At 64.6% G+C, this 328,958-nt stretch carries 322 protein-coding genes, 3 tRNA genes, 1 pseudogene and 1 riboswitch (1 of these 327 only partly in view); of the genes and pseudogenes, 162 read left to right on the top strand and 164 right to left on the bottom strand.

Annotated features, from left to right (window positions below; genetic code table 11):
* A partial coding sequence (locus QY049_RS10665; protein ID WP_301269303.1) for a transposase occupies positions 1-597 on the top strand: 597 nt, incomplete at its 5' end.
* A gap of 392 nt (positions 598-989) precedes the next feature.
* On the opposite strand, the gene QY049_RS10660 is transcribed toward QY049_RS10665, so the two are convergent.
* Positions 990-1,235 carry a hypothetical protein gene (locus QY049_RS10660; protein ID WP_258765279.1) on the bottom strand — a complete coding sequence of 82 codons (246 nt, stop codon included), beginning with the start codon at positions 1,233-1,235 and terminating at the stop codon, positions 990-992.
* A gap of 186 nt (positions 1,236-1,421) precedes the next feature.
* On the opposite strand from QY049_RS10660, the gene QY049_RS10655 reads away from it, so the two are divergent.
* The 5 genes from QY049_RS10655 to QY049_RS10635 all read left to right on the top strand — a co-directional run bounded on the left by QY049_RS10655 (position 1,422) and on the right by QY049_RS10635 (position 5,502).
* Positions 1,422-1,616, top strand: coding sequence for a hypothetical protein (locus tag QY049_RS10655; RefSeq protein WP_301269302.1), 195 nt, complete (start codon positions 1,422-1,424; stop codon positions 1,614-1,616).
* Positions 1,617-2,143: 527 nt separating this feature from the next.
* On the top strand, positions 2,144-2,515 hold the full coding sequence (locus tag QY049_RS10650) for a hypothetical protein (RefSeq protein ID WP_258765278.1): 372 nt from the start codon (positions 2,144-2,146) through the stop codon (positions 2,513-2,515).
* Positions 2,516-2,802: 287 nt separating this feature from the next.
* The gene (locus QY049_RS38970) at positions 2,803-2,940 is read left to right on the top strand and encodes a DUF3606 domain-containing protein (protein WP_367401182.1); all 138 of its coding nucleotides are present in this window, start codon (positions 2,803-2,805) and stop codon (positions 2,938-2,940) included.
* 452 nt (positions 2,941-3,392) lie between these two features.
* Positions 3,393-3,605 (top strand): hypothetical protein, encoded by a 213-nt coding sequence (locus tag QY049_RS10645; protein ID WP_301269301.1) that lies wholly within the window; start codon positions 3,393-3,395, stop codon positions 3,603-3,605.
* A gap of 1,525 nt (positions 3,606-5,130) precedes the next feature.
* Complete coding sequence (locus tag QY049_RS10635) at positions 5,131-5,502, top strand: hypothetical protein (RefSeq protein ID WP_258765276.1); 372 nt, start codon at positions 5,131-5,133, stop codon at positions 5,500-5,502.
* Positions 5,503-5,783: 281 nt separating this feature from the next.
* Here QY049_RS10635 and rpoD read toward each other — a convergent pair whose 3' ends face one another.
* Complete coding sequence (gene rpoD / locus QY049_RS10630) at positions 5,784-7,934, bottom strand: RNA polymerase sigma factor RpoD (RefSeq protein ID WP_258765275.1); 2,151 nt, start codon at positions 7,932-7,934, stop codon at positions 5,784-5,786.
* Between the two features lie 375 nt (positions 7,935-8,309).
* Positions 8,310-10,337, bottom strand: a complete 2,028-nt coding sequence (dnaG, locus tag QY049_RS10625) for a DNA primase (RefSeq protein WP_258765274.1) — start codon at positions 10,335-10,337, stop codon at positions 8,310-8,312.
* Positions 10,338-10,531: 194 nt separating this feature from the next.
* On the opposite strand from dnaG, the gene QY049_RS10620 reads away from it, so the two are divergent.
* Positions 10,532-11,095: a chlorite dismutase family protein gene (locus tag QY049_RS10620; RefSeq protein WP_258765273.1), complete on the top strand. Its 564-nt coding sequence runs from the start codon at positions 10,532-10,534 to the stop codon at positions 11,093-11,095.
* Between the two features lie 32 nt (positions 11,096-11,127).
* Here the strand turns inward: QY049_RS10620 and QY049_RS10615 are convergent, their stop codons facing one another.
* Positions 11,128-11,526: a gamma-glutamylcyclotransferase gene (locus QY049_RS10615; protein WP_258765272.1), complete on the bottom strand. Its 399-nt coding sequence runs from the start codon at positions 11,524-11,526 to the stop codon at positions 11,128-11,130.
* Between the two features lie 7 nt (positions 11,527-11,533).
* A complete protein-coding gene (locus QY049_RS10610) occupies positions 11,534-12,448 on the bottom strand; it encodes a transglutaminase family protein (RefSeq protein ID WP_258765271.1) in 915 nt (304 codons plus the stop codon).
* Positions 12,449-12,541: 93 nt separating this feature from the next.
* Between QY049_RS10610 and QY049_RS10605 the strand changes: the two genes are divergently transcribed.
* Entirely contained in the window at positions 12,542-13,348 is an 807-nt protein-coding gene (locus tag QY049_RS10605) for an N-formylglutamate amidohydrolase (protein ID WP_301269300.1), read from the top strand.
* Between the two features lie 85 nt (positions 13,349-13,433).
* On the opposite strand, the gene QY049_RS10600 is transcribed toward QY049_RS10605, so the two are convergent.
* From QY049_RS10600 to QY049_RS10590, 3 genes are read right to left on the bottom strand one after another with little or no spacing between them, the layout of a single operon-like run.
* Positions 13,434-14,054, bottom strand: a complete 621-nt coding sequence (locus tag QY049_RS10600) for a LysE family translocator (protein ID WP_194477714.1) — start codon at positions 14,052-14,054, stop codon at positions 13,434-13,436.
* 47 nt (positions 14,055-14,101) lie between these two features.
* Positions 14,102-14,647, bottom strand: coding sequence for a hypothetical protein (locus QY049_RS10595; protein ID WP_258765270.1), 546 nt, complete (start codon positions 14,645-14,647; stop codon positions 14,102-14,104).
* A 2-nt stretch (positions 14,648-14,649) separates the two neighbouring features.
* Positions 14,650-16,095: an LVIVD repeat-containing protein gene (locus QY049_RS10590; RefSeq protein ID WP_258765269.1), complete on the bottom strand. Its 1,446-nt coding sequence runs from the start codon at positions 16,093-16,095 to the stop codon at positions 14,650-14,652.
* Positions 16,096-16,297: 202 nt separating this feature from the next.
* Here QY049_RS10590 and QY049_RS10585 point away from each other — a divergent pair, with 202 nt between their 5' ends.
* The 3 genes from QY049_RS10585 to QY049_RS10575 are packed head-to-tail and all read left to right on the top strand — an operon-like array spanning position 16,298 to position 17,584.
* A complete protein-coding gene (locus QY049_RS10585; RefSeq protein ID WP_097657644.1) occupies positions 16,298-16,612 on the top strand; it encodes a helix-turn-helix transcriptional regulator in 315 nt (104 codons plus the stop codon).
* Entirely contained in the window at positions 16,605-17,075 is a 471-nt protein-coding gene (locus tag QY049_RS10580) for an SRPBCC family protein (RefSeq protein WP_258765268.1), read from the top strand. Before QY049_RS10585 ends, QY049_RS10580 begins: the two co-directional genes overlap by 8 nt.
* Positions 17,072-17,584 carry an SRPBCC family protein gene (locus QY049_RS10575; protein WP_258765267.1) on the top strand — a complete coding sequence of 171 codons (513 nt, stop codon included), beginning with the start codon at positions 17,072-17,074 and terminating at the stop codon, positions 17,582-17,584. The genes QY049_RS10580 and QY049_RS10575 overlap by 4 nt, the downstream gene beginning before the upstream one ends.
* A 34-nt stretch (positions 17,585-17,618) precedes the next feature.
* Here QY049_RS10575 and QY049_RS10570 read toward each other — a convergent pair whose 3' ends face one another.
* On the bottom strand, positions 17,619-18,392 hold the full coding sequence (locus tag QY049_RS10570; protein WP_194477719.1) for a DUF2189 domain-containing protein: 774 nt from the start codon (positions 18,390-18,392) through the stop codon (positions 17,619-17,621).
* 242 nt (positions 18,393-18,634) lie between these two features.
* Between QY049_RS10570 and QY049_RS10565 the strand changes: the two genes are divergently transcribed.
* Positions 18,635-20,863 (top strand): ATP-binding protein, encoded by a 2,229-nt coding sequence (locus QY049_RS10565; protein ID WP_194477720.1) that lies wholly within the window; start codon positions 18,635-18,637, stop codon positions 20,861-20,863.
* On the opposite strand, the gene QY049_RS10560 is transcribed toward QY049_RS10565, so the two are convergent.
* The 7 genes from QY049_RS10560 to QY049_RS10530 all read right to left on the bottom strand — a co-directional run bounded on the left by QY049_RS10560 (position 20,860) and on the right by QY049_RS10530 (position 26,349).
* Complete coding sequence (locus QY049_RS10560) at positions 20,860-21,300, bottom strand: hypothetical protein (RefSeq protein WP_194477721.1); 441 nt, start codon at positions 21,298-21,300, stop codon at positions 20,860-20,862. The two genes, QY049_RS10565 and QY049_RS10560, sit on opposite strands and share 4 nt — an antisense overlap.
* Before the next feature lie 2 nt (positions 21,301-21,302).
* Positions 21,303-21,671 carry a nuclear transport factor 2 family protein gene (locus tag QY049_RS10555; RefSeq protein WP_301269299.1) on the bottom strand — a complete coding sequence of 123 codons (369 nt, stop codon included), beginning with the start codon at positions 21,669-21,671 and terminating at the stop codon, positions 21,303-21,305.
* Between the two features lie 80 nt (positions 21,672-21,751).
* Positions 21,752-22,219, bottom strand: coding sequence for a MarR family winged helix-turn-helix transcriptional regulator (locus QY049_RS10550; RefSeq protein WP_258765265.1), 468 nt, complete (start codon positions 22,217-22,219; stop codon positions 21,752-21,754).
* A 9-nt stretch (positions 22,220-22,228) separates the two neighbouring features.
* The gene (locus tag QY049_RS10545) at positions 22,229-23,839 is read right to left on the bottom strand and encodes an acyl-CoA synthetase (protein WP_258765264.1); all 1,611 of its coding nucleotides are present in this window, start codon (positions 23,837-23,839) and stop codon (positions 22,229-22,231) included.
* 3 nt (positions 23,840-23,842) lie between these two features.
* Positions 23,843-24,982 carry an epoxide hydrolase family protein gene (locus QY049_RS10540; protein WP_258765263.1) on the bottom strand — a complete coding sequence of 380 codons (1,140 nt, stop codon included), beginning with the start codon at positions 24,980-24,982 and terminating at the stop codon, positions 23,843-23,845.
* A gap of 149 nt (positions 24,983-25,131) precedes the next feature.
* Positions 25,132-25,587 (bottom strand): GatB/YqeY domain-containing protein, encoded by a 456-nt coding sequence (locus tag QY049_RS10535; protein WP_258765262.1) that lies wholly within the window; start codon positions 25,585-25,587, stop codon positions 25,132-25,134.
* Positions 25,588-25,620: 33 nt separating this feature from the next.
* Positions 25,621-26,349, bottom strand: coding sequence for an alpha/beta fold hydrolase (locus QY049_RS10530; protein WP_258765261.1), 729 nt, complete (start codon positions 26,347-26,349; stop codon positions 25,621-25,623).
* Positions 26,350-26,495: 146 nt separating this feature from the next.
* On the opposite strand from QY049_RS10530, the gene carA reads away from it, so the two are divergent.
* Positions 26,496-27,686, top strand: coding sequence for a glutamine-hydrolyzing carbamoyl-phosphate synthase small subunit (gene carA / locus QY049_RS10525; protein WP_258765260.1), 1,191 nt, complete (start codon positions 26,496-26,498; stop codon positions 27,684-27,686).
* Positions 27,687-27,724: 38 nt separating this feature from the next.
* On the opposite strand, the gene QY049_RS10520 is transcribed toward carA, so the two are convergent.
* Positions 27,725-27,940, bottom strand: coding sequence for a hypothetical protein (locus tag QY049_RS10520; protein WP_258765259.1), 216 nt, complete (start codon positions 27,938-27,940; stop codon positions 27,725-27,727).
* A gap of 144 nt (positions 27,941-28,084) precedes the next feature.
* On the opposite strand from QY049_RS10520, the gene QY049_RS10515 reads away from it, so the two are divergent.
* Positions 28,085-28,609, top strand: a complete 525-nt coding sequence (locus tag QY049_RS10515; protein WP_258765258.1) for a cupin domain-containing protein — start codon at positions 28,085-28,087, stop codon at positions 28,607-28,609.
* Positions 28,610-28,696: 87 nt separating this feature from the next.
* Here QY049_RS10515 and QY049_RS10510 read toward each other — a convergent pair whose 3' ends face one another.
* Positions 28,697-29,221: a Dps family protein gene (locus QY049_RS10510; RefSeq protein WP_258765257.1), complete on the bottom strand. Its 525-nt coding sequence runs from the start codon at positions 29,219-29,221 to the stop codon at positions 28,697-28,699.
* Between the two features lie 104 nt (positions 29,222-29,325).
* Between QY049_RS10510 and QY049_RS10505 the strand changes: the two genes are divergently transcribed.
* Entirely contained in the window at positions 29,326-30,027 is a 702-nt protein-coding gene (locus tag QY049_RS10505; RefSeq protein ID WP_258765256.1) for a class I SAM-dependent methyltransferase, read from the top strand.
* A gap of 54 nt (positions 30,028-30,081) precedes the next feature.
* Positions 30,082-30,157 (top strand) — tRNA-Ala (locus QY049_RS10500).
* A 115-nt stretch (positions 30,158-30,272) separates the two neighbouring features.
* On the opposite strand, the gene QY049_RS10495 is transcribed toward QY049_RS10500, so the two are convergent.
* Positions 30,273-30,644 (bottom strand): helix-turn-helix transcriptional regulator, encoded by a 372-nt coding sequence (locus QY049_RS10495; protein ID WP_258765255.1) that lies wholly within the window; start codon positions 30,642-30,644, stop codon positions 30,273-30,275.
* A 113-nt stretch (positions 30,645-30,757) separates the two neighbouring features.
* Here QY049_RS10495 and QY049_RS10490 point away from each other — a divergent pair, with 113 nt between their 5' ends.
* From QY049_RS10490 to QY049_RS10475, 4 genes are all read left to right on the top strand, one after another.
* Positions 30,758-31,927: an MFS transporter gene (locus tag QY049_RS10490; protein WP_301269298.1), complete on the top strand. Its 1,170-nt coding sequence runs from the start codon at positions 30,758-30,760 to the stop codon at positions 31,925-31,927.
* A 142-nt stretch (positions 31,928-32,069) separates the two neighbouring features.
* Positions 32,070-35,534, top strand: coding sequence for a carbamoyl-phosphate synthase large subunit (carB, locus tag QY049_RS10485; RefSeq protein WP_194477734.1), 3,465 nt, complete (start codon positions 32,070-32,072; stop codon positions 35,532-35,534).
* Positions 35,535-35,758: 224 nt separating this feature from the next.
* Positions 35,759-36,232 carry a transcription elongation factor GreA gene (gene greA, locus QY049_RS10480; RefSeq protein WP_018318257.1) on the top strand — a complete coding sequence of 158 codons (474 nt, stop codon included), beginning with the start codon at positions 35,759-35,761 and terminating at the stop codon, positions 36,230-36,232.
* A 140-nt stretch (positions 36,233-36,372) separates the two neighbouring features.
* Positions 36,373-36,762, top strand: a complete 390-nt coding sequence (locus QY049_RS10475; RefSeq protein ID WP_194482851.1) for a DoxX family protein — start codon at positions 36,373-36,375, stop codon at positions 36,760-36,762.
* A gap of 10 nt (positions 36,763-36,772) precedes the next feature.
* On the opposite strand, the gene QY049_RS10470 is transcribed toward QY049_RS10475, so the two are convergent.
* Positions 36,773-37,252 carry an Lrp/AsnC family transcriptional regulator gene (locus tag QY049_RS10470; RefSeq protein WP_027534298.1) on the bottom strand — a complete coding sequence of 160 codons (480 nt, stop codon included), beginning with the start codon at positions 37,250-37,252 and terminating at the stop codon, positions 36,773-36,775.
* A gap of 267 nt (positions 37,253-37,519) precedes the next feature.
* Between QY049_RS10470 and trxB the strand changes: the two genes are divergently transcribed.
* The 5 genes from trxB (at position 37,520) to QY049_RS10445 (ending at position 41,401) form a co-directional block, all read left to right on the top strand.
* Complete coding sequence (gene trxB, locus QY049_RS10465) at positions 37,520-38,485, top strand: thioredoxin-disulfide reductase (RefSeq protein WP_258765253.1); 966 nt, start codon at positions 37,520-37,522, stop codon at positions 38,483-38,485.
* A 5-nt stretch (positions 38,486-38,490) separates the two neighbouring features.
* Positions 38,491-39,414, top strand: a complete 924-nt coding sequence (locus tag QY049_RS10460; protein WP_187436649.1) for a LysR family transcriptional regulator — start codon at positions 38,491-38,493, stop codon at positions 39,412-39,414.
* A 461-nt stretch (positions 39,415-39,875) separates the two neighbouring features.
* Complete coding sequence (locus tag QY049_RS10455) at positions 39,876-40,784, top strand: 4-hydroxy-tetrahydrodipicolinate synthase (RefSeq protein ID WP_258765252.1); 909 nt, start codon at positions 39,876-39,878, stop codon at positions 40,782-40,784.
* A 170-nt stretch (positions 40,785-40,954) separates the two neighbouring features.
* The gene (locus QY049_RS10450) at positions 40,955-41,104 is read left to right on the top strand and encodes a hypothetical protein (RefSeq protein ID WP_194477737.1); all 150 of its coding nucleotides are present in this window, start codon (positions 40,955-40,957) and stop codon (positions 41,102-41,104) included.
* A gap of 129 nt (positions 41,105-41,233) precedes the next feature.
* Positions 41,234-41,401 (top strand): hypothetical protein, encoded by a 168-nt coding sequence (locus QY049_RS10445; protein ID WP_194482912.1) that lies wholly within the window; start codon positions 41,234-41,236, stop codon positions 41,399-41,401.
* Positions 41,402-41,558: 157 nt separating this feature from the next.
* Here QY049_RS10445 and QY049_RS10440 read toward each other — a convergent pair whose 3' ends face one another.
* Positions 41,559-42,236: a ParA family protein gene (locus QY049_RS10440; protein ID WP_194482852.1), complete on the bottom strand. Its 678-nt coding sequence runs from the start codon at positions 42,234-42,236 to the stop codon at positions 41,559-41,561.
* 408 nt (positions 42,237-42,644) lie between these two features.
* Positions 42,645-42,980, bottom strand: a complete 336-nt coding sequence (locus tag QY049_RS10435) for a hypothetical protein (RefSeq protein WP_258765251.1) — start codon at positions 42,978-42,980, stop codon at positions 42,645-42,647.
* A 442-nt stretch (positions 42,981-43,422) separates the two neighbouring features.
* On the opposite strand from QY049_RS10435, the gene QY049_RS10430 reads away from it, so the two are divergent.
* From QY049_RS10430 to QY049_RS10415, 4 genes are all read left to right on the top strand, one after another.
* Positions 43,423-44,589 (top strand): CaiB/BaiF CoA-transferase family protein, encoded by a 1,167-nt coding sequence (locus tag QY049_RS10430; RefSeq protein WP_258765250.1) that lies wholly within the window; start codon positions 43,423-43,425, stop codon positions 44,587-44,589.
* Positions 44,590-44,591: 2 nt separating this feature from the next.
* Positions 44,592-45,515, top strand: a complete 924-nt coding sequence (locus tag QY049_RS10425; protein WP_258765249.1) for a CoA ester lyase — start codon at positions 44,592-44,594, stop codon at positions 45,513-45,515.
* A 7-nt stretch (positions 45,516-45,522) separates the two neighbouring features.
* Positions 45,523-46,461, top strand: coding sequence for an AEC family transporter (locus tag QY049_RS10420; RefSeq protein WP_258765248.1), 939 nt, complete (start codon positions 45,523-45,525; stop codon positions 46,459-46,461).
* A 456-nt stretch (positions 46,462-46,917) separates the two neighbouring features.
* Positions 46,918-47,304 (top strand): nuclear transport factor 2 family protein, encoded by a 387-nt coding sequence (locus QY049_RS10415; protein ID WP_258765247.1) that lies wholly within the window; start codon positions 46,918-46,920, stop codon positions 47,302-47,304.
* A 447-nt stretch (positions 47,305-47,751) separates the two neighbouring features.
* On the opposite strand, the gene QY049_RS10410 is transcribed toward QY049_RS10415, so the two are convergent.
* The 5 genes from QY049_RS10410 to QY049_RS10390 all read right to left on the bottom strand — a co-directional run bounded on the left by QY049_RS10410 (position 47,752) and on the right by QY049_RS10390 (position 51,045).
* Entirely contained in the window at positions 47,752-48,588 is an 837-nt protein-coding gene (locus QY049_RS10410; protein ID WP_258765246.1) for an outer membrane protein, read from the bottom strand.
* A 521-nt stretch (positions 48,589-49,109) separates the two neighbouring features.
* Positions 49,110-49,331 carry a hypothetical protein gene (locus QY049_RS10405; RefSeq protein WP_258765245.1) on the bottom strand — a complete coding sequence of 74 codons (222 nt, stop codon included), beginning with the start codon at positions 49,329-49,331 and terminating at the stop codon, positions 49,110-49,112.
* 121 nt (positions 49,332-49,452) lie between these two features.
* Positions 49,453-49,529 (bottom strand) — tRNA-His (locus QY049_RS10400).
* Between the two features lie 312 nt (positions 49,530-49,841).
* Complete coding sequence (locus tag QY049_RS10395) at positions 49,842-50,276, bottom strand: phasin (RefSeq protein ID WP_194477745.1); 435 nt, start codon at positions 50,274-50,276, stop codon at positions 49,842-49,844.
* A 385-nt stretch (positions 50,277-50,661) separates the two neighbouring features.
* Positions 50,662-51,045 (bottom strand): phasin family protein, encoded by a 384-nt coding sequence (locus QY049_RS10390; RefSeq protein WP_194477746.1) that lies wholly within the window; start codon positions 51,043-51,045, stop codon positions 50,662-50,664.
* 298 nt (positions 51,046-51,343) lie between these two features.
* On the opposite strand from QY049_RS10390, the gene QY049_RS10385 reads away from it, so the two are divergent.
* Positions 51,344-54,868, top strand: a complete 3,525-nt coding sequence (locus QY049_RS10385) for a PAS domain-containing protein (RefSeq protein WP_258763760.1) — start codon at positions 51,344-51,346, stop codon at positions 54,866-54,868.
* A 30-nt stretch (positions 54,869-54,898) separates the two neighbouring features.
* On the opposite strand, the gene QY049_RS10380 is transcribed toward QY049_RS10385, so the two are convergent.
* The 12 genes from QY049_RS10380 to QY049_RS10325 all read right to left on the bottom strand — a co-directional run bounded on the left by QY049_RS10380 (position 54,899) and on the right by QY049_RS10325 (position 68,191).
* A complete protein-coding gene (locus tag QY049_RS10380; protein ID WP_258763761.1) occupies positions 54,899-56,875 on the bottom strand; it encodes a methyl-accepting chemotaxis protein in 1,977 nt (658 codons plus the stop codon).
* A 192-nt stretch (positions 56,876-57,067) separates the two neighbouring features.
* Complete coding sequence (locus QY049_RS10375) at positions 57,068-58,240, bottom strand: acetyl-CoA C-acyltransferase (RefSeq protein WP_194477749.1); 1,173 nt, start codon at positions 58,238-58,240, stop codon at positions 57,068-57,070.
* Positions 58,241-58,459: 219 nt separating this feature from the next.
* On the bottom strand, positions 58,460-60,049 hold the full coding sequence (serA, locus tag QY049_RS10370) for a phosphoglycerate dehydrogenase (protein WP_258763762.1): 1,590 nt from the start codon (positions 60,047-60,049) through the stop codon (positions 58,460-58,462).
* Between the two features lie 125 nt (positions 60,050-60,174).
* Positions 60,175-61,347 carry a phosphoserine transaminase gene (locus tag QY049_RS10365; protein ID WP_258763763.1) on the bottom strand — a complete coding sequence of 391 codons (1,173 nt, stop codon included), beginning with the start codon at positions 61,345-61,347 and terminating at the stop codon, positions 60,175-60,177.
* Positions 61,348-61,426: 79 nt separating this feature from the next.
* Positions 61,427-61,633, bottom strand: coding sequence for a hypothetical protein (locus QY049_RS10360; RefSeq protein WP_194477752.1), 207 nt, complete (start codon positions 61,631-61,633; stop codon positions 61,427-61,429).
* A gap of 157 nt (positions 61,634-61,790) precedes the next feature.
* Positions 61,791-62,255 carry a GNAT family N-acetyltransferase gene (locus tag QY049_RS10355; RefSeq protein ID WP_258763765.1) on the bottom strand — a complete coding sequence of 155 codons (465 nt, stop codon included), beginning with the start codon at positions 62,253-62,255 and terminating at the stop codon, positions 61,791-61,793.
* 31 nt (positions 62,256-62,286) lie between these two features.
* Positions 62,287-62,877: a glutathione S-transferase family protein gene (locus tag QY049_RS10350; RefSeq protein WP_258763766.1), complete on the bottom strand. Its 591-nt coding sequence runs from the start codon at positions 62,875-62,877 to the stop codon at positions 62,287-62,289.
* 74 nt (positions 62,878-62,951) lie between these two features.
* Positions 62,952-63,830 (bottom strand): outer membrane protein, encoded by an 879-nt coding sequence (locus tag QY049_RS10345; protein WP_258763767.1) that lies wholly within the window; start codon positions 63,828-63,830, stop codon positions 62,952-62,954.
* A 169-nt stretch (positions 63,831-63,999) separates the two neighbouring features.
* Complete coding sequence (locus QY049_RS10340; RefSeq protein WP_258763768.1) at positions 64,000-64,836, bottom strand: outer membrane protein; 837 nt, start codon at positions 64,834-64,836, stop codon at positions 64,000-64,002.
* A gap of 228 nt (positions 64,837-65,064) precedes the next feature.
* On the bottom strand, positions 65,065-66,315 hold the full coding sequence (locus QY049_RS10335; RefSeq protein ID WP_258763769.1) for an MFS transporter: 1,251 nt from the start codon (positions 66,313-66,315) through the stop codon (positions 65,065-65,067).
* Positions 66,316-66,460: 145 nt separating this feature from the next.
* Entirely contained in the window at positions 66,461-67,804 is a 1,344-nt protein-coding gene (gene glmM, locus QY049_RS10330; RefSeq protein WP_194477757.1) for a phosphoglucosamine mutase, read from the bottom strand.
* A gap of 219 nt (positions 67,805-68,023) precedes the next feature.
* Positions 68,024-68,191 (bottom strand): hypothetical protein, encoded by a 168-nt coding sequence (locus tag QY049_RS10325; protein WP_258763770.1) that lies wholly within the window; start codon positions 68,189-68,191, stop codon positions 68,024-68,026.
* 100 nt (positions 68,192-68,291) lie between these two features.
* Between QY049_RS10325 and QY049_RS10320 the strand changes: the two genes are divergently transcribed.
* Positions 68,292-69,428 (top strand): alpha-hydroxy acid oxidase, encoded by a 1,137-nt coding sequence (locus tag QY049_RS10320; protein ID WP_258763771.1) that lies wholly within the window; start codon positions 68,292-68,294, stop codon positions 69,426-69,428.
* A 55-nt stretch (positions 69,429-69,483) separates the two neighbouring features.
* On the opposite strand, the gene QY049_RS10315 is transcribed toward QY049_RS10320, so the two are convergent.
* The 6 genes from QY049_RS10315 to QY049_RS10290 form a co-directional block, all read right to left on the bottom strand.
* On the bottom strand, positions 69,484-70,323 hold the full coding sequence (locus QY049_RS10315) for a shikimate dehydrogenase (RefSeq protein ID WP_258763772.1): 840 nt from the start codon (positions 70,321-70,323) through the stop codon (positions 69,484-69,486).
* Positions 70,324-70,376: 53 nt separating this feature from the next.
* Positions 70,377-72,131, bottom strand: a complete 1,755-nt coding sequence (locus QY049_RS10310; protein WP_258763773.1) for a SulP family inorganic anion transporter — start codon at positions 72,129-72,131, stop codon at positions 70,377-70,379.
* Positions 72,132-72,222: 91 nt separating this feature from the next.
* Positions 72,223-72,495 carry a helix-turn-helix domain-containing protein gene (locus tag QY049_RS10305; protein ID WP_194477762.1) on the bottom strand — a complete coding sequence of 91 codons (273 nt, stop codon included), beginning with the start codon at positions 72,493-72,495 and terminating at the stop codon, positions 72,223-72,225.
* 229 nt (positions 72,496-72,724) lie between these two features.
* Entirely contained in the window at positions 72,725-74,773 is a 2,049-nt protein-coding gene (locus tag QY049_RS10300) for an elongation factor G (RefSeq protein WP_258763774.1), read from the bottom strand.
* A 303-nt stretch (positions 74,774-75,076) separates the two neighbouring features.
* Complete coding sequence (locus QY049_RS10295; RefSeq protein WP_258763775.1) at positions 75,077-75,556, bottom strand: DUF992 domain-containing protein; 480 nt, start codon at positions 75,554-75,556, stop codon at positions 75,077-75,079.
* Between the two features lie 162 nt (positions 75,557-75,718).
* Positions 75,719-76,921, bottom strand: a complete 1,203-nt coding sequence (locus QY049_RS10290) for a pyridoxal phosphate-dependent aminotransferase (protein ID WP_194477765.1) — start codon at positions 76,919-76,921, stop codon at positions 75,719-75,721.
* 540 nt (positions 76,922-77,461) lie between these two features.
* On the opposite strand from QY049_RS10290, the gene QY049_RS10285 reads away from it, so the two are divergent.
* The 6 genes from QY049_RS10285 (at position 77,462) to QY049_RS10260 (ending at position 81,353) form a co-directional block, all read left to right on the top strand.
* Positions 77,462-78,112: a glutathione S-transferase family protein gene (locus tag QY049_RS10285; protein ID WP_194477766.1), complete on the top strand. Its 651-nt coding sequence runs from the start codon at positions 77,462-77,464 to the stop codon at positions 78,110-78,112.
* 155 nt (positions 78,113-78,267) lie between these two features.
* A complete protein-coding gene (locus tag QY049_RS10280; protein WP_194477767.1) occupies positions 78,268-78,444 on the top strand; it encodes a hypothetical protein in 177 nt (58 codons plus the stop codon).
* A gap of 73 nt (positions 78,445-78,517) precedes the next feature.
* Complete coding sequence (locus QY049_RS10275; protein ID WP_258763776.1) at positions 78,518-78,673, top strand: hypothetical protein; 156 nt, start codon at positions 78,518-78,520, stop codon at positions 78,671-78,673.
* Between the two features lie 131 nt (positions 78,674-78,804).
* On the top strand, positions 78,805-79,611 hold the full coding sequence (locus QY049_RS10270) for a PAS-domain containing protein (protein WP_258763777.1): 807 nt from the start codon (positions 78,805-78,807) through the stop codon (positions 79,609-79,611).
* An 81-nt stretch (positions 79,612-79,692) separates the two neighbouring features.
* On the top strand, positions 79,693-80,148 hold the full coding sequence (locus QY049_RS10265; protein ID WP_258763778.1) for a GNAT family N-acetyltransferase: 456 nt from the start codon (positions 79,693-79,695) through the stop codon (positions 80,146-80,148).
* Positions 80,149-80,411: 263 nt separating this feature from the next.
* Positions 80,412-81,353, top strand: a complete 942-nt coding sequence (locus QY049_RS10260) for an aldo/keto reductase (RefSeq protein ID WP_258763779.1) — start codon at positions 80,412-80,414, stop codon at positions 81,351-81,353.
* 16 nt (positions 81,354-81,369) lie between these two features.
* On the opposite strand, the gene QY049_RS10255 is transcribed toward QY049_RS10260, so the two are convergent.
* The 3 genes from QY049_RS10255 to QY049_RS10245 form a co-directional block, all read right to left on the bottom strand.
* Entirely contained in the window at positions 81,370-81,693 is a 324-nt protein-coding gene (locus tag QY049_RS10255) for an antibiotic biosynthesis monooxygenase (RefSeq protein WP_194477772.1), read from the bottom strand.
* Positions 81,694-81,779: 86 nt separating this feature from the next.
* Positions 81,780-82,997, bottom strand: coding sequence for a DUF1501 domain-containing protein (locus tag QY049_RS10250; RefSeq protein WP_258763780.1), 1,218 nt, complete (start codon positions 82,995-82,997; stop codon positions 81,780-81,782).
* Between the two features lie 2 nt (positions 82,998-82,999).
* Positions 83,000-84,556 carry a DUF1800 domain-containing protein gene (locus tag QY049_RS10245; protein ID WP_301269297.1) on the bottom strand — a complete coding sequence of 519 codons (1,557 nt, stop codon included), beginning with the start codon at positions 84,554-84,556 and terminating at the stop codon, positions 83,000-83,002.
* 114 nt (positions 84,557-84,670) lie between these two features.
* On the opposite strand from QY049_RS10245, the gene QY049_RS10240 reads away from it, so the two are divergent.
* Positions 84,671-84,877, top strand: a complete 207-nt coding sequence (locus QY049_RS10240) for a hypothetical protein (protein ID WP_258763782.1) — start codon at positions 84,671-84,673, stop codon at positions 84,875-84,877.
* On the opposite strand, the gene QY049_RS10235 is transcribed toward QY049_RS10240, so the two are convergent.
* The 3 genes from QY049_RS10235 to QY049_RS10225 all read right to left on the bottom strand — a co-directional run bounded on the left by QY049_RS10235 (position 84,874) and on the right by QY049_RS10225 (position 86,692).
* On the bottom strand, positions 84,874-85,572 hold the full coding sequence (locus tag QY049_RS10235; RefSeq protein ID WP_258763783.1) for a glutathione S-transferase family protein: 699 nt from the start codon (positions 85,570-85,572) through the stop codon (positions 84,874-84,876). The two genes, QY049_RS10240 and QY049_RS10235, sit on opposite strands and share 4 nt — an antisense overlap.
* A gap of 113 nt (positions 85,573-85,685) precedes the next feature.
* On the bottom strand, positions 85,686-85,916 hold the full coding sequence (locus QY049_RS10230; protein ID WP_258763784.1) for a hypothetical protein: 231 nt from the start codon (positions 85,914-85,916) through the stop codon (positions 85,686-85,688).
* Positions 85,913-86,692 carry a sulfite exporter TauE/SafE family protein gene (locus QY049_RS10225; RefSeq protein WP_258763785.1) on the bottom strand — a complete coding sequence of 260 codons (780 nt, stop codon included), beginning with the start codon at positions 86,690-86,692 and terminating at the stop codon, positions 85,913-85,915. Before QY049_RS10225 ends, QY049_RS10230 begins: the two co-directional genes overlap by 4 nt.
* A 195-nt stretch (positions 86,693-86,887) precedes the next feature.
* On the opposite strand from QY049_RS10225, the gene QY049_RS10220 reads away from it, so the two are divergent.
* The 5 genes from QY049_RS10220 to QY049_RS38965 all read left to right on the top strand — a co-directional run bounded on the left by QY049_RS10220 (position 86,888) and on the right by QY049_RS38965 (position 92,553).
* Positions 86,888-87,796 carry a LysR substrate-binding domain-containing protein gene (locus tag QY049_RS10220; RefSeq protein ID WP_194477778.1) on the top strand — a complete coding sequence of 303 codons (909 nt, stop codon included), beginning with the start codon at positions 86,888-86,890 and terminating at the stop codon, positions 87,794-87,796.
* 107 nt (positions 87,797-87,903) lie between these two features.
* A complete protein-coding gene (locus QY049_RS10215) occupies positions 87,904-88,131 on the top strand; it encodes a hypothetical protein (RefSeq protein WP_194477779.1) in 228 nt (75 codons plus the stop codon).
* A 74-nt stretch (positions 88,132-88,205) separates the two neighbouring features.
* The gene (locus QY049_RS10210) at positions 88,206-88,436 is read left to right on the top strand and encodes a hypothetical protein (protein ID WP_258763786.1); all 231 of its coding nucleotides are present in this window, start codon (positions 88,206-88,208) and stop codon (positions 88,434-88,436) included.
* A 92-nt stretch (positions 88,437-88,528) separates the two neighbouring features.
* Positions 88,529-91,498 carry an excinuclease ABC subunit UvrB gene (gene uvrB / locus QY049_RS10205; protein WP_301269296.1) on the top strand — a complete coding sequence of 990 codons (2,970 nt, stop codon included), beginning with the start codon at positions 88,529-88,531 and terminating at the stop codon, positions 91,496-91,498.
* Between the two features lie 281 nt (positions 91,499-91,779).
* The gene (locus tag QY049_RS38965) at positions 91,780-92,553 is read left to right on the top strand and encodes an SIR2 family protein (RefSeq protein ID WP_367401181.1); all 774 of its coding nucleotides are present in this window, start codon (positions 91,780-91,782) and stop codon (positions 92,551-92,553) included.
* A gap of 141 nt (positions 92,554-92,694) precedes the next feature.
* On the opposite strand, the gene QY049_RS10200 is transcribed toward QY049_RS38965, so the two are convergent.
* Positions 92,695-92,928, bottom strand: coding sequence for a hypothetical protein (locus tag QY049_RS10200; protein WP_258763789.1), 234 nt, complete (start codon positions 92,926-92,928; stop codon positions 92,695-92,697).
* Positions 92,929-93,114: 186 nt separating this feature from the next.
* Between QY049_RS10200 and QY049_RS10195 the strand changes: the two genes are divergently transcribed.
* The 5 genes from QY049_RS10195 to QY049_RS10175 all read left to right on the top strand — a co-directional run bounded on the left by QY049_RS10195 (position 93,115) and on the right by QY049_RS10175 (position 96,378).
* Positions 93,115-93,567, top strand: coding sequence for a nuclear transport factor 2 family protein (locus QY049_RS10195; RefSeq protein WP_258763790.1), 453 nt, complete (start codon positions 93,115-93,117; stop codon positions 93,565-93,567).
* 321 nt (positions 93,568-93,888) lie between these two features.
* Positions 93,889-94,329, top strand: a complete 441-nt coding sequence (locus QY049_RS10190) for a nuclear transport factor 2 family protein (protein WP_194477785.1) — start codon at positions 93,889-93,891, stop codon at positions 94,327-94,329.
* 222 nt (positions 94,330-94,551) lie between these two features.
* The gene (locus QY049_RS10185) at positions 94,552-95,475 is read left to right on the top strand and encodes a hypothetical protein (RefSeq protein WP_258763791.1); all 924 of its coding nucleotides are present in this window, start codon (positions 94,552-94,554) and stop codon (positions 95,473-95,475) included.
* A 172-nt stretch (positions 95,476-95,647) separates the two neighbouring features.
* A complete protein-coding gene (locus QY049_RS10180; protein ID WP_194477787.1) occupies positions 95,648-96,076 on the top strand; it encodes a hypothetical protein in 429 nt (142 codons plus the stop codon).
* Positions 96,077-96,240: 164 nt separating this feature from the next.
* On the top strand, positions 96,241-96,378 hold the full coding sequence (locus QY049_RS10175) for a hypothetical protein (protein ID WP_194477788.1): 138 nt from the start codon (positions 96,241-96,243) through the stop codon (positions 96,376-96,378).
* 64 nt (positions 96,379-96,442) lie between these two features.
* Here QY049_RS10175 and QY049_RS10170 read toward each other — a convergent pair whose 3' ends face one another.
* From QY049_RS10170 to QY049_RS10160, 3 genes are all read right to left on the bottom strand, one after another.
* On the bottom strand, positions 96,443-96,589 hold the full coding sequence (locus QY049_RS10170; RefSeq protein WP_194477789.1) for a hypothetical protein: 147 nt from the start codon (positions 96,587-96,589) through the stop codon (positions 96,443-96,445).
* Positions 96,590-96,768: 179 nt separating this feature from the next.
* A complete protein-coding gene (locus tag QY049_RS10165) occupies positions 96,769-97,272 on the bottom strand; it encodes a MaoC family dehydratase (RefSeq protein ID WP_258763792.1) in 504 nt (167 codons plus the stop codon).
* Positions 97,272-97,724, bottom strand: coding sequence for a MaoC family dehydratase (locus tag QY049_RS10160; protein WP_258763793.1), 453 nt, complete (start codon positions 97,722-97,724; stop codon positions 97,272-97,274). The genes QY049_RS10165 and QY049_RS10160 overlap by 1 nt, the downstream gene beginning before the upstream one ends.
* Positions 97,725-97,884: 160 nt before the next feature.
* Between QY049_RS10160 and QY049_RS10155 the strand changes: the two genes are divergently transcribed.
* Together QY049_RS10155 and QY049_RS10150 are read left to right on the top strand one after the other, a co-directional pair.
* A complete protein-coding gene (locus tag QY049_RS10155; protein ID WP_194477792.1) occupies positions 97,885-98,181 on the top strand; it encodes a DUF4282 domain-containing protein in 297 nt (98 codons plus the stop codon).
* 228 nt (positions 98,182-98,409) lie between these two features.
* On the top strand, positions 98,410-98,970 hold the full coding sequence (locus QY049_RS10150; protein ID WP_301269295.1) for a DapH/DapD/GlmU-related protein: 561 nt from the start codon (positions 98,410-98,412) through the stop codon (positions 98,968-98,970).
* A 21-nt stretch (positions 98,971-98,991) separates the two neighbouring features.
* On the opposite strand, the gene ychF is transcribed toward QY049_RS10150, so the two are convergent.
* The 4 genes from ychF to QY049_RS10130 all read right to left on the bottom strand — a co-directional run bounded on the left by ychF (position 98,992) and on the right by QY049_RS10130 (position 101,935).
* Complete coding sequence (gene ychF, locus QY049_RS10145; protein ID WP_258763794.1) at positions 98,992-100,089, bottom strand: redox-regulated ATPase YchF; 1,098 nt, start codon at positions 100,087-100,089, stop codon at positions 98,992-98,994.
* Between the two features lie 4 nt (positions 100,090-100,093).
* Positions 100,094-100,699, bottom strand: coding sequence for an aminoacyl-tRNA hydrolase (gene pth, locus QY049_RS10140; protein WP_194477795.1), 606 nt, complete (start codon positions 100,697-100,699; stop codon positions 100,094-100,096).
* 61 nt (positions 100,700-100,760) lie between these two features.
* Complete coding sequence (locus tag QY049_RS10135; protein ID WP_258763795.1) at positions 100,761-101,489, bottom strand: 50S ribosomal protein L25/general stress protein Ctc; 729 nt, start codon at positions 101,487-101,489, stop codon at positions 100,761-100,763.
* A gap of 194 nt (positions 101,490-101,683) precedes the next feature.
* A complete protein-coding gene (locus QY049_RS10130) occupies positions 101,684-101,935 on the bottom strand; it encodes an accessory factor UbiK family protein (protein WP_027534243.1) in 252 nt (83 codons plus the stop codon).
* A gap of 161 nt (positions 101,936-102,096) precedes the next feature.
* Here QY049_RS10130 and QY049_RS10125 point away from each other — a divergent pair, with 161 nt between their 5' ends.
* The 8 genes from QY049_RS10125 to QY049_RS10090 all read left to right on the top strand — a co-directional run bounded on the left by QY049_RS10125 (position 102,097) and on the right by QY049_RS10090 (position 109,829).
* Positions 102,097-102,831: a dienelactone hydrolase family protein gene (locus QY049_RS10125; RefSeq protein WP_194477797.1), complete on the top strand. Its 735-nt coding sequence runs from the start codon at positions 102,097-102,099 to the stop codon at positions 102,829-102,831.
* Positions 102,832-102,839: 8 nt separating this feature from the next.
* On the top strand, positions 102,840-103,685 hold the full coding sequence (gene lgt, locus QY049_RS10120; RefSeq protein ID WP_194477798.1) for a prolipoprotein diacylglyceryl transferase: 846 nt from the start codon (positions 102,840-102,842) through the stop codon (positions 103,683-103,685).
* Positions 103,686-103,705: 20 nt separating this feature from the next.
* The gene (locus QY049_RS10115; protein WP_194477799.1) at positions 103,706-104,824 is read left to right on the top strand and encodes a class I SAM-dependent methyltransferase; all 1,119 of its coding nucleotides are present in this window, start codon (positions 103,706-103,708) and stop codon (positions 104,822-104,824) included.
* Complete coding sequence (gene pgeF, locus QY049_RS10110) at positions 104,824-105,591, top strand: peptidoglycan editing factor PgeF (protein ID WP_301269294.1); 768 nt, start codon at positions 104,824-104,826, stop codon at positions 105,589-105,591. Before QY049_RS10115 ends, pgeF begins: the two co-directional genes overlap by 1 nt.
* Before the next feature lie 163 nt (positions 105,592-105,754).
* Positions 105,755-106,372, top strand: coding sequence for a hypothetical protein (locus tag QY049_RS10105; protein WP_258763797.1), 618 nt, complete (start codon positions 105,755-105,757; stop codon positions 106,370-106,372).
* A 194-nt stretch (positions 106,373-106,566) separates the two neighbouring features.
* Positions 106,567-107,520: a ribose-phosphate pyrophosphokinase gene (locus QY049_RS10100; RefSeq protein ID WP_165424827.1), complete on the top strand. Its 954-nt coding sequence runs from the start codon at positions 106,567-106,569 to the stop codon at positions 107,518-107,520.
* Positions 107,521-107,769: 249 nt separating this feature from the next.
* Positions 107,770-108,798 carry a putative zinc-binding metallopeptidase gene (locus tag QY049_RS10095; protein WP_194477802.1) on the top strand — a complete coding sequence of 343 codons (1,029 nt, stop codon included), beginning with the start codon at positions 107,770-107,772 and terminating at the stop codon, positions 108,796-108,798.
* Positions 108,795-109,829, top strand: a complete 1,035-nt coding sequence (locus QY049_RS10090) for an ATP-grasp domain-containing protein (protein WP_301269293.1) — start codon at positions 108,795-108,797, stop codon at positions 109,827-109,829. Before QY049_RS10095 ends, QY049_RS10090 begins: the two co-directional genes overlap by 4 nt.
* 13 nt (positions 109,830-109,842) lie before the next feature.
* On the opposite strand, the gene QY049_RS10085 is transcribed toward QY049_RS10090, so the two are convergent.
* The 9 genes from QY049_RS10085 to QY049_RS10045 form a co-directional block, all read right to left on the bottom strand.
* A complete protein-coding gene (locus tag QY049_RS10085; protein ID WP_258763799.1) occupies positions 109,843-110,301 on the bottom strand; it encodes a carbon monoxide dehydrogenase subunit G in 459 nt (152 codons plus the stop codon).
* A 10-nt stretch (positions 110,302-110,311) separates the two neighbouring features.
* On the bottom strand, positions 110,312-111,151 hold the full coding sequence (locus tag QY049_RS10080) for an XdhC family protein (protein ID WP_194477805.1): 840 nt from the start codon (positions 111,149-111,151) through the stop codon (positions 110,312-110,314).
* An 11-nt stretch (positions 111,152-111,162) separates the two neighbouring features.
* The gene (locus QY049_RS10075) at positions 111,163-112,371 is read right to left on the bottom strand and encodes a VWA domain-containing protein (RefSeq protein WP_258763800.1); all 1,209 of its coding nucleotides are present in this window, start codon (positions 112,369-112,371) and stop codon (positions 111,163-111,165) included.
* Positions 112,368-113,234, bottom strand: coding sequence for a MoxR family ATPase (locus tag QY049_RS10070; protein ID WP_258763801.1), 867 nt, complete (start codon positions 113,232-113,234; stop codon positions 112,368-112,370). Before QY049_RS10070 ends, QY049_RS10075 begins: the two co-directional genes overlap by 4 nt.
* A gap of 100 nt (positions 113,235-113,334) precedes the next feature.
* Entirely contained in the window at positions 113,335-115,755 is a 2,421-nt protein-coding gene (locus QY049_RS10065) for an aerobic carbon-monoxide dehydrogenase large subunit (protein WP_194477808.1), read from the bottom strand.
* On the bottom strand, positions 115,752-116,252 hold the full coding sequence (locus tag QY049_RS10060) for a (2Fe-2S)-binding protein (RefSeq protein WP_194477809.1): 501 nt from the start codon (positions 116,250-116,252) through the stop codon (positions 115,752-115,754). The genes QY049_RS10065 and QY049_RS10060 overlap by 4 nt, the downstream gene beginning before the upstream one ends.
* Before the next feature lie 12 nt (positions 116,253-116,264).
* Positions 116,265-117,128 carry a xanthine dehydrogenase family protein subunit M gene (locus QY049_RS10055; RefSeq protein WP_301269292.1) on the bottom strand — a complete coding sequence of 288 codons (864 nt, stop codon included), beginning with the start codon at positions 117,126-117,128 and terminating at the stop codon, positions 116,265-116,267.
* A 222-nt stretch (positions 117,129-117,350) separates the two neighbouring features.
* Entirely contained in the window at positions 117,351-118,541 is a 1,191-nt protein-coding gene (locus tag QY049_RS10050; RefSeq protein WP_194482855.1) for an MHYT domain-containing protein, read from the bottom strand.
* A 100-nt stretch (positions 118,542-118,641) separates the two neighbouring features.
* Positions 118,642-119,196 (bottom strand): 6,7-dimethyl-8-ribityllumazine synthase, encoded by a 555-nt coding sequence (locus QY049_RS10045; protein ID WP_194477811.1) that lies wholly within the window; start codon positions 119,194-119,196, stop codon positions 118,642-118,644.
* Between the two features lie 74 nt (positions 119,197-119,270).
* Positions 119,271-119,431, bottom strand: a riboswitch (FMN riboswitch).
* A gap of 430 nt (positions 119,432-119,861) precedes the next feature.
* Here QY049_RS10045 and QY049_RS10040 point away from each other — a divergent pair.
* Positions 119,862-120,362 (top strand): YbjN domain-containing protein, encoded by a 501-nt coding sequence (locus QY049_RS10040; RefSeq protein WP_301269291.1) that lies wholly within the window; start codon positions 119,862-119,864, stop codon positions 120,360-120,362.
* Between the two features lie 184 nt (positions 120,363-120,546).
* The gene (gene proC / locus QY049_RS10035) at positions 120,547-121,371 is read left to right on the top strand and encodes a pyrroline-5-carboxylate reductase (RefSeq protein ID WP_258763803.1); all 825 of its coding nucleotides are present in this window, start codon (positions 120,547-120,549) and stop codon (positions 121,369-121,371) included.
* A gap of 3 nt (positions 121,372-121,374) precedes the next feature.
* Here the strand turns inward: proC and QY049_RS10030 are convergent, their stop codons facing one another.
* From QY049_RS10030 to QY049_RS10015, 4 genes are all read right to left on the bottom strand, one after another.
* Entirely contained in the window at positions 121,375-121,767 is a 393-nt protein-coding gene (locus tag QY049_RS10030) for a thioesterase family protein (RefSeq protein WP_194477814.1), read from the bottom strand.
* 81 nt (positions 121,768-121,848) lie between these two features.
* Complete coding sequence (locus tag QY049_RS10025) at positions 121,849-122,052, bottom strand: tautomerase family protein (protein ID WP_008144861.1); 204 nt, start codon at positions 122,050-122,052, stop codon at positions 121,849-121,851.
* Positions 122,053-122,178: 126 nt separating this feature from the next.
* Positions 122,179-123,801 (bottom strand): histidine--tRNA ligase, encoded by a 1,623-nt coding sequence (gene hisS / locus QY049_RS10020; RefSeq protein WP_258763804.1) that lies wholly within the window; start codon positions 123,799-123,801, stop codon positions 122,179-122,181.
* Between the two features lie 82 nt (positions 123,802-123,883).
* Entirely contained in the window at positions 123,884-124,966 is a 1,083-nt protein-coding gene (locus QY049_RS10015; protein WP_194477816.1) for a branched-chain amino acid aminotransferase, read from the bottom strand.
* Positions 124,967-125,303: 337 nt separating this feature from the next.
* Here QY049_RS10015 and QY049_RS10010 point away from each other — a divergent pair, with 337 nt between their 5' ends.
* From QY049_RS10010 to QY049_RS10000, 3 genes are read left to right on the top strand one after another with little or no spacing between them, the layout of a single operon-like run.
* Entirely contained in the window at positions 125,304-125,843 is a 540-nt protein-coding gene (locus tag QY049_RS10010; protein ID WP_194477817.1) for a MarR family winged helix-turn-helix transcriptional regulator, read from the top strand.
* Complete coding sequence (locus tag QY049_RS10005) at positions 125,840-126,571, top strand: response regulator (RefSeq protein WP_194477818.1); 732 nt, start codon at positions 125,840-125,842, stop codon at positions 126,569-126,571. The genes QY049_RS10010 and QY049_RS10005 overlap by 4 nt, the downstream gene beginning before the upstream one ends.
* Positions 126,572-126,591: 20 nt before the next feature.
* Positions 126,592-127,980, top strand: a complete 1,389-nt coding sequence (locus QY049_RS10000; protein WP_194477819.1) for an ATP-binding protein — start codon at positions 126,592-126,594, stop codon at positions 127,978-127,980.
* Between the two features lie 41 nt (positions 127,981-128,021).
* Here the strand turns inward: QY049_RS10000 and QY049_RS09995 are convergent, their stop codons facing one another.
* Positions 128,022-128,552 carry a DUF3617 family protein gene (locus QY049_RS09995; RefSeq protein WP_194477820.1) on the bottom strand — a complete coding sequence of 177 codons (531 nt, stop codon included), beginning with the start codon at positions 128,550-128,552 and terminating at the stop codon, positions 128,022-128,024.
* 57 nt (positions 128,553-128,609) lie between these two features.
* On the bottom strand, positions 128,610-128,903 hold the full coding sequence (locus tag QY049_RS09990; protein WP_194477821.1) for a hypothetical protein: 294 nt from the start codon (positions 128,901-128,903) through the stop codon (positions 128,610-128,612).
* A gap of 182 nt (positions 128,904-129,085) precedes the next feature.
* Here QY049_RS09990 and QY049_RS09985 point away from each other — a divergent pair, with 182 nt between their 5' ends.
* The 4 genes from QY049_RS09985 (at position 129,086) to QY049_RS09970 (ending at position 131,798) form a co-directional block, all read left to right on the top strand.
* On the top strand, positions 129,086-129,550 hold the full coding sequence (locus tag QY049_RS09985) for a hypothetical protein (protein WP_194477822.1): 465 nt from the start codon (positions 129,086-129,088) through the stop codon (positions 129,548-129,550).
* Between the two features lie 115 nt (positions 129,551-129,665).
* Positions 129,666-130,379, top strand: coding sequence for a ribonuclease T2 (locus QY049_RS09980; protein WP_194477823.1), 714 nt, complete (start codon positions 129,666-129,668; stop codon positions 130,377-130,379).
* A gap of 91 nt (positions 130,380-130,470) precedes the next feature.
* Entirely contained in the window at positions 130,471-131,331 is an 861-nt protein-coding gene (locus QY049_RS09975) for a 23S rRNA (adenine(2030)-N(6))-methyltransferase RlmJ (RefSeq protein WP_194477824.1), read from the top strand.
* Between the two features lie 251 nt (positions 131,332-131,582).
* Positions 131,583-131,798 (top strand): cold-shock protein, encoded by a 216-nt coding sequence (locus QY049_RS09970; protein WP_027534220.1) that lies wholly within the window; start codon positions 131,583-131,585, stop codon positions 131,796-131,798.
* Between the two features lie 86 nt (positions 131,799-131,884).
* On the opposite strand, the gene QY049_RS09965 is transcribed toward QY049_RS09970, so the two are convergent.
* Positions 131,885-132,508, bottom strand: coding sequence for an outer membrane protein (locus QY049_RS09965; RefSeq protein ID WP_194477825.1), 624 nt, complete (start codon positions 132,506-132,508; stop codon positions 131,885-131,887).
* 251 nt (positions 132,509-132,759) lie between these two features.
* Between QY049_RS09965 and uvrC the strand changes: the two genes are divergently transcribed.
* The 9 genes from uvrC (at position 132,760) to QY049_RS09920 (ending at position 141,536) form a co-directional block, all read left to right on the top strand.
* On the top strand, positions 132,760-134,820 hold the full coding sequence (gene uvrC / locus QY049_RS09960) for an excinuclease ABC subunit UvrC (protein WP_194477826.1): 2,061 nt from the start codon (positions 132,760-132,762) through the stop codon (positions 134,818-134,820).
* Between the two features lie 94 nt (positions 134,821-134,914).
* On the top strand, positions 134,915-135,532 hold the full coding sequence (gene pgsA, locus QY049_RS09955) for a CDP-diacylglycerol--glycerol-3-phosphate 3-phosphatidyltransferase (protein ID WP_194477827.1): 618 nt from the start codon (positions 134,915-134,917) through the stop codon (positions 135,530-135,532).
* A complete protein-coding gene (gene moaD, locus QY049_RS09950) occupies positions 135,529-135,780 on the top strand; it encodes a molybdopterin converting factor subunit 1 (protein WP_194477828.1) in 252 nt (83 codons plus the stop codon). Before pgsA ends, moaD begins: the two co-directional genes overlap by 4 nt.
* 4 nt (positions 135,781-135,784) lie before the next feature.
* The gene (locus tag QY049_RS09945; protein WP_258763805.1) at positions 135,785-136,252 is read left to right on the top strand and encodes a molybdenum cofactor biosynthesis protein MoaE; all 468 of its coding nucleotides are present in this window, start codon (positions 135,785-135,787) and stop codon (positions 136,250-136,252) included.
* On the top strand, positions 136,252-137,211 hold the full coding sequence (gene prmB / locus QY049_RS09940; RefSeq protein ID WP_258763806.1) for a 50S ribosomal protein L3 N(5)-glutamine methyltransferase: 960 nt from the start codon (positions 136,252-136,254) through the stop codon (positions 137,209-137,211). Before QY049_RS09945 ends, prmB begins: the two co-directional genes overlap by 1 nt.
* A gap of 90 nt (positions 137,212-137,301) precedes the next feature.
* Complete coding sequence (locus QY049_RS09935) at positions 137,302-137,889, top strand: phage holin family protein (protein WP_258763807.1); 588 nt, start codon at positions 137,302-137,304, stop codon at positions 137,887-137,889.
* The gene (locus tag QY049_RS09930; protein WP_258763808.1) at positions 137,889-139,016 is read left to right on the top strand and encodes a YihY/virulence factor BrkB family protein; all 1,128 of its coding nucleotides are present in this window, start codon (positions 137,889-137,891) and stop codon (positions 139,014-139,016) included. Before QY049_RS09935 ends, QY049_RS09930 begins: the two co-directional genes overlap by 1 nt.
* A gap of 153 nt (positions 139,017-139,169) precedes the next feature.
* The gene (locus QY049_RS09925) at positions 139,170-140,666 is read left to right on the top strand and encodes an EAL domain-containing protein (RefSeq protein ID WP_258763809.1); all 1,497 of its coding nucleotides are present in this window, start codon (positions 139,170-139,172) and stop codon (positions 140,664-140,666) included.
* Positions 140,667-140,681: 15 nt separating this feature from the next.
* Positions 140,682-141,536 carry a TIGR01459 family HAD-type hydrolase gene (locus tag QY049_RS09920; RefSeq protein ID WP_258763810.1) on the top strand — a complete coding sequence of 285 codons (855 nt, stop codon included), beginning with the start codon at positions 140,682-140,684 and terminating at the stop codon, positions 141,534-141,536.
* Positions 141,537-141,656: 120 nt separating this feature from the next.
* Here QY049_RS09920 and QY049_RS09915 read toward each other — a convergent pair whose 3' ends face one another.
* Positions 141,657-142,052, bottom strand: coding sequence for a response regulator (locus tag QY049_RS09915; protein ID WP_007596883.1), 396 nt, complete (start codon positions 142,050-142,052; stop codon positions 141,657-141,659).
* Between the two features lie 228 nt (positions 142,053-142,280).
* On the opposite strand from QY049_RS09915, the gene QY049_RS09910 reads away from it, so the two are divergent.
* The 8 genes from QY049_RS09910 (at position 142,281) to mutL (ending at position 153,241) form a co-directional block, all read left to right on the top strand.
* A complete protein-coding gene (locus tag QY049_RS09910; RefSeq protein WP_258763811.1) occupies positions 142,281-143,252 on the top strand; it encodes a bifunctional riboflavin kinase/FAD synthetase in 972 nt (323 codons plus the stop codon).
* A gap of 218 nt (positions 143,253-143,470) precedes the next feature.
* Entirely contained in the window at positions 143,471-146,467 is a 2,997-nt protein-coding gene (gene ileS, locus QY049_RS09905) for an isoleucine--tRNA ligase (RefSeq protein ID WP_258763812.1), read from the top strand.
* 10 nt (positions 146,468-146,477) lie between these two features.
* Entirely contained in the window at positions 146,478-146,972 is a 495-nt protein-coding gene (gene lspA, locus QY049_RS09900; RefSeq protein ID WP_258763813.1) for a signal peptidase II, read from the top strand.
* Between the two features lie 125 nt (positions 146,973-147,097).
* Positions 147,098-147,829: a hypothetical protein gene (locus QY049_RS09895; RefSeq protein ID WP_258763814.1), complete on the top strand. Its 732-nt coding sequence runs from the start codon at positions 147,098-147,100 to the stop codon at positions 147,827-147,829.
* A gap of 193 nt (positions 147,830-148,022) precedes the next feature.
* Complete coding sequence (locus QY049_RS09890; protein ID WP_258763815.1) at positions 148,023-149,417, top strand: pitrilysin family protein; 1,395 nt, start codon at positions 148,023-148,025, stop codon at positions 149,415-149,417.
* Positions 149,414-150,787, top strand: a complete 1,374-nt coding sequence (locus QY049_RS09885) for a pitrilysin family protein (RefSeq protein WP_258763816.1) — start codon at positions 149,414-149,416, stop codon at positions 150,785-150,787. The genes QY049_RS09890 and QY049_RS09885 overlap by 4 nt, the downstream gene beginning before the upstream one ends.
* A gap of 117 nt (positions 150,788-150,904) precedes the next feature.
* Positions 150,905-151,321 carry an alternative ribosome rescue aminoacyl-tRNA hydrolase ArfB gene (arfB, locus tag QY049_RS09880; RefSeq protein ID WP_258763817.1) on the top strand — a complete coding sequence of 139 codons (417 nt, stop codon included), beginning with the start codon at positions 150,905-150,907 and terminating at the stop codon, positions 151,319-151,321.
* Between the two features lie 105 nt (positions 151,322-151,426).
* Entirely contained in the window at positions 151,427-153,241 is a 1,815-nt protein-coding gene (mutL, locus tag QY049_RS09875; protein ID WP_258763818.1) for a DNA mismatch repair endonuclease MutL, read from the top strand.
* A gap of 1 nt (position 153,242) precedes the next feature.
* On the opposite strand, the gene rsmD is transcribed toward mutL, so the two are convergent.
* On the bottom strand, positions 153,243-153,800 hold the full coding sequence (gene rsmD, locus QY049_RS09870; protein ID WP_194477843.1) for a 16S rRNA (guanine(966)-N(2))-methyltransferase RsmD: 558 nt from the start codon (positions 153,798-153,800) through the stop codon (positions 153,243-153,245).
* A gap of 1 nt (position 153,801) precedes the next feature.
* Complete coding sequence (locus QY049_RS09865) at positions 153,802-155,817, bottom strand: pseudouridine synthase (RefSeq protein WP_301269290.1); 2,016 nt, start codon at positions 155,815-155,817, stop codon at positions 153,802-153,804.
* 119 nt (positions 155,818-155,936) lie between these two features.
* On the opposite strand from QY049_RS09865, the gene QY049_RS09860 reads away from it, so the two are divergent.
* Entirely contained in the window at positions 155,937-156,395 is a 459-nt protein-coding gene (locus tag QY049_RS09860; protein WP_258767071.1) for a nucleoside deaminase, read from the top strand.
* On the opposite strand, the gene QY049_RS09855 is transcribed toward QY049_RS09860, so the two are convergent.
* The 3 genes and pseudogenes from QY049_RS09855 to QY049_RS09845 all read right to left on the bottom strand — a co-directional run.
* Positions 156,392-157,297 carry an alpha/beta fold hydrolase gene (locus QY049_RS09855; protein WP_258763820.1) on the bottom strand — a complete coding sequence of 302 codons (906 nt, stop codon included), beginning with the start codon at positions 157,295-157,297 and terminating at the stop codon, positions 156,392-156,394. The genes QY049_RS09860 and QY049_RS09855 overlap by 4 nt on opposite strands.
* 285 nt (positions 157,298-157,582) lie before the next feature.
* Positions 157,583-158,866 (bottom strand): phosphoribosylamine--glycine ligase, encoded by a 1,284-nt coding sequence (gene purD / locus QY049_RS09850; RefSeq protein ID WP_258763821.1) that lies wholly within the window; start codon positions 158,864-158,866, stop codon positions 157,583-157,585.
* A 158-nt stretch (positions 158,867-159,024) separates the two neighbouring features.
* Positions 159,025-159,226, bottom strand: a pseudogene (locus QY049_RS09845) (transcriptional regulator); the annotation flags it as partial.
* 329 nt (positions 159,227-159,555) lie between these two features.
* On the opposite strand from QY049_RS09845, the gene QY049_RS09840 reads away from it, so the two are divergent.
* Positions 159,556-160,626, top strand: coding sequence for a RelA/SpoT domain-containing protein (locus QY049_RS09840; protein ID WP_301269289.1), 1,071 nt, complete (start codon positions 159,556-159,558; stop codon positions 160,624-160,626).
* 156 nt (positions 160,627-160,782) lie between these two features.
* The gene (locus QY049_RS09835) at positions 160,783-161,436 is read left to right on the top strand and encodes a hypothetical protein (protein ID WP_258763823.1); all 654 of its coding nucleotides are present in this window, start codon (positions 160,783-160,785) and stop codon (positions 161,434-161,436) included.
* A gap of 28 nt (positions 161,437-161,464) precedes the next feature.
* On the opposite strand, the gene QY049_RS09830 is transcribed toward QY049_RS09835, so the two are convergent.
* From QY049_RS09830 to QY049_RS09815, 4 genes are all read right to left on the bottom strand, one after another.
* Complete coding sequence (locus tag QY049_RS09830) at positions 161,465-161,878, bottom strand: hypothetical protein (protein WP_258763824.1); 414 nt, start codon at positions 161,876-161,878, stop codon at positions 161,465-161,467.
* 257 nt (positions 161,879-162,135) lie between these two features.
* Positions 162,136-162,435 (bottom strand): transcriptional regulator, encoded by a 300-nt coding sequence (locus QY049_RS09825; protein WP_057741722.1) that lies wholly within the window; start codon positions 162,433-162,435, stop codon positions 162,136-162,138.
* Positions 162,435-162,992, bottom strand: coding sequence for a hypothetical protein (locus QY049_RS09820; RefSeq protein WP_258763825.1), 558 nt, complete (start codon positions 162,990-162,992; stop codon positions 162,435-162,437). Before QY049_RS09820 ends, QY049_RS09825 begins: the two co-directional genes overlap by 1 nt.
* Positions 162,989-163,999, bottom strand: a complete 1,011-nt coding sequence (locus QY049_RS09815) for an alpha/beta hydrolase (RefSeq protein ID WP_258763826.1) — start codon at positions 163,997-163,999, stop codon at positions 162,989-162,991. The genes QY049_RS09820 and QY049_RS09815 overlap by 4 nt, the downstream gene beginning before the upstream one ends.
* Before the next feature lie 366 nt (positions 164,000-164,365).
* Here QY049_RS09815 and xseA point away from each other — a divergent pair, with 366 nt between their 5' ends.
* Positions 164,366-165,988, top strand: coding sequence for an exodeoxyribonuclease VII large subunit (xseA, locus tag QY049_RS09810; protein WP_258763827.1), 1,623 nt, complete (start codon positions 164,366-164,368; stop codon positions 165,986-165,988).
* A 173-nt stretch (positions 165,989-166,161) separates the two neighbouring features.
* On the opposite strand, the gene QY049_RS09805 is transcribed toward xseA, so the two are convergent.
* Positions 166,162-166,311 carry a hypothetical protein gene (locus QY049_RS09805; RefSeq protein ID WP_258763828.1) on the bottom strand — a complete coding sequence of 50 codons (150 nt, stop codon included), beginning with the start codon at positions 166,309-166,311 and terminating at the stop codon, positions 166,162-166,164.
* Between the two features lie 208 nt (positions 166,312-166,519).
* Entirely contained in the window at positions 166,520-167,350 is an 831-nt protein-coding gene (locus QY049_RS09800; RefSeq protein ID WP_258763829.1) for a dienelactone hydrolase family protein, read from the bottom strand.
* A 167-nt stretch (positions 167,351-167,517) separates the two neighbouring features.
* On the opposite strand from QY049_RS09800, the gene QY049_RS09795 reads away from it, so the two are divergent.
* Positions 167,518-167,745 (top strand): DUF2093 domain-containing protein, encoded by a 228-nt coding sequence (locus QY049_RS09795; RefSeq protein WP_128968398.1) that lies wholly within the window; start codon positions 167,518-167,520, stop codon positions 167,743-167,745.
* Between the two features lie 22 nt (positions 167,746-167,767).
* On the opposite strand, the gene QY049_RS09790 is transcribed toward QY049_RS09795, so the two are convergent.
* The 7 genes from QY049_RS09790 to QY049_RS09760 all read right to left on the bottom strand — a co-directional run bounded on the left by QY049_RS09790 (position 167,768) and on the right by QY049_RS09760 (position 173,694).
* Complete coding sequence (locus tag QY049_RS09790; protein ID WP_258763830.1) at positions 167,768-168,070, bottom strand: hypothetical protein; 303 nt, start codon at positions 168,068-168,070, stop codon at positions 167,768-167,770.
* Between the two features lie 67 nt (positions 168,071-168,137).
* Positions 168,138-169,154: a tetraacyldisaccharide 4'-kinase gene (lpxK, locus tag QY049_RS09785; RefSeq protein WP_258763831.1), complete on the bottom strand. Its 1,017-nt coding sequence runs from the start codon at positions 169,152-169,154 to the stop codon at positions 168,138-168,140.
* Positions 169,147-170,502 carry a 3-deoxy-D-manno-octulosonic acid transferase gene (locus QY049_RS09780; protein ID WP_258763832.1) on the bottom strand — a complete coding sequence of 452 codons (1,356 nt, stop codon included), beginning with the start codon at positions 170,500-170,502 and terminating at the stop codon, positions 169,147-169,149. Before QY049_RS09780 ends, lpxK begins: the two co-directional genes overlap by 8 nt.
* Positions 170,465-171,178, bottom strand: coding sequence for a lysophospholipid acyltransferase family protein (locus QY049_RS09775; RefSeq protein ID WP_194477859.1), 714 nt, complete (start codon positions 171,176-171,178; stop codon positions 170,465-170,467). Before QY049_RS09775 ends, QY049_RS09780 begins: the two co-directional genes overlap by 38 nt.
* A complete protein-coding gene (locus tag QY049_RS09770) occupies positions 171,175-171,423 on the bottom strand; it encodes a DUF4170 domain-containing protein (RefSeq protein ID WP_194477860.1) in 249 nt (82 codons plus the stop codon). Before QY049_RS09770 ends, QY049_RS09775 begins: the two co-directional genes overlap by 4 nt.
* A gap of 62 nt (positions 171,424-171,485) precedes the next feature.
* Positions 171,486-172,298: a 3'(2'),5'-bisphosphate nucleotidase CysQ gene (locus QY049_RS09765; RefSeq protein ID WP_258763833.1), complete on the bottom strand. Its 813-nt coding sequence runs from the start codon at positions 172,296-172,298 to the stop codon at positions 171,486-171,488.
* The gene (locus tag QY049_RS09760) at positions 172,285-173,694 is read right to left on the bottom strand and encodes a TldD/PmbA family protein (RefSeq protein WP_194477862.1); all 1,410 of its coding nucleotides are present in this window, start codon (positions 173,692-173,694) and stop codon (positions 172,285-172,287) included. The genes QY049_RS09765 and QY049_RS09760 overlap by 14 nt, the downstream gene beginning before the upstream one ends.
* Positions 173,695-173,974: 280 nt before the next feature.
* On the opposite strand from QY049_RS09760, the gene QY049_RS09755 reads away from it, so the two are divergent.
* Positions 173,975-174,493 (top strand): DUF6101 family protein, encoded by a 519-nt coding sequence (locus QY049_RS09755; protein ID WP_258763834.1) that lies wholly within the window; start codon positions 173,975-173,977, stop codon positions 174,491-174,493.
* Positions 174,494-174,499: 6 nt separating this feature from the next.
* On the opposite strand, the gene ubiA is transcribed toward QY049_RS09755, so the two are convergent.
* The gene (gene ubiA, locus QY049_RS09750; RefSeq protein ID WP_258763835.1) at positions 174,500-175,456 is read right to left on the bottom strand and encodes a 4-hydroxybenzoate octaprenyltransferase; all 957 of its coding nucleotides are present in this window, start codon (positions 175,454-175,456) and stop codon (positions 174,500-174,502) included.
* A gap of 143 nt (positions 175,457-175,599) precedes the next feature.
* Positions 175,600-176,256 carry a hypothetical protein gene (locus QY049_RS09745; protein WP_194477865.1) on the bottom strand — a complete coding sequence of 219 codons (657 nt, stop codon included), beginning with the start codon at positions 176,254-176,256 and terminating at the stop codon, positions 175,600-175,602.
* A gap of 211 nt (positions 176,257-176,467) precedes the next feature.
* On the opposite strand from QY049_RS09745, the gene QY049_RS09740 reads away from it, so the two are divergent.
* Positions 176,468-177,223: a 16S rRNA (uracil(1498)-N(3))-methyltransferase gene (locus tag QY049_RS09740; RefSeq protein WP_258763836.1), complete on the top strand. Its 756-nt coding sequence runs from the start codon at positions 176,468-176,470 to the stop codon at positions 177,221-177,223.
* 115 nt (positions 177,224-177,338) lie between these two features.
* On the opposite strand, the gene QY049_RS09735 is transcribed toward QY049_RS09740, so the two are convergent.
* Complete coding sequence (locus tag QY049_RS09735) at positions 177,339-178,349, bottom strand: helix-turn-helix domain-containing protein (protein WP_258763837.1); 1,011 nt, start codon at positions 178,347-178,349, stop codon at positions 177,339-177,341.
* Positions 178,350-178,359: 10 nt separating this feature from the next.
* Positions 178,360-178,866 (bottom strand): hypothetical protein, encoded by a 507-nt coding sequence (locus QY049_RS09730; protein ID WP_258763838.1) that lies wholly within the window; start codon positions 178,864-178,866, stop codon positions 178,360-178,362.
* A 259-nt stretch (positions 178,867-179,125) separates the two neighbouring features.
* Between QY049_RS09730 and QY049_RS09725 the strand changes: the two genes are divergently transcribed.
* The 6 genes from QY049_RS09725 to QY049_RS09700 all read left to right on the top strand — a co-directional run bounded on the left by QY049_RS09725 (position 179,126) and on the right by QY049_RS09700 (position 184,748).
* Entirely contained in the window at positions 179,126-179,350 is a 225-nt protein-coding gene (locus QY049_RS09725; RefSeq protein ID WP_194477869.1) for a hypothetical protein, read from the top strand.
* Positions 179,351-179,648: 298 nt separating this feature from the next.
* Positions 179,649-180,800, top strand: a complete 1,152-nt coding sequence (locus QY049_RS09720; RefSeq protein ID WP_194477870.1) for an ATP phosphoribosyltransferase regulatory subunit — start codon at positions 179,649-179,651, stop codon at positions 180,798-180,800.
* A gap of 3 nt (positions 180,801-180,803) precedes the next feature.
* The gene (gene hisG / locus QY049_RS09715) at positions 180,804-181,781 is read left to right on the top strand and encodes an ATP phosphoribosyltransferase (protein ID WP_194477871.1); all 978 of its coding nucleotides are present in this window, start codon (positions 180,804-180,806) and stop codon (positions 181,779-181,781) included.
* A 100-nt stretch (positions 181,782-181,881) separates the two neighbouring features.
* The gene (locus QY049_RS09710) at positions 181,882-182,943 is read left to right on the top strand and encodes a glycosyltransferase family 2 protein (protein WP_258763839.1); all 1,062 of its coding nucleotides are present in this window, start codon (positions 181,882-181,884) and stop codon (positions 182,941-182,943) included.
* Complete coding sequence (locus tag QY049_RS09705) at positions 182,940-183,785, top strand: ChbG/HpnK family deacetylase (RefSeq protein ID WP_258763840.1); 846 nt, start codon at positions 182,940-182,942, stop codon at positions 183,783-183,785. Before QY049_RS09710 ends, QY049_RS09705 begins: the two co-directional genes overlap by 4 nt.
* Before the next feature lie 126 nt (positions 183,786-183,911).
* Entirely contained in the window at positions 183,912-184,748 is an 837-nt protein-coding gene (locus QY049_RS09700) for a DUF2076 domain-containing protein (RefSeq protein ID WP_258763841.1), read from the top strand.
* Between the two features lie 69 nt (positions 184,749-184,817).
* Here QY049_RS09700 and QY049_RS09695 read toward each other — a convergent pair whose 3' ends face one another.
* On the bottom strand, positions 184,818-185,633 hold the full coding sequence (locus tag QY049_RS09695) for a L,D-transpeptidase (RefSeq protein WP_258763842.1): 816 nt from the start codon (positions 185,631-185,633) through the stop codon (positions 184,818-184,820).
* Between the two features lie 315 nt (positions 185,634-185,948).
* Between QY049_RS09695 and QY049_RS09690 the strand changes: the two genes are divergently transcribed.
* A complete protein-coding gene (locus QY049_RS09690; RefSeq protein WP_194477876.1) occupies positions 185,949-186,728 on the top strand; it encodes a protein phosphatase CheZ in 780 nt (259 codons plus the stop codon).
* A gap of 162 nt (positions 186,729-186,890) precedes the next feature.
* Here QY049_RS09690 and QY049_RS09685 read toward each other — a convergent pair whose 3' ends face one another.
* Entirely contained in the window at positions 186,891-187,412 is a 522-nt protein-coding gene (locus tag QY049_RS09685; RefSeq protein WP_194477877.1) for a hypothetical protein, read from the bottom strand.
* 318 nt (positions 187,413-187,730) lie between these two features.
* Between QY049_RS09685 and groES the strand changes: the two genes are divergently transcribed.
* The 3 genes from groES to QY049_RS09670 all read left to right on the top strand — a co-directional run bounded on the left by groES (position 187,731) and on the right by QY049_RS09670 (position 191,129).
* Complete coding sequence (gene groES / locus QY049_RS09680; RefSeq protein ID WP_014491914.1) at positions 187,731-188,027, top strand: co-chaperone GroES; 297 nt, start codon at positions 187,731-187,733, stop codon at positions 188,025-188,027.
* 116 nt (positions 188,028-188,143) lie between these two features.
* Entirely contained in the window at positions 188,144-189,775 is a 1,632-nt protein-coding gene (groL, locus tag QY049_RS09675; protein ID WP_194477878.1) for a chaperonin GroEL, read from the top strand.
* Between the two features lie 142 nt (positions 189,776-189,917).
* Positions 189,918-191,129, top strand: coding sequence for a hypothetical protein (locus tag QY049_RS09670; protein WP_194477879.1), 1,212 nt, complete (start codon positions 189,918-189,920; stop codon positions 191,127-191,129).
* A gap of 139 nt (positions 191,130-191,268) precedes the next feature.
* Here QY049_RS09670 and QY049_RS09665 read toward each other — a convergent pair whose 3' ends face one another.
* Both QY049_RS09665 and QY049_RS09660 read right to left on the bottom strand, forming a co-directional pair.
* The gene (locus QY049_RS09665) at positions 191,269-191,667 is read right to left on the bottom strand and encodes an META domain-containing protein (RefSeq protein ID WP_194477880.1); all 399 of its coding nucleotides are present in this window, start codon (positions 191,665-191,667) and stop codon (positions 191,269-191,271) included.
* A gap of 134 nt (positions 191,668-191,801) precedes the next feature.
* Positions 191,802-193,466 (bottom strand): L-lactate permease, encoded by a 1,665-nt coding sequence (locus tag QY049_RS09660; RefSeq protein WP_258763843.1) that lies wholly within the window; start codon positions 193,464-193,466, stop codon positions 191,802-191,804.
* A 314-nt stretch (positions 193,467-193,780) separates the two neighbouring features.
* Here QY049_RS09660 and QY049_RS09655 point away from each other — a divergent pair, with 314 nt between their 5' ends.
* Positions 193,781-195,544, top strand: coding sequence for an ABC transporter ATP-binding protein/permease (locus tag QY049_RS09655; protein WP_194477882.1), 1,764 nt, complete (start codon positions 193,781-193,783; stop codon positions 195,542-195,544).
* A 229-nt stretch (positions 195,545-195,773) separates the two neighbouring features.
* On the opposite strand, the gene QY049_RS09650 is transcribed toward QY049_RS09655, so the two are convergent.
* The 5 genes from QY049_RS09650 to QY049_RS09630 form a co-directional block, all read right to left on the bottom strand.
* The gene (locus QY049_RS09650; protein WP_194477883.1) at positions 195,774-196,778 is read right to left on the bottom strand and encodes a TorF family putative porin; all 1,005 of its coding nucleotides are present in this window, start codon (positions 196,776-196,778) and stop codon (positions 195,774-195,776) included.
* Positions 196,779-197,217: 439 nt separating this feature from the next.
* Positions 197,218-197,583, bottom strand: a complete 366-nt coding sequence (locus QY049_RS09645) for a histone (RefSeq protein ID WP_258763844.1) — start codon at positions 197,581-197,583, stop codon at positions 197,218-197,220.
* A 70-nt stretch (positions 197,584-197,653) separates the two neighbouring features.
* A complete protein-coding gene (glcF, locus tag QY049_RS09640; protein WP_301269288.1) occupies positions 197,654-198,976 on the bottom strand; it encodes a glycolate oxidase subunit GlcF in 1,323 nt (440 codons plus the stop codon).
* Complete coding sequence (locus QY049_RS09635) at positions 198,973-200,211, bottom strand: FAD-binding protein (RefSeq protein ID WP_194477886.1); 1,239 nt, start codon at positions 200,209-200,211, stop codon at positions 198,973-198,975. Before QY049_RS09635 ends, glcF begins: the two co-directional genes overlap by 4 nt.
* 72 nt (positions 200,212-200,283) lie before the next feature.
* Entirely contained in the window at positions 200,284-201,777 is a 1,494-nt protein-coding gene (locus QY049_RS09630; protein WP_258763846.1) for an FAD-linked oxidase C-terminal domain-containing protein, read from the bottom strand.
* Between the two features lie 226 nt (positions 201,778-202,003).
* On the opposite strand from QY049_RS09630, the gene cycA reads away from it, so the two are divergent.
* Positions 202,004-202,399: a cytochrome c-550 CycA gene (gene cycA, locus QY049_RS09625; RefSeq protein ID WP_194477888.1), complete on the top strand. Its 396-nt coding sequence runs from the start codon at positions 202,004-202,006 to the stop codon at positions 202,397-202,399.
* 18 nt (positions 202,400-202,417) lie between these two features.
* On the opposite strand, the gene QY049_RS09620 is transcribed toward cycA, so the two are convergent.
* Positions 202,418-203,374, bottom strand: a complete 957-nt coding sequence (locus tag QY049_RS09620) for an alpha/beta fold hydrolase (protein ID WP_258763847.1) — start codon at positions 203,372-203,374, stop codon at positions 202,418-202,420.
* Positions 203,375-203,704: 330 nt separating this feature from the next.
* Between QY049_RS09620 and QY049_RS09615 the strand changes: the two genes are divergently transcribed.
* Positions 203,705-203,887, top strand: a complete 183-nt coding sequence (locus tag QY049_RS09615; RefSeq protein ID WP_194477890.1) for a hypothetical protein — start codon at positions 203,705-203,707, stop codon at positions 203,885-203,887.
* 9 nt (positions 203,888-203,896) lie between these two features.
* On the opposite strand, the gene QY049_RS09610 is transcribed toward QY049_RS09615, so the two are convergent.
* The 3 genes from QY049_RS09610 to ykgO form a co-directional block, all read right to left on the bottom strand.
* Positions 203,897-204,157, bottom strand: coding sequence for a hypothetical protein (locus QY049_RS09610; RefSeq protein WP_194477891.1), 261 nt, complete (start codon positions 204,155-204,157; stop codon positions 203,897-203,899).
* A 125-nt stretch (positions 204,158-204,282) separates the two neighbouring features.
* The gene (locus tag QY049_RS09605) at positions 204,283-204,921 is read right to left on the bottom strand and encodes a tetratricopeptide repeat protein (RefSeq protein WP_258763848.1); all 639 of its coding nucleotides are present in this window, start codon (positions 204,919-204,921) and stop codon (positions 204,283-204,285) included.
* Positions 204,922-205,042: 121 nt separating this feature from the next.
* Positions 205,043-205,168 (bottom strand): type B 50S ribosomal protein L36, encoded by a 126-nt coding sequence (gene ykgO, locus QY049_RS09600; RefSeq protein WP_006611362.1) that lies wholly within the window; start codon positions 205,166-205,168, stop codon positions 205,043-205,045.
* Positions 205,169-205,478: 310 nt separating this feature from the next.
* Between ykgO and QY049_RS09595 the strand changes: the two genes are divergently transcribed.
* Positions 205,479-206,363, top strand: a complete 885-nt coding sequence (locus QY049_RS09595) for an amidohydrolase family protein (protein ID WP_194477893.1) — start codon at positions 205,479-205,481, stop codon at positions 206,361-206,363.
* Between the two features lie 202 nt (positions 206,364-206,565).
* Here QY049_RS09595 and QY049_RS09590 read toward each other — a convergent pair whose 3' ends face one another.
* The 3 genes from QY049_RS09590 to QY049_RS09580 all read right to left on the bottom strand — a co-directional run bounded on the left by QY049_RS09590 (position 206,566) and on the right by QY049_RS09580 (position 211,134).
* Complete coding sequence (locus QY049_RS09590) at positions 206,566-208,242, bottom strand: glycosyltransferase family 39 protein (protein ID WP_258763849.1); 1,677 nt, start codon at positions 208,240-208,242, stop codon at positions 206,566-206,568.
* A gap of 38 nt (positions 208,243-208,280) precedes the next feature.
* Positions 208,281-209,474 (bottom strand): OpgC family protein, encoded by a 1,194-nt coding sequence (locus QY049_RS09585; RefSeq protein WP_258763850.1) that lies wholly within the window; start codon positions 209,472-209,474, stop codon positions 208,281-208,283.
* A gap of 241 nt (positions 209,475-209,715) precedes the next feature.
* Complete coding sequence (locus QY049_RS09580) at positions 209,716-211,134, bottom strand: DUF2252 domain-containing protein (protein ID WP_194482857.1); 1,419 nt, start codon at positions 211,132-211,134, stop codon at positions 209,716-209,718.
* 134 nt (positions 211,135-211,268) lie between these two features.
* Between QY049_RS09580 and QY049_RS09575 the strand changes: the two genes are divergently transcribed.
* The 5 genes from QY049_RS09575 to QY049_RS09555 all read left to right on the top strand — a co-directional run bounded on the left by QY049_RS09575 (position 211,269) and on the right by QY049_RS09555 (position 216,604).
* Positions 211,269-212,987 carry a SulP family inorganic anion transporter gene (locus tag QY049_RS09575; protein WP_246755626.1) on the top strand — a complete coding sequence of 573 codons (1,719 nt, stop codon included), beginning with the start codon at positions 211,269-211,271 and terminating at the stop codon, positions 212,985-212,987.
* Positions 212,988-213,011: 24 nt separating this feature from the next.
* Positions 213,012-213,872 (top strand): carbonic anhydrase, encoded by an 861-nt coding sequence (locus QY049_RS09570; protein ID WP_258763852.1) that lies wholly within the window; start codon positions 213,012-213,014, stop codon positions 213,870-213,872.
* Positions 213,873-214,462: 590 nt separating this feature from the next.
* A complete protein-coding gene (locus tag QY049_RS09565; RefSeq protein ID WP_258763853.1) occupies positions 214,463-215,200 on the top strand; it encodes a haloacid dehalogenase type II in 738 nt (245 codons plus the stop codon).
* A 46-nt stretch (positions 215,201-215,246) separates the two neighbouring features.
* Positions 215,247-215,714: a YbaK/EbsC family protein gene (locus QY049_RS09560; RefSeq protein ID WP_258763854.1), complete on the top strand. Its 468-nt coding sequence runs from the start codon at positions 215,247-215,249 to the stop codon at positions 215,712-215,714.
* A 56-nt stretch (positions 215,715-215,770) separates the two neighbouring features.
* Entirely contained in the window at positions 215,771-216,604 is an 834-nt protein-coding gene (locus tag QY049_RS09555; protein ID WP_258767072.1) for an adenylate/guanylate cyclase domain-containing protein, read from the top strand.
* Between the two features lie 58 nt (positions 216,605-216,662).
* Here the strand turns inward: QY049_RS09555 and QY049_RS09550 are convergent, their stop codons facing one another.
* The gene (locus QY049_RS09550) at positions 216,663-217,022 is read right to left on the bottom strand and encodes a hypothetical protein (RefSeq protein WP_194477899.1); all 360 of its coding nucleotides are present in this window, start codon (positions 217,020-217,022) and stop codon (positions 216,663-216,665) included.
* A 120-nt stretch (positions 217,023-217,142) separates the two neighbouring features.
* Positions 217,143-218,075 carry a LysR family transcriptional regulator gene (locus QY049_RS09545; RefSeq protein WP_258763855.1) on the bottom strand — a complete coding sequence of 311 codons (933 nt, stop codon included), beginning with the start codon at positions 218,073-218,075 and terminating at the stop codon, positions 217,143-217,145.
* Between the two features lie 116 nt (positions 218,076-218,191).
* Here QY049_RS09545 and QY049_RS09540 point away from each other — a divergent pair, with 116 nt between their 5' ends.
* The 3 genes from QY049_RS09540 to wrbA are packed head-to-tail and all read left to right on the top strand — an operon-like array spanning position 218,192 to position 220,322.
* Positions 218,192-218,944, top strand: a complete 753-nt coding sequence (locus tag QY049_RS09540) for an SDR family NAD(P)-dependent oxidoreductase (protein ID WP_258763856.1) — start codon at positions 218,192-218,194, stop codon at positions 218,942-218,944.
* Between the two features lie 36 nt (positions 218,945-218,980).
* A complete protein-coding gene (locus QY049_RS09535; protein WP_258763857.1) occupies positions 218,981-219,679 on the top strand; it encodes a pirin family protein in 699 nt (232 codons plus the stop codon).
* A gap of 43 nt (positions 219,680-219,722) precedes the next feature.
* Positions 219,723-220,322: an NAD(P)H:quinone oxidoreductase gene (wrbA, locus tag QY049_RS09530; RefSeq protein WP_258763858.1), complete on the top strand. Its 600-nt coding sequence runs from the start codon at positions 219,723-219,725 to the stop codon at positions 220,320-220,322.
* Positions 220,323-220,563: 241 nt separating this feature from the next.
* Here wrbA and QY049_RS09525 read toward each other — a convergent pair whose 3' ends face one another.
* From QY049_RS09525 to QY049_RS09510, 4 genes are all read right to left on the bottom strand, one after another.
* The gene (locus QY049_RS09525) at positions 220,564-221,448 is read right to left on the bottom strand and encodes a protein-L-isoaspartate O-methyltransferase (protein ID WP_301269287.1); all 885 of its coding nucleotides are present in this window, start codon (positions 221,446-221,448) and stop codon (positions 220,564-220,566) included.
* A gap of 82 nt (positions 221,449-221,530) precedes the next feature.
* Positions 221,531-222,673: a GNAT family N-acetyltransferase gene (locus QY049_RS09520; RefSeq protein ID WP_258763859.1), complete on the bottom strand. Its 1,143-nt coding sequence runs from the start codon at positions 222,671-222,673 to the stop codon at positions 221,531-221,533.
* A gap of 154 nt (positions 222,674-222,827) precedes the next feature.
* On the bottom strand, positions 222,828-224,180 hold the full coding sequence (locus QY049_RS09515; protein ID WP_258763860.1) for an O-antigen ligase: 1,353 nt from the start codon (positions 224,178-224,180) through the stop codon (positions 222,828-222,830).
* A 38-nt stretch (positions 224,181-224,218) separates the two neighbouring features.
* On the bottom strand, positions 224,219-225,286 hold the full coding sequence (locus tag QY049_RS09510) for a glycosyltransferase family 1 protein (RefSeq protein WP_258763861.1): 1,068 nt from the start codon (positions 225,284-225,286) through the stop codon (positions 224,219-224,221).
* A 296-nt stretch (positions 225,287-225,582) separates the two neighbouring features.
* Between QY049_RS09510 and QY049_RS09505 the strand changes: the two genes are divergently transcribed.
* Positions 225,583-226,479: a glycosyltransferase gene (locus QY049_RS09505; RefSeq protein WP_258767073.1), complete on the top strand. Its 897-nt coding sequence runs from the start codon at positions 225,583-225,585 to the stop codon at positions 226,477-226,479.
* 13 nt (positions 226,480-226,492) lie between these two features.
* On the opposite strand, the gene QY049_RS09500 is transcribed toward QY049_RS09505, so the two are convergent.
* Positions 226,493-227,521, bottom strand: a complete 1,029-nt coding sequence (locus tag QY049_RS09500) for a glycosyltransferase family 2 protein (protein WP_194477909.1) — start codon at positions 227,519-227,521, stop codon at positions 226,493-226,495.
* A gap of 385 nt (positions 227,522-227,906) precedes the next feature.
* Here QY049_RS09500 and QY049_RS09495 point away from each other — a divergent pair, with 385 nt between their 5' ends.
* The 4 genes from QY049_RS09495 (at position 227,907) to galE (ending at position 232,478) form a co-directional block, all read left to right on the top strand.
* Complete coding sequence (locus QY049_RS09495; RefSeq protein ID WP_246755627.1) at positions 227,907-228,080, top strand: hypothetical protein; 174 nt, start codon at positions 227,907-227,909, stop codon at positions 228,078-228,080.
* Between the two features lie 297 nt (positions 228,081-228,377).
* Positions 228,378-230,669, top strand: a complete 2,292-nt coding sequence (locus tag QY049_RS09490) for an exopolysaccharide transport family protein (protein WP_258763862.1) — start codon at positions 228,378-228,380, stop codon at positions 230,667-230,669.
* Positions 230,662-231,468 carry a WecB/TagA/CpsF family glycosyltransferase gene (locus QY049_RS09485; protein ID WP_194477911.1) on the top strand — a complete coding sequence of 269 codons (807 nt, stop codon included), beginning with the start codon at positions 230,662-230,664 and terminating at the stop codon, positions 231,466-231,468. Before QY049_RS09490 ends, QY049_RS09485 begins: the two co-directional genes overlap by 8 nt.
* 17 nt (positions 231,469-231,485) lie before the next feature.
* Entirely contained in the window at positions 231,486-232,478 is a 993-nt protein-coding gene (galE, locus tag QY049_RS09480) for a UDP-glucose 4-epimerase GalE (protein WP_194477912.1), read from the top strand.
* Positions 232,479-232,491: 13 nt separating this feature from the next.
* On the opposite strand, the gene QY049_RS09475 is transcribed toward galE, so the two are convergent.
* Complete coding sequence (locus QY049_RS09475; protein ID WP_258763863.1) at positions 232,492-236,607, bottom strand: GAF domain-containing protein; 4,116 nt, start codon at positions 236,605-236,607, stop codon at positions 232,492-232,494.
* 296 nt (positions 236,608-236,903) lie between these two features.
* On the opposite strand from QY049_RS09475, the gene QY049_RS09470 reads away from it, so the two are divergent.
* From QY049_RS09470 to QY049_RS09460, 3 genes are read left to right on the top strand one after another with little or no spacing between them, the layout of a single operon-like run.
* Positions 236,904-237,956: an Ldh family oxidoreductase gene (locus QY049_RS09470; RefSeq protein WP_258763864.1), complete on the top strand. Its 1,053-nt coding sequence runs from the start codon at positions 236,904-236,906 to the stop codon at positions 237,954-237,956.
* Positions 237,957-237,977: 21 nt separating this feature from the next.
* Positions 237,978-239,345, top strand: coding sequence for an LLM class flavin-dependent oxidoreductase (locus QY049_RS09465; protein ID WP_258763865.1), 1,368 nt, complete (start codon positions 237,978-237,980; stop codon positions 239,343-239,345).
* Between the two features lie 15 nt (positions 239,346-239,360).
* The gene (locus QY049_RS09460; protein ID WP_301269286.1) at positions 239,361-240,146 is read left to right on the top strand and encodes a fumarylacetoacetate hydrolase family protein; all 786 of its coding nucleotides are present in this window, start codon (positions 239,361-239,363) and stop codon (positions 240,144-240,146) included.
* Between the two features lie 11 nt (positions 240,147-240,157).
* Here the strand turns inward: QY049_RS09460 and QY049_RS09455 are convergent, their stop codons facing one another.
* The gene (locus QY049_RS09455) at positions 240,158-241,075 is read right to left on the bottom strand and encodes a LysR family transcriptional regulator (protein ID WP_258763867.1); all 918 of its coding nucleotides are present in this window, start codon (positions 241,073-241,075) and stop codon (positions 240,158-240,160) included.
* Positions 241,076-241,165: 90 nt separating this feature from the next.
* Between QY049_RS09455 and QY049_RS09450 the strand changes: the two genes are divergently transcribed.
* Positions 241,166-241,567 (top strand): hypothetical protein, encoded by a 402-nt coding sequence (locus tag QY049_RS09450; RefSeq protein WP_258763868.1) that lies wholly within the window; start codon positions 241,166-241,168, stop codon positions 241,565-241,567.
* A 53-nt stretch (positions 241,568-241,620) separates the two neighbouring features.
* Positions 241,621-242,124, top strand: coding sequence for a hypothetical protein (locus QY049_RS09445; protein ID WP_258763869.1), 504 nt, complete (start codon positions 241,621-241,623; stop codon positions 242,122-242,124).
* A 25-nt stretch (positions 242,125-242,149) separates the two neighbouring features.
* Here the strand turns inward: QY049_RS09445 and QY049_RS09440 are convergent, their stop codons facing one another.
* Positions 242,150-242,605, bottom strand: a complete 456-nt coding sequence (locus tag QY049_RS09440) for an Lrp/AsnC family transcriptional regulator (RefSeq protein ID WP_194477920.1) — start codon at positions 242,603-242,605, stop codon at positions 242,150-242,152.
* Positions 242,606-242,758: 153 nt separating this feature from the next.
* On the opposite strand from QY049_RS09440, the gene QY049_RS09435 reads away from it, so the two are divergent.
* Entirely contained in the window at positions 242,759-246,208 is a 3,450-nt protein-coding gene (locus tag QY049_RS09435; protein ID WP_258763870.1) for an indolepyruvate ferredoxin oxidoreductase family protein, read from the top strand.
* Between the two features lie 74 nt (positions 246,209-246,282).
* Positions 246,283-247,707, top strand: coding sequence for an indoleacetamide hydrolase (iaaH, locus tag QY049_RS09430; RefSeq protein ID WP_258763871.1), 1,425 nt, complete (start codon positions 246,283-246,285; stop codon positions 247,705-247,707).
* Positions 247,708-247,726: 19 nt separating this feature from the next.
* Here the strand turns inward: iaaH and QY049_RS09425 are convergent, their stop codons facing one another.
* A complete protein-coding gene (locus tag QY049_RS09425; RefSeq protein WP_194477923.1) occupies positions 247,727-248,638 on the bottom strand; it encodes a LysR family transcriptional regulator in 912 nt (303 codons plus the stop codon).
* A gap of 139 nt (positions 248,639-248,777) precedes the next feature.
* Here QY049_RS09425 and QY049_RS09420 point away from each other — a divergent pair, with 139 nt between their 5' ends.
* The 3 genes from QY049_RS09420 (at position 248,778) to QY049_RS09410 (ending at position 252,157) form a co-directional block, all read left to right on the top strand.
* Positions 248,778-249,929 (top strand): HlyD family secretion protein, encoded by a 1,152-nt coding sequence (locus tag QY049_RS09420; protein WP_258763873.1) that lies wholly within the window; start codon positions 248,778-248,780, stop codon positions 249,927-249,929.
* A 119-nt stretch (positions 249,930-250,048) separates the two neighbouring features.
* Positions 250,049-251,668, top strand: a complete 1,620-nt coding sequence (locus QY049_RS09415; RefSeq protein WP_258763874.1) for an MDR family MFS transporter — start codon at positions 250,049-250,051, stop codon at positions 251,666-251,668.
* Positions 251,669-251,695: 27 nt separating this feature from the next.
* Complete coding sequence (locus tag QY049_RS09410) at positions 251,696-252,157, top strand: carboxymuconolactone decarboxylase family protein (protein WP_258763875.1); 462 nt, start codon at positions 251,696-251,698, stop codon at positions 252,155-252,157.
* 194 nt (positions 252,158-252,351) lie between these two features.
* Here the strand turns inward: QY049_RS09410 and QY049_RS09405 are convergent, their stop codons facing one another.
* The 6 genes from QY049_RS09405 to QY049_RS09380 form a co-directional block, all read right to left on the bottom strand.
* Positions 252,352-253,212, bottom strand: coding sequence for a D-amino-acid transaminase (locus QY049_RS09405; RefSeq protein WP_194477927.1), 861 nt, complete (start codon positions 253,210-253,212; stop codon positions 252,352-252,354).
* 180 nt (positions 253,213-253,392) lie between these two features.
* On the bottom strand, positions 253,393-254,124 hold the full coding sequence (locus tag QY049_RS09400; RefSeq protein ID WP_194477928.1) for an amino acid ABC transporter ATP-binding protein: 732 nt from the start codon (positions 254,122-254,124) through the stop codon (positions 253,393-253,395).
* Between the two features lie 190 nt (positions 254,125-254,314).
* On the bottom strand, positions 254,315-255,007 hold the full coding sequence (locus QY049_RS09395) for an amino acid ABC transporter permease (RefSeq protein WP_194477929.1): 693 nt from the start codon (positions 255,005-255,007) through the stop codon (positions 254,315-254,317).
* A 3-nt stretch (positions 255,008-255,010) separates the two neighbouring features.
* Positions 255,011-255,742, bottom strand: a complete 732-nt coding sequence (locus QY049_RS09390) for an amino acid ABC transporter permease (RefSeq protein ID WP_194477930.1) — start codon at positions 255,740-255,742, stop codon at positions 255,011-255,013.
* 129 nt (positions 255,743-255,871) lie between these two features.
* Positions 255,872-256,783 (bottom strand): amino acid ABC transporter substrate-binding protein, encoded by a 912-nt coding sequence (locus QY049_RS09385; RefSeq protein ID WP_194477931.1) that lies wholly within the window; start codon positions 256,781-256,783, stop codon positions 255,872-255,874.
* 101 nt (positions 256,784-256,884) lie between these two features.
* Positions 256,885-258,270, bottom strand: a complete 1,386-nt coding sequence (locus tag QY049_RS09380) for a M20 family metallopeptidase (RefSeq protein ID WP_258763876.1) — start codon at positions 258,268-258,270, stop codon at positions 256,885-256,887.
* A gap of 222 nt (positions 258,271-258,492) precedes the next feature.
* On the opposite strand from QY049_RS09380, the gene QY049_RS09375 reads away from it, so the two are divergent.
* Positions 258,493-259,872: an LLM class flavin-dependent oxidoreductase gene (locus QY049_RS09375; protein WP_258763877.1), complete on the top strand. Its 1,380-nt coding sequence runs from the start codon at positions 258,493-258,495 to the stop codon at positions 259,870-259,872.
* Between the two features lie 9 nt (positions 259,873-259,881).
* Here the strand turns inward: QY049_RS09375 and QY049_RS09370 are convergent, their stop codons facing one another.
* The 4 genes from QY049_RS09370 to QY049_RS09355 all read right to left on the bottom strand — a co-directional run bounded on the left by QY049_RS09370 (position 259,882) and on the right by QY049_RS09355 (position 265,053).
* The gene (locus tag QY049_RS09370) at positions 259,882-261,543 is read right to left on the bottom strand and encodes a thiamine pyrophosphate-binding protein (RefSeq protein WP_258763878.1); all 1,662 of its coding nucleotides are present in this window, start codon (positions 261,541-261,543) and stop codon (positions 259,882-259,884) included.
* Positions 261,544-261,652: 109 nt separating this feature from the next.
* Positions 261,653-262,156 (bottom strand): GFA family protein, encoded by a 504-nt coding sequence (locus tag QY049_RS09365; protein WP_258763879.1) that lies wholly within the window; start codon positions 262,154-262,156, stop codon positions 261,653-261,655.
* 155 nt (positions 262,157-262,311) lie between these two features.
* Positions 262,312-263,439 (bottom strand): alkene reductase, encoded by a 1,128-nt coding sequence (locus QY049_RS09360; RefSeq protein ID WP_258763880.1) that lies wholly within the window; start codon positions 263,437-263,439, stop codon positions 262,312-262,314.
* Between the two features lie 117 nt (positions 263,440-263,556).
* Positions 263,557-265,053, bottom strand: coding sequence for an aldehyde dehydrogenase family protein (locus QY049_RS09355; protein ID WP_258763881.1), 1,497 nt, complete (start codon positions 265,051-265,053; stop codon positions 263,557-263,559).
* A gap of 186 nt (positions 265,054-265,239) precedes the next feature.
* Here QY049_RS09355 and QY049_RS09350 point away from each other — a divergent pair, with 186 nt between their 5' ends.
* Positions 265,240-266,085 carry an SDR family NAD(P)-dependent oxidoreductase gene (locus tag QY049_RS09350; RefSeq protein ID WP_258763882.1) on the top strand — a complete coding sequence of 282 codons (846 nt, stop codon included), beginning with the start codon at positions 265,240-265,242 and terminating at the stop codon, positions 266,083-266,085.
* 9 nt (positions 266,086-266,094) lie between these two features.
* On the opposite strand, the gene QY049_RS09345 is transcribed toward QY049_RS09350, so the two are convergent.
* The 6 genes from QY049_RS09345 to QY049_RS09320 all read right to left on the bottom strand — a co-directional run bounded on the left by QY049_RS09345 (position 266,095) and on the right by QY049_RS09320 (position 270,306).
* Positions 266,095-266,301: a hypothetical protein gene (locus tag QY049_RS09345; RefSeq protein WP_212327255.1), complete on the bottom strand. Its 207-nt coding sequence runs from the start codon at positions 266,299-266,301 to the stop codon at positions 266,095-266,097.
* A gap of 72 nt (positions 266,302-266,373) precedes the next feature.
* Complete coding sequence (locus QY049_RS09340; protein ID WP_258763883.1) at positions 266,374-266,787, bottom strand: Rieske (2Fe-2S) protein; 414 nt, start codon at positions 266,785-266,787, stop codon at positions 266,374-266,376.
* A 5-nt stretch (positions 266,788-266,792) separates the two neighbouring features.
* Complete coding sequence (locus QY049_RS09335; protein WP_301269285.1) at positions 266,793-267,905, bottom strand: amidohydrolase family protein; 1,113 nt, start codon at positions 267,903-267,905, stop codon at positions 266,793-266,795.
* Between the two features lie 14 nt (positions 267,906-267,919).
* Positions 267,920-268,984 (bottom strand): amidohydrolase family protein, encoded by a 1,065-nt coding sequence (locus QY049_RS09330; RefSeq protein WP_301269284.1) that lies wholly within the window; start codon positions 268,982-268,984, stop codon positions 267,920-267,922.
* Positions 268,985-269,294: 310 nt separating this feature from the next.
* Positions 269,295-269,570, bottom strand: a complete 276-nt coding sequence (locus tag QY049_RS09325) for a YiaA/YiaB family inner membrane protein (protein WP_194477942.1) — start codon at positions 269,568-269,570, stop codon at positions 269,295-269,297.
* Positions 269,571-269,610: 40 nt separating this feature from the next.
* Positions 269,611-270,306 (bottom strand): PspA/IM30 family protein, encoded by a 696-nt coding sequence (locus QY049_RS09320; RefSeq protein WP_258763886.1) that lies wholly within the window; start codon positions 270,304-270,306, stop codon positions 269,611-269,613.
* 99 nt (positions 270,307-270,405) lie between these two features.
* On the opposite strand from QY049_RS09320, the gene QY049_RS09315 reads away from it, so the two are divergent.
* Both QY049_RS09315 and hydA read left to right on the top strand, forming a co-directional pair.
* A complete protein-coding gene (locus tag QY049_RS09315) occupies positions 270,406-271,014 on the top strand; it encodes a TetR/AcrR family transcriptional regulator (protein ID WP_194477944.1) in 609 nt (202 codons plus the stop codon).
* A 100-nt stretch (positions 271,015-271,114) separates the two neighbouring features.
* Positions 271,115-272,569 (top strand): dihydropyrimidinase, encoded by a 1,455-nt coding sequence (gene hydA, locus QY049_RS09310; RefSeq protein WP_258763887.1) that lies wholly within the window; start codon positions 271,115-271,117, stop codon positions 272,567-272,569.
* A 42-nt stretch (positions 272,570-272,611) separates the two neighbouring features.
* Here hydA and QY049_RS09305 read toward each other — a convergent pair whose 3' ends face one another.
* Positions 272,612-272,752 (bottom strand): hypothetical protein, encoded by a 141-nt coding sequence (locus QY049_RS09305; protein ID WP_007597071.1) that lies wholly within the window; start codon positions 272,750-272,752, stop codon positions 272,612-272,614.
* 272 nt (positions 272,753-273,024) lie between these two features.
* Here QY049_RS09305 and QY049_RS09300 point away from each other — a divergent pair, with 272 nt between their 5' ends.
* The gene (locus QY049_RS09300) at positions 273,025-273,429 is read left to right on the top strand and encodes a DUF3606 domain-containing protein (protein ID WP_258763888.1); all 405 of its coding nucleotides are present in this window, start codon (positions 273,025-273,027) and stop codon (positions 273,427-273,429) included.
* 120 nt (positions 273,430-273,549) lie between these two features.
* On the opposite strand, the gene QY049_RS09295 is transcribed toward QY049_RS09300, so the two are convergent.
* Genes QY049_RS09295 through dsbD form a run of 3 tightly spaced genes read right to left on the bottom strand, consistent with a single transcriptional unit; the run spans position 273,550 to position 276,695 of the window.
* Entirely contained in the window at positions 273,550-274,203 is a 654-nt protein-coding gene (locus QY049_RS09295) for a L,D-transpeptidase (RefSeq protein ID WP_258763889.1), read from the bottom strand.
* Between the two features lie 29 nt (positions 274,204-274,232).
* On the bottom strand, positions 274,233-274,877 hold the full coding sequence (locus tag QY049_RS09290) for a DsbA family protein (RefSeq protein ID WP_258763890.1): 645 nt from the start codon (positions 274,875-274,877) through the stop codon (positions 274,233-274,235).
* Positions 274,878-274,901: 24 nt separating this feature from the next.
* Positions 274,902-276,695 (bottom strand): protein-disulfide reductase DsbD, encoded by a 1,794-nt coding sequence (gene dsbD / locus QY049_RS09285; RefSeq protein ID WP_301269283.1) that lies wholly within the window; start codon positions 276,693-276,695, stop codon positions 274,902-274,904.
* A 97-nt stretch (positions 276,696-276,792) separates the two neighbouring features.
* Between dsbD and QY049_RS09280 the strand changes: the two genes are divergently transcribed.
* The 7 genes from QY049_RS09280 to QY049_RS09250 all read left to right on the top strand — a co-directional run bounded on the left by QY049_RS09280 (position 276,793) and on the right by QY049_RS09250 (position 283,463).
* On the top strand, positions 276,793-277,455 hold the full coding sequence (locus QY049_RS09280; RefSeq protein WP_194477950.1) for a response regulator transcription factor: 663 nt from the start codon (positions 276,793-276,795) through the stop codon (positions 277,453-277,455).
* Entirely contained in the window at positions 277,455-278,852 is a 1,398-nt protein-coding gene (locus tag QY049_RS09275) for an ATP-binding protein (protein ID WP_258763892.1), read from the top strand. The genes QY049_RS09280 and QY049_RS09275 overlap by 1 nt, the downstream gene beginning before the upstream one ends.
* 34 nt (positions 278,853-278,886) lie before the next feature.
* A complete protein-coding gene (locus QY049_RS09270; protein WP_194477951.1) occupies positions 278,887-279,522 on the top strand; it encodes an NrsF family protein in 636 nt (211 codons plus the stop codon).
* 80 nt (positions 279,523-279,602) lie between these two features.
* Positions 279,603-280,178 carry a DoxX family protein gene (locus QY049_RS09265; protein WP_301269282.1) on the top strand — a complete coding sequence of 192 codons (576 nt, stop codon included), beginning with the start codon at positions 279,603-279,605 and terminating at the stop codon, positions 280,176-280,178.
* A 218-nt stretch (positions 280,179-280,396) separates the two neighbouring features.
* Complete coding sequence (locus tag QY049_RS09260; RefSeq protein WP_258763894.1) at positions 280,397-280,894, top strand: hypothetical protein; 498 nt, start codon at positions 280,397-280,399, stop codon at positions 280,892-280,894.
* A gap of 135 nt (positions 280,895-281,029) precedes the next feature.
* On the top strand, positions 281,030-281,962 hold the full coding sequence (locus QY049_RS09255) for an alpha/beta hydrolase (RefSeq protein WP_309493995.1): 933 nt from the start codon (positions 281,030-281,032) through the stop codon (positions 281,960-281,962).
* 265 nt (positions 281,963-282,227) lie between these two features.
* Positions 282,228-283,463 carry an ABC transporter substrate-binding protein gene (locus QY049_RS09250; protein WP_258763896.1) on the top strand — a complete coding sequence of 412 codons (1,236 nt, stop codon included), beginning with the start codon at positions 282,228-282,230 and terminating at the stop codon, positions 283,461-283,463.
* Positions 283,464-283,634: 171 nt separating this feature from the next.
* Here the strand turns inward: QY049_RS09250 and QY049_RS09245 are convergent, their stop codons facing one another.
* A complete protein-coding gene (locus QY049_RS09245; protein WP_258763897.1) occupies positions 283,635-285,197 on the bottom strand; it encodes an adenylate/guanylate cyclase domain-containing protein in 1,563 nt (520 codons plus the stop codon).
* A 188-nt stretch (positions 285,198-285,385) separates the two neighbouring features.
* Between QY049_RS09245 and QY049_RS09240 the strand changes: the two genes are divergently transcribed.
* Positions 285,386-286,477: an enolase C-terminal domain-like protein gene (locus QY049_RS09240; protein ID WP_258763898.1), complete on the top strand. Its 1,092-nt coding sequence runs from the start codon at positions 285,386-285,388 to the stop codon at positions 286,475-286,477.
* A 70-nt stretch (positions 286,478-286,547) separates the two neighbouring features.
* Here the strand turns inward: QY049_RS09240 and QY049_RS09235 are convergent, their stop codons facing one another.
* Positions 286,548-287,975 carry a sulfatase gene (locus QY049_RS09235; RefSeq protein ID WP_258763899.1) on the bottom strand — a complete coding sequence of 476 codons (1,428 nt, stop codon included), beginning with the start codon at positions 287,973-287,975 and terminating at the stop codon, positions 286,548-286,550.
* Positions 287,976-288,145: 170 nt separating this feature from the next.
* Here QY049_RS09235 and QY049_RS09230 point away from each other — a divergent pair, with 170 nt between their 5' ends.
* The 6 genes from QY049_RS09230 to QY049_RS09205 are packed head-to-tail and all read left to right on the top strand — an operon-like array spanning position 288,146 to position 293,269.
* Positions 288,146-288,913 carry a FadR/GntR family transcriptional regulator gene (locus QY049_RS09230; RefSeq protein WP_194477956.1) on the top strand — a complete coding sequence of 256 codons (768 nt, stop codon included), beginning with the start codon at positions 288,146-288,148 and terminating at the stop codon, positions 288,911-288,913.
* A gap of 30 nt (positions 288,914-288,943) precedes the next feature.
* Positions 288,944-290,296: an ABC transporter substrate-binding protein gene (locus QY049_RS09225; protein ID WP_258763900.1), complete on the top strand. Its 1,353-nt coding sequence runs from the start codon at positions 288,944-288,946 to the stop codon at positions 290,294-290,296.
* The gene (locus QY049_RS09220; RefSeq protein WP_301269281.1) at positions 290,293-291,189 is read left to right on the top strand and encodes a carbohydrate ABC transporter permease; all 897 of its coding nucleotides are present in this window, start codon (positions 290,293-290,295) and stop codon (positions 291,187-291,189) included. Before QY049_RS09225 ends, QY049_RS09220 begins: the two co-directional genes overlap by 4 nt.
* On the top strand, positions 291,186-292,013 hold the full coding sequence (locus QY049_RS09215; protein ID WP_194477959.1) for a carbohydrate ABC transporter permease: 828 nt from the start codon (positions 291,186-291,188) through the stop codon (positions 292,011-292,013). Before QY049_RS09220 ends, QY049_RS09215 begins: the two co-directional genes overlap by 4 nt.
* A 4-nt stretch (positions 292,014-292,017) precedes the next feature.
* Positions 292,018-292,815, top strand: coding sequence for a shikimate dehydrogenase (locus QY049_RS09210; protein WP_258763902.1), 798 nt, complete (start codon positions 292,018-292,020; stop codon positions 292,813-292,815).
* A gap of 43 nt (positions 292,816-292,858) precedes the next feature.
* Complete coding sequence (locus tag QY049_RS09205) at positions 292,859-293,269, top strand: NUDIX hydrolase (RefSeq protein WP_309493945.1); 411 nt, start codon at positions 292,859-292,861, stop codon at positions 293,267-293,269.
* Positions 293,270-293,336: 67 nt separating this feature from the next.
* Here QY049_RS09205 and QY049_RS09200 read toward each other — a convergent pair whose 3' ends face one another.
* Together QY049_RS09200 and QY049_RS09195 are read right to left on the bottom strand one after the other, a co-directional pair.
* Positions 293,337-293,594, bottom strand: coding sequence for a hypothetical protein (locus QY049_RS09200; RefSeq protein ID WP_258767074.1), 258 nt, complete (start codon positions 293,592-293,594; stop codon positions 293,337-293,339).
* Positions 293,595-293,608: 14 nt separating this feature from the next.
* Complete coding sequence (locus tag QY049_RS09195; protein ID WP_258763903.1) at positions 293,609-294,094, bottom strand: L-2-amino-thiazoline-4-carboxylic acid hydrolase; 486 nt, start codon at positions 294,092-294,094, stop codon at positions 293,609-293,611.
* Positions 294,095-294,434: 340 nt separating this feature from the next.
* On the opposite strand from QY049_RS09195, the gene QY049_RS09190 reads away from it, so the two are divergent.
* Positions 294,435-295,721 (top strand): heme-binding protein, encoded by a 1,287-nt coding sequence (locus tag QY049_RS09190; RefSeq protein WP_258763904.1) that lies wholly within the window; start codon positions 294,435-294,437, stop codon positions 295,719-295,721.
* Positions 295,722-295,911: 190 nt separating this feature from the next.
* On the opposite strand, the gene QY049_RS09185 is transcribed toward QY049_RS09190, so the two are convergent.
* A tRNA-Val gene (locus QY049_RS09185) sits at positions 295,912-295,986 on the bottom strand.
* A 76-nt stretch (positions 295,987-296,062) separates the two neighbouring features.
* Entirely contained in the window at positions 296,063-296,422 is a 360-nt protein-coding gene (gene cpdR / locus QY049_RS09180) for a cell cycle two-component system response regulator CpdR (protein ID WP_007597092.1), read from the bottom strand.
* Positions 296,423-296,751: 329 nt separating this feature from the next.
* On the opposite strand from cpdR, the gene QY049_RS09175 reads away from it, so the two are divergent.
* The 4 genes from QY049_RS09175 (at position 296,752) to QY049_RS09160 (ending at position 299,961) form a co-directional block, all read left to right on the top strand.
* Positions 296,752-297,642, top strand: coding sequence for an N-formylglutamate amidohydrolase (locus QY049_RS09175; protein WP_258763905.1), 891 nt, complete (start codon positions 296,752-296,754; stop codon positions 297,640-297,642).
* 118 nt (positions 297,643-297,760) lie between these two features.
* Positions 297,761-297,958 (top strand): hypothetical protein, encoded by a 198-nt coding sequence (locus QY049_RS09170; RefSeq protein ID WP_258763906.1) that lies wholly within the window; start codon positions 297,761-297,763, stop codon positions 297,956-297,958.
* Positions 297,959-298,178: 220 nt separating this feature from the next.
* Positions 298,179-298,961 carry a histidinol-phosphatase gene (gene hisN, locus QY049_RS09165; protein WP_194477966.1) on the top strand — a complete coding sequence of 261 codons (783 nt, stop codon included), beginning with the start codon at positions 298,179-298,181 and terminating at the stop codon, positions 298,959-298,961.
* Positions 298,962-298,983: 22 nt separating this feature from the next.
* Positions 298,984-299,961, top strand: a complete 978-nt coding sequence (locus QY049_RS09160; protein WP_258763907.1) for a tripartite tricarboxylate transporter substrate binding protein — start codon at positions 298,984-298,986, stop codon at positions 299,959-299,961.
* 44 nt (positions 299,962-300,005) lie between these two features.
* Here the strand turns inward: QY049_RS09160 and QY049_RS09155 are convergent, their stop codons facing one another.
* Positions 300,006-300,896, bottom strand: a complete 891-nt coding sequence (locus tag QY049_RS09155) for a LysR substrate-binding domain-containing protein (protein WP_301269280.1) — start codon at positions 300,894-300,896, stop codon at positions 300,006-300,008.
* Between the two features lie 94 nt (positions 300,897-300,990).
* Between QY049_RS09155 and QY049_RS09150 the strand changes: the two genes are divergently transcribed.
* Complete coding sequence (locus QY049_RS09150) at positions 300,991-301,743, top strand: sulfite exporter TauE/SafE family protein (protein WP_301269279.1); 753 nt, start codon at positions 300,991-300,993, stop codon at positions 301,741-301,743.
* 6 nt (positions 301,744-301,749) lie between these two features.
* Here the strand turns inward: QY049_RS09150 and QY049_RS09145 are convergent, their stop codons facing one another.
* Positions 301,750-302,382: a LysE family translocator gene (locus QY049_RS09145; protein WP_258763908.1), complete on the bottom strand. Its 633-nt coding sequence runs from the start codon at positions 302,380-302,382 to the stop codon at positions 301,750-301,752.
* A 223-nt stretch (positions 302,383-302,605) separates the two neighbouring features.
* Here QY049_RS09145 and QY049_RS09140 point away from each other — a divergent pair, with 223 nt between their 5' ends.
* Positions 302,606-304,402, top strand: a complete 1,797-nt coding sequence (locus QY049_RS09140) for an adenylate/guanylate cyclase domain-containing protein (protein WP_258763909.1) — start codon at positions 302,606-302,608, stop codon at positions 304,400-304,402.
* Between the two features lie 210 nt (positions 304,403-304,612).
* Positions 304,613-307,414: a di-heme-cytochrome C peroxidase gene (locus QY049_RS09135; protein ID WP_301269278.1), complete on the top strand. Its 2,802-nt coding sequence runs from the start codon at positions 304,613-304,615 to the stop codon at positions 307,412-307,414.
* 145 nt (positions 307,415-307,559) lie between these two features.
* Here the strand turns inward: QY049_RS09135 and QY049_RS09130 are convergent, their stop codons facing one another.
* Complete coding sequence (locus QY049_RS09130) at positions 307,560-308,507, bottom strand: alpha/beta fold hydrolase (RefSeq protein ID WP_194477973.1); 948 nt, start codon at positions 308,505-308,507, stop codon at positions 307,560-307,562.
* Between the two features lie 232 nt (positions 308,508-308,739).
* Here QY049_RS09130 and QY049_RS09125 point away from each other — a divergent pair, with 232 nt between their 5' ends.
* Together QY049_RS09125 and QY049_RS09120 are read left to right on the top strand one after the other, a co-directional pair.
* Entirely contained in the window at positions 308,740-309,201 is a 462-nt protein-coding gene (locus tag QY049_RS09125; RefSeq protein WP_258763911.1) for an Hsp20 family protein, read from the top strand.
* A 159-nt stretch (positions 309,202-309,360) separates the two neighbouring features.
* The gene (locus QY049_RS09120) at positions 309,361-310,131 is read left to right on the top strand and encodes an alpha/beta fold hydrolase (protein ID WP_258763912.1); all 771 of its coding nucleotides are present in this window, start codon (positions 309,361-309,363) and stop codon (positions 310,129-310,131) included.
* A gap of 61 nt (positions 310,132-310,192) precedes the next feature.
* Here the strand turns inward: QY049_RS09120 and QY049_RS09115 are convergent, their stop codons facing one another.
* Entirely contained in the window at positions 310,193-310,951 is a 759-nt protein-coding gene (locus QY049_RS09115; RefSeq protein ID WP_258763913.1) for a hypothetical protein, read from the bottom strand.
* 491 nt (positions 310,952-311,442) lie between these two features.
* Between QY049_RS09115 and gltB the strand changes: the two genes are divergently transcribed.
* The gene (gene gltB / locus QY049_RS09110; protein ID WP_258763914.1) at positions 311,443-316,176 is read left to right on the top strand and encodes a glutamate synthase large subunit; all 4,734 of its coding nucleotides are present in this window, start codon (positions 311,443-311,445) and stop codon (positions 316,174-316,176) included.
* 141 nt (positions 316,177-316,317) lie between these two features.
* A complete protein-coding gene (locus QY049_RS09105) occupies positions 316,318-317,769 on the top strand; it encodes a glutamate synthase subunit beta (RefSeq protein WP_258763915.1) in 1,452 nt (483 codons plus the stop codon).
* Between the two features lie 177 nt (positions 317,770-317,946).
* Here QY049_RS09105 and QY049_RS09100 read toward each other — a convergent pair whose 3' ends face one another.
* The gene (locus tag QY049_RS09100) at positions 317,947-319,692 is read right to left on the bottom strand and encodes an outer membrane beta-barrel protein (RefSeq protein WP_258763916.1); all 1,746 of its coding nucleotides are present in this window, start codon (positions 319,690-319,692) and stop codon (positions 317,947-317,949) included.
* 194 nt (positions 319,693-319,886) lie between these two features.
* Here QY049_RS09100 and QY049_RS09095 point away from each other — a divergent pair, with 194 nt between their 5' ends.
* Positions 319,887-320,894 (top strand): SIS domain-containing protein, encoded by a 1,008-nt coding sequence (locus tag QY049_RS09095; RefSeq protein WP_258763917.1) that lies wholly within the window; start codon positions 319,887-319,889, stop codon positions 320,892-320,894.
* Positions 320,895-320,924: 30 nt separating this feature from the next.
* On the opposite strand, the gene QY049_RS09090 is transcribed toward QY049_RS09095, so the two are convergent.
* Complete coding sequence (locus QY049_RS09090; protein ID WP_258763918.1) at positions 320,925-321,482, bottom strand: carboxymuconolactone decarboxylase family protein; 558 nt, start codon at positions 321,480-321,482, stop codon at positions 320,925-320,927.
* A 71-nt stretch (positions 321,483-321,553) separates the two neighbouring features.
* Between QY049_RS09090 and QY049_RS09085 the strand changes: the two genes are divergently transcribed.
* Entirely contained in the window at positions 321,554-321,874 is a 321-nt protein-coding gene (locus QY049_RS09085; protein ID WP_258763919.1) for a helix-turn-helix domain-containing protein, read from the top strand.
* A gap of 74 nt (positions 321,875-321,948) precedes the next feature.
* Here QY049_RS09085 and QY049_RS09080 read toward each other — a convergent pair whose 3' ends face one another.
* The 4 genes from QY049_RS09080 to hemH all read right to left on the bottom strand — a co-directional run bounded on the left by QY049_RS09080 (position 321,949) and on the right by hemH (position 325,677).
* On the bottom strand, positions 321,949-322,392 hold the full coding sequence (locus QY049_RS09080; protein WP_194477983.1) for an NfeD family protein: 444 nt from the start codon (positions 322,390-322,392) through the stop codon (positions 321,949-321,951).
* A gap of 56 nt (positions 322,393-322,448) precedes the next feature.
* The gene (locus QY049_RS09075) at positions 322,449-323,453 is read right to left on the bottom strand and encodes an SPFH domain-containing protein (RefSeq protein WP_194477984.1); all 1,005 of its coding nucleotides are present in this window, start codon (positions 323,451-323,453) and stop codon (positions 322,449-322,451) included.
* Between the two features lie 207 nt (positions 323,454-323,660).
* The gene (locus QY049_RS09070; RefSeq protein ID WP_258763920.1) at positions 323,661-324,629 is read right to left on the bottom strand and encodes an ABC transporter substrate-binding protein; all 969 of its coding nucleotides are present in this window, start codon (positions 324,627-324,629) and stop codon (positions 323,661-323,663) included.
* Between the two features lie 10 nt (positions 324,630-324,639).
* On the bottom strand, positions 324,640-325,677 hold the full coding sequence (hemH, locus tag QY049_RS09065; protein WP_258763921.1) for a ferrochelatase: 1,038 nt from the start codon (positions 325,675-325,677) through the stop codon (positions 324,640-324,642).
* An 82-nt stretch (positions 325,678-325,759) separates the two neighbouring features.
* Between hemH and QY049_RS09060 the strand changes: the two genes are divergently transcribed.
* Positions 325,760-326,158, top strand: a complete 399-nt coding sequence (locus tag QY049_RS09060) for an MAPEG family protein (RefSeq protein ID WP_194477987.1) — start codon at positions 325,760-325,762, stop codon at positions 326,156-326,158.
* Positions 326,159-326,180: 22 nt separating this feature from the next.
* Here QY049_RS09060 and QY049_RS09055 read toward each other — a convergent pair whose 3' ends face one another.
* The 3 genes in view from QY049_RS09055 to QY049_RS09045 are tightly spaced (at most 5 nt apart) and all read right to left on the bottom strand, a layout consistent with a single transcriptional unit that may run on beyond the window.
* Positions 326,181-327,278: a nickel/cobalt transporter gene (locus QY049_RS09055; RefSeq protein WP_301269277.1), complete on the bottom strand. Its 1,098-nt coding sequence runs from the start codon at positions 327,276-327,278 to the stop codon at positions 326,181-326,183.
* Complete coding sequence (locus tag QY049_RS09050) at positions 327,275-327,907, bottom strand: DUF1007 family protein (protein ID WP_258763923.1); 633 nt, start codon at positions 327,905-327,907, stop codon at positions 327,275-327,277. Before QY049_RS09050 ends, QY049_RS09055 begins: the two co-directional genes overlap by 4 nt.
* A 5-nt stretch (positions 327,908-327,912) precedes the next feature.
* Positions 327,913-328,958 carry the 3' portion of a M3 family metallopeptidase gene (locus QY049_RS09045; RefSeq protein WP_301269276.1) on the bottom strand. 1,036 nt of this gene lie beyond the right edge of the window, so only the last 1,046 of its 2,082 coding nucleotides appear in the window; the start codon falls outside the window, past its right edge; the stop codon is at positions 327,913-327,915.

Below are 328,958 nucleotides of genomic sequence, written 5' to 3'. Positions count from 1 at the left end.
GGTAAACAGGCCAAGGCCGTGCTCGGCGTCGACAAGCTCGAGGCCGTGGCCGATCGCGGCTACTACACAGGCGAGGAGATCAAAGCCTGCGCCGATGCCGATATCGCTGTGACGCTGCCGAAACCGAACACGACGGGCATGGAGGCGAAGGGCAAGTTCGGCAAGCACGACTTCGCATACCTGGCCAAGCAGGATGTATATCGCTGCCCGGCGGGCCAGTTGCTGGCGTATTGGCTTACAACAGTGGATGGCGAACGCACCATTCGGCGCTACGCCACGAAAGCTTGTGGAAGCTGCCCGCTTAAGGCGCGCTGCACCACGGCCAAGAACCGTGTCATCTCCCGTTGGGAACATGAACACGTCATGGAGGATGCCCAGAGGCGGCTCGACGCCGATCCTCAGGCGATGCGTCGCCGTCGCGAGACGGTCGAGCATCCGTTCGGCACACTGAAGATGCGCATGGGCGCGACGCACTTCCTGACGAAGCGCTTGCCGAAGGTCGCCACTGAGATGGCGCTGCACGTGCTCGCCTACAATCTCACGCGCGCAATGAACATCATGGGTGTCGGTGCGCTGATCGCGGCGATGCAGGCATGAGGCAGGAGCGCTGTCGTGCGCGTGCCGCCAACCTTTATCGATCAATCACAGTGACCAAGGCGAAGCCAATGGGCCGGCTTCCGGCACCTTGGCGGAAAATATGCCACTTTGGCGCCAGTTGGCCCTCACAGGGACCGTTCACGGCCGTGTCACCCCGCACTGAAGCGTTTTCACGCGACCAAGACCCGAAGCGGACTTGAACGTCCCATGTCCTATTTCGCGCCAGCGTGCGAGACGGCACAAGTCACCATGGAAGCTTGGCGGGCGGTCAGCTGGCGAGCCTTAGACAGATTGATGATTCTTACGCCAATCGCTCATCTGCCCGCGGTGGTCACCACACTGTTCTGCTGCTCTCAACGACGTTCCGCCTCGAGCGAGACGCGTATCTGGCCTCATTGAAAACGTCTGATCTCAAAGGTGAACGTCGCCCGTGAGACCGGTCCATCTTCGTCGCGCACGTTGATTGCAAGACGGCGTGCAGGAGCATCGATTGTACAGAGGCGAACTTCATCTTTGGCCAAGTGTGCCAGCGCCAAAGTTGCTTCGTGCTGCATAGCCTCAATCGAAACGAGATCCATCCCCTGTTCGTCGGGGATCATCTCGTCACCTTCGCGCTGATCGAAAAAGTACCTACGCATGCAATTGCTCCCGGATAAGGCGGGAGCGCTATAGCGTCTCTCTTGTCACCGGAAATGCCCAGATCGGATCGGTGATGATGCCAAGCTACCCGACTTCCAAGTATTCCTCAACCTTGGACGATGAGTAGCTTGTTCGCGGGAAGGTTCGGGCTGGTATGTTGACCGACCGCGGCGCATACTCCACGAATGAAAAACCGCATCGGCTGGACGACTTGCCCCTCCATTGGAGGTAAATATGCAGTGGCCGAACTCCTCGAGGGTGGAGTAGTCGGCAATGGACTCATCACATTCGCCACCAAGGCGCAGGCCCAGAATTTCATAGACTCTGGCCAGGCCGATGAGCTGGGGGCGCGGGGTTCCGTGCCAAAAGGCCGCGAATGACCACGCGCGAGACCCTGCGCGACAAATGGACTGTAGATCTTGAGTGTCCATGTTGTGGGAGGCTGGACGTGGCGCAGCTCTCACAGGCAGATGGCTACGCCTATGTAAGGGGGAACACCGCTACGCGCGCCGATCATGTGCCGTTCGGCTTTGCCTGCATCAATCCGGAGACCTGCAGCTTTCAGTGCTCGAAATGTCAGGTGCCAATACCGTGATATTGCTCCCGCGAATGAGCGACAAGCGGCCATGACTATTCTTCGCGAATTGCACGCTGCGGAGAAAGGTTCGTCAGGATGGCGCAGAACAGAGCGCCCTTTACACCCTCGAGCTACCCATATAGCGTTCGTGTACAGGTCAGCAAAAATGCTCACCTCGAAGCTGCCCATTAAGTTGCGACTTCCGAAGTCGCCGCCATCGTCGTAGCAGCAGCTCACGTGCCATCGGAAGGCGCAATCATAACATTGTGTTGATCTCGCGCGTCAGCGTCGAAGGTGCGTCTCCGCGCGCGCTCAAGAATGGCGACCTTCATGAAATTTCCTGCAATCTTGCAAGGCGAGGCACGGACCCGCTTTCTTCAAGGAATCGCGTTCGGCGCGGTGACGACCATGGCGATTGGATTTATGTGGGGCGGTTGGGTCACGGGGGAGAACGCCAGGATCATCCGCATCACGGCGGAGACCAGCGGCCGGATGTCCGTTCTGGTGCCGCTTTGCGTCGCTCAGTTCACAGCCGCGGACGGCGCCCTCGCCAAATTCAAGGCGGCAAGCGCTTACTCCAAAGAGAACGTCGTCAGCGAATTCGTGAAGAATGTGGCATCCACAAGCATGGATTACTCGATCGCAAAGGCTTGTGCCACCGGGATCGAAACTGAACTCGCAAGCCCAGCGACAAAGAGTTGACGAGCGTACCCGCAATGCGCACCGAGGCTGCGCGTAGACATAGCTGTTCGGTAGAAAATGGGCGACGATCCGGAAGAGCGTAATGGTTACGCCAGATGCTCTTTCTCGTTCGATATAACTAAAAGGGGCGGAACGTCGCTTCGAAGCGAATGTTGGTTTGACGGAGACAGAATCTTCGTGAGCAGCGGGACAGTCCCGCTCGCGGCCGGAGCGGTGTAACGCCCGCCTGGTCGCGCCAGTCCTTGCTCAATCGCAAGAGAAACATATGAACAGGCAAAAGCCGGTCGCTGAATCTCGCCAATAGAGCGCAGGTCAAGATCCTGCGCCGGCGCCTCAAGCTATCGGATGAGCAGCTTAGAAGCGTCGTCCGCGAGTCGGGCAGCTCAATCTCGGCCATCATCAAAGAAGCCGCCAGTCTGAAGTAGACCTTGGGTCGCTCTCGCATGACACCGGCCTAACAGCGACCGGCCAGAGACGACCACGTTCGGACCCAACACACTCGTCAGCTTCAAGGTCTGGACTGACAAACTCGCGTAATGCGTTCGCAGCAGGCAATCGGATGCCGATCGCTAAGATTGATCTCGCTTGTTGGCGAGAACACTGCTACACCGTTGCGCATCACCGCGCGCTACGTGGCTGTTATCGGTGACTGAGAGCTAAGCGCTCCCGCCTTAACCTGAAAAAGGCGGTCAGATGCCGGATGCCGACAAATTCAATATTCGTGAGTGGCTCGTGCCACCGTTGCTCGTTCCCGTCTTCCTTGCACTTCTGATTGCGATGGCGGCCGTTTTGTAGCGGCAAGTTCGTCCAATCACGATGCGTCGAAACGCAGACAGGCGCGTTTGAAGGCCTTCAGGCCAGGCGGGAGGAGCCGGAAATGGCGAACACAGCTATCATCAGGGATGCCTACGGGGTTCCAGCAATTTTCGTTGGTTCGAAAACGGGCCGGGATGATGCGCCCTTTGTTTTCGTGAGGGTCGGAGGCGAAGAGCGCCGGATGCGTTGGTCCGAATGGGATGCCCTGCCAGCCTGGACTGGCGAGAAGCCGTCCTGGGCCAGCAAAAGTAAACCGAGACAGGATATTCAGTGAAAATAGCTCAAGCAGGTACATGGACGGCGGCGCTTTTACTGGCATCGGCACTCGGCGCATCTACGCCATCAGCCGCTCCCGCAGACCCCAATTGTCGCGCGATCGAGAGTATCAGCGCTCGCCTCTCCTGCTACGATGCGGCGTTTCCGCCAAAGGTCAGAAAACCTGGCGAAACCGGGATCGACTCGTCGTCCAGATACAAGGACCCATTCGTTGCGGAAGAAGCGCGGAGCGCCGCAAAGCTCAAGAATATTTGTCGTGGTTGCTGAGCTTTCGCCCGCCGCATAAGCGCGTCGGGTCCACCTGCGCTTCAATTCAGAGGTCGCCCTTCACGGGTTGGTTTGAAACAGAGCTGTGAGGGCGCATGGAACACCAGGGTATTGAATACACGGTCGTCCAGACGATCAATCCATCAGGCTGGAAATGGTCGTTTGAGCGAAATGGTCGGTCTCCCAGAACAGGAATCGCGTTCGATCGGGCGGAGGCCATCAGCGCAGTTCAACGTGCGATCAGCCAAATGCTCAGAGATCAAGTGGCAGCGACAAGAGCTCAGCACGTCGCGAATGGTTTATGTCAGGAACCGAAATAAAGCGCTGGCTAAACTGCGGACGAAGGCGCACTGTCCCGCCACCACCGAGCGGCCCTTAGCATCTATCGGTGGTGTGAACGCAAGTTGCGCTCCCGCTCAACCTCGCAGCGGAGCATAAGCATGGCAGTTCAACGATCCCCGGCAAACTCATCGACATTCGAATATCGCCTAGCGCAAGAGGCGAACAGTTTGCGCTTACAGGCCAAGGGAATGCCGTTTGGCGTTCGGCGAACGGAGCTTTTGCGAAAAGCCAGGCAGATCGATATTGCCGCAGAGATCAACAGCTGGTTGAGCTCGCCGGGACTGCAGCCGCCTTCTTGAGTTCGGGCGGAGTTCTTGCCCTCTGATGAACTTCAGCACGCCACACGAAGACTAAACTGTATCGGGATTTTACTCTCTCCCTCCCGGGGCTGGTAAGCCGCCGCCTGCGTTTCACTTAAGCGGGCGGCGTTTTTACATTCGAACCAACCAGCATTATCCCGGTTACATCCGCATCACTGGCCGAGGTTGCCAAGGCGTCGGTGGCTGGGAGAGACGCGCGCTCCCGCCTTCAAAAGGGAGTGGGCCATGGCTCCGATACAGCAGCAATTGCGAGAACCACCCAGCCATTGTCCCCTCTGCGATGGGGTTCCACGTCTTTACCTAACGCTCCCTAACACGGCCAAAGGTACCGTGACTTACGTCTATCGGTGCCAAGAGTGCCACAAGCTGATATGGGACGAGTAGGGCCGCTTCAGTTGGCAGGCTCTCAAGAGCTGACTTCCGATTCTGGCCCTTCGCTTCCGTTAGGACGTTGCGGCGAGATGTCCGGGGTCGGGGGTAGAGCGGAAGCTCCCCACCGCTGATCAAAACGGCGCTGTTGGCCCATTGCAGTCATCGAGGACTGCATGCAAGCTGAACAGGGATCGGACGAGGCAATTCGCAGAGGCTAGCTTCATGACAGCAACGCTTTGGGAGGTCCCGGTCCCTCCCACTCAGGTTGAATCTGCAAGGATTGAGCAGTTGCCGAAGCGTATCACGCGCTTGGCCATTTCCTTAGTGGTGCTGAGAGATGATGTTGATGTGGTCGAATATCATGATCTTTCTTTTGAGGGGACCGAGCTATTCAAGTGCACCTATCTCACCTCTCTAACTGCAGAGATGATCCGGTCAGCTTACGGCAAGCTCCTGGATTTAGGGCGTACTGAATTGTGGTCTCAAATTGCCGACAGATCGCAGAAAGAGAATATTCGGCACTTAATGATTTGCTTCGATGACGGCCCTTGTTACGAGGTTGTTTGCACCAGCTTTTCGCACTTGAAAAGATAGACTGTGATGTCGCCTGATAGCCCATCTCGGAAGTCGGGCACCGTCCGCTCTTTTGTTGCTGTTGGAATAGAAGCGGACACGGGCCGGGAAATCGCCTGGTGAGTACAAGCCGCAGCCTGGATTGCTTCGTCGCTTCAGCGCAAAATTGCTTCGCAATTTTGTCGCAAGCTTCTCGCAATGACGGGGCGAGAGCAGCGGTCAAAACAAAAACGGCGGGCTTTCCGCCCGCCGTTCTCGTTTGGATGGATGCCCGGGTCGAGCCCGGGCATGACGATCCTGATCTAGTTATCCAAGAAGCTCCGCAGCTTCCGCGACCGTGACGGATGCTTCAGCTTGCGCAGCGCCTTGGCTTCGATCTGACGAATACGTTCGCGGGTCACGCTGAACTGCTGGCCGACTTCTTCCAGCGTGTGGTCGGTGTTCATGCCGATGCCGAAGCGCATGCGCAGGACTCGCTCTTCGCGCGGGGTGAGCGAGGCGAGCACGCGCGTGGTGGTTTCGCGCAGGTTCGACTGGATCGCGGCGTCGATCGGGAGGATCGCGTTCTTGTCCTCGATGAAATCGCCGAGGTGCGAATCCTCTTCGTCACCGACGGGGGTCTCCAGCGAGAGCGGCTCTTTCGCAATCTTCAGGACCTTGCGGACCTTCTCCAGGGGCATGCCGAGCTTTTCGGCGAGCTCTTCCGGGGTCGGCTCGCGGCCGATCTCGTTGAGCATCTGGCGGCTCGTGCGCACGATCTTGTTGATCGTCTCGATCATGTGCACGGGGATGCGGATGGTGCGGGCCTGGTCGGCGATCGAGCGGGTGATCGCCTGCCGGATCCACCACGTCGCGTAGGTCGAGAACTTGTAGCCGCGGCGGTATTCGAACTTATCGACCGCCTTCATCAGGCCGATATTGCCTTCCTGGATCAGGTCGAGGAATTGCAGGCCGCGGTTGGTGTATTTCTTGGCGATCGAGATCACGAGACGGAGGTTGGCTTCCACCATCTCCTTCTTGGCCTGGCGTGCCTCGCGCTCGCCCTTCTGCACGGAATGCACGATCTTGCGGAACTCGACGATCTCGAGGCCGGTCAGCGCAGCGAGCTGATGCACCTCGTGACGGAGGTCCTTGATGCGGTCCTTCTCGTGATGGACGAAGTTCTTCCAGCCCTTGGCCGAAAGTTTCGAGACGCGGTTGAGCCAGCGCGGGTCCAGTTCAGAACCGGTGTAGTTGCGCAAAAAGTCTTCGCGGGCGACGCCGTGGCTGTCGGCGAGGCGCATCAGGCGGCCCTCGTGCGAGACGAGGCGCTTGTTGATGTCGTAGAGTTGCTCGACGAGGCTGTCGATACGCGCCTGGTTGAGGCGCAGCGACTTCACCTCGACGATGATCTCGTCCTTGAGCTTGCGGTACTTGCGCTCCTGGTGCGGCGACAGCGAGGGACCGTGCGAGGTGCTCTCGAGCTGGTTCTGGATGTCCTGCTCCTGAAGCTTGCGCAGCTTCTTGTAGCTTTCGGCGATCTTGTCGAAGATCTCGACGACCTTCGGCTTGAGCTCGGCCTCGATGGCCGCGAGCGACATCTGGTTCTCGAACTCGTCGTCCTCGTCCATGTCGGCTTCGGCAGCAACCTCGCCCGGATCCTTGTCCTCGCCGGCCTGGCCGCCGGGGGCGGGCTGCGCGGCGCGGAACGGGGTCGGCGACGGGGGAGCGGCGGGCGGCGCAACATGCGCGGGCGCACCGGCAGCGGCCTGGCCCTCGGCCGGCGCTTCACCGTTCTCGCCGCCCGGACCTGCGATCATCGCGTTGTTCATGCCGGCCTTGGCGTCGGGACCCGCATAGGTCGCTTCGAGATCGATGATGTCGCGAAGGAAGATCTTTCCTTCGTTGAGCTCGTCGCGCCAGATGATGATGGCCTGGAAGGTCAGCGGGCTTTCGCAGAGGCCCGCGATCATCGCCTCGCGGCCGGCCTCGATGCGCTTGGCAATCGCGATTTCGCCTTCGCGGGAGAGCAGCTCGACCGTGCCCATCTCGCGCAGATACATGCGCACGGGATCGTCGGTGCGCTCGCCCGGCTCGCTCTTCTTGACCTCGGTGACGGCCTTCTGCGTGACCTCGACGAGCTCATTGTCGGTCTCGTCCTCGCCGCCCTCGTCCTTGTCTTCCTCGCCTTCGCTGTCTTCGGCTTCGGTGACGTTGATGCCCATGTCCGAGAGCATGGACATGATGTCCTCGATCTGCTCCGGGGAGGTCTGGTCGGACGGCAAGACTTCATTGAGCTGATCGAAGGTCACGAAGCCGCGCTTCTTGGCCTGCTTGATCATCTTCTTCACTGCCGCATCGGACAGGTCGAGCAAGGGAGACGGCGCGTCCTGGGAATCCTTCTCCGGAGCGTCCGCAGCCTTGTCGTCTTTTTCCTTGTCCTTCGCCTGCAGCGTCTTTGCCTTGGTGGCCATCCATTGCTCCTAAACGCGTTTCATGCGGAAGGCCGACCCGCCTCCTCGCGTGAAATCACCTGAACCTGTTGCTCGACGCTCTCGCTTCGTCAGATCTCGACACGGAAAGGGCGGCGCGCACACATCTCGCCACCCCGACCTTTCTCTCGCCGGATTTGCATAACGCTTCGTGAGCCTCTTTGTCGCGGCGGATGCAGGTGAAGTGCCAACAGCTGTTGCGCGGATTCATTCCTGACGCGTCTGTTCTGCCTGCGGCCGCGGGGCCAAAGTGCTACAAGACCGTTAAGCCTCGATTAACCCTGTTTTTGCCGCCAAACCTTGGATTTGGCGAGTCTTTTAGCGTTGCCTGGCACGGCCGTCCGCATGATTCTTTCATCACACGCTCTTCTGGAACCGGCCCGACAGCTCGCCGAAACCCTCAATCAGGGCCTCGGTACCGTCGACTTCTCCTATCCGAGCCTTGACGTCACGCAGCCACGCCAAATTGGCCTCGCTGGAGTCCTCCCCCAAGGCCAGCTCGGCGTCTTTCAGCTCTCTAAGTAGTGAATGCCATTGCCGATGCAAGGCAACGAGCTGATGCCATGTGGCAAGAACGTCGTCGCGCGCCGCGCCCTCGCGGGCGCCCCACACCGCCGCCGTGGTGATGCCGCCTTCAACCCTTTGAAGGACTTGAGAAAATCCGCTCTTCTCGAGATCGCTGCGCATCTTCTCCGCCTGCTCCTCGGGGTCCGGGGAGTGATGATGGTCGTTGGCGAAAGCGGCAATGATGGCGGCCCGGAGCTTGTGGGCCTCGGGATGGGCGAGCTCCAGGGCGGCGACTTCCTCGAGGTGGTCGTGCAGCAGCCAGGGGTGGTTGATCAGGCACTGCAGGATCAGGGCCTCGCGGCGGGAGATCGCGCTCCGCTGTCCGCGCATGATCGGGCTCGCCGCCAGCTGGGGGCTCGCCGCCTGGTAGGGGCCTGAGGGCAGCAGGGTCGGACCCGGCAGACCGCCGCGACGGCCTCCCCCGAACCCTTGCCCGAATCCCTGGCCACCGAATCGATTCGGCTGCCCGCCGCGCGGCTGGAACGGACGGCCGCCGCCTCCTTGACCTTGGCGGAAATTGCCCCTGCCGCCGCGGCCGCCGTCGGGGGAGAAGGTGCGCTGCAGCCGCTCGACGAAATCGTCGCGATAATAGCGCCGCACCACCTCGTCGCGGATGCCGTTCGACAACTCCTTGATGCGCGCTTCCAGCGCGGCGCGGCGCTCGGGCGTGGCGAAATTGCCGCCTTCGAGCTCGCGCGACCAGATCATGTCGGCGAGCGGGCGCGCCGCCGCGATCACCTCCTCGATCGCGCCGCGACCGCCGGAGCGCGCGAGATCGTCGGGGTCCTGTCCCTCCGGCAGCAGCGCAAAGCGCAGGCTCTTGCCGGGGCTAAGGAACGGCAACGCGAGATCGGCGGCGCGATACGCTGCCTTCTGCCCGGCGCGGTCGCCGTCGAAGCAGAGGATCGGCTCGTCCGCCATCTTCCACAGCAGCGCAAGCTGGTTTTCCGTGAGCGCGGTGCCGAGCGGCGCGACGGCGCCGGGGAATCCGGCGGTGACCATCGCGATGACGTCGACATAGCCTTCGACCACGATCAGCGCGCTGCCGTCATGGGTGGCCTTGCGCGCGGTCTGGTGGTTGTAGAGATTGTCGCCCTTGTGGAAGAGCGGCGTCTCCGGCGAGTTCAGGTACTTTGCCGGAACGTCCTTCTCCAGCGCGCGTCCGCCGAAGGCGATGACTCGGCCGCGCAAATCGGTGATCGGAAACATCACGCGATCGCGGAAACGATCGTAGGGCACGGGGATGTCGTCGCCGCCGATCAGGAGGCCGGTCTCGATCATGTCCTCGACGGAGATGCCGAGCTTGCCGAGATGCTCCTTCAGCGCGAAGCGCTCGGGCGGCGGCGGCGCATAGCCGAGGCGGAACTGCACTTGCGTCGCCGGCGAGATCGCGCGGTCGGCAAGATAGCCGCGCGCCTTGGCGCCAATGCGCGAGGCCAGCGTCTCGGCGAAAAAGTTGGCCGCGAGCTCCATCACGTCGTGCAGCGTGCGGCGGCGCTGCTCGTGCCGCGCCGCATCCGGCGTCACCGCCGGCAGCGGCAGGCCCGCCATGCCGGCGAGCCGCTCGACCGCTTCTGCAAACGGCAGGCCGTCGGTCTCCATCACGAAGGTGATGATGTCGCCGTGCTTGCCGGAGGAGAAGTCGTGGTAAAAACCCTTCTGGTCGTTGACGTAGAAGGACGGCGTCTTCTCCTGCTGGAACGGCGACAGCCCCTTCCACTCCCGCCCCGCCTTCTTCAGCTTGACGCGCTTGCCAACGACTTCGGAGACCGAAAGCCGGGCACGCAGCTCGTCGAGGAATTGGGGCGTGAAGCGCATGGGCTCTGTGTAGCGCGAACCAGAGTGAGTCGGGCGAAGGAACAGGGATATAGGTGCGGCGGGCCCAGAAGTCAGGTTTGTCGGGATTATGCGCGCTGTTCACAGCCCCCTCCGTCATTCCGGGGCGTCCGCAGGGCAAGCCCGGAACGGCGGGAAAAGCTTGAACCCGGCCGGGTTCCACGCTTCGATAGGCCATGTTCAGGACCTTTCGGGGCGGCCAGAGCGGGGGCTGGCGCGTGACCTCGATATCATCAGTGACGGGCGAGCCCCTGCCCTTCATGCCGGCGCTGTCGGTGACCGACGGCGACGCCGTCGCGCTGCCGCTGGTGCCCTCGCGCAATGCGTGGCGTCTCGTCGGCGTGCCGAGCAGCCTGCGCTACACCGAGCGGCCCGAGAAGCAGCAGCTCGTCGCGGTGCAGGCCGGCCTCGGCCGGCCGGAGGCGACCAGCGCGGCGCTGATCCCGATCCGCAAATCGCAGGCCTGGTGGGACCTGACCCAGGAGGAGCGGCGCAAGATCTTTGAAGACAAGTCGCACCACATCGCGGGCAGCCTTCGTTTCCTGCCTGCCATCGCGCGCCAGCTCTATCACTGCCGCGACCTCGGCGAGCCCTTCGATTTCCTGACCTGGTTCGAGTTCGCGCCCGCGCACGCCTCGCTGTTCGAGGAGCTCGTCGACATGCTCAGGCAAACGGAGGAATGGAGCTATGTCGAGCGCGAGGTGGACGTGCGCGTGGTGAAGGAAGTGCTGTCGGCCTGAGCCGCAACGACGGTGCGCTCCCTCGCCCGCTGTCAGTGCTCCAGGAAGCGGCCGGAGGCGATGTGCGGCAGATCGATGACTGGCCAGTTGTAGACATAGGTCCACGCCGGCGCGGTTGCGCCATCTGAACTCGTCACATCGATCAACTGGCGCAGGTATTCGGTCGGCTCCGGAAAGCCCTCGCCGCAGGCTTCGTACATGTCGAGCTCGCGGAGCAGTTCGTCGCCTGCGCGCAAGCGGAAGAGCTCGCCGTGCACGACGTCCGATGACACCTCGGACAACAGCAAGCCCGGATAATGCTTCACCAGCACGAGCCGGCCACGGCAGCTCGCCTCGCCCATAAAATCCGCATGCTGCGCCAATAGCCGCGCCATCGGATGGTCGAAGCCGCGCATCAGGGTGCCGTAGACGAAGAGACGATCGGAGGTCATGGGGGCTCTATAGCCGGCAATGATGCGGAGTGACAGAGCTGCCGCGCTCCGCGGCCGAGACCACCTTGACACTCACGTCCATGACGTCGAACGCGTCCTGGGTGCCGATATAGATGCCGTGCAGCGGGATCGCCTGGCGCGGGTCGCGGGCGACCGCGACGCGGATGAGATCGCGAGTGCCGACGATGCCGTTGGTCGGATCGAACTCGATCCAGCCCGCGCTCGGCAAGTACACCTGCACCCAGGCATGGGTCGAGCCGCCGCCGACATGGTGCCGGGCGATGTCCTCGGGCACGAAGATGTAGCCGGAGACGAAGCGCGCGGCGATGCCGAGACGGCGCAGCGCCTCGATCATGAACAGCGCGTAGTCGCGGCAGGTGCCGGTGCCCCATCGCAAGGTATCGCACGGGCTCTGCGTGCCCGGCTCGTGGCGCCTGCGGTATCTGAACTGCTGGCGGATCGCGTGCGTGATGCGGCTGAGGATTGCGAACGTTGGCAGCGGCGCATTTTCGTCAACGAAGCCGCGCACCCATGCGGCGATCCTGCCCTCGGCGTCAGGGTATTGCGGCGTGATGTACTGGACGAGATCGGGCAATTCCGCATCGTCATAGGCGAAGGGATAGAAATAGGCGGGATCGTCGGGCGTCAGCGCGAAGTCGTCGACCGGATTGTGCTCGACCGTGACATGCCAGTCGAACACGAGCCTGTCCGCGCGCGCATCGAAATCGGCGATCGCGACCGAATTGCCTGTTACGTCGTGGATCCAGCGCAGCGACTTCGGCTCGGGCGAAATCCCGAGCCTGTAATCGAGCACGCGCAGATCATGCCCGTCGCTGGGGCGCAGCATGAACCTGTGTTCGCCGAAGGCCACGGGTCTGATGTAGCGATATTCGGTCTTGTGATGAATCGTCAGCAGCGGCATCGTCGGGAGATCATGGTGATGTTGGGCAGACCGATAGACGGCGATTTGTTTGCCCAATTTCCGGGGCGACTGCTTTTTCCATAGGCAATCAGGATGGCTTTCAACACAGCCGAGGCGACGGATCAACTCCTCGGCGAAGGCGATATTCCGCCAGTGCATGAGGTGAATGCGGACGGGGCATCGCCCTTCCTGCTCACATCGGACCATTACGGCCGCATTCTGCCGCGCGCGCTCGGCGATCTCGGTATTCCCGAGAGCGAGCTTGCCAGGCACATCGGCTGGGACATCGGCATCGCCGGCGTCGCCGAGCGAATGGCGCAGATGCTGGACGCCCATCTCATCGCACAACGATATTCGCGGCTCGTGATCGACTGCAACCGCCCGCCCGGTGTCGCGAGCTCGATCCCCGTGATGTCGGAGGCGACCGCGATTCCGCGCAACGAAGGACTCACGGAAGGCGAGCGCGCGGCGCGGCGGCGCGAGATCTTCGAGCCGTATCATCATCGCATCGACGCGGTGATCGACGGCCGGCTGCACGACAAGCGGCCGACGGTGCTGGTGTCGCTGCACAGCTTCACGCCCGTCTACGCCGGCGTCTCGCGGCCCTGGCACATCGGCGCGCTGTACAATCGCGACACCGTGCTGCCGAAGCTCCTTCTCAGGCATCTGCGCGCCGAAGGCGATCTCGTCGTCGGCGACAACGAGCCCTATGCGGTGAGCGATCTCAGCGACTACACCATTCCCGTGCACGGCGAGGCGAAAGGTCTCGTCAACACCGGCATCGAGATCCGCCAGGATCTGATCGCGGATCAATCCGGCCAGCAGCAATGGGCGGAGCGACTGGCGCGGATCTTTGCGGAGATCGAAGTCGAGCTGAAGCCGCAGCTGCTGGTGGGTTAGCCCCGGCTCGCGACGAACAGCGCGAGGGCGGCGAGCGAGGTGACGACCTTGCCCGGCGCCTGCGGCCGCCTCGCCTGGATCTTGCTCATTTGGCTCGGATCAGGGCCAGCCAGATGCCGCCACCGATCATGAAGCCGCCGGAGACGCGCGACACCAGGCGGGTGCGGCGCGCCGAGAAAAAGCCGCGGACCTGACCGGCGAGCAGCGCGTAGATTCCGTCGGTCAGGCCGGCAAGCACCATGAAGGTTATCCCGAGCACCAGGACCTGCGACAAATGATCCTTGCTCATGTCCATGAATTGCGGAATGAACGCGCCGAAGAAGACCAGCAGCTTCGGGTTCGACAACGCCACCACGAAGCCCTGCAGGAGAAAGCCACCACGCGGGGGAGGCGGTGGCGCATCGGCGGAGACGCCCTCGACCGGAGAGCGGATCAGCTTGATGCCCAGCCAGACCAGATAGGCCGCGCCCGCAAAGCGCACCCAGTTGAACCAATAGCCCATCGTCGCCATCAGCGTGGTGAGGCCGACGGCAAGAATGCCGATCACGATCAGCAGCCCCATCTGCACGCCGAGAATGTTGGTCAGCGCCGCGCGCGTGCCGTGGCGCAGGCCGTTGGCGATCACGAGGGTGACGATCGGCCCCGGCAGCAGTGCGAGCGCAATGCAGGCGGCGACGAAGGCAAGATAGGCTTGCATGGAGATCATGGGGGGGACTCGCGCTGAAGATGTTTGCGGATATTAATGCATGGCACTCAGCGTCCGTCCAGCGCTGCGGTCACCCATGTCTCCATTTCCGGCGTCTCGAGGAACACGAGCGCTGCGCGCTGGACCGCGCTTGCCTCAGCCTGCCCCTGCGCCGCAGCAACGAACAAATCGCATCGACGAGACACCGCGACGCCTATTGCGGCCTTGCGTGATCCGTCCGGCATGTCGAGATCATAATGCCGCGCGCGGCCGTGCATCTGGCCGACATGCACCGCCTCGCCCGGCGCGGTCGCCGCAAAGCGCGGGGTGATCAGATCGATATCGGCGACGCGATCGACCTCGTCGTCATCGGCGACGCCGCTGTCGCAATTGCAGAAGCCGCGCTTGGCGCGGACATAGAGCTCGGCGCCGTCGCAGCCGCCGCCCTCGCAGCGGAACGCGCGACCTGCAGGCCAGCCGTCGCGCGGGAACGGCCAGGCAAGTTCGCGCCAATGTGCCGATGTCGGCGCCGGCGACGGCGCGAGCTGATACGCGCTGACGCCGGACGCGCCGAGCGCGGCCAGCACGCCCGCGATCGCCGCCACCCGCCGCATCGTCAGTTCTTCGGCAGGCCGGCGACCGCGCGGGCCGGCCCGGTCAGTTCGAGAATGTGCAGGCCTGTGTTGGCGCGGTCGACGATGTAGATGTAGCCCCGCTCGTCGGTCTCGACATTGTTGGTCTGGATCGCGACCTTGCAGCGCTCGCCGCCTTCGACCGGAATGCAGCGCTTGTCGGTCGCCGGCGTGATCGCCGGAATGAAATAGCCGACTTCCCTGGGGTGATAGGGGTCGCGGATGTCGAGCGCGCGCACGCCGGCATTGAAGAAGGCGATGAAGGCCATCTTCTTGTAGTAGACCGGCGCCATGCTCTCGTTCGAGGAATGCGAGCCGAAGCGGCCGCCGCGTTGGCAGAACTGCCCGCTCGCCTCCGGCACCGTGTAGCTCGAGATCATCATCGGCCGCGTCTCGGTGGTGACGTCGGCAAACCACACCATCTGCCGCGCCTCGCCGCATTCGTTCAAGATCGCCTCGTCGACGATCATGACGATGTCACGGGTCTTGCCGTCCTTGTCCTGGGCGAATTCGGCGATGGGCATGTCGAGCATCGGAAACGTCGTGTGGGCGCCGTTGAACGCGGACATCGGCATCCGCGAGATCTCGGGAAAGCGCAGATTGTCCGGCGTCGGCTCCTTCGGACCTGTCAGCAGCTTCTCGCGATCGACGATCTGCAGGATGCCGCCCTTGTTGGTGCCGTAGCCGAAATAGACGCGGTTGCCATTCGGTCCGGTCGAGATCGGCCCATGCAGTTCGGTCGGCACCGCGCCGGTCGAGCCGGGCTCCTGGCCGGGAAGGCCGAAGTCGCGGATTTTCTGCGGATGCGCGGGATCGGAGAGATCGTAGATCTGCGTCATGCGCCGCGTGCGCCAGTCCGGCGCGCCGGAAACGAGATAGGCGATGCCGGTGTCGCATTCCCACCAGCTCTTGTGCGTGTCCTTCAAGCCACCGATGCGCGTGATCAACGTGGGGTTTGCCGGATCGGCGACATTCCAGATCTCGTGCGCCTGGCTGCCGAAGGTGCGCAGCATGTAGACCGCGTTGGGATCGCCCTTCGGCAAGCTCTTGCCGTCGCAGACACGCACCATCTGCGCGCCGCCGGATTCGTACTTGCCTTCCTGCCCCGGCAAATGGCTGAGATATCTGGGATGCGCGGGGTCGGTGACGTCGACGATCGAGGTCCCGTTCGGCTCCGCCTGGCCCGTCATCGGATTGACGGGATCGGGTACGTCGTCGGTGCCGCCGTGGTGGCCGATATAGGCGATCCAGCGGTCGCCCTGGTGATGGATGGTCGGTTGGTAAGCGCTGCGCGCCTGGAGATCGTTGAAGCCGACCAGCTTCATGTTCGACGCCTCGGGCGGCGCGCCGATGGTCTGCTTCTGGGCGTGGACGACGGTGCTGCCGGCGAAAAGGACGAGGGCGGCAGCAGTCAGGACGCAACGGAACATCAAGGCCTCCCGGAACCAATCTGCGTTGGCTGATGTTCGAAGCTAGCACAGCCATTTGCACGCGCCAAAGACACCTTCGCTTGCACGTCATTCCGGAAACCGCGCAGCCGTCATCCGGAATCACGAAATCCTTCGCGCTTCTCGTGCCCAGAAATGACGTCACGCTTGACATGCAACCATTTAGTTGCCTATTATCGTCGCCATGGATGAGGTCTTCAAAGCGCTCGCCGATGCCTCGCGACGGTCGCTGCTGGACCGGCTTCACGCCAGGAACGGCCAGACGCTGAACGAGCTTTGCGAGGGCCTCGCGATGACGCGCCAGGCGGTGACGAAGCATCTGGTCATCCTGGAAGAGGCCAATCTGGTCACGACCATCAAGCATGGTCGCGAGAAGCTGCACTATCTCAACCCGGTGCCGATCCATCAGATCGGCGAGCGCTGGATCAGGAAATTCGAGCGCGGCAAGCTCGCCGCACTCGGCGAATTGAAACGCCAGTTGGAGAAGCGTGATGAGTAAGCCGCAATTCGTCTATGTCACCTATATCGAGACCACGCCGGAAAAGCTGTGGCAGGCGCTGACGTCGAGCGACTTCACCAGGCAATACTGGTTCGGCGCCGAGGTCCGTTCCGACTGGACGATCGGCTCGCCCTTCGCACTCACACTCGACGGCGAGATCACCGACTCCGGCGAAATTCTGGAGGCCGATCCGCCGCGGCGCCTGTCCTACAGCTTCAAGCACCTGAAATACGAGGAACTGCGCGGCGAGCCGGTCTCGCGCGTCGTCTTCACCATCGAACCATTCGGCTCGCTCGTGCGTTTGACCGTATTGCATGACGGCTTCGTCGAAGGCGGCAAATATCTCGGCGCCGTCTCGAACGGCTGGCCGGCCATCCTGTCCCAGCTCAAGAGCCTGCTGGAGACCGGTAAGCTGCTCGGCATCCCGCGCGCCGCGCTCAACAAGGGGTTCGAGGCAAAATGAATCTCGACCAGTTCAAGCCGCTGACGGTCTACACCATCTACATTGCCTCCACGCCGGAGATGGTGTGGCAGGCGCTGACCTCGGCCGAGTTCAGCAAGCAATACTTCTTCGGCAACGCCGTCGAGGTCGAACCGCGGCTCGGTGGCGCCTTCATCGTGCGCACGCCTGACGGCGCGCTGCATATCAGCGGCGAGGTGCTCGCCTACGATCCGCCGCGCAAGCTTGCGGTGACGTTCAACGTCAACTGGCCCGAGTTGATCGAGAAGCTGGGGCCGACCCTCGTCACCTACGAGATCGAGCAGGCCGGCGACGCAGTCCGGCTCACCATGAGCGAAGGCCACGACCGCCCGCTCAGTGACGACATCCTGTCCGGCGGTCGCTCCGGCTGGCCCGCGATCCTGTCGAGCCTCAAGAGCCTGCTCGAAATCGGCAAGCCACTGATCGTCAAGATGGGCCCGCCACGGCGGATGCTGGATGCATTGAAGGCGATGGGGATCAAGACGCCGTAGGCCAGCCGAAACCAGGGCCTTCGCCGGGACGACACTACGGCACCGGCACCACCAGCCGCCGATAAAGATGCCAGGTCGCGTGCCCGAGCACCGGCAGCGTCACCACCAGACCGAGGAAATACGGCAGCGCCGACACGATCAGCAGCATCACGATGACGGCGGCCCAGCCGATCATCGGCAGCGGGCTCGTCACCACTGCGCGCACGCTCGTCACCATGGCCGTGACGAAATCGACCTCGCGGTCGAGCAGCAGCGGAAACGACACCACCGTCAGCGAAAACAGGATCAGCGACAGCGCCGCACCGACCGCGTTGCCGATCGCGAGGAACAGCAGGCCCTCGTTCGTCGTCAACACCACCGTCATGAATTCCTGCAGGCTCGAGAACGAGGCGTGCAGGCCGAGCAACAGCGCGATCAAGAGCCGCACCTGGTACATCCAGATCACGAATACGAACAACGTGACGAACGCCATCCAGCCGATCTCGCTGCGAGAGCGTATCGCCGACCAGATTGCGCCAAAGGACACCGGCTCGCCGCGCTCGCGGCGACGGCTCACCTCATAGAGGCCGATCGCCACGAACGGTCCGATCAGGGCGAAGCCTGCGGCCAAGGGATAGACGAGATAGATCACGCCAAAGGCGGTGAGACAGAGCATGATGGTGATGCCGCCGGCGGCGTAGAGCGCACCGAAGCAGAGCCCGTAAAGCGGAAGCGCCTGGAAATCGCGCAGGCCCTCGACCAACGCTTCGGCGATGTCGGTCGTCGCAACGGGACGCACCACAGGATCGACCTTGCCCGAGATGGACATCAACTCCCTCCGTACATCGGCGCGATCTTTCGTCGCACGCGGACCGCAATACTAGCGCCGCCGCGCGTACGCGCAACTTGACGCCGGTCGGCGGCATGATTGTAGCGATGCCGCAATGCGCGCGTGACATAATCTTTGGCCTTCCGTGCGATTTCGCTCCGATGTCTATGGACTGGGCAGAGGATCGTGCCGCAAATTGTACCTCCGAACAAACACGCGCGAAGAGCGGACCCGCCCGACCGATGAGCCTGCGTACCCGGTTACTGATCCTCGTGATCGCGGCCATGCTGGTGCCGGCGAGCCTCGTCGGCTTGCGGTTCATGCAAAACCGCACCAGCGAGATCAACGCGGCCCTGGCCAACCTGGCTGCATCGGCCGACGACATTGCCGCCGATCTCGACGAGAAGATTCAAGGCACCGCGCAGCTTCACTACGGCCTCGCCCGCGCCCGCGACCTCGACACGCGCGACAAGGCGGCATGTTCGGCGTTTCTCTCGGACGTGCGCGAGGAGTATCCGCAGTTCACGGGCATCCTGACCATCGATCCCGATGGCAGCCTGTTCTGCGACTCGCTGCGGACCAACCGAACGCTCGATCTGAACGATCGCGCCTATTTCAAGCAGGCGAAAGTCTCGCAAGGTATCGTCGCGGTCGAGCCGGTGTTCGGCCGCCTGACCGGAACATCAGTGCTCCAGATCGCCTATCCCGTGCGCTCGGATGCCGGCGCGCTCAAGTTCATCCTGCTCGCCTCGTTCAACCTGAACAAATTCGCCGAATTTCACGACAAGCGTTTGCTCGCTCAGAAGGAGATCCTGCTGCTCGACGGCAAGGGAACCATCCTCGTCGCCCCCAAGACGGGTGGCTGGAGCGATCCGGTCGGCGCGTCGATCGCGGGATCCGAACTGTTCCGCTTCGCAGCATCGCCCAATGGCGAATCGTCGCGCGAGGTGACGGATCGCGAGGGCCGCACCCAGGTCTGGGCCGTCGCCCGCTCGCCGTCGATCCGCAAGGCCGGCCTCTATATCATGGTCGGACGGTCCAAGGACGGACTGGTGGCGGCCGCGAACCGCCGGCTCTACGAGGACATGGCAATCCTCGCGGTGGCCTCGTTGCTGCTGCTCGCCGGCGTCTGGATCCTGGCGACCGTGAGCGTCGGGCGCCAGGTCGGACGGCTCGCCGCGATGGCGAAGCGGCTCGGGCTCGGCGATCTCAGCGCACGCATTCCGCCGCCGCATCCGCGCGGCGAGCTCGGCGGATTGATGGTGCTGCTCAACGGCACCGCTGAATCGCTGGAGCAACAGCGCGAGGCCATCGCCGACCTCAGCCACAAGCTCAGCCAGTCGCAGAAAATGGAAGCCATGGGCCAGCTCACCGGCGGCGTGGCGCACGACTTCAACAACCTGCTGACCGTCATTCTCGGTAACTCCGAGCATCTCGCCGACAGGCTGGCGGGCAACAAGGAATTGCAGGGAATCGCCGGCGACATCGCGACCGCCGCTGAGCGCGGCTCCGACCTGACGCGCAGCCTGCTCGCCTTCGCGCGCAAACAACCCTTGAGGCCGCGCGAGATCGACATTGCCGAAAAGGTCGTCGGCATGGAGCAATTGTTGCGCCGGTCGCTCGGTGAGCACATCGAGTGCAGCTTCGCCTTCGGAGCGGATCTGTGGCTGACCAGCGTTGATCCCGGCCAGCTTGCAACCGCCCTGCTCAACCTCGTGCTCAACGCGCGCGACGCGATGCCTGACGGCGGCAAATTGACGGTCGAGGTGCGCAATATTTCGCTGAGCCAATCCGACCTCGACGTCAATGGCGAGCCGCAGCCCGGTGACTACGTCATGGTGGCCGTGACCGATACCGGCTGCGGCATGGCAGCGGACGTCGCCAGCCGCGCATTCGAGCCGTTTTTCACCACCAAGGAGGTCGGCAAGGGTACGGGCCTCGGGCTGAGCATGGTCTACGGTTTCGCGCAGCAATCCGGCGGTCTGGTGCAGCTGCAATCCGAAGCGGGGAAAGGCAGCGTGTTCAAGCTGTTCTTCCCGCGCATCGCGGCAGTGCCGACCGAGGACCCCGCTCCCGCGGAGCCCGTGGTCGCTCCAGACGGAAGCGGGACCATTCTCGTCGTCGAGGACGACGACATGGTGCGCGCCTATGTCGAGAGCGAGCTGCGGGCTCTCGGCTACCGCGTCATCGCGACGTCGAACGGGCCCGCGGCGCTGGACGTCCTGCGCAAGTCCGGGGAGATCCAGCTCCTGTTCACCGACGTCGTGATGCCCGGCGGCATGTTCGGACCGGAACTTGCGCGGCAAGCAACCGCCCTGCGGCCCGATCTCAAGGTGCTCCTCACCTCCGGCTACAGCCAAAATCCGGTCAAGACGCCCGACGGTGTCGACGCCCGCATTCTGACAAAGCCGTTCAAGCGACAGGACCTTGCCGCGATGCTGCGGTCGGCACTGTCGGCACCATTGCGCTAGCGAGACACGAGCAGCAGCGCCACACCGAGATTGGCCGCGAACAAGGCCGCGTCGATGACGAAGATCCGGAGCATCGGACCTTTCAGCACGGGCCAGTAAGCGACACCGACGCGCCCACCGCGCATCAAGACCGGAAGGTTATAGGCAAACTGGCTGAAATGGCACGCGGCGAAGAACAGGAACAGCGCAAGCTGCGCCTCGATCGGCTGGAAGAACGACGGACGCGCAGCCAGCAGATAGAACGAGAGCAGGCCGATCGGCAGGTTCATCCCACCCAGGAAGGCGACGCTCGCCGCCAGGGTCGGCGCGATCGGATTGCTGCGCTCTTCCCGCGGCAGCAGGATCTTCAGCGTGTTGGCTTGCGCGATGCTGAACTGGATGAAGGCGCCGCCGAACCAGAGCGCGTTGAGGAGCAGGACGAAATCCGAAAGGTGCATGATCATTTTCCGTAGAAGGCTTCGCTGCGCACCACCCGGCCCGCATCGTCGAAATCCATGAACTCGCTGGCCCTGACATCGCCGAGTTGCCACCACACCGTCAGACGCGTGATTTCCTCGTCCCAGCTCCAGCCCACGATCTTCAGGTCGGCGCTTTCGACATGACCATAGGCTTCGCGCCAGTAGGCGCGGATGTTCTCGGCGCCCATGACGACTGGCGAGCCGGTCAGCGACGACGCCAAAGGACTGCGCATCTGCGCATCCCCGGCAAAATGCGCGACGACCGCGTCGATGTCGACCTTGCACCAGTTCGCATGCCACGCCGCGACGAAGCGCTCGGCAGCTGCCCGATCCATTTTGCCCGCGCCCATGATGCAGCCCTCCCCCGGCTCGTTGCCGGGAAAGTGGCAAAACACGCACCTCATGTCAATACTATTGACTTGAGAGCCGGTCAGTTGTTGTCGGCGATCGTCTCCATGACGGCCATCCATGCCGCCGCGCCGTGCGCCCCGACGCGATCGAACGCCTCGCGCATGACCTTGCGCTCGTGCCCCGATGCCGTTTGCTCGATCCGCTGCCCTGCAGCCGTCAGGCGCAACAGCTTGGAGCGATGCTGCTCGGGCGAGCGCTGCGACGTCACGAGCTTGCGCTCCAGCAACTGGTTGAGCGGCCGGTTCAGCGCTTGCTTGGAAATGCCGAGAACCTCGATCAACGATCCGATCGCGATATCGGGCTGGCGCGCCACCACGTAGAGGATGCGATGGTGCGAGCGCGACAGGCCCTGCCTGGCGAGATAGTCGTCGGCCTCGAGCGTCATTCCGCGCCAGCCGTAGTACATGAGTTCCAGCGCCGCATCGAGATCGTGCAGCTTCGTTAACGAGGTGCGGTGAAGCCCCGCGGCTTGAGACGTCTTCGACATTGTCAGCAGCTAACCCCTCGCCCGCAGCTCGCGGCGCAGCACCTTTCCCGTCGCCGTCATCGGCAAGGTCTCGGCGAACGCCACGAAGCGCGGATATTCGTGGGCGGCGAGCTGCACTTTCACGAACTCCTGGATTTCGCGCGCCAGCGTATCTCCCGCAACAAAACCCGGGCGCAGCACGATCCAGGCCTTGATCGATTCCGTGCGGATCGGGTCGGGAATGCCGACTACGGCGGCCATCGCCACCGACGGATGCTTCATCAGCGTATGCTCGATCTCGGACGGGCCGACGCGATAACCGGCGGTCGTGATGACGTCGTCCTCGCGGCTGACATACCAGAAATAGCCGTCCTCGTCCTGCACGCCGAGATCACCGGTCAGCAGGAATTCGCCGGCATATTTCTTCGCCGTCGCCTCCGGATTGCGCCAGTATTCGATCATGGTGACGGGGCATGGCTGGCGCACACCGATGATGCCGCGCTGGCCGCGCGGCTGTTCCTCACCCTTGTCGTTGACGATGCGGACGTCGAAGCCCGGCGTCGCCTTGCCCATCGAGCCGGGTCGGATCGGAAACAGGTTGGAGTTGCTGCCGATCACGAGATTGCACTCGGTCTGACCGAACACTTCATGGGCATCGACGCCAAACGTCTCGCGAACCCAGCCGAGCAATTCGCCGCCGAGCGATTCACCGCCGGTAAAGATGCTGCGCAGCTTGACGCTGGTGTGCTTCACGCCCGCCTGTCGCATCAGCTTCAGCGCGGTCGGCGGCAGGAAGACGTTGCGGACGCCGAGGTCGGCGATCATCTGCATCGCCGCCTGCGGGTCGAATTTTCGCGCGCGGTGACCGACCAGCGGAATGCCGTGATACCAGAACGCGAACAGGCCGTTGACGAGCCCGCCGATCCAGGCCCAGTCCGCCGGCGTCCACATCAGATCACCGGGTCGCGGCAGGAAGTTGTGGCACATCTCGACGTTCGGCATATGACCGAGCACGACGCGGTGCGCATGCAGCGCACCCTTGGGATTGCCCGTGGTGCCCGAGGTGTAGATGATGACAGCGGGATCGTCGGCGGAGGTGTCGACCCGCTCGAAGTCGGGCGAAACGCTCTTCACAGCAGCCCAGAATGATTTTGTACCAGCCGGCGCGCGCTCGCCGACGACATAGATGTTCTTCAGATCCGGCAACCGATCGCGAATCTTCGCGAGCTTCTCCCAGCCGCCCTCGTCGGTCACGACAGCCTTGGCCTGCGAATTCGACAGGCGGAATTCCAGCGCGTCCTCGCCGAACAGTGCGAACAGCGGGATCGAGATCATCGCCGAACGGAACGCCGCCATGTGCGCAATCGGCAATTCCAGCGACTGCGACAGGAACACCGCGACGCGGTCGCCGCGCGTGAGCCCGTCAGCCTTCAGCACATTGGCGAAGCGGCGCGACGCCTCGGCGACCTCGTCGAAGGAGGTGCGGGTGGTCGTGCCGTTCTCGTCGACATAAACGAGCGCAAGCCGGCCGGTGCCGTCGGCATGCCGGTCGCAGCACGCCTCCGCGATGTTGAAGCGCGCCGGAATGTCCCAGCGGAAGCTACGATAGAGCTCGTCGTAGGTCCTGGCTTCTGTCAGCATGGCTCAACGCACCGTCGCGAAGAATTTCCTGACATCGCGTACGAACAGCTCGGGCTGCTCGAAGGCAGCGAAGTGTCCGCCCTTCTCCATCTCGCTCCAATGGGTGATGTCCAGGAAATTCGGCTCCATCCAGCGCCGCACTGGCGTGATGATCTCCTTGGGAAACACCGCGACGCCGGTGGGCACCGTCACCTTGGGTGTCGCCCGCCGCTTGCCAAAACTTTCCCAATAGAGCCGCGCGGAAGATGTCGCGGTCTCCGTCGTCCAGTAGAGCATGACGTTATCGAGCAGTTCGTCCTTGCTAAAGATGTTTTCGGGGTGGCCGTTGCAATCGGTCCAGGCCCAGAACTTTTCCAGGATCCAGGCGGCCTGCCCGCTCGGCGAGTCCGTGAGCCCATAGCCGAGCGTCTGCGGCCGCGTCGATTGCTGTTTTGAATAGCCGGAGTCGAGATCGACATAGTGCTTGAGGCCGGCGAGCGCACGCTTCTCTTCCGGCGTCGGCTCGCCCTCGACCTTCGGCGCGGCGTTGAAGGCGAGGGTGGTGTGAATGCCGGCGCAATGTGCGGGGTCCTGCGCGCCGAGCGAAGTCGTCACCGCCGAGCCCCAGTCGCCGCCTTGTGCGCCGTAACGCGCGTAGCCCAGCCGATCCATCAGCTTTGCCCAGGTCGCAGCGATGCGGTCGACGCCCCAGCCGATGGTCTTGGGCTTCGCCGAAAAGCCGAAGCCCGGCAACGAGGGACAGATGACGTGGAAGGCATCCGCGGGATTGCCGCCGTGCGCGGCAGGATCGGTGAGCGGCGCAATCACCTTCTGGAATTCGACGATCGAGCCGGGCCAGCCATGGGTGATGATCAGCGGCAGCGCGTTTGCTTCTTCCGAACGGACATGCAGGAAGTGGATGTCGAGCCCGTCGATCTCGGTAGTGAACTGATCGAAGCGATTGAGCTTTGCCTCACGCACGCGCCAGTCGTAACCGTCGGCCCAATAGGTGCAGATTTCCTGGATCCATTTCAGCGGCACGCCCTGGCTCCAGTCGTCGACCAGCTCCGCCTCCGGCCAGCGCGTACGTGCGAGGCGTGATTTGAGATCGGCGAGGATGTCGTCGCCGATGGCGATGCGGAACGGTTTGATGGCGCCGGTCATCGGTTGCCTCCCCATTCTTGTCGTCATTCCGGGCGCGCGAAGCGCGAGCCCGGAATCCATTAAGCAACGGACCCAGCGGCGCGATGGCTTCTCTGATGCGCAGTCGCGCATCAAAGCTCGGCGCTCCCCACCTCGCCCCGGAACGACGGCTAGCCCGACAGCGCGGCCTTCACGAGACCGGACGCCTTGCCGAAGTCCATCTGTCCCGCGTACTTCGCACGCAACGCCGCGATCACCTTGCCCATGTCCTTCATGCCTGCGGCACCGGTCTCGGTGATGGCGCCCGCGATCGCCGTCTTCACCTCGTCGTCGGACATCTGCTTCGGCAAGTAGGCCGAAATCACCGCGATCTCCTCGCGCTCTTGGGCTGCGAGCTCGGCGCGGCCGCCCTTGTCGTAGAGCTCGACCGACTCCTGGCGCTGCTTGATCATCTTCTGCAACACGGCGAGAAGGTCGGCGTCCGTCAGCGGCGGCTTGCCCTGGCCGCGCGCGTCGATGTCGGCATTCTTGATGGTCGAATTCACCATGCGCAGCGTGGAGAGCTTGCGCTCCTCCTTGGCCTTCATGGCCTCCTTGACCGCATTGTTGATGTCGTCGCGCAGCATGATCGTGATCCCTTCGAATATCCGACGCCTGATCTAGGCCGTTCGAGCCCCTGATACAACCGGAGTTCCCAGCCATTCGACCAGCGCCCGTGTTGTCGCCTCGGGTTGCTCCGGCTGCGGCAGGTGCCCGCAATTGGCCAGCACGACCAGCTTCGCGCCTGCGATCCCCTCCGCCATCTCCTTCGAGAAGGCGTTGGGAATGGTGTTGTCCTGATCGCCCGTCAGCACCAGCGTCGGGCATCTGATCGTCGCCAATGTCGGCCGTGAATCCACCCGCGCGATGATCGCGGTCTGCTGGCGGATATACGCGTCCACGCCGACGTCATCGCCCTGCGCGTGAACGAGTTGGCGAATGGCGGCATCATCCCGGCGCGACGGATGCACCAGTTCGGGAAACATCTCCTCGCGTGCCGCGCGCAGCTCGCCGCGCTTGGCGCGCTCCATCAGCGCGCGGCGGCGGGCGGTGGCTTCGGGCGTATCGGGCCGGGCCTGGGTGTTGATCAAAGCAAGCTTCATCACCCGCTCGGGGGCCTGGCGCATGATCTCCAGCGCGATGTACCCGCCCATGGAATGACCCGCGAGCGCGAAACGCGGCGGCGCCTCGCAAAGGACGCGGGCCGTGATCGCGCTCATGCTGTCGTCGCGGATATGGTTGGCAACCATCACCGGGCCGAAGCGCCAGAGCGCCGGAATTACAGGGGCGTAGATGCGGGCCGAAGAGGCCAGCCCCGGAATCAGCACAACGGGGATGGTCTGGTCCATTATTGCCTCGCAAGCCCAGGAATTTGCCGGAAATTGTTCTGCCAAGCTTAAGTGCCGGAAGAGACCTGTCAAATATGCAAAAACGCATGTGAATCCGCCGTTTCCCGCTTTGACGGGCGCGTGCGGGGGGCTTATGAAGCGGGCTCATGACACAACATGAAAACGATACCGCCTGGCCGGACCATAAACCGACCGCGCTCCTCGTGCTTGCCGATGGCACGGTGCTCGAAGGCTTCGGTCTCGGCGCCGAGGGCCACGCCGTCGGAGAAGTCTGCTTCAACACCGCGATGACCGGCTACGAGGAGATCCTCACCGATCCCTCCTATGCCGGCCAGCTCATCACCTTCACCTTCCCGCATATCGGCAATGTCGGTACCAACGAGGAAGACATCGAGACGGTGAACATGGCGGCGACGCCGGGCGCGCGCGGCGTGATCCTGCGCACCGCGATCACCGATCCCTCGAATTACCGCGCCACCAAGCATCTCGACGCCTGGCTGAAGGCGCGCGGCATCATCGGCCTCTCCGGCATCGACACCCGCGCGCTGACCGCGCTGATCCGCAGCAAGGGCATGCCCAACGCCGTGATCGCGCATTCCAAGACCGGCGAGTTCGACCTGCATGGCCTGAAGGAAGAGGCGCGCGAATGGCCCGGCCTCGAGGGCATGGACCTCGTGCCGATGGTCACCTCCGGGCAGCGCTTCACCTGGGACGAGACGCCCTGGCTGTGGGACAAGGGTTTTGGCCGGCAGGACAAGCCTGAGTTCAACGTGGTCGCCATCGACTACGGCATCAAGCGCAACATCCTGCGCCTGCTCGCCGGCGTCGGCTGCAAGGTGACGGTGGTGCCGGCGACGACCTCGTCCCAAGACATTCTGGCCATGAAGCCGGACGGCGTGTTCCTGTCGAACGGCCCGGGTGATCCGGCCGCCACCGGCAAATATGCCGTGCCTGTGATCCAGGACGTCATCAAATCAGGCACGCCGACCTTCGGAATTTGCCTGGGTCACCAGATGCTCGGCCTCGCGGTCGGCGCCAAGACCAAGAAGATGCATCAGGGCCATCACGGCGCCAATCACCCCGTCAAGGACGAGACCACCGGCAAGGTCGAGATCACCTCGATGAACCACGGCTTTGCGGTGGACGAGACCACGCTGCCTGATGGCGCGACGCAGACCCACATCTCGCTGTTCGACGGATCCAATTGCGGCATCCAGCTCGACGGCAAGCCGGTGTTCTCGGTGCAGTATCACCCCGAGGCCTCGCCGGGCCCGCGCGACTCGCACTACCTGTTCCAGCGCTTTGCCGATCTGATGCGGCAGAAGAAGAGCGCGTAAGGCAACGAAACCGCCGGCGGACAATCCCGCCGGCGACGTCACGGACGCATGAACATGAAGTCCGTATCGGGATCGCAATTCTCGGCGATGAAGCGCAGCTCGGCCTGGATGTCGGCGACCGACCTCGTCTCCAGATATTTCGCGACCACGAGATTGAGCAGGGCACGGCAGACGGCCTCGTGCCCGAGACCTGAAATCTCGGCCTCGTCGATCGCCGCTGAAAAATGGCGTTGCGCAACATCGGATGCGTACATGGCGTTCCATCCCTTTTCCCTTCGGGTTGCGTGCCCCTGAATGGCCGCCCGCGCCTTGATCTCCCTCAAGGCAGCGTGCTGTCTCGGGAACAAGCGCGGTTGCGCCGTCTTGACTCCTTGTCCAACGCTCCCGGGAGCCCGACCATGTCCGTCGTCCGCGACTATGCCGAGCCACTCGCCATCGTGTTCGAGGACGACGGGCTCGTGCCGAACAACGTTCTGCCGTTTCTGGTCTACCAGGGCGCGGTGACGCTCGATCCGAAGCAGCCGGAAGAGACGATCGAAAACCTGTTCGAGACGAACAATTGGGGCGGGACGTGGCGCAACGGCGTTTACGACTATCTGCATTACCACGCGACCGTGCATGAGGTGCTTGGCGTCGCGCGCGGTCGTGCCCGCGTTCGCTTCGGCGGCGATCACGGTCAGGAGCTTGAGATCAAGGCCGGCGATGTCGCCATCCTGCCGGCCGGTACGGGACATCAGTGCATCACAGCCAGCGATGATTTCTGCGTGATCGGCGCCTACCCGCCGGGCGCGAGAATGGAGATCACGCGGGCAACGCCGGGGAACCACGCCAGGGCGCTGAAGACGATTCCAAACGTTGCTCGGCCGCCGGCTGATCCGGTGACCGGCAAGCATGGCGCATTGATGCGGTTGTGGCGGAGTTAGCCGCGGTCACACAACAATTTTCGCTGTCGTCCCGGCCTTCGCCTGGCCTGCGCCGGGACGACGGTTTGGATGGATATCGCCGATCAACTACGCCTCGTTGCCGCCTTCCTGGCGGGTCGCCTCGAACAGAAACCACGTCCGGCGCTCGGTCTCGTCGATGAAGACCTCGAGGACGCTGGCGCTGGCGACGTCGCCGGCATCGTCGCAGACCTCATGCGCTTTGCGCATCGCCGCCGCGACGTGCTTGTTGTCCTGCATCAGCTCGCGCAGCATCTCGCGCGGCGGGACGTAGTCCTCGTTGTTGTCCTTGATGGTCTGGAGCTTGGCGACCTGGCCGATCGACTTCAGCGTGGTGCCGCCGATCTTGCGGACGCGCTCGGCGAGTTGATCTGTTGTGGCGAAGATCTGGTCGGACTGCTCGTCGAGCAGCAGGTGATAGTCGCGGAAATGCCGGCCGCTGATGTGCCAGTGGAAATTCTTGGTCTTGAGGTACAGCGCGAACGCGTCGGCCAGAAGCACGTTCAGCGCCTCCGAGACCTTGTTGGCTGCCTGGGGCTGCAAATCAGTGGGGGTGTCGAGGTCGGGGGAGACTTTGCTGGGGGCTTTGCTCACGGGAAACCTTCCTGTTAGGACGCGGACATTGACGGCGCGCCGTCGCACCCCTAACGCAAGGCGGGCAGCGCGGTTCCTGGAGAGGAACCGCAGGGCGGGATACCATGGACGATTGGATCGATTATTACGACTCGACGCATACGATCTATGTCAGCAAGCTGCATCGCGATTTGCACTTCCAGATCATCGCGCGGGACATCATCGGCTACATCACCTCGCCCGAGGCGACGGTGCTCGACTATGCCTGCGGCGAGGCGCTGTCGGCGAGCCAGGTGGCGGCCGCCTGCGGCCAGCTGATCCTGGCCGAGCCCGCTCCCGGCGTGCGCGGCCGGCTGATCGCGCGGTTTGCGCCCAACACCAAGGTTCGCGTCCGATCGCTCGACGATGTCCGCAAGATGCAGGACCAGTCGATCGACCTCGTCGTCATGAACTCGGTCGCACAATACATGACGGCGGAGGAGCTCGATGCCGCACTCATCAACGTCAGGCGGATCCTGAAGCCGTCAGGCAAGCTGGTGCTCGGCGATATCCTCCAGCCGCATGTCGGCATGGTCAGGGACGTGACGGCGCTGCTCTCCTTCGGCCTGCGTCACGGTTTCCTGAAGGACGCACTGATCGGGCTCGTCAGCACCGCGCTGTCGGACTACCGTCAATTGCGCTCGCGCATCGGGCTGCAGCGCTACAGCGAGGACGAAATCACAGCCAAGCTGAAGGCGGCAGGCTTCGCCAGCCAGCGCGCCAACACCAATATCGGCCACAACCGCTGGCGCATGACCCTCATCGCCCGTCCGCCGCTCGTGCGTTAAGCATAACAACCACCCGAGGTGGCTTGTCGCAGCTCGATCGGCAATGATCGCCGTGGCCCGGTGGCGGAAGCGTCTACGCGAGAGCAGTGCATTGCTCTACATCCTGGTTCAAATCCAGGCCGGGTCTCCACGCTTCGCCCCTTCGGGGCTACGCGTGGCGCAGCCACGCAAGACCCGAAGGGGCGAAGCGTGTCCGGCGTAGCTGGAGCGAAGCGCAAGCGAAGACGGAGTGTATCCGTACTGCCTCAATCCGCCTCAACCACGTCACACTCCGCGACGAGCTGAAGCCGGCCAGCATCCTTCGCCGCTGACTTGAGCACCGCATCGAGCAAGCCCGGAAAGCGCGCCTCCAAATCCTCGCGGCGCAACCGCATGAAGCGGTTCGTGCCTGCGACGCGCGTCTGCATCAGCCCGCAATCGCGCAGCTTGGCGAAGTGATAGGTGAGGTTCGACTTGCCGGCGAGGCCGTTGAAGTCGCCGCAACACAGCTCGCTGCTGACACGTTCCTGCCGGGCGAGCTGATACACGATCGCGAGCCGGATCGGATCGCTCAGACAATCCAGAACCAGGGGCAGCTCGATCTGCTCGCGGGTGGGGTGGGAAGGCGTGCGGCTCATGATCCGGGAATCATAGCGATGCGGACCCAATGTTCAATAGTTCTTGAACCAATTGACTCCGAAATCGGCTTCTTCGATAGTTCAATAAACTTTGAACATGGGAATGACCTCTGATGAGTGTGTTCTGGCTGGCCCTGGGGGCCTTCGCGATCGGCACCGAAGGCTTTGTCATTGCTGGGCTTTTGCCTTCGATCGCCAATGACCTGTCGATTTCGGTCTCGGCCGCGGGCCAATTGGTCACCGCCTATGCCTTTACCTATGCCGTGGGCTCGCCGATCCTGGCGGTGGCGCTGAACAACGTCGACCGCCGCACCGTACTGGCGCTCGCGCTTTTGACCTTCATCGCTGGAAACCTCGCGGCGATGGAGGCCTCCAACTACGCCTTGCTGCTGGCCTCGCGCATGCTGATGGCGCTGGGTTCCGGGCTTTGCATGCCGACCGCCCTGGCAGTGTCCGTGGCAATCGCATCGCCTGAACGCCGCGGCCGCGCGGTGGCGCTGGTCACCGCGGGCCTCACGGTCGCAACCGTCATCGGCGTCCCTCTCGGCAATCTCGTCGGCAGCCTGCTCGGCTGGCGCGCAACCTTCGCCATGGTCGCCATGATCGGCACCGTTGCACTGCTGGGCCTGCTGCTCGGCCTGCCCCGCGGTCTGCCACGCAATACGGCCTCGCTTAACGAACGCCTTGCCGTGGCTCGCCACGGCAATGTCGTGATCGCGCTCGTGATCACGATTCTATGGGCCCTCGGCGGCTTCACCGTGTTCACTTATTTCGCGGTCCCGCTGCGAGGCCTCGGCTTCGACGCCTCGCAAATCAGCCTTGCGCTACTGGTGTTTGGCGGCGCGGCCGCGATCGGCAACATCTTCGGCGGCATCCTGGCCGACCGGCTCGGCACGCTCGCGACCGCAGCCCTCGGCCTCGCCGGCATGGCGAGCGCCCTGATCCTGCATTCGCTGGTCCTGAAACTGATGCCCGGACAGGCACACTATGCGGTGCTGGGCGCAATCTTCCTCTGGGGCCTCTCCGGCTGGGCGTTCTATCCGGCCCAGATCGCCAGCATCGTCCGGATCGAACCGCAGGCCTCGATGATCGCGCTCTCGCTCAATGCGTCCGCGATGTATCTCGGCTTCGCCATCGGCGGTGCGCTCGGCGGGGCCGTACTGGCCACCCTCTCGCCGAACGACCTTGGCTGGATCGGCGGAACGAGCGTTGCGGCCTCGCTTCTGGTGCATCTCGCCCGCGGTTGGCAGGCACGGCCAAAACCCGTCAAAATTGCTGGTTGATGGGCGTTTTTCGGGGTTTCGCCGCCCCGAAAACTGGTCTAAGACCCACCCGCGCGCGAGGGAAGACCCCGCGCTCTCGGCTCAGGGGACGCGCAGTAGCGCGCCCTTTTTTTGTGCCCAAATCCGACTTCGGCGAGAGTTGATGCCCAAACGTACAGACATCACCACCATCCTGATCATCGGCGCCGGTCCCATCGTGATCGGACAGGCCTGCGAGTTCGACTATTCGGGCACGCAAGCGGTGAAGACGCTGAAGGAAGAGGGCTACCGTATCGTCCTCGTCAATTCCAATCCGGCCACGATCATGACCGACCCGGAATTGGCCGATGCGACCTATATCGAGCCGATCACGCCGGAGATCGTCGCCAAGATCATCGAGAAGGAACGTCACGTCGTTCCCGGCGGCTTTGCGCTGCTGCCGACGATGGGCGGCCAGACCGCGCTGAACTGCGCGCTGTCGCTGCGCCGGCAGGGCACGCTGGAGAAGTTCGACGTCGAGATGATCGGCGCGACCGCCGACGCCATCGACAAGGCCGAGGATCGCCAGCTGTTCCGCGAGGCCATGACGAAGATCGGGCTCGAGACGCCGAAGTCGCGTCTCGCCAACGCCTCCGAGCTGAAGAAGTCTTTCCGCGACAAATACCACGCCGAACGCGAGAAGCTGTCGGGTGCGGCGCTCGAAGAGCTCGATCGGCAGTGGACCCTGGGCGAGAGCGATCGCCGCAAGCGCTACCAGGAATACGCCTTCGGCCAGGCCATGATGGCGCTGTCCGAAATCGGCCTGCCCGCGATCATCCGTCCCTCCTTCACGATGGGCGGCACCGGCGGCGGCATCGCCTACAACAAGGAAGAATTCCTCGACATCATCGAGCGCGGCCTTGACGCGTCTCCGACCAACGAAGTGCTGATCGAAGAATCGGTGCTCGGCTGGAAGGAGTACGAGATGGAGGTGGTGCGCGACAAGAAAGACAATTGCATCATCGTCTGCTCGATCGAGAACCTCGATCCGATGGGCGTGCACACCGGCGACTCCATCACCGTTGCCCCGGCGTTGACGCTGACCGACAAGGAATACCAGATCATGCGCGACGCCTCGCTGGCGGTGCTGCGCGAGATCGGCGTCGAGACCGGCGGCTCCAACGTGCAGTTCGGCGTCAATCCCGAGGACGGCCGCATGGTTGTCATCGAGATGAACCCGCGAGTCTCCCGTTCTTCGGCGCTGGCGTCGAAGGCGACGGGCTTTCCGATCGCCAAGGTCGCAGCAAAGCTTGCGATCGGCTATACGCTCGATGAAATCGCCAACGACATCACCGGCGGCGCGACGCCGGCCTCTTTCGAGCCGACCATCGATTACGTGGTGACCAAGATCCCGCGTTTCGCCTTCGAGAAATTTCCCGGCGCCTCCTCCACGCTGACGACCTCGATGAAGTCGGTCGGGGAGGTCATGGCGATCGGTCGCACCTTCCAGGAGAGCCTGCAGAAGGCGCTGCGCGGGCTCGAGACCGGGCTGACCGGCCTCGACGAGATCGAGATCGAGGGCCTCGGTCGCGACGACGACAAGAACGCGATCCGCGCCGCGCTCGGCACGCCGACGCCGAACCGCATCCTCCAGGTCGCGCAAGCCATGCGGCTCGGCTGGTCGAACGAGGACATCTTCAAGTCCTGCAAGATCGATCCGTGGTTCCTCGGCGAGATGCGCGGCATCGTCGACATGGAAGAGAAGGTCAGGAAGCACGGCCTGCCCGGCAATGCCTTCGGCATGCGCACGCTCAAGGCGATGGGTTTTTCGGACGCGCGTCTTGCGGTGCTTGCCGAGACAACCGAAGCCGAGGTGACGGCGAAGCGTCACGCGCTCGGCGTCCGTCCGGTCTACAAGCGCATCGACACCTGCGCGGCCGAGTTTGCCTCGCCCACGGCCTACATGTACTCGACCTACGAGTCGCCGTTTGCAGGCAGCACCGCCGACGAGAGCACGCCGTCGGACAAGAAGAAGGTCATCATCCTCGGTGGCGGCCCGAACCGCATCGGCCAGGGTATCGAGTTCGACTATTGCTGCTGTCACGCCTGCTTTGCGCTGCACGACGCCGGCTACGAATCCATCATGGTCAACTGCAACCCGGAAACGGTGTCGACCGACTACGACACGGCGGACCGGCTCTATTTCGAGCCGCTCACCGCCGAGGACGTGCTGGAAATCATCGCCAAGGAGCGCAGCAACGGCACGCTGCACGGCGTGATCGTGCAGTTCGGCGGCCAGACCCCGCTGAAGCTCGCGCGTGCGCTCGAAGCCGCCGAAGTGCCGATCCTCGGCACCTCGCCTGACGCCATCGACCTCGCCGAAGACCGCGATCGTTTCAAGCGCGTGCTCGACAAGCTGAGGCTGAAGCAGCCCAAGAACGGCATCGCCTATTCGGTCGAGCAGGCCCGCCTCGTCTCCGCCGATCTCGGCCTGCCGCTGGTGGTGCGCCCGTCCTACGTGCTCGGTGGCCGCGCGATGCAGATCATTCGCGAGGAGAACCAGCTCAACGACTACCTGCTCGGCACGCTGCCGGAGCTGGTGCCGGCGGACGTCAAGGCGCGCTATCCGAACGACAAGACCGGGCAGATCAACACCGTGCTCGGCAAGAACCCGCTGCTGTTCGACCGCTACCTGTCGGACGCCACCGAAATCGACGTCGACTGCCTCTGCGACGGCAAGGACACGTTCATCGTCGGCATCATGGAACACATCGAGGAAGCCGGCATTCACTCCGGCGATAGCGCCTGCTCGCTGCCGCCGCACTCGCTCGAGCCCGAGATGATCGAGGAGCTGGAGCGTCAGACGCGCGAGCTCGCCCTCGGCCTCGACGTCGTCGGCCTGATGAACGTGCAATACGCGATCAAGGACGGCGAGATCTACGTGCTCGAAGTCAATCCGCGCGCCTCGCGCACGGTGCCCTTCGTCGCCAAGGTGATCGGCACGCCGGTCGCGAAGATCGCCGCACGTATCATGGCCGGCGAGAAGCTCGCCGATTTCAAATTGAAGAAGGGCGACTTCAAGCACGTCGGCGTGAAGGAATCGGTGTTTCCGTTCGCCCGCTTCCCCGGTGTCGACACGGTGCTCGGTCCGGAGATGCGCTCGACCGGCGAGGTCATGGGCATCGACCGCTCCTTTGCGGTCGCATTCGCCAAGAGCCAGCTCGGCGGCGGCACGCGAGTACCGCGCAAGGGCACGGTGTTCGTCTCGGTGCGCGAGAGCGACAAGACGCGCATCGCGGAAGCCGTGCGCCAATTGCATTCGCTCGGCTTCAAGGTGCTGGCGACCTCGGGCACGGCGCGCTTCCTGACCGATGAGGGCATCCCGACCGAGAAGGTGAACAAGGTGCTGGAGGGCCGGCCTCATATCGTCGACGCCATCACCAATGGCGACGTCCAACTGGTCTTCAACACCACCGAAGGTCCGCAAGCGCTCGCCGACAGCCGGTCGCTGCGGCGCGCGGCCCTCTTGCATAAAGTACCATATTACACCACTCTTTCCGGGGCCGTGGCGGCCGCGCAGGGCATCCGCGCCTATCTGGGTGGGGACCTTGAGGTTCGTACCCTGCAGAGCTACTTTTCGGAAACCTGATCACGCGCGGAAGGCCGGCCCCTGAGGGTTAAGCCTTGCGCTAAGTGATTGGCAATCAAGCCACAATGGCCGGAGGAACTGTCCGGCCATGTGATTGTTCTGTTCCGGCGCCAGCCCACTTAACGTTCCGGTGGCCATGTGTTCAGGTCCGGAAAGCACTGACGAATCAAGGTTGCCGCGCCCTTCGATTCTGGCGGGCGCGCGGCCGAAGGACGAGAGAAGAGATGGAAAAGGTTCCGATGACTGCGAGCGGCTTTGCCGCGCTCGGGGAAGAATTGAAGAAGCGCCAGTCCGAGGACCGTCCGCGCATCATCGAGCATATCGCGGAAGCGCGTTCTCACGGCGACCTGTCCGAGAATGCGGAATATCATGCCGCGAAGGAAGAGCAGTCCCACAATGAGGGCCGCATCGCCGAGCTGGAGGACAAGCTCGCGCGCGCCGACATCATCGACATTTCCAAGCTCTCCGGCGACACCATCAAGTTCGGCGCCACCGTGACGCTGGTCGACGAGGACACGGAGAAAAAGACGGTGTGGCAGATCGTCGGCGAGGTCGAGGCCGACGCCAAGAAAGGACGCATCTCCATTACTTCGCCGCTCGCGCGCGCGCTGATCGGCAAGAAAAAGGGCTCGACCGTCGAGGTCAACGCGCCCGGCGGCGCCAAGGCCTATGAGATCACCAAGGTCGAGTGGCGGTAAGCCGCTCCGCGAAGGTTGCCTCAAAAGCCGCGCTCCGCGCGGCTTTTCTGTTTCGCGATGTTTCCAACGCGCGATTGTGAACCACACCGTCCTCCGTCATGCTCTGCCCCGCCATCCGAGCATGGGAGGATACGATGGATATCGATCGCATCGCCGCGCAGAGCCAGCCCTATCTGCTCAGCCTCTTCCGCTTCGTCACCGGGCTGCTGCTGTTTCACTACGGCGTGGCCAAGTTGTTCAAGTTTCCGCCGGTGGAGATGTTTTCCGACGTCACGCCGTTGTCGCTCTGGGGCGTTGCCGGCATGTTCGAACTCGTGCTCGGCGGTCTCTTGATGGTCGGCCTCTTCACGCGACCGGCGGCCTTCATCCTGTCGGGCGAGATGGCCTTCGCCTATTTCATCGAGCACCTGCCGCACAGCTTCTTTCCCGTCGTCAACGACGGCGCGCTGGCGATCGTACTGTGCTTTGCGTGCCTCTTCCTCGCAGCCGCCGGCGGCGGCCCGATCAGCGTCGATGCGATGCGGCGGTGACCCTTCGTTTCTACCGCCGTCCCTTCACGTCCAGCGGCACGGCCGCCTCGTACTTGGAGTTATGCAGCACCAGCGACGTGCGCACGTTGCGGACATGGGGCGCGGCGGTCAGGTGCGTCACAAAATCCTGGAAAGTCGCCATGTCGGGGGCGACGCATTTCAGGATGAAGTCGACCTCGCCCGACAGCATCCAGCATTCGCGCACCAAGGGCTCGGCGCGGACGAACTCCTCGAAGGCGCGCAAATCCGCTTCCGCCTGGCTGGAGAGATGCACGGCGGCGAACACCGTGACGTCGAAACCGAGCTTTCGCGCATCCAGCAGGCCGCGGTAGCCGTGGATGTAGCCCTCCTCCTCCAGCGCCCGGACCCGGCGCAGGCACGGTGGGGGCGAAATGCCGACCCGTTTGGCGAGCTCGACATTGGTGATTCGACCGTCGGCCTGGATCTCGGCGAGAATTTTGAGGTCGATCTCGTCTAGGTTCCGCGACACGTGATTGGAACTCCTGGCCTTATCGGCGGTATCGGGTGGGTCTGTCGCAATCCTCATAGCCCAGTCTGTGCCGTCTGAGCAATTTTATTGCGCGTGCAGCGCAATCGACTTTTGTTCCTTGTTGGAAAAATCCGCCGACAGGGAATGCAATTCTTGCATAGCTCACCAGAAGGCTTAGATTAGCTCTGATATTTCAGCGCCTCCGCGAGGCCTCCCGGCACGTTCCGCGCCCGCGCTGCAGATCCCCCGTGAAAGGCGTCCGCAAATATGTCCGCTCCTGTTCATGCAAAGGTCGTCATTATTGGCTCCGGCCCCGCCGGCTACACCGCCGCGATCTACGCCGCGCGTGCGATGCTCGAGCCGATCCTGATCCAGGGCATGCAGGCGGGCGGCCAGCTCACCATCACCACCGACGTCGAGAACTATCCGGGCTTCGCCGACGTGATCCAGGGCCCCTGGCTCATGGAACAGATGGAGAAGCAGGCGGTCCATGTCGGCACCAGGATCGTCACTGACCTCGTGATCAAGCTCGACACCTCGCAGCGGCCGTTCCGCCTCACCTGCGACTCGGGCGACGTCTATCTCGCCGACACCGTGATTCTGGCAACCGGCGCGCAGGCGCGCTGGCTCGGGCTGCCCTCCGAGGCGAAATTCCAGGGCGGCGGCGTGTCGGCCTGCGCCACCTGCGACGGCTTCTTCTACCGCAACAAGGAGGTCGTGGTGGTCGGAGGCGGCAATACCGCGGTCGAGGAAGCCCTTTACCTCACCAACCACGCCTCGCAGGTCACCATCGTGCATCGTCGCGATCACTTCCGCGCCGAGCGCATCCTGCAGGAGCGCCTGTTCAAGCATCCCAAGATCAAGGTGGTCTGGGATTCGGCCGTCGACGAGATCTGCGGTACCGAAAACCCGAACAAGGTCACCCATGTCAGGCTGAAGAACGTCAAGACCGGCGCGCTGACGGACGTGAAGACTGACGGCGTCTTCATCGCCATCGGCCACGCGCCGGCGATCGAGCTCGTGAAAGACCAGATCAAGCTGAAACCGTCGGGCTATGTCGAGGTCGCCCCGAACTCGACCGCGACGTCCGTGCCCGGCCTGTTCGCCGCCGGCGACGTCGCCGACGAAACCTACCGCCAGGCCGTGACGGCCGCAGGCCTCGGCTGCATGGCAGCACTCGAGGCCGAACGTTTCTTGGCCCTGCGCGCCAGCGAGCGCGCGGCAGCGGAATAACGATCATGCCTCGAACACGCGACGGATTTACGGATATGGACTGGGACAAGCTGAAGGTGTTTCACGCGGCGGCGGAAGCGGGCAGCTTCACGCATGCGGGCGAGCAGCTCGGCCTGTCGCAATCGGCGGTGTCGCGCCAGGTCTCGGCGCTGGAGCAGGAGCTCTCGGTCTCGCTGTTCCACCGCCACGCCCGCGGCCTGATCCTCACCGAGCAGGGCGACCTGTTGTTCCGCACCGCGCATGACGTGTTCATGCAGCTCCAGGCGGCGCGCGCGAAACTGACCGACAGCCGCGAGCGGCCGAGCGGCGATCTCAAGATCACCACGACGCCCGGCGTCGGCATCAACTGGCTGATCCCGCGGCTCGGCGAATTCACCGCGCTCTACCCGGAGATCCGGATCTCGCTGATCGTCACCGACGAGGAGCTGGATCTGTCGATGCGCGAGGCCGACGTTGCCATCCGCACCCGCAAGCCGACGCAGCCAGATCTCATCCAGCGCAAGCTTTTCGCGATGGGCTTCCATGCCTATTGCTCGCCCGACTACATCAAGCGCTTCGGCACGCCGCGGACGCTGGAGGAACTTGACTCCCACCGCATCATCACGCTGTCCGACGGCAACTTCGCGCCTCACTTGCAGAACCGCAACTGGCTGATCGAGGCCGGGCGCAACGGCTCGGGTCCGCGCGAAGCCTATTTCAAGGTCAACAACATCCTCGGCCTGGTGCGTGCCTGTCAGCAGGGCCTCGGCATCGCCGCGCTGCCGGATTATCTGATCGAAGAACAGAGCCGCCTCGTACAACTGTTCGGCGAGTCGGATTCGATCCAGCTCGACACGTATTTCGTCTATCCGGAAGAGTTGAAGACGGTCGCGCGCGTGCAGGTGTTCCGCGATTTCGTGGTGAGCAAGGCGCAGCGCTGGCCGTCCTGATTTCCGCATGACTGACATGCGACCTCGGCTGTTGCTGCAGGCCGCTCGTCAAGCCCATACTGCTTAAACGCTGAGCCTTCGCGTTGCGCATTTGTCCCCCTCCTCCAGTGGCGCGGGAGTTCAGTAATCCCTCTTGGAAGGTGATTGTGTCGGCCTCACGTGGCCAATACCTAAGCCGGGCCCTTCGGGTCCGGCTTTTTTTCTGCCCAGTCAGGCTTTCACCTTCCGCGTGTATTGACAGTTTTCGGCATACCCCGCATCATTTCCAAATGATCACGAAGTCGTGCGCAATCTCGTCGAAGGCATCAGCCTCGAAAAAAGGCCCCCATCCGGGGACCTCGGATTTTTGCGCGCGCTAGGCTGACTTCGTCATCGCTGCCAAATCCCGAAAACCCCGCCACCTGGACGGGGTTTTTTCATGTGCCCTCCGTCTCAGGTTTCACCTCGAGAAGGAGAACAACATGACTGACTTGCAAACTCACATGCACGGGCTCTGGCTGCCGCTGGTGACACCGTTCCGCGACGGCGGTCTCGACGAAACCTCGCTGCGACGGCTGACCAGACACTACGCCGCGCAAAGCATCGACGGCTTCATCCTGGGAGCGACCTCGGGCGAAGGCATGACGCTGCGCGAGAGCGAGCTCGAACGCCTCGTCGCCATCGTGCGCGACGAGATGGCGGCCGGCCGCCGCAACGTTCCGATCGGGCTCGGGCTGTCGGGCGCCGACACATCGCGGCTGAAGGACCGGCTCGATGAGACCGCGGACTGGCCGATCGACTTTTATCTGCTCGCGAGCCCCTATTACGTGCGGCCGTCGCAGCGCGGGATATCAGCGCATTTCGAGGCGCTGGCCGATCACGCCGCCTGGCCGCTCGCGCTCTACAACATTCCCTATCGCTGCGCCGTCGGCATCACCAACCAGACCCTGCTGCGGCTCGCCGAACATCCCAACATCATCGGCCTGAAGGATTGCGGCGCGAGCCGCGAGCAGTCGATCGCGCTGCTACGCGACCGGCCGAAGAGCTTTCGCGTGCTCACCGGAGAGGACGCAAATTATTTCGAGGCGCTCGGCGACGGCGCCGATGGCGGCATCCTGCTGTCGGCACATCTCGAGACCGAAACTTTCGCGGCGGTCTACAGTGAGTTGAAGCGCGGCAACCCGGGTGCGGCAGAAGCGCGCTGGCAGGATGTCGCGGAGCTGACGCGGCTGTTGTTCACGGAGCCAAGCCCGGCGCCGGCGAAGTACTGGCTGTGGCGGACGGGCCTGATCGACAGCCCCGAAGTGCGCCTGCCGATGGTGGAAGTGAGCAGCGAGCTCGCCGCCACGCTCGATCGCGAGATCGAACGGCGGATGCAGGTCGCGGCGTAGCTGCTTTCCTTCGCCTCTCCCCGCAAGGACGGGGAGAGGCAGCGAGCGCGCATCGCCTTGGTTAACCGGGCGCGAACGGCCTTCGCAGCTGCCGCATGGCGCATCCACGTCTCGTTTACGCAATGGCGCCTATCGTTTCGCCTCAACGTCTTTCAGAAGGGGGAATGACCATGGGGCAACGCGTTCGCCCGACCGCGGCGGAAATGTTCGCGCCTGCCGATCTCTTGCAGGGAATCCTGATGGTGTCGTCGTTCGGCTTCTGGGCCGTGATGCTCGGCCTGATGCCGGTGCTGCTGTTTCGGGTCTGGCTCGCGGGCTGAGGACACCCGCTCGCATGGTTAATCCCGGACTCGCACTTGCGTTTAAATGCGAGCGGGAACCCAAGCCGGAATCTTAAAACATCCTGCGTATCGTTCGTTCCCATAAGCGAAGAAATCGCGGGGGCGATCTTGAACAATCAGAACGATATGGCGTCGCATTACGACGCCACGCAGAATCTTGACGACACCGAGCAACAGGGCTTTTCCACCGAAGACATCATCTGGGCCGTCGGCATCTGGTCGGTGATCCTGACGCTGTCGCCGGTCATCGTGTTCTACATGCTGATGATCGCGTAGCTTCCATCACCTGTCATTCCGGAGCGACCGAAGGGCGAATCAGGAATCTCGGGATTCCGGGTCGCGTTGCGCGCCCCCGGAACGACAAGGAGATTCCGGAAACGCAAAACGCGCGGGACGCCGCGCGTTTGTCGTCCGGGGAAATGATTGATGAAAATTATGCCGCCTGCCTGTGCATTGCGCCGGAAGCCGACGCCGTGCCGCGAATAGCCTTCACTGAACGCTCGATCGCCGCCCACAGTCTTGCAATTTCCTGGGCCGCACGGCTCTCGGCCTGATACTCACGCGCGCCTTCGCCGTGGCTGAGTGCCATCAACAAATCCGAACGATTGGTGATCTGACCGCCCCATACCGGAGCGCGGAACTTGGCCAGCGCCTCGCGGGCGATGGTAACGATCGGGCTTTCGGCCTCGTCGCGCTTGGCCGGTGCACCGTTGAGCACGACCGCGTAGGGCTTGCGCGCCGCGCGGCACATCTGGATGGTTTCCTGCACCGCGTTGACGTCGAACACGCCGGGACGCGCGGGAATGACCACCATGGTGGCATTCTTGATCGCATCGTCGACGACGGCCGACAGGTTCGGCGGCGTGTCGATCAGCACCCACTCGTAACCGTCGCGCTTGGCAGCGGAGACGATGCCGCTGACCGAGTTCACCGCCGCCTTGATCGGCGGCTCGTTGGTGCCACGCAGCTTGTGCCACAGCGTGAGCGAGCCCTGCGGATCCGCGTCCACGAGCATCACCTGCTTGCTCGCCTTGATCTGCGCAGCGAGATGTGCAGCCAGGGTACTCTTGCCCGAGCCGCCTTTACGCGATGCAAAAACAATAACGTTCATACCCTTGGCCTCCAGATTGACCCCAGGCCGCGAAAATGAATCAGCGCGCTGATTCGGGAAAGAAAAATTTGTCAGGGGTTGCGTCGCCGCCACGAAATAACAAGGCGTGTTGGCTTTTGAGTCACACTGCGGGCGCGCGACGGCGGACGTCAACCGTCATGGATCGCTGTTCACGCGGGCAATCGCGCATTTTCCAGGCAATTGCCGGAGAAATCAGGACTGCAACCTTGCCGCGCAAATCCTCGCGCCGGTCTTCTCCGTCGCGCAGAAGCGCGATGGCTGCAGGTCTGCGCGGGCCTGACGCGAACAAAACGAGTCCGGTGGCTGTCGCGTGGCTGGTGCCGCCCTGGTGATTTCGGCGCGACGGGCATGAGGAGGTTGCAAGCAGGGAACGCGCGAAGTGGCGGCCTAGCCGTCCGAGGACTTCTTCTTGCTCGCCTTCGCCTTGGTGGTCTTCTTCGCCGGCTTCGGCGCGATGTTGGTCGGCGCGCCGACGCCCGGCTCCGGTCCGCGGCGGAAGAACACCGCGCATTGCGGCGAGAGCTGCGCCTTCTTCTGGATCATGCAGGCGGTGATGGCATCGACGTTCGGAACGAAGTCGCCGCACAGCCGCATCGCATCCGGCGTGCAGGCCTGCTGCTGCTCGGGCGTGTAGGCGAAGCCCGTGCCCGGCTGGACCAGAACGGCGAGCGCGAGCGAGAGGCTTGCGGTCGCCAAGGATGTCGTGACGCGAGATACCGGCATCGATCCCCCCAAGTGTCGAACAGGATGGGAGTGTGGGTGAACGGGCGTTCGTTGGCAACGAGGCCGAGGCGAAAGGTCCGACGTGTGCGGTCTCGGCAACAGGGAGAGCAGCCGCTTTCTCCGCTGTCGCCGCCCGGCTTGACCGAGATGGCAGTGCTGAGCCGAGAGGCCGCGGCGTACTGGGTCCCCCGCCGCCGGCGCAGGGGACGACAGCTGTGGACGGGGACCCAAAACCCTCGAAAACAACCCCATGCACAGTAGCCAGCAAGGTCACGACCAGGCCGCGGCCATCGCCCGGGCCGCCAAATATTAGGAAATTTCGAAATCAAGTTTGACTCGTCGGGCAAAACAGGGGCATCATGTCAGCATCGAGGACGCGTGGGGTGGTCGGCTGGTCTGCTGCGCCGGGTCGGGAAGCGTCGGCGCAAGTGGAGGCGATCGCATGGACGGGAATGGAGCGGAGCTGCCGCTGTCGGGCGTGACGGTGGTCTCGCTCGAGCAGGCGATCGCGGCGCCTCTCGCCAGCCGGCATCTGGCGGACTGGGGAGCCCGGGTCATCAAGATCGAGCGGCCGGGCCCCGGCGATTTCTGCCGCGACTACGACCACGTCATGAACGGCATGTCGAGCCAGTTCGTCTGGACCAACCGGTCGAAGGAGAGCCTGGCCATCGACATCAAGAGCGAGGCGGGCCGCAAGGCGCTCGACGCGCTGCTGCCGCGGGCCGACGTGTTCATCCAGAACCTGGCGCCCGGCGCGGCGGAGCGGCTCGGCCTCGATGCCACCGCCCTGCTGCGCAAATATCCAAAAATCATCGCCTGCGACGTCTCGGGCTATGGCAGCGGCGGCCCCTACAGCGACAAGAAGGCCTACGACCTGCTGGTGCAGTGCGAGGCCGGCGTCCTCGCCGTGAACGGCACCGAGGCGGAGCCCGCCAAGATCGGGCTGTCCGTGGTCGACATCGCCACCGGCATGTACATCCTCAATGGCGTGCTGATGGCGCTTTATCGCCGCGAGCGGACCGGCAAGGGCACCGCGTTCCAGGCATCGCTGTTCGACTCCATCACCGACTGGATGAGCTATCCCGCCTTCTACACGCGCAGCACGGGACGGCCGCTGCCGCGAACCGGCGCGAGGCACGCCACCATCGCGCCCTATGGCCCGTTCCGCGTCGGCGACGGCAGCACGATCTTCTTCGGCATCCAGAACGACCGGGAATGGCGCGCGCTGTGCCGGATCGTGCTCGGCGATGACGCCCTCGCCGACCATCCGAGCTTCCGCACCAATCCGCTGCGCATGCAGAACCGCGACGCGCTCCAGGCCCATATCGAGCAGCGCTTTGCTTCCCTGACCGGCGAGGAGGCGCTGCGGCTGCTCGATGCGGCGTCGATCGCCAACGCGCATCTGAATTCGGTCGAGGCGTTCCTCGCGCACGAGCAACTCCACGCCCGCTCCCGCGTGCAGACGGTCGGCTCTCCCAGCGGGCCGGTGATGAGCTTCCTGCCGGCCCTCACCATTCCCGGCCTCACCCCGAGGATGGATCCCGTTCCCGATGTCGGGCAGCACAATGACGCCATCCTCGCCGAACTCGGCCTGACGAAGGAGAGCTAGCCATGGTCCGTGGTCGACCGACGCGGGCTTACCTGGCCGTTCCCGCGCATCGCTCCCGCCTCGTCGAGAAGGCGGCCGCCTCCATGGCGGACGCGGTCTTCATGGATCTCGAGGACGCCGTGCCGCCCTCCGAGAAGGTCGCCGCACTGGAGGAAGCGGTGCGGTCGCTGTCCGCGTGCGATTGGGGCACGAAGTCCGTGGCCGTCAGGCTCAATGCCATCGACAGCCCCTTCATCGACCGGGAAATCCGTGCGCTCGCCCCGCTTGCCAGACTAGATGCGGTGATCGTGCCGAAGGCGGAGCGCGCCAGCGACATCGGCGCGATTGCCGATCGGCTGCGCGCCGCCGGCCCCGGACGTCCCGCGCCGGTCGCGCTGGAATTGCTGATCGAGACGGCGCTGGGGCTCGTCAATGTCGACGCGCTGGCCGCATCGCACGACAGCGTCAGCGCCCTGCATCTCGGTGTCGGCGATTTCGCGGCTTCGATCGGGGCCCGCTGCTCCGATATCGGCATCTCGCCGGAGGGCTACCGCCAGACCGGAACGGCGCAGAGCGGCTACGCTTCCGCACCGCTCGATCTGTTCGCCTATCCGATGATGCGCGTGCTGGTGGCGGCGTGCGCGTTCGGCCTGCGCGCCGTCGACGGTCCGTGCGGCGCGTTCCGCGATGCCAGACTGACCGAAAGCACCGCGCAGAAGGCCGCCGCGATGGGCTTCGACGGCAAGCAGGTCATTCATCCCGACCAGATCGAACCGACGCTGCGTGCGTTCATTCCGTCCGGCCACGAGCTGGCGCAGGCACGCCGCATCCTCGAGGCGATGGAGCAGGCCGAAGCACAGGGCCAAGGGGCCGTGACGCTGGACGGCAAGATGATCGATTACGCCAATGTGCGCATGGCACGCCGGATCATCGAGATGGGGTCTTGAGAAGCGCATGGCCACCATCCTGATCGTCGCGCCGGTGTTTGCGCTGATCGCGGCCGGCTATGCCTCGGTGCAGTTTCGCTTCGTCTCAGAGGGCGCGCACAAGGGCATCTCCGAATTCGCCTTCAGCATCGCGATCCCCGCGCTCTTGTTTCGCACCATCGTCGTGTCGGAATTCCCCGACGTCAGCCCCTACAGGATGTGGGGCGCCTATTACGGCGCGCTGGCGCTGACCTGGATCGCGGCGCTGGCGATCTCGAGGTTCCTGCGCGAACGGCGCGAGGACCGCGAGGACGGCGTCGTGTTCGCGATCGGCTCGGTCTACGGCAACATCGTGATGCTCGGCATTCCCCTGGTGCTCTCGGCGCTCGGCAACGAGGCGGCCGGGCCGATGTCGCTGATCCTGTCGGTGAACACGCCGCTGCTGTGGCTGTGCGGCATCCTGCAGATGGAGCTGGTCAGCCGCAAGCGAAAGGGTTCGGTGCTCTCGGTCATCCGTCCGGTGCTCGCCGATCTCGTGCGCAATCCGCTGATGCTGGGGATCGGCTTCGGCGTCCTCTGGCGCTTCACCGGCCTCGGCCTCAACCCCGTCGTCGACAAGACCATCGAGCTGCTCGCGCAGGCGGGATCGCCGGCCGCGCTGATCGCGCTCGGCATCAACCTGTTTCGCTTCGAGGTGAAGGGCGAGACGCCAAGCGTCCTCGCGATGTGCGCGCTAAAACTGCTGGCGATGCCGGCCGCCGCGTTCGTGCTGGCAAAGCTGCTGGACCTGCCGCCGACGGCCGCCGGCGTGATCGTGCTGTTCGCGGCGATGCCGACCGGCGCCAACGCCTACATCTTCGCGGCGCAATATCAGCGGCTGGTGAACCCGGTGTCGGGCGCGGTGGCGCTGGGGACGCTGCTGGCGGCGGTGACGCTGCCGGTGGTGGTGATGGTGGTGGCGCGCTGAGCCCCTGCCCATCATCGCCCCGAGGGGTTAGCCGCCCCAGTGCATGGCTTGGTAAATATCAGTGTATCCGCCCGAGTACGGGGCCGAGTACGGGGCTGCGTATGGCATATAGCCAAAGCTCTCGGCCGCACGCGGCGTGAGGCGGGGTGCGAAGGTTTGTGTAGCCGGCGCGGCATGTCGCCTATGATGTGCCGTCCCGGCACTGGCGGAGGCAGTCAGGGCGACAAGGATGCCCAAGGCCAAGATCGCACGCATCGCAATTGCTCCTGTTGAGTTGAGGTGCTGACATGGGCTTCGGCCCTGGCGGCACCAGTCCGCCCGCCTTCACGATTGCTCACATCCTCGGCATCCATCGTCGCACACTGAGCTCCGTCGTGATTTTGCCTTCGCACGCAAAGGTAGCTATTCTGCGGTGACACACATCACGGGGAGGCGGACATGGGACATCGCGAGGACATGCTCGACGTCATCAGGCGCGCTTACGCCGCGCGCGGCGATGGCGACGTGAAGGGCCTGGTGGCGGCTTTTCATCCCGAGGGCTCGTTCAACCTGATCGGCGACAAGGGCGCGCTGCACCTGACCGGAAATGTGCAGGGGCACCAGCCATTGCTTGCGGCCTTCGGCCAGTTCATCGAGCATTTCACTTTCGAAAAGCGCGAGATCCTGACCGAGGTAGTCGAGGGGAATTGTGCCGCGATACGCTCGCGCCTCGACATCCGATACCGTCCGAGCGGGAAGGTTTTCAGCACCGAAGTCTTGGACCTCTTCAAATTTCAGGATGGCAAGATCGTCGAGCTGGTCGAGTACGCGGACACCGCGCTGATCAAGGCCGTCGTCTCCTGACGCGCGATGGGAATTGGATCGCGCGTTGGGAAGGCGTGAAGCCTTCGCGCTGGCGAGACTCCCGAACCGCCGCGGGCGGCCGGCGTCGTGCTGTTGCGGCGATGCCGGCCGGCGTCAACGGCCACTTCTTTGCCGCGCAGTATCAGCGGCTGGTGAACCCGGTCTCAGGCGCAGTGGCGCTAAGCACGCTGTTGGCGGCGGTGACGTTGCCGGTGGTTGGTGAGGTTGGGACAGGAGTTTAGTGCACTGTGACCGTAATCCCCCATTGAGCAAGTCCCCACATCTGACGTTGCGGCAACTAGACAAGTGTTGGTTTAGATTGACCAACTGAAGACAAGCAACCGAGAGTTCTTCGGGCGCGCTGGTGGTCGATTGATTGCGGGATTGCCGAGATCCGATGAGAAGGGAGGACTGATGCCTCCCTTTCCAATTTCTCGGGTCTGCTTATCAGAAGCGATAATTCATACCGACTCTGGCTATGTCGAAACTCGGCTTGATATCGACATGCGTCGTGATGACGCCGGTCAACCCGGTCGGTGATTGGAGCGAGCCCGTGAGGTTGTAGCCATTGGTGCCGAAACCCATGTGCAGATACTCGCCCTTTACGGACCAACCGGCTCCCAGAGCATACTCAAGACCGCCGCCAACCACGTAGCCAACGAGTACCGCGCGGTCAGAAGCGTTCATCGAGCCTAGCGGTCCATAGGTTAGCGGGAAGAGGCTGGTGGGGATGCTGCCCGTAGCATTCGCGCCGACCTTGGTTTCAGCCAATGCAATACCGCCAGTCGCGTAGAGCAAAGTCGACCCATACGCATAACCCACTCGGCCACGGAAGGTCGCGTACCAATCGGTGCTAACGGAAGTGCTGCCGCTAAAATTGCCTCCTATTGCAGCGGGAAGGGCAATAGCCGAGTTGCCGGCGGTGGCCTTTGAATTGAGATACTGCCAATCAGCCTCTATTCCGAGCACCGCCTGCTCGATCTGCCAGTTGTAGCCGGCTTGGATACCAGCGGTGACCCCATTGCCGTTGCCGGCCACAGGGTTGAAGCTATAGGGGGCCGCACCGCCATTCACGTTCACAAGTGTCCCGGTGGCGTTCGATGCGCCATAGCTGCCCCAGCCATAACCAACGTTGCCGCCAATATAGAAGCCCGTCCAATTGCCTATCTGCTGCGCGATTGCCTGAGTCTTCGTTGGCATTCGTACCGACCCCAGATCGGCAGCCCATACCGAATTCGGGCTGAGCACGATGGTCGACAGCAACGCGAACGCAAACTTCCTCATTCCAAAACTCCCTTGTTGGGCCGCTCGCGGCGGCCTGCCAAATATGAGGCTAAGCCACAGCAACATCAAAGCGCGATTTGAATGGCGCCGGACTCATGCAATTGGATGCGGCGCGTGAAGCAGAGTTCGAAGGCGGCCTCTCAGCCCGTGGATGAGTTGAGTTCTTCGAAACCCATCTAACGTGTTTTGTCGTGGCGTCACATCATGACAGCGACTGTCGTAACTTCGTTCTGGGTAGATGCTTCCTCACCGTCAATCTGGAGGAGCGGAAGCCGTTGCTGACGCATCGTATCGCGCTTACGAAAAGCGGAGACCAAGAGAGATGGGTTTCGCGAGTACTCAACCCATCCTACGAGTTGTCTCGGCTCACGGCCGTTGGTGCCGATTCTTGTAACGCCAGTGCTTCTGCAGAGTGCCGTCACGCTGATCAATCAGCGTAACGATCCCGCTTATTTCTAGCGAGGACGCAACCAGCCGGCCGCCATTGGCATAACACTTCGCGTCCCTGGGGCATGCCGCCGTTAAAATTCGCCGTATCTCTTTGAGAGGACCACCCTGCCGCTTTCTTCTGGAGCAGTCATCTGGAGATACGTCGTCTCTCCGATCATTTCACCAACTAGAGGTACAACCCACGCCTCGGCAGCTAGTCGAGCCTTGGGGTCGCTATCGGCGAAGAATTCGGCGGTGTCGATTGAACGACCTTCATTCCCTGTGAGCGTATAAAGCTCAACTACATAACGCATGTTCGCAGTCCTCCATTCGATAGGGATGTGGACACAAACGAGCGGCCGTCAAGCGGGAGGGATATAAACTGGATTCCAGAGCGCGAACCGATCAGGTATCGCGCTGAAAAATTGATTGCATTGGTACAGTTGGGTGGGCTCGAACCACCGACCTCCTGTTCCACAGACAGGCGCTCTAACCAACTGAGCTACAACTGCATCCTTGCGAGCCGCCCTTTGGGGCACCCTTGACGGGCCGACAACCGAGGGGGCTGGACGGGGCGGAAACTAGGTGCAACGGGCGTTTTTGGCAAGGCCGCAAAAGGCGTTATTTGCCCCTCTTCAGCGCGATAAATCCCTGGATTCGTCCGCAATCCACCTCGTGGGACCTGAGCTCCTCGCCCGGATCGCGCCGGACGATGCTTCGCATCGCCGGGTGCGATCCGGCCTCTCCTTTCGGGGACAGGTGAAGAAAAAAAACCCGGGCCGCTGGGGCCCGGGTTTCCTGATTGGGTCGATCCGCCGTTTTGATCAGGCGGCGGGCTTGTAGAACTTCGAGGCGCTGGCCTTGATCGGCTCGGCGGTCTCGGCGGCGACGCGCTGGGTGAGCTCGACGAGCTCCTTGGCCTGGGCCTGGAAGGTCTCGAGCTGGGTGCGGGCGTGGCCGGTCCAGAGCTGGAAGGCGTCGGTCGGCGATCTGGTGCCGAACAGCTCCTGGGCGAAGTCCAGCGAGGCCGTGGTGTTGGCCTTGGCGAACTCCATCAGCTTGGCGGTGTACTCGCTCGCGCCCTTGGACGCCGAAGCGAACACGGCCTCGACGGTGCCGTTGTGGGTTTCGGCGGCGTCCTTGAACTTTGCGTAGGTCTCACGGGCCTGCGAAACGCCCTTCTCGGCGAACGCACGCATCTGCTCGGGAACCTCGAACGGAATGATCGAGGCAGAAAACGGATCAGTCGCACCTGTCATGTTTGGTCCCTCAACGCTAATGAAAATGGAGTGAGCCTTCTGGCGCGCCCGCCGGCCAACCGGGGCCATTTCTTCTTGTTACGAGGTGGCGGGTACGAAGACTGGACACGCAGAACAACGAAATGGCTCGTCCAGCGTCCAGCATTGTCGCTGCCTAACATGTCAACATTGTGCAGCGCAATGCGGCTGTGGGGTGCGATGCGATAATTTAATCCTCAGGGCGAGGTTCCCGGGGCCGGGAACCGGGGGTTGCGGTATTTCGGTGCGAATGACGGAGACGGTCGGCTCCCTCTCCCGCTTGCGCAAGCGGGAGAGGTTGGACCGAGGCCGCGGCCGGGTCGGCGCAAACCGAGGAACGGACGCGCGGGTTGCTCCCGCGCGGGCTTCAGTGCTTCGCCTTGGTCGCGTCCATGGCGGCGCGGCTGACGGCCTGGCTCATTTCGCCGGCCTGCTCGGCCAGGGCCTTCATCTGGGCCTGGACGTAGTCGCCATGCAGCCGCATCACCTCGGTGAGGTCCCTGGCGTGGACCAGGGACTGGGCGTAGTTCAGCGAGGCCTGCACATTGGTCTCGGCGAAGGCGATGGCGCGGGCGCCGATGTCCTTGGCGCCGGCGCGCATGGAGGCGCCGCGCTCTTCGATCGAGCCGGCGGCGGCTTCCGCGTTGGCGAGCAGTTTTTCGAAGGCGTCGCGGGCCTGCCTGAAGCTCGATTCCGCCATGTTCCGCATCTCCGGCGGAAGCTCGAAATGGCCATTTGCCTGATCGGTCATGACTTGCTGCTCCTGTGCTGCTTTCTGCTTTGCCGGCCGTTTCGGCGGCCTTCGAAGGCTAGCCGACGACGGTATTGCCGGTATGACGCCGCCCCCCGCGGATCGTTCTCGGCGGATTCCTGCGGATGCAACGACCATGCGCCTTGCGGGTTCAGCCACATTAAGGTTATCGCGGCTTTAGGCCGCCCCTGTCAGGGTGGGGCCGTGGACCTGACCGCGCCCGCGGGCGATACTAACTCTTTCTTAAGGCTGCCATTCCCGGCAGGCCTGTCGACGTGACGAGATACAAGCCGGTCGGATGACGAATTCGGATTTCCAGTTGCGAGGCGTCGGCGATCCCAGGCTGTCCGTGCATGCGACCTCGCCCTTGCCGGCCTGGCTCTGGTCGCCCGACGGCAGCCGCGTGCTGTGGGCCAATGCGGTCGGCGCAATATTTTTCGGCGCGGCCAATGCGGCCGAGCTCGCGCAAAAGACATTCGGACCGTCCGACACCCATCGCCGCCAGATCGTCCGGCTCGCCCGCCAGCTGCCTGCAAGCGGCGCGGTGAGGCTCGAGCGGATGCGCGGCTTCGGCGCGCGGCTCGGCACGCTGATGACCTGCGGCTGCGCGCGGCTCGATTTCTCCGACGGCAGCGAAGCCGTGCTCGTCACCGCGATGGATGCCACCGCGCGCAGCATGCCGCTGGTCGAGCGGCTGCATCGCCTCGTCGACGGCGCGACAACGCCGATGGCGGCGTTCGCGCCCGACGGCATGTTCGCCGGCGCCAGCGAAGCCGCACGCCCGCTGCTCGGCTTTCGCGATCTCGGCGAGGCCGGCCTCGAACAGGCGCGCAGCGATGCGCTCGGCAGCGGCCGCGTCGAGATCCCTGTCGGCATCGGCAAGATGGTGCTGCAACGGGTCGGCGCCGGGGCCGATGTCGGCCTCGTCGCGCTGATCGAGCCCGAGGTGACGCAGGCCGCGCCCGCGGCCGAGAGCGCGCCGGAGCCTGCGGCTGAAATGTTGCATGAGGTGGTGCATCGAGCGGTGCAGCCGGCTGCCCCCGAGATGTCCGATGAACCCGCGCAGCAGGTCGTCGAGACGCCGCCGGCGGACGAACTCGACGCCGGCATCGCGTTGTTCGATCCGTTTGCCGAGCCGGACGAGACGCCCGCGACGACCGAGACGATCGCAGCTGCGCCCGAGCCTGGTGCACACGAGGCGACGGAGATCGCCGCGATCCAGGATGCCGTGAAGGAAGCAGCCGAGGCGCCTGTCCGGGACACGATCGCCGAGACCGCGGAGACCGCGCCGGAAACAGCTGAGGAAAACCCGCCGGCAGCCATTGTGCCGCCGCAAGCTGCGCCGATCACATCAGCCATGGTCGAGCCGCCCGGACATGCGGAGCCGCAGTCCGCACATGCTGAGACACCACGCCAGCATCCGCTGCGATTCCTGTGGCAGATGGATGCGCTGGGGCGCTTCGTGCTGGCGTCGAGCGAGTTCATCCGCCTGATCGGCGCGCACACCGCGGCCGGCTTCGGCCGGCCCTGGCGCGAGATCGCCGACGAATTTGCGCTCGATCCCGATGGCCGCGTCGCGCAGGCGCTCGCCAGCCACGACACCTGGGCCGGCATCACCGTGAACTGGCCCGCCGATGGCGGCGTGCATCTGCCGGTCGAACTCGCAGGCCTGCCGGTCTACGACCGCGAGCGCAACTTTGCCGGCTTCAAGGGCTTTGGCGTCTGCCGCGATCTCGACGGCCTCAACCGGCTCGATGCGCTGCGCCGTTACGAATTGGTCTCCGAGCCGCATCCGCCGCAGAGCCTGTCGGCCGACGTGGTCGAGCCCGATCCCGAACCGGAGGCAGAGCCTCCGCTCGCGGCGCCGCCGCCGCCCGAGCCTGAACCGCCCACTGCAATCGAAGCCGAACCGCCCGCACTTTTCATCGAAGCGAATTCACAACCAACCGATCCGGAAACGCCAGTGGAAACGCCTCCGAATGTCGTCCCGTTCCGCGCCCCCGGCGACCAGAGATCACAAGGCGACCAGAGATCGCCGACGCTGACGCCGGTCGAGAACAGCGCGTTCAACGAGCTCGCGCGGCAATTGTCCGAGCGGCTCGAACGCGATCGCGAACAGATTTCCTCAACTGCGGCCGAGCTGCCGGCGGAGGAGATCGCGTCCGAAGCGCAGATGCCGCCCGAGCCCGCTCTATCGGAGCCCCTGATATCGGAGCCCTTGATCTCGGAGCTCGAGGCGCCGCCGGCCGCGGCCGAATGGCTGACCGAGCCGGCGCCGCCGCCGCGGGGCGACAGCCTGCGCGACCGCACGCTGCTGGATCTCGTGCCCTCGGGCATGCTGATCTACCGGCTCGACCGCCTGCTCTACGCCAACCCGGCGTTCCTGGCGCGCATGGGCTACGCCAGCATCAATGCGCTGGAAGACGCCGGCGGGCTCGATGCGCTCTATGTCGAGCCGGGCGTCTCCGCCGCATCGAGCACGTCGCAATCGGGCACGCCGGTGACGATCAGCGCGGCCATCGCGAACGGCGAGCAGGAGCTGGCGACCACGGAAGCGCATCTGCACACGATCGACTGGAACGGCGAGAGCGCGCATGCGCTGATCTGCGCGCTGCCGCAAGCCATCCCCGTCATGGTCGCGCCGACCGTCGTCACCGAGACCGTCGTCGCGGAAACCTTCCCCTACACGTCCGACCCCGAGCCCGAGGCCGGCGAAGCCGATGCGGAAGATCTCGCCGCGATCCTCGACACCACGGCCGAGGGCATCGTGATGTTCGATGCCGAAGGCAACATCCACGCCTGCAACCGCAGCGCCGAGGCTCTGTTCGGCTACGACGGCGAGACGCTGCTGCAGCAGACCCTGCTGACGCTGTTCGCGCCCGAGAGCCAGCAGATCGTCGTCGACTATCTCGAAAGCCTCAAGAGCCAGGACATCGCGAGCCTGCTCGATCACGGCCGCGAGGTGCTGGGCCGCGAGAAGAAGGGCGGCGTGCTGCCGCTCGCCATGATCATGGGCCGTACGCGGCCGGACGGTCCGAACTTCTTCGCCGTGTTCCGCGATCTGTCGCACGCGAAGAAGGGCGAGAGCGAGCTGACGCAGGCGCGACGCCTCGTCGACGGCGCCGCCAATGCCAAGGCCGACATGCTGGCGCGGATCAGCCACGAGATCCGCACGCCGCTCAACGCCATCATCGGTTTTGCCGAGGTGATGATCTCCGAACGCTTCGGCGCGCTCGGCAACGAGCGCTACGGCGAATACATGAAGGACATCCGCGCCTCCGGCGAGCGCGTGATCACCATCATCGACGATCTGCTGGAGCTGTCGCGGATCGAGACCGGCAAGCTCGACCTGAATTTTTCGAGTTTGAACCTCAACGACCTCGTCGAGGCCTGTGTCACCGTGATGCAGCCGCAGGCCAATCGCGAGCGCATCATCATCCGCACCTCGCTCGCCCATGCGCTGCCGCAGGTGACGGCGGACGCGCGTGCGCTGCGGCAGGTGACGATGAACCTGATCTCGAACTCGATCCGGCTCGCCAGCGCCGGCGGCCAGGTGATCGTCTCGACCGCGCTCTCCGACCGCGGCGAGATCGCGCTTCGCATCCGCGACACCGGCCACGGCCTCAGCGAACAGGAAGTCGCCGCCGCCATGGAGCCGTTCCGCACCCCGCCGCCCGGCGACGCCGCGGACGGTGCGGCGCTCAGCCTGTCGCTGACCAAGGCCCTGGTCGAAGCCAACCGCGCCCAGTTCAACATCAAGAGCGCGGGCAGTTCGGGCACGCTGATCGAAGTGACCTTCGCACCTGTGGCGGCGCGGGCGTGAAGACGGCCGCGAACGAGGTGCGTGCAGCACCTACGCCGCGCGCACCGTATCCAGGAACTTGCCGACCTCGAACTTGAGGCGGTTGCTGTCGCCCGACAGAGACCTCGCCGCCGAAAGCACCTGCGCCGATGCCGAGCCGGTCTCGACCGCACCGTGGCGCACGTTGCTGATGTTGGCGCTGACCTGCGTGGTGCCGGCAGCCGCGCTCTGGACGTTGCGCGAGATCTCGCTGGTCGCGGCGCCCTGCTCTTCGACGGCGGCCGCGATGGTCGACGAGATCTCCGACAGGCGCTCGATGGTGCCGCCGATGGTCCTGATCGCGCCGACGGACTCGTTGGTGGCGCCCTGGATGCTGGCGATCTGCTGACCGATCTCGCCGGTCGCCTTCGCGGTCTGCTCGGCCAGCGCCTTCACCTCCGAAGCGACCACCGCAAAGCCGCGCCCGGCCTCGCCCGCGCGCGCCGCCTCGATGGTGGCGTTCAGCGCCAGCAGATTGGTCTGGCCGGCGATGGCGTTGATGAGCTCGACCACGTCGCCGATGCGGGCGGCAGCCCTGGACAATTCGCTGACGCGATCGTTGGTCTGGCCGGCCTGGCTGACGGCCTCGCCGGCGATGCGCGCCGAGGCCTGCACTTGGCGGCTGATCTCGTTGACCGAGGCGGTCAGTTCCTCCGCGGCGGAGGCGACCGACTGCACGTTGGTGGCGGCTTCTTCCGAGGCGGCCTCGACCAGCGTCGCCAATTCGCTCGAGCGGCCAGCAGTCGTCGTCAGCGACGTCGCCGACGCCTCGAGCTCGGTCGCCGCCGACGATACGGTCTCCACGATCTCGCCGATCGCGCCTTCGAAATCGTCGGCCATGCGGATCATGTCGGCGCGGCGGCGCTCGGCGGCGAGCTTGTCCTGCCTGATCTTCTCTTCGGCTTCGTCGCGGGCCTTCTGCTCGGCATTGAGCTTGAAGGTCTCGACGGCCTGCGCGATCTCGCCGATCTCGTCGGGACGGCCGAGGCCCGGCAGCACGATGGCGAAATTGCCCTTGGCGAGTTCGATCATCGCCGCCCGCATCGCCGCGAGCGGTTTCGACACCGAACGGCCGATGAAGACCCCGAGGCCGAGCACGCCGGACGCGATCAGCGCGATCGCGACGGCGATCCAGAACTGGATACCGTCGCGCTCGGCATCGTTGAGCCGGTCGGCTTCGGCGCGGATGCCGTCGACCGCGTTCGAGACCTGCGCGATCACGGGCTCGACCGCCGCGAACGCCTCCGACATCGCCTTCAATTCCGTCGCGAGCTTCAAGGCGGTCTCCATCCAGGCGGCGAAGTCGCGCTGATAATCGGCGAGCTTCTGCCGCAGCTCGGCCTTCGCCGTCTCGGGAATGGCGGCGGCGTCGATGCCGGCCGAAAATTCCGACGCGCGCTTCTTCATCTCGCCGCCGTATTTGGCGTCGCGACGCAGCATGAAATCCTTCTCGTGCCGGCGCATCATCAGCATGATCACCTTGAGCGGGGCATCGTGGAGCTGATCGACCCTGCTTTCGATCTCGTGGACGGAGCCGCGCAGGCGGCCTTCGAGGCCTGAATTCTCGTTTAGCCCGAGCCGCAGCCGCTCCTCGACCACCGCAGCGAAACGCGCCTGATAGCTCTTCAGCGACGCGTTCATCGCGTCGATCTTCTGTGCGAGCTTAGGCTTGCCGAGCGCCGCGATCCGGCCGCGGAGCTTTTCGATGTCGGCGGCGACTTCCTTGCCGATCTCGACCTGGCGCTGGGCCTTGGCCGCATCGCCGCGCAGCAGGAAATCCTTCTCGGCGCGGCGGCCTTCCAGCAGCTCGACCGCGATCCTGTTGTTCAGCTCGAACATCGTGCGCGCGTTATCGGCAGCGTCGCGATAGACGCCCATCGCGCGCTCGCCGTAGAGATGAATGCCGCCGATGAGGACGACGCCGGCGACGCCGATGACGCCGATCGCAGTGATCTTGTGGGTGAGCCGGAGGGAGAGGAGCCGCATCATGTTCACCAGGCCGGTTGTGACTGATGCGGTTCATGAGGCGCTAACGCGTCAAAAACTCCGTTAATTTGCGGGCACGTAAGATTACGCGTATTGTGACAGAATGCACGTCAGAGTGCACAAGCAGAGCTCAACAAAAAAGCACGGCGCTCATCGCGCCGTGCTGCTTGCGACGTCGTCAGTGAGGCGATGGCCTCAGCTGTAGATCTCGAACAGGCCGGCGCCCCCCTGGCCGCCGCCGATGCACATGGTCACGACGCCCCACTTGGCCTTGCGGCGGGCGCCTTCCTGCAGCAGATGGCCGGTGAGACGGGCGCCGGTCATGCCGAAGGGATGGCCGATCGCGATCGAGCCGCCGTTGACATTGTACTTCTCGGGATCGATGCCGAGCTTGTCGCGCGAATAGAGGCACTGGCTGGCGAAAGCTTCGTTGAGCTCCCAGAGATCGATGTCGTCGATCTTCAGGCCGTGACGCTTGAGCAGCTTCGGCACGGCGAAGATCGGGCCGATCCCCATCTCGTCGGGCTCGCAGCCTGCGGCCGCCCAGGCGACGAAACGGCCGAGCGGCTTGAGGCCGCGCTTCTCGGCGTCCTTGGCTTCCATCAGCACCACGGCGGCGGCGCCGTCGGAGAGCTGGCTGGCATTGCCGGCAGTGACGTACTTGCCGGGACCCTTCACCGGCTCGAGCTTGGCGAGCCCCTCCAGCGTGGTCTCCGGACGATTGCACTCGTCGCGGTCGACGACGTAGTCGACGATGCTCTCGGCCTTGGTGGCCTTGTCGACCACCTTCATCCTGGTCTTCATCGGGACGATCTCGTCCTTGAACTTGTTGGCCTGCTGGGCGGCAGCCATGCGGCGCTGCGACTCCAGCGAATACTCGTCCTGGTATTCGCGGCTGAGCTTGTAGCGCTCGGCGACGATGTCGGCGGTGTCGATCATCGCCATGAAGATGTCGGGCGCGGTCTTCAGCAGCTCGGGATCGATCGATTCCTTCGGCGTGCCGCCGCCGGGGATCGAGATGCTCTCGACGCCGCCGGCGACGATGCAGTCGGCGCCGTCGGAGCGGATCGAGTTCGCGGCCATCGCGATGGTCTGGAGCCCCGAGGAGCAGAAGCGGTTCACCGAGACGCCGCCGGTCGACTTCGGCAGGCCGGCGAGCAGCGCGGCCTGGCGGCCGATGTTGGGCGCACCATGGGCGCAATTGCCGAGATAGCAATCCTCGACATAATCCTTGTCGACGCCGGCGCGGTCGACCGCGTGGTGAATGGCGTGCGCCGCGAGCGACATCGGCGGCGTGATGTTGAATCCGCCGCGGCCGGATTTGGCGAGGCCCGTGCGCGCGTAGGAAACGATGACGGCTTCACGCATTGTTTTCTCCCTTTCGAACGATGGTACGGAGGCGCTGGTCAGAAGCGTTCTCTGGCCGCCATTGGTACACAAAGATTGGCCGGCGCGACAACAAAAACGCCGCCTCCGGTGACAGAGGCGGCGCTGTTCCGCGGGTCGGAATATATCGGCACCAGGCGCAGTGAAATCCGACTCTGTCGGCGTGCTGTGTCACCTCTCCCCTGCGGGAGAGGTGAAGCATCAGAACGTCAGCGCCTTGACCTGCTTGACCTGCGGCAGGGCCTGCACCTTGGCGAGCAAATCGGCCGGCACCGCGCCGTCGACCTCGACCAGCGCGATGGCATCGCCGCCCTGCGAGACACGGCCGAGATGGAAGGTCGCGATGTTGATCTTGGCATCGCCGAGGAGGCCCGCGAACTTGCCGATGAAGCCCGGCTTGTCCTCGTTGGTGACGTAGATCATCGACTTGCCGAACTCGGCATCGACGCGAATGCCCTTGATGTCGACGAGGCGCGGCTTGCCGTCGTGATAGACGGTGCCGGAGACAGAGCGCTCCTGCCGTTCGGTCGCGACCGTGACGGTGATCAGGCTCTCATAGTCGCTCTGCGCGGCGCGGGTCACCTCGTCGACCACCATGCCGCGCTCCTTGGCGACGACGGGGGCGGAGACGACGTTGACCTCGCCCAGCATCGGGCGCAGCAGGCCCGACAGCACCGCGGAGGTCAGCGCCTTGATCTTCATCTCGGCGACGTGGCCCTCATAGGTGATCGTGACCTTCGAGATGCCGGTCTCGGTGAGCTGGCCGGCGAACGAGCCCAGCTTCTCGGCGAGCGTGATGAACGGCTTGAGCTTCGGCGCTTCTTCCGCGGTGATCGACGGGAAATTGATGGCGTTGGAGATCGCGCCGGAGATGAGGTAGTCCGACATCTGCTCGGCGACCTGGAGCGCGACGTTCTCCTGCGCTTCGGTGGTGGACGCACCGAGATGCGGCGTGCAGATCACGTTGGGATGGCCGAACAGCACGTTGGCGGTCGCGGGCTCCTCGACGAACACGTCGAAGGCGGCGCCGGCAATGTGCTTGGAATTGAGCGCATCGACCACGGCTTGCTCGTCGACGAGGCCGCCGCGGGCGCAGTTGATCAGGCGTACGCCCTTCTTCATCTTGGCGATCGCGACCGCGTCGATGATGTTCCTGGTCTTCTCGGTCAGCGGCGTATGCAGCGTGATGAAGTCGGCGCGCTTGAGCAGATCATCGAGCTCCACCTTCTCGACGCCGATGTCCTTGGCACGCTCCGGCGACAGGAACGGATCGAACGCGACCACCTTCATGCGCAGGCCGAGCGCGCGGTCGGCGACGATCGAGCCGATGTTGCCGCAGCCGACCACGCCGAGCACCTTGCCGGTGATCTCGACGCCCATGAAGCGGTTCTTCTCCCACTTGCCGGCCTGGGTCGAGGCGTCGGCCTGCGGGATCTCGCGGGCCAGCGCCAGCATGAGCGTAATCGCGTGCTCGGCAGTCGTGATCGAATTGCCGAACGGCGTGTTCATCACGATGATGCCCTTGGCCGTGGCGGCGGGGATCTCGACATTGTCGACGCCGATCCCGGCGCGGCCGATCACCTTGAGGTTGGTCGCCTTCTCCAGGATCTTCGCGGTCGCTTTCGTCGCGGAGCGGATCGCGAGGCCGTCGTAGTTGCCGATGATCTCGGCGAGCTTGTCCTTGTCCTTGCCCAGGTTGGGCTGGAAGTCGACCTCGACACCGCGATCCTTGAAGATCTGCACGGCGGCGGGAGAGAGCGCGTCGGAAATGAGAACTTTGGGTTTGGTCATGGGAATGATCCGTGGTGCGAGCTGCATTTACGGAACGTCATCCGCGGGCCTGACCCGCGGATCCATCTCTTGAGCGACGGATGGCCGGGTCAAGCCCGGCCATGACGAGGATGGGGTGAAACGCGTTAAGCCGCCTTGGCCAGCGTGGCCTTGGTCTCGGCAAAAGCCCAATCGATCCACTGCGTCAGCAGCTCGACGTCCTTGGCCTCGACGGTGGCGCCGCACCAGATGCGGAGGCCCGCAGGCGCATCGCGATAGTACGCGAAGTCGTAGCCGGCGCCTTCCTTCTCGATCAGCGCGACCAGCTTCTTGGAGAACTCCGCCTGCGCGTCGTCCGAGAGCGAGGTGATCGCGGGATCGGTGAACTTCAGACACACCGAGGTGTTGGAGCGGATCGAGGCGTCCTTGGCCAGGAAGTCGATCCAGGGCGTCTTCGCCTTCCAGTCGGCCAGCACCTTGGTGTTGGCGTCGGCACGCGCGATCAGCGCCTTGAGGCCGCCGATCGACTTGGCCCAGTTCAACGCGTCGAGATAATCCTCGACGCAGAGCATCGACGGCGTGTTGATGGTCTCGCCGACGAAGATGCCTTCGTTGATTTTGCCGCCCTTGGTCATGCGGAAAATCTTCGGCAGCGGCCAGGCCGGCTTGTAGGTCTCGAGCCGCTCCACCGCACGGGGCGACAGGATCAGCATGCCGTGCGCGGCTTCGCCGCCGAGCGCCTTCTGCCAGGAGAAGGTGACGACATCGAGCTTTGCAAAATCGAGCGGCTGGGCGAAAGCGGCAGACGTCGCGTCGCAGATCGTGAGACCTTCGCGGGTCGCACTGATCCAGTCGGCGTTCGGAACGCGCACGCCCGAAGTGGTGCCGTTCCAGGTGAAGATCACATCGCTCTTGGCGTCGACCTTGGAGAGGTCGGGGATCTCACCATAGGCTGCGTTGAGCTTGGTGACGTCCTTGAGCTTCAATTCCTTGACGATGTCGCTGACCCAGCCCTCGCCGAAGGATTCCCACGCGAGCGTGGTGACGGGCCGTGCACCGAGCAGCGACCACAGCGCCATCTCGACCGCGCCGGTATCCGACGCCGGCACGATGCCGATGCGATAATCAGCGGGGACTTCAAGCACTTCGCGCGTCAGATCGATCGCGAGCTTGAGCTTGGTCTTGCCGACCTTCGCGCGATGCGAACGGCCGAGCGCTGCGTCCTTGAGATTTTGGGCGTTCCAGCCGGGGCGTTTGGCGCAGGGGCCGGAGGAGAAATGCGGCACGGTCGGCCGCGAAGCGGGCTTCGCTACAGTCATGATCTACCCTTCCAGATAGTAAGCCTCCCGTTGGGGGGAGGTGTCCCGCTGCGGCTGATACGAGAATCGGGAAGGCCAGTCAAGGAAGTTCAGGCGCCTCACGCTGGAGTGATGGCTCCTCCGGAGCGATACCAGGGGATGCGACGGGCGCGAGCGCGTTCAGCAAGTCGGTGGCCTCGCTGATCAATTGCGCGGCACGGCGGCGGCTGCCGACCTTCAAAATGCATTTGTCGTTGGCCTGCACAACGTAATCGTTGCCGACCTTGATCATCGAATAGCTTGTCATCGAAATCCCCGAACCAACCGAGCCCGGTTTCAGACGCTCCGTAGCACCCTTCGTTCCGCGATCAACATGAACGACGAACGGGTAGTTTATCAGCTGTTAAGATGAACGAAGGCGCGATCCGATTTCGTTGATCGCGCAAAGCTCACCGCGCGCTGCGTCAAAAGCGGACAGTCATGCCGGCGTGGCTCAATGCAAATCCGAGACGCTTGTAGAAGCGCTGCGCGTCGACGCGGCTCGAATGCGTCAGCAATTCGACCAGGTTGCAGCCGCGCGCTTTGGCTTCCGCGATTGCCCATTGCACCAATTGCTCGCCGATGCCGCGGCTGCGGCAGTCGGAGGCAACGCGGACATCCTCGAGCAGACCACGAATGCCGCCTTGGGAACTGATGCCCGGAAGCACCGCGAGCTGCAGGCAGCCGACCACCCTGCCCTCGCTCTCGGCAACGACCAACGTGAGATTTTCGTCGCGCTCGACGCGCTCGAACGCCTGATAGTAGACGACGGGAAGCGGATCCTCGACGCGCTCGCGGCCGCGGCCGAGATGATCGTCGGCGAGCATCGCCACGATCGCGGACACATCTTCGCGGCGCGCGGGGCGGATGGAGACGGACTTTTCGTTCATGCGGGTAGCTCCAGAACTCGGCGCGAAGGGCTCAGCGCACCGGTGGCAGACCGAGACAGGCCTCGGCTTCGGTGATCCAGCGGCGGATGGCGGCATAGCGGCCGAGATCGAAGCCGCCTTCATGCGCGAGGCGCGTATACGCGAGAAGCGAGACGTCCGCGAGCGAGACTGCATCGCCCGCGAAGACACGGCTCGCCGCCAGATGCTGCTCCATGCGGTCGAGCGCCGCATAGCCGCGCTTGACCTTGTCAGGATCGAGCTCGGAGGCGGCCTTGCCGAGATAGACCATCTGGAAACGGCACACCGCGACATAGGGCTCGTGGCTGTACTGCTCCCAGAACAGCCATTCGTCCATCTTGGCGGCGGCAAAGGCGTCGCGCGGAACGAGTGCGCTGTCGCGGGCGAGATAGCGGATGATGGCGTTGGACTGCGCCAGCGTGCGGCCGTCGTCGAACGCGACGGTCGGAACCTGGCCGGCGCCGTTCATCTTCAGGAATTGCGGCGTGCGCGTCTCGCCCTTACGCGTATCGATCTCGATCCAGCGATAGGGCAATGCGAGATGATCGCAGACCCACCTCACCTTCAGACAATTGCCCGAATTGCTGTCGCCGTAGATTTGCATCGCTGTCGCCTCTTGTCGGGCGACAGAGCATCAGGACACAGCCGAGGTGTCAACCGCGGCGGCGCGAGGTTGCCTCAGAACTTGTAACCGCCGCCGACGCGGAAATTGTTCAAGCCAACGGTGATGTCCTTGACGTTGGAAAAGCCGACATGCTCCCATTCACCGCGAATGAGGAAGTTGCCGCAGATCGCGTATTCAATACCGATACCGGCCGTCCAACCGTACATGAACGCGTTCGCGCGCTGCTCGGTGCTCGCCCACGCGCCTGTGTCGATCGTGTCCTGATGATGAGTCGTCGTGGTGACACCGCCGACCGTGACCGACGTATCGTAGTCGTCATGCTTGATGTAGGACACGGTCGCGAACCGCGAGACTTCGGCGCGCCCGATCGCCAGGCCTGCGAAAGCATAGGGCATGAAGTCGCCGCCGTCCCAACCAACCCGGCCGCGGAAAGTGGCGTAATCCTTGAGCTTCAGCGAAGCCCCGCCGCCGAGCGTGGTGACGTAAGTATAGGTGTGGCCAGTTGGCGCTGTCTCGCCGTCAAGGATGCGCGTCATGGAGTCGCTGGCCGAGCTCGCTATGTTGTTCATGTAGCTGTAATTGGCCTCGACGCCCATCACGGCATCGTAGAGCTGCCAGTTCTTGCCAACATAGGCGCCGAACCCTGTCGACTGCACGTGGTTCTTCGGCAGCAGCGACCATCCGCCGACCGGCGCCTGGAGGATGCTGTTGCGAAGCATGAAGTCGGTCATCGACTTCGGAGCGTGGCTGAAATCGATGTCGGTCGTGGCGAAGCCGAACTGGCCGCCGACATAAAAGCCTTCCCAATTCTGGGATGTCTTCGACAGTCCGTCGGTGAAGCCGCCGCGCAGGACGGGCAGATCGGAGAGATCGGCCGCGTGTGCGGCGGACACAGATCCGAACACCGCTGCCACCAACCAAAGCCTACGCATTGCAACGCTCCATCGAACTCGAACTCTCGAGCGTGATCATGGCTCGTTAACCTTAACCAATGGTTGCGTCCGGCGTTTTCATCGCCGCTCGCCATGAAAAAAATGCAAAGCAAAACGGCGCGGGATGATCCCGCGCCGTTAAGAGACGTTAAAGCGATGAGGCTCGCGATCAGCCCTTGGTGACGAGCGGCGGCGGCACGTAGGCCGGCGGGCTGTTGAGCTCCCAGCGCACGCCGAGCTTCACGTCGTTCGAGGTGATGTTCCTGACCTTGATGGTCGAGGGGCCGGCGGCGCTGCCATCGAACGCACGGAAGTTGCCGGGCGCAGCGTCGCCGAGATTCATGTAGCTGTAGGCCAGTTCGACGGTGAACCCGGGATTGACCTTGTAGGCGAGACCGGCATGGGCGGCCCATGCGAAGTTCCACTTACCGTTGTTGTCGAAATAGGTGACGCTGTTGGACAGCGCGCCGGCGGTGTAGCGGACGCCGTTATCCTGGAAGCTCGAGAGCTGGTTGTAGGAACCGCCGAGGCCGGCGCCGATGAACGGCGTGATGCACCACCAGGTACCGAGATCGACATAGGCGTTGGCCATGACGACCCACTCGGACTTGCTGCCGGTATAGGTGTTGGCTTCGACATCGGCCGCGCCGAGAGCGACGCTCTGCGAACCGTGCAGGTTGGCCTTGCCGCGGTACTGGCCGGTCACGTCGGCACGGAACCAGTTGTTGAAGCGATAGCCGACACCGACGTCGAACAGCGGCGAGGAGTCGAAGCCGAGCCCGGCCGTCGTGGTCGGGAACGCCGCCGACGTCGCGCTGTCGATGCTCTTTGCGCTCTGGTTGGTCATGCCGATATCGCCGCGCAGATACCAGCCGCCGAAATCGGCGGGCGGAGCGGGCGGCGCGTACATGGGGGGCGGAGCCGCGATCGGCATATCGGCGGCAAACGCCATCGACGAGATCAAGGATGCCGCACCCGCGGCAAGGAGAGACTTAACGCTACGCATTGGCTTCGTCCTTATGGCCGGTGAGGCTGAAAACGAGCGCCTCACGTTCTGGAAACTCACGAGCCGGACGATGGCAGCAAATGCTTAAGCGCCACTTAACCCTAATTTTTAAGGTTGATTTTTTCTGACTGCACACGCGGATGCAGCGCGAGCGTTGCAAAAATGCTGCGGTGGCGCGCCGCAATTGCTAACGATTGGTAAACCCGCAATGCAGCGAAAGAAGGTTTATTAACGCCTGTGTTGCGGCAGCTTCGGCAGGAACACCGCAAGCAGGCCGATCGCCGGCAGATAGGCGCAGACCTGATAGACGAACTCGATCGAGGTGTGGTCGGCGAGCCTGCCGAGCACGGCTGCGCCCAGGCCACCGATGCCGAAGGCGACGCCGAAGAACACGCCTGAGATCATGCCGAAGCGATGCGGCACCAGCTCCTGCGCGAACACGATGATCGACGACGTCGTCGAGGAGATGATCAGGCCGATGATCACCGACAGCACCGCGCTTGCGACGAGGCCGGCATAGGGCAGCGCCAGCGTGAACGGCAGCGCGCCGAGAATCGAGATCCAGATCACGATCTTGCGGCCGAAGCGATCGCCGAGCGGACCGCCGAAGAACGCACCGACCGCATTCGCCGCCAGGAAGATGAAGAGAAAGATCTGCGCCGTCTGCGTCGACACGCCGAAACGGTCGATCAGATAGAAGATGTAGTAGCTCGACAGGCTCGAGACGTAGAGCTGCTTCGAGAACAGCAGCGCCACCAGCACGAGGAGTGCAACGACGACGCGGCGCGAGCTCGGCGCATCGGGATGGGCCTGAACCGGCGCAGCCTTCCTCGTGGTGATCTGCGGCGCGTACCAGCGACCGATGCGCCAGAGGATGACGATCGCGAGGAATGCGATCGAGGAGAACCACGCGATACTGCCCTGCCCGAACGGCACGACGATGAGCGCAGCGAGCACCGGCCCCATCGAGGTGCCGAAGCTGCCGCCGAGCTGGAACACCGATTGCGCAAAACCGTAACGGCCGCCCGAGGCGAGCCGCGCGATGCGTGCCGATTCCGGGTGAAACACCGCCGAGCCGAGACCGACCAGCGCGGCCGCAATCAGAATGACGAGATATTGGTGCGCGGCGCTGAGCAGCAGGAGGCCGAAGAATGTCGAGGCCATGCCGATCGACAGCGAGTAAGGCTGCGCCTTCTTGTCGGTGTAGTGGCCGACCACCGGCTGGAGCAGCGAGGCCGTGAACTGGAAGGCCAGCGTGATCATGCCGATCTGCGCGAAGTCGAGCGCGTAGGTGTCCTTCAGGATCGGATACACCGAAGCGATCAGCGACTGCATGGTGTCGTTGAGGAAGTGCGAGAAGCTGATGCCGGCGAGCACGATATAGGCCGGCCCCGCGGCGGCCTTGGCGGCGGGCGCGACGTCGTTGACGACGACGGGCTCGGTCGGCGTTTCCGCAGGCACGACGACAGGCTTGTTCACTGGAGCATCCCGGCGCGGCAGATTGCCGCGACCTCACAGGTACGATGCAACGCGCGGTGGAACCACCGCCAATCGCAAATGGCTGGGATGCGTGATAAGTCTCTTCTTCCCCTCTCCCCTTACAAGTGGAGAAGAAAGAAGAAGCTCAGGCCGCCGCCTGCCCCAGCGCCGAGACGATCGTGTCGACGACGTCCTCGACCAGGATGCGGTCCTCGCCCTCGCCCATGACGCGGATCACGGGCTCGGTGCCGGAGGAGCGGATCAGCAGGCGACCGTGGCCGTTGAGGCGCTTCTCGCCGTCCGAGATGGCAGACTTGACGTCGGAATCGTCAAGGGGCTTGCCGCCCTTGTGGCGGACGTTCTTGAGGATCTGCGGCAGCGGATCGAAGCGGTGGCACACCTCCGAGACCGGACGGCGCAGCCTCTGCACCACGGCCAGCACTTGCAGCGCGGCGACGAAACCGTCGCCCGTCGTGGCGTAGTCGGACAGGATGATGTGGCCGGACTGCTCGCCGCCGAGATTGTAGCCGCCGCTCAGCATCTGCTCGAGCACGTAGCGGTCGCCGACCGGGGTGCGCACGAGATCGAGCCCCTGCCCTTTCAGGAAGCGCTCGAGGCCGAGATTGGACATCACGGTGGCGACGATGCCCGGACGCGACAGACGGCCGTCCTCCTTCCAGCTCTGCGCGATCACCGCCAGCAGCTGGTCGCCGTCGACGACATGGCCGCGCTCGTCGACCAGGATGACGCGGTCGGCGTCGCCGTCCAGCGCAATGCCGATGTCGGCGCGCATCTCGCGCACCTTCCTCGACAGCGCTTCCGGCGAGGTCGAGCCGCAATCCTTGTTGATGTTGAAGCCGTCGGGCTCGACGCCGATCGGCACGACGTCCGCGCCCAATTCCCACAGCGCTTCCGGCACCACCTTGTAGGCGGCGCCGTTGGCGCAATCGACCACGACGCGCAGGCCGTCGAGCGAGAGATCGCGCGGCAGCGTGCGCTTGGCGAATTCGATGTAGCGGTCGTGCACGCCGTCGATACGGCGGGCGCGCCCGAGGCTCGCGCTTTGTGCAAGCCGCTTCTCGATCGGCTCGTCGAGCAGCTGCTCGATCTGCTTCTCGACGTCGTCGGAGAGCTTGAAGCCCTGCGGGCCGAACAGCTTGATGCCGTTGTCCTCGAACAGATTGTGCGAGGCCGAGATCATGACGCCGAGATCGGCGCGCATCGACTTTGTCAGCATCGCGACCGCCGGCGTCGGCATCGGGCCGACCAGCAGCACGTCCATGCCGACCGAGGTGAAGCCCGCGACCATCGCGTATTCGATCATGTAGCCCGACAGGCGGGTATCCTTGCCGATCACGACCCGGTGGCGGTGGTCACCGCGCTGAAATGCAAGGCCGGCGGCCTGGCCGACCTTGAGCGCGAGTTCCGGCGTGATCAGTCCGTTGGCGCGGCCCCGGATCCCGTCCGTCCCGAAATATTTGCGGCTCATATCGTCCCCCACGCAACAACCAGGAATCCCCAAGACAACCTCCGGGTGCCCTGGCGGGCCCCGCATCCCTGATTTGCTAGGCTCTTATAAGCCTTACACCGCTAAATTGGCTTCAAAAAATATGATGAATCATTACGGAACCGGGAAACCGGTACCATGGTAACCTGTTGTTAACACTATACTTCCGGTTTGAGCGCCGGAACGAGGCGGAACTGCCCCTCAGGGCTTGCGCTTGACGTGACCGTCCTCGCGGCTCGGCGCCGGCTGGATGACGTTGACGGGATCGGAGCCCGGAAATGTCTCCTCGAGGCCCTCTTCCAGCGCCTCGTCCAGCTCCTGCTTTTCCTTGATCTCCTTCGACGAGGGTCCCTTGTGCGGCTTGGTCATGGCGCCCTTCTCGCAAACGATTTGGCTGTGCATCCAACCATGCTAGATGACCCCTCAATCTTCCGATGCAAGACTTCTTAAGACGGGGCGGGGAACGTTCATGAAGCACATCACCTGTATCGACGATCTTCGCGCGCTGCATAAGCGCCGCGTGCCGAAGGCGTTCTTCGACTATTGCGACCGCGGCTCCTATGCCGAGGAAACGCTGCGCGCCAACCGCGAGGACATGCAGCAGATCAAGTTCCGCCAGCGCATCCTGGTCGACGTCTCCAAGCGCGACACCTCGACCACGATTTTGGGCGAGCCCTCGACCATGCCGCTGATACTGGCGCCGGTCGGCCTGCTCGGCATGCAGCATGGCGACGGCGAGATTCACGCCTGCCGCGCGGCGCAGGCCGCCGGCATCCCGTTCACGCAGTCGACCATGTCGATCTGCTCGATCGAGGACATCGCAGCCGCCGTCGACAAGCCGTTCTGGTTCCAGCTCTACGTGATGAAGGACCGCGGCTTCATCAAGGATCTGGTCCAGCGCGCAATCGCGGCGAAGTGCAGCGCACTGGTGCTGACCGTCGATTTGCAGGTGATCGGCCAGCGTCATGCCGACATCAAGAACGGTATGACGATTCCGCCCGAGTGGTCGCTGTCGAAGTTCATCGACTTCGCGACCAAGCCGGCCTGGGTCTCCGGCGTGCTGCGGGGCAAGCGCCGCACCTTCGGCAACATCGCAGGCCACGTGAAGAACACCGAGGATCTCAACCGCCTCGCCGAATGGACCGCCTCGCAGTTCGACACTTCCCTGAACTGGAAGGACATCGAATGGATCCGGAGCATCTGGCCGGGCAAACTCATCATCAAGGGCATTCTGGACGTCGAGGACGCCGAGGAAGCCGCCAAGACCGGCGCACAGGCGCTGGTGGTCTCCAACCACGGCGGCCGTCAGCTCGACGGCGCGCCGTCCTCGATCGAGGTGCTGCCCGAGATCGTCGATGCGGTCGGCGAGAAGATGGAGATCATGTTCGACGGCGGCATCCGCTCCGGCCAGGACGTGATGCGTGCGCTCGCGCTCGGCGCAAAATCCTGCATGATCGGTCGCGCCTACGCTTATGGCCTCGGTGCCGGCGGCCAGGCCGGCGTCGCCAAGGCGATCGACATCATCCAGAAGGAGCTGCTGACCACGATGGGCCTGTGCGGCGTCAACCGGATCGACGAGATCGACGATCATGTCATTGCGGTGTGAGCCGCGGTTTGCCCTCTCCCCGTAAGAACGGGGCGAGGGACCGCACACTATTCTCTCAAGCCTTTGAGAGGTCGGCCTCGACCAGCGCGCGGAGTTCGGCCGTGACCTGCGGCCGCTGGCCGAACCACAGCTCGAAGCCGCGCACCGCCTGGTGCAGCAGCATGCCGAGCCCGTCGGCGGTCTTCAGTCCGCGGGCCCTGGCGGCCGCGAGCAGCGGCGTCACGAGGGGAACGTAGACGAGATCGGCGACAACGGCGGCTTCGGGCAGGCGCGCCACATCGACCTCGAGTTCGGGCTGGCCGTGCATGCCGAGCGAGGTCGTGTTCACGAGCAGCTTGGCCCGCGGCAGGACGTCGTTGATCCCGTCCCAGGCCAGCGGATGCACGTTCGGCCCGAACTGCGCGGCCAGCGCCTCGGCGCGGGCCAGCGTGCGATTGGCAAGATGAATGCGCGCGAAGCCGCGTTCGAGCAGGCCGAACACCACCGCGCGCGAGGAGCCCCCCGCCCCCATCACCAGCGCCTCATCGGCCTTGTCCCAGCCGGGCGCGCTGGCGTCGAGATTGCCGAGAAAGCCCTCGACGTCGGTATTGGTCGAGCGCAGTTCGCCGTCTTCGAACCACAGCGTGTTGGCGGCGCCCACGGCCCTGGCGCGCGCATCGGGGGTCGACAGTTCGAGCACGCCGACCTTGTGCGGAATGGTGACGTTGGCCCCGACGAAGCCGCGCAGCGACAGCCGCAGCACGAAATCCCGGAGATCATCGGGCGGAACGGCCTCGATGACATAGCCCCCCGCGATGCCGAGCGTGCGCAGCCAATAGTGATGGATCAGCGGCGAGCGCGAATGCGCGGCCGGCCATCCGATCAAGCAGGCTGCGGGCGGTTTGGGCGTCGTCATCCTTCCCTCGGGTCGTGTTCGAGGGCGATCCATTTCGCGTCCGGCCGGTCCTGTCAAGCAGGCGGTTGATCCGCGGATAAGGCCGCTCCCGGGGCGGCCTTGATGTCCGCGACCGCACGCTCGATGGTCTGACGATAACGCGCACGTCGCGGGCCGACGCCATGCGTCAGCAACGCACGGCGCACCGCGGGCGAGGCCCCCGTGATGAAGAGCCGGATACCTTGCCGCTTGGCCTTGGCGGCGACGCGGCCGAGCACGTTCGCCGCGGTGGAATCCAGGAACGGCACGGCCGCGAAATCCACCACCAGCGCCTTGCGCTTGTCGGCGATACCGTCGAGCACGCCCCCGATGGCGGACGCCGCACCGAAGAAGAACGCACCGGTGATGCGGTAGACCAGAACGTCGCGATCAACCGCGAGCGCGGCGTCGTAGGGCACCCGCTCGCCATTGCCGTCGTCGGGACGATCGGCCGCCACCAGCGGCGAACGCTCCTCGATGCCGGTCATCTCCGCCATGCGATGGATGAACAGCACCGCGCCGAGCGCGAAGCCGACCAAGATGCCTTCGGTGAGGTCGCGGAAGATCGTGAGCAGGAAGGTCGCGAGCAGCACGACGGCGTCGCCCCATGACGAGCGTAGCAGCGTCGCGAATTCGTGCTTCTCCGCCATGGTCCAGGACACCACGACGAGCACGGCCGCGAGTGCGGCGAGCGGGATGTAGCTCGCGAGCGGTGCCGCGACCAGCATGAACAGCAGCAGGAACACCGAGTGCAGCATGCCCGCCAGCGGCCCGCGCGCGCCGGCACGGATGTTGGTCGCGGTGCGCGCGATCAGGCCGGTGACGCAGATGCCGCCGAACAGCGCCGCGCCGATATTGGCCGCGCCTTGCGCGACCAGCTCGCAATTGGAGCGATGGCGGCGCCCGGTCATGCCGTCGGCCACCACCGCCGACAGCAGAGATTCGATGGCCGCGAGCAGGGCGAACGAGATCGCATCGGGCAGCACCGCCGTCGCCTTGGCGAGCGAGAACGCCGGCAGCGCCGGCGAGGGCAACTCGCGCGGGATGCCGCCGAAACGCGATCCGATCGTCTCGATCGGGAGCGACAGTGCGGCGGTCGCGATGGCCGCGAGCACGACCGCGATCAGGATGCCGGGCCAGGACGGCCGCCAGATCCGCAAGGCGCCGATGATTGCGATGCTGACCAGCGCGACCACGACCGTAGCGGGATTGATGGTGTTGAGCCCCCCCGCGAGCGCGACGAGTTTCGGCACGAACTCGCTCGGCTCTTTTCCCGCGAGCGTGATACCCGAGAGATCGCGAAGCTGGCTCGCAAAAATGATCACGGCGATGCCGGCGGTGAAGCCGACCGTGACCGGATAGGGAATGAACTTGATGTAGGTGCCGATGCGCAGCAGACCCGCGGCGATCAGGATGATGCCCGCCATCAGGGTGGCAAGGATCACGCCGTCGACGCCGTGCCGCTCGGCGGTCACCGCGACCAGCACGATGAAGGCGCCGGCGGGACCGCCGATCTGGAAACGGCTGCCGCCGAGCAGCGACACGATGAAGCCGCCGACGACGGCCGTGTAGAGCCCGCGATCCGGCGTTACGCCCGAGGCGATCGCGATCGCCATCGACAGCGGCAGCGCGACGATCGCGACGGTGAGACCCGCGAACACGTCAGCGCGAAAATCCGCGAGGCCATAGCCTTCGCGCCAGACGGTGACGAGTTTTGGCAGGTACAATTCGGCAAAGGTCGGCTGACGCAACTGACGCAGTCCGCCTGCGCTTTCGCTGGTGATGCTCATTGCCCACAATGCTCCACTGCATCGTGCGGCCGCGTGCTTCGGCGCGACGGTGCGTTAGTTCAGACTGCTCCCAAGCATGATCGTCGCGGGATCACGCCCCCATCCGACGCGGCGGCCCCGGCTCCTTCAGCCGAACGCCGCGTCCTCCGCTGTCGCTGCGCGCCTGTTCGCCGATCAGCTCGACACCGGCCCGGTCGAACGCCTCGACCACCTTGATCAAGGTCTCGACCACACCGCGCACATTGCCGGTCGAGGCCTCCATCCGCTGGATGGTCGGCAGCGACACGCCGGCAAGCTCGGCCAGGGTTTTCTGGTCAATGCCGAGCAGCGCGCGAGCCGCCCGCATCTGGAATGACGTGATCACCTTGGCCTCACGTTTTAGCTCTTATAATTGATATTTTGTGCATGTACAATGATGTAAAATACATCATATCGAGGCTAGCGCAAGGGGGCCTCGCTGTCTCCTCGGTCACCGCGAGGAGCTCTTGCGACGAAGCAATGACGCGTGGAGAGAGCCAAGCCCCAAGTCTCCTCTCCCCGCGAGAACGGGGAGAGGACGAAAGAGCAAATGCGCCCTTACTGCGCTGGTCGGATCACGCCGCGTGCTGATGCGCGGCGATGATCTGGTCGGCGGCGCGTCCCGTGACTTCGGCCATATGGTCGAACTGACGCGTGAAACTGCCGGCGCCGGCGGTGGCGGAACGCAGTTCGACGATGAGTTCGCCGATCTCGGCTTCGGGCATCATGGCACGGACGCAGTCCCAGCCGCTCCAGCCGTCGCGGGTGTCGAAGCCGAGGATCTGGCCGCGCCGCGCCGACAGGATCGCGTTGATCTTGGCGGTGGCATCGGTCGGACACACGATCTCGACCACATGGATCGGCTCCAGCAAGACCGACTGGCATTGCGGCAGGCCTTCGTTGAGCCCGATCCGCGCCGCCGTGCGGAAGGCGAGGTCGGAGGAATCGACGCTGTGATACGAGCCATCGGTCAGCGTCACCTGCACATCGGTGACGGGGAAGCCGAGCGGGCCGCGGGCGAGCCCGTCGACGACGCCTTCTTCCACCGCGCCGATATAGTTGCGTGGCACAGCGCCGCCGACCACCTTCTCCGCGAACCTGAAGCCTTCGCCACGCGGCAGCGGCTGGATGTCGAGCACGACATCGCCGAACTGGCCGTGACCGCCCGATTGCTTCTTGTGGCGGCCACGCTGGACGATCGGCTTGCGGATGGTCTCCTGGTAGCCGATCGCGGGCGGATGCGATGTGATCTTGACACCGAAGCGATCGCGCAGCCGTTCGCTGGCGACGCGCAAGTGCATCTCGCCCTGCCCCCACAGCACGGTGTCATGGGTCTGGGCGTTCTGCACGACGACGAGCGACGGATCCTCTTCGTGCAGCCGCATCAAGGCCTGGCCGAGCTTGACGTCGTCCTTCCGGTCGGTGGCCGCAACCGAAATGGCGAGCACCGGCGGCGTCGGCTCCGCGGCGGCAAGCGCAGCGGGCGCGGTTTTGCCGCTCGACACGGTGTCGCCGGTCTTGATCGGATCGAGCTTGGCGAGCGCCACGGTGTCGCCGGCGTCAGCCGTGGCGCGCTTGGTGTCGTAAGCACCGTTGACGGCGAGAATGCCGGAGATGCGGCTCGTTCCGCCGGAAGCGGACTGCAACGTGGCGCCGTCGTCGAGATGGCCGGCGAGCAACCGGGTCAGCGACAGCTTTCCGCCGTGCTGCGAGTGCAGCGTCTTGAAGACGAAGCCGAGCGCGTCCTTCGCGGAGGGCGCGCCGAGACGTTTTGCCGTCTCTGCTATCCCCGGCGCCTCGTGGCGCAGCGCCTTCATCAGACGCAGCACGCCGTTCTCGCGCGAGGCCGCGCCGAGCAGAACGGGGCAGATCAGTCCTTCGCGCAATTCGCGGGCGAGATCGTCGAACACGGCATCGCGCGGCGGCTGGATATCCTCCAGCAATTGCTCCATCAGTGCGTCGTCGTGATCGGCCAGCTTCTCCAGCATCGAGAAGCGCGCCTCCTTCTCGCGATCGAGATTGCCGCCGTCGAGCGCGACCACTTCGGACGCCTTGTGCTCACGATAGATGAACGCACGTTCCAGTGCGAGATCGACGAAGCCCTCGATCAGCTCGCCCTTCCAGATCGGAATCTGGCGCAGCACCAGCGGCACGCGCGAGGCGGGCTGGAGCATCGCGAGCGTCTCTCGGATGCGCTTGTTGGCGCGGTCGATCTTGTTGAGGAACAGGAAACGCGGGATCTTCAGCTCCTCCAGCTCGCGCAGGATGATCTGAAGCTGGGGCAGCTTCTTCTCGTCGGCCTCGCAGACCACGATGGCGGCGTCGACCGCGGGAAGCGCGGCGCGCATGTCGTGGGCGAACTCGACGGAACCGGGACAATCCAGGAAGGTATAGCTGTCGCCCATGAAACTCGTGGTGGCGGCAGTCAGCCCGACGGTCATCTTGTGGTGACGGGCCTCGGGCGTGGCGTCGCCGACGGACGTTCCGTCGTCGACGCTGCCGGCACGCGGGATTGCGCCCGTCCGCGCCAGGATCGCTTCGAGAAGTGTGGTTTTACCTGATTGGAAAGGGCCCACCAGCGCAATGCACCGTGGACCTCGGGGACTTCTGACGTCTTGTCCCATTCGCCGCCTCCTTGGTGTGGAGCTCGGCCCATGATTGGGTCGGCAAATGCAGATGCTCTGCCCGTCCCCGAGATTTGGCAAGCATCAAACGTCGCTGCGGTGCGTCGTCAGTTCGTCGTATCGCTATCGATCGATGTTCCACCTCTCCCGAAGGTCGGATTGCATCGAAAGATGCGAGCCGGGTGAGGGTTACAGTCTCACCAAACGCGGCGGCCCCTCACCCGGATTGCTACCGCAATCCGACCTCTCCCCGTCGGGGAGAGGTAAAGAGAAAGAGAGCCTCGTCTGCAATGACGGAACGCCTTAACGGCCTGGACGGAGTTCCAGGCTTTCGAGTCCAGCGGCAACGTTGAGGCCGACCTGGCCCTGCACGCTGAGCGGCTGAAGCGCGATCGAATTGTTGGAGCCGCCGACCAGCACGTTGCCGCCGAGGCCGACGCCGACCGAGGCGCTGCCCTGCGCACCGGCATAGTTGCCGGAGAGATCACCGGGGCCGAGGCGATTGACCGGTGCGAACACGCCCCAAGCGAGCGACGTCTCCTGGGTGATGCCGAGGTCGATGCCGACCTTGCGGATCGTTGCAATGTAGCGGTCCTCGGGCAGACCGTCGGCGCGCAGCACGCAGCCGAGATTGGTCACCGATCCCACCACGAAGCCGATGCTGGCGCCGCCGCGGCATTCGAGCACGCCGACCCGTACCAGCCGCGACTGCGCGCTGGCACCCGCGATGGAAGCGACGAGGCACACAGCAGTGAGTCCGGCGAGGAGGAGTGAGCGGCGCATGAATGTCTCCGGCAATGAATGTGATGCGAGCAAAGAGGCGCGGCAGGAAGCCGCAGGGCGTTCTATGCCACAAGTGGCATGAGCGTGCCAGATCGCGCGGGCGTGAAAGAAAAAGGGCCCGCGCGAAGCGGGCCCCTTTCGTATCGGATCGTACCTGCAAGCTTAACGCAGATTGCCGCAGAAGCGCTGGATGCGCTTGCAGGCGTCTTCGAGGTCCGAGGTCTTGGTCGCGTAGGAGATGCGGAATGCCGGGCCGAGGCCAAAGGCCGAGCCCTGCACGACAGCGACGCCTTCGGTCTCCAGCAGCTCGGTGACGAACTGCTCGTCGTTCGAGATCAGATTGCCCGACGGCGCCTTCTTGCCGATCGTGCCCGCGCAGGACGGATAGACGTAGAACGCGCCTTCGGGACGCGGACACTCGATGCCGTTCGCCTGGTTGAGCATGGAGACGACGAGGTCGCGACGCTCCTTGAACACCTTGTTGTTGGCAGCGATGAAATCCTGCGGACCGTTCAGCGCTTCCACCGACGCCCACTGCGAGATCGAGGACGGGTTCGAGGTCGACTGCGACTGGATGGTCGCCATCGCCTTGATGAGATGCGCGGGACCACCGGCGTAGCCGATGCGCCAGCCGGTCATGCAATAGGCTTTCGACACGCCGTTCACGGTGAGCGTGCGGTCGTAGAGGCTGGGCTCGACCTGCGCGACGGTGGTGAACTGGAAGTCGTCATAGACGAGGTGCTCGTACATGTCGTCGGTCATCACCCACACGTGCGGATGCTTGACCAGCACGTCGGTGAGCGCCTTCAGCTCGGCCCTGGTATAGGCCGCGCCGGTCGGGTTCGACGGCGAGCACAGGATCACCCATTTGGTCTTCGGCGTGATGGCGCGATCGAGCGCCTCGGCCTGAAGCTTGAAGCCCTGAGCGGCCGTGCAGACCACCGGCACCGGCTCGCCACCGGCGAGCGCCACCATCTCGGGATAGCTGACCCAGTACGGCGCGGGGATGATCACCTCGTCGCCCGGATTGATGGTCGCCATCAGGGCGTTGTAGAGCACCTGCTTGCCGCCGGTGCCGACGATGATCTGGTTCGGCTTGTAGGCGACGCCGTTCTCGCGCTGAAACTTCGCGATGATCGCGTCCTTCAGCTCGGGGATGCCGTCGACCGCGGTGTACTTGGTCTTGCCGGACTCGATGGCGTGGATCGCCGCCAGCTTGATGTTGGCGGGCGTGTCGAAGTCGGGCTCACCGGCGCCGAGGCCGATGACGTTGCGGCCCGCCGCTTTCAGCGCGCGTGCTTTATCCGTGACCGCGATGGTCGCGGACGGCTTCACACGGTCGAGCGCAGCGGCAAGGAAGGACATCGTCATCTCCTGACAAGCGTCGTGAACCCTCTGGCCTCACGACTCCAATTGTGGGAATGAAGCCACCCTAAAACGTGTGCCGCTGCACCGCAAGAAACTTCGGCCCGATCTCGCAAAAGTTTACGGATTTCGCGCGGCCGGAGCCTCGATTTCCCGCAATTTTCCGCAACTTTGCCCCGCAATCCCCTCATATCCGGCAAGGCTTGTCCTCGGAGCAATTTTGCGGGGTCCGGACGCCACAAAACTGACGGCGGCCTGACGCGCGAGAGGTGCCGCTGATCGCCAGCACGGGTGGGATCGCGTCCCTGTCATCGCCTCTCGCACGATCGCGCGACGCGATGAGTCGTGCATGTTGACGCAAGCGTGATCTGAATTGCGGCGTCGTGCGAACATGATCTTCCCTGGCATTGCAGTGCGGCAGGGTTTTCGAGTTTTTCTAGTACCCGGCCCTTGCGGCTGATTCCCATCGGCATCATTGTTTAGCCGCGGTGCGGGGCAACATGCACCGCATCTTCCCGTCCTTGGAATCGAACTCCCAGAATGTACAAGCTCTATTCGATGCAACGCTCGGGCAACAGCTACAAGGTCCGCCTTGCGCTGGCGCTGTTGAACGTACCCTACGAGGCGGTCGAGGTGGACATTCTGCGTGGCGAGAGCCGCACGCCTGATTTCCTGACCAAGAACCCGTCCGGCCAGGTGCCGCTGCTCGAGGTCGGCGACAACCGCTATCTCGCGGAGTCCAACGCCATCCTCTGGTATGTCGCCGTCGGCACGCCGCTGGCGCCGGAGAACCGGATCGATCGCGCCGAGGCGCTGCAATGGATGTTCTTCGAGCAGCATGCACTCGAACCAAATATCGGCGCCGCCTATTTCTGGCTGTCGCTGGTCAAGGGTGGCCGCGACCTGCAGACCCACGCGCTGGAGGACTGGATGGAGCGCGGCTATGGCGCGCTCCAGGTGATGGAGAACCATCTCAAGACCAACGACTACTTCGCAGCGCGTCAGCTCACGGTCGCCGACATCGCGCTGTACGGCTACACCCACCTCGCCGACCGCTGCGACTTCGACCTGGAGCCGTTCCCGGCGATCCGGGACTGGCTCAAGCGCGTCGAGGCGGCGCCGGGCTTCGTGGCGATGGACTGGCGTCCCGCCGACATCGACGATCCCGCCAGCATCGCGGCCGGAGCCTGAAATCCGGTGCAACGTTAAGAAATAGCGGGGGTTGCGTTAACCTTTGCCCCAATCCGGCCATGTTCGGCGCGATTGCCGCCCCAATATTGCCGGTTGAAATTGTGAAGTTATTCGGCGTCGCGGGTGATTCGCTCGCACGTTGAAGGATTTAGACCATGATTCGGGCGTCCGGCACGGTCGGCTTTCAGGGCCAGACCGATACCGTCTCGTCTTCCCGGCTAGCCAGCGCGGTCGCGGCCTCGCTCGCCGTCGCCGCCCTCTCGCTGTGCCTGATCGTCACCCTCACGGTGCTGTCGACCAAGGCGACCATGGCGATGGGTCTGCCGGTCTGATCGCCGTTTCATCCTCGACAGCCTTCAAGGTGCCGCGCGGCCCCGCGCCTGATGGCATCGCGACGGGACGCCGATGAAATCGCCTGTGGTCATCGTTGCAATCACCCTGACAGCAGCCATCCTGGTTGCGGCGTCGCTGTTGATCTTCGTCGGCACCCGCAAGGCGCCGGGGACGTCGACATGGAATGCGCCCAGGCAGCAGCGCATCATGCACGCGCATTTGGTCTAAAATCATCCGAAAGCTTTGAGCGCGCAGGCAAGCTCCGCTTAAGCGCGCTGCGTGAAATCGCATTGCGCTCGCGCAGCCATGCGTCAGTCTGGCGGCCTTATTTCGTTCAGAGAGGAACGAGCGAGGGCCCCATGCGGTTCGGATGGCGCGCCATCTCAGGTCCCGTGCTGACGGCAGCGATTGCTCTGCTGGCGATCGTGCTCGATCGCGCCGTTCCCCTTCCCTCGCCAGCGCCGCTGTTCGTCTGCGTTGTCGCGCTTGCCGGCGCGCTGTCGGGCCTTGCCTCCGCCATGACCAGCGCGGCCTTCGCCGTAGCGGGCGCTGCGCTGTTCTTCCTTGGCCATCGTGCCATGCCCCTCCATGCCGCCGCCGATCTGGTCGGGCTCCTCGCGGTGACGGCCTTCGGCACCGCTGCCATCACCGGCCTGATGCGCGAACGCCTGCTCGCAGCTCTCGCCGCCGAGCGGCACAACCACGCCACCGCGGCGCGGCTGTCGGCCGCGCTCGATCAGGTCGATATCGGCATCGTGCTGCTCGATGCCGAGACCCGCGCCGAATTCATCAACCGCGCCTTCCGCGATTACTTCGCGCTGCCGGACGAGAAGGCCGACGACAGGCCGCCCTTCATCGCGCTGATGTATCACGGCCGCGACACCGGCGCGTTCGAGCTGCCGGAGGACGAGCTCGGCGTCTTCATCGCGCAGCGCATGGAGATGGTGCGGATCGGCGACGCCACCCCGATCAACATCGCCTTGCGCAACGGCGAGGTGCTGCGCTTCGTCTGCACCGCGCTTCCCGACGGCGGCCGCATGCTGAGCTACACGCCGGTGACCGACCTCGTGCGCCACACCGACGCGCCGGCGCGCGCGGATTATTATCGTTCGCTGCGCGATCCCGCGAGCCGCAAGCTGATCCGATATCTGCGCGTTGCGGAGTGACGCGCGACAACGCGATTGATCCGCAGCGCCATCATCCGTATCAAGGACGCCTCATCGGCCCTTCGATCACGGATTTCCCAGATGTCGCTCACCATTCGCTCGGTCGCAAGTCAGGATTACGATCAATGGCTGCCGCTGTGGGACGGCTACAACGCCTTCTACGGCCGCTCCGGTCCGACCGCGCTCGCGCCCGAGATCACCAAGACGACCTGGCAGCGCTTCTTCGATGCCTATGAGCCGGTGCATGCGCTGGTCGCCGAGAGCGAAGGCAAGCTGCTCGGGCTCACGCACTACCTGTTCCATCGCAGCACCACCGCGATCGAGCCATCCTGCTATCTGCAGGACCTGTTCACGAACGAGGCCGCGCGCGGCAAGGGCGTCGGCTCGGCGCTGATCCATGGCGTGTACGAGCGCGCCAAAATCGCGGGCTCGCCGCGGGTCTACTGGCAGACCCACGAGACCAACACCACGGCCCAGAGCCTGTACGACAAGGTCGCGGAACGCTCAGGCTTCATCGTCTACCGCAAGATCTTCTGACGGCCACCGGGCGGCGAGCCTGTGGATAACTCCTGATGTCACCGGCGCGTTACACACCGGGACTACCTTGCAGTCGCGTCTGATCAGGCCCCCCGTCACCGATCAAGCGCCCCAAGCGGTCCCCGTCAGTCGCCGCGTCTGACAGGGGCCGCATTTTTTTGCCCGGCCTCTCGTGCCGGCATGGCAGCAACGCAGGCGACCGCTTGCCGGTGCAGCGCACCGCGGTCACAATGGGCGCCTGCTTCGTTCTCACAGGATCTCCCATGGAAATTCGTAATCTCGGCGGCTCCGGCCTGCGCGTGTCCGCGGTCGGGCTCGGCTGCAACAATTTCGGCCAGCGTATCGACCTCGAAGCCTCGCGCAAGGTGATCCACCGCGCGCTCGATCTCGGCATCACGCTGTTCGACACCGCCGACATTTATTCGAACAGGGGCGGCTCGGAAAACGTGCTCGGCGCCGTGCTCGGCGACCGCCGCAAGGACATCGTGCTGGCGACGAAATACTCCAAGCCGATGACCGAGGACGGCACCAAGCAGGGCGCCTCGCGCCGCTACATCATGGACGCGGTCGAAGCGAGCCTGAAGCGGCTGAAGACCGACTACATCGATCTCTATCAGCAGCACGACTATGACCCGCTGACGCCGATCGAGGAGAGTCTGCGCGCGCTGGACGATCTCGTCCGGCAGGGCAAGGTGCGCTACATCGGCAATTCGAATTTTCCGGCCTGGCGGATCGCCGAGGCGGAATACGTCGCGCGCGCGATGAATGTCTCCAGGTTTGTCTCCTGCCAGGACGAATACTCCCTCGTCGTGCGCGACATCGAGAAGGATCTGCTGCCGGTCGCGCAGGAATACAAGCTCGGCCTGTTGCCGTTCTTCCCGCTCGCAAGCGGACTTTTGACCGGCAAATACAAGAAGGGCGAGGCCGCGCCCGACAACACCCGCTTCGGCCAGACACCGCGGCTGCGCGACCGCTACGTCACGCCGCGCAACGAAGACATCGTCGAGAAGCTCCAGGCCTTTGCGACGGCGCGCGGGCACTCGATGCTCGAGCTCGCCTTCTCCTGGCTCGCCGCCCGTCCGCAGGTGTCGAGCGTGATCGCCGGCGCCACCCGGGCCGAACAGGTCGAGCAGAACGTCAAGGCGATCGCCTGGCAGCTCAGCGCCGAGGAGATGGCGGAGATCGACGGGATCACGCTGGGCTAACGTTGAGGATGCGGCGCTACTTGGCGCCGCGTCCCACGGTCTGCTTGACCTCGAAACCTTCGAACTGGGGATGGCCCTGATAGAGCGGCTTGTTGTCGCCGGCGCGGGCATGCGCTGCGCGGAACGCCTCCGACCTGGTCCAGGCCTCGAACGCGGCATGGTTCGCCCACACGGTGTGCGAGGCGTACAGCGTATGGTCCTCGAGCTCCGGCCCCTTCAGCAGATGGAATTCGACGAAGCCCGGCACCTTGTCCAGATGCGTGTCGCGCGACGCCCAGACCTGCTCGAAGGCAGCCTCTGAGCCTTTGGTGACTCGGAAGCGGTTCATGGCGATGTACATGACTTGTCTCTCCTGATGCTCACGCAATCATGTCGTTATTCCGCGACGCGCCGCAAGCCGCGAGCGCGCAATGACGGCGACGGTGGCTAAGCCACCAACCCCTTCATCGGCCTTGCGCTTGCGCTGTCCGGGAACACCGTCTGGGCCAGCACCTGATCCGACAGGCCGAACTGGCCTTGCAGCACGCCCTTGATCACGGAGCGCAGATCGGTGGTCGGCTTGAGATCGCGGCCTTCATAGAGATTGGCGGGCTTGAGCCCCGGCCAGTCCGAGATGACGCGGCCGCCTTTCACGGCGCCGCCGGCGAGCAGCGCGATGGTGCCGGTGCCGTGGTCGGTGCCGTCGGTGCCGTTGATGCGCGCGGTACGGCCGAACTCGGTGGCGACGACGACGACGGTGTCGCGCCAGCGATCGCCGAGGCCGCTTTCGAATTCGGCGAGCGCGCCGTCGAGACCGCCGAGCAGGAAGGCGAGCCGCCCGACCGGACCGCCCTCATTGGCATGCGTATCCCAGCCGTCGAAGGCGAGTGCGGCGATGCGCGGGCCGTCATCGGCGGCCATCAGTTTGGCCGCGCCGCGCGCGACCTGACGCATCTGGGCGACCTGGTTGCCGGGCTTCGGCTTCATGTCGTCGCCACTCGCGGCCTTCTCCAGCTGGAGGCCCTGCGACAGCGCTGACGCAAGCGCCGGATCGCGATGACGGTAGAGATCGACCAGCCGCATCGCGGTGTCGTCGTCGGCCTGCGGCAGCGCGACCGGCGCCCAGCCGACCGTCGGCGCACTGCCGCGCAGCACCAAGGGCGTGGTCGGACCGACCGCGAGTCCGCTCGACACGCGCTCGCCGCGCGGCAGCGCCTCGAGCGCGCGGTTGAGCCAGCCGGACTGCACGCGGCCCGGACCGCCATAGCCGCTTTCGAGCACGTCCTGGCCGTCGAAATGCGAGCGGTCGCGATAGGGCGTCGAGACGGCGTGGATCACAGCCGCATGCTGCGCGCGATACATCCGCGCGAATTCCGGCATGGCCGGATGCAGCCCGAAGAAGGAATCGAGCATCAGCGCGGGATGTGCGCCATTGGACGCGAGCGCGATCGAGCCGTGCAGGCCGGCATAGTCGGGGTCGCCGATCGGGGCCACGGTCGCGAGCCCGTCGAGCGCGCCGCGCAGGATCACCACGACCAGACGCGGATCGTGCCCGTCGGCCGCGCGCGCGAATTTCGGCAAATAAGCCCAGGCGGCGAAGGAAGCGCCGCCGAGCAGCAGACAACGGCGCGAGGTGAGGAGCTGGTTTTCGACGCAGTCGATCATCTTCATCTCCTCTGCAATTCCGGCGACATCAGCAGCAGCGCCAGTGCCTGCTGGCGCGATTCCGCGCGCTCGATGGTTTTGCGCGTTTCGGCCGACGCCGCATCGGCGGCGGCGAATTCCAAGAGATCGAGCGGATCGACGTTGGGCCCGAGCCGCGCGCCCATCTGCGAGGCGATGTCGAGCCGCAGCTTGATGCCTTCGGGCGCCGCCCAGGCCGCAGCGATGTCGGGGAAACCGTTGGGACCGGCCGGGGTCCACAGCGGCTGGCCCAGCAGGTTCAGACTGTTGAGGTAGAAACCGGGATCCTCCGGCACCCGCGCGAGCAGCCGGCCGCTCGCGACCAGGAAATCGTAAGGCGAGCGCATCTTGGTCAGCGGCGCTTTCCACGCCTCATCGGAATCGACCAAAGCTGTCGCAAGCGCCTTGAGATCGCCGTCGGTCCTGACGAAGACATCGCGCAACCGCGCCACCAGCGCCGGTGGCGGATCGTCGGCGACGAAGTGGCGGGCGAACTTGGTGGCGATGAAATTCGCGGTCGACCGATGACGGGCGATGTCGGCGAGCGCGGCTTCGCCCTGTGCCAGCCCGGTCGGCTCATAGGTCTTGCCGAGCAGCATTTGCGGCCCGGGCTGGTGCGCATTGGCGTTGAACGCGAACGAGCCGGGTACGCCGAGTTGTCCCTTGCGGCCGGCAAAGGTCCAGCCGGTGATGATGCGCGCGAGCGAGGTGACGTCCTGCTGCGTATAGCCGCCACCGACGCCGAGCGTATGCAGCTCCATGATCTCGCGCGCGAGGTTTTCATTCAGTCCACGCTTGCGGTTCTGGCCCGCGCGCGAGTCCGGTCCGAGCGATTGCTGGTTGTCGAGGAAGAACAGCATCGCCGGATGCTGCTCGACCGCCTTCAGCATGTCGGCGAAGCGGCCGAGCACATGCGGGCGGATCGCCTCGCGCTCGAACGCGCCGGCCCACATCCGCGCCAGTTCGCCCTTGCTCGCGGAGATGCAGAAATGGTTGGACCAGAACGCGACCAGGCGCTCGGTGAAGCCGCAATCGACCAGCATCGCGCGCTGCAGCCGCGCCAGCGCCTCGGTGCGAAAGGTCTTCTGGATCACGTTGAGCGGCTGTGCCGGCTTTGCAGCGGCCGGCGCGGCGGCGCCGGGCTGCATGCTGCCAGGTTTCATCGCGTTGTCGGCCGGCTTCGCTTCGGCCATCTGGCCTGCGATCTCGGTCACGACCGTGTTGAGCGAGAGATTGCGCCGCAACTGGTTGTCGGGCTTCTGTTCGGCAGGCGGTTGCGGCGCTTCTGTCGGCGCAGCGGCCTTCGCGGCCTCACGCGCCTGCTTGACCTGGTCCTGATAGGCAAACGCCGCCTGCCCGAGTTGCGGCGTCGATTGCAGGCCCGGCGCCTCCAGCAGCACGCCAAAGGGGCGCGCCAGCTCCGCCTTCACGAAACCGCGGGGATCGGAGGCCGCATTGATGAGATCGCCCGAGGCGCCGCCGCGGGCACCGAAGCCGAAGCGGTTCAGCGCGACGAGGGCGGCTTGCGAATCGCGGGCCATCGATTTGTCCTCCGCGCGTTGCCAACCGCTTTCCTGGTCCGTGCGCGGCGCCTAATATACCGTAGCGACGGATGAACCCGACATGAAAATGACGCCAAAGCTTTTGCGTAAATCATGACAAATCCGAAAGAAATCGCGCTCACGTCACCGGCCCCGCGGCGCCTCGTTTGTTCCCGATGCGGCACCGAGTTCGGCTGCGACTTGTCGGGCAATTGCTGGTGCGCGGAGGAAAGCGCCAAGCTGCCGATGCCGGTCAAGGGCGAGGATTGCTTGTGCCGGGAATGTTTGCGCAGGGCGGCGGCGGAGGCCGCGCAAGCCTAGACCGCGAACCCCGGCGATGTCCGCGCCATGCCGTCGAACGCATCGAGCAGCCTTTCGCGCCAGGCATAGACGGGATCATCCGCCTCGAGCAGCTTGAACGGGCTCACCACGCGCGCCCATTGAAAGCCGCCGAACACGATGTAATCGGCATAGTTCGGCGCAGCGCCGCCGAGATAGGCCTGCGTCTTGAACGTCTGCCGCATGATCTCCAGCGATTTGCGAAACGCGACGACCGTGCTGTCGCGACTCGCCATGATCTCCTCCAGCTTCTTGCCGCCGAAGCGCGCCTCGCGCGATGAGCGGAAATAGGCGGCGTCGATTTCGGCGAGGTTTTTCGGGATGTCGGCGATGATGAGCGGAAAGATGCCACCGACGATGGCGATGTCGCCCCATGCGTTGATCATGCGCGCCATGGCGCGACCGCCCTCGCCGCCGAACAGCGACGGACGATCCGGAAAATTGTCTTCGAGATAATTCGCGATCGCCCAGGAATCGACAACCGGCTTGTCGTGATGCAGCAGCACCGGGACCTTCTCCGAGCCGTGCGGCGCGATCGTGCTCTTCTCGGTGAAGCGCCAGGGCAGCGATTCCGCCGTCAGCCCCTTGTGCGCCAGCGCCATCCGCGTGCGCCAGCAGAACGGACTGAACGGGCGCGAGGTGTCGGTGCCGACGAGTTCGTAGAGTTTGAGCGACATCGTGGGGCTCCGTCATTGCGAGCGCAGCGAAGCAATCCAGTCTGCTTCCGCGGAGACATTCTGGATTGCTTCGCTTGCGCTCGCAATGACGTTGTTGAGGCAGACGTGCGCGTCTACCGCCCGTTGGTTCGCAGCAACCTCTCGCCGTCGTCCGTCACCGCGATGACCAGGCCGAGGCCGGGCAGCGTCTCGCGCGCGACGAAGCCGCGATCGGCGGCGTCCTCCCAGATGGTGAGGCGGGGACACGAGGTCTTCCAGGTCGAGATCACCTCGGCATAGGCGCGCGGCTCGCGCGCGATCCATTCGACGAAGTCCAGCACCAGCGGGTCGGCTTTACAGCTCATTGCAAGACTCCCTTGTCGAAGGCGGCCAGCACCGGCACACGCAGCAGGAGCCAGCCGCCATAGGCAATATAGTAGCAGGCGATGGTGGTGATCAGCTTGTTCGACCAGGTCACGAATTGCTGGTCGGTCATGGCTTCGAGAATGCGCCGCGCCAGCGAGGTGCCGAGCATCGAGGCTGCGATGGCGATACCGGCGAGCACGGGATCGAGCGTGGCGGCCTGGTCGATGATGCCGCCGAAATAGATCAGCTTGGTGAAATGGCTGACCAGCTGGCACATCGCCTTGGTCGCCACCTTGTCGCGCCGGCCGAAATCGCCACCGAGAAAGAAAGTGTCGAGCAGCGGGCCGGAGACGCCTGTCATCAGCATCAAGCCCATGCAGATCGTGCCATAGACGGTGCCCTGCCAGAGGCTGTCAGGATTGGGCTTGATGTTGGTCGGCAGCAGCCGCGCCATGAACGGCGTGGCGCCCAGCATCAAGAGCGCCATCGGCTTGTCGGGCACGTAGCGCGTGAGCGACCAGGCCGCCAGCGCGATGGCCGCGCCGACCAGGTAGTTCGCGACGGGACGCCAGCGGATGTGCTTGCGCCACAGCAGGGCGCGCCAGCCGTTCGAGGCCATCTGCGTGATCGCATGCAGCACCATCGCCGTCGGCAGCGGCATCAAGGCGAGCAGCACGCCGATCAGGATCAGCCCGCCCGCCATGCCGAACAGCCCCGACAGGAACGCGGTGGCGACCATCAGCAATCCGAGGGCAGCGATCATGATGGGCGTCACGTGGGGATTCTCCTGTAGGCGAGTAAGGGACGCAGGCTGCTTCACTCCCTCTGCCCGCAAGCGGGGCGAAGCGAAGGGGACCGCCTTCGCTTCGACAAATCAGCATGAATTACGCTGATGTTTGTGCCTCGCTTGCCGTGTCGGCGCAAACTGAGTTATCTTGGCCTGACATCAGCTTTCCTGAGGGTCATCGATTTGCGGCGGCTGCTCTTTCTCAACGGCATCAAGGCATTCGAGGCGGCGGCGCGAACCGGCAGCTTTGCTGCGGCCGGAATCGAGCTGAGCGTGTCGGCGGCCGCCGTCAGCCGCATGGTGCATCTGCTCGAAGAGCGGCTCGGCGTCGCGCTGTTCGAGCGCAAGGCCAACAAGCTGGTGCTGACGCAGGCGGGCCGCGCCTATCAGGGCGGGCTGACGCCGATCTTCGACGCACTCGCCAGCCTCACCGCGCAGGTGACGGCGCCATCAAGCGTACGCGTGCTCACCATCGGCGTCGGCCACACCTTTGCGATGCGCTGGCTGATCCCGCGGCTGTCCGAGTTTCGCAGCGAGGAGCCCGACATCGAGGTGCGCTTCACCACCGGCGGCGCGTCGGTGCCGTTCGGCGAGGACTGGAGTTGCGGCATCAAGCTCGGCACCGGCGACTGGCCGGGGCTCGTCGCCGAACCCTTGTTCGCCGGCGACCTGACGCCGGTCTGCGTGCCCCGCCTCGCCGCCAGCCTGAAACGGCCGGCCGACCTCAAGGGGCCGAGCCTGATCCGCGTCGAACATTCGCCCGAGGACTGGCCGCTCTGGCTGAAGGCCGCGAATCTGCCCCGCATCACTCCGCGCGGGCCGGAGTTCCAGTTCTACGGCCAGGCGCTGCAGGCCGCCGCCGACGGGCTCGGTATCGCCATGGGCATCCGGCCCTATATCGACGACGACCTCGCCGCCGGTCGGCTGGTCGCGCCGTTCGACCTCTCGGTGCCCAAGGGCATGCGCTGGTACCTGCTGTACCGCAGCTTTCAGACCGAACAGCGCGATTTCGCCGCGTTCCGCCGCTGGATCATGCGGGCAGCGGCGGAACCCGCAACGCGGCCGCGACGGCGGACTGCCGGGCGGGCCTGAGCTCGGAACCGGCTGAAAAAGCCGGCCCCTTGTGAACGGCTTCACATATCGAAATCCGCAAACGTGGTCCTCTAACCCTCCGACATCCGAGCATTTGGGGACTACCAATGACGACCCTTTACGACGGCTTTGACATCGAATCCTTCGAAGCTGGCAAGGGACTGTGGCACGCCCGCATCCGGCGTGCCGATTTCAGCCCGGTTGCCATCGACGGCGTGCTGTTTCCGACCATGGAAGTCGGCTTCGCCTGGCCCGATCCCGACGCTGCGATCGCCGACGCCAAGCATCACATCGACCGCTTCCGCCGGCACACCGACGACAGCGACGACGAATAGACATGACAAATAGGCTTGGCGAGACGACAGCAGGACCGAGCGACAGCGCGGCATAGCAGGGGGAACACCGGTTCATGTCAGTGATCGAATACGACGACGATCCGCGGCCGAGAATCTATTCGCGCAAGGTGATCACAATCTGCCCGGAATGCGACGGCGATCTCGCGGTGCTCCGAGTGATCGGCGGACGCGCCGGGTGCGAGTACTGGACCATGCGCTGCACGGATTGCGGCGGGATCCATCTCGACATCCTCGAACCGCGCCTGACGGTCGTGGACGGCGACGGGCCGCTGCCGGCGGCGTAGTTTCGAGCCTGCTGCCAACCTGCTGTCAGCAGCCTGCGGAGGGACGGGCTTTCGCCCTTTTCTAAGGGGCGGACTCGTCCCATATTCGCCCCATGGCGAAGAAACCTGCTCCCCCAAAATCCCCCAAAACCAGGACACCGAATTCGAAGGCACATCGGCCTGACGTGCAGCCGATCGGACCGGCGCTGGCCGAATTGCTGAATCCCGCGATCAATCGCGGCGATGCCGGGCTGGGATCGGGCACCGGGTTGCAGCCGCCGCCGGACAATTCGCGCGACCGCCGCGCCGGCGGCGAGGCCGCCGCGCATCGAGCGCGCGCATCGACGCCCAAAGACCTTCAAAAGCAGTTTCCGCAGGATACGACGCGGCCGATGCCGCTGCGGCCCAATCCACAGCCGGTAGGGGCGCGCAGCTCGGCCGAAGGTTTCGACGAGGCGCCGCAGGCCAACTACGGCACCGCGGCCACGATCCCGACGCTCGATCCGGAACTGGCGCGGCAGCTCGGCTTGCCGACCGAGGAGGACGACGCCGAGGCGCTGGCGCGTCCGCCGCGCTCCAAGATGGAGGCGCTCGGCGTCAAGGCCACGGCCGACGCGCTGGAATCGCTGATCCGCGAGGGGCGGCCCGAGTTCCGCAAGGACGACGGCTCCATGAAGGTATGGACGCCGCACCGCCCGCCCCGCCCGGAAAAGTCCGAAGGCGGCGTGCGCTTCGAGATCAAGTCGGAATATCAGCCGCGCGGCGACCAGCCGACCGCGATCAAGGAGTTGGTCGAGGGCATCGACCGCAACGACCGTTCGCAGGTGCTGCTCGGCGTCACCGGCTCCGGCAAGACCTACACCATGGCCAAGGTGATCGAGGCGACGCAGCGCCCCGCGCTGATCCTGGCGCCGAACAAGACGCTGGCCGCCCAGCTCTATGGCGAGTTCAAGAACTTCTTCCCGGACAATGCCGTCGAGTACTTCGTCTCGTACTACGACTACTACCAGCCGGAAGCCTACGTCCCGCGCACCGACACCTACATCGAAAAGGATTCCTCGATCAACGAGCAGATCGACCGCATGCGCCACTCGGCGACGCGCGCGCTGCTCGAACGCGACGACGTCATCATCGTCGCCTCGGTGTCCTGCATCTACGGTATCGGCTCGGTCGAGACCTACACCGCGATGACCTTTGCCCTGAAGAAGGGCGAGCGCATCGACCAGCGCCAGCTGATCGCGGACCTCGTCGCGCTCCAGTACAAGCGGACGCAGGCCGATTTCACCCGCGGCACTTTTCGCGTGCGCGGCGACGTCATCGACATCTTCCCGGCGCACTATGAGGATCGCGCCTGGCGCGTGAACCTGTTCGGCGACACCATCGAGAACATCGAGGAGTTCGATCCGCTCACCGGCCACAAGCAGGACGAGCTCGAATTCATCAAGATGTACGCCAATTCGCACTATGTAACGCCGCGCCCGACGCTGGTGCAGGCGATCAAGTCGATCAAATCGGAATTGAAGCAGCGGCTCGACCAGCTCAACAACCAGGGCCGCCTGCTCGAAGCGCAGCGGCTGGAGCAGCGCACCACCTTCGACCTCGAGATGATGGAGGCGACGGGAAGCTGCGCCGGCATCGAGAACTATTCGCGCTACCTCACCGGCCGCCGCCCCGGCGAGCCGCCGCCGACGCTGTTCGAATACGTCCCCGACAACGCGCTGATCTTCGCCGACGAGAGCCACGTCACCATCCCGCAGATCGGGGCCATGTTCCGCGGCGACTTCCGCCGCAAGGCCACCCTCGCGGAATACGGCTTCCGCCTGCCGTCCTGCATGGACAACCGCCCGCTGCGGTTCGAGGAATGGGACATGATGCGGCCGCAGACCGTTGCGGTGTCGGCGACGCCGAGCGGCTGGGAGCTGAACGAGAGCGGCGGCGTGTTCGTCGAGCAGGTCATCAGGCCGACAGGGCTGATCGATCCGCCCGTCGATATCAGGCCGGCCCGCACCCAGGTCGACGATCTCGTCGGCGAGGTCCGCGCCACCGCGCAAGCCGGCTATCGCTCGTTGATCACTGTTCTGACCAAGCGCATGGCCGAGGACCTCACCGAATATTTGCATGAGCAGGGCATCCGCGTCCGCTACATGCACTCCGACATCGACACCATCGAGCGCATCGAGATCATCCGCGACTTGCGCCTCGGCGCCTTCGACGCACTGGTCGGCATCAACCTGTTGCGCGAGGGGCTCGACATTCCCGAATGCGCTCTCGTCGCAATTCTGGACGCCGACAAGGAAGGCTTCCTGCGCAGCGAGACCTCGCTGATCCAGACCATCGGCCGCGCCGCGCGCAACGTCGACGGCAAGGTGATCCTCTATGCCGACCAGATGACCGGCTCGATGGAGCGCGCCATCGCCGAAACCAATCGGCGCCGCGAGAAGCAGGTCGAGTACAACACCGCCAACGGCATCACGCCGGCGAGCGTGAAGAAGAACATCGGCGACATCCTCAACTCCGTCTACGAGCGCGACCACGTGCTGGTCGAGGTCGGCGGTCACGACATGACCGATGACGTCATCTCGATCGGCCACAATTTCGAAGCCGTGCTCGCCGATCTCGAAACGCGGATGCGCGAGGCCGCAGCGGACCTGAACTTCGAGGAAGCCGCGCGCCTGCGCGACGAGGTCAAGCGCCTGCGCGCCACCGAGCTTGCCGTGGTCGACGACCCCACCGCCAAGCAGCGCACCGTCGCGGGCAAGGCCGGCGCCTATGCCGGCACCAGGAAATACGGCGACGCCGCCAACCTGCCCGTCAGCGCCATGAAGAAGAAAACCGTGAGCTCCGCGCTGAAGGCCAGCGGCGGCGGCGGCGGCTCGAAGGTGCACAAGCCGCATCTCGACGAGATGCACGGCCCGGAATCCCTGCCCTATCGCGAGAGCCCGAGCCTGCCGTCAAAACCGTTCGGCAGCACGAGCCGGATCATCCAGCCGACGGATTCAAGGCAGTCAGGCCCGGAGTTCGGGCCCGCGCCGAAGTCGACGGGTGGGATGCCGGGGCGGCGCGGGGGGTGGAAGAAGAGGTGATATCTCAACAGTTGCATCAACCCCAAATATACTGAAATAATAGAGTAGAAGGACGCGAATTGTGAGGGGGCGGGACGTTGGATCTCTCAGCATTCATAAACCGCCTTTCGACGGGGCAATGCGTCTTGTTAACTGGCGCAGGATTTTCGCGAAAGGCCGTCGACTTTCATAACAATGATCTGCCAGATGGCAGTGAGCTCACGTCGATAATCCTAGACGAGCTCAGAGTCCCAGCCACCGATCAAGAGGGGTTCGACTTAGCTACAGCGACGTCGAAGTTCATGCGAGACACCGACGATGCGGCGAGGCTCGCATCCTTGGTGTCTTCGAGACTAACATGCAAACGCACTACTGACGTTCAGCAGAAGATTTCAATTCAGCCCTGGCTGCGCATCTACACCACGAATTTCGATGACGTACACGAACGCGCGCTGTTCGAGCGATCAATATTTGTCGACAGCTATTCGCGAGACGGATCAGTCCAACCTCCCACAGCAGGACGGAAGCAAATTGTACACCTGCATGGATACGTTCAGGAAACGAACCCAACGGTGGATCCTGCACGATTTGTGCTAAGTTTGGAATCGTACGCAGACAAACGACTGCACGATAGCGCGTGGCTGAATCAATTCAGAATCGATGCTCGAAGAGCAAGCGCGATATTTGCCATCGGCTTTGGCTATTCAAATCAAGACACCCATCTGGGAAACATATTCCTCACCGACGAAAGCATACGATCCAAGACCGCGATCATAACGCATTCCAAAGCCGCCCTCTCGACAGTGGAACGCTTATCTTCTTTTGGAACGGTTTTTAGGGACGGGGCGGAGGGCGTCTCGTCCCATTTACCAAATTCCCCGATCAAAATCGTTATCCCTTCGGGACCCCCAGAGTCACTAACGGAGGTCTCTTTTGCAAGTACAGTTGGCCATCACAACGCCTCCGATGTGGACTCGCTTCTTATGAGAGGCGCATTTAGCTCGGAACTGATCCACTCGCAGATAACGGCCCCCGTCAAACCGGAATATATCATCGAACGCGCCGCGAACGCATGAACAGGATTGCGAGGACGACAGCCCACAGGAACTTCCCGACGTCCATCGTTCCCTCGCCCGGCTCAACCCCAGCGTTCGAAACTGGAAGTTACCATCGAGGCACGCCGGATCAAAGACGGCGGAAGCGCGGTTTTCCGCAGCCTACAGCTTGCCCTGCCCGTTCACCTGGCTCTGTTGCTGCTGCTTTTCCTGCTCTTTGGCGTGATGGCGGCCGTAGAGGCAGCCGGCGGCGGCGCCGAGCATGCCGTGGTGGCCGGCGTAATGGCCGGCGACGCCGCCGACGATGGCGCCCTTGATGCAGCCCTTGGCGTTGGCGGCGGAGGTCGCGCCCAGCATGAGCAGCGCGGCGGCGACGGCGAGAAGCGGGGATTTCATGGGTTGATGTCTCCTGCGGTGTCGGCGTTTCAACGAGCGAGGAGCGGGCCGGGTTCCCCGCTCGTGTGAACCGCCGTCCGTCGAAGTGCGACCAAGCGCTGAAGTCCCCTGTGTTTTTGCGGATTGATGCACCCGCGCGCCGCGCGATAGCGTTTGCAATCCACGGCCAACGCGGGCGGGAGCGGCATGACGGTTGAATCGTTGAACAAGCAACGCGTAATGCACCTGCTCGACGCGTTCGCGCGCGGCGACATCGAGGCGGCGCTGTCGTGCTGCACGGACGACGTCGACTTCCTCACCCACGCCCCGATCGACGTGCTGCCGCATATGGGCCCGCGTCACGGCAAGGCCGAGTTGCGCGAGCTCTGGCAGACGGTGTGGTCGCGCTATCAGGACATCCGCTACAAGGCGCCGCAAATCGTCGCTGACGGTGACGACGTCGCGACCTATCTGCACGGCTATTTCACCAAGCGCAGCAGCGGCCGCATCGTGCAGTTCGACATGGCCGTGTTCTACACCTTCCGGAACGGACAGGTCGCGCAGATCCGCGAGATCATCGATTCCTACGATCTGGTGCAGCAGGTGCTGGAGCGGGAGATCGGGCCGCTGATCGCGGGGGCGGGCATCGACGAAGGATAGACCCTGTCGTCCTGGCGAAAGCCGGCGAAAGCCGGGACGACATCGAGAACTAGGCGCGCCCCCGGCTTGTCTCGCCTGTCCCCACACCGATCCGCGGGGCGCCCCCACGTGGAACCGGCCCCCGGCCGGGACCGGTAAATTACGGGGTTCTATTGCAAATCTCACACTTTGCGCTCACTTGTGCATTGCAAAAACGTGAATTGCGTTTTGGCCGAAATGCCGTATTTGTTCGTACACAAATGAGTTGACCGGCCCCGGGGCACCCTACGGTGCATGGGGTTGTTTTCCGTTTTTCTGCAAGCCAGCGTCAGGACGGCCCAAATGACAGAGCACAGCCTCTGGCGTTTCTCGCGCGCGTTGCACCGCGCGATCAACGACCGGCATTTCGAGGACATCGAGGCCCTGATCGACGAGGACGTCGAGTGGGCGATCTACGGCCCGATCGACATGTTTCCGTTCCTGGGCGCGCGCCAGGGCAAGGCGGCCGTGCTCCAGGTCATCCGCCAGCTCGCCGACAATTTCCGCGTCCGCCGCTTCGACCGCGAGAGCATCATGCTGGGCGTCGATTCCGCCTCCTCGATGCTGCGCTATTCGCTGACGGCGCTGGATTCCGACAAGCCGATCAGCCTGCGCGTCGCGCAGTTCGCCCAGTTCAGGGCTGACAGGCTGATCAGCATGCGCGTGCTGGTCGACACGTTCGATCTGGTCGAGCAGGCACTCGGCCGCGCCATTCATCTGCCAAAGATGACCAGCGTCGGCTGAGGGGGACACCAACGGGCTCCGCAATGCGGGACCGACGATTGATGCTCCCGCGACGCGTACTGGCCTCCAGCCCCGCCGGACACTGTCGTGGAGATGCTCGTCGTCGGGGCGCGCGCGATCTGCGCGCGGCCCGTTGGTTCGTCATTCCGGGTGTGGGCAGCGCCACAATTTCGCAACGATAGCGCCGCATCCTCCGCGCGATCTGGGCTTGCGGGCAAGGCAATGGAATTCACGACAGGTTTCGGCTGGAGCAGGCTGCCGTTGGCGGCCGCGTTCATTTTCGGCTCGGTGCTGACGGCCCAGGCGCAGATCATTCCGCCCTTCTCCCCGCCTCCCGGCGCGACCGCGCCCGACGACGAGGAAGCCGAGGTCGCCGAGACGACCCCCGATGCCAACGACGCCGACGTGCTCAAAGGCATCGACGTCGACAAGCTCGACTGGAGCCAGCTCGCCATCGACGCCGGCACGCTCAACGACATCATCACCGCCAAGAAGCGGGCGCAGGCCGCCGCCAACAACGGCATGAACTGGTCGTCCAACGCCAACATCAACGGCTCCTCGGCCGTGACGGTGAAGCAGTCGGTGTCATCGTTCTGGGACACCCGCGTCGGCGCCGACATGACGGTGACGAAGGAGCCGACCACGATGTCGGAGCTGCTGGCGCTGAAGGCCGAGAATGGCGGCAGCCTGCCGCAATCCTCCGGCAGCGCCTGGGCCGCCGCCACCGCGCCGGGCGCGGGCGCGATCTGGGACAAGACCGCGGTGGAAGCCCGCGTCGATCCCGGCAGTGAGCAGAGCAAGCTCGGCGCGTTGCTGACCAAGTCGGTACCGCTGTCGAGCGATTATTCGCTGACGCTCCAGAACGGCTACAGCGTCAACCAGCAAGGCACCACGGCGCTGCCCGGCGTCGGCGGCCACATCACCCGCAACTACGAGACCGACCAGTCCGCCAAGGTCACGATCACCGATACCGGCACCAGCATCACCGCCGGCCAGACCATGTCGACCAGCGACGACAGGTGGCTGCGCAAGGTCGGCGCCGAGCAGAAGCTGTTCGACAACGTCACCGTCTCCGGCTCGGTCGGCGAAACCTCGCAAGGCGCGGTCAACAAGAGCGTGACGGCCGGCTTCAAGAAGACCTGGTGAGCCGTCTTCAGACTTCCCTAACCATACGCCACGGCAAGGCCCCCGAATGGTCCGCCCTTGCCGCATCTCGGCCCTGTTGCGGTCAAAATCGGACGCCCAGATGCGCCGGCCTGACACACATCGTCGTGCGGGGGACACTCGCGCCGCGCTCAACGCGAACAGGGGAATAACGATGAACGCCATCCGTCCGGAAAAGGTTGAAGCAACCGAGACCGAAACCGTCGACAGCAATCTCGCCGCCGTGACGGAAGTCGAAGCCGGCATCCGCGATTTCGTCCGCAACGACATCGCCTATCTGCGCCGGCCGGCCGCCGCCACGACCGCCACCGACGCGCCGCCGCTCGATCCGAGCGCGGAAGCCACCGTCACCAACGTCAACTCGCTGATCCAGCGCGTCGCCGGCACCTCGCTCGCCGAGATCGAGAATCTGATCTCCGAGCTCGAGAGCCTGCGCGACCTGCTCCATGCCGAAGGCCAGCGCGTCCAGCGCGAGATCTCGGGCTACGCCCAGCTCAGCCAGGCCGCGATGAAGTCGACCCGCATGATCGCCGACAACGTCGCCCAGTGGAAGCGCGCCGCCGACGGCCTGCGCAACAGCTGATCGAGCGAACCAGGCATCACCACCAGCCGCCGCGTTCCGAAAGGGGCGCGGCGGTTTTTGATTCCGGGGTGGAGATCGGGCCCAATCTTGAACCCTCCGCCCATCCCCGGCGACCAATGCCTGGCGCCCGTGCCACTGACGGCTGGGCCTGGGGACTGTTTCAAATGGAAAGCATTCGGCCCGACAACACGGACCCGATACCGCTGCGGCCCGCGCCGAACCAGTTCGGGACCATCATGATGCGTTTTGTCGGGCTGCTGGCGGTTGCGATCGCGATCCTGGCGCTCGTCTATAGCCGCTGAGGGTGGGTGCCGCGTCGCGGCCCCGTGCGGAGGCCACTTCGTGGCCCCGCGGAGTTAACGAGCCTTAACGGCTCGCCTCGACCGTCGAGGCTTCCAGGGTGTAGGCGCCGTCGGCGTAGCCCTTCACCACCATGCCGGCAACCAGCATCACGGCCAGCGTCGCGGTAGCGAAGATAAATCCGACCAATTTCAGTGCGCCGCGGTCTGCCATAGTGCTCGTCCCCTGTACTCTGCCCAGTTCGTTCAAATAGACAGCGACAGGTTCATAATTGGTTAGCAACTCGATGGTTCCGGCAGCCTGCTTCGCGAGGCGCCAGCCATCTTGCGGAGGCTTATGGCAGCCACCCCGAATCGCGTCCATAGCGCGCGAGCAACACTTGCGCGCTCATTTCAGCCGTTCATTTTGGAACCGGTCAAACTGCTATTCCGCATCGGCACGAAGGCGCTGGCGGTGATGGAATAAACCTCCTCGCCGCGCTGGTTGGTGCCGGTGGTGCGCGCGGTCAGGATGCCCCAGCCCGGACGCGAGGCGGAGCTGCGCTTGTCGATGACGACGTTGGAATAGCTGATGATGTCGCCGGCGAGCACCGGCTTGATCCAGCGCAGGTCGCGAAAGCCCGGTGACGGCCCCCACACCGCGATCTCCTCGCCGCGCGCGGCGGCTTCACGCGCCAGGCGCTGGCCATCGGCGACAAGCAGGCTCATGCAGGCCGAGCCGACATGCCAGCCGGAGGCAGCCAACCCGCCGAACAGGGAGTTCTTGCCCTCCTCCTCGTCGAGGTGAAAACGCTGCGGATCGAACTTCGCCGCAAAAGTCCTGATGGACTCCGCGGTGAACGCATAGGTGCCGATGTCGCGGCGATGGCCGATCTCGATCTCCTCGAAGAACCGCATCAGACCGCTCCCGCCCGCCGCTCGATCAGGATCGGCGAGGTCATCTCGCAGAGCGCTTCGCCGCTGGCGTTGCGCACGGTGCATTTGAACTTGACGATGCCGAGGTTCGGCCTGCTCTTCGAGGTGCGCGCTTCGATCACATCGACATCGAGCATCAGATCGTCGCCCGGCCGTAGCGGTGACAGCCAGCGCACCTCGTCGACCCCGGGCGATCCCAGCGAGGCGGCGCGGGTAATGAAACCGTCGGCCATCATCCGCATCATCAGCGAGCAGAGGTGCCAGCCTGAGCCGGACAGGCCGCGCAGCATGCTCCTGGAGGCGGCCTCCTCGTCCAGGTGCATCGGCTGCGGATCGAACTCGGCGGCGAAGGCCAGGATCTCGTCGCGGGTCACATGGCGCGGGCCGAACGTTCCGTAGCGGCCGGTCGGGAAATCTTCGAAGGTCAGGGTCATCTTTAGGAAAAGCTTTGCGGGAAGGACAGATTGTGGCCGCACTTTGCGGCAATCTCAACCCGCCGGTCCGCATGGCTCGTGCTACATTCGACGAGTCGGGCCGGACCTGCCTCATTGTTCTGATGGCGCGGCCGGGGCGCGATCTGCCCGGGGGAGAGAGATGTTTTCATTCAGCGATCTGTTTCAGTGGGACCGCTTCATCACGCCGACGATCATCAAGACCTTCTACTGGCTGGTGATCGGCGTGATCTGCCTGTTCGGCCTCTCCGGAATTTTCGCCGGCCTCACCGCGATGGCGATCAGCCCGTTCGCCGGCTTCCTGGTCGTGCTGGAATCGATCGCGGGCGTCGTCGTCGGCGTGGTGTTCTCGCGCATCGCCGCCGAATTGATCCTGATCGTGTTCCGCATCAACGAGCATCTCGGCGCCATCAGGGATCAGGGTGGCGGGATGCAGTGACGGCACGCACAGGTGCCGTCGACGCCTCTTCCACATTAAACCGGAATGCATCACGTCGCCGCCGGCGACGCCATGTTCCTTGCCTTCGAGGCGCAGCTTGCCGGCATGGCGGGCCGCCGCCGAGACGGGCGTACCAGGCGCGACGTCGTTCTTCACCGCGTATTTACGCGCGGATGCGAGGCTCGGCAGCAGAGGCGCGGGGCGCCACGAGGGTCAGGAGCGAATGTGGTGCGCAAGATCGAGAACCCGGTGCTGCGGGCCGTTGCGCTCCTGTTCTTCGCCTGTCGGCGCGCCTGGCTGACGCTGCGGTACGGGCGCCGGCTCCAGCTCGGACCCGGGATCGTGTTCAAGGGTCGGCTGGTGCTCGGTCCCGGGGTCCGGGTGTCGATCGGTGAGAGCTGCCGGATCGGCAAGCGCGTGCTGATCACCGGGCGTGGCCAGGTGACGGTCGGCAATGACACCTTGCTCAACGGCTGCTGGATCGGCTGCGAGCAGAAGGTCGACATCGGATCGTTCTGCCTGATCAGCGACTGCGACATCGTCGACACGGACTTTCACAACCTTCCCCCGCGGCTTCGGCACGAGCCTGCGGTTGCTCGGGCCGTCGCGCCGGTGCACATCGGGGACAACGTGTGGGTGGGCGCACGCTCGATCGTGCTCAAGGGAGTGACGATCGGCGACCACTCGGTCGTGGGCGCCGGAGCGGTCGTGCGTGAGGACGTCGCCCCGCGCGTGGTCGTCGCCGGGAATCCGGCGGCTGTCGTCAAGCAATTCGGCGACGACGAATAGGCAGGCGCCGTCGTTGCGGCCTTACGTATTGAAGCGGAAATGCATGACGTCGCCGTCGGCGACGACGTATTCCTTGCCTTCGAGCCGCAGCTTGCCGGCATCACGCGCGCCGGCTTCGCCGTTGAACGCGACGTAGTCCTGATAGGCAATCGTCTCGGCGCGGATGAAACCCTTCTCGAAATCGGTGTGGATCACACCGGCCGCGCCCGGCGCCTTGGTGCCGCGATGGATGGTCCAGGCGCGCGCTTCCTTCGGGCCCACCGTGAAATAGGTGATGAGGTCGAGCAGCGTGTAGCCGGCGCGGATCAGGCGATCGAGGCCGGCCTCTTCCAAACCCAGCGTCTCCAGGAAGTCGGCGCGCTCCTCGCGCGAGATCGTCGCAATCTCGGATTCGATCTTGGCGGAGATCACGACGGCGACCGCGCCTTCCTTGGCGGCCTGTTGCTGCACGGCCTTCGAGAACGCATTGCCCGTGGCGGCGGAGCCCTCCTCAACGTTGCAAACGTAGAGCACGGGCTTGGACGACAGCAGGCCGAGCATGCCGAAGGCGCGCTCTTCTTCGGCCTTGCGCTCGACGAGGCGCGCGGGCTTGCCCTCGCGCAGCAGCACCAGCGTGCGGTTGACGAGGTCGAGCTGCTCCTTGGCGTCCTTGTCGTTGCCCTTGGCCTTCTTGGTGAGGTTGTCGACGCGCTTTTCGAGGCTGTCGAGATCGGCGAGCATCAGCTCGGTCTCGATGGTCTCGATGTCGGCGAGCGGAGCGATCTTGCCCTCGACATGGGTAATGTCGGAATCCTCGAAGCAGCGCACGACATGCGCGATGGCGTCGACCTCGCGGATGTTGGCGAGGAACTGGTTGCCGAGACCTTCACCCTTGGAGGCGCCGCGCACGAGGCCGGCGATGTCGACGAAGGTCAGCCGGGTCGGGATGATCTGCGCTGATTTGGCGATCGCCGCGAGCTTGTCGAGCCGCGGATCGGGCACGGCGACTTCGCCGACGTTCGGCTCGATGGTGCAGAACGGATAGTTCGCAGCCTGCGCCGCGGCCGTCTCGGTCAGCGCGTTGAACAAGGTCGACTTGCCGACATTGGGCAATCCGACGATTCCGCATTTGAATCCCACGAGCCTATTCCTTGCCGTTCTCGTCCTTGGTCAAAAATCCCTTCGCCTGCATCGCAAGATGCACCCTGTTGGCGAAGGTCGCGTCAGTGCCCTTGGCGATCAGTGCGGCGTGCTCGGCCACCGCGTCGCAGAGCGTCGTCACCCACTCGTTGTCGGCCTTGGCGAAGTCCGACAGGACATGGCCGTGCACCATCTCCTTGACGCCGGGATGACCGATGCCGAGCCTGACACGGCGATACTCGTTGCCGATATGCGCCGATATCGAGCGCAGACCGTTATGGCCGGCGATGCCGCCGCCGATCTTCACCCGCACCTTGCCCGGCGGCAGCTCGAGCTCGTCGTGAAACACCGTGGTATCGCCCGGCGCGATCTTGAAGAAGGCCGCCGCCTCCTGAACGCTGCGGCCGGAGTCGTTCATGTAGGTCGTGGGCTTGAGCAGGATTATGCGCTCGGTGCCTAGCGTGCCTTCCGAGGTCTCGCCCTGAAAGCGACGGCGCCATGGTGCGAAACCATGACGCCGTGCGATCTCGTCCACGGCCATGAAGCCGATATTGTGCCGGTTACGTGCGTATTTCGCGCCGGGATTGCCGAGCCCAACAAAGAGTCGCATGACGCGGCGCGCCCCTCAGCCGGCACGCGATCCAGGGACCGCGCGCCGGCTTCTCGAGAGATTACTTCTTCTTGTCGCCGCCGGCCGGAGCCTTGGCAGCCGCCGCAGGCGCAGCAGCGCCCGCAGCCGGAGCCGCAGCACCCGCAGCCGGAGCAGCGGCGCCCGCAGCCGGAGCGGCGCCGCCGGCAGCAGCCGCAGCCGCGGCCTTCTGCTCTTCGGCGTAGCCGGACGGCGGCACGATGGTGACGAGGGTCGCGTCGGCGCGGGTCAGCGCCTTCACGCCGTTCGGCAGCTTGACGTCAGACAGATGCAGCGAATGACCGATTTCCAGCGAGCCGACGTCGGCCTCGATGTACTGCGGAATGTTCTCGACACCGCATTCGAGCTCGATCGCGTGGGCGACGATGTTGACCGTGCCGCCGCGCTTCACGCCGGGCGAGCCTTCCGCCTTCACGACATGCAGCGGAACGCTGATGCGGATGGTGGCGCCTTCGCCGAGACGCATGAAGTCGACGTGGATCGGGAAATCCTTGACCGGATCGAGGTGATAGTCGCGCGGAATCACGCGGTGCTTCTTGCCATCGAGGTCGATGTCGACCAGCGTGGTCAGGAACCGGCCGGCGAGGATGCGCTGGCGCAGTTCACGATCTGCAATCGAGATCGTCAGCGGGGGCTGGTTGTTACCATAGATCACTCCGGGCACTCTGCCGGCGCGACGCTCAGCCCGGGCGGCCCCCTTGCCGCTCTGCGGACGTGCGGTCGCCTTCAATTCCTTGACGGTCGTCGCCATAGTCTAAGTCCTTGTTTTTGCAAAAGTTAATGGGCCGCAAGGCGGCCCATGGCGTACGCCGCAGCAAGCCTCCAGGGGTGCGGGGGCCGCGGACGTGGCGGGCTTTTACCCGGAAGATGCGGAAATGACAAGGAGAATGGGCTGGCCGGCAGATTACCGGGGGGCCCCCTGGTATCCCGGATGGAGCGGACCAACTACCCGCCGAGCTTGGCCTCCAGCGCCGCGATGCGCGCCTTGAGGGCCTCGTTCTCCTCGCGGGCGAGGCGGGCCATGTCCTTGACCGCCTCGAACTCCTCGCGCTTGACCAGGTCCATGTCGCGCAGGAACTTCTCGGCCTGCGTCCGCATCACCGTGTCGAACTCGCGCTTGACGCCCTGGGCCGCGCCGGCGGCGTCGTTCATCATGCGGCCGATCTCGTCGAAAAACCGGTTGGTGGTCTGGGTCATGTCGGCCTCCGATAAACTTTGCGCGAACGCGCAAAAAGACAATGGCAATCCGCGAAGGCGGGTTCAAGGCCCGCGCGGCGGTATCCTTGTCATGCCCCGGTTTCCTTGCAATCGTATTCAACGTCCCTGCATAACAAGAATCACAAGGCGGAACGCAAGACATGATCGAGCAGCAGATCGCTATTCCCACCAAGGACGGCCACACCGCCACCTTCATCGTCCATCCCGAGCGCGGCGGACCGTTCCCGGTCATCCTGTTCTACATGGACGCGCCGGCGATCCGCGAAGAGCTGCGCGACATGGCGCGCCGGCTCGCGACCTCGGGCTACTACGTGATGCTGCCGAACCTTTACTATCGCTCCGGCGTCATGGAGCTCGGCGCGCTGCCGGCCGATCCAAACGCACCGGAGCGCAAGCGCATGTTCGCGCTGATGGGCTCGCTCACCATTCCCATGATCATGGACGACACAAGCGCGCTGCTCACCTATGCCGAGGGCCAGACCGCCGCGAACACCAAAATCGTCGGCACCGTCGGCTATTGCATGAGCGGCCGCTACGCCGTGAATGCCGCCACGCATTTCCCCGACAGCGTCAAGGCCGCCGCCTCGGTCTACGGCACGCAGCTCGCGACCGACCAGGCCGACAGCCCGCATCTCGCAGCCAGCAAGACCAAAGCCGAGCTCTATTTCGCCTGCGCCGAGACCGACATCTATGCGCCGACCGAAATCATCGAAAAGGTCAAGCAGGGCATGAACGGCGCGAAAGCCGAGGTCGAGATCTATCCCGGCACCCATCACGGCTTCGCCTTCCCCAAGCGCCCGGTCTATGATCGCGACGCCGCCGAGCGGCATTGGGAGCGCTTGCTGGCGCTCTATCGCCGCAATCTCCATCAATAGCAGGCGCGATGCCCCTTCTGCTCATCGACTTCCCGTCCTTCAACCCGATCGCGGTCGCGATCGGGCCGTTCGCGGTCCGCTGGTACGCGCTGGCCTATATCGGCGGCATCGTCATCGGCTGGCTCTATGCGCGCTCGCTGCTGAAGAACGAGCGCCTGTGGGGCGGCCCCGCACCGATGTCGCTGGTGCAGGTCGACGACTTCATCCTCTGGGTCACGCTCGGCATCATTCTCGGCGGCCGCACCGGCTACGTGCTGTTCTACAATCTCCCCTTCTTCATCGATCATCCCGCAGCGATCCTCCGGCTGTGGGAAGGCGGCATGTCGTTCCACGGCGGCTTCCTCGGCTGCGTCGTCGCGGTGATGTGGTTTGCCAATCGCAACGGCATCTCGATCCTGTCGCTCGGCGACATCACGACCGCGGTCGCTCCAATCGGGCTGCTGCTGGGGCGTATCGCCAATTTCATCAACGGCGAATTATGGGGCCGCGCCACCGATGCGAGCCTGCCCTGGGCCATGATCTTCCCCAACGATCCGACACACCTGCCGCGTCATCCGAGCCAGCTCTATGAAGCCGGCATGGAGGGCATCCTGCTGTTCACGGTGCTCGCGATCATGATCCGCCTCGGCGCCCTGAAGCGCCCCGGCATGATCCTCGGCGCCTTCATCCTGATGTATGGCCTGACCCGCATCGCCGGCGAGCATTTCCGCGAGCCGGACGTTCAGCTCGGCTTCCTCTGGGGGGGATTGACCATGGGCATGCTGCTGTCGATCCCGATGCTACTCGTCGGCGGTGCGCTTATTGTATGGGCTGTCAGGCGCGGTGCGCGGAAGCCCACCGAGGCCGTCAGTTAATTCGTTTCGAGAAGACAATTGTGACCGACCAACCACTGCTCAACGAGATCAAGGCGCTGATCAAATCCTCGGGCCCCATGCCGGTCTGGCGATACATGGAGACGTGCCTGATGCATCCGCGCTACGGCTACTACGTCTCGCGCGATCCGCTCGGGCGCGAGGGCGACTTCACGACCTCGCCCGAGGTCAGCCAGATGTTCGGCGAGCTGCTCGGCCTGTGGACCGCCTCGGTGTGGAAGCAGATGGGCTCGCCGCAATTCCTGCGGCTGATCGAGATCGGCCCCGGCCGCGGCACCATGATGGCGGACGCGCTGCGCGCACTGCGCGTGCTGCCGCCGCTCTATCAGGGGCTCAGCATTCACCTGGTCGAGGTCAACCCGGTGCTGCGCGAACGGCAGCAGGCGACATTGTCGGGCGTGCGCAACAACATCGCCTGGCACGACAGCATCGACGACGTGCCTGATGGTCCCAGCGTCATCCTCGCCAACGAGTATTTCGACGTGTTGCCGATCCACCAGATGGTGAAGCGCGAGGGCGGCTGGCACGAGCGCGTGATCGAGATAGATCCCAACGGCAAGCTCCAGTTTGGCGCAGCGGCCGAGCCGATGCCGCGCTTCGACGTGCTGCTGCCGCCTTTGGTGCGCGCGGCGCCTGTCGGTGCCGTGTTCGAATGGCGCCCCGATACCGAGATCATGAAGCTCGCCACCCGCGTGCGCGACCAGGACGGTGCGGCTCTGATCATCGACTACGGCCATCTGCGCAGCGATGCCGGCGACACCTTTCAGGCCATCGCACGCCACACCTTCACCGATCCCCTGAAGGCGCCGGGCCAGGCCGACGTGACCGCCCATGTCGATTTCCAGGCGCTCGCGCGCGCGGCCGAGGATGTCGGCGCCCGCGTCCACGGGCCGGTGACGCAAGGCGATTTCCTCAAGCGCGTGGGCATCGACACCCGCGCGGCTGCGCTGATGCAGAAGGCGACGCCGGAGGTGGCCACCGACATTTCCGTGGCCCTGAAGCGGCTGACCGACACCGGGCGCAGCGGCATGGGTTCGATGTTCAAGGTGCTCGGCATCTCCGAGCCACGGCTGACGGGCATTGCCGGCCTCAGCGATCTCGAACAGACCGAGGACGATTGATGACTCTCGCTTCATCGTTGCTGGCGGCGGTACCGGGCCTGCGCCATTCCTTCTTCACGCGCGAAGGCGGTGTCTCCAGCGGCATCTATTCCGCGCTGAATGGCGGGCTCGGGTCCCACGACGATCAGGCCCTTGTTGCGGAGAACCGCCGCCGCATGGCCGAACATGTCGGCGTCGCGGCCGACCGTTTCCTCAGCCTGCATCAGGTCCACTCGCCCGACGTGCTCGTCACCGACGCCCCCTGGCCGAGCGGTCCACGGCCGAAGGGCGATGCGCTGGTGACCAAGACGCCCGGCATCGCGCTCGGCGTATCCACCGCCGATTGCGGCCCGGTGCTGTTCGTCGATCCCGACGCGCGCGTGATCGGCGGCGCCCATGCCGGCTGGAAAGGCGCGCTGACGGGCGTGCTGGAATCCACTGTTGCGGCGATGGAAAAGCTCGGTGCGAGACGCAGCGGCATCATTGCCGCGATCGGCCCGTTGATCCGCCAGGACAGCTACGAGGTCGGCAACGAGTTCGTCACACGCTTCATCGAAGCCGATGCAGACAACGCCGTGTTCTTCATCCCGTCGGTGCGCGAGGGCCACGCGATGTTCGATCTCGCGGGCTTCATCCGCAAGCGGCTGGAAGCCGCCGGCATTCTGATGATCGACGATCTCGGTCTCGACACTTACGCCGACGAACGCTTCTTCAGCTATCGCCGTTCGGTGCATCGCAAGGAGCCGGACTACGGCCGCCACGTCCACGCGATCGCGCTGGAGGGGTGAACACACAGGCAACATTAACGATCGTCATTCCGGGGCTCGCGAAGCGAGAGCCCGGAATCTCAAGATTCCGGGGTTCGATGCTTGCGCATCGCCCCGGAATGACCGTGTGCTGTGTCCCCCCTGCCCTAGACCTTAATCGATTTTAACGATATCGCTGCCCTCAATGAGGGAAGCGTCATCCATCTTGCGCCGTGCGGGCTCGCGCGTGCTGGCGGTCGTTTTGCTGGCGGCAGCGACTGCGCTTGGCGGCTGCGCCGGAGGCGGCGGCAATGCCGCCAATTCCTACGCGATGGCGCCGAGCGCCGGCTCCGGGGCAACGGTCGCGTTCGAATCCATCGACGGGCCGCCGCCGCACGTGTTCGACCGCATGGTCGGCGTGCTCGACAGCGAATCCAAGCTGCGCAGCCTTTCGATCGTCTCCCGCGAGGGGACGGCTGCCTATCGCGTGCGCAGCTATCTCTCCGCCCAGGTCGTGCGCGGCAAGACCGTGATCGCCTGGGTCTGGGACGTCTACGACGCCAACCAGCAGCGGGCGCTACGCCTCTCGGGCGAGGAACCGACCGCGGCCAAGGGCGGCCGAGATCCCTGGCAGGCTGCCGACGACCTCGTGCTGCGGAAGATCGCCCAGGCCGGATTCAGCGGACTTTCCAATATGATCAACGGAACGCCTGATGCGCCGGGCTCGGTTCCGGGTCTGCGCGGACCCGCAGTGGCAAGCGCGGCACCGGAGGCCCCAGTGGCTGAGATGCCGGCTACCGCGCTCGGCTATGCCCAGCAATAACCACCGCTAAACCACGGGCTCAGTTACCAGCCAAGCCGTTGGCCCGACTCAGGATTTTCGGAGGGAAAACGTAGCATCCCGGGTTGCCATTGCGGCCTCTCGCCTGATATTTCCTCGCCCGTCATAACCGTGCTGCCAGTGGGTATTCTCAGATGTTGAACGTCGTATCCAGCAAAGCGCGGGAGGAAGCGTCCATGTCGGCCAAGAACGGCTCCATCAAGCTCGTCGCCGGCAACTCCAATCCGGCTCTCGCCCAGGCCATCGCGCAGGGCCTCGACATGCCGCTGACCAAGGCGGTGGTGCGGCGCTTCGCCGACATGGAGATCTTCGTCGAGGTCCAGGAAAACATCCGCGGCTCGGATGCCTTCATCATCCAGTCGACCTCGTTTCCAGCGAACGACAATCTGATGGAGCTGCTGATCATCACCGACGCGCTGCGCCGCTCCTCGGCGCGCCGCATCACCGCCGTGATCCCCTATTTCGGCTACGCCCGGCAGGACCGCCGTTCCGGCTCGCGCACGCCGATCTCGGCCAAGCTCGTCGCCAACCTGATCACCCATGCCGGCGTCGACCGCGTCATGACGCTCGACCTGCATGCCGGCCAGATCCAAGGCTTCTTCGATATCCCGACCGACAACCTCTTCGCTGCGCCGTTGATGGTGCGCGACATCCGCGAACGTTTCGACCTCGGCAAGGTGATGGTGGTCTCGCCCGACGTCGGCGGCGTGGCCCGTGCCCGCGGCCTTGCCAAGCGCATCAACACCCCCCTCGCGATCGTCGACAAGCGCCGCGAGCGTCCGGGTGAATCCGAAGTCATGAACGTGATCGGCGACGTCTCCGGCTACAGCTGCATCCTGGTCGACGACATCGTCGATTCCGGCGGCACGCTGGTGAACGCAGCCGATGCGCTGATCGCCAAGGGCGCCAAGGATGTCTACGCCTACATCACCCACGGCGTGCTCTCCGGCGGCGCGGCGGCCCGCATCGCCGGCTCGAAGCTGAAGGAACTCGTCATCACCGACTCGATCCTGCCGACGGAAGCGGTGACCAAGGCGCCGAACATCCGCACGCTGCCGATCGCCAGCCTGATCTCGGACGCAATCGCGCGCACCGCGGCCGAGGAGTCGGTGTCGAGCCTGTTCGACTAGCTTGCACGCTGTCTTTCCGGGGCGGCGCGCACGCGCCAAACCGGGAATCTCGGGATTCCGGGCTCTCGCTTCGCGAGCCCCGGAATGACGTTTTCAAATTGAATCGTGGGGTGTGGGCAAAGGCGAGAGGCGCCGTGCCTACTCTTTCCCTCACGACGCGCCGCAGCACGCCTCCCTGCTCCTCGGGTTGTTGCCGGCTGCAGCCCATGACATCATCATGACACCGAGTCATCTCTGCCTGGATAGCTGATGCCGCGCCGGAAATTCCCTTGGGAAAAGCTGTCGGACGACGAGTTGCTCGAGCAGCGCCTCTCCAGCCTGAGGGTGACGGTCGAAGGTACATGGCTCGAGGACTGCGTCGCCACGCTCCACGAGGAGATGGAAGAGCGCGGCATCCGGCTGCGGCCGCACACGTGGATTTCGAGCGAATGGTTCAGCCCGGGAGACGTGCCCGGCATCGCCATCCCCTTCTATCTCGCCCATCCTCGGCTGATGAAGCTCGAGAAGAAGATGATGTTCGACGTCGAGGGCGGAACCTGGCGCGAGTGCATGGCCATCCTCCGTCACGAGGCGGGCCATGCCGTGCAGCACGGCTATCAGTTGCAGCGCCGTCGCCGCTGGCAACAGCTGTTCGGCCCGTCGTCGAAACACTACCCGCGCTACTACCGACCCAACCCGGCGAGCCGGCGTTACGTCCAGCACCTTCGGCTCTGGTACGCACAGAGCCACCCCGACGAAGACTTCGCCGAGACGTTTGCGGTGTGGCTGCGGCCGCGCTCGAACTGGCGGACGCGATATGAGGGCTGGCCGGCGCTGAAGAAGCTCGAATATGTCGACGAGCTGATGGGCGAGATCGCGGGAAAGCGCCCGCTGATCACGACGCGCGAGCGTGTCGATCCACTGAGCAGGCTGAGCCAGACGCTCGAAGACCACTACAAGAAGAAGCAGGCTTTCTACGCCTTCACGCCACCGAAGACCTACGACCGCGACCTCTCGCGGCTGTTTTCAGCCGATCCACGGCATCATCGCTCACAGCCCGCCTCCAGCCTGATCAGGCGACACCGCGCCCAGATCAGGCAACTGGTCGCGCGGTGGACGGGCGAGAACCAGCTCACGCTCGATGCCGTGCTCGACGACATGATCTCCCGCTGCCGCGAGCTCGATCTGCGCGCGGTGGGTTCCGAACAGAAGCTCGTTCTCGATTTCACCGTCCTCGTGACCGCCAAGACGATGCACGCGCTGTTTGGCCCGTCTCGGCGCAAATGGATCGCGCTATGAGACGACTCCGTATTCTCGTGCTGATGCATCCGGACTTCCTGCCGCCGGACTCGACCGACGGATACACGCCACAGGAAATCAACACCTGGAAAACGGAATACGACGTCGTCAGCACCCTGCGCGCGGCCGGCCATGAGGTCCGCCCGCTCGGCGCGCAGGAGGAGATCAGGCCGATCCGCGAGGCGATCGAGGAGTTCAAGCCGCACGTGGTGTTCACGCTGCTGGAGGAATTCCACTACAACGTCGCCTACGACCAGCACATCGCCAGCTATCTCGAGCTGATGAAGGTCCCCTATACCGGCTGCAACCCGCGCGGCCTGATCCTGGCGCGCGGCAAGGACCTGTCCAAGACGCTGGTGCATCATCGGCGCATCGCGGCACCGGCTTTTGCGGTCTTCCCGATGCGCCGCAAGGTGAAACGGCCGAAACATCTTGCGCTGCCGCTGATCGTCAAGGCGCTCAACATGGATGGCTCCTTCGGCATCTCGCAGGCGTCCATCGTCGACACCGACGAGAAGCTGGCCGAACGCGTTGCGTTCATCCACGAGCGGGTAGAGACCGCCGCCATCGCCGAGCAGTTCATCGAGGGGCGCGAGCTCTATGTCGGCGTGCTCGGCAACAACCGGCTGCACGTCCTGCCGGTGTGGGAATTGAAGTTCGGCAGCATGGGCGGGCGCAGTTCACGCCACATCGCGACCGAAAAAGCCAAGCACGACACCGACTATCAGGAGAAGCTCGGCATCGTCGACGGGCCGGCGAAAGACCTCGCGCCCGAAGTCACCGCACGCATCCAGCGCGCCGCGAAACGCATCTACCGGGCGCTGGGCCTCGACGGCTACGCGCGCATCGATTTCCGCCTCGCCGCCGACGGCACACCGTATTTCATCGAGGCCAACCCCAACCCGGAAATCGCCAAGAGCCAGGAGTTCGCCACCGCGGCGCAACACGACGGGCTGAAGTACAAGGATCTGCTCCATCGCATCCTGACGCTCGGGATCAGCCGGGCCAAGGCGGGCGTGTCGTTGGGCTGAGCGTAAGGTGAAGTCAGCGCGCTTCGGCCTTCGCGCTCACCACGCCTGCAAACGACTTGAAGAACTCCGCGGCAAGCTTCGTCGCGGTCGAGTTGATCAGCCGGGCACCGAGCTGGGCGAGCTTGCCGCCGATCTGCGCGTCGACCTCGTAGTACAGCACCGTCACGTCAGCGCTCTCGGAGTCCAGTCGCACGACCGCGCCGCCCTTGGCGAAGCCCGCGACACCGCCAGAGCCTTCGCCGGAGATACGATAGGAGTTGGGCGGATCGAGATTGGATAGCGTCACCTTGCCGCTGAAGGTCGCCTTCACCGGACCAACCTTGAAGACGACAGTTGCGGTCATCTCGTTCGGCGCGATCACGTCGAGCGACTGGCAGCCGGGGATGCACTGCTTCAGCACAGCGGGATCGTTCAGCGCCGCCCACACCTGCTCGCGTGACGCCGGAATGCGCTGGCTGTCGTTCATCTGCATGGTGGGTGTCTCATTCTCGGTTGGCTGATTGATAGGCGGCGCGTTGGCCGCGCCGGCGTTCCCTGGTGATCTCGGCGAGGATCGACATCGCGATCTCCTCCGGCGTGATGGCGCCGAGATCGAGCCCGGCCGGGGCCTTGAAATCATCGATCGCAGCGGCGTTCGCGCCCTCCGCAAGCAGCTTGACGCGCAGCGAGGCCATCTTGCGGCGGCTACCGACGAACGCGTGATAGCAGGCCTTGGTCGCGAGCGCGGCACGCAAGGCGGCTTCGTCGCCCTTGCCCTGTGTCGAGACCACGACGAAACGTCTGGCGTCGTTGAGCTCGCCGAGCTGGTAGCCATCGATGACCATATCGGCATCCGGCTGCCCGGTGAGTTCGGCGGCGGGCGCCGCGAGCGTGACGTGATAACCGAGCACGCGCGCCTGCACCGCAAGCGACAGGGCCACCGGGCTCGCACCAAGAACGACGAGCGAGGGATGCGGCAGCACCGGCTCGACGAAAATATCCATCGTGCCCTTGCTCGGACACATGTTGCTGGCGAAGCGGATGCCGTCGCGGCTTTCTCCGGCGCTCACCCCGAGCTCAGCGAGCAGGTTTTCCGGCTGCACCGACACCATGCGCGGTTCGCCGTCGGCGAGCGCCTCGCGCGCCGCCTTCAACACCGCGCCTTTGGCGCAGCCGCCGCCGATCCAGCCGGCAACGATGGTGCCGTCAGCCGCGATGATCGCCTTGGCGCCGGCTTTCGCCGCGGTCACCGACACCGTCCGCACCACCGTCGCGAGCACGAAGGCGCGCTCGGCGGCCTTCATCTGCGCCACGAGTTCCAGCACTTCGACATGAGCGGTCATCGCAACATCCCTCAGAGCCTAGCCAGATAGGGTTCGAGCGCGCGCAGGCTTTGCAGCGAATTCGCGGGCGCATAGAGATCGACATGCGGCAGCGCCGCCTTGATGCCCCGTGCCTCCGGCGTATAACCCTGCCACGCCATCATCGGATTGAGCCAGACGATGCGGCGGCAGCGCCGGTGCAGCGCAGCCATCTCGCGGCCGAGCAAGGCGGCATCACCGGTCTCGTAGCCGTCGGACACGATCATGACGCAGCTGCGCGAATGGATGACGCGCGCGGCGTGCCAGCGGTTGAAGGTCTGCAGGCTTTCGCCGATCTTCGTACCGCCACCCGCGCCCTGCGCCATGATCGAGAGTCGGTCGAGCGCGCGGCCGGCGTCCTTCTCCTTCATCGCATCGGAGACATAAGCGAGACGCGTGTGGAACAGGAATGCCTCGGCCTCGCGGAACTGGTCGAGCACGCCGTGGATGAAGCGCAGGAACACTGATGTGTACATGCTCATCGAGCCCGACGCATCGAGCAGCACGACCAGCCGCAGCGGCTTGTCCTTGCGCCTCCGCTTGACGAGGCTGATCGGCACGCCGCCATGGCTGATGTTGCGATGAATGGTGCGCCGGAGATCGAGCCGGTAGCCGCGCCGGCGCGCGAGATCACGGCGCGTCAGCCTCGTGCGCATGGCTTTCGCTAGCTGCGCGGCGGCCTCATGGGCCTGCGCGACCTGGGCCGGATCGCCGAGCTTCCTGAAATCCACGTCGGCAAGATTATCCGCGCGCGAGGCGCCTTCCATGCGGCCTTCGCCGGAGCGTCCTTCCGGCGCGTCGTCGGAGGACGGAAGCTGGTCGGTGACGGAATGGCTGCCGCCCTGCTCCGCCGATCTGTCCTGCAGGCTTTTCAGTGACGGATTGCCGGCGCCCGGCGTCGAGCCCGTCGTGCGGGAACGCGAGCGCACGCGCTTGCCCAGCCAGAACGCGTCGAACAGACCGTCGAACTTGTCCCAGTCGGATTTGCGCGCCGAGAACAGATGCTTGAACGCCGCGCGCAGGAGCCCCGGCTTCGCCACGTACCCCGCCGACATCAGCGTTGCGGCATCCTGCCCCTCCGCAAGCCCGACGCGGAAGCCTGCATCGCGCAAGGTTCGCAGGAACCCCGCGAGCTTCGCGGACACGAGCTTGGAGACCTCGTCGAGATCGTCGTATTCGGGACTGGAGCCGCAGCAGCTCATGCGACCTTCCCCAGCAGGCGCTGCATCACCTCGGGCGTGACGCGGGCGCGGTCTTCATGGGTCTTCAACAGGCAAATCAGCGTCTCATGCACCGTCTCGGGGGCGTCGTGGAGATCGCGGACGTCCAGACCGATCAGCGCCGCCGCCCAGTCCAGTGTCTCGGCGACACCAGGCACCTTTCGCAACTCCTCCTTGCGCACGCCTTCGACCATGCGCGCGATCTGGAGCGACAGAGACGGGCTTGCGCCTGTGACGCGCGCCAGGATGATGCGGGTCTCGCGATCGACGTCGGGATAATCGACATAGTGATAAAGACAGCGCCGGCGCAGCGCGTCGGACAGCTCGCGCGTGCCGTTCGAGGTCAGCACGACATGGGGGATGGTGACGGCGGGAATTGTGCCCAGTTCGGGGATCGACACCTGGAAGTCCGATAGCAGCTCCAGCAGGAACGCCTCGAACTCATCGTCGGCACGGTCGATCTCGTCGATCAGCAGCACTGGTGCCTGCGGCCGTCGGATCGCGGCGAGCAAGGGTCGCTCCAGCAGATATTTTTCGGAGAACACCTGGTCCTCGATACTATCGCTACCTCGGTGGGCCTGGATCGCCAGCAACTGGCGCTGGTAGTTCCACTCGTAGAGCGCGGAGGACTGATCGAGCCCCTCGTAGCATTGCAGCCGGATCAACTCGGCCGCATGCACCTTTGCCAACGCCTTCGCCACCTCGGTCTTGCCGACGCCCGCCTCGCCTTCGAGCAGCAGCGGACGCCGCAAGAGTTGCATCAGCGAAATCGCGGTCGCGAGATCCGCATCGGCGATGTAGCCCGATGCGGCCAAGGCTTGCGCAATCTCGTCTCGGCCCTTCATGCTTCCTCCGTCATTCCGGGGCGATGCAAGGCATCGAACCAGGAACCTCGAGATTCCGGGTTCGGTCCTACGGACCGCCCCGGAATGACGAACCGATCCACTACGCAACCGCCCCCAATTCCTTCGCCGCCTTCCAGTTGCGCCAGAAGTCGTGCGGCATCTGGATATGCGTCGCGCCCAGGAACGAGAACGCATCGTTGACGGCGTTGGAGAAGGCCGGCACGCCGCCGACATTCGGGCTTTCGCCGACGCCCTTGGCGCCGATCGGGTGATGCGGCGACGGAGTGACGGTGAAGTCGGTTTCCCAATGCGGCGTCTCCACCGCGGTCGGCATGAAGAAGTCCATGAACGAGCCGGTGACGACGTTTCCGACCTCGTCGTAACGAATCTCCTGGCCCATCGCGATGGCGAAGGCCTCGGTGAGGCCGCCATGCACCTGCCCCTCGATGATCATCGGGTTGATGCGGGTGCCGCAATCATCGAGCGCGTAGAAGCGTCGGACCTTGTACACGCCGGTATCGACGTCGATGTCCATCACGCAGAGATAGGCGCCGAACGGATAGGTCATGTTGGGCGGATCGTAATAGCTCACCGCCTCCAGCCCCGGCTCCATGCCCGGAGGCACCGAATTGTAGGCCGCCCAGCAGATATCCTTCATCGACATGAACTTCTCCGGCAAGCCCTTCACCCGGAAACCGTCGATGTCGAATTCGAGATCGTCCTCGTGAACCTCGAGCTTGTAGGCCGCGATCATCTGCGCCTTGGCTTTGATCTTGCGCGCGGCCATGGCGATCGCGGCGCCCGCCACCGGCGTCGAGCGCGAACCGTAGGTGCCGAGCCCGTAGGGCGCGGTGTCGGTGTTGCCCTCTTCCACCATGATGTTGTCGGCGGGAATGCCGATCTCGGTCGCGATGATCTGGGCCCAGGTGGTCTCGTGGCCCTGGCCCTGGCTCTTGGTGCCCATGCGTGCGATGCCGGCACCGGTCGGGTGCATGCGGATCTCGCAGGAATCGAACATCGCGATGCCCAGGATGTCGCAATTCTTCGACGGGCCTGCGCCGACGATCTCGGTGAAGAAGGAGACGCCGAGCCCCATGATCTCGCGGGTTTCGCCGCGCGCGAACGCAGCACGCTTCTCCGCTTGTTCTTTCCGGAGCGCGGCGTAGCCGGTCGTCTCCATCATCTTGCGCATGGCGGTGTGGTAGTCGCCGGAATCGTACTCCCACCCCAGCGCCGAATGATACGGGAATTGCTCCGGCTTGATGAAGTTCTTCAAGCGCAGCTCAGCGGGGTCCATGTTGAGCTTCTGCGCCAGAATATCCATGGCGCGCTCGATGCAGTAGGCCGCCTCGGTGACGCGGAACGAGCAACGGTAGGCAACGCCGCCCGGCGCCTTGTTGGTGTAGACGCCGTCGACGGAAAGGTGCGCGGTCGGGAAGTCGTACGACCCCGTGACGATATTGAAGAAGCCGGCCGGCCATTTCGACGGGTCGGCGCAGGCGTCGAACGCACCGTGATCGGCGAGCACGTGCACGCGCAGCCCCGTGACCTTTCCGTCCCTCGTCGCAGCGATCTCGGTGGTCATGTGGTAGTCGCGGGCGAACGACGTCGCGGTCAGGTTCTCGATGCGATCCTCGACCCATTTCACCGGTTTTCCGGTGACGATGGAGGCGACCGCCGCGCAGATATAGCCGGGATAGGCACCGACCTTGTTGCCGAAGCCGCCGCCGATGTCGGGCGCGATGACGTGGATCTTCTGCTCCGGCAGCTTTGCGATCAGCGACACCACGGTGCGGATCACGTGCGGGGCCTGGAAGGTGCCGTAGATCGTCAGCTCGCCCTTGATCTTGTCGAAGGAACAGACGCACTGGCAGGTCTCCAGCGGCGACGGATGGGTGCGGTGATAGGAGATCATCTCCTTGATCGTCACCTCCGCCTTCTTGAAGGCCGCATCGGTGAGGTCCTTGTCGCCGACGGTCCACTCGAAAATGTGGTTGTCGTGCTTGCGCGGACCATGCGCACCCGACATCTTGCCGACGAGATCCTCGCGCAGCACCGGCGCATCCTTGTCCATCGACTTGAAGGGATCGACCAGTGGAGCGAGGGGCTCGTACTCGACGATCACCTTGTTGATGCCGTCATCGGCCGCGTAGCGATCGGTGGCGACAACGAAGGCCACCTCCTGGTTCTGAAACAGCACCTTGCCGTCGGCCAGGACCATCTGCACGTCGCCGGCAAGCGTCGGCATCCAGGCGAGGTTGACGGTCTTCAGCGTCTCGGCGGTGATGACCGCGAGCACGCCGGGCACCTTCAGTGCCTCGCTGTCGTCGATCTTCTTGACGCGCGCATGCGGATGCGGCGAGCGGACGAAGTCGCCGTGCAGCATGCCCGGCAGCTTGACGTCGTCGACGTAATTGCCCTTGCCTTGCGTGAAGCGGATGTCCTCGACGCGCTTGCGCTTGCAGCCCATGCCTTCGAGTGCGGCTTCGCGTTGTTCCCGCGTGGGAGTCATGTCGTTCATTCTGCGGCCTCCCGGAATTCCACGCCGTTGATCTTCGCGGCGGCGTATTGAATGGCTTTGACGATGTTCTGGTAGCCGGTGCACCGGCAGATGTTGCCGGAGATACCCATCCGGATTTCCTGCTCGCTCGGCGAAGGGTTTTCCTTCAACAGCCGATGCGCGCGCATGATCATGCCAGGCGTGCAGAAGCCACATTGCAGGCCGTGCATCATGCGGAAGCCCTCCTGCAGCGCGGACAGCGTGCCGTCGGCATTGGCCATGCCCTCGACCGTCGTGATGTCGCTGCCTTGCGCCTGCACCGCGAACATCGTGCAGGACTTCACGGACATGCCGTCGATATCGACGGTGCAGGCGCCGCAATGCGTGGTTTCGCAGCCGATATGGGTGCCGGTCATCTGCAGATTTTCGCGGATGAAATGCACCAGCAGCGTGCGCGGCTCGACGAGGCCTTCAACCTCGGCGCCGTTCACCTTCATGGTGACGTGTGTTTTGGCCATCGGTCCCTCCCCTTACTTCGCCTTGGCAGCGGCGCGCTGGAGCGCCCGCGTCACCATGATGCCGCCAACGTGTTTTCGATATTCGACGGGGCCGCGCGCATCCGCGGCCGGCGCCATGATCGCTTCGGCTGCCGCGGCGGCCTTCTTGAGTGTCGCCGCATCGAGACTGGTCCCGATCACCGCTTTCGCTGCATCATCGGCGAGCAGCGGTGTCTCGTGGACATTGGTGAGACCGATCGAGCAGGTCGCGACCTTGCCGCCGGACATCGTCAGGACGACAGCGGCAGCGGCGGTTGCGTAGTCGCCGACCTTGCGCTTGAGCTTTTCGTAGGCGTAGCCGTGGCCGGCCGCCGGCACGGGGACCGACACCGAGGTCAGGATCTCGCCGGGCTCGAGCGCGGTGAAATAGGCGCCCTGATAGAAGTCGGCCGCCGCGACGTCGCGAGCCCCGCCGGGACCTTCGAGCCGATAGGTGGCCCCCAGCGTCATCATCAGCGCCGGCATGTCGTTGCCGGGATCGCCGTTGGCGACATTGCCGCCGATCGTGCCGCGGTAGCGCACCTGGGGGTCGGCGATCAGCAGCGCCGCCTCGTGCAGGATCGGCATGGACTTGGCGATTTCGTCGGAGGCCAGCAGCTCATACTGGGTGGTCATCGCGCCGATGACGAGATTGTTGCCGCTTCGGCTGATGCCCTTCAGAGCGGCGATGCCGTGCAAATCGACCAGATGGGCTGGAGTGGCGAGCCGAAGCTTCATCATCGGCACCAGACTGTGCCCGCCGGCCAGTGGCCGCGCATCCTCACCAAGGTCGGATAGCAGTTTGACGGCATCGGCGACACTCGCCGGCCGGTGATAGCTGAATGAGCCCGGGATCATCATCTCCTCCTCGTCGTCCTTTGCGCGTGACGGCGCGGACGTTGGAAGGGACGGTCACTCCCGACGGAGCGGCCCGCAATCATTCGGGCACAAAGGCGAGCTTTTTGCACGAATTGCCGGTTGGAACGCACGAATTGCGTCAGCTTAGGCGACTTATGGAGCAGAGCTCTTCGCCTCTCCCCGCCTGCAGGGCGAGGGAGCCAGAGAGCCTGCTTCGTGGCTCTACGCCTGCCGCCGGTTTGCCAATCCCAACCGCGCCTTCACTTCGGCGATCTTGGCCCGGCTCACCGGGACCCGGTGCGGCGACGGGCCGTCCAGCTCGAGCACGGCGCCGTCGCCCTCTTTCCGGACCAGCGCGACATGAGGAATGGCGACGATATGGCTGCGGTGGACCCTGAGGAACAACGAGGGATCGAGCTGCGCCTCGGCTTCCGAGATCGACCAGGGGCACATCCGCTCGCGGGTACCATCATGGACGCGGGTGTAGTGCGCGTCGGCCCGGACGCTGCGGACATTGGCGGTGTCGATGAAGTGCGTGCCGTCGGCGCTCTCAACCGGCAGCCGGGGAACCGGCGCCCTCGGCGGCTGCCCGAGGCCGCCAAGGGGCGTCACCGGGCGCGGAGGTGCGGCAACCGGTTCGACCGCGAGCGGCGCAACCGGCGGAGCAACGGAATCGGCGGCCGTGGCGGGTGAAGCCTGCCGGCGTTGATCGGGAACGAGCGACAACAGAAAGCCGGCCGCGATGACGAAGCACAGCACCGCAACGACGATCGACAGGATTTGTTGCGACGCGGCGAGACCGCCGCCGTGGTGATGCGCCGCGCCGGTGAGCGGCTCGAAATGCATGCCCAGCATCGCCGTATAATGCATGCCGGACACCGCGACGCCGAACACGATCGAGCTGACGATCAGGCGCACACCCTCCTGCTGCGCCAGAAAGGCGCGCAGTCCGCCATAGGCGGTGACGATGGCGACCAGGATCGACAGCAGCACCATCGAGGGGTCATGCACGATGCCGAAGGAGCCGGCCAACCCATGGATGCCGACATAATGCATGCTGGCGATGCCGACGCCGAGCAAGACGGCCGACGACGCCACGCGCCTCAACGTGGGCTCACCGATCGAGACAAAGAAAAGGGAAATTCCGACCACCAGCGCGCAGATCAGGAACGATATGATGGTGGGAAGAACGAGATAGACCGTATCCGGCGGCAGCGGCGCGGCCAGCATGCCGACGAAATGCATGGTCCAGATGCCGACGGCCAGAAACGCAGCCGCCCCCGCGAGCAGAACGCGGTTACTGACGCCGGGCGTGTTGCGGATGCGAGCAGCAAGCGCAAAGCCGGTATAGCCACCCAGACTCGCGACCGCCACGGAGAGCGCGACGAGATAGGGATCGTGTCCTTCGAACATGATCTTGTCGGCCGTCCGTCTCCACGGCACGGCCTCCTCCCGCCGCCGACTTTATAGGGACGGCGGCGGGATTGACAATCAGCGGCGTGTGAAGAGCGCGCTACACGATTCCCGCCGCGACCTGGCCGCGCAGCCGCTCGAGGCCGTGCAACGTCTCTGCACAGGCTGCTGCGACCTCGATGCCCTTGATCGTAAAGTGCCTGCGGAAGAAATCGTAGTGCACTTCGGTCTCGTGGAATTGCTGCGGCGTCAGCACGGCGGAGAACACCGGCACCTCGGTGCGGAGCTGCACGTCCATCAACGCCTTGATCACGGTGTCGGCGACGAATTCGTGGCGATAGATGCCACCGTCAACGACAAGGCCCGCTGCGACGATCGCGGTATAGCGCCGCGTCTTGGCGAGGACCTGCGCGTGCAGCGGGATCTCGAACGAGCCCGGTACCTCGAACACGTCGACATGGGTGAGGTGGCGCGCCTCGGCCTCCTTGATGAAGGCGATGCGAGCTTCCTCGACCACATCGCGGTGCCAGCAGGCCTGCACGAAGGCCACCCGCTGCGGCTTGGCAAAGCGTGGATGCTCTTTCACCGGGTCGTGGGGAACCGGCGGCTGAGTCTGTGACGTCTTGGTTTGGGGATCTTGCAACATCTGATTCATGGCTTTCCTTCAAAGGACCAGAATCAGGGCACACGGAACGACAAACAGCCGCATCTTGCGATGCGTCTGCCACCGACCGTTCTCTTTCATCCGGACTTTAACCGTCGGCCTCGGAGTTGCACCGAATCTGCTGACCCTTCCCCCCCAGCAAAGACCATGGGGGAAGGCGCTCGCGGGCTTAGGCCTTTCGGCCCTTACCGCCGGTGGGGACTTTCACCCCGCCCTGAGAACATCGGCCGCTCGGGATTGAGCGACCTGCCTGGAAATATGCCGCCGGTCCGGGGCAGCAAGCAAGCCTGTTCCGTAGCCAAAAACCGCATGGTCCCATGCCGCTGGGGCGGTGCGGCCCTCGCGCGGCGGAATTGGCGATTGGCGGCTTCCCGGAATCCGATTCCGGTTTGTTCTCATCCAATTCGGTTCTGACTCCCCGCGTTAACTATTGTGGCCGAGAGATGAGCTGTGGACGAACGAGTCCTGGCTTGTGGACGGACTCGGGACCCAGTTGCGCAGATTCCGCAAATCACATCAGTTGATCCGCGACAGGCCGCGCCGATCCCCGGGAGATCGCGAAAGCGACTCCCGGGATCGACGATGTTTAGGGAGCGCGCGCCGGACCCAACCGCGTGCGTATCAAAGACAACAAGAAGGCAAGAGGTCGAGACGGCATGTCCCTGCTCGAAGGCAATATCGATTCCCGAAGTCACCCGCTCGCGGTGGTCGAGGATATCGCCGCCAGCAACAACTGGCCGTTCGAACGCTCCGGCGAGGACGAGCTGACCATTGTCTCGAAGGGACAGTGGACCGACTACCAGATCTCCTTCACCTGGATGGGAGAAATCGAAGCGCTGCACCTTGCCTGCGCTTTCGACATGAAGATTCCGCTCACGCGCCGGGGCGAGGTGCAGAAGCTCGTCGCCGCGGTCAACGAGCAATTGTGGATTGGCCATTTCGACCTCTGGACCAACACCGGCATGATCATGCACCGTCAGGCGCTGGTGCTGCCGGGTGGCCTCACCGCCTCGACCGCGCAATGCGAAGCGATGCTCGCCGGCGCCATCCACGCCTGCGAGCGTTACTTTCCGGCGTTCCAGTTCGTGGTGTGGGCAGGCAAGACCACCGCACAAGCGATGGATGCGGCGATGTTCGATACGGCTGGCGAGGCGTAAGGCGCCCAACAATACGATGAGGGACGGACGAGTCTTTCCTCATCGTCGTCCTGGCGAAAGCCAGGATCCATACCGCGTGATTTCTCCGTGTTGCGCGACGCTTGTTGCTCTGCCCTCCATCCACTAGAACCCCTTGGGGCAATGGGTCCTGGCTTTCGCCAGGACGACGGATTTGGCGACAGCGATGGCAAACAACACTCTCCAGAACATCACCGGCACCATCCTGCTCGCCGGTGCCGGCAAGATGGGCGGCGCGATGCTGACCGGGTGGCTGGCGGGCGGGCTCGATCCGCGCCGCGTCGCGGTGGTCGATCCTTTTATCTCGCCTGAGATCACCGCGCTGGCCGCCAAGGGCGTCGCGCTCAATCCCGACGCGAAGGCGGCAGGCTTTGTCGAGACGATGGTCGTCGCAGTGAAGCCGCAGATGTTCCGCGAGGCCGGCGCCAAGCTGAAATCGTTCGTGTCGGAAAAAACCTCCGTGGTCTCGATCATGGCGGGAACCACGATCGCCTCCCTGGAGGACGTCTGCGGCGGCGCCGTGGTCCGCGCGATGCCGAACACGCCGGCGGCGATCGGCCGCGGCATCACGGTGGCGGTCGCGGCGACGAATGTCAGCGCAGCGCAGCGCGCGGTGGCCGACGCGCTGCTGCGGGCCACCGGCTCGGTCGAATGGGTCGAGGATGAAGGCCTGATGGATGCGGTGACGGCCGTGTCCGGCTCGGGGCCGGCCTATGTGTTCCTGCTCGCCGAAGAGCTCGCACGCGCCGGCGTGGAAGCCGGATTGCCCGAGGCGCTGGCGACAAAGCTCGCGCGCGAGACGGTCGCTGGCTCCGGCGAATTGCTGCATCAGTCGGAGCTTCCGTCCGCCGCGCTGCGCCAGAATGTCACCTCGCCCGGCGGCACGACGGCTGCGGCGCTCGGTGTGCTGATGGGCGAACCGGGCTTGCGCGAGCTGATGATCCGCGCGATCGCGGCCGCGACGAAGCGATCGAAGGAATTGGCGAAGTAGCGGCTACGCCCCAAGCCGCTTGTTGAACATCTCGACATTGACAAGCCCGCGCGCGTGGCGGCCTTCGCCGAGCTTGCGCGTGCCCTCGAAGGCCTCGACCTCGAAGCGGATGATGCGGCGCTCGACCGCGATCACTTTTGCGGTGGTCCGCACCGTCGCGCCGACGAGAGCGGCTGCGAGATGGCGGATGTCGACCTCGGTCCCGACGGTAACCCAGCCCGGCTGAAGCGCGGCGCGGATCGCATCGCCCGACGTCATCTCCATTTCCAGGATCATCATCGGGGTCGCATAGACCATCGGCATGCCCGGCACGAAATGCCCGACCGTGCGCTCGACCGGGACGACCAGCGTGCGCTCGGCGCTCATGCCGATCTTGATGAAATCGCGTGCGTCCATGGTGCCTCAAACTCCGCTGTCGTCCCGGACAAGCGAGCGCTGATCCGGGACGACGGTTGTGTTTGCTGCAACAGCGGTTTCTTACTTCTTCGCAGCCGCCGCGCGCTCCACGAACGTCTTGCCGCCCTTCATCTTGTGGCGGAGCGGGGCTTCGTTGATCTGGATGACGACAGCATCGGCGTCGACGCCGAGATTCTTCACCAGCGCCTGCGTGATGTCGCGCATCATGCCGGCCTTCTGCTCGTCGGTGCGGCCTTCGGCCATGCTGACGGTGATCTCAGGCATTGTCTTCTCCCTGCTGCCCTGCTGCTGTCGTCATGGCCGGGCTTGTCCCGGCCATCCACGTTGTCTTCCATCAAACAGGACTGACATGCCCGGGACAAGCCCGGGCATGTCGGCCTTAGCGAATGGCTAGCCCCAGCTCACGTCATGGCGCGCGAGAACCTCGCGCACTTTTGAAACGAGATCGGCCTCGCTGCACGAGAACTGTGCCGGACGCGTCTCGCGCCATTCCTGGTTGGAGGCGATTGCGGCGGCCGCCTTGGCGCCCTCGATCAGATCCTTGATCTGCAGCTCGCCGCGCGCCTTTTCATCCGAGCCCTGGATGATCACGCAAGGCGAGTTGCGGCGGTCGGCATATTTGAGCTGGTTGCCCATGTTCTTGGGATTGCCGAGATAGAGCTCGGCGCGGATTCCGGCGGTGCGAAGGCTCGCGACCATCTTCTGGTAGTCGGCGACGCGATCGCGGTCGAACACGGTGACGACGACGGGGCCGACTTCAGGCCGCGTGTCCAGCTTGCCGAGCAGCGTCAGCGCAGCCTGCAGCCGCGACACGCCGATCGAGAAGCCGGTCGCGGGCACCGGCTCGCCGCGGAAGCGCGAGACGAGGCCGTCATAACGACCGCCGCCGCCGACCGAGCCGAAGCGCACGGGACGGCCCTTCTCGTCCTTGGTGTCGAGCAGCAGTTCGACCTCGTAGACGGGGCCGGTGTAATATTCGAGGCCGCGCACGACGGAGGGGTCGATACGAATCCTATCTCGATTGTAGCCAGCAGCCTCGACCAACTCCGAGATCAATTTAAGCTCTTCGATGCCTGCTCGAGATGTCTCATTATTTCCGAAGTGGGTCATCATTCCCTCGATGACCCCTTTGTTACTTTCTACGAAGTACGACTTGTCGTCATCCCCCGCCGAAAAGGTCATCACATTGCCTCGCGCGGCGCGCGCTGAGGGCGAAAGATTGGTGACATCTTCCAGTTCAGTAACATTGCCTTCCTGCAGCAACGCAAAAACGAGAATTTTGCTGATTTGGTCATCGTCGAGGCCGGCACCTTTGGTGAAGTCGCCGCTCTCGTCCTTGCGACCTGCACCCAGCAACTCGCGCACTCCTTCCGATCCCAGCCGATCTAACTTATCGATCGCTCGAAGGACTGTGAGCCGATGCCCAGCTTGTTCATCGCCACCGAGCCCGACGCTCTCCATTACGCCGTCGAGCACCTTGCGATTGTTGACCTTCACGACGTACTGGCCGCGTGCAACGCCCAGCGCCTCCATCGTGTCCGCCGCCATCATGCAGATCTCGGCATCCGCCGCCGGCGTTGCCGAGCCGACCGTGTCGGCGTCGAATTGCATAAACTGGCGGAAGCGGCCGGGGCCGGGCTTTTCGTTGCGGAAGACGTAGCCGACACGGTAGCTGCGATAGGGCAGGACCAGACCGTCGGTGCCGTAGCGCTCGCCGACATAGCGCGCGAGCGGCGCGGTCAGGTCGTAACGCAAGCTGATCCACTGCTCGTCGTCGTCCAGGAACGAGAACACACCCTCGTTCGGACGGTCCTGGTCGGGCAGGAACTTGCCGAGCGCGTCGGTGTATTCCATCGCCGGCGTCTCCACCGGCTCGAAGCCGTAGAGCTCGTAGACGGCGCGGATCTTCTCGACCATCTCGCGCGTCGCCCGGATCGCCGAGGGATCTCGATCCTCGAGCCCGCGCGGAAGTCGCGCCTTCAGTTTCTGGGGTTTTTTGGGTTTTTCGGCCATGCGGGCGTTTACCAGCCGACGCGCGGTGCGGCAACCGGCCTGTTCTCCCTCTCCCGCAAGCAAGCGGGAGAGGGAGATGACCTCAAAACACCTTGCGGATCCAGTTGTGCGGATCGTTGGTGCGGCCGTACTGGATGTCGACGAGCTGCTTGCGCAGGCCCATGGCGACGGGACCCGCGGCGCCGCCGCTGATCTCGAAATCGCCGCTGACCGAGCGCACTTTGCCGATCGGCGAGATCACCGCGGCAGTACCGCAGGCGAACGCTTCCTTCAGCCTGCCCGAGGCCGCATCCTTGCGCCACTGGTCGAGCGAATACGGCTCCTCGCGCACCGTCTTGCCGGCATCGCGCGCGAGTGTGATGATGGAGTCGCGGGTGATGCCGGGCAGGATAGTGCCGAGCGGCGGGGTCGAGAGCGAACCGTCGTCGAACACGAAGAACACGTTCATGCCGCCGAGCTCCTCGATGTAGCGGCGCTCGACCGCATCGAGGAAGACGACCTGATCGCAGCCGTGCTGGATCGCCTCGGCCTGCGCACGCAGGCTCGCCGCGTAATTGCCGCCGCACTTCACCGCGCCGGTGCCACCGACAGCTGCGCGCGTGTAATTCTCGGAGACCCAGATCGAGACCGGCGCGGGGCCGCCCTTGAAGTAGGAACCAACAGGCGAAGCGATCACCGCAAAGATGTATTCCGACGACGGCTTCACGCCGAGGAAGGTCTCGCTCGCGATCATGAAGGGGCGCAGGTAAAGGCTGCCCTCGCCGCCCGGCATCCAGGCGCGGTCGATGCGCACGACCTGCTCGACCGCCTCGATGAAGACGTCCTCCGGGATCTGCGCCATCGCCATGCGATCGGCGGAGTCCTTGAAGCGGCGTGCATTGGCGTCGGGGCGAAACAGGTTCACCCCGCCGTCGTCGCGCTTGTAGGCCTTGAGGCCCTCGAAGATTTCCTGGGCGTAGTGCAGGACGGCGCCGGCCGGATCCATCTGGAAGTTGGCGCGCGCCTCGATCTTCGCCTCGTACCAGCCGCCCTTGGCCTGGTTGTAGCGGACCACAGCCATGTGATCGGTGAAGACGCGTCCGAAGCCGGGGTCGACCAGCTTGGCGACCCGGTCCTTCTCGGGCGTCGGATTGGATGCGGGCTGGATGTCGAATTTCATGCTCATGTCCTTGCCTCCCGCTGCCGATGGCGGCGCTGTTCTGGCGCCCGCCTGCCCGTTTCGGGCCCGGCTGGCTTGATTAGATTGCTGGCTGAACCACCGCCAGCCTTGTTACGGCCGGTTTCCGTGACCAGCATGTCGCCGAGGACATGCTTTTGCGGAAGGCGGAAGTCCAGTATGTTTTGCCGAAATGCCGCTCGACAATCGCACGGTAGATCTGACCCGGCCGTTGCCGCCTGTCCGGCTCTCTCCGGCCGCTCTTAGAAATACCACCCGACGCGAAACGATCTAAAATTTCGTGCGGGCTGATCGTTTTGTAACATTGAACCCAAGATACGTCAATATGCCTGACATAAATTTCGCGACTCCCCCTCAAGACGCTGCCGAGCCACGCCCGGCGGCAGGCGATGGAGGCAATTTGCGCTGGGATATCATCGAGCTGCTGTTCTTCGCCTATCGCGATTTCGTCGGTGACCCCGACCAGGAGCTGGAGGCTTTCGGCTTCGGCCGTGCCCATCACCGGGTCATGCACTTCGTCTACCGCTACCCCGGGCTGAAGGTCGCCGACCTGCTGGACGTCCTGCGCATCACAAAACAGTCGCTCGGCCGGGTGCTCAAGCAACTCCTGGACGAGGGCTATATCGTGCAGAAGACCGGCGACAACGACCGTCGCCAGCGCCTGCTTTATGCGACGCCGAAGGGCGAGGCGCTGGTGCAGAAGCTCGCCGGCCTCCAGACCACGCGCATCACCAAGGCGCTCGCCGCGATGGCGCCTGACGATGCCGAGACCGTCAAGCGCTTCCTGCGCGCGATGATCGACCGCGACGATCCGGACAAGGTGCTGGAGACGATCTTCGCCACCAATCCAGACTCGAAGGAGTGACCGTGCCGCTCGCTGCCACGCTCGCCCGCCCGCCGGCCCAACCGGCCGACGACGCCCCGCATCTTCTGCTGGTCGACGACGACCGCCGCATCCGCGATCTGCTCTCACGCTTCCTCGCGGCCGAAGGCTATCGCGTCACCACCGCCGCCAGCGCCGGCGATGCCCGCGCGAAACTGCTCGGGCTGCATTTCGACCTGCTGATCCTCGACGTGATGATGCCCGGCGAGACCGGCTTCGATCTCGCCCGCTTCATCCGCACATCCTCCTCGGTGCCGATCGTGATGCTGACGGCGCGGCATGAGGCCGAGGCCCGCATCGAGGGCTTGCAGATCGGCGCGGACGACTACGTCGCAAAACCGTTCGAGCCGCGGGAGCTGGCGCTGCGCATCAACAACATCCTCAAGCGCGCCGCGCCGCCGGTGCAGGCTGCGATAGTCGAGAAGATCGCGTTCGGTCCCTACGTCTATCATCTGGATCGCGGCGAGTTGCGTCAGGGCGAGGAGGTCATCCACCTCACCGATCGCGAGCGGGAGATGCTGCGCATTCTCTCGGAAACGCCGGGCGAGACCGTGCCGCGCAGCGCGCTGACCGGCAACGGCAGCGTCAACGAGCGCGCCGTCGACGTGCAGATCAATCGCCTCAGGCGCAAGATCGAGACCGATCCCGCCAATCCGCTCTTCCTCCAGGCGGTGCGCGGCATCGGCTATCGCCTGGTTGCCTCGCCGTAGACCATAGTGAAGCACGAGCGATGAGCACGATCGATACCGGCCTGACGCTTTTGAAGAGCGCGGCCGGCCGCGTTTCGGCCGCCAATGGCTGGATGGGCAATGCGTTCAAGGGCTGGATGCCGACCGGCCTCTATGCCCGCGCGCTGCTCATCATGATCGTGCCGATGGTGATCCTGCAATCGGTCGTCGCCTTCGTGTTCATGGAGCGGCACTGGAACACGGTGACGCGCCGCCTGTCGGCCGCGGTGGTGCAGGACATCGCGGCGCTGATCGACGTCTACAAGGGCTATCCGCAGGACAAGGACCGCGACCAGATCCGTCGCATCGCCCAGCAGCGCCTCGGCCTCGTCGTCGACTTCCTGCCCGCTGGTGACATGCCTCCGCCGGGACCGAAGCCGTTCTTCTCGCTGCTGGACCAGACGCTGTCGGTGCAGCTCGGCCGCCAGATCGGGCGCTCGTTCTGGATCGATACGGTCGGCCGTTCCAATCTCGTCGAGATCCGCATCCAGCTCGATGATGCCGTGATGCGCGTGTTCGCGCAGCGCAGCGCGGCCTATGCCTCGAACTCGGAAATCTTCCTGTTCTGGATGGTCGGGACGTCCTCGATCCTGCTGATCGTGTCGGTGCTGTTCCTGCGCAACCAGATCAAGCCGATCCTGCGGCTCGCGGACGCCGCCGAAAGTTTCGGCAAGGGCCGCGAGGCACCGAACTTCAGGCCACGTGGCGCGCGCGAGGTGCGGCGCGCAGCGGGCGCCTTCATCGAGATGAAGTCGCGCATCGAACGCGCCATGGAGCAGCGCACCGCGATGCTCGCCGGCGTCAGCCACGATCTGCGCACCATCCTCACCCGCTTCAAGCTCGAGCTGGCGCTGATCGGCGACAATCCCGAGCTCGAAGGCATGCGCAAGGACGTCGACGAGATGTCGATGATGCTGGAGGATTACCTCGCCTTCGCCCGCGGCGATTCCGGCGAGCAGTCGCAGCCGACCGACATGGCGCAGGCGCTCGAGGAATTGCGCAGCGACGCCGAGCGCCACGGCCATACCGCGACCGTGACATTCAGCGGCCTGCCGGTGGTGACGGTAAAGCCGGCCTCGTTCAAGCGGTGCCTGGCCAACCTCGTCACCAATGCGGCGCGCTACGGCCAGGCCATCGCCATTTCAGGCCAGCGCGATCATCGCTACCTGACCGTCACGGTCGACGACGACGGCCCTGGCATTCCCGCGCATTTGCGCGAGGAAGTGTTCAAGCCGTTCCTGCGGCTCGACAATGCCCGCAACCAGGACGAGGGCGGCACCGGCCTGGGCCTCGCGATCGCCCGCGACATCGCCCGCTCGCATGGCGGCGACATCACGCTCGGCGACAGCCCGATGGGCGGATTGAGGGCAAGCGTGAGGATTCCGGTTTAGCTGATGAGGCCAAGCGCAATCCGGGCTGCGATCTCACCACCTCACTTCGGCAGCAGTGCCTTCAGCTTGTCGACGTCGCGCACGTTCATCTTGAAGCCGCCGGGCATCACGATGTCGCCGGGCTTCTGGTCCGGCTTGCAGGCGCCGAGCCATTTCGCCTCCAGCGTCATGGTGGTGTCGCGCCCCGCGGTACCCGCGGCCCCGCCTTGCGCGTGCGAGGAGGTCTTCACCGTATAGGCCGAATTGAAATCGCCCGTGATCTCGGCGTGCGAGGTGGTGTTGATGCCGGCGATGCTGCACTCGGAATCGCTAACGTAGCCGGTCGACGTCTTCTTGATGTCCTGCCTGGAGCAGACCCGCTTGGCCATCGGGGAGATGTTGTTGCTCATCTCCTTGTCGACGCTCTCGTCGGTGCAGTGCTGCATGGTCATCTCCGGCATCGCCGAGCCGGACCTGACCATCTTCATTTCCCAGAGCCCCGCCTTGCGCACCGGCAAATCGTCGGCGAAAGCGCTGCCCGCCGACAACAGAAGACAAACGGCCGAACCGAGCAAAGCAAGCTTGCGCGTCATAGGAGAGACTCCCGGCTGAGACGTCGTGGCGTGATCTTGTTGGCGCTCCGATACGCCTCAGTAGAGCGTGCGGATCGGCCGGTCGGCGGCGCCGTAGGGCACCCAGCGGCAGGAAAACGAGATGTAGCCGCCCTCGTAGGCCTGCACAGCGAGGAATTTCACCACCTTGCCGTAGCGCGCGCAGTGATCGACCGCGACCTGGCGCGCATCGGTCTGCGTCGCCATCGAATAGGCGATGATGCCGCCGGTGTCGTTGCCCTTAAAGGGCGGCACCGGAAGGAGGTCGGCGCGCGCCGATTGGCTCGCCATCATACCCAGGGCAAGAAGGCCAGCGGCCGCAATGATTCGCATTCCCGTCACTCCGATTGGTTGGGACCAGTTTACGGTGCCGACGCGGCGGTGAAAAGAACGGAAGGCCTGTCCACTGCGACGTTTTGATCAACTCCTGGCCAAGTGTTGCCGCGCTGCACTTGACCTCCCCCGCCCTTCGCGGCACCGTCCGACCTTCACAGATCATGCTGTCTGGATTGCCCATGCGCGCCTCGACCTCCCTGAAATCGCTTCGATTCGTCGCCGTTCTCGGCCTCATGTTCGGAGCGCTGTCGCTCACGGAGGCCAAGGCAGCCAATCCGCTGGAGCTGAACTTCTGGCTGAGCGGCCCGCGTTACGACGGCAATGTCGCCGAATGCGACAAGGCGCTGCCGACGATCTCGACCCAGTTCTGGGAGAAGGAAAGCTCGTTCTGGAATTCGCCGCTGCGGATCACGGGCTTCTCGAACGTTCACGAGACCGCCTTCCGCCCCTGGGCGTCCGACAACATTCCGCGCCGCTACTGCACCGGCGAGGCCATGCTCACCGACGGCAAGGTGCGCCGGGTGCACTTCTCGATCATCGAGGATGGCGGCTTTGCCAGCTTCGGCCAAGGGGTCGAATGGTGCGTGGTCGGGCTCGACCGCAACTGGGCCTACAATCCGTCCTGCCGCGCCGCCAAGCCTTGAGCTGACGGGCCCTATCGGCCAACCAAGCGGCCGGCCCTCGATCACTTGAATTTTGTTCTTGAAATGTTCCGGATGGCTGCTAGGCTGATTGCACAGTCTGGTTGAGGGTGTCGCCATGTTTCATTTTAGATTGCAATCGTTCCCGCGTCTCGTGATCTCACTGACACTCCCCCTGATTCTTGCCGCCGGACTGGTCTCGCTGGCGGGCGGTGCGAGGGCCCAGGACAAGCGGCAGAACGCACCCGGCGAATTCGACTTCTATGTGCTGTCGCTGTCCTGGTCGCCATCCTTCTGCGAGGAGGCGGCCGAGCGCGGCCGTGGCGGCGGACGCCCAAACATACAGTGCGAGGGACGGCCTTATTCCTTCGTGGTGCACGGGCTGTGGCCGCAATACGAGAACGGCTTTCCGGAATATTGCCAGCGACCTTCGCCGCGACTGAACCGCAACATCGTCTCCTCGATGCTCGATTTGATGCCGGCGCCGGGCCTGATCTTCAACGAGTGGGACAAGCACGGCACCTGCTCCGGGCTCGACGGCCGCAACTATTTCGAGACGATCCGCAAGGCGCGCGCCGTGATCAAGATTCCGGCTGAATATCTCGACCTGTCGCAGGCCAAGACCGTGGCGCCTAGCGAGGTGGAAGAAGCCTTCATCAAGGCCAATCCCGGCCTGAGCGACGCAGCCGTCTCGGTCACCTGCAACCGGACCCGGCTGTCCGAGGTTCGCATCTGCCTCAGCAAGGACCTGCAATTCCGCGCCTGCGAGGAGATCGAACGCCGCGCCTGCCGCCGCGACCAGGTGACGATGCCGCCGATCAGGGGTGGATAGTCGGATCAACACCATCATTCCGGGACAAGCGGAGCGTGAGCCCGGAATGACGGGAGTTACTTTCATCGCGTGATGTCGTAACTCTGCCGCCATGAACTACCGCCACGCCTTTCACGCCGGCAACTTCGCCGATGTCATCAAGCACATCGTGCTGGCTCGCATCCTCACTTACTTGCAGGACAAGCCGGCCGCCTTCCGCGTCATCGACACCCATGCGGGTGCCGGCCTCTATGATCTCGACAGCGACGAAGCACGCCGCGGCGGCGAGTGGCTGACGGGGATCGCGCGGCTGATGCAGGCGCGCCTCTCCAACGAGAGCGTTGCCCTGACCAAGCCGTACATGGACATCGTCCGCGCCTTCAACCCGAAGGGTGAGCTCAAGGTCTACCCGGGCTCGCCACTGATCGCGCGTGGCCTGATGCGACCGCAGGACCGGCTGGTCGCCTGCGAGCTCGAGCCGAAGGCGCGCAAGGCACTGATCGACGTGCTGCGGCGCGACGAACAGGCGCGCGTCGTCGATCTCGACGGCTGGATGGCGCTGCCCGCGTTCGTGCCGCCAAAGGAGCGGCGCGGCCTCGTGCTGATCGACCCGCCGTTCGAGGTGAAGGACGAGTTCGAACGGCTGGGCGAGGCCTTCTCCACCGCCTTCGCCAAATGGCCGACCGGTATCTATGTAATCTGGTATCCCGCCAAAAGCCGCCGTGCCACCGAGACGCTGGCCCAACTCGTGGCCCGGCTCGCAGCCGCAGCAAAGCCCCAGGGAAAATGCCTGCGTCTCGAATTCAGCGTCGCGCCGCAGACCGACGGCGGAGCCCTCACCTCGGCCGGGCTGTTGATCGTCAATCCGCCATACACGCTGCAGAGCGAGCTCAAGACGATCCTGCCTGAGCTCGAAATGCCGCTCGGCCAAGGCGGCGCTGCCAGATTCCGTTTGGAGGTACCGAAGCCCTAAGCCGCCGCCATTCTTGGGAAAAATATGCAGTAGCGGTAGTCAATCTGCAAAGAACCGTATTATGCTGTTTCCGTGACTGGCTTTACGTTCCGCTTCCGCGAATGGTTGCGGCGGAGTGAAGGCCTAGAAAGATCCGGACGGACCGTTGGGTCTGCCCAAGGATGGCCAGCTCTCCCGGGCTTCGTAACGCCCGGTCATGTCGCGACGCGCGTCTGCGTTGCGACGGAGGAGCAATGAGGGGGAGTTTCCCGATGGCCAATACGGGAACGGTTAAGTTCTTCAACGGCGAGCGCGGCTACGGCTTTATCAAGCCGGACGACGGCGGTCGCGATGTCTTCGTTCACATCACCGCTGTTGAGCGGGCGGGACTGAAGGATCTTGCCGAAGGACAGCGTATCACATTCGAAGTCGAACCGGACAAGAAGGGGAAGGGGCCGAAGGCGGTCAATTTAGTGATCCTTTCGTAGCGGACCCGACCCGAAAACCTGGTGCAAAAAAAGTCCCGGCCGCGAGCGGCCGGGAGGCTGTTGTCCGGTATTTTCTTATTTGGCTATCAGAAGTGATAGTTCACGCCTGCGCGCACCACGCTGGCGCTATAGCCGTTTGACACGCCTGTAATGGCGAACTGGCTCGACGACAGATCGACGTAGAGATATTCGAGCTTGGCGCTCCAGTTCGGCGCGAAACCGACTTCTGCGCCAACACCGGCGGTCCAGCCCGCGCTGGTATGCGACTCCGTCCAACCGAATGTCTGTCCGCGCAGCTCGCCGAAGGCGAGGCCGGCGGTGCCATAGACCAGGATGTTGCTGAAGGCATAGCCGGCTCGCCCGCGCAGCGTGCCGAACCAGGGGTTGGAGAACTTCCACGGCGCGAACGTATCGTCGGCGCCAGCGGCCTGGATATCGCCCTCGACACCGAACACCCACGGACCGTTCTGGAAATTGTAGCCGGCCTGTACGCCCCCGACAAAGCCGGACGGCTTCACGCCCGTGTTGCTCACCGAGCCCCACTCGTAGCCGAGATTGCCGCCGAGATACGGTCCGGCCCAGCTATAGGCATTGAGCGGCTGATTGACGGTATAGGGCGCACGCTGCCCGTAATTCAGATCGGCGGCCTCTGCCGAAGCCGTCCAGCCGGCTGCAACCAACGCAGCTGCGCCCACAACGAGCCTCTTCATCACACACTCCAACGCAACTGCCGTCACCGGGTGCGATGCCCGCGCCGCCGCGCCAGGCCAAATCGCATGGTTACGGAACCACCACTTTTTCGCGTAGGATTTATCGAGAGTTTTAAGTTAAAGGCCTGTTAAGACGGGTTACCGCGCTGTTAACAGGCTTAAGCAAGCGTTACCGGGAACTGCGCCGCCATTCTGTGCGTGCGGCATGGCCGGAACTTCAAATCAGTCCCCCCAGCGCCTAAATTCGCACCATGGTTCACGATTCCTCCGACACCCCGGACGATGCGCGCGCGCGCAAACCGCCGCAAGCCGCGACGGCCGATGCCCCGCCCGAGGGGCTGACACCGCCCGACCTCGATCCCGCCTCCGGCGGCGATGACGAGGAGGATGCGCGGCTGCCTGACATTCTGGAAGAGAGCGGCGCAATCGGCGAGGAGCCGCTGGCGACCGGCCACGAGGCGATCGAGCGCGCAGTGCGTCTCGCGCCGACCTCGCCCGGCGTCTATCGCATGCTCAGTGCGAACGCCGACGTGCTCTATGTCGGCAAGGCCAAGAACGTCAAAAAGCGCCTGTCGAACTATGCGCGCCAGAGCGCGCCGCTGCCGGCGCGCATCCTGCGCATGATCGCAGCCACGGTGACCGTGGAGATCGTCTCGACCACGACGGAAACCGAGGCGCTGCTGCTGGAAGCGAACCTGATCAAGCAGCTGCGGCCGCGCTTCAACGTGCAGCTGCGCGACGACAAGTCGTTTCCGTACATCCTCATCACCGGCGACCATTGGGCGCCGCAGATCCTCAAGCATCGCGGCGCGCAGACCCGGCCCGGCCGCTATTTCGGCCCGTTCGCCTCCGCCGGAGCGGTCAACCGCACCATCACCGCACTTCAGCGCGCGTTTCTGATCCGCTCCTGCACGGACTCCTTCTTCGAGAGCCGCACCCGGCCCTGCCTGCTCTACCAGATCCGCCGCTGCGCCGGCCCCTGCACCCGCGAGATCGATTTTCCCGGCTATACGACGCTCGTGCGGGAAGCCACCGATTTCCTCTCCGGCAAGAGCCAGGCGGTGAAGCAGGAACTCGCCGGCGAGATGGAGAAGGCCTCCGGCGACCTAGAATTCGAGAGCGCGGCGCTTTATCGCGACCGCCTCGCCGCGCTGTCGGCGATCCAGTCGCAGCAGGGCATCAATCCGCGCACCGTGGAAGAAGCCGACGTGTTCGCCATCCACCAGGAAGGCGGCTTCTCCTGCGTCGAGGTGTTCTTCTTCCGCACCGGCCAGAACTGGGGCAATCGCGCTTATTTCCCGCGTGCTGAGAAGACGTTTACGCCGGAGGAAGTGCTGGGCTCCTTCCTCGCCCAGTTCTACGACGACAAGCCACCGCCGAAGACCATTTTGCTCTCGCACGAGATCGAGGAGATGGAGCTTCTCGCCAACGCGCTGTCGATCAAGGCCGGCCACAAGGTCGAGGTGACAGCGCCCAAGCGCGGCGAGAAGAAGGAGCTCGTCACCCACGCGCTGACCAACGCGCGCGAGGCGCTCGGCCGCAAGCTCGCGGACACCGCAACCCAGAGCCGCCTGCTCGACGCCATGGCCACGACGTTGAGCCTGCCGCATCCGCCCAAGCGTATCGAGGTCTACGACAACAGCCACATCCAGGGCACCAATGCGGTCGGTGCCATGATCGTCGCCGGCCCGGATGGCTTTGTCAAAAACCAGTACCGCAAGTTCAACATCAAGTCGGAAGGGATCACGCCGGGCGACGACTTCGCCATGATGCGCGAGGTGCTGGAGCGCCGGTTCAAGCGCCTGATCAACCCGCCCGAAGAGGGCGCGGCCAAAGCCAAGGACGACGATTTTCCGCAATGGCCCGACCTCGTGATCATCGACGGCGGCCGCGGCCAGCTCAATGCCGTCAGGGAGATCTTTGCCAATCTCGGCCTGACCCAGGTATCGCTGATGTCGGTCGCCAAGGGTCCGGATCGGGATGCCGGCCGCGAGACCCTGTTCATGCCCGAGCGGGAGGCGATCAAGCTGGAGCCGCGCGACCCCGTGCTCTACTTCATCCAGCGCCTGCGGGACGAGGCACATCGGTTCGTCATCGGCTCGCACCGCAAGCTGCGCAAGAAGGACATCCGCGAGGCCGGTTTGCAGGAGATTCCCGGCATCGGCCCGTCACGCAAACGTGCCTTGCTGCATCATTTCGGAACCCTGAAGGAGATCGAGCGGGCCTCGATCGCCGATCTCGGCAAGGTTCCTGGGGTGAGCGCCGAGAGCGCCCGCAGGATATTCGACTATTTCCATCCCCAACCGGGGTGAACTAAAGGGGCTGTAGTCATATGGTCGTCGCATCCTGTACTCCATTTGGAGAGGGACGGTTGACCTTCAGACTTGAGCGGTATTGGTAGGACGGATGAACATCGCCACGACACGAGGGACGACCAGCCGCGCGATGTCCCTCCCGAACATCCTGACCTATGGCCGGATCGCCGCGATCCCGGTCGTGGTCGGATGCATCTATGCGCAGTCGATCATGGACTACCCGCTGTGGCTGCGCTGGCTCGCGGTGGCGATCTTCATTGGTGCGGCGGTCACGGACTATCTCGACGGCTATTACGCGCGGATCTGGAATCAGCAATCGGCGTTCGGCCGGATGCTCGACCCGATCGCCGACAAGCTGCTGGTCGCCTCGTGCCTCCTCATGCTGGCCGCCGACGGCATCATCCATGGCTGGTCGCTTTGGGCTGCCATCGTGATCCTGTGCCGCGAGATCCTGGTCTCAGGCCTGCGCGAATACCTCGCGGCGCTCCGCGTCAGCGTGCCCGTGACCAAGCTCGCCAAGTGGAAGACAACAGTGCAACTCGTCGCCATCGGCTTCCTGCTCGCAGGTCCCGCCGGTGACGAGGTGGTGCCCATCGTCTCGCTGATCGGCCTCGTCCTGCTGTGGGCCTCGGCGATCCTGACCATGTACACCGGCTACGACTATTTCCGCGCCGGCATCCACCACCTCATCAAGGAGGATGAGGGATGAAGGTGAAGTATTTCGCCTGGGTGCGCGAGCGCGTCGGCAAGGCCGAGGAGACCATCGAGCCGCCGGCGACGGTACGCACCGTCGAGGAACTGATCGCCTGGCTATCGGGCCAAAGCGAGGCTTATGCTTATGCGTTCGAGAAGCCGAAGGTGATCCGTACCGCGATCGACCACGCCCACGTCAAGGCCGACGCCATGATCGCCGGCGCCCGCGAGATCGCCTTCTTCCCGCCGATGACCGGCGGCTAGGCACATGAACTGCCCCGTCGCCATCCGCATCCAGGAAGACGATTTCGACATCGCGCGCGAGATCGCGGTCCTGACGAAAAGTCGCACCGATATCGGCGCGGTCGTCAGCTTCTCCGGCATTTGCCGCGCCGACGAGGACAGCTCCGATATCGCCGCCCTCACGCTCGAGCACTACCCTGGGATGGCGGAAGAAGAGATCAAGCGCCATGTCGACGAAGCCATGTCGCGCTGGCCGCTGAACGGCGTCAGCGTCATTCATCGCGTCGGGCGGTTCATGCCCGGCCAGAACATCGTGCTGGTGCTCACGGCGTCACAACACCGCCGGGCGGCGTTCGAGGCCGCCGAGTTCCTGATGGATTATCTCAAGACCAGCGCCCCGTTCTGGAAAAAGGAAGAGAGCGCCACCGGCACCGGCTGGGTCGAGGCCCACGCCCGTGACGACGAGGCCGCCGCACGCTGGACCAAATCCTGATGGCAAGAGTTTCGAAAAAGACCACGCGCGGCCGCGCCGCGCCGAAGCTCGCGAAGGTAGAGCGCGGCGAGCTTCTCACGCTGCTCGATTTCGTCCGCTATGCGGTGAGCCGCTTCGTCGAAGCAAAGCTCGCTTTTGCCCATGGCACGACCGATCCGGTCGCGGAGGCAGCCTTCATCGTCTGCGAGGCCTTGCACCTCAATCCCGACCAGTTCGAAGGCTTTGCCCACGCCCGCGTCACGATTGCGGAAGGCAAGACCATCCTCGATCTCATCCATCGACGCGTTACCACGCGCAAACCGGCCGCCTATCTCGTCAACAAGGTCTACATGCGCGGCCTGCCGTTCTATGTCGACGAACGCGTCATCGTTCCGCGCTCCTTCATCGGCGAGCTCCTGGATTCGCATTTCGGCGGCGATGGCGAAGTGGGCTCGCTGATCGACGATCCCACGGCCGTGGAGCGCGTGCTCGATCTCTGTACGGGATCGGGATGCCTCGCGATCCTCGCCGCGTATCACTTCCCGAACGCTGTGGTCGATGCCGTCGACATCTCCAAGGGCGCACTCGAAGTTGCCGCCCGCAATGTCGGCGAACATGGGCTGGATGAGCGGATCACGCTGCATCGCGGCGATCTGTTCGCCCCGCTCGACGATAGAAAATACGATCTGATCATCACCAACCCGCCCTATGTCGACGCCGAAGGCATGGCGGCGCTGCCGCCGGAATGCCGGGCCGAGCCGAAGCTCGCCTTCGACGGCGGTGTCGACGGGCTCGACGTGGTCAGGCGCATTCTGCGCGATGCGCCCGATCATTTGACGCCGGACGGCGGCCTGATCTGCGAGATCGGCCGCGGCCGCGAGCTGGTCGACGAGGCCTTTCCGGAACTGCCCCTGCTCTGGCTCGATACCGAAGACTCCGAGGGCGAGGTGTTCTGGATTTCGGCCGCCGATCTCGGCTGATCCGTCCCGGCAAACGGCGTATCGGCGGAACAAGTCAAATTCCGCCACGTTCATCCCCCGACGATTTTCTCGCTCTCGGAGGATGTCCGCATGCTCGCGCCATCGGGCGAATTGCTGCGCGCCGGCGTGGCGCTGAAGCTCAATCATCTCAAGCGCGCAGCGCAGTCTTACCTGCGTGACCGGACCAGCCAGACCACGGGACGGGTCACGTCCTATGCGGTCGCGGCGGGATTGTTCGCTGTGGCCGGGCTGTTCCTGATCGCGGCCTTCTTTGTCGGTCTGATCGCGCTTTATCGCTGGGTTGCCATCACCTACGGGCAATTCTGGGGCCTTGGTGCCGTCGCAGCGGTGCTGCTGGTGTTGGCCGCAATCTGCGCCGGGGTAGCGATGGCGCAAATGAACCGCCGGACCAAACCGATCGTGCCTCTCGCCAGCCGGATGCGCGTGGCGATCGCCACGCCGCGGATCCCGCGCGGAACGGTCAAGCAGGCGGTGAAAGAAGTGGCGACGACGATTCCGCTGGTTCCGCTCGCGCCAGGCGAACGCGCTCATGGTAACACCACCGCAACAACGCGCACCAACCGGCCGGTTCAGCTTGGCCTGATGCTCGCGGCCCTCACCCTGGCCGGCTTCACCGCGGCGCGCCGGCGGCGCCCCGCCCGCAGTCAGGATGCATGATGCCGGCGCAGCGGACCGGGCAGCTCGACTCATGGCTGCTGGTTGCCGCCACAGCCGTCTTCGTGCTGACCGCGGAACGCTATTTTCAGGAAACCGGCTTCCCTGCAGGCTCGTTGCAGAACCGCCGCAACAGCGAAGGACACTCGCCCGAGACCAGTCCGGCAGGCGCCGCAATGCAGCCCGGCCGTGGCCGCGGCTCGAAGAGCCCGCTCAATATCCCCTGGGCTGGCTGGAAGGATATTCTCTGGCGAACCTATCAGCGCATCGACGACGATCGCCTGCTCGCGACCGCCGGCGGCGTGGTGTTCTTCGGACTGCTCGCGATCTTTCCCGCCGTCACCGCACTCGTCTCGTCCTACGGACTGTTTGCCGATCCATCGACCATCAGCGACAATCTCCAGACGCTTGCGATGATGCTGCCCGCGGGCACGTTTGAGATCGTCGAAGACCAGGTCGCGCGCGTGGTGTCGAAAGGCAACGGCGCGTTGGGCGCCACCTTCCTGTTCGGCCTCGCGCTTGCGGTTTGGAGCGCCAATGCCGGGGTCAAGTCGATCTTCGACGCCCTCAACGTCGCCTATGAGGAGCGCGAGAAGCGCGGCTTCATCAAGCTGAACCTGATCTCCCTGTCGTTCACGGTCGGTGGCATCGTCGCGCTGTTGCTGATGGTGGCGGCCGTCGTTGCCTTCCCGCTCGCGCTCGATCATCTCGGCATCGCGCCCGAGAGCAAGCTGATCGTCGCGCTGGCGCGCTGGCCGCTGCTGCTCGTCATCCTGCTGGCAGCGCTCGCGATCCTCTACCGCTTCGCTCCCAGCCGCGACGCGCCGCGCTGGCAATGGCTGAGCATCGGTGCGGTGATGGCCGCCCTGCTCTGGATCGCAGGCTCCGCGCTGCTGTCCTGGTATCTGTCGGCCTTCGCCAATTACAACGCCACCTACGGCTCGCTCGGCGCTGCGATCGGCTTGATGACGTGGATGTGGATGTCCGCAATCGTCATCATGTTCGGCGCCGAGCTGAACTCGGAGATCGAACGGCAAACCCTGCACGATACGACCACCGGACGGCCCGAGCCGCTCGGCAGCCGCGAGGCGGTCTCGGCCGACACGGTCGGCGCCGCCGCGCCGTCCTGACGATCTCCACGCCAGCCTGCGCGCCGCTATCCCCTCGAATCAACAATGATGTTAAGGTCATGCATGCTTGGGGAGCATGAGGCGCGACGGGTGCGAATTGCGACCCGTGTTTTCCCGGGTGAGGCAGTCAGCTCTTGAGGCGTAACGCGCGGCATGATTCGCATTTCGACGATCTTCATCGCCATCTGCATGGTTCTGGTCGCGGCCTCGCTCGGGCTCGTGCTCTACTCGGTCGCCGGCATCAGCGGAACCGAATCCGCGATCGTGGCGCTGACCGCGCTGACCTTCCTGATCCTCTACAACGCCGTCTCGATGCGGCTGCGTGACCGCAGCGATGTCGGTGGCCAGATCGCCGACCTTTCGCGCGGCACCGCCGACCTCGCCCGCCAAGTGGCCGAGTTCGGGCGCCGGCTGGCAGCGATGGAGGGCCGCGTCGCCTCGTCCAACTCAGCCAATTCCGATCGCGTTCAGTCGGTGGTCGGCGAGATCAACGAGCTCGGCGGACTGGTCAGGCAGCTCGCCGCCACCGTGTCTACCCATGAGGATCTGTTGGCCGGCAGCGCGCCGGCATCGGCACCCGCCCCCGCTGCAGTCGCCAGGACGGAGCCGGAAGCTCCGGTCGACCTGATTGCGCCCTTCGAGGAGCGGCCCACCACGCCTCCGCCGCTTTCCGCGCCTCCGCCACGGCCAACGCCGCCTGTCGTCCAGGCCCAGACCGCCAATGCCGTCCCGGCTGTCAACGGCCGCAACCAGACCCAGATCCTGGCGACGCTGCGCAACGCCATCGACGAGAACCGCATCGACATCTTCCTCCAGCCGATGGTGACGCTGCCGCAGCGCAAGGTCCGCTTCTACGAAGCGGTGACCCGGGTTCGCGACGAGCGCGACCAGCTGATTGCCGCGGAAGAGTTCATCAGCATCGCCGAGGCCTCGGGGCTGATCGGCCGCATCGACAACATGGTGTTGCTGCGCTGTGTCCAGGTGTTGCGCCGGCTGATGGTGCGCAACAAGGATGTCGGCGTATTCTGCAACGTCGCGGCCTCGACGCTCGGCAATTCCACCACTTTCGCGCAATGCCTCGACTTCCTCGAGGCCAACCGGGCGCTGGCGCCGTCGCTGGTGCTGGAGTTCAAGCAATCGACCTTCCGCGCGCTCGGTCCGGCCGAAACCGAAAATCTCGCAGCGCTCGCCCAGCGCGGCTTCCGCTTCTCGATCGACCATGTCACCGACTTGCGGATCGAGCCGCGCGAGCTCGCCGACCGCGGTGTGCGCTTCATCAAGGTTCCGGCATCACTTCTGCTCGACCCGAAGCAGGCCTCGGCCTCGGACATTCACCCCTCCGACCTGTCCGATCTGCTCGGCCGCTTCGGCATCGACCTGATCGCCGAGCGGATCGAGGGCGAACGCGCGGTGGTCGACCTGCTCGACTACGACGTGCGGTTCGGCCAGGGCTTTCTGTTCGCGCCGCCCCGGCCATTGCGGCCCGAAGGGGCATCTGCTACCGGCGGGGCCTCGCCGAACCAGGCGCAAGACATTCAGGGATCCAATGGTTCCGGTACATCAAGCCCAAGCGCAACAACATCAGCTGGGACACCTGCCGCCCCGTCACAGCGCGTCACTGGCAACGCGGCGCTCGCGCGCCGCATCTGATCGGCCGCGCGCATCATGACCACGCTGCATTTCGCACAAAGCCTGCGCGAGCTCGTGGGCGGGGTCGAGGTCGTGCTCAGCGACATCTGGGGCGTGGTCCATAACGGCCTGGAATCCTTCCCCGAAGCCTGCGAGGCGCTGCACGCCTATCGCAGCCACGGCGGTACGGTGATCCTGATCACGAATGCGCCGCGTCCGGCCGATTCCGTGCAGCGGCAATTGCGCAAGCTCGGCGTCGCCGACGAAACCTACGACGCGATCGTCTCTTCGGGCGATCTGACGCGGCTCTACGTCGCTGAGCATCCCGGCCGCAGGATGTTCTGGCTCGGCCCCGAGCGCGACAATTCGATCTATCGTGGCCTCGACGCGAAGACCGCGCCGCTGGAAGAAGCGGATTACATCGTCTGCACCGGTCTCTACGACGACGAGACCGAGACCGCGGAAGACTATCGCGGCATGATGCTGAAGGCGCGCGAGCGCAAGCTCACGCTGGTCTGCGCCAACCCCGACATCGTGGTCGAGCGCGGCGACCGGCTGATCTATTGCGCCGGCGCGATCGCCGAGCTCTATCGCGAGCTCGGCGGCGAGGTGATCTTCTACGGCAAGCCGCACCGGCCGATCTACGAGCGGGCGATGGCGCTCGCCGGCGAACGCCAGGGCCACCCGATCGACCGGAAAAAGGTGCTGGCGATCGGCGATTCCGTCCGCACCGACCTTACCGGCGCGCGCGAATTCGGCATCGACTGCCTGTTCGTCACCCGCGGCATCCACGCCGAGGAATTCGAGGGCCTCGACCAGCTCGATCCCAAGTCAGTGATGGAATTGTTCGGTCACCCGCCGAAGGCGCTGATGCGCGAATTGAAGTGGTGATTTTCTGACCGGCATTCCGGGGCGGTGCGTAGCACCGAACCCGGAACGAGGTACCAAACGCAGAAAGCCCGGGACGAGCGCCCGGACTTTCCAAATTCAGCCGATCGCTTTGCAGCGCGCTTACGCGCTCGCCATGTCCGGGAAGACCGCCTCGATCTTGGTCTTCAGCGTCGCCGCGTTGAACGGCTTGACGATGTAATTGTTCACGCCGGCCTTCTTGGCCGCGATCACGTTCTCGGTCTTCGATTCCGCCGTGATCATGATGAAGGGCGTGGTGGCGAGGTTCGGATCCGCGCGCACTTCGCGCAGCAGGTCGTAGCCCGTCATCGGCTCCATGTTCCAGTCGGAAATCACGAGCCCGTATTTCTTGCCGCGCATCTTGTTCAGGGCTGCCGAACCGTCGCTGGCGTCATCGATATTCTCGAAGCCAAGCTGCTTCAGCAGATTCCTGATGATCCGGATCATGGTGCTGTAGTCATCAACCACCAGAACCGACATCGACAAATCAACCGCCATCTCGACTCCCCCAACGCATACCCAGGAATATTTAAGAACGGATCTGCCAGGCCGGGACCCGCAGTTCCACGTTTCAAGCACTAGCACCAAGGCGTTAAACAGCGCGTTAACTGGGCCCGGCCGCGAAGAAGCGGAATCGCGGTCAATGCAGCCGCCCCTCCCGCTTGACTTCGTTGGCCGGGTCAAGCCACGGTCCCGGCCGGTTCCGCCGGCTCGAGAATTCCCCTGATGGCCCCGCAATTTACCGTTATCCGCGATACCACGCCGGACTCTGCGATCCTGAAGGGGGCGGTAGTCGCCATGGGCAATTTCGACGGGGTCCATCTCGGTCACCGGGCCGTCATTGCCGCGGCCCTGGAGATGGGCCGGGCGCATGGCCGCCCCGCGCTGGCGCTGACCTTCGAGCCGCATCCACGCCGGTTTTTCAGCCCCAACACCCCGCAATTCCGCCTGACGGACGAGCGGGCTAAGCTGCGGCTGCTGGCCGGGACCGGGCTTGCCGGCGCCGTGGTCATGACCTTCGACAAGGCCAGGGCCGGGACCAGCGCGCAAGATTTCATTTACCATGACCTGATCGGGCGCCTCGGGGTCAGCGGGATTGCGGTCGGTTACGACTTCCATTTCGGCAAGGGACGCGTCGGCTCGCCAAGCCTCCTCGTCAACGAGGCCCCCCGCCTCGGCATCGAGGTCGACGTGCAGCCGCATGTCGATATCGACGAACGGCCGGTCTCTTCCAGCGCCATCCGGATCGCGCTCGCCGAGGGGCTCATCGACGAGGCCACGACCATGCTGGGTGCGCCTTGGTTCATCACCGGCGAGGTCATCCATGGCGAGAAGCGCGGCCGCGACCTCGGCTACCCCACCGCCAATATCCGGCTCGACGCCAATTGCGGCCTGAAGCACGGCATCTACGCCGTGCGGATCGGCCGCGGCACCGCGCGGCTGAACGGGGTGGCAAGCTTCGGCCGCCGCCCGACCTTCGATAATGGCGCGCCGCTCCTCGAAATCTTCCTGTTCGACTTCAAGGGCGACCTTTACGGCCAGACGCTGGACTGCGCCTTTGTCGGCTTCATCCGCGAGGAGCTGAAATTCAGCGATATCGACGCCCTGATCCGCCAGATGGACGACGATTCCGCGCGTGCCCGCGCCATGCTGGCGGCCGCCCCGGATGCGTTTCCGCGGCTCGGAACGGCCGATTGATGGCCCCAAACCAGCCCGCCGGACCTTTGCGCTTCCCTTTTGCGCTTCTCTTGGCCCCCTGCTATGGAGAGCCCATGTTTGCGCGGCGCATCATAGGGATTAGCGGCCCGGCTTCCGCCTGAGCCTGAAGGCTCGGCGCAAGACCGGGATTTTGTCGTTTCACCCCCGCGATTCCGCATCGCCATCCGTTCCCGCGCCATTCCGAGCCAGTCAGCCTCATGTCCGAAAAGCCGCAAAAGTCCGACAAAGACTATTCGAAGACCCTGTTCCTGCCGCAGACCGAATTCCCGATGCGCGCCGGCCTGCCGCAGCGCGAGCCGGAGATCCTCAAGCGCTGGTACGAGATCGGCCTCTACGAGAAACTGCGGGAGGCGGCCCGCGGCCGCGACAAGTTCGTGCTGCATGACGGCCCGCCCTACGCCAACGGCAACATCCATATCGGCACGGCGCTGAACAAGATCCTCAAGGATCTCGTCACCAAGAGCCAGCAGATGCTCGGCTTCGATTCCAACTACGTGCCCGGCTGGGACTGCCACGGGCTGCCGATCGAATGGAAGGTCGAGGAGGAGAACTATCGCAAGAAGGGCAAGCAGAAGCCCGACTTCCGCGACAGCGCCGCGATGATCGATTTCCGCAGGGAGTGCCGCGCCTACGCCACGCACTGGCTCAACGTGCAGCGCGAGGAGTTCAAGCGCCTCGGCGTGATCGGCGACTGGGCTCATCCCTACGCCACCATGAACTATCCGGCCGAAGCCCAGATCGCGCGCGAGCTGATGAAGTTCGCTGCCAACGGCACGCTCTATCGCGGCTCGAAGCCCGTGATGTGGAGCGTGGTCGAGAAGACCGCGCTCGCCGAGGCCGAGGTCGAGTACGAGGACTACACCTCCGACATGGTCTGGGTGAAATTCCCGGTGACCTCGCCCGCGCACGGCGCACTCGCCTCGGCAAGCGTCGTGATCTGGACCACCACGCCCTGGACGCTGCCCGGCAACCGCGCCATCTCGTTCTCGCCGAAGATCGCCTATGGCCTCTACAAGGTGACTGACGCGCCCGCGGACAATTGGGCCAAGACCGGCGATCTCCTGATCCTGGCCGACGCGCTCGCCGCAGAAGTCTTCAAGCAGGCGCGCGTGACCGCTTACGAGAAGGTCCGCGACATCCCCGGCGACACCATGGACGCGATCGAATGCGCCCATCCGCTCAAGGGACTGGGCGGCGGCTACGAATTCACGGTGCCGCTGCTCTCCGGCGACCATGTCACCGATGACACCGGCACCGGATTCGTGCACACTGCGCCGAGCCATGGCCGTGAGGACTTCGACGTCTGGATGGCAAACACGCGGGAGCTCGATTCCCGCGGCATCAACAGCTCGATTCCCTACACCGTCGACGAGAATGGCGCCTATACCGACCAGGCGCCGGGCTTCACTGGCAAGCGCGTCATCAACGACAAGGGCGAGAAGGGCGACGCCAACGAGGCCGTGATCAAGGCGCTGATCGAGGGCGGCAAGCTGCTGGCGCGCGGCCGCCTCAAGCACCAATATCCGCATTCCTGGCGCTCGAAGAAGCCGGTGATCTTCCGCAACACGCCGCAATGGTTCATCGCGATGGACAAGGACATTGCGAACGACGGCAAGACCAAGTCCGGCGACACGCTGCGCGCCCGCGCGCTGCACGCGATCTCGGTGACGCAATGGGTGCCGCCATCAGGCGAGAACCGCATCAACGGCATGATCGAGGCCCGCCCCGACTGGGTGATCTCGCGCCAGCGCGCCTGGGGCGTGCCGATCGCCGTGTTCGTGCGCGAGAAGGGCGACGGCTCGGCCGAGATCCTACAGGACGAGGCGGTCAACACCCGCATCGGCGATGCCTTCGAAAAGGAGGGCGCCGACGCCTGGTACGCGACGGGCGCGCGCGAGCGCTTCCTCGGACCGCGTATGAACGAGGATTGGCAGAAGGTCGACGACATTCTCGACGTCTGGTTCGATTCCGGCTCGACCCACGCCTTCGTGCTCGAAGACCCCGTGCAATTCCCCGGCCTTGCCGGCATCAAGCGCAAGGTCGACGGCGGCACCGACACCGTGATGTATCTCGAAGGCTCGGACCAGCACCGCGGCTGGTTCCACTCCTCGCTGCTGGAGAGCTGCGGCACGCGCGGCCGCGCGCCCTACGATGTCGTGCTGACGCATGGCTTCACCCAGGCTGAGGACGGCCGCAAGATGTCGAAGTCGCTCGGCAACACCATCGAGCCGCAGGCCGTGATCAAGGAATCCGGCGCCGACATCCTGAGGCTCTGGGTCGCGTCCTGCGACTACACCGACGACCAGCGCATCGGGCCCGAGATCCTGAAGAACACGGTCGAGACCTATCGCAAGCTGCGCAACACCGTGCGCTGGATGCTCGGCACACTGCATCATTACAAGCCGGCTGAGGCGGTCGCGCCGGCCGAGATGCCCGAGCTCGAGCGGCTGATGCTGCACGAGCTCGCGCTCCGCGCCGAGCTGGTCCGCAAGGCCTATGAGACGTTCGACTTCAAGAGCGTGGTGGCAACGCTGTCCGCCTTCATGAACAGCGAACTCTCGGCGTTCTACTTTGACATCCGCAAGGACACGCTCTATTGCGATCCGCCGTCCTCGCCGGCGCGCAAGGCGGCGCTGACCACGATCGACCTGCTGTGCAATGCGATCCTGAAATGGCTGGCACCGGTCCTGAGCTTCACCGCGGAAGAGGCCTGGCGGATGTACCGGCCGGATGCCGAACCGTCGGTGCATCTGACGCTGTTCATGGAAGATCTCGAAAAGCTCCGCGACGACAGGCTCGCCGCGAAATGGGAGACGATCCGTGACGTTCGCCGCGTCGTCACCGGCGCGCTGGAGCTCGAACGCGCGGCCAAGAACATCGGCTCCTCGCTGGAGGCCTCGCCGGTGATCTATGTCGCCGACCGCGACATGCTGGCGACGCTGTTCGACACCGATCTCGCCGAGGTCTGCATCACCTCGAACTACGAGGTGCGCGAGGGCGAGGCGCCGGCCTCCGCATTCCGCCTCGATGCCGTACCCGGTGTCGCGGTCGTGGTGGAGAAGGCTGTCGGCACCAAATGCGCCCGCTCGTGGAAGATCTCGCCGACGGTCGGCGAAGACACCGAATACCCCGACGTCACCCCGCGCGACGCGAAAGCGCTGCGCGAATGGAGGGCGTTGGGCGTGAGCGTCTGATCGGCCTGCCATGACCCCGCTCCGCGCCGGTATCCTTTCGGCCGTCGTCACGCTCGTGGCTGACCAAGCCTCCAAGTTGTGGCTGCTGAACGGGTTCGGCCTCGCCCGCAAGGGCGTGGTGAAGGTGACGCCGTTCTTCGACCTGGTGCTGGCCTGGAATATCGGGATCAGCTTCGGCTGGCTCCAGAACGACGGCCAGGCCGCGCAGCTCGCGCTGATGGCGGTGAAGGTCGCGGCGGTGATCGCGCTCGCGATCTGGATGGCGAGGTCGCAGACCCGGCTCGCCACCGTGGCGCTGGGGCTGATCATCGGCGGCGCCATCGGCAACGGCATCGACCGCCTGGCCTATGGCGCGGTGGTCGATTTCGCGCTGTTCCACGTCGAAATCGGCGGAAATACCTATAATTGGTACGTCTTTAATCTGGCGGATGCGGGCATCGTTGCTGGGGTGGCGGCCCTATTGTATGATTCCTTCCTGGGGGTACCCGCCGCAAAAGCGCCCTGATCCCGGCCGATACGGACCGGCGGCGGAACCTTGCTTGGCGAGGCGTGGTCGCGCGAGACGCGGCAAGACTGGCACGGTCAGGACTGGCACAATCAAGACTGCCACAATATGGAACAGGTACAGGTATGCGCAGCTTCGAGACCAGCGGTTCGATCGGTCGAGACTCCCGGCGGGGACTTTGGCTGGCGCTGAAATTGTCGGCCGTCGCGCTGGGCATCGGTCTCGTCCTGTCGTCAGGTCCGGTCCGCGCCGGTGACGACGATGATGACGACGACAGGACCTTCGAAGAGAAGCTCATCGACAACCTGATGTCCGGCATCGGTGCAAAAGGCATGGATAGCAAGGGCATCGAGTACCGCGAGCGGTCGCCGCTGGTGGTGCCGCCCAAGCTCGATTTGCCGCCGCCCAGCTCTGACGCCCAGAACGCACCGAACTGGCCGAAGGATCCGGACGAGAAGCGCCGCAAGGAAGCCATTGCCGCGCGGAAGAAGGCGACCGCCAGCAGCAAGGCAGCGGAGTACTTGAAAAATGCCCAGCCACTGTCGCCAGCCGAATTGAACGCCCACAAGACGGCCCCCGCCGAAAGGACCAGCAATGATCCGGTCCAGCCGGGCAGCAACATCAACCACCCGACGATGAGCCCGGCCGAACTCGGTTACACCGGCGGTCTTTGGAACCTGCTCTCGAGCAACAAGAGCGAGTCCAAGCAATTCACCAGCGAGCCGCCGCGCCAATCGCTGGTCGAGCCGCCGCCGGGATACCAGACGCCTTCGCCGAACTATGCCTATGGCTCCGGAGACGATAAGACGCGCCGGACCTATTTCGACGTTCGGTCCGGCAAGGAGAAGGAGCAATAAGCTCCTTGTCGGTCGCACGCAGGCGCGGCCCGGCCGCAATCATCCGGTGTAGGCCGGATGCGGCATATGACCTATTTTTAAGTACAACGCGACGGCGTTCTCTGCTTCGTGACCCGAAGGTCAACGCCGCGCGGTATAGCATGCCGTGCTTTCACGCCCGGACATCAGGGTCCGGGCCTTCACAAGGATCGTGATGTCGCCACACCGATCGATTGCCTTTCTCTTCGCCGCGCTGCTCTCAACATCCGCCCTCGACGTCGGCAGCGCATTCGCCCAGACGACGGTCACTTCCGCACCGCCCGCCAGCTTCACGCTCAGCAACGGCCTTCAGGTCGTGGTGATCCCGGACCACCGAACGCCCGTGGTCACGGAGATGATCTGGTACAAGGTCGGGTCGGCCGACGAGACGCCGGGCAAATCGGGACTTGCGCACTTCCTCGAACATCTGATGTTCAAGGGTACCTCGAAGCATCCTGTCGGCGAATTCTCCCAGACCGTGCTCCGCGTCGGCGGCAACGAGAACGCCTCGACCTCGGTCGACTACACCAACTACTACCAGCGGGTACCGAAAGAGCAGCTCCCGACCATGATGGAGTTCGAGGCCGATCGCATGACGGGCCTGGTCCTCAAGGACGAGAACGTGCTGCCAGAGCGTGACGTCGTGCTCGAAGAGTACAACATGCGCGTCGCCAACAATCCGGACGCTCGGCTCAACGAGCAGATCATGGCCGCGCTCTACCTCAACCATCCCTATGGCCGGCCTGTGATCGGTTGGCACCAGGAGATCGAGAAGCTCGATCGCGAGGATGCGCTCGCCTTCTACCGCCGCTTCTACGCCCCGAACAACGCGATCCTGGTGATCGCCGGCGACGTCGAGGCCGCCGACGTGCGCCCTCTGGTCGAACGCAATTTCGGCCCGATCCCGGCCCAGCCGGCGATCCCCGCGCGCCGCGTTCGTCCGCAGGAGCCGGCCCCGGCGGCGCCGCGCACGGTGACGTTGGCTGACCCGCGCGTCGAGCAGCCGAGCGTTCGCCGCTATTACCTCGTGCCATCGGCGACGACGGCCGCGGCTGGCGAGAGCGCCGCGCTCGACGTGCTTGCGCAATTGATGGGCAGCGGCAGCAACTCCTATCTCTACCGCGCACTCGTGGTCGACAAGCCGCTCGCGGTCTCCGCCAGCGCCAGCTATTCCAGCATCTCGCTCGACCCGACCCAATTCGCGATCTCGGCCTCGCCGAAGTCGGGCGTCGGCTTCGCAGAGGTCGAGCAGGTGATCGACGGCGTCATCGCCGACATCGCGCAGAACCCGATCCGCGCCGAGGATCTCGAACGGGTCAAGACCCAGCTGATTGCGGAAGCGATCTACGCCCAGGACAATCAGGCCGTGCTGGCACGCTGGTATGGCGGTGCACTGAGCACGGGTCTGTCGATCGAGGATATACGAAGCTGGCCCGACCGCATCCGCGCCGTCACAGCCGAGCAGGTTCGCGCCGCCGCGCAGAGATGGCTCGAGAAGAAGCGCTCGGTGACCGGCTATCTGATCAAGGACACCACCACCGCCGCCAAGCGCGAGGAGAAGCGTTCGTGACCCATCCTTTCCTTCGCGCACGCCATTTCGCACTGTCCCTCGCCACCGGTGCGGCCATCGCATTTGCCTCGGTCTCGCCGTCGCAGGCGGCGGCAAAAATCCAGCGACTGGTCTCGCCCGGCGGCATCGAGGCCTGGTTCGTCCAGGACGCGACCGTGCCGCTGATCGCCATGGAATATTCCTTTGCCGGCGGCTCGGCGCAGGACCCCAAGGGCAAACCGGGCGTCGCCAATCTGGTCAGCGACCTCCTCGACGAGGGCTCGGGCGACCTCGATTCGAAGACATTCCACGAGCGGCTCGACCGCCGTGCCATCGAGCTCTCCTTCAGCGCCACCCGCGACACCTTCCGCGGCAGCCTGCGCATGCTGCGCGACAACAAGGACGAGGCCTTCGACCTGCTGCGCTCCGCACTGACCTCGCCGCATTTCGACACGGTCGACGTCGAACGCATCCGTTCGCAGGTCATCTCGGGCCTGCGCCGCGAAACCACGAATCCGACGTCGCTCGCGAGCCGTAAATTCCTGGAGATGACCTTCGGCGATCATCCCTACGGACGGCAGACCAACGGCTCGCTGGAGAGCGTGCCGACCATCACGATCGCCGATATGAAGGACTATGTCGGCCGCATCCTCGCCAAGGACACGCTGAAGGTCGCAGTCGTCGGCGACGTCGACCCGACGACCCTGGGCAAGCTGCTCGATCACACCTTTGGCAGCTTGCCTGCCAAAGCCACCCTGGTGCCGGTCCCCGACGTCGAGGCTGCCAAGCCGCCGCAGCGAGCCTTCGTGCCGCTCGACGTGCCGCAAACCGTGATCACCTTCGGCGGTCCCGGCGTGATGCGCAACGATCCCAACTTCATGGCGGCTTATGTCGTCAACCACATCCTCGGCGGCGGCGGCCTGTCCTCGCGGCTTTATCACGAAGTCCGCGAGAAGCGCGGGCTGGCTTATTCGGTGTTCGAATCGTTGCTCTGGATGGAGCATTCGGGGATCTTCATCGGCAACACCGGCACCCGTGCCGACCGTGCCGGCGACACCATGGATGCCATCGAGAAGGAAGTGCGCCGCATGGCCGACGAGGGCCCGAGCCAGAAGGAGCTCGACGAAGCCAAGTCCTATCTCAAGGGCTCGCAGATGCTGGCGCTCGACACCTCCTCGAAGCTCGCACAGGCGCTGCTGCAATACCAACAGGACAAGCTGCCGATCGACTATATCGAGAAGCGCAACGCCATCGTCGACGCGGTGACGCTGGACGACGCGAAAGCCGCGGCCAAGCGGCTGTGGGGCCAGGGCCTCCTGACCGTCATCGTCGGCCGCGCCCCGCAGGCTGCCGCGCAGCCGGCTGCGGCACCGCCGACCAAGTCGAACTGACGCGGGCTAAATTTCCTGGGATGGCCGGGCTTGTCCCGGCCATCTTCGTTTCCACCATCTACCATTGCCGAATATGGATGTTCCGCGATATGTCGTGACATCACGAATGGTGCCATCATGCTGCGGATATCCCGCGATCTCGTCATCGACGAGGACGACATCGAGATCGGCTTCGTCCGCGCCTCCGGCCCGGGCGGGCAGAACGTCAACAAGGTCTCGACCTCGGCGCAATTGCGCTTCGACACGCGCAAGCTGATCATCCCGGAAGATGCGGCGATACGTCTCGCCCGCGTCGCCGGCCAGCGCATGACCAAGGACGGCGTCATCGTGATCCATGCCCAGCGCTTCCGCACCCAGGAGCGCAACCGGCAGGACGCCATCGACCGGCTCGTCGAGATCCTGACTGAGGCGATGATCCGGCCGACACCGCGCCGCGCGACACGTCCGACCTTCGCTTCCAAGCAACGCCGGCTCGACGGCAAGAAGCGCCGCAGCGACGTCAAGGCCGGCCGCGGCGGTCGCTTCGACGACTGAGAAGCCGTTCCGGAGCAACCGGCATGTGGGCATCCAGGACTTGCCTCATGCAATTGTGCGCGGGCGGGACTAAATTGAGCGCCCGAACGCCCTTCGAGTCGCGCCATGCCCGTCCGCCAATTGCCAGAGCAAGTCGTCAACCGCATCGCCGCCGGCGAGGTGGTCGAGCGGCCGGCGAGCGTGGTCAAGGAACTCGTCGAGAACGCGATCGATGCCGGCGCGAGCCGGATCGACGTCTTCACCGATGGCGGCGGGCGGCGGCGGATCGGCATCACCGATGACGGCAGCGGGATGACCGCAAAGGACCTTGCGCTCGCGGTCGAGCGCCACGCCACCTCCAAGCTCGACGACGAAGATTTGCTCCAGATCCGCACGCTCGGGTTCCGCGGTGAGGCGCTGCCCTCGATCGGCTCGGTGGCACGTCTGTCCATCACCACGCGGCATGCGAGCGAGCCGCATGCCTGGGCGCTCGGCGTCGAGGGCGGCGAGAAATCAGAGATCATGCCGGCGGCGCTCGCGCATGGCACCCGTGTCGAGGTCAACGATCTCTTCTACGCGACGCCGGCGCGGCTGAAGTTCCTGAAAACCGATCGCACCGAGGCGGAGGCGATCCGCGAGGTGGTGCGGCGGCTCGCGATGGCAAGGCCTGATATCGCCTTCACGCTCGCGGGCGAGGAGCGCGCGCCGGTGACCTGGGCCGCGGCGTTGCCCGGCGCAGCGGGGCGGCTGACACGGCTCGGCGACATCCTGGGCGCGGAGTTCCGCAGCCATGCTTTCGAGGTCCATGCCGAGCGCGAGGGTGTCGTCGTCTCCGGCTATGCCGCAGCACCGGCACTGACCAAGGCCAACGCGCTCGGGCAATATCTCTTCGTCAACGGCCGCCCGGTGCGCGACAAGCTGATCCTCGGCGCGGTGCGCGGGGCCTATGCCGACTACCTGCCGCGCGACCGCCATCCGGTGCTGGCGCTGTTCGTCACGCTCGACCCGCGCGAGGTCGACGCCAACGTGCATCCGGCCAAGACCGAGGTGCGCTTCCGCAACGCCGGCCTCGTGCGCGCGCTGATCGTGCACGGGCTGAAGGAGGGTCTCGCACGCGAGGGCCGCCGCACCGCCGCCAATGGTGGCGAGAGCGCGTTGTCGTCGTTCCGGCCCGCCTTCACGGCGCCGCGTCCGGCAGGCTGGGACTGGCGCATCTCGCCGTCCGCTCCGGCCGCGCCGATGCCGTCATTCGAGGGCTTGGCCACGCCCGCCTTCGCCGAGCGCGCGCAGGCTGCGTTCGATGTCGGCGCGCCGAGCGCGGACATCAGGTTCGAGGCGCAGCCGGTGACCGATCTCGTCGATCGCCCGCTCGGCGCGGCACGTACGCAACTCCACGAGACCTATATCGTGTCGCAGACCCGCGACGGATTGATCATCGTCGACCAGCATGCCGCGCATGAGCGCATCGTCTATGAACGGCTGAAGGCCTCGCTCGCCGCAAACGGCGTGCAGCGGCAGATTCTCTTGATCCCCGAAATCGTCGAGATGGACGAGGCGACTGTGGAACGGCTGCTCGAGCGCAGCGAAGAGCTGGCCTCGTTCGGCCTTGCGATCGAATCCTTCGGCCCTGGCGCCGTCGCGGTGCGCGAGACGCCGTCGCTGCTGGGCAAGACCAACGCCGGCGGCCTGCTGCGCGATCTCTCAGAGCACATGGCCGAATGGGACGAGGCGCTGCCGCTGGAACGCCGGCTGATGCATGTCGCCGCCACCATGGCCTGCCACGGCTCGGTGCGCGCCGGCCGACGGCTGCGGCCCGAGGAGATGAACGCCCTGCTCCGCGAGATGGAGGAGACGCCGAACTCGGGCCAGTGCAATCATGGCCGGCCGACTTATGTCGAGCTGAAGCTCGCCGATGTGGAGAAGCTGTTCGGGCGGCGATGAACTACGCGTTGCGCTTCAAGAACACGAACTCCGTGTCGTCATACGCGCGCCGCTCCAATTCCTCAAATCCTTCCGGCGCCGCAAACTGCGCGGCTTTCGCCTCTTCCACCACCAGCAACGCACCCGGCGTCAGCCAGCCGCCGTCGCGCAAGGACGCCAGCGCCTTCTCCGCAAAGCCCTTGCCATAGGGCGGATCGAGGAACACCAGCGAGAACGGTTCGACCGGATGCGCGGGGCCGAGATCGGTCGCGTCGCGGCGATAGACTTTTGTGACGCCGCCGAGGCCGAGCGCCTCCACGTTGTTGCGGAGCAGCGCGCGCGCCTCGGCGCCGTTGTCCACGAACAGCGTGAACTTTGCGCCGCGCGAGGACGCCTCGATGCCCAGCGCGCCGGTGCCGGCGAAGAGATCGAGCACGCGCGCGTCCTCGATCGGATTGTCATAGGCATGCACGAGGATGTTGAACACGGACTCGCGCAGGCGATCCGCCGTGGGACGGATGTCGCGCGAGGACGGTGAGGCGAGATTGCGCCCCTTCAAGCGACCGCCGACCACGCGCATGCTATTCGTCCCGCGGCGTCAAATCGCGCTTGCCGTGATAGCCGCGCTTGGGACGGCGCGGCGGGCCGTAGCCGTTGGCCTCTTCCTCGTTGCGCTCGCGCGCCTCGTCGCTGCCGGTGCGCTGCACAAGCACGCGGCGGCCCTTGCGGTCGGCGATCACGGCGCGCTTGGACGTCTTCTCGCCCTCGCCTGACGACTTCTTCGGCACGTCGAACTGCGCGCCCGACTTCTCGATCACCTTGTCGCCGAGCTGCTCGCGCAGCACGCGGGCGCGGATTTCCTCGACCTGCCCCTCGGGGACTTCGCCGAGCTGGAACGGACCGTAGGAGACGCGGATCAGGCGGTTCACCTCGAGCCCGAGATGGGCGCAGACGTTGCGCACCTCGCGGTTTTTGCCTTCGCGGATCGCGAACACCAGCCAGACATTGGCGCCCTGATCGCGCTCCAGCGTCGCTTCGATCGGACCGTACTTGACCCCCTCGACCTCGATGCCGTCCTTGAGCTGGTCGAGCTGAGCCTGGGTGATGTCGCCGTGGGCGCGGACGCGGTAGCGGCGCAGCCAGCCGGTGTCAGGCAGCTCGAGCGTGCGCGCGAGGCCGCCGTCATTGGTGAGCAGCAAGAGGCCCTCGGTGTTGAAGTCGAGCCGGCCGATCGAGATCAGGCGCGGCAGGCCTTCGGGCAGATTGTCGAACACGGTCGGACGCCCCTCCGGGTCGTCATGCGTCGTCATCAACCCGCGCGGCTTGTGATAGAGGAACAGCCGCGTGCGCTCGCGCTCCGGCAACGGCTTGCCGTCGACCAGGACGACGTCGTTCCTGGTGATGTCGAGCGCCGGCGAATTGATCACGCGGCCGTTGACGGTGACGCGGCCTTGCGTGACCATCTCCTCGGCATCCCTGCGCGAAGCGAGGCCCGCACGCGCCAGTGCCTTGGCGATGCGCTCGCCTTCCTTCTTCGGCTTCGGCGCTTCCTCGCGGCGCGGCCGTCCTTCGAAATCACGCTCGCGCGCACGATAGGAGCCGCGGCCGCCGAAGGCCGGGCGCTTCTCGAAGATCCTGCTCTCGTCTTCGTTGTCACGGCGCGGACGATCGCCGAAGCGACCTTCGCTGCGCGGATGCTCGTGCCAGTCGGAGCGTCCCTCGGGGCGCTCACGCGGGCGGTCGAATTTGGGGCGGTCACGGAACGGGCGATCGCCCGATGCACGATCATCGCGCGAGCGCGAGAAGCGCGGACGGTCGTCACCGCGGCCGCCGTCGCGACGGTCGTCACGCTTCTGCCAAGGCTTGTCCTCGCCGCGATCGCGGCCGCCAAAATCCTTGCGGGGGCCGCGATCCGGTGCGCCTCGCGAAAACTTTCGTTCGCCGTCGAACTTGCGCTCCGGACGCTCACCGCGCGGCGCGCGATCGCCGCGATCGAAATTCGGGCGGTCGCCACGGGGCTTGAAGCTGCGCTCGCCACGATCCTCGCGCGGGCCGCGATCCGGCCCGCCGCGCGAAAACTTGCGTTCGCCGTCGAACTTGCGCTCCGGACGGTCGCCGCGCGGCGCATAGGGCCGCTTGTCGCCGAACTTCTTGTCGCCGAAGCGACCTGCCGGACGAGCGTCATCGCGATCCCTGCGCGGCGGACGGTCGTCGCGGCCATGGGACGGACGATCACCGCGCGGCTTGAAGGAGCGCTTCTCGCCATCGCGCGGTCCGCGATCGGAGAAGGGACGGTCGCCACGCGGCTTGAAGCTGCGCTCGCCGCGGCCCTCGCCACCGCGATCGTCGCGCTTGAAGCGTGGACGGTCGGAAAAATCGCGGCGCGGCGCATCGCCCTCCTCGCGGCGGCGGAAGGGACGGCTATCGCGATCGCCACGGGGCGGGCGGCTGTCGCGGTCGCCCCGCCCCTCGCTCTTGCCCTCGAAGCCGCGCTTGGCGAATTTCTTCTCGGGGCCGCGCGGCTTGCCGCTGCGGCCGCCTTTGGCCGGGCCTCGCCGGCCGCGGGAATCGTTGTCTTTGTCGCTGTCGCGAGGCATGAATGATCTCACTCAGGGGATGGCCAGTGGCATTGTGCGCGCTCGTTCCGAGCCGCATGCTCAGGCAAAATCGGTTAAGCACTTCTGCTGAAGGCGCAGCTACTAGCAGGTTTCTTCGGATGATACGAGGCTTGAAAGCCCCCTCTTTCATGGATTTGGCGCTCAAAACGGCCGAAAATGCCGGAAAGGCGGGCGAAGTTCCGATCGGGTGCGTCATCGTCCGCGATAACGAGGTCATCGCCGCCGCCGGTAACCGGACGCTGACCGATTGCGACCCCACCGGACACGCCGAAATCATTGCGCTGCGCGAGGCGGCGAGGAAGATCGGCAGCGAGCGCCTGATCGACTGCGACCTCTACGTGACGCTGGAGCCATGCACCATGTGTGCGGGCGCGATCTCGTTTGCAAGGGTCCGGCGGCTCTATTACGGCGCGGCCGACCCGAAGGGCGGCGCGGTCGAGTCCGGCGTGCGGTTCTTTGCCTCGCCGACCTGCCACCACGCCCCGGACGTCTATTCCGGGGTCGGCGAGAGCGAGGCGTCGCGGCTGCTCAAGGAGTTCTTTCGCGAGCGGCGCTAGGTGCCTGCGAAGAACGCGCGCAGCGCCTTCGCGGTGACGTCGGGGTTCTCCTCGGTGAGGAAGTGGCCCGAGTCGACCGGCTGTCCGTCGACGTTGGTGGCCCATTGCTTCCAGACATCGAGCGGCGTCGCCGCGGCCTGGGCGATGCCGACGCCGCCCCACAGCGCCAGCATGGGCACGGTGATCTTCTTGCCCGCCTCGAAATCGGCCTTGTCGAGGTCGTAGTCGATGTAAGCGCCGGCGCGGTAGTCCTCGCACATCGCGTGCACGCGGGCGGGATCGCGGAACGGGGCGATGTAGTGCTCGAGCGCGCGCTTGTCGATGGCGTCCAGCGTCTTCGACTTGGTCTGGCTCGCCATCTTGAAGCGCAGGAAGAATTCGCCGTTGCCGGAGATCAGCGTCTCCGGCAGCGGCGCGGGCTGGGCGAGAAACGTCCAGTGATAGATCTTCAGCGCATAGGCGCGGTTCATCCGCTCCCAGTAATTATAGGTCGGCAGGATATCGAGCACGGCGAGCTTCGACAGCCGGCCGGGATGATCGAGCGCGAGGCGGTACGAGACGCGGCCGCCGCGGTCGTGGCCGGCGAGCGCGAAGTGGACGTGGCCGAGCTGCTCCATCGCCTCGACCATCGCTTTCGCCATCGCGCGCTTAGAGTAGGGCATGTGCAGCGCATCGCTCTCGGGCATGTCGGACCAGCCATAGCCCGGCAGGTCGGCGATGATCAGCGTGAACTGGGAGGCCAGGTCGGGCGCCACGCGATGCCACATCACATGCGTCTCCGAGAAGCCGTGCAGCAGGAGCAGCGGCGGCCCCTTGCCACCGACGCGGGCGAAGATGCGGCCGAACGAGGTGTCGATCCATTCGGAGGCGAAGCCGGGATAGAGGTCGGCGAGATCGGACATCTTCTTGCATCCTTATCTGGTCAATCGCGGGGGCACCTCGACCAAGAATCGAAAACAACCCCATGCACAGTAGCGGTATTATCATCGGGGCTACTAACCCCAAAATCCCATTGTGCATTTCTGGGATGTCGAGAAGCGCGCTCAGAACTCGGATCACCTCTCCCGAGGGGAGAGGTCGGATCGCATCGATAGATGCGATCCGGGTGAGGGGTTACTCTGCACCGAGTTTGCCGCGCCCCCTCACCCGCGCCTTCGGCGCGACCTCTCCCCGATGGGGAGAGGTGATTAGCCCTTGGCCTTCTCGGCTTCCACCGCCTGCCAGCCGATGTCGCGGCGGCAGAAGCCCTCCGGCCAGTTGATGCGGTCGACGGCCTGATAGGCGCGCGCCTGCGCCTCGGTCACGGTCGCCCCCAGCGCGCAGACATTGAGCACGCGGCCGCCATTGGCGAGGATGGCGCCGTCCTTCGCAACCGTACCGGCGTGGAAGATCTCGACGGTGTCGACCTTGGCCGCGTCATCGAGCCCCTCGATCCGCGTGCCCTTCTGATAGTCGCCGGGATAGCCCTTCGCCGCCATCACCACCGTGAGCGCGGATTCCGGATACCAGCGAAGGTCGAAGTTCTTCAGCTGGCCGTCGCACGACGCCAGGAACGCCGGCACGATGTCGCTCATCATGCGCAGCATCAGCACCTGGCATTCGGGGTCGCCGAAGCGGACGTTGAACTCGAACAGCTTTGGGCCCTGCGTGGTCAGCATGATGCCGGCGTAGAGAATGCCGCGGAACGGCGTGCCGCGCTGCTTCATGCCTGCCACGGTCGGCAGGATGATCTTGGCCATGATCGCGTCGTGGATCGCCGGCGTCACCAAAGGCGTCGGCGAATAGGCGCCCATGCCGCCGGTGTTCGGGCCGACATCATGGTCGAACACGCGCTTGTGGTCCTGCGCGGAGGCCAGCGGAATGGCGGTCTCGCCGTCGCAGAGCGCAAAGAAGCTGATCTCGCGGCCCGGCAGGAACTCCTCGATCACGACCTCAGTGCCGGCCTCGCCAAAGGCACCCTCGAACATCATGGCGATGGCGTCCTCGGCTTCGCGCACGGTCTTGGCGACGACGACGCCCTTGCCGGCGGCAAGGCCGTCGGCCTTCACGACGATCGGCGCACCCTGGCTCTGCACATAGGCGCGCGCCTCATCGGCATCGGTGAATCGCTTGTAGGCGCCGGTCGGAATGCCGAACTCGGTGCAGAGCGCCTTGGTAAAGCCCTTGGAGCTTTCGAGCTGGGCCGGGATCCTGTTCGGCCCGAACGCCTTGATGCCTGCGGCGGTGAGATCATCGACGATGCCGGCCGCCAGCGGCGTCTCCGGCCCGACCACGACCAGCTCGACCGCGTTCTTTTTGCAGAAGTCGATCACGGCGGCATGGTCGGCGACATCGAGCGCCACGCATTCCGCCTCCCGCGCGATGCCGGCATTGCCGGGCGCGCACCAGAATTTGGTCACCAGGGGAGAGGCTGCGATCTTCCATGCCAGGGCATGTTCGCGGCCGCCGGAACCAAGCAGGAGAATGTGCATCGAGGGCTCGAAATGAGGGGTTTTGCTGGGGCCGGAGGTCGCACGAATCGGGGTGGCGCTCAAGGGGGCAGGTCCGAACTCCCCGTCATTCCGGGGCGCGCCGAGGCCGCAAGCCCGGAATTACCAGTGCCGATTTTCTACTTTCCCAACCAACTGTACTAATCTGGCCGATGACCTAAACCTGCTTCAACCTGCTTCCCCGCAACGATCTCCTGCAGCGTCGCGACAGGCCGCCGTGGCGGTCACTGTCGGCTGCGGCTTCGTGCCGACGAAAGCCTTGTCGACCAAAACATAACTGCCCGTGGCCCAGGTCTCGATATGCGAGCCGAGATTGCCGTCGGTCGCGCCGGGAAGCTTCTTGGAATTGCGGTGACACTGCACCAAATTCCAAAGCGTCAGTTGGCACCGTTTAATGCACTGTTACCGCAAGGCCCCGTAATTCGGCTTGATGCGTCGGGCAAAACAGGCGCACAATGCTATTATTCCGAAATCGCACAGACGCCGCGGCAAGCGCCTAACCCACGTAAGCCTGCATCGGTCGATCGCCGCTCCTTCCCGCGAAGGGAGTTATCACTTTGAATACACATGACCACAGGTTTATAACGCGCCTCCCACACGGAGAACGCGTCCCCCTCGCTGTGCTCCGGCAGTGGACCGAAAGCGGGTCTGTTGAGGCGGCATTAAGGGCCATGGCGAAGCAGGAAGAATTGCCCCATTGGGGCTCAAAGGGTGCGATTAATCGCGCTGGCGACGCGCTCCGTGGCGGCAAGTTGGAACCGGGACAGGCGGCAATTCTAGAGTCGTGGAGGATGGCCCATCGCGATGTGATCAACTCGTTTCAGTCGCTCTTGCGGGCCAGAGCCAAGAACTTGGATGTGCAGGTGGCGCAGCGATTGAAGCGCCGCTCAACGATTATCGACAAACTGTCACGCCATGACGGAATGCAGCTTGCTCGCATGGATGACGTGGCTGGTTGCCGGCTGATATTCCCTAGTATCAAAATGCTCCAGGAATTTCGTTCCAAGGTCCATCATGCAAAATTCAAGCATATCCGCAAAAACGAGAAAGATAAGTACAACTACATAGAAAGACCTTCGGATCGTGGCTACCGGGGCATCCACGACATCTACGAACACAGGTCCAAGTCAAAGAAGGGGAATCCGAAGTGCGACGGCCTTCTTATTGAAATTCAGTACCGAACGGGCATTCAGCATGCGTGGTCTACAGCCGTCGAGGTCGTAACTGAGGTGACCGAGCATGAGCCCAAATTCGATCGTGGCGACCGACGCTATGTCGAGTTGTTTAGGCTAGCCAGCGAAATGCTCGCTAGGAGTCTGGAGGAATGCCCACCACGATTGTTTCCCAATCTAAGCAACAAAGAATTGTATGCTGCGTTCGAGAAGCTAAATGGCGAAATTGGTGTGATGCATATGCTTGTCAATTTGGTCATCAACGATTGGGTAGGAGACCATATAGAAGCAGACCACATCATCTTGCATATCGGCAAGAAGAACGGGTTTAAGCTTTATCAGTTCGACCTGGAATTAGAGGCATCTTCCAGGCTGCTTGAACTCGAAAAGGAATTTCCGGAAGACAACATCGTCTTAGTGGGTGCCAGAAACGTCGAAGAAGTAAAATCAGCATTCAGAAATTACTTCAACGATGTGAGGGATTTTCTGGGTATGATGATGCGCGCTTACAAGATACTCGATCCGGAGACACACGCCGCAAGGATGGCGGAATATGGCATTCAACAGTGAGCGACGAGTTTGATGGCGACCAGGAATTACGGTGACAGCAAGGTCACTGTAATTCTGAAGACGATCGGGTACCCATGGCGGTTGACCGAAATGTCGCACGGCAATCCAGTCCGACCGCGTGAATTCGCAACGACACGAAGCTGGGGAGGGTTTCAAGTGCAGGATGCTCACGAACTAAGAGAAATTCTCTATTTTGACGAACCCGGCATCGAGGATCTCTCAAACCAAGTCGGTCAAGGCAAGCTCGAAACCTTCTCGGCGGAAAGGCAAAACAGCCGTGACTACTCGGGCGCTATCAAGCCGCGACTGGGCCTTGGCGCTATTGTCAAGGCTTTAGGCGGCCCTACAGTCGACGTTGACGCAGAAATCAATCTAAAGCGCACGAAAGGCGAAAAATCGACCGAGAATTTTGTCGCGACGCGGCAAGATCGATATCGCCGCGTCGTTGACGCGTTGGGAGGGGCCGCTGAGCTGGGACATACCCTGGACCGAGCTTGGCATCTTGCTCTTAGCAAAGGTAGCGCGTTTTGTATAATCAAGGAGGATTTCAGGCCGATTCATACGACGGATGATTCAGATGGATGGCGAGAAGCTGCAAACAATATGCAGTTCTTGCAGCTCGTTGATGAGCCGACGTCCGTCTTCCGAGTGGGTATGAGTTTCGAAAAGTTGGTTGGGATTCGAGATAATTTGATCCCCCCTACTGGACACCTTTCCGCTCGCCTCCGCGGTGGGAGCGTATCTCTTTCGATTTTCGGCAAAATGGATAAGAGCCGCTATATAAAGCCGTTCGTTATCGCGTGGAGCTAGTCTAACACAAGTCACCTCATTCGCCGGATCAGTCATTCGCGCCGACATCCGTAAACAGGAATCCTGCCGGCGTCTTGGTGAAGACGAAGATGAGGTCGCCGCAGAAGACGAAGTAATTGTCATTGTTTTCCTGATCGCGATCGTAGACGGCCTTGCCGCGCTGGATGCAGGCGCGATTTTTCGCCGTGAACGAGGTCGAATAGATCTTGGCGCGAAATTGCGCGGCGTCGCCATTTGCCTTGTCGTTCATGAACGGCAATCGCGTCATGCCGGCGACGGCGGCGGAATCGTTTGCCTTCAGCGCCGCGCGAAACTTCTCGATGAAGCCATCGAACTCCTTCTGCACGGCAGGAGACGCGACGGCTTGCTTCGGCGCCTGGGCTGCGGCTGGAGCAAGGTTCACGAGAGCGGTTACGAGCAGAATTCTCGGCAAGAATCTCACGGGTCCGCTCCGTCCATCGACCAAATGGTGACAGTGCACCAAACTCCAAAGCCCAGGCATCCAGCCGACATGGTTTAGTGCGCTGTCAGCCTCATCGGTTCAAGTGGGAGCGGGACTCGCCGAGAGAACCCCTCACCCAAGTGAGCGTGGGTTGACCAGCGGAGATGCCCTCTCCCGCATCCGCCTTCGCCCGAAGGCGGGCTTCGGCGGACAAGAGGGGCTAGGGCACAGCAATCAGCACCGCGATGACGGCGGAGCTACACCTGCTTCCCCGCAATGATCTCCTGCAAGGTCGCCACGTGCCGCGCGAACGCACCACGGCCCGCCGCTGTCGCAGTCACCGTCGTCTGCGGCTTCTTGCCCACAAAAGCCTTGTCGACCGAGACATAGCCGGCCTTGGCGAGCGTCTCGATATGGGCGCCGAGATTGCCGTCGGTGGCGCCGGTGAGTTTTTTCAGCCGTGCGAATTCCAGGCCTGATGCCACGGGCAATGCGTTCAGGGCCGCCATGATCTTCAGCCGCAAGGGCTGATGGATGATGTCGTCGAGCTCGGCCATCAGATCCGCCGCATCCAGAGACCGCCGAGGATCAGGCCGCCGCCGTTGACGAAGGCCATCCAGAGCGGGAAGGCCTCGCCGATGTAGAAGAAGCCGATCAGCGTCAGCGCGATGATACCGATGCCGATGGCGACGAAGGCGGTGCCGAACCAGAGACCGGCGAGCGTGTAGAACAGCATGAAATAAACAGGCCAGAAGGCGCCGAGCTCGCGCGGGCCGAAATGACCGAGCACGTCGGTGCAGATGTTGCCGAACGCGAAGAACAGCGCGAAGACCAGCACGATCCTGACGTCGAAGGCTTGGGTTTGGCCCTGGATTTGCGACGGCGTCAGCAGCCGGATCGCGATCAGGCCGCCGACACCCAGGATGTCGACGGCGGGCCAGGCGTACTTCGCGTAGAACGGCCAGAGCCAGGTGATGAGGTTGCCCGCGAAGACCAGAACGCCCCACCACAGCGCTGCGAGGCTCGCCAGTTCGTAGAGCTGCGATTGTTTAACGCGCTGGACGATGTCGTCGATGTCCGCCAGCGCGGCGGACGCCTCCTTGCTGTCGATCATGACTGGTTCGCTCCGCGCGTCGCCACGTCCTCGGCGATCGCATTGACCGCCTTCGGATTGGTGACCATGCCCATGTGGTTGACGCCGTCGATGATCTTGACGTCGATATCAGGCCTGATGGCCTGCACGGTCTCGGCGTATTTGCCTGATATCATCATCTCGTCGTCGCTACCGCCGAAGATCGTCATCGGATGCGTCACGGCGGGCAGATCGAGGCGATAGCCGCGCGTCGCAAAGTTGCGCATCAGGCGATCGGAATAGGTCGCCGTCAGATAGCGCTCGGAATTCGCAGGGACGGCGAAGGCGAGCACCGGCAGCTGCGAGCAGCAATCGATGCCGAGCTTGCGAAGCGCAGTGAGCCCGATGAAGCGCGGGATGTCGGCATTGGCCCAGCCGCCGGAATGCGGCCTGTTGGTCGGCGCGTCATAGCCGAGATAGGGCGCGACCAGCACGGTGCGGACGAACAGGTCCTGGACGATCGGCGTCGCGGCGATGCGCAGCGAGAAGCCGGCGCCGGCGGAATGGCCGATCAATGTCAGCGGCAGATTTGGCGCGCTCTTGCGGACATGGGCGACGAAATCGACGAGGTCGTCCTCGAGCTGGCCGACATAACCGATGTCGCCGCGGGTGCCCGACGCACCGTGGCCGCGCGTGTCCAGCGCCCAGGTCTCGACGCCGTGTGCGGCCATCGCCGCCGTCAGGGCGTGATTGACGGTGGCGGATGAGCCGGAGGAGCCGTGGATGAAGATGGCGCCGCGGTCGGTGGCTGCTCCCTTCGGCTGATAGTGCCGGTAGCCGAGCCAGGTGCCGTCGCGGGCCTGGAAGCGCTCGAGCGGCGGCAGCGTGGACCAGTCGATGCCTTTGACCGACTCCGAGACGGAGCGCATCTCCGCCGGCCGCTCGAGCGGCGTGGCGATCAGGGCGGTGAGGATCAACGCCACGGCGCCGACCGCGCACAGCCCCCATTTGAGCAAGCCCAGCACCCCTCGCAGCAAACGCATCGCCATGACCCGAACTCCCTGACCTCAATCAATAGAGAACTCTATATTACAGAGTACTCTTCTATGCAACTCCCTAAATCGGGATTTCGAAGCGCACCCAGAACTCGGATCACCTCTCCCGCAGGGAGAGGTCGGATCGCATCGATAGATGCGATACGGGTGAGGGGTTCTGGTCTCACAGGGTGCCGCGCCCCCTCACCCGGATTGTCCCGGACGATGCTTCGCATCGCCAGGACAATCCGACCTCTCCCCGCTGGGGAGAGGTGAACCACGGGCAGCCGACCGAATCTCATTTCGTCGCGCCTTGGATGGCGCTGGGTCGCGAAAATCCTTAACGTCGGGTCTGACCCCAAAATGCCGAATCGTTTGCCGATGCCCTCTGCGGAACCGCTGCTCAATACGCCCGAATTCACCGTCTCCGAGCTCTCCCAGTCCCTGAAACGGACGGTCGAGGATACTTATGGCCACGTCCGGGTCCGCGGCGAGATCTCCGGATTCCGCGGCGCCCATTCCTCCGGCCATTGCTATTTCGCGCTCAAGGACGAGAGCGCCAAGATCGAGGCGGTGATCTGGAAGGGCGTGCACGGCCGCATGCGCTTCAAGCCCCAGGAGGGCCTCGAGGTGATCGCGACAGGCAAGCTGACGACCTATCCGGGCTCGTCGAAATACCAGATCGTCATCGAGGCGCTGGAGCCTGCCGGCATCGGCGCGCTGATGGCGCTGATGGAGGAGCGCAAGAAGAAGCTCGCCGCCGAAGGCCTGTTCGACGAGGCGCGCAAGCAGCTCCTGCCGTGGCTGCCCGAAGTGATCGGCGTGGTGACATCGCCGACCGGCGCCGTCATCCGCGACATCCTGCATCGGCTGGAGGATCGCTTTCCGCGCCACGTGCTGGTGTGGCCGGTGAAGGTGCAGGGCGAAGGCTCGGCCGAGCAGGTCGCGGCCGCGATCCGCGGCTTCAACGCGCTGCCTGAGGGCGGCAAGATTCCGCGGCCCGACGTGCTGATCGTCGCGCGCGGCGGCGGCTCGCTGGAAGATCTCTGGTCGTTCAACGAGGAGATCGTGGTCCGCGCGGCAGCCGAGAGCATGATCCCGCTGATCTCGGCCGTCGGCCACGAGACCGACATCACGCTGATCGACTTCGTCGCCGACAAGCGCGCGCCGACGCCGACGGCGGCGGCCGAGATGGCCGTGCCGGTGCGCAGCGAATTGTTCGTCGAGGTCGCTGATCTCGCGCGGCGCACGCGGGCGTATTGGCAGCGCGCGCATGAGAGCCGCCGCAGCGAGCTGCGCGCGGCGGCGCGGGCTTTGCCTGCCGCAACAGACCTGTTGGCGATCCCGCGGCAGCGGCTGGATTCGGCGGGCAGCGCCCTGCCCCGCGGGCTCAAGGCCAACACGCATGCGCATTTCCGCAGGTTCACCGCGGCAAGCTCGAAGCTGACGCTGCGGGTGCTGCACGGCCAGATCGCGCAGGCCGGGCACCGGCTCACCGTGTCAGGCGAACGGCTCGGCCTCTCGGCGCGCGCGCTGCTGCGGCAACGGCGCGACCGCTTCGCCGGGCTTGAAGTTCGTTTGCGTGCCTCGAAGCTCTCCAACGCGCAGGCCCAGCGCAACGCCATTGCCCGCCAGCGCGAGCGCACGCAGCGGCTCTCCGAACGCGCGGGCCGCGCTCTGGTGACGTTGCTGCAGCGGCTGGATGCCCGCGTCGAGAACAGCGGCAAGCTGCTCTCGGCCCTGTCCTATCGCGGCGTGCTCGCCCGCGGCTTCGCGCTGGTGCGCGATGAAGCCGGGCATCCGCTGCATTCGGCCGACTCGGTGGGACCGAATGCGCGGATCGCGATCGAGTTTGCCGACGGACGCGTCGGCGCAACGGCCGATGCGGATCGGCCAGCACCGACGGCGAAGCGCCCGCCGGCGCAACCGAAGCCGGCCGCGCAGGAGGCGAAGCCCGCGCCGAAGCGCGTGGCCAAGCCGGTGGATCAGGGCAGCTTGTTCTGAGATGAGATAGCGGTGCTCCACACTCGCTGTCATTCCCCGCCTTGTGCGCAATTGCGCACTGGAGCGGGAAATCCAGTACTCCGCGGCTTATCGGTGAATCACTGCCGTCTCGGCGTACTGGATCGCCCGGTCAAGCCGGGCGATGACACCGTCTGTGCGGAATGCGCGCGCCGCTACCGGCAGGACAATCCCGCGTCCATGGTGGTCCAGAAGCCGCAATGATCGGGCGCGCTCGGGGGCGAGCCGGCGTGGGCTTCGAACAGGAACACCGCGACGGTGAAGATGGCCAGTGCGGATGAGAAGATGACGATGCGGCTGCGCATGAAAGATGCGTTTAGCCGACATCATGGTCGAACTATGGCGCCGACTTCAGGTGAAACCGGCGCGGGGCGCGATCCGTAGATTCACGGTCGGCCATTTCGGTCCGTGCAGGGCGGTGGTCGATGCGGGGCTGTCCGCCTCACGCTGTTCCTCGGGCGGCCCCGCCTTCGCTCCTGCGGAGCTACGGCGCGGCGGGCCCGCTCCTGCGAGCTAGCGCGCCAGCCATTCCGCGACTTCCTTTTGCGATTCCGCGCGCGCCTCGGAATCGGTGCCGGAATGGCCGTGCTCGGGGACGGCGGCATCGGTGCCGGCGGCGGCGGCGTGCAGCGGCGTGTTGGCGCGGTCGAAATCGTGAAAGGCGCCGGGATAGACCACGATGCGCGCGAGCGCGCTGCGGCCATAGGCCCCCTCCACCATCTGGCGGCAGGCCGGCGGCGACGAGACGTCGTCATTCGCGCCGATCAGAACCAGCGTCGGCACCCGCGTGCTCCAGCCGAGGCCGGCGGAGATCCGGCAATCCGGATAGAAGGCGATCGCGGCGCGAAAGTCCGGTGCCGCGCCACGCGCCGCGGCCTGCGGACGCACCGCCCAGAGCAGCGCGCTGGCGCCGTTCGCCCAGCCCATCAGGCTGACGCGGTTGCGCGTCACCCATTTCTGCTTCATCAGCCAGGCGCGCGAAGCCGCGATGTCGGCGACGCGCTCGCGACGCGCCTTGACGTGCATCTCCTTGACGCGGCATTGCGGCCCGAGTTCGCGCGAGCCGTAGCTGTCGGGCAGCAGCACGGCATTGCCCGCCTTGAGCAGGCGCTCGGCCCAGTCGCGATAGCGCGGCAGCACCGGATCGGCATGACTGCCGAGGCCGCCGCAGCCGTGCAACGCGATCACGGCGGGAAACGGCCCCTCGCCCTCGGGCTTGAACAGCTGCGCATGCAGGACGCCCGACGACAGCGGAATCTCGACCGGCTGCGGCGCAGGCGCCGGCGCGGCGTGCGCAGCCGACATCAGCAGTGTCAGGAACAGGGCGGAAAGTACGGGGCGCATCGGACTCTGTCGCAGGAGGTGCCGCACGGTCCCAAGCACTATCATGCTGATACGGCGGCAAAACATCACAAACCGGTGGGTTTGACGGGCGGACAAGCCACCCTATCTATGCTACATCCAGTCCAACACATCGCGCCCTTCAGGGCCTCCCACGGAGACTTTCGACCGTGCTGAACAAGTTCGGCCCCTCGGGCCATGGCGAAGCCCAGGTGCAATATCTCGACGGCGATTTCCGCGTGATCTCGCCGGGCACCTTCGTACGCTGCGCCATCACCGACACGCGGATCCCGCTCGACGAATTGAAGTACTGGAGCGTGGACCTGCAGGAAGCCTACGCCACGCCCGCCGCGGTGCTGCAGCGGCATTTTCCGAACGCGCCGAAGCCGCAATCGTGAGGCCGCAGGCGCGCAGCCATTGCTACTCCGCGCCATCCGTGCCCACGCAAGCCTTGATCGCGCTCTTGCGCGCCTCGCCGACGACCTTCTGATCGATCGCCTGCCTGAGGCAATCGAGCCGCGCCTGCGCCATGCAGAGCTGCATCTGGTCGCGCTTGTCCTGCCCCTTCAGGCTCTGCGTGGTCGCGAGACAGCCCACGCGCCTGGTCGCGGGAACCGGCACCGTGGCGGCTGAAGTCGCAGGCGCCGGCGTCGTCTGCGCAAGCACCGGCGCGACGATCAGACACGCAAGGCCGGCGGCAACGGCAGCAGAGGGCAGTTTCATCGTAGTCTCCAGGATCGCACGAGATCGATAGAAGCCTTGCGATGAATGTCGGCTGAATGGCGAGAGATCAGCGCGCGCTGAAGCGTCGCTCGCGGGCCTTGTAGAGACGGTCGCCGATCAGTTGCCTGAGCCTGGCCGGATCGTCGAACTCGAGCTGCACCGCGAACGGTACGATGCCGTCAGGCACGCCATCGATGCCGCGCAGGCGCGCGAGATCTTTTTCCGTGCTCACCAGCGTGAGCTGCTCGCGCTGCGCGTCCGCTGCGAGCGCAGCGAGCTCGTCGCGCGAGAACGTGTGGTGATCGGCGAAGGGACGCGTGCGTGCGACCTCGATGCCGCTGGCGCGCAAGGTGCGGAAGAAGCGCTCGGGATCGCCGATGCCGGCGAACGCAAAGACGCGCTTGCCGAAGAGCTGCCCGACCGACGCGGCGTCCGGCTTCAGCCGGGCGCGCAGCACCGGCTTGCCGCGCGCGGAAATCTCCGATGCGACATCGTCCGCGGCATGGCCGTCGCCGATCAGCACGAGCCCGTCGGTGCGCGCAAGCTGCGCCCTCAAGGGCGCACGCAGGGGCCCCGCCGGAAACACCTTGCCGTTGCCGAGGCCGCGCTCGCTGTCGATCACGACCAGCGATGCGTCCTTGAGCAGTTGCGGGTTCTGGAAGCCGTCGTCCATCAGGATGACGGTGGCGCCCTGCGACTTCGCCAGCGCGACGCCGTCGAGACGGTCGCGTGCGACCGCGACCGGCACGTCGCGCACCATCATCAGCGGCTCGTCGCCGACGTCGGCCGCGGTGTGCCGCTCGCGATCGACCATGACAGGGCCGTGCAGGCGCCCGCCATAGCCGCGGCTGAGCACGACAGGCGTCCCGCCGAGCTCGCGCAGGAGCTTGGTCAGCGCCAGCACGGTCGGCGTCTTGCCGGCGCCGCCGACATGGTAATTGCCGACGCAGAGCACGGGGATGCCGGCGTCGAACCCCTTGCGCGCCATGCGGCGCGCGGCGATGGCGCCGTAGAGCGCGCCCAACGGGCTGAGCAGATGCGACTTCGGGGAACGCGGCCGGTACCAGAAGGCCGGCTCACGCATTGGCCGCTCCCATCTCGATCCGCAACTGCATCAGATACGGCTCGAGCGCCGTCATGGTGCGATCGAGCGCGCCGCCGAGCTCCCCGACCACGCGGCTTCCCGCGTGCTGCATCTTGTCGCGCACGGTGGGCTCGGCCAGCAACAGGCCGAGCTGCTTGACCAGCGCCTCCTGGGTGTCGGCCTGGCGCGCGCCGCCGCTTTGGTCGAGTGCCGCGTAAACGTCGGTGAAGTTGAAGACATGCGGACCATGCACGATGGCCGCACCGAGCTTGATCGCCTCGATCGGATTCTGCCCGCCATGGCGGATCAGCGATCCGCCCATGAACACGACAGGCGAGAGGCGGTAGAACAGGCCGAGCTCGCCCATGGTGTCGGCGACATAGATATCGGTGGTGGCCGCCAGCGGCTCGTCGCGCGAGCGCAGCGCCGGCTTCAGGCCCGATGCGGTGACCATGCCTGCGATCGACGAGCCGCGATCCGGATGGCGCGGCACGATCACGGTCAGCAGTTGCGGGAAGATGCCGACGAGGCTGCGATGCGCCGCGACCAGCATCTCGTCCTCGCCCGGATGGGTCGAGGCCGCGACGATGATCGGCCGGCCGCGCGTCATCGCCATCAGCCGGTCGAGCTTGGCGGGATCGGCCGGCGGCGCCGGGACGTCGAGCTTGAGATTCCCTGTCGTGACGACATCGCGGCTGCCGAGTGCGGAGAAACGCTCGGCATCGGTTTTGGATTGCGCGAGGCAAATGTCGAAGCGCGACAGCAGCGCCGAGATGGTGCCGTGCATCCGCCGCCAGCGCGGAAAGGAGCGCGGCGACATCCGCCCGTTGATCAGCACCATCGGCACCCGGCGCGCCGCACCCGCCAGGATCAGGTTCGGCCACAGGTCGGATTCGATGAACAGCGCTAGCGACGGCTTCCAATGATCGAGGAAGCGCGCGACATAGCGCGGGGAATCATACGGCACGTATTGATGGATGACGTCGGGCGGAAAACGTTTTGCGACGACGGCCGCGGATGTGACGGTGCCCGAGGTGAGCAGGATGCGCAGATTGAGATCGCGCAGGCGCTCGATCAGCGCCGCCGCCGCCAGCACCTCGCCGACGCTGGCGCCGTGAATCCAGACCAGCGGGCCATGCGGCCGCACGTCCCGGCTGAGGCCCCGGCGCTCGCCGACGCGGGCGGGATCCTCCTTGCCCTGCTTCAGCCGCCGCTTGATCAGCGCAGGCGCGAGCGGCACCAGGCTGGTCGCCAGGCGCCGGTACATCCGCAGCGTCATCGGCAGGGACTTGGGCAGCGCATGGGGCAAACTAGCCATCTGCGGGTCCCGGGCGGCCGAGCTGTGCATAGGCGCGGCTCGTGGCCTCGTTCAGCGTGTCTTCGAGCTCCTGCCGCAGCGTTTCCATCATGGCGGCATCGGCATCGGCGGGCACGTGGATTTCCTTGATGCCGACCAGGGCGCCCCGCCCGAACGGCAGGTTGATGGTGGTGCGGTCCCAGTTCTTGAGCCGGATGAAGCGGCTGGTCGCCATTGCGAAAGGCATGATCGGCCGCCCCGATTCCCGTGCCAGCATGATGATGCCGAGCCCGGCCACGCGCGCGCGCTTGGGGACATCGGCGGTCAGCGCGACATTACAACCGTCCTGGAGCGTTCGCACCATCTCCTTGAAGGCGCCCACACCACCTTTGCGGTGGAAAGCGCTGCCATGGTCGCCGGAGCCCCTGATGAGGCCGATGCCGAGCCGCTCGACGGCGATCGCGTTGAACTCGCCGTCGCGATGACGGGAGATCAGGACCTTGGCCCGGTAGGACTCCTTGTTCTTGATGAACGGCGTGAGGAAATGCTGGCCGTGCCAGAACGCGAAGATCGCCGGGATCTGCGGCTCGACGATGTCGTAGACGCCGGGCGGATCGAACGTGAATTTGTTGGTTCGCCAGACCAGACGCAGATATTCGGCCGCCAGGACCCCGACGGCACGCTGAAACCAGCTGCTTCGCAGCGTATTGCGAAGCAGTTTTTTCAACGCGCCGGCTTCGTTTCTTGGGCAGGATCGAGCAGCCGGTGCAGGTGGACGATGAAATAGCGCATCTGTGCGTTGTCGACCGTGCTCTGCGCCTTGGCACGCCAGGCGGCATGGGCGGACGCGTAGTTCGGATAGAGGCCGACGACCTCGACGTCGTCGAGGTTCTTGAAGGTGTTGTGCTCGAGGTCGAGCAGCTCGCCGCCGATGACGAGATGCAGCAGTTGTTGCGGGGCACTATCTGGCATGAGTTCTGTTCCTAAGAGGCTGCCCGGCAAAGCAGTTGTCGACAAGCACGCCGACAGGCGCTTCAGGGCAAGGGACGGTTTCGAAAATGCGCGACAATGCTCGCATGACGATCGCGTCCCGCTGCCACCAGCACCCCGTGCGTCACTTCCCGACGATTGTAGAGGATGGTACCTCCGGAGAGGTCGCTCATCCTACCATCCGCTTCCTGCACGATCAAATCGGCCGCCGCAAGGTCCCAATCATGGCTGTTGCCCCCCGCAAAAGCCGCATCCAGCCCACCATTGGCGACACGGCACAGCCGCAACGCCAGCGAACCGATTCGCGGATGCAGCTTGATGTCGCCGCCCGAAACGTCGAGCCGCTCGACCATCGGCTTCGGGCCGGCCATGCGGGCGAAGTCGAGCGCAGTGCCGCCCGTCGCGCGGACCGGCCTGCCGTTGAGGATCGTGCCCCGGCCGCGGGCGGCGAAAAAGAACTCGTTGCTGACAGGCGCGAACACGGCGGCCAGCACGGGCGAAGCATCCTCGACCAGCGCGACGCTGACGCACCATTCGTCGTGGCCATTGAGATAGTTGCGGGTGCCGTCGATCGGATCGACCACCCAGGTCAGCCGCCGCGACAATCGTGTCGCGTCGTCGGAGCTCTCCTCCGACAGCCAGCCATAATCAGGCGTGGCGCCGCGCAGGCGCGCCTCGAGCAGGTCGTTGACGGCGATGTCGGCTTCCGAGACCGGCGAGGATGCGCCCTTGATCCACTTCTTCAGCTCGGTGCGGAACATCGACTGCGCGAGGCTGCCCGCCTCCCGCACCGTGTCCTGCAGCAGCGCCGCGTCGCGCGTCAGGATCGCTGCGTCGGAAAAGTCAGCGTCCGCCAAGCGTCAGTCCCTCGATGCGCACCGTCGGCGCATTGATGCCGTAGCGGAACTCGAGATTGTTCGCCGGCTGCATCGACTTGAAGATCTCGAACAGATGGCCCGCGATCGTCACCTCGCTCACGGGATAGGTGAGCTCGCCGTTCTCGATCCAGAAGCCGGAGGCGCCGCGGCTGTAATCGCCGGTGACGCCGTTGACGCCGGAGCCGATCAGGTCGGTGACGTAGAAGCCCTGCTTGATGTCGGCGATCAGCTCCGCCGGCGTCGGTGTGCCGGCTTCGAGATGCAGATTGTACGGACCGGGCGAGGGCGAGGACGAGACGCCGCGATGGGCGTGGCCGGTGGTGGTGAGGCCGAGCTCGCGCGCGGTGGCGCAGTCGAGCAGCCAGGTCGTCAGCACGCCTTCGTCGACCAGCGCGGTCCGCTTCACCGCGACGCCCTCGGCGTCGAAGGTCTGCGAGCGCAGGCCGCGCTTGCGCAGGGGATCGTCGATGATGCGGATGTTCTTCGAGAACAGCTGCTGGCCGAGCTTGTCCTTGAGGAAGCTGGTCTTGCGCGCGATCGAGGCGCCGTTGATGGCGCCGACGACGTGGCCGACCAGCGAGCCGGCGACGCGCGGGTCGAACACGACGGGCACCTTGCAGGTCTCGACCTTGCGCGGATTGTAGCGCGCCACGGTGCGCTCGCCGGCGGAGCGGCCGACGACTTCGGGCGACAACAGATCGGCGCCATGCGGCGCCGAGGTGAAGTCGTAGTCGCGCTCCATGCTGGTGCCTTCGCCGACGATCGCGGTCGCCGAGATGCCCTGGCTGGAGCGCAGGTAAGAGCCGTGGAAGCCGGTCGAGGTGACGAGCACCATGCCGCCCATGCCTGATGAGGCCGACGCGCCGCCGGATTTCGACACGCCCTTCACGGCAAGCGCGGCAGCCTCGGCCTCGAGTGCGCGGCGCTCGAGCTCCGATGTTGCGGGCACGTTGGGATCGAGCAGATCGAGATCTGGGAAGTCGCGCGCGAGCAGCGCGGGATCGGCAAGGCCGACATATTTGTCGTCAGGCGCGACGCGCGCCATCGCCACCGCGCGTTCCGCGAGCTTGGTCACGGCATCGCCGCTGGTGTCGTTGGTGGAGACCACGGCCTGGCGCTGGCCGACCAGCACGCGCAGGCCGACATCGTCGCCCTCCGAGCGTTCGGATTCCTCGACGCGGCCGTCGCGCACCTCGACGCCTTGCGAGACACCGCGCACCGCGACCGCATCGGCAGCATCGGCGCCGGCGCGCTTGGCCGCCTCGACCAGACGCTGCGCAAGATCCGAGAGCGCGGACTGATCGAACAGGTCGCGATTGGCTTTTGAAGAGCCTTGGGACGAAAGCGTCGAGCTTGCGGATGGTGAAGAGTTCACGAACGAAATCCTGTTGGGGGCGCGGGAGGTTCGGGGCGACCTCAGGGCCTGGACACCAGATGTGCCCAAATGGTGCGGACTTCAAGCATTTTCAGGCTGCAAAAGGCTCAGATTCGCAAGACCTGCGCAACGTCTCGTCAATCATGCGCGCCAAGGTCTTGTCAATCATGGCGGGCGGTGACGCTGGATTAACCAGCCTTTTTAAGCGGTTTTCGGAGCGGCCTGCGCTAAGGTCCTCGTATCGACCGGGAACATAATCCCGGCGGGGAGAAGTAAAGCCGTGAGGCGTCAAACAGCAACATGCGGGGCCGCTCCCGCCGGGTCGAGCCGCAGCTTGCGGCTCGACCCTCTTTCCCTTCCGGTCCGCTTCGATGCGCACGATCCGCGCGCCGACGGCTACACCAGGCAAATCGAGCTTCATCGCGAGCGTGTCGTGCTGCGCCGTGCCGTCCGCGGCATGCAGATGGCGATCAACGTCCGCGTCAGCGACTTCACCGGCGTCGCGCTGCGCGGCAGCGACGAGGCGCAGACCCTCGTGCTGGTGCATCGCGATCCCTCACTCTCCGTTCCGCTACTGGTCAGCGCCGATGGCGACGAACTCACCGAAGCCTGGGCGATCTGGAGCGAGATATTCGCGCTGCCGCAACTCGACGAAGGCGCACGCAAGTCCGCGCCGCGCCGTCGCCGCGCCAACGCGATCCGCGCCCGCCGTCCGAAATTCCTGATGCGCCGCCGCACCGCCATGGCGCGCGAGTTGCCGGTTCACCGCGCAGAGCGCGAGATCATCGCCAGGAATTGAGCAAAGCTAGGCCGCCCGCATCACCGCGTCGGTCAGCAATCCCGCAAACAGCAGCAGGCCCGCGTCGCGGTTCGACTTGAACAGACGCAGACACAGCGCGGGGTCGCTGGTATTGAGCCGCACGATCTGCGAGCCCAGATGCGCAGCGAAGGCCGCAAGGCCGATCCACGCCGGCCAGCGCGCATCGCCCGACGCCAGCGCGACACCGATCAGCACCACCGAGAGCCCGTAGAACAGGATCAGCGCCTGGTGCGTGTGGGCGCCGAACAGGCGCGCGGTGGACTTGATGCCGATCAGCGCATCGTCCTCGGCATCCTGATGCGCGTAGATGGTGTCATAGCCGATCACCCAGGAGATCGCGCCGGCATAGAGCACCAAGGCCGTCACATCGATGCGTCCGAAGGTGACGGCGAAGCCCATCAAGGCGCCCCAGGAGAAGGCGAGACCGAGCACGGTCTGCGGCCACCAGGTGATGCGCTTCATGAAGGGGTAGATCGCGACAATCAGCAGCGAGGCGATGCCGGTCAGGACCGCGAAGCGGTTGAACTGCAGGAGCACCACGAGCCCGATCAGCGCCTGCGCGACCATGAAGGCGAGCGCCTGCTTCGTGGTCACCTGCCCCGACGGCAGCGGCCGCGAGCGGGTGCGCTCGACCTTGTCGTCGAGGTCGCGGTCGGTGATGTCGTTCCAGGTGCAGCCGGCGCCGCGCATCACGAAGGCGCCGATGAAGAACAGCACGATTGTAAGCGGCAGGCCGCGGACGTCATGCGCCATGCCGCCGGCGAGCGCGGCCGACCACCAGCACGGCATCAAGAGAAGCCAGGAGCCGATCGGACGATCGAAGCGGGACAGGCGCAGATACGGCCGCGCCCATTGCGGCGCGAGCGTATCGACCCAGTTGCCGGTAGAGTCGGCAACGCGGGCGGATGCGTCAGTGCCCAGTTTTCGAAGTTCGTATTCCATCGCTACGCATTCCGGTACGAACTTCGAAAACGATAACGGCACTAGCCAGAAAAATTTGCTTCACGTGTCGCTTGTCGATTTGAAGTTCCCAGAAAGAGTTCGCGGCAAGCACTGTAGGAACTTCAAATCGGCGGCACTTGGCCTCATCGGGTGAGGACGTTGCCGTTAAGCGTGTCGAAGGTGCTGCCGCCCTTCTTGCCGGCATTGGCTTCCGGTGCAGAGCCCGATCCCACTACCTCGCTCAGCGACGGACCGGCCGGACCGCGCGGCTGGTTCGCCATCTGCTGCGCGACGTTGCAGACCTTCGTCTGCATCGTCTCGGTGTTCTTGTGACCTTCCTTCATCTGCGCGCTGACGGTCGGCGGGATTCCGCATTTGGCAGCGTGGGTCTCGATATACTTGATCATCTTGAGCTCGGCCTGGCCGAAGCTCCTGATCAACTTGCAGGCTTCGTCGGGCGGAGCGTGGCGGTCGCTCGCGGCCTTGATCAACTTGCCGCGCTTCTCGGCGTCCTCGCGCAGCGGTACGAACGCCTTCATGCAATCCTCACCCGGACCGGCTTGCGTCGGCGGGGCCGCGCTGAAAGCGCCGGCGCCACCGATGGGAGCCGCGCCGTTGACCGGGAACGAAGCCTGTGGGGCGCCGACGGAGGCGACCGGCGCTCGGCCGTTGACGGGCGGAAATGCGGGATCGGAGGCGCCCTGGCCCGGCAACGGCGCCGGGAACCCCTGGGCGTAAGCGCCCGCGGCGCCCATGGCGACCATGGCGGCAGTCATCGGAACCATCAAACGACGGATCATCAAGAGTGTCTCTCCGGCAGGAGCTTGCGGGGTTCGGCGTCTTCCCAATTGAAGCGCAACCAGCGTGCTGGCGATTTTACGATTCCCGCCAGGCCTTAACAACCCGTCGAATAGGGCAAGAGCGCGGCGTGCCGCCGCAGCAATCTGGCAATATTTAACCCCGAAATGGCTGGTTTCGGTTAAGAACGGCGGCAAATTGGACTTTTGACCTATGCCCTCCCTCGATTTTCGCGCCCCGCGCCTGTTCGTCGATGCCCCCTTGGCCCAGGACGCCAGGATTCCGCTCGACCGCGACCAGAGCAACTATCTCGGCAACGTGCTGCGGCTGTCCGCCGGGGCCGAGGTTCTGGCCTTCAACGGCCGCGAGGGCGAATGGCAGGCCGCGATCGAAGGCCGCAAGCGGCCTGACAATCTCGTCATCCTCCAGCAGGTCCGCCCCCAGGACCGACTGCCGGACCTCGCTTATGTCTTCGCCCCGCTCAAGCATGCCCGGCTCGACTACATGGTCCAGAAGGCGGTCGAGATGGGCGCCGCAACGCTCCAACCGGTCCTGACCCGGTTCACCCAGGCCTCACGGGTCAACACCGAGCGGATGCGCGCCAACGTGGTCGAGGCCGCCGAGCAATGCGGCATTTTGAGCATCGCCGCCGTGACCGAACCGGTGCCGCTCGAGCGCTACCTCGGTCAACGCCCGGCCGACCGCCTGCTGATCTTCTGCGATGAGGCGGCGGAGGTCCAAAGCCCCATTCAAAGCCTGCAAGATGCCTTCGAGCCGGGCGGAGGTATCGACGTGCTGATCGGCCCGGAAGGCGGCTTCGCCGAGGAAGAGCGCGCGCTGCTGCTGCGGCAGCCGAAGATCCTGCGGCTCGCGCTGGGACCCCGGATCATGCGCGCCGACACGGCCGCGGTCGCGGCGCTGGCGCTGGTCCAGGCGGTGTTGGGCGATTGGGGCGGCGCGAGCAGCTAAGGGGAGAGTTTTGGCTGAATCGATACGCCCCCGCGATGATCACCTCTCCCGAAGGGAGGGGGGACTGAGCAGGCCGATCCGGTCGAATTCACGATGACCACGTCGGGATGACCGGCTAGCTGTGCTCGCGCAGCGATCGATGCAGGGTCTCGGAGGGCAGCTCTCCGAACGCCGCCCGGTAGCTCGCCGCGAATTCGCTCAGATGCCAGAAGCCATGCGCAATGGCGCAGGCCTTCACGCTGCGCCGTCCAGGACCAGCGCGCAGCTGCTTGCGCACTGACCAGAGACGCAAGACCCGGCTATAGCGATGCGGACTCATGCCGCAGATGGCCTTGGTCGCACTCTGGAGCGTGCGAACCGACACGCCAACGCGCTCCGCCAGTTCGGTCGTCTTGTGCCAAACCGTGAGATCGTGGCGGATCAATCTTTCCATGTCGGCGACGATCCGCAGGTAACTCTCCGTCGTGGCGTGCACCGATTTGCTGTTCACGCTGGAACGAACGGCATTGTCCATCGCGCCAAGCAGCGCTTGTTCGACTTCCGCTTGCGAGGTCGGCTCGTTGAGGAATTCGGGATCATTGGCCGCTGTTTCCAGCGTTGCCGCAATCAGGCGACGAAGGGAGGCGAGCATATCCGATGGCGCGCTCAGCAAATGATAGCCGTCATCCAGCTGTAACCAGGGATCCCGCGCGGGCGGCGTGAAGTAGACGACGCCGATCAACCGGCCCACAGGCTCATGGACCAGACAATCGGAAGCCCCCTTCAGCACGAGGATGGAGCTGCCGATTGATTGCCCGTTGATGCAGGTCGAGGTCACCTGGTCCATCGGCACCACCACTGCGACGGCATGGGCCAACTGGTAGCCGCTGATGATCCGCGGGAAGGTCTTCACCAGAGACAGGCTGAGATTCGGCAGGCTGAGCCGCGCGCGCATGATCGCAGTCGAGCCCGGCGACAACGGCATGCTGGACGCACCGGCATATCTCTCGCTGTCCCCGAAATGATCGATGTCGTACGATTGAAGCTCGAGCGCCGAGGACGGCTTGAGACCCTGGAACGACAACAAGCGCTCCGCCGCGCCTTTTTGCGTTCCATCGCGAGCAATGTCGAGAAGGCTCTGATCCATATCCTGCCGCTCACGTCGCCTTTCTGGCCGCTGCCGCACCGTCGGGAGCTCGCAGATCATCCGGACCGTTGATGCCGGCGCGTTTGAGATCGCGAAGCAGCTTCGTGAGCAGCAGCATGTTGGTCTTCTGCAGTTCGTGGTTGTTGCCGAACCTGAACGCGTTCTGCTCGGTCACGATCAGCCCGGCCTTTGTCTCGGCGAGAATCTTCCGCCTCTTCAACCCCGCCACGCGACGGCGAACCGTCTCGAGCGGCAGGCTCAGGAAGCGGGAGAGTGCCGCGCGGGACACGCCCTGCTTGATCGTATCCGGCTCGACCGTGTGGATGCTGGAAAACTTCTCGTCCAACGACGGATCGTTCATCACGTTGATGACGTTCGCATTGAGAATCGCGTGAATGATCAGAAGGTCCATCGGATCGAATTCGTCGTAGTTCCGGAACATCTCGCTGATCGAAAACAGCATGTAAGCGAGCGTATGACGCGAGACCGTCCGGATAATATCTGAAGCATTGCGCATGAATCGGAAACCAACATTCATCTTGTAAACGAAGCCAGCATCGAACGTGTCGCCCGACATACCCAAATTGAGTATGTGACAACTTGCCAAGAGTCCTCAATCTCTCATTGTGACGTTGCGGGTGCATGGGGCTCTGCGTCGGACCAATTCGCGATCGGGCTTGCGGCCGACCGTCGGCGACGACGGCCCACGAAAGCATCCAACGATGTCGATGATGCCGCCTCCATTCAGCCGGCGGTCGAGGCGGAAAAAAGTGGCCATGGACGACGACGTGGAATTCGACATCCGCAGACGCCAGGACTTGCGCCTGATCAAGGCCTTTCTCAGCATCACCGACGCGCGCAAGCGGCGGAGAATTATCGAATTGGCAGAGCGGCTCGCCGAAGACGCCGAATTGAATGCCGCAGGAAGCGCTGCAGATCTTGCCGCGGCCGACGCGACGGCTGTGGAACAGCGCAAAGACGTCCCTGATCGCATTGAATGAGCCGCATGCGCTTCCGCTGCAACGACGGTCGCACACAGCAAGGATTGACCATAAAAGGTATTATTTTACTTTTGTGCCGCTGGTCGAGTCGAGATCCGCACGCACCCCATGGGGTATCTCGGCCGCCCTGCGGGGTGACGCCTGCAGGATCGTCCGGACGCCTCGAAACTCGTTAAGCGATTGATCCTTTGGAGGTCGAAACCGTTTTCCGGCCATGCTAAGGGCTGCGCCAATTCCTGTGCCTCCCCGTGGCACCCCTTGCCCTGCCCGGCTCTGCCGGGACGATGGACCCCCTGAGATGACCGCGACTGCCACCTCAAATGCTGCCGGCTCCGCCGCCTGGGCGGATACGCTGCTGTTGTCGTTCGCGCAGGCCGGCTACGTCAGGGCCGAGCCCGCCATCCTGCAACCGGCCGAGCCGTTCCTTGACCTGTCCGGCGAGGACATCCGCAAGAGCCTCTATCTGACGACGGATTTGTCCGGCGAGGAGCTTTGCCTGCGGCCCGACCTGACGATCCCGGTGGCGCGCGACTACCTCGCCTCCGGCCGTGCCGGCCAGCCGGCCGGGTTCAGCTATCTGGGGCCCGTGTTCCGCTACCGCAGCGGCCATGCCAGCGAATTCCTTCAGGCCGGGATCGAATCATTCGGTCGCCAGGACCGCGCCGCCGCGGATGCCGAGACCCTCGCGCTGGCGCTGGAGGCGACGAGCGCCTTCGGCGTGCGCGACGTCGAAATCCGCACCGGCGACGTGGCGCTGTTCAATGCGCTGCTCGACGCCCTCAACCTCTACCCGGTCTGGCGCCGCCGCCTGGTCAAGGACTTCAACCGCAAGATCAGCCTGGAGCAGGATCTGGAGCGGCTGGCTGCTGCAACCACTGCGACCCGCAGCGAATATGAGGGTGTGCTGGCCGCGCTCGCAGGCTCCGACCGCAAGGCGGCCCTGGCTTTCGTGACCGATCTGATGTCGATCGCAGGGACCACCAATGTCGGCGGCCGCACCACGGCCGAGATCGCCGACCGCTTCCTCGAGCAGTCGACGCTCAAGGGCGGCGCGCTGCCGCGCGAAGCGATCACCGTCCTCAAGCGCTTCCTGTCGATATCAGGCAATCCCGATGATGCCGTCGCCGCGCTGCGCGCGCTCACCGCCGACGCAAGGCTCGATCTCGCCGGCGCGATCGACCAGTTCGAAAGCCGGGTCGGCTTCATGGCCGCGCGCGGCATCGACGTGAAGAACACGCGCTTCTCGACCGCGTTCGGGCGCGGGCTCGATTACTACACCGGCTTCGAATTCGAGCTGCATCACAAGGGCAACGGCGCCGAACCGCTGGTGGCCGGCGGCCGCTATGACGGGCTGATGACCCAGCTCGGCTCGGCTGAGCCGATCCCTGCGGTCGGTTTCTCGGTCTGGGTGGACGCGCTGACCAAGATCGGCCGCAAGGTGGGAGCTTAAGTCATGAGCGCGCCATTCGTTCTGGCCGTTCCCTCCAAGGGCCGTCTTCAGGAAAACGCGGAAGGCTTCTTCGCCCGCGCCGGGCTCAAGCTGTCGAAAGCCGGAGGCGCCCGCGACTATCGCGGTACCATCGCGGGCCTCGACAATGTCGAGGTCGCCTATCTCTCGGCGAGCGAGATCGCCTCGCAGCTGTCCCGCGGTCTCGCGCATCTCGGCGTCACCGGCGAAGACCTGGTGCGCGAAAACATCGCGGACGCCGACAAGCACGTGTCCCTGATCGACGGGCTCGGCTTCGGCTATGCCGACGTCGTGGTCGCCGTGCCGCAGGCCTGGATCGACGTCCGCACCATGGCTGATCTCGACGACGTCACCACCGGCTTCCGCGAGCAGCATCACATGCGGATGCGGGTCGCGACCAAGTTCGTCAACCTCACCCGCAGCTTCTTCCAGAGCCACGGCATCACCGATTACCGCATCGTCGAGAGCGCGGGCGCGACGGAAGGCGCCCCGGCGGCCGGCAGCGCCGAGCTGATCGTCGACATCACCACCACGGGCGCGACGCTCGCCGCCAACGGCCTGCGGGTGCTCGACGACGGCGTGATGCTGCGCAGCCAGGCCAATCTGGTGGCCTCGAAGCACGCCGACTGGTCGCCCCAGTTCCTGGAGACCGCGCGCGTCATCCTCGATCACATCGCGGCACGGGCGCGCGCCAACAAATACCGCGAGGTGCGGACCCGCTTCCGGCAATGCGATGCTGCGCTGCTCGGCGAAGCCCACAGCCGGTTCGGCGTCGAAGCCCCGTTCGGCGGGCCGACCTCCTCGGGCATGCTGACGCTGCACTGCCCACCGGGGCAGCTGTACGCGCTCGCGAGCTTCCTGCGCGAGCATGGCGCCGAGACCGTCTCGGTGGTCTCGCTCGACTACGTGTTCGACCGGGAGAACCCGCTGTTCGCCAAGCTCGAGGCTTTCCTGCAGCGGTGAGCCCAAAGTTTGTCGAGCAGCTTCGTTCAGCGTAGCGACAGCAAGCGGCAGCTACCATATGCTGTTGAATGATCTTGAACGGCCTCTGGAACCTTGATCGATGATGCTGGGCTCTGACGTTTCCGGCCTGACCACCACCGCAGCGAACGCCGCTGCGAAGGGGCTGTCGATTGTGGTCCCCGTCTATAACGAGGCGGCGGGCCTCGCCATGCTGCACCAGCGCATCTGCGAACTCGCCAAGACGTTGCTGCAACGCTACCGGCTCGCCTGCGAGGTCGTCTATGTCGACGACGGCAGCGCCGATGCGACCCTGTCGGTTGCGCGCTCGCTGCCGGCGGACCCGATCGACGTGCAGGTGGTGTCGCTGTCGCGCAATTTCGGCAAGGAGGCGGCGCTGATGGCCGGCCTCGACCATGCCCGGCTCGGCGCCGTCATGTTCATGGACGGCGATGGCCAGCATCCGCCCGCGCTGGTCGAACAGCTGGTGCGGCACTGGATCGAGGACGGCTACGACGTCGTCTATACCGCCAAGGCGCACCGCGACAACGAGCCCTTCCTGCGTCGTGTTGCCGTGCGCGGCTTCTACACGCTGATCAACTGGGGCGCGCGCCAGAAGATTCCGGAGGACGCCGGCGACTTCCGCCTGCTGTCGCCCCGCGCGGTCACGGCGCTCAGGCAGTTGCCGGAGCGCAACCGCTTCTTCAAGGGCCTCGCAAGCTGGATCGGCTTCCGCCAGATTCGCGTCGACTACGAACCAGCGCCGCGCGTCCATGGGGTGACGACCTTCAGCGCCGCGCGCCTGCTCGGTCTGTCGATCGAAGGCGTGACCTCGTTCTCGGTGGCACCGCTGCGCTTTGCCAGCCTGCTCGGCGTCATCCTCGCCGGCGTCGCCTTCCTGTTCGGCCTGTCCATCCTCTGGGAGGTCTTCACGACCGGCAAGCAGGTGCCGGGCTATCCCTCGCTCGTGGTCGGCCTGATGACGATCGGCGGCGTGCAGCTCATCATGATCGGCATCGTCGGCGAATATATCGGCAAGATCCTCTCCGAGCTGAAGGCGCGTCCGATCTACTTCGTCGCCGAGCACAGCGAGAAGCATTTTGAGGCCGACAAGGCAAAGGACGCTTCAAGCCAGGACGCATCGAACAGGACCGCGGCCGAATGAGCGCGGCGGCCACGCCGCGACGGATCTGGCTCTGCGCCGACGATTACGGCATCAGCCCCGGCGTCAACCGCGCCATCCGCGACCTGATCGAACGCGGCCGCCTCAACGCGACATCTGTGATGGTGGTGGGCCCCGCGATCGAGCAACGCGAGGTCGAGACACTTCAAGCCGCAGCGAAGGCGAGCCCGCGCTGCGCGATCGGATTGCACGTGACGTTGTCGGCACCGTTCCGGCCCCTCACCATGCATTTCCGTCCGCTCGACGGCGACATGTTCATGGTCTTTCCGAGGCTGCTGCGCGCCGGATTGATGCGGCGACTCGACAGCGAGTTCTTCCGCAACGAAGTGAGAGCGCAACTCGCCGCTTTCGCGGAAGCCTTCGGCCGCGCACCCGACTTCATCGACGGCCATCAGCATGTGCAGTTGTTTCCGCAGGTGCGCGACGGCTTTGTCGACGCCGTCAGCGAGATCGCACCAAAGGCCTGGGTGCGCCAGGGCGGGCGCGACCTGCCCCTCGCGCAACGACTGGCTTCGCCCAAGGCAATGGTGCTCGATGTGCTCAGCGCACAATTCCGCCGCCAGGCGGGGCGTGCCGGCCTCGCGTTCAATCCTGCCTTTGCCGGCGCCTATGATTTCACGCGCGCGGCCGATTTCGGCGAGCTGATGCGGCAGTTCCTCGACGGCCTCCCCGAGGGCGGCCTGGTGATGTGCCATCCCGGCTTCGTCGACGACATCCTCGTTGGACTCGATCCGATGACTGACGTCCGCGAGCGCGAGCATGCCTATCTCGCCAGCGACGCATTCGCGCAGCTTCTCGCGACCAGTGACGTGACATTGGGATGAAACCGGCGAAAAGCCGGCCCACAGGGCAGTCTGTCGCATACCGAAATTTAATCCGGCCGCCACTGTTGGGGCCATAATGGAACCCTACATCCCGCTTGCGCTTGTTTCGCGCGAGGGAGACTGACCATGACGCCGCAGGAACGCCAGCTCGTCGACGAGCTTTTCGACCGGCTTTCGAAACTGGAGAATGCACCGCGCGATCCCGACGCGATCGCCGCGATTTCGGATGGCTTGCGCAAGGCGCCCGGCGCCGTCTACGCGCTGGTGCAGACCACGCTGTTGCAGGACGAGGCGCTCAAGCGCGCCCACAACCGCATCCAGGAGCTGGAAGCGGCCCATGCCCCCGAGCAGCCGCAGTCCGGCGGCTTCCTCGACACCATGCGCGATACGCTGTTTGGCGGGGGCCAATCGCGCGGCTCGGTTCCGAACGTGCCGCCGCCGCGCGAGCAGCGGCCGGTCTGGAACAGCGGGCAGGCGATGCAGCAGGCCCAGCCGGGTTATGGCCAGCCGCCTTATGGTCAGGCCTACGGGCAAGGCCAGGGATACGGACAAGGATACGGACAAGGATACGGCGCCCCCCCGGTCGGCGGTGGCGGCGGCTCGTTCCTGGGCACGGCGGCGGCGGCCGCGGCCGGGGTGGTCGGCGGCTCGCTGCTGCTCTCCAGCATCCGCGGCATGATGGGCGGCGGATCGCATCAGGCTTTTGGCGACACCACCATCATCGAGGAACGCGGTGGCGGCTCGCCCTGGAGCGGCGACCAGTCCGGCAGCTCGCTCGCCCGCGATGCAGGCCTCAACGACATCGGCTCGAACCGCGACTCCCGTCAGGGCTTCCTCGACCAAGGGTCGAACGATCGCGATAGTGACGATCAGAACTACGACGACAACGACAACGGCAATGTGGACATGGCCGACGACGGCGATTTCGGCGGCGGAGACGACGGCGGCAGCGACTACGCGTGAGGCTGCCCTCAGCGCCAGACAAAAACGGCCGCCCGGCAGGCGGCCGTTTTCATGTCGAACGTCGGAAGATCACATCACCACGACCTTGGTGCCGACATTGACGCGGCCGTAGAGGTCGATGACGTCCTCGTTGCGCATGCGGATGCAGCCCGAGGAGACGTTGGTGCCGATGGTCCAGGGCTCGTTGGAGCCGTGGATGCGGTAGAGCGTGGAGCCGAGATACATCGCGCGCGCGCCGAGCGGATTTTCCGGGCCGCCCTCCATGTGCCTGGGCAGATCGGGGCGGCGCGCGATCATTTCCGCCGGCGGCGTCCAATCCGGCCATTCGCGCTTGGCCGTGATCGACTTCACGCCGGTCCAGGTGAAGCCCTCGCGCCCGACGCCGATGCCGTAACGCATCGCGCGACCGTTGCCCTCGACGAGATAGAGAAACTTGTTGTTGGAATCGACCACGATCGTGCCGGCACTTTCCTTGCCGCTATAGTCGACAAGCTGCTTCTCGAATTTCGGATCGAACGGACGCTGCCGCGGATCGATCGCCTCCTGCTGGTAGCTCGCGCCCTGCTGATAGCCGCCCTGCATCTGCGGATCGCCCATCGGCGGCAGGCGGCGCGGATCGTTGTAGGCGGGCTGCTGCTGATAGATCGACTGCTGTGGTGCATAGCCCGGAGCGCGGCCGGGACCATCGCCGAACAGGAACTCGATGAAGCCGCCGCCCATATTGGCGTTGGAGGCGACGCGCACCGGCGCCGGGGCGACCCGCGGCTGGTAGAGCACCGCGGGCGGATCGTTCGGCACGGTATTGTCGAAGGCGCTGGCGCTGGTAGCGCCGACAATGAAGGCGCATGCGCTGCCGAGCAGCGCGACAGACATTTTCTTGAACATCGACGTACTCTGTACTGTTTCGTCTTGTTGCATTCGTCGCCGGACGCGTTGGCTGATGTCCGCGTCCTCGACGTGGTCAATAAAGAGCAAACTCCGTTGCGTTTGGTAAACGGATCGGGCGTTTCGATTCACCACGTCGCGAACGGCGGGGCAATTCGGCGATCAGCGTTTATTTTCGATGAAGGGCGCCGCCTCATGGTTAATCGAGTGTCTGCTTCGCCGTGGCGCGCGGCCGCACGACGGTTCCTGCCGTGAACCTCGTGTTAAATCGCTTCTGTCTACAAAGACGCGTGAATGAGGTGGGGGAGTATCCTGATGGCTGTTCACCGCAAGCGTTTTCGTGTCGAGGATATCGCCGGTGGCGAGTTGCCGATTCTTGACGTAGCAGAAGAGGCAGGCCCGATGCATAACGAGATCATGGCGGAGCTGCGTGCGATCCGCGCCCAGATGGCGAAGGGCAGCGTGCCCCTGACCGGCAGCGCGGCGATGGCCGCGATCGACGCCTCCACCGCCCAGGAACTTTCCGACGCACGCACGATGCTCGATACCTATCGGGCCCAGATCGAGCAGTGCGAGAAGCTCAAGGTCGAGCTCGACCTCATCCACGACGCCATCGACCGCACCAAGCGCGAGATCGCGACCCTGCACGGCAAGAGCTTCGACGGCGGCGAGATGGCCAAGGTCAATGGCGAGCTCGGCGCGGTGGTCGGCGGCACCGAACAGGCGACCCAGCAGATCCTCGAAGCCGCCGAGTCGATCGACCAGGCGGCCTCCGCCCTCTCCAAGGTCGACTCGGTCGACCAGCAGAAGCGCCTCGCCGACGACATCCAGGAACGCGTCATCTCGATCTTCGAGGCGTGCAACTTCCAGGACCTGACCGGCCAGCGCATCAGCAAGGTCATGACCACGATGAAGTTCATCGAGCAGCACATCAATTCGATGATGGACATCTGGGGCGGCGTCGACGCGATCAAGTCCCACGCACCCGCCCAGGTCGACACCCGCAGCGAGGACGACAAGCTCCTCAACGGCCCGAAGCTCGCCGGCGACGTCGGCCACGCCTCGCAGGACGACATCGACGCGCTGTTCGACTAGGCGAACGCGGCAAACCGAACAACAAAAACGCCGGCGCAAGCCGGCGTTTTTTGTTTTTTGATCCTGTCTCACATTGTCATTCCGGGGCACGCCAAGCGTGAACCCGGAAGCTCGAGATTCCGGGTCCGGTCCTGCGGACCGCCCCGGAATGACAGAAATCAGCTACGCCTTCGGTCCGCAGCGGACGTAGACCATGTTGCCGTAGCGGGTGGCGGCGTCCTTGTCGACGAAGCGGGTGATCATGACGCGGCCGTCGAAGGAGACGATCTCGCGGTCCTGCTCGCCCGGCGTCGGGCCGGAGGGGCCGATATAGTTCTTGCCGCTCGGCGAGCCCTTCAGCCGCAGTTCCTGCGGCGTGGCCTGGTCGGCCAGATGCATGATCACGCCGCCGGAGGAACCGGCGCCGATCACGTAGGGATTCTTGCACTGCGCCCGCGCAGCCGCCTCGGTGCGGGCGCGATCGGCCGGGTTCTGGAACGAGGCAAGACCCCAGCGGCCGACGATCTCGTCGGCGCGGATCGAGGCCGGCATTTCCGGAGCGGTGCCGGGCTCGGCCTCGGGCGCCGGCTGGGACGAGGAGAACGACGGCAGGCTCATACCGCCGCCGCAGGCACCGAGCAGAAGCGCCAGGCAAGAGGCCGCCGCCAGATTGGCAACCGTGCGCGCGTGAGCTGAACTGATCATGGCATTCCCCCGAACAAGACCACGGCCGCATCCCTTCCGCAGCCAAGCGCAAAACCGCAACCAGGGCAATGACGTCCTAAGATACGTCTCTTCCCCGAACGAGTTTCCAGTGCCACCATCCTATATCCGCCTCACCAATCGCTTAACCACCTTTGCTTGACAGGATCGCAGCCAAGCCATATCCCCTGCGCACTATTAGCACTCGGAAAGACCGATTGCTAAGCGCACCGTTCGACCCTCGGGAAGAGGGGGAACGGGAGCGCCGCCCCCACCCACTTCCGCTGCTTTCGGAAAAGCGAGCCTCCAAAGGGAAACGTCATGGCTAAGTCCAAATTTCGTCCGCTGCATGACCGTGTCGTGGTCAAACGTATCGACGCCGAGGAAAAGACCAAGGGCGGCATCATCATCCCCGACACCGCCAAGGAAAAGCCGTCCCAGGGCGAAGTCGTCGCCGTCGGCCCCGGCGGCCGCGACGAGGCTGGCAAGCTGATCCCGATCGACCTCAAGGTCGGCGACCGCGTGCTGTTCGGCAAGTGGTCGGGCACCGAGGTCAAGATCGACAACGAAGAGCTCCTCATCATGAAGGAGTCGGACATCATGGGCGTGATGGCCTAGGGCCATCAGCCTGAACGGCCGCTGAATGCCATGCCCGGATGACAGGTCCGGGCATCCATCATTCCGCCGCACACCACCAGACACGACACATCACGATACATCAGGGATTGCAGACAATGGCTGCCAAGGACGTCAAGTTTTCCGGAGACGCGCGCGATCGCATGCTGCGCGGCGTCGACATTCTCGCCAACGCCGTCAAGGTGACGCTCGGTCCGAAGGGCCGCAACGTCGTCATCGAGAAGAGCTTCGGCGCGCCCCGCATCACCAAGGACGGCGTCACCGTCGCCAAGGAGATCGAGCTCGAGGACAAGTTCGAGAACATGGGCGCGCAGATGGTGCGTGAGGTCGCCTCCAAGACCAACGACCTCGCCGGCGACGGCACCACCACCGCGACCGTGCTGGCCCAGGCCATCGTGCGCGAGGGCGCCAAGGCGGTTGCCGCCGGCATGAACCCGATGGACCTCAAGCGCGGCATCGACACCGCGGTCCAGGCCGTCATCAAGGACATCGAGAAGCGCGCCAAGCCGGTCGCCGCCTCTTCCGAGGTCGCCCAGGTCGGCACCATCTCGGCCAACGGCGATGCCGCCATCGGCAAGATGATCGCGCAGGCGATGCAGAAGGTCGGCAACGAGGGTGTCATCACCGTCGAGGAAAACAAGTCGCTCGACACCGAAGTCGACATCGTCGAGGGCATGAAGTTCGACCGCGGCTATCTCAGCCCCTACTTCGTCACCAACCCCGAGAAGATGACCGCCGAGCTCGAGGACGCCTACATCCTCCTGCACGAGAAGAAGCTCTCCGGCCTGCAGGCGATGCTGCCGGTGCTGGAAGCCGTGGTGCAGTCGGGCAAGCCGCTCGTCATCATCGCCGAGGACGTCGAGGGCGAGGCTCTCGCCACCCTGGTCGTCAACCGTCTGCGTGGCGGCCTCAAGGTTGCCGCCGTCAAGGCGCCGGGCTTCGGCGATCGCCGCAAGGCCATGCTGGAAGACCTCGCGATCCTGACCGGTGGCCAGCTGATCTCCGAAGACCTCGGCATGAAGCTCGAGAACGTCACGGTGAAGATGCTGGGTCGCGCTGGCAAAGTGGTGATCGACAAGGAGAACACCACGATCGTCAAGGGCGCCGGCAAGAAGCCCGACATCGAGGCCCGCGTCGGCCAGATCAAGGCCCAGATCGAGGAGACCACGTCGGACTACGACCGTGAGAAGCTCCAGGAGCGCCTGGCCAAGCTCGCCGGCGGCGTCGCGGTGATCCGCGTCGGCGGCGCGACCGAGATCGAGGTCAAGGAGAAGAAGGATCGCGTCGAGGACGCGCTCAACGCCACCCGCGCCGCGGTGCAGGAAGGCATCGTCCCCGGCGGCGGCGTCACGTTGCTGCGCGCCAAGAAGGCGGTCGGCCGTCTCACCAACGCCAATGCCGACGTCCAGGCCGGCATCAACATCGTGCTGAAGGCGCTGGAAGCTCCGATCCGCCAGATCTCGGAGAATGCCGGCGTCGAGGGCTCGATCGTGGTCGGCAAGATCCTGGAGAACAAGTCCGAGACCTTCGGCTTCGACGCCCAGACCGAGGACTATGTCGACATGATCGAGAAGGGCATCATCGATCCCGCCAAGGTGGTGCGCACCGCGCTCCAGGACGCCTCCTCCGTGGCCGGCCTGCTGGTGACCACCGAGGCGATGGTCGCCGAGATGCCGAAGAAGGAAGCTGCGGCCGCCATGCCGGCCGGCGGCGGCATGGGCGGCTTCTGAGCCCATCCTCACCCGACAGTGTCATGAAGGCCGCCTCCGGGCGGCCTTCTTTTTTGCCGATCATGCTTATCGCTTTCCGATTCAACCGGCGGCCAAAACCCACTACGGTGGCGCCCGATTCTTTCGTTCGAGGATTTCGTCAATGCGCGCGCTTCTGTTTTGCCCGACGGCTCTCTTGGCGGCCCTGTTCGTGATCTCGCCCGGGCTGGTATCTGCCCAGATGAAGCTGTCGCCGAAGGCCACGGCGCCCGGCGGCACCGAGACGCGCTATTTCACCTCGATCGACGGGCTGATGGACGGCAATGCCGACGTGATCCTGAAGGAGACGCGGCAGGGCAAGACCGTCACCGCGGCCGTGCTCGACGTCTGCTATCCCGTGTCGAAGAATTCCGACCGCAAGGACCGCTTCGTCGTCAATCTCCAGATCTCCGGCCAGACGATGAGCGGCACGACCACGAGCATCGGCGCCAAGGCGCCTGTCACGGTCAAGCTGACGCGCAAGCCGACCGGCGACACTTTCGAGTTCCGCGGCCAGATCGGCATCGGCCAGGCCGTGACCGAGGTGACCTCGCCCGACAATGGCGATCTCAGCGAGAAGGAATTTTTGGACAACCAGACCAGCGACGACGGCATTACGCCCCAGCCGAAGGACTTCACCGAGGTCTCGCCGGAGGCGATCGCGGTCAAGGTGAAGCTGGATAACGCGACCGACTTCCTGAAGAGCCTGAAGGGCCAGGACGTCGAGGTGACGCTGGCAAGTCTCTCGGTCGGCTGCGACGCGCTGCGCGCCGGCGAGCAGACCATCAACATGTCGGTCGACCCGGAGCGCGCGGCCGCGCTGCTGGCGAAATTCAAGGCGATGCCTGGCGTCACGGCCGCCGGATGGACCGCGGGGATCGCGGAGATGGACCGCACCATCCGCATCGGAGCCGCCGACTGGCGCGACGGCGACAAGATCAACCGCGACAAGCTCGCCAGCGCGATCGCTGGCGTGCTGAGCAGGACACTCGCGGCCAAGCCGGTGTCGCAGGGCTTCAACCCCGCGACCGGCAAGCTCAAGCTCGTCTTCAAGCGGCCGAACCAGGATTTCCCGGCGCTCGAACTCACCGACACGATCGAGGTCTATGGCCTCGTCTCCGCCGACAAGCCGGGGACATCGGACAAGCTGATGGTCTGGATCGGCAGCCCTTCGACCACGACCGCCGACGAGAGCAGCGGCGCCAAGCTCACCGTCTCCGATGATGCGACGGCCGATGAGGAAGGCGACCAGCCCGACGACAACGGCTCGATCGAGGCGCTCGCCAAGGAGCTGAAGGGCCAGCGCTGGGACGCCGACAAGTCGGTGTGGAAGTGACGTGACGCGAGTATCAACTCTCAGTCGTCGCCCGGCTTGACCGGGCGACCCAGTACTCCGAGACGAACGTTGTTGAATCGATAGGACGCGGCGCACCCCGGGTGCCCCGGTCAAGCCGGGGCACGACAGGGAGAGTTCCTCAATTCCCGTTCTCGCGGAAGCGCAGCGTCTTCGGGCCGATCAGCGTGAGCGCGTCGCCCTGACGCTTCCAGGTCTCGACCGCAGCGAGGGCCGCGACGAGATCGTCATCGGCCTGGGCCTTGGCCGGCGGACAGGAACGATCCTGGATTTGGCCGGGAACGAAGATCACCGTGCTGCCGGCCACCGAGAACTGGCCCTTGCCGCCCTTGCACCAGAGCTCGAGCACGACCTCGCCATTGTCGCCGATCTCGATGTTCGGGATTCGCTTCGAGCCGGGCTGCGGCGCGGCCTCCAACGTCATCTCGGTGCCGAAGGGAAAGCCCTCTTGCGCGCGTGCAACGGCCGACATCACGAGCAACGCAGCTGCGGCACACACCATCTGCTTCAACGACACCATGAAACCTCTCGACCGACCTGGGTTTGCCGGTCTTCTATAAGACGGCAAAGCCTTTGAGAAGGTTCGTCGGTTCGAGGCACAAAAATCCCCGCGGGAATGGTCCCGCGGGGATTTTGCGTCGCAGCCGTGCCTCGCTACTTCAGCACGAGCTCCGTGAACGGATAGACATAGGCTTGCAGCGTCACGAACACACCGACGAGGCAGGCCAGCACGATCGAGTGCCGGAACACGAAGCGCAGGATGGTGCCTTCGTGGCCGTACCAATTGGTCGCGGTGGAGGCGACGACGATCGATTGCGCGTCGATCATCTTGCCCATCACGCCGCCGGACGAGTTCGCCGCCGCCATCAGGATCGGCGACAGGCCAAGCTGCTGCGAGGTGATTTTCTGGAGGTTGCCGAACAGGATGTTCGACGACGTGTCCGATCCGGTCAGCGCCACGCCCAACCAGCCGAGCAGCGTGCCGAAGAAGGGATAGAGCACGCCGGTTGCGGCGAAGGCGAGACCCAGCGTCGCATCGACGCCGGAGAGGCGTGTCAGCGTGCCGATCGCGAGCATCGCCGAGATCGTGATCAGCGAGATCGCGCAGAGCCGGATGGTGCGGCCGTATTCAACCATCAGCCGGCCCGGACCGACGCCCATCAGGACGCCGGAGATGATCGCCGCGATCAGCATGCCGGTGCCGGTGAAGGACAGATAGGTGAAGCCGAACACCGCCGCCTCCTTGGTCGGCGCCGGCGCGACCGGCGGCATCTTGTTGATCATCTGATGCAGCTCGGGAACGGCGTAGTTCCAGACGAAGATCCCGTTCGCCCAGGTCTTGAAGGTACCGTTGCCCCAGATCAGCATCACGACGCAGACGATGATCCACGGCAGCAGCGCGCTAAAGAGCTCACCCTGCGTCAGCGGCGTCTTGTCGAGCGGCTTGGCCGTGGCCATGGTCGCCGCCGATTCATCATGTCCGCGCAGCGCCGGCGACAGCCAGAGCTGCCTCGGCTGCCAGACCTTGAGAAACAGGATCAACGCGCCCATCGAGATCAGCGACGCACCGATGTCGACGATCCACGGATTGACGTAGTTCGAGATCACGAATTGCGGGACGGCGAACGACACGCCGGTGACGAGGATCGCCGGCCAGATGTCCTTCATGCCCTTCCAGCCCGCGAACGCCCACACCACCCAGAACGGCACGATCAGCGAGAACAGCGGCAGCTGCCGTCCGACCATCGCGCCGAGGATGTAGGGATCGAGCCCGGTGACCGAGGCGAGGCCCTGGATCGGCGTGCCCAGCGCGCCGTAGGCGACCGGCGCGGTGTTGGCGATCAGCGACAGGCCTGAGGCCGCAAGCGGCGAGAAGCCGAGGCCGATCAGCACGGCGCCGGTGATCGCCACCGGCGTGCCGAAGCCGGAGGCGCCCTCGAAGAACGCGCCGAACGAAAACGCGATCAGCAGCAATTGCAGCCGCCGGTCCTCGGTGACGCCGCCGACCGCGCGCTTCAACAATTCGAACCGTCCGGTGGTCACCGTCACCTGGTAGAGAAAGATGACGTTGAGGACGATCCAGCCGATCGGAAAGAAGCCGGTCACGATGCCGAGGATCGAGGCGCGGATCGACATGTTCGCCGGCATCGTGAACACGAAAATCGTAATCAGGTTGGTCACGATCACGGCGACGACGGCCGCGATGTGAGCCTGAACGCGCCCGCTCGCGATCAGGACCAGCAGCGTGACGACGGGGATCGCCGCCGCGATCGTCGACAGCACGGGACTGTGCAGCGGATCATAGATTTGGTTCCACATGGTCTTCCTCCCCCACGCGTCTCTATGGCAGGCCGGCCCGCGTGGACGGCGGACCTGCTTGACGTTGGAAGCGATAACCCCCGAGTTGGACGCGAATTCCTCGCGAAAGCCGCGGTTCCGACCTGCTCACAAGCTCGCGAAAATCCGGAGGCCCCCACCCCACGCCGCTATGCCCATGCTAGGGTTGCAAGCCATGGCTAGCCAACGCAAATTGCAGAACTTGCGACTTTAGTCTAAGCGCACCCTTTTTCTGCCATCGCCTCAGCCACTTGGCTTCGGGGCCGCTGTGAATATCCGTCAGGAGATCCCCCTCTGTGAACAACATCCGCGCCACGCTCGCGACCGTCTGGCGAATCGCCGGTCCCTATTTCCGATCGGAAGACAAATGGGCCGGCCGCGGCCTGCTCGCTGTCGTCGTGGCCATGGAGCTGACGCTGGTCGCGATCAACGTGCTGCTCAATCAGTGGCAGAACCGGTTCTACAGCGCACTCCAGGCCTACGACCTGAATGAGTTCGTCATGCAGGTCTGGATCTTCCTCGGCCTCGCCTTCACCTACGTCGCGCTGGCCGTTTACAAGCTTTACCTGAACCAGTGGCTCCAGATCCGCTGGCGGCGGTGGATGACGCAACACTATCTCGGCGAATGGCTCGACGGCGCCACGCATTATCGCATGCAGCTGAAGGGCGACGCCGCCGACAACCCGGACCAGCGTCTCACCGAGGACGTCACGAATTTCGTCGAGCAAACGCTCGTTCTCGGTCTCGGCCTGCTGTCGTCCGTCGTGACGCTGGCGTCGTTCATCGTCATCCTCTGGGGTCTGTCCAACAAGGCGCCTCTGCACATCTACGGCACCGACATCGTCATCCCGGGTTTCCTGGTCTGGTGTGCGCTGGCCTACGCGGTCCTGGGTACGGGACTGACCCACTGGATCGGCAGGCCGCTCATCAATCTCTATTTCGAGAAGCAACGCTACGAAGCCGACTTCCGCTTCAACCTGATCCGCGTGCGCGAGAATTCCGAGCAGATTGCGCTCTTGAAGGGAGAGAACGCGGAGCGAGGTCATCTGCTCCATCGCTTCGGCCACGTCATCGGCAACTGGTATGCGATCATGAGGCGGACCAAGCGGCTGACCGCCTTCACGGCCAGCTACGGCCAGGCCGCAACGATCTTTCCCTATGTGGTGGTCGCGCCCGCCTACTTCGCCAAGAGCATCCAGCTCGGTGACATGATGCAGACCGGTTCGGCCTTTGGCCAGGTGCAGGATGCCCTGTCCTTCTTCGTCACGGCCTATCGATCGATCGCGGAATGGCGCGCGATCGTCGCCCGTCTCGACGGCTTCGAGATGTCGGTCGCGACCGCGGCAAACCTGCCGGCGCATGAGGCCACGATCGAGCTCAAGGCAGCGGGCGGCGGCCGCAATATCGACCTCCAGAAGCTCTGCGTGAACCTGCCCAACGGCACGCCGCTGGTCGCGGCCGACGGCTTCGCCATCCAGGCACCGGAGCGCGTGCTCGTCAGCGGACCGTCAGGCGCCGGCAAATCGACGCTGTTCCGCGCCATCGCCGGCATCTGGCCGTTCGGCACCGGCACCATCGCCGTCCCCGCCAAGGCAAAGCTGATGATGCTGCCGCAACGTCCCTATTTCCCGATCGGCGCGCTGGGCGATGCCGTGATCTATCCCGCCGCGCCCGGCACATTCCAGGCAACCCAGATCCGGGACGCGGTGATATCGGTCGGCCTGCCCGACCTCGCCGAACGGCTGAGCGAGGATGGCCACTGGAACCGGATGCTCTCGCTGGGCGAGCAGCAGCGCCTTGGGCTCGCCCGCGCCCTGCTGCATATGCCGGACTACCTGTTCCTGGATGAGGCCACCGCCTCGCTCGACGAACCGTCCGAAGCGCGGCTCTACCGCCTGCTGACGGAGAAGCTGCCACAGGCCACCATCGTCTCGATCGGTCATCGCTCGACGCTCGATGCTTTCCACACCCGCAAGGTGACGGTGGTGGACGACGGCGCGATCCATGTGCTGGGCCAGAACGATGCGCCGGCCGAGCCGGAGCCCAGCGCGGCGCGTTGAGGCGCTGTACCATCCGCACCGTGATGCCCGGGCTTGTCCGGGGCATGCACGTCTCTTGTGTCTCGGGAGATACGCGTGGATGGCCGGGACAAGCCAGGACAGGCCCGGCCATGATGACACGGCAGCACTGCTACCCACACGACGTGTCGCGTTGAAGCCAAGCCCTCCCCCAAAACGAAAGGGCGGCAGATTGCTCTGCCGCCCTTGTTAGTCGTCTCGGAAAGTAAACTTACTTCAGGTTGGTCATCGCCGTCAGGTCGAAGGACAACTTGGCGATACCCGCCGCGCCGCACCAGTTGGAGCCAGCGCCGCCCGGGTTGATCGGGGTGACGTTGGTGGTGCCAGTGGCGTTGAAGGCGCTGGTGAACGCGTTGCAATCACCCTTGTTCAGATCGGTGTCGGAGTAGCGCAGATCGAGCGTGAACACCTTGTAGGTGAAGCCGACGCCGATGTTCCAGGTGTTGTAGTCCTTATAGGGAATGCCGTTGGCGAAGACGGTACCAACACCGGTTCCATAGAAAGCGTCCGACGTGCCGAACCACTGCCGGCCAAATTCACCCGACACGTACATGCCGACGCCCGAGGCACCGAACACCGTGCTGGGCGCCGTGTACTTCGCGGTCAACGACGCGTAGTTGCCCCATGCACCCGAGTTCAGGAAGTTCGGCGAGTAGAACTCGGTCGCGCCGACCGTAAAGCTGTCGTTGATGGTGTAGTTCACCTTGCCGTACACTTCGAAGAAGCTGACGTCCTTCTTCATGACGTTGCCGTCGCCGAGGAAGATGGTCGTGGTGCTGACGGGGCAAACATTGCCGCCGGGAATGCCGCCGGTCGTGACGTTATCCGCGCAGCTTCCGCCCGGATACAGATAGCCCCACACACCGACATCGAACGCCCAGGCGCCGAAGGTCGGGCGGATACCGCCGTAGATGTCGACTTCGGCGGCGGCGCGATTGGCGAAGGAGATGCTTTCAGCGGACACGCCGGCGTAGAGCTGGAGGTCCTTGGTGACATTGTAGCGCGGCTCGAAATAGGCGGCGACCGACGGCTGGTGGTTTGACTGGGTCACGCCGCGGAAGACGTAGTCGCTCATGACCGCGCCGCCGAAGGCGACATCCCAGGGATCGAACGCGGGCGCCGGAGGAGCCTTCAGAGCCTTCAAGGGCATATCCGCCGCGAAAGCCGAACCCGTCACCATTGCCAGCGCCGTTGCCAACAAAGCCACTTTCTTCATTTCGATCCCCATCACCAAGTTCTAGACCCCGGTCGAGCTCCGGAAGCCCCCCGGGGCACCCGACCTGATTGAAAATTTCGTAACTGCGGCAATCTGGCTGGAGGGACGAAAAGCGAGAAGCAAAAAACACGAGCATTTGCCGCCTTTTTGGGCGTTCTGACGATTCCAAGAAAGGTTGTCCGTCGGTGTTGCTTCTTGATCACATTATTTTCACGCCAAAGTGCACAGCGGGGTCCGGGTTACTACGTGGGCCGGCGGTGCCGTGGCGCGCGTGCTACGAATCAACTGACTCAGAAGAGGGCAGCCTCCGGTAAGCAGTGACGGCGATGCAAAAAGGCCGCAGCGTTCAACGCTGCGGCCTTCCTGCTGTCACAGGGTCGGGGTGAACCCAGCCTCGAGACCCGAGCTTGGGCCTAGCCTTGCCCTCTAGCCTTGCCCTTTAGCCTTGCCCTTCGGCCGGCGTCGGTTCCGCAGAAGACGAAGGCATCGCCCAGCTCGTCTCGGCGGCAGGCTCGGGAGCCGGCGCGGCTACTGGGGCCGCCGGCTTCGGCGCGGGAGCTGCCTTCGCCTTCTTCGGAGCCGCTTTCTTCGCAGCCTTCTTGGCGGCTTTCTTCGGCGCGGCCTTCTTCGCCGCAGCTTTCCTGGTCTTCTTGGCGGCCTTCTTCGGCGCAGCCTTCTTGGCGGATTTCTTCGCTGACTTCTTTGCTGACTTCTTGGCCGACTTCTTCTTCGTCGCCTTCTTCGCGCTCACGACCTTCTTGGCCTTTTTGGCCTTCTTGCTTTTTTTCTTACTCGCTTTCGCCATCGTGGTCCTCCTGTTGCCGCCGAACAATGGTCGATCGGGCGCCTTTCAGCTGTCACCTCCGGACGAAAGCTCAGCGCGACGCATTCAACTCCGGCCGCGATCCGCCCGTAGCCCAATCGAGAAGCTCAATCGTGTGTACGACCGGAACTGACGTGCCACTGGCAATCTGCACCATGCAGCCGATATTGCCCGCGGCAATCATGTCCGGCTTGACGCTCGCGATGTTGGCGACCTTGCGATCGCGCAACCGGCCCGCAAGCTCGGGCTGGAGAATGTTGTAGGTCCCCGCCGAACCGCAACACAAATGACTCTCGGGCACATCTTTCACCACGAATCCATTCTTGGAAAGCAATTCTTTCGGAAGACCCGTGATTTTCTGCCCGTGCTGCAACGAACATGCGGAGTGATAGGCGACGACGATGTTGTCCTGCCGCGCAGACGGTTCGAGTCCGAGACCGGCGACATATTCGGTGATGTCCTTCGCAAGCGCGGACACCTTCGCCGCATCGGCTGCGAACGCAGCGTCCTCGCGCAGCAGATAGCCGTAGTCCTTGATCACCGTGCCGCATCCGGACGCCGTCACCAGGATGGCGTCGAGCGCCTCGCCGGCGGCCTCTTTCTGCCACGCCGTCACGTTGGCGCGGGCCCGCGACAACGCGTCATCGTCGTGACCAAGGTGATGGGTAAGCGCGCCGCAGCATCGCTCGTCCTTGACCAGGACGACCTCGATGCCATGGCGGGTGAGCAGGCTGATCGCGGCCTGGTTGATGCGGGGCGCCAGCACCTGCTGGGCACAGCCCTGGAGCAGCGCGACCCGGCCGCGCTTCTTGCCGAGTGCAGCGAACACGCTGCCAGGAAGTGCGCCCGGCGTCGGCAACCGGTTCGGCGCCAGCGCCAGCATCGCCTTGAGGCGCTGGATCAGTCCTGGCGTGGCCGCGGGCCGAGGGGTCGGCAGGAAGACGGCGAGAGGCCGGGCCAGCTGTGCCAGCCGCATGCTGATGCGAAACCATTGCGGGTCCGGCAGGACGAAGGCGAGCACCCGGCGCAGCAGCCGCTCGGCGATCGGGCGCTGATAGCGCTGCTCGATCCTGACACGGGCCTGGTCGACGAGGTGCATGTAGTTCACCCCGGACGGGCAGGTCGTCATGCAGGCGAGGCACGACAGGCAGCGGTCGACATGCTTGACCACCTCCGATGTCGGCGCCTGGTCCTTCTCCAGCATCTCCTTGATCAGGTAGATCCGGCCGCGCGGACTATCGAGTTCGTCGCCGAGCAGCACATAGGTCGGACAGGTCGCGGTGCAGAAGCCGCAATGGACGCAGGCGCGCAGGATCTTGTCGGCTTGCGCGATGTCGGGGTCGGCGAGCTGCGCGAGTGAGAATTCGGTCTTCATGCCGTAGCGCCCCGCCTCAAGCGTCCCCGATTCAGAATGGACTTCGGATCGAAACTGGCGCGGACCCGTTCGCTCAGGGCGGCGATCCCGGGCGCTTGCGGATGGAACACATCGACGCCGTGCCTGACGTCTTCGGCCGCCCGGATCAGCGTCGCGTGCCCGCCAACCGCATCGGTCCGCTGGCGCACGGCCGGGGCATGTGCGTCGGCCTTCGGCGGCACCGCCGCCCAGATCAGCCCGCCGCCCCAATCGTAAATGACATCGCCCCCGGTCTCGCGCGCCAATTGAGTGCCGAGCGCCGCGCCCGATGCCGGCGGGCAGACGATCCGCCACACCGGCCAGGCGCCGAGCGCGCCGCCGGCCGCGAACGGCAGCACGTCGCGGACGGTGGCCCACAGCGTGGCGGAGGCGGCGTCCTCGATCAGGGTCGCAGTTCCGAACGGCGCAAGCATCTCGCGCAGCGAGCCGGCGCGATGGGCGGCGGAGGCTGTGATGCCCTCGAGCCGCAGCACGGTCAGCGCCTCGCCTTCGCCGGCGACGTCGCCGAGCCCGTCGGCCTTGGCCCGGAATGCCGATTTCGGCAGGTGCGCGGCGGCGGAGACGTCGTAGGGCGAGCCGAGCGCCGCGGTCATCGCCTTGTTGGCGACCGCATCATCCAGCCCGCGCAACAGCAGCGTCCGCTCGGCTTCGGGCTTGGGCATCACCTTCAGCGTCACCTCGGTCATGACAGACAGCGTGCCCCAGGAGCCCGCCAGCAGTTTGCAGAGGTCGTAGCCGGTGACGTTCTTCACCACCTTGCCGCCCGTCTTGAAGCTGTCGCCGAAGCCGGAAACGGCATGCGCCCCCAGCAGATGATCGCGCGCCCCGCCCGCCTTGATCCGGCGCGGGCCGGCGAGCCCGGCCGCGATCATGCCTCCGATGGTGCCCAACGCGGGCGTGCCGAGCAGCGGCGCGGTGTTGACAGGCTCGAAGGCGAATTGCTGGTTCTTGGCGTCGATCAGCGACAGCACGTCGGCCAGCGGCGCGCCGGCCTGGAGCGTCACGATCAGTTCATTGGGTTCGTAGGAGGTGACCGAATTCAGCGCCGAGACGTCGAGCACGGCGTTGGTTGCCATGGCGTGCCCGATGCTGCGCTTGCTGCCATGACCGATGATCTCGAGCGGCTGCTCATTGGCAATCGCCGCGCGCACCACCTCTTCGACGTCTCTGGCGTCTCTGACCTTGAGCGTATCCACGACTGAGCCGGTATCCAAGTTTAGAGCGGAAAGCAAATATGCAGCATTGCAACGAGGCCGGTGCAATTGCCACTAGAACCGCGGGATGTCCGGAAACGCCAGCTTGCCGGCGTGGACATGCATGCGGCCCAGCTCGGCGCAGCGGTGCAGGGTCGGAAACACCTTTCCGGGATTGAGCAGGCCTTGCGCATCGAAGGCGCATTTCAGCCGCTGCTGCTGGTTCAGGTCGATCTCGGTGAACATGTCGGGCATCAGGTCGCGCTTCTCGATGCCGACGCCGTGCTCGCCGGTGAGCACGCCGCCGAACTCGACGCAGGCGCGCAGGATGTCGGCGCCGAAGGCTTCGGCGCGCTCGATCTCGCCGGGCTTGTTGGCGTCATAGAGGATCAGCGGATGCAGATTGCCGTCGCCGGCGTGGAACACGTTGGCGCAGCCGAGCTGGTATTTCTCCGAAAGCTCGCGAATGCGCGCCAGTGCCTTCGGCAGCGCGCCGCGCGGAATGGTGCCGTCCATGCAGAGATAGTCGGGCGAGATGCGCCCCACCGCGGGAAAAGCGGCCTTGCGCCCGGCCCAGAACAAATTACGTTCGGCCTCCGAATTGGAGATCTGCAGCGTCACCGAGCCGCAGCCTCTTGCGATGGTCTCGACGCGCGCGATCAGCTCGTCGACCTCGATCTTGGGGCCGTCGAGCTCGATGATCAGCAGCGCTTCGACGTCGAGCGGGTAGCCGGCATGGACGAAGGCTTCGGCGGCGTGAATCGCCGGCTTGTCCATCATCTCCATGCCGCCAGGAATGATGCCGGCGCCGATGATGCGCGCCACACATTCGCCGGCAGCCTCGACCTCTGCAAAGCCGACCATCAGCGCCCGCGCCGTCTCCGGCTTTTGCAGGATGCGCACCGTGATCTCGGTGATGACGCCGAGCAGCCCTTCCGAGCCGGTGATGACGCCCATCAGATCGTAGCCGGGGTTTTCCGCCGACTTGCCACCGATGCGCAGGATCTCGCCGCTCATCAGGACAATCTCGCAACCGAGCACGTTGTTGGTGGTCATGCCGTATTTGAGACAGTGCACGCCGCCGGAATTCTCCGCGACATTGCCGCCGATCGAGCAGGCGATCTGCGAGGACGGATCGGGCGCATAGTAGAAGCCGGCATGCGCGACTGCCTGGCTGATGGCGAGGTTGGTGACGCCGGGCTCCGTGACGACGACACGGTTGTCGAAATCGATCTCGCGGATGCGCTTGAACTTGCCGAGGCCCAGCAGCACGCCGTCCTCCAGCGGCAGCGCGCCGCCCGACAACGACGTGCCGGAGCCGCGCGGCACCACCTTGATGCCCTGCGCGGCACAATATTTCAGGACCAGCGAAACTTGTTCGGTGGTGTCGGGCAGCACCACGACCATCGGCGGCTGCCGGTAGGCGGTCAGCCCGTCCGATTCATAGGTCCGCATCTCGGCCGCGCTGTCGATTACGCCCTCGCCGGGCACGATGGCGCGCAAGGCTGCAACGATCTCGGCGCGGCGCGCAAGCACGGCCTGGTCGCTCGCGGGCATCATGATGGCCATGTTACGAAACCTTCGTCCGGCATTGGAATTTGTTCCGGCAAATCAATCATGTCTGCCCGCGTTTGGGTAGGGTCCTCCGAAGGTCGCATTGCTTTGTTGCAGCGCAAGTTCTCTCTGAGGCAAGTCTGCTATCAGGAAACCTGTCAGGGTTTGGCGGCTTGTCCATGTGCACCGGACCTGCCAAAACCACGACCCACCCTCTGACCCCGGGAAGAGACGAACAGCTATGACAAAATTGACTTTCGGCGCGCTGGTTGCCTTCGCCACGATTGCCTCAGCGTCCACCGCGATGGCGCAGGACGCCGCGGCCGGCAAGACGTCGTTCAACAAGTGCCTGGCCTGCCATGCGATCGGCGAAGGCGCCAAGAACAAGGTCGGCCCCGAGCTCAACGGGCTCGACGGCCGTCATTCCGGCACCGCGCCCGACTACAACTATTCCGACGCGAACAAGAATTCCGGCATCACCTGGAACGAGGCGCAGTTCAAGGAATACATCAAGGACCCGAAGGCCAAGATCCCCGGCACCAAGATGGCGTTCGCCGGCATCAAGAACGAGACCGAGATCAACAATCTGTGGACCTACGTCTCCCAGTTCGACAAGGACGGGAAGATCAAGCACTAAGCGCTCAAAAGGCGGCCGCTACTCGGCGGTCGCCTGCGCCGGGGCGATCTCGCCGATCATCGTCTCGATCTCCGTCTCGACGAGACCCGGCACCGCTGTCTGCACCATGTGACCGAGATCGGGCAGCACGATCAGCTTTGCATTCGGCACGGTCGCGGCGAACGGCCGGGCGTGGATATCGGTCTTCACCGTCGTGTCGGGCGCACCGGCAATGATCGTGACGGGCACCCTGATCTCGCCGTAGCGCGGAGCCTGCGCGGCCACCGACGCCTTCAGCGTGACGAGATCGTAGGCATTGGCGATGAATTCGCGCGGGCGCAGCAACAGCGGCGTCGCGGACTCCTTCACGAATCCATCAGGCATCGTCTGCGGCAGGAACACATTGCGTGCTCCTGCTTCGGTGACGAAATAGCCCAGCGGCAGTGTGATGGTGTAAGCCAGCAGCGGGCCGATGACCGGCATTGCGACGATCTCGTTGTAGCGGCCGACGCCGCCGCGCCAGGGATGGGTCACCGGGGCCAGCATTACGAGGCCGGCGACGCGGCTCGCATGATCGAGCGCGAGCCGCGCGCCGAGCGCGCCGCTCCAGGAATGCACGACGAAGACCGCGCGATCGACCCCAAGCTTGTCCAGCGCTTCGTCGATCATCCGCGCCTGGATCTCCGGCGTCGAATCCTGCCGCCGTGCGCGGGTGCTCCAGCCGTGACCGGGACGGTCGATCAGAATGACGCGATGGTTGCTGGCGAGCCCATCGCCGAGCGGACGCCGCATCACCTCGAGGTTCGAGCTCGCGCCGTGCAGCATCACGATCGGCAGGCCCGCCTCGCGCGGGCCGATATCGACGACGTGGAGCGTCGCGCCGTCGACCTCGATCATCCGGCCCTGCGGCGGAAAGGCACGCTGCACGGCGACAATTCCGGCCTGCGTGACCAGCGCCAGCAGCACCAGCGCCGTCACGGCTGACATCACGATCATGAGGAGCGTCCGGGCAATCCAGGGCACATTTGGAGTTACGATTTAGGCTGGCGGCAGTTTCGCGCAAGCAGGCTCGGCGCTTCACAGGAATTGCCGCCCTGTGGATATGTGCATAATTCGAAGGCTGGAAAATTCAATGGAATCAACGGCCGTGTCCAGCCATTCACAAGCCTCGGACCAGCTTCATGCGGCCGTCATCGCGGCTTCCTTATAATCGCCACGGTCGGTTCCGCCATCTAGACGCGGATGGGCGCCGATCGCTCCTCGCAACTTCAGGGGATTGCGGGAAAGACCGGCAGGATTGTCCTGGTTTGAACCGGAGGATTTTCGATGAGCTTCAGATCGAATGACACCGCAATCGACGAGATCATCGCGAGCTGCAACGGCGATTTGCGCGGCGCCGTGCGGGCGCTGCTCCTGATCAACGAGCATCTCGAGACGGAACTCGCAAAGGCCTATGCCGCCGCCGCCGATCGCGGCCTCGCCGAGCGCGGCACCAGCGTCCTGCACTAGGCTGCAAGGCTAGCCTGCGCTGTCCTCGGCCTTTTCCTCGTCCGGCGTGAGCGCGGGACAGGCTCCGATGGTCGAGCGCGCCAGCTTGGCATCGGCCTTGGATTTATAGGGGCCGTCGCCGAACCAGATGTCGCCGTTGATGACCGGATTGCTGGTCACGATGTTGCATTTGCCGGTGGCGCGATTGCCGACCACCCAGAACATCCCGTCGGCGAGGCTCATCGTCCCCGACGCCAACAGCAAGCTGCAAGCAAAGATCAGACGCTTCATGGCTTTTGCTCCTGCCATGCAGGTAGACCTGCGGCGGTGCCGACAACAGTCCTCGCGACATCGCGCCTCGGATCGTGGTTAATCGGCGCGCGCCGCAACCGCTCCAGAAATGATCAACTTATCGGCTAGATGTCTCGGCCTTCGACCTTCTCGGTCAAGGCCTTCACCTGCTCGGGGATCTTCTCGAGGTGCGGATTGACGGCGAGCGCCTTGCGGTAGGCCTCGAGCGCGCGCTTCTCGTCGCCAACGTCCTGCATGATCATGCCGAGACCTGCGAGCGCGCCGAAATGACGGGGCTCTCTGATCAAGACCTCGCGGATGTCGGCGAGCGAACGGGCATAGTCGTTCTGCATGTAATAAAGCGTGGCGCGCCGGTTCCAGGCTTCGACGTAGTCGGGCCGGAGCTTGATGACGGAATCGAGCAACTTGATCGCGACGTCGATCTTCTGTGCATCGACGGCCGCCTTGGCGCGCGCCATCAGCAGCGCGGCAGTGTCGCTCGGGGTCTGCAGCCAGATCGCCCAGATCCGCGCCTCGACGTGTCTGGCGCTGGCATCGTCGGGGGCGGCTTTCAGCGCACCGAACAGGAAATCGAGATTCTTGGTGCGATCGACCTTGGGCAGCTTGGCCGGCGCCTCCGGCAGCTTCTTCTGCTGCTTCGCCGGCGGGGCGGGATCATTCTGCGCCAGCGCCGGCGCAAGGCCGGCGGTGCCGAGGACCAAGGCCAAGCACAGCATGCGCGGATGAAAGAATCTCACGGTCATGGTGAAAGTCTAAACGCGCAAAGCCGCCCTTGCAAAGCAAAGGCGGCGTCAAACTCGTGTGAAACCGTGGTCTTGCGGGGCGCGCGAAGGCGACCGCGAGGGCAATCAGCCTTTTGGCGGATCAGCCCTGGCGAGCCTTGAAGCGGCGCTGCACCTTGTTGATCACATAGACCCGGCCCTTGCGACGGACCAGGCGGTTGGCGCGATGGCGACCGCGCAGCGACTTCAGCGAGTTACGGACCTTCATGGCAGAATCCTGAACGTTCGAAAGGCCGTGTTCGGCACTACCGTTTCGGCACGCGCGAATGTGGCAAAATGAAATCTTTCCCGCTGGCGGACCGGCCGCCCGGGACGGGGCGGTTCTTAAGGCATGGCGGGAGGTCATGTCAATGTTAACTGGCCGGTTCCCCTCGGCCAAATCGCGAAAACAACCCCATGCACAGTAGAAACGGCCGGATCGGTCTAATTCCGACCGGTCTCACGGTTTAGGCCCAGCAACGCCTTGCCAAATTCGTTATATCATATAATCAATTTGGCAACCCGTCGGGAGGAAACCAATGCCCAAGCTGAAGCTGCCTGATATCGACAAGGTCGTCGCGATCGACATTCACACCCATGCCGAGGAGCCCTGCGGCTGCCATCCCGACGACGGCTATGACGACTTCCAGGCGCAGATGGCGGAATACTTCAAGTCGCCGAACAAGCATCCGCCGACCGTGCCGGAGACCGCGGCCTACTACCGCTCCAAGAACATCGCCGCCGTGATCTTCCCGGTCGACGCCGAACGCGAGACCGGCTTCCGCCGCTACAACAATTACGAGATGATCGAGGCCGCCTCCGACCATCTCGACGTCCTCATCCCCTTCGTCTCGATCGACCCGCACAAGGGCAAGCTGGGCGCCCGCGAGGCGCGCAAGCTGATCGAGGAATACGGCGTGCGCGGCTTCAAATTCCATCCGACCATGCAGGGCTTCTATGCCAACGACCGCATGGCCTATCCGCTCTACGAAGAGATCAACAATGGCGGCGCGATCGCGCTGTTCCACACCGGCCAGACCGGCGTCGGCTCCGGCATGCCCGGCGGCATGGGCATGCGGTTGAAATATTCCAACCCGATGTACATGGACGACGTCGCGGCCGACTTCCCCGACCTCAAGATCATCCTCGCGCACCCCTCCTTCCCCTGGCAGGAGGAGGCGCTGTCGGTCGCGACCCACAAGCCGAACGTCTATATCGACCTCTCCGGTTGGTCGCCGAAATATTTCCCGCCGATCCTGGTGCGCTACATCAACTCGATCCTGCAGGACAAGATGCTGTTCGGCTCGGACTGGCCCGTCATCACGCCGGACCGCTGGCTGTCGGACTTCGCCAAGATCGACATCCGCGACGAGATCCGGCCGAAGGTGCTGAAGGCCAACGCGCGCAAGATTCTGGGAATCTAGCTGCGGTCTCTCAACGCATCGCGGGCTTCGATCGCATGGATCGAAGCCCTCACGTCAAGCGCTCGAGACTTCAGACCTGCGTCAAAGGGCCGACTGCCAGCCATTGCCGCCGTCATTGCGAGGATCAGCGCCCTGGAGCGCAAGCGGCAAAGCATGCCAGCCTCCGTTCAGCGACCGAACGATCCGACACGGGCGCAATCGTTCAATTGACGGGGACGCTGCGCGATTCGGCCGCTTGGGTCGGAGCATTCTGCACCATTGATCGCCGGTCCTTCACATAGGCGAGAGGCACTCCGAACCTCTCCACCGTAGCGACAATCTTGCCATCAAGATCCTGATCGCAGTTCATGTGGGTCGGTGCGATGAAAAATTCGGACTGATTCCACTCAGGCTTGAAGTCCCAGCGCAGTTGCGGGAGCGTGACGGTGCGTTCGAAAGACTTGCGATCGCCGCACGTGGCCACCGAATAGACCTTCGCCGACTCGAGCCCCTTGGGTGTCGTTGTCCTGACATAGGCCTCGAGCCGGTGGATGGCCTCGGGCATGCTGTTGAACCAGTAGTCGAGGTCATAGCGGCGGAAGGCGCCGGCCAGACCGCCAACCAGCGAATTGTAGTAGAGGTTCTCGTAAGGATGCAGGCGATACAGGACGCTGGCGTCCCATGTGAGGCCTGTGCCGATCACCGCGGCGCAACAGGCGGCCATGACGCGGCTCCGAGAACCGGTCATCGCAAGCAGCTTGTTGAGCCCGACGCCGGCCAACACCGCCAGCGGCGGAATGACAAACAGGAAGTGGCGCATTCCGGTAAAGGCCGGTCCTCGGAATACGACCTGACAAGCGACCGGGAAGGCGATCGCCAACGACAGAACCGCGACATCCTTCTGTTGCTCGAGCAATTTGCCGCGCAGATTCGCCATTGCCGCAGCAACGGCCAGCGTCGCTCCGGCAAGTGTCAGGGGAGACGTTCGGATCATGATATAGACCGGGACATATGCGCGTGGCACGTCGCCCATCTCGTAGACCTGGCCGGCAAAGAGGGTGCGAATTGGGTAGTCGAAGTCCGAAAACGCGAGCAGGCCGCGGATGGGATTCATCGGCGACAGCGCGGACCAGGGCCAGGCCACGATCATGACGAGATAGGCGAGCCCAAGCGCCGGCAGCAGGCGTGCCGCTGCCGCCGTCGAATGGCGCCTTGCGCCCTCGGACCACGGCAAGTACAGGGCCATGGCGAAGCCGACCTGAACGAGGATCAGCAGTCCGAGAACTCGCAGGCCAAGAGCCGCTCCTGTCAGCAGGCCCAGTGCCAGGATGTCGGAACGAGAGGGCGACGACATCCGCCGGCCCATGCGGATCAAGACCAGCGTCGCGCCGATCATGGCCACGGCAAAGGGAATGTCCTTCGTGTGGTTGAACATGGCCCCGTACCACGGACCGCACAGCGCAAGGCTCAGCGCCGCCAACAAGCCCGCACGCGGGCCGGCCACGAGGCGCGCCGTCGCCGCCGTTGCGGCGATCCCGCCGACCCCGATCAGCGCACACAGGATGTGCCGCAGGTCAAAAACATCGATCGGAAGCAGCCGCCCCAGCGCCACCGCAACGACGTCGAACAACCCACCATAGAGGTAGAGGTTGTCCAGGTTGAACACGTCGCGATCTCTCAGACCGCTCAGATAGTAGTCCAGGATCAGTTGACCGTACCGATGTTGGACGACTTCGTCGTTGGAGACCGCGTAATCCCTGAACGTATAGAGGACCGCGACGGCCAGCGCCGCGACGAGCGCGAGCGTGGCCCGGTCGAAGGCATCCGTCGGCAGCCATCTGCCGGATGCGTGGAGTCGACCACCGGATGGCGCCGCCACGTTCGGTGGACGATCGTCCACTCCACGCGGTCCAAACGACATCGAGCGGCGCGCAGTCGTCATGCGGAGCGCACCGGAAGCGGCTTGTGCCGGCGCGCCGCTGCGCTCAGGGCGCGCCTGTACCAGGTGAAGAGCAGCGCCACGCCGCACATGATCAGGATGCCGATCACGCCGACGGCGATATGGGCGACGAAACCCGCGGATGTTTCGGTCAGCGCGGCGTAGCCGATGAAGGACAACGCGACACCGAGCGAAAAGATCTGCAGCGAATATTGACCGCACAGGATCAGTGGCTGCGCCCATGGCGATTCCAGTCCACGCCATCCGTTCGGCACGAATCGCAGCGCCACCACGGCCAGCGCGAGGAAGTGGCCGAAGCGCAGGATGTCGAGATCAGTCTTGTCGATCGGGTAGATGAGCCAGACGAGCCATGCCGGCATGAATCCGGCAATGGATGGGAGATACCAGGTCAGCGTCACGAGGAAGCAGGCCACGATGTAGCCCACGGCGATCCAGAACACCACGGGCGAATCGATCAGCGGCGAGATCCTCCTGCCTCCGCCGAGCGCACACCAGGCGCCGAACACGAACAGGAGCTGCCAGGCGAAAGGATTGAACGACCAGAAGCCGGCGGGATAGCTCGACAAATGCAGGTCGTAGCGGATGGTGATCGTGTAGAGCGCGATCGAGATGGCGAGCGGAAAATCGGCCCGCCATTTCGCCAGCAAGAGCACCAGGGGTAACGCGCTCATCAGCACCACATAGAGCGGCAGGACGTCCATGTTCAGCGGACGATATCGCAGCAGCAGCGCCTGAATCATCGCCGGGCCCGGGTCCCTGAAGAACTCCGTGACTTCCGTCTCCTGCATGTAGAACCCGTTCCCGGTGAGGCCGGTGACCACGGCAACTGCGGCAATCAGCACCGAGAACAGCAGGATATGGGCGCAATAGATCTGCCAGACACGTCGCAGGATGCGTGCGCTTCCGATCACGAAGCCGGCTTCGAACAGCGTCCGTCCATAGACGAAGGCGGCCGTGAACCCCGAGAGGAAGATGAAGATTTCGGCGGCATCGCTGAAGCCGTAGCTGCGGATCGTGAACCACGCGAGGACGTCGGGAGAAACGTGATCGATGAAGATCAGCCACAAAGAGAGCCCGCGGAACAGGTCTATTCGCAGCTCCCTCTCCCCGCTGATCGTCGGCAGGGTCGCGGCCGGCGCCGCTGCCAGCAACGGCCAGATGCCGCGTGTCACGGCGGTTGGAGCGTCAAGGGAAGGCGTTGGGGTACCCTCGTCAGTACCCGACAGCTGCATTGGAAATCCTCGCCACCTAACGCTGCCGCACCGAGCTGAATGAATGGGAACCCTAGAGATTCCGTTCCCAACCGCTATTGATCTGCGTCAAGACTGCGGTTGTCACGAGCGATCACCGCTTCCGGTTCGGAGCAGGTGCGTCAAGACCGTAGACGCGGCCACTTGCCGCGACAAAGCGAGCTCATTCTTCCAGATAGGCTTTGACCTTGCCTTTCCTCACCGCCGCCTTCAGGACGGCATGGTCCCGCTCGGCCTGATCAGCATAGTCGACCGCAAAGCGGCTCACCGCCCGATCGAACTCGTCACTGGATGACCCGAGATAGCCGCTGATCGTAGCCGATATCTCGCTGACCTTGGCATGCGCGCGTGCCAGAACCCAGCCGCAGGCCGTCGAATAGACCTCCAGAAGGTTCGCGTCGAACGTTTCGATCAAGGGCTTTATCTTGGCGTCGCGGAGCTGTCGCACATAGAACTGGCGGTCGTGCGAACCGGTGAGCCACCCGAGGAATATGTCCGACGCAGGCTGCATGAGGCGCTGCCCCATGACCACACGCTGTCCGTGGTGACGATAGGCACTCCGTCCCGCATACGGCTCCAGCACGGACTGCGCCGCTTCCTTGACCTGTAGAAACAGCGGGCTGTCGGCCTCCGACATCATGAGGACGATCCAGCATCGCCGGCCCACACTTCCGACGCCGACGACCTTGATGGCCGCGTCGACCAGCCGGTAGCGATCGAACAGCTGACGCCGGTCATCGGACAGGGACTCCCGATAGGTGCCCAGGATCGATTCGAGAGACGAAAGGACATCGGGGGCGCGCGCCGTTTCCGGATGAAAGATGAGAGGAGGCTGTTCCGTGATGCGGATTTGCCCGCCGACGCTGCCGGCGAGCTTCGGAAAATCGAGCTCCGATCCCCTGTCTTTGGCGGCGTGATCGATCCGCCGCTGCAACTGCTTCCTCGCATTCTTCGGCGCGATCTTCATCACGTCCGCGGTGCCGACGTTCGTGTACCAGACCGCGAGCGGATCCATTCTGGAAAATTCGCGCATGCGCTCGCGATAGCTGCGCGCAGCAGCCGCAGCGCAATCGCGACCCTTGGCGTCGGACAGTCCGATCGATCGCGCGGCGAGCACGACCGAGGCGGCGAGACGCTTGACATCCCATTCCCATGGCGCCGGCGACGTCTCGTCGAAATCGTTGATGTCGAAGATGATGTGGCGTTCGGGAGTGGCAAAGCCCCCGAAATTCAAGAGGTGGCAGTCGCCACAGGCCTGCACGTTCAGTCCGGTACTGGGCGTCCGCGCCAGGTCGGCGGCCATGATGCCCGCGGAGCCACGATAGAACGCGAAAGGCGATTGCAGCATCCGGCCATAGCGGATCGGCACCAGTTCCTGCACCCGACCGGCATCCGACTTGTGCAGAATTTCGAGGGGGTTCGGCCGGCCCTTGAACGATTTCCAGCGGCCATGTTGCTCGCGCGGGACCTTGTCGCGAAGAGCCTTGCCGGCGGCGGAGCGATCGTCCGGGGAGATGATGTGCGCCGCCGTGCCTCCGGTCGGCTTCGTCTTCGCTTCAAATCTGTTGCTGGCACGATCCATCATGAGGCGGGGATTTATGAACGGGCTCATCGTCAATGTTTCCTCACGGAATCCCGGGAGCATTGACCTGGATCAAGCGATCGGCAGTTCGGCTGCATCAGCCTTCCCACTCATCAGCCGAGCGGGCGGACAGCATGACCGATGCGACAAACGCAATGGACAAGGTCGAGGGACGGGCGACGCGGCTGTCGTGGTTGCCGCCCGTTCGTTGGCTCGCGAATTATTCTGCGGCCTGGCTGCCTTCCGACGTCATTGCCGGGATCACGCTCGCAGCCTATGCAATCCCGGTGTCGCTTGCCTATGCCGCGCTGGCCGGTCTGCCTCCGCAGGTCGGGATCTACGGCTACCTGTTGGGCGGGATCGGCTACGCGCTGTTCGGATCTTCACGTCAGCTCGCGATCGGCCCCACTTCAGCCATATCGCTGATGATCGCCGGCACGGTGGGCGCGATGGCTGCCGGCGATGCCCTCCGCTACGCGCAGATCGCAAGCCTTGCAGCGTTTACCGTGGCCGCGCTCAGTTTGCTTGCATGGCTGCTGCGATTGAGTGCCCTGGTCAAGTTGATCAGTGACAGCATCCTCGTTGGATTCAAGGCCGGCGCCGGGCTGACCATCGCAATGACGCAGTTGCCGAGCTTGTTCGGCGTCAGCGGAGGCGGTCACAACTTCTTCGAACGAGTTTATCTGTTTGTCTCGCAACTCGGTCAGACCCAGCTGCCGGTTCTTCTAGTCGGGCTCGTGGCCCTCGTCCTGCTGGTCGCCGGTGAACGTCTGCTGCCGGGACGCCCTGTCGCACTCGGCGTCGTCGTGCTGGCCATCGTCGCGGCGACCCTGCTTGGCCTGCCGGCACTCGGCGTTCCCGTGACAGGTAAAATTCCATCTGGTCTGCCTAGCCTTGCTGCGCCGGCCCTGCGGATACGAGACGTCGAAGGCATCGTGCCGCTCGCGGGAGGATGTCTGTTGCTGGCCTACATCGAGGGCGTTTCCGCCGCACGAACCCTCGCGGCCAAGCATGGCTACGCCATCGATGCACGCCAGGAGCTTCTTGGCATCGGGGCCGCCAACCTTGCCGCAGCCATTGGACAAGGCTACCCCGTCGCAGGTGGACTCTCGCAGTCGGCCGTCAACGACAAGGCCGGCGCCCGCTCCGCGCTGGCGCTCGTCTTCGCCTCGATCACGCTGGCCTTATGCCTGCTTTTTCTGACGGGATCGCTCGAGAACCTCCCGAAGGCGGTTCTCGCCGCGATCGTCCTCACGGCAGTCTATGGCCTGTTGGACTTCCCGGCGATGCTCCGTATGTGGCACGTCAGCCGGCTGGACTTCCTGGCGGCGACGATCGCGCTCCTGGCCGTGCTCTGGCTTGGAATTCTGCACGGCATCCTGCTGGCGGCCCTGGCTTCGATTCTGCTGCTGCTCGCACGTGCGTCGCAGCCCCACGTCGCCTTCCTCGGAAGAATTCCGGGAACTGAGCAATTTTCCGACATGGAGCGTCATCCTGACAACGAGCCCGTGCCCGGCGTGATCGTGTTTCGGCCGGAGGCCTCGCTGATCTATCCCAACGCCGACGCCGTGCTGGAAGCGGTCCTGACCCGTGTTCAATCCACCCCCGGCCCGATCCGACTGGTGGTCTGCGACCTGTCGGCCTCGCCCTTCATCGATCTCGCCGGCTCGCGGATGTTGCGCGACCTGGAAGCTGAACTTTCCGGCCGCAGCATCACACTGCGGATCGTAGGCGCCCACGGAAGAGTGCGCGATCTCCTGCGCGCCGATGGCCTCGAGGACAAGGTCGGAGGCATCGACCGAACCGCCACGGTCGAGAAGGTGCTCCTGGTATCATTGAGACAGACAGGCTGATCTTCTCCGCCAAAGGAGGCCGATGTGAAGACTGTCGACGTCATCTATCGATATCAGGCAGATGCGCCCGCGAGATCCCGACCGTCCGGCAGCAGCGAAGCGCGGCTTCGTCTCGATGAAGGCAATCGGGCATTCGCGGCGCTGCTCGATCAGGTCAAAGATGAATTCGGGCGGACGGAGAGGATCGTGCCGGTCGACGCACGTGACCTCGGCTTGATCTCCCGCGAGGCCGGGCTGCCGACCCAGCATCCCTTCGCCGCCGTGCTCGGCTGCTCGGACGCCAGAGTGCCGATCGAGCTCATTTTCAACGAAGGTCCGAACGACCTCTTCGTCGTCAGGGTGGCAGGCAATGTGCTGGGCCCGGATGTGCTGGGCAGTTTGAAGTTTGCTGTCGAGCATCTGGGCGGCAGTCTGAGGCTCATCGTTGTCCTGGGACATAGCGGATGCGGCGCCGTGACCAGCGCCGTCGATCTGTTCCTGAATCCGCGAGACTACGTGTCGCTCGCAACGAAGCATTCGCTGCGCAACATTCTGGATCGCCTGCTGGTCGTCATTCAGACCTGCGCAAGGAAGCTGGCCACGACCTTCGGACCGGACGTCGTTCAGCGACCGCAATACCGGGAGGCCCTGATCGAGGCATCGGTCGTCACGAATGCTGCGCTCGCGGCCTACTCGATCCAGGAGGCGGTGGGGGCGACGAACGACGCAGAAGGCCTGCGAGCGGTCTATGGTGTCTATCTGCTCGAGAACCGGGAGGTATGGGCACCGCGTCCGGGAGAAGCGCAGACCGTCGGTCTTGCGGCAGCCCCACATGACCTTGCCGGATTTGTCGATCTGGGAGACGCCATTGTCAGGTCGGAGCGGATTGCCCACCTCCTCAAATGAGCAATTGCGTCGCTCGGACGGCAGCGTCGGATGGCAGCATCTTGATTATTTCGACCGGGAGCCTGATGGCATTCGGACAATCATTTACCGGACGCAGCATCGATCTGCCCGGCCGTACTCCGCGCAGGCGGGCGCAATTCGCCGTTCAGCCATCCCTTTACGATTGCCGATTTGAGCGGATCGAGCGCCCATTCGCCTGACGCGCAATCGGTCGTCCCAAGGGGAACGCGCAATTCGATGCGAACGCGCTTGCGACTATCTTGGTAGCGCTTCAATCGTTGCGACCATGTTTGGATGCGCATTGGCTGGCCCGTGCGACAGTGAAGCGCCCGTTTTCGATCGTGGGAGGTTGCCCCTGACAACGAGCTAGTTTCGATCCGGATACGTGGCTCGCGCCATTGTCCCAAAGGGAAGCCGCACCGCTCACGAAATTTGCGCTGGATCAAGGACGCCTTAGCGGCGTACTTCGCGTCATTCGCGACGGTCACAGTTGCAATGGCGGACTTCCTCTGTGTCCTGGTAAGATGATAGTCATGCTCACGCCCTCAAGCGGGGTTGTTGTGACCGCAAACGGCCAGGAAGGACAGCCGATGCCAATCAAAGCCGTCGTCTTCGACGCTTACGGGACGCTCTACGACATCCAGTCCGTCGCAGAGATCACCGAGGACGCGTTTCCGGGCTATGGCGAGATCATCACGCAGGTCTGGCGGATCAAGCAGCTCGAATACACCTGGTTGCGATCGCTGATGCGGCGCTATCAGGATTTTGCCGCCGTCACCCGCGACTCGCTGGCCTATACGCTGCGCATTCTCGGGCTCGCCTATGAGAGCGAGGCCTTCGATCGCGTCATCGAGAAATATCTGCATCTAGATCTCTATCCGGACGCGACGACCGCGCTCGCCGCGCTGAAGCCGCGCAAGCTGGCGATCCTCTCCAATGGCAGCCCTGACATGCTGGACGCGCTGGTGCGCAACTCCGGCCTCGACCGCCTGCTCGACGCCACCATCAGCGTCGACGCCAGGAAGATCTTCAAGCCGAGTCCGCAAGCCTATGAGCTGATCGGCGAGGTGCTCGGCACCGCGCCTGAAGAGGTGCTGTTCGTCTCCTCCAATCCCTGGGATGTCGCCGGCGCGAAATCATTCGGGCTGAACGTCGCCTGGATCGAACGGGTGACGCCGGAGGCGATGGCGCTGGCTTGCGTCGAGAACGAACTCGTGGCACCGCTGACCATGTTCAAGGCGATCCGCACCCAAATGGACGAACTCGGCTTTGCGCCGGATCATCGTGTTCGTTCACTCTCGGAACTGGCCGGGATCGTCAAGGGATGACCCGGACATCGCCGCCCGCCCGTAAGTCTGGAATGAGCTGACTGGAATGAGCCTGGAATCCGTTCGCGCCTTCTTCGCCGAGAAAGCCCCCGACATCTCCGTCATCGAATCCCCGATCAGTTCGGCGACCGTGACGCTGGCAGCCGAAGCCTACGGCGTCGAGCCCGGAATGATCGCCAAGACGCTGAGCTTGCGCGTCGGCGAACGCGTGATCCTGATCGTCGCGGCCGGCACCTCGCGCATGGACAACAAGAAGGTCAAGGCGCAGTTCGGCGGCAAGCCGAAGATGCTGGGTTTGGAGGAGGTCGCCGAGATCACCGGCCACGAGGTCGGCGGCGTCTGCCCGTTCGGGCTCAAATCGCCGCTGCCCGTCTATTGCGACGTGTCGCTGAAGGCATTCGACATCGTGGTGCCGGCCGCGGGCTCGACCCACAGCGCCGTGCGTATCACGCCGGATCGCTTGGCCGAGTTGACCGCGGCCGAATGGGTCGATGTCTGCGAGCACAAACCGTAAGGCGCGACGCGGGATGCCTGATGCATTTGCCGGCCAGGGAGGCTAGCATGGCGACCATGACCGACGACAAGATGAAACGACGATTGACCACCGTGCTGTGCGCCGACGTGTACGGCTATTCGCGTCTCATGGAAGCAGACGAGACCGGAACGCTGGAGACGCTGCGCCGCTACCGCACGGCCATCGCGCGACTGGTCGAGCGTCACGACGGCCGCATCGTCAATACCTGGGGCGATGCCGTGATCGCCGAGTTCGCCAGCGTCGTCGAGGCAGTGCAATGCGCGGTCGAGATTCAGCAGGAGATATCCAGTTCGGATTCGGACGCGCCCCAGGCGAGCCCGATGCGGTTTCGCATCGGCATCAACCTCGGCGACGTGATGGTTGATGGCACCGACATCTATGGCGACGGCGTCAATATCGCATCGCGCCTGCAAGAGCTCGCCGACCCCGGCGGCGTCGTGATCTCGAGCTCCGTCTACGATCAGGTGCACAACAAACTATCCGTTGGCTTCGACTGTCTCGGCCAGCGCCCGATGAAGAACATTGCCCCCCTGACCAGTTACCGGCTGACCCTGGGCGGCCAAGCCGCCGGATCAGCGAGCTTCCCGGGCGAGGAAACCGCAACGTCCACAGCGCGAGCGCGCGCTCCGCGGATGGAGGACAGGCGCGAGCCATCGTCGTCGAGCAACGTCGTCTCGAATTGGCTCGGAAAGCTGCCCCGGCCGGTTGCAGCGGCGCTCACGGTGTCGGCCTTCCTGATTCTGATCAATCTGTTCACGGGCGCGCATAAGATCTGGTTCCATTGGCCCGTCGCAGCCATTCTCTTCGGTGTCGCCTTGCGGACGGTGCTTGGACATCGACCCGAATCGGACAGCAAGGGCGAGCGCTGAAGGAGGCGGCCCGGCCGCATCGTCGCGCCGAGCGCTGCGTGCCGAACGCTGGACGGCGCTAATCGTCGTCATCGTCATAAGGCCGCGGCTGCAGCTGCTGAGGTGGCGGCGGCAGCGCATTGTCATAGCGCGGCGGCGGTGCAGCGCGATTGCGCGGGACCTGCTGTTGCGGCGACATCTGGTTGTTGGACTGGAACACGGCGCGACAGCCGCTGGAGAGTTGCGGCGTGTTCTCTCGCAGACACGCGGTGATGCGTCCCACATCCGGAATCTGGTCGCTGCACAGGCGCCAGACATCGGGCGTGCAGGCCATCTGCTGCTCCATGGTTCCGCGATATTCTTCGGCGAATGCTGCGCTCTGCGCGACGATGCCGCCGATCGCAAGCGCCATACCCAGCGCAATAGGCTCTGTCCGCATGGTCCTGATCCTTCCCGATTGTCCCCGGATGCTCATCAATCAATGAGGCGGGAGCCGGTTCTGGACCAACAACTAAATGTGAAAGGGCCGCTGGAACCTATTCCTAAGCCCACCACGGATTCACGCCTTTGCTTTTCCGCGCGGCTTCCGCTTGCAGGTGCCCGGCAGCTTGGCCGCAAGGAAATCGCCGAGGGCTTCGACGCGCGCGGGGCGTGGGCCGCCGGGCGGGGTTACGAGATGCACGGCGCCTTCGGCTTGCTTCCAGTCTTTCAGGATCACCTCGACTTCGCCGGAGGAGATGGCTTCACCGACGATGAACTCGGGCAGCTCGGCGATGCCGAGGCCTGCGATCAGCGAGGGCATCACCGCTTCGCCGTTGTTGACGCGAAGCAGCCCGCCCGGACGCACGCTGGCCTGCTCGCCGGCGGAATTGGTGTAGTGCCAGATGTTGGGCGTCGAGAGATAGGCGTAAGCGAAGCATTTGTGCTGGGCCAGATGCATCGGATGCGTCGGCCGGCCGTGCTTCTTCAGGTACGATGGCGCTGCGACCGTGAAGCGGGGCATGGTGAAGAGCCTGCGCGCGATCAGCGAGGAGTCCGGCAGCCGCGCGATCCGCACCGCCATGTCGAAACCCTCGCCGATGAGATCGACGGTCGCATCGCTCAAATGCAGGTCGACCGAAACTTCCGGATAGGTCTCGAAGAACTCCGGCAGCAGCGGCGCCACCGCCTTGATACCGAAGGTCATGGGCACGGCGAGCCGCACCAGGCCGCGCGGCGCGACCGACTGCGCCAGCGCCTCGTTCTCGGCCGCCTCGCCGTCGGCGAGCAGGCGCGTGGCGCGGTCGGCGAGCTTGTGGCCGGCATCGGTCAGCGCGAGGCGACGCGAGGTGCGGTTGAACAGGCGGGCCCCTAGCCGCTCCTCCAGGCGGGTGACCGCCTTGGACACCGTGGCCTTGGACATCGCGAGCTCGCTCGCGGCACCCGCAAACGACCGTAACTCCACGACTTTTGCGAAAATCGCGAGCGCCTCGAAATCGGGGAGTTTTGCCATGGGGTCAATCCATACGGTCTATTTATCGAAACAATGCGTTTCAACAGTTTCTATTTCTATACCACAGACGGAGGCTTATCCAAGGGCCATCAGACATTCAGGAATGGAGAAATCCAATGACCAGGAAGCTCTCAGGCAAGGTTGCCCTCGTCACCGGTGGTTCGCGCGGCATCGGCGCGGCCTCGGCCCGCGCTCTCGCCGATCAAGGCGCGGACGTCGCCATCAGCTATGTCGCCTCGCCCGAAAAGGCCGAAGCCGTCGTCACCGAACTGAAGGCCAAGGGCGTCAAGGCCCGCGCCTACAAGGCCGACCAGGCCTCGTCGAAGGACGTGACCAAGCTCGTCAACGACGTCGCCAGGGAATTCGGCCATCTCGACATCCTCGTCAACAACGCCGGTGTCGCCAATGGCGGGGCGATCGACGATGCCAACGCCGACACGGCCGCGCTGGAGCGGCAGGACCAGGTCAACGTGCATGGCGTGATCGCGGCGATCCGCGCCGCCTCGCAGTTGATGGGTGAAGGCGGCCGCATCGTCACGGTCGGCTCGATGCTCGCCGACCGCGCCTCGTTCCCCGGCCTTGCCGACTACGTCGCCACCAAGGCGGCCGTGGTCGGTTACACCAAGGGCGCGGCACGCGACCTCGGCCCGCGCGGCATCACCGTGAACGTGGTGCAGCCCGGCTCGATCGACACCGACATGAACCCGAAGGACGGCGGCGAGTTTGCCGAGACCCAGCGCAAGCAGCACGCGCTGCAGCGCTTCGGCCGTCCCGAGGAGGTCGCAGCCGGCGTCGTGTTCCTCGCAAGCCCCGAAGCCTCCTTTGTCACCGGCACCGTGCTCAATGTCGACGGCGGGTTCGGCGCCTGATCAGGCGCCACCACAGTCCAACAAGGAATTACGCAAATGATCGAACTCAGGCCTTTCAACAAACTCGGCGGCGCCGATCACGGCTGGCTGAAGGCCAAGCATCATTTCTCCTTCGCAAGCCACTATGATCCGAACAACATGGGCCATGGCGCCTTGCGGGTGTGGAACGACGACGAGATCGCGCCGAACACCGGCTTTCCCGCCCATCCCCACGCCAACATGGAAATCATCACCTATGTGCGCGAAGGCGCGATCACCCATCAGGACAGCCTCGGCAACGAGGGCCGCACCGTAGCCGGCGATGTTCAGGTGATGAGTGCCGGCAGCGGCATCCGCCACTCCGAGTACAATCTGGAGCCGACCAGGACGCGGATCTTCCAGATCTGGATCGAGCCGACGCTGCGCGGCGGTCAGCCGACCTGGGGCTCGAAGCCGTTTCCGAAGGCCGATCGTTCCGGCAAGCTCGTCACCATTGCGAGCGGCATCGACGGCGACACCGACGCACTGCCGATCCGCGCCGATGCGCGAGTGCTTGCCACCACGCTGAAGGCCGGCGAGAGCGCGGAGTACGAACCGCAAGAGGCGCGGCATCTTTATCTCGTGCCCGCGGCAGGCGCGGTCGAGATCAACGGCGTCCGCGTCAACGCCCGCGACGGCGCCGCGATCCGCGACGAGAGCAAGTTGAAGATCACCGCGCTCGAAGACTCCGAGCTCGTGCTGGTCGACGCCGCGTAACGCTCAACAACCAGCCATCACATCCAATCCAACGGAGACCACCATGACAAAAGTTCTCGTCCTCTATTATTCCGCCTACGGCCACATCGAAGCGATGGCCAACGCCGTCGCTGAAGGCGCGCGCGAAGCCGGCGCGACCGTCGACATCAAGCGCGTGCCCGAACTGGTGCCAGCCGAAGTCGCCAAGGCCTCGTATTACAAGGTCGACCAGGCTGCCCCGATCGCCAAGGTCGAAGACCTCGCGAACTACGACGCGATCATCGTCGGCACCGGCACCCGCTTCGGCCGCATGGCCTCGCAGATGGCGAACTTCCTCGACCAGGCCGGCGGGCTCTGGGCCAAGGGCGCGCTGCACGGCAAGGTCGGCGGTGCGTTCACGTCGACCGCGACCCAGCACGGCGGCCAGGAGACGACGCTGTTCTCTGTTATCACCAACCTCCTGCATTTCGGCATGGTGATCGTCGGCATGAACTACGGCTTTGCCGGCCAGATGAAGCTCGATGAGGTCACCGGCGGCGCGCCCTATGGCGCCACCACGATCACCGGCGGCGACGGCAGCCGCCAGCCCAGCGCCAATGAGCTCGCCGGCGCGCGCTATCAGGGGCGCCAGATCGCGGAGACCGCGAAAAAGCTGCACGGCTGAGCTTAGGCTGCAAGCAACCGCATGGCAGGTACGTCGCGGGCGGCATTCTCCGAAGGGAATGCCGCCCCATCTATGTGAGCAAACGATAGGGCTTACGACACGAATGGCTTTCGAACTTCTCCTGATCGCGCAGATGATCCGCAGGCCGGCACAGGCCGTTGCGCGCCGGTGGTATTGCCGCAGCCTGTTTCGTGCCTCGCGCGGGCGATTTCACTGCGCCGATTGCACGGGATCCTGACCGTCACGCCTGCGTGATGTCGCCGTGTGCCGGAATGCCGACGGCCGGCACGGACGCGGGCGCGGTTGAAAGCCACCAGCCGTCGCCGGCAAACCAGCAGGTGTCGTCGGGCGAGTCGCCTCGCCGCAACGACTGCACGCTCTCCCATCCCTTTGCGAACGCCTCGGCCAATCGCTTGCCTGCCTCCGCATCCTGAAGTCCCGCGCAGCCGATGAACTGGGCCCGGCTCAGGAATTTCGCCGGCCATGCCGTCGCCTCCTCCGGGCGCGTGATCATCAACATGCCGCCGAGCATGCCCTCCGGCGCCAGCGGAAACACCAGCCGGCCGCCTGGGCGCAAGGCTTCCAGCCACGCCGCAGCCGGCTGCGCCGCGCCGGCGCAGACATAGATCACGTCGACCTCAGGCAGATCGGCAGCAATACCCGAGCGCTCGCGCAGCTCGACCGTGGCGATGTCCTTCAGATTCTCTCGCGCGAGCGCCGACAGGCGTTCGTCGATCTCATAGGCATAGACGCGGCCGTTGGGCCCGGCGAGCTCGGCCAGAATGGCGGTGTAATAGCCGGTGCCCGCGCCGATCTGGAGCACGGTCTCGCCTTCCTTGACGCCGCAGCCGCTGAGCCAATAGGCGTGCGCGCCGGGCATGCCGATGTTGATGCCACGCGCCGGATCCAGCGCCAGCAGCACGTTCTGATAGAGGAAGGCGGGATCGTCATCGGGCGTGACGACATAGGGATGGCCGCCGAGCGAGATCCACCACGGCCCGGGCCCGGCGAAGGGCTCCCGCCTCACCTTGCGAAAGGCCTGTTCGAGGCGCGGATCCGTGGCCTTGGCCGCAGCGCAGATCAACTGCGCGTAGAACGCGCGATATTTCTCCGAACGATCCTTCATGTCGCCTCCTGGCCGAGGCGGTCACGATAGCACAATTGATGCGATCTTCGCGTGACCGCTGCAACCGGAAACGTCATACGTTTCAGCGGGTCTTGCCGATGGCGCGCGCGACAACGGCCGCAAGCTTCGGAAAGCGACGCAGGCCCTGCGCGGCATGGTCGCGCAGCATGTAAGGCAGCCCGCGCCAGGACAGCGCGACGCTGACATCGGTCAGCGGCACCGGTTCGGCGCCGAAGCGGCGCTTGTAGTCGTGATTGCCGATGCTGAGATCGAAACGCCGCACGCCCTGCGCATGCAGCGCCGCCATGGTGCGCTCGGTGACGAGCAGCCCAGGCGAGCAGTTCGCCCATGGCTTTCCGGCATGGCCGATGCGCAGCAAATAATAGGTCGCGCCGTATCTGACGCCGAACGTGGTCGCGACAATGCCCTCGTCGCAGACGAGCGCCGACACCACGGCGTAACCCTCCGCGACGCCCTGCCGAGCGACATCACGGTAGAAGCGGCCATGGGCCTCGTCGTTGAGGACGAAGCGCGAGCCGAGCTGCTGCATCCGCTCCTGCTGCTGCATGTCCATGACGTCGAGCAGCTCGTGGGCGCGCGACATGTCGGTCGCGATCTCGAACCGCGCGCCGTCGTGACGGCTGAAGACGCGCCAGCAGCGCGGCATCTGCATGCGCTTGATCGAGGCCTGGTAATCCGCGTAGTCGTCGCCAGTGAGCACGAGATTGCCGTTGAGCGAGCACGAGCCGAGCCGGCCGAGCGACACCAGCGGGTTCGGCTTGGCGCCGACATAGGCCGGCAGCTTCTTCAGGCGCAGCAGGTCGAAGCGATCAGGCAAGGCTCGCAAGCCGTCGACCAGCGCCATGCTAATCGCCCGTGCGCTGGCCGCATCGAAGCTTGGATCGCAGGCCAGGATCGGAGCGTTGTTGTCGGAGACGCCGAGATCGGCAAACTCGACGATGCGGATGCCGCGCCTGATGTGACTGAACATCGGCACCATCGCGATGTCCTTGCCGGTCACCGCGTCGGTGATGACGGCGATCAGCGGCGCGACGCCGTGAAAGGCTTCGTACCAGGCACCCAGCCAGTAACCATGCTGAAACGCGGTGCGATGGCCGGCGCTCAGGCGCAAAGCAGCCCGTCGCCAGTCACGCAAGAAATCGACTGAGATTCCCGACGTGCTGGACACCCGACCGTCTAGTTGCTCGACGCTGAGAAACGCCATTTGCGGGGCATACAGTTACAGAACATTTCCAGATAGATTATGTTTTGCCGCAGACCACAAGTTACGTCGCTGCTTATCGTTAAATAGATACCGTCGCTGTACGTGCGCGGCGTCTCCCGTGTGCCGATATGAAACGCGAGGCTGCGACAAATTGTCAGCGCTCGGGTTCCGTTCGTTCGACGCACTGGAACCTGGCCAGGAAGTGCAATCCGGCGACCGCAAGCGCGAACATGAACCAGACCGGATTCTGCCGTTCGATCAGGAAGGTTTCCGTCGTTCCGAAATACAGGCCGAACAACCAGATGGTCAGGAACAGCTTGCCCAGCGCGTTGCTGCGGTTGTGGGCCTGGGCCTGTTGAAAATTGCGCAGCGGCGCAAGCACGAAGATGAGAATGACGAGCAGCAGCCCGGGCAGGCCGATGGTGACGGCGAGATCGAGATAGCTGTTATGGCTGTGCGCCGCCGTCACCGCCCATTCCGAGCCCCGGACGGTCCGTCCCTCGGCGGCGCCGTCCCAGAACGCCGCATAGCCATGACCGGTGATCGGCTTTTCCGCCACGGCTCCAAGCGCAAACTCCCAGACCTCGGCACGGCCGGTGAAGGTTGGATCGACCGGAAGAGCCCGCGTGATGCCGCCGAGCAGCGGGCTCACGACGCTGCCGACCGTCAGCAGATTCATCACGATGAGGGGCACGAAGCAGATGATCCGCTTCAGCCACAAGCTCCTGACGGTGTAGACCAGCGATGCCAGCGCGTAGATCGCAAGGCACAGCACCGACGACGTCTTGCCGCCGGTGAAGATCAGGAAGATGCCCGCAAGCAGTGTGATCGCGGGTCCCATCACGAAGGAGCCCACAGCCGAAAGGTAAATTCCGACATAGACCAGGATGGACATCACCGGCGAGGCGATATTCTTGTGGCCAAAGCTGCCGCGCCAGTCGCCCGCAAGCTGCGGCTCGGTGATGTCGAGCGCGCTGTGAATCGAATATTGCGGGGCAAAGAGGACGCCGAGAAAGCACACCACCAGCAGCGCCAGCGCAGCGCCGCCAAGGCACAGATTGAAGCTGCGCGGCGTCGACGGCAACAGCGGCAGCAGGATGGCAAGCGTGGTTGCGCTCGCCGCCAGCACGAAGCGCTGGATCGAGATCTCGCGGCTCTCGGAAAATGCGATGTTGATCAGCATCCAGCCGATCAGGCACAGATGCAGCGGCGTGACCAGGCTTCTGAGCGAGAGCGCGTCGGTGGTGAGGGTGAGCAGCACGGCGACCGCCGCCAGCAATCCGAACGAAATGTAGGTCGTCGCCAAGCGACCGCTGACGACTGTGGCGATGTCGGGGTTGCGCAAGTCCGGGAACGGATCGAGCGTGATCAGGACCAGAAGCAGGGCCGCGACGGCGACAAGACAACGCGCCGCGTGCACAACGTCGAGCCTCGCCAGCAGGCCGCGCAGCGCCTGGCCGAGCGAGTGGGCCTCGACGTCAGTCATGTCTGCGGCGCTGCGATCCATGCCTCGAGACCTGACGGGACGATGGGGACCTGCGAGGTTTAGCCCATCCCCGTTAACCATCCGTCAACCAGCACGTCGGGAGCGATTGGAACTCGGCTCTGCCGGGCGATGCTGCGGGCGATCTCGTAATATTGCAGCGCGCGCTGCTCCAGCGTCAAATTGTCCAGGATGTAGCCGCGCGGATCGAACTTGCCCGCGGCGCAGCCGGCCCAGAAATCGGTCCAGCGGTTCTCGAAGCCGGCGCGGTCGGTGAATTTGAGACCGCAGCGATCGTCCCAATAGGGCACCGACGACACCGGCCCGAACTGCACACGGTGCGGATAATAGTCGGGATCCCGCCATGGGCCGCCGGGATCCCAGGCAAGCACGGGCACGCCACAGGACAGCGCCTGCTGATAGGCGATGCCCTGGCTTTCGTTCTGGCAAAGGAAGATCATCGCACGCGAGCGCGCCAGTGCGGCTTGATAGTCTTCCTCCTTGTAGCTGCCGTAGCGCAGCTCGGTGAACGTTCGACCTTCGCTCTCGAGCCGGGCGCGGACCGGCTCGACCAGTTCCGGCACGTGGCGCTCGCGGTTCAAACTGACCTTGTCGTAGAGGAGAATGTCGACGGTCTTGCCGCGCGGAGGCGACGGCGCCCACAAATCGGTGTCGATGCCGACCGGCCAGGCTTCCGTGTCCGGCCAATGCGGCCGATACATGTCGGCATACCACGGACCGGGTACCAGGAATTTCCTGACTGGAAGCCGCTTGAACAGATCAGGATCGTCCAACGGATGATTAAACGCACAAACTCCGAGCAGGATCGGATTCTTCCACGCGAATTTGTCCAGCAGGAAGGCACGACCGATGATGCAGGCGACTTCTTCAGGGTGCTGTGCGATGTAGCTGTAATCGTTGACGCGGTAACGGATACCGAGACGGTCGAGGCCGGCGCAGAGATTGAGGAACACGCGCAGCTGTCCACTCATGCGCGGCTCGCCGAACAACATCTTGCGCGCCATCCGCCGCAGATGGCGGTCGCCGGGAAACCAGCGATCGTCCTTGTCCTCGTAGAACAGGTTGAGGATCATGTCGTCGGGATCGTAATCGAACGTCTTTGCAGGCACTGGATCCATCCGCGGCATCGCGGCCTCGCATTCTCGCATGAGACCGGCTGTCGAACCTTTCGAAAGCTGGCATAGACTTAACGCCTCAGGTTTAACGCTAATCTACGAAACCGAAACTACGCGGAGCTTCGCAACAACGATTTGATCGTTATGTGGGTATCATCCGCGGCGGCCGCGCCAAGCGGCCTGCTTAACGGATCCTTAACACGAGGAGTCATCGATTGACCCTTGCCGACGCCACGCACGATGCACCGACCGCCGCACCCGCGGCGACGGATGCGCGCGCGGCGACGCCAGTGGTTTCCGTCGTGATCCCCGCCAAGAATGCCGCGGCCTATATCGGCGAGACCATCGCAAGCGCGCTGGCGCAAGACGGCGTTGTCGAGGTGATCATCGTCGACGACGGCTCGACCGATGACACCGTGGCCATCGTCGACGCAATCCGCGATCCGCGGCTGCACCTGGTGCGGAACGAGGCCAGCGGCGTGTCGGCCGCACGGAACTTCGGCGCACGCGATGCGCACGGCGACTGGCTGATGTTTCTCGATGCGGACGATCGCTTGCGGCCCGATGCTGTGGCGACCCTGCTGACGGCAGCAAAAGCCGCCCCGCACGCGGTTCTGGTCTATGGCGATTACAACACGATCGACAGCGCGGGACGGACGATCGGCCGCCGCGAGCTCTTGAAGGGACGACTCAAGCCGTCCGGTAACGTGCTGGAACGCCTCGCCGGCGGCAATTTCATCGTCAATGGCGGCATCATGTTGATCCGCCTTGCCGCCTTCCGCGCAACCGGCGGCTTCGACGCCTCGCTGCGCTATTGCGAGGACTGGCATTGCTGGTGCCGTCTCGCCGCAACAGGCGAGTTCGCCTATGTTCCGAAGCTCCTGCTCGACTATCGCCTGCACACGGCCAACACCATGAATGCCGCGCTGCGGACGCCGCACGATTTCTTCCCGGCGGTCGCGCGCGTGTTCGCCGACGATTTGATCCTGCGCAAGCTGCCATCTGGCGCAGCGCCCCGGCTGCGCCAGGCCGCCGAAATCCATCTCGTGACCTATGCCGCGACGCAGGCAGTCCGCTTCGGGCGATATCGCGAGGCGTTCGTCTATCTCGGCATGGTCGGACAGCGTTCGCTCAAGGCAATGCCAAGGTCTGCGGTCAAGATCGCGCTGTCCTATTTCGGCATCTAGCGACGCAAAGGCGTCAGGAAACGATCTTCGAAGCCTCATAGGGCTTCGGGTCGTAACCGAAAGCCGCGAGTGCAGAACCGACGGCCATCAGCACGGGGTGCATCGCGACGACCGCTTTCGACGACGTCAGCAGGCGAGCCGAGCGCACCAGCGACAACGGCAACCGTACCAGCGCTTGCGCAAACAAACGCGCTCGCGCTGCCGCACCCCGCGCAGCCTTGACCTGCACACGATAGTTGATCACTCCGATGCGCAGACTGCGCTTTGCGATCCAACCCAAGGCGGTTCGATTCTGGGGCACAGTCTCGGTGATGACCGCTTCCGCGGTCCAGTGGAAGACCATGCCGGCATCGCGGCCACGATTGAAAAAATCGCAATCGCCGCCACCGAGAAAATTGAACTGCAGGTCGAAGGCTGGGCTGCCGAGCCGCTCGAAAGCGGCGCGCGTGACCAGGCAATTGCCGCAACCGTAGATCAGCGGCACGGCACCGGTGTAATCATAGGCCGGACAGAAGGCGGGATGACGCGCGAGCCAGGGCTGGCTGTCATCGTCGAACACCGGCAGCACCGGTCCGCCGACCACGTCGGCACCGGTCGCCTCCGCGGTGCGAACCATCAACTCGAGCCAATCGGGCGAAGCGATCTCGTCGTCGTCGATCATCAGGAAGCGGGTCGCGGCGGGAAACACCGCCTGCGCCGTCTCGAACGCGGCGTTGATCGCCTGACAATTGCCCTGTCGCTTCTCTACTAGGCATATCCCCTGCAGTTTGCCGGCGGCGAGATATTCCGCAGCAACGGGCGCACTGGCGCGCCCTGCCGCATCGTTCTCCACCATCACCACCGCGAAAGAGCGCGGGGTGCGCTGACTGACCAGCGAATCCAGCGTCAGCCGCAGATGATCGGGACGGCGGAAGCAGGGAATGCAGACGACGATGCCGACCGAGAGGTCGATGACGCGCGAGCTCGCCGCGATCTCCCGGTTGGGATCGCGCAACGTTTCCAAGATCCGGCTGGCGGATAAATCTGTCGGGATCAGCGTCATCGCGTTCTCAATGCCTGAGATATGTTGAAAAAGCCCTGCGTGCATTGTGCCATGTCGGCACGCCCGCACGGGACAGATGCGTCCCGGAACGAGCGTACCGCAGGAGCGCTCAAACTGCACCGCGACCCCGATCTCCCGACGCTGGGACACTTCGTCATACGTTTAACCGCTTTCGCGTGTTTTCCCTGCGAATTCCTTCGCGCGTGATACTGCAATTCGCAGTCCATCACGCGTCAACAGCGCAACATGAACGATGCCGTAGTTAACGTGGTGTCCGATTAACCCGGTCGTAAGCACCGTGATCGGGATATCCGGCGGCATCAGATTTGCTCTTCGAGATCGCGGGATTTTTCCTGTAATTTGTAGAGAACAAGCCGGTCGGAAAATGAACAAGTCAGCCACGATCGATCTCGCGACCGAAGCGCCGACCCACACCCAAGCTCTGCTCGATCTTGTCGGCGGCGAGGCCCGCGACAGCCTGCTCGGGATCCACAAGGTGCTGCCGCGCGGCACCGACGTCCGCCGCGGCGATCATCACGTCATCCCGCGAAGGATCTGACGGCCATGCGTGCGCAACCCGGCCTTCACGTCGCGAAGCCGCACGCGCGCGCGCCGCTGGGCACGCCTGGTAACGAACCGTTAATCATCGCGGGAGCGCCGCCGCCGAAGCGGCACAACGACGCGGCAAATGGCGGCCCGCGCTTAAACGCTTTGTTTGCCATTTCGGTGAATAGTCCCTCAATGAGTATGGTTAATTTTCCCTGTTGCGTTGATTGCGCACCCATATCCCCGGTGCGAGGCGTAAAGCGAAGAGTAACCCCTCAGCCCGCGGCCGTTGGAATGAAAGCTGGGGACTATGCTTGACTATAACCAGCCGATTGATCGGGCCATAACTCCGACCGTATCGGAAGCCCCGCAGCGCAAACCCGAGGCCAGCTTCAACGTGCTGGAGCTCGTCAGCCTACTGTGGCGGCGCAAGATCGCGATTGCCTCCGCGGCACTGATCGGCGCGTGCCTCGCCGTCACCGTCGGCAAGAGCCTGACACCCCGCTACACCGCGACCGCCCAGCTCTATGTCGACCCGCGCGAGCTTCAGCTCGTCGACCGCGAGCTCACGCCGCGCGCCCAGGACGTTTCCGGCATGTCCATGGTGGTGGAGAGCCAAGCGCGCCTCATCACCTCCAACAGCGTGCTGTTGCAGGTGATCCAGCAAGCGGGTCTGGACAAGGATCCGGAATTCGGCGGTGGCGACGGCAGAACCTTGACTTCGTCCCTGCTCGGCCTGATCGGCCTCCATGTCCGCGCGCCCTCCGCTGCGGAGACCAAGGAGGTGCAGCTGGCGGCCCTCGACGCGCTGAACAAGCACATCACGATCCGCAAGACCGACAAGAGCTTCATCGTCGACATCGAGGTCTGGTCGATCGATCCGGCGAAGGCGGCGATGCTCGCCAACACCCTGACCAACACTTATCTCACGGAGTCCCGCAACTCCCAGGCTCTGGCGGCGCGGCGCGCCACCAGCGAATTGTCGGGCCGGCTGAAGGAGCTGCGCGAGCGGCTGCGCAACGCCGAGACCGCGCTTGCCACCTACAAGGCCCAGAACAATTTCGTCGGCACCCAGGACTCGCTGATCTCTGATCAGCAGCTTTCCTCCAGTAACCAGCGGCTGTCCGCGGCCCGCGCGGCCACGATGGACGCACAGGCGCGGCTGGACCAGATCGAGGCGAACAAGCGGACCGCCGCCGATGCAGGCGCGATCCCCGAAGCGCTGCAGTCGCCGACCATCGCCAATTTGCGGGCGCAATATGCCGACGCCCGCAAGAAATATGCGGAGCAGACCGCCGAACTCGGCCCGCGTCATCCCGCGCTGCGCCAGACCGAAAAGCAGGTCGAGGATCTCAAGCGCACCATCAACGAGGAGATCGAGCGCTTTGCTCTTTCAGCCAAGAACGATCTGACGCGCGCCCGCGACTACGAGGCGTCGCTCAACCGGGCGCTGGAAGTCCAGAAGCGGCAGAGCGTGCAGCTCAGCCAGGCCGCCGTGCGCCTGCGCGAGCTCGAGCGCGAGGCCGATGCCAGCCGCGACGTCTACCAATCCTTCCTCAAGCGCTCGCGCGAGACCGAGGAGCAGGAGACCCTGAACACTTCGGCGGCCCGCGTCATCGGCGAAGCCACGGTGCCGCAGCGCCGCTCGTTCCCGCCTGGAATGAGCCTGTTCGCGATGATCGGCTTCATCTTCGGCGCGCTCGCAGCCGCCTGCTGGTTCGTCGCGGCCGAGCATCTGTTCAACGGCGCGTCCGCCCCCGAGCCGGGGCGCCGCGAGCGCACGCCTGCGCATGACGTCATGCGGCCCCAGCCCGAAGCCGCCGCGCCCTCACCTGCGCTTGCGCTGGTCGAGAAGCCGCTGATCGCCCGCCTCCAGGAAGCGGACGTTATCCGCACGCTCGCCGCCATTCTCGCCACAGGCGGCGGTGTTGACCTGACCCGGGTCGGCTGGCCGACGCTGCGCCCGGGATTCCCGCTGACGACCCTTCTCAACGCCCTGCGCGACATGCGCGCCGCGATGGCGCGCCGCGCCGGCGGCAAGACCATGCCGGTGATGGCGCTGGTCGGCGCCGGCGACACCACCGGACGCAGCATGACGGCATTGAATTTCGCGCTCGCCGCCGCGCGCGACGGCAGCCGTGTCTTGATGATCGATGCCGACCATCAGGCACAAACACTCTCGCGCAAGATCAATCGGCCCGGCAAGAGCGAACCCAGCAAGCTTGGCTGGCTCTCGATCGGCAACAAGACGGTGCGCGAGATCAAGACCGTCAACGGCATCTCGGTGCTGCCGGCGACCGAGAGCGACGCCGGCAGGGCTGCTGAGGCCATCCGCAAGGCGATCGCGCAGGCGCGCTCGGCCGGCGGCTACGACCTCGTCATTCTCGACGGCCCCGCGATGCCGTTCTCCACGGCAGGCCGCAAGCTGCTCGACGGCACCGATGCGCTGGTCGCGGTGCTGCCGACCAGCCTCGACATCAACGACAGCATGGAAGACATCCTGTCCGCGCTCGGCACCGCCCAGCGCAAGCTCGTCGGCGTCGTGCTCGACGAGCTCACCCCTGCAACCCAAGCGCGCCAGCGAGGCAAACAATATGCTTGAGCGCCGCATCAATTTCGAAGGCCGGGCCGCAACATCCGAGGTGCCGCGGATCACCGTCGGCGGCCTTCGCATGGCCGCACTCGATCTCGAAGCGACTGCCGACTTCATGATCGAGGCAACCGATCGGGCTCACCGCATCGGGCGGCCACTGTACCTGACTTCGGCCAATGGCGAGGTGCTGGCGCGCTGCTCGACAGAGCCCCAGACCGAGCGCCTGTTCCGCGCGGCCGATCTGATCAATGCCGACGGTCAGCCACTGGTGGCGGCCTCGCGGCTTCAATCCTGGTTTCCGCTGCCGGAGCGCGTCGCCACCACGGATCTGTTCCATGTCGTCGCGCGCAAGGCTGAAGCCGCCGGCCGCACCTTCTACATGTTCGGCGCCAGCGAGGAAGAGAACGCCGCCGCCGTCAAACGCGTTCAGAACATGTATCCGCAGCTCAAGATCGTCGGGCAGAGCCATGGCTATCTTCGTGACGAGGCGTTGCGCGCCAAGGTCGAGGAGATCAATGCTCTCGCACCTGACTTCCTGTGGGTCGCGCTCGGTGTGCCCAGCGAGCAGGCTTTCGTCGAGGAATACACACCGCTGCTGACCAATGTCGGCGTCATCAAGACGTCGGGCGGCCTGTTCAACTTCCTGTCGGGCAGCCGCGCACGCGCACCGCAATGGATGCAGAAACTCGGGCTCGAATGGGCCTGGCGCACCTGGCTCGAGCCTCGCCGCCTGTTCTGGCGCTATTTGACCACCAACCCCCGCGCGATCTATCTTCTCTTCAGCCGCAACCGGCCCGTCAATCGCTGAAAGAGTAGAAGATCCACATGACCGATCGACCGACAGTCCTCGTCACAGGGGGCGCGGGCTACATTGGCTCGCATGCCTGCCGCGCCCTGGCCGCTGCCGGATATCGGCCCGTCGTTTATGACAATCTTTCGACAGGTCATCGCAATTTTGTGTCGGGGGAACTGGTCACGGGCGATCTGCTCGATGGTGCAGCACTGGCGCGCACCTTTGCCGAGCACAAAGTGACGGCCGTGATGCATTTCGCGGCAGCGAGCCTCGTCGGCGAGTCCATGACCGACCCGCAGAAATATTACGTCAACAACGTCCAGGGCACGCTGTCGCTGCTGCAGGCGATGCGCAACGCAGGTTGTCATCGCATCGTGTTCTCTTCCACCGGCGCCGTTTATGGCAACGCCGATTCCAAGGAACTGCCGGAAGATTTTCCCTGCGCACCGATCAATCCCTACGGGGCGTCGAAGTGGATGATCGAGCGTATGCTCGCCGACTACCGCGCAGCCTACGGTTTCGGCGCGTTCTGCCTGCGCTACTTCAATGCCAGCGGCGCCGATCCGGCCGGCGGCATCGGCGAATTGCGCGACAACGAGACCCATCTCATTCCGCGCGCCATGATGGCGCTGCAGGGCCATGTCGATTTCGCCGTGTTCGGCGATGACTACGATACGCCCGACGGCACCGCGATACGCGACTACATCCACGTCACCGACCTCGCCGCGGCGCATGTCGCGGCGTTGAAGCTGCTGGAGGCGGGACATGCCGGCGGCAGCTTCAATCTCGGCACCGGGTCAGGCTTTTCGGTGCGCGAGATTCTCGACGCCATCAGGCTGGAGACCGGGCGCGAGGTGCCGCACACCGTCAAGCCGCGCCGTGCCGGCGACCCCACCTATCTCGTCGCCGACGCCGCTGCCGCACGCAAGGTTCTCGATTTCGTGCCGCGCCATTCCGACTTGCCGACCGTGATCCGCACCGCCTGGGCCTGGCACCAGAAGGCGCATCCGTTGAGGGCGCGTTAAGCGACGGCGGTGGTCAGATAGCAGCGCGTTTCGGCCGTAGCGCCGCGGCTTCGTCCACGGCCGTATCCGTCTCCGGCTGGAGCGGCGGTGCGACGGCAAGCTCCATCGGTCGCAGCAACTCGGCCATCTGCTTCGCCGGCAGCGGCTTGGAGATCAGGAAGCCCTGCATCTCGTCGCAGCCATGGGTGCGCAGGAAGACCTCCTGCTCGGCATTTTCGACGCCCTCGGCGACCACGGTCATGCCGAGCGCCTTGCCCATGCTGATGATGGCCTGTGCGATCGCCTGATCCTCCGAATCCTGCGGCAGGTCGCGCACGAAGGAGCGGTCGATCTTGATCGTGTCGATCGGGAAATGCTTCATCAGCGACATCGAGGAGTAACCGGTGCCGAAATCGTCGATGGCAAGGCGGATGCCGCGGCTCTGGATGGCGTCGAGCACCTTCAGCGCGCGACCGACATTGCGCATCATCATGCTCTCGGTGACCTCGAGCTGGAGCAGCACCGGCGACATGCCGGAGACTGCCAGCGCCTCGTCGACGTCCTGCAACAGATGCTCGTCGGCAAATTGCCGCGGCGACAGGTTGACCGCCATCGACACGGGCAGCAGGCCGCAGCGCTGCCAGGCCATGGCCTGCGCGCAGGCCTCGTTCAGCACCCAGCGGCCGATCGGCACGATCAGGCCGGTCTCCTCCGCAAGCGGAATGAATTGCGCCGGCGAGACGTTGCCGAGATCGGGATGATTCCAGCGCAGCAGCGCTTCCACCCCGGTGATCTGGCCGGATTCCATGTCGACCTTGGGCTGGTAGTTCAGCGAGAACTGCTCGCGCTCCAGCGCGCGGCGCAGCGCGCTTTCGAGCGACAGCCGCTCGATCGACTGCGTCTTCACTTCCTTGGAGAAGAAACGATAGCCGTTCTTGCCGTCCTCCTTGGCGAGATACATCGCCATGTCGGCGTTCTTGGTCAGGGTCTGCGCGTCGGCACCGTTGGCCGGGTACATCGCGATGCCGATCGAGGCCGTGGTGTGACACTCATGGCCGGCGAGCTCCATGGGCTCGGCGAGCGCCGCGAGCAGGCTGGTGGCGATGCGCTGGACGTCGTCGATCTCGCCGCACTGGTCGAGGATCACCACGAACTCGTCGCCGCCGAGGCGTGCGACCACGTCGCTCGCCCGCAGCGCGCCGCGCAGACGGCTCGCGACCTGGAGCAAGAGCAGATCGCCGGCCTCATGGCCCAGCGAGTCGTTGATGACCTTGAAGCGATCGAGGTCGATGAACAGCACGGCAAAGCGGTGATCGCGGCGCTCAGCCGTTTCGATCGCCTCGCGCAGCAGCCCGTTGAAGGTCTCGCGGTTCGGCAGATCGGTCAGGCTGTCATGCGAGGCGAGATATTCGATCCGCTCGTCAGCCTTGTTCTTCTCGTCGGCGCGGTCGAAATTCTCCATCGCGAAGGCGACGTTGTCGGCAAGACGCTGCAGCAGCTCGACGAACTCGCGGGTGAACGTATCCTGCTCGATAGACATGTAGATCATGACGCCGACCGCCCTGTCGTGCGTGATCAGCGGGAAGGCCGCGCCGGAGCGCGCGCCGTCGCCCTGGAGGACGGCATGGAATGCGCTCACGCGGTTGTCGTTGACATAGTCGTTGCTGATGCAGGGCTGCCTGGTGCGGAATGCCGTGCCGCTCATGCCGCGGCCTTCGGGCCGGCCGGAATCGATGGAGAGACGAACGTTCCGCGTGGTCTCGGCGGATGGTCCCGCGGTCGCAACGATCTCGAGCTGATCGGTGTCGGCACTGGCGAGCGCAATGGTCGTCGAGGTGAACTTGCCGCCGGTCGACGCGGCTTGACACACCAGCTCGAACAGCTCGGTGCGGGACTTGGCGCGCACGATCGCTTCATTGGTGTCGCTCAGCGCTGCGAACATGCGCGTCAGGCGCTCCTTCTGCGCCTCGGCCCGCGCGCGCTCGTCGGCCCGGTCGAAATTGTCGAGCGCAAAGGAGACGTTCTCCGCGAGGCGTCCCAGCAGCTGGATGAGATCTGGCGTGAAGGTGCCTTCGTCCGGCGAGAGGAACAGCAGGACGCCGATGGCATCGGTGCCGTTGCTCAGCAGGGGAAAGCAGCCGCCGGATTTCGTGCCCTGATCGCGCGCGATCTGGTGCCAATGCGTGGTGCGGATGTCGGTGAGGATCTCGTTGGCGACGCAGGGCGCCTTGGTGCGGAAAGAGGTTCCGGCCAGCCCCCGCCCCAGCGGCTCGTCGGCCGAGGTCGCAAATCGCCATTTCTCGACGTGGCTGCGGCATTCGCCCTTGGTGACGGCAATGTCGAGATGGCGCCCCGTCTGGTCGACCAGGGCGATGGTCGCGGAGGAAAAGGTGCCGCCAAGCACCGCTGCTTCGCACACCGCTTCGAACAGTTCGGTGCGGGTCTTCACGCGCATGATGGCTTCGTTGGTCGCGCTCAGCGCCTCCAGCATGCCGCGCAGGCGATTGCGCTGCATCTCGGCCTTCGCCTTCTCGTCGGTGCGATCGAAATTCTCGAGCGCGAAGGCGACGTTGGCCTGGAGCCGTTGCAGCAGCTCGACGAACTCAGGCGTGAAGGTGCCGCGTTCCGGCGAGTTGAAAAGAAACACGCCCTCGATACGGTCGCCGTTGAACAGCGGCAGCGCTGCGGACGATCCGATACCGTTGCGGCGGGCGTTGGCGTGCCATGGCTTCATCCGGTCGTCAGCCAGCACATCGTTGCTGATGGCAGACCGGCGCGTGCGGAACGCCGTGCCGGTCAGCCCGCGCCCTTCGGGCACCTGGTCGGAAATCGAGAACTTCGAGCTGCGAACGATATCCGCGTTCGGACCATAGCAGGCGACGACGCGAAGCAGCTCGGCATGGCGGTCGACCAGCGCGATGTTGGCCGAGGTGAATTTGGCGCCCTTCGCGGTTGCTTCGCAGACGAGGTCGAACAGCTCGGCCCGCGAATGCGCACGCAGGATCGCCTCGTTGGTCGCGCTCAGTGCCGCATACATGCGCGCGAGGCGCTCCTCTTCCTCGGCAATCCGCGCCTTCTCGGCCTCACGGTCGAAATTGTCGACCGCAAAGCAGACGTTCTCGGCGATGCGCAGCATCAGCGCGACGACTTCCTCGTCCTTGGCCCAGGACTGGCTAAGGAAGGAGAGGATGACGCCGATGCTTTGGCCGTGCTTGACCAGCGGCGCCGCCACAACTGCGGCGACGCCCGTGTTGAGATTGGGCTGCTCCCAGGGCGTTCCCTTGGTGCGGCGCGCGAGATCGCGCTCGACGACAGGCTTCCGGGTTCGGAACACCTCGCCGGAAATGCCGCGACCGTAGGGATTGTCGGGATCGGCGGAGTAATGGGTCCGCGCAACGATCTCCAGATTCTCACCGGTGCCCGCGACGGGCTTCAGCCAATGCGAGTCCTGCTCCTTCAGCAGCACGAAAGTCGCCAGCGACTTGCCGCCGTGCACGGAGGCGTCGCAGACGAGCTGATAGAGCTCCTGCTCGGTTTTCGCCCGCAGGATGGCTTCATTCGTCGCGCTGAGCGCGCCGAACATGCGGTTGAGCCGCCGCGTCGCCCGCTCGCTATTCTGCCGCGCCGTCTCGCGCGAGAAATTCTCCAGCGCATAGGAAATATTGGCCGACATGCGCCCGAACAGCGACACCATCTGCTCGCTCAGCGAGCCGGCCTCGCTGCGGGTCACGAACAGCACGCCGACGCTTTTGCCGTTGCACAGAAGCGGCAGCGCCGCCGCGGCACCGATATTCGCCTTGGCCGCGCCCTCACGCCATGCCAGCGACCGGGGATCGTTCAAATAGTCGTTGCTGATGCAGAGCTTCTGGCTGCGAAACGCCTCGCCACCGACGCCCAAGCCCTCGGGCGCGTCAGCCTGGGTGGTGATCTTGATCGCGCGCAGGCGCGCCACGTCGTCACCGCGCCCGGCGGCAAAGCGCAGATGCTGGCCATCCGGCTCCACCAGGAACACGGCGACGGCCATGAAGTCCCCACTCGAAAACCCGGCGTCGCAGACCATCTGGTACAGCTCGTCCGGCGATTTCGCGTAGAGGATCGCCTCATTGATGGCGCTCAACGCCGCAAAGGTGCGCGCGAGTGTCGTCGGCACGATCTCAACTCCCGGGCATTTCTGCCGATTTCTCCCGGGTGCCTTGTGAACCGACATCGCCTAAGTGGTCGTTATTGCGGCAAGGAAACCGCCAATCACAGTGAACGAGAGGCGAATGACTGTCGGGAAACGTCCGGGAATACCGTCTCGCGGGAGGAATCTTCGACGAAAGGCGTGCTCTCTTTACGAATTTGCAGCCCTGTATTGGTTTACGGGAGATTGATATCGCAGCTCCGCTTTGAGACCATGGCGTCCAACAAGCAGCCCGTTAAGGGCATGAAAGCCGAGGGAACGCCATGCCGATCGTTAGGGCCGACCGCCTCACACGCGTCAGCGCCGCGTTGCTCCGTGCCGCCGGCGCCTCCGAGGACGAAGCCGACGCGGTCGCCGTCGGCTGCGTCAACGCCAATCTCGCCGGCCATGATTCACACGGCGTGATCGCGATTCCCACCTATATCGACCGCATCAAGGCCGGGCACATCGCCCCAGGCGCCACCTGGACCATCGTGCAGGAATCGCCGACCACGACCGTGATCGACGGTCATTGGGGTTTCGGCTTTCACGTCAACGCCAAAGCGATGGCGCTGACGATCGAAAAGGCGAAGACGGCGAACGTCGCCGCCTGCACCGTGTTCCGGCAGAGCCATGTCGGCCGCCTCGCCGCCTATCCGCTGATGGCGATGCGCGAGGGCATGATCGGGATTGCGACGGCCGACTCCGGCCGTTCGCCGAAGCACGTCGCGCCGTTCGGCGGCAAGGAGGCGCGGCTTGGCACCAACCCGATCTCGATCGCGGTGCCGTCCGACCTCGATGCGCCATTCTACCTTGACATGGCGACGTCGGCAGTTGCCGCCGGCAAGATCCAGCTCGCGGTCGCGCGCGGCGAGGAGATCCCCACGGGGTGGATCATCGATGCCGAGGGACGGCACACCACCGATCCCGCGCAATATCGCAAGGGCGGGGCGCTGCTGCCGCTCGGCGGGACCGAAGGCTACAAGGGCAGCGGACTTGCCGCGATGGTCGAGGTGCTCTGTGGCCTGCTGACCGGTCTCGGCTTCGGGGTCGAGCCGACGGGACGTCACAATGACGGATGCTTCATGGCGGTGTTCAACGTCGCCGCGTTCCGCCCGCTGAAGGAGTTCAAGCGCGAGATTGCGGAGTTTGCGCGCTATCTGAAGTCGACGCCGCCCTCCGAGGGCAGCAGGGGCGTCTATTATCCCGGCGAGATCGAGGGCTTGCGCGAGCAGCTGCGCTTGCGCGACGGCATCGAGGTCGAGGATGCAACCTGGGAGAAGCTGCGCGCGCTCGCGCGCGAATACCGGCTCGACACCGTCCTCGATCTGTCCTGACACCATTCGGAGAACAGCAGCATGAATCGGCAGATGGTCCTGGTCGGATTCCTACAGGCGCAGAACTGCACGAACTTGCCGAGTTCGTGGCGGCATCCGGACTCCCGCTCGGATTCGATGTCCGCGGATTATTACCAGGAGATCGCGCGGATTCTGGAGGCCGGAAAGTTTCACATGGCCTTCTTCGACGATCGCCTGGCCATGCCGGACCGCTACGGCAACGACCACGCCCACACCGTCGAGTACGGCATTCGCTGCGTGAAGATGGACCCGCTGATCGTGCTGACCACGATGGGCATGGTCACCGACAAGCTCGGCTTGGGGGCGACCTGCTCCACCACTTATTACGAGCCGTTCGACGTCGCCCGCCGCTTTGCCACGCTCGATCTGATGTCGGGCGGGCGGGCTGGCTGGAACGTCGTCACGTCGCTCAACGACGGCGAAGCGCTCAACATGGGGCGGGACTCGCATCCCGAACACGATTCCCGCTACGACAAGGCCGACGAGTTCATGGAGGTCGTGCTCGGCCATTGGGACACCTGGGAAGACGGCGCCCTCATCATGGACAAGAAGAGCGGCCGCTTTGCCGATCCGAGCAAGGTGAAGCGGCTCGACCACAAGGGCGCAAACTTCAAGTCGCGCGGACCGTTCACCGTGCCGCGCTCGGACCAGGGCCATCCCGTCATCATCCAGGCCGGTGCGTCCGGCCGCGGCCAGCGCTTCGCCGGACGATGGGGCGAAGTGATCTTCACCGCCGCGCGCAATCTTCAAGGCGCCAAGGACGGCTATGCCGCCGTGCGCAACGAGGCCGCCAAGTCCGGCCGCGATCCTGATCAGATGTTCCTCTGCAATCTGACGACGCCGGTCTGCGCGGCAACCAAGGCGGAAGCCGAGGACAAGATGGCGCTGATCAACAAGCTGCCTCTCGAGATAGACGCGCTGTCGCTGCTCGCCGAAGCGCTCAATTACGATTTCGCCTCCAAGGATCTCGACGAGCCGCTCACCACGGACGAACTCAAGAGCATGCAAGGCATTCTCGGCATCCGCGACGGCGTGCTGAAGACTTCAGGCAAGAGCAATCCCAGCGCGCACGACTTCGTCACCTTCTCCGGCCGCGGCCAGGTGCACGACGCCATGGTCGGCGGCCCCAAGGAAATCGCGGACAAGCTGGAAGAGATGTTCGTCGAGCGCGGCTGCGATGGCTTCGTCATCGCCGCCACTTATGTGCCCGGCTCCTATGCAGACTTCGTGCAGCACGTCGTGCCGGAATTGCAGCGCCGCGGATTGTTCCAGAAGGAATACCGCGGCAAGACGCTGCGGGAGAATCTCGGGTTGAAGCGCCCGGCCGCCGGCGCGTGGAAAGTACAGCCGCGCGATGCTGCAGAATAGCGACGAGGACAGATCATGCGCTGGCTGAAATTCACCGCCTCCGGCAAAAACTCCTGGGGGATCATTGAAGGCGACCAGGTAATCGCCGTTGACGGCGATCCCTTCGGCGAATGGCAGCGCACCTCGCGCAGGCATTCGCTGGCGCAAGTGAAGATCGAGCTGCCGTTGATCCCGCGCACCTTCTATTGCGTCGGCCTGAATTACCTCAAGCATCTGAAGGAAGCCGCCGACAAGGCCGGGACCGTGCCGGCCGTGCCTGATCGCCCCGAGATCGGCTACCGCGCCCAGAACGCGCTGATCGCACATGGCGAGGACGTCGTGATCCCGTCGTTCGCGACGGAGAAGATCCATTACGAGGGCGAGCTCGTCGTCGTCATCGGCAAGAAGGTGAAGCACCTGACCGAAGCGACCGCGATGGATTGCGTGTTCGGCTACACCATTGGCAACGACGTCAGCGAGCGCACCTGGCAGAAGGCCGACCGCGGCCTGTGGCGCTCCAAGAACGCCGACACGTTCAAGCCGATGGGACCGTGGATCGAGACCGAGGCCGATCTCGCCAAGATGGAGACGGTCGTCCGCGTCAACGGCAAGGAGACCAACCGCTTCCACACGAACGACATGATCTTTGGCGTGGTGCCGTTTCTGGTCGAGCTGACCAAATATTTTACGCTGTGGCCCGGCGACGTGATCTGGATGGGCACCGATGGCGCCTCGCCCGACATCAAGCACGGCGACGTCGTGGAAATCGACATCACCGGCGTGGGCACGCTTCGGAACCGGTTTGTGCGGGAGCGGCAGTAGACACTGCCGGATCAGCGCGCTGCCGAGCGGATCTTCACATGGTCGATAAAGGCGCGCAGCTTTGGCATGATTTGCCGATGGCTCGGATAATACAGGAATACACCCGGCGTCATCGGCGCGAATTTCTCCAGCACGCGGACCAGCTTTCCCGTCGCGATGGCGCCAGTGGCCAGCGGCGCGGGCACTTGCGCCAGCCCCACACCTTCGACCGCGGCTCCGAGCATCGTCGGGAAGTCGTAAGCTATGAAGGGTCCTGACACCGCGATCTCGACCGAACGGCCGCGGTCGTTGAGCGACCATGATGCGAGAGCACCGTTTGATCGCCGCAATCGCAAGCAGGCGTGCGCGCGGAGATCGTCTGGGCGCTCGGGTCGGCCTTGGCGGGCAAGGTAGGCGGGGCTGCCCACAACGATGAGGGGCAGCGGCTTCGTCAGCCGCACCGCAATCATGTCGGGCGTGATGAACTGACCCATCCTGATGCCGGCATCGAAACCGCCGGCCGCAAGGTCGACCAGCTCTTCGCTTGCGGCAAGCTCCACCTCGATCTCCGGAAACGCCTGGCAGAATGAAGCGATCAGCGGCTCAAGCAGAATCGGCACGACCGAACGTGGCACGGTTAATCGCAACAGCCCGGCCGGCCGCTGTCCGAGGTCGCGGGCTGCCCCGCTTGCCGCGACCAGCTCCTCGAAGGCCGGTCGTGCGCGCGCAAAGAAACGCTCGCCGGCTTCCGTCAGGCCGACACTGCGGGTCGTCCGGATGAAGAGCGCGGCGCCCACGCGCGCCTCGAGCGTCCGGATCGCCTGACTGATGGCAGACGGTGTGACCCCGAGTTCGGCGGCCGCCCGACGAAAGCTGCGGTGCTGGGCCACACTGAGGAAGGCCTCGACGCCGTCGAGCGCCCCCTGCCTGACTGTGAAGTTCTGCTTCATAGCCCGTCAACATTATCGCGAATAGTCGCTCACGGAAAGTGGCTCTACATCCAGACTGCAAGTGACCCGCGCACCGGAGCAGCGAAACCGATGAAGGCAATCCGCAACGCCGCCCTGGCGCTCACCCTCACACTGACAGGTGTTATCGCCATGACCGATCCATCCCTTGCCCAGACACAAGCGCCGTCACCCGCGACCACGGGCGTGTTGGTCATCCTGACCGTGAAAGCGGGCATCACACGCGAACAGGTGATGGCCGTCATGCCTGATGAGGTCAGGCAGACGGTGCAGCTCTATCTCAATGGGAAAATCCGCGAATGGTACTCGCGGTCCGATGGGCGCGGTGCGGTCTTCCTGCTCGACGCCAGGGACGTCGCCGAGGCGCACGCCACCATGGATGCCCTGCCACTCGCCAAACAAGAGCTCATCGACCACGAATACATCGCGGTCGGCCCGCTGATGCCGTTGCGCCTGCTCATGAGCAAGCCCTGAGTGCTCGCCGACGATCAACCGGCTTCGAACCTCCACACGAAGGACATCCGAACGTGCCCGCGAACTTCAACCTTCCGTTCGTCCTCAGTGTCGCCGGCGCCTTGCTCGCAAGCGCGGTGGTCGCTGTCCTCTACGTCTGGCCTTTTGTCCGCGCGATGCCTCGTCATGAGGCCCTGCGTCTTCTCGCGGCGTTCCATGCGTTCCGCTTCCTGGGAATGAATTTCATGGTTGCCGGCTTCGTGTCTGCGGAATTGGGGCCGGATTTCGCCGGCGAAGTCGGGTGGGGAGATCTCATTGCTGCCACCCTCGCGCTCGCTTCGATGGCGGCGCTAACCTGGCGATGGACGATCGCCGTTCCAACGGTCTGGATCTTCAACGTGTGGGGTACGCTCGATCTCTTGAATGCGTACTACGTGGGCGCGACAAGGATTCAGAACCCCGGTCTGTTTGGAGCCGGCATATATATCCCGGCCCTCTACGTACCGCTGCTGCTGGTCGGTCACGTGCTCATCTTCATGCTTCTGCTGAAACCAGGCTCGGAAGAACATGCGTCGTGATGCTCGGCACGCGAATGAGGCCGGCTCAAAACGGCAAAGCCACGCTGGTCTTGATCTCCTTCAGCACCACGTTGCTGCGGACATAGCGGATGCCGGGGATGCGGAACATGAACTCGTCGAGGAAGCGGTTGTAGGCGGCCATGTCCTGCACGACGACGCGCAGGTGATAGTCCGCATCACCGGTCGTGGCAAAACACTCCAGCACCTCGCGGCGCGTGGTGACGCGCGAGACGAACTCGTCGACGAATTTGGCATCGTGCCGCTCCAGCGACACATGGAGGATAGCCGACATCGTGAAGCCCGCCTGCTCGCGCGCGACGAGGGCGGCATAGCCGCGGATGACGCCGCTGTCCTCGAGCGCACGCACCCGGCGCCAGCAGGCAGAGGTCGACATGCCGACCTCATCGGCGAGCTGCTGGTTGGTGGCGCGGCCATCCTTCTGGAGATGCGCGAGAATCCGCGTGTCCTGATCTTCAATCATGGAGAGCCCTCAATTCGATTTAATCTACCAAAACTCAAGCAAATGCGCAAAATTCTACCGATTAAACGCGAGGATCGGGATAAATAGGTAAGACCTACCAGCTTACCGGGTCTACCTTTCGCCCATTCGGCAGGATGCCGCGCGAGGTCCGCCATGGACGCCATTCCGTCACTCGACACCTACGAGCTTTCCGACCGCTACGAGCGCGAGGAGGGCCGCGTCTTCCTCACAGGCACGCAGGCGATCGTCCGCATCGCGCTAGATCAAGTGCGGCGCGATCGTGCCGCGGGTCTCAACACCGCCGGCTTCATCTCCGGCTATCGCGGCTCGCCGCTCGGCGGCATCGATCTCGAACTCTGGCGCATCCAGGAACGATTGAAGCGGGACCGCATCGAATTCCTTCCTGCGGTGAACGAGGACCTCGCGGCAACCGCTGTGCTCGGCTCGCAGCAGGTCGAAACCCAAGCCGAGCGCGAGGTCGATGGCGTGTTCGGGCTGTGGTACGGCAAGGGCCCCGGCGTCGATCGTTCCGGCGATGCGCTCAAGCATGGCAACGCCTATGGTTCCTCGCCGCACGGGGGCGTGCTGGTCGTCGCCGGCGACGACCATGGCTGCGTCTCGTCCTCGATGCCGCACCAGTCCGACGTCGCCTTCATGAGCTGGTTCATGCCGACGCTGCATCCCGCCAGTGTCGATGAATATCTCGAGTTCGGCGAATATGGCTATGCGCTCAGCCGCTTCTCCGGCATGTGGGTCGGCTTCAAGGCGATCTCGGAGATCGTGGAATCGGGCGCCTCCGTCGCGCTGCGATCGCCACGCCCCTTCCGCGCGCCCGACTTCACACCGCCGCCGGGCGGCCTGCACTATCGCTGGCCCGATCTGCCGGGTCCGCAGATCGAGGAGCGGCTGGAGGCGAAAAAGCACGCGGTCTACGCCTTCGCCAAAGCCAATCCGATCGATCGCCACATCTACGACATCCCGCACGCCACTTACGGCATCGTCACCACGGGCAAGGCGCATCTCGATCTGATGGAAGCGTTGCGGCTGATGGGCCTAGACGAGGCCGCCTGCCGCCGCATCGGCATCGACATCTACAAGGTCGGCATGGTCTGGCCGCTAGCCTTGCACGACGCGATGGATTTCGTGAAAGGCAAGCGCGAAATCCTCGTGGTCGAGGAGAAGCGCGGCATCATCGAGAGCCAGTTCAAGGAGTATTTTTACGACTATCCCGGCACCAAGCCCGAGCGGATGGTCGGAAAGCACGACGAGCGAGGAGCACGGCTCATCTCGTGGATCGGCGAATTGTCGCCACGCGCGCTGGCGTCCGTGCTCGCGCGCCGGCTCGATCCGATGTTTCCGGGCGTCAATCTTGCCGCGCGCGCAGCCGCGCTGTTGCCGGAAGCCGAGCGCACCATCAACGTCGCGGGCGCGACGCGTACGCCCTATTTCTGCTCGGGCTGCCCGCACAACACCTCGACCAAGGTGCCGGACGGATCGAAGGCGCTGGCCGGCATCGGCTGCCACTTCATGGCGAGCTGGATGGATCGCGAGACATCCTCCTTGATCCAGATGGGGGGCGAGGGCGTGAACTGGGCGGCCTCGTCGCGGTTCACCGGCCACAAGCACGTCTTCCAGAATCTCGGCGAAGGCACCTACTATCACTCCGGCTCGATGGCGATCCGTCAGGCGATCGCGGCGAAAGCCAACATCACCTACAAGATCCTGTTCAACGACGCCGTCGCCATGACCGGCGGCCAGCCGGTCGACGGCCCGGTCAGCGTGCATGCGATCGCACATAGCGTCAGGGCCGAAGGCGTGGCGCGCATCGCGCTGGTGTCGGACGATCCCACGCAATTTCTGCCTGCGGACCTGCCCAGCGGCGTCACGATCCATCCGCGCGAGGAGATGGATGCCGTTCAGCGCGCGCTGCGCGAGATCTCCGGCGTCTCCGTGCTGATCTATCAGCAGACCTGCGCCACCGAGAAACGGCGCCGGCGCAAGCGCGGGCAGATGGCCGACCCAAAACGCTTTGCCTACATCAACGACCTCGTCTGCGAAGGCTGCGGTGACTGCTCGGTCGAGTCCAACTGCCTCAGCGTCGAGCCGAAGGAGACGCCGTTCGGCCGCAAGCGACAGATCAACCTGTCGGCCTGCAACAAGGATTTTTCCTGCCTCAACGGTTTTTGCCCGAGCTTTGTCACCGTCGAAGGCGCGACGCGCCGAAAGAAGAGCACCAGCCAGATCGACGCGACCGGCCGCGCCGCCACGCTTCCACTGCCCCCGCCCGCTGCGCTCGACCGTCCCTACGATTTGCTGGTGACCGGCGTCGGTGGCACCGGCGTGATCACGGTCGGCGCGCTGATCGGCATGGCCGCTCATCTCGAGCGCCGCGGCGTCTCGGTGCTGGACTTTACCGGCTTTGCGCAGAAATTCGGTCCCGTGCTGAGCTACCTCCGACTGGCGGCGAGCCCTGACGCGCTGCATCAGGTCCGCATCGACCAGGGCGCGGCAGACGCGCTGATCGGCTGCGACCTCGTCGTCAGTTCCTCGCCGAAGGCATCCGGCACCTATCGCCGCGGCACGCGCGCCGCGATCAATACCGCGGAGATGCCGACCGGGGACGTCGTTCGCTTCCGCGACGCCGATCTGGCCTCCCCTGCCCGCCTGCGTGCGATCCGCCAGGTCATCGGCGGCGACAATCTCGACACGATCAACGCCAATGCACTGGCCGAACGGCTGCTCGGCGATGCCGTCTATGCCAACATCATCATGCTCGGCTTTGCCTGGCAGCGGGGACTGGTGCCGGTCTCGCTGCCGGCGCTGCTGCGCGCGATCGAGCTCAATGGTGTCGCGGTCGAACGCAACAAGCAGGCTTTTGCCTGGGGCCGGGTTGCCGCCGCCGATCCGGACTTCCTGCCCAAGACGAACGAGGCGCCGAAGGCCGAGACGCTCGACCAGATCATCGTCAGGCGCTCCGATTTCCTCAGGGCTTACCAGGACGAAGCCTACGCGGCGCGCTATCGCGCGCTCGTCGCAAAAATCCGCAACGCCGAAGCTGCTCTCAATAGCGAGGTTCTGACCGAAGCCGTCGCACGTACCCTGTTCAAGCTGATGGCCTACAAGGACGAATATGAAGTTGCGCGCCTGCACATGCAGAGCGGCTTCCTCGATGAGCTGAAGCGCGAATTCGAGGACGGCTTCAGCGTCCAGTATCATCTCGCGCCTCCTTTCCTGCCGTCTGGCCTCGACGCGCGCGGCCGTCCGCGCAAGCGTGCTTTCGGCCAGTGGATCCAGATGCCGCTCGCGGTGCTGGCGCGGCTGAAGAGGCTGCGCGGAACGCGGTTCGATCCGTTCGGCTACACCGCTGATCGTCGCACAGAGCGGGCGCTGATTGCCTGGTACGAGGGCATCATCGCGCAAATGCCGGGCAAGCTCGACGCAACGCATCTGGCCAATCTCGTCGCCATCGCCAAAGCGCCGATGGAGATCCGCGGTTACGGACCGGTGAAGGACGTCGCGATCGCGACGGTGAAAACCGAGGTCGAGCAGTTGCTCGCGCGGTTAACTGCATCTTCGCCGGCAAAGATGCGCGCCACCGGTTGACGTGACGCCACCAAGGCTTCAGCCTTGCGTAGGAGGCGGCTCCCTCATGGAGCCCCGCAATCGGGTGGCGCATCATGGATTTCGACGAGTTGACCCTCACCCAAGCCGCTGCTGAGCTCGCGGCCGGAAAAATCACGAGCCATGCGCTCACCTCTGCGGCGCTCGCTCGCGCCAAGGCCAATGCCGATCTCAATGCCTTCGTCACCCTGGACGAAGAGGGTGCGCTGAAGGCCGCCGTCGCGTTCGATGCGCAGGGCGCAGGCGCTGGAAATAAGCCGCTCGGTGGCGTTCCAATCGTGATCAAGGACAATATCGAGGTGGCGGGTCTGCCCTGCACGGCGGGAACACCGGGGCTCAAGAGTTTCGTTCCAGGCACCGACGCACCTATCGTGGGGAAGCTGCGGGCCGCAGGCGCGGTGATCATCGGCAAGACCAACATGCACGAGCTTGCGTTCGGCATCTCCGGCTACAACACCGCGTTCAAAACCGGCGCCGAATTCGGCGTACGCAACGCCTATGACCGCGCGCTGATCGCCGGCGGCTCCTCCTCGGGCACGGGGGCCGCAATCGGCTCCCGGATCGTCGCGGGTGGGCTCGGCACCGACACCGGCGGGTCAGTGCGCGTGCCTGGCGCACTGAACGGTTGCGCCTCGCTGCGGCCGACCGTTGGCCGCTATCCACAAGCCGGCATCGCGCCGATCTCGCATACCCGCGACACCGCAGGGCCGATGGCGGCCACCATGGCAGACGTCGCGCTGCTCGATCGCATCATCGTGGGCGGCGATGCGATTGCGCCGACCGATCTCAGCCAGGTCCGTCTCGGCCTCGTCAAGAGCATGCTGGCTAACCTCGACGGCGACACGGAAGCTGCCTTCCATGCCGCCCTCAATCGACTGAAGGCGCAGGGCGTGACCGCGGTCGACATCGAAATGCCTGAGCTTGCCGAACTCAACGGCCAGGTCGGCTTTCCGGTCGCGCTGTACGAGGCCTATGATGACATGGTCGCCTATCTCAAAAGTACAGGCACGGGCGTGACCATCGAGGCGATGGTCGCGCAAATCGCGAGCCCTGATGTCAAGGGCACCTATGAGGGCCTGGTGCTGCCGCGCAAATTGCCGGCGCCCGACGGCAGCTTCGTCGATGCCAAGCCGCTCTACGACCACGCCCTCAACATCGCGAGACCCGCGCTGCAGGCGCTGTACGCGCAGACTTTTGCTGGCAACAAGCTCGACGCCATCGTCTTCCCGACCACGCCGCGGGTTGCGATTGCGTCCAATCCGGAGTCCAGCAGCCTGGAGAATTTTGCATCGTTCATCCAGAACACCGACCCCGGCAGCAATGCCGGGATTCCCGGAATCCAGATTCCGATTGGGTTGGGTGAGACCAGCAAGCTGCCGATCGGGCTGGAGCTGGACGGCCCGGCGGGCAGCGACGAACGGTTGCTGGCGATCGGCATCGCACTCGATACCGTGTTCGGGCGACTGCCGGCGCCACGCTGACGGCACCGACGTCTTGGCTTCACGAATACGGGTTGATCAGCTTCTGCTGCTCGGCGCTGTGATGCACCAGCATGTCGATGAAGGTGCGCACCTTCGCCGACAGATGATGGCGATGCGGATAGACCGCGTTCATCGACATCTCGACCGGCCGGTATTCCGGCAGCAGCCGCACCAGCCGGCCGGAATCGAGATCGTCGCTCACCAGAAATCCTGCGAGCAGGCCGATGCCGGCGCCCTCGATCACCATCCGCCGCAGCGCCTCGCCGCTGTTGGTGACGAGGCTGCCCGAGATGCGCACCGAGGCCGGCGCGCCCTTGCGATCGAAGAAACGCCATTCGTCGCCAAACGGGTAATTCAGGTGGCGGCCGCAATTGTGCTCCGAGAGCTCGGCGAGCTGCTGCACCCTTCCGTGCTTTTCCAGATACTCGTGCGAGCAGCACAGCACGTGGCGCCAGGTGGCGAGGCTGCGGACGATCAGGCTCGAATCCGGAGGCGGTGTCATGCGCAGCGCGACGTCATAGCCCTCCTCGATCAGATCGACATTGGCTTCGCCCATACGCAAATCGACCTTCACCTCCGGATAGGTCGACAGCAGCTTCGCCACGACGCCCGCCACGAACGGCACCATGTGGGTGGCGGAATGAATCCGCAGCGTGCCCCGCGGCACCGACTGCAACGCGCCAGCGATGTCGTCGGCCTGCTCGATGTCGGAGAGGATCTGGACGCAGCGGTCGTAATAGGCCTTGCCGATCTCGGTGACGCTGACCTTGCGGGTGGTGCGGTTGAGCAGCCGTGCGCCGAGCCGCTCCTCCAGCGCCTGGATGTGGTTGCTCACCATGGTCGTGGACATCCCGAGCTTGCGGGCGGCGGCGGAGAATCCGCCGGTATCAACGACCCGGACGAAAGCGGTCAGGCTGGTCAGCCGGTCCATGAGCGCCTCGGATTATGCAGCAGGGGTGGACAATCATTTTGCTTTTTGGCGGATTATCACAAGCGCCGGGACAGCGCATCTTCCACTGCGACAACAGCGCCCCTTCGGAAGGGGAGGTCTGGGGAATTCGGAGAGTGCCATGTCGAACGCGGCCTATACCACTGAAACCAATGACAAAATCACCCTGAAGCCGTCCCGGCGGGCGATCAAGCGAGCGGCCCTGGCGCTCGCACTGGCCCTTGGCGTCGCCGCCGTGGGCGACTTTGGCTACAATTACCTGACCACCGGCCGCTACCTGGAAACGACCGATGACGCCTATGTGAAGGCCGATTCCACCATCATCGCCCCGAAGGTCTCGGGCTACATCGCCCAGGTGCTGGTCGGCGACAACGAGAAGGTCCGGGCCGGCCAGGTGCTGGCCAGGATCGACGACCGCGATTTCAAGGCCGCGCTTGGCCAGGCCAGCGCCGACGTCGCCGCAGCCGAAGCCTCGGTCCGCAACCTCGATGCCCAGCTCGAACTGCAACAGCCGATCATCGAGCAGAGCACGGCCGACGTGGCCGCTGCCGACGCAAATCTGAAATTCGCGCAGGAAGAACGCGCCCGCTACGACGACCTCATGAAGTCGGGCTCCGGCACGATCCAGCGCGCGCAGCAGACCGATGCGGCGCTCCGCGCCAGCAACGCGCAGATGCAGCGTGCCAAGTCGGGCCTGGTCGCCGCCGAGCGCAAGGTCGATGTGCTGACAACGCAGCGTGCGCAGGCCAGTGCGCAGCTCGATCGCGCGCGCGCGGTCGCGGACCAGGCCGAGCTGAACCTGTCCTACACCGAGATCACAGCACCGGTTGACGGCACAGTTGGCGCCCGCTCGTTGCGCGTCGGACAGTACGTGCAGGCCGGTACGCAATTGATGGCGGTGGTTCCGCTCGATGCGGTCTACGTGGTCGCGAATTTCAAGGAGACCCAGCTCACCCATGTGCGCGCGGGTCAGCCGGTCGAGCTTCACGTCGACAGTTTTCGCAATCGCACGCTGCGCGGCCATGTCGACAGCCTTTCGCCGGCCAGCGGTCTTGAATTCGCGCTACTGCCTCCCGACAATGCCACCGGCAACTTCACCAAGATCGTGCAGCGCGTGCCGGTGAAGATCGTGCTCGACGACCACAGCCTCACCGGCCTGCTGCGGCCGGGCATGTCGGCGGTGCCGACGGTCGACACCAAGGCAACAGTGGTGGCTGAGCGAGAGACCGCCAAGCGCGTGGCCGACAACGCGCCGCGTCCGAACGGAGGCTGATGTCGCGGAGGGTCGCGGCGGGATTATCAAGTCCTGCCGGATGATCCTTCCCAGACTTCCCCGATTATCGAAACCACCTGGCCAACGCATCCTGTCTCCGCATCAGAGACGAGGCTCCCATGAGCACGCTTCAACCGACCCTCACCGCCGCTTCCGCCGCCGATCTTCCGGCGCCGCAAGCCGCTTCCGTCACGCCTGACGTCTCCGCCAAGACCTGGATCGCCGTGATCGGCGCCACGCTCGGCGCCTTCATGGCGGTGCTGAACATCCAGATCGTCAACGCCTCGCTTGCCGACATCCAGGGCGCGATCGGCGCCGGGATCGACGACGGCGGCTGGATCTCGACCTCCTATCTGATCGCCGAGATCGTGGTGATCCCGCTGTCCGGCTGGCTGGCGCAGGTGTTCTCGATCCGGATCTACCTGCTCACCAACGCGATCCTGTTCCTGCTGCTGTCGGCAGCCTGCGCGCTGGCGCAGGACCTGCCCCAGATGATCGTGCTGCGCGCCGTGCAGGGCTTCACCGGCGGCGTGCTGATCCCGATGGCGTTCACGCTCATCATCACGCTGCTGCCGCGTGCGAAGCAGCCGGTCGGCCTTGCACTGTTCGCGCTGTCGGCGACGTTCGCACCGGCGATCGGCCCGACCATCGGCGGCTACCTCACCGAGAATTTCGGCTGGCAGTACATTTTCTACGTCAACCTCGCGCCGGGCGCGATCATGGTCGGCATGCTCTGGTACGCGCTCGATTCCAAGCCGATGAAGCTGACGCTGCTGCGCGACGGCGACTGGGCCGGCATCATCACCATGGCGATCGGCCTCTCCGCACTTCAGACCGTGCTGGAGGAAGGCAACAAGGACGACTGGTTCGGCTCGCCCTTCATCGTCAAGCTCAGCGTGATCGCGGTCGTCTCGCTGACCGCGTTCCTGATCATCGAACTGACAGTGAAGAAGCCGCTGTTGAACCTGCGCCTGCTGGTCCGCCGCAATTTCGGCTTCGGCATGCTCGCCAACTTCCTGCTCGGCGTCGCGCTGTACGGGTCAGTGTTCATCCTGCCGCAATATCTGTCACGCATCCAGGGTTATAATGCCGAGCAGATCGGCACGGTGCTGGCCTGGACCGGCTTGCCGCAGCTCGTGCTGATCCCGCTGGTGCCGCGCCTGATGCAGAGGTTCGACGCGCGGATCATCATCGGCATCGGCTTCGTGCTGTTCGCCGGCTCGAACTTCATGAACATCTTCATGACCAGCGACTATGCCGCCGACCAGCTGTTGTGGCCCAACGTCGTCCGTGCCATCGGCCAGGCGCTGGTGATGGCGCCGCTGTCGGCGGTGGCGACGGCAGGCATCGAGGCGGAGAATGCGGGCTCGGCCTCCGGCCTGTTCAACATGATGCGAAATCTCGGCGGTGCCGTCGGCATTGCGCTGCTGCAGACCGTTCTGACCAAGCGTGAGCAGTATCACTCCAACGTGCTGATGCAGTCGGTCTCGGCGTTCGAACAGGCCACCCGCACGCGACTGGAACAGCTCACGCAGTATTTCATCAATCACGGCGTGCTCGACCGTGCCGACGCCGCGCATCGCGCCTATGTCGCGATCGGTCATGTCGTGCAGAAGCAGGCCTACATCCTGGCCTTCAGCGACACCTTCTATCTGCTCGGCGTGGCGCTGATCGTCGCCTTGATCGCTGTCCTCTTCCTGAAGAAGCCCGGCCATGTCTCGGCCGGGGAAGCCCACTGACCTTAACTCAAAGCAAGGAGAACGACCATGAAGCCACGCATGAATTTCTACCAGGCAGCCCCCGACACGATGAAGGCGCTGATGGCGCTGGAAGAGCAGATCCAATCGACGGGTCTCGAGAAATCGCTGATCGAGCTGGTCAAGATCCGGGCCTCGCAGATCAACGGCTGCGCCTTCTGCATCAACATGCACACCGAGGACGCCCGCAAGCGCGGCGAGACCGAGCAGCGCATTTACCTGCTCAACGCCTGGCGCGAGTCCCCGCTCTATACCGACCGCGAGCGTGCCGCGCTTGATTGGACCGAGTCGGTGACGCTGATCGCGGAGACGCACACGCCCGACGACGTCTATGAGCAGGTCCGTGCGCAGTTCTCCGACGCGGAGACGGTGAACCTGACCATGCTGATCGGCGCCATCAATGCCTGGAACAGGCTGGCGATCGCGTTCCGCGCGGTTCATCCGGTGAAGGTGAAGGCGTCGGTGGCGTAGGGGATGATGGAGACGAATGCGCCTCCACATATTCAACTGGATGCCCCGCGAAGCGGGGCATCCAGTAGTACGCCGCGGCCCGTCGATGGAAACACAACCGTGTCGGAGTACCGGATCGTCCGGTCAAGCCGGACGATGACACCGAAGTGTGGGGATGCAATGCTGCGACACTCGCTCTTCGCTGAGCGTGCGGCTTAAACCGCCGTCGCCTTGGCGAACTCCACATAGATCTCACGCAGCCGCGTAGAAAGAGGACCGGGCTTGCCGTCGCCGATCGTCTTGCCGTCGATGGCGATCACCGGTTGCACGAACAGCGAGGCCGAGGTGGCGAACGCTTCCTTTGCAGCCAGTGCTTCCTCAACCGTGAAGGACCGCTCCTCGACGCGGAGCTGGCGCTCCTCGGCGAGCGCGACCACGGCCTTGCGGGTACAGCCCGGCAGGATCGCGTTCGAGTTTTTGCGGGTGACGATGACGTCGTCCTTGGTGAGGATGAACGCGGAGGACGAGCCGCCTTCGGTGACGTAGCCGTCCTGCAGCATCCAGGCCTCGCCGGCGCCGGCTTCGGCAGCGGCCTGCTTCGCCAGCACCTGCGCCAGCAGCGCCACGCTCTTGATGTCGCGGCGTTCCCAGCGGATGTCGGGCACCGTGATCACGTTGATGCCGGTCTTGGCCGAGGCGGCGTTGATGATGTCCTTCTCGGAGGTGAACATCACCAGGCTCGAGACGACGTCACCCTTGGGGAAGGCGAAGTCGCGGCCCTTGTCGGCGCCGCGCGTGACCTGGAGATAGACGAGGCCGTTTGCGACCTTGTTGCGCGCGATCAGCTCTTTCTGGATCTCGGTGATGCGCTCGAGCGTCTCCGGAAGCTTCAGCTTGATCTCGCCGACCGAGCGCTCCAGCCGCGCCAGATGCGAGGCGTTGTCGACCAGCTTGCCGTCCAACACGGCCGAGACCTCGTAGATGCCGTCGGCGAACAGGAAGCCGCGATCGAGCACCGAGATTTTCGCGTCCGAGAGCGGGACGAATGAGCCATTGACGTAGGCGGTCGAGTCCAAGGCGGGTCTCCTGGTCGGGAATGGGATTTGCGCGCTTATACGCCAGTTGAGGAAACGGATCACCCCTCTATTCGTCATTCCGGGGCGGCGCGTAGCGACGAGCCCGGAATCCATGACCACCAGCCGGGGTTATGGATTCCGGGCCTGCGCCTTCGGCGCATCCCGGAATGACGGCGGTGGTTAGTGGGACAGAATCTTCGACAAGAACTTCTGCGCGCGGTCGCTGCGGGGCTTGCCGAAGAAGTCGTCTTTCGGCGCGTCCTCGACGATCTCGCCGCGATCCATGAAGATCACGCGGTTGGCGACTTTGCGGGCAAAGCCCATTTCGTGGGTCACGACCATCATGGTCATGCCTTCGCGGGCGAGATCGACCATGACATCGAGCACTTCGCTGACCATTTCCGGATCGAGCGCCGAGGTCGGTTCGTCGAACAGCATCACGATCGGATCCATCGCGAGCGCCCGCGCGATCGCGACGCGCTGCTGCTGGCCGCCCGAGAGTTGCGCCGGAAATTTCTGCGCCTGCTCCTTCAGGCCGACGCGCTCCAGCAGTTGCATGCCCTTCGTGACGGATTTGTCGTGCGACCGTCCCAGCACCTTCTGCTGGGCGAGGCAGAGATTGTCGATGATCTTCAGGTGCGGAAACAGTTCGAAGTGCTGGAACACCATGCCGACGCGCGAGCGCAGTTTCGGCAGATTGGTCTTGGGATCGTTGACCTTGGTGCCATCGACCGAGATGTCGCCGCTCTGGAACGGCTCCAGCGCGTTGACGCATTTGATCAGGGTCGACTTGCCCGAGCCCGAGGGTCCGCAGACCACCACGACCTCTCCCTTGGTGACGCTGGTGGTGCAGTCGGTCAGCACCTGGAAAGTCGGGCTGTACCATTTGTTGACGTGGCTGATTTCGATCATGTGTCTCTCAGGCCCTGCGGCAGACTCGGTTCACCTCTCCCAAGGGAGAGGTCGGCGCAAAGCGCCGGGTGAGGAGTTCAGGTCTATCGATGGAGCAAACCCCTCACCCGGATCGCTGACGCGATCCGATCTCTCCCTATGGGAGAGGTGAAGGGGCACCGTACGTCGGGATATCAATTTCACATCACACCTAGCGGATGATGGCGATGCGCGCCTGGAGGCGGCGGACACCGAAGGACGCGATACAGGAAATGGTGAAGTAGACGACGGCGGCAAACAGGTACATCTCGACCAGACGTCCGTCGCGTTGCGCGACCTTGCTGGCGGCACCGAGGAAGTCGGTGATCGACAGCACGTAGACCAGCGAGGTGTCCTGGAACAGCACGATGGTTTGCGTGATCAGCACCGGCAGCATGTTGCGGAACGCCTGCGGCAGCACGACGTATCGCATGGTCTGCGCATAGGTCAGGCCGAGCGCGCTGGCGGCGGCCGGCTGTCCGCGCGAGATCGACTGGATGCCGGCACGCATGATCTCGGAGAAATACGCCGCCTCGAACATGATGAAGGTGATCAGCGAAGAAGCGAACGCGCCGACGCTGATGGGACGCGAGGCGTCGGTCAGCCACTGTCCGATATAGGGCACCAGGAAGTAGAACCAGAAGATCACCAGCACCAGCGGCAGCGACCGCATGAAGTCGACATAGAGGCCGGCGATGCGCCCGAGCGCCTTGTAGCCGGACAGCCGCATCAGGGCGATGGCCGTGCCGAAGACGAGGCCCCCGAGCGCTGCGAGGCCCGTCAGCGTCAGCGTGAACGTCATGCCCTCGTAGAACAGATAGGGCAGCGCGCGGCGGATGACGTCGAAATCGAAATTGCCGAGCATTGTCTATTTCCCCGTGATGTAGCCGGGGATCGCGACGTAGCGCTCGAGATAGCGCATGGCAGTCACGACGACGGCGTTGACGAGGAGATAGAGGATGGTCGCGGCCGTGAAGGCCTCGAACACCTGGAACGAGAATTCCTGCATCGAGCGCGCCTCTCCGGTCAGCTCGATCAGGCCGATGGTGATGGCGACCGCGGTGTTCTTGATGGTGTTGAGGAACTCGGAGGTCAGCGGCGGCAGGATGATGCGGAACGCCATCGGCAGCAGCACGTAACGATAACCCTGCACCGTGGTCAGGCCGAGCGCGGTGGCAGCCATCTTCTGCCCGCGCGGCAGCGAGGAGATGCCTGCCTGCAATTGCACCGCGACGCGCGCCGACATGAAGAAGCCGATGCCGATCGCCGCCGTCCAGAACGGCGCGTTCGGCAATTGCTTGAGCCACAGTCCGGCGGCCTTCGGCAGCAACTCCGGCAGCACGAAGAACCACAGGAACAGCTGCACCAGCAGCGGCATGTTGCGGAAGAACTCGACCCAGCAGAAGCCGAACCAGGAGGCCGCCTTGGAGGGCAGCGTCCGCATCACGCCGACGATCGAGCCGAAGATCAGCGCGATGATCCAGGCGAGCACCGCCGTCTTCAGGGTCACCACCAGCCCCGACAACAGCAAGTCGAGATAGGTGCCGGTGCCCATCGGGTTCGGTTCGAAGAAAATTCCCCAGTTCCAATGGTAGTTCACGTTTCCCCCGCGCGAACGCGCCAATCAAGATTGGCTCGAAAGAAGTCCTGGGCGCTTATGCAAATGTCCGGCCACTCTGGTGTCAAGAGTGACCGGACATGATCCCGATCCTGAGATCGAGGTTATATCTTACTTATAGTCGTCCGGGATCGGCGAGTCCGAGGGTTTTGCGAACTCGTGCTTCAACTGATCGGAGATCGGGGTGTTGAGGTTCAGACCCTTCGGCGGGATCTTGGACATGAACCACTTGTCATAGATCTTCTGGCCTTCGCCCGAAGTGTAGAGCGCAGCGGTTGCCGCATCGACCACCTTCTTGAACGGCGCGTCGTCCTTGCGGAGCATGATGCCGTAGGGCTCGGGCTTGGAGAACGCATCCTTGGAGATCACATAGTCGGACGGCGTCTTCGAGCCGGCGACGAGGCTCGCGAGCAGAATGTCGTCCATCACGAAGGCGACCGCGCGGTCGGTCTCGACCATCAGGAAGGCTTCGGCGTGGTCCTTGGCCGGAATGATGTTGGCGCCGAGCTTCTTCTCGACGTTGGCTTCAGTGAGCTGCTTGATGTTCGTGGTGCCGGCGGTCGAGACCACCGTCTTGCCCTTGAGGTCGTCGATCGACTTCAGGCCGCTCGACTTCTTGAACACATAGCGGCTGGCGGTCAGGAAGTGGGTGTTGGTGAAGGCAACCTGCTTCTGACGCTCGGTATTGTTGGTGGTCGAGCCGCATTCGAGGTCGATGGTGCCGTTCGCCATCAGCGGGATGCGCGTGGCCGAGGTCACCGGGTTGAGCTTGACCTCGAGCTTGTCGAGCTTGAGCTCCTTCTTCACGGCGTCGACGATCTTGTAGCAGATGTCCATCGCGAACCCGACGGGCTTCTGGTTGTCGTCGAGATAGGAGAACGGGATCGAGGAGTCGCGGAAGCCCAGCGTGATGGCGCCGGTGTCCTTGATGTTCTTGAGCGTGCCGGTCAGTTCTTCGGCGCCCGCCTGGCTGACGGCGAAAGTCGCGGCGAGCGCGAGCCCGATGCTACGGAAATGTTTCACTTTTTTGTTCCCCTTTCAGGATGATGCGGCCGAATGCAAGCACAAATCGGGCCGGATTAGAATGTGACTTTCGGCTGGATGACGGATCAGGTTAACGGGGCTCAGGTCAGCGGCTTCTGCAATTCCCCGAGATCCCAGAACAGCCCGGCCATCACCGTCAAGGCCTCTTCAGTCAATGGCAGCAGGATGTGCTCATTCGGCGCATGCTGGGAGCAGCCGGGATAGGAGTGCGGGACCCAGATCGTCGGCAGGCCCAGGACTTCCGAAAACACGTCGTTCGGCAGCGAGCCGCCGAAGTTCGGCAGCACCGCCGGCGCCTTGCCGGTGGTGTTTTGGACGGAATCCGCCGCCCATTTGATCCAGGGGCTGTCGAAATCGGTACGCGATGCGGCAAAGCTCTGAGCCGCCCGCACCTCGACCATCGGAAACCCCTTTTCGACCAGGTGCGCCCTGACGGCGTCGATCAGGCCATCGACCTTGGTGCCGACCACGAAACGCAGTTGCAGCACGGCATTGGCGTGGCCGGGAATGGCATTGGCCGGTTTCTCGATGTTGCCCGACGACATCGCCAGAACTTCCAGCGTATTCCAGGCATAGAGCCGCTCGGCTGCGGACAGACCGTCCTCACCCCAATTCTCCGCAAGCGCGGGCTCATCCTCGGTCGGGACAACCTGCACATCGGCCAGATAGCTGCGGATCTGGTTGGTGAGCCGCGGCGGCTTCAGGGCGCCGAGCTGAAGCCGGCCATGGCCGTCGACCAGCGTCGATACCGCGTTGACCAGGATGGTCGCGGGGTTGGCGAGGACGCCACCCCAATTGCCGGAATGATGGCCGCCATCGCGCAGGTTCACGTCGAGGTGGATGCGAATGCCGCCGCGGCATCCCAGGAACAGGGTCGGCCGATCCGCCGACAGCCTCGGCCCATCGGAGGCCATGAACAGATCGGCCTTGAGCGCGTCGCGATTGAGGTCGCAGACCTTGCCCAGATCGGGCGAGCCGATTTCCTCGCCCATCTCGACGATGAATTTCGCATTGAAGCCGAGCTTGCCGCCGCGAGCCTCGCGCACCGCGCGGAGCGCGGCCATGTTGATGCTGTGCTGGCCCTTGTTGTCGGCCGTCCCGCGGCCATAGAGGCGAATGCCTGCAGTCGTCGTGCGCCAGGGATCGCGGCCATCGCGCCACTCGCCTTCCATGCCGTCGACGACGTCGCCATGGCCGTAGATCAGAACGGTCGGCGCGGACGCATTCTCGTGATGCTCGGCAAACAGGAACGGCGACTTGCCGCTCGGGGATTCGACGATACGGCTGGTGAAATCGAGCGCGGCGAAGGCCGGCACCATCTCCCGTTCCAGATAGGCGCGCAGTTCGGGGCCGCGAGATGGATTCTGGCTTTCGGTCTTGTAGGCGACGCGGCGGTCGAGTTCGGCGAGGAACGCACCGGATCTGAAGTCGTCCCGGGCGCGGGCGATGGCATCGGCTCTGGTCATCCGTATCGTCTTCAACTCGATGGACGAGGCAGCGTAGCGGACTACGCGGACGCTCGAAAGTGGCGGGGACTTGCGATTTCGTTCTTGCTCTCTTGAGCCTGGCTTGCAGGTCTTTCCATTCTTGGCCCTTGCCAAGGGCCAATTATATGCAAGAACTTCGCCAGGTTGGGGCGCACGTCTATCATTCGAAGAGCGCTCAGTACAGGGCGCCGGGGGACCAGCATGGCCAAGCAGATCAGGCTCAACGCATTTGCGATGAATTGCGTCGCGCATCAATCACCGGGCCTGTGGACCCATCCGCGCGACCGCACCGCGGAGTATAACCGCCTGCCCTACTGGATCGATCTCGCCAGGACGCTGGAACGCGGTCGTTTCGACGGGCTGTTCCTCGCCGACGTGCTCGGCGTCTACGACGTCTATGGCAACAGCCCTGACGCAGCCTTGCGCAATGCAGCACAGACACCGTCGAACGAGCCGCTGCTGCTGCTGTCGGCGATGGCGGCGGTGACGAAGAACCTCGGCTTCGGCGTCACCAGCAATCTCTCGTTCGAGCCGCCCTACCCGTTCGCACGGCGGATGTCGACGCTCGACCACCTCACCGAGGGACGGATCGGCTGGAACGTCGTCACCGGCTATCTCGACAGCGCCGCGCGCGGCGCCGGCAAGGACAGGCAGACCGGTCACGACGACCGCTACGACATCGCCGACGAATATATGGAGGTGGTCTACAAGCTCTGGGAAGGAAGCTGGGAGGACGACGCGGTGCTGCGCGACCGCAAGCGCGGCGTCTTCACCGACCCCAGCAAGGTTCACCGCATCAATCATGAGAGCGCGAACTACCGCATCAACAACACCATCCATCTCAGCGAGCCGTCGCCGCAGCGCACGCCCGTGCTGTATCAGGCCGGCACCTCTCCGCGCGGCCGGCAATTCGCCGCCAAACATGCCGAATGCGTCTTCATGTCGGGACCGTCGGCCAAGATCATTGCGCCGCGCGTCTCCGCAATCCGCCAGGAGGCCGCCGCGCTCGGCCGCAACCCGGCCGAGATCCTGATGTTCAACATGATGACGATCATCCTCGGCAACACGGAAGCCGAAGCGGCGGCGAAATATGCCGACTACCGCTCGCATATCAATCCGGAAGGCGCGCTCGCGCTGATGTCGGGATGGACCGGCATCGACTTCTCCGGCTACGAGCTCGACCAGCAGGTCCGTCACGTCCAGAACGATGCCGGTCGCAGCGCGCTGGACAACGTCACCCGCGGCGATCCCGATCGTATCTGGACCGTGCGCGATGTCATCGAGCATGTCGGCATCGGCGGCGCCGGCCCGGTCGTGGTCGGCACGCCCGAAAGCGTCGCGGACAAGATCGAGGACTGGTTCGAGAAGACCGACGTGGATGGTCTCAACGTCGCGTTTGCGATCTCGCCCGGCGATTTCGAGGATATCAGCGACATGCTGGTGCCGGAGCTGACCAAGCGTGGCCGCTACAAACCGGAATACGCCAAGGGCACGCTGCGGGAAAAACTATTCGGCGACGGACGCGCGCGGCTCGATGCGCCACATCCCGCGGCCGGGTACCGGGTGGGGAAGACGGGGTAGGCTCGCCGCCTACACCTTCCCATCCACCATCACCTCGATCAGCCTGGTCCCCGGCCGATTGAACGCCGACGCGAGCGTTGCCTTCAACTCCCTGACATCGCTGATCCTGATCGCCTCGCAGCCGAGCGCCTTGGCAACACCAGCGAAGTCGACCGGCGGATCGGCAAAGTCCATGCCGACGTAGTTGTCGTCGCCGTGGAAGGCGAGCAGGCGCTGCTTGATGATGCGGTAGCCGCCATTGTTGGCAATGACGACGTTGAGCGGCAGCTTGTGATGCGCCGCCGTCCACAGCGACTGGATCGAATACATCGCGCTGCCATCGCCGGAGAAGCACACGACGGGCCGATCCGGATTGGCGATGCTGGCGCCGACGGACGCCGGCAGACCCCAGCCGATGCCACCGGAGGCAAGGCCGTGATAGCCATAGCGGTCGCGATGCGGACGCAGATTGGTCACCTGGCGGCTGGAGGTGAGGCCTTCGTCGACCAGAATCGCATGGTCGGGCATGGCCTCGACCATTTGCAGCACCAGATAATCCGGATCGATCGGCGCGCGGCCGGCAGTCTTGCCGATCTGCTCGACCAGTGCAGCGCGCCGCGCAGTCCAGTTCTTCGGCGCAAGCTCCGCGAGACGCTGTTTGGCGCGAGTTGCGAGCGCGGCACCGCCCATCTCCTTCAGCATCGGGATCAGCGCGCGCAGCGTTTCCTTCAGATCCGCCTTCAGCGCGATCTCGGCGCCATAGTTCTTGGCGATCTCCCAGTCGACGAGACCGATCTGCACGATGTCGAGCCCGTCGGGCAGCGCATCGATCTCGCTATGAACCGACATGCGCAGGGGATCGCCGCCGAGCGCGATCAACAGATCGTAAGGCGCCAGCGTATCGCGCGCGACCTTCTGCACGCGGGCCAGCGTGCCGACGAAGCTCGGGCTCTCGGACAGGAAGTGAGAGCCGTAAGGCGTCGAGGATTGATAGGCAGCCGCGCCGAGCAACTCGGCGAGTTCGGCGGCTTCCTTTAGCGCGTCGCTCTTCACCACCTCATCCATGGTGACGATGACCGGGCGCTCGGCCTTTAGCAGCCGCGCGGCAAATGCCCTCAGCGCCTCATCCGACGGCTTCGTGCGCGCATCGATGCGGGTGGAGCGGCCAAGGTCGATGCCGGCCTCGCTGTTGAGGATGTCTCCGGGCAGCGAGATGAACACCGGGCCGGTCGGCGGCGTCATCGCCACCTTGGCGGCGCGGCGCACGATGCGCGGCAGGTCCTCCAGCCGCGTCACCTCGACCGCCCATTTCACCAGCGGCTCGGCCATGCGCACCAGCGGGCCATAGAGCACCGGCTCCATCAGGCCGTGGCCCTGCTCCTGCTGGCCCGCGGTCAAGATCATCGGCGTGCCCGTGAACTGGGCGTTGTAGAGCGAGCCCATGGCGTTGCCGAGGCCCGGCGCGACATGGACGTTGCAGGCAACGAGCCTGCCCGAAGCGCGGCTGTAACCGTCCGCAATCGCGACCACCAGGCTCTCCTGCATCGCCATTACGTAGGTGAGATCGGGATGGTCCTTCAGCGCATGCATGATCGGCAGCTCGGTGGTCCCGGGGTTGCCGAACAGATGCGTGATGCCTTCGTCCTTGAGCAGCGCGAGAAAGGCGGAACGGCCGGTGATCTTGTTCTTCATGTTTCCTCCAGGAGCGGACGTTGCCGCAAGGACGGACGGCATGATGGCCGAAGTTTTGGGGGCCGCGCAAGGAAGCGCGGTCATGGCTGCGTTGCAAGCGAGCGGCGCGTTACAACTCTTCCCGGCCCAACTCGAACGGATCCTCGCCACCGACGCGTTTCTTCTTTTTCGAGCGTTGCCAGACCACCCCCGGAAACCCCTTCAGCGGTACCAGCGGCTCGCCGGTATAGGCCCATTCCTGAAGCTCCTCGATCGCGATGTGATAGAGCGGCTGGCGGCCGGTGCGCTCCTTGAACAGTGCGCGGGGAATGTTGACCATGTGCGGACCGCGTGGGCGCTCATAAGCGATCGGCGTGCCGCAATGCGAACAGAAGCGGCGGGCGGTCCTGGTTACCTTGTCCTCGTAACGGGTCAGCGCGGTCTTGCCGGACGTGATGCGAAAACGCTTCTTCCAGCTGCCGACATAGGTCGCGTAGGCCGCGCCATGGGCGCGGCGGCTACTGGCGGAGTGATCATGCCAGGCCCAGCGCGCGGGAACGTCGATCTCGAAGGTGACCTTGCCGCAGAGGCATTGGCCGGTGGCGGTTCCTGCGGCGACTGCGGCTTTGGCCATGGTGTTTCCCCGTCGTCTTTGCGAGGGCGACAATACACGATCGTCATTCCGGGGCGCGACGAAGTCGCGAGCCCGGAATCCATCGGTCGGCGAGCGGGAATGTGAGATGGATTCCGGATTCGATGCCGCGCATGGCCCCGGAATGACAGGAGAGATCAGGCCGGCGTCAGCTCGTCAAAAACAGGGTAATCCGTGTACCCCTTCTCCTCGCCGCCATAGAACGTCGCGCGGTTGTACGGCGTGATCGGGTAGGCATGCTCGAGGCGCCGCGGCAGATCGGGGTTGGAGATGAAGATGCGGCCGAACGCGATCAGGTCGGCGTGTCCCTCGGCGATCGCAGCATTCGCGGTTTCGCCGGTGAAGCCGCCGGCGGTCATCAGCACGCCGCTGTAGTGCGGGCGGAACAGTACCATGGCCGAAGGCACGTTCTCCCAATGGACATCGGCGCGGCCCGCGCCGCTGGAGCGCGGCTCGATGAAGTGCAGATAGGCGAGACCGAGCTTGTCGAGCGCCTTCACCACGTGGATGTAGAGCGGCATCGGATCGGGCTCACCGGAATCGTTGGCGATGCCGTGCGGGGACAGGCGCACGCCGACGCGGTTGGCGCCCCAGACGTCGATCGCAGCCTGGGTGACTTCGAGCAGAAGCCGCGCGCGGTTCTCGATCGAGCCGCCGTATTGATCAGTGCGCTGGTTGCTGCGCGATTGCAGGAACTGCTCGAGCAAATAGCCGTTGGCGCCATGGATCTCGACGCCGTCGAAGCCGGCCGCGAGCGCGTTCCTTGCACCCTGACGGAACGCCTCGACGATCCCCTTGACCTCGTCGGTCTCCAGCGCGCGCGGCGTCTCGTAGTCGGCGATCTTACCGTCGGCGGTCATTGCCTTCATGCCTTCGGCCTTGATCGCAATCGCCGAAGCCGAGACCGGCAGCTCCCCACCGTGGAAGGAGGAATGCGAGACACGGCCGACATGCCAGAGCTGGAGGAAGATGATGCCGCCCTTGGCGTGCACGGCATCGACCACCTTGCGCCAGCCGGCGATCTGCGCCTCCGAGTAGATGCCTGGCGTCGCCGGATTGCCGCGACCGTGCGACAGCACCGGCGAAGCCTCGGCGATGATCAGGCCGCCTCTGGTCGCACGCTGGCCGTAATATTCGGCGTTGAGCGGCCGCGGCGAGAAGCTGTCGCGCTCCGCACGCATGCGCGTCAGGGGCGCCATCGCGACGCGATGCGCAAGCTTGTACGGACCGACCTGCAACGGTTTGAACAACGCCGGAAATTTCATGACTGCCCCGAATGGCTATGGAAGGACGTGGATCATATAGCGAGGGGCGGCCACCGGGAAAGGCGCCGCCCCACAAAAGAGATATTCCCTCGCGCGGAACGCGGGAGAGATCAGGCCTTACGCCGTCTTGATCCAGACGGCCTTCACGTTGAGGTACTCCTCGACGTGCTGCTTGCCGGACTCGCGGCCATAACCGCTCATCTTGTAGCCGCCGAACGGCACTGCGGGGTCCATTGCCTGGTAGCAATTCACCCACACCGAACCGGCGCGCAGGCGCTTCGCAACCGCATGGGCCTTGGTAACGTCGCGCGTCCACAGGCCGGAGCCGAGGCCGAACGTCGTGTTGTTGGCGCGCTTGACCAGCTCGTCCATGTCCTTGAACGCGATCGCGGAGATGACGGGACCGAAGATCTCCTCCTGCGCGATGCGCATGTTGTCCTGGACGCCGGCGAACACCGTCGGCGAGACGAAGAAGCCCTTCGACAGCGCACCTTCCGTGACGCGACCGCCGCCGGCGAGCGCACGCGCGCCTTCCTTCTGGCCGATGTCGAGATAGCCGGTGACGCGCTCGAGCTGCTGTTCGGAGACCAGCGGGCCGATCTGCACGTTGGGATCGAGACCGTTGCCGACCTGCAGCTTCTTGCCGAATTCGGCGACACGGCCGACGAATTCCTCGTAGATCGCCTGCTCGACGAACAGGCGCGTGCCGGCGCTGCAGATCTGGCCGGAATTGGCAAATACCGCCATCGCCGCACCGGGCACCGCCGCATCGAGATCGGCGTCAGCGAACACGATGTCCGGTGACTTGCCGCCGAGCTCGAGCGATACGCGCTTGAGGTTGCCCGCGGAGGCGCGGATGATCGACTGGCCCGTGACATGCGAGCCGGTGAAGGCAACCTTGTCGACGTCCGGATGCGAGGCGAGTGCCGCACCCGCGGTCTCGCCATAGCCGGGCACGACGTTGACGACGCCGGGCGGAATGCCGGCTTCCATCGCGAGCTCGGCGATGCGCAACGAGGTCAGCGGCGCCTCTTCGGCGGGCTTGAGCACCACGGTGCAGCCGGTCGCGATGGCCGGGCCGATCTTCCAGATCGTCGCGGTCAGCGGACCGTTCCAGGGAATGATGGCGCCGACGACGCCGATCGGCTCCTTCAGCGTGTAGGAGAAGATCTCGCCGGGCAGCGAGTTCTCGATGGTCTCGCCATGGATCGCGGTGGTCTGGCCGGCGTAATAGCGCAGCATGCCGACGGCGCGCAGGCGATAGGCGCGGGTGCGGCTGAGCGGCGCGCCCATATCGAGCGTGTCGAGCTGCGACAATTCGTCGAAATTCTTCTCGACGAGGTCGGCGAGCTTGAGCAGCAGGTTCTGCCGCTCGAACGGCTTGACCTTGCTCCAGGGTCCTTCGAAGGCGCGCCGGGCGGCGGCGACCGCGCGATCGATGTCTTCCTTGTCGCCCTCGGCGACGGTTGCGAGCAGTTCGCCGGTGGCAGGGTTGTGGGTCTCGAAGCGCTTGCCGGAAGCGGCATCCACCCACTTCCCGTCGATCAGCATCTGCTTGTAGGACCCGTTGGCGAACGGATGGCGCGTGATCGGAATAGCTTGCGACACAGCCATGGCTGCACTCCCTGGGTAGGTGATTGATTGGGTTCGATCTGGGTGGGATCGTTAGGTCAACCAGAATACAGCGGCGCCGGAAAGGCGTAAAGTCGGGGTGGAACGAAGCCCTGCCATGCCGACTTGTGCAGGGTCGCGCGAGTACCATCTTATACGCGCGATCAAGAGCCAGTCCGGGAGAAAGTCATGCCGCATCCTGTTATCGCCAAGGGCAATGTCGCCGTGATCACCGGGGGCGCATCCGGCATCGGTCTTGCCGCAGCCACGGCGTTTGCGCGCGCCGGGATGAAGGTGTGCATCGCCGATGTCGACGAGAACCGGCTGGCGGAAGCGGCAACAAAACTGTCATCGATCTCGGGCGCCGCAAATGTGATGACGTCGGTGGTCGACGTTAGCCGCGCCGAGAACCTCACGGAACTCGAACGCGCCGTGAGCGCGCATTTCGGCGGCACCGACCTGCTGATGAACAATGCCGGCATCCAGCCGGGCAGCACGTTGTTTGGCGATCCCGACAATTGGCAGCGCATCATCGGCGTCAACATGTGGGGCGTCATCAACGGCGCGCGCATCTTCGCACCCGCCATGATCGCGCGCGGCAGGGCCGGCCTGATCATCAACACCGGCTCCAAGCAAGGCATCACCACCCCGCCCGGCGATCCCGCCTACAACGTCTCCAAGGCCGGCGTGACGGCGTTTACGGAGGCGCTGCAGCACGAGTTGCGCAACACGAAAGACTGTCACGTCACCGCGCATCTCTTGATCCCCGGCTTCGTCTTCACGGGGCTCACCGCCAAGGGCCGCACCGAAAAGCCGGCCGGCGCATGGACGCCGGAGCAGACCGTGGACTTCATGATCGCGCGGCTCGAGGCCGGCGATTTCTACATCCTCTGCCCTGACAACGACGTGCCGCGCGCGCTCGACGAGAAGCGCATGCTGTGGGCAGCCGGCGACATCGTCGAGAACCGCCCGCCGCTGTCGCGCTGGCACCCGGATTACGCGGATGCGTTCGCGACATTCGTGAAGGAAAGCTAGGCGAAACGCCTACAGCGTCTCTTGCTTGTGCCCGCAATTCTTGCAGGCGAATTTGACGCGGCTCTGGCCTTTTTCCGCCTGAACCCGGTTTGGCGCGCCGCACTTGCCGCAGACGGCCTCGATACGGGTCGAGCCCTGCTTCACGACGATGGTCTTCTTTTCCATCGATTCGCGGATCAGGCGCTCAGCCTCTTCACGCAGGGATTGTTTCGACAAAGCTCGTCTCCGCCACTGAAAGCGCGAGAGCCATATCGCACTTGCGTTCGAATCTCAATCGGCAATGCGTGATCAGACCTCGACAATCACATAGGAGTCTTCGACATGCACCGGAAACGTCTCGGCGACATAGGGCCCCTTCTGCAATTCGTCGCCGCGTTCCACCGCAACCGGGTATGACCTGATCTTGAACCGTTTCGGATCGAACCAGGACTGCCCGTTGCGCATGTCGAACTCCCAGCCGTGCCAGGGGCAGCGCAGCATCTCGCCGACACGCGAGCGCTCGTAGACGCCTGGCTCGGGCGAAGTCAGCCGTGCCACGCAGGCCGCCTTCTCAAGCGGCGCGCCTTCGTGCGGGCACCGGTTCAGCAGCGCGAAGAACTCGCCATTGACGTGGAACACGACAATATCACGGCCGGCGACATCGACGACCTTGTTGCCGCCGGACGGGATCTCGCTGGTTCGCGCGACGATGTGACGGGCCATGGGATTCAGAACTTGTAGACCGCGCGGGCATTGGTACTGAAGATCTTCTTCCGCTCGGCCTCGGTGAGTGGCGTCTTGAAGGCGAAGCGCGGGTCGTCGAAATCCCAGTGCGGATAGTCTGACGAGAACAGCAGCCGGTCGATGCCGACCCATTCGATCAGCGACCGCAGATGCCGCGCCTCGTCGGGCTCGTCGATCGGCTGTGTCGTGAACCAGAAATGCTCGCGGACATATTCCGATGGCTTGCGCTTGAGATGCGGCACCTCGCTACGGAAGCGCTCGAAGTGCTGGTCCATCCGCCACACCGCCGACGGAATCCAGCCGAAGCCGCCCTCGATGAAGACGATCTTCAATTTCGGGAAGCGCTCCGGCACTCCCTCGATGACGAGGCTCGCAAGCTGCGCCGCGATCGTGTGCGCGTTGGACTGGTGCTCCTCGACATAATAGGACGGCCAGCCGCCGCCGGTCGGCGCGTGGCCGCCATAGCCGCCGACATGGATGCCGAGCGGCAGATCGAGTTCCTGCGCGCGCTCGTAGATCGGCCAGTAGCGGCGGCGGCCGAGCGGCTCGTTGGCACGCGGCGAGACGTTGATCTGGATGTACTCGCCTGTCTTGGCGCAGCGATCTATCTCGGCAATGGCGAGGTCCACCCCGTCTTGCCCGACCAGAATCGAGGCCTTCAGGCGGGGATCGCGGTGCGACCAGAACGCCAGCTGCCAATCGTTGATGGCGCGCTGGATGGCGGCGCCGAACTCGAGGTTCTGCTGCGAGAAGATGAAGAGATCGAGCACCTGCAATATCCCGAACTCGACATCGAGCGGATCGAGATGCTGCTTCTGCATGAAGGCGAGATCGGAGCCGGGTACCCCGCCGGTCGGCGGCCAGGCATCGCGCCGCGCGATCAGCGGCGAGGAGCGTGGATAGGGCGTGGTGAAGAGATAGGGTGTGCGCAGATGGCTGCCGTATTCCCTCAAGTGCTCCTGCCAGCGTTTCGGCAGGAACTCGTTGAGATCGTCCGTCGATCTCAGGCTCGGATGCACGTCGCAATCGACGATGCGCAGCCTTGATGCCGCGGGCTTCTCGTCGTCACGCAGCGGACGGTCGATGACTTCACTCATGCAGACCTCCAAAACTAGTTAGCGAGCGACAACCGTGAAAACGTCTCCAGCGGATTGTCGACGCACATTTTCTCGATGATGCTCTTCGGCAAATGCGGCGGGATCGGATCGTCGCCATCGAACTGCCAGTGCGGATAGTCGGACGCGAACAGGAACATCTTGTCGGAGCCGATCTGGTCGATGATCTCCTCGACGCTTTTGGCATCGCCGGGCGCATCGAACGGCTGCATGGTGACACGGAAATTATCGCGGACAATCGATGCCGGCTCGCGCTCGACCCAGGGCACCTCGACGCGCACGCCGCGCCAGGTCTTGTTGGCGCGCCACATGAAGGCCGGCAGCCAGCTCACGCCTGACTCCATCAGCACGACCTTGAGATTAGGGAATTTGCCGAACACGCCCTCGTAGATCAGGCTGAGAATCTGCGCCTGAAATGCCTGCGCTTCGACAAAGTAATATTCGTAGCGATGCGACGGCCAGCCGGCCGAGCTCGGTGCCTGCCTATATTGCGTGCCGGCATGGATCGCCAGCGGCAGCTCGTATTTTTCGGCGAGCTGATAGACCGGCCAGAAGTGACGCCGCCCCAGCAGGGTCTCACCCTGCGCCAGCACCAGGATGGAGACGAACCTGACGTCGCCGGCGCGGCGCTCGATTTCCTCGATCGCGAGATCGGGCGCCTGCATCGGCACAACGATGGATGCGCGCAGGCGCGGATCGCGCGACAGCCACTCGGCCGCGATCCAGTCATTGATCGCCTTGCAAAAATCTGCGGCCATGTAGGCATCGAAAACGGCCTGGGCGCCATAGAGCACGTTGAGGATTGCGTGGCTGGCGCCCAGTTGGTCGAAGGCGCCCTTCTGCACCATGGCAAGGTCGGAGCCCGGCTTGGTGCCATTGGCCGGCCGCCAGTCGGCGCGGCCTGAAAGCGGCATGCTCGGTGGATAGGAGGTGAGATCGAGGCCGTCGATCGCGCGGCTCACCACCTGCTCTTTCCAGTGATCGCTGAGATAAGGCAACAGCGTCGTGCGCGTGCCACCAACCGCCGGGTGGATGTCGCAGTCGATCCGCGTCACCGCCATGGATGCTTCCTCGGGCAATGTTTATTGGCGGCGTTCTCTGCAACCGCTCGCGCAGAGTGCGCCGCCCTGTGACGACGCGCAAGGGCAATGGCCTGCGTGATCCGTCATGGCTCGGTTGCATTTCGCGGTCGCGATATCGTTCAGGCGGCCATCCCGCGATAGAGCGGAAGCGCGTGGCAGCGATGATCAGCGTTTCGCGCGCCGGTTGCAGGGTAAAGGATATCTTTCGGCTGCTGTTCCACATGACCGGAAATGCGCGAGAGTGGCGGACGATCCGACATCCGCCGCCCCGCTCCGACAGGGTCTCCGCTCAAGCCGCCTTGGAGACCTCCATCAGCAACCGCTCGGCCTTGGCGTCTTCGATACGATTCATCAGGCGGCCGCTCTCGTGGTTGTCGCGCACGGTCTTGGTCAGAGTGACGCAGGTCTGGATCAGCATCACGATGCCCATGGTGAGATAGCCCTTCATCCACAGATCGATCGGCAGGAAAAAGACGCCGAGGGCGACGAGGAAGGCGGAAGCCGCGAAGGACGCGTAAGTGAAGGTCACCCAGGCGCTGCTGTGGGGCTGGCCGTTCTGGTTCATGATGCTCTCCTGTTGATTCGAATGATGACGGGGTTTGAGATCAGGCCGTCGGTGCGCGCTTGGACTTCAACCGCGCCAGCACGTCGTCCGCGGTCGTCTTGAGCCGGGGGCCGAAGCCCTGCTCGGCGAGTTTCTCGGCAGTGGCAAGCGGACCGCTGGCCGCATCGAGTTCGACCAGCGCATCGTCAGCCGCCTGGGCTTCCATCTGGCGGTCGCGCAGGCGCCGCAAGGTGCTCTCCGCCTCCGGCAGCGTGGATTCGTAAGGACGGGTCGCCTCGATGCCGCTACGGCGAAGCGAGCGCACCGCCTCCGAGGCCCGGGCGACACGGCGGCCGCGATCGAGTTCGGTGATACGCGCCTGCGCGTTCGCGACATGCCGCTTCAGTCGGGCAATCTCGGTCGCGAACAGCGCCCGCGCCGTTAGCGCCGCATCGCGATCAGCCTCGAGGCCAGCAATGGATTCAGCGGCCTCCTTGGCGAGATCTTCGCGTCCACCGTCGAGCGCCGCAACCGCGCGGGTCTCGAGATCGGCGATGCGGGCGATGGTCGCCTCCAGCTTGCGGCTTTCCTGCTGATCCTGCGCAATCGCCAGCGCCAGCGCCCGCTTGCTGCGCTCGACGGCTGCGGCCGCATCGCGCATCTGTTGATCGAGGATCAGAAGGGCCGTTCGGTCTTCCAGCTCCTCGCCCGCGGCGGCCACGCTGCCGCGGAAAAGTGTGATGACGGTCTTGAACATTGGCTGCTCCCTGTTATGAGCGTTGCTCACGGGTGTTGTAGCACATCTTGAGCATCGCTCAAGATTTATTTGAGCAACGCTCATAATTTTGGTAAGCTAATGACTAAAGCCTTGGAACGTCGAGAGAAACTTCGTGCGGACCTGATCCTGGCGGCGGAGCGGATGATCGCGACTCGCGGATTGACGGGCCTGAAAACCCGCGATCTCGCCCGCGAGATCGGCTGCGCCAATGGCGCGGTCTACAATCTCGTTGCGGACGTCGACGAGCTGATCCTGCGCGTCGGCTCGCGCACGCTGCATCGACTGGACGACGCGCTCACCGCCGCTGAAAGCGCCGGCGAGCCCGCGCCGCAGGAGAGGCTGGTCCGCATCGCGATTGCCTATTGCGATTTCGCCGCGGAAAATCTCGAGCTCTGGCGCGCTCTGTTCGAACACCGCATGGAAGCCGACAAGATCGTTCCCGATTGGTCGATCGAGGACCAGATGCAGCTGTTCAGGCACATCTATGTGCCGCTCGCAGCTCTGTTTCCAAAACGCAGCCCAGAAGAGCTCGGCATCACTGCGCGCAGCCTGTTCTCGGCGGTGCATGGCATGGTGGCGCTGGGACTGGAGCAGAAGCTGGTCGCCGTGCCGCTGCCTGCGCTGCGCAAGGAAATCGCAGGCCTCGTGCGCGCGATGATCGACGGATTGATCGCGCGCGCGTCGTAGAGGCCGAGAGCGCAGCTGACTAAAATTTCACCTGTCACATCGTGACCGGCGCGCTTAGCTTCGCCGCGTTCCGTCCTCTCCCCCCTCCTCCGGAGTTCCCATGTCCCTCCTCATCCGCGGCGGCACCGTCGTCAATCATGATCATTCGCGCCGCGCGGACGTTCTGATCGAGGGCGACAGCATCGTCGCGGTCGGCGCCTCGATCGCAGCGCCCACGGGCACGGAAATCCTCGACGCCGGCGGCGCCTACATCCTTCCTGGCGGCATCGATCCGCACACCCATCTCGAAATGCCGTTCATGGGCACCGTCACCGCCGACGATTTCGAATCCGGCACCAAGGCGGCATTGACCGGCGGCACCACGATGGTGGTGGATTTCTGCCTGCCCGATCCCGGCCAGTCGATGCTCGCGGCCTATCAGGAATGGCGCCACAAATCCGAGAAGGCGGCAACCGACTACGGCTTCCACATGGCGGTGACCTCGTGGTCGAAGCAGATCTATGACGAGATGGAGACCGTGGTCAAAACCTACGGCATCAACACCTTCAAGCACTTCATGGCCTACAAGGGCGCGCTGATGGTGAATGACGACGAGCTCTACAACTCGTTCGCTCGCTGCGCCCATCTCGGCGCGATGCCGGTCGTGCACGCGGAAAATGGCGACGTCGTCGCCTTGATGCAGGAGGCGCTGATCGCACGCGGCGTCACCGGCCCCGAGGGCCACGCCTATTCACGGCCGCCGGAGGTCGAGGGCGAAGCCACCAACCGCGCCATCATGATCGCCGACATGACCGGCACGCCGGTCTACATCGTGCACACCAGCTGCCGCCAGGCGCATGAGGCGATCGCCCGTGCCCGCGCCGCCGGAAAGCGTGTCTATGGCGAGCCGCTGATCCAGCATCTGCTGCTCGATGAGCGTGAATACCAGAACAAGGACTGGGATCATTCCGCGCAACGCGTGATGTCACCGCCATTTCGCGACAGGTCGCATCAGGACAGTCTATGGGCCGGCCTCCAGTCCGGCTCGCTGCAAGTGGTCGCGACCGACCACTGCGCCTTCACCACGGAGCAGAAGCGGTTCGGCCTCGGCGATTTCAGGAAGATCCCGAACGGCACCGGCGGCCTCGAGGATCGCCTGGCGCTGCTATGGACCGCCGGCGTTGCCACGGGTCGGTTGACGAAAGAGGAATTCGTCGCCGTGACCTCGGCAAACATCGCCCGCATCCTCAACATCTTTCCGCGCAAGGGTGCGGTCGCCGTCGGCTCGGATGCCGATCTCGTGGTGTGGGATCCGAAGGCAACCAGGACCATCAGCGCAAAGCGCCAGATGAGCCGGATCGACTACAACGTGTTCGAAGGCTTCGCCTGCACCGGCGGCGCGGCCGCGACGCTGTCACGCGGTCGTATCGTGTGGAAGGACGGCGATCTGCGTGCCGAGGCGGGCGACGGGCACTATGTCGAGCGTCCGGCTTTCCCGCCAGTGCATGTCGCCAATTCGACGTGGAAAGAGCTCACCGCCCCGCGTGCAGTGGCACGCGGAGCGGTCACGCCCTGACGTTCAGGCAGCCGGTCGAGCACCGGCAGCAGTTCGGACGGTCTAGATCGCAAACACCCAGGCGGCGACGATGGTGCCGATGGTGACGAGACCAGCGATGGTCCAGCCGGCGGCGTATTCCAGCTCAGGATGGCCGGTCGCCCGCATGATCTCTGCCGGATCGGCGGTATGCTTCTCTGCCATGACAGCCTCGCACGTTGTTCCCCGTGTCATGGATAAGTCGCACCAGCCGCGATTAGGTTCCATCACGGACGGGCGAGATAGCAAAAAAGTCGAAAACAACCCCATGCAAAGTAGAACGACTGTACCGGGATAAGCCGCGGTCGCGCTGCGCAACCGTTTGACCCGTCGAGCCAAAACCGCCGCACCGCGCAAATCCCCCCGCGCGCTTCATCTTGCGCCGCAAAATCGGATCGCATGCTAGAGTGGAAGCGCGTCCAGGGCAGGAGAGAAACATGGCCGACGACAAGACCAAGCGGGGCGGAGCGGACCGCAAGTTGATTGCGCTCACCGAGAAGTACGAAGTCGCCTACTGGTCGAAGAAATTCAAGGTCACGCCGGCAAAGCTGAAATATGCCGTCAAGAAAGTCGGCCACTCCGCCAGGAAGGTCGAAGACTACATCAAGCTGCAAAAACACCGCGCCGCCGACAAGAGCCGGATCGCGCTGAGCGAAGCCTATGAAGTCCGTTACTGGTCGAAGAAGTTCAAGATCACGCCGGCGAAGCTGAAGGCCGCCGTCGCCGCCGCCGGCCATTCCTCCAAGAAGGTCGAGGCGTATCTGACCGCCCAGAAGGCGGCGAAGAGGAAGGCCGCCAAGAAGAGCGCGAAGAAGACGACCAAGCGGAAGAAAGCCGGCTAGGGCTTCCGGCACCTCTCATCCAGCCGGACACATCAGCCGGCGTGCATTCGCGCGCTCGGCGACGCGCGGATATCGCGTGGTCCTGCGAAATTCCGGTTGGCCCGACGAACGACAAAGCTCCTAGAGCACCACGACTTTCGTGTGCAGGGGCACCCTCCCGTAGAGATCGATGACGTCCTGATTCATCATGCGGATGCAACCGGACGAGACCGCCTTGCCGATCGACTCCGGCTCGGTCGTGCCGTGGATGCGATAGCGGGTATCTTGTCCACCCCTGAACAGATAGAGCGCACGCGCGCCCAGCGGGTTGCTCTCTCCGCCATCCATGCCGCGCGCCCATCTGGCATAGCGCTTCGGCTCGCGTGCGATCATGGCCTCGGTCGGCGTCCAATGCGGCCACTCCCGCTTGAGCTGGATGTTCGCCGTGCCGGTGAATTCCAGGCCGGCGCGACCGACCCCGACCCCGTAGCGGATCGCCTTGCCACCCTTCTCGACGAGATAGAGAAAGCGATTGTGCGGATCGACTACGATGGTCCCCGGAGGCTCCGTCGTGCGGTAATCGACGACTTGGCGCAGAAAGCGCGGATCGACCACCGATAGGTCGATCGCATCGACCCTGAACTTCTCCGACGGTATCGCCGCGTAGCGTGCCGTTCCGGCCGTTTGGCGTTGGTCAAGGCCCGCAGCGTCGGTTGTCACGCAACCCGCCACGGTCATGGGAAGTGTGACCGCCAGGAACAGCGTCCTGGCGGCTTTCTGAAGATGAGCGAGCATGAGCTGGTATTCCCGAATTTGGAAGCCGATCAACCGGCCTTCTGACCGGCCTGCCTGGCGCGGGCGTCGGCCGCGACGCGCTGGAAGCCTTCGTAGGTGAGCGCCTGGTTGACCTTGTAGGGCCCGACGAGAAAGCCCGGCGTGCCCTGGAAGCCGACAGCATCGGCGATCGCCAGGTTTCGCTTGAGCAGACCGGTGATGGCCGCATCATTTGCCTTGATGTCGGCATCGAGGCGGTTCATGTCGACGCCCGACTTGCGCACGGCGTCGATCATCTGCTGTTGCGAGATCCCGTAGCCGGGAACGCTCATCAAGGCGTGATGCGCCGCGAGATATTTGTCTTGGTATCTGGCCCCGAGCGCGAGCTTGGCGCCGACGATCGAGGTTGGGGTCAAGACCGGCCAATCCTTGTAGACGAGCTTTATCTTTCCATCGGCCTTCACCAGACGCTCGAGATGAACGGCGGCATCCTTGCAGAACGGACAATTGTAGTCGAAGAAGTCCACGATCGTGAGATCTCCGTCCGGATTGCCCGCGGTCGGGGCTTCGGGATCAGCAAGAATCATCTCGCTCGTGATTTCATTCTCGGCGCTGTGCGCGAGGGTCTCGGTGAGCAGCAGCGCGGCGGCTCCGGCAAGGCGCAGGAAGGTCGAGCGAGAGACTGCTTTGTTCATGTGTTGCTCCAGGGGATGTTTGCTTTAGCCGCGCTCGGCTACGGCGATCTTGTCCAGCAAATCGTGCACGGCGGTCGTGCCGATCATTCTGGTGCCGTCGACTTCCCGGCCCATGGTATTGAGAAAGACCAGCGTTGGAGGACCAACCACCGCGAACCGCTCCATGAGCTTCTTGCTCGCAAGGTCGTATCGGGTCATGTCGGCCCGGATCAGACGCAACGCGCTCAGCCGCCGGCGGACTGCCTCATCCGCGAAGACGGTGCGCTCCATCAACCGGCACTCAGTGCACCACTCGGCCGAAAAGTCGATCAGGACCGGGCGCCCCTCAGCACCGGCGGCCGCGATCGCCGCGTCGAGATCACCCTCATTGGTTACCGTCTGAAAGCCGTCGGCTTCGAGGCCAGGCGCAGCGATCGGCAGCGTCACACCCGCCCAGGCGAATGGTTGCAGAGGCGCATACCAGCCGGTGATGCCGCCAATGGCCACAAGCCCACCATAGATCGCAAGCGCACCGGCCGCCATCGCGGACGCCACGCGTCCCCAATGCCGCGCCGACCGCGCCCGGCCGGGTTCCGGCCAACCGAGCCAAAGTGCGATGCCGACAGCAAACGCGCCCCACGCGAATGCGATCGAGGGCAGCGGCAGGATCCGCGACATCATCCAGATTGCGACGCCGATGAAGACGATGCCGAACGCCTGCTTGACACGGACCAGCCACGGCCCGGACTTCGGCAGAGCCGTCGCCCCGAACGTTCCAAACGCCAGCAGCGGCAGGCCCATACCCAGGCCGAGCGAGAACAGTGCCGCCGAGCCGCGCGTCGCGTTTCCGGTCTGCGCAATATAGACCAATGCCGCGGCCAGTGGCGGCGTCACGCAGGGACCGACGATCAGGGCGGAGGTGAAACCGAGCAGCGCGGCCCCACCGATCGATCCTGCGCGGCCCGCTCCGAACGTCAGCCGCGCGCTCCATGCGTGCGGCACCTGCAACTCGTAGAATCCGAACATCGAGAGGGCCAACACGACGAACATGAGACTCGTCAGGCCGACAGCGACCGGTGTCTGCAGGGTCGCCTGAAGGTTGCCGCCGAACCAGGCGGCGAAAATCCCGAGCACCCCATAGGCGCCTGCCATCGCGAGCACATAGGTCGTGGACAGCAGGAAGCCCCGCCCCGGCGATAGCTTCTCCGCCGAGCGCGTCAGCATGCCCGACAAAATCGGCACCATGGGAAGAACGCACGGCGTGAAGGCGAGCAGCACTCCGAAACCGAGAAAGGCGAACAAGGTCGAAAAGAGGCTGCCGCCAAGATCAGGTGTCGTCGCACCGCCAGGCGAAAATTCACCCGGAACCGCAGGACCCGGCTCCTCGGCCGCCGAGTGCATCCCGTCCTCTCGGGCGTCGGCATCGCGAACGATCAACGTTGCGAGGTCGATCACCTTGGTGATCGGCGGATAGCAGATCGTGTTCTTGCCGCAGCCCTGATAGGTGACGCGAAGCTCGCCGGTTTCGGGCAAGGCATCGATGAGGGCGGTGGCCTCGTGGTGGTAGACCTCGGTCGATCCGAAGGTTGGATCGTCCTTGGTCTCGCCGCGTGTCGTCGCGACCTTGAGCGGCTTGCCACCGAGGCTCGCCGCGATCCGGTCGCGATAAAGATAGTATCCCGGCTCGATCGACCAGAGGAGTTCCACGCCTTCCTCTTCGCCCTGCGTGACGTCGAATCTGAAGGCCTCGTCGGGTGGCTTCGGACCCGCCGCGGCCGCGCCGAGCCAAAAGGCCTGAAGAAGAAAGGTAACAAACCAGATCGTCCGCACGTAAGACATGGAAAGCCTCGCCTGATTGCGGCCGCCGATCTGGGGAGCGCACCTTAAGCCAGCCTTAAGGCTGCAGGGCGACGGGCTCGAAGTCAGAGGCAAAGCCATGCGCATTCTCGTCGTCGAAGACGATCCTGTCCTGTCCGACGGTTTGCGGGTCGGGCTCGGCATGTTCGGCGCTACGCTCGACGTGGTGGAGAGCTGCGCGGACGGACGCGCGGCGCTGGCAAGCAGCGAGTTCGATGCTCTCGTTCTCGACCTGATGCTCCCGGACGGGTCTGGGCTCGATCTGCTCGCCGACATGCGGGCGGCCGGCGACCGCACGCCGGTGCTTCTGTTGACCGCGCTCGACGAAATCGCCGATCGCGTCAAGGGCCTCGACGCGGGCGCAGACGACTATCTCGGCAAGCCGTTCGACCTGGATGAGCTGGGCGCGCGGCTGCGCGCCATCGGTCGGCGTCAAAATGGGCGGGCCTCGCCGCTGTTGTCCTGCAACGGCATCGTGCTCGATCCCGCCACCATGTCGGCGACCGCGCACGGCGAGAAGGTCAGCCTGTCGCGGCGCGAGTTCGCCGTACTGCAGGCGCTGATGGAGCGGCCAGGCGTGCTGCGCTCCAAGGACGCGCTGGAGGCTCGCCTCTACGGCTGGCAAGAGGAGATCGAGAGCAATGCGGTCGAGGTCCACATCCACAAGCTGCGCGCCAAGCTCGGACGGCAGGCGATCGAGACCGTGCGCGGCATCGGCTATCGCATCCGGGTGAGCGCATAATGATGTCGCTGCGAACGAGACTCTTTCTGATCCTGGTCGCGGCTACAGGCGTGATCTGGCTGTTCGCCATCGGCTGGATCTATGTCGGCACGAAACACGAGGTTGAAGGCGTGCTCGACGCCCGGCTCCAGGAAGCCGCGCGCATGGTGGCTTCGCTCGTTCCGACCAAGGGCGTCGCGACCCCTGAGGCAAGCCACGATGCGCTTCCCGGAATACCGATCTACGAGCGCCAGCTTTCCTGCCAGATTTGGTCGCTCGACGGCCGCCTGGTCGCGCGGTCGAGCGGGGCGCCGCGCTCGCGGCTCAGCGATACCGAAGGCGGCTTCTCCGAACGCGACATCGACGGCGAGAGCTGGCGCGTTTTCACCGTCGAGGATGCCGACAAGGGCATCCGCGTGCTGGTCGGCGACCGCCTCGGCATTCGCGAGCATCTGGTCGCAGGCATCGTCAAGGGGCTGCTCACTCCGACGCTGCTGATCGTTCCACTGCTCGGTTTCCTGATCTGGTCCAGCCTCACCAGCGGCTTGCGTCCGCTCCGCGCGCTTGCGCGCGAGCTTCAGACCCGCAACGCGGATGACATGAGCCCGGTGCAGGGGGACCAGGCCTCGGCAGAGATCCTGCCGATGACGGCCGCCATCAACGCGCTTTTCGAGAAGGTCGAGAGCGCACGACGGCATGAGCGGGAGATCACGGCGTTTGCCGCCCACGAACTGCGCACGCCGCTGGCAGGCCTGCGGACCCAGACGCAAGTCGCGATCGGCGCGAGAGACCCGGCGGCGCGCGAGCGGGCGCTGCGGCAGATCCTGGTCGCGGTCGACCGCACCACGCGCCTCGTCCGGCAATTGCTGGCGATGGCGAATCTCGACGCCTCCCACGACGCGCTACCAGACGCCGCCGTCAATCTCGGCGCCGCCATCGACGAGATCGTCGACGCCGTCCCGGGCCATGATCGCATCCGCGTGGAGATCGAACCGGCGTTGAGCAGGACGACGGTGACGGCGAACGCCGCGTTGCTCGTGCTCGCGCTACGCAATCTGCACGAGAACGCGGTTGAACACACCTCCGACTCCGGCCTCGTGCGCTGGCGCGTCGACAGCAACGCCGACGCCATCGTGATCGCCGTCGAGGACGAAGGCCCCGGCATCCCGCCGGACGAATTGCAACTGGTCACACGCCGCTTCTTCCGCGGCCGGCTCAAGCGCCCCAGCGGCAGTGGGCTGGGGCTGTCAATCGTCGAGCTCGCGCTGCGCGCCAACGGCGCCCGGCTCAACCTCGTCAACCGCGGTGACCGCAGCGGACTGCGCGCCGAGATCGTCTGGCCGTTGCCTTCGGACAAGACGCCCGCCCGGGCTCCGCGATCCGCCGCGGTCCTTCGTTTTGCGACAAAGACATCGTGAGACTGGAGCTCGCACATCGCAGGAGCGTCAGGCGATGAAGACGGAGCAACTCATCAACGCAATGGCGGCCGACACCGCGCCGCGGCGCTCCTTCCTTCGCTCCTTCGTCTACGCCACCGCCTCAGGCGTCGCCGTCGACGCGTTGATCTTCCTTGCAGCGATCGGACCCAGGCCGGACATTGCGGCCGCTGCCGAGACCTGGCGGTTTCTGTTCAAATTCGTGGTCACGCTCTCACTGGCCGTGCCAGCTACGACGCTGGTCTACCGGTTGGCCGCGCCCGCGATGTGGCGCCAATGCCGGCTCGAGATTCTCGGGGTGCCGCTCTGCCTGTTGCTTGCGGCGGCGGCTTTCGAGCTCGATCTGGTGCCCCGCTCGCTGTGGATGGTCCGCCTGATCGGTTCGAACTCGGTCAACTGCATCACCCTGATTCCGCTTCTGGCTCTGGCTCCACTGACGTGCTTCCTCATCCTGCTGCGGGACGGAGCCCCGCGCGATCCGGGATCCGCCGGCGCGGTGGCCGGCCTCGCGGCGAGCGCGATCGCCGCAACGTTCTATGCGCTCAACTGCTTCGACGACAGTCCGCTGTTCGTGATCACCTGGTATCCGCTCGCGGCGTCGATCGTCGTGGCGGGCGGCTATCTCGGCGGGCGCCGGTTCCTCGCCTGGTGACGGAGGATCTGCCCTTAAGATCCACTTAAGCCTGTACGGCGATCGCAGCGCACTCGAATTCAAGGATCAGGATGGACCTCATGAGTGCATTGTCATCGGATCGCCCCGCCTTCTCCGTCACGGGCTGGACGAAACTGTCCGGCACTCTTTCGGGCTGGAGCGCATGGCCGCTTCGTCTCATCGTGGGTTATGGATTCATCGTCCATGGCTGGGCGAAGCTGAGCCGCGGCCCCGAGAGCTTCGCGGCGTTTCTACACGCCGTCAACGTGCCTCTCCCGCTGTTCTTTGCCTGGGCAACCACGGCAACCGAGCTGATTGGCGGCCTCTGCGTTCTGTGCGGCGCGTTTGTCGCAGCGGCGAGCCTGCCGTTGTCGGTCGTGTTGCTGACCGCGCTCTTCACGGTTCATCTTCCTTACGGCTTTTTCTCCGTCAAGCTAGCAGGCATTTCTCCGGACGGAGTGAAGTTCGGCCCGGTCGGGTACGAGCACATCCTGCTCTATCTTGCCGGCCTGATCAGTCTTGCAATCAGCGGCGCGGGACCATTGTCACTCGACAGTTGGCGTACGCGACGTGCTGGCAGAGACAGCCAGGAAGACAGCGATGTCGGCGCAAAGGACAATCTTACGAAGACTCCCCGAGATGACATCACCGACTGACTTCAGACCCATCTCACCGACCCGACCTGTCGGCACAGCCGATCCGCTGCGCTCGCCGAAACGGACGTCCGCCCGGCCCTTACGAGTGCACATCAAGCAACTCCGCTACGCTCACTCTCCCCAGACTGTGACGATAGCCCTCCCCCAAACGGGAAATCTGTCATAGGCTCGGCGCGCCTGCGCGGCGGCGAAGCCGTGGCCTCCGAGGAGAGACGCCCATGAAACTCGCGATGTCGGCCTGCCTCGCCGGCGCCCTGCTCGTCGCCGGCGCCACTCATGTCGCTGGTGCCTCCGCCGCCACGCCCGCGAAAATCTCGGGCTCCACGGCGCTGGCGCTGGCGGGCGTGATCGCGCCGCTGTCGCCGATCCTGTCGGGCGCCGAGAAGAAGGCGGTGGCGATGCTGTTCGCCGCCAATGCCGACATTCCCTACAAGAAGCCGATCGTGGTGACCGCAGACAAGATCGTCTGCCGCACCAGCAATGTCGACATCACCGTCCGCAACTGCGAGGTGACCTTCGGCAAGAAGGTCAAGACGGTGAACGGCTCCACGGCCAACGAGATCTTCGCGACCGAGGCGCTATCGGGCGTTCCGGCCGATGGCGCGGCGGGATCGAATTTCGAGAGCCTGAGCAAGCTGAGCTGCACGATCGATCCCAACGCCATCAGGCAGAAGGACGGGAGCGGGGCGGACTGCACGTTTCAGCCGGGGAATTGAACCAGCGCGAGGGGCAGGTTCGAGCCGCCGTGAAATCGCCGCATCATGGACCAAAAACATCACGTCATAAGGCGAATTGAAAAGACAGGCCCATCAGGCGCACCAATATGAGCGCGCAAGGCCGGCACCCTCATGATGAAGAACTGTCTCGCATTTTTGCTTCTCCTGACCGCGACGACGGCCTCCGCCCATGGCCTGCTGCCGGTGCGGCCGACCGCCCCGTCCGATCTCGTCCTGACAGGCCTCACCGATAGCGACACCACCGCCGGCGGCGTCGCGCGGCTGTGCGAGCAGGTCACCTTCTCGCGCGGCCTGCGCTATGGCGACAGCGAGGCCAACGTGCTCGACGTCGCCACCAGCGAGACCAACAAGGCTGACACGCCGCGGCCGGTGCTGCTGTTCGTGGCGGGCGACACGTTCACCGGCGACCGCGGGGCGCCGGACCTGTCGCGCGACATCCAGGACGAGGCGATGTGCTTTGCCGCGCGCAACGGCATGATCGGGGTGCGCGCGAACTACCGCCTCGCGCCATCGGCGACCTGGCCGATGGGGTCGACCGACGTCGCGGCGGCGCTGTCCTGGATCCACGGCAATATCGACCTGTTCAACGGCGACGCCCGCGAGATCGTCGCAGTCGGCTATGGCGCCGGCGCCTTCCATGTCGCAAGCCTGCTGGCGCATCCCGAACTCCAGGCCGACCGCGCCGATGTCGCCGCGGTGGTGCTGGTCTCGGGCATCTACCGCGCCGGCAAGGACGCCAGCGACAGCGAGAAGGCGTATTTCGGCACGGATACCGCTCAATATGACAAGCGCTCGGTATTTCCCGGCATCCTCAATGTCGACGCGCCGATCGTGCTGGCCTGGGCCGCGAACGATCCGGCGAACCTCGTTGCACAGGGCGAGACCCTGAAGAAGACGCTCTGCGGCGCGGGCCACTGCCCGCGCACCACGCTGCTGCGCAGCCGCGACGGCATCGCGGCGGCGTTCGGGCTCGACGGCTCCGGCGACAGTCTCGCGGAGCCGACGCTGCTGCTGGTGCATCAGCTCGAGGCGCGGGGGTTGCCGTAAGGGGCGTTCCTCACCCGCCAGCGCCGTCAGTGATCTCTCCGGGCCAAACACTTCTCCCGGCATCCACGGCTCACCCGCGGCGCAAGAACGGGGGTGCCCGAGACAGGCCCGGGCATGACGACTTGTCGCGGCGCGTCAGTAGGCCTGCCGTTTCGTCCGGCACGTCACCCGGCCACAGGATTGCCAAACGCTTGACGTAGATCAACTCGCCTTGGTGCAGATCGAGCCGTCCTTTCCGGGGGCCAACAACATCAAGGCGTCGAGCATGCGCGTCAGCAGCAGACTGCTGTTCGTTTCGATCGCTGCGCTCGCCTCGCTCGGGGCGATGTCGCAGCAGCGTTCGGACCAGCCCGACTCCGATCCCGGTTCGGACAAGGAAATCCGCATCGGCAACATCGTGCCCTATTCGGGGCCGCTGTCGGAATTCGGTGCGATCGGCAAGGCGGAGGCCGCCTATTTCGACATGGTCAACGATCGCGGCGGAATCAACGGCCGCAAGATCCGCTTCATCACCCGCGACGACAATTCCGATCCCGCCGCTGCGCTGGACCTGACCCGCGATCTCGTCGAGAAGGACGACGTGCATCTGATGTTCGGCTCGTTCGGCACGCCGGGCAATATCGCCACGCGCTGGTATCTGAACCAGAAGAAGATTCCGCAGCTGTTCGTCGCCTCCGGCGACGAGGAGCTGAGCCAGCCCAAGGCGTTTCCCTGGACCATGGGCTGGCAGCCGCCGTTCCGCTCGGAGGGACGCATCTACGCCAACTACATCCAGGCCTATTATCCCCGGAAGAAGATCGTGGTGCTGTGGCAGAACGACCAGTTCGGCCGCATGCTCTACAAGGGCATCCAGGAAGGTCTCGGCGATATGAACCGCCAGGTCCTCGTCGACGTCGCCTTCGACATTTCGGACGAGCATCTCGAAGGACACGTCTCGATCCTCAAGCGCGCCGGCGCCGACATCTTCGTCTTTCTCGGCGTGCCCTCGACCGCGGCCAAGGTGATCCAGCTGGCGGCGTCGCTGAATTGGCACCCCGTCTTCATCGTCAACGATGCCTCCGCCACGATCGCAAATGCGATGGCGCCTGCGGGGCTGGAGAATTCGGCCGGCGTGGTCTCGGCGGCGTTCCTGAAGGACCCGAGCGATCCCGCCTGGAAGGACGATCCGGCCATGAAGGACTGGTTCGCCTTCATGGACCGGTACCACAAGGTCGAAAGCACCAACAACAGCGCGGCGCTCTACGGCTACGCCGCGGCCGAAACGCTGACGCAGGTGCTTAAACAATGCGGCGACGACCTCTCGCGCGACAACATCATGCGCCAGGCGGCCTCGCTCAGGGACTTTCACCCCTCCGTCGCGCTGCCCAACATCAGGATGAACACCTCACCGGGCAGCTATCTGCCGATCAAGCAGATGCGGCTGGTGCAGTTCGACGGACGATCCTGGCAGCCGTTCGGGGCGGTGATCGAGACGGCGTTCACGGAAGGGGCGGCAAGGTGAGCCCTGTCATGTCCACCTTTTGCTGAGCTACCCCTCTCCCCCGCCCTCCCCCACAAGGGGGGAGGGCGCGCGGCGGAGTGCGTCGCTACGTTGTGCTTCATCGCACTCACTGGAGCGAGCTCGCGCCACAACAAAGGTGCGTTCCCTCCTACTCTCTCGATCAGAAAGATCTCACGCCGGCTTCAGCGACGCCAGCGCGTTCTCCAGCAGCGAGCGCACGCGTGCCGCATCGCCGGACTTCACGACCGCCGGATCGAGATAGAGCTCGAGCCCCGGCGCGCGCTCGGTGATGACGCCGCTTCTCTCCGCAGCCGCATCGCTCAGCGCATCGACCGAATAAGGAATCACCTCGCGGCTGATGCCCTTCATCGTGATCGCGGGCAGCGCGTGGGCGCGGACGATGTCGCTGACCAGCGCAAACGTTTCGTAGCTCAGCACGATGCCGCCGGGCTCGGCGATCGATTGCAGGCGCGCTGCGAGGTTCGCTTCGGCCCCGATGATGGTGTAGTCCATGCGGTCGCTGCTGCCGAAATTGCCGACATTGCAATAGCCGGAATTGATGCCCATGCGCGAGCGGAACGGCTGCTCGATGCCGGAGGCCCGCCACTTCGCATTGAGCTCGGTGAGACGCTGCTGCATGCGCCAGGCCATCTGGAGGCAGGCTTGCGCATCGGCGCGGTCGCCCCTGGACTCGGGGTCGCCGAAGAAGATCAGCATGGCATCGCCGATGAACTTGTCGACCGTGCCGCCGTGCTCGTGCGCGATCGCCGACATCTCGGTGAAATATTCGTTGAGGAGCTGGGTCAGCAGTTCGGGCTGGAGCCGCTCGGTGGTCGCCGTGAAATTCTGGATGTCGGAGAAGAAGATCGTGAGCTTCTTGCGCTCGGTGTGGATGGTGACGTCCTTCTGGCCGGAGAAGATGCTCTTGTAGACCTGCGGCGGGATGTAGCGCGAGATCTTCATCGAGAGCGAGGCCAGGAAGTCGTTGGCGGATTCGAGCTCCTTGTTCATGCCCTTGATGCGGCGCGCCTGCCGGCGCTGGAGCGAGAGGAACGACAGGCCACTGCCGGCGGCGATCAGGAAATAGGCCAGCAGGAACTTGAACGAGAAGATGTTGGCGGCGATCGGCTGGGCGATGATCACCTCCTGGATGCCGCGGACGTCGCCGACCTTCCAGTCCTTCTTCGGGCTCTCGGGATGGCTGTTGTGGCAGCTCACGCAGGCCGGCCCCATCGTGACGGGCGCGACCAGGCGGACCTTGTCGGAGAACAGCGAGGTCTCGGTGTCGACGATCTTCCGTTCGGGATCGGCGCGCAGCGCGGCCAGCGCATCCTTCTCGAACTTGTCGAGCTGGTGCGGGGCGCGGTTCTGGAACGGGAAGTCGGAGACGAAGCGGTAGGTGATGTTCTCCTGCTGCGCGCCGATGACCCGGCCGAGTTCCAGCGACAGCGTCGCCGGGATCGGGATCGCGCCGGGGACGGATTCGTAGTTGTGCACGACCTTGGTGGTGCCGTTGGGGTTGGCGAGAACGCGCCCGACCACGTTGGACGCATAATAGCTGCGCACGCTCGATATGACGGAGTTGAGATCGATCGCCTGCCGGCGGAGCGCGTTCTTGCTGAGCTCGGTCAGGTCCAGCCAGACCGCGAGCGGCAGGGCGAGCAGGAGGAAGGCGATCACGGCGCCGATCAGGATGCCGCTCTTGCGCTGCTCTTCGGCGATCTCTTGTTTCACTTGATGGCTCCGTTGTGTGCGTTTTTGGCGCAAATCCGGGGATTTGCGGCCAGCATGCGGTCTGCACAGAGCCCATAAACCCGCGCCCGCGCAACCCCATTTTATGGTGGTCGCGGCACCGGGCTTTTCGTTTCATGTCGAATGTCTAAGATCGGCATCAACCTGCATTCACTCCGCCGGGAGGGCCCATGACCGAGAACATCCGCATCGTCAGCTTCAACGCGCGCCCCGTGATCGTGCCGATGAATTTGCCGCTGAAGACCTCGACCGGGGCGGTGGCGAAGGCGCCGCTGGTGCTGATCGACTGCGAGACCGACCAGGGCGCGGTGGGGCACGCCTATCTGTTCTCGATCACGCCGTCGGCCTTGATGCCGCTGACCGCGATGGTCACGGAAATGTCAGAGCTGCTCAAAGGCGACGAGCTGCTGCCGTTCGAGATCGAGCGCAAGCTGACCCAGCGTTTCACGCTGCTCGGGCTGGCCGGCCTGCAACGGCTGGCGCAGTCCGGCATCGACATGGCGGCATGGGACGCGCTGGCGCGCATACGCGGCCTGCCGCTGGCGCGCCTGCTCGGCGGCGCGCCGAAACCGGTGAAGGCCTACAATTCGAAGGGGCTCGGCATCATGCCCGCGGGTGCCGCGGTGGAGGAAGCCCACAAGCTGCTGGCCGAGGGCTTTCACGCCGCAAAGATCCGCGTGGGCCGGCCCGATGCGCGGGAGGATCTCGCCGTGGTCCGCGCGGTGAGGAAGGCCGTCGGGGACGAGGTGACGCTGATGTGCGACTACAATCAGGCGCTGACGGTGACGGAAGCGATCCGCCGCGGCGAGATGCTCGACGACGAGGGCTTGAGCTGGATCGAGGAGCCGATCCGCCACGACGACTATGCGGGCTGCGCCCGCATCGCGGATGCGTTGCGCACGCCGGTCCAGATCGGCGAGAATTTCGACAGCGCGTTTTCGATGCAGGCCGCCCTCTCCGCCGAAGCCTGCGACTACGTGATGCCCGACGTGCAGCGCATCGGCGGCGTCACCGGCTGGCTCCGCGCCGCCGCGCTCGCGCATGCCGCCGGCATCGAGATGTCGACGCACCTGTTCTCGGAAGTCAGCGCGCATCTGCTCTGCGTGACGCCGACAGCGCACTGGCTGGAATATGTCGACTGGGCGAACGCGGTGCTGGCGACGCGTTTGCAGATCAAGGACGGGTTTGCGCTGCCGGGCGAGGAGCCGGGCAACGGGATTGAATGGGACGAGGCGGCGGTGAGGAAGTATCTGGTGGGGTAGATACGCTGAAATCTCCACATCGTCGTGGCCGGGCTTGTCCCGGCATGACGGCCTCTCGCGGTGAGCGCCCTCACCGCGCCGCGGCGTTCAGGTCCATCGTCTCGAGCAGGCTGTTCTGCCGCCAGTCGATGAAGGCGTCCTTGAGGCGGCTGATCTCGCCGGCGTGCTCGGGCACTCCCCAGAGATTGTGCTGCTCGAGCGGGTCGGTCTCGAGGTCGAACAGCTGACCGTCCTCGGCGCCGTGGATGAACACGACCTTCCACCTGACATCGCGCACCATGGTGATCAGCCTTGCGCCGGTCATCGCGACGTCGCCGGCTTGCTCGCTGAACACGAAATCGCGGCCGGCCCATTCCTCGCCCTTCAACGCCGGCAGCAGGCTGCGGGCCTGGAACGGTTTGGGATGCTCGGCGCCGGCAAGATCCAGAATGGTGGGCGCAAGGTCGAACAGCTGGCACTTCTCACGGATGCGGCGGCCGCCGGCGAACAGGCTGGGCGACCAGAACAGCAGCGGGATGCGCGTCACTGGCTCGTACATCGACCATTTCTGGCTGAGGCCGTGCTCGCCGAGATTGTCGCCATGGTCGGACATGAAGACGACGACGCAATTGTCCAGGTAGCCCTTGTCCTCGAGCATGGTGATCAGGCGGCCGATCTGCTCGTCGATCATGGTGACGTTGGCATAGTAATGCGCGCGCAGGCGGCGCATCTCTTCATGCGTGGGCGCAAGCTTCCATGAGACAGCGTCGTGGTCGACCTCGGTGTCGTGACGGCGCTTCTCTTTCAGGTACGCCGGCAGGCCCTCGATCTCGGCCTCGGTCGGCCGCGGCACGGGCAGGTCGTTGCGGGCGAGATAGTGCTCCAGATATTCCGGCAGCGGATCGTACGGCGGATGCGGCCCGGGCAGGCCGATCTGCATGAACAGCGCCTCGGGCTTGGGCCGCGTCTGGAGCCACCACATCGCGGTCTCCGCGACGAAAATGTCCGGGTGCAGCGACTTCGGCATCTCCCAGGTGAAGGCGCCCATGCGGTCGCCATAGTCGGGCAGGCTGCGGTAGCCGGCGCGTGACGGCTTGGTCAGCTTGTGCGCGGCAAAGGCCTTGTCGAGTTCGTCGGCGAACCAGCGCCCCTCGAAGAAGCGATCCTTGTTCTCGACCACGAAGCGCTCGTGGAAACCGGCCTTCGCGTCATAGGGGATGGTGTGCATCTTGCCGACATTGACGCAGTGATAGCCGGCCTCGCCGAGCTTGCTGACCCAGGTCTTCTGCCAGTGCTGCCCGTTCTTCAGCACGCCCGAGGCGTGCGGATAGAGGCCGGAGAACAGCGCGGCGCGCGAGGGCACGCAGCTCGGCGCGTTGATGAAGCAATTGTCGAAATAGACGCCCTCGCGCACCAGGCGATCGAGATTCGGCGTCTTCATGTACGGATGGCCCGTCGCCGCGATCGTGTCGAAACGCTGCTGGTCGGTCATGACCAGGATGATGTGGGGCTTTGTCACGATGGCTTTGTCCTGCGCGGCGTTGAGTCAATAGAAAATATGTCTGACATAATAATTCTTGTCAAACCAGCCCGGATTTGATTATCTGACTTCAGAAGCCTAATTCTGCATGCCTCTTCGCCGTCACTTGTAATAAATCAGACATTTTATTCCAAGAAACCGGAACCACCGTGGCAAAATCTCCCAGCAAGGACAGCCCGCAATCGAGCGCCCAGGTCGCCCGCGAAGTGGCGCGGATGATCCTGACCGGCGTCTGGCGCGAGGGCACGACGCTGCCGCGCGAGATCGAGCTGGCATCCCGCTTCAATGTCAGCCGCGCCTCGATCCGCGAGGCGCTGTCGCTGCTCAAGGCCAAGGGGCTCATCGCCTCGAAGCAGAAGGCCGGCACGCATGTGCGGGCGCGGTTCGACTGGAACATGCTCGACGAGGAATTGCTGAACTGGACGCTCTCGGCCTTGCCGACGCAGGAGTTCGCCAAGCAGATTTTGGAGGTTCGCCGGATCGTCGAGCCCGAGGCCTGCGCCATCTGCGCCGTGCGCGGCACCGACGAGGACTTTGCACGGATCGAGCGCGCCTATCGCGGCATGGATGCGGCCGGCATGGACCGCGTCGCGTATGCCGAGCCGGACCTGCAGTTCCACCGCGGCATTCTCATCGCCACGGGCAACGATTTCCTGATCGCCTTCGGCGCGACGGTCGCGGCCGCGTTGCGGATGTCGTTCGACCTGTCGAGCACCAATCCCGGCGCTCCGCGCAAGAGCCTGCCCTATCACCGCGCCGTGCTCGACGAGATCTGGGCGCGCAACGCCGACGGCGCGCGCCAGGCCATGCACAAGCTGATGGACCTGACCGAGCAGAACATCGTCACGGCCATGTCGCGTCAGAAGAAGAAAGACGCCGAGGTCGACGAGAACGTCCGCACCAGACGGACGCGTTGAAGCCAGTAAACCATGATGAGGGAGAGAAACATGAACAACGCATCGCGTGCGAACTCGATCACCCGTCGCAATCTGCTCAAAGCGAGCGCCGCAGGCGCGGCACTGGCCGCATTCCCCGCGCCGCTGATCGCGCAGACCAAGCCGTTTGCCGGCGTGACGCTGCACGGCGCCTCGTTCCAGCACCGCTTCTTCACGCTGCTGCAGAAATACATTCCCGAGTTCGAGGAAAAGACCGGAATGAAGGTCGACCTCCAGCTCTCGGCCCTGCCCGTCTACAACCAGCAGGCCAATCTCGAGCTGTCCTCGGGCGGCTCGGCCTATGATTTCGTCAACGTCACCTTCACGCTCGCGACCCGCTGGATCGCGGCAGGCCTGCTCGCCAATCTCGACGAGTTCACGGGCGATGCCAATCTGACGCTGGCCGAGTGGAATCCCAAGGATTTCGTCGACGGCGCGCAGGTGCCCTATCGCGACGCCAAGGGCGCCACCTACGGCTATTCCTGGGAAGGCGGCGCCATGCTGATGGGTCTGTCGCGCATGGACCTGATGGAGAAGAAGGGTCTGAAGATCCCAAAGACCTTCGCCGAGCTGCAGCAGGTCTGTGCCGAGATCAACGGCACCGACGGCGTCAGCGGCATGGTGTCGTGGTTCCTGCACAACTGGAATCTGCCGCCCTACATCCAGGGCTTTGGCGGCAACATCTTCAGGAACCCGCCCGGCGACCCGATGCCGACGCTGAATACGCCGGAGGCGATCCAGGGCGTCGAGTTCTATGCGAAGCTCCTGAAGAGCGCGCCGACCGGCGTTCTGACCTACACCGAGGATCAGGCACGGCAGGCGATGCTGACCGGCCGCGCCAACATCTTCATCCATTCCAGCGCCTGGGTGACGCCGATCCTGCTCTCGGACGAGAGCAAGGTGAAGGAGACCTCCCGCGTCGTGCGCTCGCCTGCCGGTCCGGTGCACGATTATCCGGCCTCGAACAGCCAGGGTCTCGGCATTCCCAAGAACGCGAAGAACCAGAAGGCGGCGTGGGAATTCATCAAATGGGCGCTCAGCCCGGATATCTCGATGAGGCTGGTCAAGGAGCACGGCCACTCGTCGATCTGCCGGCGCTCGATCATCACCAGCGACGAGTATCGCAAGCTCAATACGGTGAACGGCCAGGACCTCGGCGCGCTCTATCTCGAAGTGCTGGAGCTGCCGGGCAAGGGCGAGAACTACATGGCCTATCGCACGTCGAAGGAGTTTCCGATCGTCGGCGACGTCCTCAACAAGGCGTTCGAGCAGGTCGCCACCGGCCAGCTGCCCGCCAAGGACGCGATGAACGCAGCGCAGGACCAGGCCATCGCCGCACTCCGCCGCGCTGGGACAAAGCTTTGAGCGAGAGCGGAATCGACGGTGAGCGCCGCAGGTTCATCGCCTTCGCGCTCACACCAAGCCTGATCGTGCTGTTCGCCGTCGCCGCGCTGCCGGCGATCTATCTGATCGTGACCAGCCTGACGCCGTTCCAATTGACGACGCCGGGCTCGGCCACCGATTTCAGCGATCCCTTGCGCAACTATGCCCTGCTGCCCGGCGATCCCCGCTTCGTCAATTCGCTGGCCGTGCAGGCCAAGCTGTCGGTTGCGAGCGTGCTGTTCCAGGTGCTGCTCGGCATGCTGCTGGCGCTGCTGCTGAACGTACCGTCGCGCTTCGTCGAGTTCGCGCGCACCTTCTTCCTGATCCCGATGGTGCTGCCGCCGATCGTGGTCGCGGTGATCTGGAAGCTGATCTACGCGCCCGACATCAGCCCGCTCTATTACGCCGCCCAGGCGCTGCACTTCACGCTGCCGGCCCTGACATCCAGCGTCGATTTCGCGCTGACATCGATCATCATCGCCGACACCTGGGAGTGGACGCCGTTCACCTTCCTGATGGTGCTGGCGGCGCTGCAGACCATTCCCGACGAATATTCGGAAGCCGCCCTCGTCGACGGCGCCAATCGCTTACAGATCTTCTGGTACGTGACGTTGCCCTTCATCACGCCGATCCTGGTCATCTCGGGCATGTTCCGCCTGATCGACAGCGTGAAGGCGTTCCCGCTGATCTTCCTGCTCACCGGCGGCGGCCCCGGCACCGTCACCGAAGTCACCAACTATTACGCGTACCTCCTCGCCTTCGACACCAACGAGATCGGCTATTCCAGCGCGGTTACCGTGGTGATGCTGCTCCTGGTCTGCGGCATCAGCTTGGGGCTGGTCTGGATGGGCCGGCGCAGGCAGGCGCTGTCATGAACGAGTCGTCCCTGCGCAAGGCCACCCCCGGCCGGCTGATCGCGATCACGGTCGTGCTGCTCATCCTGCTGTCGCCGTTCCTGTGGCTGCTGCAGATGAGCTTCAAGACCAACGACCAGATCCTGCAATTCCCGCCGCCGCTGATCTTCAGGCCGACGCTGGAGAACTACGTCGCGCTGTGGCACAGCGCGTTCTCGGCGTCCTTCGTCAACAGCCTCCTGAGCGCCTCGCTCTCGACCGCACTGGCGCTGCTGTTCGGCGTGCCCGCGGCCTATGCGCTGTCGCGCTGGTCCGGCCGCGGCAAGCATGGCCTCTCCTTCGCCATCCTGGTGACGCGCATGGCGCCGCCGATCGCGTTCACGATCCCCTTCTTCCTGTTCTACCGCTGGATCGGCCTGCTCGACACCATCACGGGGCTCGTGCTGGTCTACACCAGTTTCAACCTGCCGCTGGTGATCTGGATGATGCAGCCGTTCTTCGATACCATCCCGGTGTCGCTGGAGGAGGCGGCCCTCGTCGACGGCGCGCGGACGCGTACCGTGTTCACAAAAATCGTGCTGCCGATGGTGACGCCCGGCATCGCCGCGACCGCGATCCTGTGCTTCCTCTACGCCTGGAACGACTTCTTCTTCGCGCTGATCCTGACCCGCACCAATGCGCGCACCGCGCCAGTGGCCGTCGTGAACTTCATGAACTACGAGGGCTGGGAATGGGGTAAGATCGCTGCCGGCGGCTCGCTGGTGATGGCGCCGGTACTGATCTTCTCGCTCGCGGTGCGCCGCTATCTCGTCTCCGGGCTCACGGCGGGTGCCGTCAAGGGCTGACATCATGAAGTTTCCGACCGGCGCCTCGCGCACCGTCTTCATCTTCGCCCATCCCGCCAGCCATGTCGCAGCGCCCCGCTACTACACGCCCTATTTTTGGGAGCAGGGTCTCGACTGGCACATGACGGCGATGGACGTGGCGCCGAAGCATCTCGCAGAGACGATCCGCGCCTTGGCGAAGTCGCCGAGCACCGCGGGCTTCAACCTGACCATTCCGCACAAGCCCGCTGCGTTCGAGCTCTGCGACGAGGTCGGACCTGCGGCAAGGTTCGAAGGCGTGGTCAACACGATCCGCATCGAGGCCGACGGAAAACTCGTCGGCGAGTCCTTCGACGGCGAGGGCTTCCTGAACGCCGCGCGAGAGGCCGGCATTTTCAACCCTGACCGCCGCACCGTGGTGATCGGCGCGGGTGGCGCCGGCCGTGCGATCTGCCATGGGCTGGCGGCAGGTGGTTTGAAGCGCCTGCGCATTCTCAACGAGGTCCCCGGCCCGGTCGAGACACTAGCTGCAAAGCTGCGCGGACAATTTCCTGATCTCGACATCGACCTCGAGGCGCGCTTCGACGATGCCGGGCTCTGCGTGAACGCGACCTCGCTCGGACTGAAGGCGACCGATGCGCTGCCGATGGACCCGGCCAAACTGCCGAAGGATTGCGCCGTGTTCGACATCATCGCGGCCCGGCGCACCGGCTTCATGGAGGCCTGCGCCGCGCGGGGGCTGAAGGTCGTCGACGGCGTCGCGATGATCCGGCAGCAGCTGCCGCTGCAAACGGCGTTCTGGCGGGGTGACCATCAGGTCTAGCAGACGCATTGCGAAACCGCCCAGCGCCGACTATCCATTCCCCATGACCACATGGCGCCCGCATCCCCATATCCGCGTCGTCGCGATCGGCCTGCACTGGCGGGACGGGCGGCTGCTTGCGGCCGAGGTGCGCGACGATGCGGGACGGATCAAGGGCGTGCGCCCGCTTGGCGGGGAGATCGAGTTCGGCGAGAATTGGCGGGCTGCGCTCATTCGCGAATTCGACGAAGAGCTCGGCATCAACGTCAGCATCATCGGCGAGCCGCTGCTGATGGAGAACATCTATGCCCACGAGGGCGCGACCGGGCACGAGGTGATGTTCATCGCCGAGGTCGCCTTTCCGCAAGGCGCGTTCAGCTCTCAGGACCGCATCGACTTCCGCGAGGACAATGGCGAGGAGATCGTCGCCCGTTGGTTCGACCTCGCCGATCTCGACATGCCTGATGGCCCCTAGCCTCTATCCCGCCGGGCTGAAGGATTTGCTGCCCAGGCTAAAGAACGGGCGCGACTGACAGCCGCGGCTACCACGTTTCCGCGCCGGGGATTTTCCTGCGCACGGCCATGCGCTGGATCCAGATGCAGCGGCGGACCGATCTGTTGGAGCGGCCGACGGCGGATATGCCTTCACCGGCCTGAAGCAGCGGCGCCACGTTCGCGCGCACCGCACGGCAGCGCTCCATTTCGGCCTGCCAGTCGATGATCGCAGCCTTCACGCTTGATGCCATCAGCGCCGGGACCGCTCCGACAAGAACCGCGATGGCAAGGCAAATCGTCCGCATCAGCAGCATCCCCCTCATCCCGCGCCAGCCGTATCACGCCGGTAGCGGAAGTCGCAATGATCGGCGCCTTGCATGATGGTCTGCGTGCGGCTGAGCCTGACGTCGGGGCCAAACCCTTCCGCGGTCGCAAAGTCGGCGGTGCAGACCATGAGGAAGCCGAGCTCCGGCTCGCCGAGCGCCTTGTAGAACTCGGCATAGGCGCATCGCTTCACGTCGAACGCGAATGCGTCCTGGGTCTGCTCGATCACGTCGTATTCAAGCGCGCCGTCGCGCGCATAAGTCCTGAAGGCGGAGGCGACGGCCTGGCCGAGATCGGCGTCGTTCTTGTCTTTGTTCCTGGCCTTCCAGAACTCTTCGCCGAAGCCGCGATAGAGGTCGCCCAGCGTGTTGCGCACCAATGCATTCGCACGCGCCTCGCCGAGCTCGGCCTGAAGCGCCTTGACCAGCGGCACAAGGACCTGCGCCTGGATTTTTGCCTGCTCGATGACGGATACGCTCATGGGCGGCCCTCTCGTCTGCGGTGCTTCGATGCGCGCCTGATCTGCGTCTCTTGCGGTTGTGAAATGGAACACACTTGAAGCAGCCTTCAGGTTGTATCATACTCAAGATGTAACCAAGACGAACGGGGCGAACGACCCCGTATCTGTTTCTCGATTATTTCATTTGCGAACACCGAGTTGGAGTCCCCCCTTCCAGGGTGAGGCCAACGATCCCTGCGGCGGACGCGCCCCAAGAGACCGCAACAAGAGATCGCGATCAGTTTCGAAAAATTCCGACGTCTCGCCGAATTCGGCGACGCGACGGCCGCCTCGCGCTTGCAGCCATCGAGAGGAACGCCCCATGGACGAACCCAAGCCGCTCACCAGCGCCTTCAACAGAACCGCAAACTTCTCCATCCACCAGGTCGATAGCGTGTTCAGGGCTGCCGCACACGCTGCTGCTGTACCCGCAGCCGTGCCGGTCACCCTGCCGCCGACGCTCGGGCCGCTGTCAGCTTTCACCGGCACGTTCACGGGCCAGGGGTTCAACACGATCTTCCGGCCCGACAGCGCGACGACGCCGACCCAGATGCCGGGGCCGATCAACACCACCGACCCGCCCGACAACGTGCTGGAGTTGAATCTCACCGACGAGACCATGTCGTTCTCGAACAATCTCGGTTCGATCCCCAATCGCGGCTCGGGGCCGCAGGCGGATGCCTTCCTCAACGGCGTGCCGTATCTCCAGACCATCAACGACGTGACCACGGGAACGCCTGTCGGCATTCACTTCGAGCCCGGCATCTGGCTCGCGGTGCCGGCGACCACCAATCCGCACGAACCATTCACCGTCGCGCGCATGGCCTCGATCCCGCACGGCACGACGATCACGGCGCAAGGCGCCGCGCTGCCGGCGATCGCCGGCAAGCCTGTTATCGCGGCGGTCAACATCACGCCGTTCCTGAACGGCAATCCGGCCAACAAGATCACTTTTCAAAACCAGACCGCGACCAACAAGACCACGCGCAGGCTGCCGCAGGACCTCACCGCGCTGATCGCCTCCGGCAAGCTGACGCAGGCCATGATCACCGACCCCAACACGGTGCTGCGCAACCAGATCGCACATCAGACCATCAGCCAGACCGTCATCATCGAGACCTCGACCAAGCCCGGTTCTCCACTGTCAGGCGGCCCGCTGCCGGCCGTCCCATCAGCAGGGCCACATCCGCAGGCGCCGAATTTCGCGGGCGGCACTGCGAACATCGCCTTCCTCCAGGGCGTGCCCGTGCCGCCGCCGGGCGGCAATGGCGCCAACGCCAACGCATTCCAGATGGACGCCGTGTTCTGGATCGAGACCGTCATCTACGACGTCGACGTGCCGCGCATCGCGTCGGGCGAGCCGCCGATCATCCTGCAGCCGTTACAGAAGGGCACGGTGCCGCTGGTGCCGAGCTTCGTCGCCACGCTGCCGATCGTGCCGGGCAAGGGATTTGCCGGCGGCCGCGTGCGGGTGGCGACGACGCAGATCCAGTACTCGCAAAAGGTCATGCTGGATTTCAACGGCCTGACCTGGCCGCACGTCTCGGTCGCCTCGCTGGTGCCGGCCGCGCCAGTGCCGATTCCGGAGCATTTGTTACCGTTGACGTGAGGGGCTAGGGAAAGGACGAGAGGAAAAGCGCAGCTAGACGCACCAGTCCGTCTTCGCTCTTCGAGCTACGCCGGACACGCTTCGTATTGAGATTGGAGCGTGGCTTGCCGAGCCGTAGCTCGCGGCGCCAGCCCGCCTGCGCCCGTTGGGCTTCGGCGTGGCATCCTTCTCTCGCTTGGCGAGCGAAGGATGGTGGGCACGACAGGGATCGAACCTGTGACCCCTACCATGTCAAGGTAGTGCTCTCCCGCTGAGCTACGTGCCCTAGAAGTCCACTTGCGTCGGGTGGGGGTCCCTATAACGGCTCAGGGGAGCGTGCGCAAGGACGGAACGCGGCGGATTTAGGCCGCCAGCATCTTGTTCACTTCGCTCACCAATTCGCGCAGGTGAACCGGCTTCGAGAGCACCTTGGCGTTCTTGGGGGCGTCCGAATCCGAGTTCAGGGCGACCGCGGCGAAGCCGGTGATGAACATGATCTTGATATCGGGATCGAGTTCCGAGGCCCGGCGGGCGAGTTCGATCCCGTCCATCTCCGGCATCACGATGTCGGTCAGCAGCATCTCGAACGGCTCTTCCCTGAGCCGCTGATAGGCGGCCATGCCATTGTCATGGGACGAAACCTGAAAACCGGCGTTTTCCAGCGCCTTGACCAGGAAACGGCGCATGTCGTTGTCGTCTTCGGCGAGCAGGATCTTTGGCATGGCAGGAACGTCGAATCCCCAGAGGATATGCAGAGGTCACTAAGCCCGACAGAGGGTAAATTTGGGGTGAAAATCTTAACCCTCGGGGCTCGCGCTGCCGGGGTGTTGTGAACCGGAATGGGCTCCGAATCAATTCTGCCGCAACCACTGATCCCCGCCTGCCTGCTCGCACGGTTAAGACGTGTTCCAGCACCCCGTCACATCTTTTCGCTTGGCAGAATGGTTGCGATTCCGGACAATGACGACACATAAGAGCCGCTCGACCGGCCGAATCACTCGATCTGGACCCATGCTGGATCGTGCGGCGTGAAGGGACGAAGCCTGAGAAGATGACCCGGTTTGACGGCGAGGTGTCGCCAGCCTTCGAGATCGTGGAGCCCGCCGAGTGGCGCGCGCCTGTTATCTTCAACTCGCCCCATTCCGGCTCGACCTACCCGGACGAATTCCTGAGCGCTTCGCGGATCGACTTGCCGCAACTGAGGCGGTCCGAAGATTCCTTCATGGACGAACTGATCGGCCATTTGAGCGGACGCGGCTTTCCGACCGTGCGGGTCAACTTTCCCCGCTCCTATGTCGACGTCAACAGAGAGCCCTATGAGCTCGACCCCCGCATGTTCACCGGCCGCCTGCCGAGCTTTGCCAACACCCGCTCGATGCGGGTCGCGGGTGGCCTCGGCACCATTCCGCGCGTGGTCGGCGACGGCCAGGAGATCTATCGCGACCGCATCGCGGTCGACGACGCGCTGGCGCGGATCGAGACGCTGTACAAGCCCTACCACCGGGCGCTGCGCAGGCTGATCAACAAGGTGCACCAGATGTTCGGCACCGTGGTGCTGGTCGACTGCCATTCGATGCCGTCGGTCGGCGTCAGCAGGGACGAGCCGCGCCGGCCCGATATCGTGATCGGCGACCGCTACGGCACGAGCTGCACGCCGCTGCTGCCCGACCGGGTCGAGGAGACCATGACCGGGCTCGGCTATTCGATCGGCCGCAACAAGCCCTATGCCGGTGGCTTCATCACCGAGCATTACGGCAATCCGGCGAGCGGCCTGCACGCGGTGCAGCTGGAGTTCAACCGCGCGATCTACATGGACGAGCGCCGCCGCGAGCGCGGTCCGCGCTTTGGCCAGGTGGCAAGCGACTTCGGCGTCCTTGCCGACGTGCTGGCGACCACGATCCCGTTCGGCGATCTCGGCCCGTTCCAGGCCGCGGCGGAATAGACTCGCCTCTTTCTCGAACGATCGTGCCCTCCGCGAGAAGCGCGGATGCGTTTTCGCTTCGCAAGCGTATGCGCGCTAAACTGAAAACAGAGACCCAAAGAAAAAAGGGCCGCTTCTAATGAAGAAGCGGCCCAAGTCTAGGGAGGAAACGCCCAAGGAGGGCAGCGGCAACGCCAAGCGCTACCGCACCGCAACAATATGCGGCCGCGCCGCACAAAGCGCAAGGGCTTTTGAGCCATTTCCCATGCAAAAACACATGGCTCAATTGCTCCCAGAGAAACCCAGATTCAGTTTCTTTGATAAGGAAATTCAATGAGTTGATTGTCATTTGCATACGAACGAGGCATGCTCGGAACTAAGTTTTCAACTCTGTGATCGATATTTGGCCAGCATATGGCTCGCCCGACGGTTCACTTGGGGCAGAAGGTAACCGGATCCAAAATACCAGGGTGCAAATCAAGACAGCGCTGCACGCGAGGGGCGAATTGAGCTAGGCAGATGCGAGCTTCACCCAACTTTCGTTTTGAGGATGCGCCGTGACGGTGATCGACTTCTCAGCCTTCATCGGACGGCTTGCCACCGCCTCCGGCGAGACCATCCTGCCGTTCTTCCGCACCTCGCTGTCGATCGACGACAAGAGCAAGACCAAGGATTTCGATCCGGTCACGGAAGCCGACCGCGCCGCGGAGGCCGTGATGCGGCGGCTGATCAAGGCGAGTTTCCCCCAGCACGGCATCGTCGGCGAGGAATTCGGCAATGAGCGCGAGGACGCAGACTATGTCTGGGTGCTCGACCCCATCGACGGCACCAAATCCTTCATCGGCGGCTTTCCGATCTGGGGCACGCTGATCGCGCTCCTGCACAAGGGCACGCCGGTCTACGGCATGATGCACCAGCCGTTCATCGGCGAGCGCTTTTCCGGCGACAACGGCTCGGCCAATTATAGAGGCCCGTCCGGCGAACGCCGGCTCCAGGTCCGCCGCTGCGCCTCGCTGTCGGAGGCGACGACCTACACCACATCGCCGCTGCTGATGAACGAGCGCGACCGCGCCATCTTCGGCCGGATCGAGCAGGGCGCGCGGCTGTCGCGCTATGGCGGCGATTGCTATTCCTATTGCATGCTGGCGGCCGGCCATGTCGATCTCGTGGTCGAGACCGAGCTGAAGCCCTATGACATCGCGGCCCTGATCCCGATCGTGACCGGCGCCGGCGGCGTCGTCACCACCTGGGAAGGCAAGCCGGCCCAGGGCGGCGGTCGCATCATCGCGGCCGGCGACGCGAGAGTTCACGAAGAAGCCCTGAAACTGCTCAACCAATGACCAACGCGAGCGGGAGGCTTGCATGACCATCTCACGCAGGCCGCTCGTTCGATTGTTCTTTGGATTGCTCCTGCTGCTACCATCGCTGGCGGCGGCCGAGAATTTTCCTGCCAAACCGATCAAACTGATCGTGCCGTTCCCGGCCGGCGGGCCCAACGACATCATCGCGCGCGTGATCGGCCAGCGCATGTCGGAACTATCGGGCCAGCCGGTGCTGATCGACAATCGCGGCGGCCAGGGCGGCGTGCTGGGCACCGACGCGGTCGCCAAGGCCGCGCCCGACGGCTACACCATCGCCATCTCCTCGGCCGGCGCGCTCGCGATCAGCCCGAGTATGGAGAAGGTCGCCTACGACACGCTCAATGATTTGACGCCGGTGACGCTGGTGGCGATCGTGCCGGAAATGCTGGTCGTGGCCGCCAACGTGCCGGCCAAGGACATCGGCGAGTTGATTGCGCTCGCCAGGGCGCAGCCGGGAAAGCTCAACTTCGCCTCCTCCGGTCCCGGCAGCCTGCCCCATCTCGCCGGCGAACTCTTCAAGCTGACGGCCAAGATCGACATCGTGCACGTGCCCTATAGGGGTGCCGCGCCTGCGGTGAACGATCTCTTGGGCCAGCAGGTGCAGATGACGTTCCTCGATCTCCCGGTGCTGCTGCCGCAGGTCAAGGCCGGTGCGCTCAAGCCGATCGCAGTCGGCTCAGCCGAACGTGCCCCGACCGCACCCGACGTGCCCACAACGAAGGAAGCCGGCTTTCCCGATCTGCGCATCGAGAACTGGTACGGCATGGTCGCGCCCAAGGACACACCGAAGGAGATCGTCGCCGCGCTGCACGATCTCGCGACCAAAGCCATGGCGGATCCCGCGGTGAAGGACAAGCTCGCGCAACAGGGCGCAACACTCGTCGGCGACGAGCCCGAGCATTTTCGCAGCTTCATCGCGGATGAGACGAAGAAGTGGGCGAAGGTGATCAAGGACGCCGGGGTGGAAACGGCGAAGTAGGAGCGCCGTCGAGTGCGCGGCTGCAGTGCCGGCTCACATCAGCATCACACCGCCTCTGCCCGCAGATGCTCCACCAGCATCTTGGCCGGGCGCGGCAGCGCCTTGAAGCTGCGCGCGCAGATCACGAGTCTCCGATTGGCGAAGGCGTCGCGCAGGCGGACGATGGCGAGCGGCATCAGCTTGGCGCAGCGACGGGCGGCGGATTCCGGCACCAGGGCAACGCCGACGTCGGCGGCGACCATCTGGCAGATCGCGTCGAAATCGCGCAGGCGCGCGCGGAAATGCGGGCGCATGCCGAGCCGCGCGGCGTGCTTTGAAATATGCATCTGAAGCGCGGTGGCGCTGGTCAGGCCGACGAACTCGCAGGCGCCAGCCTCCTGGAAGTCGATCTGGCGGCGGCCGGCGAACGGGCCTCGTTTGGACGTCACCAGCGTCAGGCGGTCCTCGCTGAACACGAAACGCTCGATATGGTCGGGCAATGCGTGCTCGGCGGCAAAGCCGAGATCGGCAGCGCCCGCCGTGATCGCGGCCGCGATGTCGGTGCTCTCGCGCTCCTCGATGTCGATGGCGACGTCGCGATGTTCGCGCAGGAAACCGGCGAGCGCCTTCGGCAGATGCTCCGACAGGCCCGAGGTGTTGGCGAGGAAGTGCACGCTGGCACGCACGCCGCTGGCAAAGCCTGCGAGATCGCCGCGCATGGCATCGACCTGGTGGATGACGAGCCGCGCGTGGTCGAGCAGGCTCTCGCCGGCCGCGGTCAGTTCGACACCGCGCCGCCCGCGCTTGAGCAGCGCGACGCCAAGCGCCTGCTCGAGACCCTTGATGCGCGCGCTGGCCGATGCCAGCGCCAGATGCGAGCGCTCGGCGCCGCGGGTGATGCTGCGCTGGTCGGCAATCGCGATGAAGAGCTGGAGATCGACGAGATCGAAGCGCACGGATGTCTCCTCCGATTTTGCCTTCGCTGTTGGCGAAGGCTGTCTCCGTAACCTCCAGATTGTGCCCGCGCGCGGCTTCGGTCAATGTACTGATATGATCGACCCGCTTCTCATTCTCATCGCCGCGGTCTTCCTGGTCGCCGGTTTCGTCAAGGGCGTCGTCGGGCTCGGCCTGCCGACCGTGTCCATGGGGCTGCTCGCGGTGAACATGGCGCCCAGCCGCGCGATCGCCATCGTGATCGTGCCCGCCACCGTCACCAACATCTGGCAGACCTTTGCCGGTCCCTATTTGCGCGACATCCTGAGGCGGCTGTGGCCGCTGATGATCGGCACCGTGATCGGATGCTGGCTCAATGCGGGCGCGCTGACCGGCCCGCATGCGCGCTACGGCACGATCGTTCTCGGCATCCTGCTGGTGATCTACGCAATCATCGGCCTCAGCAAGTTCAAGTTCCACGTCGCCCCTCGGAACGAGAAATGGGCCGGCGGCGTGGTCGGCGTGATCACCGGCGTGATCTCGGCCTCGACGGGCGTGCAGGTGATCCCCTCGATGCCGTTCATGCAGGCGATCGGGATGGAGAAGGACGAATTGGTGCAGGCGCTCGGCGTGTTCTTCACGACGGCGACGCTGGCGCTCGCCTTCAGCCTCACCGCCGGTGGATTGCTGACGCCGGCCAATGCCGTGCCGGGCGCGGTCGGCATGGCCATGGCCTTCGCCGGCATGTTCATCGGTCAGTCGGTGCGGGCGCGGATGCCGGCAGAGGCGTTCCGCCGCTGGTTCCTGGTCGCGATGATCGTGCTCGGCGTGTATCTGGCCGGCAGCGCGCTTCTGAAGGAATTCGCGTAGCCGAAGCTACCGCGTTTCCAGCATGGCGACGCGGATGCCGAGATAGATGAAGAGGCCGCCGAGCGCGCGGTTGACCCAGGCGATCACGCCCTCGGACTGCCGCAGCCGGAGCGCGGCCTTGGCCGCGAACGCCGCCAGCAACAGGCACCAGAGCGTGCCCGTAAGGATGAAGATCAGGCCAAGCGTCAGGAAGGCGAGTGGCTTGTGCGGCGCGTCGGCTGCGACGAATTGAGGCAGGAAGGCCAGGAAGAACAGCGCGACCTTGGGATTGAGCGCGTTGGTGAAGACGCCCTGGAGGAAAACCCGCCGCAGCGAGTTCCGCTCCGCCTCGTCCTTGACGGCCATCAGCGCCGGCCGCGACCACAGCATCTGAAGCCCGGTCAGCACCAGATAGGCCGCACCGACCAGCTTCAGGATCGAGAACGCGGTGGACGAGGCCATCAGAAGCGCCGAAAGGCCGATCGCCGCGCCCGCGACGTGGAAAAAGCAGCCGCAGCTGATGCCGAAGGCCGCCGCCGCTCCGCCGCGCCAGCCCATCTGCATGCTGCGGCCGATCACATAGGCCGTATCGGGGCCCGGCGTGATGTTGAGCAGCACGCCCGACAGGACGAAAAGCCAGATTTCGTGAATGCCCAGCATGACAGGCTCCCGCCGCCCGGCCGGGCGGTTTCAAGGGGAATGGCCTTAGTCGGTTCGCGCCTGGCCGTCCACCGCCGGGAATGCCCGGGATTTGCATCAAATTTGCAATGCGGATCATACTTTCGTTCGGCCTCATGTGCTCTATAAAGGCAGAGTTTTGAAATGCGGGATTCGCGGCGACTGCCACAGGGTGGCCGTCCCCGTCCCCTGGAGCTCCGAGAATATGGAAAGACGTCTGGCCGCCATTGTCTGCGCCGATGTCGCCGGCTATTCGCGGATGATGGGCACTGACGAGGCCGGCACCCATGCCGTCTTCAAGGCCCATCGCAGCGCGATTCACCCCATCATCCTCAATCACGGCGGCCGCGTCGTCAAAAACACCGGCGACGGCTTCCTGCTCGAGTTTGCTTCCATCGTCGGCGCCACCGAAGCTGCGATCGCCATGCAGTTGCTGATGGTGGAGCGCAACCACCATCTGCCGGCCGACCGCGCCATGCAGTTCCGGCTCGGCATCCACATGGGTGACGTCATCGCCGACGAGGACGAGGTGTTCGGCGACGACGTCAACATCGCCGTCCGCCTCGAATCGGTGGCGAGCCCCGGGGGCTTCGCGATCTCGGCCAAGGCCTATCGCGAGGCGAGCAAGCATCTCACCGTGCCGTTGGTCGACGGCGGCAACCACCGCTTCAAGAACATCAGGGATCCGATCGGGGTCTGGACCTGGACGCCCGACGGTGCGACCGCGCTCGCGCCCGAGCATAGGGAAGCATCGGCGCTGTCGCAGCCGTACCGCACCGCCATCGTCGGCGTGCTGCCGTTCGCCAATCTCAGCGATGCCCAGGACGAATACTTCTCCGACGGCCTGACCGAGGATCTGATCCACGCGCTGTCGCTGCAATCGTTCTACCGCGTGCTGAGCCGCAACTCGACCTTCGCCTTCAAGGGCAAGACGGTCAGCACCCGCGTGATCGCGCGCGAGATCGACGCCACCTATCTGATCCAGGGCTCGGTGCGGCGCGCCGGCGCCAAGATCCGCGTCACCGCCGAGCTGATCGCGCCGGAGACCGGCGAGCAGCTCTGGACCGGGCGTTACGACCGCGACATCGGCGACCTCTTCGCGATGCAGGACGAGATCACGACCAATCTGTCCGCGGCAATCGCCACCGAGATCGTCCGGGCCGAAGCCTCCGCGCCCGCGCGCCCGACCAACGACGTGACGGCCTGGGACCGTTTCCTGAAGGGCCTGTCGCATTATTACCGGCAGACCAAGGAAGACCTGGGCACAGCCGTCGGCCTGTTCCGGGAGGCGATCGCACTCGATCCCAAGCTGTCGATCGCGCATGCCTATCTCGCCACGATCCAGATCCAGAGCATCCAGTTCGGCTGGGTCAAGGGCACGCGCGAGATGTGGGCTGAAGCAATGCAGCTGGCCGAAACCAGCGTCCGGCTCGACCCGCGCTCCTCGTTCGCGTTCTCGATCCTGTCCTGGGCGCATGCGATGGAAGGCCATGACGAGGCGGCGATGGATGCGGCCAAGCGCGCGGTCGCCCTGAACCCCTACGACATGGGCGCACGCGGCGTGCTCGGCATCTGCCATTTCGTCATCGGCGAGCACAAGCAGGCGATCGAGCTGTTCTCGATGGCCGCCCAGCGCGACAACAGCGACCCGCGCTATCAATGGGCCGCGCTGAACGCCTTCAGCCACTATCTCGTCCGTCAATACGACGCGACCCTGTCCTGGGCGCGAGAGCAGCTCTACGTCAACCCGAACCACATGCAGGCGCTGGCGATCCGCGCCGCGGCGCTGGCGCAATTGGGCCGGACCGACGAGGCGACCGAGGCGACGGGCGTGCTGATGAGCAATTACCCCACCCTGAATGTCGACCGCCATTTGCGGAATTTTCACTGGAAGCGGCCCGAGGACATTGCGCATTACCGCGACGGGCTCCTGAAAGCCGGCGTGCCGGCCAGCAAGCTCACGCTGGTCCAGAGCGACCTCAGACGCGCCGCCGAATCCTGATCGCATCGTCCCGGAGCAATATCCTGAGATCGCTTTGCGCGGGCGCTGCGGTCTCGCCGCGGCGTTATTGACAGCAGGGTGAATTCAGCCACACTCCGCCACACCCTGAAGTAGTATAGCTACGCCGCCTCCGCTGTCTGTTTGTTAGGACTTTCCGCGCTGTATCAGCGCGGCCGCTTTTCGCGATTCGTTTGTTTCAGGACATTGCCGATGGATGACTCTCGCAAGACGCCGTTCGATCCCTCAATCGCAGTCTCGCCGAACAATCCCTGCCCCTTCCTGCGCGGCCTCGTCGGCGAAGGCTTCGTCGACGGCGGGACCGTTCCGCTCCGGACGCTGTCGCAGACCATCGCGAATGCAAGCGGCGAGACCGGGCTGAAGAAGATTTCGGCCCGCATCCAGGTTCGTGGCGTCGCGCTAATCGCCAACGGCGCCTGCCATATCCTGCAAAGCATCTTCTGGGGCGCACAGCTCAACGGCTTGCGCGGCGGCCCGCTCGACAAGCTCGGGGCCGGCTCGCGCATCCTCGGCGTCGACGGCAAGGTCGACGAGGACGAGATCGCGCGGCTCGCTGGTTTCGGCGGCACCTGTGCCGATCCGGATGGCGGCACCGAGGTCGGGCTCAACGCCTCGCAGATCCAGACCTTCATGAACGACAATCTCAAGCGCGCCGGCAATCAATCGCGCTGGTACTACCCGCTCCTGATGAAATTCGAATGGCCGGTGCTGCTCAAGATCATGGGCAAGGGTCAGGGTGATGATCGCTATCTCAGCGTGGCCGAGGTGAGGACATTGTTCAACGAGCGCAAATTCCCCGACCGGATCACCCAGCGGATGGTCAGCCAGCCGGTGACCCCACCTTCGCTGATCCTGCGCGCGGCCGGCGGGCTTGTCGCGGCGCTGCTCGTCTTCGGTATCGTGGCGCTGCGCTTTCCCGATCAGTTCCAGCCGATGCTGCCCGGCATCCTCGGCGACCTCGTCGCGCCGCCACTACCCAAGCTGGTCGAACCCCGTGCTGCGTACTGGCTGGAGCAGAACTGGGCGCTGGAAGACCGGCACTGGTTTCATCACGCCAGCCAGGGCACCGCGACCTTCCCGGTACCCTATAGCTGGTTCATGGCACTGGAGCAGCCACGGCTGCATTTCTTCGCCAAGCCCGGGATGCTGCATGACAGTGACCATCTGCAGCGCTTCGGCTTCATCCCGAGCCCGCAGACGATCAACACGGACGAGGCCACGCTGCGCCGCTTTGGCTATGCCAACGTCTATGACAAGACGAAGCCGGCGCCGGCGCGGCTTTGGGATCCGCCGGTCAACTGGGGAGCGCAAGCTGAAAACGTCGGCGGCCTGCCCGTCGGTTTCGCGCGCATGACCGGCGTGCCCGATCCTGCGACCGGCAAGGTCGGCGAGGACCGGATCGGCCTCACCTGCGCCGCCTGTCACACCGGCCAGATCCACTACAAGGGCATCGACATCCGCTTCGACGGCGGCCCGGCGATGACTGACCTTCGAAAGCTCGAGGTCACGACGGGGCTGTCGATCGCCTATACGCTCTACGTGCCGGGTCGCTTCAAGCGCTTCGCCGACCGTGTGCTCGGGCCGTCCGCCGGCGATGCGGATCGCGATGCGCTGAAGCAGAAGCTGAGTGCGATCGGCACGTTCCTGAAAGACTGGGAAACGACCTACGACAAGACCATCGCGGGCAAGACACGATACAATGAGAAGACCAAGCGTGACGAGCAGCAGACGGACACCGAGGAGGGCTATGGCCGCCTCGACGCGCTCAACCGCATCGGCAACCAGGTCTTCTCACAGGACATGACGCTCAGCGGCCTCAGCGGCTTCGAGAAGAATCTGCATGCCAAGGACGCGCCAGTCAGCTTCCCGCCGATCTGGACCGTGCCCTGGCTCAAATACGCGCAATACGACGCCTCGATCGAGCAACCGCTGATCCGCAACGCCGGCGAGGCACTGGGCGTCACCGCCCTGCTCAACCTGTCGGACAGTACACCCAAGGATGCGCTGTTCCGCTCGTCGATGGACATCAAGAATCTGAACTGGATCGAGGATCTGCTGAAAGGATCGGCGCCCTATCCGAAAAAGCAGCTCTCGGGACTGACATCGCCGAAATGGCCGTCGGACATCATCGGCGATGTCGCGTGGAAGATCGATGGCGAGCGGGTCAAACGCGGCCGCAAGCTTTATTCGGAGATCTGCGTCGAATGCCATCTCGGTCCGGTCAACGATCCCGTGTTCGACGCCGAATTTCCTGACAAGAGCATCTGGTCCTCGGACCGCTGGCAGACCATCGGCGACGACAAATTCCTGAACGAGGTGCAGAAAAGCGCCAGAGGCATGGGGACCGATCCCGCCCAGGCCAGTGTGCTGGCGACGCGCACCGTTCAAGTGCCGGGCTTTCTCAAGCTCGATCCCTCGCAGAAACTCAATGCCTGGTGGAACTGCAAACTGCCCGACGTGTCCTCGACCGACATGCCGTACTCGCTCGGCCTGATGGTGCTCGTCGACATCGTCAGCCGCAAGGCGATGGACGATGCCAAGATCAAGCCGGAGGAGCAGCAGGCCTGGTGGGGCAAGCGCCCGAACTGCCCGAATCCCGGACCGCAGCCGCCCGACGAGCCGGAGCGAGGCCCTTGGTATCGCGCGCGCCCGCTCAACGGAGTCTGGGCCACCGCGCCGTACCTGCACAACGGATCGGTGCCGTCGCTCTACTGGATGCTGAGCCCCGCGGCCGAACGCCCCAAATCGTTCTGCATGGGCGGTGACCGCGACTACGATCCGAAGCAGGTCGGCTTTGCGGTCTCCGACGGCGAGAGTTGCAAGACGGGGCAATCGCGCTTCTCGACGCGAGCGTCTGACGGCACCGAACTCTACGGCAACAGCAATCTCGGCCATTCGTTCGAGGGCAAGGGGCCGCACAAGGACGGTGTCGTCGGCCGCGAACTCAAAGAACAAGAGCGCTACGATCTGATCGAGTATTTGAAGACGTTGTAGCTCCTCGTCGTCATGGCCGGGCCAGACACTTGTCCCGGCCATCCACGTTCTTGTCGCACCGAGCCACAGTCCGTGGATGCCCGGAACACGCCCGGCATGGCGGAGTCGTGGAACGATCGGTGGCGCAGGATGCGTCCGAGTCTTCTCACCCGAACAACGGCGTGCCCGGCACGAACGCGTCGAACGCGGCCCAGAACTGGGAGCGGTAGCGGTCCTGCTCCTGGAGGATCTCGTGCTTGGAGCCGGCGATCACCAGGTGAGAGCCCGCGCGCAGATGGTAGGCGAACTCCTCGATCGCGGCCGTCGACACCACGGTGTCGTTGGAGGCCGCCAGCATCAGGATCGGCTGGCGGATCTCGGAGGGGTAGTGCATGCCCTTGAAGGTCTGCATGGCGCGGAAGGCGGTATCGGCCCAGGCCACCGTTGGTGAGGCAAGGCCCAGCGTCGGGTCCTCCTCCAGAATCGCGACATTGCGCGCATAGCGCACGGGGTCGCTGGTCAGCGGATTGTTGATGAAGGGCGACAGCCCGGTGAGTTGATCGCTGCCGCCGGGAACATAAGCACCGCCCCGCCCCAGCATCCGCATCGTCTTCAACAGCGCCCGCACCGGGAACGAGGTGGAGCGACCGGGCAGGTCGATCATCGGCGCCGAGAGCACCATACGGTCGAACCAGCGCTTGCCCGCATGCGCGAGGCGCAACAGCACCGCACCGCCCATCGAGTGAGCCAGCGCGAAGTACGGCGGCGGACAATCCGGCAGCACCACCTGCTGCACGAAAGCTTCGACGTCGATCTCGTAGTCGGAAAAGCTGCGCACATAGCCCTTGCGCGGATCGCGCAGGCGGCGCGCGGAATGGCCCTGCCCGCGCCAGTCGATCATCGCCACCGCAAAGCCGCGGTCGCGCAAATCGCGCACGGTCTCGAAATATTTCTCGATCTGCTCGCTGCGCCCGGTGAAGACGCAGACCGTGCCCTTGCGGTTCGCCGGCGGCGCCCAGCGCGCGAAGCGCAGCTCGACGCCATCAGGCGTCTTGATGGTGCCGCTGACGACGTCTTCGGGAACGGGGTTGGACGGAATCGAGACCAGCGTCATGATCGGGAGTGCTTGGGCGCCACGTGCTGTAATCAGTGCCGCAAATCAGGGGCGGGAGCGCCGAAAAGGCGCTGTTGCCGCCCTCTTGAACGCCGTCTGGACCCACCCATATCATCTCAGTGCAGGCCGCTACCAGTGTTTCGGAACCGGAACATCAGGCTGCACACAGACTAAAGCCCGGCCCGATTGGCGGGCGGGTTGCCAAAACAGTCGCTCAATGGAGGACTTGACCATGCGTTCCTACGATCTCACCCCGTTCTATCGTTCCACCGTCGGCTTCGACCGCCTCTTCAACCTGCTCGACCAGGCAGGCTCTGACGGCAGCCCCGGTTATCCCCCCTACAACATCGAGCGCACCGGCGAGAATGCCTACCGCATCACCGTTGCGGTGTCGGGCTTTGCCAAGGATGAGCTCTCAATCGTCGCGAAGGAAAACACGCTGACGATCAAGGGCGAGAAAGTCGCCAACGAGAACTCGAAAGCCGAAGTGCTCTATCGCGGCATCGCTGCCCGCGCCTTCGAGCGCGCCTTCCAGCTTGCCGACTTCGTGCAGGTGAAGGACGCTTCGCTCGAGAACGGCCTGCTCCACGTCGACCTCGTGCGCGAGATTCCCGAAGCCAAGAAGCCGCGCCAGATCGCGATCAACACCGGCGCTGCGAAGGCGCAGGTGATCGAGAATTCGGTCGCCGCTTAAGCGCGTCCACAGCCATCAAGTTGCGAAAACGCCCCGGTGCCCCCGGGGCGTTTTTTTCGTTTTCGTTTTGCACCGCATCACAGAGCGGTGAGGCGCGTAACGCCTCAGCCTCACGCTCCGTCCTTTGGACATCGCACCAAAACAAGACGGAGAACGATCATGACTTTCTGGCGCAGCCTTTTCGTTGCCGCGAGCCTGCTGGTGGCCCCTGTCAGCCTTGCCCATGCGCAGGCCCCGCAGACATTGAAGGCCAAGAATGTCGTGCTGGTGCACGGTGCCTGGGCCGATGGCTCGAGTTGGTCGGAGGTGATCCCGATCCTCCAGGCTGCCGGCCTGAACGTCACTGCCGTGCAGAATCCGCTCGGCTCGCTCGCCGAGTCGGTCGAGGCGACCAAGCGCGTGCTGGCCGAGCAGGATGGTCCGACCGTGCTGGTCGCGCATTCCTGGGGCGGCACCGTGATCAGCCAGATCGGCACTGATCCGAAGGTCACCGGTCTCGTCTACATCGCAGCGCGCGCCCCCGATGCCAACGAGGATTTCGTCGCGCTGTCGAAGCAGTTTCCCACGGGACCGGCGCGCGCCGGCATCGTCGAGCGCGACGGCTTCACCAAGCTTTCCAAGGACGCCTTCCTGAAATATTTCGCCAACGGCGTCGCACCTGATCGCGCCAAGGAGCTCTACGCCGTGCAATGGCCGACCGCCGCCTCGATCTTCGCGGGCCGCACCACGGAGGCCGCCTGGCACACGAAGCCGAGCTGGTACGCGGTGTCGAAGAACGACGGCACCATCAATCCCGATCTCGAACGCTTCCTCGCCAAGCGCATGAACGCGACCACGATCGAGCTCGACGCCGGCCACCTCTCCCTGGTGTCGCATCCGAAGGAGGTCGCGAATTTGATCCTGGAGGCCGCGGGATATCCGCGCAGCTGAGGCTAAGCGACAGTGAGGCAAATGCGCCCGAGGTCTTCGGGCGCTTTTTGTTTGCGCTGGCCTAATCCAACCCCTGCGCCGGCGGCATCTCCTGCGTCGGCAAAATGGTGGGAGCCGGCTTGGCCTGGCCGACGGTCGGAGCTGCGGCCTGCGGCGCGGCCTCGGCCGGCTTTGCCTGCACAGCGGCGGTCTGCTGCTCGGGCTGGGTCTGCGGTGTCGGTTGCTCGGCAGCCTTCGGATCCGCGAGCGGCCTCTCGGCCCGCCGCGGAGCGGCCTTGGGCAGGGGGACGGTGCGGCTGGCGACATGCGGGATCGACGCCGGCGGGCGCGGCGGGCCGCCGCGAACCATGGTCGGCGGCGGCAGCGCGCTTTGCGGCCGGTAAGGCGTAACCGACGGCTCCTCATAGGCGGGGGCCATGCCGTAGGCGTCCGCGGCCGGCATGAAGCGGATGATCCGGCCGTCTCGGGCGTCGATCACGAGGCGGCCGTCGTCGCCGCGGCGATCGATCACAGCGATGGTGTAGACGGCGCCGCGCAGGCGCGGGATGCCGAGCGGCGAGAAGCCGTTGTCGCGCAGCACGGCATAGACCTCGGTGGCCGGCAGCAGCGCCGGCGCCGGGCCGCGCTCCTCATATCCGTAGCCATAGCCGTAATGCGGCGGCGGTGGCGGCGCGGCCTCCGGGGGCATGTAAGGTCCGTCGAAATCCGACACCGCGAGATAGGCCCCGCCCGAGACGCCGCTCGCTGGAACCTGCGCCTCGGCAGCGCCTGCCACCAGCGCCAGCGCGGCGGCGGCCATACATCCTGTGAAAAACTTCATGGTCGACACGCTCCTGTCAGGCCCCGAATGACCAGCGCTCTTTCGCTTCTTGCGGCGTGACGCGCCTTTCGAAGGGGGCATCCGAAGCTTCATCCGGGATTTCGGCGTCGCTTGGGCCGGATCGGGGCGCGTTTGCTTCAAAACCGGGGCCGCGCAACTTTCGGAAAGCGTTTGATTGACTTATCGGGAATCGGGACTTCCGCACGCTTGTGTGGTAGACAAAAATTTGGCAAGGTGATGGTTAGGACAGGAAGACTGTCTCAATTTTGCTTGCGGTTCCGGCATAGGGATTGCAACGAAAATCGGTGCTTCCGAGCACCATAAGGCAAGCAGGCAAAGCCGTTCTCGGGGACGAAGAACGCCTTGGCCTGAATTTAAGAAAATGCGGCTCGCAGCGGACGAGCGGTGACCCAGAGGCGGGTGCCGCGGAACGCCCAAGGTGCGCCGAAGATGGCGGTGAGGCAGCTTGCCGCATGGAGAGGATTGGAACAATGAACGGGTCGCAATTCGAGCGCGGAAACATCGTGGCAGAAGAGCTGTCGGCGACGGTCGCCTCGAAAACGACCGATCCGATTCAGGAACACAATTCGCGCCCGCCGGCCGAAGGTCTCTACGATCCGAGCCTGGAGAAGGATTCCTGCGGCGTCGGCTTCATCGCCAACATCAAGGGCAAGAAGTCCCACGAGATCGTCTCGGACGCGCTGAGCATCCTCTGCAACCTCGAGCACCGCGGCGCGGTCGGCGCCGACCCGCGCGCCGGTGACGGCGCCGGCATTCTGGTGCAGATTCCGCATGCCTTCTTCAGCCGCAAGGCCAAGGAGAACAAGTTCGAGCTGCCGGCGCCCGGCGAATACGCCATCGGCGCGCTGTTCATGCCGCGCGACACCGCTTGGCGCAACGTCATCAAGAGCATCATCGCCGACCAGATCAAGGCGGAAGGCCTGACCCTGCTCGGCTGGCGCGACGTGCCGACCGACAATTCCTCACTCGGCGTCACCGTGAAGCCGACCGAGCCCGCCTGCATGCAGGTGTTCATCGGCCGCAACGGCGTCGCCAAGACCGAGGACGAGTTCGAGCGCCGGCTCTACATCCTGCGCAAGTCGATCTCGCAGGCGATCTACCAGCGCCGCGACCGCGGCCTTGCGGGCTATTACCCCTGCTCGATGTCCTGCCGCACCGTGATCTACAAGGGCATGTTCCTCGCCGACCAGCTCGGCAAGTACTATCCCGATTTGCACGAGAAGGATTTCGAGAGCGCGCTCGCGCTCGTTCACCAGCGCTTCTCGACCAACACCTTTCCGGCGTGGTCGCTGGCGCATCCCTATCGCATGATCGCGCATAACGGCGAGATCAACACGCTGCGCGGCAACACCAACTGGATGGCGGCACGTCAGGCGTCGGTGAGCTCGGAGCTCTACGGCAAGGACATCAACCGGCTCTGGCCCATCTCGTATGAAGGCCAGTCGGACACAGCCTGCTTCGACAACGCGCTCGAGTTCCTGGTGCAGGGCGGCTACTCGCTGCCGCACGCCGTCATGATGATGATCCCGGAGGCGTGGGCCGGCAATCCGCTGATGGATGAGAAGCGCCGCGCCTTCTATGAATATCACGCCGCGCTGATGGAGCCGTGGGACGGCCCCGCCGCGATCGCCTTCACCGACGGCCGCCAGATCGGCGCGACGCTCGACCGCAACGGTTTGCGGCCGGCGCGCTATCTCGTGACCAAGGACGACCGCATCGTGATGGCGTCCGAAATGGGCGTGCTCACGATCCCCGAGGACCAGATCATCACCAAGTGGCGCTTGCAGCCCGGCAAGATGCTGCTGGTCGACCTCGAGCAGGGCCGCCTGATCCCCGACGACGAGATCAAGGCCGAACTCGCCAGGAGCCATCCCTACAAGGAGTGGCTGGAGCGGACCCAGATCGTGCTGGAAGACCTGCCGAAGGTGCCGACGACGGGCGTGCGCTCCAACCTGTCGCTGCTCGATCGCCAGCAGGCGTTCGGCTACAGCCAGGAAGACATCGCGATCCTGATGACGCCGATGGCGGCCACCGGCGAGGAAGCCGCGGGCTCGATGGGCAACGACACGCCGATCTCGGCGCTGTCGGACAAGGCCAAGCCGCTGTTCACCTACTTCAAGCAGAACTTCGCGCAGGTCACCAATCCGCCGATCGATCCGATCCGCGAGGAGCTGGTGATGAGCCTCGTCTCCATCATCGGACCGCGGCCGAACCTGTTCGACCTGCAGGGCCTCGCCACCACCAAGCGCCTGGAGGCTCGCCAGCCGATCCTGACCGACGCCGATCTCGAAAAGATCCGCTCGATCTCCGATGTCGCCGAATCGCACTTCAAGTCACGCACGCTGGACACCACCTTCCACGCCGGTCTCGGCGCGGCGGGCATGGACCAGGTGCTGGACGAGCTCTGCGCGCGCGCCGAGAGCGCGGTGCGCGAGGGCGTCAACATCATCATCCTGTCCGACCGCATGGTCGGCACCGACCGGGTTCCGATCCCGTCGCTGCTGGCCTGCGCCTCCGTGCATCATCATTTGATCCGCACCGGCCTGCGCACCTCGGTCGGCCTCGTCGTCGAGTCCGGCGAGCCGCGCGAAGTACATCACTTCGCGTGCCTTGCGGGCTACGGCGCAGAAGCGATCAATCCGTACCTGGCGTTCGAAACCATCGTCGCGATGAAGGACCGCCTGCCCGGCTCGCTCGACGACTACGAGATCGTCAAGCGCTACATCAAGTCGATCGGCAAGGGCCTGCTCAAGGTGATGTCCAAGATGGGCATCTCGACCTACCAGTCCTATTGCGGCGCGCAGATCTTCGACGCGGTCGGCCTCAAGGCTGACTTCGTCGCCAAGTTCTTCGCCGGCACGCATACCCGCGTCGAGGGCGTCGGTCTTGCCGAGATCGCGGAAGAGGCCGTGCGCCGTCACGCCGACGCGTTCGGCGAGGCGCTGGTCTACAAGACCGCACTCGACGTCGGCGGCGAATACGCCTACCGCAGCCGCGGCGAGGACCATGCCTGGACCGCCGAGTCGGTCGGCCTGCTCCAGCACGCCGCCCGTGGCAATTCGCTGGAACGCTATCGCGCCTTCGCCAAGATCCTCAACGAGCAGTCGGAGCGGCTGCTGACGCTGCGCGGCCTGTTCCGGATCAAGAACGCGGAGGAAGAGAAGCGCAAGCCGATTCCGCTCGAGCAGGTCGAGCCGGCCAAGGACATCGTCAAGCGTTTCGCCACCGGCGCGATGAGCTTCGGCTCGATCTCGCGCGAGGCGCACACGACATTGGCGATCGCCATGAACCGGATCGGCGGCAAGTCGAACACCGGTGAAGGCGGCGAGGAAGCCGACCGCTTCAAGCCGATGCCGAATGGCGATTCCATGCGTTCGGCGATCAAGCAGGTCGCCTCGGGCCGCTTCGGCGTCACCACGGAGTATCTCGTCAACTCCGACATGATGCAGATCAAGATGGCGCAGGGTGCCAAGCCCGGCGAAGGCGGCCAGCTGCCCGGCCACAAGGTCGACGCGACCATCGCCAAGGTGCGTCACTCGACGCCGGGCGTCGGCCTGATCTCGCCGCCGCCGCACCACGACATCTACTCGATCGAGGACCTGGCGCAGCTCATCTACGACCTCAAGAACGTCAACCCGACCGGTGACGTTTCGGTCAAGCTCGTCTCTGAGATCGGCGTCGGCACGGTGGCCGCGGGCGTCGCCAAGGCGCGTGCCGACCATGTCACCATCGCGGGCTTCGAGGGCGGCACCGGCGCTTCGCCGCTGACCTCGATCAAGCACGCCGGCTCGCCGTGGGAGATCGGCCTCGCCGAAACCCACCAGACGCTGGTGCGCGAGCGGCTGCGCAGCCGCATCGTGGTCCAGGTCGACGGCGGCTTCCGCACCGGCCGTGACGTCGTGATCGGCGCGCTGCTCGGTGCCGACGAGTTCGGCTTTGCCACCGCCCCCTTGATTGCGGCCGGCTGCATCATGATGCGCAAGTGCCATCTCAACACCTGCCCGGTCGGCGTCGCGACGCAGGACCCCGTCCTGCGCAAGCGCTTCACCGGCCAGCCCGAGCACGTGATCAACTACTTCTTCTTCGTCGCCGAGGAAGTCCGCGAGATCATGGCCTCGCTCGGCTTCCGCACCTTCAACGAGATGGTGGGCCAGGTTCAGCTGCTCGACCAGAGCAGGCTGGTAGCGCACTGGAAGGCCAAGGGCCTCGACTTCTCGAAGCTGTTCGTCAAGCAGAAGGAGGAGAAGGGCCAGAAGATCTATCACTCCGAGCGCCAGAACCATCATCTGGAGGCGGTGCTCGACCGCTCGCTGATCGAGAAGGCCACGCCTGCGCTCGACCGCGGTGCGCCGGTGAAGATCGAGGCTGCGATCAACAGCACCAACCGCTCCGCGGGTGCGATGCTGTCGGGCGCGGTCGCCAAGATCTACGGCCACGCCGGCCTGCCGCATGACACCATCCATGTCAGCCTCAAGGGTACGGCCGGCCAGGCGTTCGGCGCGTGGCTCGCCCACGGCGTCACCTTCGAACTCGAAGGTGAAGGCAACGACTATGTCGGCAAGGGCCTCTCGGGCGGCAAGATCATCGTCAAGCCGCCGGCCAACAGCGCCATCGTGCCGGAAGAGAGCATCATCATCGGCAACACCGTGATGTACGGTGCGATCGAGGGCGAGTGCTACTTCCGCGGCGTCGCCGGCGAGCGTTTTGCCGTGCGCAACTCGGGCGCGGTCGCCGTCGTCGAAGGCGCCGGCGATCATTGCTGCGAATACATGACCGGCGGCATCGTGGTCGTGCTCGGCAAGACCGGGCGCAACTTCGCGGCCGGCATGTCAGGCGGCATCGCCTATGTGCTCGATGAGACCGGCGACTTCGACAAGCTGTGCAACATGGCGATGGTCGAGCTCGAGCCGGTACTGTCGGAAGAGCTGATCAACGCCGGCACCTATCACCACTCCGGTGACCTCGAGGCGCACGGCCGGGTCGACGTGTTCAAGAACCTGCTCGACTCCGACGTCGAGCGGCTGCACGTGCTGATCTCGCGCCACGCCAAGGCGACCGGCTCCAAGCGCGCCGCCGACATCCTTGCCAATTGGAAGGACTGGCTGCCCAAATTCCGCAAGGTGATGCCGGTCGAGTACCGGCGTGCGCTGCGCGAAATGGTCGCCAACGCGGACGCCGAGCCGAAAATCGCGATCGGAGCGTAATTCTCACAACGCGTCATTCCGGGCGCGCGAAGCGCGAACCCGGAATCTCGCAAAGATAACCTCCAGGTTCCGGGTCTGCGCGCGGTGCGCGCATCCCGGAACGACGGAAAAGAAACCTAAGCGGCAGGGACTTCGGGTTTAATGGGCAAGATCACGGGTTTTCTCGAAATCGAACGGCACGACCGCAAGTACACCCCGGTTGCCGAGCGCGTGAAGCATTACAACGAGTTCGTCGTTCCCTTGACCGAGAAGGAAACGCGCGACCAGGCCGCGCGCTGCATGAACTGCGGCATTCCCTATTGCCACGGCACCGGCTCGGTCGCGCCTGGCACGCCCGGGTGCCCGGTCAACAACCAGATTCCTGATTTCAACGACCTCGTCTATCAGGGCAATTGGGAAGAAGCCTCGCGCAACCTGCACTCGACCAACAACTTCCCTGAGTTCACCGGCCGCATCTGCCCGGCGCCGTGCGAGGCGTCCTGCACGCTCAACATCGACGACAACCCCGTCACCATCAAGACGATCGAATGCGCGATCGTCGACCGCGCCTGGGACAATGGCTGGCTGAAGCCCGAGATCGCCGCCGTGAAGACCGGCAAGAAAGTGGCCGTGATCGGCTCGGGTCCGGCCGGCATGGCCTGCGCGCAGCAGCTCGCGCGCGCCGGTCACGACGTGCATCTGTTCGAGAAGTACGCCAAGGCCGGCGGGCTCCTTCGCTACGGCATCCCCGACTTCAAGATGGAGAAGGGCGTCATCGACCGCCGCGTCAAGCAGATGGAAGGCGAAGGCGTCACCTTCCACTACAACAGCCATGTCGGCACCGACGGCAACGTCGATCCGCGCGAGATGCTCAACCAGTACGACGCGATCGCACTGACCGGCGGCGCGGAAGCCCCGCGCGACCTGCCGATCCCCGGCCGCGAGTTCGACGGCATCCATTATGCGATGGACTTCCTGCCGCAGCAGAACCGCCGCGTCTCCAGCGAGCCGCTCGGCGGCGTCACCGATATCCTCGCCGGCGGCAAGCATGTCGTCGTCATCGGCGGCGGCGACACCGGCTCCGACTGCATCGGCACCTCGCTGCGCCAGGGTGCGCTCAGCGTGACCCAACTCGAGATCATGCCCGCCCCGCCCGAGCGCGAGAACAAGGGCCTGACCTGGCCGAACTGGCCGCTGAAGATGCGCACTTCCTCCAGCCAGGCCGAAGGCGCGGTCCGCGAATTCGCCGTGCTGACCCAGAAGTTTTCGGGCGAGAACGGCAAGATCAAGAAGCTGCACTGCGTGCACGTCGACGACAAGTTCAAGCCGATCGAAGGCACCGAGTTCGAGCTCGACGCCGAGCTTGTCCTGCTCGCGATGGGCTTCGTCCATCCCGTGCACGAGGGCCTCTTGAAGCAGCTCGCGGTCGACCTCGACCCGCGCGGCAACGTCAAGGCCAACACGCTGGACTACCAGACCTCGCGCCCGAACGTGTTCTCGGCCGGCGACATGCGCCGCGGCCAGTCGCTGGTGGTCTGGGCCATCCGCGAAGGCCGGCTCTGTGCAAGGTCGATCGACACGTTCCTGATGGGGAAGACGGATCTGCCGCGGTAGGTCCGCGGCTAGCCGGTCATTCCGGGGCGCGCCACCTGGCGCGAACCCGGAATCCATCGGGCCTCAGGGTTCGTGGATGAATGGATTCCGGGCTCGCGCTTCGCGCGCCCCGGAATGACGAGCAGAGAGAGCCGCGCCCTCGCGCCTCATCTCGCTCCAGGCGCTTGCCGAGAGGCGTCAATTCTGCAACCTCACCCCCAGCATCACCACCGTGCCCTGCGAGCTCGAGCCCGGCTGGTTCGAATCCAGGATGTCGTGGCGCAGCGTGCCCTTCAGCCAGACATTGCGGTTGAGCTTGTAGATCAGGTTGCCTTCGAGCGAGTAGGTCTTGTCGTTGCGATTCTGGCCCTGGTAGTCGTAGGTGCCATAGGTGAACTTGCCGATCGCGGTGAGCCAGCGGCGGAAGTCGTGGTCGACTTCGGCGGCATAGGTGTGCACGAGCACGCCGGAGGAGCCGGGGATCGTGGTCTCGGCGATCTGCGTGTCGGTATTGAATTTCACCGTGGTGAGGCCGCTGGCGTTCCAGATCAGCGAGCCCGAGGTGAGGAAGCCCGAGAGCTGGCTGAGGCGCGGATCGACATAGTTGCGCGCGGAATAGCCGACCGAGACTTCACCGGTGAGGATGCGGGTGAACTCGAAGGACGAGCCAACCTTGGCGTAGCCGCCCGATGAATCACGCAAATAACCGTTGCGGTCGGCGGCCTGGTCGTGGACGCGGTTGTCGCCCTGGATCTCGACGAACGGCTTCAGGCCCGGCTTCAGCTCGTAGGAGAAGCGCCCGACGCCGCCATATTGGTTGAAGTCGCGATCGTCGTTGCTGAAGGTCGAGCCGTCGGTGAGCTTTGAATCCGTGTAGGCGGTGCGATCGACAGTGGCGCCGGCGGCAACCTGGAAACGATTGAAGGTCTGGTCGAAGCCGAAGGTGCCGCCATAGGTGGCGTAGACGGGATATTTCTGCAGGCCGGCCTGCACGTTCGGGCTGCCGGGGTTGTCGGTGGCGAGCCGCAGGCGCAACTGCGAGGTCAGCTTGAGGTCGCGATCGACGTCGAAACGACCATCGACATGGCCGGTGAAGTCGGGGCGGTTGATCTCGACCGGCGATGGCGAGGCGAGCCCGTCGATCGTCGCCGGCATGTTGTTGGTGTAGCCGGAGAACGAGCCCCGCAAGTCGGCGACCAGCGCGTGGCGCTCCCAGTCGGACATCACGACCAGGTCCGGCGCGACGACATAGGCCGGCGAGCCGACCGGCTTTTGCAGGCGCGCCGGATTGGTATCGTAGCCGGTGGAGAGCTCGAGCCCGCCCTTGATCAGGAAGCTGCCGGCGTAATCGCCGACCGCGCCGAACGCATCGTCGTCGGCCTTGAGGCGGCGGCGCTGCGGCTGGCCGGGCACGGTGCCCGCCATCGCCGGCGACAGCGGCGACTTGTGCGCGGTCTCCGACGGCGGCGGCGCAATGCGCGGCGCGCCGAGAGCGGACAGCGTTGGTGTCGCCGAAGGCACCGGCGAGCCGGGGCCGGCGGGCTTCTTCGGCTTCGGCTGGCCCGGATAGAGCTTCGGCTGCTGGCGCTTGCGATTGAGCGAGTCGTAGCCCGAGCTGCTCGCGCCGTTGGCTGCGGGCAAGCCATAGGTCGGGATCTGGCCGACGCGCGTCGTCGCGGGCGCGTCGCTCTTCTTGCGCGGATCGTCGTTGGGATCCGGCGGCTGCGGGATCGCATCCGAGGGTGCCTGCGGCACACCGGCCGTGCGGCGCATCGGCAGCGTGTCGGGCGAGACGAAGCCGCCGCGGCTGGGATTGAACAGGTCGGGCGTGAGGCTCTGGGCGGCCACTGGTGCACTTTCCAGCGCGGTCAGCAGCAGGCATGGCAAAGCGGCGCGGACGAGATGCGCGCAACTGCTCCGGCCCCTACCTGGAGGCGACCCCACGATGGAATAACTCCAACGAAATCAAATACTTCACCGATGGTCCTCCGCAACCTCGCGGAAACCATCGTTAATGGAGTTAAAACAATTATGGTTAATGACCCGTTGAGGGCCTTGGGGCCCGCGTCGCCTCTCGCCGCGGAGCGTGCTAAGCAGGCCGGCAACGGGCCAACGCCCCCTCCTCCCTGGACCAGAACATGCCGAGCTCGAAACCGCTGATGACCCAATCATCCGGCTCCACCCCCGCCAGCGTCGAATCCGCGCTCCGAACGCTGGAGACGGAAAGCGGCGGCATCAACGCGCTCGCCGCGGCTCTGCGCGGTCCGCTGGGCGAGGCGTTTGCCAAAGCAGTGGATTTGATCCGCAACGCCAAGGGCCGCGTCATCGTCACCGGCCTCGGCAAGTCCGGCCACATGGCGCGCAAGATCGCGGCGACTCTGGCCTCGACAGGCACGCCGGCCTTCTTCGTTCACACCGCTGAAGCCGCCCATGGCGACCTCGGCATGATCACGGCTGACGACGTCATCATGGCGCTGTCCTGGTCCGGCGAGCAGCCGGAGATGAAGACGCTGGTGAACTATTCGGCGCGCTTCGCGATCCCGATGATCGCGGTGACGTCGAACGCGGTGTCCTCGCTCGGCCAGGCCGCCGACATCGTGATCGAGCTGCCCAAGGCCCGCGAGGCGTGCCCGCACAATCTGGCGCCGACCACCTCGACCATGATGCAGGTCGCCATCGGCGACGCCATCGCGATCGCGCTGCTCGAAGGCCGCGGCTTCACCGCTCTGGAATTCGCGCACTTCCATCCGGGCGGCAAGCTCGGCGCGATGCTGAAATTCGTCCGCGACTACATGCGTACCGGCGCGGAGATTCCGGTGAAGCCTGAAGGCACCAAGATGTCGGACGCCGTGGTCGAAATGTCGGCGAAGGGTTTGGGGTGCGTCTGCATCGTCAATGAGGCGAACGAGGCCGTCGGCATCATCACCGACGGCGATCTGCGCCGCCACATGCGGCCTGACCTGCTGACGGCGTCGGTCGACGAGATCATGACCAGGCAGCCGAAGACGGTGCCGCCCTCGATGCTCGCGACCGAGATGATCGAGGTGCTGAACACCCGCAAGATCACGACGCTGGTCGTGACCGAGGCGGACAAGGTGGTGGGCATCGTGCATCTGCACGATCTGCTGCGCGCGGGCGTGGCGTAAGTCTCTCCCCGTCGTTGGCAATGATGGCGGTTAGGCCTGTGCCGGAAACCGCATCGCCTTCTCCTCCAGCGGAAGGTTCAACCCGTTCGCCAGATACGACACTGTGCGGTAGAAGCCGCACAGCAGCATGATCTCCAGAATCTGCGCCTCGTCGTAATGCGCCGACAGCGCGGCAAACTCGGCGTCCGTGAACGTCGCGCGGGCGTGAAGCGCGTCCACCGCCGCGATCAGTATCTGTTCGGCCGGCGACCAGCAGGGAGACGTCGCATCACCATCGACAGTCGCGCGCACTTCATCATCGGTGAGCTTTGCCGGGCCGGCGAAAACCGCGACATGGACACCCCATTCATATTCGCAACCGTTCAGCGCGCAGGTCCGGTCGATCACGATCTCGCGCTGGCGCAACGACAGTGGTCCCGCATCAAGCAGACCGCCGGCGCGAAACTTGTCCCACGCGCGGCTGCGACCGGCCATCACCCGGAACAGCACCAGCGGCGGCGCGCCGCGCATGATGCGGTCGAACTGCGCCTGGATTTCCGGGGGATAAGGCGGCGCGAGCGGGGCGATGCGCGGCGTCGGGGATGACATGGGCGTCCTCACTGCTACAATTAATGTAACAAGACGCTACATTAATTGTAGCAATGCGCAAGAGGGGTGCGATGGCGAAACAGGCAGCATCAAAGAAAGTCCGCGGCTCGCGCACCGGTCGGCCGATCATGGCGCTGCTCGACTTGCTCGGCCAGCGCTGGAGCCTGCGCATCCTGTGGGAATTGCGCGAGGAGCCGCTCACCTCCCGCGCGCTGCGCACAGCCTGCGACGAGGCTTCGCCGACGGTGCTGCAGGCGCGACTGACGGAGCTGCGTGAGGCGGGGTTTGTGGAGCTCGGCAAAGGTGGCGGTTATGGGCTGACGCCGCTTGGACGGGAGCTGTGCGAGACATTCATGCCGCTGCACCGGTTTGCCGAGAGGTGGAAGAAGTAGAGATCATCCGTCGCCGCGTGGCGTTCGAGGACAGATACCCCTTGTTTCTACCAAGGGGGAGGGGAACACAGAAGTTAAGCCGCGGCCACCGTCAGATTGGCGCCATCCACCTGCACCACCCTCACTCGCGTCCCCGCCGGCGTATCCGGGCCCGCGACGCGCCAGACCGTATCGCCGATGCGGACGGTGCCGTTGCCGTCGATGATCGGCTTCTCCAGCGTGAACTCGCGGCCAAGCAGCGCCTCGGTGCGCTTGTTGAGGAAGGGGCTGGCGCTGGTATCCGGCTTCGGCCGGGCCAGCCGGCGCCACACCGGTACGGCGGCGGCGGCGAACACCGCGAACATCACGAGCTGGATCTGCCAGGAGATGACGGCGGCGAACGAGATCAGGCCAACCAGCAGTGCTGCAAGCCCGAGCCAGAACAGGAACACGCCCGGCGCGATCACCTCCATCGCCATCAGGATGAAGCCGAAGATCAGCCAGTTCCAGTTGCCGAGCGATACGAACATGTCGGTCATGACACGACCTCCAGATATTGAGCGCGTGACCTCATCGGAAAGCCATGCGCCGTTCCTTACCCCTGCCGCGGCGGGACCGCCGGCGGTGTGCTGCCGGTCGGCGGCACCGAGCCGGTGCGGCGCGCGGCGGCGGCCGCGGAGGCCGCACTTTCGCCGAACGTCGCCTTCGCGATCTCGCCGATGCCGGCGAGCGAGCCGAGCATGCTGGTCGCTTCCATCGGCAGCATGATGATCTTCTGGTTCGGCGCCTCCGCGAACTGGCCGAACGCCTTGATGTATTTGTCGGCGATGAAGTAGTTCAGCGCGGCGACGTCGCCCTTGCCGATCGCCTCCGACACCGCAAGTGTCGCCTTGGCTTCGGCTTCGGCCAGACGCTCGCGCGCCTCGGCGTCGCGGAAGGCGGCTTCGCGGCGGCCCTCGGCCTGGAGGATCTGGCCCTGCTTGGCGCCTTCGGCGCGCAGGATTTCGGACTGGCGCTGGCCTTCGGCAGCCAGAATGTCGGCGCGCTTGACGCGCTCGGCCTTCATCTGCCGGCCCATCGCCTCGACGAGGTCGGCCGGCGGCACGATGTCCTTGATCTCGATGCGGTTGACCTTGACACCCCAGGGCGAGACCGCGGCGTCGACGACGCGCAGCAGGCGCTCGTTGATCTCGTCGCGATGCGAGAGCACCTGGTCGAGATCCATCGAGCCCATCACCGAACGGATGTTGGTCATGGTCAGCACGGTGATCGCCTGCGTCAGATTGGCGACCTCGTAGCTCGCCTTCGCGGCATCGAACACCTGGAAGAAGGCGACGCCGTCCACCGTCACGGTGGCGTTGTCCTTGGTGATGACCTCCTGCTCGGGAATGTCGATCACCTGCTCCATCATGTTGATCTTGCGTCCGACGCGATCGAAATAGGGCACGATCAGATTGAGCCCGGGGCTCAGGGTCTGTGTGTATTTGCCGAACCGTTCGATGGTCCAGTCGTAGCCCTGCGGCACCGTCTTCACGCCGGCAATCAGCGTGATGATGACGAGCAACACCAGAACAATCGCGAAAATATCGAAGCCGCTCATATGTCCTCCAAGGCGAGAAAAGACCCTTCCCGCGCTGTCATTGGTCGGGACCAGGACCCTACCGGTTCAGCGGTCGCTTTTCACGTCGGCATCCACGCCATTCTGCACAAGACGGACGGAGAGGGAACGGTCACGATTAAGTATTTGCGAAAGGCCCTTGAAAGCGCGAAGGCGCAGACCTACCGGCAAAAGTCAAGAAATGCCGTCCTATTCGATGACCTCGTTCGCGATTGCGAGCAGTCCGGGGGGAAGCGTGACACCGATCGCCTTGGCCGTCGTCAGGTTGATCGCGAGCTCGAGCTTGATCGGGTTCTGGACCGGGAGGTCCGCCGGCAGAGCGCCCTTGAGGATGCGATCGACGTAGCTGGCGGCACGGCGGAGCTGCTCGGCGCTGTCGGTGCTGTAGGACATCAGCCCGCCTTCATCGACGAAGGCACGGCTCCAGAACACCGACGGCAGGTGCGATTCGACGATCGCCGCCAGCAGATGCGCGCGATTGGCCATGGTGAAGAAGTCGGGCAGGACCAGGAAACCGCCATCCTTGTGCGAAGCCAACGCAGCGAGGGAGGCGACATCATGCACCGGGGCGGGCTCGACCGTCACATGCAGCGTCCGTGCCGCGTCCTCGAGCGTGCGCAGCATCAGCGGCGCAAACGGCGCGGTGGCGGGATTATAGACGACGAAAACGCGGGACACTCTTGGCGTGACCTGCGTAAGCATCTCCAGCCATTTTCCGGCGAGCGGGCCGTCGTAGTCGGTGAAGCCGGTGATGTTGCCGCCGGGATGAGCCAGGTTCTGGACAAAACCCTGGCTGACGGGATCGGTGACCACGGCAAACACGATCGGGATCGTCGTGGTGCGCTGGCGCAGCTCCTCCACCGAGGGGGTGCCGAGCGCGAGCAGGACGTCGGGCTTGAGGGCGATCAAATCGTCGGCAAGCTGCCCGAGGCGTACCCGATCGCCGGCGCCACTCCGCCAATCGACCCTGAGATTGTCCTGCTCCTTCCAGCCGAGAGCTGTGAGCGCCTCGGCGAGGCGGGTCTGGCCGATCACGTCATCGGCTGATGTGACCGAGAGCACCCCGAGCCGGCGCTGAGCAGCCGGCTGCTGTGCCGGACTTGAGGCCGGCCATGCCGTGATCATCCCAAGAAGCGCCAGGCAGTCGCGGCGATTCATGGTGCGCTCCTCAGATCCAGCCTTGCAGCTCGCGCAGCACCAGCGTCCGGATCACGTCCATGCCGGGATCGCTGTCGTTGAGGCAGGGGATCGCGGAGAAATGCTCGCCACCATTGTGCTTGAAGATCTCGGCATTCTCCTGCGCGATCTCCTCCAGCGTCTCCAGACAGTCGGCGGAGAAACCCGGCGTGATCACGGCGATGCGGCGCACACCGTCCTTGGCGAGGCGTTCCATGGTCTTGTCGGTGTAGGGCTGCAGCCACTCGTCGTTGCCGAAGCGCGACTGGAAGGTCAGCAGCAGCTTCGTGTCATCCATGCCAAGCCGGCGGCGCAGCGCTTCCGTCGTGGCGACGCAGTGGCTCTGATAGGGATCGCCCTTGTCGACATAGGACTTCGGCATGCCGTGAAAGGAGGCCACGATCAACTCGGGCTTGAACGGCAGCGCGGCCAGATGCGTCTCGATCGAGACGGCTAGCGCCTCGATATAGGCTTCGTCCTCGTAATAAGGCGGCGTCACCCGCAGCGTCGGCTGGTTGCGCAGGCTGGCGAGCACGCGGAACACCTCGTCGCAGACGGTCGCCGAGGTCGAGGCGGAATATTGCGGGTAGAGCGGCACGACGAGGATGCGCTCGCAGCCCTTCGCGATCAGTGCGTCGATCCCTGATTTGATCGAGGGATTACCGTAGCGCATCGCCCAGTCCACAGCGACATGCGCGCTGTCAGACAGCGCGGCGGCAAGCTTGTCGCTCTGCGAGCGCGTGATGGTCTTCAGCGGCGACTCGTTCTTCTCGACGTTCCAGATCTTCTGGTAGTCGAGCGCCTTGGTGCGGGGACGGCTGCGCAGGATGATGCCATTCAGAACCAGCTGCCAGATCAGGCCCTGGTCCTCGATCACGCGGGCGTCCGACAGGAACTCCTTCAGATAGACCCGTACCCCCGGGGCGTCGGCTGTATCGGGCGTGCCGAGATTGACCAGCAGCACACCAACGCGCGGCTGGCTGGGCTGACGGAGCGGCTTCGCTGAAACGATGGGGGCCAGGGTCGTCATGATCAGTTGCGTCGCGCGTTGCTCCGAACTTGTCAAGATGAGCCCGGTTTCGCTAGGGTCGCCCCCAAGCGGGGGAGGGAAGATGACACTCGCGGAATGGTGCGTTCTCGGAGCACTGCTGCTCTATCTCGTAACGATCGCTTCGATCAAATGGATCAGATTTCGCGGCTTCGACAATTCCCGGCCGCGCGATCCGGCCTTCTATGAGGACGCCATTTCGCAGCGCGCGCTCGGCGCGCACCAGAACGGCATCGAGACCTTTCCGTTCTTCGCCTTTGCCGTGCTGCTCGCCGAATTCAGGGACTCGCCGCAGCGCCTGATCGACGAGCTCGCGGTGTTGTTCCTGATCGTGCGGGTCGCTTATGTGCTGACCTATCTCGGCAACCGCCCGACCCTGCGCTCCATCCTCTGGAGCATCGGCTTTGCGCTCAATCTGACGATCTTCTTCATGCCGATGCTGAAGCGGCTGTTGCCGGTGTGAGCGTGAGGCCGTAGCCCGCCGATCAGAAGCACGTCGTCCGCTCGGCCGCGATGTAGCCGAACAACAAGCCCACGCCGAACAACAGCACGAGGGCGGCGGCACCGAACTCGATGCCGCGCATGAACAGCGCGCCGCCGCCGTCGCGGGCGCCGCCGAGACGGCCGGCGATGTCCTTGGCGGAGACAGCGACCACCGCGATGGTCGCAACCGTGATCGCGGTGCCCAGCCCCATCAGAAAGGTCGCGGCAATGCCGGCCCAGAACAGGCCCTGGGCCAGCGCGAACACCAGCACCAGGATCGCGCCCGAGCAGGGGCGGATGCCGACGGTCAGGATCGCGGCAAAGCCGCGCCGCCAGCCGCCGGGGCCGGCGAGCTCGCTCGGCGTCGGGCCATGGGAATGGCCGCAATGCTCGTCATGGACGTGGTCGTGGGCGTGGTGGTGATGGGCGTGCGCGTGGCCGTGATCGTGATCGTGATGATCATGCGCGTCATGATGATGGTGGCCATGGTCATGAGGCACGCCCGCCATGGCCGGCACCGGCTGCGTCGCCTGGAGCGCGCGGATGAAGGTGCGCCCCTTGACCCAGACGAGGCGCAGGCCGAACAGCGCGATCAGGGCGTAGCTCGCGATCTCGATCGCGCCTTCCGCCTTGCACATGGTCCTGGCCGTGGCGTTCAGGATCCAGGCCGAGATGCCGACGATCAGGATCGCCACCAGCGACTGCATCAGCGCCGAGGCAAACGACAATGCGATGCCGCGCCGCGCGGTCTCGCGGTTGGCGACGAGATAGGATGCGATCACCGCCTTGCCGTGGCCGGGACCGGCGGCGTGGAAGATGCCATAGGCAAATGAGATGAAGAGCAGCGTCCACACCGCCGAGCCGTCGGACTTGGCGGCACGGATGGTCGACGACATCTGCCGATAGAACTCAGACTGCTTTGCCAGCAGCCAGCCGATCAGACCCCTGACCTCCGGCTCGGCCGCCGGCGCCGGTTTCGGCGCGCCGAACGGATTTTGCGCGAGGACATCATGCAGCGCGGCATCGGCCAGGCTCACGACGAGGAGAACAGCGGCGCAGGCAAGGAGCCGGCGCCCAAGCGGGGAAAGTTGCGGCTTCAAGGGCAATCCACCGTGATCTTGTTGGCGAACATCATGCCGAAATTCGAATTCTCGCCGTTCAGGAAGGTCTGCTCGTTGAGCTTCTGCGCGGTCGCGGACCCGTCGCTGGGCCGATCGAGCTTCATCTGGCAGCCGGCAGGGGCGCCGACCAGCTTGACCGGATTGTCCTTGGCCATCTGGAAGTCGATGAAGTAGGAGCGGTCGAACACTTCGAGCACCAATTGCCTGGGCTTGACCGGATTCTTCAGCGGCAGCGTGAAGTGCAGGGTCAGCACCGAATCCTTGTAGTCGAGGAAGTAGTCGACCGGCTCCTGGAATCGCTCCTTCTTCCCGTCGGCTCGCGCAAAGGTGAAAAAGGCGTATTCCTTGAGCGACTCGACATTGGTCTGCGCCAGCGGCGCCAGTTCCTCGCGGGTGTAAGCGCCCTTCTTCTTGGCCTCGAGCCCCTGCACCGCATAGGCCGAAAACATGTCGTCGAAGGTCCAGGCGTGGCGCACACCGGTGATGCTGCCATCCCCGGCGTAGAGCAGCTCGCTGGTCGCTGTGATCCAGACGTGCGGATGCGCGCTCGCCCCGCCTGATGCGAGCATCATGGCGGCGGCGAACAGCCATCCCAGCAGGGCGCGCATGCCGGTCAGGCCGCCTTGGCGCCGTCGAGCAGGCCGCGGCGGCGGAGCAGCGCGTCGGGCTCGGGCGGGCGGCCGCGGAAGGCCTCGTAGGCCGCTTCCGGATCGACCGATCCGCCGCTCGAATAGATGTCGTCGTGCAGGCGTTTTGCCACGGCCGGATCGAAGATGTTGCCGGCCTCCTCGAAGGCGCCGAAGGCGTCCGCATCCATCACCTCCGACCACATGTAGCTGTAATAGCCGGCCGCATAGTGGTCGCCGGAGAAGATGTGGCCGAACTGGGTCGGCCGGTGCCGCATCGAGATTTCCTCGGGCATGCCGATCTTCTCGAGCTCCTTCTTTTCGAAGGCGCGGACATCCTGCGCGGCTGCCGCCGGCTGGGAGTGGAATTCGAGATCGACCAGGGCCGAGGAGACGAACTCGACGGTGGCAAAACCCTGGTTGAACTTGCGCGCCGCGAGGAAGCGCTTGAGCAGATCGTCCGGCAGCGGCTCGCCGGTCTGGTAGTGGCGGGCGAACTGCTGCAGCACCTCGGGCCGCTCCTGCCAGTGCTCGTAGAGCTGCGAGGGCAGCTCGACGAAATCGGTGAACACGGAGGTGCCCGACAGCGACGGATAGGTCACGTTGGACAGCATGCCGTGCAGGCCGTGGCCGAACTCGTGGAACAGGGTGCGGGCATCGTCGGGCGACAGCAGCGAGGGTTCGCTTCCGGTGCCCTTGGCGAAATTGCAGACGTTGATGATGAGCGGGGCGATCTCGCCGTCGAGCTTCTGCTGGTCGCGCAGCGAGGTCATCCAGGCGCCTGAGCGCTTTGACGGCCGGGCATAGTAGTCACCGTAGAACAGCGCCTTGTGCTTGCCGTCGGGACCCCTGACCTCCCAGACCCGGACGTCGGGATGCCAGACCGGCACATCCTTGAGCTCGGCGAAGGTGATGCCGAACAGGCGGGTGGCGCAATCGAAGGCGGCGGCGATCATGTGATCGAGCGTCAGATAGGGCTTGATCGCCGCGTCGTCGAAATTGGCGCGCTGGAGGCGGAGTTTCTCGGCATAGA

It is taken from the genome of Bradyrhizobium sp. WYCCWR 13022 (assembly GCF_030435535.1).
Taxonomy (GTDB): Bacteria; Pseudomonadota; Alphaproteobacteria; order Rhizobiales; family Xanthobacteraceae; genus Bradyrhizobium.
The sequence above is the reverse complement of the archived record's forward strand: the minus strand, read 5'-3'. Positions and strand labels throughout refer to the sequence as shown.

Coding starts and splice junctions, on each gene's coding strand:
- QY049_RS10660 (WP_258765279.1), bottom strand. CDS start 1,235: ATGCGTAGGTACTTTTTCGATCAGCGCGAAGGTGACGAGATGATCCCC.
- QY049_RS10655 (WP_301269302.1), top strand. CDS start 1,422: ATGAAAAACCGCATCGGCTGGACGACTTGCCCCTCCATTGGAGGTAAA.
- QY049_RS10650 (WP_258765278.1), top strand. CDS start 2,144: ATGAAATTTCCTGCAATCTTGCAAGGCGAGGCACGGACCCGCTTTCTT.
- QY049_RS10645 (WP_301269301.1), top strand. CDS start 3,393: ATGGCGAACACAGCTATCATCAGGGATGCCTACGGGGTTCCAGCAATT.
- QY049_RS10635 (WP_258765276.1), top strand. CDS start 5,131: ATGACAGCAACGCTTTGGGAGGTCCCGGTCCCTCCCACTCAGGTTGAA.
- rpoD (WP_258765275.1), bottom strand. CDS start 7,934: ATGGCCACCAAGGCAAAGACGCTGCAGGCGAAGGACAAGGAAAAAGAC.
- dnaG (WP_258765274.1), bottom strand. CDS start 10,337: ATGCGCTTCACGCCCCAATTCCTCGACGAGCTGCGTGCCCGGCTTTCG.
- QY049_RS10620 (WP_258765273.1), top strand. CDS start 10,532: ATGTTCAGGACCTTTCGGGGCGGCCAGAGCGGGGGCTGGCGCGTGACC.
- QY049_RS10615 (WP_258765272.1), bottom strand. CDS start 11,526: ATGACCTCCGATCGTCTCTTCGTCTACGGCACCCTGATGCGCGGCTTC.
- QY049_RS10610 (WP_258765271.1), bottom strand. CDS start 12,448: ATGCCGCTGCTGACGATTCATCACAAGACCGAATATCGCTACATCAGA.
- QY049_RS10605 (WP_301269300.1), top strand. CDS start 12,542: ATGGCTTTCAACACAGCCGAGGCGACGGATCAACTCCTCGGCGAAGGC.
- QY049_RS10600 (WP_194477714.1), bottom strand. CDS start 14,054: ATGATCTCCATGCAAGCCTATCTTGCCTTCGTCGCCGCCTGCATTGCG.
- QY049_RS10595 (WP_258765270.1), bottom strand. CDS start 14,647: ATGCGGCGGGTGGCGGCGATCGCGGGCGTGCTGGCCGCGCTCGGCGCG.
- QY049_RS10590 (WP_258765269.1), bottom strand. CDS start 16,095: ATGTTCCGTTGCGTCCTGACTGCTGCCGCCCTCGTCCTTTTCGCCGGC.
- QY049_RS10585 (WP_097657644.1), top strand. CDS start 16,298: ATGGATGAGGTCTTCAAAGCGCTCGCCGATGCCTCGCGACGGTCGCTG.
- QY049_RS10580 (WP_258765268.1), top strand. CDS start 16,605: ATGAGTAAGCCGCAATTCGTCTATGTCACCTATATCGAGACCACGCCG.
- QY049_RS10575 (WP_258765267.1), top strand. CDS start 17,072: ATGAATCTCGACCAGTTCAAGCCGCTGACGGTCTACACCATCTACATT.
- QY049_RS10570 (WP_194477719.1), bottom strand. CDS start 18,392: ATGTCCATCTCGGGCAAGGTCGATCCTGTGGTGCGTCCCGTTGCGACG.
- QY049_RS10565 (WP_194477720.1), top strand. CDS start 18,635: ATGAGCCTGCGTACCCGGTTACTGATCCTCGTGATCGCGGCCATGCTG.
- QY049_RS10560 (WP_194477721.1), bottom strand. CDS start 21,300: ATGCACCTTTCGGATTTCGTCCTGCTCCTCAACGCGCTCTGGTTCGGC.
- QY049_RS10555 (WP_301269299.1), bottom strand. CDS start 21,671: ATGGGCGCGGGCAAAATGGATCGGGCAGCTGCCGAGCGCTTCGTCGCG.
- QY049_RS10550 (WP_258765265.1), bottom strand. CDS start 22,219: ATGTCGAAGACGTCTCAAGCCGCGGGGCTTCACCGCACCTCGTTAACG.
- QY049_RS10545 (WP_258765264.1), bottom strand. CDS start 23,839: ATGCTGACAGAAGCCAGGACCTACGACGAGCTCTATCGTAGCTTCCGC.
- QY049_RS10540 (WP_258765263.1), bottom strand. CDS start 24,982: ATGACCGGCGCCATCAAACCGTTCCGCATCGCCATCGGCGACGACATC.
- QY049_RS10535 (WP_258765262.1), bottom strand. CDS start 25,587: ATGCTGCGCGACGACATCAACAATGCGGTCAAGGAGGCCATGAAGGCC.
- QY049_RS10530 (WP_258765261.1), bottom strand. CDS start 26,349: ATGGACCAGACCATCCCCGTTGTGCTGATTCCGGGGCTGGCCTCTTCG.
- carA (WP_258765260.1), top strand. CDS start 26,496: ATGACACAACATGAAAACGATACCGCCTGGCCGGACCATAAACCGACC.
- QY049_RS10520 (WP_258765259.1), bottom strand. CDS start 27,940: ATGTACGCATCCGATGTTGCGCAACGCCATTTTTCAGCGGCGATCGAC.
- QY049_RS10515 (WP_258765258.1), top strand. CDS start 28,085: ATGTCCGTCGTCCGCGACTATGCCGAGCCACTCGCCATCGTGTTCGAG.
- QY049_RS10505 (WP_258765256.1), top strand. CDS start 29,326: ATGGACGATTGGATCGATTATTACGACTCGACGCATACGATCTATGTC.
- QY049_RS10495 (WP_258765255.1), bottom strand. CDS start 30,644: ATGAGCCGCACGCCTTCCCACCCCACCCGCGAGCAGATCGAGCTGCCC.
- QY049_RS10490 (WP_301269298.1), top strand. CDS start 30,758: ATGAGTGTGTTCTGGCTGGCCCTGGGGGCCTTCGCGATCGGCACCGAA.
- carB (WP_194477734.1), top strand. CDS start 32,070: ATGCCCAAACGTACAGACATCACCACCATCCTGATCATCGGCGCCGGT.
- greA (WP_018318257.1), top strand. CDS start 35,759: ATGGAAAAGGTTCCGATGACTGCGAGCGGCTTTGCCGCGCTCGGGGAA.
- trxB (WP_258765253.1), top strand. CDS start 37,520: ATGTCCGCTCCTGTTCATGCAAAGGTCGTCATTATTGGCTCCGGCCCC.
- QY049_RS10460 (WP_187436649.1), top strand. CDS start 38,491: ATGCCTCGAACACGCGACGGATTTACGGATATGGACTGGGACAAGCTG.
- QY049_RS10455 (WP_258765252.1), top strand. CDS start 39,876: ATGACTGACTTGCAAACTCACATGCACGGGCTCTGGCTGCCGCTGGTG.
- QY049_RS10450 (WP_194477737.1), top strand. CDS start 40,955: ATGGGGCAACGCGTTCGCCCGACCGCGGCGGAAATGTTCGCGCCTGCC.
- QY049_RS10440 (WP_194482852.1), bottom strand. CDS start 42,236: ATGAACGTTATTGTTTTTGCATCGCGTAAAGGCGGCTCGGGCAAGAGT.
- QY049_RS10435 (WP_258765251.1), bottom strand. CDS start 42,980: ATGCCGGTATCTCGCGTCACGACATCCTTGGCGACCGCAAGCCTCTCG.
- QY049_RS10430 (WP_258765250.1), top strand. CDS start 43,423: ATGGACGGGAATGGAGCGGAGCTGCCGCTGTCGGGCGTGACGGTGGTC.
- QY049_RS10425 (WP_258765249.1), top strand. CDS start 44,592: ATGGTCCGTGGTCGACCGACGCGGGCTTACCTGGCCGTTCCCGCGCAT.
- QY049_RS10420 (WP_258765248.1), top strand. CDS start 45,523: ATGGCCACCATCCTGATCGTCGCGCCGGTGTTTGCGCTGATCGCGGCC.
- QY049_RS10415 (WP_258765247.1), top strand. CDS start 46,918: ATGCTCGACGTCATCAGGCGCGCTTACGCCGCGCGCGGCGATGGCGAC.
- QY049_RS10410 (WP_258765246.1), bottom strand. CDS start 48,588: ATGAGGAAGTTTGCGTTCGCGTTGCTGTCGACCATCGTGCTCAGCCCG.
- QY049_RS10405 (WP_258765245.1), bottom strand. CDS start 49,331: ATGCGTTATGTAGTTGAGCTTTATACGCTCACAGGGAATGAAGGTCGT.
- QY049_RS10395 (WP_194477745.1), bottom strand. CDS start 50,276: ATGACAGGTGCGACTGATCCGTTTTCTGCCTCGATCATTCCGTTCGAG.
- QY049_RS10390 (WP_194477746.1), bottom strand. CDS start 51,045: ATGACCGATCAGGCAAATGGCCATTTCGAGCTTCCGCCGGAGATGCGG.
- QY049_RS10385 (WP_258763760.1), top strand. CDS start 51,344: ATGACGAATTCGGATTTCCAGTTGCGAGGCGTCGGCGATCCCAGGCTG.
- QY049_RS10380 (WP_258763761.1), bottom strand. CDS start 56,875: ATGATGCGGCTCCTCTCCCTCCGGCTCACCCACAAGATCACTGCGATC.
- QY049_RS10375 (WP_194477749.1), bottom strand. CDS start 58,240: ATGCGTGAAGCCGTCATCGTTTCCTACGCGCGCACGGGCCTCGCCAAA.
- serA (WP_258763762.1), bottom strand. CDS start 60,049: ATGACCAAACCCAAAGTTCTCATTTCCGACGCGCTCTCTCCCGCCGCC.
- QY049_RS10365 (WP_258763763.1), bottom strand. CDS start 61,347: ATGACTGTAGCGAAGCCCGCTTCGCGGCCGACCGTGCCGCATTTCTCC.
- QY049_RS10360 (WP_194477752.1), bottom strand. CDS start 61,633: ATGACAAGCTATTCGATGATCAAGGTCGGCAACGATTACGTTGTGCAG.
- QY049_RS10355 (WP_258763765.1), bottom strand. CDS start 62,255: ATGAACGAAAAGTCCGTCTCCATCCGCCCCGCGCGCCGCGAAGATGTG.
- QY049_RS10350 (WP_258763766.1), bottom strand. CDS start 62,877: ATGCAAATCTACGGCGACAGCAATTCGGGCAATTGTCTGAAGGTGAGG.
- QY049_RS10345 (WP_258763767.1), bottom strand. CDS start 63,830: ATGCGTAGGCTTTGGTTGGTGGCAGCGGTGTTCGGATCTGTGTCCGCC.
- QY049_RS10340 (WP_258763768.1), bottom strand. CDS start 64,836: ATGCGTAGCGTTAAGTCTCTCCTTGCCGCGGGTGCGGCATCCTTGATC.
- glmM (WP_194477757.1), bottom strand. CDS start 67,804: ATGAGCCGCAAATATTTCGGGACGGACGGGATCCGGGGCCGCGCCAAC.
- QY049_RS10325 (WP_258763770.1), bottom strand. CDS start 68,191: ATGACCAAGCCGCACAAGGGACCCTCGTCGAAGGAGATCAAGGAAAAG.
- QY049_RS10320 (WP_258763771.1), top strand. CDS start 68,292: ATGAAGCACATCACCTGTATCGACGATCTTCGCGCGCTGCATAAGCGC.
- QY049_RS10315 (WP_258763772.1), bottom strand. CDS start 70,323: ATGACGACGCCCAAACCGCCCGCAGCCTGCTTGATCGGATGGCCGGCC.
- QY049_RS10310 (WP_258763773.1), bottom strand. CDS start 72,131: ATGAGCATCACCAGCGAAAGCGCAGGCGGACTGCGTCAGTTGCGTCAG.
- QY049_RS10300 (WP_258763774.1), bottom strand. CDS start 74,773: ATGGGACAAGACGTCAGAAGTCCCCGAGGTCCACGGTGCATTGCGCTG.
- QY049_RS10295 (WP_258763775.1), bottom strand. CDS start 75,556: ATGCGCCGCTCACTCCTCCTCGCCGGACTCACTGCTGTGTGCCTCGTC.
- QY049_RS10290 (WP_194477765.1), bottom strand. CDS start 76,921: ATGTCCTTCCTTGCCGCTGCGCTCGACCGTGTGAAGCCGTCCGCGACC.
- QY049_RS10285 (WP_194477766.1), top strand. CDS start 77,462: ATGTACAAGCTCTATTCGATGCAACGCTCGGGCAACAGCTACAAGGTC.
- QY049_RS10280 (WP_194477767.1), top strand. CDS start 78,268: ATGATTCGGGCGTCCGGCACGGTCGGCTTTCAGGGCCAGACCGATACC.
- QY049_RS10275 (WP_258763776.1), top strand. CDS start 78,518: ATGAAATCGCCTGTGGTCATCGTTGCAATCACCCTGACAGCAGCCATC.
- QY049_RS10270 (WP_258763777.1), top strand. CDS start 78,805: ATGCGGTTCGGATGGCGCGCCATCTCAGGTCCCGTGCTGACGGCAGCG.
- QY049_RS10265 (WP_258763778.1), top strand. CDS start 79,693: ATGTCGCTCACCATTCGCTCGGTCGCAAGTCAGGATTACGATCAATGG.
- QY049_RS10260 (WP_258763779.1), top strand. CDS start 80,412: ATGGAAATTCGTAATCTCGGCGGCTCCGGCCTGCGCGTGTCCGCGGTC.
- QY049_RS10255 (WP_194477772.1), bottom strand. CDS start 81,693: ATGTACATCGCCATGAACCGCTTCCGAGTCACCAAAGGCTCAGAGGCT.
- QY049_RS10250 (WP_258763780.1), bottom strand. CDS start 82,997: ATGATCGACTGCGTCGAAAACCAGCTCCTCACCTCGCGCCGTTGTCTG.
- QY049_RS10245 (WP_301269297.1), bottom strand. CDS start 84,556: ATGGCCCGCGATTCGCAAGCCGCCCTCGTCGCGCTGAACCGCTTCGGC.
- QY049_RS10240 (WP_258763782.1), top strand. CDS start 84,671: ATGACAAATCCGAAAGAAATCGCGCTCACGTCACCGGCCCCGCGGCGC.
- QY049_RS10235 (WP_258763783.1), bottom strand. CDS start 85,572: ATGTCGCTCAAACTCTACGAACTCGTCGGCACCGACACCTCGCGCCCG.
- QY049_RS10230 (WP_258763784.1), bottom strand. CDS start 85,916: ATGAGCTGTAAAGCCGACCCGCTGGTGCTGGACTTCGTCGAATGGATC.
- QY049_RS10215 (WP_194477779.1), top strand. CDS start 87,904: ATGACGACCCTTTACGACGGCTTTGACATCGAATCCTTCGAAGCTGGC.
- QY049_RS10210 (WP_258763786.1), top strand. CDS start 88,206: ATGTCAGTGATCGAATACGACGACGATCCGCGGCCGAGAATCTATTCG.
- uvrB (WP_301269296.1), top strand. CDS start 88,529: ATGGCGAAGAAACCTGCTCCCCCAAAATCCCCCAAAACCAGGACACCG.
- QY049_RS38965 (WP_367401181.1), top strand. CDS start 91,780: ATGCGAGACACCGACGATGCGGCGAGGCTCGCATCCTTGGTGTCTTCG.
- QY049_RS10200 (WP_258763789.1), bottom strand. CDS start 92,928: ATGAAATCCCCGCTTCTCGCCGTCGCCGCCGCGCTGCTCATGCTGGGC.
- QY049_RS10195 (WP_258763790.1), top strand. CDS start 93,115: ATGACGGTTGAATCGTTGAACAAGCAACGCGTAATGCACCTGCTCGAC.
- QY049_RS10190 (WP_194477785.1), top strand. CDS start 93,889: ATGACAGAGCACAGCCTCTGGCGTTTCTCGCGCGCGTTGCACCGCGCG.
- QY049_RS10185 (WP_258763791.1), top strand. CDS start 94,552: ATGGAATTCACGACAGGTTTCGGCTGGAGCAGGCTGCCGTTGGCGGCC.
- QY049_RS10180 (WP_194477787.1), top strand. CDS start 95,648: ATGAACGCCATCCGTCCGGAAAAGGTTGAAGCAACCGAGACCGAAACC.
- QY049_RS10175 (WP_194477788.1), top strand. CDS start 96,241: ATGGAAAGCATTCGGCCCGACAACACGGACCCGATACCGCTGCGGCCC.
- QY049_RS10170 (WP_194477789.1), bottom strand. CDS start 96,589: ATGGCAGACCGCGGCGCACTGAAATTGGTCGGATTTATCTTCGCTACC.
- QY049_RS10165 (WP_258763792.1), bottom strand. CDS start 97,272: ATGCGGTTCTTCGAGGAGATCGAGATCGGCCATCGCCGCGACATCGGC.
- QY049_RS10160 (WP_258763793.1), bottom strand. CDS start 97,724: ATGACCCTGACCTTCGAAGATTTCCCGACCGGCCGCTACGGAACGTTC.
- QY049_RS10155 (WP_194477792.1), top strand. CDS start 97,885: ATGTTTTCATTCAGCGATCTGTTTCAGTGGGACCGCTTCATCACGCCG.
- pth (WP_194477795.1), bottom strand. CDS start 100,699: ATGCGACTCTTTGTTGGGCTCGGCAATCCCGGCGCGAAATACGCACGT.
- QY049_RS10135 (WP_258763795.1), bottom strand. CDS start 101,489: ATGGCGACGACCGTCAAGGAATTGAAGGCGACCGCACGTCCGCAGAGC.
- QY049_RS10130 (WP_027534243.1), bottom strand. CDS start 101,935: ATGACCCAGACCACCAACCGGTTTTTCGACGAGATCGGCCGCATGATG.
- QY049_RS10125 (WP_194477797.1), top strand. CDS start 102,097: ATGATCGAGCAGCAGATCGCTATTCCCACCAAGGACGGCCACACCGCC.
- lgt (WP_194477798.1), top strand. CDS start 102,840: ATGCCCCTTCTGCTCATCGACTTCCCGTCCTTCAACCCGATCGCGGTC.
- pgeF (WP_301269294.1), top strand. CDS start 104,824: ATGACTCTCGCTTCATCGTTGCTGGCGGCGGTACCGGGCCTGCGCCAT.
- QY049_RS10105 (WP_258763797.1), top strand. CDS start 105,755: ATGAGGGAAGCGTCATCCATCTTGCGCCGTGCGGGCTCGCGCGTGCTG.
- QY049_RS10100 (WP_165424827.1), top strand. CDS start 106,567: ATGTCGGCCAAGAACGGCTCCATCAAGCTCGTCGCCGGCAACTCCAAT.
- QY049_RS10095 (WP_194477802.1), top strand. CDS start 107,770: ATGCCGCGCCGGAAATTCCCTTGGGAAAAGCTGTCGGACGACGAGTTG.
- QY049_RS10090 (WP_301269293.1), top strand. CDS start 108,795: ATGAGACGACTCCGTATTCTCGTGCTGATGCATCCGGACTTCCTGCCG.
- QY049_RS10085 (WP_258763799.1), bottom strand. CDS start 110,301: ATGCAGATGAACGACAGCCAGCGCATTCCGGCGTCACGCGAGCAGGTG.
- QY049_RS10080 (WP_194477805.1), bottom strand. CDS start 111,151: ATGACCGCTCATGTCGAAGTGCTGGAACTCGTGGCGCAGATGAAGGCC.
- QY049_RS10075 (WP_258763800.1), bottom strand. CDS start 112,371: ATGAGCTGCTGCGGCTCCAGTCCCGAATACGACGATCTCGACGAGGTC.
- QY049_RS10070 (WP_258763801.1), bottom strand. CDS start 113,234: ATGAAGGGCCGAGACGAGATTGCGCAAGCCTTGGCCGCATCGGGCTAC.
- QY049_RS10065 (WP_194477808.1), bottom strand. CDS start 115,755: ATGAACGACATGACTCCCACGCGGGAACAACGCGAAGCCGCACTCGAA.
- QY049_RS10060 (WP_194477809.1), bottom strand. CDS start 116,252: ATGGCCAAAACACACGTCACCATGAAGGTGAACGGCGCCGAGGTTGAA.
- QY049_RS10055 (WP_301269292.1), bottom strand. CDS start 117,128: ATGATCCCGGGCTCATTCAGCTATCACCGGCCGGCGAGTGTCGCCGAT.
- QY049_RS10050 (WP_194482855.1), bottom strand. CDS start 118,541: ATGTTCGAAGGACACGATCCCTATCTCGTCGCGCTCTCCGTGGCGGTC.
- QY049_RS10045 (WP_194477811.1), bottom strand. CDS start 119,196: ATGAATCAGATGTTGCAAGATCCCCAAACCAAGACGTCACAGACTCAG.
- QY049_RS10040 (WP_301269291.1), top strand. CDS start 119,862: ATGTCCCTGCTCGAAGGCAATATCGATTCCCGAAGTCACCCGCTCGCG.
- proC (WP_258763803.1), top strand. CDS start 120,547: ATGGCAAACAACACTCTCCAGAACATCACCGGCACCATCCTGCTCGCC.
- QY049_RS10030 (WP_194477814.1), bottom strand. CDS start 121,767: ATGGACGCACGCGATTTCATCAAGATCGGCATGAGCGCCGAGCGCACG.
- QY049_RS10025 (WP_008144861.1), bottom strand. CDS start 122,052: ATGCCTGAGATCACCGTCAGCATGGCCGAAGGCCGCACCGACGAGCAG.
- hisS (WP_258763804.1), bottom strand. CDS start 123,801: ATGGCCGAAAAACCCAAAAAACCCCAGAAACTGAAGGCGCGACTTCCG.
- QY049_RS10015 (WP_194477816.1), bottom strand. CDS start 124,966: ATGAGCATGAAATTCGACATCCAGCCCGCATCCAATCCGACGCCCGAG.
- QY049_RS10010 (WP_194477817.1), top strand. CDS start 125,304: ATGCCTGACATAAATTTCGCGACTCCCCCTCAAGACGCTGCCGAGCCA.
- QY049_RS10000 (WP_194477819.1), top strand. CDS start 126,592: ATGAGCACGATCGATACCGGCCTGACGCTTTTGAAGAGCGCGGCCGGC.
- QY049_RS09995 (WP_194477820.1), bottom strand. CDS start 128,552: ATGACGCGCAAGCTTGCTTTGCTCGGTTCGGCCGTTTGTCTTCTGTTG.
- QY049_RS09990 (WP_194477821.1), bottom strand. CDS start 128,903: ATGCGAATCATTGCGGCCGCTGGCCTTCTTGCCCTGGGTATGATGGCG.
- QY049_RS09985 (WP_194477822.1), top strand. CDS start 129,086: ATGCGCGCCTCGACCTCCCTGAAATCGCTTCGATTCGTCGCCGTTCTC.
- QY049_RS09980 (WP_194477823.1), top strand. CDS start 129,666: ATGTTTCATTTTAGATTGCAATCGTTCCCGCGTCTCGTGATCTCACTG.
- QY049_RS09975 (WP_194477824.1), top strand. CDS start 130,471: ATGAACTACCGCCACGCCTTTCACGCCGGCAACTTCGCCGATGTCATC.
- QY049_RS09970 (WP_027534220.1), top strand. CDS start 131,583: ATGGCCAATACGGGAACGGTTAAGTTCTTCAACGGCGAGCGCGGCTAC.
- QY049_RS09965 (WP_194477825.1), bottom strand. CDS start 132,508: ATGAAGAGGCTCGTTGTGGGCGCAGCTGCGTTGGTTGCAGCCGGCTGG.
- uvrC (WP_194477826.1), top strand. CDS start 132,760: ATGGTTCACGATTCCTCCGACACCCCGGACGATGCGCGCGCGCGCAAA.
- pgsA (WP_194477827.1), top strand. CDS start 134,915: ATGAACATCGCCACGACACGAGGGACGACCAGCCGCGCGATGTCCCTC.
- moaD (WP_194477828.1), top strand. CDS start 135,529: ATGAAGGTGAAGTATTTCGCCTGGGTGCGCGAGCGCGTCGGCAAGGCC.
- QY049_RS09945 (WP_258763805.1), top strand. CDS start 135,785: ATGAACTGCCCCGTCGCCATCCGCATCCAGGAAGACGATTTCGACATC.
- prmB (WP_258763806.1), top strand. CDS start 136,252: ATGGCAAGAGTTTCGAAAAAGACCACGCGCGGCCGCGCCGCGCCGAAG.
- QY049_RS09935 (WP_258763807.1), top strand. CDS start 137,302: ATGCTCGCGCCATCGGGCGAATTGCTGCGCGCCGGCGTGGCGCTGAAG.
- QY049_RS09930 (WP_258763808.1), top strand. CDS start 137,889: ATGCCGGCGCAGCGGACCGGGCAGCTCGACTCATGGCTGCTGGTTGCC.
- QY049_RS09925 (WP_258763809.1), top strand. CDS start 139,170: ATGATTCGCATTTCGACGATCTTCATCGCCATCTGCATGGTTCTGGTC.
- QY049_RS09920 (WP_258763810.1), top strand. CDS start 140,682: ATGACCACGCTGCATTTCGCACAAAGCCTGCGCGAGCTCGTGGGCGGG.
- QY049_RS09915 (WP_007596883.1), bottom strand. CDS start 142,052: ATGGCGGTTGATTTGTCGATGTCGGTTCTGGTGGTTGATGACTACAGC.
- QY049_RS09910 (WP_258763811.1), top strand. CDS start 142,281: ATGGCCCCGCAATTTACCGTTATCCGCGATACCACGCCGGACTCTGCG.
- ileS (WP_258763812.1), top strand. CDS start 143,471: ATGTCCGAAAAGCCGCAAAAGTCCGACAAAGACTATTCGAAGACCCTG.
- lspA (WP_258763813.1), top strand. CDS start 146,478: ATGACCCCGCTCCGCGCCGGTATCCTTTCGGCCGTCGTCACGCTCGTG.
- QY049_RS09895 (WP_258763814.1), top strand. CDS start 147,098: ATGCGCAGCTTCGAGACCAGCGGTTCGATCGGTCGAGACTCCCGGCGG.
- QY049_RS09890 (WP_258763815.1), top strand. CDS start 148,023: ATGTCGCCACACCGATCGATTGCCTTTCTCTTCGCCGCGCTGCTCTCA.
- arfB (WP_258763817.1), top strand. CDS start 150,905: ATGCTGCGGATATCCCGCGATCTCGTCATCGACGAGGACGACATCGAG.
- mutL (WP_258763818.1), top strand. CDS start 151,427: ATGCCCGTCCGCCAATTGCCAGAGCAAGTCGTCAACCGCATCGCCGCC.
- rsmD (WP_194477843.1), bottom strand. CDS start 153,800: ATGCGCGTGGTCGGCGGTCGCTTGAAGGGGCGCAATCTCGCCTCACCG.
- QY049_RS09865 (WP_301269290.1), bottom strand. CDS start 155,817: ATGCCTCGCGACAGCGACAAAGACAACGATTCCCGCGGCCGGCGAGGC.
- QY049_RS09860 (WP_258767071.1), top strand. CDS start 155,937: ATGATACGAGGCTTGAAAGCCCCCTCTTTCATGGATTTGGCGCTCAAA.
- QY049_RS09855 (WP_258763820.1), bottom strand. CDS start 157,297: ATGTCCGATCTCGCCGACCTCTATCCCGGCTTCGCCTCCGAATGGATC.
- purD (WP_258763821.1), bottom strand. CDS start 158,866: ATGCACATTCTCCTGCTTGGTTCCGGCGGCCGCGAACATGCCCTGGCA.
- QY049_RS09840 (WP_301269289.1), top strand. CDS start 159,556: ATGGCGAAGCAGGAAGAATTGCCCCATTGGGGCTCAAAGGGTGCGATT.
- QY049_RS09825 (WP_057741722.1), bottom strand. CDS start 162,435: ATGGCCGAGCTCGACGACATCATCCATCAGCCCTTGCGGCTGAAGATC.
- QY049_RS09820 (WP_258763825.1), bottom strand. CDS start 162,992: ATGATCGACAGCAAGGAGGCGTCCGCCGCGCTGGCGGACATCGACGAC.
- QY049_RS09815 (WP_258763826.1), bottom strand. CDS start 163,999: ATGGCGATGCGTTTGCTGCGAGGGGTGCTGGGCTTGCTCAAATGGGGG.
- xseA (WP_258763827.1), top strand. CDS start 164,366: ATGCCCTCTGCGGAACCGCTGCTCAATACGCCCGAATTCACCGTCTCC.
- QY049_RS09805 (WP_258763828.1), bottom strand. CDS start 166,311: ATGCGCAGCCGCATCGTCATCTTCTCATCCGCACTGGCCATCTTCACC.
- QY049_RS09800 (WP_258763829.1), bottom strand. CDS start 167,350: ATGCGCCCCGTACTTTCCGCCCTGTTCCTGACACTGCTGATGTCGGCT.
- QY049_RS09790 (WP_258763830.1), bottom strand. CDS start 168,070: ATGAAACTGCCCTCTGCTGCCGTTGCCGCCGGCCTTGCGTGTCTGATC.
- lpxK (WP_258763831.1), bottom strand. CDS start 169,154: ATGCGTGAGCCGGCCTTCTGGTACCGGCCGCGTTCCCCGAAGTCGCAT.
- QY049_RS09780 (WP_258763832.1), bottom strand. CDS start 170,502: ATGCACAGCTCGGCCGCCCGGGACCCGCAGATGGCTAGTTTGCCCCAT.
- QY049_RS09770 (WP_194477860.1), bottom strand. CDS start 171,423: ATGCCAGATAGTGCCCCGCAACAACTGCTGCATCTCGTCATCGGCGGC.
- ubiA (WP_258763835.1), bottom strand. CDS start 175,456: ATGGAATACGAACTTCGAAAACTGGGCACTGACGCATCCGCCCGCGTT.
- QY049_RS09745 (WP_194477865.1), bottom strand. CDS start 176,256: ATGATCCGTCGTTTGATGGTTCCGATGACTGCCGCCATGGTCGCCATG.
- QY049_RS09740 (WP_258763836.1), top strand. CDS start 176,468: ATGCCCTCCCTCGATTTTCGCGCCCCGCGCCTGTTCGTCGATGCCCCC.
- QY049_RS09735 (WP_258763837.1), bottom strand. CDS start 178,349: ATGGATCAGAGCCTTCTCGACATTGCTCGCGATGGAACGCAAAAAGGC.
- QY049_RS09730 (WP_258763838.1), bottom strand. CDS start 178,866: ATGCGCAATGCTTCAGATATTATCCGGACGGTCTCGCGTCATACGCTC.
- QY049_RS09725 (WP_194477869.1), top strand. CDS start 179,126: ATGGACGACGACGTGGAATTCGACATCCGCAGACGCCAGGACTTGCGC.
- QY049_RS09720 (WP_194477870.1), top strand. CDS start 179,649: ATGACCGCGACTGCCACCTCAAATGCTGCCGGCTCCGCCGCCTGGGCG.
- hisG (WP_194477871.1), top strand. CDS start 180,804: ATGAGCGCGCCATTCGTTCTGGCCGTTCCCTCCAAGGGCCGTCTTCAG.
- QY049_RS09710 (WP_258763839.1), top strand. CDS start 181,882: ATGATGCTGGGCTCTGACGTTTCCGGCCTGACCACCACCGCAGCGAAC.
- QY049_RS09705 (WP_258763840.1), top strand. CDS start 182,940: ATGAGCGCGGCGGCCACGCCGCGACGGATCTGGCTCTGCGCCGACGAT.
- QY049_RS09700 (WP_258763841.1), top strand. CDS start 183,912: ATGACGCCGCAGGAACGCCAGCTCGTCGACGAGCTTTTCGACCGGCTT.
- QY049_RS09695 (WP_258763842.1), bottom strand. CDS start 185,633: ATGTTCAAGAAAATGTCTGTCGCGCTGCTCGGCAGCGCATGCGCCTTC.
- QY049_RS09690 (WP_194477876.1), top strand. CDS start 185,949: ATGGCTGTTCACCGCAAGCGTTTTCGTGTCGAGGATATCGCCGGTGGC.
- QY049_RS09685 (WP_194477877.1), bottom strand. CDS start 187,412: ATGATCAGTTCAGCTCACGCGCGCACGGTTGCCAATCTGGCGGCGGCC.
- groES (WP_014491914.1), top strand. CDS start 187,731: ATGGCTAAGTCCAAATTTCGTCCGCTGCATGACCGTGTCGTGGTCAAA.
- groL (WP_194477878.1), top strand. CDS start 188,144: ATGGCTGCCAAGGACGTCAAGTTTTCCGGAGACGCGCGCGATCGCATG.
- QY049_RS09670 (WP_194477879.1), top strand. CDS start 189,918: ATGCGCGCGCTTCTGTTTTGCCCGACGGCTCTCTTGGCGGCCCTGTTC.
- QY049_RS09665 (WP_194477880.1), bottom strand. CDS start 191,667: ATGGTGTCGTTGAAGCAGATGGTGTGTGCCGCAGCTGCGTTGCTCGTG.
- QY049_RS09660 (WP_258763843.1), bottom strand. CDS start 193,466: ATGTGGAACCAAATCTATGATCCGCTGCACAGTCCCGTGCTGTCGACG.
- QY049_RS09650 (WP_194477883.1), bottom strand. CDS start 196,778: ATGAAGAAAGTGGCTTTGTTGGCAACGGCGCTGGCAATGGTGACGGGT.
- QY049_RS09645 (WP_258763844.1), bottom strand. CDS start 197,583: ATGGCGAAAGCGAGTAAGAAAAAAAGCAAGAAGGCCAAAAAGGCCAAG.
- glcF (WP_301269288.1), bottom strand. CDS start 198,976: ATGAAGACCGAATTCTCACTCGCGCAGCTCGCCGACCCCGACATCGCG.
- QY049_RS09630 (WP_258763846.1), bottom strand. CDS start 201,777: ATGGCCATCATGATGCCCGCGAGCGACCAGGCCGTGCTTGCGCGCCGC.
- cycA (WP_194477888.1), top strand. CDS start 202,004: ATGACAAAATTGACTTTCGGCGCGCTGGTTGCCTTCGCCACGATTGCC.
- QY049_RS09620 (WP_258763847.1), bottom strand. CDS start 203,374: ATGATCGTGATGTCAGCCGTGACGGCGCTGGTGCTGCTGGCGCTGGTC.
- QY049_RS09615 (WP_194477890.1), top strand. CDS start 203,705: ATGAGCTTCAGATCGAATGACACCGCAATCGACGAGATCATCGCGAGC.
- QY049_RS09610 (WP_194477891.1), bottom strand. CDS start 204,157: ATGAAGCGTCTGATCTTTGCTTGCAGCTTGCTGTTGGCGTCGGGGACG.
- QY049_RS09605 (WP_258763848.1), bottom strand. CDS start 204,921: ATGACCGTGAGATTCTTTCATCCGCGCATGCTGTGCTTGGCCTTGGTC.
- ykgO (WP_006611362.1), bottom strand. CDS start 205,168: ATGAAGGTCCGTAACTCGCTGAAGTCGCTGCGCGGTCGCCATCGCGCC.
- QY049_RS09595 (WP_194477893.1), top strand. CDS start 205,479: ATGCCCAAGCTGAAGCTGCCTGATATCGACAAGGTCGTCGCGATCGAC.
- QY049_RS09580 (WP_194482857.1), bottom strand. CDS start 211,134: ATGGATCGTGCCAGCAACAGATTTGAAGCGAAGACGAAGCCGACCGGA.
- QY049_RS09575 (WP_246755626.1), top strand. CDS start 211,269: ATGACCGATGCGACAAACGCAATGGACAAGGTCGAGGGACGGGCGACG.
- QY049_RS09565 (WP_258763853.1), top strand. CDS start 214,463: ATGCCAATCAAAGCCGTCGTCTTCGACGCTTACGGGACGCTCTACGAC.
- QY049_RS09560 (WP_258763854.1), top strand. CDS start 215,247: ATGAGCCTGGAATCCGTTCGCGCCTTCTTCGCCGAGAAAGCCCCCGAC.
- QY049_RS09555 (WP_258767072.1), top strand. CDS start 215,771: ATGACCGACGACAAGATGAAACGACGATTGACCACCGTGCTGTGCGCC.
- QY049_RS09550 (WP_194477899.1), bottom strand. CDS start 217,022: ATGCGGACAGAGCCTATTGCGCTGGGTATGGCGCTTGCGATCGGCGGC.
- QY049_RS09545 (WP_258763855.1), bottom strand. CDS start 218,075: ATGGCAAAACTCCCCGATTTCGAGGCGCTCGCGATTTTCGCAAAAGTC.
- QY049_RS09540 (WP_258763856.1), top strand. CDS start 218,192: ATGACCAGGAAGCTCTCAGGCAAGGTTGCCCTCGTCACCGGTGGTTCG.
- QY049_RS09535 (WP_258763857.1), top strand. CDS start 218,981: ATGATCGAACTCAGGCCTTTCAACAAACTCGGCGGCGCCGATCACGGC.
- wrbA (WP_258763858.1), top strand. CDS start 219,723: ATGACAAAAGTTCTCGTCCTCTATTATTCCGCCTACGGCCACATCGAA.
- QY049_RS09525 (WP_301269287.1), bottom strand. CDS start 221,448: ATGAAGGATCGTTCGGAGAAATATCGCGCGTTCTACGCGCAGTTGATC.
- QY049_RS09520 (WP_258763859.1), bottom strand. CDS start 222,673: ATGGCGTTTCTCAGCGTCGAGCAACTAGACGGTCGGGTGTCCAGCACG.
- QY049_RS09515 (WP_258763860.1), bottom strand. CDS start 224,180: ATGGATCGCAGCGCCGCAGACATGACTGACGTCGAGGCCCACTCGCTC.
- QY049_RS09500 (WP_194477909.1), bottom strand. CDS start 227,521: ATGACGCTGATCCCGACAGATTTATCCGCCAGCCGGATCTTGGAAACG.
- QY049_RS09495 (WP_246755627.1), top strand. CDS start 227,907: ATGAACAAGTCAGCCACGATCGATCTCGCGACCGAAGCGCCGACCCAC.
- QY049_RS09490 (WP_258763862.1), top strand. CDS start 228,378: ATGCTTGACTATAACCAGCCGATTGATCGGGCCATAACTCCGACCGTA.
- QY049_RS09485 (WP_194477911.1), top strand. CDS start 230,662: ATGCTTGAGCGCCGCATCAATTTCGAAGGCCGGGCCGCAACATCCGAG.
- galE (WP_194477912.1), top strand. CDS start 231,486: ATGACCGATCGACCGACAGTCCTCGTCACAGGGGGCGCGGGCTACATT.
- QY049_RS09470 (WP_258763864.1), top strand. CDS start 236,904: ATGCCGATCGTTAGGGCCGACCGCCTCACACGCGTCAGCGCCGCGTTG.
- QY049_RS09465 (WP_258763865.1), top strand. CDS start 237,978: ATGAATCGGCAGATGGTCCTGGTCGGATTCCTACAGGCGCAGAACTGC.
- QY049_RS09460 (WP_301269286.1), top strand. CDS start 239,361: ATGCGCTGGCTGAAATTCACCGCCTCCGGCAAAAACTCCTGGGGGATC.
- QY049_RS09455 (WP_258763867.1), bottom strand. CDS start 241,075: ATGAAGCAGAACTTCACAGTCAGGCAGGGGGCGCTCGACGGCGTCGAG.
- QY049_RS09450 (WP_258763868.1), top strand. CDS start 241,166: ATGAAGGCAATCCGCAACGCCGCCCTGGCGCTCACCCTCACACTGACA.
- QY049_RS09440 (WP_194477920.1), bottom strand. CDS start 242,605: ATGATTGAAGATCAGGACACGCGGATTCTCGCGCATCTCCAGAAGGAT.
- QY049_RS09435 (WP_258763870.1), top strand. CDS start 242,759: ATGGACGCCATTCCGTCACTCGACACCTACGAGCTTTCCGACCGCTAC.
- iaaH (WP_258763871.1), top strand. CDS start 246,283: ATGGATTTCGACGAGTTGACCCTCACCCAAGCCGCTGCTGAGCTCGCG.
- QY049_RS09425 (WP_194477923.1), bottom strand. CDS start 248,638: ATGGACCGGCTGACCAGCCTGACCGCTTTCGTCCGGGTCGTTGATACC.
- QY049_RS09420 (WP_258763873.1), top strand. CDS start 248,778: ATGTCGAACGCGGCCTATACCACTGAAACCAATGACAAAATCACCCTG.
- QY049_RS09415 (WP_258763874.1), top strand. CDS start 250,049: ATGAGCACGCTTCAACCGACCCTCACCGCCGCTTCCGCCGCCGATCTT.
- QY049_RS09410 (WP_258763875.1), top strand. CDS start 251,696: ATGAAGCCACGCATGAATTTCTACCAGGCAGCCCCCGACACGATGAAG.
- QY049_RS09400 (WP_194477928.1), bottom strand. CDS start 254,124: ATGATCGAAATCAGCCACGTCAACAAATGGTACAGCCCGACTTTCCAG.
- QY049_RS09395 (WP_194477929.1), bottom strand. CDS start 255,007: ATGCTCGGCAATTTCGATTTCGACGTCATCCGCCGCGCGCTGCCCTAT.
- QY049_RS09380 (WP_258763876.1), bottom strand. CDS start 258,270: ATGACCAGAGCCGATGCCATCGCCCGCGCCCGGGACGACTTCAGATCC.
- QY049_RS09375 (WP_258763877.1), top strand. CDS start 258,493: ATGGCCAAGCAGATCAGGCTCAACGCATTTGCGATGAATTGCGTCGCG.
- QY049_RS09370 (WP_258763878.1), bottom strand. CDS start 261,543: ATGAAGAACAAGATCACCGGCCGTTCCGCCTTTCTCGCGCTGCTCAAG.
- QY049_RS09365 (WP_258763879.1), bottom strand. CDS start 262,156: ATGGCCAAAGCCGCAGTCGCCGCAGGAACCGCCACCGGCCAATGCCTC.
- QY049_RS09360 (WP_258763880.1), bottom strand. CDS start 263,439: ATGAAATTTCCGGCGTTGTTCAAACCGTTGCAGGTCGGTCCGTACAAG.
- QY049_RS09355 (WP_258763881.1), bottom strand. CDS start 265,053: ATGGCTGTGTCGCAAGCTATTCCGATCACGCGCCATCCGTTCGCCAAC.
- QY049_RS09350 (WP_258763882.1), top strand. CDS start 265,240: ATGCCGCATCCTGTTATCGCCAAGGGCAATGTCGCCGTGATCACCGGG.
- QY049_RS09340 (WP_258763883.1), bottom strand. CDS start 266,787: ATGGCCCGTCACATCGTCGCGCGAACCAGCGAGATCCCGTCCGGCGGC.
- QY049_RS09335 (WP_301269285.1), bottom strand. CDS start 267,905: ATGAGTGAAGTCATCGACCGTCCGCTGCGTGACGACGAGAAGCCCGCG.
- QY049_RS09330 (WP_301269284.1), bottom strand. CDS start 268,984: ATGGCGGTGACGCGGATCGACTGCGACATCCACCCGGCGGTTGGTGGC.
- QY049_RS09325 (WP_194477942.1), bottom strand. CDS start 269,570: ATGAACCAGAACGGCCAGCCCCACAGCAGCGCCTGGGTGACCTTCACT.
- QY049_RS09320 (WP_258763886.1), bottom strand. CDS start 270,306: ATGTTCAAGACCGTCATCACACTTTTCCGCGGCAGCGTGGCCGCCGCG.
- QY049_RS09315 (WP_194477944.1), top strand. CDS start 270,406: ATGACTAAAGCCTTGGAACGTCGAGAGAAACTTCGTGCGGACCTGATC.
- hydA (WP_258763887.1), top strand. CDS start 271,115: ATGTCCCTCCTCATCCGCGGCGGCACCGTCGTCAATCATGATCATTCG.
- QY049_RS09305 (WP_007597071.1), bottom strand. CDS start 272,752: ATGGCAGAGAAGCATACCGCCGATCCGGCAGAGATCATGCGGGCGACC.
- QY049_RS09300 (WP_258763888.1), top strand. CDS start 273,025: ATGGCCGACGACAAGACCAAGCGGGGCGGAGCGGACCGCAAGTTGATT.
- QY049_RS09295 (WP_258763889.1), bottom strand. CDS start 274,203: ATGCTCGCTCATCTTCAGAAAGCCGCCAGGACGCTGTTCCTGGCGGTC.
- QY049_RS09290 (WP_258763890.1), bottom strand. CDS start 274,877: ATGAACAAAGCAGTCTCTCGCTCGACCTTCCTGCGCCTTGCCGGAGCC.
- dsbD (WP_301269283.1), bottom strand. CDS start 276,695: ATGTCTTACGTGCGGACGATCTGGTTTGTTACCTTTCTTCTTCAGGCC.
- QY049_RS09280 (WP_194477950.1), top strand. CDS start 276,793: ATGCGCATTCTCGTCGTCGAAGACGATCCTGTCCTGTCCGACGGTTTG.
- QY049_RS09275 (WP_258763892.1), top strand. CDS start 277,455: ATGATGTCGCTGCGAACGAGACTCTTTCTGATCCTGGTCGCGGCTACA.
- QY049_RS09270 (WP_194477951.1), top strand. CDS start 278,887: ATGAAGACGGAGCAACTCATCAACGCAATGGCGGCCGACACCGCGCCG.
- QY049_RS09265 (WP_301269282.1), top strand. CDS start 279,603: ATGAGTGCATTGTCATCGGATCGCCCCGCCTTCTCCGTCACGGGCTGG.
- QY049_RS09260 (WP_258763894.1), top strand. CDS start 280,397: ATGAAACTCGCGATGTCGGCCTGCCTCGCCGGCGCCCTGCTCGTCGCC.
- QY049_RS09255 (WP_309493995.1), top strand. CDS start 281,030: ATGAAGAACTGTCTCGCATTTTTGCTTCTCCTGACCGCGACGACGGCC.
- QY049_RS09250 (WP_258763896.1), top strand. CDS start 282,228: ATGCGCGTCAGCAGCAGACTGCTGTTCGTTTCGATCGCTGCGCTCGCC.
- QY049_RS09240 (WP_258763898.1), top strand. CDS start 285,386: ATGACCGAGAACATCCGCATCGTCAGCTTCAACGCGCGCCCCGTGATC.
- QY049_RS09225 (WP_258763900.1), top strand. CDS start 288,944: ATGAACAACGCATCGCGTGCGAACTCGATCACCCGTCGCAATCTGCTC.
- QY049_RS09215 (WP_194477959.1), top strand. CDS start 291,186: ATGAACGAGTCGTCCCTGCGCAAGGCCACCCCCGGCCGGCTGATCGCG.
- QY049_RS09210 (WP_258763902.1), top strand. CDS start 292,018: ATGAAGTTTCCGACCGGCGCCTCGCGCACCGTCTTCATCTTCGCCCAT.
- QY049_RS09205 (WP_309493945.1), top strand. CDS start 292,859: ATGACCACATGGCGCCCGCATCCCCATATCCGCGTCGTCGCGATCGGC.
- QY049_RS09200 (WP_258767074.1), bottom strand. CDS start 293,594: ATGCGGACGATTTGCCTTGCCATCGCGGTTCTTGTCGGAGCGGTCCCG.
- QY049_RS09195 (WP_258763903.1), bottom strand. CDS start 294,094: ATGAGCGTATCCGTCATCGAGCAGGCAAAAATCCAGGCGCAGGTCCTT.
- QY049_RS09190 (WP_258763904.1), top strand. CDS start 294,435: ATGGACGAACCCAAGCCGCTCACCAGCGCCTTCAACAGAACCGCAAAC.
- cpdR (WP_007597092.1), bottom strand. CDS start 296,422: ATGCCAAAGATCCTGCTCGCCGAAGACGACAACGACATGCGCCGTTTC.
- QY049_RS09175 (WP_258763905.1), top strand. CDS start 296,752: ATGACCCGGTTTGACGGCGAGGTGTCGCCAGCCTTCGAGATCGTGGAG.
- QY049_RS09170 (WP_258763906.1), top strand. CDS start 297,761: ATGAAGAAGCGGCCCAAGTCTAGGGAGGAAACGCCCAAGGAGGGCAGC.
- QY049_RS09160 (WP_258763907.1), top strand. CDS start 298,984: ATGACCATCTCACGCAGGCCGCTCGTTCGATTGTTCTTTGGATTGCTC.
- QY049_RS09150 (WP_301269279.1), top strand. CDS start 300,991: ATGATCGACCCGCTTCTCATTCTCATCGCCGCGGTCTTCCTGGTCGCC.
- QY049_RS09145 (WP_258763908.1), bottom strand. CDS start 302,382: ATGCTGGGCATTCACGAAATCTGGCTTTTCGTCCTGTCGGGCGTGCTG.
- QY049_RS09140 (WP_258763909.1), top strand. CDS start 302,606: ATGGAAAGACGTCTGGCCGCCATTGTCTGCGCCGATGTCGCCGGCTAT.
- QY049_RS09135 (WP_301269278.1), top strand. CDS start 304,613: ATGGATGACTCTCGCAAGACGCCGTTCGATCCCTCAATCGCAGTCTCG.
- QY049_RS09130 (WP_194477973.1), bottom strand. CDS start 308,507: ATGACGCTGGTCTCGATTCCGTCCAACCCCGTTCCCGAAGACGTCGTC.
- QY049_RS09125 (WP_258763911.1), top strand. CDS start 308,740: ATGCGTTCCTACGATCTCACCCCGTTCTATCGTTCCACCGTCGGCTTC.
- QY049_RS09120 (WP_258763912.1), top strand. CDS start 309,361: ATGACTTTCTGGCGCAGCCTTTTCGTTGCCGCGAGCCTGCTGGTGGCC.
- QY049_RS09115 (WP_258763913.1), bottom strand. CDS start 310,951: ATGAAGTTTTTCACAGGATGTATGGCCGCCGCCGCGCTGGCGCTGGTG.
- gltB (WP_258763914.1), top strand. CDS start 311,443: ATGAACGGGTCGCAATTCGAGCGCGGAAACATCGTGGCAGAAGAGCTG.
- QY049_RS09105 (WP_258763915.1), top strand. CDS start 316,318: ATGGGCAAGATCACGGGTTTTCTCGAAATCGAACGGCACGACCGCAAG.
- QY049_RS09095 (WP_258763917.1), top strand. CDS start 319,887: ATGCCGAGCTCGAAACCGCTGATGACCCAATCATCCGGCTCCACCCCC.
- QY049_RS09090 (WP_258763918.1), bottom strand. CDS start 321,482: ATGTCATCCCCGACGCCGCGCATCGCCCCGCTCGCGCCGCCTTATCCC.
- QY049_RS09085 (WP_258763919.1), top strand. CDS start 321,554: ATGGCGAAACAGGCAGCATCAAAGAAAGTCCGCGGCTCGCGCACCGGT.
- QY049_RS09080 (WP_194477983.1), bottom strand. CDS start 322,392: ATGACCGACATGTTCGTATCGCTCGGCAACTGGAACTGGCTGATCTTC.
- QY049_RS09075 (WP_194477984.1), bottom strand. CDS start 323,453: ATGAGCGGCTTCGATATTTTCGCGATTGTTCTGGTGTTGCTCGTCATC.
- QY049_RS09070 (WP_258763920.1), bottom strand. CDS start 324,629: ATGAATCGCCGCGACTGCCTGGCGCTTCTTGGGATGATCACGGCATGG.
- hemH (WP_258763921.1), bottom strand. CDS start 325,677: ATGACGACCCTGGCCCCCATCGTTTCAGCGAAGCCGCTCCGTCAGCCC.
- QY049_RS09060 (WP_194477987.1), top strand. CDS start 325,760: ATGACACTCGCGGAATGGTGCGTTCTCGGAGCACTGCTGCTCTATCTC.
- QY049_RS09050 (WP_258763923.1), bottom strand. CDS start 327,907: ATGCGCGCCCTGCTGGGATGGCTGTTCGCCGCCGCCATGATGCTCGCA.